Raw genomic sequence first — 461373 nt, forward strand, 5'->3', positions numbered from 1 at the left:
CAAAGTACAATGGAGGTTTTTATGAAAAAAATACTTACTTACGGCACATTTGACCTCCTGCACTATGGTCATATTAATTTGTTGAAAAAAGCGAAACAACAAGGGGACTACCTGATTGTTGGACTTTCAACAGATGCTTTTAATTTAGAAAAAAAGAAACAAAGTTATTTTTCATATGAAAAACGTAAACAATTATTAGAGGCAATTCGTTATGTTGATTTAGTTATTCCTGAAACTAGTTGGAAACAAAAAGTTTCCGATATTGCTGAATTTAAAATTGATACTTTAGTCATGGGCGATGATTGGCAAGGGGCTTTTGATTTTCTAGAAGTTGAAACAACCGCAAAGGTTCTTTATTTGCCACGAACGCCAGAAGTATCAACCACACAGATAAAAAAAGAATTATATTATAGTGAATAATAAAAAGTCTCCTTGGTATTTTTCAAGGAGACTTTTTTCAAGATTATCCTTCCTAAAAGTCAAAGATTGATCAGCATTGTTTCGCTGATTTGTTAGACTAGTAGGTACATTCAGCTTTATAAAGGAGATCTTGAAGAAATGAGTAGAAAAAAAGTCGGTGTTTTCTGTCTATTTCTGTTTTTCACATTTTTTATTATTGTTCCAAAAGTAGAAGCTACAGAAGAAATGAAGACTAAATTTACAGTAACGCCTGTTTTACCAGAAAATCAAGTGTCAGGAACATCTAGTTATTATGATTTAATTCTGGCACCAAAGCAATCTTCCACTATTGTCTTAGACATAAAAAATAAGACAGACGAAAAATTGTCCATCGTATTGACTCTAGCAAATGCATCAACAAATGATAATGGGTTGATTGTGTACAATGATTTTGATAAACCACTTGATTCATCGTTAAAGGTTCCGCTGACAGACTTGGTTACTTTAGAAAATGAGGAAGTGAGTGTGCCGCCTCATCAAACAGTATCAGCAAAGATGAAGGTGAAGGGACTTGATCAGCCTATCAAAGGAGTTGTTTTAGGCGGGGTTTACGCGCATCTCAAAGATGAAAAAGAGGAAGAGACCCAAACAACGGGCTTAACTAGTCGCTACGGGTTTAATGTTGCGATTGCCATGAGGAGTGCTGAGAATGCTCCTTTAACAGAGGTGAACCAACTGAAATTAGTGAAAGTAACACCTACAATTGCTTTAGGGGCCAAATCACTAAAGGCGGTCATTCAAAATCCGTATGCTGCTATTTTTCCAGAAGTTCGTTTAGAAGGTCAAGTGATAAAAAAAGGATCCTCTAAAAAAATTGCACAACGGACACTAAAAAATGTTCGCTTTGCCCCAAATAGTTCCATGAATTTTCATCTTGATTTGGGCAAACAACCGCTAGATGCTGGGACTTATATATTTACAGGACGTGCTATTTTACAACAAGATGAACAACAGTCTTGGCCTTTTCAACAAGAATTTACGATTAACACTCGTGAAGCAAAAAAATTGAATCAAGAAGCTACGGTCAAATGGGTCCTACCTACATGGTGGTTACCGACTTTCTACACGTTGTTAGTAATCACAATTGGGGCAATTTATAGTGTCATTTGGCGCAATAATTATCAAAAAACAAGCGAAAAGGAGAGTGAGAATAATGGCTAGTTGGTTTTGGTTGTCTGGCGGTTTAGCGGTCATTTGTTTTATGTTTTTCCTCTTTTCTTTGCTGACTAGTATGAGTTTTATTCAGCATGCAAAAGAACCCAGAAGTATTCTAAAAGAAACGCTTTTGAGTTGGTTAATGCTTTTACTTAGTGGTGGGTGGATTACAATCGGACTATTGTTATATTTTTCGCTAAAGAATCAATAAACAAAAAACGAGCATTCATTGTTAGATAACCGTGAATGCTCGTTTTTTTGTTTTAGGAAAATGCTCTTTAGCAACTTGCCAGATTTCATTGGGCAACCTGACTGAAATTGTTAAATTGTTCTGTCGAAACGACAAAAAAGTGGTAAACTAAACGTGTATGTTAGTTATTTAATCAAAAGTAATGTATCCGCTTACTTATAAAATGGAAACGAAGGAGCATATTGCAATGACAGAAAAACTTTTAGGAAGTATCGAAGCCGGTGGCACAAAATTTGTATGTGGCGTTGGGACAGATGATTTGACCATTGTGGAACGTGTCAGTTTTCCCACAACAACCCCAGAAGAAACAATGAAAAAAGTAATAGAATTTTTCCAACAATATCCTTTAAAAGCGATTGGGATTGGTTCGTTTGGTCCGATTGATATTCACGTTGATTCTCCTACGTATGGTTATATTACTTCTACACCAAAATTAGCTTGGCGTAACTTTGACTTGTTAGGAACTATGAAACAACATTTTGATGTGCCAATGGCTTGGACAACGGATGTGAATGCTGCGGCATATGGTGAGTATGTTGCTGGAAATGGGCAACATACATCTAGTTGTGTATATTATACAATTGGAACTGGTGTTGGCGCTGGAGCGATTCAAAACGGTGAGTTTATTGAAGGCTTTAGCCACCCAGAAATGGGGCATGCGTTAGTCCGTCGTCATCCTGAAGATACGTATGCAGGAAATTGTCCTTATCATGGAGATTGTTTAGAAGGGATTGCAGCAGGACCAGCAGTTGAAGGTCGTTCTGGTAAAAAAGGTCATTTATTGGAAGAGGATCATAAAACTTGGGAACTAGAAGCTTATTATTTAGCACAAGCAGCGTACAATACGACTTTATTATTAGCGCCAGAAGTGATTATTTTAGGTGGCGGCGTCATGAAACAACGTCATTTGATGCCGAAAGTTCGTGAAAAATTTGCTGAATTAGTCAATGGATACGTGGAAACACCGCCTTTAGAAAAATACTTGGTGACGCCTCTTTTAGAAGATAATCCAGGAACAATTGGTTGCTTTGCCTTGGCAAAAAAAGCTTTAATAGCTCAAAAATAACCATTTATTCGCAGTTCATGCATTATATTTGAAGGAAATGGCTAAGAATGATACTCTTATTATGTAATTAATTATTTAGGAGGGATTAGCATGGCAGATTTAAAAGGACGTTTTGACGATGCAAAAGATAAAGTAGAAGGTACTGCAAAAGAAGCGCAAGGCAAAGTTACGGATGATAAAGGCAAAGAACTTGAAGGAAAAGCTCAATCAACCTTTGCTGACGTAAAAGACAAAGCACGTGATGCCGGCGACGACCTTAAAGAAGGCGCTGAAAAATTAACTGATAAAGTTAAAGAAGGCTTTGAAGACTTAAAAGACAAATTTAGTAAAGATAAATAAAAATTAACAAAAGAGCGTGGGCTTACGTTATTTCAACGTAAGCCCACGCTCTTTTGTTTAGACATCAAATCCTTGTTTTTGCAAGAAAATTTTTACTTCTGGGCGACGATTATAAGAAAAATAGGACAAAGATTTCTGTGACCAATCCGCTGTTTGGGCGTTACTTGAGCGGCTGGCATAATAATCTTTTAATAATTCATCATATGTGTGCATATCTGTCAATTTGTCTGATTGGTAGTGATTTTCGCTTAAAATATTTTCAAAAGGCATCCGTGGTTTTACACCATTTAACGTTTCTGGTACACCGATTGTTAATCCGAAAAGTGGTACAGTTAATTCAGGCAAAGATAAGCGTTTGGCTACTGTGTCTAAGTCATTTCGAATGCCGCCAATATAACAAATCCCTAAATCCATAGATTCAGCCGCAATGGCCATGTTTTGCGCAGCAATCGTTGTATCAACGGCAGCTACTAATAATGATTCTGGTGTCTTTAAGGGTTCCAATGATTGCCCCTCTTTTGACAAAATCGTTGCATGACGATACAAATCAGCAACAAAAACATAGAACACACCAGTGTTAACGACATAGTCTTCACAATTCGCTAAACGTCCCAATTCTCTGCGTAGCTCAGGATCTTTGATTTCTATAATTGTATAAGCTTGTAAAAAATTGGAGCTTGATCCTGCTTGAGCTGCAGTAATTAACTGTTGTTTCTGCTTGTCCGTTAACGCTTGCTTTTTAAAATGACGAACGGAACGGTGACTTAGTAATTGTTCGATTGTTTGATTCATAAAAAACCTCCGTTTAAATTAAGAAAGAGAACAGAAAAACCCACAGCTTAATAGTGGGTTTCTCTGTCGTTAATTGCTAAAGATTACAGAATACGTTCAAATGGATCTAAACTAATTCCTTGGTCTAAGACGATTTTTGCGTATTCTTTCGCTGCAAATAAAGAATGATCTTTGTAGTTTCCGCACTCTTTTGCAGAGACTGCTGGAACAACTTCTGTATTGATTACTTTGTTTAAAACGTTGACTAATGCATCACGGATTTCTTGTGGTGAATGTTGATCCCACATAATCATATAAAAACCAGTGCGGCAACCCATTGGCGAAATGTCAATGATTCCTTTTAATTCATCACGCATGTTAACTGCTAATAAATGTTCCAACGTGTGTAATGCGCCTGTTGGTAGGGCATCTTTGTTTGGTTGTAAGAAACGTAAGTCATATTTTTCGACTAACGCATCACCATTTTGTTCTGTGCCAGCAAGGCGAACATATGGTGCTTTTACTGTGTTGTGATCTAATTCAAAACTTTCTACGCGTGCCATGAAATTTCGCTCCCTTTATAATTAAATTCGTTTTAACTATAACAAATTTAAGTCAAAAGTCAATGGATAGTCCTTTGATGGGTAATAGTTTTAAAATATCATGGGAAAATAAAAAAATCATTTTTTTGACTATGTAGGTTTTTTCAATACTATGGTAAAATAGGACAAGTAGCTTTTACAAGAAGGTAAGAGGGGAGTATGAAAATATGGAAAAAGAATATCATGTTGCCGTGGTAGGAGCAACAGGTGCTGTCGGGACAAGAATGATTGAATTGTTAGCAGAAACAAGTTTGCCAATTGCCAGTGTGAGGTTATTGGCGTCTAAGCGTTCTGCTGGACAAGAGATTCAGTTTAAAGGGCAACCTCTTATCGTGGAAGAATTAGTCCCGGAATCATTTGAAGGAATCGATTTAGCATTATTTAGTGCTGGTGGGAGTATTTCCGAAAAGTTTGCACCAGAAGCAGTTAAGCGCGGAGCTGTTGTTGTTGACAACACTAGCCATTTTAGAATGGCAAAAGATGTTCCTTTAGTTGTTCCAGAAGTGAACCCGGAAGCCTTGAAAAATCATCAGGGAATCATCGCAAATCCCAATTGTTCTACGATTCAAATGATGGTGGCCTTAGAACCAATTCGGCAAGCGTTTGGCTTAGAACGAATCATCGTTTCAACGTATCAAGCTGTGAGTGGCGCAGGTATCGGTGCGATTAATGAGCTAAAAGAACAAGCTGAAGATTTTTTAGAGGGAAAACCTGTCAGCGAATGGTCAGCTGAAATTTTACCAGCTGGCAGTGACGAAAAACATTATCCAATTGCTTTTAATGCGTTGCCTCAAATTGATGTTTTTTCAGAAGCAGGGTATACCTACGAAGAATGGAAAATGATGAATGAAACAAAAAAAATCATGGGAGACAACAAGCTAAAAGTCGTTGCCACCTGTGTCCGTATTCCGGTAATTTCAGGACATTCTGAGTCTGTTTATATAGAAGTGAAACAAGCAGATGCATCGGTCTCAGCCATCCAAGAATTAATGGCGCAAGCTCCAGGTGTAATTTTGCAAGATGAGCCAAGTGAACAACTATATCCACAAGCGCTAAATAGCGTCAACCAGAAAGAAACATTTGTCGGCCGTATTCGTCAAGACGTTGACGTGAAGAACGGTTTCCATTTATGGATTGTGTCAGACAACCTATTAAAAGGAGCTGCTTGGAACTCGGTCCAAATTGCTGAAACGCTACACGAAATGAATTTGCTTCGTGTACCTGAAAACGACTAGAAGGTTTGTATTGTATACTCGGGAGGGAATAGGATGGATTTAACGAATGCAACAATTATTACGGCAATGGTTACGCCGTTTCAAGAATCGGGAGAAATAGATTTTGATAAACTACCGCAATTGGTAGACTATTTATTGGCCAATCATACAGAAGGCGTTATTTTAGCAGGAACAACTGGTGAATCACCCACGTTAACTCATGAAGAAGAATTACAATTATTCCAGCGAATGATTGAACTGATTGATGGACGTATTCCGATTATTTGTGGTGTGGGTACGAATGATACACGTGACTCAGTCGCTTTTGTGAAAGAGTTAGCGACAATCGCTGGTATCGATGCTGTTTTGGCGGTTGTTCCTTATTATAATAAACCAAATCAAGAAGGTATGTATCAACATTTTAAAACCATCGCAGAAGCAAGTGAACTACCAATTATTTTGTACAATGTTCCTGGTAGAACGGCTGCATGTCTAGAAGTGGAAACTACTTTGCGCTTAGCACAATTGGAAAAAATTGTGGCAATTAAAGAATGTGCAGGGTTAGATGCAATTACTGAGTTGATTGAAAGAGCGCCAAAAGACTTTCTAGTGTATACTGGAGAAGACGGGTTGGCTTTTGCCACCAAGGCACTTGGCGGACAAGGGGTTATTTCGGTAGCCAGTCATGTCTTCGGTTCGTCAATGTATGAGATGTATCAAGCGCTGGAGCAGGGGAACTTGCCGGAAGCGGCTAAAATTCAACGACAGTTATTACCAAAAATGAACGCATTGTTTTCAGTGCCTTCACCGGCACCCGTGAAAGCGGCCTTAAATCATTTAGGTATTCCTGTTGGAAATTTACGTTTACCTCTAGTTGCTTGTACACCAGAAGAAGAGCAAAGAATTATTCGCACGTTAGAGATTTAAAGAACGTGTAATCATAGAGAGGTGAAAAGAGTGAGTACAATAAAAATCGTTCCATTAGGCGGCGTTCGTGAAAATGGAAAAAATATGTACGTTGCTGAAGTGGAAGATGAAATTTTTGTACTGGATTGTGGATTACAATATCCAGAGAACGAACTTTTAGGAATTGACGTTGTCATTCCGGATTTTACGTATTTAGAAGAAAATAGTGAACGAATTGCAGGGGTCTTTTTAACACATGGCCATGCAGATGCAATTGGGGCCTTACCGTATTTGCTTTCAAAAATTCAAGTGCCTGTTTTTGGGACAGAATTAACGATTGAACTAGCAAAACTAAGTGTCAACAGTCATGCGGAAACGAAGAAATTTAAAGATTTCCATGTGATTGACCCGCATACAGAAATTGATTTTGGTCAAGCAACGGTGAGCTTCTTTAAAACAACGCACACCATTCCAGATTCGATTGGTGTTAGCATCAAAACAAAAGAAGGCAACATTGTTTATACTGGTGATTTTAAATTTGATCAAAGTGCGATTGAGATGTATCAAACCGATTATGGCCGTTTGGCTGAAATTGGGAAAGAGGGCGTCTTGGCGTTACTTAGTGATTCATCAAATGCTGAAAACCCAGTCCAAGTTGCTTCCGAAGCCCAAATCGCTGATGAAGTGTTCGATACGATTCGCTATTGGGAAGGACGAATCATCGTGGCATGTGTGGCAAGTAATTTGCAACGGGTTCAACAAGTATTGAATGCAGCGGATCGTTCTGGTCGTAAAGTCGTTTTGACAGGCCAAGATTTTGAACGGATTATTCGGACGGCGATGAAATTGGAAAAATTACAATTGCCAAGCGAAGATCTATTAGTAAAACCAAAAGAAATGAAAAAATATGCACCTGAACAGTTATTAATTTTAGAAACAGGCCGGATGGGAGAACCTATTAAGTCACTTCAAAAAATGGCTAATAATACACATGGTGTCGTTCGAATTGAAGAAGGCGATTTAGTTTATATTACGACAACGCCGACAACGGCCATGGAAACAACGGTTGCCAAAACAGAGGATATTGTCTATCGGGCCGGTGCTACGGTGAAGCAAATTTCCGACAATTTACGTGTGTCTGGTCACGCTAATCCGAATGACTTGCAATTGATGCTGAACTTAATGAAACCAAAATATTTCATTCCTGTCCAAGGTGAATACCGTCAGTTAGCTGCGCATGCGGACTTAGCACACGAAATTGGCATGCCTTATAAAGATATCTTTATTACAGGTCGTGGGGACATTTTAGAGTATACAAAAGGTAGAATGTCGGTAGCTGGCAGCACAACGGCCGAAAATATTATGATTGACGGGATTGGTGTCGGCGATATTGGTAATATCGTTTTACGGGATCGTCGTATTCTTTCCGAAGATGGTATTTTTGTGGCTGTTGTGACAATTAATCGCCGAGAAAAACGAATTGTTTCACCAGCTAAAATTACTTCTAGAGGTTTTGTTTACGTTAAAACAAGTAAAGACCTAATGAAAGAAAGTAGCAATATTGTTACAGAAATTGTTGAAAAGCATTTAGAAAGTGACGATTTCGAATGGAGCAAACTGAAACAAGAAATCCGCGAAAACTTAAGCCGTTATTTATTTGAACAAACCAAACGTCGTCCTGTGATCTTACCAGTTATCATGGAAGCGACGCAACGCAAGCGTCCCAAAAATAACGCATAGTTCGTCCTGATAAAAGCAGGTGATTTTAGGAGAAATTCTTCTAAAGTCATCTGTTCTTTTTTGTAACTTTCTTCTATAAATATGGTACTATTAATCAGAGCGCTGAATAAAGGAGGCGATTTTAGTGGAAGAGATTGTGTTGTTCCATACCAATGATCTTCATTCTCACTTTGAAAATTGGCCCAAAATACGGCGTCTGGTTAAAGCCAAACGTTCGCTGTACCAAAAAGAGGGCAAAACAGTCGTAACCATTGATTTAGGTGACTTTTCAGATCGGTGTCATCCTTTGACCGAAGCAACAGATGGCCGAGCAAATGTAGCTATAATGAATACATTAGCGTATGATCTGGTTACAATTGGAAATAATGAAGGAATCGGCAATTCAAAGAAACAATTAGAGCATTTATATGATCAGGCAACATTTGAAGTGGTCTTAGCTAATTTAGAAGAACCAAAAACCCAAACGTTACCAGATTTTTGTCAAGCATATAAAATTATGACAACTAAAGAAGGCACAAAGTTAGGGTTTATTGGCTTAACCGCACCATTTCCTTTAACGTATAATCCCAATGGGTGGACAATCAAACAAGTGGAAGCAGTCCTTCCTCAACTGATTACAGAAGTTGCGCCTCAATGTGATGTTCTCATTTTGCTTAGTCACTTGGGGATAGATACTGATTTTATGATTGCGGCGAATTATCCTGAAATTCAAGTGATCTTAGGTTCCCATACACATCATTTATTTAAAGATGGTGAAAAAATTAATCATGTGCAACTAGCAGCTGCTGGCAAATATGGACAGTATATTGGTGAAGTGCATCTGTTTGTGGATGCCGACACGAAGCAAGTCACAAGTTATGCGAAAACGATTGAAACAGCAAGTTTAGAAGAGCAAGCAACTGATGCCAAGGAAATTGCGGGTTACTTAACGGAAGGTCATCGACTATTGCAAGCGCAGCAAATTGCACAAATCCCTGAAACCTTGTCAACGGACTTACGGCAACCGCATGCCTTTATAACTGTTGCCTTGAAGGCGTTAAAAGAAGCGGGGCAGACCGAAGCGGCTGTGTTGAACAACGGGTTATTTTTAGCAGATTTACCAGAAGGAATAATCAATGCAGACCAATTACATGAGGCCTTGCCTCATCCAATGCATTTAATCAAGGTTACCTTGAAAGGGTCAGACATGAGCCGTTTGATTCGTGAAATGGAAAAAAGTCGTCAATTTCTGCGGAAATTTCCGATTCGCGGGATGGGCTTCCGCGGGAAAATTTTTGGCGAATTATGTTATGATGGGATTCGTTTTGAGCGAAATAGCCAGACCGTTTTTTGGCAAGGGAAACCTATTCAGCCAGAGCAGAAATATACGCTGACAACAGTGGATCACTTTCAATTTGTTCCGTTTTTCCCAACGATTGAGTTAGTTGGAGAAGTCGAATTTTTATTTCCAGACGTTTTAAGAACTGTCGTGGCGAACTATCTGCATGCCCACTATCCAATCAAATAAAAACAAGGTATAATAAAAACTAGGTGGTGAAAAAATGACAGACAAAAAGACAACCGAAAAAAAAGAAACAGAAACTGCTGCAACCTTTACAGAAGAACTAACAGCAGTTCTTGAAGAAATAAAAGAAGAACCTGTAAAAGAAAAGAAAAAAGGGGAAATTGTCACCATTGTGAATGAAACAGATATTCAAATTGGTGAAAGAGAGTACCGAATTGTTAAAAATCATCGTGATGCCTTTGATCCTGAACGCTTAGGTGAACGGTTTAGTGAAGTATTAGCGCGTTATGATTATATCGTAGGAGACTGGGGCTATGAACAGTTACGCTTGCGTGGCTTTTTTGATACTTCTAATCGTCGGGCAGCGCCGGATCAACGCATTGATACACTAGAAGACTATTTGTATGAATATTGTAATTTTGGCTGTGCCTATTTTGTAATTGAACGAACAGGGGAACGTAAAGAAAAAACAACGCATCGTCGTCGTCGCCATAAAAAGAATAATCGTTCTAACGCGTTTGTCGAGGAAAAGAGTGCGCCCGCTAATAAAAATAGCAAGCCAGTGATTCGTACGCGAAAAGAAGAAAATAAAAAAACGACTACACCCAAACAGCCTAGTCCCAAAAAATCTGGCAAAGGCTTTACGATTCGTCAACGTGAGGAGTAAACAGAGTGAAAAAAGACTATCAAGGATATCTAATTGATTTAGATGGAACGATTTATTTAGGAAAAGAACCAATTCCAGCCGGAAAACGTTTTGTCGAGCAGTTACAGGAAAAAGATTTGCCTTTTTTATTTGTAACGAATAATACCACTAAATCTCCTGAAACAGTGGCACAACGTTTAGCAAATGAATTTGATATTCATGTCCCAGCATCCCTTGTTTATACAGCGACTTTAGCGACGATTGATTACATGAAAGAAACCAATCGAGGCAAGAAAGTCTTTGTCATCGGCGAGGCTGGTTTAATTGACTTAATTTTAGAAGCAGGTTTTGAATGGGATGAAACAAATCCTGATTATGTTGTCGTGGGACTTGATACAGAATTATCTTACGAAAAAGTGGTTTTAGCTACCTTAGCCATTCAAAAAGGGGCGTTGTTTATTGGGACCAATCCAGATAAGAACATTCCGACAGAAAGAGGCTTATTACCTGGCGCAGGTTCAGTTGTGACGTTTGTGGAGACAGCTACTCAAACGAAACCAGTTTATATAGGCAAACCAAAAGCGATTATCATGGAACGAGCGATTGCGCATTTAGGCGTGGAAAAAGAGCAAGTAATTATGGTTGGAGATAATTATGAAACCGATATTCAATCAGGGATTCAAAATGGTATTGATAGCTTGTTAGTTACATCAGGTTTTACCCCTAAGTCAGCTGTTCCAACTTTGCCAACGCCACCAACCTATGTTGTTGATTCCTTAGATGAATGGACTTTTTGAGTATGATGAGGTCGAAATTGCGTTTAAGGGAAACACTTGGACTCATTTGTTTGTTTTTAACGATTGTGGCTTTAAGTATCACGATCACGATTAATTTTCGTCCATTGTATCTTTTTGATATCCAACACTTAAATATTTTAAAAGACGTAGAGGTTGATCGTGTGACCTTGATTAAAAATTACGATCATTTAATGATGTACTTAAACAATCCTTTTGAAAAAACATTAGTATTTCCTGATTTTCCAATGTCTGATAGCGCGGCTTTTCATTTTTATGAAGTGAAAAAATTGTTTTTATTGTGCTATGGCGTATTACTAGTTACGTTGATGCCTAGTGTCTTTTATTTAAAATATTTGGTAAAAAATCAGCGTTTATGGACATTGATACGGCCATTTCAGTGGGGAATGTTTTTGCCTGTGCTTTTTGGCTTTTTCATGCTGATTGGCTTTGATCAATTTTTTATTGCGTTTCATGGATTATTTTTTAACAACGATGCTTGGTTATTTAATCCGCTGACTGATCCGATTATCAATGCCTTACCTGAAGCCTACTTTATGCATTGTTTTATCTTGTTTTTTGTTTTATTAGAAGGCCTGTTTTTGATAGGTATTTTAATCGGAAAACGTTCTTTAAAAAAATAAAGAGAGAAAAGTGAACAATTCCAAAATTGCTCGCTTTTCTTTTTTATTCAATCTAGTTTTAAAAACTAGATTGAATAATTGTCAAAAGTATGATATTCTTTTTTAGAAATGGTTAGGAGGGTTTTTATGGACGAGATAGAAAAATCACTACAAGATTGGGGCCAACAATTGGAAAATGTTCATTTGCCAAGATGGCATGAGTTACCAGATATTGAATTATATATGGATCAAGTGATTACTCTGATAGAAAAATACTTATCCCCATTGATTACACTGGAAAAACATACTTTGTTAACGTCCTCAATGGTTAATAATTATGTCAAACACGGGTTAATCCCGGCCCCAGTGAAAAAGCGCTACAATCAAAAGCATTTAGCGTTTTTAATTGCGATTACGTTGTTGAAACAAGTGTTAACATTGCCAGAAATTAAGCAAGGCATTTTATTCCAAGGAGCTACGGTTGGTATTCGTGAAGCGTACAATTTATTTTGTCAAGAACAGGAACGAGCGATTTATGTGATTGCTGCTCAAGCGCAAGAAAAAGAAGTTCAGGCCAAATCACAAGAACCTATGGGGATTGAATATTTGGCTGTAAAAGCAGCGACAATGTCTTTTGCTACTAAAATGTTTAGTGAAAAAGTGATTGAATTGGAACAAGAATACTTAAAAGAAATGGATGAGATGACACATGAATAAAGAAAAGATCGCACTACTAGTTGATTCTGGGACAGATGTTCCAGAGGCATTAGTCAAACAATACGGCATGTATGTCTTGCCCTTACAGATTATTTATCCTGAAAAAACCTATACAGATAAGGTAGATATTACACCAGAAGAAGTGTATCAACGTTTAGAGGAAGAAATCCCTAGTACTTCATTACCAGATGGCGCAACAATCCAAGCTATTTTTGACAAAATTAAAGAAGCGGGTTACGAAAAAGTCTTAGCGGTGACCATTTCTAGTGGTTTAAGTGGAACCTATAATGTGGTTCGCTTGCTTGGAGAACAAACCGAAGGACTAGATGTATTTGTTTTAGATACAAAGAACATTGGTATCGGGGCTGGCATTCAAGCGATTCGAGCAGCAGAATTAATTGAAACAGGATTAGGCTGGCAAGAATTAAAACAAAAATTAACAGAAGAAGTAGCCAACGCAAAAGTATTTTTTAATGTAGCCACTTTAGAATATCTACAAAAAGGTGGACGAATTGGTTTAGTCACTTCTATTTTAGGGAATGCGCTAAAATTAAACCCCATTATTTCTTGTAATGAAGAAGGCATTTACTATACGGTGGCTAAGTCTCGCGGCCGTAAAAAAAGTCTTGATAAAACGTTTGAGTTGGTGACGAACTTTATAGGTGAGGCACCCCGTTTTCGTTTGGCAGTCGCTCACGGTGCGGCAGAGGAAGAAGCAAAAGCAATGATGGAACGCTTGAAAGCGGCTTTTCCGCAAGCAGAAGAAATTTACTTTGGAACGATTAGTCCGGCATTAGTTGTTCATACAGGACCAGGACTATTAGGTGTTGGTATACAGTTATTAAATGATTGATTAAATGAAAAATCCTCTCAAATTTTTTTGAGGGGATTTTTCATTTAAGATTTCTCTTTTTCATAGAAATATCATTTTACTGAAAAAACAACGAAAATTATATTGAAAATTTCACGAATGTGTTACAATTTGTCTACAAAGGGGGAATTTTTTGTGAAAAAAGCAATAGCAGAATGTTTAGGAACATTTATTCTTGTCTTTTTTGGGACAGGAACAGCCGTTCTAGGAAATGGTATGGAAGGGATTGGAACAACGGGGATTGCCTTAGCATTTGGGTTAACAATCGTTGCTGCTGCCTATAGTATTGGCACAATTTCAGGTGCACATCTAAACCCAGCTGTTTCTATAGGAATGTGGCTTAATAAACGAATAACAACAATGGAACTAATCTACTATGTAGTGGGACAAATTGTTGGTGGCTTGATTGCCTCATTTGCATTATTAAGCATTCTAAAAGGTGCTGGTAAAAGTATTGAGAACTTAGGTCAAAATGGCGTAGGGGAATTAAGTGTTGCTGGTGCATTGACAGTCGAAATTATTTTAACATTTATTTTTGTTTTAGTTGTCATGACAGTTACAAGTGCTAAGAAAGGCAATGCTTCATTAGCAGGAATCGTAATTGGGTTAACATTAACAATGATTCACTTAGTCGGTATTCCTTTGACAGGAACTTCTGTCAACCCAGCTCGTAGCATCGCGCCAGCCGTTTTTGCGGGTGGTTCAGCGTTATCTGAGTTGTGGATTTTTATCGTTGCGCCATTAATTGGTGGATTATTAGCCGCTCTTGTAGCAAAATTCGTCTTAGATACGGAAGAATAGATTAGCGGAAGAAGAATCTTTGATAACAAGCGTCAATTGTTGTCAGAGATTCTTTTTTTGTTATACTAGGAGAACCTAAAGGCGCATTTTTAACCAAAGATGAAAACATCATCAAAATAAGGTATAATAGGAAAGTATCAAATAAGATTAGAAGGAAAAAGAGGTGTCTCTTTGTGAAGAAAATTTTAGTAGTTGATGACGAGAAGCCAATTTCAGAGATCGTTAAATATAATTTGGTTAAAGAAGGATATGAAGTATTTACTGCTTATGATGGAGAAGAAGCACTTGAAAAAGTGGAAGAAGTGGAACCAGACTTAATTATTTTAGACTTAATGCTCCCTAAAATGGATGGCTTAGAAGTCGCGCGAGAAGTGCGCAAAACACATGATATGCCAATCATTATGGTGACTGCAAAAGATTCTGAAATTGATAAGGTTTTAGGATTGGAATTAGGAGCCGATGACTATGTAACGAAACCATTTTCAAATCGTGAATTAGTTGCTCGTGTCAAAGCCAATTTACGGCGAGGTGCAACCAATGCGAAAGAAGCCGAGGTGACAACACAATCTGAATTAACGATTGGTGATTTAACCATTCATCCTGATGCATACATGGTCTCAAAACGGGGTGAAAAAATTGAATTAACCCACCGTGAATTTGAGTTACTTTATTACTTAGCAAAACATATCGGACAAGTGATGACTCGTGAACATTTATTACAAACCGTTTGGGGTTATGATTATTTTGGGGATGTGCGGACAGTGGACGTAACCGTGCGTCGTTTAAGAGAAAAAATTGAAGATAGTCCAAGTCATCCAACGTATTTAGTTACTCGTCGTGGGGTTGGTTATTATCTAAGAAATCCTGAACAGGAGTAATCAGGTATGAAGAAAAAAGTTCACTTTTTTCAATCTGTTAATTTTAAGATTGCGTTATCATTTATTCTGCTGTTACTGATTGCGATTCAAATCATTGGTGGCTATTTCATTCGTGAATTGGAAGCCACTACAATTTCCGATTTTAAAAAAAATATGGATTCCCAAGTTGTCCAATTGTCAAACACGTTAAGTACGCAGATGAGCAATAAAGATCTCGAACGTAGTGATGTTGATGCAAATTTAAAAAAAGCATTATCTGATTTTTCAAATGCAGATATTTCTGAAGCGAGAATTGTCGATGATAAAGGGATTATTCGGGCAACCAATGATTTAAATCAACAAAATATTATTGGGAAAAAGAATGATTATCGTGATTTAAATGACTTTACGAGTAAAAAATATCAAGCTTTAGATAATGATAAACGCGTGTATGTGAATGTCCAGCCGATTCAATCGCCTACTGGAGAAACAGTGATTGGTGTCCTTTATGTGAAAAGTAATTTAGAAAATAAATACCAAGAAATTACTAACACAGCAAGTATCTTTTTCACTGCTTCTATTATTGCCGCAGCAATCTCGATTATTGTGACCTTACTGATTGCACGATCAATCACGAAGCCGATTGGTGAAATGCGTGAGCAAGCCATTCGAATCGCTCGTGGTGATTACGCTGGAAAAGTAGAAGTCCATGGAAAAGATGAATTAGGCCAATTAGCAGAAACATTTAATCAATTATCAGAACGGATTGAAGAAGCACAAGAAACAATGGAAGCAGAAAGAAATCGTTTAGATAGTGTCTTAACGCATATGACAGATGGTGTCATTGCGACGGATCGCCGCGGAAAGGTGATTACGATTAATGAAATGGCCCTTTCATTATTAAATGTAAAAAATGAAAATGTGATTGGGACCTCGTTATTAGAGTTGTTAGATATTGAAGAAGATTACACATTGCGGAAGCTGTTAGAAGAGCCAGATGAACTGCTGATTGATCGCTCAACGTCTGATCGTGAAGAAGACCAAATGATTATCCGGGTAGACTTTACGATGATTCGTCGGGAATCAGGATTTATTACTGGCTTAGTTTGCGTACTGCATGACGTCACAGAACAGGAAAAAAACGAACGGGAAAGACGGGAATTTGTTTCCAATGTTTCTCATGAGTTGCGAACGCCTTTGACAAGTATGCGTAGTTATATAGAGGCTTTAAGTGAAGGAGCTTGGGAAAACCCTGAGATTGCGCCGAATTTCTTAAAAGTCACGTTAGAAGAAACCGACCGGATGATTCGTATGATTAATGATTTGTTAAATTTATCTCGGATGGACTCTGGGAATACACATCTTCAATTAGAATATGTGAATTTTAACGAATTGATTAATTTTGTCTTGGATCGCTTTGATATGATGATTGAAAATGAGCAAAAAAATTACAAAATTCGCCGTGAATTTACTAAACGCGATTTATGGGTAGAATTAGATACAGACAAAGTAATTCAGGTTTTAGACAACATTTTGAACAATGCGATTAAGTATTCGCCAGATGGCGGCGTCATTACCTGCCGACTAGTTGAAACACATAATAATGTCGTCTTTAGTATCTCGGACCAAGGTTTGGGCATCCCTAAAAAAGATCTCGGGAAAGTCTTCGAACGTTTTTATCGTGTGGATAAAGCACGTGCGCGAGCACAAGGTGGGACTGGTTTAGGTTTAGCAATTTCTAAAGAAGTAATTCGGGCCCATAACGGGAGTATTTGGGTGGAAAGTACAGAAGGTGAAGGATCGACTTTCTATATTTCACTACCATATGAACCTTATGAAGAGGATTGGTGGGAATGATGAAATTATCAGAATGGATTACAAGAATTGGCTTGATTTTGATGGTCATTTTAAGTATATATTTTTCAGTCAATATCTGGCTGAATTCTGCCAAAAAAATACCAGAAATGAAGTCGGGAAGCCAAGTCACAACAGCTGTCAATGAAAAAGCCATTGGCGATGTCTATTTACCTTTGCAATTGATTCGAATAACTGATGGAAAAGCGATGCAAAGTAATCGTGAAACATTAATTAGTAATGTTCAAAATGATATTAAAATGGCTACGTTTGGTAAATTGACACAAGTTGTGACAAAAAATGCAGAGCAACTTAAGCGCTACAACCAAATGGAACAAGGCATTGAACTTCTTTATCAAGGTCCCTTTTTAATCTCGGACTATGCTTCGATTTATAATCTATCCATTAATTTTACTAACTTTAATGAGTTGACGGACCAGTATTTTACGAAAATTCAATTGGATTTTAACGAAAATAAGATACGTTTTTTAGATTATGATCAAGCCAACGTCTATGAAGCACCTATGACTGTCAATAAGGCGCGCTTAATGGGAATTATCAATAAAGAGGGATTACAATATCAAGACGTTTCCGAAAATACGCTAACCAAACAAGGGCAATGTTATTTAACCAATGATATGAAGTTGAAAAAGTACAGTTATATCTTAGCTTCGCAACCAGTTACTCGTTTTAGGAATGCTTTTTTCAATGAAACGGAAGATATCCAAACCAATGAAGACAGTCAAGACTTAACCTATACGAGTAAAGAAGAACGATTGTTTGCAGAAGAAAAACTGGGGAAAATCGATTTTAAAGGGACCTTGCCAGAAGAGAATAAACGGGACTCAATCTATAATCAAAGCTTTTCTTATGTAAAACGTTTAGGAACCAATATGGGGAATTTACGTTACTTTGATCGAACGAAAGATAGTGTCAATTATCGGACTTTTGTGGAAGGTTTCCCAGTGTTCAGTAATGATTTAAAAGGCCAAGTGGATATTCGCATCACGAACAACGATGGTGCTGCACCAAGCGTAACCATTAACACAAGTGTGAATACAATCCAAGTGCCGATTCCTTCAGAAGAAGAAGTGACGCTGGAAAGCACGGAAAAATTGATTAAGCGTTTAGAAACGGCTGGTGCTAAAAAGGAAAAAATCCAATCGGCTGTTATCGGTTATACGTGGCAGACAATTGAAGAAGTCAAACAAGTCGTTGATTTAAGTCCGGAATGGTATGTCCTTTATAACAACAATTGGTACACTGCAACGGACTTGGTAAAACAATTACCAAGCTTGGAGGTGGGCTAATGGATTTTAAACGAATTGAGTGGATTTTCTTCTTAGCATTTTTAGGATTAAATATCTTTTTATTTGGAATTTATCGGGAAGGTCAACAAGAGGAGAGCAACGTCTCTTCTTCCAGCCAAACAGAATCGATTGAAAGTCGGTTGGAAAAAGATAACATCTCGTATAAAGGGACACTTTCTTCAGAACGATTGGAAGGCTATTATTTAAGTGGCGAACAAACCAATTTTTCTGCTGCTTTAAAAATCCAACGTGAAAAGAATAAAAACTTTTTGAGAAATGGGCTGCAAATTGCGGATAATACTTTAACGAGTGTACCTAGTAAAAACTATTTTATTGATCCTAAGAAAATTGATAAAGATTTAAGTACCTTCTTAAATGAAAAAAATGCTTTATTATTCGGAGACGAATATCAATACTTACCAGAATTTTCTCATTTAAAAGAGCCGACGGCAGAAATTGTGGCTGCACAATCATATAAAGGAATTCCCTTTAGAGACGACACGGCAAAATTAAGTATTTTAGCAGATACGTCAGGTGAATTATGGAAAATTAGTAAATATTCGCAAACGCACATTGAAAATATTGAAGAGTTACGAGACAAAACGGATTTATATTCCAATCGTGATGCGATAGACACGCTCTATATGAATAACCGGATTCCTAGTAATTCCAAAATAACATTCATTAAATTGGCCTATTCAAGAATTTATAAAATTCGTGAGAAAAATGTATACGTTCCAGTCTGGTTTGTAGGAATTTCTACTGGTGAAGATTCAGTTGAAATTGAACAGGTGAATGCCGTAAGTAATACCATCATCACAAATAATACTGTGCCAAAGGTGGAAAAACATTAAGGTCCGTTGTATAATGAAACACGTTAATGTTGTAATGTAGAAGGGAAGAGTTTTAAATGGATTCAGAGTTTGCTTTTAATATCAGTGTTCTTGCCAGTGGCAGTACAGGCAATTCCCTTTTTATTGAAACCAACCAAAAGAAAGTATTAGTAGATGCGGGTTTAAGTGGCAAAAAAATCACTTCACTGTTAGCAGAAGTCAATCGCAAACCAGAAGATTTAGATGCGATTTTAGTTACACATGAACATCGGGATCACATTCACGGCGTTGGCGTGTTAGCGCGAAAATATAAGTTAGATGTTTATGCTAATGAAAAAACGTGGCAAGCGATGGATCCCATGATTGGCAAAGTCGATGTCGCTCAAAAACATATTTTTGAAATGGGCAAAGTTTTGACCTTGGGAGATATGGACATTGAAAGTTTTGGTGTCTCACATGATGCGATTGCGCCTCAATTTTATCGTTTTCATCGCAATAATCGTTCCTTTGTTGTTCTAACGGATACAGGTTATTGTAGCGATCATATTCGTGGCACGATTGAAAACGCAGATGCTTATTTAGTCGAAAGCAATCATGAAATTGAAATTTTGCGAGCAGGACCTTATCCATGGAGTCTTAAACAACGGATTTTAGGAGATAAAGGCCATTTATCCAATGATGATGGTGCTCTTGTGATGGCGGATGTATTAGGTGATAAAACAAAACGCATTTATTTAGGTCATCTTAGCAAAGAAAATAATACGAAACTTCATGCGCGAATGGCAATGGAGTCTACTTTGAAGCAAAAGGATTTAGGCGTCGGTGAAGCATTTAAGGTATATGATACAGACCCCGATTCAGCCTCAGAGTTATTTCAAATTTAGAATAATGGTGGTTTATCAGTTTTTGAGCGTGGAGCAAAAATCCAAAGTGATTTTTGTCCCATGCTCATTTTTTGTTCTTTTATCCAGCTGGTTTGACAGAGACATCGGTGATAATACTTTTAAACTCTTAGTTAATTTTTTGACAAATACTTGTGTTTGTCTGGTGTTAGGAGTATAGTTAACTAGATTTTTACTAGTGGGAGGTCTATGATGTTTCAATTTTTACCAAACTCTGTTTTACAGATGAGCACTATTTTTCTTTCGATTATTATCGAAGCATTGCCTTTTGTCATGTTAGGTTGCTTGATTTCAGGCGCTTTACATGTTTTTTTAACACCAGAACGAGTAAAAAAAGTGTTACCTAAAAATAAATTTTTATCAATTTGTGTAGGGAGTTTCCTAGGGTTTTTCTTCCCTTCTTGTGAATGTGGGATTGTACCAATTGTGCATCAATTTGTTAAAAAAGATGTACCAACACATACCGCTTTTGCTTTTATGTTAACGGCACCAATCATTAATCCAATTGTGCTATTCTCAACATACGTAGCCTTTAGTGGCGCAACAAAATTTGTGATTTGGCGAGTTTTAGGTAGTATGATTGTCGCGTGGGTTATCGGCATTTGGTTAGCTTATTTTCGAAAAGAATCAATTTTAACAGAAAAAGAGTTGGCGCAGATTAAAGAAGAGCAGGTTGCTCATACGCATGAACACGTTGATGAAGCTCGTTCATTTTGGAAAAATGGCTGGTCAGCGTTAACCCATAGTATTGATGAATTTTTTGATACGGGTCGTTATTTAATTTTTGGTTCTTTGTTAGCAGCAATCATGCAAACCTATATTCCAACTGGTGCGCTTATGCAATTGGGCCATTCAAAGATTTTAGCGATTCTAGTCATGCTAGTCATCGCTGCCACTCTATCACTTTGTTCAGAAGCAGATGCATTTATTGGTTCTTCTCTTTTGAGTTTGTTTGGCACAGGACCAATTGTCGCCTTCTTAGTTTTTGGTCCAATGGTAGATATTAAAAATTTATTGATGATGAAACGTTATTTTAAGATGTCATTCATTGTACAATTTGTTTTGATAGTGGCGCTTGTCGTAACTATTTATGCGGCAGTAGTTTAGAAAGGAGGCCTACAATCGATGATACGATTTATTATTTTAATTGGATATATGGGGTTGATGATGTATCTTCAAATTTCAGGTGAACTGAACCAATATATCAATATTCATTATAATTACTTAGCTGTTTTATCAATGGTTTTAGCTTTTATTATGGCGATTGTCCAATTGATTTTGTGGAACCAAGCAGATCCATCAATGCAAAAAAAACATGAAGACATGCACCAACATGGGGGACATGAACATCATGGCCATCAGCATAATTTGGAAAAACCCAGCCAAAGAGGGCTTGCCTATTTACTACTTTCTTTACCGTTGATTGTTGGCTTATTATTTCCGACAGTTAGTTTAGACACAACAATTGTTGAAGCAAAAGGCTTTAACTTTCCAGTAAGTAAAGAATCAGTAGGGGATCCTGATATGCAAACGCAATATTTGAAACCTGATACAAGTATGTATTTCAATAAGACGGATTATGACAAGCAGATGGCAAAAGCCATGAAACAATATGATGGACAATCTGTGATTTCAATTACGGATGAAAACTATTTGGAAATTATGGAATTAATCTATAATTATCCAAGTCAATTTGCAGGGAAAAGGATTTCTTATAAAGGCTTTGTCTATAATTCAAAACGAGAAGAAAGTGTTGACCAATTTGTCTTCCGTTTTGGGATTATTCATTGTGTCGCTGATTCTGGCGTTTTTGGCTTGTTGGTTCATTTTCCTGAACATACGCAATTTCAAAACAATGATTGGGTAACGATTACCGGCACGGTTGAGTTATCCTATTATCCACCGTTTAAACGGCAAATACCAACTGTGCAAGTGGAGAAAGTCAAAGCAGATCAAGCACCAAAAAATCAATATGTCTATCGTTCCTTTTAAAAAAAGTTGGTTGCTTCCTTATCAAATGGAAGCAACCAACTTTTTTGCTGTCTATTTTTTAATTTTGTTGCGCTTACGACGAATAAAACCCAAAGATTCTCTTTTTTCCCGAAAGCTGCGGATATTCTGATTGAAAACCTCAGAAGCGACTAAGCCTAACGCAATTGCCCCAGCAATCATTACAGCTTGCACGGTAAAATAGGCGCCTTTTTCATAATTGCCAATTACGATATTCCGAACAGCTTGATAAGCTAAGCCACCAGGTACCAATGGAACAATACCAGGAATATTAAAAATCGTGACAGGCATTTTCAATATTTTTGAGAATAGGTAGCTTACTGCCGCAACACCGACAGCACCGATAAGGGAACCTAATGCTGCATTTCCACTAAAAACTTCAACGATTACCCAATAAAGCATCCAGCTTACACTACCAGTTAGACCACAAGCCACCAGTGATCGTCGGGGAACATTAATAATAATTGCAAACGCCGCAGAAGCTAAAAAACTAAAGATAAATTGTACCAAAACGATTCCTAGCAAGTAAGTCACTCCTTTTAATAGAAAAGTTGAAAGACAAAAGCAATGCCAAAACCAATCATTCCTGAAGTCATTAATGCTTCAGTCCCACGAGAAACACCCGATAAGTAGTGTCCAGCTAGCAAATCGCGAAGAGCATTGGTAATTTGCACACCAGGCACTAAAGGCATGACACAACCAATGATGATTAAATCTTGTGATTGTCCGAGTCCCAATTTGACTGAAAGAATAGCGGCTGCACCAATAAACAGCGAAGCTAAAAATTCAGATAAAAATTTAATCTTGAGAAACTTTAAACTAAAATAATAAAGACTATAGCCGCAACCACCAATCAGAAAAGTCAAGAATAAATCGGACCAGACGCCACCAAAAAGAATCATAATTGTAGCGCTGACAACGGCCGCACTAACAATGCGTGCGCTAATTGGAAAATGGCGGTGTTCACTATCTATCACTTTTAGTTTATTCAGTAATTCCTCTAAAGAAAAATCACCAGCCACATAAGCACGAGACAGCTGATTCACACGAGAGATTTTTTCTAAATCAATGCCACGTTTCATTACTTGAACCATACGAATCGTGGAGGTTCCATCTATGCCAACAAATAACCCGGTTTGTGTCACATAGCTAACCATTCGATAGTTGCCAGAAGCAAGCGCAATTCGGCTCATTGTATCTTCAACACGGTACATTTCTGCATCGCTTTCTATCATAATTTTACCAGCTAACAAACAGGTTTCTAAAAGTAAATCCAAATGAGCAGGAGTCATTGAGCAAGCCTCACTTTATGTATTTTCTTCTAGTGTACTACAAACGAACCAAAAAGAGGAAATAAATAACAGCTGCAATCGAAAATTTACATCGTAAACAGATTGTTAGCGAATTGTAACATTAAAAGGCTGATATTATTTAATCATAGATATTTAAAAGTTTTTAAAAGAAAAACGTCGATTTTTTCGCAAAATGAATTGGAGGGAAAGGTGATATTCTGGCGATTTAGCAGACCTTTATTCTTGTTTTATAAAGTTGTGTATTTGTTTTTATAATTTTAAAATTATCGATGGCTGTCATTTTTTTACGAAGCCTTTATTAATAAAAGACTAAGAAATAACAAAAAAGAGAGAAGGAGAAGAAATTTTGTTTGTAGTTTCGGTTCTTTTCTAGTAAAATGAAATTGTATAAAAGTAGAAGTGAGGTGTAGTAAAATGGGTTTTACAGACGAAACAGTACGCTTTGATTTTGATGATAATCGAAAAAAAGCAATCAGTGAAACGTTAGAAACCGTATATCGGGCATTAGAAGAAAAGGGATACAATCCTATTAACCAAATAGTAGGGTATTTACTTTCTGGGGACCCGGCTTACATTCCTCGTTATCAAGATGCTCGAAACTTAATTCGTCGTCATGAACGTGATGAAATCATGGAAGAATTAACCAAATATTACTTAGCGAACCACGGAATCGATATCAAATGAGGATCATGGGGCTAGATGTAGGTTCACGGACAGTCGGTGTGGCTGTTAGTGATTTATTAGGTTGGACAGCGCAAGGCATCGAAATTATTCGCATCAATGAAGAGGAAGAGAACTTCGGCTTTGAGCGATTAGGTGAATTGGTGAAAGAATACGAAGTCACGAAATTTGTCGTAGGTTTACCGAAAAACATGAATAATTCCATCGGTCCTAGAGCTGAAGCATCCATGGCATATGGTGATAAGATTCAAGAATTATTTCAATTACCTGTTGACTATCAAGATGAACGATTAACAACTGTCCAAGCAGAGCGTTTCTTGGTGGAGCAAGCAGATGCTTCAAGAGCCAAAAGAAAGAAAGTCATTGATAAACTAGCGGCAGTAATGATTCTACAAAATTATTTAGATGCACATAGCCGATAATTATCGAGCTTTGAATACATCAAGGGAGAGAAGAAGAATGACAGAACACAACCACGATCATGATCACGAAGGACATGAACACATTACTTTAGTAGACGAACAAGGAAATGAAACATTATACGAGATCCTACTAACTGTTGACGGTCAAGAAGAATTCGGTAAAAATTATGTTTTATTATATCCAGCAGGAATTCCTGAGGATGAAGATGTTGAATTGCAAGCTTACTCATATGTGGAAAACGCAGAAGGTACAGAAGGCGATTTACAGCAAATTGAAACAGACGCTGAATGGGATATGATTGAAGAAGTTTTCAATACATTCATGGCTGAAGAAGAAGAGTAAAACTGTAACGAGAGAAGCGCTACTTCTCCTATTGAGAAGTAGCTTTCTTAATAATAATTGTTATAATGTACATGTTGTTTCTATCATAAGATACTATCACTATCATTGAGTGTGGTGGATAAAGAAGGACAGCATTGTCTAGTTTTACAAGATGTTGTAAAAACGTAACATCCTTGTAATGACGTTAATTTGGCAACTATCTAGCATAATTTATAATTTGTGTTATACTAAGTGTGAGGTTTTAGAAATACTGTTAATTTTATAATATTAAATAAAAAAATGGCTCCACCTACTGGCATAGGTAGAGCCGTCAGAAATTCAGTTAAACAAACACGTAATTATTGGTGTGGTGCATTGCCACGAACTGAAATTCCAGTTAATAAAGCAAGTAAATCAAACATATATTTCACCTCCTTTATTATGATAGCTTCATTATAACATTATCTGTAAAATGATGGTATGTTTAATACAAAAAAAATAGAAAGATTGGAGTTTTGACTGTGAGAGTAGCGGGAGAAAAAATCAAAACAGCGCGTAAAAAGAAAAAATTATCGCAAGCTGAATTGGCAAAAGGAATTTGTACACAAGCAACAATTAGTAACATTGAAAACAAAAATGTGTGTGACAGTTTAGACATTTTCTCATCTGTATGTCTACGTTTAGACTTACAAGTAGAAGAATGTATCGAAGGTTCTAGTGAGAAAAAACTCGAAAGCTTATTAAATAAAGTAGAAGAATTATGCTTTTACTTTAAGCACGATGAAGCCTATGATTTGTTGAAAGACTATCCAGATGATATCGAAAGTTCAAACAGAATTTTAGAAACAAAATTTTTCTATTATAAAGGAATTACGAGTTTATTAGGTAAGAAAAATAATAGCGAAGCATTGTTCTATTTACATCGTGGTTCTGAAATTAGTCGTGATATTAATATTTATAATATTTTGAGTATGAATGCGATCGGTATTTTATATGAATTAGAAGATGATATTGAAAAAGCAAAAGTTTATTACGATAAATCTTTACAATTGCTAAGCGAATTCAAATTAGATTATCCATTAGAGCAATGCCGTATTTATTATAATACCGCAAAATTCTATTCATTAATTAAAGACTATGCAAAGAGTATTGAATTAAGTGATAAAGGAATCGAAATTAATCGGACGCACAGTTCTATTTACTCTTTAGATTGCTTATTATACGAAAAAGCGTTTAATAAACAAATGCTAGGACTAGATGCTGTTGAAGATTATCGTATTGCGTACTACTTTACACGTTTCTTTGAAAATAAAAAATTACTTGCTTATATTGAAAAAGATATGCAAGAGTTTAATATCAGTTTTAAATAATAGATTAGCGTTTCAGATTTTAAAAAGGAACAACTTAACTCAAGAGGAGTTAGGTTGTTCCTTTTTTCTCTTTTTAATTTGATTCTTTGACAGCGTTACGGACGCTTTCGGCGACGACTTTTGCGACTCCTTCTTGGAATGGATCGGGAATAATATTGGTCGGCGTGAGTTCATTATCGGGAATCAATTTTGCAATACCTTTGGCAGCGGCAATTTGCATTTCAATCGTAATCTTTTTCGCCCGAGCATCTAAGGCACCACGGAAGATACCAGGGAAGGCTAACACATTATTAATTTGATTCGGAAAGTCACTACGACCAGTTCCGACAATATAAGCGCCTGCCGCTAAAGCTTCATCAGGAAAAATTTCAGGAACTGGGTTAGCCATTGCAAAAATAACTGGCTGCTCATTCATCTGTTGAATCCACTCAGGTTTTAAAACACCTGGTGCCGAAACACCAACAAAGACATCAGCGCCTTCAAGAGCAGTAGCTAAATCACCGGTACGGTGTTCCCGATTGGTTAGCTTCGCAATTTCTGCGTGGTGTGGTGGCAGAGCTGTATCTGTTTCGCTCAGAATCCCTGTACGGTCAACAATGATAATATGTTTTACGCCAGCAGCTAAAAATTTTCTTGTGATCGAAAGACCAGCGGAGCCACCGCCGTTGATTACCACATGAATGTCCTCTATTTTCTTGTTGATTAATTTTAAGCTGTTGTACAAAGCCGCTAGAACAACAATCGCTGTCCCGTGTTGATCATCATGGAAAACGGGAATATCTAGTTCATCGATTAAACGCTGTTCAATTTCAAAACAACGAGGAGCGCTGATATCTTCCAAGTTAATTCCCCCAAAGGTTGGAGCCAAAAATTTCACCGTTTGAATAATTTCTTCGGTATCTTGTGTATCTAAAACAAGGGGAATCGAATCCACACCAGCAAAGCGTTTAAACAATGCAGCTTTTCCTTCCATGACAGGCATCGCTGCTTCAGGACCAATGTTACCTAAACCTAAAACTGCTGAACCATCACTAATAACGGCGACGGTGTTTTTCTTTGTCGTTAATTCGTAAGCGCGTTCTTTTTTTTCATGTATGGCAGAAGAAACAGCCGCAACACCTGGTGTGTAGGCAATTCCTAAATCTGCTTTTGTTTCAATCGGAACTTTAGGGCAGACTTCTAATTTCCCCCCAAATTTTTTTGCTTGCTCAATCGCTAATTCTTTTACATCTTTTGTTGACATATCATTTTCCTCCTAAATAATTCACTTATAGTTAAAAAAGCATTCTAAAAATAGCAGTCATTGTTATTACTGTAATGGCACCGCCTAAACGTGTCGCAACTTGTGCAAACGGCATTAAGTTCATTCGATTGGCTGTACTTAAAATAGCTACATCGCCAGTCCCACCCATACCACTCTGACAAGCGGAGACAATGGCAGCCTCAACGGGATTCATATTCATGAAGCGTGAAACGAAAAATCCTGTAGCAATAACAGTGAAAACGACACTAATTACCACAACAAAATATTGCCAGCTAAGCATTCCTACGACATCTTTTAAAGGAATATATAACATACCTAAGCCGACCATTAACGGGAACGTAAAATTGCCAGAGATAAATTTATAAAGCTGTTTTGATCCGCGTTGGGTTTCTTTCGGTACTACGTTTAAGTATTTTAAAAAGGCTGCGACAACAATCATCAAAACAGGACCAGGAAAGCCTGTTAAGTGTTGTAATAAACCGCCTGTAATAAATAAGGTACACGCAATTAAAACACCAGCACCCATTAATTTTACATCAATTGGTGCTTTGTCTTCTTCTAAAGCATCACTTAAATCATCTGAATTGGTAATTTTAATCAACTGACCTTGTCCAGAAAGTTCAGGGCGTTTTTCTCCTAAACGACTAAGTAAACCTGAACACATGATAGCAAAAAAATTACCAATAATGGTTGCGGGAATTAATTGCCCCACTAATTGTTCACTTGGCAACCCAGTAATGGCACTATAACCAAGGGATAAAGGAAGAATACCTTCACCGATTCCACCAGCTAAAACAGGAGTGACGATATAGAAAAGGCTATGTTTCCAACCGAGACCTAACAGTGTTCCAACAAGGGTCCCAACGCCCATTGCTAAAATCATTCCTAATGCCATCGGGACAATCATGCGCATTAAACCTTGGACTAAAATTTTGCGGTTCATTCCAAGGATACTTCCACAGACCAAACATGCAATATAGAAGTAGAGAAAGTTTGCTTGTTTCATTAAAATATCTGTTGAGTCTAAGACATTTTGGTTGAGTAAATTGAAAAAGACCATAATTGATGGTACTAATAAAGATAAAATTGCGGGACCGCCAAAATGTTTCAAAATAGGAATATTTCCACCAATTGTTCCAAGTAACCAACCCATTGTTAAAATTACGGCAAAACCACCTAACATATTGACTGGTAGTTGTTCTAATAGAGCCGTAACAAGAATAATGCTAGCTGTTACAAGATAAACAGGTAACGTAACCGAACCAATCCTCGTTTTGGTTAATTTGTTGCGCCAATCTGTTTCATTAGCAGCTGTTGCGTGCAATTTCTTTTCCATGCTATTTCCTCCTATAACTTTAATCTATATTCATCATAATGTAAACGTTTTCTGTAGAGTAGATTATTTAATTAATTTAACTAAAGAAAAGTTTTTTAACCAAATCTTCCTATGCTATACTTTATTTGAAGAGAAAAGAGGGATGGAATGAAGCGTGGCGGGAAATTATGGTGCTTCTTATCAGTGATTTTTATTGCAACATTAATTATTATGATTACTTTCTTTTACGGAGTAACGACGGTCCAAACAATTAAAGAAGTTCGTAAAAACCAAGAGCAAGCACTTTTAGCCGTCGGGGAACAGTTGGCTATTGAACCGAATGTTATTGAAGCCTTAAAGAATGATCACTATTCAGATGAATTGGAAGCGTATACGGTTCGTTTAGGTGAAATCCATCAGTTGGATTTTATCGTGATTATGAATATGCAGGGGATTCGTTTAACACATCCTGATCGCCAAAAAATAGGTAAGCATTTTGAAGGTGGCGATGAAGTGCGAGCATTAAAAGGGGAGGAACATTTATCTGTTAGTCAAGGGAGTTTAGGAGAATCATTACGAGGTTTTGTCCCAGTCTATGATCAAGGAAAACAAATTGGGGTTGTGGCAATGGGCATTAAAATGACCTCGCTTTCACAATTGATTGAACGAACAAAAAATGATTACACAGTGAGTGTCCTTTTAAGTGTTGGTTTTGGCTTTATATTAGCCATCGTGGTTTCTTATTATTTAAAAAAACAACTTCACGATTTAGAGCCAAGAGAAATTGCTCGTCTATTAGAAGAGCGAAATGCCATGCTTGAGGAAACGAAAGACGCAATCCTTGTGATTGATACCGATCAAAATATTTTATTAGCAAATATTGAAGCAACTAAAATGTATCATAATATAACAAATAGTGAAGAAAATTTACTAGGAAAGAAACTTTCAGCATTGGTTTTATCTCCTGAAAAATTAATCGTACATTCAAAAACAGAGCAATTCTATCGTCAAAATGGCCAGGATTATTTCGTCTCAATCGCCCCGATTAATGTCCGTAAAAAAACAATTGGGCATGTTATCTTTCTGAAAAATGCGACGGAAACGTTTATTGTCGCAGAACAGCTTGTCAGCACAACGACATATGCTTCGGCATTACAAAGTCAATCACACGAATTTATGAATAAGATGCATGTCATTTATGGCTTAGTCGATTTAGAAGATTACGAGGCGCTAAAACATTATCTAGCCGATTTATTGAAACCAGAAAAGGAATTTGCACAGCGCTTAGCTATTTTGGTTAGGAATCCTATTTTAGCAGGTTTTTTAAGTGGGGAAAGAATCAAGTTTGCAGAAATTAAAACACAATTAGCTATTGAAATTTATCCAGAAATTCCACCAAATAAACGAGATGAAGATACGCAAAATTTGATTGCTATCTACCGTTATATTCATCGTTTCCTGATGGAACAACCGTTACCAGAAGAGATCATTGAAACCATTGATTATCAGCCAGGAAGTTTGACGACGACTTATTCGTTTGCTTATCCAAAAGAACAACTGGAACGCTTTGAACAAGAGTTTTTCACTTCTTATTTGGCAAGATTATTAGAGAATGGGGAAGCGACATTGACTTGGGAAAACCAACAAAACAATTGGCTTGTCCTTCGCATAAATGTTCATTACGAAGGAGCAGAGGAAAATGAACCTATTGATTATTGAAGACGATCCTATGGTTGCATATATACATCAAAAATATCTTGAAAAATTAATTCACCAACCGACTATTTTTACGGCGGCAACAATTGCTGAAGGTCTACAACTAACGAAAGAAAAACAACCAGCACTTGTTTTATTAGATGTTCATTTAAAAGATGGCAATGGCTTGACCTATCTGGCAACAATTAGAGATGAAAAAATTGACACAGAAGTTATCCTGATTACGGCTGCCAACGAGTTAGAAAATGTTAAACGAAGCTTACATTTAGGCGTTTTAGACTATTTAGTTAAACCCTTCTCTTTTGAACGATTTCAACAAAGTATCGAAAACTATCAGAAAAAAGCTGCTCAATTCACGCTGGAAACGGAGGAGCTTTCGCAAACAAAAGTGGACCAATTGTTTCATTCTTCACAGACAAACGCACGTAAAAATGAACAAGATATTCAAAACCTATCCTTAGAAAAAGGACTAACACAAGCAACATTACAACTATTGTTAAAAAAAATAGACGAATTTACCGACTATTTTACGATTCAAGAATTATCAGAAGCGAGTCAGCTTTCACATGTTTCTGTTCGCAAATATGTGTTGTTTCTAGAAAAAAATAACCTTTTAGAAAGTAAAAATAGCTATTTAAAAGTGGGGCGTCCCTATCAATCGTATCGGAGAATTTAGTATTTTTTATTTTTTAGTAAATAAAAAAGTAATTGAAAAGAGGCGAAATACAGCGGATACTCCTTTTTATTCTCATTTAAAGAACTTAATTGAGAATGAAAAAGAGGATATTACTTGTTATTTTTTGAGAATATATGATATTCTTTATTATGTAAGAAATAATATTATATGGGAGGAACGAGCGATGAAAGTTATTGTTTTAGGATCATCACATGGAGGTTATGAAGCGGTAGAGGAATTACTAAATCTTCATCCTGATGCAGAAATTCAATGGTATGAGAAAGGTGATTTTATCTCATTCTTGTCTTGTGGCATGCAGTTGTACCTAGAAGGAAAAGTGAAAGATGTTAATTCTGTTCGCTATATGACTGGCGAAAAAATGGAGAGTCGTGGTGTGAATGTCTTTTCTAATACTGAAATTACAGCGATTCAACCAAAAGAACATCAAGTGACAGTGAAAGATTTAGTGTCAGGTGAAGAACGTGTTGAAAATTATGATAAATTAATCATCAGTCCCGGAGCTGTCCCATTTGAATTAGATATTCCAGGTAAAGATTTGGATAATATTTACTTGATGCGTGGTCGTCAATGGGCCATTAAATTAAAACAAAAAACAGTAGATCCAGAAGTCAATAATGTGGTTGTGATTGGTAGTGGTTATATTGGGATTGAAGCTGCCGAAGCATTTGCAAAAGCCGGTAAAAAGGTTACTGTTATTGACATTTTAGATCGTCCATTAGGGGTATATCTAGATAAAGAATTTACAGATGTTTTAACAGAAGAGATGGAAGCTAATAATATTACCATTGCAACTGGTGAAACAGTTGAACGTTACGAAGGCGACGGTCGTGTGCAAAAAGTCGTTACAGATAAAAATGCGTACGATGCTGATTTGGTCGTTGTAGCAGTTGGCGTCCGTCCAAACACTGCTTGGTTAAAAGGTACCTTAGAATTACATCCGAATGGCCTAATCAAGACGGATGAATACATGCGGACAAGTGAGCCAGATGTATTTGCAGTAGGGGATGCTACGTTAATTAAATACAATCCTGCAGACACAGAAGTAAATATTGCTTTAGCAACGAATGCTCGTAAACAAGGTCGCTTTGCTGTGAAAAACCTAGAGGAACCAGTTAAACCTTTCCCTGGTGTTCAAGGATCTTCTGGCTTGGCCGTCTTTAATTATAAATTTGCTTCAACAGGGATTAACGAAGTCATGGCTCAAAAATTAGGAAAAGAAACAAAAGCGGTGACAGTAGTAGAAGACTACTTGATGGACTTTAATCCAGACAAACAAAAAGCTTGGTTTAAATTAGTGTATGATCCTGAAACAACACAAATTTTAGGCGCTCAATTAATGTCGAAAGCAGATTTAACTGCAAACATTAATGCTATTTCATTAGCGATTCAAGCCAAAATGACGATTGAAGACTTAGCCTATGCGGACTTCTTCTTCCAACCAGCGTTTGACAAACCTTGGAACATTATTAATACAGCGGCTTTAGAAGCGGTAAAACAAGAACGTTAATAGAAGAGAAAATAAAACCCATGAGTATTTATAGTACTCGTGGGTTTTATTTTTATTTTGTATTCAATTGATTTTTCAACTCTTGTTGGACACGAGTTAATTCTTGTTCATCCACACGTTGATAGGAAACACCATCTTGCATAAAACCAGTACCTTGAAGTTGGTCTTGTTTCACTTTACCAAAGGCACTGCGATAATCTAAGGCAATTTTTTTCATGTCATCAAAACTTAAATCTGTCTTCATATTATCAGAAACAGCTGTTAAAATTTCTTGATAGTTGCTCACGCTATTAAGACTTAAGACTTTTTGGACGATGCCTTCAATCACTTTTCTTTGCCGTTCTTGGCGGCCGTAGTCACCATTAGGATCTTCGTAACGCATTCTTGAATAGGAGAGTGCTTGTTCACCATCCAATGAAATTTTACCAATCGTAAAATCATATCCGTCTTGTGAAAAAGTCAGATTATTGTTCACTTCGATTCCGCCAACCGCGTTGACTAATTCTTTTAAACCAGCCATATTAATTGAAACATAATGATTAATAGGTATATTTAAATAGTTTTCAACTGTGTCCATTGCTAAAGATGCCCCACCAAAAGCATAGGCGTGATTCAATTTATCTTGTTTTCCTTGACCTGGAATATCAACATAGGTATCGCGAGCAAGACTGACTAAGGTTGTTTGCTTGTCACGAGGGTTAACTGTTGCAACAATTGTTGTATCCGAACGACCTTGCTCGACACGCCCATCATCGCCTGTATCGATCCCTAATAATAAAACAGAAAAAGGCTCCTTATTGTTTAAATTGACCTGACTTTTTTTAGATCGTTCTACTGTTTCATAGGTTTTATCCATTGATTTAGAAACATCCCAATAAAGTTTTGCTCCCATTCCAACAACTGCAAGAAATAGAACCAAGATAATTCCAAAGATAATGGCAAAAATTTTCTTCCCTTTTGACATATTTTTCCTCCAATAATTTATCACAGGTTGTGATTTTTTTCTTATAAGTTAATCTTACTAATTTTTAGTGAAGAAGTATATAATAATTGTTGAAAGACTATAAAACTTTAAGGTATTTTGCATTATTTTTGCTTAATCTTTTGAAATATCTCAATTCTATTAAAATATGCGAATTAGTATATTACACGTTTTCAAGGTGTTTCATTGTTGATTAATTAGAATTTTAGTGGTATTTTTGTATTTGTAATTAGTACAGATTTTAATTGGAGGTATAACAGTGAGTAAAAAAGGATCAGATATCATAGTAGAAAGTTTAATCAATCACGAAGTGCCCTATATTTTTGGGATTCCCGGTGCAAAAATTGATGGGGTTTTTGATGCATTAGTTGATAAAGGCCCAGAATTAATTTTAGCTCGACATGAACAAAATGCAGCCTTTATGGCACAAGGGATTGGTCGTTTGACGGGAGAGCCTGGCTTAGTTATTGCAACTAGTGGACCTGGTGCCAGCAATTTAGCAACTGGGTTAGTAACTGCGACTGCAGAAGGGGACCCTGTTTTAGCATTGGCTGGACAGGTAAAACGGTCCGATTTGTCAAAATTAACTCACCAAAGCATGAATAATGCTGCATTATTTAGTCCAATAACAAAATTCAGTACAGAAATTCAAGATCCAGAAACATTATCTGAAAATATTGCCAATGCTTACCGTATCGCCAAAACAGCGAAAAAAGGTGCAACATTCTTATCGATCCCACAAGATGTCACAGATAGTCCGGTGACAGGCGAAGCAATTAAGCCTTTGTCGGCTCCGAAACTGGGCCATGCATCAGCAGAAACAATCGCAGCTTTAGCTGAACGAATCAAGCAAGCGAAATTACCTGTTTTACTTTTAGGAATGCGGGCCTCTGCACGAAAAGTTACCGCAGCCATTCGTGAATTGGTTGCTATAACTGGTTTGCCAGTCGTGGAAACGTTCCAAGGAGCAGGCATTATTTCAAAAGAATTAGAAGAACATTTCTTTGGGCGTGTTGGTTTATTTCGAAACCAACCTGGGGACCGTTTGTTAAAAAGAAGTGATTTAGTGATTGCGATTGGGTATGACCCAATTGAATATGAGGCACGTAATTGGAACGCAGAAAAAGATGCGCGCGTTATTGTTATTGATGAAGTTCAAATGGAAATTGATCAATATATGCAACCGGAAGAAGAGCTAATTGGTGATATGTCTAAAAATATTTTGAAATTATCAGAAGCATTTAGTGAACCAATATTAACAGAAGATGCGCAAGATTATTTAGAAACGCTTCAAGAAAAATTAACGATTAAAGAAGTAAAAACAAGTACAATTGAAAATCGATTACATCCATTAGAAATTGTTCAAACGCTTCAAGAAAAAACCACGAATGAAATGACAGTTACTGTTGACGTAGGGAGTCACTACATTTGGATGGCTCGCCACTTTAGAAGTTATGAACCGCGTCATTTATTATTTAGTAACGGTATGCAAACATTAGGTGTCGCTTTGCCTTGGGCAATCTCGGCTGCGCTGGTTCGTCCGAATACACAAATTATCTCTGTTTCTGGGGACGGCGGTTTCCTATTTTCGGCGCAAGAATTAGAAACAGCGGTTCGTTTAAAGCAAAATATCGTGCATATTATTTGGAATGATGGTAGTTATGATATGGTTAAATTCCAAGAAGAAATGAAATATAATCGATCCTCTGGCGTAGATTTTGGTCCAGTTGATTTTGTGAAATATGCTGAAGCTTTTGGAGCCAAAGGGGTTCGAGTACATTCACAAGCAGAATTTGCCGCAGCTTTAGAAGAAGGAATGCAAACAGAAGGCCCAGTGATTATTGATGTTCCTGTGGATTATTCAGATAATCAAGAATTAGGTAAAACATTGTTACCAGATCAACTTTATTAGGAGATGGAAAAATGAGCGAACAATATGTTTATCAACATGGTACGCTAGGCGGTTTAATGGAAAGTTTGATGGCAGGAACGGCAGAAATTGGTACGTTACTCACGCAAGGTGATTTTGGAATTGGGACATTAGAAGGCTCAAATGGCGAAATTATTTTATTGGACGGTATATTGTATCATGCGAATCAAACTGGCGAAATTACTATTTTAGAAGGCGAAGAATTAACGCCATATGCCGCAGTTACTCGTTTTCAAGAAGATGGCGCATTCCCTGTATCAACGGAAACCGATGAAAATATTAAAGCACAAATTTTAGAAAAAATTAGTCCTAATTTTTTTGCGGCAATTAAAATTAGCGGTCTTTTTGCGAAGATGCATGTCCGTGTGGCACCTAAACAAGAAAAACCATATCCACCATTTGTAGAAGCAGCACGCAATCAACCTGAATTTACAGCGGAGAATATTCAGGGAACAGTTGTAGGGTTCTTTACACCTAAATTATTTCATGGTGCTTCTGCTGCAGGATTTCATTTGCACTTTATCAGTGAGGATCACCAATTTGGTGGGCACATTCTTGATTTTGGCATTAAACAAGGGACTGTTTCGTGGATGGAAGCAGCAGAATTGCGGCAGCATTTTCCAGTTCATGATGCTGACTATCGGAATAAAGAAATTGATATTGCAAAAGCTTTGTCCGCAATTGAAGAAGCGGAATAACAAGGCACATTTCTCCACGCCCATTCAAGTTGACCTAGTTAGTCAACTTGAATGGGCTTATTGCTGCTCGTCGCTTTTTGTTGTTATTTTTCAAAAAAAAATAGTATCCTTTTTATAATAAGCAAATAACAATTGGAAAGGATGGCGTAATGGACACACTTTATAGAAGTTGGCAATTGTCTGGTTGGCTTTATCATGATATTTTTGTCATCATTGTAGCAATTATTTTTATAGTAATTAGTGGTATTTTGGTTATTTCCTTAATAAGAAGGCGGAGTACAAGGCGACTGGTTCCCTATGCGTTAATTTTGTTGGTTTATCTTGCAGTGGTACATTTTGCTGGTTTAATCTTTTTCGGAATGTTTCGTTCAGTAACGATTGAAGAGAAAAGTGCGACGTTTTATTCTGAAAAAACGAAAGGCTTAACTTCAATCGAGCGAATGATTATCCCAAATGGACGAACGAATGGCATTAGCACCAGTAACTCATTGTTCCAAGTGATTTCTGTTAATAGTCAGACGGGCGAACGAATGTGGAGTAAACGTTTAGGTTGGCGTGATTATTTAATTGGTCAAACAGATCAATATGTGGTTTTGAATAATGCTGATAACGAGGCCATTTACTTACTCGATACAAAAACAGGGAAAAAACAGTTTTCTGAAGCGGATTTAGTGAAGAAATTCCCTGAATTAAAAGACTATTTAAGCTCTGATTTCGTTGATTATCGTTTTATGGATAATCGCTATCTCTATATTTATGGATTAAACAATCGATATTATCAATTAGATTTGAAAAATTGGCAGTTAAAACAAGATCCAACTTTCAAAGAAGTCTTTCAAACACAAGAAGCGCCTAAATGGACGGTAGATTCAAATGAGAGTCAAATTGGTCAAAAGCTGTCATCGGAAGAGCGTACAACAGTGCAAGGAAAACTAGAAGAGCAACTAATAGCACCAGTTTTATTAGGCAAGAAAGATGAAGCAAATTATTATGTTCTGTCATACAAGAAAAGACAAAGTAATCAAGCGATAGTTGGCTTATACAATTGGCAGAAAAAAACATACGAGTGGCAAACACCGTTGCTTTTAACTAAAGAAAATGTACCTATTGAAGCTTTTCAAGTAGAGGATGCGTTATTCATTAAAGTCCCGCGTTATTTATACAAAATTAACCTGAATAATGGTAATCAAGAATATCAGTTTGATTACCGTTGGGGCCAAGTGATTCGTTAAACGAAAAGTGGTAAAGCATGCTTAGACAAATAGAAGGAGCAAATAGTCCTTATGATATAAAAAAACGCTTAGAAGAGTAGTGATTCCGCTAGTTTTCTAAGCGTTTTTTTTATTTTATGCAGGTCCAGAGATTAAATTCCAGATAATCGAACCTGTATATGCGCCAGGAAATAATTGTGAAACAGGGGTTTGGATTGCAAGAGAAATATCGGTCATGCGGCCACTCCACATGCCTTGTCCTTTTCTATCACCAGCGTTACTCATTAAAGTCGCACCGTTACCGATAATAATTGGGTTGGTCGGGAAGTCGGGTGCAGCAGGATCTTCTGAAAAATCCAGTCCATACATTGTATTTGTCATAAAGAAACGCCTTAACGTTTTGTCATAGCGGGCATAGCCGCCTGTTAATTGAAACGTAATGATGCCTAGTAAAGAATGAGCTTCGTTTCGCATGTGTGGGATTTCAGCAGTGACATGCCAACCAGTTAAGGCTCCGCGAACATCCCCCATCCCGAAGTGTCTCATTGTATGAGTATTGCCTTCAGAAGGTCGTATAGGAACTGACGTTAAATCACCAGAAATCGCTTGGGTTTCAAAAGTAAATTCTTTCGGAATAAAGAGCAAGTCAAAACTAGTGTTAGGATTTTCTAAGTCAGGATCAATGGCATCGTCAACCGATTCATCGCCAGGCAGCCCTCCAAGTTCTAGTTCAACTGAAACCGGCGTTTTTCCAGAACGGGTGGCAAAAGAAACCGATGGGTCAAAACTAAAGAGACTGAATACTAGCAACAAGGCTGCCATTGATTGATAAGTGAGTAGATTTTTTTTATTCAAGAAAGTTCCTCCTTTAGGTGCTGATAATATAAGTATACGCAAAAAGAGCTGTTTTTATTTATCAGTAATTTACAGGGAATTCGAAAATATTGAGACAAATAGTTTTTAATATTAGTTGAGAAAGGTGAGTCGACAATTTTTACTTGTTGATTCTGTCTTTTTTGAGCACCATTCGTTATATCAAGCATGCTAAAATATAAAAGAAATCATCAGGTATCACTAATGAAAAGGGAGAGGAGGAGAAAACTTTGAGTAAGTGTTTGGGGTTGTTGATGATTTTATTTGTATTATCTGGCTGTTCAGGAAGTAGGGATTCACAACAGGAAGTCGTTATAGAAAAGTCTGCTAATAATGACAAAGTAAGACAATTTGTCGATCAAAAAAATCCGCATTTAGGAACGCAATTAGAAGCAGAATCTTATACTAAACAGGAAGCGATTGAATTTTTACAAAATGGTTTAGGGATACCAACGAATGACTCGGCGTTTCATTATACGTTTAAGCAGTCAAATAAAGGAAGTTATGTTGTTCAAATTATATCTGAAAAGAATAGTGTCTCAAAAGAGAATGAATTGTTCGGATATTATCAGGTGTATCAAGATGGTATTATAGTGAAAATGATGGAAAAGGATCAAACGTTCCAAGAAAATTAAGTGATAAATAAAAAAGTTGACAAAAAACACAAACAGTCTTGTTTGTGTTTTTTTGTTTAATGTTCGTGTTTTATTTTTTAATAACCTTTTTCGAAAAAATATACGAACGTTCGGGTTTAAAAACGAACAAAAAGATGAAAATGTGTTGAAATATACGTTTTCCTTGCGTATACTGATGAAGTGAAAAAACGAACGAGGAGTGTACGAATGAACAAGAAAGTTCCTTATTTAATTGTGGCACCGGGGCTAGTACTATTATTATTTTTCTTAATGATTCCATTAATTACTAGCATTTTGCCAACCATTTTTACTGATCATGGCTTGACACTAAATCAGTATGTTACTTTTTTTAAAGATGACTATAATGTTTCAATTTTCTGGCGAACGATAAGAGTTTCGTTAATAGTGACGGGTATTTCAATTGTGTTGGGCATTCCAACGGCATACTTTATTGCTGGAGTTTCCAAAAAATGGCGTGGCTTTTTAATGGCTATGACCTTGTTTCCACTATTAACCAACTCAGTTATTCGAAGTTTTGCTTGGATTAACATTTTAGGAAAAAACGGTGTAGTGAATACGTTGTTATTAAAAACGGGCTTAATTGAGCAACCGCTGAATTTATTGTATACAGAATTTGCAATTATTATCGGTTCAGTGTATTTATTTTTACCGACAATGATTATGACCTTAGTTGGGGTTATGGAAAACATTGAAGGAGAAATGCTAGAAGCGGCTGAGACGCTAGGCGCCAATCCAATGACGGCTTTTCGGAAAATTGTTTTACCTTTATCAATTCCAGGCACCATTGTAGGAAGTATATTAGTGTTTACAGGAACTTTAACGGCTTATACAACGCCACAGCTGTTAGGTGGTAACCAAAAAATGATGATGTCGACCTTCTTATATCAAAAGGCTAATACTTTAGGTGATTGGCAATCGGCGAGTGTTCTTGCATTTATTATGATTTTAACAACATTAATTGTGATGAAAGGCCTAGACATGGTCGCTAAGAAAGTAGATCGGAGAGAAGCAAATCATGCGTAAGCAAAAAGGACTATCTGTTATTGCAATTCTAGTTTTTCTGTTTTTATTTTTACCATTATGTTTGATTGTGGTGACTTCTTTTGGAACAGCCGCAGCGATTCAATTTCCGATTAAAGGGTTTACTTTAGATTGGTACGCCAAAGCCTTACAATCGGAAACGTTTATGGACAGTTTTAAGTTAAGCTTGTTGATCGGGGTATTAGCAACTGTTTTAGCATTAATAGTAGGGATTCCGGCTTCCTATGCGCTGGCACGTTATTCCGTTCGTGGGCGCAACTTTATTAAAAGCTTTTTCTTATCCCCAACTGTGATTCCAGGAATTGTGGTCGGGTATACGTTATTTCAATATATTGTTATTAAATTAGGTTTGCCTGTCTTTCAAGGATTGTTAATGGGGCATTTTTTAATTAGTTTGCCTTATATTATTCGAGTGGTTGGGTCAAGTATGGAACAACTAGATTATTCAATGGAAGAAGTAGCTTGGACATTAGGTTGTACAAGATTGCGAGCTTTCATTCAAATTGTTTTACCCAATGTGTCTTCGGGAATTTTTGCAGCCTTTATGTTAGCATTTGTCAATTCGTTTAACAATGTTCCTGTATCGATGTTTTTATCAGGTCCCGGTGTGACGATGCTGCCTACTTCTTTATTAAGTTATATGGAATACAATTATGATCCAACTGTTTCAGCAATTTCTGTATTGTTGATGCTACTAACAATGGGCTTAATGTTTTTAATTGAAAAAACGTTGGGACTAGCTTCCATTGCCTAAAACATGGAAGAAGCACGAGATAGAAAGAGGAGAAAATTTTGACTTTTGTGGATTTAAAAGATATTCGCGTCAGCTATGACGGAAAACAAGATATTTTAAAAGATTTAAATATTTCAATGGAAAAAGGAGAGTTAGTTTCTTTATTAGGACCGAGTGGTTGTGGTAAAACGACTACGCTAAGAGTGATTGCTGGATTAATTAAGCCAAACGACGGACAGTTTTTCGTTGACCAAGAAGAACTAACAAAGGTTCCTGTCCATAAGAGAAACTTCGGGATGGTTTTTCAAAGCTATGCGTTATTTCCCCATTTAACGATTGCAGAAAATGTCGCTTTTGGGCTGAAATTACGCAAAGAAAGCAAACAAACCATGGACCAAAAAGTCACGGAAATGCTAAAAGTATGTGGTTTAGAAAGCTTGGGCGACCGTTATCCAAAACAATTATCTGGTGGTCAAAGACAGCGGGTTGCGCTAGCACGGGCTCTGATTATTGAACCTAAACTATTACTACTAGATGAACCGTTGAGTAATTTAGATGCAAAATTACGAGTGGCAATGCGGATTGAAATCAAACGGATTCAACAACAATTAGGCATTACGACAGTTTTTGTCACACATGACCAAGAAGAATGTTTTTCTATTTCAGATAAAGTGGCCATTATGAATAATGGCGTGATTGAACAATATGATTCACCAGAAACGATTTATCGTTTGCCTCGTACTAAATTTGTCGCTGAATTTATCGGTTTTGAAAACTTTTTCTCTGTCGAAAAAATGGAAGCTGGTCATTATCGGACACAAACAAATCAAATAGTGAAAACGACTAATCCTGAACCAAATGTTACAGCGACAGTGGCAACGATTCGTCCAGAGGACATTGAGATTGTTTCAGAAGCTGCTACTAATACTGTCGCAGGTACTGTCGCTGTCCGAACATTTTTAGGGAAAAGCTATCAATATGAAGTGGAAACAGCGTTAGGTACATTGCTGGTTAATGGAACAAGTGAACAGTTATATGAAACAAACGAAACCATTCACTTGGCTTTTCCAGCTGAGAAATTAGTTATTTTAGAAAAATAAAAACCATTTTGGAGGAAGATTTAAAAATGAAAAAACGCGTAATTTTAGGGACATTAGTCGCTGCAACGTTATTAATGACTGCTTGTGGAAACAGCGAAGCAACTACGAAAAGCGAGAGCAAAGGTGGAAGTAATGCTTTAGTCGTTTCAACTTTCGGATTAAGTGAAGATATTGTCAAAAAAGACATTATCGCTCCATTTGAAAAAGAGAATGAAGCGAAAGTTACCTTAGAAGTAGGCAATAGCGCAGACCGCTTTACGAAATTAAAAAATAATCCCAATGCGGGAATTGATGTCATTGAATTAGCACAAGCAAATGCAGCACAAGGTGGAAAAGAAGGGTTATTTGAAAAAATTACAGAAAAAGAAGTACCTAATTTAAGTCAGTTAACGCCGGGAGCAAAAGAGGTTTTTGAAAGTGGTGCTGGCGTACCAATCGCTGTAAACAGTATCGGGATTGTTTACAACAAAGAAAAATTAGGCAAAGAAATTAAAAACTGGGATGACTTATGGTCAGCTGATTTGAAAGGTAAAATTTCTGTTCCAGACGTTGCCACGACGGCAGGTCCTTTAATGTTATACGTTGCCAGTGAACATGCTGGTCAAGATATTACAAAAGATAACGGGAAGGCCGCTTTTGAAGCGATGAAAGAATTAAAACCAAACGTTGTTAAAACGTATTCAAAATCGTCAGACTTAGCTAATATGTTCCAATCTGGTGAAATTGAAGCAGCTGTGGTTGCTGATTTTGCGGTTGATATTATTCAAGGCGCAGCAGAAAACGTGACGTATGTCGTCCCAGAAAGCGGCACGTATGCCAACTATAATACAGTCAATATTCCTAAAAAAGCACAAAACAAAGAAACCGCCTTTAAATTTGTTAACGCACGGATTAGTGAAGAATCACAAAAGGCCAAAGCGATTTCATTAAATGAAGGACCTACAAATCAACAAGTAACGTTAAGCGAAAAAGAAGCGAAAAATAAAACATATGGTGCCATTGCCGAACGTGCCAAAACAGTCGATTTTAATTTTATTAATAGTCAACTAGCGGATTGGATTGATCAATGGAATCGGACGATGAATCAATAGTTTTAGAAAAGAGGGACAAAATGAACGTCGATGTATTACTAAAAAATGTGTGGCTGTATCAAACAGTCACTCAAACATTCGTTCAACGAAATGTTGCGATTAAAAATGATAAATTTTATTACATTTATGAAGAAGAGAACGTCAATTTGCAGCCCCAAAAAACAATTAATGCCGAGAATCAATGGATGATTCCCGGCTTAATTGATGCACACATGCATATTGAAAGTTCCATGACGACACCTACTATTTTTTCCAAAGCAGTAGTGCGTTACGGTGTGACAACGGTGATTGCCGATGCCCATGAAATGGCTAACGTATTTGGCTTAGAAGGCTTAAAAGCTTTTATGGCCGCTGAAACAGAACTAGATATCTTTCACGCAATTCCTTCTTCGGTTCCTTCGACCACTCCCGAATTAGAAACAACTGGTGGGATTATCGGCTTAGCAGAAGTAGCAGAATTACTCAAAGAGCCAAAAGTGATTTGTTTAGGGGAAGCCATGAATTTTAAAGGGATTTCCTATGAGCCAGATTCTTTAATTCGTCAAATTATCGATTTGTGTCAAAAACAACGACCAACCATGCCTTTAGAAGGCCACTGTCCTAAAATCGAAGATCAAGAGTTAGCAGATTTTCTATATAGTGGTATCACTTCAGATCATACCCATCAATTTCCTAAAACGTTAAAAGAAAAAATTGAAGCGGGCGTCTTTATTCAATTTCAAAATAAATCAATCACTCCTGAAAACATTCAGGTGATAGTAGACAATGACTTCTACAATTATGCAAGTATTATCACGGATGACGTGATGGCCGATGATTTGCTAAAAGGTCATCTAAATGAAAATGTCAAAAAAGCCGTTCATGCAGGATTGCCTATCGAAAAAGCCATTTATATGGCAACTTATACGCCGGCCAAACGAATGGGTCTCCATGATCGCGGCGAAATTGCACCTGGTAAAAAAGCTGACTTTTTGTTATTAAATGACTTAGAAAGTTTTGATATTACTACGGTTTATAAATCTGGAAAGGTCGTTTTTGAAAAAGGCGAGCCCTTCCATTATCCAGAAAAAATCGAAGAGTTTCCAGCCGCTTACCAACAAACCATCCAATGTAAAAAGTTAACAGAAGAAGATTTACTTTTAAAGGTGGCTACAACAAAAGAAACAGTTCGTTGTAATGTGATTCAAAAACAAGAGATTGGCACATTTACAGAGCGAATTACAAAAGAAATTCCTGTTGAAAATGGGTTGTTGCAATGGCAAAAAGCCAACTGTGCCTTATTAATTGTGATGGAACGTTACGGAAAAAATGGTAATATTTCTTTTTCTTTAATGGATCAACCTCTTTCCGAGAAAGGAGCCATTGCGACAACCTGGGCCCATGATCATCATAATTTAATGGTGATGGGTAATACGATTGAGGATATTCTGTTAGCGCAGAATGAATTATTAGCGATGCAAGGCGGCTATTTGGTTGCTTCGGATCAGCAAGTGATGGCAACTTGTCCTTTACCAATTGGTGGGATTTTATCGCAAGCACCGATTGAACAATTAGGCGCTTCTTTACAAAAAGTTCGACAAGCTATGCAAGCGTTAGGCTATCAAAATATGAATGAAATCATGTCCTTTTCCACACTATCATTGCCTGTCTCGCCAGCCATTAAAGTGACTGATTTTGGGATGATGGATACGAAGTCACAACGTTTCTATCCATTAGTTTTTCCAGAGGATGGAGTTCTTTTGCATGAAAACACTCATTAAAAATGTGCATATACTAACAATGGATGAGCAATTTTCAGAAATCAAAGCCGGCTATTTAGTGATTGAAGAAGACACAATTGTGGAATTAGCACCAATGACCACACTTGATGAAAAGCGAATGGCTGCAAATCAAGTAATCGATGGTCAAAATGGAATTTTAATGCCTGGGATGATTAACACCCATACCCATGTAGGCATGATTCCGTTTCGTTCGTTAGGAGACGATGTGCCAGATCGACTCCGGCGTTTTCTTTTTCCATTAGAACAATTCATGACAAAAGAATTAGTAGGATGCAGTAGTGATTATGCAATTGCTGAAATGTTACTGAGTGGTATTACGAGCTTCTGTGATATGTATTATTTTGAAGATGAAATTGCTAAAAGTTGTGAAAAAATGAGTGTTCGTGCTTTGCTCGGAGAGACGATCATTGATATGCCCACTTGTGATAGTCCGGAGCCTTCAGGCGGTCTTTTTTACGCGGAAACCTTTATTCGCAAGTGGCAAGGCCATCCGTTGATTACGCCTATACTTGCGCCACATGCACCGAATACCAACTCACCAGAAGTGTTGGCAAAAATTATTGAACTTAGTCGGCGATACCAAGTTCCTGTGACCATGCACGTTGCTGAAATGACTTATGAAATGGCTGAGTTTGAAAAAGCCTATCAAAAAACACCAATTGCTTTCTTAGAAGAACTGGGTTATTTGAGCGAGCCGTTTATTTTAGCTCATTGTATTTTGGCAACAGATGAAGATCTTGCGAGTTTAGCTGCTACTAATGGAAAAGCGCGTGTCGCTCATTGTATCGGTGCGAATACTAAATCAGCCAAAGGCGTAGCGCCGATTAAGCAAATGCTTGATCAAGGGATTATTGTCGGTTTAGGCACGGATGGACCTAGTAGTGGGAATACATTAGATTTATTCACCCAAATGCGCATGGTTGCGAATTTTCATAAGACAGCACACCAAGATCGCTCCTTGTTTCCTGCGAAAGAAATTGTTTATCTGGCAACGATGGGGGGCGCTAAAACGTTAGGCTTGGCGGAGCAAGTCGGCTCATTGGAAGTGGGCAAAAAAGCGGATATAGCATTAATTGAAACGCAATCAGTTAATATGTTTCCGATTTTTGATGCCTATTCAGCGTTGGTTTATTCAGCAAATGCTAGCAATGTTGAAGCTGTTTGGGTGAACGGTCAACAGTTAGTTGCCAATAAAGAATTACAACAAGCTAATCTCAAAGAAATCAAGGAAAAATTATATCAGGCCATGAATACGTTTGTGAAAGAAGCTAAAAAAAGAGCTGCTCTCTAAACAGAGCAAGTAGGACGTATCGGATTGATTAAATAACGCTGAATTGACGTTTAGTGATTTAGGTTCTAATAGAGCGCAGACAAACTTTTAATGAAAGAGTTGTCTGTGTTCTTTTTTGTTATAAACATTTTTCTTTTTCTATATATATTTTTAAGGTAAGTTGTATTATAGTAAGTTTGAGAAGATGAGAATGAGAGGAAAAGCAATGAATATACAACGGTTTATAGAAAAACGCAAAGCACGTGGTTTGTCGCAAAGTGAATTGGCTAAAGGGATTTGTACGCAAGTTACGGTTAGTCGCTTTGAAAAGAATGGTCAAGTCCCAACTTTAAAAATATTGATCCAACTATGTAATCGTTTAGAGCTACCTTTGGGGGAACTCTTCCCGCGCGTAGGGATTAAACAACCTGAAATTCTTGAAAAAATGGAAGAAGCAGAATTCTTCTTGATTACCAGCGAACATGACCAATTGCAAACAATTTTAAAAAATATTCCTTTTGATGAAATCAAAGATTCCCAACTGTTATTAGAATATTATTATTTACAAGGCTTTGTCATGATTTTTCAAAATGCTTCGTTGATGGATTGCTTATTTACCTTTGAAAAACTTCTGTTTGAAGAGCAAAAATACACGAGCGATATTTACCGTTTGTTAGCTTTTACTGGAATTGGCATGGCCTATGCCAAAGAAGGCGAAATTGAGAAAGCAGAATTTTATTTCAATAAGGTCTTCAAGGAAATATATCTTTATACTATTCAATCAATGGAAGATACTTGGCGAGTATTAAATGTTGTCTTTCACTGTGGTGTTTTTTATGCAGAAAAAGGCGATTTAGAAACAAGTGATGCTTTGTTAGAGTATGCGATTTCCATCTGTTCTGATAATCACGTCACGTATTACTTGGCAAGAGCAGCTTTCCAACTTGCGAAAAATGCCTTAGCTGAAGAAAAGCCGCAAGAGCAAATTTTAGAACTACTACAAGATGCCCGCGCATATGCAAAAATCAATAAAAATCGCATCTTGTTGGAAGCAATTCAAACATTGAAAGAAACAATTTTATCTAAGGAGAATTAGTTTATATAGAAAATTATATATTTATTTTAAAAATATAATAAAAAAAGCGTTTTTTAAAAGAGTTAAAGACACGTTACGACCTTAAATGAAAATTTTAAGGTCGTTATTTTATATAAAAAAATATATAAACGACTTGACTGGCATCAAATAAAGGCGTATGATTCATTTGTGAATAAATGTGAAATAAAACACAATCTTTCGTGGGGAGGAAGTCTTGAGGTGCAACAAAGTCAAACTATTTATTTGATGGGCACAGTAATAGATGTATTTGTAGACCATGAAGAACCTGAAAAAATTCTAGAAGAAGTGCATCAACGATTGATCACTTATGAACAACGTTTTAGTGCAAATGATTCAACTTCGGAACTGATGGCTGTCAATCAACAAGCTGGGCAAAAACCAGTCAGCGTTCATCCAGAGTTGTATCAATTAATTGCATTAGGGAAAAAACATAGTTGTGATCCAGCTAGTCATTTGAATGTTACCATTGGCCCGTTAGTTCAAACATGGCGAATCGGTTTTAAAGATGCCCGTGTCCCGTCAGAAGAGGAAATTAAAGCCTGTTTGAAAAAAATTAATCCAGAAAAGATTCACTTAAATCCCTTAAAACAAACGGTTTTTTTGGAAGAAGAAGGAATGAAATTAGATCTGGGGGCTTTAGCAAAAGGCTATATCGCTGATTTACTAATTGCCTATTTGAAAGAAGTCCATGTTACGTCTGCTTTGATTAATCTGGGCGGCAATATTGTGACGTTGGGGCCCTCTACGCATCAAAACAAAAAATGGCGAATTGGTATTCGCAATCCGCAAGAATCCAGAGAAACAATCAGCTTACTTGTCGAAGTGGCTAATCAATCGGTTGTGACGTCGGGCATTTATGAAAGAAGTTTAACCGAAGCTGGGCGAGTCTATCACCATCTGTTGGATCCGACAACCGGTTACCCATTGGAAACTGAAATGGCCAGCATCACAATTATCTCGGATGCTTCAGTGGATGGTGAGATTTGGACAACGCGTTTATTTGGTTATCCAATTCCAGAAGCGCTTGAAATCCTCAATCAACTAGATGGGATTGAAGGAGTCATCATTACACAAGACCAGCAAATTTTATATAGCAGTGGGTTAGCAGATACTCTTCACATTATCCATTCATAGAACCGAAAAAGAAAGGACAGCTCATTATGAAAAAAATTATCGGCTTAGTAGGAACGAACTCAGAGCAATCAACCAATCGTCAACTTTTGCAATTTATGCAACACTATTTTGCGCAGGAGGCTGACATTGAACTAGTTGAAATTGTTGACTTTCCTATGTTTAACAAGCCAGAAGACAAAGTTTTGCCAGAAATAGTTAAAACGGTTGCTGAAAAAATTGAAGCAGCAGATGGCGTCATTATCAGTACGCCTGAATATGACCATGCGGTGCCGGCTTCTTTGATGAATGCCCTAAGTTGGTTATCTTACGGGATTTTTCCGTTTGTTGATAAACCAGTTATGATTACTGGTGCATCCTATGGCACGTTAGGTTCCTCTAGAGCACAAGCGCATCTGCGTCAAATTTTAGATGCTCCTGAATTGAAAGCACGAATTATGCCAAGCTCTGAATTTCTATTAGCGCATTCCTTACAAGCTTTTGATGAAAACAATGCGTTAAAAGATTCAGAACAAATAGATAAACTAGCTGGTTTGTTTGCAGATTTTTGTGTATTTATTGAAATTACAGAACAGCTGAAACATGCGCATGCGCAAAATAAAAAAGAAGCAGAAAATTTCTCATGGGAAACGATTTAACGAAATGGAGTGAATAAAATGAAATTAATTGGGATCGTCGGATCAAACGCTGATTCTTCTTATAATCGGTTACTACTGCAATATATTGGCAAAGAGTTTTATAAAATGTTCGACTTGGAAATTTTAGAAATTAAAGATATTCCAATGTTTAATCAAAGTAAGGATCAAACGAACAGTGTTTTGATTCAGAATATGAATCGCAAAATTTTACAAGCAGACGGCGTAATTATTGCGACGCCCGAACATAACCATACCATTCCTGCCGGTTTGAAAAGTGTGTTAGAATGGTTATCTTTCAAAATTCATCCGCTGGAAAATAAACCAGTAATGATTGTTGGTTGCTCTTATTATGATCAAGGAACCTCGCGTGCGCAATTACATCTCCGTCAAATTCTTGATGCACCTGGTGTCAATGCAATCGTGATGCCTGGAAACGAGTTTTTATTAGGAAAAGCGAAAGAAGCATTTGATGAAAACGGCAACTTAATTGCGGAGGGAACACGTCAATTTTTAGAAAGCACATTACAAAAATTCGTGGAATTCATTGATGTGATTTCAAAATTAGAAGGGGCTAAGCCAAAAGACTTACCAGAAGATTTACATGCAAAAGGAACCATTGAAACAACGATCGAAGGGGTTGATATGGCAGCAGATGATTGGGTAGAACAAGCAGCAGAAGCGGTTCAGGCTGTGGAAGGCGACACATACGTAAAATTAGATCGAGGCATTTTAACCGTAGATCAGCTAAATTATTTCTTAAAATCAATGCCAATGGAATTGACTTACGCAGACAGTAATAATCAATTTTTATATTACAATAAAAAAATGGCTGCTGAAGAAATGTTTGCTAAACGGCAACCAGGACAGGTTGGTAATCCATTAGCGAATTGCCATCCGCCAAAAGCATTGAAAAATGTAGAATGGGTGATTCAACAATTACGGTCAGGAAAAACAGATGCTATTCGCGTTCATGTTCCAATGCACGGACCAGATACCTATGTAGTGCATAATTATCAAGCGATGTATGATGATAATGGAAATTACGCGGGAATTAATGAGTATATTTTAGACTTTAAACCAATTGTTGATTGGTATTTAAAACAAACAGGGCAAGAATTAGTCGGTGGAAAAAACGTCGATGCAGTCAGTGGTGCCTCCAAAAAAGAAGCACCAGAAACGGCAGATAGTGTCTCAAGTGCATCAGTCCATGAAGAAGAGTCAGCGACCGAAAAGCCAACAGTTGACAGCGTTTCTAGCGCTTCAATTAAAGAGTAAAATAACAGCAAAAAATAGCGGCAACAAGTAGTCATACTGTATTCAGATTAGCAATGCCAAATGAGGACTTTTATTGACAGAAGCTGATACTTAAAAGAGTAAGAACTTTATAGGAAGATAGTATAGAAGGCGAACCAAAAGTTTCAATCATTTTTGACGAATAGGCTAGAAAAGAAACAGAAAATTAGTCAAACAAATCAGCTTTTCTTTAAATTTAAAGTAAAAAAATAACAAAAAAAGCCTCCTTGGTGACGCAAGGGGGCTTTTTTTGGTTAAAATAATACTTTTCTATGAAGATTCCTAAATATCGAAAGAATCATTTTTAAATTTGTGGAAAAAATAAGCAAGATTGACACTCACGTCTTGTTAAAAAAATAGATACTTAAGGCGTGATAGTTTGGAGTTGAAAATGTGACTACTTTGTTAGATGAATTATTAGACCAAGAATTCCGAGATAAATTACTTATTTATCAAACTTTTATGAATAGTGAAGGTCCATTATTAAAAGAAGAATTTTATGGATATTTTGATTTATCCACTCAAAAGTTAGAATCGTTGTGCCGTCAAATAAATTATGAATGTACACAGATTTCTTCAAGGAGTCAAATTCTTTTTCCAGCTAAAGGACTGATTAGTGCGCAAAAATTATCGCAAATTGATTATCAAGCCTTAAGAAAATATTATTTTGATCAATCACTAATGGCCAAGTTGCTTCTTGATGTGGGCCTCTATCAAAAGCACACGATTCAAGAATTTTCTCAAATTCATTTTATGAGCAAAAGCAAAATTTATGCCTTCTCGTATAAACTAAATCTGATTTTAGCTAATTGGCATATTAAATTAAAGTCAACAGGCTTGGTTGGAGAAGAGAAAAATATCCGAAGTTTTTGTTTTCAATGCTTGTATTATTTTTATGGAAGTAATCAAGAAAGGCTGCCTAACATTTTGCTGGAAAATAGTCCTGGCATTAAACGATTTATAAACGATTTACAACTGATGTATCAAAGAACGTTTAGTCTTAATCAAAGCGCACAACTATTTATTCTTTTAACGATCCAACGTTTTCGTGTATTTTCTGATCATGTAGTGGACTCTTTTACGGAAGTTCATGTGCCTAGCTGTTTACAGCACGCGTTTGAAAAAATCTATACAAGCGAAACACCTCTTTTTAAAGAGGATTTTGGCAAAGAGACTTCATATATTTTTCTTTTTTTAAGTTTAAATGAATACATTGATAGTCCGATTGTTTTTCCAGATAAGTTAACCATGTTAGACGAATTTATTGATCATATGAATAGTGTTATTCCTTTCTTTGAAAAGCGAATTACGGTGGAAACAAAAGAAAAATTAAAGTTGATTTGTTATCGCTGGGACCGCCTATACTTTTCAGTGGCTGCATTTATTCCCGCCAAGCAGAGCAGTTTCTTTGAAGAGCGGTTTCCTCAAATTCATCGCGCCTTAGATGGTTTTATACAAAAGACAGAGTCGCTGTATCAAAAACGATTTTTAATGTATGAACGTGTGCATCTATATTATGATTTTATGTTTTGTTTGTTAAATGATCGGTCTTTTTGCGCAATTGAAAAAACGATTCATGTATTTGTTGATTTTTCTGGTGGGGAGGATTATAACCGCTTTATTGCAAAAATTATTGCTTCTTTCAATTATATGGATGTCATGATTGATCACAAATTAACCTTAGAAACCGATTTGTATTTGTCCGATTTTTATAGTTCGAAAGTACGGTGTCGTCAATTGACATGGCGTCATTTGCCGGAAACAAAAGATTGGCAAGTATTTGCTGAGGTGGTCAGAGAACTAAGAAAGGGAGAGACTCAGAAAAATGAGCACTATGAGAGAGACCCAATCGAGATGTGGCGAGAACAAGAATACGAAGGATAGTCAATTGAGACAAGCAGGTAACTATAAAGATTTAACTGGCCAAAAGTTTGGTGAGTTGACAGTAGTAGCACCAACGGCAAAAAGAAAAGAAGGGCTAATTGTTTGGGCCTGTCGCTGTTCTTGTGGGAGCTATACAGAAGCTTCAAGAAGACAACTAATTCGTGGGTATCGAACCAAATGTGCGCACCATCGCTATCAAACAATGTTGAAAAAAAACTATCATGAATTAGTCGTGGTACGGATCGAAAGTATTCAACAGACAATGAAAGCGTATTGTCTGTGTTCGTGCGGACAATCTTGCTGGGTTCGCTGTGAAAATTTGTTGAATGGCCATACCAAAAGTTGCGGTCATCGTAAAAAGAAGGATTACCGACAAAGAGTTGCTGGTGTAATTCCAGGGAAGTTGCAAAGTAAACGCCCCAAAAATAATAGCAGCGGACACAAAGGAGTGAGCCAGACCGCTTCTGGGAAATGGCTGGCTTATATCTCTTTGAAAGGCAAGCGCCATAACTTAGGTATCTTTACGAAAAAAAGTGAAGCAATTTTAGCAAGAAAATTAGCAGAACGTCGTCTATTTCAACCAATTTTACAACAAGAAATAGTGACTACAAATAAGGAAGTTTAGCAACAGAGAGGATGCGAAAGATGTTAGCAGGCTTATTTTCAGTAACTGGAATGATTTTATTGGGGATTTTATTTTGCTTAATTGGTTATCAAACGTTTCGAAAACATCATCATTAAGAGAAGAATGTTCTAGCTAGATAATTTCATCGACAGATGAAATTATCTAGCTTTTTTTATAAAAAAGCTAAGAAAAGGATAAGAGATTGTGGAAATTCTTTAGGTTGTTTAACAAAGCCTTAATTTCCTTTGTTTTAGATTGTGGTTAAGAAGATTTTTCTCTATACTAAGTCTTCGGAAATCAAAGAAAAGAAAGGAGCGAGTGATGTGGTTAAAAAAATTGGTTTAAGTATAATGCTCTTATTTTTTTTCTTAATTATCGCACTCCCAATCTATGCGTGGAAGATTGAGCCGAATTTAGTTCACGTTAATCAGGTGACTTTGGGAAAGAAAAATCAACGAGAACCATTGAATGTTGTGCAACTTTCGGATATACAAGTTTCAGAATTTTATGAGACGAAGCGGTTAGATAAAGTCATAAAAAAAGTCAATCGTGAAAAACCAGATATTATCGTTTTTACAGGTGATTTATTTGACAATTATGCCAAAAATCCGCAACAAAAAGAACCGATGATTGAAAAATTAAAACAGTTGCAAGCGACAATTGGAAAATATGCAGTTTGGGGAAATCATGATTATGGTGGCGGTGCTTCTGCGGTGTATGATGAAGTCATGGAGGCCAGTGGCTTTACCGTTATGAAAAACCAAGGAGAAACAGTAACCTTAGCAGATGGACGCCGTCTTTTTATTGGTGGTTTAGATGACTCGTTATTAGGAAATCCTTCCGTTTCAGAAACATTATCCTATCGAGAAACGTATGACTATGCGTTATTAATGACCCATGAACCAGATGTCGCGGATGCATTTGTTGGTACGGGTACACAGTTAGTTTTAGCAGGACATAGCCATGGCGGACAAATTTGGATTCCTTTTTATCCAATCACAAATGTTTTAGCAGAAAAGTATACCAGAGGATTGTATCAGTTGGACCAAGAAACGCAACTATATGTTAATACAGGCCTAGGAACGACCGCCATTCATGCCCGTTTTGGGGTGATCCCTGAAATTACACATTTTACTATCTATATTTAAAAAGTCTGGTCAATCCGACCAGACTTTTTTCTGTTATTTAACAGAATTATTTTTAAGAAAAAGATGTTCATATTTTGGTGAAACGTTTCTATAAAATGCTTTAAAATATCTAGAAAAGAGTATTTTTATGGAAAAAGAAGCAGGGGAAATAATTTCTTTATAAATGGTCTATAGCGCTTTTTAATGCTGTTATTTTTAAATAAAACCATAATGTAAGGGTTTACAACCGTTTGAAGTGAATGTATAATCTGTTTGTAGAAACGTTTCACTAAAAAGAAAGGAACCCTGCTTATGAAAAAACTAAAAAAGTTTTATGATCAGCGGCAATTGCATTGGATGGTACTTCCGGGTGTAGCATTCATGATTGTCTTTAACTACATTCCAATTTATGGAATTATCATTGCTTTTAAAAATTATACGATTGTTGATACGGTTTCTTCTGCACCATGGGTTGGACTTGAAAATTTTCGAATCATTATGGAAGATAGTTTTTTTTGGGAAGCAGTTCGTAATACCTTAGCGATTAGTTTAATGAAACTTTTTTTAGGATTCGCTATTCCGATTATCTTAGCGGTAATGATTTTTGAAATGAGAGATGGCCATTTAAAAAAAGTGATTCAGACAATTTCTTATATTCCGCACTTTTTTTCTTGGATCGTTTTAGGCGGGATGTTGATTTCGTGGCTTTCAACAAATGGCTTTATCAACCAAGTCATGATGTCGTTAGGCTTAATGAATCAGGGCGTCAATCATTTGTTAGATCCTGATAAGTATTGGTGGATTGCTGTTCTTTCTGATTTGTGGAAAGAAGTAGGTTGGGGCACGATTCTCTATCTTGCTGGCATGTCTCGTATTGATCCAACGTTTTATGAAGCGGCGAGAATTGATGGTGCTTCAAAATTAACACAAATCCGAACGATTACTTTGCCCTTATTAGCACCGATTATTTCGTTGAACTTAATTCTAAATGTTAGCGGTTTATTGGGATCGAACTTAGATCAAACGTTGGTTTTAATGAATGCTCAAAACCAAAACAAATCAGAAGTAATTAATTCATTTGTTTATCGTATGGGGCTAACGCAAGGGGACTTTTCTTATGCGACGGCAGTTGGTTTAGGGATTTCTGTTATTTCAATTGTTTTATTAGTCATTACAGATCGCATTACTAGAAAAATGAACAATGGTCGGTCGGTTATTTTATAAAGGAGGCAACAGCTGTGATTAAAAGAAAATCAAAAGAAAACAAATGGTTTTACTTTTTCAATACGTTAATTCTTGTGTTGTTTTCTTTATTAATTATCGTGCCAATTTGGAATATTTTAGTTTCCTCAGTTTCGTCAAGTTCGGGTTTAGCCGGTAAAGGCTTGGTTTTATGGCCGAAAGGATTTACGCTAGAAAATTATCGGAAAGTTTTTTCGGATAGTAGCATTCCGCGAGCGTTTTTGATTTCTGTTTTAAAAACAGTCATCGGTGCGTCGACGCATACGCTGTTCTGTGCAATTGTTGCTTATGGACTTAGTAAATCTAGACTAGTCGGGCGTAATATTTATACAACGATGGGTGTCATTACAATGTACTTTGGTGGGGGCATGATTCCCACGTATCTTTTGATTAAGTCATTAGGACTCTTAGATACCTTCTGGGTATATATCATTCCAGCTTTATTTAGCTATTATGATGTAGTTATCTTAATGAACTTTTTCCGAGAAATTCCACCATCTTTAGAAGAATCCGCCAAAATAGACGGCGCCAGTGAGTTTCAAATTTTTTATAAAATCTTTTTACCTTTAACAAAACCGGCATTAGCCACCATTATTTTATTTAATGGGGTTGGTCAATGGAATGACTTTATGACCACGAAATTATATATTACCAAAGAATATCTGTATCCATTGCAGATGAAAATTTATGAAATTATTGTTCAATCAAACTTGAGTACCATGACAGAGAGCGGCAGTACAGATATGGTGGTGCAGGCAACGACACGTGGTGTTCAGCTAGCAACAATTGTCATTACAACGATACCAATTTTAATCATTTATCCATTACTACAAAAACACTTTATCGGCGGTATGATGGCCGGTGCAGTAAAAGAATAAAGAAAGTAGGGAACAATATGAAAAAAGTTTTAGGCGGTTTATTGGTGGCAACGGCGGTCGTTAGTTTAGCGGCATGTAGCGGTGGGGAAAAGAAAGCTAGCTCAGATGTCTCAATTAAGGATCGGTATGAATTAGATGAAAAGACGCCTGCTTGGAAGTTAGATAAGAAGAAAGAACCGACCAAGATTAAATGGTATATTAACTCAGATTGGACGGCATTGCCTTTTGGAAAAGATGTGACCACTGCGCAGATTAAAAAAGATTTAAATGTGGATATTGAATTTATTTCCGGCGATGATTCAAAATTAAATGCCATGATTTCAAGTGGAGATATGCCTGATATCGTGACATTAACTGAAAAAACTGGACAAGCAGCATTGAAAGCAGATTCTTGGGCCTATTCTTTAAACGATTTAGCTAAAAAATATGACCCCTATTTAATGAAAGTTGTTAACCAAGATACGTTTAAATGGTATGCCTTAGAGGATGGAAAAACATATGGTTACCCTAATTACTCTAATACAAAAGCGGATTATGAAAGTGGAAATATCCCAGTAAATGATAATTTTGTTATTCGTGAAGATGTCTATAATGCATTAGGCAAGCCAGACGTTTCAACACCAGAAAATTTTGAAAAAGTCATGCAACAGATTAAAGAAAAATATCCTGAGATGACCCCAATGGGCTTCACCACAGTGGGCGATGGTGCAGGACCATTTTTAGACAAATTACAAGACTTCTTAGGTGTTCCTTTAGAGGATAAAAATGGTAAATACTATGATCGAAATTTAGATAAAGAATACTTAGAATGGTTAAAAACATTTAATGATGTTTACCGAGCAGGCAATATTAGTGATGATAGCTTCACAGATGATGGAGCGACGTTTGATGAAAAAGTGAAACAAGGAAATTATGCAACCATGCTCGTTGCTGGAACCAGTGGTCAAGGTGGGAACTTCACAGAATTTATGAAAAAATCTGGCACACGTTATATAGCCATTGATGGACCAAGTAGCACTTCTGGCCGAAAACCAACATTAAATCAAACCGGCATTTCAGGTTGGTTAAGTAATTACATTACGAAAGATGCGAAAGATCCAGCGAAAGTCACTCAACTATTCACATATTTAATTGATGAACCGGGACAAATTTTAACAAAATATGGTGTTGAAGGAGTTACTTATGCGTACAATGATCAAGGAAAAATTGATTATTTACCAGAAGTGAAAAAATTAGAACAAACAGACAATGATGCCTACAACAAAAAATATGGCATTAGTCGTTTCCTATACTTTAACAATGACCGTGTTAATAAACTAAAAGTGCCAATGGAAAGTGCTTTAACGCAAATGCAAGAATGGGGCAAAGGAAAATTAGTCCCACATTTCGTAATTGAAAATATTAATCCAGATGCAGGAACGCCGGAAGCTCGGGCGAATGAAGCGATTGAAACCAAACTAAATACAACCGTTATTTCAATGATTCGTGCGAAAGATGATAAAGCCTTTGACAAATCTTTAGAAGACTACAAAGCATTCTTAAAATCAAATAAATGGGATGCAATTGAAAAAATAAAATCTGAGAAAATGGCAGAAAACAGAGACAAACTTAAGTAAGAGAGGAGGAGAGAAAAGCGGATAAAGCAACGAGAAATCCGCTTTTCTCTTTTAATATGAATAAGCTATTTGCATATGAAGGTCGGTATTATCGGATTTTTTCTTTTATTGCCAACTTGATCATTATTAATTTTCTCTTTTTAATTACCTGTATAACAGGCATCTTTAGCGGTGTCGGCTTAATTGCGTTGTATCGAACGATTTATCGTTTGTATCGTGAAAAAGATATTCCTGTTTTACGAACGTTTTGGACAGCATTAAAAAATAATATCATGCGAGGTTTTATTTTAACAGGTGTCTTGTTCGTTGCTTTTTTACTGGGCGGTATTGTCGTAACAAGTTTATTTAAAATAGCCACTAGTTTAGGTTTCTTAGCTATTTTTCTATTAAGTTTTGTTGCATTATTTTTGACGAGTTTTCTTTTTCTCTTTTCCGTTTTTAATTGGTCCGTTAAAAAGACACTAAGTGAGACGGTTTATGTGGTCTTAAGTAATAGTGCCAATGCGATTATTTTGTTTATTTTACCTCTTTTAACGTTTGTTTTTTTCTATAAGCTTAATTTGTTTTTATATATTGCGTTAGGATTCGGGACAACGGCTTTTCTTCAAGTTGCGTTTTTTCAGAAAGTGTTAGGTGTGGAACATGAATGAGTATTTTGAGTTTTGGCAAAAGACCAAGGAAGAACTTCAAAAAATACCGCTAGATATCCATCGGCGGGTCATTGACTATCCATTGGAAAATGTTCAAGTGGAACAGGTCGACTTTTTAAGTTTCCTAGGTGAGCGCATCTTTGGCTATTTGTTACTTCCTAAAACGGCGGGGAAACAGCCAATAGTGATTGACTGTTTAGGCTATATGAATCATATTCAAGAACCTTGGCAATTTGCTCATTGGACACAAATTGGTTGTGCTTGTTTTGTCATTGATAATCGAGGTCAAGGGGGATTAACCAAAGATCGTGTGCCATATCAAACAATTTGGCATGAAGCACCAATGGGACGAGGATTTCTAGACAAAGAAGATTGGTACCAACGCCGCTTGTTTGCCGACCATTTACGTAGCGTAGAAGTGGTGCGGACCTTTACTGAAATTAATCAGGACCAAATCATTCTTCGTGGTGGTTCCCAAGGGGGTGGCGTAGTGTTAATGGTGAACAGTTTAGTCGACTTCCCGATTTTAGCTACTTTTGCAGATGTTCCAAGTCATTCTTGTTTAGAAAATAGAGTAGCAGAAGGAACGGGTTCGTATCAAATTATTCATCAGTACTTACAAGAGCATCCTCAAGCGCATGAAAAAATTGCCGCAGTTCTTCCTTATTTTGATAGTCGTCACTTTGTTTCGCAAATTAAAAATCCAGTCTTTGCTTCTGTTGGGAGTCACGATCCGATATGTCCGATGAAAGATTTTTTCCCTTCTTATCATCAGATAAAGGCAAGAAAAGCAGTCAGAGTATATTGGAAAAAAGGTCATGGTGGCGGTGAAACAACCCAGATCCGTCGTGAAATGCGTCAAATTCAACAACTATTGCAGGAGGTTAAAAATGAAAATAGCTACGTATAATGTCCGGGTAGATACAGAGTATGACCAAGATTGGCAATGGTCTTTTCGTAAAGAGGCTGTTTGTCAGTTAATCAATTTTCATGATTGGAGCCTTTGTTGTATTCAAGAAGTACGACCGAATCAAGTCAGGGATTTAAAGGCGTATACAACATTCACCTGTCTTTCTGCGGAAAGAGAAGGGGATGGTCAAGGAGAAGGACTAGCGATTCTCTATAACGAACAAAAAGTTCAGGCTATTGATACAGGGTATTTTTGGTTATCTGAAACACCTCAGCAGCCAAGTATCCATCCTGAAGCTGGCTGTCCAAGAATTGCTTTGTGGGGACTATTTAAGGAAACGACTCAAAATACGCCTTTTTTAGTCATCAATGTTCATTTGGATCATATTTCAGCTCATGCTCGTTTAGCAGGAATGACCGTTATCTTAGAGGAGTTACATGACAAAATTGCACAGTATCCAACTTTATTAATGGGCGATTTTAATGCAGAGTCGGGGGAAGCGGTGCATCAACTTGTTCAAAAAAAATTTCAAGATAGCAAAAATTTAGCTACTCATTATGGCCCAAGAGGAACATTTCAAAATTTTACTTACACAAAACCTTGGGCGGAATTAGAAGAAATTGATTATATTTATGTAAAAGGTTGGCAAGTACAGCAAACCGCAAGTTTAACAGATAGTATCGATGGACGTTTTCCCTCCGACCATTTTCCTTTAGAAGCAGAAGTATGTATTGAAGAAAGGTGAGAGTATGAAAGAAAATCAACTGATTCAATTAGTCGAAGAAATGACAATTGATGAGAAAATTAATCAATTATTACAATTAGCAGCAGCGTTTTATTCAGATAAAGCAGAAGAAAAGACCGGCCCTATGTCAGAGCTAGGACTAAGTCAAGAAACGATTGATACGGCGGGGACAACATTGGGTGTTTCCGGTGCAAATGAAGCAAAACGTGTTCAAAAAGAATATATGCAAAATCATCGATTAAATATTCCAACACTTTTAATGGCGGATATTATTCATGGTTTCAGAACCATCTTTCCGATTCCTTTGGCTTTAGGAAGCACTTGGGATGAAGCAGCGGTTGAAAAAATGGCGGAGATTTCAGCAAAAGAAGCTGCTGTTTCAGGATTACATGTAACCTTTTCGCCAATGGTTGATTTAGTGCGCGATCCACGTTGGGGACGTGTCATGGAGTCAACAGGTGAAGATCCATTACTCAACAGCCGCTTAGCTGCTGCAATGGTTAGAGGTTACCAAGGAGAAAATTTAAAAGAGGACAATTGGCGAGTAGCCGCGTGCGTGAAGCACTTTGCGGCATATGGTGGTGCCTTAGCTGGTCGGGATTATAATACGGTAGATATGTCTGAACGGCAGCTAAGAGAAATGTATTTACCTGGCTATAAAGCTGGATTAGATGCGGGTGCAAAACTTGTCATGACGTCCTTCAATACAGTGGATGGGATTCCTGCTACAGGCAACCAATGGCTGTTTAGAGACGTATTACGAAATGAATTTGGCTTTGAAGGAGTTGTGATTTCAGACTGGGGAGCGATTAAAGAATTAATTCCTCATGGCGTTGCCAAAGATGAAAAACAGGCAGCAGAATTGGCTATCAAAGCTGGTGTAGATATTGAAATGATGACCACGTGTTATCCAGATTATTTAAAAGAATTACTTGAAGAAGGCCGGATTGCTGAAACACTTATTGATGAAGCAGTTATGCGAATTTTAAAACTAAAAAATGAGCTAGGCCTATTTGAAAATCCCTATCGTGGTGCGGATGAACAAGTGGAAGCAGAAGTGATTTTAAGCAAAGAACATCGAGAAATAGCTAAAAAGATTGCTCAAAAATCAATGGTTCTTTTAAAAAATGAAAATATTTTGCCTTTTACACCGCAAGAAAAAATCGCGCTTGTCGGCCCAGGGGCCCAATCACAAGATATTTTAGGGGCTTGGTCATGGCAAGGAAAGAAAGAAGAAGCCATTTCCCTCGTGGCTGGTGCCCAAAAATTAACCACAAATCTTCTAGTTGCCCAAGAACCCTTTGATTACTTTGAACCGACCGCGGCGGCCATTGAAGAGGCTTTAACGTTAGCTAGTCAAGCAGATAAAGTAGTAGTGGCACTAGGCGAAACAGATTGGATGAGTGGGGAAGCTGCCAGTCGCAGTGATATTCGTCTACCCGAAAAACAATTAGCAGTAGTGGCACAAATTATTGAGAAAAATCCCAATGTTGTTGTCACGGTCTACAGTGGCCGGCCCTTAGATTTACAAGGGATAGATGTTGCAAAAGGAATTGTGCAAGCTTGGCAACCTGGAACAGAAGGGGGCAATGCGCTAGCAGAAATTTTGTGGGGAGAGTACAATCCAAGTGGTCGTTTAAGTATGTCGTTTCCAGAAACGGTTGGTCAAGTGCCAATTTTTTACAATGTCGACAATACTGGGCGTCCTTATGAGTCAGCACCAGAAGAAAAATATGTTTCTAAATATTTAGATGTCTCTAATTACGCTAAATATCCCTTTGGATTTGGCTTAAGTTATAGTCATTTCTCTTATCAACCAATTCAACTAAGTGCATTAACATTTACCAAAGAACAACCAGTCACGGTCTCTGTTTTAGTAAGAAATGACAGTCCAATCGCTGGAGAGGAAACCGTGCAATTTTATGTACGTGATTTGGTGGGACAAGTGGTTCGCCCAATTAAAGAGTTAAAAGATTTCCAAAAAGTTTGGCTGGAACCAAAGGAAGAAAAAGAAGTTCAGTTTCTTCTTTCAGAGGATATGGTGCGCTATGTTCATTCAGATAATCAGGTAACCAGTGATGCAGGTGAATTTATCGTAATGATTGGTGGAAATAGTCGCGATGTACAAACCGCAACAGTCACGTTAAATGAATAAGATGGGAAGGATAAGTTATGCAGATAAAGAAGCTTAAGCAAGCAGACACAGTTGCTACATTTCTAGAGACAGGTGATTTAAAAGAATTGAATAGCTGTGGCATGATGATTAATCAATTAGAAGGTAATCCTTTAGACGGCAGTATGAACCAACTCTATTTGCGGATAATTACAGGGGACACAATTAATTATCGACCAATGATTGGTTCCAACAGTCAAAGTGATTTTTATCTTTCAGATAATCAATTGACATGGCGGGGTGAATTTGAAGCGGTTCGTTACCAAGTTGACTTTCGTTTGGGGCCAAGCAATCAATGGTTCTGGCGGGTTAATGTCACTGGAACTGGCTTAGTAGATATTGTTTATGGTCAAGATATTGGCTTAGCGACAAAAGGAGCCGTTCAGTCAAATGAAGCGTATGTGTCGCAGTATCTTGATCATCACATTTGGCAAGAGGGCGAAGAGCTTGTTGTTTTATCAAGACAAAATCAACCGCAAAATGAGAAGTTTCCAGCCCTTATTCAAGGGAGTTTTCAAAAATTAGTAGGCTACTCAACGGACGGTTATCAATTTTTCGGACGTTCATTTAAACAAACAAACACACCAGAAGCATTGGGGAAAAGATATTTAGCAAATGAAGTCTATCAATATGAATTTGCTTACACCGCTTTACAAACGGAAGCCGTCCAATTAACGAATGAAAGTAAGGAATTTGTTTTTTATGGTGCGGTAACAGAAACACATCCGCAAGCATTAGCTGAACCTTTTTTATCGAAAGAAGACTTACAAGCTATTTATGAAACTGTGACATTCGATTCATTAGAAGAAACACAGGACTTTCCTCCGAAACTTTTAGGAGAACCTATCACAGGAAATCCATTAACAGAAGAAGAGTTGGCCGCACTTTATCCCATTCAGACACAAATTGAAAAAGTAGCAGGTCAGACGTATTCCTTTTTCACGGAAAATTACCATCACGTTGTACTTCAAGAAAAAGAAATTGCCATGGAAAGAGCGCATGGCCACATTTTATTAAGTGGTAAAGGCTTAACGGTTGACGAACCTTTGCTTAGTACGACAGTGTATATGTATGGCATTTTCAATTCACAAGTAGTTTTAGGAAATACGACCATGAACAAATTAATGAGTAATAGCCGAAACGCTTTAAACGTTATGAAACGCTCTGGTCAACGAATCTACATTTTAGAGAATGGCTTATGGCGCTTACTAACAATGCCTTCTGCTTTTGAAATGGGGTTGAACTCTGCTACGTGGTATTATAAGTTGCCAAAGGATACAATTCGAGTGCGCACCTTCACTTCGCCTGATTCAAGAGTGATTCAATTGGAAGTGACCAGTCAAAAGGATGCATATATGTGGGCTGTTTCTAACCATTTGTTATTAGGACCGGAAGAAGTCCCAACCTATCAATTAGAACAAACTGGCAAAACACTTCGAGTGACGGGAAATCATTCTGCTACAGAAAATTATTACCCAGAACTAACCTATGCATTGACAGTTGATAAATCATTTCAAGTAACCGATAGCACATTATTTGGTGGAGCTGAAGCAGACTTATTAGTCTTGGCAATCGAAAAGACCCAAAAATTTTCACTACTTATTACGGGCAGTATAGAGGACCAAGCATTAGTCAATACACCATTAGATTTTGAAAAAGCAGAAAGTCAATATTTAGCATTCATTAATGGCTTGTTACATCATTTTGAGTTAACACACACAGACTCAAGTGTGCAGCAAATGAATCAATTAACTCGTTGGTATACTCATAATATGCTCGTTCATTATTTGTCGCCACATGGCTTAGAACAGTATGGTGGAGCAGCTTGGGGCACACGAGATGTGTCGCAAGGACCGACAGAATTTTTCTTTGCGACGCAACAGCCTAAGATCGTGGCCTCCATTATTCAGCATCTATTTGAAAATCAATTTGAGGACGATGGCAACTGGCCGCAATGGTTTATGTTTGACCGATACGAAGAACAAAAAGCCAGTGAAAGCCATGGCGATATTATCGTCTGGCCATTGAAAGTAGTGACTGATTATTTGGAACAAACTGCAGATTATTCAATCTTAGCTACGGAAATCCCTTATACAAGTCGCAAAGATAATCACAAAACAAAAGAAACAGCATCTTTATTTGAACATTTGAAAAAAGAAATAAATTATATTGAACAACATTTTTTACCAGAAACTTTTCTATCCTGTTACGGTGACGGCGATTGGGATGACACGTTACAACCTTATGATAATCGTCTTAAAGAGCAAATGGCTAGTAGTTGGACCGTTGCCTTAACGTATCAAGTGTTGAAAAAATTTGCGGCTTTAATTACGGAAATCGATGCTACTTATAGTCAGCACTTAGCAATTTTAGTCGCAGGAATAAAGAACGATTTTCAAAAATATATGTTGGCGGATGAAACGATTCCAGGGTTTATTTATATGGAAACGCCAGAAACTTTTGAACAAATGATTCACCCAAATGACCAAAAAACAGGGATTCAATATCGATTATTGCCAATGACTCGTAGTATGTTAGCTGAATTATTAACACCGGAACAAGTAAGTCATCATTTAGAAATTATTGAAAAAGAATTAACGTTTCCTGATGGCGTGCGTTTAATGAACAAACCAGCGAACTATCGAGGCGGTGTGAGCACTAATTTTAAACGAGCAGAACAGGCGGCTAATTTTGGTCGCGAAATTGGTTTACAGTATGTTCATGCGCACATTCGCTATACAGAAGCGATGGCGAAAATTGGTCAGCGAGACAAAACCTGGCAAGCATTAATGCAAATCAATCCAGTTCAATTAAAAGAAGTGGTTCACAATGCAGAGTTACGCCAAGCCAATGCCTATTTTAGTAGTTCCGATGGCGATTTTAAAACAAGGTATGAATCACAAGAAAATTTTGGTAAACTAAAAGATGGAAGTATTGGGGTAAAAGGTGGCTGGCGAATTTATTCAAGCGGGCCGGGAATTTATTTAAATCAATTAATTACAGCTGTTTTAGGGATTCGGCAAAAGGCCCAAAGTGTGGTTTTCGATCCCGTGTTACCAGAAAAATTGTCTGGTTTAGCACTAACTTACCAATTGTTTGATAAACCTGTCACATATAAATTTTATCCAAATCAGTCAGCGAAAATAGTTATTGATGGTCAAGAGGTTCCGTTTAAGTTTGAAGAAAACCCTTATCGAGAAGGGGGAATGGAAGTTCAAAAAGACGAGGTGCTTTCATTATTAAATGAAGCAAGTGTTATTGAAATTTACCATTAGAAAGGAGAGTAGTCCATGGTAGGAATTAAAGATATTGCAAAAAAAGCAGGCGTATCAATCTCGACCGTTTCTTACGCATTGAATGGGAGTTCAAAGGTAACTGAAGAAACACGAACGCGCATCCAAGCAATTGCTGAAGAGCTAAACTATGTTCCTAACATGGCCGCTCGCACATTAAAACGTCGTCAAACCAATATTATTGGTGTCTATTTGGCCGATTATGGCGGTAGTTTTTATGGTGAATTGTTGGAGGGAATTAAGAAAGGCTTAGCACTGTTTGATTATGAGATGATTGTCTGCAGCGGTAAAAAGTCACATCTTTTCATTCCTGAAAAAATGGTGGATGGGGCAATTATTTTAGATTGGACATTTCCAACAAAAGAAATTGAAAAGTTTGCTGAACGAGGCCATTCAATCGTTGTCCTTGATCGAACCACTGAGCATAGGAATATTCGGCAAGTTCTCTTGGATAATCGTGGCGGTGCCACGCAGGCAATTGAGCAATTTGTCAATGTGGGTTCAAAAAAAGTTCTTCTGCTTTCTGGACCAGAAAAAGGTTATGATAGCCAAGAAAGATTGGCTGTTAGTACACGAGAATTAACTCGTTTTGGGATACCTTATGAAATTATCCAAGGCGATTTTACCGAACCTTCTGGCTATGCGGCTGCTAAAAAAATTTTGAGTCAACCACAGACAGAACCAGTCGATGTTTTTGCTTTTAATGATGAAATGGCGATCGGTGTCTATAAATATGTTGCAGAAACAAATTACCAAATGGGGAAAGACATTCGGATTATTGGTTTTGATAATTCTGAACTAGGTGCGTTTGTGCAACCGCGATTAGCAACAATTGCCTATTCTAAACATCGATGGGGCATGGTGGCTGCAGAGAAAATTATTCATTTAATGCGGGGAGAAGCTGCTGAGAGCGAACACATTTACACACGTTTTATAGAAGGAGAATCTTTTCCGTCTGAATAATAAATAAAAAGTTTGGTCCAATGCTAGCTAAGCTAGCGGACCAAACTTTTTTCTGTAATGGTAATTTCTTCTGATGCAATGGGTTCATCCAGACTGAGAAGGCGATCTCTAAATTTAAAATGGACCGGCTTGTTCTCATTAATAAATTCATACGGGTAAGCGCCTTGGATTGTTTCACCAGGATTGATTTCATCTGCTAAACGATCTAATTTGTCTTGGAAAGGTGAATCTGTTAAGACTGCATATTGTAAATTTTGGGCTTTTCCGTGGACAGTTTGGCTAACTTCCATAAAACTTTGAATCATTAGCTGAATATTTTGTGTTTTTTCGGTTGTATTGGTTAATTCAAACAGGACATAAAACATTGGTTTGCCTTGATAATCTTTTCCTTTATGCAAGGCAGTTAAGGCTAAACGTCCATCTGGAACCAACAATGTTCGATTTTCATACGTCCCAATACTTGTCGCCAACACTTCATCAGGTGCGGGCGCACTTTGACTTGCTGGGCTGCCACTTACAGTTGAACAAGCACTTAATAAGGTACTTAGAACGAGTAAGCTCATTAAAATGTAGGGTTTCCTCATATAAAGTCCTCACTTTGGTTGATTGACTATGTAAAAAACAAATTGCTTGTATCTATATAAAAAAGAGTGCTACAAGCAATATTTTAATCGTAGTTCTAGTAAATAGCAATACTTTTATCAAAATTCATGTTTGGAAATATAATTTGAAAAATATTTTTAACTAACAGAAAAACATTTCTAACAAAAAGTATTGGCTCAAAGTAAAGAGATCATTTTGTTAGAAATGAGAAATGGCAACATAAAAGTTTTCTATTTTTCTGCAATTAAGACAGTTTCAAAAGTGAATTCACTAGGAATATGATTCGCAATTGAGTATTCAAAAATATGTCCATTGCCTAGGTAAGCAATTTGTTCTGCACGCATCAGGAAATCATTATCGGTTAAGTTTAAATATTTTTTTTCCAACGCAGAAGGACGGATCCCAGAAATGCTGACCCGCGCACTTTGAATTTTTTGATGCAATTGTTCCGAAATATATTGATAAATGGAGACTTTCAATTCTTTCATTGTCAAGTTCGGAATTAAAGCAACGGGCATCCAAGTGTATTCAATAATTGAGGGCACATCTTCGATAATCCGTAAACGAATAATTTTGTAGACTAACTCTTCTTCTGTAATACTTAATTTTTCAGTCACCCAAGGCTCAGGTACTTCTGTTGCAAAGCCTAAAACCACGGATTCAACTTTTCCATCGTAGGTTGAGTAAGTGCCGGTTAACGGAGAAAATTTAGTAATGGTTCGATTTTGAAAGTCTTGAACAAAGCTGCCCGAGCCACGTCGTCTGACAACATAACCTTCTTGCACAAGCAAATGTAAGGCTTTTGTAATGGTTAGTTCGCTGACCTGATATTTTTCTGCAAGAAGACGACCTTGGGGTAACTTTTGATTAATGGGATAAACACCTGCTTCAATATCCTGTTTTATAGCTGCATAAATTTCTTTATAACGTGTATTTGTCCGCATCAGAGTCCTCCTTTATCACCAGTATTTCTCTCATTATACCATGAATTTAACATGTTAAAACTATATATTTATTTTTAACGTAACCACTTAATAATCAAGTACTTAAATAAAAGTAGTTGACTTATTCTTTTTAAAACTATATAGTTTTAAAAGTAAACAGAAGAACTTATTGATCTGATTGGTACTTTTTGTGAAAACCTTTTACAATAAAAGGGCAGCACAGAAAAGAGGGAGGTATGACAATGGAACATCACCAACTAAAAGCATTTCCGCAAGATTTTTTATGGGGCTCTGCTTCGGCAGCTTATCAAGTAGAAGGTGCTTGGAATGAAGACGGCAAAGGCGCCTCTGTTTGGGATGAATTTGTTCGGCTACCAGGAAAAACGTTCAAAGAGACAACTGGTGATTTAGCCGTCGATCATTATCATCGTTTCAAAGAAGATGTGGCTTTAATGAAACAACAAGGTTTAAAAGCATATCGTTTCTCGATTGCATGGACACGAATTTTACCTGAAGGACGTGGTCAAGTAAATCAAGCGGGACTGAAATTTTATTCAGATTTAATTGATGAGTTATTAGCGGCAGGAATTGAACCAATGGTAACTTTGTATCATTGGGATTTGCCAGCTGTTTTGCAAAAAGAATATGGTGGCTGGGAATCAAGAAAAATTATTGATGATTTTGTGGCCTATGCGAAGATTTTATTTGACGCTTTCCGTGGCAAAGTTCGCTATTGGATTAGTTTAAATGAACAAAATGTGTTTACTTCGTTAGGTTATCAATTAGCCGTGCATCCTCCCGGCGTAACAGATAATAAACGGATGTATGAGGCCAATCATATTGCTAATTTAGCCAATGCAGCAGTGATTAATGCGTTTCATGAATTAGAAATGCCTGGCAAAATTGGCCCTAGCTTTGCTTATACGCCTGTTTATGCCGTTGATGCGCATCCTGCCAATGTTTTGGCGGCAGAAAATGCAGAAGATTTGTTGTCGCATTTTTGGTTAGATGTCTATCTTTGGGGAGAATACCCAATTGCCGCATTAAATTACTTACAGGAGCAAGGTGTGGCCCCAACGATAAAAGAGGGCGATTTAGCGTTACTACGTTCAGCCAAACCTGATTTTCTAGGTATTAATTATTATCGGACGGATACGGTTGCTGCTAATCCATTAGATGGTGTTGGAATAGGGAAGATGAATACAACGGGTGAAAAGGGTTCTGAAACGGAATCTGGGGTACCGGGTTTATTTAAAAAAGTAAATAATCCATATGTTGAACGAACGAACTGGGATTGGGCCATTGACCCGCAAGGTTTGAGAATTGCCTTACGACGATTAGCTAGTCGCTATCAAGTGCCTATTTTAATTACTGAAAATGGGTTAGGCGAATATGATACCTTAACAGAAGATAAACAAATTCACGATACGTATCGCATTGATTATTTGCGAAGCCATATCCAAGCGATTCAAGAGGCGATTACGGATGGCGTTTCAGTTATTGGTTATTGTACATGGAGTTACACCGATTTACTGTCGTGGCTTAACGGCTATCAAAAGCGTTATGGTTTTGTCTATGTGGATCAAGATGAAACACAAAAAGGTTCCTTAGAAAGAATCCCGAAAGACAGTTATTATTGGTATCAAAAAGTCATTGAAACAAATGGACTTATCTAATTATAAGAAAAGAGTGTGGAAAATATGACAGTAAAAATGGGGTTTATTGGATTTGGTAAAAGTGCCAACCGCTACCATTTACCTTACGTAATGATTCGAGAAACACTAGAAGTGAAAACGATTTTCGATTTACATGTTAATGAAAAAGCAGCAGCGCCCTTTAAAGAAAAAGGCGTAAATTTTACCACTGACCTTAATGAATTATTGACGGATCCAGAAATTGAATTGATCACAATCTGTACGCCTGCGCATACACATTATGATTTAGCCAAACAAGCCATTTTAGCTGGTAAATCAGTGATTGTGGAAAAACCATTTTGTGATACGTTAGAACACGCAGAGGAATTATTTGCATTAGGGCAAGAAAAAGGGGTAGTAGTGATGCCTTATCAAAATCGACGTTTCGACGGCGATTACCTAGCGATGAAGCAAGTAGTAGAGCAAGGCTTTTTAGGAGAAATCAATGAAGTGGAAACGCATATTGATTATTATCGACCAGGAAGTATCACGGAACAAGGACCTAAAGAAAATGGTTCGTTTTACGGACTAGGCATTCATTTAATGGATCGCATGATTGCTCTTTTCGGGCGTCCAGATCAAGTCACTTATGATATTCGTAATAATGAAGTGAGCGAGGCAGTCGATAATTATTTTGACGTTGATTTACATTATGGTTCAAAATTAAAAGTAAAAGTTAAAACGAATCATTCTGTCGCTAGTCCGTATCCACGTTTTATTGTTCATGGCAGCAATGGCTCGTTCATCAAATATGGCGAAGATCAACAAGAAAATGATTTAAAAGCCGGAATCATGCCGGATGCACCAGGCTTTGGAGAAGATTCACCAATGTATTATGGAGAAGTGACCTACCGTAATGGCAATGGCGACTGGATTAAAAAACAAATTAAAACGCCTGTAGGTGATTACGGTCGTTATTATGATGCCGTCTATGAAACGTTGAAAAATGGTGCACCGCAACTAGTAACTAAAGAGCAAGCATTAACTAACATCGAAATTTTAGAAGCAGGTTTTCTTAACCCAAGTACAAGTGTTTATCGTTTGAAAGAAAACTAAAGCGTGTTTAAATGACTTGAAAAGCGCCTGCCCCACAGTCCAGACAACTGTGGGGCAGGCGCTTTTATTTATAAAGAGTTGTGAATTTTAATATAAGAAACGTATATTGTTAGTAAAAATAAAAAAAGGAAAGACATCTTAGTAGCACTACTTCCCCAAGAATTGCTACTAAAATGTCTTTTGTGATGCTCGCTCAATTGAAGAGCCTTAAATAGGATATCGAATATCCAGTATAAATGCAAGTAAACTACTTTATAGTTAATATTAGTATACTTCATAAAATAATTTTTCAAAGAGAAAAAGGCTTGTTATGAGAAAAAATTAATTTTTAACTTGTTTTTTCTAAGCAAGATTCGGGTGAAAAAGACAATAATTACTGAAGCTGAATGGTAATTAAAGAGGTTCTTTGCTAAAATAGGAAAGACAAGAAAGTTTGGTTAACGAAAGAACCAAATCAGAAAGGAGGACAACCAGTGGAAAGTTGGCTTTTTTTACTACTGATTGCCTTGATTGCGTTTGTTGCAAAAAATCAAAGTTTATTAATTGCGTCAGTTGTTGTGCTTGCTTTAAAAGCTTTACCAAATAGTGCGAAAATCATGTCGTGGTTGTCAGATAAAGGCATTAATTTAGGCGTCACAATTATTTCAATTACCATTTTAGTCCCGATTGCTACAGGACAAATTGGCTTAAAGGATTTAATTCAATCATTCAAAACACCGATGGGATGGCTGGGGATACTTTGTGGAATTCTGGTGGCTGTTTTATCCTCAAAAGGAGTAGGTTTAATTAATCAATCGCCTGAGATTACGGTGGCCTTAGTTTTTGGAACGATTCTTGGCGTCGTTTTTTTAAAAGGAATTGCAGCTGGTCCGATTATTGCATCGGGGATGATGTACGTAATCATTACTACCTTTCAAGCCTTTCAACACTAAAAAAGCAAACAAAACGCGTAAACGTTTTGTTTGCTTTTTTAGTGTTGATAAATGTCCACATTACTATCTAATATGCCACTTTCATTTTTTAAAGTAATGGTTCCCGCATTCGGATGAATCACTAGCTGTAAATGCCCTGTTAAAAACATTTGGTCATACGTCGAAGTATAGACGTGAAAAGAATCATTAGCAATTGTTTCGGTATAAGGCGCTTCTGCTTGATCAACAGGAACGATAATGAAACGATCGCCAATCATACAACAACCTTCTGCGGAAGAATAAGGATTAGAGCCGTCATTTGCTACCAACAAGAAGGTGTTCGTTTCAGTTAAGAAAGGGGCTAAACGTTGTTTTACTTCTTCAGAAATAGTCAGAGACATTTGCCTCACTCCTTTAAATAGTATGTAAAAGGAAGAGGGTAGCTTGTCGCTATGCCGCTCTTCAAAGGTTTTGTTATTTGCTTGTTTCTTTACTGCTTTTTTTGAAAAGAGCAATAGAAAAGGCGACAACTAAGACAACTGTTGCAGCTAAAACAAATGGATTTTTTGTTGCTGATGTGAACCCTAGGACTGTTGAACCAATCGCACCTACGTAAGATAAAATAATCGCTGCTTTCTTTGGTGTTGAAAGTTCTGTAAAGCTATCGCGGAAGGCGACACCTAAACCTAAAGCGCCAATAAAGGCAAACATCCCAAAAATAATGTGTAAAAAGACCATGAATTTCACCTCCAACAGTCAGTATAGAGAGAAATGGCTAGTTTGTAAACTAATTGAGCTTACTTGTGTTATTTATCACTTGATAAATGTCTTTGCCAATGCAAAAAAACAACGTACGATCAATCGGCAGTACGTTGTTTTTTAGTTTAATATAATTAGGAAGCAGAAGCCTTATTTTGCTGGATTTTTTTGATCGATTCTTCTGTTGGCGTCACATATAACGTTCGTTGGTTTTCATAAATCACATAACCTGGTTTTGCTCCATTGGGTTTATGCACATGTTTTACTTGGACATAGTCAACAGGCACTTGTGAAGAAAGTCGATATTTTGAAAAATAAGCTGCTAGAAGTGCGGCTTCAGTAAGGGTTTCTTCGCTAGGATGTGCGTCACGAATAATTACATGAGATCCAGGAATATCTTTGGCATGGAGCCAATAATCAGTTTTTTTAGCGGTTCGTAAAGTCAATTGATCATTTTGCAAATTGTTTTTTCCAACGAGAATAGGTGTGCCATCTGTAGCATAAAAAAGATCGGGTTGGCTTTTTTTCGGCTGTTTTTGTTTTTTATTTTTTTTACGTTTTAAATAGCCTTGTTCAATCAGTTCTTCACGAATCACTTCAATGTCCATTGGTGTTGCAATTTCAAGTTGTGCCACAACTGACTCTAAATAAGAAATTTCTTGTTGCGTTTGCTGAATTTGTGTCTTAACAACTCGGACAGCATTTTTCAATTTTTGATATTTTTGAAAATATTTTTGTGCATTTTGATTAGGTGAAAGTGCAGGATTTAGCGAGATACGCAACGGTGCATTTTCTTCATAATAATTTGGTAATTCCACCTCGGTGGCTCCTTTTGGGACTTGTGCCATGAAGGTTGTTAATAGTTCTCCGTCGCGACGGTAATTTTCAGCGTTTTCTGTATCGGCTAAGGTTTGTTGTAATTTTTTAAGTTTCTTTTGATTTCTTTTTAGTTCATTTTCAATTTTGCGAATTAGTTCGCCGCCTTGTTGTTTGACACGGTCTTTCTCTGCTTTACCAGAATAAAAGGCATCTAGTAATTCACTGAGTGTCGGATACGTTGTTTGTTCACCAACTAATGATTGATAAGGAATGGGCGTAAAATATTCTTTTTTTTCAGTGACGGTTAATGTCGGTACAACAGCTTCAGTGACTGAGGACCAAAATTCCGTCCAGATGGCCATTTTTTCATTTGGTTGTGCAAGTAAACGGGCACTTAATTCGTCTGCTGTATCTTTGCCTAGACCTTGGAAATGTTGTTGTAAATAGCGTCCGTTTAATTCAGGAGCTGTAGAAAGAAGCGCAAAGACTTCTTCTTTTGAGGCCGTGAGCGGATTAAGTCCCATTGGTTTTGGCGGTTCAATATAAGTTGCTCCAGGAAGCAACGAACGATAACTATTTTGGCTCATTCCAATGTGTTTTATCGCATCTAAGATTTTTCCAGAAGATTGGTTAACTAAAACGATTGTACTGTGACGTCCCATTAATTCAACAATCAAAACAATATTTTGTAAGTCACCTAGTTCATCTCTTTTTGAAAAGGTGAAGTGAATCACGCGATCATTTTCTATTTGTTGAATCGTTTCTAAAATGGCACCGTCCAGAAATTTTCGTAACATCATCACAAAATTAGGAGGTGTTTCCGGATTGCTATAGGTAATTGTAGATAGTTGTATGCGCGCATAACTAGGATGTGCTGATAATAATAATTTATGGTTTTTACCTTTCGCACGAATGACTAAAACGACTTCGTTTTCATAAGGCTGATGGATTTTTGAAATCCGGCCACTTACGAGTGTTTCTGTCAACTCATGAACCATGCTATGAGTAAATACGCCATCAAATGACATAATAAATCCCTCGTTTCTTTCCGACTAATAGCTTTATTATAGCGGAGTTTTTGAATTTAAGAAAGAAGCTTGTTAAAAAGGAGTTGGGTTTTCCTTAGAAAGCTGGGGAAGTTTGCTGGTTTTTTTAGTAATTAAAGCGCAAGGGTAGGCAAGAAAGAAAATGATTAGTATAATAGATAAGAACTAAAAGCGAGGAGCGATTAGAAGTTGAATAATTTTATGGAAGAACTAAAAGAGGCACTTTATGAATTAAGACAAAGAAAACTGTTAATGATTACCGCTATTGTAGCATTAGTATTAATAATTGGCTCAATCATTTTTATTCCAACGATGCAAAAAAATATTCGAGCTGCTCAAGTTGAATCGTTAGTCGCAGGACCCATCAAATCAGAGAAAGTCAGTGTCTTAGATTACAAAACAGCAGACAAGAAAATCCAAGAAACAGGAGCCATGTCAGTCATGTTTGCTAAACCGTCTGGCAAGCAATACGATCAAATGGTGAAGCTGTTTAATTCAGATAAAATGAATGAATTTCATCGTTCGCTGTATATCTATCCGTTAATTTATAATGCTGGCAAAGCACAAGAGCAATACAATGTTAGCGGCGATGAGATCACGCTTGTTTTCTTTGAAAATGGCAAAGAAAAGACACGGACGGTTGTCGAAAAATCTATGGATTTAAAAACACAATTAATACCAGAATTAAATCGATTACCAATGGCTGGCGTTTTGAAAGACCAGCAAAAAGCGGCGCAAGAAGCTGAAAAAGAAGCAGCGAAGACCGCTGAAACACAGACGACGGGCGTTGCTCAATCTACTGAAACGACGACAGAAAGCACTGATACAGTACCAGAAACTGGTGAATAATAGCTAGCTATGTTAAACTTAGATTGTAGAAAGTTTTAAGGAATTAGAAAGAGGGGATTTTCGATGGCATTAGTAATTTCAATGACGATTTTAGTAAGTTTATGGCTGATTCAATCGCAAAAACAAGCAGTTAAAGTTCCCGTGAAAATTGAAAGAAACCGAAACAATTAAGTGGTAAATATGCTGAAATAAAGAAAAACGAGCCTCTCATAAGAGTGGCTCGTTTTTTAGAAGTAAAAGAAATGCAAGAAAATAAAAACTTTTTCTTGACGAACAAAATCAATATAGTGTAGACTACCTTTAACAACATAACTAGGAGGGAAAATACATGACACAATTATCTAACGTAAAAGAAATGCACCAATCATGGCAAAACTGGCGTAGATAGTTGTATGTATGATTCTTTCATAGATACAACTTTAGAAGACTTATTCTAAAAAGTGTATCTATGCTGGTTATATTCAAGAAGAAAAAACGACCACATAGAGGACCCGTCTATGTGGTTTTTGTTTTGCATAAAAACAACGACCACTCCTAAACACTTAGGATAAGTCGTTGTTTTTTTGCTACGAATCACTACGATTGGCACGAAGTGACAGAGTAGATGATGAGTAGCACAAGGTGAACGAAGAGAACGTTGTCCCATTCGTACAATCACTACGATTGGTACGAAGTGACAGAGTAGATGCAGGCTGCGTATACTCGCCGCAGTTTGGCCTTTAAGAGTGATGAGTAGCACAAGGTGAACGAAGAGAACGTTGTCCCAATCGTAGAAAAAGTGCTCCTGCGATTCTCACCAAAGGTGCGATTCTCGTCGCAGTTAAATCCTGACAATCACTACGATTGGCACAAAGTGACAGAGTAGATGCAGGCTGCGCATACTCGCCGCAGTTTGACCTTCAAGAGTGATGAGTAGTACAAGGTGAACGAAGAGAACGTTGTCCCATTCGTAGAAAAAGTGCTCTTGCGATTCTCACCAAAGTTGCGATCCTCGTCGCAGTTAAATCCTGACATTTGTAAAAAAGTGTTCCTAGGATTTTGACTAAGTAGAGGATTACGAATCTCAGTTTCACTTTCAACGGAAGAAACGCCCTATAGATAATGGTTTTATTATTAAAAAGAAAAAGTTGCCAAACAAAAGGGCAGTTAGGAGAATGCAAAATGAAAAATAAACGTTTAACGTTTGTCGTGTCTTTATTAGCTATTTATTTAATTGGTGCTTTTTTTGTGAATCAAAAAGTGACGAATTCAAAGAAAGAAACCGTTACTGTAGGGGTTTTGCAGTTTGTCAGTCACCCCGCATTGGACGAAATTTATAAAGGTGTCGAAGAAGGGTTAAAGGAAAATGGCTATGACAAAGGCAAAAACTTAGAAATTATTTTTCAAAATGGTCAAGCCGACCAGAGTAAGTTAGCAATCATGAGTCAACAATTAGTACAAAAAAAGGCAGACGTTTTAATTGGTATCGCCACGCCAGCTGCGCAAGCGTTAGCCAACACTACCCAAGAAATCCCAATCATTTTAGGCGCCATTACGGACCCTGTTAGTGCAGGATTGGTGAAAGACAATCAAAAGCCAGGCGGTAAAATCACGGGTGTTAGTGATCAATCTCCTTTGTCAGCCCAGATGGATTTACTAAAAGAATTGATACCAGCTGCCAAAAAAATAGGTATTCTCTATGCTTCCTCAGAAGAAAACTCTCGATACCAAGTAGCTGAAGCGCAGAAAGCAGCTGAAGCCAAAGGATTGACAGTGAAAACATATGCTGTGCCATCAAGTAATGAAATAGCACAAACGGTTCAAGTGATGACTAAGGAAACAGATGTGATTTATATACCAACTGATAATACGATTGCTAATGCTATGCAAACGGTAGTCGGAGAAGCAAATCGAACCAAGACGCCGATTATTCCTTCGGTGGATACAATGGTAGAACAAGGCGGTTTAGCAACTGTTGGGATTAATCAACATGCGTTGGGGGTACAAGCCGGCAAAATGGCAGCAGAGGTTCTGTCTGGAAAAAGTCAACCAGCAACTACACCCATTTATACCTTTAATACAGGCGACACAATTATCAATGAAAAACAAGCTCAAAAGTTAGGAATTACGATTCCCGCAGAGTTAGCAAAAAAATCGAAATTGATTAACTAATTATCAAAGAAAGTAGGAGAAGCGATGATTGTTTCAGCAATTGGACAAGGAATGTTATGGGCCTTGTTAGGACTAGGTATCTTTATGACTTATCGTATTTTAAATTTTCCAGATATGACCACAGAAGGTTCATTTCCGTTAGGAGGGGCGGTTTGTGTAACTGCCATTACAACAGGGGTTTCACCATTTGTAGCGACTCTTTTAGGGGTCGGAGCAGGAATGATTGCCGGTTTAGTGACTGGTTTACTATTTACAAAAGGAAAAATTCCAATTATTTTAGCAGGAATTTTAGTGATGTCTGGTTTAAATTCCGTGATTTTATTTGTGATGAAATCGCCAAATAAGTCTTTATTAAACCAACCGAAGATTCAAGATGTTTTTCAAAAAATGGCCTTACCCGATTATTATGATACTATTTTTTTAGGGATTAGTGTTTTGGCTGTGGTAATGATTTTACTGTTATTTTTCTTTAATACTAGTTTAGGACAAGCCTATATTGCGACAGGTGACAATGAAGAAATGGCTCGCTCGATTGGCATTCAAACGGATCGCATGAAAATTTTAGGATTGGTTTTATCGAATGGCTTGATTGGCTTATCTGGCGCTTTGATTGCCCAAAATGATGGATATGCGGATGTAAGTAAAGGAACAGGTGTCATTGTGATTGGCTTGGCTTCACTCATTATTGGTGAAGTACTGTTTGGAGAATTAACGTTTGGTGAACGGCTGATGGCGATTGTTGTAGGGAGTATTATTTATCAACTATTGATTTTATTAGTGATTAAATTAGGCTTTGATACGACGTATTTGAAAATCTTCTCAGCAGTGATTTTAGCAATCTGTTTAATGATCCCACAATTGAAAAAAGCATTACGACTACACGGCTTTTCTGATAAGGGGGGAACGAAATGAAACCAGTTGTTGAATTAAAAAATGCGACAAAAATCATTGATAATGGGATGAATGAAAAAAAAGTGATTTTGGATCATGTGAACTTAGCCATTTATCCTGGGGACTTCATTACTGTTTTAGGTGGAAATGGCGCAGGCAAGAGTACGCTGTTCAATAGTTTAGCAGGAACTTTGACACTAACAGAAGGACAATTTTTAATTGAAGGAGTCAATCGCACCAATTTTTCTGAAGTCAAACGGGCCAAATCTCTAGCGCGTGTTTTTCAAGATCCTAAAATGGGGACAGCACCAAGAATGACTGTGGCAGAAAATTTATTGCTTGCCATGAAACGCGGACAAAAACGTCCCTTAACATTACGGAAGATAAATGAGCAACGCGCCTTGTTTACAAAAATCTGTCAAGAAGTTGGCAATGGCTTGGAAAATCATCTGGATACACCGACAGGTAACCTTTCTGGCGGTCAACGCCAAGCCTTAAGTTTATTAATGGCCACTATCACAAAACCAGAATTATTACTTTTAGATGAACATACTGCTGCCTTAGATCCCAAAACATCCAAGCAGTTGATGCACTTAACGGAACAACGGATTGAAGAAGGGAACTTAACTTGTTTGATGATTACCCATCGAATGGAAGATGCTTTACGATATGGCAATCGTTTAATTGTTTTACAAAAAGGTAAAATTGTTCAAGATTTAAACGCTGCTGAAAAAGCACAATTAACGCTACAAGATTTGTTGCTGTTCTTTGAAGAAGTAGAATAAAAAAACAAGCTCAGAAAATGAGCTTGTTTTTTTATTTTTTGACCAATCGGAAGAGTCGCTTGGGGAAAAAACGTTTGACAATTCGTTCCAGTAACGAGGTCACCATAAAGCCCGCTGCGATAGCTGCAGCAGTAAAGACAACTTTTAAAATCAACTGCAACCCGTCATCAATATTTCCTAACAAAATGCTCCGAACTGCTTGATAGGCAGGGCCTCCTGGTACTAAAGGAACCAAACTCGGAATGTAAAAAATAATCATCGGCATTTTTTTGTAACGGGAAAAAAAGATACTAGCGATCCCTAACCCGACCGTTCCTAAAAAGTTTGCAAAGGTTTGACTAGCATCAAAAGTTTGCGTTAAGACATAATAAATCATCCAGCCTGTCATGCCAGTAATGCCACAAGCCACCAGTGCTTTACGAGGAATGTTCGTGATAATACCAAACGTCACAGTCGCTAAAAAACTAAAGAGAAGATGAAAAATTAGTTCCATTTGAACACTCCTTACATAAATAATTTAAAAATCAAGGCAATCCCTAGGCCAACAGACCCAGCAATAAAAATAGCTTCTGTTCCTCGCGCCGTCCCGCTGATGAGGTGGCCCGCTAAAATGTCGCGAAAAGAGTTCGTAATCGCCACACCTGGAACTAACGGCATTACCGCACCAATAATAATATTATCGATGTTGACTGCTAAGCGAAAATGCACAGCCAAATAGGCCAACAAACCAATGACAAAAGCGGCTGCGAATGAATCGAGGTAAGGAACTTGGAATAACTTTTGGGTAAAAAGATAACTGGCATACCCAATCACGCCAACAAAAAAAGTTGCAATAAAATCTTGCCAAGTGCCACCAAAAATGTACATTAACGTACAACTAACAATTCCGGCTGCTAACAAGCGTAACGAAATTGAAAAAGTGGGGGTATCCGTTTCTAATAGAGTTAAGCGCTGATAAAGCTCTGGTAGAGTAATCTCTTTTTGCGCAAATTCTCTTGATAATTGATTGACAAGGCTAACTTTTTCCAAATTAATCGAGCGCTGGGGGATGTTTTCTAATTGCGTATAATTACTGGAACGAAAGCCTACGAAAATCCCTGTAGCCGTCGTATAACAAACGCTCTCTGGCTCGCCAGCATTTGCAGCAATCCGAGTAATCGTATCTTCGGTTCTATATACTTCAGATCCGCTTTCCAGCATAATTTTTCCAGCTAAAATGCATGTATCAATAATTAATTGTTTTCTTTTTTCGCTATTAACCAAAGGAATGGCTCCTTTCATTTCGAGTTCACTTTTAGTGTATCATTTTTTTTAAGAACTGTACGCAATTTAAAACAGAGATAGAAAAAAAGTGTGATTTTTTACAAAAATGAAACGAATCTTAAGAATAAATGAAAACAAATAAGGAATTAGTAAAAATTATGGGTTAGTTGTAAGAATCTAGGATCTTTCCTTGCATTTTAGTAGGAAACATCCTATCCTAAACATAGAAAAACAAAGGGGTCAATAAAAATGGACAACCAATGGTTACTCTACGGAATTAGCAGTGTCGTATTAATTATTTTAATCAGAAGAACAATCCTATCAGGAAACATCGTATTAAGTTGTTTGTTGGGAGCGATTTTGCTGATTCAAGTAGTGGGAGTAGCTCTCTGTGCTCAGCAGAAAAAGAAAAATGAACATACAAAAGAACTACCTTCTTCTAAAGTACATCAATAGAAGAAGGTAGTTTTCTCTTATAGTAAATCAAATTTTTTCAAGCCATTAACAATGCCATTCTCAGTATTTTTAGTTGAAATAAAGGTGGCTTTTTCTTTTAGTTCTTCTCGCGCATTACCCATGGCAATTCCATAATCACAGGCCTCAAACAGCGCCAAATCATTGATGCCATCACCAAAGGCATAAGTGGGAATGCCGTTTAATCCCAAGGTGTTAAAAAGATTTTTGACACCAGAGCCTTTAGAGACCCCTTTACGAACAATATCAATTGAAAAAGGACCATTGCGATAAAAGGTTAATTCAGGAAATCGCTCATAGTAATATTCATCATCATCGCCATGTTGACTTAAGACCAACATCATGTTGACGGCATCATTCTCATAACCTGTGGGATCAATTTCTGGAACAGCTGAATGAATATAGTCATAGGCTTGTTTCACTGTGCCAGTATGCCCTGTACAAAAAATACGGCGCTCATTGTAAAAAGCCAATTCATGACCACGCTGTTTGACATGTTCATGCAGTGAAACACATTCCTCTGTTGTAAATTCATCTGAATAAATCGTTTTTCCTTCATAATGAATAAATTGCCCGTTCATTACAATCGCTGAGTCAATGCCACTGGCTTTCATAATTGGCTGAATCTCACACAAGGTCCGTCCTGTCGCAATTAAAGGTAAAATTTGATTGTCTTTCAAGGCCGCCACTGCTGCGGTAATCTCAGGAGTAATTTGCGATGTTCCATCTAACAAAGTTCCATCTAAATCAAAAAAAGTAATAGCTTTCATTTTATCCATACCCTAACATCCTCTCTACGCTTGTTATTTTAACAAACTTTTCTGAAAAGACAATGGGTTCCCTTCGTTTTCTTTAAAAGAGCAGGAAAAAAAGTGATTTTTGATGGTTCTGTAAAGGATTTTTGAAGAAATATAGAATCGGTTGGTACAAATTCAATTTTAGAGTATACTACAATAGAGCAGTTTTATGAAAAGTGAATAAGGAGTGAATGAAATGAATATATTAATGATTGAAGACAATGAGTCCGTCTCAGAAATGATGCAAATGTTTTTCTTAAATGAGGGGTGGGAAGCTACCTTTAAAGATGATGGCAAAGAAGGATTGGCGACTTTTCTTGCTTCGCCAGAAAAATGGGACATGATTACGTTAGACTTAAACTTACCTAGTATGGATGGGATGGCTGTTTGTCGTGAAATTCGCAAAGTTTCAGCCAATGTTCCCATTATTATGTTGACCGCTCGTGATTCTGAAAGTGACCAAGTAATTGGCCTTGAAATGGGTGCGGATGATTATGTGACAAAACCATTTAGTCCATTAACTTTGATTGCACGGATGAAAGCTCTACATCGTCGTGCCGAGGTGGCAGAGGCTGCGCATGATACGTCTGAGAATACAGATGAAACGTTTGATGTGATTACGGATCATTTTAAAATGAATACGAAAACACGAGAAACATATTTAGATAATCAATTAATTGAAGGCCTAACACCTAAAGAATTTGATTTGCTATACACTTTAGCAAAAAAACCACGCCAAGTCTTTTCACGCGAACAACTACTAGAATTGGTTTGGGACTATCAATACTTTGGCGATGAACGGACAGTTGATGCCCATATCAAAAAATTACGACAAAAAATTGAAAAAGTGGGTCCTCAAGTCATCCAAACGGTTTGGGGCGTAGGGTATAAATTCGACGATTCAGGTGTTGCTTAATGAAGTATTTGTATCAACAATTACTTGCTTTTATAGGTGTGATTGCTCTGATTATTCTCATTGTTGGAACGTCTTTCACACAATTGACCAAGCGCACAATGCAAGCTAACAACTATGATCAATTATATGGTTATGCAGAATCAGTCATAGAAACAAGGGGATTTTTCACCAATATAGCCGGAGTATCAGAACGAAATGCATTTGCTTATTCATTACAGTTAACTGAGCAAGTGTTACAAAAGCAAGATGTACAATTTGTATTTATTAAAAAGAATCGAGAAGTTCTATACCCAACAATTGATAGCACGAAAAAGTTAGACTTTTCTTTAATTGATAAAAATTGGGATCAAATTATGAAAGGTAACTACGTTTATGCAACAGAAAACGTTGATATTTATGGGGAAAAGAATACCTCAGCCTACGTGATGCTGCCTGTATTTGATAAAAATACTAAAACTCTGCTTGGAGCAATGGTGATTACACAACCTGCCAAAAACGTTGACCGAAGTGTCCAGTCCGTGACACAAAACTTGATTAAAGGCTTTATTTTTTCTGGTGTGATTGCCTTGTTACTAAGTTATCTATTTGCGACTTTCCAAGTGAAACGAATTAATCGGATGCGTAAAGCCACCAAAGAAATTACTAGTGGAAATTTTGATATTCAATTACCGGTCCATGACAAAGATGAATTTGATGACCTAGCAGAAGATTTTAATAAAATGGCCGCGTCTTTAAAAGAATCACAAGAAGAAATCAATCGGCAAGAAGAGCGCCGTCGTCAATTTATGGCGGATGCCTCTCATGAAATGCGGACGCCTTTAACAACTATTAATGGCTTGTTAGAGGGATTGCAGTATAATGCTATTCCTGAAAATCAAAAAGAGAATGCGATTAAACTGATGCAAAATGAGACCGCTCGCTTGATTCGCTTAGTCAATGAAAATCTTGATTATGAAAAAATTCGGACCAACCAGATTCAAATTGTTGTGAAGAAGTTCAACGGAACAGAAGCTTTAGAAAATATTGTGACTCAACTAACGGCCAAAGCTGAAGCCGCCGGTAATCAATTGTATTTAGACACCACCGAACCAATTGATGTGTATGCCGATTATGATCGTTTCGTTCAAGTAGTTGTCAATATTGTTCAAAATGCCATCCAATTTACTGAAAATGGCGAAATTCATATTGCTTTAGAAAAAGGCTATTTAGAAACCATTGTCCGTATTTCTGATACAGGAATCGGCATGACGGAAGAGCAAATTCTGAATATCTGGGATCGTTATTACAAAGTAGATCCATCCCGTAAAAATACGAAATATGGAGAATCAGGATTAGGCTTACCAATCGTTCAACAATTGGTCCGCTTGCATAAAGGAAAAATCAATGTTGAAAGTGAACCTGGTAAAGGCACCACATTTATTATTTCATTTCCTGATGTTGAAATCACTGAAAACTAAAGAAAACGTCTGGTCACAATCAGTGCCAGACGTTTTTTTAGTTTAATAACGCATGTAGAGACAGGGGGTGCACATAGGGACTATCAATAATTTGTGGATCTTTTGTCAGAAATAGCAAGCGCTTGTTTCTTTTTTGAACTGCTATTTTTAATTGAGGTAAAATTTCTTGACGTTGTCCAATCGTTAATGAAGAAAAGATGTCATCAATCACTAACGTACTTGTTTTTGAAAACAAAAGTTGTATTATGCGCATTTTAATTTTTTCAAAAGTCGTAAAAGAAGTAAAGGAACGACCAAGTAAGGCAGGTTCTAATTGGAACACCTGGAAAGCTTCGGCTAGAACTACTTTTCGATCCCGTTCTTTGATCGTACTAGCGATAAATAAATTTTCTTCTAATGGCAAGTAGGGCAGAAAGGTTTCACTAGAAGAAAGCCTAGTAATGGTTAATTGGTTTGTTTGGAAAAAATCGGCCAATGCGAGTTCTTGTTCTGGAGCAGAATAAATGATTCCATAAACTTCTCGCAAAGCTAACGCGTCGAATGAGGATTTTTTTTCGGTTGTTTTTTTGAATGATGGTGTGACATTCATAGAAAATCCCTCCCTTATTTCTGATGTGTACGTAAATAAATCAACGTGAAAGGAGTCCCACAAACAAGAGGAATACCAAGCAAGATTAAGCAGTTAACAAAGCAGTTACGGATTGTATAAAGTGACTGCATACTTTTAAAATCAAAAGAAAACGCTTGGATCGTTTGAATCCCTAAATGCTGGATATTTGTAATCGTGACATCCTGGTCGGTACTTTTAGCTAAAAATGCTGGAGGTTCCAAATGAGACCACTGTAAAATGGCATCACGAGCAGCCCAAAGAACAGTATTATACGTTTCTTGAAACATTAAAGTGAAAAGTAAAAAACTGAAAATTCCTAATAGAGCCGGTAAACATAACTCTAGTAAGAGCTGTTTGGTGACATACATATTTGAAAAGTGCATGTGATACCATGTATGTATTTCTTCCTTTTTTATGCGTAATGTCACATACATCAACAGAAGAAAAGTAACACCAAAGAAAATGACACTACCTAGATAGAGGTGCCAATAGTATTGAATCAGTTGGTAATGGTAACTAGTTTGTTTTTCAATATCGACAAAGTCTGGCATCGTTCGTAAAAACTCTTTTTCAAAATCAATTAAGTTAAACAGCCCAGTCAATAAGAAAGAGAACAGGAAGAAGAAGAGTGCAGTGATTAACGTGATTTTTTTATGATAAAAACTACTAGCTGTAGCGTAACGGACACTTCTCATCAACTTTCACCTCTCTAAACTATCTTTAGTATAGTGAAATAATATGAATTAATTATGAAAAAGTAGCAAAAAAGCTTGAGCAAATTGCTCAAGCTTTTGAAGATTTATTTACCAGTTTTTTGATAGCCTTGATAACTGTCAGTGTGATATTCATCAACGGTTGATTTATTATTGTTTTTACTGTAAACACTCGTTGATTTTTCACCTTTTTCTTTTTCAATTGCTTCCAGTTGTTGCAATTGGTTCTTGTAATCATAGTCTTCTGGGTTAACTGGTTTTAAGCCGCTATTGGTATAGAAACGAAGCAAGTCGCCGTTAGTAATTTGGTCAGACGTTTCTAATTGTTTCGTCGCTTTGGCTTTTAAATCAGCGACTTCTTTCTTAACTTCTTCGGTTGGCTCTGTAATTAAAGTGCCTGTTTTAGTATCGTAAATGCTAGAACCTAAAATAGTATATTTAGGTGTTACAACATTGCCGTTGCGGAAAGCAACGATTTGATTGTGTTGTTTAGAGAATAAATCTTGGCCTAACTGAATGTAGTTTTTCGTATCGACACCAAGCAAGTGTAGAAGGGTTGGTAAGGCATCAACTTGGCCGCCATACGTATGGTTCACACCGCCATTTTCTTGACCAGGAACGTGAATCATATAAGGAACACGTTGCATATTGGCGTTGTCAAAATCGTTCCAATCTGCTTTGGTTTTACCTACTAACTCTGCTAAGTTTTGGTTTCTTGAATTAGAAACCCCATAGTGATCGCCATAAAGAACAATGACTGAGTTTTCATAGAGACCTGAAGATTTCAAGTAGTTAAAGAATTCTTCGACCGCTTTATCTAAATAATTCGCTGTTGCAAAGTAACCATTAATTGTTTCGTCAGAGGTTTTTGCAATTGGGAATCCTGCTTCATCGTTTGTAAATTGAGAATAAGGATAATGATTGGATACAGCAATAAATTTAGAATAGAACGGTTGTTGTAAATGTTCTAAATATTGAACGGATTGATTAAAGAATGGTTTATCGTGTAACCCATATTGGAATGAGTTATCTGAATTAACATCATAATAACTAGCATCAAAGAAATAGTCATAGCCTAAACGTTTATAGGTTTCATTCCGATTCCAGAAGTTACCGGCATTTCCGTGGAAAGCAGCGCTAGTGTAACCTTGCGTTTGTTTTAAAATATCGGGTGCTGCTTCAAACGTATTTTTCCCACCAACTTGTGTAAAGAGTGAACCTTGGTCTAAACCAAATAGTGAATTTTCAAGTAACGTTTCGGCATCACTTGTTTTTCCTTGACCAACTTGGTGGAAGAAGTTATCAAAGCTAAAGGTACTTTTACTATTGTAAAGACTATTGATAAATGGTGTGACTTCGTGTTCTACGCCATTTTCATCTTTTAATTTGTAATTAACTAAAAATTGTTGGAAACTTTCTAAATGGATATAAATTACATTTTTGCCTTTTGCAATACCAAACTTACTATCATCGGGTGCCGCATATTGTTGTTTCACGTAATCTTCAACTTGTTTCATATCGTTAGCACTAGCTTCGGCACGGACTTGGTTTGTTTGGTAAGTTGTAATGCCATCGTACACGGTAAAGGCATTTAAGCCTAAGAATTTCACGATATAGTCACGAGAGAATTGACGTCCTAATAATTGGGGACGTTCTGTTTCAGCCATAAATAGATTGAATAAGAAAAAGACAACAGAAAGGAGTGTGACAGAGACTGCTACACGTGCGCGGACTGGACGCGCATCTGTTTTAATTTTTTTCGTTAATAATAATACGCCAATAATAATGAAGTCTAAGAAATAAATGACGTCATAAGGTCTAAAGAGACGTAAGGCACTTTCGCCAAGACCGCTAGCTACTTTGCCAGCACCAAGCATCGTATTAACTGTGATGAAGTCAGTAAATTCTCGATAATACACGACATTTGAGAAGAGCAGTAAACTCATCAAGAAGTAAATAATCATCATTGTAATATAAGAAGCTTTTTTACGGCGAACATACAAAGCGATGGCTAATAAAAAGACCGTTGTGGCAATTGGATTAATTAAGAGTATGAAATACTCGTTAATATTTTCCAAACGTAAATGGAAATCAACGGCGTACGCAAAGAGGTTTTTTAGCCACAGTAAGATGGCGATTAGCGAGAATAACCCCAGTCGCGTGTTCAAAATATTTGTTTTAAATAATTTTTTCAAAATAAACGTCCTTTCTAAACGATGATTCTATAAAAGTAAAATTAGGTAAATTTCGTATTTTACAATATCGCTTTAATTTTACTCTTTCACAAATTTTATGTCAATTCTTACCGAAGTGAGGAATGGTGATGTTAAAGAAAACTTACTATTTCCTTAAACTTTTTAGTTCGTTAAATGACGTGAAGCTTGAATCCTTTAAAGACAGATGGGCCTTTTTTTGCTATACTAGATAGGACTTTGAAAAGTAGGTGTACAGAATGAAACTTCAAGTAACTAAAAAAGCAGAACATAAATTTAAAAAAGGATATCCTTTAATTCAGAAAGAAGATTTGCAACAAGTGCCAGCGCAGTTACCAACAGATTGGCTTACTTTGATTGATAGTAAAGGCCAGCGCTTAGCTGAAGGATATTTAGGCGAACAAAATAAAGGAATTGGTTGGTTGCTGTCATGGCATGGACCAATTAATCAATCTTTTTTTCAACAACTCTTTGAAATAAGTCGTGAGAAGCGGACGTCTTTTGAAAAGGATTCGCTGACAACCGCTTATCGATTATTTAATGGAGAAGGAGATGGCATTGGGGGTCTAATCATCGATCGCTATGCAGATTACGCCGTTTTTTCATGGTATAATGAAACCCTTTATCAGAAAAAAGCCGAACTTTTGACGGCGTTTCGCACAGTTTATCCTGACATTATTGGTGCCTACGAAAAGATTCGCTTTTCCACAAAAAATTTACCCGAATCACAGTTTTTGTATGGCGAACAAGCACCCGAGCCATTACTTGTCACTGAAAATGGCGTTCAATTTGCTACCTATTTAAACGAAGGATTAATGACAGGCATCTTTTTAGATCAAAAAGAAGTTCGTGGTCGATTAGTAGATGGTTTTGCAGTAGGTAAAACAGTCTTAAATATGTTTAGTTATACAGGTGCTTTTTCAGTAGCTGCCGCTATGGGAGGTGCCGTGGCCACCACTAGTGTGGATTTAGCTAAACGAAGCTTACCGAAAACGACTGAGCAATTTGAAGTCAATCATTTAAATCTTGCCCCGCAAAAGATTATTGTCATGGATGTTTTTGACTACTTTAAATATGCTTCACGTAAAGGCTTGAGCTATGACATGATCATTTTGGATCCGCCAAGTTTTGCTCGTAACAAAAAGAAAGTTTTTTCCGTTGCTAAAAATTATGGGGAGCTAGTGAAAGATTCTATTGATATTTTAACGGATAAGGGAACGCTTATTGCCTCAACCAATGCGGCAAATTTATCCTTAGCCAAATATCAAAAAATGGTAATGACTGCCTTGCAAGAGAAAAATGTTCGTTACAAGATTACGGACACGTATCAATTACCAGCAGACTTTCAAGTGAATCCTAATTTTCCAGAGGGGAACTACTTAAAAGTCCTGTTTATCGAAATTGAAAAATAATTTTTTACACCAAGCAAAAGTCCCAGCGCCGCTAATCGGCATTGGGACTTTTGCTTGGTGTTTATTTTATAGTAACTTTTGGGCTTTTTGGGTGTTTGCAAAATGCAGCTTCGCGTAGTTCGCTAATAAGTCTAGGCCGCCTTTTTTCAAAATACGGGCGGCTACTTGGTCTGATTTGCTGCCAGCACCAGAGGGCACAGAGAAACCCAATTCTGCAGATTCTTTGTCTAACTCTTCTAAAAAAGCAGCGCGGCTAATAATAGAGGCGGCAGCAACGGCAACATGATACTGCTCTCCTTTAGTGACGAAGAACAATTTTTCAGTGACTTGATTTTTTTCATTACGAACATATTTCCGATAGTTATTTTCAGGGGTGAATTGGTCAATCAAAATCCCTTCTGGCTTTGTGGGAGCCAACTCTTGTAGCAACAGATAAATCGCTTGGTTATGCAAAGCGACTTTCATGTGTACAGCATTGTAGTTTGGTTGGATCTCATTGTATTTTTTTGGTTCAACGATTAATAACTTGTAAGGAATCAGTTCTTTAATGACATGTGACAATTGAATAATTTGTGGGTCGGTTAATTCTTTGGAATCACGAACACCCAATGCTTTTAGTTTGCTAATCATGCTTTTGTCAACATAGGCAGCACAGACAGTTACAGGACCAAAATAGCTGCCATTACCAACTTCATCGGAACCTATCACAGACCAGTTGCCAAAATCAGCAGGCAGTGTAGTAGTCTGGGCAGAAACTTTTTTCTGTGGTGTGGTACTCGTTCCTTCCCAACGAGCGGCCTCTTTTTCAGCTTGAGGTCCCTGAAACATGACTTTACCTGATTGATAAGCAGTGATGGTAGTGGTGCCAACCTTGGCCACAAAGACAGTATAAGGGACCGTTTTATTTAAACGATTGGGTTGATAAACAGTGGTCATCTCTGCTAATGTTTTTTTACTAACTTTAATTACGTGATTCTGTGCCATCAATTGTTCCTCATTTCTTGATATTTCTTCTTTACTATAGTAAAGGAAAAACAAGTAAATGAAAAGGTTTTGCGTTAGCTTGTTCCTGAAAATGACAATGTTTAGGAAATGTATAATTTTTTTCTATAGTTGGACGCTAGTTGTTATCTAAATTTTTATTCAGTGCTATACTGTGGGAGAGAAGGAGACGATGAAAGAGTCGACTAGAACAAGGGGTGATGTGTTTGAGAAGAAAAAAAGAAATGCAAGAAAATGAACCAATAGCAGTGACTGCTAACGCGGAACGCTATTATCCAGAAGATAAACAAGGCTTGACGGCCGCAAAAGTTGAAGAAAGACAGCGAAAAGGCTTAGTCAATGCTGCCGTCGATACAGAGTTTATCACAACGAAACAGATTGTTATTAATAACGTATTTACGTATTTCAACTTAATTTTTGTGGTACTAGGTGTGTTATTAATGCTGGTACAATCTTATAAAAATATGACCTTTTTGCCAGTAGTAATCATTAATACGGTCATTGGAATTTACCAAGAAATTAAGTCGAAGAAAGTATTAGATAGCTTAAATATTCTAAACGCTACAAAAGTAACCGTTGTGAGGGATGGTCAAGAACAAGAAATTTCGCCAGATGAACTGGTTTTGGACGATGTGGTGCTCTTTAAATCGGGTGAACAGATTTCTGGGGATGCAATTGTCTTATCTGGTGAAGTCCGTGTGAATGAATCCTTGTTAACTGGGGAATCTGATGAGATTACCAAAGTAGCAGATAGCCAACTTTTGTCAGGTAGCTTTATTGTGTCAGGTTCTTGTTATGCAAGAATTGATAAAATTGGCGCTGAGGCCTATGTTCATCAATTAACGCTTGAAGCGAAATCAATTAAAAAAGGGGAACAATCAGAGATGGTCGGTTCCATTAACCGTTTGGTGAAATGGGTAGGGATTATTATTATTCCAATCGGCTGTGTTCTATTTTTCCAAAGTTATTTCATCAACCATCAAGGGCTTCATGACAGCATTGTCTCCATGGAAGCTGCCTTGATTGGGATGATTCCAGAAGGGTTGTACCTTTTAACAACCGTTGCATTAGCTGCCAGCACAATGCGCTTAGCGAAGCGCGGCGTTTTATTGCACAACATGAAAAGTATCGAATCCTTAGCACGTGTCGATGTGTTATGTGTAGATAAAACAGGAACAATTACTGAAAACACGATGGAAGTCCAAGAGTTGGTTCCTGTGGTGAGTATCGAAAATGATGGTACAGACTTAACCAATGTCGAAAAATTAATTGGCGATTTTTGTCGAACAATGTCAGCTGACAACGATACGATGAAAGCGATGAAAGAATTTTTTGTTACTAATAATCAGAGGGAAGCTGTTAGCTATACCTCGTTTTCGTCTGTCGAAAAATTTAGTAGCGTGACTTTCCCGGAAGCGACGTATATTCTTGGGGCGCCAGAGATGATTTTGAGAGACAATTATGAAATGTATCAATCTGAAGTGGAACATTATACAAGTCAAGGCTATCGCTTATTGGTGTTCGGAAAGTATTTAGGAGAATTTCAGGAAACGTTGGCAGCAGAGGTTCAACCTCTAGGCTACATTCTTCTTTGGAATCCGATTCGTAAAGAAGCCAAAGCAACTTTTGAATATTTCGCTGAACAAAATGTGGCCATTAAGGTCATTTCTGGCGATAATCCTTTAACAGTATCCAATGTAGCACAAGCGGCAGGCATTATTGGTGCTGAAAATTATGTGGACGCGCGAACATTAACTACAATGGAAGCCCAGACAGAAGCTTTAGAAAAATACACCGTTTTTGGTCGTGTCACGCCAGAACAAAAGAAACAATTTGTACTATTGTTGAAAAAATTAGATCATACAGTGGCGATGACAGGGGATGGAGTCAATGATATTTTAGCCATGAAAGAAGCAGATTGTAGTATTGCCATGGCTTCAGGAAATCAAGCTACAGCACAAGCCTCGCAAGTTGTGTTGTTGGATTCTGATTTTTCAACGATGCCGGAGGTTGTCTTTGAAGGCCGCCAAGTAGTTAATAACATTGAACGTTCTTCAAGTTTATTCCTTGTAAAAAATATTTTCTCCTTGCTGATGTCTGTCTTTGCTATGATTTTTGCCGTGACATATCCTTTACAACCGACACAAGTCACATTGATTAGTTTATTTACAATTGGTATTCCTTCGACATTTCTAGCTTTGGAACCAAATCATCGTCGCATTGAAGGGAAATTTCTTTTCAATGTGTTATCAAAAGCAATTCCTGGTGGGTTAACGGATATGTTAGTAGTCGGTGCTTTACTAATTTGTGGTGATATTCTTGCACTTCAAAAAACGGACATTTCAACGACTGCAACATTGTTGCTAGTTTCAGTCGGCTTTATGGTTCTTTATAAAATTAGTTCACCAATGAATCGTTACCGCAAGCGCGTAATGATTGGCTGTTTAATCGGAATGGTTATTACAAGTATTTCCATGAAAAACTTGTTCTCGTTAACTTCGGTATCGCCAACAGCCTTGTTACTTTTAGCCATTCTTTTCTTTGCAGCAGACTCAACTTTCCAACATTTATCAACCATTTCTGAAAAAGTTCAATTATGGTTTTATAAGAAAAGACATTAGGAGCAAAACACCGAGCCAAAATTATTTTGGTTCGGTGTTTTTTGTTTTTTATCGTTGGGAAAAATAAAAACACTTGCACCTAGTTAATCCTTGATAGTATAAACCTAACCAATTATTTTAGATAGGAAGGATTGAATAAAAATGAAAAAAAGAAGTTTTGTCTATTGGGGAATGTTTTTCATTCTTTTGTCGACGCTGATAACGCCTTTTCTGAAACTTGAAACAGGATATGCGCAAACGGAACCAACTAGTACCAGTGAAACCAATCAAATTTCTGCTACGCCAAACGTAATACCGCGTAAACAAGTGGGCAACATTGTGACAGCGATTCAACTAACGGACAAAGAGGGGAACCCACTTGGGACCATTAATCAATATACAGACATCTACCTCCGAATTGAGTTCAACTTACCGGATAATACCGTTAATAGTGGGGATACGAGTGTGATCACTTTACCCGAAGAGCTACGTCTCGAGAAAAATATGACCTTTAATGTAGTAGATGATACAGGTGCTGTGGTTGCAATCGCACAGACCGATGTAGCAAATAAAACGGTCACGTTAACGTATACAGATTACGTAGAAAACCATGCCAATATTAGTGGGTCTTTATATTTTACAAGTTTGATTGATTTCGAAAATGTCGAAAATGAATCCAAGATTCCTATTTACGTCACGGTGGAAGGGGAAAAAATATTTGCTGGCGATCTTGATTACCAAGGTGAAGGCGATGATGTTAACGAAAAATTTAGCAAGTATTCGTGGTTTATCGAAGACGATCCAACCGAAATTTACAATGTACTACGGATTAATCCAACAGGGCAAACGTATACTGATTTAGAAGTGGAAGATGTGCTAAAAACAGCAAGTTTAAGTTATATCAAAGACACTATGAAAATTGAACGAGGACAATGGACACTGGATGGAAATGCTATTTGGCAGTTCACGTCAGAGGAAGATATAACTGGTCAGTTGTCTGTCCAGTATGGTCCTGGTGACCGCAATTTTTCGGTGCATTTTGGCAATATTGGGACTAATGAATATCGTATCACCTATAAAACCAAAATCGATCATCTTCCCGAAAAAGGTGAAACCTTCACAAATTATGCAAAATTAACAGAAAATCAAACGGTGGTGGAAGAAGTCGAAGTGAGTCGTGTCTCACAAACGGGTGGTGGAGAAGCCAATGGTGAGCAATATGTTGTTGAAATTCATAAAGAAGATGAAGCGGGACAGCGTTTAGCAGGTGCAGAGTTTGAACTCATTCGTAACTCAACCAATCAAACAGTGGCCAAAATCACAACAGATCAAAACGGAACAGCGATTGTTAAAGGCTTGTTAAAAGATAACTATACTTTAGTAGAAACCAAAGCACCTATCGGTTACCAACTTTCGCAAAACAAGATTTCAATAACACCTGAAGACTTTGGTAAAAACTTAGTTGCACTGAAAACTGTTGTGAATCATAAGATTTCATATCAACCAGTCTCTGCTTCATTTTTAGCTGGAAAAGTTCTTTTAGGAAAACCACTAAAGGATGCTGAATTTCAATTTGAATTGTTAGATGAGAAAGGTACAGTACTAGAAACGGTTAGTAACGATACTTTAGGGAAAATTCAATTTTCACCATTAACCTTTGAAACTCCTGGAAACTATCAATACACCATTCGGGAAGTAAACACGCAACAGGCAGGTGTTTCCTACGATACGCACAACCTTCAAGTTCAAGTAACCGTCGAGGCGCTTTTAGGAAATCTTGTGGCGACTACTCAGTATGATGGAGGTCAAGTATTTACTAATCACTATACGCCAGAAAAACCTATAGAAAGTACCACACCACCAACGAGTGGGACAACAGATACTACCACGAATTCAACCACAGAAACTACTTCAATAACCATTGAAAAACAGGCGATTCGTAATAAGGAATTGCCAAAAACAGGAGAAACAAAAGAAAACGCGTTTCTTTTCTTAGGTAGCCTTCTTTTGATTCAAGGATTATTTATCTATTTTAAAACGAAAAAATAATCGCTTAGATAGTTTCAGTAATCGAGACAAAATGTGCAAATTTCGAGAGATTTAGCTTGTTCATTTGAGTTTGGAGTGGTTCTGTGCTATACTATCTTTAGCGTAATGATACTAGTTGGGAGTGAGCGGATTTCTGCTCACTCTTTTTGATGGAAAAGTCATCAGGACACGGTTCGTTACATCAATCTCGAAGGAGGCGAAAATTTTGAGTAGTGCTGTGGAAACTGTAACAAAGTTAGTCACACCAATCTTAGAAGAACAAAATTTTGAACTTGTGGAAGTAGAGTTTGTTAAGGAAGGAAAAAATTGGTTTTTACGAGTATTTATCGATAAAGAAGGTGGCATTGATATTGAGGAATGTGCCTTTGTCAGCGAAAAATTAAGTGAAAAACTAGATGCAATGGATCCAGATCCAATTCCGCAAGCGTACTTTCTGGAAGTTTCTTCTCCGGGAGCAGAACGTCCGTTAAAGAAAGAAAGCGATTATGAACAAGCGGTAGGCAAGTACATTCATATTTCTCTTTATCAAGCAGTTGATGGAGAAAAACAGATTGAGGGTACTTTAGTCCATCTTGATTCAGAACAATTAACATTAAGTGTAAAAATTAAAACCAGAGTGAAGGAAATGACTTTTGAACGTAAAAATATCGCAAAAGCTCGTTTAGCCATTCAATTTTAATCAACAGACTCGAATGTAAAAAAGGGTCCACTAAAAGTTTTACTTTTAGCTAGGCCTGTGACAAGTTTTAACGAGAAGTTTTTCCCTTGGAAGAAGAACCACTCGTTCAGCTTTAACGAATCCATAGGAGGAAAAGAAAAACAATGAGCAAAGAAATGTTAAATGCATTAGACGTATTAGAAGCTGAAAAAGGGATTCCTAAAGATACGGTGATTGAAGCGTTACAAGCAGCTTTAGTTTCTGCATATAAAAGACATTATGGACAAGCAAGCAACGTCGAAGTTGAATTTGAACCAAAAAAAGGCAATATTCACGTATATGCTGTCAAAGAAGTAACAGAAGAAGTATTTGATTCACAACTGGAAGTTTCATTAAAAGATGCCGTTGCATTAAATGGGGCATATGAAATCGGCGACAAAATTCGTTTTGAGGTTACGCCAAAAGACTTTGGCCGCATTGCTGCCCAAACAGCAAAGCAAGTAATTTTACAACGTGTCCGTGAAGCAGAAAGAACAATTATTTATAATGAATTTAGCGAATACGAAAATGACATCATGCAAGGAATTGTTGAACGTCAAGATCGTCGTTATATTTATGTAAACTTAGGCAAAATCGAAGCAGTCTTATCAAAACAAGATCAAATGCCAAATGAATTTTACCAACCGCATGATCGGATTAAAGTTTACGTATCACGTGTTGAAAACACATCAAAAGGCCCACAAGTTTTTGTAAGCCGTAGTCATCCAGATTTACTAAAACGTCTTTTTGAACAAGAAATTCCAGAAGTTTATGATGGAATTGTTGAAATCGTAAGCGTCGCTCGTGAAGCTGGCGATCGTTCAAAAGTAGCCGTTCGTTCAACAGATCCTAATATTGATCCAGTGGGTACCTGTGTTGGTCCAAAAGGCCAACGTGTCCAAGCGATTGTGAATGAATTAAAAGGCGAAAATATGGATATTGTGGAATGGAACGAAGATCCAGCTATTTATATTAGTAATGCCTTGAATCCAGCTCAAGTATTAGATGTTATTTTTGATCCAGAAAATAGCAAAGCATGTACAGTTGTTGTACCTGATTATCAATTGTCATTAGCAATTGGTAAACGTGGTCAAAATGCGCGCTTAGCTGCTAAATTAACGGGCCATAAAATTGATATCAAATCAGAATCTGATATGGCTGAATTTTATGAACAACAAGCCAATCAAGAAGTTGCCGAAGTGGCAGAAGAAATGGATGAAGCAATTATCCATTCAGATATGACGGCAGATGATTACGAAAACTTGGCTGCTGAAGAAGCAGTTGTTGAAGCAGAAATTACAGAAGAATTACCTGAACAAGAATAACGTTTTTGGAGGGTGAAAAAATGAAAAAGAGAAAAATTCCAATGCGTAAATCGGTTGTTTCAGGCGAAATGAAACCGAAAAAAGAATTAGTCAGAATTACTCGCTCCAAAGAAGGCGAAGTGGCCTTAGATCCAACTGGTAAATTACCTGGACGTGGCGCTTACGTTGATTTGGATCCTGCGGAAGTCCAAAAAGCTTGGGATAAAAAAATTCTTGATCGTGTCTTAGAAACAAAATTAAGTGATGAATTTTATCAAGAACTATTGGATTATGTAACACATCAAAAAGCCCGCAAAGAGTTGTTTGGCGATGGAAAATAAAACCAAAATTTTGAACCTTTTAGGTTTAGCAATGCGCGCCGGTAAATTAGTCACAGGCGAGGAATTAACCCTTAAAGATATTCGTGCAAACAAAGCGAAATTTGTGTTTGTTGCGCAAGATGCCAGTGAGAATACTAGAAAGAAAATCAAGGACAAAAGTTCTTATTATAATGTTCCTGTTAGCGAACTGTTCAGTCAATTCGAGCTCAGCCAAGCGATTGGGCGACCACGAATGGTTATCGGAGTAACTGATGCAGGATTTGCCACCAAAATCAAGGAATTACTAAAAGGTTAGGAAGGTGATTGCATGGGAAAAAAAAGAATTTATGAACTAGCAAAAGAAATGAATAAAGCAAGCAAAGACGTTGTCGATAAAGCGCATCAATTAGGTATGGATGTTAAAAACCATATGGGCGCAATTAGTTCCGAGCAAGAAACAAAGCTTCGTCAAGCATTCGGAGGAGGAAGTACCGTAAATACTCAATCAAAAGCAACAAACAACCAAAAGCAACAAACAACACAAAATAAACCAGCCAATAAGAAACCAATGAACAATAAACCTGGTGAACAAAGAAATAATCAAAATCGTCCAAACAATCAATCAACGAATGGACAACAAAGAAATAACCAAAATCGTCACGGCCAAAGCAACACACAAAACCGTAGCAATCAAACAAATACAAACAATCAAAACCGCAATACCCAAAACAATAACGGTTCTACAACGAATCAAAATCGGACCAGCCAAAATAACAATGGCGGGAACAACCAAAATCGTGGCGGCCAAAACCGTAACAACAATTTTGGTGGCGGTCAAAATCGTAATAACCGGAATAACTTTAATAACCAAAACCGCAATCGTTTCAATAAAAAAGGGAAAAAAGGCAAACATCAACAAGAATCAGCGAAGCCAGCAGTTCCAGCACGTAAATTCCGTGAATTACCAGATGTTTTAGAATATACAGAAGGTATGAACGTGGCGGATATTGCGAAAAAAATCCACCGCGAACCAGCGGAAATCATCAAAAAATTATTTATGATGGGTGTCATGGTTAACCAAAACCAAGCCCTAGATAAAGATACAATTGAATTATTAGCTGTGGACTATGGCATGGAACCGCAAGAAAAAGTTCAAGTTGATATTGCGGACATTGATAAATTCTTCGAACCAGAAGCAGTTGTTGAAGAAAACTTAACTACACGTCCCCCTGTTGTCACAATCATGGGACACGTAGACCACGGGAAAACAACATTATTAGATACATTGCGCCATTCTCGTGTGACTTCAGGTGAAGCAGGCGGTATCACGCAGCATATTGGTGCCTATCAGTTAGATATTGATGGCAAACCAATTACGTTCTTAGATACACCAGGACATGCGGCCTTTACAAGTATGCGCGCGCGTGGTGCTAGCATCACTGATATTACCATCTTAGTTGTTGCAGCGGACGATGGAGTAATGCCACAAACAATCGAGGCGATTAACCATGCGAAAGCGGCAAAAGTGCCGATTATTGTAGCAGTTAACAAAATTGATAAGCCTGGTGCGAACCCTGATCATGTGAAACAAGAATTAAGTGAACATGAATTAATTCCTGAAGAATGGGGTGGAGATACGATTTTCGTCAATATTTCAGCGAAATTCAATCAAAACATTGATGAGCTATTGGAAAATATTTTATTGATTGCTGAAGTAGAAGACTTAAAAGCTGATCCAACGCAAAAAGCAATTGGAACAGTGATTGAAGCGCGCTTAGATAAAGGTAAAGGTCCAGTTGCGACATTACTCGTTCAACAAGGAACTTTACATGTTGGTGATCCAATCGTTGTTGGTAATACTTACGGACGTGTTCGTGTGATGACCAATGACATGGGCCGCCGTGATAAAGAAGCAGGACCCGCAACTCCTGTAGAAATTACCGGATTAAATGATGTTCCTCAAGCGGGTGATCGTTTTGTGGTCTTTGAAGATGAAAAAACAGCACGTCAAGCAGGGGAAGAACGGGCTAAACGTGCGTTGCTTGAACAACGTTCAGCAAGTAGCCGTGTGACATTGGATAACTTATTTGAAAGCCTAAAAGAAGGCGAATTAAAAGAAGTTAATATCATTGTCAAAGCAGACGTACAAGGATCTGCCGAAGCCGTTTCAGCAAGTTTACAAAAAATTGATGTAGAAGGCGTTCGTGTGAAAATTGTTCACGCGGCAGTTGGGGCCATCAATGAAAGCGACGTAACTTTAGCCGCAGCAAGTAATGCGATTATTATCGGCTTTAACGTTCGCCCAACACCACAAGCGAAACAACAAGCAGAACAAGAAGAAGTTGATATTCGTTTACACCGTATTATCTATAAAGCCCTAGAAGAAATCGAAACAGCGATGAAAGGGTTATTAGATCCAGAATTTGAAGAAAAAATTACGGGTCAAATGACGGTTCGTGAATTGTACAAAGTATCTAAAGTTGGCACAATCGCTGGCTGTTATGTTACAGAAGGCTTTATTCGCCGCGATAGTGGCGTGCGTGTCATTCGTGATGGTATTGTTATTTATGAAGGTAAATTAGCAAGCTTGAAACGCTTTAAAGATGACGTGAAAGAAGTCAAACTTGGTTTTGAATGTGGCGCTATGATTGAAAACTTCAATGATTTACGTGTAGATGATGCGATTGAAGGCTTCATTATGGAAGAAATCAAACAATAATTTTAGTAATTGGAGGAAGACACTATGGCAAATTATCGTGACCGTCGTGTAGGTCAAGAAATCATGCGTGAAGTGAATGATATCTTGAACAAACGCATCAGAGATCCACGCGTCCAAGGCATCACTATTACAGATGTTCGTGTGACCGGTGATTTACAACAAGCAACGATTTATTACAGCTTGTTATCTGATTTAGCTTCCGAACAACAAAAAGCTCAACAAGGCTTAGACAAAGCCAAAGGACTGATTCGTAAAGAATTAGGACAACGGTTAACCTTGTATAAAACACCAGAGTTGATTTTTGAAAGAGACGAATCTGTCCAATACGGAAATCACATTGATGAGTTGATTCGTAAGTTGAATCAAGGTGAATAATTAAAAAGAAAAAGCACACCAGACGAATGGTGTGCTTTTTCTTTTCATGATTTCTTGATAAAATAGTCATGGAGGTGCAAAGATGAAAAGAATTGTTGTTTTCTATAAAAATGGAGATCGTTATTTAAAAGAAATGGGTTCAGGCAAGAGTTCCCTGTACTTTTTTCTTTTCTTCTTTGTACTACATAGTATGCGGAAACATATTATTCAGTTCATCGGATTTTGGCCGTCATTTATATTCGTCCTTATACTTGTCCCCAATCTTATGCTTGGCGTTGGACATATTAACCATTGGTACAAAAACCGCTCTTGAATTTTCCAGAATACTTTTAAGCATGGAACAAAATCCTTATTGATTTTGTTCCATGCTTTTTAAGTTAACCCAGTATTTAATACCATCACAGAATAATCCCTAAATTCAAAAATCCGTCCTTTATAAAGATAAGTGGCGCCATACTTTTGTCGATAGTACGTAATCACATTTTTTAATGTTTCAACATCGATTTCCAAAAATTCAGCACAAGAATAATGGTTACTTAAGCCAGCTTCAGAGCAACGAATTAAATCGTCTAATGTAACTAATTGCTCTAAGGCCACATTGCGGGCTTTCAACTCTTGCTTCCGATTTTCTGTACAATTTTGATTTAAAATAGTGCCAACGGATGTTTGATAATGCCCGTATTCCTCGGCTAAAATGTTCTTCTTTTGACGGGTACTCAATGTTTTTTCAATATAAATTTTGCCATTTCGATACAACCCATAACAACCTGTTTGATTGTATAAATCAATTTCTAAAACCGTCACATCCTTTTGAATGGAACTGACGAGTTTTTCATAATCATTCACTTTACCATTCACCTGCCATTACTTAATAAAAAGAGTAGATGGGAAGTTAATCCTCTTTTTTGTCAGAAGAAATCGATTGTTGATATTTGGCATCAATTTCATCCAAGTAATCGTGAATTTTCTCGATTTCTTCTTTTGAAAATATCTTTTCTGGATCCCCAGCGTGGGCAGCCAGTGTCATTTCGTCACGGCGAGGGAATGAGAGAATTTCTGCTTGCGTTTGTTGTTCGTGTAATTGTTGTTCGGCAAATTGATAAACGATGGCTTGTCGTTGGGGTTCTAATTTTTTATAAATGCGGTCGATAGTTGAGGCATTTTTTTCCATGGGAACCTCTTGTCCCATCAACCAGGCCTCATTAATATCTAATGCATCTGCAATGCGATAAACTTTGTCTTGTTTTGCTTCGTAACGACCAGCTAGCCAATCGCTGATCGAAGATTTACCGATGCCAGTTTTTTTCGCTAATTCACTAGGTTTGATGTTCTTGGCTGTTAAAGCCTCTTTTAAACGGATAGCAAAAATGTTCATATTTCCGAACCTCCTATTGCCTCAAAGTATACTATACCTGTTTAGAGAAGGCAAGTAACAATCGCAATTAAATTTAGCAGTTCATAAAACCGAACTTATGAGTTGACAGTGAAAATATTTGATGCTAAGATAGAGCCATTCAAATGTTCGGTTAACTGAACTAATTTTTTTGAACACTTTGTTCGGAAAACCGTATTTTGGTGGAAAGGGTGAAGAAATGAGTCGGAATTATAAAAAAACGTTGTCGGATATGTTACTTTTAGCAATTATTTTATTAATAAGCAGTGTCTCAATAAAAATTGGGGTCATCGTGATTGGGATGATTGGCCTCATGGAATTACTAACAGAGTAACAATAATTTAGTCAAAAGGAGAGAAGCGGATTGGCAGAACGACGCATGTTTGCAAAAACGATTATTGATAGTGATGCGTTTTTAGATATGCCTTTATCAAGTCAGGCCCTGTATTTTCATTTAGCGATGCGTGCCGATGATGATGGATTTATCAATAATCCCAAAAAATTGCAGCGAATGGTTGGTTGTGGGGAAGACGATCTAAAATTGCTAATGGTTAAAAAATTTATTCTAGTATTTGAAAGTGGTGTGATCGTTATCAAACATTGGAAAATTCATAATTATATTCGCAGTGATCGTTACAAACCAACCTTGTATCAAGAAGAGAAAAATCAGATTGTTGAAAAAAATAGCAAAGCTTATACGTTTAAAGCAGAATCGTCTGTCAGTGCTCAACCAGCTGACTACCAACGGTTACCACAGGAAAGCATAGTCCAGTCTAAGTTAGGTCAGAGTCAAGGTAGTAGTTCAGAAAACGATTGTTTAAAGACGATTTATCATTTTTATGAGGAAAACGGCTTTGGTACACTGGCCTCAAAAACAAGCCAAGATTTTAAGTATTGGTTGCAAGATTTTATACAAAAAGGGGCTAGCCAAGAGGAAGCATGCCAATTAATCTTGCATGCTTTAGGAATTGCCGTCGATCGAAATAAACGGAATTACGGCTATGTAAATGCTATTTTGAAAAGTTGGGAGCAACAAAATTATTTATCCGTACATGAAGTTCTAGTAAATGATAAAAAACAAGTGTCGGAGCACGCGCCGCAAATGACAGAAGAATATCAAGAGTTAGGTTTTTAAAGAAAGGAGGAAATCAGTATGCATGCGACAGATCAAACTTTTCAAATACTATTGAGTCAATTGTTAGAAAAAGTTGAAGACCGTTGTCCTGAATGTGGCAGTGAACAATATGTTTGGCAACAAAAAAATAAAGATGGCACAGAACGTTGTGCCCCAACTTGTTGGTCGTGTGGGTATAAAATGCTAAAAAAACATGAACAAGAAGCCACTCAACAACGTTCTCAAGAGAGTTTTATGGCGCGTACACAAAAATTTTTTCATCAAGGGTCCTTAATTGCTGATGATGCGCTACGGCAATGTCGCTTAACCAATTACCAAACCACTGAATTAGAAACAAGACAAGCAAAAGAACGGGCCTTAGCAGCAGTTTCAGCGATTGTTGAAGGAAAGCCAATTCACGTTATTTTTTCAGGGAAACCTGGTGTCGGTAAAAGTCATTTGGCTATCAGTATTTTAGTTGAAGTCTTAGAACGCTCTGCATATCAAAAGTATTGTTTATTTGTCAGCTACTCTGAGGTATTAGAAAAACTAAAAATGTCCATGAATGAATCGGCCAAAAGCCAAGCAAAGGCTCAAGCGTATATTACTAGAATGAAAAAAGCAGACGTTTTGGTCTTAGATGATTTAGGTGCTGAATTAGGAATTAAAAATAAAGTTAGTACGGATTTTAATAATGACATCTTAAATCGAATTTTAGAAGCTAGACAGAATAAAGCAACTATTTTTACTACTAATTTTTCTGGAAAACAACTGGTGGAGGCCTATGGAACACGCATTATTTCTCGTCTAATGAAGCACGCCAGTGGCTATGTTTTCCAATATAAAGACACAACAGACAAACGAATGAGGAGTGTGAAATAAATATGTTAACAATTATTATTGGGTTTATCTTTTGGACAATGACACTAATGTTAGGTTATCTAATTGGTGAAAGAGAAGGCCGTAAACATGAGTAATTTAACAAAACGTAAAAAAGATTTATTTGAAATGAAAAGCGTTGTATTTAAAGATATTTCAAAGCAACAAAGCGAAAAAGCACAAAAAAGAAAACGACTCTTACAACTAATGAATCAATATCCCGATTGGGCAAGTCAAAAAAATAAACTTATTATGCAGGAAATTCAAGAATTAGGACAAGCAATCGGTAATTGGTCGATGGATCAATCAAGACCCATCCAATCCATTAAGGCCGCAACGTTTACAAAAAGCGAGTATCTCTATTTAATTTGGCTCGGTTATTCAGATGAAGCGATTCGTCACGGCTTAGAAATGTCGAAAGAGTGTTATTTTATTTATCGATTAACACTTTTAAATGAATAAAAGTAAAGGAGATTAACCAATGCGTACGTCAACATTTAATTATATCAAAGATATTTTAGCAGACTTTTATAAAACAGATGAGTATATCCGGCAACGGGAAGAAGAATTACGGCACCCTTATCAAGAAGCAGATTTAAATGCTGGTATTAGAGGACAAGGACTTCACTCTGTAGTGACCGAACGAATGGCGATTACGATAGCTATGGATCGTCGTCTGTGGAACTTAGAGAGAAATCGAGACATTATCAAAAATTGTTTAGCTGAAGCGGATGAACAAACGCGCGTGATTATTGAAGAACTATATATGAAAAAACGGCCCTCTTTAACATTAATTGGACTTGCCCAGCAATTATTTATTAGTAAAAGCCAAGCCTATAAATTAAGAAATCATTTCTTTGAAGCGGTGGCGGATGAACTAGGGATGTAAACATGGAAAAAGCGTGGAATTTTTTCAGGTGTCAACATGGTAAATTAATAGTGTCGAAAGAGATAGATAAACGTGAGGCAACCAAAAAAATGAAGACACGGAATTCTATGATTTTGACTGCTTTCTTGTGTCAGCTATGAAGGAGCAGAAAATGCCGGCTACTTTCAAGATCCTTCATTTTGACTAGAAGAGAGCCAATTTGTTAACCAATCCTGAATTTTTTGAATGGAAAGGTGGCGCTAAAAATGAATGAAGCGGAACAAGAGTTATATGAAGCCCTTGTTGCAATCTGCCAGACGTCAGGATTTTTGTTGCTAGAGGAACTGCCGACAGATTTACCAGATCAGCCATTTGTTTATTTAGGTGATAGTAAAGAATTACCTAAGCCAACTAAATCAGCTATTTTGGGAGAAATTGAATTAATAATGCATGTTTATGGTGCGTTATCTGAACGACAACAAATTTCTACAATTAAAGGAACGATTTTACGGCAGGCAACCAGTAACTTAAAACGAACGGCTCATTTTAATTGGGGTATCAAACATCAAGAAGTCAAAGCACAAATGGTAAAAGATACCAAACAAATGAAAAAAACAATTTGGCATGCTGTACTACCATTACACATGCAATTTTACTAGGAGGAATTATCAATGGGAGAAGTTATGCAAGGAAAAGACCGTATTTTATTAGTTCGTCGCTTGGATGAAGCAGCGACAAAGAAAGCAATGAAACCCTTATTTCAAATTGAACATGAATGGGAATTCTCACGTGAATCGAGCGGTACGCAAACAAAAGATGGCGTTGCGAATGCTGTTTCTGGTTTAGAAGTTACGTTATCGTTAAGCGGTTTAGCCTCTCGCGATGATGAAAATTTATACATGAAAGACGCAGTTGAAGATGGCATCTTAATGGAATTTTGGGATGTTGATTTAAAAGGTGAAAAAAATGCGGAAGGTAAATATCCAGCAATTTATGCCCAAGGTTATGTAAATTCATGGAGTTTACCAGCCAATGTAGAAGAATTAGTAGAAATCGAAACAGAAGCCTCTATTAATGGCAAACCACAAGATGGCTTTGCAACAGTAGAAGCAGATATTATTGCGGAAGCACAATATGCGTTCCAAGATACCGTTCCAGATAAAGCACCACAACCTGGCGCATAATCAAAAAAGTGTTGAATTTTAGGAGGATAAAAAATGAATTTAGAGATTAACGGAAAAACAATTGAAGTGAAATTTACGATTGGCGCGATTCGCGAATTAGATAAACGTTACCAAATTGAAAATGGCGCTGCCAAATTCGGCATGGGCATCAGTTCAGCAATGATTTATTTACGCCAATACAATCCAGTAATCTTAGTTGACATCATGGAAGCTTTACAAAGTGGGCAATTAAAAATAGGTAAGTCGGAAATTGAAGCATGGTTAATGACCCAAGATGTCAAAAAACTTTCAGATGACTTGCTTAAAGAAATGGGAAAGCAACCTCTTACAAAACCAATGATCGATCAGTTCAGCAAAGAAGCGAAGAAAGCAGAAGCGCAAGCGACCAACTAATTAAAACGAGCGATGACGTGTATCACGACATCGCTCTTTCTGCTTTTCGCTACTTAGGCTGTCGCTCATTTGAAGAAGTGGATCGGATGACCATGTCTGAATTTGAATTACGAATGATTGCTTTTAATTTAGCAGAAGTAGATGAAGAGCGGAAAAGGCACGAGCTTGCCTACTTAAATGTTAAAGCGCAAGCGACAAACAAAAAAGGAAAACCCGTTTTTGAAAGCTTTAAAAGTTTTTATGATTATGAAAAACGAGTTGCTGAAGTTCTGGCAGCTAACCAGCCACAACGAACAAAATTAAATGAGCGGAAAAAAACGCAACTTGCCACTGTGGCAGAGCGTCTACGCCGCTATCGAGAAGGGAGGAGAGTAGATGGAGAATGACAAAGAAAAAACGCCGTTATCGGAGGCAAAGAAAAGCCTTGCAGGCGTCCAACAAGCATTAAAAAGTATGAGCGGTGAGTATGCCTTATTAAGTGGATATTTAGGGAAAATTAGTGCGGGTGTCAATCAGTCAGCCACGGTCATGAACACATTTAAAACCGTCATGCAACAATCTGGAGAAACAGTGAAAAAAACAGGAGACGAAACAGCAAAGGCAGCAGATCAAATGAACACAGCGTTAACAGATTCTGCTGAACAAGCCGGTGAAGCAGCTAAAAAAGCGGGGAAAGAAACCTCTGATGGCTTTACTAATGCACAAAATAATATGCTGAGCTTTGGGACGGCCATGACTAGTGCCGTTTCCTTACCTATGCTGAACGTTTTAAAAACAGCTATGGGCGTCGGTGCTGGGGTCAGTGGCGAATTTCAAGGAATGCAAGGACTGATTATGGCTAGTGCAGGAGGGATTTCTGATTCATTGCAAGGCGAGTTGCAAGGGGCATTGACTCAGATGAATCAATCATTTGAAGCGGCGGCACAAGTGATTCAAAGCGTGATGGCTCCAGGAATGGAAATTTTGGTTCAAGTGGTTATCACAGTCGTCAAAGGCATTACAGCTTTGGTGAATTTATTTATCAAATTACCAAAACCCGTCCAAGTTTTTATTGTTGCCATTATGGGCATTTTAGCCGCCATTGGGCCCATGTTGATTATGGTAACGATGGCTCAGCAAAAATTTCAACAGTTTAGTGCTGGTTTGGCTCTTGTACAAGGAAACATTGGGAAGTTAGGTGGTGGCTTATCAAAACTAAGTGCTAGTTTTAGTGCCTTAAGTGGAGGACCATTAATTTTAATTGTAGCAGCCGTTTTAGCAGCGGTAGCAGCGTTTATTTATTTCTATAAAACCAATGAAACATTTAGAAATAGTATCAATCGCTTAGCTAGTGCCATTCAAGGAGCTGTCTCAGCGGCGTTTGGCAAATTGGTAGGACTGCTACAACAGATCCAGCCGGCCTTTCAACAAGTAATGGCAGTTTTTAAACAATTTTTTGCAGTAGGCTTAGAGAAAATGGCGACTATTTTTTCAACAATTGGTCGTGTGCTAACAGGCGTTTTTGCCAGCGGTTTGCAATTAGGTAGTAACTTATTAGGGCAATTTGGTGGCACCTTTGACAAAGCTGGTTTAGCGGTTGGTCTTTTGGTAAAAGTTCTGACAAAAGTTGCACTGGCTGCATTAGGAATTTCTGGGCCGTTTGGTCTAATTATTTCCTTGATTGTTTCATTCGTGACGGCCTGGATGAAAACCGGTGATTTGAGTGCGGGTGGTATTACCCAAGTCTTTGATAATTTAGGTAACACGATTACATCTGTTACAACAATGTTGGCAGCTAATCTACCGAAAGTTATACAACTTTTTACAACCGTCTTAACCAGTATTCTCGGGAAAATAACAGAAGCTATTCCAAGCATCGTAACCGCGTTATCTAGTTTAATTACGTTAATTGTTGGTGCGATCGTTGCCAATTTGCCAGTCTTAATTGAAGCGGCAACGCAAATTATTACTACGTTGATTCAGGGGATTACAACAGTCTTACCAATGTTGATAGAAGTTGGTTTGAGCTTATTAATGACTTTAGTTAATGCGATTGTCACCGCCTTGCCAACAATTACAACTGCAGCGATTAATATCATCACTACATTAGTGACAGCTTTTGTCACAGCGTTACCAATGCTAGTTACAGCAGGTGTTTCAATTATCACAGCCTTAGTCAATGCATTTGTTACTATGTTACCGTTGATTTTGACTGCTGGTTTACAAATTTTGATGGCATTAATCACTGGGATTATGACGATTTTACCTCAGTTAATTCAATCAGCGCTGACGATTATTCTAGCGTTAGTGACTGCGTTGGTAGGTGCCTTGCCACAGATTATCAGCGCAGGTGTCAAATTGTTAATGGCGTTAATTCAAGGAATTATTTCGATTTTACCAACCTTAGTTGCGGCAGCTATTACCTTAATTTTGACATTGGTAAATGCCTTAATTGGTGCCTTGCCACAAATCATCAGCGCAGGCGTCAAATTGCTAATGGCTTTGATCCAAGGGATTATTTCAATTTTACCGCAACTGGTTACTGCAGCAATTACGCTAATTACCGCTTTAATGGGTGCGTTAATCAATGCGTTGCCACAGTTGTTAAGTGCTGGGATTCAACTGATTCAAGCCTTAATTAATGGTGTACTCAGTCTATTGGGTGCCTTGCTGTTCGCAGCAGGAACATTAATCTCACAAATGATCACGAAGATTGGTTCTTATTTTGGTCAACTGTTAGCTTCGGGCGGACAGTTAGTTGAAAATATCAAAAATGGGGTTACCAATGCAGCCGATCAGGTAAAAAATGCCATTGGTTCTGTAATTGAAGGTGCTTGGCAAGCAATCCAAGGTTGGTTTTCAAAATTCACCGATGCCGGTGCGAATATTGTCGGTATGATTGCTGATGGAATTACAGGCGCAATTGGAAAAGCCAAAGAAGCAATCGATGGGGTCGTCAGTAAAATTCGTAACTTTTTACCATTTTCACCAGCAAAAGAAGGTCCCTTATCTGATTTGCATAAATTGAATTTCGGCGGCACGATTGCCACGGGGATTTATGCAGGCGAAACAGCCGTTAGTAGAGCAATGGCTTCTATTTTAGACTTACCGCTGTTAAATGATTTTGCCTTGGACTTAGCTGGTCGAGGAAACTTCACAGCAACGATTGACCATCGTTTAGAAAATGATGCATACAATCGACCATTATTTGTGACAGTAGAGTCAACGTTAGATGGGAAAGTTGTCGCAGCAACTACGGCGCCTTATTTAGCAACAGAGTTACAACGACAACAAGTGAAACAAAATAACCGCTTAGGAAGGAGAGGATAACATGTATAAATTTGTTGATACCAATCAAGCAACTCATTCAACGCCTCTTCCTTCAGAAGCGTTGAATTTTAACGGTCAATTTTTAGAAAAAGTCATCCCTGGCTATCAAACATTATCAGTTTCAGGACGAGAATTAGTTCCAAGCGAAATTGAAAGCTATCAATTAGGGATTCGTGATGGCAAACGCCACGTTTATGCGCGGATTCCAGAACGAGAATTAACAGTCAAATATCGACTTTCAGCTGTGAATAATGAAGCGTTTCGAGATGCATTTAATCATTTAAATGTTGCTTTGTTTACGGAAAAAGACGTTTCTATTTGGTTTAACGATGAACCGGAAATGCTGTGGTTTGGTAGTAAGTCTTCAGTGAGTGATGTACCCGAAGGCGTTAACCAAGTAACAGGCACTTTTACTTTATTGCTTTCTGATCCGTATAAATACACACGGAGTGATGCGACTAGTGTGATGTGGGGTTCGCCAACCATTACATTTCAAGCGAATTACTTAATGGGGAATACAGGCTCAGGTGCAGTTGATTTTCCAATTTTAATTGAAGGTGGAGCCTATTGGGGATCAACCATGATTACCTTTCAAAATCGGGCTTACACGATGGGGGATTTAGGCAAAGAAGTTCGGCCAATTGAAATTTATCCTACGGTCGAAGGGTTAAAAGTCAAACCGACCATTATTTTAGCAGGAACCGGACGTGGTGTTTGGATTAAAACAAGGAACGATACAATTAACTTAGGTGACTTTGATCGTTCGGAAATTATCATTGATACTGAAAATTTTTATCTGACAAAAAATGGTGCACCGATGATTCGACCAATGAACGATTTTTATCTATATCCCAATGAACCGCTGTATATTCAAGCCAAAGATAGCGACTTCCGCTTGACGATTCGCTATCCTAACCGATTTGTGTAGGAGGGTGATTAAATGTTAATGGCGCTGGATTTGAAAAGAACATATACGGCAATTTTGGACAATGCCTATCAAGTCAGTTATGAAAAAATAGAGAACAAAATTGGCAGTTTAGATTTTACCATGCCACTAGATGATCCTAAAAATGAATTTATTGAAGAAATGCAATGGGTGGAACTGACCGACAATGAGAATGAATATATTGGTTTATATCGCGTGATGCCAACCACAATTAAGAAAGATGCGAACAATAATCAAATTCACTACTCTGCCACAGAAGCATTATGTACCTTAGGCGATACTGTCCTTTTTGGTTGTCACGAAATTAAAAACAAAACAACGAAAGAGGCCATTCAATTTCTATTGAATAAACAAAAAACAAAGCATTGGGTCCTAAAAAAATGTGATTTTTCAAGGAAATTAACCTATAAATGGGAGAATGAAAACGGGCTAGTCGAGCCTTTATTTAGCATCCCAGCCGATTTCGAAGAGGAATATCTTTGGCAATGGAATACAGAGGTCTATCCTTTTGAACTTTCATTAGTCAAACCACCAACAGAACCAGTTGCGCGAATTCAAGAAGGTTACAATATGCAAGGATTCGAAATAGAACGTAATCCCAAGATGCTAATCAATCGGATTTATCCATTAGGTTCAGGCGAAGGTGTTAACAAAGTCAATATTCGCTCGGTCAATCAAGGGGTTCCGTATTTAGAGAACAAGGCCGCAATTGACCGCTATGGTTTATTGGAGTCAATTTGGGTGGAACAGCGTTTTTCTGATCCCAAGGCATTAAAGGAAAATGCTTTGCGAATGTTAGAAGAATGGACCAAGCCACAAGTTTCTTGGGTAGTGACTGCAGCTGATTTAATTAAATTAACAGATCAACCTTTAGCAATCGATCGTTTGCGGTTGGGCACGGTTATCATGATTAATACGAATGAGTTTGGGAGTGTCAACCTTCGTATCAAAAAAGAAAGTAAAAAAGATGTCTTTGGTGCCCCCCAAGACATTCAGCTAGAGTTGGGAAATCTGCAAGAAACAATTCATAGTACCATGACAGCTTTCAGTCGGAAACAAGAGATTAGCGAAACTTACGCACAAGGGGCGACGACACTTTTAAATCGTTCAATACAAGGAGAACTTAGCAAGACACAGCCAGTGGAGCTGAATTTATACTTTGACGAGGACATTCTTTATGTAAACACCGCAGAATTAACGTTCAAGGCAACTGCTAAAGGACCTTCGCATTCTGTAACGAACATTGATTTGGTAGTGGATGGCAAAAAATTACCCCAACTATCATTGCAACAACAACGGCTAAACATTTTGAGTTATTTACGAAAAACAACAGATGGAAAAATCGAACGCGGCAATCACACGCTTCAATTTTTCTCTCATCAGCCACTATGGTTGGATGCTTCGGTCATCTGTCGTGTGTATATTCAATCCCAATTGGGTGGCCAGTTTTAATAAATTAATGAAAACTAGAGGAGTGTGACGAAATGTCAGTAGAACATATTGAAGAATTAGATACCCTGAATCAAGGTCGCCTTAAAATCAATGCAATCTTGGATCAGTCGAATGCATCAGCTGAGAAAGTAGATGCTTACCAAGTCCAGTTAACGAATGGAATTTCTGAAGCGAAAAACATCGCAGATGAAGCTGGCAAAGAAGCCGTACAAATTGCCACCGATGCAGGCAATCAAGCAAATGAAACAGCCAACCAAGCGATGAACAATGCCAAAACAGCAATCACGATTGCAGGAAATGCAGTTTCAACGGCAAATAATAATAAACAAGAATTTGATACTTTACGAAATGATTTTGATCAATTAGTAGCAGAAGCTGGTGATAGTAATCCAGAAATTGTCCAAGCACGCACAGATACACAAGGCATCAAACAAGCTACTCTAGCGAATCGTCTTCAAATTGATTTGAATGACCGCATGACAAAAGCAGACGGTATTTCTTTATTGGCTAAGCCAACCACTGTCAAATTGAAGTTAGACTTTAACGGTAAAACGGCCGGCAATACAGCCACCAATGCAAACAGTTATTCCACTGATTTTACGGCTAAAATTCTTAAGAAGCCAACAGACGTTTGGGAGGAAGTTTCCCAAGCGGACTACAATAAAATGGCCAGCCGTGATGATGAGGGCGTGAAAACAGGTTCCACCCAAAGCGGTGTGATTCCGCAACAATTAGCGGCCTTCAATCTCGTTGAAGCCGCTAAAAAATTAATTCCACAAATGTTTGAAACAGTCACAACTGACGAGGCGGTGGCATTTGTTCGCCAGAACGTTCAATTTTTTACGATTAATCAACGTGTGAAAGCCGCTGCGCCCAATAATCAAACGATTAAAATCGCTGCGTATTTACCAACTACGGATAATTGGGTAACTCAAATCCAAGAATCAGCAAAAGAGTTCAGCGATTTTTCAATTCAAATCAATGATCAGAATTTTATCACAGATGAAGGGTTCATTTATTTAATGAGCTATACAGATTCATCGAATGGGGTGACGCCAGCCAGCGTAGAAGTTGATTACGTGGGACTTCATATTGGTGTGTCTGTTGATGCCCAAGCGGTTTTAGCGAAGAGTGGTTTTGTTCAGGCAGAGCAACTCAATACCCATGTGGAAAATCAGGATAATCCACACCAAGTAACCGCTGAACAAGTTGGGCTGGGCAATGTAGAAAATTATGGCTTCGCATCAGACAGCGAAGCAGTCGCGGGAACTTTAACGAGTAAATATATGCACCCGAAAAACGTTGCGGAAGCGATTAAAGGTCAAGCTGTGACACAAACAGGTGACCAAGAGATTGCTGGGATGAAGAATTTTGTAACTATGCCAACCGTCAATGGTGTGCCTTTGGAATCCTCTAAAATGGCCATTTATGAAGCTAGTGGAGTCGGTGAAGTCGAGGCAAAATATCAGGCGGCCTTTAATAAGGATAATATGAAATTTGTATTAATTAGGGTAGGAAATCGTGTCGATGCATTTGTAAGATGTAATTTGAGTGATCCGACGAAATTGAATAACCACATGCCTAAAGTATTTAACATACCAACTGGGTACAAAATGTCCTCAAAAATAAGTGGTAGTATTTGGAATATTCCGCTCTCAGTTGCACCTTACGCTTTTCCGTATCCTAATTGTAATGCACTATATGAAATCGGAAATCAAGGGATAATTTTTGCCTCAAGCAGAGCCGGAAATATTTACCTCCAAGGAAGTTGGTACACGGACGATCCGTTTCCGACAAAATAACAAGCTAGTTTAGGAGACTTTTTATGGAACGTTATCTCAACACAATAACAATGCTTTTAAGCATTTTCGGTGGGATTGTCGTACGTTTATTAGGCGGATTAGATCAATTGTTGGATGTCTTCCTCTTTTTAATTATTGTCGATTTCATCACAGGTTGGATTAAGGCAATCGCCACAAAAGAATTGTCCAGTCGGATTGGTATGCTCGGAATTGCGAAAAAAGTGACGATGTTATTTGTGGTTGCCGTAGCGGTTCGTGTTGAAAAAGTTGTGGGAAACAATTTGCCAATTCGGGAAATGGTTCTGATTTTTTACATTGCGAACGAAGGACTTTCTTTTTTTGAAAACATTGCGACCTTTATTCCTATGCCGAAAAAGTTAAAAGAGTTATTTATTCAGTTAAAAAATAAAGATGATTAAGTAGAAGTGGTCGGGACAAACGTAGAACTTTCGGCTGATCGCCGAAGAAATTACTTCTGTCCCGCCATTTATCTGCAGTTTTAAGCCGTGGAAGGGAAGTCATTTTGATTTTCCTTCCATGGCTTTTTTTAGAAAGGAGTATGCTATGTTTAAAAAATTAATGATTCAACTTGCTTTAGTGATTGGCTTAAGTTTAACGATTCCGATGACGGCTTGCGCTTACATCATCGAAGCGGATCCAATCAACTTTACTTATTTTCCAGGCTCTACAAGCAATGAATTAATTGTTTTACATGAATCTGGAAATGAGCGGAACCTAGGACCACACAGTTTAGACAATGAAGTAGCCTATATGAAACGAAATTGGTCAAATGCTTATGTCTCATATTTTGTCGGATCTGGTGGACGAGTGAAACAATTAGCTCCTGCTGGTCAAATTCAATATGGCGCAGGTTCTTTAGCTAATCAAAAAGCCTATGCGCAAATCGAATTGGCTCGAACGAATAATGCGGTGACGTTTAAAAAAGATTATGCTGCCTATGTTAATTTGGCCCGTGATTTGGCTCAGAACATTGGTGCTGATTTTTCGCTGGACGATGGAACAGGTTATGGCATAGTCACTCATGATTGGATTACAAAAAATTGGTGGGGAGATCATACAGATCCTTATGGTTATTTAGCGCGTTGGGGGATTAGTAAAGCGCAGTTGGCACAAGATTTACAAACGGGCGTTTCTGAAACAGGTGAGACTGTCATTGTTCAGCCAGGTAAACCTAATGCACCAAAATATCAAGTAGGACAAGCAATTCGTTTCACTTCAATCTATACAACACCAGATGCTTTAATCAATGAACATCTATCAGCAGAGGCACTTTGGACACAGGTAGGAACAATTACAGCGAAATTACCCGACCGACAAAACCTTTACCGTATTGAAAATAGCGGACATTTGTTAGGTTATGTGAACGACGGCGACATTGCTGAACTTTGGCGCCCGCAAACGAAGAAATCATTTCTAATTGGTGTGGACGAAGGCATTGTTTTAAGAGCAGGACAACCTAGTTTGTCAGCACCTATTTATGGTATCTGGCCCAAAAATACTCGCTTTTATTACGATGCGTTTTATATTGCAGATGGGTATGTTTTTATTGGTGGAACAGATACGACAGGCGCGAGAATTTATTTGCCAATCGGACCAAACGATGGCAACGCACAGAATACATGGGGATCATTTACTAGCTAAAAAAAGCCACAAACTCTGCTTTTATCAGAGTTTGTGGCTTTTTTTGCATTTAGCAGAGATTTTGCCAAAGGGAATAAGCAATGGAGACTGCGAAGCTAGGTACTTTTATGCTATAATGACAAAGTTAGTATTATCGGAACTGGAGGAACTATAATGGACGGCATTTTACCGTTATGGAAGGAACGTGGCATGACAAGTCATGACTGCGTATTTAAATTGAGAAAAATTTTACATACCAAAAAAATTGGTCATGGTGGTACGCTAGATCCAGATGTCGAAGGGGTCTTACCCATCTGCGTTGGCAAAGGAACGAAAGTGATCGAATACATGGTAGATTCTGGCAAAACCTATGAAGGTGAAATTACACTTGGATTTGCTACGACAACCGAAGATGTTAGTGGCGAAATTGTTGAAAAAAAACCAGTTACAACACCTCTGTCAACTGAACAAATTGATCAAGCAATGGCCGAAATGACAGGTGAAATCACACAAATCCCACCGATGTTTTCTGCGGTGAAAGTCAATGGTAAACGTTTATATGAATATGCGCGGAACGGGGAAGAAGTTGAACGGCCCCAACGAAAAGCTACGATTTATTCATTTGAACGTACTAGTGAACCAATTTTTAACGAATCCGCTCAAACACAAAGTTGGCGGTTTAAAGTGGTCTGTGGCAAAGGAACCTATGTGCGGACACTATCCGTGGATACTGGCAAAAAATTAGGCTATCCTGCCCATATGTCGGATTTAACGAGAACGGCAAGTGGCGGTTTGCAAGCTGCGCAATGCTTAACGTTAGAAGAAGTAGCCAAACAAATGGCTGCTGAAACAATCGATCAATGCCTGTTGCCCATTGAGACAGCAGTAGAACAATTCCCACGAATTGATTTATCAGATGAATTGTATCAAAAAGTAAAAAATGGCATGCGTTTGCACAAAAAAGAACTAGGAATAAAGGCAATGCCAGAATCCTTAGTTGCCTTATTTTACCAAAATCAAGTGGTTAGTTTATACATGCCACACCCAACGCATGATAAATTATTGAAACCAAGTAAAGTTCTACGGAACAATTAAATAAAAAAGAAGGAAGTTTTTGCACATGCAAGTTATTCAACTACATCATCCCTATGAACCCACTCAAATTCCTAATGAAGAAGTCGTGATGGTCCTAGGCTTTTTTGACGGTGTTCACAAAGGCCACCAAAAAGTAATTGAAACAGGCAAAAAGATTGCTGAGGAAAAAGGCTTGAAGTTAGCTGTGATGACCTTCAACCAACACCCATCAATCGTTTTTCAAAAAGTTTTACCAGAAAATATGAAATATTTAACTAGCTTGGAACAAAAAGAACGCCTAATGGCCAACTTGGGCGTTGATATTTTATATATTGTCGAATTTACTTCAGCGTTTGCTCAATTAAAACCGCAAGATTTTGTCGATCAGTATATCGTTAATTTAAATAGTGCAGTGGCAGTCTCTGGGTTTGATTATACGTATGGTCCTAAAGAAATCGCTGGAGTCAAACAGTTACCAACTTATGCGCAAGGCCGTTTTGAAGTGGTGACAGTACCAAAAGAAGAAATGACTGGTGCCAAAATTAGCTCAACAAGAATTCGCGAAAAAATGGAAGCCGGCGAAATGGAGGAGGTCACGGAGTTGTTAGGATATATTTATGAAACAGAAGGAACAGTTGTCCATGGCGATGCTCGTGGCCGTTTATTGGGTTTCCCGACCGCTAATGTCAAAGTGAAAAGCACCGTGCGCTTACCAAGAATTGGCGTCTATGCTGTGCAAATCGAAGTTGGTGGCAAATGGTATGTCGGCATGGGCTCAATTGGTCATAATGACACCTTTGGAGAAGGACGCGATCTAACCGTGGAAGTCTATATTTTGGACTTCCATCAAGACATCTATGGTGAGCAAGTGGTGGTTCGTTGGAATCATTATTTACGTGACCAAGTGAAATTCAATGGGGCTGAAGCCTTGATCGACCAATTAAAACAAGATGAACGAGATACGGCTGACTATTTCCAACAATCTGAGGACAAATAATGAAGATTCGTCAAGAAAAACCTGCAGAGTATCAAGCTGTAGAGCGTTTAACGTATCAAGCGTTCAAGGAATTAAACTTGACCGAAAACTGGCGTCCCACAGAGCATTTTATCGTGCATTTATTAAGAGAAAGTGCCGACTTTATTCCGGAGTTGTCCTTAGTTTCAGAAACTGATCAAGGAAAATTAACGGGTCATATTATGTCTTCAAAAGCCAAACTACGATTACCTGATCATACAGAAAAGGCTGTTTTGACCGTTGGGCCGCTAAGTGTCCATCCAGAAGCACAGAACACGGGCGTAGGCTCAGCGTTAATTAAGCATTCTGTGCAGAAGGCCAAAGAATTAGGCGTCGGCGGATTGATTATCCTGGGCCATCCAACTTACTATACGAAGTTTGGTTTTGTTCCAGCGACTACTTTTCAGATTACGTTACCGGAAAAAGAAACATCAGAAGCATTATTGGCTTTGGAATTACTGCCAGGTTATTTTGGCACAAGTGGTGGGGAGTGGCATTTTTCAACATGCTTTGCTTATCCAGAAACACACCCTGCAGAATTAGAAGCCTTTGAAGCAGAACTCGGAATAAATGAATAAAGAATAATAAGACACGACAACCACTAGTTAAGTACTGGTAGTTGTCGTGTCTTTACTACTTTTTACTACAAAGTAGTTGACAGAACCGGTACTCAGTATTATTATGTAGTGGTACATAGTAATAAAGAGTAGTTCAGGGAGGAAAAGCAGTGAAGCAGACAGAGTTGCTAAAAGGCATTTTAGAAGGTTTAGTTTTAGCCATCATCCAAAGGAAAGAAACATATGGTTATGAAATTACAAAAATTTTAAATGACCAAGGGTTTACTGAAATTGTTGAAGGAACCGTTTATACGATTTTACTGCGTTTAGAAAAAAATCAATGGGTTATAGCTGAAAAAAAGCCTTCAGAAAAAGGGCCAATGCGGAAGTTCTATCGCTTAACCTCATCAGGAGAAGCAGAACTCGCTGATTTTTGGCAGCGGTGGACGTTGCTTTCAAAACAAGTAAACAAGATGAAAAAAATGGAGGGATAGAGCATGTCAAATTTTAAAGCGTTGATCAAAAAAGTTGTTGGGGATAAAAAAGAGTACAAAGAATATAAACGACGGATTGCAGCATTACCAGCAGAGTATCGACAAGTATTTCAAGAAATTGAAAAATATGCATGGCATTTTTCAGATCATAGCGGAGCCAATATGTTCAATGCGTTGACTGATTTACTTGATTTGTTTGAAGAAGGAGCTGCTAACGGAACACCTATCAAAAATATTACGGGAGAAAAAGTAGGTGATTTTGCTGAAACAATTGTCAATGAAGTCGCTGGCAAATGGACCGATAAACAGAAAGAAAAACTGAATCATCAATTTTCTAAACAATAGTCAAAACAAAAAAGGAGAATAAACGTGGTTGAAAATTTTTTTAAAGAAGGAAAGTTGCTGGTTATTCCCAAGAAAAATGCGAAAAAAGTCCAAGTGTTTCAACGTGTGGCCAACCAATTTGAATTTGGGAAAGAATATACGGAAAAAGAAGTCAATCAGCGACTTAGAGAAATCTATGAAGATTATGCACTTTTGAGACGGTATTTAGTAGATTATCAGTATTTAGAAAGAGATAAGTTTGGAAAAATTTATCAGAAATGTGAGCAACACACAAAAATTATATAAATGTCTTTTTTTAAAAGTAGCGAAACTAGGTGAAATGAACCAAGTCTAGCTACTTTTTGTTATGTAAGCTTAGTAATAGTTCTATAAAAAACTCTCTATTTGTTTTCTAACTCAGACTGGTAAGATTGATTTAATTAGAAAAAGATAGAGGTGAGAGAATGAATCTACGTACTTTAGGTCTAACAAAAATTCTTTTGACCTTTATTATATTAAGTATTATTGGCGCGTTAATGATTTATAGCGCCAGTAGCTATGACTTGCTGATGCAAGGCGTGAAGCCCACTGCTGTGTTTATTAAACAAGGCATTATTATGTGTCTCAGCTGGGTGCTAATGTTCGTGATTTACAAAGTTCGACTAGAAGTGTTATTTAATAAAAAAATTGCAATTGGACTGCTTTTAGTTTCGGTACTATTACTGTTAATGGTTCGACTACCTTTTTTTGGTGTAGCAGCGAATGGCGCACAACGTTGGATTTCTCTCTTTGGAATCCAATTTCAGCCATCAGAGCTTTGTAATTTTGCGATTATTTATTACTTGAGTTGTTATTTAGGTGAAAAAGAAAATGGCTTGACAACGAAGCAGTTAAGGAAACAATGGCTGTTTGTTTTGGTCGTTGCATTTTTAGTTTTGATTCAACCCAAAGTTGGCGGGGCTATTCTTATTTTAGTTATTGGCAGTGTCTTAATTTTCTCAGCAAGTATTCATGCAAAATTTAGTGTAATTGCTGCGGGGATTGTCGTTGCTAGCGCGGCGCTTCTTTCTAAAATAATTATTTTTCTAGGCGATCACCGCTACTTACCACATTTTTTTGCGCATGTGTATGACCGCTTAGTTGTTTTGAAAAATCCGTTTTTATCCTTTCATGATCGCGGATTTCAGCCTTCAATGGCCTATTTAGCAATGTATAATGGTGGATTTTGGGGCACTGGATTAGCCAATGGTATGGTAAAAAAAGGTGGCTTGCCAGAAGGTCAAACCGATTTTATTTTTGCGGTGATTGTGGAAGAACTTGGTTTGATTGGCGGCTTACTATTACTATTTCTTTTGTTATTTTTAGCGGCCTCCATTTTGCGGAGTAGTTGTGTAATAAAGAATCATTGTTACGGCTTGTTTTTGTTAGGGGTCGGGACCTTGATCTTAGCTCAAACGGCGATTAACATTGGTGGCGTTTTGGGTTTGATTCCAATGACGGGAATTCCTTTACCGTTTGTTAGTTACGGTGGGACAAGTTATTTAATCTTTTCAGTGGCATTAGGAATCGTCATTAAAATTATTGCAAACGAAAGGCGGCAGTTAAATGGTCAATACAAAAAAATTCAACTTACATCTTAATTATGATTTATTATTGCCCATTTTTTTACTCACACTTTTATCTTCTGGTGTGCAATATTGGATTGCCGTTAATGAAGGAAAAGATGGAACTGTGCCAGCATTAAAACAACTTTTCTTTATTTTTGTTGGCTATGCAGGCATGTTTTTAGCTAGTCGGCTGTCACAGAAATTTATTTGGAAAGTAGCTCCTTTTTTCTATGGGTTTTCATTAATCTTAATGAGTGCTTTGTATTTTTCCTATGACAAAGGAATGTATTTATTGACGGGCACAAAGCGCTGGTTAGATTTAGGGTTTATTAAATTTCAGCCATCAGAAATTGCGAAAATTGCGTTTATTTTAATGTTGGCAAAAATTATTGTCCAACATGAGCAACAAGACTGGTCTGATAAATGGCGTTCAGACAAGCAACTTCTAAAAAAAATCGTTGCGGTTAGTGTCCCTGTTTTTTTCTTGATGGCGGTACAAAAAGATTTTGGGACATCCCTTGTTTTCGTAACGATTATCCTATCTCTTTTAGTTATTTCAGGAATTGATCGCAAAATTTTAATCATTATTTTCAGTGCTTTAGCAACGTTAGGCGTGGTCTTGATTCTGTTAGTCTTTACAGAGTGGGGGCACAAAGTACTCTTCTTTTTACATTTTAAACAATATCAATTGGATCGAATTTTAGCATGGATTCATCCCTATGATTATGTCGATAAAATCTCCTATCAACAAGTACAAGGTTTATTGGCAATTGGTTCGGGTGGTTTATTTGGCAAGGGTGTGCATGGGATTGAAGTGTATGTCCCTGTTCGTGAGTCTGATATGGTTTTTACTTTTATCGGGGAAGCCTGGGGCTTTGTGGGCAGTGCCACCGTTGTTTTTCTCTATTTTTACTTGTTTTATCAAGTTTTAGTAGCTGGCTTGCGGAGCAATTCGCGTTTTTGTATGTACATCTGTGTCGCCCTCATTTTTTCGCTGGTTTTTCAAACGGTGGAGAATATCGGTGCGGTGATTGGACTGTTGCCGTTAAAAGGTATTCCGCTTCCGTTTTTAAGTCAAGGAGGCACTTCGTTAGTGATGGCTATCACTTCTTTAGGATTTGTCAAAGGAAGAGAAGCCGCTACCTGAAAACACAAATAAAAACCAAGACTGGAACTCGCTTGCCGACAAGCTCTAGTCTTGGTTTTTACTATTGAAATTGTTTTTGGCATTCAGCCAAAAGTTGTTGAAGTTGTCGACTCATGTAACGTTCTTTTAAATAATAAACTGCCATGTTTCGTTTAGGTAGTTCTTGGTAAGTTAGTGTATGAATCGAATTGTCTAAAAGTTGAATATTTGTGTATTCGGGGACAATAGCGAAACTATCGGAATGAGACACCAAGTGAGTAATAAGTGAAAGAGTATCCACTTGAATGACTTTCTCTGGAGAAAAATTAGAAAACGTAGTATCTAGCCAATTGGTTAATTTGTTTTGCTCGGAAAATTCGGTATTTAAACGGACGAAGGGGTACATTGTTAGTTCTTTTAAAATTTCTTCCGTCGTAGCTTTGGCCAAAGCTGGATGATCGTTTCTTAAAATGAATTGATAATTTGCTGTAAATAAATCAATTTTACCAATATGTTCAGGTAATGGTAAGTCAGCAAAGGAAATACCAAAATCTGCATCCATTGTTTCCAAGGATTGAAGAATATTTTCTGTAATAATAGTGTGGACTTGTAAGTTGGATGAACGATCCGTTAATGTTGTCATTAGTAAGTCATTCAATTTATATTCTAAATCACAGAGATAAGTGGCCACATAAATATGGTTGGAAGAATGATTAATTTCTTTTAGCTCTTCTTCAATTGAGACCAACTCATTGGTGATGCGCCAACAATATTTTTCTAAAATTAATCCAGCTGGTGTTAAGGTGGTAGTTTGACCTTGGCGATTAAAAAGTTCCGCGCCTAACGTTGCTTCAAGAATTTTTATTTGCTTACTTAGGGCAGCTTGAGAAATTGCTAAATTTTCGGCTGCTTTAGTAAATTGTTTCACTTTGCATAACTCTAAAAAATAATGTAAACGAAATAGTTCCATGGGAATTCCTCCTTTTTCTATTCCTAGAATAAATAACGTAATTGTTCGAATAAATAACGGTGTGCTTCACAATGTCCGTGATGATTATTCTGAACTAAATAGATGGCTCGTTCTGGACTATCTTCCAGAGGAATACCAACTAAGTTACGTCTGTTTAGTTCATCAGTGAGTGAATAGGGAAGGATGCTACAGGCTTTTTCTCGTTGGACCATGTCTAAGACTAAATGAAGAGAAGGGAGTTCGATGACGATTTGCCGATTTTCCCAATTGATTTTACGTTCCCAACGTTTAAACACTTTTTTTTCATATACTTGATCGGAATATGCAGCAAAAGGTAAAGAACGAATTTCGTCAATCGTTACGCTATCGGCATGGGCTAAAGGATGATTTTTATTGACACAAAGGAGATAGCTTTCTGTATAAATTAATTCTTTCTCTAATGGAATCGAGGTATCCAAAAATATCCCAATCCCAATGTCAATTAAATCTGTTTCCAAGGCTGTTTCAAGATCGTAATAATACTTAAAATCAATACTTACATACGGATAGGATTGATTAAATAACAACAAGACTTCTCCAAATGCTTTATCTATATCAATTAAGTTTGTTCCAATCCGAATGGTCGTTGTCGATCCTTGGGTCACTAATTCATTAATCTCTTCTTGCGCTTCCTTAATGAGTGCAAAAATCATCTCTGTTCGCTTGGCGACGACTTCGCCTGCTGGAGAAAGCCGACAATGTTTCTTGTCTCTTAAAATTAATGAAGCACCTAATTCACGTTCCAACTCCTTGAGCTGGGTACTTAAATAAGGTTGACTCGTATGGAGCTTTTGAGAAGCTAAAGTAAAACTCGCATACTTTGAAACTGCCATAAAATATTCTAGTTGTTGTAATTTCATTTTCCTCACCGCCGTTTCTTTAACTATACAAAAAATAGCAGAAGAAAAGCTTCTCGACAAGGCTATCTGACGGTCTTTAGATTAATTTAACCAGTTATGATTCTATGAATAAATACGAATCATACCAGAAAACCATAGTAAATAAGCGGATTATTTTTCTTTTTGTTACTGAATGGACAAAAAGTTATCTACTAAAAACTTTTTCTATATCGTTATTTTTTCAAGGAAGAATTATACTTGCTGTTGTAATTAAATAAGATTTGTTAGGTGAGGCTCCTATACAAACATAGGCTACTGCCCAAAAATGTCGAGAGACGCCAATGGGTAGAACAGGAACTGTCGAATGAAGGCTTTTCTTAAGGTAGCTAAAAGCAATCGCTTTTTACGTTGTATAGTGCTAAAGCTCAACGATAAGAACGATTATTCTTTGACACGTTGAGTTTTCAGCGTGTCTTTTTTTGTGGAAAGGGTGAGGAAAATGGAAGATGAACCGATCGTCAATTCAAGTCAACAACAGATAAATGAGGTGAAAGAAAATGGAAAAGAAAATGCGTCACTTGGGCCATGACTATAGTTACAAAAAGTTTGCCCACTCAGAAGCAGAAAAAGTTTTACAACGTTTCGGCTCAACTTGGGATGGCATTAAACACCAAGATATTGAAGAATTACAAGAACGTTATGGCCGCAACAAAATTATGAATGAAAAAAAAGCTTCACGGCTGCGACTTTTTATAAAATCGTATATCACGCCGTTTACTTTGGTGTTATTAGCACTAGCCACGATTTCATTTTTTACAGAATATGTCTATGCTGCGCCAGAGGAAAAAGATGTTACTGGCGTGTTAATTATGTTAGCGATGGTCATCTTAAGCGGCACGATGAGTTTTGTACAATCAGTCAAATCAAGCAATGCAGTTGAAAAATTACAAAATATGATTAAAGTTACAGCGACAGTCATTCGTGACAAGAAGCAAATGGAAATTCCTATTGAGGAAGTTGTGTGTGGCGACTTAGTCCAACTATCCGCTGGCGATATGATTCCAGCCGATTTACGTTTAATCCAATCTAAGGACTTATTTGTTTCCCAATCATCCTTGACTGGAGAGAGTTTTCCCATTGAAAAACACGCGACTCATCAAAAAGATAGTGATCAAATTGATACAGAATATGACAATCTTTTGTTTTTAGGAACAAATGTAATTAGTGGCACTGGTTTGGGCATTGTCATTAAAGTTGGTAATCAAACTTTATTCGGACGGATGGCTTCTGATAACGGAGAAGAGCAGCAGCAGACGAGTTTTGAAACAGGAATTAATAAAACAACGTGGGTGCTGATTCGCTTTATGTTGGTTATTACGCCAACTGTTTTTCTAATTAATGGGTTAACAAAAGGCGATTGGGTGGAAGCGTTAATGTTTGCGATTGCCACAGCTGTCGGCTTGACACCAGAAATGTTACCTATGATTGTAACAACCAATTTAGTCAAAGGTTCTCGAGAAATGGCTAAAGAAGGCACGATTATGAAAAATGTCAATGCCATTCAAAATTTTGGCGGGATGGATGTACTTTGTACGGATAAAACAGGTACCTTAACACAAGATAAAGTAATTTTAGAATACCACTATAATATTGGGTGCCAAGAAGATCAAAAAGTCTTGGATTTAGCATTTCTAAACAGTTATTTTCAAACAGGTTTGCGTAATTTAATGGATAACGCCGTTATTCAAGCGGCGACGCAAGAAAGTGATATACAATCAGATGATTTTTATAAAGTAGATGAAATTCCTTTCGATTTCAATCGACGTCGAATGAGTGTGATTATCAAAGAGTTTAAAACGCGAGAAACACGCTTAATTACCAAAGGTGCGGTTGAAGAAATGCTCTTGGTCTGCACACAGGTACTTTTAAATGGCGAAATTGTGCCCTTAACAGAGACGCTGCGTCAAAAAATTACCAAAGACGTTGAAGCTTTAAATCGAGATGGTTTGCGCGTTCTAGCAATTGCCGATAAAAAAGTCGAAGCGGCTGAATGGGAGTATACAACTAAAGATGAATCAGAGTTGATTTTACAAGGTTATCTTGCCTTCTTGGATCCGCCAAAAGAAACAGCAGCGGCAGCTATTCACACCTTGCATCAACATAATGTAGCTGTGAAAGTATTAACGGGGGATAATCAGTATGTGACGCATTCTGTTTGTAAAGAAGTTGGTCTGGCTGGCGAAAAAATTATTACAGGAAATGAACTTCAACAATTAAACCAAGAAGAATTAAGAAAAACCGTTCAAGCGTATAATATTTTCGCCAAAATTACGCCTGACCAAAAAGTTCGTATTGTAAATGCGTTAACTGAAAATGGTCAAACTGTTGGCTTTTTAGGTGATGGAATAAATGATGCTGGAGCAATGCGTGCTGCTGATGTAGGAATCTCTGTTGATACAGCTGTCGATGTAGCGAAAGAATCGGCGGATGTAATTTTATTGAGAAAAGATTTAATGGTTTTGGAAAAAGGAATTTTATCTGGACGGCGCGTGTTTACGAACACGATGAAGTACGTCAAATTAACAGCAAGTTCTAATTTTGGCAATGTGTTTTCCGTGATCCCAGCAAGTATCTTTTTACCATTTTTACCGATTGCTCCGATTCAATCGCTATTATTAAATCTAATTTACGATACTTCGTGTATGTCAGTTCCTTGGGACAAAGTAGATGAAGAATACGTAGAAAAACCAAAAAAATGGGAACCAAAATCAATTGGTAATTTTATGCGTTGGTTTGGCCCAACGAGTTCTATTTTTGATATTGTTACCTATTTATTTATGTATTTCATTGTGTGTCCGGCTATCCTAGGTGGCTCATTCTTTGAATTAAATGGAGCAGATCAATTGCTCTTTATCGGTATTTTCCATGCAGGGTGGTTCATTGAGTCCTTATGGTCCCAAATGCTCGTCTTGCATTTCCTACGAACAGAAAAAATGCCTTTCCTTCAAAGTAGTGCTTCTGGAATTATGACGTTAGTCACTACAGCAGGGATTGTTCTCGGAACTGTTTTACCCTTTACCGCTTTCGGTGCAGAACTAGGATTTGTCGGTTTATCACCAAGCTATTTCTTGTATTTAATCCCGACAATTGTTGCTTATTTAGCACTGGTTGCGTTCATTAAAGTTTTATACGTCAAACGTTACGGTCAATTACTGTAACTGATTTGTACTATTATATATAGAAAAATTTTTTTACTTTTCTTTCAAGGTTGAGGAGGTGTCGGTTTTTATGACAGCTCCTCGTTGTTGTTTTAAGTGACTGTGCGAATTTTTTTATGGATTTATTTGTCATTTACAGTTAGTATGGCTAGTAGAGACTTTCCAAAAAGAACGAGCTTTTTGGTAATAAGGAGATAAAACGAGCTAATGACCAAAACAAACCAACTTTCAACTTCAACGCCGATGTTCGATCGGTCGGCCTATATTCATATTCCATTTTGTGAGCATATTTGTTATTATTGCGATTTTAACAAGGTCTTTTTAGAAGGACAACCAGTTGATGAATATATTCAGAGTTTATTAAAAGAAATTCAACTTACGCAAGCATTGTATCCAGAACAAGAAATGAAAACCATCTATATTGGCGGAGGCACGCCAACTTCATTATCAGCGAAACAGTTAGATGTGCTACTAAAAGGGGTTCGCGAACAGCTAACGTTTGATGACCGAAATGAATTTACGGTGGAAGCAAACCCTGGTGATTTAACCCAAGAAAAATTACAAGTCATGAAAAACTATGGCGTCAATCGTCTTTCGATGGGCGTTCAGACATTTGATGATCGCTTGCTCAAAAAAATCGGCCGCAAGCACACCGCCGCAGATGTTTATGAAACAATGAAATTTTTAGAGAAAGAAAATTTTACCAATGTCAGTATTGACTTAATCTATGCTTTACCTGGACAAACATTGGAAAGTTTTCGCGATACTTTGACAAAAGCCTTAGCATTGGACTTGCCGCACTATTCGCTTTATTCATTAATTCTTGAAAATAAAACAATGTTCATGAACTGGGTTCGCCAAGGACGGTTACAGCTGCCTGAAGAAGAAATCGAAGCACAGATGTTTGACGAAACGATTGAAGCAATGGAGAAAAAAGGACGGCATCAATATGAAGTCAGTAATTTTGCTTTAACAGGAAAAGAAAGCCAGCATAATCTAGCTTATTGGAATAATGACCACTACTATGGATTTGGCGCAGGTGCCAGCGGCTATCTTGGACAAACTCGTTACAAAAATCACGGTCCAATCCAACATTATTTGAAACCCTTGCGAGAAAATCAATTGCCAATTGTGGAGACTGAAGAATTAACTCGTCTAAATCAAATAGAAGAGGAGCTATTTTTAGGCTTACGTAAAAAAGTAGGTATTTCTAAACAAAAATTCCAACAAAAATTTCATGAACCAATTGAAGCAATTTATGGAGAGGTCATTCAACGCTTAATCAAAGAAGAATTATTAATTGAAGAAGCAGATATCTTACGTTTAACGAAAAAAGGACTATTTGTGGGGAATAATGTTTTTGAAGCATTTTTGTTAAGTGAAAAAGAGTGAAAAAATAAAAAAATCATCGAAGTGTGACAAAGCATTTCGATGATTTTTTTATTACAAAAGTTGGTATTGATGGTTTTTGAAGGTGGTTTGCAGCGATTAGCACTCTTGTGTGAAGAGTGCTAAAAAGTTGCGTATTTCCCTTGACAAAAAGGTAAGGACTTGTTATATTAGTATATGTAGTTAGCACTTAGATGTTAAGAGTGCTAATGAAGGGTGGTAATAACGATGATTACAGAAAGACAACAAAATATCTTGAGACTTATCATCCAAAATTACACGAACACGGGCTTACCTGTCGGTTCTAAGAAATTGATGGAGGATGGCATTGCCTCTAGTTCTGCCACAATTCGTAATGATATGAAAGCATTAGAAGAATACGGCTTATTAGCTAAGACCCATTCTTCTTCAGGGCGAATCCCCTCAATGGCTGGTTATCGTTACTACGTGGATCATCTTTTACAACCAACACAAGTAGAAGAGGACGAACTTAGAAGGATCCGTCAATCTTTTGGAAAAGAATTTCATGAGATTAATGATATTATTCGACAATCAGCTGAAATTCTATCAGAATTGACAAGTTATACTGCTTTTTCATTAGGACCTGAAGTGAAAGAACGGAAATTAACCGGCTTTCGAATGGTTCCTTTGAATGATCGGCAAGTCCTTGCTATTATAGTGACAGATAAAGGCAATGTTGAAAACCAAGTATTTGCCATTCCTGCCGCTGTTTCTAGCCAAGATCTTGAAAAAATGACACAAATCATCAATGATAAGTTGGTTGGACAACCTTTGTTGACCGTTTATCATCGTTTGCGGACGGAGATTCCGATGATTTTACATCGCTATTTCCAAACGCCAGAAGGAATGATGAACTTATTCGATGAGATGTTAGGACATGCCTTTGAAGAAAAAGTCTTTGTCGGTGGTCGCATGAATTTGTTAGATTTTGGCATCAAACAAGATATTGAACAATTGAAATCTGTCTATTCCTTTATGCAAAATTCTGATGAGCTGACGCATTTATTAAATGGTTCTGCAACAACAGAAAATCCAATTGTTTTTCGTATCGGCTCAGAAATTGGCAACAATCTCTTAGAAGATATGAGCATGATCACTGCTACGTATGAAGTATCAGGACATGGCAAAGGAACAATTGCCCTGCTAGGACCAACCAGTATGCCGTATTCAAAAATATTCGGTTTGGTAGACACGTTTCGACATGAGCTAGCTTCACAACTAGGTGACTATTACCGTTTTTTAGGTAATTAAGCAAACCTTGTTAGGATAAGAAGTAGATGCATAAAGAGAAAGGAAGTTGCTGAAGTGAGTAAAAAAGAAGAGAAGCAAGAAGAATTACAAGAAGAAATGGAAGCTGTTGATGCTGCTGGCGTTTCTGAAGTAGAAGTTGAAGCAACAGAGATTGAAAATCTTAAAGCAGAGCTTTCCGAAATGGAAGACAAGTTCTTGCGGGCAAGAGCCGAAATTGCTAATATGAGCAATCGAAATAAAAACGAACGAGAATTATTAGTTCGTTACCGCTCACAAGATTTAGGTAAAAAGATTTTACCATCTATTGATAATTTAGAACGAGCAATGGCTATTGAAGTATCAGATGAACAAGGCGAAAGCTTGAAAAAAGGTATTTCGATGGTGCTAGAAAGTATTACTGTGGCTTTAAAAGAAGAAGGAATTGAAGAAATCCCAGCAATGGGTGAAACCTTTGATCCAAATTTACATCAAGCCGTTCAAACAGTCCCTGCTTCTGAAGAAACCCCAGCAGATACCATTGTTGAAGTTCTACAAAAAGGGTACAAATTACAAGATCGTGTGTTACGACCATCCATGGTCATTGTTGCACAATAACAAACGTTAATTAAAAATATATTATTATAGAAAACTAATACAGATTGGAGATATTCACTATGAGTAAAATTATTGGTATTGACTTAGGAACAACAAACTCAGCTGTCGCAGTACTAGAAGGCGGCGAAGCAAAAATTATTGCAAACCCAGAAGGTAACCGCACAACTCCTTCGGTCGTTTCATTCAAAAACGGCGAAATTCAAGTGGGCGAAGTAGCAAAACGTCAAGCTGTTACAAATCCTAACACGATTTCATCTATTAAACGTCACATGGGTGAAGCTGGCTACAAAGTTGATGTTGAAGGAAAATCATATACACCACAAGAAGTTTCTGCAATGATCTTACAATATTTAAAAGGTTTTGCTGAAGACTATTTAGGTGAAAAAGTTGAAAAAGCAGTTATTACAGTTCCTGCATATTTCAACGATGCGCAACGTCAAGCAACAAAAGATGCTGGTAAAATTGCTGGTTTAGAAGTAGAACGGATCGTTAACGAACCAACAGCAGCAGCTTTAGCTTATGGTTTAGATAAAACAGACAAAGATGAAAAAATTCTTGTCTTTGACCTTGGTGGTGGTACATTCGACGTGTCAATCCTTGAATTAGGCGATGGCGTTTTCGATGTATTATCAACAGCCGGTGATAACAACCTAGGTGGGGATGACTTTGATAATAAGATCATTGACTACATGGTTGCAGAATTTAAAAAAGAAAATGGCATTGACTTAGCTAACGATAAAATGGCATTACAACGTTTGAAAGATGCTGCTGAAAAAGCGAAAAAAGACTTATCAGGTGTAACAAGCACACAAATCAGCTTGCCATTTATTACTGCTGGCGAAGCAGGACCATTGCACTTAGAAATGAACTTAACTCGTGCAAAATTTGATGAATTAACAAGTGATTTAGTTGAACGTACAAAAGTACCAGTACGTCAAGCCTTGAAAGATGCTGGATTAAATCCTTCTGAAATCGACGAAGTTATCCTAGTTGGTGGTTCAACACGTATTCCAGCTGTAGTTGAAGCTGTTCGCAAAGAAACAAACAAAGAACCAAACAAATCAGTTAACCCTGACGAAGTAGTAGCAATGGGTGCTGCAATCCAAGGTGGCGTAATCACTGGTGATGTTAAAGACGTTGTCTTATTAGACGTAACACCGTTGTCATTAGGGATTGAAACTATGGGTGGCGTATTTACAAAATTAATTGATCGTAACACTACGATTCCAACAAGTAAATCACAAGTCTTCTCAACTGCTGCTGACAATCAACCAGCTGTTGATATTCACGTTTTACAAGGTGAACGTCCAATGGCCGCTGATAATAAAACATTAGGTCGTTTCCAATTAACAGATATTCCTGCGGCTCCTCGTGGTGTGCCACAAATTGAAGTAAGCTTTGACATTGATAAAAACGGGATTGTAAATGTTCGTGCGAAAGACTTAGGCACTCAAAAAGAACAAACAATCACGATTAAATCTTCTTCAGGTTTATCTGATGATGAAATCGAACGTATGGTGAAAGATGCTGAAGCAAACGCTGAAGCAGATAAACAACGTAAAGAAGAAGTTGACTTACGTAACGATGCAGATGCTTTATTATTCACTGTTGATAAAACATTGAAAGAATTAGAAGGCAAAGTAGACGCTGAAGAAGTGAAAAAAGCAGAAGATGCGCGTGATGAATTAAAAGCAGCCATCGAAGCAAACGATATCGAACAAATGAAAGCAAAACGTGATTCATTGAATGAAATCGTCCAAAACTTAACAGTAAAACTTTACGAACAAGCTGCGCAACAACAAGCACAAGAAAATCCTGAAGCTGCCCAAGGTGGCGCTGATGATGTTGTTGATGCTGATTTTGAAGAAGTAAATGGTGATGACAAATAATCAATAACAATTGATTTTAGGGACTGGATCATTAGTACAATGACTAATGTCCCAGTCCCTTGTCTTTTGTGAGAAAATCAACCACAATCAAGTTAGCAAGAAACTATTTAGGTTTTGAAAGAACTGTGGTATGATTACAACGATGTTAAACAAGCTGAAAATACCTATTCACAGCTAGTAACACTGATTCAAGGTGTGACAGATAATCCAACCAGAGAGACCGAAAGCAATCGATGAATTTGGCTGGTTCTAAACACATTGTAAAGTTTGAAGAAAGTTGGAGGGAAGTCAATGGCGACGAAACGAGATTATTATGAAGTGCTAGGATTAGCAAAAGGTGCTTCAGATGATGAAATTAAAAAAGCATACCGCAAACTTTCCAAAAAGTACCATCCAGATATTAACAAAGAAGCCGATGCGGAAGAAAAATTTAAAGAAGTTTCTGAAGCGTATGAAGTATTAAGTGATCCACAGAAAAAAGCGGCCTATGACCAATATGGCCATGCAGGAACTGATCCTAATTACGGTGGCGGCGCTGGTGGCTTTGGCGGTTTCGGTGGCGGCGGATTTAGCAGTAGTGGTTTTGGTGGATTCGAAGATATTTTCGATTCATTCTTTGGCGGCGGTGGCCGTTCTGTTGATCCAAATGCACCAAGACAAGGCGCCGATTTACAATATACAATTCAATTGAAATTTGAAGAAGCTATTTTCGGTGTCGAAAAAGAGATTAAGTACAATCGAGAAGATACTTGTGCAACCTGTGGCGGTAATGGCGCCAAACCAGGCACACACCCAGAAACTTGTCATAAATGTCATGGCTCTGGAACAATCAATGTTGAACGTCAAACGCCATTAGGTCGTATGATGAGTCGTCAAACTTGTGATGTGTGTCATGGCACAGGGAAAGAAATTAAAGAACCATGTCCAACTTGTCATGGCACAGGTCATGAGAAAAAAGCACATACTGTCAAAGTAAATGTGCCTGCTGGAGTAGAAGACGGCCAACAAATGCGCTTAGCTAACCAAGGAGAAGCGGGTACCAATGGTGGACCATATGGTGATTTATATGTAGTCTTTCGTGTTGAAGATAGTGATATTTTCGATCGAGATGGCGCAGAAATCTACTATGATTTACCAGTAAGTTTCGTCCAAGCGGCTCTAGGGGACGAAGTAACTGTCCCAACTGTTCATGGTGACGTGAAATTAAAAATTCCGGCTGGAACACAAACTGGCACAAACTTCCGCTTAAGAGGCAAAGGTGCGCCACGTTTACGTGGTGGGGGCAATGGTGATCAACACGTGAAAGTGAAATTAATAACACCAAAAAATCTTAATGAAGAACAAAAGGATGCCCTACGAGCTTTTGCAAAAGCTGGCGGACAAAATGTAACTGAACAACAAGAAGAAGGCTTCTTTGATAAAATGAAAGATGCGTTTGGCGGTAAGAAGAAAAAATAAAACAAACGAGTCAGAGACAAAAGCAGTTAGCTCCAAGTGTTCATCACTCTCGAAGGCTAAATTGCAACGAGTAATTGTAGGTGCTGCTTTTGTTCAACTGATTATTTTAAGATTTAGAGAGTGGGACATAAGTCGTTTTGACTTATGTCCTATTTTCTTTTTTTACTTCCAAACATTTTACGAGAATATTTTAAAATTTAGCGTATACTTAATATAAGCAAGTTAGGAGGGCTTATTTATGAAACCATATGTTTATGTAATCAGTGATATTCATGGACAAGCAGATTTGTTTGATGCCTTACTCACAGACTATGACCCAGTCGAGCATCAGCTAGTTTTAATTGGTGATTTAAACGACCGTGGTCCGGATTCTAAAGCCTGTTTTCTCAAAGGAAAAGAACTTGTCGAGCAACACGGCGCTGTTTATTTACGAGGCAATCATGAAGAATATTTTTTGCAGTTTCTTCAAAATCCAGAGGACTGGTTTGCAGGATATGTTCGCAATGGTGGCAAGGAAACAATTGAAAGTCTCTTGCATCCAGGAGCTACTGCAGAATACTCACCAACAGAAATGGCCTTAATGATCCGTAGTCGCTATCCAGAGTTAATTGATTTTTTAACAAAACGACCACTTTATTTTGAATGGCAGCATTACTTATTTGTGCATGCTGGGGTTGATTTAACGATGGAAGATTGGCGGCAAACAGCACCTAAGGATTTTTTGTGGATTCGCGAACCCTTTCATCAAGGGAAAAATAATACAGGCAAGACCATTGTTTTTGGTCATACCATTACCCCGATGTTACATGGTGATATGCAGACCACGGACCTTTGGCAAAGTGATGGAAAAATCGGGATAGATGGTGGTGCTATTTTTGGCGGCTCTGTGCATGGTGTGATTTTTAATGAAAAAGGCATTGTCCAAGATATCGAATATCAAAAACGCACCCCTGCGTGGCAACCAGAATTTTGATTCCTTAATCGCACGAATCAGTTACCTCACTTCTATATTTAGAAGCAAAAATATGCTAAAATAGATAAGTATGCATAAGAAAAGAGGTATCTAGTTAATGGCAGAAGCTTATAACGAAGAAGTAGTAGCGCTACTTCAAAAAGAATTGACAACGTATCGTTCAAAACAAATAACAACGGTTTTAACTTTATTAAATGAAGGAAATACAGTTCCTTTTATTGCCCGTTACCGGAAAGAAATGACTGGAAGTTTAGATGAAGTCCAAATCCGTGAAATAGAAGAACGTTATCATTATTTACAAAACTTGAAAAAGCGGAAAGAAGAAGTTCTCCGTTTAATTGAAGAGCAAGGAAAACTAACAAAAGAACTCAAAACAGATATTCAAAAAGCAGTAAAAATGCAACAAGTGGAAGATTTATATCGACCATATAAACAAAAACGTCGGACTAAAGCGACTATCGCGAAAGAAAAAGGGTTGGAACCATTAGCAGATTGGTTGCTCTCTTTACCTGGAAACGCGGATATCTTAGCCAAAGCGGCTACTTTTATTAATGAAGAAAAAGAAGTTGCAACCGCCGAGATAGCCTTGCAAGGTGCTCATGAAATTTTAGCAGAACGTATTAGCGATGAACCAAAATACCGAACATGGTTACGTGATTATATGGTTAAACATGCGCAATACGTTAGCGTAGTTAAGGACGAAGAAAAAGACGAAAAGCGGACCTATGAAATGTATTACGATTTTGCAGAACCAGTTAGCAAAATGGTGCCGCACCGTGTCTTAGCAACGAATCGTGGTGAAAAAGAAGACATTTTAAAGGTTTCCCTTGTCGCTGATGAAATAAAAATTAATGATTATTTCCAACGTCAACTAATCGGCAAGCAAGCAACAAGTTTAGCTGCTCCATACATTGAGGCTGCTTATTTAGATAGCTATAAACGATTCATTGGACCAGCGATTGAACGGGAGATTCGCAATGAATTAACAGAAAAAGCTGATGAACAAGCGATTGCAATTTTCGGTGAAAATTTACGTAATTTATTATTACAGTCACCACTTAAAGGAAAAGTTGTTCTAGGATTTGACCCGGCTTATCGGACAGGTTGTAAATTAGCAGTTGTCGATGAAACTGGTAAAGTTTTAGCAATTCAAGTGATTTATCCACATAAACCAGCGACTGCTGCGAAACGTGAAGCCGCTGGTCCAGCCTTTAAAAAGATCATTGAAGACTATCAAGTGGACATGGTAGCTATTGGAAACGGAACGGCAAGTCGTGAATCTGAATTGTTTGTGGCAGAGCAATTAAAAGCGGTGAAACGGGACGTCTTTTACGTGATTGTTAATGAAGCAGGGGCTTCCGTTTACTCTGCGAGTGAAGTGGCTCGTAAAGAGTTTCCTGATTTACAAGTCGAAGAACGAAGTGCGGTTAGCATTGCACGTCGTTTGCAAGATCCGTTGGCAGAATTAGTAAAAATTGATCCCAAAGCAGTCGGGGTCGGTCAATATCAGCATGACGTATCGCAAAAACGTCTTGCCGAGCAATTGGATTTTGTTGTGGAAACTGCAGTAAACCAAGTTGGTGTCGATGTGAATACAGCGAGTGCTCAACTTTTACAACATATTTCTGGCTTAAATAAAACAACGGCGCAAAACTTAGTCACTTATCGTGATGAAAATGGTGTCTTTACAGCACGAAACCAAGTCAAAAAAGTACCTCGTTTAGGACCAAAAGCATTTGAACAAGCAATTGGCTTTTTACGAATTCCTAATGGCAAAAATGTGTTAGATAACACTGGCATTCACCCAGAAAGTTATCCAGTAGCACAAGCAATTTTAGAAAAAGCAGAGATTGCTTCTAAAGAATTAGGGACAGCAGAAGCTATCGAAAAATTGAAACAGTTACCAGTGAATCAATTAGCTACTGAGTTAGAAGTTGGTTCAGAAACACTCACAGATATTATTGCTAGTTTAATCCAACCAGGTCGTGATATGCGCGATGAGATGTCCGCGCCACTTTTACGTAAAGACGTGTTGACAATGGAAGATTTGAAACCAGGAATGGAAATGCAAGGGACTGTTCGAAACGTAATTGACTTTGGTGCGTTTGTCGATATTGGTGTGAAGCAAGATGGCTTAGTCCACATTTCTAAGTTAAGTCCTAAATTTGTTAAGCACCCAACGGATGTTGTTGCGGTGGGTGATGTAGTCACAGTTTGGGTAGAAGATGTTGACTTGAAAAAGGGGCGTATTAGTTTAACCATGTTGCCTCGGGCTGATAGAAAAGAGTAACAATGAAAGAGTCTCAACCAGTCTTGATGACAGATCAAGCGCTTCAAACGCTAGTGGAAAAAATTTCAATCGTATTTTTTCAGAAACCTTTTCTGCATCAAGCTACATTTAATCGGCGGTTAAAAACTACGGGCGGTCGCTATCATTTAGCTTCGCATCACCTGGATTTTAATCCAACTGTCTTTTTAAAGTATGGACAAGAGGAACTGGAAAAAGTCATTAAGCATGAGTTATGTCACTATCATTTACATTTAGCTGGCAAAGGCTATCAGCATAAAGATAAGGACTTTAAAGAGTTATTGGCTAAGACTGGCGGTGCCCGTTATGCACCGCCTCTAGTAGAACGGAAAAAAGCAGTTTTCCATCAGTACCAATGTCAGTCTTGTGGAGAAGTCATCCTCAGAAAACGACGAATTGATACGACACGATATGTCTGCGGAAAATGTCATGGGCGTTTGTCCTGGCAAGCGAAAAAAGAACAAATCTAACAATTCTGGTCTTTGTTATCTTGACAAAGACCAGTAATTATTTTAGGATAAATAAGTGCTCTTAAAATGCAGATGTGTTGGAATTGGCAGACAAGCATGATTGAGGGTCATGTGGACAGATGTCCGTGTGGGTTCGAGTCCCATCATCTGCATCGACTAGTATAACAAGAGGTCGGGACAGAAGTGTTTAACTCCGAGAAATAAGAAGAAGTTGCTTCTGTTCCCGCCGTTTATCAGTTTTTGAGCGTGGAGCAAAAATCCAAAGTGATTTTTGTCCCACGCTCTTGTTTATGACTTTAGTCAGTTGAAATCTCTAAAGAGATTTCGACAAAAAAACCACGCGTACTGCGCGTGGAGGCCAGAGCTTTAGCGATAAAAACTCCTTTCGATATAATAGATAAAGGCTACCAACCGTTATCAAATCGAAAGGAGTTTTTGAATGTCGAACGACGATAAAAGTTTAGCACATACTCGTTGGAATTGTAAGTATCATCTTGTGTTTACACCAAAATATAGAAGAAAAGTAATCTATGGTCAATTAAGGCGAGATATAGGGAAAATACTAAGGAAATTGTGTGAGGTGAAAGAAGTCGAAATCATTGAAGCGCATGCAATGCCCAACCATATCCATATGTTGGTAAGAATTCCACCGAAGTTGAGTGTATCAGGTTTTATGGGTTTCTTAAAAGGAAGAAGTGCAGTAATCATTCATGAACGTCATGCGAATTTAAAATACAATTATGGAAATCGATCCTTTTGGTCAAAAGGCTATTATGTGAGCACTGTAGGACTGAACCAAAAATATATACGAGAACAAGAAGCAGAAGATCGAGTAAGGGATAGTATAAACAAAAGAGAGTATAAAGATCCATTTAGGAAGTAACAGCTAGATAAGAATAGAAAGGTAGCGGTTGGCGGTCTCTAAAAAGCTCCCTTAAAGGGAGCAGCAGGTAGCGAGCCCTTCTAGGGCTATTAAAAAGCCACCCGCTATGCGGGTGGATATTTACTTATTACGGAAAAACCATCAATTTTTTATTAAATTCTGATATTTATTATTGCTTTTTCATTATAGTTGGCGTAACTTTAGAGTATAAATTTGTGAAGCGAGGGAGTCCGTGTGAGAAATTTTAAAAAATCCGATAAATTAAATAACGTAAGTTACGATGTCCGTGGTCCTGTTTTAGAAGAAGCAGAACGCATGCAAGAAGAGGGCATACGTATTTTGAAATTAAATACAGGGAATCCAGCGCCATTTGGTTTTGATGCCCCAAATGAAATTGTGCGCGACATGATTGTGAATGTTCGCGATTCAGAAGGTTATTCCGATTCAAAAGGTATTTTTTCTGCAAGAAAAGCGATTGAACAATATTGCCAATTAAAAAAATTTCCTAATGTAACGATTAATGATATTTACACTGGTAATGGCGTGAGTGAACTAATTACCATGTGTATGCAAGGCTTGTTAAATAACGGCGATGAAGTACTTGTGCCAATGCCAGACTATCCTTTATGGACTGCTTCTGTTTCTTTGGCGGGCGGTACACCCGTTCATTATATTTGTGATGAGCAAGCAGAATGGTATCCAGACATTGATGATATAAAATCAAAAATAACTTCGAATACAAAAGCAATCGTTATTATAAATCCAAATAATCCGACTGGTGCTTTATATCCGAAAGAGTTATTACTAGAAATTGTCGAAGTGGCACGTCAAAATGATTTAATTATTTACTCTGATGAAATTTATGATCGCTTGGTCATGGACGGTTTGGTTCATGTACCGATTGCTACATTAGCACCTGATTTATTTGTCGTAACATTGAATGGTTTGTCAAAATCACATCGAGTGGCAGGCTTTCGATGCGGTTGGATGGTGTTAAGTGGAGATAAATCACGAGTAAAAGGGTATATCGAAGGGCTAAATATGCTTGCTTCCATGCGGTTATGTTCGAATGTGTTGTCACAACAAATCATTCAAACCGCATTAGGCGGCTATCAAAGTGTCGATGATTTACTTTTACCAGGTGGCAGAATTTACGAACAACGAGAATTTATTTACAATGCGATAAATGATATTCCTGGTTTATCAGCCGTGAAGCCTAAAGCAGCTTTCTATATTTTCCCGAAAATTGATACGGCCAAATTTGACATTTATGATGATGAAAAATTTGTTTTAGATTTCTTACACAAACATCATATTTTATTAGTCCATGGTGGTGGGTTCAACTGGCAACAACCCGATCACTTCCGTATTGTTTATTTACCGAAGATGGAAGACTTAAAAACTACAGCAGATAAAATGCGTGAATTTTTAAGTACCTACAAACAAAAATAAAAGAACTACCAAAAAATAGCCTCTAACGAAGCTATTTTTTGGTAGTTCTTGTTTTATCAACAATACTATTCTGCGGTTTCACATGCTTTTTTACTAATAATCATTCGGTTGGTGTATTTTTCTTCCATATCAGGACTAGGATTTGCTACTACGATGAGATAAGAATTTTCATACTCCTTCTCCACAAAGCCTGAATAATTTGTTTTTTCCCAAATGAAGTGAACCTTTTTCTCTTCGGCCATACAATAACACTCCTTTTTAATAAAAATGAACCTATTTATTTTCTAAGAAAACCTTAGATAATGTTCTTGCAGTATATTATGCAATAAAGTACAATAAAAGCATAATGCGAATTCGCATATTTTGACAAAATCCCCATTTTGCAAGGAAAATGGCCGATATAAATAGGAGCTATTGTGATGAATTCTTTAGGTGCAGTTATTAAAGAAATTAGAAAAAATAGAAAATTGACACAGAAAATGTTATCAGAAGACATCTGTTCGCAAAGTGTTTTAAGTCGCATTGAAAACAATGAAGAGTTGCCAAACGTTCTCGTAATGCAACAACTTTGTGATCGTTTAGGTGTGACTGTTGACCAGATTATGCGTTATAAATCTGGTGATGTGCACGTTGTTACGTATTCATTTGAAAAAATGGCTGAATATTTTCGCCATAAAAAATATCAATTATTATTAAATTATTTAAAGGAAAATCGTATTGAAGAACAATTGTATTTAGATACGGACTGGCAAAAATATTATTATTATTTAGGTAGTTGTGAATTGTTTGTTCTAAATGATTATGAAAAAGCTATTGCTAGCTTGCGTAAAGGGTTATCTTTCACCTATAAAGCCGATAAGTTAAATGTTTCTGATTTAGAGATTCAATTAATTAGTTGTCTAGGTGCTACTTATGGTTACATGGGCAATCGAGTAGAAGCAGAACGATTTTTAAGTTTGAGTATTCATTATTTTAATCAATTGCCAAATGAACGCAGTAATGCAGAGTTAACGAAAATATTTTTTAATTATGCTGATTTCTTATTCAAAAATTATACAGAAAAAGATGCCGAAATTTATGTGGATCAAGGAATTACTTGGGCCCGCAAAAAAAATAGTTATTATTATTTAAGTGAATTATTAAATCTAAAATATTTAGTTTTAATGAGAAAGAATAAACATGAAGAAGCAGAACGTTATCTGAACTTAGCACAACAAATGAAAAATGTGGAAAGTGGCAATCTTTAAAAAATCCTCAGAATTGCTTAAAAGGTCTACACCATTTCTTGACTTTTGTACTGATTAAGAGTACTTTTGAAGTAAGTAAAATAAAGAAAGAAGGATGAAGATGAAAACATTTATCTTTGCAGACAAGTTCTTTTTAAAAAGCGATGTTAAAGGACCTGGTTATTTAGAAATCACGGATGGTATCTTTGGTAATTATACAAAAGATGAACCGCAAGGGGACGTAAAAATTATTCGTGAGGAAGGCAAATGGATTGCCCCAGGTTTAGTGGATACTCATATTCATGGTTACATGAATCATGACGTAATGGATAACGATGCAGAAGGCATTAAAGTGATGTCTGAAGGCTTATTATCTTGTGGTGTAACTTCATTTTTACCAACAACGTTAACTTCAAGTAAAGAACGTTTAACAGACGTTGCACGTACGATTGGTCAAGTCTACCAAGAAGTACCTGGTGCAAAAATTCAAGGGATTTACTTTGAAGGACCTTTCTTTACTGAAGAACATAAAGGCGCACAAAATCCAAGTTATTTTGGAGATCCAGACCTTGATACATTCCACGAATGGCAAGAAGCTTCAGGCGGAATTATTAAGAAAATTGCGTTGGCACCAGAACGTAATGGTGTGAAAGAATTTGTTGAAACCGTTACAGATGAAGGTGTCGTTGTTGCTTTAGGCCATAGTAATGCGACCTTAGAAGAAGCTGATGTGGCAGTTGAAGCAGGCGCTAGCGTTTTTGTTCATGCATATAATGGGATGCGTGGCTTAAATCACCGTGAACCAGGGATGGTTGGTGCATTGTTAACGTTACAACACGTTTTCTCTGAATTAATTTGTGATGGACACCATGTACATCCGCAAGCGGCTGAAGTATTGATGGAAAAAGCGGGCCATGATCACGTTGCGTTAATTACAGACTGCATGATGGCTGGCGGTATGCCAGATGGCAACTACAATTTAGGTGAATTTCCTGTTGTGGTAGCAGAAGGAACGGCTCGTTTGGATACTGGGAACTTAGCAGGTAGTATTTTAAAACTAAAAGAAGCAATTAAAAATGTAGTTGATTGGGGTATTGCAACACCAGCACAAGCAATTATGATGGCTTCATTAGTTCCTGCGATCAGCTGTAAAATTGATGATCAATGCGGCATGATTGCAAATGGTCGCGATGCTGACTTTATCGTATTAGAACCAACCATGGAATTAGCAGCCACTTATTTAGATGGCGTTGAACGTTATCGAGCATAAGACACAAAAAAAAGCTTGCGGAAATTTGGAACTGACCTAAGATTGTGAGACAGGAATAAAAAAGCATTTTCCTAGACTGCTGATTTCCGATAGTCTATCGGCGATTGGTAGTCTAGTTTTTGTTGAATTCGACTTTCATTATAATAAGTAATGTATTTTTTTACAATTTCTATTACAATAGATGTAGGTTCACTTGTGAGCCCATCTAAGTAGAACGTTTCAGACTTTAGTGAGGCATGAAACGATTCGATGCAGGCATTATCTGAAGGTGTCCCTTTGCGGGACATACTCATGGTAATGCCTTTTGCTTTTATTTGATTCTGGTAGTCAAAAGAAGTATAAACAGAGCCCTGATCACTATGCAATAGACAATCCGTTGTTTGGGGCAATTGATCAAGTGTATCCAGAACAAAAGCCGTATCTTGCTTATCACCGATGGTATAGGCAATAATTTCACCATTGTATAAATCCATAATTGAAGACAAATACAATTGCTTTTGACCAAAAGGCAGATAAGTAATATCTGTTACCAATTTCTTTAAAGGAGCGTCTGAAGAAAATTGTCTATTTAGCTTGTTCTCGACAACCGTGTAAGGTTGTCCCACTTTACTGCGTTTCTTCATTTTCACGCGACAATTCCAATGATATTTCTGCATAATCTTTTGTACGGTGTTTTTGTTTACTTTGTATTCCTGATTAATCAACGCAGTAATCTTTCGATAGCCATATCGAAACTTATGCTGGAAGCAAAGTCGACGAACGGCTTCTTCAAGAGGTGTTAACTTTCCTAAGTCTTTTCGATGAGTCCAACGATAATAAGTAGCTCGCGAAACGCCGAAAAGTTGACACAATGCAGTAATGGTTATTTTTCCTTTCATTTTTTTAACTAATTCTACAAATATTTCTGGCTCCACGTCCTTTCCAATTCTTTGTACTTTTTTAGCACCTCAATATGCATTTTTAAATAGTTATTTTCATTTCTAAGCTGTTGTTCATTTGATAGAATTTCTGGACCTTTTCCATAAGCATATTGTTTTCCAACGGGTTGAACCAGACGATGATTCTCGCCATTACGGTACCAACGCCACCATGTTTCAATTTGTGTTTTGTTTTTAATGCCTAATTCTGCCATAATCGTTTTTACAGGAATATTCTCTTTTTTCATCTGTATAGCCATTTCTTTGATGTGAATCGGATAAGACACTCGATTTCCCATTGAAAAAGCACCCCCTAGTTAAATTCATTTTAACGTGAATTCAACAAGAGGTGCTTTTTTATTTTGTCTCAGTTTATTGGGTCAGTTCCATTTATCCGCAAGCTTTTTTTATAATTCTTTTGGTAAAATCGCAGAAGTGATTTCTTTGTTCTCGTAGGCAATAAAAAAATCGATTAATTGCTTGTCAAATTGCTCAATATCCTCTTTGTAAAGGGAGCTAGGAATCACAAAGGTTTGCTCTAGAGTGCCTGCTAGATAATCGCCATCTAAACTTTGGGCGACAACTAAAAATTCTTGTTCGCGCCAATGTTCCACATCTGTTTCAGAAATGGTTTCTGGAGAGGCTAAAAATTTACAATTTTCGACAAACTGTTCATCAATTTCTTCACTGAAGGTTAATTCAGCATCCTCTTCTTGAGGTTGAGAGAGGATTGCTTGCAAAAATGTTTGTGGTTTTGCATCGGGTAATGTTTCTTTTAGCTGTTCAAAATCCAATGAAAGTTCCTCCTTATTGTTTGTTTAAAATAGTTACTGAAAAATCAATGGGTGAATTTGTTTTAAGGCTTTTGGCTTCTAAGATGATTTTTTCAGCCAACAAATCGTTTCCGTTATATACAGGTGTCACGCGATAGCGAACGGTTTCGCCGCGATCAAGAGCTGCCCGAATCTGATTTTCATATTTCGTCATATAAGGAGTGTTGACAGGATTCTGATACAAGGTGGTTAAGTTACGTGGATCATCACCACTGCCTCCCATTTGACGGCCGATTAGGTGGCCACGCGAATGATTAGCTTTTCCTGAAATGAAACCAGCTGGTCGAATATCTTTATTAGCGGAAGTTCCTGTATTGACCATGGCGGGTTTTAATAGCGCATCAGCGCCTGTCGCTCGTTTTAGACGATCTAGAGAATGATAAGTAATCCAGCCGTTTGAGCTATCCTTTAATTCCTCTGCTGAAAATGTGGCTTTACCATTTTCAATGGGTCCAGGATTATCTCCTTTTGGTGCTGGTGTGCTTGAAGGGGTGGTTGTTTGTGGTTGAACATTAAATAAATCTTGTAAAGCATCAGGAACTTTAACGCCAACCGCGCCTAAAATTAAAATGATTAATGCGCCAATCAGCATGATGGTTGAATTAAATGGTGGTTTCTTCTTTCTGTTTGCCATAACGTGCTCCTCTAATTTTATACTTGCAATAGTCCAAATTTAAGTGGACCATCTTTTCTATTATACGTAAATTTGCTAAAAAATCAAAAAAGGCTTTTCTTTGAAAGACTTGTATTCTCAGATATGTTACTATTTTAATGTAGAAGGGAAGGGATAGTGGATGGCCTATATTGAAGTCAAAAATGAATACAAGCGTTACCAAATGGGAGAGACAACTATTACTGCGAATGACGGCATTTCTTTTGAAGTGGAAAAAGGAGAAGTAGCGGTTATTTTAGGCCCCAGCGGTGCTGGAAAATCAACTGTTTTAAATATTCTTGGTGGAATGGACAGCTGTGATGAAGGGGAAATTATTATTGATGGCACAGATATCGCTCAGTTTTCAGAGAAACAATTAACCACTTATCGACGCAATGATGTCGGGTTTGTTTTCCAATTTTACAATTTAGTCCCAAATTTAACGGCAAAAGAAAATGTCGAATTGGCTTCGCAAATCGTTGCGGATGCGTTGGATTCGACCAATGTTTTACAATCGGTGGGTTTAGGGGAACGTTTAGATAATTTTCCAGCGCAACTTTCTGGTGGTGAACAACAACGAGTAACCATCGCCCGTGCGATTGCTAAAAAGCCCAAGTTACTTTTATGTGATGAACCGACAGGAGCACTGGATTATGAAACAGGGAAACAAATTTTAACCATTTTGCAAAACACTGCTCGTGAAACTGGAACGACCGTCTTAATTATTACCCACAATTCAGCCATTGCAGAAATGGCCGATCGGGTAATTCGAATTAATGATGCAAAAGTTCGCGAAATGACTGTGAATGATCAGCCTAAATTGGTTGCTGAAATTGAATGGTAGGTGCCTAAAATGAAGAAAACAGCGCTAATTAAAACAAGCTTACGTGAAATTAGACAATCTACTACACGATTTTTATCGATTATGGGGATTATTTTCCTTGGTGTAATGGTCTTTGTTGGTTTGAAAGCTACTGGACCAGATATGATTAAAACCGCGAATAATTATTACCAGAAAGAGCAGCTTCCAGATGCGCGAATAATTTCTACAATGGGACTGGAAAAGAAAGATTTAACAACACTACAGTTTTTAAAAGATGTCGAAACAGTTGTGCCGCGGTATACAATAGATGCCACGATTGGGCCGCAAAATAATGCAGTAAAATTGTTTGGCTATCGAAAAAATCAAGCAGGATCGGTTAACTATCAAGTAGTTGACGGTCGGTTACCTAAACAAACAAATGAAATTGCATTAGATACATTAGCGAAAACTAGATATGACTATAAAATGGGTGATAAAATCACTTTAAACGATGCAGCGATTAAAGAAAAAGGACTGACGCAAACTCATTTTACTGTTGTTGGATTTATCAATTCACCAGAATATATTGATAATACATCCAGGGGAACCACAACGGTCGGGTCTGGAACGTTAAACTTTTTTGGCGTGGTTTCGGAAAAAGCCTTTGACAGTCAACGGTATCCAGAATTGCTAATCTCATTTCGTTCATTAAAACATCAAAATACGTATTCCTCTGATTATGAAAAGAAAAGAGAGCAGGCCTTAAATCAAGTAAAAGAGGCACTGAAAAATCGGCCAGAAGAACAGGTTGCGGCTCTGCGTGATTCGGCTCAGCCGGACATTAACCAAGGTCGGCAAGCGCTGGAAACGGGAAAACAAGCGCTTGCGCAGTTGGAGCAACAACCAGGAATTCCAGCTGAGATGCTTGAAAAGCAAAAAGACGAATTGGCTAAACAGGAACAACTGTTGGCTGAAAAAGAAACAGAGCTAGCCAATTTGAAAGCCCCAACGTATTATTATTTTACCAGGGAAGACAATCCAGGATTTTCTGAATATCAAGATAACGCTGATCGGATTTCTTCTTTAGCCACGCTATTCCCGTTGTTCTTTTTCCTAATTGCGGCATTAGTCAGCTTAACTACCATGACACGTATGGTGGAAGAAAAAAGAATGGAAATTGGTAGTTTGAAAGCTTTAGGTTATCGTAATCGTGAAATTGCTTCGATTTTTATTACCTATGCAACGGTTGCCAGCCTAACAGGTGCATTATTAGGATTGGCAGTTGGCTATTATCTATTCCCTAAAATAATTTTTGATGCCTACGGTCAAATGTACAATATTCCTGATTTAGTTACACCGTGGTACTTAAATTACAGTTTATGGGGCATCATTGTAGCCTTAGCTTGTACTGTGGGAGCGGCCTTAGTGACATTAAGAATCGATTTATTAAGTACCCCAGCTACCTTGCTAAGACCCAAAGCGCCGAAAGCAGGTCAACGGATTTTACTAGAACGAATCCGCCCTTTATGGCAACGCATGAGCTTTATTCAAAAAGTGACCGCTAGAAATCTGTTCCGCTATAAACGACGGATGCTGATGACCGTTATCGGAATAGCTGGTTGTATGGGGCTGTTAATTGTTGGTTTTGGTTTACGCGATTCAATTGTGGATGTCGCTACAATTCAATTTAATAAAATCTGGCATTACCAAGCAGTCGTGACTTTTAAAGAGCAAACAACAGCTGAAGAGACAAAAGAGTATCAAGAAACGTTGCGCAAACTGGATGGTTTGAATAAAACAATTCCGTTATATTCAGAAATCTTTAAAACGAAGGGCCAAGGTGCACCAACTCAAAATATTACTCTTTATGTGCCACAAGATCCTTCGAAAATGGCTGATTTTCAATTATTTAATGATCGAGTCACTGGAGAAAAATATTCCCTCAACGATGACGGTGTAATCATTAATGAAAAATTAGCTAAATTATTTGGCTATAAAGTCGGAGATCAATTAAATTTAGAAAATAGTGATAATCAAACCTATCACGTGAAAATTGCCGCGATTGCAGAAAACTACACGGGTCATTTTGTCTATATGACGCCGAAACTCTACCAGACGATGACGAAACAGAAGCCGGAGTATAATACAGAATTCCTACTTTTTGACAAAAAGTTATCCTCAAAACAAGAAACCTCAATCGGAGAGGCGTTGACAAAACAGCCGAAAGTGTTGAACATTACGTTTTTAACTGCGATGAAAGGTTCGTTTGATGATATGCTGAAAAGCCTTGATATTGTCATTTGGGTACTAATTGCTGTTTCTGGTTCTTTAGCGTTAATTGTGTTATATAATTTAACCAACATTAATGTTTCTGAACGGATTCGAGAACTTTCCACGATTAAGGTTTTAGGGTTTTACGATCGTGAAGTCACCACCTATGTTTACCGTGAAAACATTATTTTAACGTTCATTGGTATTATTGTTGGCTGCTTCTTTGGGAAAATTTTGCATCAGTATATTTTAGCAACCGTTGAAGTTGATTTAATTATGTTTTCGCCAATTATTCATTGGCCAAGTTATCTATATTCCGCAGTCATCACCATGTGTTTCACGTTGTTTGTGATGGTCATTATGCATCGGAAATTGAAGAAAATCAATATGATTGAAGCGTTAAAATCAAATGAATAGCACATTTTAAAAAACGAGGAGTCCGTAGAAGTTCGATAATTCTAGGACTGCTCGTTTATTGCTGCTTCTTTTATTAAGAAAAAATAGGTCTTAAGATGTATCTTTTGAGATTTATTTGGAAATTACTACTCTTTTTATTTAAAAATTGGTACACTATTACTAGGTTATAGCACAGAAAGGAGTGTGGGAAAAGTGTTAGAAGGTCTACCATTGGAAACGGTTTATTTTTATGCATTAGTGGGGAGCGCGGTCCTCGCTTTTTTACTAATTATTTTTGGGGATGTTTTTAATTTTGATGGACCGGTTGACCCAATGCTGATTATTCCATGGATTGCTTTTACCTCGCTGTTTGGGTACCTTGGGGAAGAATTAACAGCGGTGAATAGTTGGCTTATTTTAATTGTCAGTGGTATTCTTTCAACCATTATTGTTTTCTTCCTAAATTTTTATGTGTTGGTCCCTTTGAAAAATTCGGAGGCCACAATTTCTATTTCGGAAAAAGACATGGAGGGTCGTGTTGCTACTGTGATTACCCCAATTCCTGTCCAGGGAATGGGCGAGATTCAATTGAAGAGTGTCACAGGTTCGTTAAGTCGACCAGCAGCATTTTATGTGCCACAAGAAGTGGCTGCGCCAAGAGGTAGTGAGGTATTGATTATTGAATTGAAAGAACGGGTTTGTTATGTCATTCCTTACGAAGGCAGTCTAAAAATATAGAGTAGGAGAGAAGAAAATGGGGATTTTGTTACCGATTATTATTGCAGTTTTAGTATTATTAATGTTATTAATTGTGTTTGTTTCTAAATATCAGACAGCCAAACCTGATGAAGCGTTAATTATCAGCGGGAGCTATCTAGGGTCTAAAAATGTTCATGTAGACGAAGGTGGCAACAAAATTAAAATCGTTCGTGGCGGTGGTGCGTTTGTCTTACCAGTGTTCCAACGTTCAAATCGAATTAGTTTGCTTTCAAGTAAATTAGATGTTTCCACACCGGAAGTGTACACAGAACAAGGGGTTCCTGTGATGTGTGATGGGACATCAATCATTAAAATTGGTTCGTCAGTTGAAGAAATTGCGACAGCAGCGGAACAATTTTTAGGAAAAACAACGGAAGAATTAGAAAATGAAGCACGTGAAGTATTAGAAGGACATTTACGTTCGATTTTAGGTTCAATGACAGTGGAAGAAATTTACCAAAACCGTGATAAATTTAGCCAAAGTGTACAAGAAGTTGCCAGTGTTGACTTAGCTAAAATGGGCTTAGTTATTGTGTCGTTCACAATTAAAGAAGTTCGTGATAAAAATGGATACTTGGATTCATTAGGGAAACCAAGAATCGCTCAAGTTAAACGTGATGCAGATATTGCTGAAGCAGAAGCCTTGAAAGAAACCCGCATCAAAAAAGCAGAAGCAGAAAAAGAATCACAACAAGCGGAATTGCAACGTCAAACAGAAATTGCAGAAGCTTCAAAAGAAAAAGAATTGAAATTAGCGTTATACAAACAAGAACAAGATATTGCCAAAGCCAAAGCAGACCAAGCCTATAACTTGGAAAGCGCGCGTGCACAACAACACGTGGTGGAACAAGAAATGGAAGTCAAAGTCGTTGAACGTCAAAAACAAATTGAGTTAGAAGAAAAAGAAATTACGCGTCGTGAAAAACAATACGACTCAGAAGTGAAGAAAAAAGCCGATGCAGATCGTTACGCACGCGAACAAGAAGCTCTTGCTCAAAAAGCACGCGAAGTGGCAGAAGCCGAAGCAGAACGCTTCAAAGTTGAAGCATTAGCCGAAGCGGAAGCCAACAAAACGCGTTTAACAGGTCAAGCGCAAGCCGAAGCTATTTTAGCTCGTGGTGCAGCGGAAGCCGAAGCCAAACAAAAGATTGCTGATGCCTTCAAAGAATATGGTGAAGCAGCTGTGTTAAGTATGGTGATGGAAATGTTACCACAATTAATGAAAGAAGCAGCACAACCATTGGGCAACATCGACAAGATTTCAGTGGTAGATACAGGCGCAGGTGGCGAAAATTCTGGCGCCAACCGTATTACCAATTATGCAACAAACTTGTTGGCTGGTACACAAGAAACACTAAAAGAAACAACGGGCCTCGACGTGAAAGAGCTAATTGAAAACTTTTCTAAAAAAGGTACCTCAAATAGCGTGAACTATCATGCAACAGAAGGTTCAGAAAAAGAATAGAAATCAGCCTTTAAGGAGTAGCGAATCGCATTTCGTTACTCCTTAATGCTGCATTGAAACGATAAACGAACAATCTGACAGAGAAATAGCGAGTGCTTGTTTTGTTTCAAAGATTCTGATAACATAGAGTTCTTGGAGGGATAGAGATGTCAAAAAAGAATAAAGATATTGAAGTACGTGTCGAAGAAGAAAAAGCCCAATACAATGGAGCAAATGTTTTAATGAACAAATTATTTATTGGTAAAAAAGAAATCGGTCGTGTCATTCCGCAAAATGATAAAAAATTCATCATTGAAATTGATGGCAAGCAAGAAGGTACAGCAAAAAATTTGGACGAAGCCTTTGAAACAATTATTCGTCAATGGAATTTAAGTGAATAAAAAATAAATAACAATTTTTTTAAAAAAAGGGTTGCTTTTTTCTGGAAAAGATTGTATTATAACTAAGTCAGGTCGTTACAGCGACAATGACTTTTTGGAGGAATAGCGAAGTGGCTAAACGCGACGGACTGTAAATCCGTTCCTTAGGGTTCAGTGGTTCGAATCCACTTTCCTCCATTTTCTTTTTGGGGTATAGCCAAGCGGTAAGGCAACGGACTTTGACTCCGTCATGCGTTGGTTCGAATCCAGCTACCCCAGTTTTCAGAACATTTCTGGTAGAGAGATGTTCTTTTTTTGTATAATTATATAACAAAAATGAGGTAAGATTTTCCTCATGTACAGGCTAGAAAAGTTTTCATTTATATAAGAATATGCTAAAGTATTAAGAAAGAATAGTCTGGAGTTGATAAGAATGAACTTTAAAGAAAAAATTACAGAAATGGTTGAAAATGTTTACGATTTAGCACGCGATGGTAAGTATGATGTCAAAGTTGACTTAATTCCTCGTAAAAAAGGCAACATCAAAAGTGGTGTTAAAGTCACTTCTTCAAGAAATACAGCCCACAATATCAAATGGCGTTCAAAAAACTAATTCGTCTTTAACAGAAACACCGGAGCAGACAAAATTATTGTCTACTCCGGTGTTTTTATTTTTCTAATTCGATGCCTAAGACAGTTAAATGACCATTACCAACTAATTTGATAACTAATTGGGCTAAGTGGTTGGGTGTCATATCCGTTTCGCTAGTAATCCACCAATGAAGGGTACCGATGAAGATAGAGGTCATATATTCAATAACAAAATCTATCGGTACATCAATATCATTTTCGGTAATACGCAACTGCGAAAAAATCGTCGCATATTTTTCTTCGATAATTTCAGCTAAGCGTTTTCGAAAGTGTTCGTTGAAATTATTGTCCATGATAGTTAAGAAGAAAGATTTGTTCTCTTGAATATTGATATAGAGTTGCGTCAGAAGTTCTTCAATGTGCTTCACGCGGACACGGTTGCCATTAACCAGTTGTTGCGAATCAAGAATAGCGGTAAAAGCACTAAGCGTAAAGGTGAAGATTGCATCATATAAATGCTGTTTGTCTTTAAAATGAGCATAAAAAGTCGCACGATTAATCATGGCTTCATCAGCAATATCCTGAATCGTCACCGCTTCGTAGCCTTTCGTTTCTACAAGTTTAAAAAAAGCTTCAATAATCATTTTTCTGGTTCGTTGTACTCTAAGGTCTGTTTTCTTTGCCATCATAAATTCCTTTCGAGATAGTCAACATTCGCGGAAACTTTGTTGTTTATCTCACAAAATAGGGTAAATTGCTTGTTGCAAATCATTTAGAACCTTTCTAAAATAGGTATATCTATTATAACAAACAGTTTGTATAATAATCAACAAACTGTTGGGAAATGAAGGGGTATTTTAATTGATGGTTATGAGAGCAGGGATTGATGTTGGGTCAACGACAGTAAAATTAGTATTTTTAAATAAACAAAATCAGCCTATTTTTACAAAATATGAACGCCATTTTTCAGATGTCAAAGCAGCAACGGAACGCATTTTAAAAGAAGGACTATCAAGGATCGGTGCAGACCAACCTTTGACAATGAGCATAACTGGCTCTGGTGGTATGGGGCTGGCTGAGGTATTAGGGATTCCCTTTGTTCAAGAGGTTATCGCGTGTACACGAACTGTTGAAACAATAATCCCAGAAACGGATGTTGCTATTGAACTTGGCGGAGAAGATGCAAAAATCACTTTTTTTGATGGTGCTTTAGAGCAACGAATGAATGGTAGTTGTGCAGGTGGGACAGGCGCCTTCATCGATCAAATGGCTGTTTTACTTAAAACGGATGCCAATGGAGTGAATGAATTGGCGAAGAATTATCAAACTATTTATCCGATTGCTTCCCGCTGTGGGGTTTTTGCCAAAACGGATGTTCAACCTTTAATCAATGAAGGAGCAGCGAAAGAAGATATCGCGGCGAGTATTTTTCAAGCGGTAGTTAATCAAACAATCGCCGGGTTAGCTGCTGGTCGCAAAATTAAAGGTAAAGTAGCATTTTTAGGGGGACCTTTATTTTTCATGTCAGAATTGAGAAAACGGTTTGTTGAAACCTTAGCAATTCAGCCAGAAGATGTTATTTTTCCAGAACAACCGCAACTGTTTGTAGCAATGGGAGCAGCACTTTATTCAGAAGATTCAGCCGAATGTACATTGGAAGAATTAATTCAGCGCTTAGTGAACAGCCAGGCTACTGATTTACAGCCGAGCGACACGTTACCACCGTTATTTAACAGCGCAGAAGATTTAGCAGATTTTCGAGAAAGACACGCGCAAGCCCAAGCAACGGAGAAACCTTTATCTCAACATACTGGCGTGGCCTTTTTAGGGATTGATGCAGGCTCAACAACGACAAAAGTCACATTGATTGATGAAGATGGTCATTTGTTGTTTTCTTTTTATGGTAATAACCAAGGGCAACCTTTAGAAACCACCATGACAGTACTGAAATCACTTTATCAACAACTGCCTGAAGAAGTTTTTATCGGAAAAGCGGCTGTTACAGGATATGGAGAACAGCTAATAAAAAATGCGTTAAAAGTCGATATTGGTGAAGTTGAAACGATGGCCCATTACAAAGCAGCCAACCATTTTCAGCCAGGTGTGGATTTTATTTTGGATATCGGAGGACAAGATATGAAAGCGATGACCATTAAAAATGGCGTGCTTTCCTCCATTCAATTAAATGAGGCTTGTTCTTCTGGGTGCGGTTCTTTTATTGAAACCTTTGCGCAATCCTTAAACTATAACGTGAAGGATTTTGCTTTGGCGGCTTTAGAATCGCAAGCGCCGGTTGATTTAGGTTCTCGGTGTACTGTTTTTATGAACTCAAAAGTGAAACAGGTTCAAAAAGAAGGGGCCTCTGTCGGCGATATTTCTGCTGGACTATCTTATTCAGTCATCAAAAATGCCATTTATAAAGTCATTAAGGTTCGCCGACCTGAAGAGTTGGGAGAAAAGATTGTCTGCCAGGGAGGAACATTTTACAATGAAGCGGTCTTGAGAGCTTTTGAAAAAATTAGCGGTCGTGAAGTGGTTCGTCCTTCTATTGCTGGTTTGATGGGGGCCTATGGGGCAGCGCTGATTGCTTTGGACGCTTATGAAATTGGGGAAGAAACCACGCTTCTTTCTTTAGAAGAGTTAGCGGCATTTACCTCTGAAAAGGAATTTACTCATTGCGGCTTGTGTGAAAACAATTGTCAATTAACGGTCACAGTGTTTTCAGATGGGCGCCAATTTATTACGGGAAATCGCTGTGAACGTGGTGCACGAATTAAAATTAAACGAGAAGAACGCAAAGTGAATTTGGTTGATTATAAGTACCGCAAGTTATTTAAGTACCGACCTTTGCGGGAAAATAAAGCGTTTCGTGGGCGCGTGGGTATCCCTAGAGTCCTAAACATGTATGAAAATTATCCTTTGTGGCATACATTTTTTACTGACTTAGGCTTTCGGGTCGAATTATCGCCACGTTCTAATAAACAAATCTATGAACAAGGCCTTGAAACGATTCCCAGTGATACGGTTTGTTACCCAGCGAAAATGGCGCATGGACATATTCAAGCATTAATTGATGCGCAAGTGCCAATCATCTTTTATCCTGGTGTCGTTTTTGAACAGCAAGAAACAGTGGAAGCTGATAATCATTTTAATTGTCCAATTGTGCAAAGCTACCCAGATGTTATTCGAAATAATGTGGATGCCATCAGAGAGGGCCAAGTGGATTATCGAAATCCCTATCTTAATTTAGCGAATGAAGCTGCAGTTGCCAAAGTTTTAGCTGAAAATTTTGCTGATTTAGGGATTTCCCTAGAAGAAATTCAAACAGCGCTGCATCATGGTTATCAAGAATTAGCAGCTTTTAAAAAAGAAATTCAAGAAAAAGGCGAAGAAACGTTAGCCATGTTAACCGAAAAAGGCCAGAGAGGAATTGTCTTATCGGGACGACCGTATCACTTGGATCCAGAAATTAATCACGGCATTGCCGAAGTCATTACACAGGAAGGATTCCATGTCTTGACAGAAGACAGTATCTCGCATCTTGGAGACGTGCAGAATTTACGTGTGGTGAATCAATGGGTCTATCATTCTCGCTTATATGCGGCGGCTAAAGTAGTGGCTAAGACGAAAAATTTAGAACTTGTCCAACTGAATTCCTTTGGTTGCGGCTTAGATGCTGTGACAACCGATCAAGTAGAAGAAATCATGGATCGGTCTGGCAAAATTTATACAGTCCTCAAAATCGATGAAGGCGCGAATTTGGGCGCAATTCGTATTCGGTTGCGCTCCTTGAAAGCGGCTGTCAATGAGCGGGAGAAGCAACAGTTTGTTCCGCATATGCAAATGGAAGAGCCAGAGAAAATAGTGTTTACAAAACAAATGAAAAAAACACATACTTTACTGTTACCAATGCTTAGCCCGATTCATCAATCTGGATTAGTCGATGTAGCATTACAAGCTTCTGGCTATCATGTCGTCTGTTTGCCTGCGCAGGATAAAGAAGCCGTGAATGTCGGGTTAAAATATGTCAATAATGATGCGTGTTACCCAGCAATTATTTCTATCGGACAACTAGTTGAAGCTTTGGAAAGTGGTCAATATGATTTGGATAATGTCAGTGTCTTAATGACGCAAACAGGGGGCGGTTGTCGCGCAACGAATTACATTCCCTTATTACGAAAAGCCTTAAATGATGCCGGTTTTTCTCAAGTTCCTGTAGTTTCAGTTTCGATGGGCAATAAAGGAGTCGAATCCAATCCAGGATTTAAATTTACGTTGCCAATGATCAAACGCTTAGTAGTTGCCTTTTTATATGGTGACTTATTCGAACGAGTAGTTTATCGAACAAGACCTTATGAAACAGAAAAAGGAATGGTGGATCAACTACACCAAGATTGGCTAAAAAGAGTGGAATCCAATGTCCGGAATGGTTCGCTGACACAATTTAATCACTTCATGAAAAAAATTATTCGGACGTTTGATGAAATTCCTTTACAGGAGATAAAAAAACCAAAAGTCGGTGTGGTCGGGGAAATTTTAGTGAAATATTCGCCGACAGCGAATAATGATATTGTGCGTTTGCTAGAAGAAGAAGGTGCTGAAGCAGTTGTGCCAGATATTGTTGGCTTTATGAACTATTCTTTGTACAATCAAATTTGGAAATACGAAAATATGGGCATGTCAAAACAAAGCAAACGTTTAGCAGAATTTGCGATAAAAATCATTGAATTGGTAGAAAAACCAATGGATAAGGCATTGAGAAAGTCGGTCCGTTTTGATGGCATTCATTCCATTTATGATATGGCAGCAGATGCAAGTAAAATTTTATCAATTGGCAATCATACGGGTGAAGGTTGGTTTTTAACAGCTGAAATGATTGAGCTCTTAAAACACGAGGTGAATAACATCGTTTGTATGCAGCCGTTTGGGTGTTTACCAAACCATATTGTTGGAAAAGGGGTCGTGAAAGAGCTACGACGTCAATATCCGCAAGCAAACATTGCGGCGGTGGATTATGATCCAGGGGTATCTTTGGTTAATCAGTTGAACCGAATCCGTTTGATGATGGCCACAGCGAACAAGTTGTTGAAAGAAGAAAATGTAAAAAGATAATAACTAATAGAAATTCGTTTAAAAACATTTGACTTGGTCACTTTTTACTGACTAAGCCAAATGTTTTTGTTATAAAAAGAAAGCATGCAACTAGACCAACTTTGATAAAAATTCTAATTCCTCTTTTATTTATCATTTTTTGGTTGTTTACACGGTCTATACCAGTTATAATAGAAGAGGAGATGAACGAAGAGGAGGAAGCGTAAATGGTTCAAAATATACCAATTTATATTCAAATTCACGATAAAATCAAAGAAGATATTGAAAAAGGTGTCTGGAGTATCGGGGATCGTTTGCCCTCTGAGCGAGAATTAGCCTTGAAATTTGATGTTAGTCGAATGACCTTACGCCAAGCCATTCAGACTTTAGCAGACGAAGGGATTTTAGAACGAAAAATTGGTTCAGGAACGTATGTAGCACGTAAGAAAGTTCAAGAAACAATGACAGGTACCACTAGTTTTACAGAAATTACCTTGTCTCAAAATCGCGTTCCTTCTAGTCGGACGGTGTCTTATTTTGTAGCGAAACCTAGTTCTAGTGAGATGGAAAAATTACAACTAGGTCCAGAAGATTCAATTTTACGAATGGAAAGAATTCGTTTTGCGGATGACATTCCGATTTGTTTTGAGGTGGCGAGCATTCCTTATTCATTGGTCTCGCAATATGGCAAATCTGAAATCACGAACTCTTTTTATAAAACACTTGAAGCCAAATCTGGCCACAAAATTGGCCATTCTAACCAAACAATCTCTGCTGTTCAAGCATCGGAGCAGATCGCAGAATATTTAGAGATTAAACGAGGCGATGCGATTCTGCGTGTGCGCCAAGTATCCTATTTTGAAAACGGACTACCTTTTGAATATGTTCGTACGCAGTATGCAGGAAGTCGATTTGAGTTTTATTTAGAGAAGTAGAGAAATGATAAGTATGGAAAAATGCCAAGAAATAGGCTGAGGTAAGATATTTTAACCCCCAAAAGTTGTATCTGAAAAATACAATTTTTGGAGGTTATTTTTATGAACTTATAAGGTAGAATTCAAATTAAAATTAGTGAAAGCATCTCAATTCAAATAAATATTGAATAGAGTATCAAGTCTGAATACCAGAAAAGTGAGATGGTTTGTCCCGCTATAAATATTGTTAAAAAAAAAACTTATAATAGCTGCTAGTTTATTTACTTTTATTCTTTTTTTGGCTGTAGTTCATTTTTGTCCATTTTTTACATTTCTTTTTTAAACTGTAACCTAATATAAGATATACCCGTTCAACGCTTTAATCAAATAGTTGCAAAATCAGCAGTTGTTTTGCAAATTGTTACATTGAAATTGTTAGTTATTACCAATCAATAATACTTATGATTGTCAAAGTTATTATATAGATATACTGAAAGAGAAATTTATTTTCTTTTTCAATAAAAAGTTTAGCGGAAGGAGTGATGCGGAATGAAAAAAATTAACGTACGTAAAGCCGATACAGTTGATGCAACAGCATGGTGGATTATTATCTAATTTGATAACCAAATAACGGTTAGACGAGATAGAAATATCTCGTCATTTTTTAATAAGGAGTGAAAAAAATGAAGTATAAATATCCCAGAATAAAACCAATCTATCCATTATATCAATTAAATAAAGAGAGATTTAGAGTTGGGGCCCAATTAGGAATCACTATTGAATTTGATGATGATGAAGGTCAATTTTGGACATTATCTAATTTACTCGATGGAGTTAGATCGTTTGATGAAGTTGTCACAGAAATGAAGAGGAAATATCCGGAATTAACAGTAAAAGATATCGAAGAAGGGATAGATTTTTTAAATGATGAAGGTCTAATCGAGGAGACGTTTCCTGGTAGAATGATTGAAGATAGATACTTAGCTAATGTGAATTACTTTAGTAGGTACTGTAAAGCTGATGATGATAGATTTGAAATACAGGAAAAGATAAATAACTTGAAAATACTATTATTAGGTCTTGGTGGAGGAGGATCAAATATTCTAACGTTACTAGCGGGTCTTGGCCCCAAGATGATCAGAATGGTGGACTATGACCGAGTTGAAGCAAGTAATTTAGGTCGTCAATTACTATATAGAGAAGCAGATATTGGTGAGAAGAAAACTGTAGTTGCTAAAAGAGCCATTAATGAAATGAACTCAAATATTAACGTTGAAACTGTAGATAAAAAAATAATAGATGTGAATGATGTTGTTGAATTGACAGAAGGAATAGATATCATTGTTTGCGCTATTGATGAACCCCCTTTCCTTATACATAGAATTGTGAATGAAGCTATTGTAAAAGTTGGTTTGCCGTGCGTGTTTGGTGCCTCACAGGTTAGCCGAGGAAGAGTATACACTGTAATACCCCAGAAAACAGGATGCTTTGATTGCATGAATTTGAACTTCAGTAAAAATGACCCTAAATTTGTTGAACAATTTGTAGGTTTTAGAAATATTCAATTTGCTCCCCCATCCATAGCTTATGGTCCTGGTATCTTTCAATTAACAGCATCAATTGTAGATGAGTTAATAAGAGTGGTAACAAGATATGCTGAGCCAAAAAGTTTGGGAACGCAATATGAAATTAACTATGAGGACGGAAACTCGTTCACGCATAAAACTTGGCCAAGGTTTGAGAGTGAATGTCCAACTTGTGGTAAAGGAGATGTCTCCCAATGGGAAATATTTCAATATTATCAAGAGAAGAAATAGGCCGAGACTATACCGAAGCTCGTACGTTAAAACGTAAGCTAAACAATGGCGATTGGGTTTATGTATCAGAAGAAAATCAACTATTAGTGTTGAGTGATGAAGTGGCGAGACAAATTAATTCATCCGAACTAATCGAAGAAGAGGTACTTAATGAATTAGTTGAAAATAAAATTATGATAAAAAAAGCCGATCAGAGAGATGATTATAAGCCGCTATTTGTCGAGCCTAAGAATATCTTATTTAAAAGCTCCTCTTTCCTGATTGATGTTAACGGTATTGTTGCGTTTACGATTAGCATATTTTTATTCGTAATCAAGGGGTCTCCTTTTGGAAGTGCAGTAAATGTTTTGTTTACAAATCCTTTAAAATTTTTTCTAATTGCTATTCTTGTCTCAATCGTATCTACAACTTTTCATGAATTTATGCACATTATATTTTCAAGGAATTCAAGGAAAATCAATTTAAACATAGTTAAAGCCGTTGCTACGATACCTATGACTCATGTATGGACGTGGAGTAGGTTTGGTAGAATCACGGCGATCACTTCTGGAATGTCGTCGGATGCAATATTCTTGTTAGTTTTTTTGATTATGAATAATAAAAGTGTTGGAGTTAATTCTATTGCGGCATCAATACTTATAACAAGGATATTGTGGCAATTTATCATTATACAAAAAACAGATATTAACATTTTGATTTCTTTTGTGGTTGATAATCCTTTCTACTTTGAAGAGGTCGCAATTATGAAATTAATCATTATTAAAGTAATAAGCATAAGTGTGCTAGCAATGATAATTTGGTTATGGTTCCAACCTGTTATCAATCAATTTAATTAAGTCTAAATATAGGAGGTTTGCTTTGAATCAACAGTTAGAATTACATTCGCTAAGTAAAAAGTACAAGAAATCAGAGAGCTATGCAAATGATAATATAAATTTGCGCTTTAATAAAGGTGAAATAACTGCCATAGCTGGACATAACGGCGCTGGTAAAACAACAATGTTGAATCAGATTATAGGTATAACGAAATCAACAAAGGGCTCTATAACATTTAATGGTCTATCATTTGCGAGAGATAGTAAAATTGCAAGAGAATATGTCTCTATGATGCCTCAACTACATGCTCCCTTGGCAGGTATAACGATGGCTCAATCTGTCGAGTCAATAATAAGAATAAGAGGAGGCAGTCAGAAAATAGCTGAAGAAGAGTGTATTAAAATTTTAAAAGAATTAAAAATAGATGGATGGAAAGATATACCAGGACAGAAACTTTCAGGCGGACTTAGAAGGCTCACTTCATTTGCAATGGCCGTTGTATATCCTTCTCCAATAATAGTCCTTGACGAACCTACCAATGATGTGGATCCTATTAGACGGCAAAAAATATGGAGATATCTGAAAGAATTATCTAATAAGGGGCATATAATCATCGTGGTCACACACAATATTTTAGAAGTTGAAAAATATGCTGATAGATATATTTTAATGAATCATGGAAAGGTTCTTGAGGATAAGAACTTAAAAAAACAGTCTATAAAAATAAACGATCGAAATTATATGACTGTTAACTTTCTTAATCTAAGTGATTTGAAGAGTGTAATAGTACCGAGTGCAATTCAGACTAACATAAACGATGAGGAATTAATGATAGAAATGGAATTAGAGAACAGTCAAGTGTTAGAAGCAGTTGACTGGGTCATGAAATTAGTAATAGAAAGAAAAGTTCAAAATTATAAAGTTTCCCCAAAATCCTTAAATGAAACCTATGGAGAGTTAATAGATGAAAATGATAAAAAATTATAGAAGAAAATCAATGATTAAGGAATTATTTGCTTTAGTAGGGTGGAGTTTATTAAGACATAAATACTTATTGCCTGTTTTTACATTAACTCAAGTATTTCTATCATTAGCAATTGTCTACGGGTTAGCACTTCTAATACCAGATGTGAATAATCAGACAGCTATCTATCTGTCATCTGGAGCAACTACTCTTGGGATTATTGCGGTAGGGTGCGTTCTTGCTGCTCAAATAGTAAGTACAGCAAAACAGGAGGGCATTGTGGACTATCAAAGGACATTGCCAGTTTCTCGGTTGAACATATTAATTTCCGACTTTATAATTTGGGGAATGGCCTCACTACCTGGGGTGTTTATGTCATTTTTAGCGGCATATTTAAGATTCGATGTCCAAATTAGATTCTCAATGAAGGCCCTAGCTATTCTTAGTCTAATTCAATTATGTATGATCTCTATAGGTTTTGCTTTGGCATATTGGCTAACACCTAATGTAGTAGGATTAGCAACTCAGATAATTATGATAGGTGGACTTTTATTCTCGCCTATTACTTATCCAACAGATAGATTGCCTTCTGCTTTAGTGAACTTTTTTGAATTTTTACCATTTGTTCCATCGAGTAATTTGATAAGATCACTGTTTTATGAACAGAATACTGTTAATGTTTCTAATATTATTGTAGTTTGTTTTTGGTTCGTGTTAACTACATTACTTTCACTTATTTCATTGTCAAGAAGGGACTGAATTGCAAAATGCAAACAATAAATATAAATAATTTATATAAAAAAGTAAGTGATACATTCAATTTAAAGGTTGATCAATTAGATTTAGAAGTAGGGAAAATTTATGGATTAGTTGGTCCGAATGGTGCAGGTAAAACAACTTTGATGAAATGTCTATGTAGTTTGCTTAGACCTGATAGTGGAATACTTAAAATAGACAATCGGCAAGTAGAAATAGCAGACCCTAAAATATTATTGCAGGTGGGTACTAACTTTGTTAACTCAGATAGTTTAAATGGATTTATGCTTGAAGATATATACAATGACCATGCTTTTTATTACAAGTTAAAAAATTTGTTAATGATAGAGACTCTATTAATGGATGTTGGTCTAAATGTAAATAAAAAAAGAAAGTTTAATACAATGTCTTTAGGAATGAAACAAAGGTTTTTGCTAGGTCTTGCTACAGCTCACAACCCTTCATTAGTATTATTAGATGAGCCATTTAACGGTTTAGATCCTGATGGTGTAGAGTTATTTATTGAGAATGTTAAGACCTTGTCCGAAAATAGAGTGTTGATAATTAGTAGTCATATATTGAGAGATATGGAAACATTTCTTGATGACGTTATATTTATAGAGAAAGGCAATGTACAAGAACCAAAATCAATGGTTGAGATTCGAGAAGAGTATAGAGAGGGGTTGAAAGAGTATTATGATGAACAAAAGAGAAAACATGATTAGTGACTCAAAATTGAATGTTTATAGATATGAATTAGATAAAATTAAAAATGTTTGGTTTAAAGTTTTCTTAATTACACTGGTAATCCAAATGTTATTTTTTATGTTTTTCTCATTTGTGGGAATATTTGATGAAAGTGCTGATACGATCTCGTCATTTCAAGGAATTATAGCATTATCGAACACTGTTTCTATGTGCGGCATATCAATTTATGGAGCTGTATTACTAAGGAAAGAGCTTGTACGATTTTATGTTGGCAATCACCGGAATAGAACGTTTCTTTTTCCGATTGATCGAAAAGAGCTTCTCGTAAAAAAAACAAGTTCTTTTTACGTGATAATCTTATCTAGCTTTGGAAGTGCGCTTCTTATTTCATTTGTGACTGAGGTTTTGCTTAACTTAATTTTGAAGTTTCATAGTTCAAATTTATTTTTTGAAATTTACCTTGGTCTTATTACCATAGTTACAAGTTGTAGTCTACTATTCGTAATTTTGATATTGTCAGAAATAATTTCAATTTGGAAACAATCGGAAATTGCTTCAATAATAACGTCAGTGGTACTAATGCTAATATATTCGAATTTTTCTGCTATGGGCCTTATGAATTTTCCAACTATAACGTTCCTATTTTCAACGATTATGGGATTGATGCTTGTTTGGTTATTTTTGAAATTTTCTGATAAATTATGCGACATGGAAGTATACTAAAAAATGCGGTGATTTACTTGATTAGTTATCACCGCATTTGTTTCCTTTGTATACATTAAATATAACTATAGTTACAAAATATCTACGTTCTTTCGTCCAGTGACGTTGAATACCACCTAATTGTTGTAAGAGATCACCAATGTTTTTCATTCCTAAACCTTTATCTTTTCTATGTTTTCTTGTAAAAATTTCTTCAGAATTATAGTTATTCGATACTTCAATAAATAAATCATTATTGACTTGCTTGATAATTATATTGACATATCTGTCAATCGGCTTGATTCTCTTCGATGCTTGTATGGCGTTATCAATTATATTTCCAATTACAATAGTTAGAACGTCATTATTAATTTTTATATTTTTAGAGACAAATATCTGATGATCAACATTAATTTGATTCTTTCTTGCTTCAGCAAGCTTTTCATTCAATAGGTAGTTTAATACTCCATCGGCAGCATAAGTTTTTGTTGGTGGTTCTAAAATATCAAAACTACTCTTAATATAATCGATAGCTTCATTAACTTCTTCATTTTCGATAAGTCCGAGGATTGTTAAGTATTGATTCTTCAAATCATGTTTTAATTTTAAAACGTTAGTTCTGTTTCTCTTTATTTCATTTAAAATTCTATACTCCACTTCGATATTTTTTTTTCTCAAAGTAAGATCATATTGATTTTTTTGATATTCTATAGTAATTTTATAAAGAAAAATTACACAGATGTTTAAAAATATGACACTAATCGTAATAGTAATCTCAGAAATTTTGTCATTGTTGTTTCCTATTAAAAGCCCAAATAAAATGATTATTGATAGTATGGGAATAGGTAATAAAATCACAATAAATGATAAGTTTGTCGATAATTCAGACTTTGCTTCTTTAACTATTGAAAATTTAAGTATGACTATCCAGGCTACCCCAATCAAAGTTGTAATTGTTATTGAAGTTATGAAAAAAGTAGGGCTACCATAGGATGTTAATTCTGCATTTAAAATTATTTTCGTAAAGTGTAACGACAATACTTCACAGATTAAATTTATTGATATAAGTGTCATTGTCCATACGGCCGAGTCGAGATAAGGGACCGAGTGTAGCATAGCAATAGTGTAAGTTAAAATGAAACTTAGTAATAAGTTAAGATACGGTAAATAAATGTTCGGTATGTAAGCATTGGATAATATAATCGTAACCATGGCTGATATGATTATAACAATCCAGATGACATTATAAAATTCTCTATGATTTTTAATAGCTGTTGACCAATTAGAAAAAAAATAAGAGATAAGAAATAAATAAACTAACAAACTTAGGCTTCGTAATGTTATATCAAGCATTATATCTTTCCTCTCATGGACATAACTATACTTTTATGAGCGGCGGCTTTGAAGCGCCTACTTATTGGTATTTCAATACATTTTTCTTTAGAATCCATTAATAGGAAATTTTTTCCTAACTCTTTTATATAAGCGCAATTTATTATGAAAGAAGAGTGGACTTGCACAAAATTCGTATCAAGTTGTTCGTTTATCTGATTCGTTGACATATAGGGTTTGTAGATTTCTCCAACTGTATGAATCAATACTTGTCTTTTATCTTTTTCGAAATAAATGATATCTTTGGTTGGTATTTTATAAGTAACTTTGTTACTAGAAAATACAAAGTAATTTCTTTTTTTTCTAGCTGTTGTTTCAGTTTTTCCAAAACTTGGTGCAACCGATCTTCCGTAGGCGGTTTCAATAAATAATCAAAAGTTTGTACTTGGAAGACTTCTTCCATGTATTCTTTGTAACTCGTCAAAAAAACGATAGGTGATAAAATATCACGTTCTCGGATTTTTTTTGCCAAGTCTATTCCGCTCATTTCACTCATTTCTATATCTAAAATAAAAAAGTCAAAATTTTCTTGGTCAAGTTGATTGACTAACTTGAGAGGATTGTAGTAGGTATAGGTTTCAAATATATTTGGGTTATAATTAAATAGCATCGTGTTTATTTTTTCGGTTAACGTTGGATTGTCATCACAAATAGCAACTTTCAACAATAAAACCTCCTTTTTTTCATTCTATATATATTATGAATTAAATTATCTTTAAAAACAATCATTTTTTGTTAGCACAACTGATAAACCGACATAAGTAATCTGGATAAAAATATCAAAAATTCAGCTTACTGACAAACATTTAATTAGCATCTAAAAAATAATCATGTAAATTAAATGAACGGCGAAAACATCTGTTAGGGTGCTATCAATTTTTTTAAAATCTACATATGATTAAAACTTGATGCTATAATGTTACTAGTAAGGTTAATGTATACCATAGCGGTACTTGAGAAGAGTAGAAGTGTTTCTGATGAACAGATGGATTAGTGGAGATTGATACTGAACAGTCAATTGTTTAAAAAAGTGATTTTCAAACGGTAACAAAAGTATATTTAAAGGAACTCGAATTTTCAGAAAGTAGCTTCAAACTTAGTTTGAAAGAATAGCTTTCAGCTATAAAAAAGTTAAAAGGAGCCTGCCATGTTACAGAAATACATAGAAATTTTAACAAGAGACGAGGCCATCTTTCGTAAAAATCCAGATGGAACAGAAGTAAATTATTTTCTATTTCCAGAGTTTGAAATACATATAAATAGCTTGCCAGGAAAAACTGTGCAAGGTTGGCATAAGCATCACAAAATCGAGGAAGTTTTACTTGTGCAGTCGGGAAAAGTGAAAATAGAAGAGGTAGAAAATCAGCAAATTGTTTCAAGAATTTGTGCAGAAGGAGAACTTATTCGGATGCATAATAGTCTTCATCGGATTAGTAATCCTGATACGTTATCTGCATCATTTACAGTATTTCGTTTTGTTCCACAAGGGCAAAATCAACAAGAATGCATAAAAAATGATAAAGAAGAATTCTCTGATGCGGCAGTACAACGGCTTCTAAAAATCAATGATTCGTTGTGATCGTTATTTTTAAACTTTTCTTTTCCCCCTCCTAGAAAACACAAAACCGTGGTACAATAACTTACGTAGTAGACACACCTACTCCGAATGTCAAAAAAGGGCAGAAAAGTAGACAAGAAATTGTTTAAGGAGTAAAGTAAACTTACTTAAAATTTTGGGGGAAATAAAATGTATGATGTAATTATCATTGGTGCCGGTCCTGCTGGGATGACGGCAGCACTTTATGCATCACGGTCTAATCTTTCTGTATTGATGATTGAACGCGGTGCGCCTGGTGGGCAAATGAACAACACTGCTGAGGTAGAGAATTACCCAGGCTTTGATTCTATTATGGGTCCAGAATTGGCCTATAAAATGTATGAAAATGTAGAAAAATTTGGTACGGAAAATGCGTATGGCATTGTGATGGGCATCGAAGACCACGGATCCTATAAAGAAGTGATTTGTGATGACAAATCTTATGAAGCTAAAGCGGTAATTATTGCAACAGGCTGTGAACACCGAAAATTGGGTGTAAAAGGCGAAGAAGAATTTGCTGGCCGTGGTGTTTCTTATTGTGCCGTTTGTGACGGTGCCTTCTTTAAAAATAAACGCTTAGTAGTTGTTGGTGGCGGCGATTCTGCAGTTGAAGAAGCAATCTATTTAACACAATTTGCTTCTGAAGTAGTGATTGTTCACCGTCGTGATGAATTGCGTGCGCAAAAAATCATTCAAGATCGTGCCTTTGCAAATGAAAAGATTTCCTTTGTTTGGGATACAGTTGTCGAAGAAATTGTTGGCAATGAAATGGTCGTGACAGGTGTGAAAGCACGGAATGTCAAAACAGATGAAGTTTCTGAAATTGAAGCAAACGGCGTGTTCATTTACGTGGGGCTAGATCCATTAACAGAACCATTTAAGAAAGCTGGTATTACGAATGAGGCTGGTTGGATTGAAACAGACCAAGAAATGAGAACAAAAATTCCTGGTGTTTATGCCATTGGTGATGTCCGTGAAAAAACATTGCGTCAAATCACGACAGCGGTCGGTGAAGGCGGTATTGCTGGACAACAAGTATTTAACTATATTGAAGAATTAAAATAAAAAAATGCTTTTGCCTTTAAGAATAAGGGCAAAAGCATTTTTTTAATAGGTTCCTTTAATGACAAAATAAGAGCCGCGAATGGTTCCAGCTAATTTTGATTTTTGACGAGCAAATTTGAATTTTCCTTCAAATTCTGCAGGGATTGCCATACTATCTGAAAGTTTAAACCCAACGGCGCGTTTGCCTTCATCAGCTAATGTGTACATCACGTTAACTGCTAAGCCGTTTTCATAAAATACATAGGCCATTTTTATGCCATCTAAAGTGAAAGAAGAAATTTCAAGTGGCTTGTAAGGGAAATGTAACGCTCGTTCCAATAAAATTTTTTCAATCCAGGCCAATGTTTCTGGAGCTTCAGAGGCAGGGACGGTCGTAAAGCGATGTTTGTATTTATTCCAAAAATAGCGAGCTTCATTCGCTCTTAGTCCAGCAAGGGCAGGTGCCACTGGTGAACTTTCTAAACCAATAGTGGCTACTTCTTTAAAATCAACTGTATAAACCATGAATTGATACTCCCATCTTTTCTTTTAAACTAAGTATAACGGTAGCAGGGGTAACGAACAATTATTATTACTTAAAAGAATGAAATTGGGACAGAACGATCGGCTTCAGAAAATGTTAAGATTTCCGAATGCGTAGGTTCTGTCCCAAAGAGTATTTTAAGATTTGGTTATTTCGTGATAAGTTATACGCTTGTACTTATTTATTGGCATCTAAGGTAACTTTTTCATCTGCCGTAGTCGTTTTAACATCTACTGTATAAACAAGTTTATTGTTATTTTTGGTTAACTTCCAAGTCAAAATACGTGGAGAAAGTCCTCCAACTTCTTTTTTTGCTTTGGCTAAAACGTCGTTAACAGCGCCTAATTCTTTGACTTCAGCAGCTGAAAAGGCTGTCTCGTTTTCGCCAAGTTGATTTGCTTCAGTATTTTTGGTGACTTTTCCTGTTTCAGGATTCACGTAAAGTGTTTCTGTATCGTTGGTAAAGATATAGCTGTAGTCACTTTCTGGTTTTGTATCAAATTGGACATTTACTAATGGTTTGCTGTTGTCGGCTTCTTTTTCGTAGATTTCAGCAGCTTGCTGCAAACTAACTTTGTACTTTGTATCCGTGACGGCATCTTTTCCTACGCCGCAACTAGCTAAAATAAAAATAGCTCCTAAAAGTGAAAAAAATAGTAAAAATGGTTTTTTTAACATGAAATTACCTCGTTTCCTTTTATTAAGTATTCACAATCATTTAGTATACGGAGGTTTTATAAAAATTACAAACAAAAAATAATCCTTTAAGAGAAATTAAAGGATTATTTTTTGTTATTTATTCTGCACGTAAAGCAACTGCCGCATCTTTTTTCGCTGCCATTCGGGCAGGAATATGGCCACCAATCATGGTTAAGATTGTGCTAATTACAATCAAAATAATCCCGTGAATTGGATTTAAGGTGGCAACATTTTCTAAATCAGTCAGGTTATAGAGCACTGCATTGATCGGAAATGTTGCGAGAAAGGCAATCACAACACCAAGAATACCAGAGGCAACGCCTAAAATAGCAGTTTCGGCATCGAACACCCGGGTAATATCTTTTTTACGAGCTCCTAACGCTTTCAGAATACCGATTTCTTTGGTCCGCTCAATGACAGAAGTATAGGTGATAATCCCAATCATAATCATACTTGTAACAAGGGAAATCCCAGCAAATGCAATCAGCACATAGGTGATGGCATCCATTAAACCACCTGTTAAGCGGGTCATTGTTCCAGCTAAATCAGAATAGATGATTTGGTCTTTTTTATCTTTTCCTTTGTTATAAGCATCTAAATAATCAAGAATTTTATCTTTTGATTTGAAGTCGTTTGGATAAATCATAATACTTGAAGGGATTTCGTTCGCTCCTAAATAAGACAATAGGTTTTCTTTCGCGGAAGCATCTAATGTTTCGTTAGTCATAACGTTAGTGTTGCTGGCTTCTTGCGCTTTAACAATATCAGAGGTTTTGTTTTTGGCAATCATATTAGTTGAAAGTGCATCGCTATAAGCAATTCCAGGTGCTAATAGATTCATTGTTGAAGAATCTTTAATTCGCAAAATCCCTGAAATTGTTAATTCAGTATTTTCTGGGTTATCGTAAACAGCTTGCAAATCTTGGTTAGGAATGAAGTTGCCTGTCGGTAATTTGGTGTAAAATGCATTATTATTGGCTAATTTCATTTTTGTGCCAACAATGTCTGAAAAGGCAATCTTTTGATTATCTTTCACGTCAAAGCCAAGATTTTTTAAAGCATTAATATTGGTGGTATTGTTACTATCGACGATTAAAACGACATCGGTTTCTTTTTCTGGATAATTTCCTTCGAGTAACGAGTAATTGTCTTTTAAGAAATTGTTTTTTCCATTTTCTAGTTGTTTAGGAAAAGCAGAAACGCCGACGCCAGTTTGGGCAGCCATCATAGAAGCCATCACGTTTGATTGGCCGTCGGGTGCATCGTTTGAAAATTTGACAGCTTGTGCTTTCCTGTTGATTTCTCTTAATAAGTTCATATTGACTAGACGAGTATAGCCGATATTATTACTTAATTCAGGATCAATGTGATTGACATAGTCAATAAACTTTTGATCAATTAAATTCGTGTGTTGCGCACGGTCCGCATCGCTAATTTTAGCAGTCACTTCTTTTTCTTTCGGGAAGGTGCCTTTTTTGTCCTGGTTATTGAAACTTTCTGGATCTTGATCGGTCGCTATTTTAGAAATGGTAATCGGAAATTGCGCTAACGTTTCCGACTGAGTTTTATCAATTTGTTTCTGGAATCCTGTTGAAAGAGAAAGGACAATCGCGATACTGATAATTCCGATACTTGAAGCAAAGGCGGTTAAAAAAGTTCGCCCTTTTTTAGTGCGGATATTATTAAAAGATAAACGCAACGCAGTCGTGAATTTCATTTTGGTGCGTTTCAATTCGAAAGGTTCTTTTTTTTCATGTTCAATATGAGGACGCGAGTCATGACGAATTTGGCCATCTGAAAATTCAATAATTCGATCAGCGTATTCGTGAGCTAATTCAGGATTGTGGGTCACCATAATAACTAATTTTTCTTTCGAAAGTTCTTGGATAAGTGCCATAATTTGCAGGCTAGTTTCTGAATCCAATGCACCAGTTGGTTCGTCACAAAGTAAAATATCGGGATCATTAGCTAAAGCACGAGCAATGGCAACCCGTTGCATTTGACCGCCAGATAATTGAGAAGGTTTTTTATGGATATGGTCCTTCAAACCGACACGGATGAGTGCATCTTCGGCTTTTTGGCGTCTTTCTGCTTTTGAAATACCACTCAGTGTCATACCAAGCTCGACATTATCCAAAATCCCTTGATGACTAATTAAGTTGTAACTTTGAAAAATAAAACCAATTGAGTTATTCCGATAAGCATCCCAGTCGGCTTCTTTAAAATTTTTTGTTGATTTGCCGTTAATGATTAAGTCACCAGAATCGTAATTGTCCAATCCGCCAATTACATTCAACATCGTCGTTTTACCAGAGCCACTGGGACCCAGAATGGCTACAAATTCTTGTTTTCGAAAAGCGACAGAGACGCCATCTAAAGCTTTAGTGGTCGTTCCGCCGACAGTATAATATTTTTTTATCTCTTTGAGTTCTAGCATATTTTTCGCATCCTTCTTCCAATTTATCAACAACACAACCTTAAGTTAGTGTATAACGTAACATAATAGTTAACAAAAATCAATCATTACCATTTGATAATCAAGTGAATTTAGTATACACTAGGTGGGAAACGAGGGAGAACATATGGATAAAGAGAAGCATTCATCGAATTTAGATATTAGTGTCTTTACTGAAATTTTTTCATATATGAGCCAATTGCTTTTTAAAGACCTAGACTTGGAGGATCTAAAATTAACAAAGTTAGACATGTTAATTTTATTAATTGTGGCAACGAATGAAGGAATCAGTATGACAGAGTTAGCCAACCAAGTAGGAACGTCGAAAGTTCAAGTGAGTCGCTCTATTGCGGGGTTAGAAGAACGAGCGATTGTTCAACGTCGCCATAATCAAGAAAATCGCCGCGTGGTTAATGTTTATACGACAAAAGAAGGCGAGAAGCTCTTTAAGCAAAAAGAAAATCAAGTAAAACAGCAACTATCTGAAACGCTTAGTGTTCTTTCCTTAGAGGATTATCAAGAGGTCAATCAACACTTTTTGGCGGTCATGAAAATTTTGTCCAATTATCAAGCGCTACGAAGAAAAACGTGTAAGGAAAACAACGCCAAAAAATAAAAAACATCGTTTGGCTATAAACCAAACGATGTTTTTTCTAGCCTTTGACAGAGCCAGAAGTCACGCCTTCTACATAGAAACGTTGCATTAATATAAATAAAATAGTAATTGGAATGGCAATTAGCACACATCCAGCTGTAAAAGCCATGAATAGTGAATTGGCTGTTGATTTGGTCATCATCGAAAAGAGACCAATCGCAACGGTGTAATTTTCAACTTTATCACCCATAATAACTTTTGCGAAAATAAAATCCATCCAAGGGCCCATGAAGGCGGTTAAAGAAGTATAGACAATAATTGGTTTCGACAATGGCAACGTAATTTTTGTGAAAATTTGCCACTTGTTGGCACCGTCAATCATAGCCGACTCGTCTAAAGCCATCGGAATGGTATCGAAGAACCCTTTGGCGATGTAAAAACCTAGCGCCGAGCCTGCAGAGTAAACCAGAATTAAAGCGAATAAACTTTCAGTTAAATTTAAGGCTTTTAAAATATAGTAAACGGCAATCATGCTCATAAAACCAGGGAACATATTTAAAACGAGCGCCACTTTTAAAAAGGGTTTTCTTAAGCGGAAACGCAACCGGGACAGCGCATAAGCCATTGCGATTGTAATGAAAGTTGATAACAGACAGCTTGCGATGGAAACGAACAAGGTGTTCAAAAACCAACGGACAAAGGGGAAGTTGCCAGTCTGATTTGTTAATAATACTTTATAATTTTCTAAAGTGAATGTTTTGGGAATGATATAGGGAACAAATGCACCGCCTTCGCCACGAAAACTTGTTAAGATAATCCACACAATGGGGAATATCCAAAAAACTGCTAAAATGGTTAGAATGATGTAAACGCTGGTAAGTGCAGTGCGTTGTTTTTTCTGGTAACTTTTTGCTTTAGCCATAAGTTACGCCTCCTTAAATGAATTCGTCCGTGTATAGGCAATTAAACTGAAGACTGCGGAAAGAATGAAGATTAAAATACCAATCACAGAGGCTAAATTGTAATCCATTGTATCGACAGTCAATTTGTATAACCAGGTAACTAAAAGGTCAGTTGAGCCTGCACCGTAGAAGTTAGAATTGGCTGGACCGCCGCCTGTTAATAGATAAATGACATTGAAGTTATTGATGTTGCCAATAAACTGTTGAATCAGCGCCGGGGTCATCACAAATAGAATTTGTGGAAATGTAATACTTTTAAAAATTTGCCATTTATTGGCGCCATCAATTCTAGCAGCTTCGATTTGATCTTCAGGGAGATTTTGGATAATCCCTGTAGAGATTAACATCGTAGCAGGAATACCAATCCACATATTGACAACAATAATGGTTAATTTTGCCCAATTCGGATCTGTTAAGAAGGGGATAGAAGAATCGATTAAGCCCCAATTTAACAACAGAGCATTGATAGGTCCAGAACCATTTAAGAGGTTTCGCATAATTAAAAGTGAAACAAACGGAGGTACGGCCATCGTGATAACAAAAATAGTCCGCCAAAATGCTTTATATTTTAAGCCTTTTGTATTGATAAGCAAGGCTAAAATGATTCCAAAAAAGAAACAAGTTGCGGTTGCGAAAACAGCCCAAATCAAGGTCCAGCCAAGTACTGGAAAGAACGTTGAAGCCATATCGCCTGTGATTACATTGCCTAGATTTGCCAATCCAACCCAAGTAAAAAGATTTTTCGGTGGTAAATGGTTATGGTCGTAGTTGGTAAAGGCAATTGAAATCATATACAACAACGGCAAGATGGTAAAGAAAAGAACGCCTAGTAAGGGAATCGTCATTAAAGTTGCATGGAAACGTTCGTTTAACAAGCTACGTAAATCATCCATAGTTGTTGGAATTTTTTTGCCGGCTATCTTTAATTCATATAGGTGACGGGCGCTTTTTAAATTGATTACATATAAAATGATTAGCGATAAACAGACTAAAATTGCTGCAATTCCGAATAATAATAAGAGCATTGAATTATCGCCTTCTTTTAGAACTTCAATCCCTAAAGAATCATCATATACTAATCCTTGCTGTTGGGTCCCTAGTGTTCCTAGCATCATTAATGCGTGGAAACCATTACGGATTAACCAATAGATAAAGCCAATTTCAGCTGTTAAAAAGATGATTCCCTTTAACCACTGCTTGTTGGCGAAGTTTGCAGCACCCATAACTAAAAAAGATAGTTTTGTAGCGAAGTCGCCTTTTTTAAAGACCTCTCGAAATGACGTCTGGGCTTTCTTTTTCTTGAACATCTTCGTTCACTCACTTTCTACTTAAATAAAAAAGATAGAGGAAATGGGACAGCAGATTGAAGCTCGTCCCATTTCTTTACTCTTTTTATTCTTTTGCTTCTTTTGATGTGTCTTGGACTAATTTATCTAATTTTGCTTGATAGTCCGCAGGTTTGATATTGCCTTTGTACGTATCATTGATCACTGCATCCATCGCAGGCCAGAATGAAACGATTTCTGGGATTTTTGGCATTACCACAGAGTGGGTTGGTTGTGCCATTTCTAAGATAGCTTTTGCAACAGTATCTTGTGTAATTTCTTCGTTTGTTTGTAATTTTTTGTTTGAAGGGACAAAGCCGATTTCTTTAAAGTAAGTCATTTGTGCTTTTTCGCTGGTTAAATAGTTTGCTAATGTCATTGCGGCCAATGGTGCTTGTGTTTGTTGGTTGACAGCAAAACTACGAACGCCCAAGAAAGCTTTCATTTGTTTTTCTCCATTGCCAAAATCAATGGTTGGATAGGCAGCAGCCCCCATTTTGTCGCCAAGAGCTTTTTCTACATCGTTTTTAGACCAAGGGCCAGAAAGGAAGGCATCCGTTTTGCCAGAACCTAGATTAGACAATGCTTCTGTATTTGATTGGATCACACCAGGATTATTTTTTTGATCGGCAATCCATTGTAATACTTCTATACCTTGTTGGTTATTAAAGTTGGTACCTTTTGGATCTTCGCCATTTTCACCATATAAGTAATCGCCGTTACTCATAAATAGAGGACCGAAGATATAATTTGCGCCATCTTCGCCAAAATTGGTACCGATTTTGCCTTTTTCAGTTAAAGACTTCCAAGTTTTGATTTCCTCTGGAGAATACGTATCTTTGTTATAATAAAGAACTTGTGACTCTACGGCATAAGGGTAGGCATAGACTTTGTCTTTCCAAGTGACTCCTGCGACTGCCGAGTCGATATTGTTTTCTTTGACTTCTTTTTCATATTTTGTGTTAGGGTAAATCAGACCAGCTTCTGCCATTTGACCAATTTGATCATGTGGCATCATGAAAACATCTGCGGCAGCTTTAGGATCTTTTGCAATGTCTTTTTTAGCATCTGCCGAATTTCCAGCAGTTAAGTTAACTTTAATATCGGGGTTTTCTTTTTCAAAATCGGCGACAACTTTTTTAAAGACGCCCATATATTCAGTATCAACCCATAATTTTACGTCACCAGCTGCTTTATTTGCTGAACCGCTTTCATTTTCAGCTTTCGTTTTTTCTGCGCCACCACAGGCAGTAAGTAAAACCGCGGAAGCACTTAAAAGGATACCGCCCATTAAAATCTTTTTCCAATTCGCTTTCATTTTTGAACCCTCCAAAAATTATTTTTTACAAGTCTTATTATGCAACCGATTGCGGAAATAATCAAGTGTTTTTCATCGAGAAAGTTAAAAAAGTTTTTTTGTTATAAATAACATACTGTTTATTTAAAGTGGTGTATACCACTAATTAAGCATTTTAAATAAAAAAATAAAAAAGGGTATACAAATGCAATCGTTTGCGCTAAAATGTGTTCGAGTATTAGAAAATACACGAAAAGCGACAATTAAAGGAGAGAATTAAATGAACACTGCTGCAATCTACCATCGTCCAGAAAGTGAATTTGCTTATCTTTATACAGAAGAAACCATGCATATTCGTTTGCGTACGGCAAAAGGCGACATTGCCTCTGTCCAATTAGTGCAAGGAGATCCTTATCTTTTAGGGAAAGAAAAGTGGTACCAACAGTCGTTAACCATGGAGAAGTTAGTATCTACGGAGTTATATGATTACTGGTTTATTGCATTAAGTGCAAAATTTAAACGCCTTTCATATGCTTTTACTTTAGTAGGGACGGATGGCTTGACGGCGTTTTATGGCGAACACGGCATTTATCCTTTAGAAGAAAAGTATTTAGCGATGGCGAATAATTATTTTCGGATGCCGTATTTTCATGAAATCGATCGTTTTAAAGCACCTGAATGGGTCAAAGAAACGGTTTGGTATCAAATATTTCCAGAGCGTTTTGCAAATGGTGATCCCGCCAATGATCCTGAAGGGACGTTGCCGTGGGGATCTAAAAGACCGGATCGACAAGATTTTTTTGGTGGGGATTTGCAAGGGGTGCTAGATCATCTTGATTACATTGAAGATTTAGGTGTTAATGGCTTATATTTTTGCCCGATTTTTGAAGCGTTTTCTAATCACAAATATGATACGATTGATTATTTAAAAATTGACCCAGCTTTTGGTGATGGCGCTATCTTTAAGCGCTTAGTCGAAGAGTGTCATCGACGGGGCATTAAGATTATGTTGGACGCCGTTTTTAATCATATGGGGGACACTTCGCCTCAATGGCAAGATGTGTTAAAAAATGGCCAGGACTCAATTTATGCCGATTGGTTCCACGTAAATGAGTTTCCAGCTAGCTATGAAGAAAGTGCTGATTTTGAAGAAGCAAGCAACATTACCTATGATACTTTTGCATTCACTCCGCATATGCCTAAATTAAATACAGCAAATCCAGAGGTGCAAGCCTATCTTTTAGAAATTGCTCGTTATTGGATTGAGGAATATGATATTGATGCCTGGCGTTTAGATGTGGCAAACGAAGTGGATCATGCGTTCTGGAAAAAATTCCGGCAAACATGTGATGACGCAAAAGAAGATTTTTATATTTTAGGAGAAATTTGGCACTCGTCGCAAAGCTGGCTCCAAGGAGACGAATTTCATGCAGTGATGAATTATGCATACACAGATGCGATTATGGGCTACTTTGTTAAGCAAGAACTGTCCTTGGAAAAGATGCTTTCTGAAATGAACAACCAGTTAATGCTCTATCGACAACAAACGAATCAAATGCAGTTTAATGTTTTAGATTCCCACGATACACCACGCTTATTGCATGAAACGAAAGAGGATAAAGAGTTGATGCGCCAAGTATTAGCGTTTACGTATATTCAACCAGGTGTCCCTTGTCTTTACTATGGTGATGAAATTGGTATGACAGGTGATATGGATCCTGATTGTCGTCGTTGTATGGTTTGGGAGGAAAATCAGCAAGATTTGGATTTGAAGGAATTTGTAAAATCATTGATTGCCCTTCGCAAAAAGTATGCGGCTGTTTTTTCTGGTGGAACAATCGATTGGACAGGCACTTCTTTTGAAACGGGGTTGATTAGACTCGCTTGTCGTTTGGAGGAACAGACGATTTATGGGATTTTTAATACTGGCCAAGAGACACAATTTGTCGATAGAACTGATCGAGAAGTTTTGCTAAGTTCTTCTATCGAAATTGCTTCAGAACAGATAATGGTTTTACCAAAAGGTTTTCTTTTATATCAAGCATAATAATTAAGCAAAGGAATGTGAAGAAGAATGGAAAAACATTGGTGGCAAGAAGTCGTGGTTTATCAGATTTATCCTCGCAGTTTTAAAGATAGCAATGGAGATGGCATTGGAGATTTACCAGGAATTATTGAAAAATTGGATTATTTGGAAACGTTAGGCATTGGGGCTATTTGGTTATCACCAGTTTATCAATCACCCAATGATGACAATGGTTATGACATTTCTGATTATGAAGCGATTATGACAGAGTTTGGGACGATGGCGGATATGGATCGTCTAATTGAGGAAGCGAAAAAGCGAAAGATTGAAATTATTATGGACTTAGTGGTTAACCATACGTCAGATGAACATCGTTGGTTTATTGAAGCGAAAAAAAGCAAGGAGAACCCCTACCGAGACTATTATGTATGGGCTGATCCTGCTTCAGATGGCGGTGTGCCTAACCGATTGAAATCTGCCTTTTCGGGTTCGGCGTGGACGTTTGATGAAGCGAGTGGGCAATACTATTTGCATTTGTTTAGTAAAAAACAACCAGATTTAAATTGGGAAAACCAACAAATGCGTCAGTCGGTTTACGAGATGATGAATTTTTGGATTGATAAAGGAATTGGCGGTTTCCGTTTAGATGTAATTGACTTAGTGGGTAAAATTCCAGGAGAAGAGATCACCGCGAATGGACCTCATTTACATCGTTATTTACAAGAAATGAACGCCGCGACATTTGGAGGCAAAGAGCTGTTAACTGTAGGTGAAACATGGGGGGCCACACCTGAAATTGCAAAAATGTACTCTAGTCCAGAGCGTCATGAATTATCCATGATTTTTCAGTTTGAACATATGAGCTTGGATCAACAACCAGGTAAAGAAAAATGGGACCTTCAGCCAATGGAAGTTGCCAAGTTGAAACAGGTTTTTGCAAAATGGCAAACAGAATTAGGAAATGATGGCTGGAATTCTTTATTTTGGAATAACCATGATTTACCGAGAATGATTTCACGTTGGGGAAATGATCAAGAATATTGGTTGGAAAGTAGTAAGTTATTCGCTATTTTACTGCACATGATGAAAGGCACACCTTATATTTATCAAGGGGAAGAAATTGGTATGACCAATACGCCGATCACAGATATTCGTGAAGCACGGGATATCGAAACAATTAACATGTACCATGAGTATTTGGAAAAAGGATATTCTAAAGAAGAAATTTTGCTGAAAATTAATACTAAAGGTCGCGACAATGCACGCCGGCCTATGCAGTGGACCGCTGAAAAAAATGCTGGCTTTACGACGGGTACACCTTGGATTGATGTTAATTCCAATTATCAAACGATTAACGTCGCTGCTGCTTTGGCAGATAAAAATTCACTATTCTATACGTACCAAGAAATGATTCGTTTGAGAAAAGAACATCCTTTAATTGTTTGGGGCAACTTTGAATTGCTAGAAACAGTGGACGAAGTGATCAGTTTTTATCGTACCTATGGTGAGGAACGCTGGCTTGTTGTAACGAACTTTTCTGACAAAGTTCAGCCATTTTCTGCAGACGTTCATGTAGAACAAGTAATGATTGAAAATATGCCGACAGATGTCACTGCTTTAGCAGACTATTCGTTAGCGCCTTGGCAAGCATTTGTTGTGAAAGTGAGTCAATAAGATGGAACAATGGTGGAAAAATGCTGTCGGTTATCAAATTTATCCTCGGAGTTTTAAAGATAGCAACGGGGATGGCATTGGTGATTTGCAGGGAATTATTGAGAAATTACCGTATTTAAAAGAACTAGGGGTCGATTTTTTATGGTTAAATCCGATTTACACTTCGCCAAACGTTGACAATGGTTATGATATTGCGGATTATCAAGGGATTCAGCCAGAATTTGGTACGATGGAAGATTTTCAAGAACTTTTGGACCAAGCGCATCAATTAGGTTTGAAGATTATTCTTGATTTAGTGGTCAATCATACAAGTGATCAACATCCGTGGTTTGTTGAAGCGAAAAAAAGTTTAGATAATCCGTATCGTGAGTATTATTTATGGGCCGATGCGACACCAGATCGTATGCCGAATGAATGGCAAAGCTTTTTTGGTGGCTCGACTTGGACGTATGACGCGGGTACAAAGCAAGCATATTTTCATGTGTTTGCAAAAGAGCAACCTGATTTGAACTGGAAAAATCCTAAAGTTCGTGAAGAGATTTATGCGATGATTCGCTGGTGGTTAGATTTGGGAATTGATGGTTTCCGATTGGATGCGATTAGTCATATCCAAAAAGAACCTTGGGATTTTAAAATTACCACGAATCCGTGGGCTCCATTTATGAATGTAAAAGGCATTGAAGACTATATGCTGGATTTGAAAGCTATTTTTGCTGAGTATGACATCATGACAGTGGGGGAAGCTAGTGGCGTTTCAAGTAAAAAAGCGGTGGGATGGACCAATGATGCGGGCTATCTGAATATGATTTTTGAATTAGAGCACAATGTTCGAGAAGGAAAGCCAGGAGAAGAACGGTTAAATATTTTAGGCTATAAAAAAGTAATGGCTCGCTGGCAAAAGCATTTAGGGACAGAAGGCTGGAATGCATTATATGTAGAAAATCATGATAATCCCAGAATCAATTCAATTTTAGGCAATGAAACCTCTCATTCTGCTAAGGCGATTGGAACAATCGCCTTGCTCTTGCGAGGAACGCCGTTTATTTATCAAGGACAGGAAATCGGCATGGTTAATTATCCGTTTCAACAGATTGACGAGTTAGATGCTAAAGATTCCCATAACCATTATCGTTTGCTTATAGAAAATGGCTACGATGCGAAACAAGCATTAAAAGAAGTGGCGCATTGGACGCGGGACCATTCGCGTACGCCTATGCAGTGGACGAGTCAAGAGGCAAGTTCATTCACCTCGGGGCATCCGTGGTTAGCAATTCATCCCAATTTCAAAGAAATAAATGTGGCTGACCAAGAAACGGATGCACAATCCGTGTTGAATTATTATAAAAAGTTAATTGCGCTGCGGAAAGAAAATCCAGTCTTTACAGATGGACAGTTTGAACTATTAGCGCCCAATCATCCGTCTGTTTTTGCTTTTTTAAGAAAAACAACTGAGGCAACAGCGTTAGTGATTGTCAATTTAAGTGGAGAAAAGTGCCAATTTGACTTGCCGAATAAATTACTAGGCAGAAAGTGGCAACAATTATTAGGGAATCAAGATTTTACGGTGAAGAAACGGATGCAGTTAGCACCTTATCAGGCAGGCGTATTCCAATAACTGATTTGTTCTATAACGAGTGCAAGAGGCTTACTTTTAAGTGGGGCTCTTGCACTCGTTTTTAGGAACTTCAACAACCGAGAGACTTCGTAAATAATTGAATTTTTACAGAAATGCGTTATACTTACTTTGAGTAAGTTATTTAATTTTTATGAAAGTAGGGGGAAATGATGCCGAAAACACGTGTAGAAGCATTTACAGATGCAGTGATTGCGATTATTTTAACGTTATTAATTTTAGAATTAAAAATTCCTGAAAAAGCAGATTGGTCTGCTCTGACTCAATCTGGACACAAAATCATTATTTATTTAATTAGTTTTGTTACTTTATTGATTTATTGGAACAATCATCATCATTTATTTCAAAGTGTCCGTAAAATTGATGGACGTGTCCTTTGGATGAATAATTTATTAATTTTGACGTTGACGTTTTTCCCGTTTGTTACTGGTTGGGTAGGTGAACATCCATTTTCTTGGCCGCCACAAGCTTTGTATGGCTTAGTAGTATTAGGAGCTGATGTTGCTTATTATCTAGTGGTGCGGGCATTGATTCAGGCAAATGGGCCCAAATCCGAAGTACAACGTTTGTTTGGCCACTATCCAAAATTAACGCTTTCGATTGTGTTGAATATTATTGCGTTGATTGTAGGCAAACTAGTAGCGCCAATCGCTGTTCTGATTATTGATACGATTGTTTTAGTTATGTGGTTTATTCCTGAGCGAAAAGCAGAAATAAAGGAAACTTTAAAGTAGTTATTTTTTATTTATAACAAAAAAGTCATAAATCTTTTGACAAGAATGTCAAACTCCTCTATTATAAGAAGTGGATAAAAACTGAATAATTGTTAGGTGAGGCTCCTATTTGGACAAATGCTGCTGCCGCGAAAGGATCGAGAGACCCTTAGTTGGTTGAACAGGAATAATCGTGAAGGTTATTCATAATGTAGCTGATACATGTTATCTACGCCCTATAGTGCTAAAGCTCAACGATAGAGAATCTTATTTAAAGATGGTATTTTGGGACGTACTCTATTGTTGAGTAGGTCCTTTTTTGTGTGTTTGGCAAAAAAGCAATTATTCACTGGAAGTATAAATAAGAAAAAGAAAGGATGACTGTCATGGAAGACCCTGGAAGTGAACAGAGAAACAAAATACAGTCACCAACGAAAGGAGAAGATTTTAGCACTCTTTTCGGCAGGTGACCACAACCTTGGAGGAAAAGAAAATGATGAACAAAAAAACAATGGATATGAGAAAAGCAACAAAAGATCAAGAATTACGTAAATTGGCGTTGCTTTCTGAACGGGAATTAATGATGGAATTACGGACATCTGAAAAAGGACTCTCGAATGAAGATGCCGAAAAAAGATTAGAGGAATTTGGACCAAACGAAGTTTCTGCACAAAAGCCAACCCCAGCAATTATTTTATTTTTAAGTGCATTCAAAGATCCATTTGTCTATGTCTTAGCCTTATTGATGGTCGTTTCAACTTTAACGAAAGATTTCGAAGCCGCTATCGTGATGGGCGTGATGATTTTAGCCAGTGTCTTGATTGCTTTTATACAAGAATATCGTTCTCAAAAAGCGAGTTTGGATTTAAAAGAATTAATTGAAAACACCGCTGCAGTGACACGGGAAGGAATTACGAAAGAAATTCCAATGGACGAAATTGTTCCAGGAGACATTGTAACTTTAGCTACAGGAGACATGATTCCTGCAGATGCCGTGTTGATTTGGACCAAAGATTTATTCGTTAATCAATCGTCGCTAACAGGCGAATCCATGCCTGTCGAAAAATTTGTGGATGCAGGTGTGGATCGTCAACAAACAGAGGTTTCTGCATTAGATATGCAAGACCTAGTGTTTATGGGCACAGATGTCTTGAGTGGACAAGGAAAAGCGATTATTTTAAAAACTGGGCAACATACATTTTTTGGTGATATTGCTAAAAATGCTACAACACAACGAGGAAAAACTAGTTTTGACTTAGGCTTAGCAAAAGTCAGTAAGTTTTTATTACGAATGGTAATGATTTTGTTTCCAATCGTTTTCTTGATTAATGGTTTAACTAAAGGTGCTTGGGGCGAAGCGTTTTTCTTCGCGATTGCCGTTGCAGTTGGTTTGACACCAGAAATGTTGCCAATGATTGTTACGAGTAACTTAGCCAAGGGTGCATTATCCTTATCGAAACATAAAGTCATTGTTAAAGAATTAGCGGCTATCCAAAATTTGGGTGGTATGGATGTGCTCTGTACAGATAAAACTGGAACGATTACCGAAGATCGTGTAGTTTTGGTTCAACATTTGAATCCATTAGGTGATTTGAGTGACGAGGTTCTAAATTTAGCCTACTTAAATTCTTCTTATCAAACAGGTTGGAAAAATTTAATGGATATTGCCGTTATTAATTTTTATGAAGAGCATCAATGGAAAACGCCGTTTAAAAATGTCACTAAAATTGATGAAATTCCTTTTGATTTTTCCAGACGCCGCTTAACGGTTGTCGTGAATGCAGATGATCATCAATTGATGATTACGAAAGGCGCCGTGGAAGAAATGGAAGAAGTGTGCACGCATGCGCAAATTAATGGCGAAATTGTACCATTAAGCACTGCTGTACGAGAAGAACTACGCCGAGTGAATGTTCAAATGAACAAACAAGGGATGCGTGTGTTAGCGGTAGCTGTAAAAAAAGATGTCCATAAAGAAGCAGTTTATTCAGTTGAAGATGAAAAAGAGATGACATTGATTGGATTTATGGGTTTTCTTGATCCAGCAAAAGAGTCAGCCGTCAGCGCTATCCGCTCCTTACATGAACATGGTGTCAACGTGAAAGTGCTAACGGGCGATAATGACATTGTCGCCAAAAAAGTCTGTAAAGATGTAGGTATTGAAGTTTCCCATGTGTTATTAGGTTCTCAAATTGAAGCAATGACAGATGAAGAGTTGCGGGCGCAAGTGGAAGAAACTAATTTATTTGCCAAATTAAATCCGATGCAAAAATCTAAAATTATTGAATTGCTACAAGCAAAAGGTCATACGGTTGGTTTTATGGGGGATGGCATTAATGATGCACCGGCATTACGAAAAGCTGATGTGGGCATTTCAGTAGATACTGCAGCTGATATTACTAAAGATGCTAGCTCGATTATTTTACTGGAAAAAAGTTTAAATGTACTGGAATCTGGTGTGATTGAAGGACGAAAAGTATTTAGCAATATGATGAAATATATTAAAATTACCATCAGTTCTAATTTTGGGAATGTCTTTTCAATTTTAGTAGCCAGTGCCTTTTTACCATTTCTACCAATGCTTTCCTTACAACTCTTGATTCAAAATTTGATTTATGATGTGGCTCAGTTGACAATTCCTTGGGATAATGTCGATGAAGAAGAGTTATTAAGCCCTGTTCGGTGGGAAACGAACGGACTAGCGAAATTTACGGTATGTATTGGCCCGGTAAGTAGTATTTTCGATATTCTAACGTATCTTGTCATGTGGTTTGTGTTTAGCGCCAATAGTTTGGCAACTCAACATTTATTCCAAACAGGTTGGTTTATGGTGGGACTTGTTAGTCAAACGTTAGTTGTTCATATGGTCCGGACGCGGAAAATACCATTCATTCAAAGTCGTGCGTCAATGCCTGTGATGTTAAGTAGTTTAGGCGCAATTTTACTCGGTTTCTTGATTGTAGCAACGCCTATAAGAGAGGTTTTTGACTTTGTGAAACTTCCGGCTAACTACTGGCCATGGTTCTTTGGAATCATCATTGCGTACATGTTAACTGTTGAAGTAGCTAAACGTTTATATATTAAAATTACCAAGGAATGGATTTAGTAAAATCTACTGAAAGAGAAAAGAAATTGCTAAGCTGTATTACTCGTTTTGCGAAAATTTGGTGATTTTAAGCAATGAATGTTCGTGATAAAACCTAAGGTAAAGTATTTGGCAAAAAAACGAGCCAAAAAAAATAAAAATTAACGAAAAAAACTTTGTTCTCTAAAAAATAAAAAACCGCATGCTGAGTAGGTTACTCGGCTGACGGTTTTTATTTTTTGGTTTTTTTCAAGATAATTTTCATGAAAACGCAAAGTTCGGAAATCAGATTACTAGCCAGTTCGGGGATAAGGGGGCTCAAATTAATAGAACTGTTATATAATATTTTTAAAATAGAATATAACAGTTGGGAGAAAAATAGTACAGAAGAAGTGTGGAACAGAAACCGTTTTCTTGTTTGTGAAAATTATCACTAAACCGCAAAAACATGCGGTTTTGCTCTTTTGTGAAAAAATGAAGAAATTAGAGTTTTTTTCTTGCGCTTTTTCGAATTTAGTGATAATTTGTTAAGTGTAGTCGATAAAAAGTAATACAGTTTCGCACTCTGTTTTACTTTTATCGAAATTAAAGAAACGTAATAGAGAGGATTGTGTGACAAAATGGCAAAGGCTAAGAAACAAAAACCTATTGACTTTAAAGAGCTAATGGCTAAAGTCGACGCTGATTTCCCAACTTTCCAAATCTTGGATCAAGATGGAAAAATTGTGAATGAAGATTTAGTACCTGATTTATCGGATGAGGAATTAGTTGAATTAATGACACGCATGGTTTGGTCTCGTGTGCTAGACCAACGTTCTACTGCATTAAACCGTCAAGGACGATTAGGATTCTTCGCGCCAACAGCTGGACAAGAAGCAAGCCAATTGGCAAGTCAATTTGCAATGGAAAAAGAAGACTACTTATTACCAGGTTACCGTGATGTACCTCAATTAGTACAACATGGTTTACCATTAAGAGAAGCTTTCTTATGGTCTCGTGGTCACGTAGCAGGGAACTACTACGCGGAAGATTTAAATGCATTACCACCACAAATTATCATCGGTGCTCAATACATCCAAGCAGCTGGTGTTGCTTTAGGATTGAAAAAACGTGGAAAAGAAAATGTTGTCTTCACTTATACTGGTGACGGCGGTTCTTCACAAGGGGACTTCTATGAAGCAATTAACTTTGCTGGTGCTTACCAAGCAAACGGTGTCTTCATTATCCAAAACAATGGTTTTGCGATTTCTACACCTCGTGAAAAACAAACAGCGGCTAAAACTTTAGCTCAAAAAGCTGTTGCAGCAGGAATTCCTGGTATTCAAGTTGATGGTATGGATCCATTAGCAGTTTACGCAATTGCAAAAGAAGCACGCGATTGGTCAGCTGCAGGAAACGGTCCAGTTTTAATTGAAACATTAACTTATCGTTATGGTCCACATACTTTATCTGGAGACGATCCAACACGTTACCGTTCAAAAGAAATGGATGACGAATGGGTACAAAAAGATCCATTGACTCGTTTCCGTAAATATCTAACAGATAAAGGCTTATGGTCTGAAGCAAAAGAAGAAGAAATTATTGAAAAAACAAAAGAAGAAATCAAAGTAGCGATTGCAGAAGCGGATAAAGCGCCAAAACAAAAAGTTTCTGATTTCTTGAAAAATATGTTTGAAGTTCAACCTCAAACAATTAAAGAACAAATTGCATTTTATGAAGCGAAGGAGTCGAAATAAAAATGGCACAAAAAACTATGATCCAAGCAATTACAGATGCCTTAGCTCTTGAATTAGAGAAAGACGAAAATGTCTTAATCTTCGGTGAAGACGTTGGTAACAACGGTGGGGTTTTCCGTGCAACTGAAGGTTTACAAGAAAAATTTGGTGAAGACCGCGTCTTCGATACACCTTTAGCTGAATCTGGTATCGGTGGATTGGCTTTCGGTCTTGCCTTGCAAGGTTACCGTCCAGTTCCTGAAATCCAATTCTTTGGTTTCGTTTTTGAAGTATTTGACGAAATCGTTGGTCAAATGGCTCGTACGCGTTACCGTATGGGTGGAACTCGTAATATGCCAATTACTGTTCGTGCCCCATTTGGTGGTGGTGTTCATACACCAGAACTTCACTCAGATAACTTAGAAGGATTAATCGCACAATCACCAGGTGTTCGTGTTGTTATTCCATCAAACCCTTACGATGCAAAAGGGCTATTAATTTCATCTATTCGTAGCAACGATCCAGTTGTCTACTTAGAGCACATGAAATTATACCGTTCATTCCGTGAGGAAGTGCCAGACGAAGCTTATGAAGTGCCTTTAGATAAAGCGGCTGTAACTCGTGAAGGAACAGACGTATCAATCATCACTTACGGCGCTATGGTTCGTGAAGCGATTAAAGCAGCTGATAGCTTAGCGAAAGACAATATTTCAGCAGAAATCATTGACTTACGTACAGTGGCTCCTTTAGATGTGGAAACAATTATTAACTCTGTTGAAAAAACTGGCCGTGTGGTTGTCGTTCAAGAAGCACAAAAACAAGCTGGCGTTGGCGCTATGGTTGTTTCTGAAATTTCTGAACGTGCCGTATTATCATTAGAAGCACCAATCGGACGTGTATCTGCTCCAGATACAATCTTCCCATTCGGACAAGCAGAAAATATCTGGTTACCAAATGCGAAAGATATCGAAGCAAAAGCTAGAGAAATCGTCGAATTTTAATAGTTATTCGAAGTAGATAAACGAAGAATTAAACAGGTGGAATACGGCTATAGGCATGAAATGTTCAGCTACTATAGTCGTTTCCCCGCGTTTTGCTCCTAAGAAAATAGACAGATCCAACGAAGAAGGGAAGACTTAAAAAATGGCTTATCAGTTTAAATTACCGGATATCGGTGAAGGGATTGCCGAAGGCGAAATCGTTAAATGGTTTGTAAAACCTGGCGATACAATCAACGAAGACGATACGTTATTAGAAGTACAAAATGACAAATCAGTGGAAGAAATTCCATCACCAGTAACAGGTACTGTAAAAAATATCGTTGTACCAGAAGGAACAGTTGCAAACGTTGGTGACGTGTTAATCGAAATCGACGCACCTGGTCACGAAGATAACGATGCAGCACCAGCAGCTCCTGCACAAGAACAAACACCAGCACAACCTGCTGCTGTACCAACAACAGAAGCAGCTGGCGGATTTTTCCAATTCAAATTACCAGACATCGGTGAAGGAATTGCCGAAGGCGAAATCGTTAAATGGTTCGTTAAAGCGGGCGACACAATTAATGAAGATGATTCATTATTAGAAGTACAAAATGACAAATCAGTAGAAGAAATTCCATCACCAGTAACAGGTACTGTAAAAAATATCGTTGTACCAGAAGGAACAGTTGCCAATGTTGGTGACGTGTTAGTTGAAATTGACGCACCTGGTCATAATTCAGCAGCACCGGCAGCCGCAGCACCAGCTACTGACGCTCCTAAAGCGGAAGCATCAGCTCCAGCCGCTTCAACAGGCGTAGTTGCAGCCGCTGATCCAAACAAACGCGTTTTAGCAATGCCATCTGTTCGTCAGTATGCGCGTGAAAAAGACGTTGATATTACACAAGTAACTGCAACTGGTAAAGGTGGCCGTGTCATTAAAGCGGATATTGATGCCTTTGTCTCTGGTGGCTCTCAAGCAGCACCAGCTACTGAAGCTGCCGCAACAGAAGCAGCACCTAAAGCGGAAGCAGCAGCACCTAAAGCAGCGCCAAAAGCCTTTACTTCTGATTTAGGCGAAATGGAAACACGTGAAAAAATGACACCAACACGTAAAGCAATTGCTAAAGCAATGGTTAACAGCAAACACACTGCTCCTCACGTAACATTACATGATGAAGTAGAAGTTTCTAAATTATGGGATCACCGTAAGAAATTTAAAGATGTTGCTGCTGCAAATGGTACAAAATTAACATTCTTACCATACGTTGTAAAAGCATTGACTTCAACTGTTCAAAAATTCCCAATCTTGAATGCATCAATTGATGACGCAGCACAAGAAATTGTTTACAAAAATTACTTTAACATTGGTATCGCTACTGATACAGATCATGGCTTATATGTACCAAATGTTAAAAATGCTAATACGAAGAGCATGTTTGCTATCGCTGATGAAATCAACGAAAAAGCAGCATTGGCTATCGAAGGTAAATTAACTGCACAAGATATGCGTGATGGTACAATCACAATTAGTAACATTGGTTCAGTCGGTGGCGGCTGGTTTACACCAGTAATCAACTACCCTGAAGTTGCTATTTTAGGCGTTGGTACAATTGCACAAGAACCAGTTGTTAATGCAGACGGCGAAATCGTTGTGGGACGCATGATGAAATTATCATTAAGCTTTGACCACCGTATCGTTGACGGCGCAACTGCTCAAAAAGCAATGAACAACATTAAACGCTTATTAGCTGATCCAGAATTACTATTAATGGAAGGATGATTAACAAATGGTAGTAGGAGATTTCGCCATTGAACTAGATACAGTCGTAATCGGAGCTGGTCCTGGAGGATACGTTGCCGCAATTCGTGCCGCAGAAATGGGTCAAAAAGTTGCGATTATCGAACGTGAATACATCGGAGGCGTTTGTTTAAACGTTGGATGTATTCCTTCAAAAGCTTTAATTGCTGCTGGACATCATTACCAAGAAGCACAAGATTCTTCAACTTTTGGTGTAACAGCTAAAGGAGTCGAATTAGACTTTGCAAAAACACAAGACTGGAAAGATAACACAGTTGTAAAATCATTAACAGGCGGCGTTGGCATGTTATTGAAAAAACACAAAGTAGAAATTATTGAAGGCGAAGCATTCTTCGTTGACGAAAATACATTGCGTGTTATTCACCCAGACTCAGCACAAACTTACTCATTCAATAATGCTATTGTAGCAACAGGTTCTCGTCCAATTGAAATCCCAGGATTCAAATTTGGCGGACGCGTGTTAGATTCTACAGGCGGTTTAAACTTAAAAGAAGTTCCTAAAAAATTCGTTATTATCGGTGGCGGTGTCATCGGTGCTGAATTAGGTGGCGCTTATGCTAACTTAGGTTCAGAAGTAACAATTTTAGAAGGTAGCCCATCAATTTTACCAACTTATGAAAAAGATATGGTTAAAGTTGTCACAGACGACTTCAAGAAGAAAAACGTAACAATCGTGACTTCTGCAATGGCTAAAGAAGCTGTTGACAATGGCGATAGCGTCACTGTTAAATATGAAGTTAACGGAAAAGAAGAAAGTGTTGAAGCAGATTACGTAATGGTCACTGTTGGACGTCGTCCAAACACAGACGACTTAGGCTTAGAACAAGCGGGCGTTGAAATTGGCGAACGTGGTTTAATCCCAGTTGACAACCAAGGACGTACTAACGTGAAAAACATCTTCGCAATCGGCGACATCGTACCAGGTGCTGCGTTAGCGCATAAAGCAAGCTACGAAGCAAAAATTGCTGCTGAAGCAATTTCTGGTAAGAAAGTTGCAGTTGATTACAAAGCAATGCCAGCTGTTGCCTTTACTGATCCAGAATTGGCAAGCGTTGGTATGACTGTTGCAGAAGCAAAAGAAGCGGGAATCGAAGCAAAAGGCTACAAATTCCCATTTGCTGGTAACGGCCGTGCAATCTCTTTAGATAAAACTGAAGGATTCATGCGTTTAGTTACAACTGTAGAAGACAATGTCATCATCGGTGCACAAATTGCCGGTGTCGGTGCAAGTGACATGATTTCTGAATTAGCTTTAGCTATTGAATCTGGCATGAATGCAGAAGACATTGCTTTAACAATCCACCCACACCCATCATTGGGCGAAATTACTATGGATACAGCTGAATTGGCTTTAGGTTTACCAATTCATATTTAATAGTATCACTTTGTCGCACGACAGATATAATGCGCCTTTTGCACTTGTTGCATTAGCCACAGCAAGTGCAAAAGGTGTAAAAAAACAACGACTTCTCGGAGTCGTTGTTTTTTTATGCTCTGTTCTTTCTTTTACGGTATTTAAGAGGTGTTTCACCCGTTTCTTGTTTAAAGATACGGACAAAATAGCTATCTTCAACAAACCCTAAATCTTCACTGATTTGGGCGATCGTTTTATCTGTCTCCAAAAGAAGCTGTTTAGCCCATGTGATTTTTAATTGTCGATAAAATTGACTAAAGGGAATACCAAACTCCTCTTTTAATAAACGACTTAAATACGTCGGTGTCAAATGAACAAGGTCTGCCAGTTCTTGTAAATTTAAACGCAGCGATTTGTTTTCCCAAAGGGCATCTAAAACCGGTTGTAATTGCTTATTTTTAGTTTGATAGGCACTTGAAGGAGTTAATTGAGCAGTTAACAAAGTTTGTTGAATATCTTTTTGGATCATATTCAATGGCTCCAGCTCTTCTTTTCGCGAACTAATCTGTAAGGACTGTTTGTACGTATTGATTAAATAATCTTTTTTGATGGCTTCAGAAATAATATATTGGCTTAGATCAGCGATTAATGTCGCGCTCTTTTCTAAGTCTGCTAGTTCTAAAACAGGGTATTGTTGATACAGCTCTTGGTGTGTTACTAAAAATTCTTGAATGAAGGCATCATTCATGGTTAAAACCTGTTCTAACTCTTCTTGGTGATCTTCGAGCAAAACTTCACCAGCCATAATGGCTCCTACATACTGGTCATCAACAATAATGGGGATGGCCATATCAACGATGTTAAAGTGACAACGGTAGATAAAAGGCTGACCAGTGCGAACAGCTTCCAAGCCACCACGAGCATCACATTTTTCACAAAGTTTCGAGAGCTCAGGGGAGTGACGTACCAGTTGGCAAAAGGGTTGAACTTGACTATGTTTCGTCACAGGTCGCCCTTTATAATCGACTAAAATAATGGCTAAACGAGTGCTTAAGGCCAATGATTCTTGCAATTTTTCCCACTTTTCTAAATCTAAAATATTTTTTAATTCTACAGTCATAAGGCAATCCTTCAATCTAAAGTTTAAAAATCATAATATTTTATTATTTCACAAAATAATTCTATCATTTTTTGCAAGAAAACGATACCAAAAGTTCAATGCTTTTTTGATGAAAGCGTTTTATACTATGTATGTAAACAAAATATAGGAGGCTATCAACATGAGAAAAGCATTGATTTTACCAACGAAATATGTTCAAGGGGAAGATGAATTACTAAACTTAGGTTACTTCGTTTCAACTTTTGGAAAAAAAGCGTTACTAATTGCAAATCCTGCTGACGTTGATCGTGTACGTCCACAATTGGAAGAAACAGCGAAAAAGTTTGACATTACCTTCGTAGAGGGTGGCTTTAGTGGAGAAGTAACGCGTGAAGAAACAAAGCGCTTGCAAAACGTTGGACAAAAAGAACAAGCAGACTGTATCATTGGTTTAGGTGGCGGTAAAGCAATCGATGCTTCAAAAGTCGTAGCAGAAGGTGAAAACTTAATTATTGTACCAACGATTGCGGCTCAAGATGCACCAACTTCGCATTCAGCTGTACTATATCATGAAGATGGCTCATTTGATGATTATGCTTACTTTAAACAAAGTCCAAGCGTCGTGATGGTTGATACAAAAGTGGTTGCCAAAGCGCCAACTAGATTTTTAGTTGCTGGAATGGGGGATGCCTTATCCACATATTTTGAAGCACGCGCAACACACAATTCATATTCTCGGGTTAATGCTAGTTTGCCAATGGGTTCAAGAGAAGGCTTAACGCCCGCTGCTAGCGGCACATATGCAGCTTTGGCCATGGCGAAACTTTGCTGGGAAAACCTCCAGGAAGATGGGTTAAAAGCGAAATTAGCTTGTGATGCAAATGTGGTTACTGAATCATTGAATAAGATTATCGAAACAAATATCTTACTTTCAGGCTTAGGTTTTGAAAGTGGCGGTTTAGCTGCAGCGCATGCGATTCATAACGGTATGACAGTCTTACCTGGTGCGCACAGTTATTTACATGGTGAAAAAGTAGCCTTTGCAACGATTGCACAACTTGTATTAGAAGATGCAGCAAAAGACGAATTAGAAGCTGTTTTAGACTTTAGCGCTTCTGTAGGTTTACCATTAACGCTTTCAGACATTGGTGTCGATGAAATCACTTATGAAGAAGCATTGGAAGTAGCCAAAATTGCTTGCATTCCAGAAGAATCAATTCATTCAATGCCATTCCCAATTGTCGTTGAAGAAGTAGCGAATGCAATCATTGTTGCAGATAAAGTCGGACAAGAATATAAAACAAGACATAAATTAGATTAAGGAAGTGTCCACATGAAAGCAGATATTTTACTCGTTTCACATAGCAAAATGATTACAGATGGTATTAAAGAGATGATTGAACAGATGAATGCCAGTGAAGAAATTACGATTCATTCACTTGGTGGCACATCAGATGGTTCATTAGGTTCAGATCCAATGAAAATCATTGACACGATTAACGAAGCGGACTCTGACCGAGAATTTTTAATTTTTGCCGATTTAGGCAGTGCCGTTTTAAGTTCAGAATTAGCTTTTGATATGCTAGAAGAAGACCAACAGAAACATTATCATTTAGTCGATGCACCATTGGTTGAAGGTGCCTTTGCGGCAGCAATTACTGCAGGTGTCTCAGATGATTTGACGCAAATTTTAGCAGAAGCTCAAAATGCTGGTAAGAAAGGGTGGAACTAAATGAAAAAAATTATTAATGAACCTGGTAAAATTGTCGAAGAAATGCTCCAAGGAATTGTGAAAAGCTATGGAAACCTTGTTCATCAAGTCGAAGATTCTCGCGTGATTGCTCGCAACGACTCAAACAAACAAGTTGGGTTAGTATCTGGTGGTGGAAGTGGTCATGAGCCTGCACATGCTGGGTTTGTTGGTGATGGAATGTTAAATGCCGCAGTTTTAGGTGATGTCTTTACTTCACCAACACCAGATCAAATTTTAACAGGAATCCAAGCGGCAGACCAAGGGGCCGGTGTTCTGTTAATCGTAAAAAATTATACAGGCGATATTTTGAACTTTGAAATGGCCAAAGATATGGCTGATATGGAAGACATTCATGTAGAAATGGTCGTTGTCGATGACGATATTGCAGTCGAAGATAGCACCTATACCGCTGGAAAACGCGGCGTTGCCGGGACTGTTCTTGTCCATAAAATTTTAGGACATCATGCCCGCCAAGGTGCTTCTTTAGAAGAGCTCGTTTCTTTAGGAGAAAAGATTGTAGCAGCCACGAAAACAATTGGAGTGGCTTTAAAAGCAGCTACTGTGCCTGAAGTTGGCAAACCAGGTTTTACTTTACCAGAAGATGAAATTGAATTTGGCGTAGGGATTCACGGAGAACCAGGCTATCGTCGTGAAAAAATCCAACCATCGAAAGAGTTAGCGAAAGAATTAGTTGAAAAAACATTAAGTAGCTATGAACAACAACCACAAACAGTGGGGGTACTTGTCAATGGCATGGGCGGCACGCCATTAATGGAACAATTTGTATTTATGAACGACGTGCTAACATTATTAGAAGATAAAGGTGTTCAAGTGACCTTCCATAAAGTGGGTAACTATATGACGTCTATTGACATGCAAGGATTATCTTTAACGATGATTGACTTGGCGACAAAAGACTGGCAAACAGCGCTAGAAAGCAATGTAACAACAATTTCTTGGTAAGGGTGATAAAAGATGGAATTAACAGTAAAAGACATTCAAACATGGTTAGACAATTATTCAAAAGTTATTGAAGAAAAAAAAGACTATTTAAGTGAATTAGACACGCCGATTGGTGATGGGGATCATGGTAACAACATGGCTCGTGGTATGGCTGAATACAAAATTGCGTTTGACAAAAAAGTACCAACAACAATCACGGAGACATTTAAAGTCCTATCCATGGCTTTGATTTCAAAAGTTGGCGGAGCTTCTGGTCCTTTATATGGTACTGCATTTATGAATATGACTAAAGCGACAAAAGATTTGGAAACCATCAGTTCGCCAGAGCAATTAAAAGAAATTGTTCAGCAAGGTCTAGCTGGGATTCAGATGCGTGGCAAAGCTGAACCAGGAGATAAAACGATGGTTGATGTCTGGGCACCTGTTGCTGAAGTAATTGGAACGGAACAATTTAATGAAGAAAAAATTGAACAATTTGCTGAAGCAACAAAAGATTGGGTGGCGAAAAAAGGACGTGCCTCTTATTTAGGGGAACGAGCAATTGGTCATATTGATCCAGGAGCAGCATCTAGTGCATTATTATTTGAAGAACTAGTCAAAGTAATCAATCAATAACAGTGAGAAAAAAGTTTAGCAAGTGCCTCTCTTGAAGCGCTTGCTAAACTTTTTTATAAATAATGGTTTCTTTTGTTCATCTATGGGATAATTTAAGTAACAAAAAATAACAAAGATAGACAAATGGGGGATTTAAAGATGAAAAAGCATGTGATTGTGGGATGTTTATTAATCGTTAGCTCAATGTTTGTAAGTGCTTGTGGAAATTCGTCAGACGTGACCACGGAAAAAACCAGTGTCACAAAACAAGTCGAAGCTACGGGACAAAGCACATCCTCTTCTGTAGACCAAACCAAGTATGATGCCATTATTACAGAAGCTAAAAAGTTAACGGCAGAGGGGCAATATAAAGAATCAGAAGAAAAATTAGCTACGATCCCTGTTAGCGATTTAGGGAAACCACACTATTCGATCGTTAAAGAAACGGTTGAGAAACTAAATAATCAAAATAATGAAGGCTTAAAAAGACAAGAAGAAGTCGCGGTTGAAAAGCAAACGAAGTCGAGTCCGGCACAAACAGAATCACTTAAACCGATTCCAGATGAGTTTGCTAAATGGGCAACCACGTATCTTTTTTATTATCCACGAGGAGATCAAAAGCAAGCGGGGTTAATCATTGAAGCGAATGGAGCGGTCACGCAGACGAATACGAATGGCGAAATTTACACAGGAAAAGCCGAAATAAGTGGAGCTTCGGGCACTATTTTAAGTTATGATACGACTAGTTATCGCCCGACGACCCAACCAGCTACAAAATCGATTACTCCAAATGTTAAAATCACTGTTACTTGGAACAATGGCGGCGGTGTTGATGTTTATTATGGCTACGTTTCTTATTCACAACGTTTAGCTTTGACAGATGGTATCGCCGTGACAGACGGGGTCAAAGAAGTTTGGCTTTCATAAAAAGAGCTAGACATTCAAGCAAAAACTTGAATGTCTAGCTCTTTTGTTGATTGAATCGGGGGATTTAAATACTTAGTTTCGATAAGAACGAACGGTATTATTAATAGCAGAAATACTATATTTTAATTCATCTTCTAACGTTTGATCAATGTCTGTGTCTAAAGTTTCTGCAAACATGGCTTCATATTCAGCGATAGAAAGTTCTGTCCGATTATCCAGCAGTGCTAAATGAGTTTCTTTTTGTAAATGATTTTGATAGCCAGCTACTAATTCACCAGTGAAAAATTCAGCGACAGCACCAGAACCATAACTGAATAAACCAATTTGATTGCCTGCGGTTAAAGTCGTTGCATTTTCTAAAAGGGAAATGAGTCCCAGATAAAGTGAACCCGTATACAAGTTTCCTACGCGACGACTATAGATGATACTTTCTTCATAACGAGCTAAAATTCGTTCCTGTTCTGCTTCAGTTTGGTCGGAGATTTTTGCTAATAAGGCTTTTTTGCCCATTTTTGTGTAAGGAATATGGAACGCTAAAGCATCATAATCTGCAAAATCAAGACCGGTTCTTTTTTTATGTTCATCCCAGACTTGGGCAAAAGATTGGATGTAGGTTTCGTTTGACAAAGGACCATCGACCATAGGATACGGGTGGCCTGTTGGACGCCAGAAGTCATAGATATCTTGCGTCAGCATCACATTATCCTCTTTTAAAGCCAAGATGCGCGGTTCACTAGCAACTAACATTGCAACCGCCCCAGCTCCTTGTGTAGGCTCACCGCCAGAATTTAAGCCATATTTTGCAATATCTGCCGCTACGACCAAGACTTTTTTATCTGGATGTAAGGCTACGTGATTCTTAGCTAACTGTAAGCCTGCTGTTGCTCCGTAACAAGCTTCCTTGATTTCGAAAGAGCGAGCGAAAGGTTGAATCCCCATTAAACGATGTAAGACAACTGCGGCCGCTTTTGACTCATCGATACTGGACTCAGTCCCGACAATCACCATATCAATGGCCTCTTTATCTTCTTTGGTCAAGATCGCTTCTGCGGCATTGGCTGCAAATGTCACAATATCTTGGCTGATTGGGTTCACCGCCATTTGGTCTTGCCCAATACCAATATGAAATTTTCCAGGGTCTACATTTCTGGCTTCAGCCAGTGCCGTCATATCAATATAATAAGGGGGCACAAAAAAACTAATTTTATCAATCCCAATTGTCATTTCTTTAACTCCTTTACGATAAATAGATTCATTATATAAAATAGCACGAAATGAACCAAAATGGGGAATTTTTGTATTAACTTCATAGATTATTAAAAAATATCTTATAAGTCTGTTAACATTCAGTAATTGGCACTTGTGATTCTGGGATTTTATGATATATTTCAAGATGGAGGTGCATTTAGTTGAAAACAGTAGTTATTATTGATGCATTACGAACACCAATTGGAAAATATAAAGGCAGCTTAAGTCAAGTAAGTGCCGTAGACTTAGGAACACATGTTACAACACAACTTTTAAAAAGACATTCCACTATTTCTGAAGAAATTGATCAAGTAATCTTTGGAAATGTTTTACAAGCTGGAAATGGCCAAAATCCCGCACGACAAATAGCAATAAACAGCGGTTTGTCTCATGAAATTCCCGCAATGACGGTTAATGAGGTCTGCGGATCAGGAATGAAGGCCGTTATTTTGGCGAAACAATTGATTCAATTAGGAGAAGCGGAAGTTTTAATTGCTGGTGGGATTGAGAATATGTCCCAAGCACCTAAATTACAACGATTTAATTACGAAACAGAAAGCTACGATGCGCCTTTTTCTAGTATGATGTACGATGGGTTAACGGATGCCTTTAGTGGTCAAGCAATGGGCTTAACTGCTGAAAATGTGGCCGAAAAGTATCATGTAACTAGAGAAGAGCAAGATCAATTTTCTGTACATTCACAATTAAAAGCAGCTCAAGCACAAGCAGAAGGGATATTCGCTGACGAAATAGCCCCATTAGAAGTGTCAGGAACGCTTGTGGAGAAAGATGAAGGGATTCGCCCTAATTCGAGCGTTGAGAAGCTAGGAACGCTTAAAACAGTTTTTAAAGAAGACGGTACTGTAACAGCAGGGAATGCATCAACCATTAATGATGGGGCTTCTGCTTTGATTATTGCTTCACAAGAATATGCCGAAGCACACGGTCTTCCTTATTTAGCTATTATTCGAGACAGTGTGGAAGTCGGTATTGATCCAGCCTATATGGGAATTTCGCCGATTAAAGCCATTCAAAAACTGTTAGCGCGCAATCAACTTACTACGGAAGAAATTGATCTGTATGAAATCAACGAAGCATTTGCAGCAACTTCAATCGTGGTCCAAAGAGAACTGGCTTTACCAGAGGAAAAGGTCAACATTTATGGTGGCGGTATTTCATTAGGTCATGCGATTGGTGCCACAGGTGCTCGTTTATTAACGAGTTTAAGTTATCAATTAAATCAAAAAGAAAAGAAATATGGAGTGGCTTCTTTATGTATCGGCGGTGGCTTAGGACTCGCTATGCTACTAGAGAGACCTCAGCAAAAAAAAAACAGCCGATTTTATCAAATGAGTCCTGAGGAACGCCTGGCTTCTCTTCTTAATGAAGGCCAGATTTCTGCTGATACAAAAAAAGAATTTGAAAATACGGCTTTATCTTCGCAGATTGCCAATCATATGATTGAAAATCAAATCAGTGAAACAGAAGTGCCGATGGGCGTTGGCTTACATTTAACAGTGGACGAAACTGATTATTTGGTACCAATGGCGACAGAAGAGCCCTCAGTGATTGCGGCTTTGAGTAATGGTGCAAAAATAGCACAAGGATTTAAAACAGTGAATCAACAACGCTTAATGCGTGGACAAATCGTTTTTTACGATGTTGCAGATCCCGAGTCATTGATTGATAAACTACAAGTAAGAGAAGCGGAAATTTTTCAACAAGCAGAGTTAAGTTATCCATCTATCGTTAAACGCGGCGGCGGCTTAAGAGATTTGCAATATCGTGCTTTTGATGAATCGTTTGTATCCGTCGACTTTTTAGTAGATGTTAAGGATGCAATGGGGGCAAATATCGTTAACGCTATGTTGGAAGGTGTGGCCGAGTTGTTCCGTGAATGGTTTGCGGAGCAAAAGATTTTATTCAGTATTTTAAGTAATTATGCCACGGAGTCGGTTGTTACGATGAAAACGGCTATTCCAGTTTCACGTTTAAGTAAGGGGAGCAATGGCCGGGAAATTGCTGAAAAAATTGTTTTAGCTTCACGCTATGCTTCATTAGATCCTTATCGGGCAGTCACGCATAACAAAGGGATCATGAATGGCATTGAAGCTGTAGTTTTAGCTACAGGAAATGATACACGCGCTGTTAGCGCTTCTTGTCATGCTTTTGCGGTGAAGGAAGGTCGCTACCAAGGCTTGACTAGTTGGACGCTGGATGGCGAACAACTAATTGGTGAAATTTCAGTTACGCTTGCGTTAGCCACGGTTGGCGGTGCCACAAAAGTCTTACCTAAATCTCAAGCAGCCGCTGATTTGTTAGCAGTGACGGATGCAAAAGAACTAAGTCGAGTAGTAGCGGCTGTTGGTTTGGCACAAAATTTAGCGGCGTTACGGGCCTTAGTCTCTGAAGGAATTCAAAAAGGACACATGGCTCTACAAGCACGTTCTTTAGCGATGACGGTCGGAGCTACTGGTAAAGAAGTTGAGGCAGTCGCTCAACAATTAAAACGTCAAAAAACGATGAACCAAGACCGAGCCTTGGCTATTTTAAATGATTTAAGAAAACAATAAAAAATAGTTCAGCAGAAATTATTCTGCTGAACTATTTTTTTTCACATTAGGTAGCCGTTTCAGGCCACGAATCGGTTTTACTTTTAAGACATCTAAGAAGAAAGTGAATACAGGGATTCCTACAATAAGTCCCCATACACCAAAGAGACGCTCACTAACTAATAAGATGACAAACGTATAAAAGATTGGTAACTCTGTTTTACTAGACATGAATTTAGGATTTAGCACGTAAGATTCAAATAAATGAACGATTGTAATTAAAGCTAAGATATAAATCACATCGTTCAAGCCACCTTGGGAATAAGCGATGAAACTTAGCGGAATGCAAGAAATAATCACACCAGCAACTGGGACTAAGCTCAAAATGAAGATCATAATGGCTAAACTAGGTAACTGAGTAAAGCCGATTATTGCCAAGGCCAAGGTAGTAATGACTGTATTCACCACAGCAATGAAAAACTGAGCTTCCATTACGACACCAAATGTGTTAACGAACTTGTTGGCGAAATAATAGATATCCTGAAAAAACCAATCAAAATCACTTTTTAAAAATAACTTAGAAAAATCAGCCATTTGCTTCTTCTCAATCATAAAGAAGAAACTTAAAATAAAGGACATGACAAATGATAAACCGACAGCGCCAATATCTTGAATGTAGCGTAAAATCATTGAAGCGCCATTCTGGAGTTGAGAGAGTAAGTTAGATTTTTCCAAGTATTGATCAATAAATTGCAATACTTGATTTGTATCTGTATGTGGACTTTGATAAAAATCAACTACAGAATTAATCATTTGAGTCGTTTGGTTAACTAGAACGGGAACATATTTAGTAATCGCTAAATAGATTAGAAAAACAACCAATGCATAGGTTAAGAGAACGATGACAATCGTCGGGATTTTCATATAGCGTTGAACAAAATGGACCAAACGAACAGCTAAATAGGTAAAGATAAATGTTAAAAGAATTGTTGTAATCATGCTTCTGGATAAATAAAGCACAAAAATAATCAAAGCAAGGACGCAAAAACGTCGCAAACGTTCATTTTGAATAAATTTTTGATACAAACTCATAGGGGAAACTCCTTCTTTACTGAATAATCAATCCTGTTAAGAATAACATAACCATACCGATGGCAGCTAGGCCGCAAACAATAATATGGCGACGTTTGTACATCACTACAATGGCGATGAACTCTCGAATAAACGCGTTAGGTAAAAAATAAAAAGCGGTTTTTGCACCAATGCCATCAGCTTTTAAGCCAGCCATTCGAGCGAAAAGACCCGCTCGGAAAAGGTGATAATTGTTTGTAGTAAAAATGGCTTGGAAATTAGCATTTCCAAAATCCTCAATCATTGTTTCTTTGGAAAAACGCATATTTTCCAGGGTGTTTTTTGAATGAGCTTCTACTAAAATATCATCATCAGGAATACCTTGTGTCAAAGCATACATTTTCATCGCGACACTTTCAGGAAGTAATTCATCGGGACCTTGGCCACCAGACATGACGATTTTTGGTGGATTTAACGTTGCGCGATTTTGAGCCTTGTAAAATTGAATGGCTTTGTTGATGCGGGCTTGCAATAACGGCGGCACAATCTCACCATTGATTAACCCCGAACCTAACACAACAATATAATCCTGTGTATATTTTGGCTGATTAAATTGATACAACGTAGAAACAGTTAAAAAATTATAAAAAACAAACGCGAAATAAGTCAAAATAAATGGCGCAATAGTTAAGGGTAAGGAGAGCCACGTTGGTAACAACGATTGAAAAAAGAAATTATAGATTAATAGTAATGTTAAGCCAATTGCCAGCAACAACGTCAACAAGTTCCCTAGAGACCGACCTTCTTTTCTCATAACAACGACCGCATTCCAATAAAGGAAAATAATTAAGGCATAGAGTCCTAAAGCCAAAGCGATAAAAATTGCCAGCAGGGCAATAATTGCTAAGGTGATTAGAAAGTAGTTGTTTGTACGAATCGCAGTAATCCCTAAATAAGTCGCTAGAACCACAAGAAAAATATTAAATAATGTTCCATTCAGTAAACGCCTTTTTTCTTTGAAGTAGAAGAGCGCAAACAAGCCAAAAAAAGCAATGGGAATTAAAAAGAAGGCTGTGCCACGAATGATTTCTAAATATAAAACATATGAGAAGAACATAAAGACGGTCCAGCCAAACATCCACGGCAACCAATCGTGTTCTTTTTTCTTTTTCCGCCACGAGGGAATGAAAAAGAGACCCAATAAATAAACACCTAAAAAGGTTAAATCACCATAAAATTGCATAAATAAACTCCTTTAAAACATTTTTCCTCTTCAGTATAACGAAAACTCTTCAAAAAAAATAGAGGAAGCACTTAGTTTCAGAAAGTTTTCTCGTTCTTTTTTTATAAAAAAAAACCTGACGATTAACGTCAGGTTTTTGAGTCAGTATTGTTTAATTAAGCTTTAGTAACGTTAGTTGCTTGAGGGCCACGTTGACCTTCTTCGATTTCGAAAGTTACTGCTTGACCTTCTTCTAAAGTTTTGAAGCCGTCACCTTGGATAGCTGAGAAATGTACGAATACATCGTTTCCGTTTTCTGCAGTGATGAAGCCAAAGCCTTTGTCTGAGTTAAACCATTTTACTGTACCTGTTTCCATAATAAATATCCTCCTAGATGTGTGTTATAACACATTCATATTTTGCAATTACTTGAAAGGTGAAAAATGTGGAAGATGTTTATTTGAAACAGCTACCCATATTACCGAACAAAAACTACATCTATTACTATAGCATACTAACTGGTTTTTGTATAGCGATAACCTTATTTTCTTTTTTATCGGATGTTTTTTAAAAACTAGAAAGTGAAGATAAGGCTGTTATAGTGCTGTTTCAATAAGACTCAGAAAAAAAGCCCATTGTAAGGCGCTTTCTTACAATGGGCTTTTTGCCTGTTTTTAATAACGGAGGATAGCCGCTAAAGATTTTTCATCTGGTGCAGCTTTTTGGTCTAAAACAAAAACTTGACCGCCGTTTTGAATGACTTGGTAGGCAATGGTGTTTAAAAGTTTGCGACGATCATACTCTTCAGATGACATTTCATTGTTTTCAGTAACAAAGAGTGACGTTGCAATAAAAAGATGGGAAATTTTGCCGTCAGCTGCCGCTGGCGAAATATCTGTAAATTGATCTAAGAATTTACGATCTAGTAATTTGTTATAAGAAGCTGTTTCTTTTTCTGTTAACTCTGCAGCTATTTTTTCACTAGCGCTGCGGATATCTTGAATGGTTGCTTGTGCAGGTGAAGCAGCAACTGAAATTGAGCAATCATAATAAGGGTTTTTAGCAATCTTTTTAAAGAGTGTTTGGTTTTCTGGTAAAGCATAAAGATAAAGCGGTAATTTTTCAGGATTATCCAGTTGATCTTTTAAGAAAGTATCGACTGCTTGATAGTAGTTCACCCAATCAATTTCAACTTCTTTATCTTTAGTATTGATGCTATGATAAGCGACACCTTCTTTAGAACCGTTAGAACTACCTTGAGTTGAAAAGTTTAAATTACCACCCGTTAATTCATCACCTAAAGCTGTGACCACGTCTGTTGGTGCATCTTTAGGCAATTCAACAGGAGTCACAGTCGTATGATCAACCTTGTAAAGTTTCATTGAATCACGATTTAGAGCAAGTAGGTAATAATGGTAGTTAAATTGTTTGTCTTTGACTAGTCCAAGTAAATAAGGAATCGTGTCCACGTAATATTGATCGTCAACGGGCACATCTAATCGTTGAACAAAGGTGTTCTCTGGAGATAAGATGATTGAAACACTTGCTGTGCCGTTGCGCCAGAAGGAAGCATCAGCTAGAAGTGCGTCAATTTTTTCTTGGAAAACAGCCCATTTTTCCTCAGGAAATTTTTTTTCAAAGCGTGTTTTTGCCGCTTTTGCAAAATTTTTCAAAACAAGCGAATCTTTTTCTACGTTTTGATGAGCGACATGGGTGTTAAACAAGAAAGTAACAAACGGTCCATGAACTTCTTCAGAAAATAATGTTGATAAGCTATCTTTTTTTTGATTTGCCATAATAAAATCCCCCTTCTAAAAGTAAGTGTAGCACAGGAAATCGAATGTTTAAAACAATATGTTCAATAAAAGAAAACGCTTTAAAGAATCTAAATAAAGGACTGTTAATGGTGTTCTAATAAAAGTTTTATAAAAAATATAGCTGAAACTCATGATAAAAAAGGCACAAACCACTATACTTACGTTATGCCAATTATCCCGAATTGGTTTTTTCATACTTACTCCTACCAAGAGTAAATAACAACCTTCATTTCCACCACAGACGACGGTCGTGGTGGTTTTTTTATTTAGGTTCTAGTTTTTGCTATTAATTGACTAGGAGAAGTGAACGCTCTTTAAGAATTTGTCATTTCAAATTTACGGAACCGCAAGAAACGATTTGCTTCTTCCTCTAACTGAGTAATTTCTTCTTCTGTTAACTCTTCCGTAGTAATGTGAATATGTAACTCTTTTTGTGTGCTTGTCATAGGTGCCTGATGATTGATCTCTGTTTGTTGGGTGCGGCCCATTAAATAGTCCAAGGAAACAGAAAAATAGTCTGCTATTTTTAAAAGATTCTCTACTTTAGGCGAAGAGGTATCCCAACGACGAATTTGTCCATTGGAAATGCCGACGTTTCTTTCTAATTGGGCGAGGGTTAATTGCTTTGACTGAGCTAGTTGTTTAATGCGAGAAATTAAGGTCATTTCAAGTCCTCCTTGTGTTTTCCGTTTGCTAATTTTAAATTAGCGTAAAAGCGAATGGTTGTCAATTGCGAGCGTGTAATAAGAAGGTGAACATCTCATGAGTGATTTTTTAGAAAATTTCCGATGAAAAAAAGAAGAAATAGAGTTATTATTAGTAAGTAAACTGTTTTGGAGCGAGAGGGGATGAATCAATGGAGAAAATTAAAAGTTACCAAGAGGATTCTGAAGTGCAGAAAAATCGTTGGTGGATCTTAGTTTCTGTGGCTATGTTTACCTTCATGTCTACATTAGATTCCAGCATTGTAAATATTGCTTTACCGACTATTTCAAAAGAAATGTCCGTACCCATGAATCAAGCGGAATGGGTCGTATCTATTTATTTAATGGTTGTCTGTGCTTGTTTATTATTATTTGGAAAAATTGGCTACAGTTTTGGAAAAATAAAAGTTTATCGAATTGGCACGGTTATTTTTACGATTGGTTCGTTACTTTGTGGCTTTAATCAATCGCTGAGCTTTCTATTATTTGCGCGAGTCGTTCAAAGTATTGGTGCTAGCATGACCATGGCGACCAATTCAGGAATTATTACGGAAGTATTCCCTTTAAATGAAAGAGGGCGGGCGCTTGGTGCAGTAGGTGCCTTTGTCTCTTTAGGCGCGATTGCTGGTCCTGGGATTGGTGGATTGATCTTATCAAACTTTTCTTGGTCGTATATTTTTTGGATTAATGTTCCTGTGGGGCTAGTTACAATTTTAATTGGCGAAAAGTTTCTACCAAAAGATATTACAAAAACAAAAGAAAAAATCGATTTTTCAGGATTTGCTTGTATTGCCATTGCGATTATGACGTTCTTCGGTGGGATTTTCCTCGGACAAGAGAGCGGGTTTGGCTCGTTACAATCCTATTTATTGTTCATTATTGCAGTAATCGCATTAGGATTATTTATAATGGTTGAACGAAAAAGAAAAAGCCCACTTATTAAGTTCGCAATTTTTAAAAACAAAATTTTTACATTAAGTTTATTGTCCGCCGTTTTAATTTTTGCCTCAAACTTTTTTGTAAATGTTGTCATTCCATTTTATTTGCAGGATGCACGCAAACTAAGTGCTAGTTATGCTGGTCTATTAATGATGGTATTTCCGTTATTAATGGTGGTTGGGGCTCCTCTGAGTGGCTATTTGACGGATAAAATTGGCCCAGCTATTTTAACGTTTGGCGGATTGTTGCTCTTGTGCTGTACGTCGTTAATGTATATGTTTTTAGATATGAACTCGCCCATCTGGTATTATGTGATTGCAACAGCCATTATGGGCTTGGGAAATGCACTTTTCCAGTCTCCAAACAATACAATGGTTATGAGCAGTGTTGAAAAGCAAGATTTAGGTGTAGCAGGAAGTATGAATTCTTTTGCTAGAAACTTAGGGATGGTCATTGGGATTGCGTTGTCAACGACCATTTTATATCGTGGTATGAGCGAAGCCTATGGTGAACGAGTAACCACGTATCTGGCTAATCGCCCAGATATATTTATTGTGGGAATGCGTGAAACCTTTTTTGTCGCCTTTCTATTATGTGTGGCGGCCTTTATATTAACGATTTTACGTTTTCGGAAAACAACCAAATAAGTAAAAAGAAACAGACGAGAAAGATTCATGATTTTTCTCGTCTGTTTCTTTACTAGCTAAGAAAATAAGCAAATGCGATTGTATATTTCTAATTCTCTGTTACAATAAAGAAAGTAAACTGTACTAAACTGTACTACTTTTAAGAATGAATTTGACGATTAATTATCATAAGAGTGTGTAGAAAATACCGTAGGAGGAATACAAATGGAACTGATAGGACATGGACATTCATGTATTGAAATTCGTCTAAACGACGGCACGAACCTTTTATTTGATCCTTTTATTAATGGGAACCCTTTAGCGGACGTTTCACTTGAAGATTTACACCCTGATTACATCTTAATCACTCACGGACACAGCGATCATATTGGCGATATGCTAGCAATTGCTCAAGCCAACAAGGCAACAATTATTGCGATAGCTGAAGTGGCTACGTATGCACAGTCGCAAGGGGTAAAAGCGCATGGAATGAATCTAGGTGGGCGTTATGTCTTTCCTTTTGGTTCGGTTAAATTTGTGCCAGCTTTGCATAGTTCCGGTTATGAAATAGACGGCGTAATGACCTACATGGGCGAAGCAAGTGGGATTATTTTAGAAGCAGAAGATAAAAAAATTTATCACGCTGGTGATACGGCGTTGTTTTCAGATATGCGCCTTTTTGCAAAAGACAAATCCATTGATGTAGCGTTCTTACCAATTGGCGATAATTATACGATGGGACCAGAGGATGCGCTAGAAGCAGTCTCTTACTTAAATCCCAAAATAACAATTCCAATTCATTACAATACCTTTCCTGTTATCCAACAAAATCCAGCAATATTCGCAGAGCAAGTAGTTGGCGGGAAAGTATTAAACCCAGGAGAGACGATCCTAGTTTAGGAGGAAATTATGGCGACGAAACATGATCAAATTTTAAAACATATTGAAGAATTACCAATTGGCGATCGAATCTCTGTTCGAAGCATTGCCAAAAGTTTAAGTGTTAGTGAAGGAACAGCGTATCGGGCCATCAAAGATGCAGAAAATATTGGGCTTGTTTCCACCATTCAACGTGTTGGTACGATACGAATTGAGCGGAAGTTAAAAAAACATATTGAAAAATTAACATTTGGTGAAGTGGTCCGGATTATTGAAGGGGATGTGTTAGGCGGTAGCTCTGGTCTAGACAAAGTCCTTAATAAATTTGTAATTGGTGCGATGACAGAAACCGCGATGACGCGATATATTACTCCAGGCTCCTTAATGATTGTTGGTAACCGCCAAGGTGTGCAAAAGCTTGCTTTAGAAAATGGGGCAGCCGTTTTAATTACAGGTGGATTTGAAACATCTGAAGAGATTGCGCAGTTAGCAGATCGTCTGGGTATGCCTGTCTTGAGAACCACATATGATACATTTACTGTGGCTACTATGATTAACCGTGCTTTAAGTGATCAGCTGATTAAAAAAGACATTTTACTCGTCAGTGATATTTATACAGCGCTTGAAAAAACCAATTATTTGTTGACAACTCAAACGATTGCAGATTATCAGGCATTATCTGAAAGTACCCATCATTCTCGTTTCCCAGTAGTAAATAAGAAATTACGTTTAGTGGGGATTGTCACAGCCAAAGATGTCATTGGTAAAAGTGAACATTTAACCGTGGATAAAGTCATGACAAAGGACCCCAATGTTGTGAAAAAGATGATGAGTGTAGCGAGTGTCAGTCATCAAATGATTTGGGATGGTCTAGAAGTCATGCCGGTGGTGGAAGATGATTTAGCGCTTGTTGGAATTGTTTCTCGCCAAGATGTGATGAAAGCCATGCAATTGGTGCAACGACAACCACAAATTGCAGATACAATTTCAGATCAAATTTCCGGGGAAGTGATGCCTGTTGAAGAAAATGGCAAAGAAACAACCCGTTTTCGTTTTTCGGTTGCGCCCCAAATGGTTAACAGTGTTGGTACCATCTCGTTCGGTGTCCTAAGTGAAATTATTTCTAACGTGACACAACGAACAATGTTGATGAATCAAAAAAGAAACGTATTAATTGAACAAGTGAATCTACATTATTTGCGGCTAATCCAGCTGGAAAGTGAATTGGACATTCGTCCACGGATTTTAGAAATTGGCCGTCGCTCTGCAAAATTAGATATTGAAGTTTATTTAGAAAATGTCATTGTGGCAAAAGCAATTGTTGTTTGCCAAGTGATGGAGAGAACGTAGGAGGCTACAAAGAATGGACGTAGTAAAAGAAATTATGGCAGCAATTAAACAATATGAAACAATTATTATTCATAGACATCAAAGGCCCGATCCAGATGCAATTGGCTCACAGGTTGGGTTAGCAGAACTCTTAAGAGCGAGCTTTCCTGAAAAAAATATTTATCAAGTAGGCGGACCAGTGGAAGGCTTAGAGTTTTTAGCTGAAATGGACGTTATTACTGACGATGTCTATCGAGGTGCATTAGTCATTGTAACAGATACTGCAAATGCTCCACGAATTAGTGATGCGCGTTTTTCTTTAGGCGATCAATTAATTAAAATCGATCATCATCCGAATGATGAACCCTATGGAGATTTAGTTTGGGTGAATACAAATGCAAGTAGTTGTAGTGAAATTATTGTTGATTTTTGGCAACAGCATTTAGCAGAATTAACGATGACAGATAATGCAGCTCGTTTATTGTATGCTGGGATTGTGGGGGATACAGGACGTTTTCTTTATCCTTCCACTTCGGCGCATACACTCGCTGTCGCTGCGCAATTGCGTACGTTTAACTTTAATGCCGCAGACTTAAATCGTGAGTTAGACCAAATGCCTTTAAAGGTTGCTAAATTAGCGGGTTATATTTATCAAAATTTAGAAATCGACGCAAATGGCGCTGCTCGTGTCGTTTTACCACAAAGTATTTTAAACAGTTATGATATTGTCGATTCTGAAACGGCAGCCATTGTTTCAATGCCAGGAAAAATTGAAGATGTTCTCTCATGGGCAATCTTTGTTGAACAGCCGGAAGGTTATTATCGCGTTCGGTTACGTTCCAAAGGACCAATCATTAATACAATTGCTAAAAAACATCATGGCGGCGGCCATCCTTTGGCAAGTGGCGCTAATGCACGTGATGCGGCTGAAATTGAAGTGATTTACCAAGAAATCCAAGCAGCTTGCCAAGAGTGGGCTCAAAAATAAATAAGCAATTAGAAAGTAGTTATCGGACGTTGATAAATCATTAGGACTACTTTTCATTCACTAGAAAATAAGGTAAAATGAAAAAGAATTATTTTTTACAAAGGAGAACGTTAATGACAGAGCAATTACCAAACTGCCCTGAATGTGGGTCGGCATATGCCTATGAAGATCGCGGATTATTTATTTGTCCAGAATGCGGTCATGAATGGTCACCAACAGAAGAAGTTGCAGAAGAAGGCTTAGTAGTCAAGGACTCAAATGGCAATCTTTTAGCGGATGGTGACAGTGTTACTGTAATCAAAGATTTGAAAGTTAAAGGTGCCAGTGGCGCAATTAAACAAGGCACAAAAGTGAAAAACATTCGTTTAGTGGAAGGTGATCATAACATCGACTGTAAGGTAGATGGCTTTGGTCCAATGAAGTTAAAATCAGAGTTTGTTAAGAAAAATTAAATTTCATTTGAATGATGAGACAGTAAGAGTCTAGGACACAACCATCGTCCTAGACTCTTACTAATGTTTATCGGTCTTGTATTTTATCATTGTACGAAGGCCGTGCCAAGCGTTGTAAAGTGTGAGGATTAACCCGATACCTAAAGGAATCCATAACCATTGCGGAGAATAAGCGGCATCTTTTAACGTTTCAGGGTTGATGGTCCATGATTCTTGCAATACTTGGAAACTAAAAACCATGAGAAATGTTGAAATAAGTAACAAAATAAACCGTAAATAATGAATCGTTGTTTGACGGTGAATCAGTGCAAAGAGTAAGTAGAGCACAAGTAAAAATAGCGGCACTCCAAACGCAAAATATGGCTGTAACATGAGAACGTCCTCCTTTTTCTTAATGATACTGCAAAGGAGAGGATTTGCAAAATAAAATTTATTGTTGGTACATTTTTTTAGAAACAAGTATAGTGTTATTGAGGCATTCATACTTGAAATTGTTTATCTTGGAGGAATTTTTATGGCAGTATATAGCGAACCAATTAAATGGGCAATCATTATTTTCCCGTTTCTAGCATTTTTTATTTCTGGGGCATTATTAATCTATGAATACCGCAAATATGGTTCCTTTGTTTGGACACGAGCAATGATTTTGTATTCATTTGTTTTTTATTTATTATGTGCCTATTTCTTGGTGATTTTACCTTTGCCATCTCGGGCAGAAGTGGCTCAATACACAGGACCAACAATGGAACTGCGGCCTTTTCATTTTATTTCAGGGATTTTAAACGAAACTGTTTTTTCGCTCAAAGATCCAAGTACGTATTTGCCAGCATTAAAACAGCATGCCGTTTTAGAACCACTGTTTAATGTTTTATTAGTTTTACCTTTTGGTGTGTATTTACGGTATTATTTCAAATGTTCATTTTTAAAAACAGTTCTTGCGAGTTTTTTATTGTCATTATTTTTTGAATTAACACAGTTATCTGGCCTTTATTTTATTTATCCACGTTCGTATCGCTTGGCGGATGTCAATGATTTAATTAATAATACCGTCGGAGGCATAGTTGGTTATTGGTTGACGCCACTCTTTACCTTTTTATTGCCAACAAGAGAAGAAATTGATGCCACCTCTTATGAAAAAGGGCAGACAGTTAGCCTGTTAAGACGTTTCTTTGCATGGGGGATTGATTGGTTGGTGATTGGCTTTGTGCAAGGCCTGCTCGTTTTTGGACTAAATTTCATTCCAGCTTATAAAAATTGGGCAACCAATTATCCGATTTTTTCAGATCGGATGTGGTTCTTTATCATGGTTTTTGCGGTCTTTATCGTCATGATGAAACTGACAAACGGTCAAACGTTAGGGAAAAAAGTTGTTCGCATTCGGGTGGTTGAAACAGGACATGAAAAAATTCGTTTAAAAGCCTTGTTTGTTCGCTACGGTTATTTGTATTTTGTGTATGGTTTAATTAGTATTTATCTAGCCAATGCCACTGATTTATTGAATTCTTCTAATCGGATGTTGCAAATGGTGTCACTGCTTCTGTATTTGTTCTGTTTAATTTTATATTTACTGTTTTTGATCAACGTTTTGTTAACCTTGATTCGTAAAAAACGGCGTTTGTTTTATGAAAAAGCCAGCCATACTTATACAGTCAGTACATTAGAAGTTGCGAAAACAAAGGAATCAGCAGGTGAGTAAAAGTTGTTTTTGTGTTATAATGCCAAAGTGCATAAAGAATTTAACGAGAAGAGGTGAGGCAAGTGCCTTCATTTAAACAATTTCAATTTCAACCTTTTATCAACGAAGCACTCGCAGAAAAAGGGTTTGAAGAACCAACAGAAGTCCAAGAAAAATTAATCCCAATCATTAAGAAAGGGAAAAGTGTCATTGGACAATCGCAAACAGGAAGTGGAAAGACGCATACTTTTTTACTTCCATTAATGGATAAAGTTAAGCCAACTATCGACGAAGTACAAATTGTGATTACTGCGCCTAGTCGTGAATTAGCCAATCAAATTTATCAAGAAGCGCAGCAACTGGCTCGTTTCAGTCAACCAGAAATTCGCGTGTCAAATTTTGTTGGCGGAACAGATAAACAACGTCAATTAAATAAATTAAAGCATCAGCAACCTCATGTGGTGATTGGTACACCAGGGCGTATTTTAGATATGATGAATGAACAAGCCTTGAAAGTGCATACGGCTTTTGCCTTTGTTGTCGATGAAGCAGACATGACATTAGATATGGGCTTTTTAGCAGAAGTCGATCAAATTGCTGGCCGTTTGCCAGAAAAATTACAAATGCTCGTTTTTTCTGCAACCATTCCAGAAAAATTACGACCATTCTTAAAAAAATATTTAGAAAATCCAGTGATTGAACATATCAAACCAAAAGCAGTTATTTCAGAAACAATTGACAATTGGTTGATTTCCACCAAAGGAAAAAACAGCAATCAAATAATTTATCAATTATTGACTATCGGGCATCCTTATTTAGCGATTGTTTTTGCAAATACTAAACAAAGAGTTGATGAAATCACCGATTACTTAAAAGATCAGGGCCTAAAAGTTGCCAAAATTCATGGAGACATTACACCACGCGAAAGAAAACGTGTGATGCGTCAAGTTCAAAATCTTGACTACCAATATGTGGTAGCTACTGATTTAGCCGCACGTGGGATTGATATTGAAGGGGTTTCACATGTCATCAATGCAGAAGTTCCACATGAATTGGACTTCTTTATCCATCGGGTTGGCCGCACAGGACGTAATGGATTGAATGGGACTGCCATAACATTATATTCACCAGCAGATGATGAAGCGATTACTCAGATTGAGCAATTAGGTGTTTCTTTCAAACCAAAAGAAATTAAAAATGGTGAGATTGTAGAGACGTATGATCGCAACCGTCGAACAAAACGAGAAAAATCTCGAGAAGAATTAGACCCAACGTTAATTGGTTTAGTGAAAAAGAAAAAGAAAAAAATTAAACCAGGATACAAGAAAAAAATTAATTGGGCAATTGAAGACAGCAATAAGAAAAAACGTAAAATTGAACGTCGTCAAAAAGATCGTTCTGCTAGAAAAGCAAAAAAGAATTCTTCTAACTAAAAACGTTGTGGATTATAGAAAGTAAGGGACGAGAATCGTAAAGATTCTCGTCCCTTACTTTTTTATATGATAAATATTTAAGTCACTTTTAAAATAACTCTTTTTTTAAAGTGACTATTGCTAAAAGTAGAGAAATTTACCAATTAATTGTAAAGATTTTTGTCGAAAACATCAAAATGTTAGTGTTAAAGATCAACATTTTGATGTTTTCTCAAGAAAAAAATAATAAAATTACAGAATTTTTGGCGTGTTTTAGCAAAAAGTAGGAAGTTTCGGCTCTTTTTTTGTTAAAAAATCGGCTTTATTAGCTGATATTAAAGGAAATTCATTTTTTTTTACGGAGGATAAAAAAATTTTACACACAAAAAAATTCATTTTCTAATATAATATAAATAACCACCAAAATAAAGAATAAAGGAGCTAAGAGAGATGAAGATAAAAAGGTGTTTATTAATCAATCGCTGGAGGAAACACGCAATTTGGTAACGTAGTTTGGTTGGTGCGTTTAGTTATTGGTAGCAGAGAGAATTTTTAGGAGGAAAGAAGAAATGAGAAGGATTTTGGTATTAACAAAGAACATTTTAGTTGAGCAAACATTTCAGCAGCAATTACAACATTTAAATTATGAAGTCTTTTGTACGAACTGCTTTGAAGAAACTATAGAACATGAGTTAACTTTTTTTAATTATTTTGATGCAATTGTATTAAGCGAAACACTTTCTCAGAACGATTGCTTGAGATTATTAGGAAGTCTTTCATCGTTAGAGAAGCCGATTTATCGACGTTCACAATCGATGTGTAATAAACGTGAAGCGGAGATTTGGCAGGAAAGAGGTATTATCCGGTGGTTAGGCCTCAAAGATTCATTGGAAGATATTCGTGAAAAAATTGACACTGTCGATCAAAGTTTTGCCGAAGTCACAGCCGAGCTACTTGATGACCAAGTAAAAAAGATTCGCTTTACAAAAAACGAGCAACGCTTTTTAAAAATCTTGTATCAGCATGCCCACGAAGGGTTGGATCGTGATCAAATTTGTCGCTTGCTTTGGCAGAAAGAACCAGATGCTTCTACAAAATCGCAGCTGTCTTTCGTATGTAAACGAGTGAAACAAAAATTTAGTGATGCAGGTATGAACGAAGAGATTATTACAACCTCTTGGGGAAAAGGGTATCAAATAAATGAACAAATTTTGCCTTATTTAGAGCAAACGTTATTTGAAACAGCTCAGTAAGGAAAGATTCCTACGAAAACAATTGACTTTTTAGCAGATCTTTCTTATACTTTTGACTATAAGCTAAAGGATATGAGGAATCTTATTTTGATCACAGAAAGCCGTTCATTGCTGAGAGAAGGGCATCAGATAAATTTACTTGCTCCCTTTAGATGGACTTGATAGAAATATCAACGCGACTCTGCGTTATAGAGCTTAAGAGGTAATGATCCAACATCATTGCAATCAAGGTGGTACCGCGAGCAATCGTCCTTGACTGCAATGGTGTTTTTTGTGTTCACAATCTGCCACTTAAGAGGGTACAAAATATAAATAGTTAATTATTAATAGAAAGTAGGAAAATCAATGAAAGAATTAACAAGTAGTCAAGTTCGCCAAATGTATTTAGACTTCTTTAAGTCTAAAGGACATTCAGTAGAACCAAGCGCTTCTTTAGTACCAGTAAACGATCCAACATTATTATGGATTAACTCTGGTGTTGCGACCTTGAAAAAATATTTTGATGGCTCTGTTGTGCCAGAAAATCCAAGAATTACGAATGCTCAAAAATCTATTCGTACAAATGATATTGAGAATGTTGGGAAAACGGCTCGTCATCATACAATGTTTGAAATGTTAGGGAACTTCTCAATTGGAGATTATTTTAAAAATGAAGCGATTCACTGGGCCTGGGAATTTTTAACTGGTGCTGAATGGCTTGCTTTTGACCCAGAAAAATTATATGTGACTGTTTATCCGAAAGATACAGAAGCAAAACGCATTTGGCGTGATGAAGTTGGTTTATCTGAAGATCATATTATTGATGTAGAAGATAACTTCTGGGATATCGGTGCTGGTCCAAGTGGTCCGGATACGGAAATCTTTTATGATCGCGGCGAAGAATTTTTAGATATTCCAGAAGATGATCCAGAAAATTATCCTGGTGGCGAAAATGAACGCTATTTAGAAATTTGGAACTTAGTGTTCTCTGAATTTAACCATACACCAGAAGATACGTATGAACCATTACCACATAAAAACATTGATACGGGCATGGGCTTGGAACGTGTTGTATCTATCATTCAAGATGCACCAACAAATTTTGAAACTGATTTATTTATGCCAATTATTCATGCGGTAGAAGCTTTAGGAACTAACGTGAAATATGGAGATGCACCACAAACGGATGTTTCCTTTAAAGTGATTGCTGACCATATTCGTGCTTTATCCTTTGCAATTGGTGATGGTGCGCTTCCTTCAAATGAAGGTCGTGGCTATGTGTTACGTCGTTTATTACGTCGTGCGGTAATGCACGGGAAAAAATTAGGCATTAATGAAGCCTTTTTATACAAATTAGTGCCTGTTGTTGGCGAAATCATGGTAAGCTACTATCCAGAAGTATTACAACAAAAAGACTTCATCGAAAAAGTGGTTCGGACAGAGGAAGAACGTTTCCATGAAACCATCAATGAAGGTTTAAGCATGTTAAATGAGGTTATTAAAGAAGTTAAAGATGCAAAAGGCGATACATTAGATGGAAAAATTATCTTCAAACTTTATGATACTTTTGGCTTCCCCGTAGAATTAACGGAAGAAGTTGCAGAAGATGAAGGCTTGAAAGTCGACCATGCTGGGTTTGAAACAGAAATGGAAGCACAGCGTGAACGTGCTCGTTCTGCCCGCAGTAAAGAAACTTCAATGGGTGTTCAATCTGCTTTATTAACAGATATTAAAGTAGAAAGTAAATTTGTTGGCTATACAGAATTAACACATGATAGTGAATTATTTGTTATTATTCAAGGTGACGCACTAGTAAATGAAGCATCTGTAGGAACAGCCGAATTAATTTTTGCTGAAACACCATTTTATGCTGAAATGGGTGGACAAATTGCTGACCGCGGCTATGTAAAAAATACCGCAAGGGAAGTCGTTGCCAACGTGGTGGATGTGAAAAAAGCACCAAACGGTCAATTTTTACACAAAGTAGAAGTTTTGGCGCCATTAGCAGAAGGTCAAATTTATCAATTGCAAGTGGACGAACGGATGCGGACACGTATTTTGAAAAACCATACGGCAACCCATTTATTGCATCGTGCTTTAAAAGATGTGTTAGGGGAGCATGCCAACCAAGCAGGCTCATTAGTTGCACCAGGACATCTACGTTTTGACTTTACTCATTTTGGGCAAGTTACATCAGAAGAACTAGCGCGGATGGAAGCCATCGTTAACGAAAAAATCTGGGAAGCTATTCCTGTTGTCACAATTGAAACAGATATTGATACAGCGAAAAACATGGGCGCAATGGCGTTATTTGGCGAAAAATATGGCAAAGAAGTCCGTGTAGTTAATATTGGGGATTACTCTATCGAATTATGTGGTGGAACACATGTTGCTAATACAGAAGATATCGGGATTTTCAAAATTGTTTCTGAATCTGGGATTGGTGCAGGAGTACGCCGTATTGAGGCAGTGACGAGTAAAGAAGCGTATCAACTTTTACAAGAAGAAGAACGTCAATTGAAAGAGATTGCTACACTAGTTAAATCACCTCAATTAAAAGAAGTGGTTACGAAAACAGAGCAATTGCAACAACAATTACGTGATCTACAAAAAGAAAACGAACAATTGGCAGGCAAATTAGCGAACCAACAAGCTGGTGACATTTTTAAAGATGTCAAAGACATCAATGGTGTTCGTTATATTGCCGCTCAAGTCAATGTTAAAGACATGAATCAATTACGCCAATTGGCTGACCAATGGAAACAAAAAGAATTGTCTGATGTACTAGTTCTGGCAACTGCACAAGATGAAAAAGTAAGCTTGTTAGCGGCTATGACAAAAGACATGAACGGAAAAGGCTTAAAAGCCGGTGACTTAATCAAAGCAATTGCGCCAAAAGTTGGCGGTGGTGGCGGTGGTCGTCCTGATATGGCTCAAGCTGGTGGGAAAAATCCAGCAGGGATTGCGGATGCCTTAGCAGAAGTTGAAAACTGGTTGGCAAATGCCTAATTAAAAATGTTTTCCCTATTATTAATATAAGGAGAATGCTCTTTATAGCAATAATGACAGCCCTCTTCAAAGTTATGAAATTGATTTTGAAGGGGGTTCTTTTTGATAAGTGATTACGGAGAGAAAACAGTAGATTGCACGAATGTGTAAGTTTTCATCTTCAATTGACAATGGTATAATAAGCAACGGAGGAATCAAAAATATGAATGAAAATCAATTATCAAAACGTCTCGCAACGGTTGGTGATTTAATCCCTAGAGGAAGTCGCTTAGCAGACATTGGTTCAGACCATGCTTATTTACCAGTTGCTTTAATGTTAGAAAATAAACTGTCTTTTGCTGTGGCTGGGGAAGTGGTGGAAGGCCCCTATCAATCTGCCAAAACCCAAGTCAGTAAATCCAATTTGACGGATAAAATTATCGTACGTTTAGCGAACGGGCTAGATGCAATTGAACCTGAAGATCAAATAGACGTCATTAGTATTTGTGGAATGGGCGGCACATTAATCCGAGATATTTTAGAAGCTGGACGCAAAAAAAATCGTTTAACAGGGAAGGAACGCCTTGTTTTACAACCGAATATTGGTGAACCAACTTTACGCCGCTGGTTAATGGTAAACGACTACAGTATTATTGATGAAACAATCGTGGAAGAAAACCGTAAATTGTATGAAATTATCGTAGCCGAAAAAACAGAGCAATCCGTTTCTTATACGGACCAAGAATTACTATTTGGGCCAGTTTTAATTAAAAAACAAGGACCGGTTTTTACTAAAAAATGGCAACGAGAATTAAAACAGCGCAAAACTGTTCTTGCACAACTAGCAAAAGCAAGTGGAGAACATATTGAAAAACAAGCGAAACTACAGCAAGACCAACAATTAATTGAGGAGGTACTGACCAATGGCTGTGAACGGTAAGACATTGATTCGACGCTTCAATGACTATTGTCCCGAGTGGCTAGCAGAAACGGGAGATCCTGTGGGCTTGCACATTGGTACGTTAGATAAACCAATTGAAAATGTGATGGTTACCTTAGATGTTCGTCCTGAGGTCGTTGCAGAAGCAATTGAGAAGCAGGTTGATTTGATTATTGCGAAACACCCACCTATTTTCCGCCCAGTTAAGCGATTAACCACAGATAATTTTCAAGAAAAAATGTACGCTGATTTATTAAAACACGATATTGCTGTTTACGCAGCGCATACTAACATGGATATTATTGACAATGGCTTAAACGATTGGTTTTGTGAATTATTGGGAATTAAACAGACCACCTTTTTAACTAAAACACATACTGTTCCTTATAAAAAATTAGCCGTTTTTGTGCCAATTGATGAAGCTCCGCAAATGAGAGAAGCTTTAGGTCTAGCTGGCGCCGGGTCTCAAGGTGATTATTCTAAAACAAGTTACTCTTTAATTGGAACAGGACGTTTTACACCAACACAAGGAGCAAATCCAACGATTGGCGAAATTGGTCAAGAAAGTGTCGTCCAAGAAGCAAAAATCGAAGTGATTTTCCCTGAAACTAAACAAGAACAAGTTCTTGCAGCTATGTTACAGGCGCATCCTTATGAAGAACCGGCGTATGATGTTTATACCATTGAAAATCAATCAAAAGAATTTGGTTTAGGTCGGGTTGGAGTATTAGACAAGCCTGTGAGATTCTCTGATTTTGTACAGCAAGTTAAGGAAGCTTTCCAATTGGATGGCTTGCGGGTCATTGCAAAAGATGATACTAAAATGATTCAACGGGTAGCCATTTGTGGTGGAAGTGGTGAAAAATTCTATCATGATGCATTACGTAAACAAGCCGATGTCTATATTACTGGTGATGTGTATTATCATACGGCACATGACATGATTGCTGAAGATTTACCAGTTATCGATCCTGGTCATTACATTGAAGCGCTTTGTAAGCCAAAACTTGTGGAATTAATGAATCAATGGAAACAAGAAAATGAGTGGGCTGTATCCATTTTTGAATCAGAAGCGAATACCAACCCATTTCGTTTTAAATAAAAAAATGAAGATTAAAGGAGTGTTCTTTTATGTATGAAAATCTATTACCTCGTTTTTTACGCTATGTGAAAACAGAAACACGCTCAGATGCAACTAGCACAACGACACCATCAACACAAACACAAGTAGCCTTTGCACAAACCTTAAAAAAAGAATTAGAAGAATTAGGGATGAGCGATGTTATTTATAACGAAACAAATGGTTTTGTGATTGCTACGTTACCTAGTAACGTGGAGAAAGACGTTCGTTCAATCGGCTTTATTGCCCATATGGATACGGCTGATTTTAATGCAGTGAATGTTTCTCCGCAAATTGTTGAGAACTATGACGGAGAATCAACTATTCCTTTAGATAAAGAAGGCAAATTCACTTTAAATACGAAAGACTTTCCTAACTTAAAAAATTATCGTGGTGAAACACTTATCACAACCGATGGTACCACTTTATTAGGGGCTGATGATAAATCAGGTATTGCGGAAATAATGACAGCCATGGAATATTTAATTAATCACCCAGAAATTAAGCATGGCACCATTCGTGTGGCTTTCGGTCCTGACGAAGAAATTGGTGTAGGTGCCGACAAATTTGATGTCGCTCAATTTAACGTGGATTTTGCTTATACAATGGATGGTGGGCCAGTAGGTGAATTACAATTTGAAACGTTTAATGCGGCGCAAGCAGAAATTACAATTCAAGGGAAAAACGTTCATCCAGGAACGGCGAAAAATACAATGATTAATGCGTTACAACTAGGAATTGATTTCCATAATGCCTTACCTGCTGACGAAGTTCCAGAAAAAACAGCAGGTGAAGAAGGCTTTTATCATTTAGCAGCGTTTGCTGGAACGCCAGAAGAAGCTACAATGACGTATATTATTCGCGATCACAATCGCGAGATTTTTGAAGCACGTAAAGCTAAAATTAAAGAAATTCAGCAAACATTGAATGCACCATTTGATGAAGAACGAATCAAAGTTGATTTATTTGATCAATACTATAATATGCGAGAAGTGATTGAAAAAGATATGTCCATTGTCGAAATTGCTAAACAAGCAATGGAAGAATTGTCAATTCAACCAATTATTGAACCTGTTCGCGGTGGAACGGATGGCTCAAAAATTTCTTATTTAGGGATTCCAACACCAAATATCTTTGCTGGTGGCGAAAATATGCATGGCCGTTTTGAATTTGTTTCATTACAAGCCATGGAAAAAGCGACCAATGTGATTATTAAAATTGCTGAATTAAATGCAAAATAAATGAGGTACTCAATAGGAAAGTAAGAAAACGGGCAACCGAGAGCTTACTTTCCTGTTGTAGTTTCATGAGTCATTGAAAATTTTTTTGCAATTAGAATCAGAACAAGGTATCCTAGTACAGTAACTAGTTAGGAGGCCAGAAAGAATGCTTCAGTGGATAGTAATCATTTATTTCCTCGTCATTAATTTAGTATTGTTTAGTATGATGGGTTATGATAAAAAACAAGCAAAACGTGGGGACTGGCGTATTCCAGAACGCCGCTTATTGACGATAGGACTTGTCGGTGGCGGTCTAGGTGGGCTAATGGGACAAAAGAAATTTCATCATAAAACCCAAAAACCAGTTTTTGCATTGTGTTATTCAATTGGCGTAATCGCGATGATTAGTTGCATCTATCTAACGTTTAAGTAAGAACAAAAAAGGAGAAGCGATGAAAGGAAAAGTAAAAATTGGCTTAAATATGTTGTTAATGATTATCGTTTTAGGCGTAATCTTTTATGTCATGGATAATTCATTAAGTGATATTTTTGCTCAACTGATGGAAACGAGTTGGCTGGTGCTGATTGCTGTTATTTTTTTTGGAGTAGTTTATCAATTTGCAGAAGGGCGCTCAATCAAGGAAATAGCTCGTTATTTTAACAAAGACTTTACAACAGTGGATGGTTTTTTTACTTCTTGTTATGTAGCATTTTATCGGATTATTTCATTTGGCACGGGAACCTTGCTTTCAGAAATTTATTTTTATAAGAAAAAGGGAATTCCTGTTTCTAAAAGTGTGGGGATAACGGCATTACATATGATTATGTACAAAGCAGCCGTGATTTTTTTAGCAATTATTGGTTTGATTATTCAATTTTCCCTGTTTTATGAAAATGCGCCTAAGATGATTCCATTCATTTTAGCAGGTGTTATTTTAACATTAGTAATAATTGCAGCATTACTTATTTTATCTAGTAGCTTAAAGTTGCAAGTTTTATTGGTTAAGTTTGCCAATCGTTGGTTTAAACGACCAAAACTAAGAGATTGGGTGGATAATTGTAATTTACAAATCTATTCCTTGCGGGCGGCTGTCCAAACAATTACACAAGATCGCTCAGCGTTGCTTCGAATCTTTTCATGGAATGTATTTAAATTATTATTTTGGTACATTATTCCTTACATTGTTTTAGTAGAAAATCACCCGAATATTGATTTATTATTAGTGATGTCCTTTACCAGTTTTGCTGTTATTCTTTCAGGAGTTATTCCAACACCTGCTGGCATTGGTCCATTTGAATTTGTTTACTTATTGTTGTTTAAACCATTGGTCGGCAATGTTGATGCTGTAGCATCTGTTTTACTGTATCGATTTGGTAGCTTTGTGTTACCCTTTTTGATTGGCTTGGTTTATGTCGCCATTGAGAAACGAAAATCATTACGCATTGAGATTGAAGAAATAAAACGTCAAACAGATGAATAAGGTAGAACGAGAAAAAGAGTCGCTCTTTTTCTCGTTCTTTTTTTTTAAAAGGAATTGACTTGTACGAGGGATGTCTTATAATAGACTTAATACATGACTAAAAAATATTTTTTTGAACTAATAAAAATTATGGTAAAGGGGTGGCGAAAATTATTGCTGATTGTACAGCAGTGCTGTTATGCGGCGGGAAAAGTTCACGGATGGGATTTGATAAAGCATTATTGAAAATTCAAGGCCAATACGTGATCTTGCAAACAGCTGAAAAGTTAATGGAACTGTTCGAAGAGGTTATTTTAGTAACGAATGATAGTCAAAAATTTCCTAAGGCGTTTAGAAAATGCACAATCATTCAAGATATGTATCTTGGAAAGGGGCCATTAGGTGGGATTGTGACAGCAATGAACTATACTCAGAAAGCTGAAGTGTTTGTAATTGCCTGTGATATACCAACTTTTTCTCCTAAACTTGTGTATCAGTTAGCCTCTAAGCGTGGACAAAATCAAGTAACAATCTTTGACTTTGAAGGTCGTCAAGAACCATTATTTGGCTTTTATCGATGTTCTTGTTTACCAACATTTCAAAAACAGCTTGCGCAAAATAACTATCAGATTCGGCAAGAATTTGAGCATCTATCTGTAAAAACGGTGCAACTATCAAAAGAGAATCAACTTAAAAATGTCAATCGAAAAGAAGAATTGTCTCAGTGGTATCGATAAAAAGGAGGAATCGTAATGGATTTTTTCAGTAGTGAAGAAATAGTTGCAAGCTTAGGTGATAAGGCAAAAATGAAAGGGAAATTATCGTTTGTTCGACTCTGTATTTTAGGCATCATGGCTGGTTTTTGTATTGCACTGGGTTACTTGGCGTTTATTCGTATCACTGGAACCGCCCCCACAGAATGGGGAAGTTTTAACAACTTTCTGGGTGGAGCTTTATTTCCAGTTGGATTGATAGCGCTTACTTTTGTTGGTGGTGAGTTAGCAACAGGCAATATGATGGTAATGACATTAGGCGTATTACAGAAAAAGGTTCGAGTGGGCACTCTTTGTTATAACTGGCTAGTTGTTTTATTGACCAATTGTCTAGGCGGATTTCTTGTGGCGTATTTATTTGGCCATATTGTTGGGTTAACTGAAGGTGCGTTTCTGGATAAAACAGTCGCAGTTGCTCAGGCGAAAATTGCTGATCCACCGCTAGTTGCTTTTGTTTCAGGGATTGGCTGTAATATTTTTGTTTGTTTAGCGGTTTATCTCGGAGCGTTGGCAAAATCATATTTAGGTAAAATGTTTGGCTTGTGGTTTCCTGTCATGGTTTTCGTTGTTTGTGGGTTTCAACACGTGGTCGCCAATGCGTTTATTATTCCAGCGGCAATTTTTTCACAAAGCACCACAATCAGTTGGTGGGATTATTTGCAAAATACACTATGGGTATTTTTAGGCAATGCAGTAGGTGGCAGTCTTTTTATGGCCGTACCATTGATCTTTATGACAAAACCAGCAACTGTCAAACCAAGAGTTGAGAAAACGATTCAGACGGAGGAGCTCTATGGCAATTGAGATACCAAACATGATTCAAATTGGTTCTACTGGTCGGAATAGTGGCAAAACGACATTAGCCGAAGCCCTTATTAAACAGTACCAAGAAGTCTATCCAATTTATGGCTTGAAGATTATTACGATTAGTGGTCAACGAGGGGTGTGTCAACGAGGCACAAAAGGATGCGGAATTTGTACCAGTATTACAGCTGGTTATGAATTAGTAGAAGAGCAAGAGACGATTGGCAATAAAGATACCATGAAATTATTAGCTGCAGGTTGTCAAAAAGTTTTTCTATTGAAAGTTTTTCAAGAAAATTTGGCGGAAGCCATTCAGCAATTTCTGAAAGCTGTGCCGGCCCAAGCATTAATCATTTGTGAATCAAATTCATTACGTAATGTTGTACAGCCAGGACTATTTCTTATGATGAATAACCAGAATCGCCAAAAAGAATCAGCAAAAAATGTTATAGATAAAGCCGATTTTTGTTTACTATCTGCTGAAATACCAAAAGAATTGCGTATCTATTATCAAGGAGAACAACTTCAAGTTTCACTAAAAAGGGGGAATAAAAAGGAATGTGTGCATTAAGCTTAATTGAAAAAGAAGCGATTATTCTAGCAAACGATGCTGATCCACAACGAATTTTAAATATTTTAATTGAATTACAATTTGCTTCAGAGGAAGGGTATATCGATCAGGAAACAGCTCAATTAGTTGCAGAGCATCTACATTTAACGGAAGCGCGAGTCTATGAAATCGTCAGTTTTTATGCCATTTTAAAGACGGAACCGCAAGCGAAGTATGTCTTGAAGATTTGTAACAGCACACCGTGTCATTATACTGGTGGGGCGATGGTTGCAGAGGTATTAGAAACCATTTTAGAAGTGCCAGAGAATCAGCCGACCCCAGATGGCTTATTTATGTATCACAGTATTCCTTGTATCGGGGCTTGTGATTTAGGTCCAGTAATTAAAATTAAGGACACCGTTTTTAGTCAACTAACAGAAGAGAAAATTTATCAATTAATTCAACATTTACAAAATGATTGCTATGAAGGACTGTAGGAGGTGAGTCAATGCTTAAGAGAAACCAACCAATGTTATTAGAGAGAATGGGGAAAATGCAATCTGCGACCGATGTTTCTGAATATTGTAAATACGATGGATTTGATGGTTTAAAAAGAGCAATTTCACTATCGGATGAAGAAATTTTAAACGAACTGGATATTGCGCACTTAAGAGGTCGCGGTGGAGCAGCCTATCCTTTAGGAAAAAAATGGCGCCATCTTTATCATGCAAAAGGAACCACAAAGTACATTGTTTGTAATGCTGATGAAGGCGAACCAGGGACCTTTAAGGATAAAGTACTTTTATCTGAAGATCCATTGAGTGTGATTGAAGGAATGATCATTGCTGGCTATTTATTTTCAGCAAAAGCAGGTTATATTTATATGCGAGGAGAATATCGCAGAATCCAAAAAACATTTCAAGAAGCACTGGATAATGCACGACAAGCTGGCTTTTTAGGGGAAAACATTTTAGGAATTGAAGGATTTAATTATGATATTACGATTATTTCTGGTGCTGGCGCCTATATTTGTGGGGAAAATTCAGCACTTTTAAATTCAATTGAAGGAAAAACGGGGCGGCCGCGTGTCAAACCACCACACTTAGCAGATGTTGGTTTATATTTGCAACCAACATTAGTAAATAATGTTGAATCATTTGCAAGTGTTCCTGTAATTTTACGAGAAGGTGGACAAGCCTTTTTAGAGATGGGTACTGCCGATGGTGGCGGAACAAAGCTAATTTGTTTGTCTGGACATATTAAAAATCGGGGCTTATACGAGGTCAACCTTGGAACACCATTAGAAGAAATAATTTATGGCGAGCAATACGGCGGAGGCTCTGCAACTGGTCGATCATTAAAATTTATTCACTTCGGTGGACAATCCGGTCCAATTGGTGCTGTCGCAACGTTAAGGGATTGTTTGTATTCCTACGAAGATTTATGGGCCCATGACTTATCTGTCGGCTCTGGTGCAATTGTAGTAATGGATGATTCAGTCAATGTTGTGGACTATTTAGTACACGTGGCGGCCTTTTTTGCTCATGAGTCCTGTGGTAAATGCACCCCTTGCCGATTGGGAACAACTAGGATTTTGGAATTATTGAGTAAATTCAATCGGAACGAGGCAACAGCTAGTGATTTGCCACGATTGGAAAAGATGCTCACGCATGTCACGCGATTATCAGCTTGTGGTTTGGGCCAATCCGTCGCAAATCCAATGAAGAGTGCATTGGATTTGTTTCCAGAAGAATTTGAAACGACTGCTGAAACAGAAATCTATGCCACCAGCAAAGGAGGTTGGTAAAAATGAAAACAAAGTTGCATACGCAAACAGTTACATTGTCTATTGATAACCAAGAAGTAACTGTGCCTAAAGGGACTACCATTCTCGAAGCAGCGAAAGGGCTAGGTGTTGAAATCCCAACGCTCTGTCATTTAAAGGAATTAGCGCCTGATGGTTCTTGTCGGATGTGCGTGGTTGAGGTGGAAGGCGGCCGACGTGGTGGCTTAACAACTGCTTGTACGGCACATTGTCAAGAGGACATGGTTGTGTCAACACATTCTGAAAAAGTTGCTGATTCCAGACGTTTTATTCTTGATTTATTATTGAGTAATCATAAATTAGACTGTTTTTCTTGTGGAAAAAACGGGGATTGTCAATTACAACAGTATGCGCTAGATTATGGGATTGATGCCACTAGCTTTACCGAGGGAAAAAGAATGCCTTGCCATCAAGAAGATACCAGTAATCCATTTTTCTCTTATGATCCAGAAAAGTGTATCATGTGTCGTCGTTGTGCTCGTGTCTGTCAATTGCGGCAGGGAAGAGATGTACTCAGTATTGCTAATCGTGGCTTTGAAACAAAAATGATGCCGAATTATGGGCAGGCGTTTGATCAATCTATCTGTGAATCATGTGGCAATTGTGTCTCTTCCTGTCCTACAGGAGCGTTAACAGCAAAAGATACGAAAGAGTACCGCAAATGGGAAACCCAGAAAATTCCTACAACTTGTCCACATTGTGGGACAGGCTGTCAGATGAATTTACTCGTTAAAAATAATCGTTTGGTGGGTGTTGAACCTCTGGATGGACCAGCTAATAAAAATTTACTTTGTGTGAAAGGAAAATTTGCTTCATATAAATTTGTTGGGTCAGGAGATCGCTTAACGGAGCCATTAATTAAACGGAATGGGATTTTTGAACCTGCTTCTTGGGAAGAAGCCTTAACGCTTGTTTCGTCAAAATTTAACGAAATTAAAGCAGAAAACGGTCCGGATGCTCTTGCTGGTTTTTCGTGCTCTAGAGCGACAAATGAAGATAATTATGTCTTTCAAAAAATGGTGCGTGCTGCTTTTGGTACCAATAATGTTGATAACTGTGCCCGTGTTTGTCATTCGGCTTCGGTCCATGGTTTAGCCCAAACCTTAGGCTCTGGTGCGATGACTAATCCTATTGCTGATATCACTGAAGATGTCGACATGATTTTATTAGTAGGTTCCAATCCAGAAGAAGCTCATCCAGTTATTGGTGCGCAAATTCGCCAAGCCATCCAAAGAGGAACGCAAGTTGTTGTTGTTGATCCGCGGAAAATTAACTTAGTGAAGGATAGTGCGCTGCATTTACAAGTTCAGGCGGGAACGAATGTCGCATTTGCTAATGGCATGATGCATGTGATTTTGAAAGAAGGTTTAGCAGATCGCCATTTTATTGAAGAACGGACAGAAGGATTTTTAGATTTAGAAAAAATGGTGGCTGATTATACGCCGGAAAAAGTCGCAGAAATTTGTCATATTCATCCAGAAGATTTAATTCAAGCAGCACGCATGTATGCAAAAGCAGAGAAAGCACCAATCATTTATTGTTTAGGCGTAACGGAACATTCGACAGGAACTGAGGGTGTTATGAGTATGTCTAATTTGGCAATGTTGGTTGGTAAAGTTGGAAAACCAGGCTGTGGTGTCAATCCTTTGCGAGGTCAAAATAATGTTCAAGGTGCTTGCGATATGGGCTGTATGCCTTATGATTTCCCAGGCTATCAAAAAGTCAATAATCCAGAAGTAATCGACAAATTTGAAAAAGCTTGGCATGTGCCGTTAAATCGAAACACAGGTTTAACTTCTACTAAAGTCTTGCCAGCAGCAACGGCAGGAAACGTCAAAGGCCTTTATATTTTTGGAGAAGATCCAATTGTTACGGATCCAGACACAGGACATGTTCGTCAAGCTTTAGAAAGTTTAGACTTTTTAGTCGTTCAAGAATTATTTATGACCGAAACGGCTGCTTATGCAGATGTTGTTTTACCTGGCATCAGTTATGCAGAAAAAGATGGGACATTTACAAATACAGAACGGCGCGTGCAAAGAGTCCGCAAAGCTGTTGAACCAAGGGGACAAGCGCGAGAAGACTATGAAATTTTTTGTGAAGTCATGACACGGATGGGCTATCCTTGTGCGTATGAATCTGCAAAAGAAATTATGGAAGAAATTTCAGCTGTGACGCCTTCGTTTGGTGGAATTAATTATGAACGTTTAGAGAAGGAGAGCTTACAATGGCCTTGTCGTAGCTTGACAGATCCAGGCACGCCGATTATGCATGTGGGCAGTTTTGCTCGTGGGAAAGGTTTATTTAAAGCAATTCCGTATAAGCAAGCACAAGAATTACCAGATGAAGAGTACCCGTATTTAATGTCGACAGGCCGAATGCTTTACCATTACAATACCCGAGCAATGACAGGACGAACGGAAGGGATTAACCAAATAGCGAATCACTCTTATATTGAGATAAATGCCGTCGATGCACAAGCTCTGGGAATCCAAGAAGGTGACAAAGTTGAAGTTCATTCTCGACGTGGCAAAATCGAAACCTATGCGGCTGTCGGAAATCGAGTATTTCCGCAAGAAGTCTTTATGACATTCCACTTTCCAGATGGGAATGTTAACGAAATTACCAATGCTGTATTTGATGATATCGCCACAATTCCTGAATATAAAGTTTGTGCCGTTGCGATTAAACCAGTGAATAAATAAAAAAGGATGGTTAAAACATGATCGAGTTGGAAGAAGCACGAGAGAAAATGACCCAACATATGAAGAGTCAATGTGAAACAGAAGAAGTGGCGCTGCTTGATTCCTTGGGGCGGATTAGCGGAGAAACCATTTTTGCAGAGACAGCGATTCCTCATTTTCCTCGTGCCGGGATGGATGGGTATGCCGTTCGTGCAGTAGAAACACGAGGTGCGACTGCTGAAAGCCCAAGTTGTTTAAAAGTCGTTGGTTCTTTAGTGGCAGGGGATTCCATGTTTTATTGTAATCAGACGAATAACTGTGCGATTAAAATAACGACAGGTGCTTTTATTCCAACCGATTTTGATGCTGTAGTGCCACAAGAATGGACGGATTTTGGGCAGGACCATGTTAAAATTTTTCGCTCTGTCACTGCGGGCCAAAACTATGCGGAAATTGGAGAAGATATTGCTTTTCAGCAAAAAATTTTAGCAAAACATCAACAGATTAATAGTCGCATGATTGGTCTGTTGGCAATGCAAGGGATTGATAAAGTTGTTGTATTGAAGCGCATGAAGGTGGGGATTTTAGCGACGGGTAGTGAGTTAGTTTCTTTGGAAGAACCGCTGTCAGTTGGGAAAATTTATAATAGTAATCTCTACATGTTAGCAGCTTTTGTCAAAGCGAGTGGCAATGAAGTAATCCACCTAGACCATTGTTCAGATGACCCTGAAGAATTAGCGAAGAGGCTGATTGAGATTTCACCAAAACTTGATTTATTAATTACTTGTGGTGGTGTTTCGGTAGGTGAAAAGGACAATTTACCTTTAGCGATTAAACGTATCGGAGGAACAGAGTTGTTTCATTTTGTAAATATGAAACCTGGAACCCCAGTTATGGGAAGTCAATTTCAAGAAACACTCATTTTAAGCGTTTCAGGCAATCCGTTTGCGGCAATGGTTAATTTACATCTTTTTTACTGGACATTATTAGCTACTTTTTTTAATTGTGTCGAGTTAAATCTAAAGGAACGAACAGTAATTTTAGCGCATGAATTAGCCCCCAGTAGACTACGTCGATTTTACCGAGCGAAAGAAATAGATGGCAAAGTAAATTTAGTGACAAAAAGTCATCTTTCATCCAATTTATCAAATACTTTAGAAACAAATTGCCTGCTAGAACAACCAGCTGGTGTGTTACTCAAAAAAGGCGCGCTTGTAAAAGTCTATTATTGGCAAACTTGATGACAACCTGACCTAAGATTAGTATGAAAGTAAGAGCCTGGAACAAAAATCACTTTGGATTTTTGTTCCAGGCTTAAAAATTGATAAACGGCGGGAGCAGAAGCAACACTACGCGTTGCTCCGATCTCAACAACTTCTAAGGTGTTTTCTCGACATGCGTCTCGTCACAGTACAGCCTTCAAAAGAGCTACAGCTCTAAGAGTTGCGATGTTTCACTGTGAAGCATGAACAGATGAAATCATCGTACCTACTTGGTGAAGGTCCTTCGGAAATAAGCCGAAATTGTTGAGAATCACGAAGAACGTAGTGATTCGATGATGAACAATACCTACTTGGTCTCCAAAAATTAAAGAACACCGGATAGGTATCATGCAACATCAATTCGTTCCTCGTTGTGTTTTATGACAATTTTCGGAAATTCCTTCTTATTGCTGAGAAACACTATTTGCAAAGCAAATAGATGTTGAACAGTACCTACTTGGTTCTCGGAGTTAAGCACTTCTGTCCCGACCTCTTATTGCTTATCAAGTTTTAAGACTTAGACAAAAGTCTGGTCAGGCTAAGCGAAGCACGTAATTTTTGTCGCTTAACTTTTTTAACTTCGATTTCTCACTAAAAAAAATTATGGATGACAGATTGTTTTTTTGATGCAAGAGTGATACACTTGAAAAAGAAGTATTGTGTAAACGTTAACAAATGTCAAATGTGAGGTGGAGAGATGGTTCAAAGTAAGGAATTTACGCACTTGAATACACAAGGAGAAGTGCATATGGTTGATATTTCGGAAAAAAATGACACTCAAAGAACAGCCCTCGCTTATGGAGAAATTCACATGTTGGAAGCGACAGCAGAAGCGATCCAGACCCAAATGATTAAAAAAGGTGAAGTATTACAGGTAGCAAGAGTAGCTGGGATTACCGCCGCAAAACGAACGTTTGAATGGATTCCTTTGTGTCATTTGGTTGCTTTGACAAAGTGTGAAATTCAGTTTAATTGGCGCAATCAAACTTGTTTAGAAGTACGTTGCTTTACAAAAACAGTGGGTTCAACTGGCGTTGAAATGGAAGCGCTAACAGGTGTGCAGACAGCACTCTTAACAATTTATGACATGTGTAAAGCAATTGATCGCGGAATGACAATGACAAACATTGGTTTATTAGAGAAAAATGGTGGACGCAGTGGTCATTTCATTCGTTCTTCAATTAAATCAAAGGAAAGTGATGAGTGAACAGCATGAAAGATGCATTTAACCGTGAAATTGATTATGTTCGTTTGTCTTTAACAGATCGTTGTGACTTACGTTGCACGTATTGCATGCCAGCAACAGGTCTTTGCTTTTTAAAAAAAGAGCAGCTTCTAACAGATGATGAGATTATTTTTTTACTGAGGATATTAGCGAAAGAAGGCATCAAAAAAGTTAAATTAACAGGTGGTGAACCGCTTGTTAGACCAAATTTACTCTCTTTAATTAAAAGGATAAAGCAAATCTCAGGCATCGAAAAAGTAACCCTAACGACTAATGGCATGAAGTTAGCTCGTGAGGCTCAAGGGTTAAAAGAGGCGGGCTTGGACGGCATTAATATTAGCTTAGACACTTTGGATCCAGAAGAATTTCGAGAAATAACAAGAGTTGGTCAGTTAAGGAATGTTCTGGCGGGCTTAGAACAAGCGATTGATGTGGGATTACCTAATATCAAAATTAATACTGTAGCTAGGAAAGAGCTAAGTGAAGCAACAATTGTAGAACTGGCTGAAATCGCTAAGAAAGAGACTGTGCATCTTCGTTTCATTGAAATGATGCCAATTGGATTAGGGAAGGAGCATCCAGGTAAGCAACAAGAAGAAGTAGAAGACATTTTAACCAAACATTATGGAACGTTACAACCATACCAAAAACCATTGGGCAATGGCCCTGCTAGTTATTACGCCTTAAAAGATTTTAAAGGAAAAATAGGTTTTATTAGTGCATTAGGGCATTGTTTTTGCGAGACGTGCAATCGAATTCGAATTACTGCAGACGGCCATTTAAAAACGTGCCTGCATTCTGCAGACGGCTACTCGTTAAAGGAAGCTTTAGCTAAGGAACAAACAGCAGAATTGTTAGGGATTATCAAGAGTGGCATTGCCTGTAAGCCTGAAAAACATCTTTTCTTGGAACAACAAGGAGAACAACGATTTATGTCACAAATAGGAGGGTAAGCATGAAAACAGGAGAAATTATTGCAATAAATATTAGCCCACGAAGAGGCACACAGAAAAAGGAAATTCCTGAAGTCAACTTAATTAAAGGTTTCGGATTAGAAAATGATGCGCACGGCGGGAATTGGCATCGACAAGTCAGTTTGTTATCTTTTGAAGAAATAACGGCTTTCAATGAAAAAGGAGCTCGGGTTGGCAATGGTGCTTTCGGGGAAAACATAATCGTCTCAGGGATTGATTTACGTCAATTACCTGTTGGAACGAAAATGAAAATAGGCGATTCCGAATTGGTGGTTACTCAAATTGGGAAAGAGTGCCATAAACACTGTCAGATTTATGCGCGAGTGGGCGATTGCATCATGCCTAGAGAAGGAATCTTTGCAGTTGTTGTGACAGAAGGTCATATTAAAAAAGGAGACCAGTTAGACGTTGTTTAAAGTGGGCATTGTAACATTAAGTGATCGTTGCTTTCAAGGACTTGCTGTCGACCAATCGGGTTCCTTGATTCGTGAACAGTTACCTGCGCTCTACCAGGTAACCAAACAAACCATTTTACCAGATGAAGAAAATCAATTAGTAGAGCTATTGCAAGAGTGGTCTAAGACCTGTGATTTGATTTTAACGACAGGCGGCACAGGGTTGAGTGAACGGGATCGGACCCCAGAAGCTACCTTACGTGTAGCAGAGCGAATCATTCCTGGGATCAGTGAGGGCTTGCGTCAACTTAGCTTGGAAAAAACACCATTTGCTATGTTAAGTCGAGGCGTTTCTGTTCAAAGAGGACGCACGCTCATTGTTAATTTGCCTGGTAGTCCAAAAAGTGTAACAGAACATTTGCATTTTTTGTTGCCTGTTTTGCCCCACGCTTTGGATTTAATCACAAATAAAAAAATCATACATGATGAGGAATAAACCATGAAAACAATTCGAACAGAAGAGGCAGTTGGCCTTCCGTTGAGTCATGATATTACGCGAATTGACTATGGAAAGACCAAGGAAGTGTGTTTTAAAAAAGGACATATAGTTGTTCAAGAAGATATTCCAATTCTTTTATCATTAGGGAAAAAACATCTGTTTGTTTCCTTGGATCCAGCAGAAATACATGAAGAAGAGGCAGCGACATTTTTGTATAACCTGTTAACAGATGACTCATGTCAGCCGAGTGAAGTCCATGAAGGAAAAATTGTTGCTAAAGCTAGCACGAGAGGTCTTTTAAAAGTCAATCGAGAAAAATTAATTGCTTTAAATGAAATTGAAGGTCTTGCCTTGTCAACTAAAATTACCAATATAGAAGTTCAGAAAGATGAAAAAGTTGCAGCCTTTCGAGTGATTCCACTAACAATTTCTAAAAGCCAATTAGAAAAGGCATGCCAGTTCAGCACGTCTGAGCCACTAATCTCTGTGAAACCTTTCAAAAAAATACGGGTCGGGATTGTAACTACTGGCAGTGAAGTTTACACAGGATTGGTTGAGGATGCTTTTTACCCTGTGTTAAAAGCCAAGTTCTCCGCGTATCCTTTAGTTACGATTGTCAAGCAAGAAATTGTCGATGATCAGCCGCAAAAAATTACTGTTGCAATCAAAAAGATGTTAGCACAAGGGCTTGATCTGATTGTTTGTACAGGTGGTATGAGTGTAGATCCTGATGATTTGACACCGTTAGCAATTAAGCAGACAGGTGCTGAAATCGTAACCCATGGGACACCAGTCTTACCAGGCTCAATGTTTTTGCTGGCTTATAAAGGAGAGCAAACGATCATTGGCTTACCAGGTGGTGTTTTATTTTCAGAAAAAACGGTTTTTGATTTGTTGTTACCAAGATTAATGGCCAAAGAAGTGATTAAAAAATCTGAAATTATTGACTTGAGTTATGGCGGGTATTTATAAAAGAAAAGAGGCGTTCAAATGTCTAAACAAAAAAAGACTGTGTTCTTGCTTAGTTTATTCAGTTTAGTTGCCCTAATTGCTGCATGTACAAATCAGCCGCAAAAAGAAACAGTTTCAACAAAAAAAGAAGAAATAACCCTTGCGGCAGCAGCTAGCTTAGAATCAGTCATGGAGAAGAAAATTATTCCAGCCTTTGAAAAAGAGCATCCAGATATTCAGGTAACTGGAACCTATGATAGTTCTGGAAAATTACAGATGCAAATTGAAAAAGGCCTAAAAGCCGATGTATTTTTCTCGGCTTCGACAAAACAAATGAATGCATTGGTTGCAGAAAAACTAATTAATAAGAAAAGTGTCGTTCCTTTATTGGAAAACCAGCTTGTTCTTATTGTGCCTAACCAAGATCAAGCAAAGTGGCATGATTTTTCTGATTTAAAAAAAGCCCAAATGATAGCAATTGGTGATCCTGCGAGTGTTCCAGCTGGTCAATATGCCGAAGAAGGCTTAAAAGCTTTAGGTGCTTGGTCCTATGTAGAAAAACACGCAAGCTTTGGTACGAATGTAACAGAAGTCCTTGAATGGGTAGCGAATGCAAGTGCAGAAGCTGGCTTGGTTTATGCGACAGATGCAGCAACCAATTCAAAAGTAGCGATTGTTGCGGCCATGCCTGAAGCTGCTTTGAAGAAGCCAATCATCTATCCAGTTGGTAAAGTTGCCGCCTCTAAGAAACAAAAATCAGCGGATGCTTTTTTAAATTTTTTACAGAGTCAACAATGCAGAAAATATTTTGAAAATATTGGCTTTAAGTTAACAAAGTAGGTGGGAAAATGGATGTTCGACCAATTCTTTTATCTTTTCAGACAGCAATAATCGCCATTTTATTTACTTTTATTTTAGGAACAGGCGTTGCATATATTGTTTTTCGTTTGAAAAATCGTAAATTAAAAATTCTTTTGAATAGTTTATTTACGTTGCCATTAGTTTTACCGCCGACTGTTTTTGGTTTTTTTCTCTTAACTATTTTTGGTGTTCAGCAACCAGTGGGCCAGTTTTTACTTGATTTTTTTGCCATTCAAGTTGTTTTTTCGTGGCCAGCTACGGTTATTGCTGCCGTTGCTGTTTCATTTCCTTTAATGTATCGTTCAGCCTTAACGGCGTTTGAACAAATGGATAGTGAATTGTTGGCGGTAGCCCAGACACTCGGATTTTCGGAAAGTCGATATTTTAGAAAAATTGCGTTACCTTTGTCGATGAACGGTCTCTTGGCCGGTGGCGTGTTAGCCTTTGCCCGTGGGTTAGGCGAATTTGGAGCGACGACAATGTTAGCAGGGAATATTGCTGGCAAAACAAGAACGCTTCCTTTAGCTATCTACTCTGCTGTAGCAAGTGGGGATTGGCGCTTAGCCAATCAATATGTTGTGATTATGTTATTACTTTGCCTGATTATTTTATTTTTTACGGAATTTTTTAGTCAGCGCGCTTGGAGAAGATCGGAATGAGATTAATTGTTGATATTCAAAAAGAATTGAAAAGTCATACTTTGCAAATTCAGTTTGAAACAAAGACGCAAACAACAGGAATTTTAGGTGCTTCTGGTTGTGGCAAGAGTATGTTATTAAAATGTATTGCGGGTGTTGAGACTGCGGATAAAGGTCAGATTGTTTTAAATGATCAAGTCTTATTCGATGCTGAAAAAAAGATCAATTTGTCGCCGCAACAACGAAAAATTGGTCTTTTGTTTCAGCAGTATGCGTTGTTTCCTCATTTATCGGTAGTAGAAAATCTGACGTGCGTGACAAAAGATTTACAATTGGTCACTCAATTGCTTGCGTCTTTTCACTTAACTAAAGTCCAACAACAATATCCTAGTCAACTTTCTGGAGGACAAAGACAACGAGTGGCTTTTGCGCGAATGCTAGCGGCTCAGCCGGCTTACCTATTATTAGATGAGCCATTTTCCGCATTAGATGCACCCTTAAAGGAAGAGCTGCAAATTGAACTTCAACAGCGATTAAGTAATTTAAATCAACATGCCTTAATTGTGAGTCATAGTTTAGATGAACTGTATAAGTTATGTCAGAGTTTAGTGATAATCACAAAAAACCAAACACTTTTTGGTGCAACAAATCAATTATTTAACCAACCTCAAACGATTGAAGCAGCTAAACTCACTGGTTGTAAAAATATTTGGCCTGTCAAACGCATAGATGCGCACAGAGTCCAAGTGATTGGCTGGCAACAAACACTAACGGTTACACAAGAAGTTCCTATTTCTTGTCATTCTATTGGTATTCGGGCCCATGATTTCACAACAGAACCGCAGGCAACCAATCAAATCGAAGTGCATCACTTACAAACATTGTCAGCACCTTTTGAACAAAGTGCTTGGTTTCAACACCAACAAACCAAAATTTGGTGGAAAGGGAGCAATAGACTCAATCCGAAAGTTATTACTCAGTTATCCATTCCACCTACAGCAATTATGCCATTATGTCTATAAAATAGAAAAAGATTACGTGAAGCGGTTGACATATGATTGCATCTTCATTTATAATAGATTTATGAAAGGTTATTCATGTAAACGGAATAATCGCTATTATATAGGGAGTGAAGGTGTTTAAATGCAAAAGAGTTATAAACTAGAAGGACTTGATTGTGCAAGTTGTGCAGACAAAATTGAAAAATCTGTCCAAAAAATTCACGGAGTAGAAAAAGCGCGTGTGGACTTCATGGCTGAAAAGATGACACTGGAAGTTGAATCAGGACATGATTTAGAAGTCGAAAATGAAGCGCGTGCAGTGATTGGTAAGTTAGAACCAGATGTCAAAGTTATTTCTTTAAAAGATGTCAAAGAAGAAGAGGGACGTAATCCAAATAAGAATCGCTTAATTCGTATCATTATTGCATTTGTTTTATTTTTAGCACTTATTATCATTAAGCCAAGTAATAATTGGGTTGCTTTGGCGTCTTATTTAGTCGTTTATGTCTTAATTGGTGGCGACATTGTCAAACGAGCGGTAACGAATATTTTTCGTGGGGAAGTGTTTGATGAAAATTTCTTAATGTCTGTGGCAACGATTGGGGCATTTTTTATTGGGGAATATCCCGAAGCTGTGGCAGTAATGTTGTTCTACCAAGTCGGCGAATGGTTCCAAAGTGCTGCGGTTGATCAATCCAGAAAATCAATTGCCAAATTAATGGATATTCGTCCAGATTCAGCAAATCTTTTAGTAAATGGACAAATAAAAGCGGTCGCTCCAGATACAATTGAAATTGGGCAACAAATATTAGTGAAACCAGGTGAAAAAGTTCCATTAGATGGTCAAATTATTGATGGATCAAGTATGGTAGATACCTCTGCGTTGACTGGTGAATCCGTTCCAAGAACGGTCAAAGTCGGCGATGAAATCTTAGGTGGTTTTATTAATAAAAATGGGGCCTTGACTATTAATGTTACGAAAAAATTTGGGGATTCAACAGTTAGCAAAATTTTAGATTTAGTTGAAAATGCTAGCAGTAAAAAAGCCCCTGCAGAAAACTTTATTTCTAAATTTGCTCGTTACTATACACCAGTTGTCGTTGTTTTAGCTGTCTTATTGGCAGTGATTCCACCATTTATTTTCCCTGATACTTCTATTAATGAATGGGTTTATCGGGCATTAACGTTCTTGGTTATTTCTTGTCCATGTGCCTTAGTCATTTCTGTTCCTTTAAGTTTCTTCGGTGGAATTGGCGGAGCCAGCAAACTAGGTGTTTTAATTAAAGGGAGCAACTATTTAGAAATTTTAGCGAATACGGAAACGATTGTTTTTGATAAAACTGGTACGCTAACAAAAGGAAATTTTGTGGTTCAAAACATAACTAGTGTTGTTTTACCTGAAGAAGAGTTGTTGCGTTTAACAGCAACAGCAGAACAATTATCCACTCATCCTATTGCTATTTCTATTAAAGAAAGCTATGGCAAAAAAACTGTTCCAGCAACAGCAATTGAAGAGGTTGCCGGACACGGTATCAAAGCCACAATTGAAGGCAAAACAGTTTTAGTCGGTAATGCGAAGTTAATGAAACAATTTGGTATCGAAGCACCAGAAGTGAAGGAAGCGGGAACTTTAATTTTTGTCGCTATTGATAATCAATTTGCAGGCTACTTAGTGATTGCGGATCAATTGAAACCAGACGCCATTTCAGCAATAAAAGAATTAAAAGCTGAAGGGGTCAAACAAACTGTTATGCTGACTGGAGACAATCAACAAGTTGCAGAAGCTATTGCAAAAGAAGTTGGTGTTGATAAAGTTTATGCAGAACTTTTACCAGATGGCAAAGTGGATCGTTTAGAAGAGTTGTTAAAAGCATCTTCACCTAAAAACAAAGTTGCCTTTGTTGGTGACGGCATGAATGATGCACCTGTTTTAGCCCGGGCTGATGTTGGGATTGCCATGGGTGGTTTAGGAAGTGACGCGGCAATTGAAGCTGCTGATGTGGTGATTATGAATGATGAACCAAGTCGTATCGCCTCTGCGATTAAATTATCAAGAAAAACATTGAGAATTGTTAAACAAAACATTATCTTTGCAATTGCTGTTAAAATCATTGTCTTGGCACTAGGTGCATTAGGCTTGGCTTCAATGCAAGCAGCAGTGTTTGCTGATGTTGGTGTAACTATTATCGCTGTTTTAAATGCTATGCGTTGTTTACGTGTAGAAAAGATGAAAGATAATAACTAAGCCTTAAAAAGTACAGCTGAGACAAACATTTTTAGCTGATTATCAGGTTTTGAGCGTGGGACAAAAATCACTTTGACTTTTTGTTCCACGCTTTTTCACCTACACAATTTCTATTCGTTCTTAAATTGCCAGAGTTCTTGTAAAGAAATCTTTAAATTTTTCGCTTTGTGGCATATAATAAGAGAGAATTTGTACGAAAATTGCGCTTCGCTTTTTTTTCATGGTACAATAAGCAAGAATGGATTGATTTACAGGAGGGAACCTCAACATGGCATCAAATGAAAAAACACGATATAAAGCAATCATTGCAGACCATACGTATACAATTATTGGCCAAGAGTCAAAACAACATATGGATTTAGTCACAAAAATTGTCAACGAACAACTGGCGGAAATTAAACATCTTTCTCCGCAAACTGATACGGAACAAGCTTCTGTTTTATTAGCAATTAATGCAATTTCAGATCAACTAAAAAAACAAGAATATGCTTTAAAATTGGAAAAACAAGTAGCAGATTTAAAACAGAAAACCATTCGTTTGGCTGAATTAGAGAATCGTGTGCGCCGAATGGAAATTATCGAAGAAGAAGCACGGGATGTTTTGAAAAAGAATGGACAAGAAGATGTAGAAATTCATAATCATGTGGAAGCCCAACAAATTTTGAATGAAAATCGAAAACAGCAGATTCAAAATAAAGGTGTTTCGGAGTAGTTCCTGAAAGGATGACAAGATGTTAACAATACTTATTTTATTACTTTTAGCCTTTGGATTTTATACAGGAGCTAAACGAGGCTTGATTTTACAAGTGCTCTATTCGGTAGGTTACTTAATTTCATATTTTGTTGCTCGAACTTATTACAAAGAGGTCGCTTCTCATTTAGAATTGTATATTCCATATCCATCGGTTACGCCAACGTCAAAGCTTGTCTTTTTTAATCAAGAGATTTCTTTAGACTTGGACAAAGCCTTTTATTCAGCGGTTGCGTTTCTATTATTGCTGTTTGCAGGCTGGTTAGTCGTTCGTTTTTTAGCGATCTTTTTACATGGATTAACATTTATTCCAGTTTTGAAACAGGTAAATGGACTATTAGGTGGCGTATTAAGTGTTCTTGTGTTATACGTGGGTCTTTTTCTAGTGTTAGCTACGGCGTCAATGATTCCGTCAGATATTGTCCAAAATCAGTTTCGATCAAGTGGCTTGGCACGAGGCATTGTAAAAAATACCCCAATTCTAACAAAACAAGCATATGAATTATGGGTTGAACCAATTACGAAATAAAGCTGAATGGGACTGAGATAGAGATAAGAAGTAAGTGAGCAAAGCGAAACTTCTTATGTTATGTCTCAGTCTTTTCAACAAATGAAAAAGTTAGAAAAGTAGGTGGAAAAATGAATCAGCGTATTCTATCAACATTAGGGTTTGATAAAGTAAAACAACAGTTGTTGCAATTTATTGTGACAGCTCAGGGGACAAACGAAGTTTCGGAATTATTACCGATTGCTGATGAAAATAAAATTCAATCATGGCTAAATGAAACACAGGATGGTTTAAAAGTTCAACGATTACGTGGTGGAATCCCCATTCCTAAATTAGAAAATATCCAACCACACATGAAACGGATTGAAATTGGTGCGGATTTAAATGGCATAGAATTAGCACAAGTAGGCCGTGTCTTGTCGACTACTTCAGAACTGACTCGTTTTTTTGATGAGTTAAGTGAAAATGAAGTGGATTTTGAACGTTTATATATGTGGCGAGAGCAACTAGAAGTTTTGCCTGAATTAAATCGCCAACTCAAACAAGCCATTGATGATGATGGCTACGTCACAGATGAAGCTTCGCCAGCTTTAAAGGCAATTCGGCAAAATATTCGTCGTAGTGAGCAGACCATTCGAGAAGAACTAGATAGTATTATTCGTGGGAAAAACGCACGTTATCTGAGTGATGCCCTTGTTACTATGCGAAATGAACGCTACGTAATTCCAGTCAAACAAGAATATAAAAATATTTTTGGTGGCGTGGTTCACGACCAAAGTGCTTCAGGACAAACCTTATTTATTGAACCTAAACAAATTTTAGAAATGAATAATCGTTTGCGACAACAACAAATTGCCGAAAGAAATGAGATTACTCGCATCTTGGCAGAACTGTCGGCTGAGTTGGTCCCTTATCGCCGAGAAATTACGCATAATGCTTATGTCATCGGTAAACTTGATTTTATTAATGCTAAGGCGCGACTAGGAAAAGAACTAAAAGCAGTTGTTCCAGAAATTAGTCAAGCAAATCATGTAGTTTTTAAACAAGCCCGGCACCCACTATTGGATCCAGAAAAAGCTGTAGCCAATGACATTGTGATTGGAGAAGAATATCAAGCAATTGTGATTACAGGGCCTAATACCGGCGGGAAAACCATTACTCTGAAAACGTTAGGTCTTTTACAATTAATGGGTCAAGCTGGATTACCTATTCCAGTTGAAGAAGAAAGTAAAATGGGGATTTTTACAGAAGTATTTGCGGATATCGGGGATGAACAATCGATTGAACAAAGTTTAAGTACTTTCTCTTCACATATGACGAATATCGTGTCTGTCTTAAAGAAAGTCGATCATCAAAGTTTAGTACTATTTGATGAATTAGGTGCTGGGACAGATCCGCAAGAAGGGGCCGCTTTAGCGATTGCCATTTTAGATTCATTGGGCGCTAAAGGAGCCTATGTGATGGCAACAACCCATTATCCTGAATTAAAAGTGTATGGTTATAATCGAGCTGGAACAATCAATGCCAGTATGGAATTTGATGTAGATACCTTGAGTCCAACCTATCGTTTATTAATTGGCGTGCCTGGCCGAAGTAATGCTTTTGAAATTTCGAAACGTCTTGGATTAGACAATAGTATTATTGAAGCTGCAAAACAAATAATGGACGGTGAAAGTCAAGATTTAAACGAAATGATTGAAGACTTGGAAAACCGTCGTAAAATGGCCGAAACTGAATATTTAGAAGCTCGCCACTATGTTGATGAATCGGCCGCTTTGCATAAAGAACTGAAAGAAGCCTATCAAGTGTTTTTTGAAGAACGAGAAAAAGAATTACAAAAAGCGCGGAAAGAAGCAAATAAAATTATTGCAGAAGCGGAAGAAAACGCAGAAACCATTATTTCTGATATTCGCAAAATGCAATTGGAAAGTGGCCAACAAGGTGGTGTCAAAGAACATCAGTTAATTGATGCGAAAACACAGCTTTCTCAATTACACCATGAAGAAACCAAGCTTGCTAAAAACAAAGTGCTGAAGAAGGCGAAAGAGCAGAAAAAATTAAAAGTTGGCGATGAAGTAATTGTTAATACCTACGGCCAACGAGGGACCTTATTAAAAGACAACGGCAAAGGACAATGGCAAGTCCAATTAGGCATTTTAAAAATGAACGTATCTGAAGAGGATATGACGCCTGTCGCTCCACAAAAAGAAGCAAAACCAAGAGTTACAACGGTTCGTTCTGCAGAAAGCAGCCATGTTGGCACGCAACTAGACTTACGTGGCAAACGCTACGAAGAAGCATTGGCAGAAGTTGACCAATACATTGATGCTGCGATTCTAGCGGGCTATCCACAAGTAACCATTGTTCACGGCAAAGGAACAGGTGCATTAAGAACCGGAATAACGGAATTTTTAAAAAATCACCGCAGTGTGAAAAGCTATGAATTTGCGCCACAAAACCAAGGTGGTAATGGTGCGACTGTCGTAAAATTCCAATAAACAAGGACTTACAATAAGTAAGCAGAACACTCGCTATCTTAGAGATGACATGTTATACTAAGCATGTAATAAGAGTAAAGAGTAGGAGGTTTGTGAAATGACACAAGCAATTACCGATAAAGATTTTGCAACAGAAACAGATGAAGGATTAGTCTTAATCGACTTTTGGGCAACTTGGTGTGGCCCTTGTCGTATGCAAGCACCCATCTTAGAACAATTATCTGAAGAATATGATGAAGACGAAGTAAAAATCGTCAAAATGGATGTGGATGAAAATCCTGCAACACCAGCAAGTTTTGGAATCATGAGCATCCCAACATTGCTATTGAAAAAAGATGGCGAAGTTGTTGAAAAAGCAGTCGGTGTTCATACAAAAGACCAATTGCAAGCAATGATTGCCAAACACTTATAAACGTTGATTAGTCATTACGAATAGTCTGATTCAGTCTGAAGAGAAATCATTAGCGATTGTCTTTTCAGGCTGTTTCTTTCGTACATAAAGTAGCGGCTTTTTTTGTTTAATTACAAAAAGAGGTGTATAATAGATGAAGTATTTTGTTAGAAAGGAAGTATCGTATGAACGAACGAATAAAAAATAAATTAGCACTGCTTCCTGATCAACCTGGTTGTTATTTAATGAAAGATAAAAACGGCACGATTATCTATGTTGGGAAAGCCAAAATTTTGAAAAACCGTGTCCGGTCTTATTTTCGTGGTAGCCATGATACTAAGACAGAACGATTAGTCAGTGAAATCGATGATTTTGAATATATTGTGACAGAATCGAATATTGAAGCACTTTTATTAGAAATTAATTTAATCCATAAAAATAATCCCAAATATAACATCATGTTAAAAGACGATAAAACCTATCCTTTTATCAAAATCACAAACGAAAAATATCCTCGTTTAATGATTACTCGAAAGGTTTTAAAAGACAAAGCGTTATATTTCGGGCCATATCCAGATGTAAATGCAGCGAATGAAACAAAGAAACTGTTAGATCGGCTTTTTCCTTTGCGAAAATGTAATCCGTCGCAAAAAACACCTTGTTTGTATTACCATTTAGGACAATGTCTGTGTCCCTATGCTTTTGATGTGGATCCGCAAGTCTACAAAGATATGGTGGAAGAGATTAAAGGGTTTCTCTCTGGTGGACATACAGAAATTCAAGACCGCTTACAAGAAAAAATGGCTTATGCAGCTGCACATATGGAATTTGAAAAAGCTGCAGAATTTCGCGATCAAATCAAAGCGATTGAAACAGTTATGACTCGCCAAAAAATGACGAATGTGGATTTAATTGATCGTGATGTGTTTGGTTATGCTGTTGATAAAGGCTGGATGTGTGTCCAAGTATTCTTTGTCAGACAAGGAAAATTAATCGAACGTGATGTATCGATTTTTCCATTTTATGATGATGCCAGTGAAGCATTTTTAACTTTTATTGGACAATTTTATCAAGAGAATGAGCATTTTGTGCCAAAAGAAGTCTTGATTCCTGATGACATTGATAAAGAAAGCGTCGAAGCTTTATTAGTTACGAAAGTCTTGCAGCCGCAACGGGGAGAAAAGAAAAAACTGGTTAAATTAGCCAGTAAAAATGCTGCAGTTGCTTTAAATGAAAAATTTGATTTGATTGTACGGAAACAAGAACGAACAATTGGCGCAGTTGAAAAATTAGGCAATGCGATGAACATACCTGCGCCCATTCGAATTGAAGCATTTGATAATTCAAATATTATGGGAACAAACCCTGTTTCTGCGATGGTTGTGTTTATTGACGGACGGCCAGCTAAAAATGAGTATCGAAAATATAAAATAAAAACCGTCCAAGGTCCTGATGATTACGCTTCTATGAGAGAAGTCATTTATCGCAGATATTCACGAGTTTTAAAAGAAGGCTTGCCTTTTCCTGATTTAATTTTAATCGATGGTGGTAAAGGCCAAGTCGATGTTGCTAAAGATGTGTTAGCCAATCAACTAGGAGTCGATATTCCTGTAGCTGGATTAGCCAAGAACGACAAGCACAAAACGAGTGAACTTTTATTTGGTCCAAACTTAGAAGTTGTACCATTGGAAAGAAACTCACAAGAATTTTTCTTGTTGCAACGAATCCAAGATGAAGTCCATCGTTTCGCCATCACATTCCATCGTCAATTACGTAGTAAAAATAGTTTTGCTTCCAAATTAGATAACATTGAAGGCTTGGGACCGAAACGCAAAAAAAATCTTTTAAAAGAATTTAAATCGCTTAAAAATATTACGTCAGCCAGTGTTGAAGAATTAAGAAAAGCTGGGTTACCTGAAACTGTCGCAAAGAATGTGTATCGTCATTTGCGTCAAGAAACAACCTCTGAGATAGAAAAATAAATGAAAATGAACCAGACAAATTAGGTGCTTTTCCTAATTTGTCTGTTTTTTTTATTCAATTTTTTCATGAAAAGTTGAACTTTCAAGAAAATATGATAACGATTTCTTTCGTGATATACTAAAACTAACTTAAAAGAGAGGACGTCTGATCATGAAAATACTAACACCCGTTTATCAAATAAAATTTAAAAAAGTACCAAATCAATTACTGATTGATGAGCGTTTAATAAATGAATTGGGTACGTGGCTGAATCGTACAGGTCGAATTTGGGCCTGCCAATCATCAAAATCGGCAAAGGAATTTAAAAATACATTTTATGAAAGTACAGGCTTGTCCGCAAATGAAGTGCATATTTCTGCCGAGACGGATGGTCTTTTTCGTTTAGCAGAAAATAAAGCGTCTGATTAAAGTGCAGCATCTTTCCATAACAATTGTCATTGACAAGCCAACACAGTAAAGATACGATATGAGTAACTAAACAGCGGTTTAGAAAAAGTGAAGGGGGCGTTTATGTGTTAGAGGTAAAAGAGTTAGTCAAAACCTTTGGGGATTTTAAAGCAGTTGATCATGTATCCTTTACGATACCGGACGGGAAAATTTTAGGATTAATTGGCCAAAATGGTGCCGGGAAAACAACTACGTTTCGCTTGATTTTAAATTTTTTAACACAAGATAGCGGGTCGGTTTTATGGAATGGTCAACCATTAAACGAAAAAGAATACAATATTATTGGTTATTTACCAGAAGAACGGGGTTTATATCCTAAAATTACGATTGAAGACCAACTAATTTATTTCGCTTCATTGCGGGGGAAAACTAAAAAAGAAATTGAACCTAAAATTGACTTTTGGATGGAAAAATTTCAAGTTAAAGGCAAAAAAACGGATAAAGTTAAATCTTTATCAAAAGGCAATCAACAAAAAGTTCAATTGATTGCGACACTTATTCATGAACCGAAGTTAATTATTTTAGACGAACCATTCAGTGGCTTGGATCCAGTTAATGCAGAATTATTAAAAGACGGCATTATTGAATTGAAAAATCAAGGTTCTTGTGTCATTTTTTCCAGTCATAATATGGACAATGTGGAAAAAATCTGTGACCATTTAGTCATGTTAAAAAATGGACGCATGGTTTTAGATGGTCAGGTTCATGAAATTCGACAACAATTTGGTCGAACAAAATTATTTTTAGAATCACCGTTATCTGTTGAGGAAGTTGCTGCTACAGCAGGTGTGAAAGAAGCACACTTGCGACAAGATGGCGTCTTAGAAGCGACATTAGAAAACGCTGAAGTGGGCAAAGTGTTGTTTGATAAAGCGACAGCCAACGGCTACATTCCAATGTTTAATCAACAACCACCAACATTGGAAGAAATTTTCAAAATGAAAGTAGGTGGGCAAGATGAGTAAATTTTGGATTATTGCGACTGATGTCTATAAGAAAAATGTGAAGTCGCTGTCTTTCTTAATCATGATTTTAGCGCCATTTCTTCTTGTAGGAATTGTTTACTTAGCGGGCTCTCTAGCTAGCGGTTTTTCAGGAGATACTACCATTGGTCTGGTTTCGGAAAACCAAGCGCTGGTTAAAGAGTTGACAAAGAATAAAACAGAGGACTTTTCTTTCAAAGCTGTTTCTTCTGAGAAAAAGGCCCAAGAACAATTAAAAGACGAGAAAATTGATGCCTATTTACTTTTGGACACTACAGATAATCAGATTTCTGGTCAGCTTTACTCTGAACGCTCTTTAGGAAATGCAACCGAGATGCTAATTCCTCAAATGTTAAACCAATTACAAACAATGGCGAATGCCAATCGTTTAAACCTAACAGCTGAGCAAGTTGCCATGTTGAATCAACAAGCAACATTTAAAAAAGCCAAAATTAGTTTTGATGAAAATGGCAAAATAAAAACAGGAGAAGATAACACAGGGATTCAAATGGCGTTAGCAATGGGGATAACAATTTTGTTATTTGTCTTCATCAGCAGTTATTCTTCAATTATTGCCCAAGAGATTGCTTCTGAAAAAGGCACTAGAATCATGGAAGTTATTCTCTCTAGTACAAAAGCGCAAACCCATTTTTATGGCAAATTAACTGGGGTTATTCTAGTAGCTTTAACACAAATTTTTATTTACGGAGTGGCGTTTGTTCTCGGCTATTCTCAATTGAAAAATCTTGATTTTATGAAAAGTCTATTAAGTGGTATTTCACCACAAAGTATCTTTTCATCAACCTTTATTTTTACATTAGGCTTTTTCATTATTGGTATTCTCGTTTTTGCTGTTTTGGCAGCACTTTGTGGTTCTCTTGTTTCCAAACCAGAGGATACAGCAAAAGCAGTTCAGCCCATCATGTATATTGGTTTAATCGGTTATATGATTGGCATTACGTTTGGGACGAATGATCCACAAAATATCGTGGTGAAAGTGACTTCCTTTATTCCGCTGATTTCGTCATACATTATGCCAGTACGCTTGGCGACCGAAACGGCATCAACAATGGAAGCAATTGTCTCATTAGTGATTTTGGCAGTTTTTGGAATTATTTTAACAATCTTCTCTGCTCGTTTATACAAATCAAACGTTCTTGTATACAGCGAAGGCGGCATGATTCAATCCTTAAAACAGTCAATTTCTATTTTAAAAAATGAACAAAAGCATAAATAATTTTTGTTTAACTCTAAAAGGACCCGGTAAATCAGTCAAAGTGACTGATCTGCCGGGTCTTTTTTAGGCACCGTTCGTCGTTCAACTAGACGAACGGTTAATTTTTTTTCAGGAATGTTCGTCTGATTTAATTGGTTGTATAGGTAAATAAATGAGTTTTCGGCTTGATACTGAATGGCATAATCAACAGTCGTAATATGCATCAATTCACTGACATAACTATTATCAAAGCCAATGACAGCGACATCGCGAGGAACGGCATAATTTAGATTTTCAAGTTCTGAAATAAACTCAGCTGCTACGTGATCATTATAAAAGGCCAAAGCTTCTGGCTTTTCGGTTAATTGTTGCCAGTAATGGGCAATTTTGCGACCAGAATGGTTAGTATACTGATCATTAATCAGCCACTCAGCTTGCCAAGGTGCCTGAGTGTTTTCATAAAAATCTTTCATTGCACGTTTTCGTGCGTGCGTGTTTAAATTTTCGGGATTACCGAGGACATGACCGATTTTTTGGTATCCTTGTTGTTGTAAATATTCTAAGGAACGATAGTAACCAGAGTAATGATCAATGTAGGAAGAGTATATATTAGGTGAATCGATACGATGCCAGGTTGCTAAAGGGCCATACGCGCTGTAAGGCTCAATCACCGACCATTCATTTGTTCGTGTCAATAAAAACAAGCCATCTAATTGTTTGTATTTTAATTGGTTCAAGGCATCAATTTCTTTCTGTTGATCGCCATCTGTAAAAAATAAGGTTACGGAATAATTGTATTTTTTGGCAATTGAAATAAAGCGATTCAAGAAAATACCTAAGGAACCTAAATAGCTAGGGGCTAAAAAGCCAATAGTTTTTGTGGCACCTGCTCGTAAATTCCGCGCCACATAATTCGGGGTATAATTTAATTCTTTCATTGCTTTGAGAATTTTTTCTTGACTATCGGCACTCACATATCCTTTTCCAGAAATTAAGCGAGAAACAGTCGATTTCGAGACACCGGCAACTTTTGCTACATCAATGATAGACGTCATTTTTTACCTCCAAAGTGGAATGTATTCTTATAAGAAGTATAGCATACATTTTTTTGAAAATAGTGCTTGACATGGGAACATTCCCATAATTTATCCTAAAGATGTAAACGATAACAATTTAATCAAGGAGGAAGAAGACGGATGACAAGAGGAGCATTAAAAATTGCAACAATTGGTGGCGGTTCTAGTTATACACCTGAATTAATTGAAGGATACATTAAAAGAAAAGATGAACTGCCAATTAAGGAAATTTGGTTAGTCGATATTGAAGCTGGTAAAGAAAAATTGGAAATCGTAGGTGCAATGGCGAAGCGCATGATTAAAGCTGCTGGTTTAGATTGGGAAGTTCATTTAACCTTGGACCGTGAAGCAGCCTTAAAAGGGGCGGATTTTGTTTCAACACAGTTCCGTGTAGGATTATTAGATGCTCGCATTAAAGATGAACGGATTCCTTTGTCCCATGGAGTATTAGGCCAAGAAACAAATGGCGCGGGAGGAATGTTTAAAGCATTTCGAACAATTCCTGTCATTTTAGCTATTATTGACGATATGAAACGCCTTTGCCCAGATGCTTGGTTAGTGAATTTTACTAATCCAGCTGGAATGGTTACGGAAGCTGCAATTAAACATGGCGGTTGGAAAAAAACAGTTGGCTTATGTAATGTGCCGATTGGTCATAGAAAACAAGCGGCCGAAATGCTGGGAATTCCAGAAGAAGACTTATTCTTTAAATTTGCTGGAATTAATCATTTCCATTGGCACCGCGTTTGGGACAAAGAAGGACAAGAGCGAACACAAGAACTCATTGATTTAATTTACGGACCTAAGCAAGAGCAAGAAAGTCATTTGAAAAATATTTTTGATGCGCCGTTCCATTATGAACAGTTAAAAGATTTAGGAATGTTACCATGTGGTTATCATCGCTATTATTATATTGAAGATGAGATGTTGAAGCATTCCGTCGAAGAGTATGAACGGGGCGAAACAAGAGCACAAGTGGTTAAAGAAACGGAAGGTCGTTTGTTTGAATTGTATAAAGATCCCAAACTAGATTACAAACCAAAAGAATTAGAAGAACGGGGCGGCACACACTATAGCGATGCAGCTTGTGAAATGATCGCATCAATCTATAATGATAAACGAACGGATATGGTTGTTTCTACTGAAAATAATGGGACAATTACTGATTTACCGTATGATTGTGTTGTAGAAGTATCTGGACCTGTGACAGCACATGGCCATGAACCTTACAACTGGGGGGCCTTTCCGCCAGCAGCACGAGGAATTATTCAAAATATGAAAGCTATGGAAGAAACGGTTATTCGAGCAGCCATCAATGGTGATTACGGCGCAGCATTGCATGCTTTCACTATTAATCCATTAGTTCCTGGCGGCGTCATGGCGAAGACCTTGTTGGACGAATTATTAATTGCCCACAAAGCACATTTACCGAATTTTGCAGATGCGATTAATAAAATTGAAGAAACACAACCAGAAACAGTCACATATGTGGCCGAATTAATGAAAAGTAATTAAAAAATATCGCACGCTAAAGATTCGTTTAGTGTGCGATACTTTTTTTAGAATAGGAAGCAAAGGATTCCGTTTTTTTCTTGACAGTAAAATGATAGGTTTGTTGCCGGAACAGCCACTGAATACCAGAGTAAATTAAAATTTCAGCAATAATAAATGTCGAAAGTTTCTGTGCGGAAAGGAATAATAGCGTTAAAATTAAAAATAAGACGACACAGGTATAAAAAACGTGCTGTAATTTTTTAGAATTGATAATCGTGATTTCTTTGGTATCTTCAGTAACTTCAATGCGCCGATAAAATTGGAACCAGCCTTCATAGAACGTTAAAACATCACCAGGATCAGCCTCAATTTCAATAGGTACATTAGTAAAAAGTTTCCCTTGATGCACACCATTTTTATAAAATGTAAAATAGCGTAACGCGCCCCAAGCTGATGTTTTTCGTGTCAATGTAATCTTCATGGTTTTCACCTCCGTCTTTATTTTGCCATAGTTTCGGTAAAATTGTATCCTACTAAAGTCCGATTCTCTGATATTAGGGTCAGAATTGACAGATTACCCGATGTTGCGCAAGCAAAACAAGAGCGAAAAATTATTTTTCCTACTAATAATCAGTTCTCTTTATACAATCCATATCCAATTAGAATTGAAAATTTAACTTTCGCTTATGAGAATCGAACAATTCTTAACCAAGTGAACGTTCAAATTCCTTTAAACGAAAAAATAGCACTTTGTGGAAAAAATGGTGCTGGGAAGAGTACTTTCCTTCAACAAATTGAAGCCCGTCACCCGGCCATTTACTTTTCTCCCAAAGTCCGGTTAGGAACGTATCATCAATTAGATTATCGATTAAAAAATGATGAACCACTGTTGACTTATTTATTGAAGCGGACAAATTATTCTGAAAAGATTGTGCGTTCACTTTTATATCGGCTAGGTTTTCAACAAGAAAATTTACAGACAAAGATATCTTCTCTAAGTGGTGGCGAAGCCATAAAAATTACTTTGGCGCAATTATTTATAGAACCAAATAATATCATCTTATTGGATGAACCCACCAATTTTCTTGATTTAGACACAATCCAAGCACTTGAAGAATTTATAAGTGCCTATCAAGGAACAGTAATTTTCACCTCGCATGATGAAACGTTTGTGGAAAAAGTAGCCACCCGCACTATTTATTTAGAAAACGGGAAAATTATTGATAAATAAAAAAAGTAGACAAAAAGTCGCTATTTTAGCGACTTTTTGTTTAGACTTCTTCAATTGGTAAATAGGTGTATTCTGCAATTTCTGCGGCATGGGAGCCAGCAACATGTCCAGTGACAAATGCAGCTGTAACATTGTAGCCTCCAGTATAGCCATTAATATCTAAAAGTTCACCAGCAAAAAATAAACCATTGACTAATTTGCTCTCCATTGTTTTAGGGGTCACTTCTTTGAGGGAAATCCCACCGCCTGTGACAAAAGATTTTTCCAAAGGCAATGTTTTCGTAACAGTGAACTGAAAGTCTTTCAGTAGTTCCACAAAGGAAAGACGTTGCTTTTCTGTTAGTTGTTTGGCAGGCACTTCTTCAATTGCTAGTTTCTCTAGATAAAAAGTGAGCAGACGTTCTGGTATTAAAGAATGAAAGGCATTTTTTGCCACTTTATTTGGCTGTTCCTCAATCATGTAATCAACATTTTTCAGCACTTCTTCAAAAGATTTTGTCGGAAACACATCCAAGGCTACCGTGACAGGTTGATTGCCGTTGCGAGTTAATTCTTGGTTAATAAAACTAGAACAGCGGAGCGCGGCAGGTCCTGAAATGCCAAAATGTGTAAACAGCATATCCATTTGATGATTAACTAAAGGTTTTCCTTTTTGGTTCAAAACAGTTAAATTAATATCTTGTAAAGAGAGACCTTGCAACGTTTTATCAAGGATAAAAGGTTCTTCAGAAATAATAGGCGATTCGGTAGGGTAGAGTGGGCTGATAGTATGCCCCATTTTTTTGGCTAGTTTATAGCCATCACCAGTTGCTCCTGTGGAAGGATAAGTGCGGCCGCCAGTTGTTAATACAACACATGGTGCATAAATTTTTTCCAGTTCGGTTTCAACGCCAATTATTTGATCGTCTTTTCGTAGTAATTTTGTGACCTGTGTTTTTGTAAAAACAGTGACTCCTAATTCGTTAATGCGGTTAAATAGCGCATCAACAATTGACTTCGATTTATCTGTAACAGGGAACATGCGTCCGTGATCTTCTTCTTTTAAGTGAATACCATTGGATTCAAAAAAGTTCATGATATCATAGTTATCAAATTGTGAAAATGCGCTGTACAAAAATTTTCCATTCCCAGGAATAAATGAAATGATTTCTTCTGCGGGCCGATTATTGGTTACATTACAGCGACCGCCACCAGTCATTAATAATTTTTTCCCAACACGGCGATTTTTTTCAATCAATAATACTTGAGCACCAGCTTCTGCGGCCGCAATCGTGGCCATCATACCACTCGTCCCAGCACCGACAATAATTACATCAAATTTCTTCATAGTTCTCCTCCAATTCAATAGGTAGTGTACCATAATTACAGGATTTTTTCTGGATTTAAGGAAAAAAATAAATAAAACTAAGGAACCAGCTAATTGAAAATTTACTAACTGGCTCCTTAGTTTTATAAGAACTCGTTTACAATTTTTATTATTTTTTCTGAATGATTAGACACATCTAATGGTGATTCGATTGAAATTAATTCTTTTAATCCGTTGTTTAGTTCTATTTTCATACCATTATTATTCATGTAAAATCTTAAAATCCATTTTCTGATATTATTATCTAGGAGTACATTAAAGTAACTTTTATTATCTCGATAAAATATCCTATCCAACACTACTGTATCTTTTAAAATGAGTTTAGAAATTGTGTAAACTTCTAATTCTTCAGGAGTAGTAACTATATTATTCTCGATTTCATCTTCAGGCTGTTCAGACAAATCATCTTCTTTGTCCGAAACAGAAGTATTTAATGCAGCACTTAACTTTTCATTTACTTTTTCATTGATAAATTGATTTATTCCTTTTTTTATTATAGGTGTAAACTTATCTAATGTTTGTTTAGTTTTTACTCCGCCATAAATTTCTCCAACAAAATATTTTACAAAATCTTCTGAAGGGTCTAAAAGCTGATCTGATAAGAAAGCTTTAAATTTATTTAAATATTTCAATTCAGAAGCGCTACTTGTAATTTTATCAATATCAAATGTGTCTTTATGGAATTTAGCAATTTCTGGTATTTGTGTATCCTTCAAATTAGTTATATCAATAGTTAAAAATGGAGAGACGTCCATTTTGTTGGGTTCTTCCAAATCGGTAAAAAATTTATATTCTTTACCATTTGTTAATATTCCAAATTTTGATGTCGTAGTCCCAAAATATCTAAATAATTGAGAATCATGTTTTGTTAATTGCTCGTTGACAGATTTTGCTTCAATTAACATAGTAGGAATACTATCAATTACTATCGCATAATCTACTTTTTCCCCTTTCTTAATCCCTACATCAGCAGTAAATTCTGGAACGAATTCCAAAGGATTAAAAATGTCATAACCCAGTATTTGAAAGAAGGGCATAATTAAAGAAGTTTTGGTTGCTTCTTCGGTAGCAATATTTTCCTTTAATTTTGTTACTCTTTTACCTAACGATTTTAAATCATCTTTAAATTTTTCCATTTCCATAAATATTCCTCTTTTCTTTAAATACATCTTGATGTATAAGAGTGTATTTAATGCAAAATATCAACAAATTTTTATCTTTGCTTACTAATTTTATATTACATACTTTACAAAAATATGTCAACGCTTTCATTAGCGCAATAAAAATGCAAAAAAGAAATAAATAAAAAAATAAACGTTTGACTATGGTAATTTTTGAATTTTCAGTTAAAATAAACCTATAACAATGAGAGGATGATTAAATGGACGCAAAACAATATGTTAAAAATATTCAAGAAAAAATTCACCAATTAGACCAAGGTCAAACAGAATATTTACAAGCAGTCGATGAGTTTTTACCAACCGTAGAAGGTTTTTTAGAAAAAAATCCTCAATACATTGAAGCAAATGTTTTAGGTGTCTTGATTGAACCTGAACGTATTTTTCAATTTCGTGTGCCGTGGCAAGATGACCAGGGCAACTGGCATGTGAACAGAGGCTATCGTGTCCAATATAATTCAGCGATTGGACCATACAAAGGTGGTTTGCGGTTTCATCCAAGTGTGAATTTAAGTGTGATGAAGTTTTTGGCCTTTGAACAAATTTTTAAAAATAGTTTAACTGGTTTGCCAATCGGTGGCGGCAAAGGCGGTAGTGATTTTGATCCAAAAGGTAAGTCAGATGCTGAAGTGATGCGCTTTTGTCAAAGTTTCATGACCGAACTTCAAAAACATATTGGTCCAAGTACAGATGTTCCAGCAGGCGATATTGGCGTAGGCGCTCGTGAAATTGGTTATTTGTTTGGCATGTATAAACGCTTGCGTAACTATGATGCAGGAGTGTTGACTGGAAAACCTTTAGGATACTGGGGAAGCCAAGCAAGAACAGAAGCGACGGGTTATGGAACGGTTTATTTTGTTAAACATTTATTAGCAGATAAAAACGATACGTTTGAAGGCAAAAAAGTCGCTGTTTCTGGTAGCGGGAATGTCGCAATTTATGCCATGGAAAAAGCAACTGAGCTAGGCGCCACAGTAATCACATGTTCCGATTCGTCTGGTTTTGTCTATGATCCAGAAGGAATTGATGTGGCGTTAGTAAAAGAACTAAAAGAAAAAAATCGTGAACGCATTTCAAAATATGTTGAAACACGTAAAGGCGCAACTTATTATGATAAAGAATCTGTTTGGGATTTCGAAACAGCGTATGACATTGCGTTACCATGTGCAACACAAAATGAAATCAACGAAAAGCAAGCCGCTATTTTAGTGAAAAATGGAGTGAAAGTCGTGGCAGAAGGCGCAAATATGCCTTGTACACTAGAAGCAGTCGCCGTTTTTGCTAAATCAGCTGTAATTTATTGTCCAGGTAAAGCCGCTAATGCAGGTGGTGTTGCGGTTTCTGCATTAGAGATGAGCCAAAATGCTGAACGTTTAGCTTGGTCCTTTGAAAAAGTTGACGGTATGCTAGATCAAATTATGCAAAACATTTATGAGACTTGTCGTGATACAGCTAACGAATATCAGGCACGAGATAACTTTGTTTTAGGTGCGAATATTGCTGGCTTTGAAAAAGTAGCGGCAGCGATGCTGAGTCAAGGACTTGTTTAATAACAAAAAATGCTAGGATTTCCTAGCATTTTTTCTTGGTTTGTTTGATTAAGAGAATAAATATCTCTAATTAAATAGTTAAAATTAAACAATTGGTCTATCCAAAAGAATTTGCTTGAAAAAATGTCTAAAAACACGTAAAGTATACATGTAGTAAGTTTACTTTCGAGGAGGAAAAGGAATGTCACACATTCAATTAGATTATTCCAAATTAGCACCATTTGTTGCTGACCATGAATTGGAATACATGCAAACACAAGTCACTGCAGTGGACAAAGCATTACGTGAAGGTACAGGAGCTGGTAATGATTTTACTGGCTGGATTGATTTACCAGAAAACTATGACAAAGAAGAATTCGCGCGCATTAAAAAAGCAGCAGCAAAAATTCAATCTGACTCTGAGGTATTAGTAGTCATTGGTATCGGTGGTTCATATTTAGGTGCCCGTGCAGCAATTGAATTTTTGACACATTCATTTAATAATCTATTATCAAAAGAAGAACGGAAAGCGCCACAAATCTTCTTTGCTGGAAATAGCATCAGCTCAACTTATTTAGCTGATTTAATCAATGTGATTGGTGATCGTGATTTTTCTGTCAACGTTATTTCAAAATCTGGAACGACGACAGAACCAGCGATTGCTTTCCGCGTCTTTAAAGAGTTATTAATTAATAAATATGGCAAAGAAGAAGCCAATAAACGTATTTATGCGACAACTGACCGTGCTAAAGGAGCAGTAAAAGTTGAAGCCGATGCGGAAGGTTGGGAAACATTTGTGATTCCTGATGATGTGGGCGGTCGTTTCACTGTTTTAACGCCAGTAGGTCTTTTACCAATCGCTGTTAGCGGTGCGGATATTGATCGTTTAATGGAAGGTGCAAATGATGCACGTAAAGAATACGGCGCAACGAGCGACTTAAAAGAAAACCAAGCCTATCAATATGCTGCGTTACGTAACATTTTATATCGCAAAGGCAAAACAACTGAAATGTTAATTAACTATGAGCCTGGCATGCACTATTTCTCTGAATGGTGGAAACAATTATACGGTGAATCAGAGGGAAAAGATGGCAAAGGTATTTTCCCAGCAGCCGCAGACTTTTCAACTGACTTACATTCTATGGGTCAATATGTTCAAGAGGGTATGCGTAACTTATTTGAAACAGTGGTTAAAATTGAAAATCCACGCCATAGCATTTCAATTCCAGAACAAAATGAAGATCTAGATGGCTTAGGCTATTTACAAGGAAAAGAAATTGACTTCGTCAATACAAAAGCGTTCGAAGGTACGTTGCTTGCTCACACAGATGGTGGTGTGCCAAACATGATCGTTAAAGTGCCAACAATGGATGCTTATTCATTAGGTTATGTTATGTACTTCTTCGAAATTGCAGTGGGCATCTCAGGTTACTTAAATGGGGTTAATCCATTTGACCAACCAGGTGTTGAAGCTTACAAACGCAACATGTTCGCTTTATTAGGTAAACCAGGTTTTGAAGAATTAGCAAAAGATTTAAATGCACGCCTATAATTTAAACAGAAGAAAAGAGCCAGAAACGTAAGTGTTTCTGGCTCTTTTCTTCTGTTTAAATTATTTTTCCAAAGGTTCGTTCCATTTTTTAGGACTCCAAATAGTTCCTTCCAATGCAACTTGAAGACTTTCATTATCATCTTCTAATTGTTCAATATATTTGATGGTTTCCTCGATAATAAAAGAATTGGGCTCTTCGCTGATTGACTGAAGTTGTTCTGCTAACCATGTATTTCTCATTTTTCTTCACCTCAAAATGTAGTCTATCATAGGTGAGCTTTTTAGTAATGAAACTTGCTTATTGGTTTTCCTTTAAAATAGCATAAATTCGTTCAATATCCGCTTGAGTACCTCTTAATTCATAGTCAGCTAAGAAGGGGAAGTTAAATTGTTCCGCATACTGTTTAGCTGTCAGGCAGTATTGGTGGTTAAAGTTTTTATTGCCGCTGCCCACCACGCCAGAGCAATAACGATAATTATTTTCAAAAGCAAGATATTCTCGCATGACTTCTGTTAAAATTTCGGTATTGCCGTTGTTGATGCCATCGCCACCATCTAAATAGGTAGGCACAAAAGTAAAAAATGGTTCTGTTTCTACTTCTAACGGAGAATTTTCCGAAATTTCTTTGAAAGTAATCGTAGGATTTTTTTCGTTTTGCTGATGTTGCTCTTCAGCATAAGTTGTTAAACGTTGAACAAATGAGCGTGTATTACCAGAGATTGAAATATATCGTATATTCATCAGAGATCCCTCCAAATAAATTTAATTGTTTACGTAAGTATAGCACATCTATGTGAAAAAAATTCAAGATCAATAATTATAAAGCGAAAAAAATAATGCCTTTTTATTACCTATTATAAAAGTGAAAATTTGTTATTTTAATTCATTTGGGTAAGTATTGAATTTTGCGAAAAACTTTGCTAAGATGGTAGAGTATTGAATAAAGAATGGTTGGGCGAAAGCTTCAAGGATTCAGTTCTTCAAGGGGTGAGAAGAACAATTTTTGAGTTTGCGCCTTTTTGCATACCTAAAACAAAAGGGCTGAGCGTATCTCTATTTCGCTAGTCCTTTTTCTTATATGCTAAAGGTGTAAAAACTAAGGAGGTGGAGACAATGGTACAAGAAGTACTAGAGCAAATCAAGGCAGCGGAAGATGCGGTGGAAGAGCATCGGCAACAAGCTAAGATGAATTGTCGTTTATATGAAGAACAGAAGCAAGAACGTTTAGCTAAACTACGTCAAGAGAGTGAAGAAGCTGTTGAAAAAGTGCTGACGGATTCACTAGCAACGCAAGAAAAGATGTTACAACTTGAAAAAGAACAACTTTTAGATGAAACAAAGCGCACTGAACAAGCGCTTCACGAACGTTACGAAGCGAACAAAGAACAAGTCATTGATTCAATTATTGAGAGGGTGAAAGACGTTTATGGCAGTTAGTAAAATGGAAAAAATGACAATAATTGCCGCTGCCGAAAAAGAAGCAGCAATTCTACAAGCCATTCAAGGCTTGCAAATTGTCGAAGTAAAACGGATTTTTCATTCGCCTGAAGAAGAACAAGCCTTAAAGAGTCAATATTCTTTTTTACAAGCAGAACAGTCAACTGAACAGCTACGTAAATATGAAACGATGCTACAACAATTGCAAGAGCTTCTTTTATTTTTGACACGCTCTTCAGGAAAAGGCTTAAAGATAAAAAGAAAAGTCTACACCTTAGAAGAGTTGGAACAAACCTTTGATGAAGAAACATTACAAAGCTATTTGACGGAATTAAAGAATATTCAAGAATCTTTGAAACAAATTCAAACGGATCGTCAAGGATTAGAAGCTGAAGAAGAATTATTAGGCCGCTGGCAATATCTGGATATTTTACCGCATAAACAGCAGTTAAAAAGTAGTTATGTCGTTCATGGTTCGATAAATCTAGCCAATAAAGCCAGTTTCTTGAGCGCTTTGTCTCAATGGCCAACGGTTTATTTTGAAGAAATTTATCAAAGTATGCATCATAGTTACTTTACACTCGTTTACCTGAAGGAACATCAGCAGAGTGTAACCGAGTTATTAAACCAATATAGTTTTGAACCACTCCAATACCGTTATGATGTTCCACCTAAAGAGGCATATCAACAAGTCAAAGAACGATATGAAATTTTACAAAAAGAAGAAAAAACCTTAAAGCAACAACTGGCTTCTTATCATGATTTCTATGAAACGTTTTGCTTGGCTGAAGAAGTCTTATTGGCGGTTATCCAAAGAGAACAAGCACGTCAACATTTGTTAAATGCTTCATCATTTTTCATCTTGCAAACGTGGATTCCAGTCGAAGAAAAAGCCGAGATTTTGACAGCGATTGAAGAAAAAGTTCCTAAGGACGAAATAGCTCTTACTTTTGAAAATCCTACGAAGGCGGAAATTGAGACGGATATACCAGTTAAATTAGCGAATAATAAATTGGTGCAGCCGTTTGAAATGTTAACAGAGATGTATAGCTTACCAAAATATGAAGAAGTTGATCCGACACCTGCGATGATGCCGTTTTATCTAGTCTTTTTTGGTATGATGGTAGCGGATATTGGCTATGGCTTACTGATGCTACTCTTGTCTATTATTGCTCTGAAAGCATTTGTTTTACCGAGAGGCATGAAACGTTTTGCCGACTTTTTCTTGATTTTATCATTTCCAACAATTATTTGGGGCTTCATTTACGGTTCGTTTTTCGGTGCAGCATTACCGCCAATAATGTTTGGAATCAAATCACCATTTCCGATTTTATCAACGACCGAAGATGTAAATACGATTCTTATTTTATCGGTTATTTTTGGGTTTATCCAATTGGTTGTCGGTTTAATGATTAATGGGATTCAGTTATCAAAACAAAAGCGCTATTTAGATAGTATTAACGAAAGTTACGCTTGGTTAGGGATTTTGTTTGGTTTAGCATTGTTAGTCGTTGGTAAATTAGTGGTTAAAAATGAAGGCTTATTTACAGCAGGTGCGATTTTAGCTAGCCTTTCTGCCATTGCAATTATTGTGATTCCAATGATTCAATCGAAGGCCAAATTAAAAGGCTTAGCCAAAGGACTGTATGGACTATACGGTGTGACAGGTTATGTCGGTGATTTAGTTAGTTATACACGTTTGATGGCGTTAGGAATTGCTGGGGGAAGTATTGCTTCAGCGTTTAATATGCTCGTAGAGTTCATGCCGCCAGTTGCCCGTTTTAGCGTGGGCATCTTGCTGTTAATTGTTTTACATGCGTTAAACATATTCTTATCGTTATTAGGTGCTTATGTTCATGGCGCACGTTTGCAATATGTTGAGTTCTTTGGAAAATTTTACACAGGCGGTGGCCGGGCGTTTAATCCGCTAAAAACAAAAGAAAAGTATGTCAATGTTGAGAAAAAATAGAAAATTATTTATTGGAGGAAAATAGAGATGATGGATTACTTAATTAATAATAATGGTGGAATTGTTTTTGCAGTATTAGGAATGGCGATGGCGACAATTTTTGCTGGGATTGGATCAGCCAAAGGGGTTGGCTTTACTGGGGAAGCAGCAGCAGCTTTAACGACGGAGCAGCCAGAAAAATTTGGTCAAGCGTTAATTTTACAGTTATTACCAGGTACACAAGGACTATACGGTTTCGTTATTGCTTTCTTAATTTATATTAACTTAGGAAACGATATGAGTATGGTTCAAGGGTTGAACTATTTTGTAGCAGCTTTACCAATTGCTTTTGCAGGATTGTTCTCTGGGATTGCCCAAGGTCGTGTGGCCGCTGCGGGGATTCAAATTTTAGCGAAGAAACCAGAACATGCAACAAAAGGAATTATCTATGCTGCCATGGTTGAAACTTATGCCATCTTAGGGTTCGTAATTTCCTTCTTACTTGTATTGAACGTCAAATAATTGAGGAGGCAGATGGATGGATGCCATTGAAAAAATCATCAGTGAAATTAAGCAGCAAGGAAAGCAAGAAGTCGAAGCCTATGTCACCAGTGAACAAACGCGCATCGATCAAGAATTCCAAGCAGCACAACAAGAAATTTTGCTGAAGCAAGAACATGAAATAGAAAAACGACAACAACAATTATTAAAAGAATTTAAACAACGCCAACAACGGCAAACACTAGAAATTCGTCAGGATGCATTAAATAAAAAACAAGCATATCTTAACCAATTATTTGACGAAGTGGTCTTAAAGATGAGTGAATGGTCAGCGGAAGAATTTCAACAATTCATGAAAGCACAATTAGGTTCACTTGAATTAACAGGAAAAGCGACCATTCTTTTAGGAGAGTATTCTCAAACGAAAGTGACGCAAGAATGGCTGACCGCCCTTTCTGATGCTACTGTTCAATGGGAGCTTTCAGAGGAAGTTGTTCCAAAAGAAAGTGGCTTTATCGTTGCAAAAGACGGTTTGGATTATAATTTTCTCTTTTCAGCATTAGTTGAAGAGATTCAAAAAACAGAAGGCTTTAAAGTAGCAGAAAAACTTTTCAGTTAAGAAGGGAGGACGTAGCATGAGAAAACCAACGTATCATCAAATTAATCCGCTGATTCGTTTAAAAGAAACGGAGCTGCTTTCTGAGCAACAGTTTCAACAACTTTTAGAAGCGGAAACAGTTGAAGACGTTAAAAATATGTTAAAAAGTACGGTTTATCAACCTTATTTAACCGAAACTTTTGAAGAAAAATTTGACTACCATTCTTCTGAAGCGCTGGGAAATCTTTATCGCTGGTTATATGAAATGGCTCCAGAACCAGCTGTAGTAACGTTGTATACGATGCGTTTTACCTTCCATAACTTGAAAATTTTGACGAAAGCTGAGCAAACAGGTAAAGATTTTGATTATCTTTATTTAGAGGATGGTCGTTATTCTCTAAACACAGTCAAAAGTGCCATTCATACAAAAAACTCTTCCGAACTTGAGCCAGCATTATTAGAAGTGATTCGTGATGTTTTTGCCTATCTGGAAGAGGGCGGTTTACCACAAGCAATTGATATCCTTTATGATCGAGCATTTTTACAGCAACAACGAAAATTGGCGGATGAATTGGGCTATGAAGAGTTAACGAAGGAAGTCATCGCTTTTATTGATTTAACCAATCTATCAACGATGGCTAGAGGGATTGTTCAACATCAAAACAGTAACTTTTTATCAACCGTGCTTTCTAGCGCTGGCAGTCTCTCAAAGAAAGAACTGTTGACCTATGCGGAAAAGTCACTTGTAGAATTTACAGCATTTGTCAGAACAACGAATTACGGACAACTATTAGAAAAGATTATCAATAAAGAAACCAATGAATTAAATTTATTGGCTTTTGAAAAACTCAAAGATGATTACCTGACCTCAATGTATGAAAACGGTCGAACGGTCGCTTTTGGGCCGCTCCCATTACTAGCCTTTTTGAATGCGAAAGAAGTTGAATGGAAAAATTTGCGTTTAATTTTGGTCGGAAAACATAGTGGGTTTTCAAATGAAAAAATTCGAGAAAGGATGCGAAAAGTCAATGGGGTATAAAATTGGTGTCATTGGAGACAAAAATTCAATCTTACCATTTAAACTGTTTGGCTTTGAGGTCCATCATGCCATTTCAGAAATGCAAGTTAGAGAAGCCATTGAAACTATGGCAAAAAATAAGTTTGGGGTCATTTTCATAACGGAAGAAGCCTCTACTTTAGCAGAAGAAACGATTGAACGATACAAAGAACAAGTGACACCAGCGATTATTTTAATCCCAAGTCATAATGGTACAATCGGAATCGGTTTAAGTGAGATTGAAAAAAATGTTGAAAAAGCAATTGGACAAAATATTTTATAATGCAAAGGAGAATGAGCGTGCAAATTGGAAAAATTGTCAAAGTTTCAGGTCCTTTGATTTTAGCTGAAAACATGTCAGATGCTAGTATCCAAGACATTTGTCATGTAGGAGATTTAGGCGTTATCGGAGAGATTATTGAAATGCGAGGCGACGTCGCTTCGATTCAAGTATATGAAGAAACAACAGGCATTGGACCAGGAGAACCAGTTATTTCAACAGGAGAACCATTATCTGTTGAATTAGCCCCAGGTTTAATTGCCGAAATGTTTGATGGTATTCAACGACCATTGGATACATTTCAAGAAGTAACCCACAGTAACTTTTTAGGCCGTGGCGTTAAAATTGATGCGTTAGATCGTGAGAAAAAATGGACGTTTGAACCGACTGTGGCAGTTGGTGAAGAAGTGTCGGCAGGTGACATCGTCGGTGTGGTTCAAGAAACAGCGATTATTCAACATAAAATTATGGTGCCTTTCGGCGTTTCAGGAACGATTGCCGAAATTAAAGCAGGGGATTTTGCCATTGATGAAACAGTTTATTCAGTGGAAACGGCTAAAGGAACAGAAAGTTTTAGCATGATGCAAAAATGGCCCGTTCGGCGGGGACGTCCCATTTTAGAAAAACTAAGTCCCAAAGTACCGATGGTGACCGGACAACGCGTAATTGATACCTTTTTCCCAATTACGAAAGGCGGAGCGGCAGCAGTTCCAGGACCATTTGGCGCTGGAAAAACAGTCGTTCAGCACCAAATTGCCAAGTGGGCCGATGTCGACTTAGTCGTTTACGTTGGTTGTGGGGAACGCGGGAATGAAATGACAGATGTTTTAAATGAATTTCCAGAATTAATTGATCCAACAACTGGTGAGTCTTTGATGAATCGGACGATTTTAATTGCGAATACGTCAAATATGCCGGTAGCGGCACGGGAAGCCTCGATTTATACAGGGATTACCATTGCAGAATATTTCCGTGATATGGGTTACTCAGTCGCAATTATGGCGGATTCTACTTCTCGTTGGGCAGAAGCGTTACGAGAAATGAGTGGCCGGTTAGAAGAAATGCCTGGTGATGAAGGCTATCCAGCCTATTTAGGTAGCCGCTTAGCTGAATATTATGAACGAGCAGGACAAGTCATCGCGTTAGGAAAAGATCATCGTGAAGGAAGCATTACGGCGATTAGTGCGGTTTCGCCATCTGGTGGGGACATATCAGAACCTGTCACCCAAAATACGTTACGCGTTGTTAAAGTATTCTGGGGCTTAGATTCTCAATTAGCACAAAAGCGTCATTTTCCTTCTATTAACTGGTTGCAAAGTTATTCTCTTTACTCCACAGAAGTAGGGCAATATTTAGACTTGGAATTGCAAGGAAACTGGGCCGCTATGGTAGCTGAAGGGATGCGGATTTTACAAGAGGAATCTCAACTGGAAGAAATTGTTCGCTTGGTTGGGATTGATTCCTTGTCGGATAAAGACCGTTTAACGTTGGAAACAGCCAAATCATTACGGGAAGACTATTTGCAACAAAATGCTTTTGATGACGTGGATACGTTCACTTCTCGAACAAAACAAGCGAAAATGTTGCAATTGATTCTAACTTTTGGTGAAGAAGGTCAAAAAGCCTTAAGTTTAGGCACTTATTTCTCTGAGTTAATGGCGGGAACAGTTGAAATCCGCGATCGCATTGCTCGTAGCAAGTATTTACCAGAAGAAGAATTAGAAAAATTGGATCGTTTACAAGCAGAAATTAAAACAACGATAAAAGAAATCATTGCTGAAGGAGGAATGACGAATGATTAAAGAATATCGTACAATCAATGAAGTCGTTGGTCCTCTGATGATTGTTGAAAAAGTGGCAGGCGTAAAGTACGAAGAATTAATTGAAGTACGCATGCAAAATGGCGAAATTCGCCAAGGGCAAGTTTTAGAAATCAATGGAGATAAAGCGATGGTCCAAATTTTTGAAGGAACGAGTAACATCAATATTCGTGATTCAAAAGTTCGCTTTCTGGGACATCCTTTAGAATTAGGGGTTTCGCCAGATATGATGGGGCGCGTTTTTGACGGCTTAGGTCGCTTAAAAGATAATGGACCAGAATTATTACCTGAGAAAAAATTAGATATTAACGGCGAAGTTATCAATCCAGTTGCTCGTGATTATCCCGATGAGTTCATCCAAACAGGGATTTCAGCGATTGACCATTTAAATACCTTAGTTCGTGGTCAAAAATTACCTGTTTTTTCAGCATCTGGCTTACCTCATAAAGAATTAGCGGCACAAATTGCCAGACAAGCCAACGTGTTAAATAGTGAAGAAGAATTTGCCGTAGTTTTTGCGGCCATTGGGATTACCTTTGAAGAAGCGGAATATTTTATGGAAGATTTCCGTCAAACAGGCGCAATTGATCGTTCAGTCTTGTTTATGAACTTAGCGAATGATCCAGCCATTGAACGGATTGCAACACCTAGAATGGCTTTGACAGCCGCTGAATATTTAGCTTATGAAAAGGGCATGCATGTCTTAGTTATCATGACGGATATGACCAATTATTGCGAAGCGTTGCGAGAAATTTCAGCAGCACGCCGTGAAGTTCCAGGACGTCGTGGTTACCCGGGTTATCTTTACACGAACTTAGCAACGTTGTATGAACGAGCAGGCCGAATTCGTGGCTCAAAAGGTTCCGTAACACAGATTCCTATTTTAACAATGCCAGAGGAGGATAAAACACATCCAATTCCCGATTTAACTGGCTATATTACAGAAGGGCAAATTATCTTGTCCCGGGAACTATATAAGAGCGGTATCCAACCACCAATTGATGTCTTGCCATCACTTTCCCGTCTTAAAGACAAAGGAACTGGCGAAGGCAAAACGCGCGGGGATCACGCAGCGACGATGAATCAATTGTTCTCAGCCTATGCACAAGGGAAACAAGCCAAAGAATTAGCTGTCATTTTAGGAGAATCAGCTCTTTCTGATGTCGATAAAATTTACGCAGCTTTTGCCCAACGTTTTGAAGAAGAATATGTCAATCAAGGATTCGATACAAACCGTTCGATTGAAGAAACGTTAGATCTTGGGTGGGAACTATTAAGTATGCTACCGAGAACAGAACTAAAACGAATTAAAGAGGATATGCTCGATCAATATTTAACTGAAGGGAAGTAGAAAAATGGCTCGATTAAATGTTAATCCAACCCGTATGGAACTTTCCCGATTGAAAAAACAGTTAACTACGGCCACGAGAGGTCATAAGTTGCTGAAAGACAAACAAGATGAATTGATGCGACGGTTTATTGCGCTAGTCAAAGAAAACAATGAGTTACGTATTCAGGTTGAACAAGAAGTGACGGATGCGTTATCAAATTTTGTATTGGCAAACGCAACGTTGAACGAAGCCTTTATTGAAGAGTTAGTGGCAATTCCAGCCGAAAAAGTTGAATTAGAAATTATTGAACAGAACATCTTAAGTGTGCCAGTTCCTAAAATGATTTTTGATTACGATGAATCGGTTCAAGAAGCACCCTTAGATTATGGCTACGTGAATTCAAACAGCGAGCTTGATCAAGCTTTTGCTAAAATTTCAAGCATTTTACCGAAATTATTAGCACTTGCAAATGTTGAAAAGACGTGCCAATTATTATCAAAAGAAATTGAAAAAACGCGTCGTCGTGTCAACGCCTTAGAGTATATGACGATTCCGCAATTAGAAGAAACAATTTACTACATTCAAATGAAATTAGAAGAAAATGAACGTGGCGAAATTACACGTTTAATTAAAATTAAAAGCATGAACAAAGAAAATTAGTGGTTAGAAAGAACGAGTGCGAAGCCAGTTGGTAGCTTTCGTGCTCGTTTTTAATAAAAAAGGGAGTGGAAAAAATGAAAAATGAAGAACGCCGCAAAGCGATTGCACTGAATTGTCAAAAATACGAAAGTGATTATGCTCGCTTGGTGGAACCAATCAATGAGCTACTGTTAAACTTGGGAGCGGCTATTTCAGAAGAAGCCGCGAAGCAAATCATTCTGAATGTAAAACGCTATCATCACGGCGTGAAATATCTTCCTGAGTGTCATTTAGATGAAAGTAACCAGTTTATCGAAGATGGGCTTGAAGCTCTCAAAAAGGGAGATTTAGGCAACGGTGCGTTACAACTATTTGGGGCTGGCTTAAACTTTGCTAGTTTTGCAGCAAAAGCACAAGGAACCAAAAAAATTGATGCCCACCAAATGTTGGCAGAACGTTTTACGAAGTTGTTGTCTGTACAAACGGATAATGATAACAAACAATAAGAAAAATACCCTTAGTTTATTAAGACGACTTAATAAACTAAGGGTATTTTTTTAACTGTTATTGATTAGGATATTCAGACACCTGTAATTGCCATAACTTATCTGTCACTGAAGCAATAAACGCAGCACTCTTAGCATTATCAGGTCCTTTAGTAAAAATTGCTAAAGCAAAGGGGTGAGGTGTTTCTAAAATCCCCATATCATGAATAAATTCATCATAGGAACCAATTTTATGAGCAACTTTTCCTTGAGTTGTGGGAGTTTCCATTCTTTCATGGAAAACACTTTGTTTCATAGAATCATAAATCGCTTGGTAATCTGGTTTTGTTGCTTTTTCAGTATATAATTTTTGTAGAATAACTAGCGCATCTTCCGAAGAAAATTGTGGTTCTTCAATCGAAGGTGACTTGTGCAAATAACGCTGATACATTTCTCGTTTTGCTTTTGCATCACCACCCAATGTATCATAGAGCATATTTTTAGCGATATTATCAGAATAGGTGATGGCATATTCTTGTAACGTTTTTAATGGATATTCTGGTTGGATATTATAGGCAATGATCCCAGTTCCTTCTTCATAATCTTCTTCGGCGTTATAGGGAATCAGGTCTGTCCATTTTTTTTGACCAGAAGCAACCGTGTCAGCGACTAACATCGTCAGTGGCACTTTAATAGTACTAGCTGTATAAAATTCATGTTGGCCATTCACGGAACGCTGTTCGCCAGTTTCTAAATCCAAATAACTAATCCCGACCGTTCCTTCAAATTCTTTGACAGAAGCGACGAGCAGGTCATTTATTTTATCAAAAAATACTGTATTTGCTGAATTATTTTCTTCCTTGTCTTTCGTATGTTTCTCATGTTTGGCGGAATCAATTGTAACTTTTTGTTCAGATTCTTTGGCATAATCTTCGCCACGACTTGAGAAGAAGAAGCCCACAATTAGGAAAAAGCAAAGAAAGAAAATGGTGCCGTAAAGTGAGAGTTGCTGTTTGTTCAATGTAAAACCCTTTCCGTTTCTCTAATAGATATTTTTCTCAACTCCTCCATTTAATCATTTTTCGGATAAGAGTGCAAGCGTCTTTTTAACGGCACTACTGGTTTTGTTTCATTTGTTTTTGGAGTGCTTGCGATTGCTTTAATAGCTCTTTACCGATAGTGGTATCTTTCACCAATAGCCGCTGTAAGGGGCGATCGATGACTTGTTTGATGGAATGAATGTCTTGATTATTTAAAATGGCTGTTTCTTTACTAGAAAAAGATTTATGCGCGGTCAGTTGTAACCCGAACGAGTTGTACAACAATGTATAACCAGCAATTCCAGTAATTGTCTGATAAGATTTTGAAAAGCCGCCGTCAATTACGAGAAGCGTGCCATTTGCTTTGATTGGTGATTCGCCTTTTGTTCGTTTAACTGGTGTATGACCATTAATGATATGTCGATTTTCACCAGTCACTTCAAATTCATCTAGGATTCTTTCACAAACTTCAACTGTATCACGCAAAGAGTAATAAGGATTCTTTTCTTCGTAATGTGTTTCTTTTTCAGCGAGAAAATAACGCTCGAAGGTTTTCATAGCTCGTTTGCCAAATAATGAGGAACCTTCGCCACACCAAAGATACCATAAACAATCTGTCGCATAGTCATCTGTAATAGCAGGCTGAGCGTATGCTTCTTCTAACATTTTCTGAAAGAAGTCAACTAAAGCTTTTCCTGAATAGGAGTGGCCTTTAAATGTATAAGCTTGAAAAGTACCGTCCGCATTCAGAGGCAGACAGCCATGAATCAATAAATTTTGATTATACACAAGGTAAAGAGAAGCTTTTTCCATTAGAAAGCGCATGTGTTTTGTTAACCGCGGTGAAGACTGAAATTGCGTTAATAAATCATCAATTATCTGTTTTTCCTCACGTGTTAATTGGTAAGGCTGCTCTTCAGAAACGGTTTGGAAACAGCTGTTAATTAATGTATAACGACATTCGTCAAAAGTAATAGTTTCCCCTTGAATCTTATCTAAGCGTAGCCGATGTGCCAAGTTAAAATCAGGGCGTCGACCAATAATTTGGCCTTCTAGTTTTTCTTGAATAATGGCAATGGCTTGTTGCACACGCATCGCTACTTGTTTTTCATCTTCAGTTAACGCACGATAGGGATTTTTCTTGGGTGCAAAAGCAGGATTTTCTTTATACGTTTCTAAACTAAATTTTTTTAAGGCGGTTAAATCGATAGCATAACGTTCTTCTAACAAATCTAAATTTCCATAGCGAGCACAAATACGCACTACATTGGCTAAACAAGCCAGTGAACCACTATAAGCAGCCAGCCAAATCATATCGTGATTGCCTAGTTGAATATCCAAGGAGTGATAGGACATTAATCGGTCCATAATTTTATCTGGTGCTGGCCCCCGATCATAGATATCCCCAATAACATGTAGGTGATCAATAATCAGACGTTGGATTAGATAAGCTAATTCTGTCACGAAACGTTTGGCTTCACCTAGTAAAATAATTTTTTCAATAATTTGTTGATAGTAACCGTTTTTGGTTGTTGTTTCATCATATTGATAAATCAATTCTTCGAGAATATACCCATAGGTTTCAGGAAGGGCTTTGCGAACTTTAGAACGTGTGTACTTCATCGAAGAAGAACGGACGATTTCAACCAGACGGCGAATCGTTAATAGCCACCATTCATAAGAGAGGGCGCTTTCATTTTCTAAAAGTGTTAATTTTTCTTCTGGATAGTAGATAATAAAACAAAGCTCGTCCATCTGATGGGCATTTAATTCTTGTTTAAATAAAAATTGAACTTTTTCTCGGATTCGCCCAGAACCATTTCTTAAAATATGGTCAAAAGCTTCAAATTCACCATGTAAATCACTGACAAAATGTTCTGTTCCTTTCGGTAAATTCAAAATTGCTTCCAAATTAATAATTTCTTCAATTTGTTGATCGCGGTTCAGTGTAGCCAAGTCCTCTGCCTTCTTTCTTTTTCGTATATACCAATTTTGATTTAAAAGATTAAAGTCTTGATAATAAAGGTTTTTTATTTGTATGCCAATTATTGTAGGCTATTTGGCGAAAAAAAGCAACAGGAGAAAGTCAGAGAAAAATGTGGAAAATTATAGGAAGCTACTGGGTTTTATGCTATGATTTTTAATAAAACAAAATGAAGGGGCGGGAAAACATGTTATTTGGTACAGCAAAAATGAATCGGGAAAATCATTTAGAAATCGGTGGTTGTGACACCGTAAAGTTGGCGCAAAAATTCGGGACGCCGTTATTTGTCTATGATGTCGCTCATATTCGCGCACAAGCACGTGGTTTTAAACAAACGTTAAATCAATTAGGTATCAAAAATAAAGTGGTTTATGCAAGTAAAGCATTTAGTTGTTTAGCTATTTATCAAGTGTTAAAGGAAGAAGATATTGCTTGTGATGTTGTCTCTGGTGGAGAACTATTCACAGCTTTAAAAGGGGGCATGGAGCCAGCGGAAATTGAATTCCATGGAAATAACAAAACCCCTGAAGAATTACGTTACGCCTTGGATAACAAAATAGGTACAATTGTCATTGATAATTTTTACGAAATTGACTTGTTGGAAGAATTATTAGCTACACGAAACCAAACACAAAAAGTTCTTTTTCGGGTGAGTCCTGGTGTGGATGCAGAAACCCATGATTACATTTTGACAGGCCAAGAAGATTCAAAATTTGGTTTTGATGTTGCAAGTGGCCAGGCAACAGAAGCGCTCGTTCGCCTTTTATCAAATCCCTCTTTTGATGTGCAAGGGGTCCATTGCCATATTGGCTCGCAAATTTTTGCTGTGGAAGGCTTTTTAGCTGCTGTTGAAAAAATGTTCACTATTTTAGAAGACTGGCGGCAAGTCCATCAATTTACAGCACGTGTTTTAAATATGGGTGGTGGTTTTGGTGTGCAGTACACGCAGCAAGATGAGCCATTAGCACCAGCAACATTTGTTGAAAAAATTGTTTATTCCTTGAAAGGTCATTGTGAACAATTAGGGTATCCACTGCCTGAGCTTTGGATTGAACCAGGCCGCAGTTTAATTGCCGAAGCGGGCACAACGATATATACAGTTGGCGCGCAAAAAGAGGTTCCTGGTGTTCGTCATTTTGTTTCCGTAGATGGTGGCATGGGTGATAATATACGGCCTGCTTTGTATCAAGCGGTTTATGATGGATTTCTAGCGAATCGTGATGGGCATGATTCAGTCAAGAAAGTCACAGTGGTTGGTAAATATTGCGAATCAGGAGATGTCTTACTTCGAGATATTTTATTGCCAGAAGTTAAAGCAGGGGATTTATTGGCCATTAGTAGTACGGGGGCTTACGGTTATTCAATGGCAAGTAATTACAACCGAAATCCTCGACCAGCGGTGGTTTTTGTCGAAGATGGACAAGCAAAATTAGTTGCTCGCCGTGAGACATATGAAGATATGACAACGTTGGATTGTTGATAGATTAAAAGTAGCCGCCTCTTTTTGAGACGGCTGTTTTTTTTTCAAAAAATAACAAAATGTAAGGGTGATTTCTTTCAGAAATGAAAAATCCATAGTATATTAAATGAAGAAGGAAATACTTTAGAAGAGGGTGTGATTTGCAGATGAAATGGCTCCTCGGGTTACTGATCATTTTTGCAATAATTGGCGTTGTTTTTTCTTTTTACATTGCCAATTATTTTTTGAAAATTGCGTTGCTTAAAGACAACCCTTGGTATCATAAAAAAGGGCATCGGTTATTAAATCCTGATAATTTTCAAGAACGTGAAACAAGATATACAAAAATAGAAGAACAACAAAAACAAGAAGGCGAAGCTTTTTGGACAGAGCCTTTTGCTGAAGACCGTTGGTTGAAAATTAAAGATGAAACATTGTATGCACGGTGCTTTATTCCTTATCCAGATAACCATCGTTGGGCGATTTGTGTGCATGGTTATCGTTCAAACGGAAAACGCGATATGGCATATACTGCATTACGTTTTGCAGAAGAAGGCTACAATGTTTTAGTTCCCGATTTGCGTGCGCACGGGAAAAGTTCAGGGGATAAAATTGGGATGGGATGGCTGGATCGGTTAGATTTATTAAGTTGGCTTAGTGAAGTTCTTGCCATTGATATGGAAGCAGAAATTATTTTAGTGGGCGGTTCCATGGGAGCGGCTACTGTCATGATGGCAAGTGGTGAAAAGTTACCAACGAATGTCCGCGGATTAATAGTGGATTGTGGCTACACTTCTGTTTATGATGAATTTAAATACGTCCTACATGAATCTTTTCATTTACCCGCTTTTCCTATTTTAACAATTGCTAATCAATTAGCATTAAATAACTATGGCTTTCAATTGAAAACCGCTTCTTCCGTGAGACAATTACACAAAAATACGTTGCCGACATTTTTTATTCACGGTACAGGTGATCGCTTTGTTCCAATGACAATGTTTGAAGAAAATTTAGCGGCAACTCAGGGGATAAAAAAAGGTCTCATTGTTGCTAAAGCACCACATTTATCTTCAAGTGTCTACGAACCTGAAAATTATTACAGTAGTATTTTTGAATTTTTGGAAGAAAACTGTCCTGCAGTAAAAACAACATCCGACTAAAAAAGACATGGTTTTTCATGATTCCATGTCTTTTTTTTGTCTGACTCGTTTAGTTAAATTTAAAGTGCTTAAAAAGAAAAATAACGGCGCCAAACTACCAAGGCAAAGAAACCATTTCATTGAATAAGTTAACTCTTGCTGTAAAAGAGATTCTCGTATATAGCTGAAACCTTCGCCATGGACCCGCAAATAAATATAAATGTAAGCAAAAAGAATCACTAAAGGCAAAATACAGACTTCTAATATTTCCAAAAGATAAGGAAAGGTTTTATTTAATAATTTGAGGCGTGTCTTATTCAATAGATAAGCAAAAATGAAAATTGACCATAAAAAACCAAAAAAACTAATCAAATAAAAAATCAGATTCGCACTTCCTGCGTTCATAAAAGCTTTCGGGAAAAGTAGTCTGCCGATGAATGTATTTTTAATTGTAAAAGGAACATCAAAAATGGAAATATAAAGACAAAAAAGTACTAATGTTAACAAGGCATGCCAAATCTTTTTCTCCATTTCATTTAAAAAATATCTAATTACTTGGTACATTTCCATAAACTGTCGCTCCGTGTTTGAAATAATCGTAGTTTTGACTATACCATAGCTGTGCTCAATTTTCTTGAAAAAAATACACGCAACCAGCCTCGACTATACGAAACACACAGAGTGTCTAAAAAATAAGTTGCCGATCGCATTTTTTCGCATGCTAGTGTTGCACTTCTGTTTCGTTGGTGTTTTCTAATTGATGATTTGTTGATTAAAAAAGGGCAGGAGGGAGCGTTTTTCTAGTATAATAATATAAAAGAATATAGAGAAAATCGTAGGATGGGAGTTATTCAAAGTGGCGGAGATTACAGTTAAGACAATTTCAGCGAAAGATGATTTAAAGAAGTTGCTTTTGGGTCAAGAGTATGACCACCAGCAGCCGGTTAAAAATATTTTAAAAGCTAGAACATCGAATGTCCATATTGAAAAGTACGAGGTTGTGGAGGATGTTTTTTTAAAGTTAACTGGGAAGGCGACCGTGCACAAAGATATTATGAACTCATTTTGGACAACGTATAAAATTATGTTACAACTTGTTTATCCCGATTTCTTTAGACCAGCGGAAGTAATTGGGGAAAATCAAGAAAGCTATTTAGAAAAACCTTCTGAACAGAATTTGCTTGCAGTAAATAGCAAGTATCCGCCTCATGATTCCGGGGCATCGGCTGTGATTTCGGACCGATATTTAACTTATTTTGACCAAGCTTTTCCTGACTATTTACCAAATCCTGTACCCAAAAAATATACATGGAATGAATTCCTTCTCGACAATTTTACTAAATTTGATCGAGTCCATCAGGACCCACAATTAAAGCGTTTTGCCGAACTTACCCATTCAATTGGAAACATTACAGTAGTTCCACTAGGATTTAACAGTGGAAGAAGCTTATCGTTTAAAGATTATTGGGATTATTCTTTAGAACAACTTTCGATATTTTTAGCTTCGTTTCATTCATGGGAAAGCTACGTTCATACGTATGAGATGCAACCATTTTTAAATGAACAGTATCAACCAGTAGCGCTATGGAAAAATCATTTGAAAAAAGACTCGTTTATCTTACCTCAGAATCTAGAGGAGATAAATGAATATTTAGTTCAAGTAAATCAACGAATAGAAAAAAGAGGGCAGCGAATAGTGAATAGGTTGTAATGAAATAAGAATCGACTTTTCACTAAACGTTGAAAGTCTCGAATCTTGTGCTCTTTTATTGACTCAGGAACAGAGAACGATTAAACTACTAGATTAGTATCAAAAAATAATTGCGTATAGGGATAACCAGTCGCATGTTTAAATGACTTTTAGGTCTTATGTAAGTAACAAAAGTTATTAGTACGAAGCAATCATTTTAGAAAGGAGCTTTTATGCAATTCACATTATTAAATCAAGGAAATCAAGCCTATTGGGAAGCAACCTACATAGAAGCTTTTCCAGAAGAAGAGAGACTGCCGTTTGATCAATTATTGACGTCTTCTCAAGCAGGAAAATTTCATTTGTTTGTTATTCAAGAGGCGGATGAGAACGTGGGGATTTTGTTAAATAGTCAAATTGCACCTGAAGCAACCTATGTCTTTTTCTTTGCAATTGATCAGCACCACCGAAACCAACGATTAGGTTCAACCGTGTTAGCGTTATTGAAGACACGTTATCCTAAGGGGGTTCTTTTGGAGAGTGAAGAAATTGGCAAAAATGCAGCGAATGAAGCCCAAAGAGAAAAACGTTATCAGTTTTATGAAAGAAATGGCGTGCTGGATACAGGGTATCTGATTATGGATAGAGGACTCACTTTTCATATCATGTTTGCTGGAGCATCAGGCTTCAGTGGAACGCAGCTACAGTTTTTATTAGACTTCCATCCAGTAGCAAAAATTTGGAAAAAGCCAAGTATTGATGGCATCAGGTAATTTTTATCAAATAAGTAAATTAAACAAACAAAAAAACATATGAAAGAACGGACCAATCGGTTCTTTCATATGTTTTTTATCATTAGCCTCGAAATAACTAGCGAATACCCAAAGCAATTCGTGCGTAACGGCTCATTTTATCCGTTGTCCAAGCAGGGTACCAGACTAATTTTACTTCGATATTATTCACTTCAGGAATATCTTTTAAAACACCATGGATTTGTTCTGTTAAAACATCTGCTAACGGACAACCCATTGTGGTTAAGGTCATTTTGATGACAGTATCACCAGTTTCTTCTGCAAATTCAACTTCATAAATTAGTCCTAAATTAACAATATCGATGCCTAATTCAGGGTCAATCACTGTTTCTAATGCAGTTAAAATATCTTCTTTAATTGCTTCAACTTCTTCGGTTGAACGTTGTTGAGGTTGTTCACTCATTCGTCTTCTACTCCTTTGCAAGTTGCCTCTTTACTATCATACCTTTTTTAAGAATGTTTGTAAATGAGAAGTATCTCACATGTCATGTAATTTACTGATTTATTAAAAAAGCTCATAAAATTCGAAATTCATTTTATTTTAATTGAAATCTCATTATTTTATTGACATTAGAAAACAATGAGTTTAGAATGATCGATAACAATCTAAATTTAATTTTTGGATATTTTTAAAAAACTGAATTTTCAGTCAATTGGAAATATCAAAGGGAGGATTTTATGAAAATTAAGCAGGTACATGTTAGGGCATCGAAAATTAAACTGAAAGAAACTTTTACGATCGCTTTGGGGACGATAGAATCAGCGGATAGTGCAATTGTGGAAATTGAAACAGAAGAGGGATTAGTTGGATATGGAGAAGGAGGGCCAGGCATTTTTATTACCGGTGAAACGTTGGCTGGCACGCTTGAAACGATCGAATTATTTGGCCAAGCAATCATTGGCTTAAACCCCTTTAATATTGAGAAAATTCATGAAGTGATGGATAAAATATCTGCTTTCGCTCCAGCGGCAAAAGCAGCAATCGATATTGCTTGTTATGATTTGATGGGTCAGAAAGCTCAACTGCCTCTTTATCAATTGTTAGGCGGCTATGATAACCAAGTAATAACGGATATTACACTAGGTATTGATGAACCAAATGTGATGGCACAAAAAGCCGTCGAAAAAGTCAAACTAGGTTTTGATACATTAAAAATTAAAGTCGGAACAGGAATTGAAGCTGATATCGCAAGAGTAAAAGCGATTCGTGAAGCAGTTGGCTTTGATATCAAGCTCCGCTTAGATGCGAATCAGGCTTGGACGCCCAAAGATGCAGTTAAAGCGATTCAAGAATTAGCAGATTATCAAATTGAATTAGTGGAACAGCCAGTTAAAAGACGCGATTTAGAAGGTCTAAAATACGTTACTTCACAAGTTAATACGACAATTATGGCTGATGAAAGCTGTTTTGATGCTCAAGATGCGTTGGAATTAGTTAAAAAAGGCACAGTCGATGTTATCAATATAAAATTAATGAAGTGTGGCGGCATTCATGAAGCGCTGAAAATTAATCAGATTTGTGAAACAGCAGGCATCGAATGCATGATTGGTTGCATGGCGGAAGAAACAACCATTGGCATCACGGCTGCTGCCCATTTAGCTGCTGCTCAAAAGAATATCACACGAGCAGATTTAGATGCGACATTCGGTTTAGAAACTGCGCCCGTAACTGGGGGCGTATCCTTAGAAGCAAAACCATTATTGGAATTAGGAGAAGCAGCTGGATTAGGCATTTCTCATTAAAAAAGGAGTAAAGCAAATGAAGTATGATTTAAAGTATCTTAGTGTTCCTTTGCCTGAGGAAATTCAAAGGGTGAAAGAATTTGGCGATTTTGCAAGTGCGGATATTGCCATTGATTTTTGGTTGACAAAAGAACTTCCGCAGGCATTAAAAGAACGTTTGATAATTGAAAAAGATGTCATTAAAATGATGCGTATGAATGAGTATCCTCATAGCTTTGCAAAAGCTGATCAAATGATGAGAGACACTTTTCAGGATTATCAAACAGAGGAATTAATTCGTTTAAAAGAAACGGGATTAGTGGACTGGGTTTATATTGACGGTGAACCGTATTTCCAACTTCGATTTTTGGCCAATTTAATTAAAACAAATGCGGCATATGTTGCACGTTTGCGGGAAGCAGAAAGCAATCAATTAGAAATTCTCCGCAAAAAAGAACTAAAAGAGAACATCGAACAAATGCAAAAAAACGGTGGTAGAAAAGTGAAAACAACAATTAAAGCCACCATTCAGGTGAAAAAAGAATTTGAGCGTCCAGGTAAGCGTGTTCGTGTCCATTTGCCGCTGCCCAAAGCGTGTCAACAACAATCAGAAATTGAAATCCTAGCTACGTCACCTGAAGCAACCTATATTGCGGCAGAAGATGCGCCTCAACGAACACTGTGTTTTGAAACAATCTTAAAAGAAAATCAAACGTTTACAGTTGAATATTGTTATGTTAATCGGATGGTTTACCAACAGTTAGAAGAAAATAACGTAGACAAAATGCAACCAAGCTTTGATTTAGAGGAACAGTTACCGCATATTCGATTCACGCCTTATTTAAGAAATTTAGCAGATGAGATTGTGGGCGATGAAAGTAATCCCTTAAAAAAGGCACGCTTGATTTATGACTTTGTGACGACAAAGATTCATTATTCTTTCATGCGTGAATATTTTACAATTTCCAATATTTCAGAGTATGCTGCAACTAATTTAAAAGGTGACTGCGGCGTGCAAGCGATTTTGTTTATCACGCTTTGTCGGATTGCAGGGATACCAGCCAAATGGCAATCGGGATTATATGTTTCTACACATTATACAGGCTGTCATGATTGGGCACAATTTTATATAGAACCGTACGGCTGGCTCTTTGCGGATTTATCTTTTGGCGGAGGTGCTTACCGAGACGGGGATAGACAGCGGTGGAATCATTATTTCGGCAATTTAGATGTTTTTAGAATGGTCGCAAATAGTGAGATCCAGGCAGATTTTCAGCCGGCAAAAATGCAATTGCGTGCAGACCCAATTGACAACCAGCGGGGAGAATTTGAGTACGAAAATGAGGGCTTGCCCTACGCATGCTTGATAGTTTCGCAAGAACGGCTTTCCATGGAAGAGTTGCCGTTTGATTGACACATAGGGGGAATAGTATGAAAAAGTTAAAAATGATGGGGATTATGTTATTTGTTAGTACGGTCTTGGTAGGTTGTGGCACAACAGCAGAAACAAAAATAGACGAGAAAGCAACTGAGAAAACCAGTGTCTCGAAAAAAGTTTTAAATTTAATGGAGAACTCGGAAATCGGTTCAATGGATTCTATTTTTACACAAGATGAAGCCAGTATTAACGCACAGTCCAATGTCTTTGAAGGGTTATATCAATTGGATGAAAAAGATCAACTAATACCAGCTGCTGCTAAAGAGATGCCAGAAATTTCTGAGGATGGCAAACGATATACCATTAAACTAAGAGAAGATGGCAAGTGGTCCAATGGTGATGCTGTAACAGCCAATGATTTCGTTTTTGCTTGGCGTAAATTAGCGAATCCCAAAAACCAAGCCAATTACTTTTTCTTGTTAGAAGGAACGATTCTGAACGGAACAGCTATTACAAAAGAGGAAAAAGCACCAGAGGAATTGGGTGTCAAAGCACTTGATGATTATACTTTGGAGGTTACTTTGGAAAAGCCTGTACCATATTTTACGTCCTTATTGGCATTTTCTCCATTTTTCCCACAAAACGAAGCATTCGTGAAAGAAAAAGGACAAGCCTATGGCACTTCTAGTGAAATGATTGTATCTAATGGTCCGTTTTTAATGAAAAATTGGGATCAGTCAGCGATGTCGTGGGATTTTGTGCGTAATCCCGACTATTACGATAAAGAAAAAGTAAAATCAGAAACGATTCATTTTGAAGTTCTTAAAGAAACCAATACCGTTTATAATTTGTACGAATCAGGTGAATTAGATGTGGCTGTCTTAACAGGAGATTTTGCTAAACAAAATCGAGACAACCCAGACTATGAAGCAATCGAACGGTCAAAAGTATATTCCTTACGTTTAAACCAAAAAAGAAACGAAAAACCATCCATTTTTGCAAATGAGAATGTCCGCAAAGCTTTAGCTTATGCTTTGGATAAAAAAAGTTTAGTCGATAATATTTTAGCAGATGGCTCAAAAGAAATTTATGGGTACATTCCAGAAAAATTTGTATATAACCCAGAAACGAATGAAGATTTTCGTCAAGAAGCAGGCGCCCTTGTCAAAACAGACGCCAAAAAAGCCAAAGAGTATTTAGATAAAGCAAAAGCAGAGTTAAACGGAGATGTAGCCATTGAACTTCTTTCAAGAGATGGTGATAGTGACCGAAAAGTTGCTGAATTTATCCAAGGCCAGTTACAAGAAACGTTGCCTGGTCTCACTATTAATGTCAAAACAGTTCCTTTAAATAATGCGATTGAATTAATGAGAAAAGGGGATTATGAATTGTCTGTTGGCATGTGGGGACCCGATTATCAGGATCCAATGACTTTCTTAGAAAGCTCAGTTAGTGGTAACCGTATGAACTATTCTAGCCCAACGTTTGATCAACTAATTGAAGAAGCAACAACTAAATACGCAAATGATCCTGAAACTCGTTGGCAAACATTAATTAAAGCTGAAAAAGTATTGGTGGAAGAAGATGCCGCTTTAATTCCTTTATACCAAGAGGCTCGTAGTCAGCTTATACGACCAGGTGTCAAAGGTATTCAGTATCATAACTTCGGTGCAACGAGCACATATAAGTATGCCTATAAAGAATAAATTAGTGAACAAAAGTACCTTTAGCTGAAGGTACTTTTTTTCCGATAAGAGCTTCTTTTTTGTTAATAGTCAACAATTAATAAAAAAATAATTGAAAAAGGTTGACAAAAATAATGATACTCGTTAGAATAAGCACTGTTAACAAATGAATAGCGTTTTCATGTGACTAGATAATACTAGGCATGGAAGAATTTCGTAATACAATGTGGTGTACAATGGTTACGCAACATGTTTAACGGGATTGTTCTATGCTTTTTTTGTTGTTTTCACTGAAAATGTTAGAATTACTTCTGCAGAAGAGGGTCATTTATGAAAATTAAAAAGGTGCTAAATCAAAATGCTGTACTTGTTCTTGACGAAGGACAGGAGAAAGTAGCTGTCGGTAAAGGCGTCGGGTTTAATAAGACTAAAAATGATGTCTTATCTCGACAATTGGTGGAGCGGATGTTTGTGATGGAGCCAGAAGGACTGAAAAAACTTCAAGTATTGCTATCACAAATCGAAGACAAATACTTTTTAGCGAGTGAAGAAATTATCCAACATGCTGAAACGGTATTGGGTGAAAAGTTGAATGAACATATTAATATTGGGTTGAGTGATCACATTGCTTTTGCAGCTGAAAATATTCAAAATAATATTATTGTTCGGAACAAGCTTTTAAGTGAAATTGAGATTTTATATAGTGAAGAATTTGCTATTGCTCAATGGGCTGTAGAATATTTAACACAAACCTTAGAGATTCCATTTAGTTATGATGAAGCGGGGTATATTGCAATTCATATCCATAGTGCTCGCAGCGGGCGTACTGATAATAGTAAAAGTATCCGTGAAGTTACAATCGTTTCTGAAATTATTCATTTAATCGAGCAGGAATTGGCTATTGATATTCATGATGATAAAAATAGTCTCAGTTATTCACGTTTGGTGAATCATTTACGTTTGTTTATTCATCGCTTCCAACAAAATCAATACGCTGTTTTAGATGAAGAAATTTTGGAAGTCGTAAAGAAAAAGTATGCTGAAAGCTATGAAATCTCAAAAAAAGTACAAGTCTTATTAATGAGAAATTTTCATTATCAAGTACCAAATGAAGAACTTGGTTATTTATCGATTCACATTGAACGATTAAGAATGACCAAATAATAAAAATTAAATAGTTTATGTGAGGAGTTACGTATAATGAAAGCGTATATGCAAAGAATGGGACGTTCGTTAATGTTACCAGTTGCTGTATTACCGGCGGCTTCTTTATTAGTCGGTATTGCCAACTGGATCGTGGGAACAATCGGCGCTAGTCCAGCCACAACTTTTCTAATGAATGGTGGTTTGGCTATCTTAAACAACTTAGCATTATTATTTGCAGTTGGTTTAGCGTTAGGAATGTCAAAAGATAAAGATGGATCAGCAGCATTAGCTGGTTTAGTTGCTTATTTAGTGCCAAAAACTGTTTTAGCGCCTGCTTCTATCCAAGCCATTAAAGGCTTCAAGGATATTGCTGAAGTAAACCCAGCCTTCAACAGCATGGACAACAATGTCTTTGTCGGGATTGTCGCTGGTTTAGTTGCTGCGGCAATGTATAATCGTTTCTCTGGTGTGAAATTGCCAATGGCTTTATCATTCTTTAGTGGAAAACGTTTAGTTCCTATTATGTCAGCTATTTCGATGTTAGCAATCTCAGCTGTCTTATTCTTCTTCTGGCCAGTTGTTTATAACGGATTAGTTGCTTTTGGTAAAGGAATCTCTAGCTTAGGTTTCGTAGGAGCTGGCTTGTATGGTTTCTTTAACCGACTATTAATTCCAACAGGGTTACACCATGCCTTGAATTCTGTTTTCTGGTTTGATGTTGCTGGTATCAATGATATTGGGAACTTTTTAGCTGGTCAACAAGCGTTAGATACTGGTAAAGCAATTGTAGGACAAACAGGGATGTACCAAGCTGGTTTCTTCCCAGTAATGATGTTTGGTTTACCAGCAGGCGCGTTTGCAATTTATCAATGTGCACGTCCTGAGAAGAAAAAAGTTACAGCTTCATTAATGTTAGCTGCTGGTTTTGCGGCTTTCTTTACAGGCGTAACTGAACCTTTAGAATTCTCATTTATGTTCGTTGCTTGGCCTTTATATGTTTTACATGCGGTCTTTACAGGTATTTCTTTAGCATTCGCTGCGTTTATGCATTGGACAGCTGGCTTTGCCTTTAGTGCAGGTTTTGTAGACTTCTTCTTAAGTTTGAAAAACCCAGTCGCGAATCATCCAATGATGTTGGTGGTTCAAGGACTTGTCTTTGCAGCAATTTACTACTTCGGTTTCCGTTTTGCAATCACTAAGTTTAACTTAATGACACCAGGACGTGAAGAAGGCGATGGCGAAGAAACGCCAGATGTTGCAGAAGGCGACAACAAATTTGCTTCTCTAGCTCGTCGTATTTATGATGGTTTAGGCGCTGATGCTAATGTAACTTCTATTGATAACTGTACAACTCGTTTACGCTTAACAGTGAAAGATACAGGCAAAGTGGATCAAGCAAAAATTAAAGCAACTGGGGTTCCTGGTGTGAAAGTCATTGATGACACCAATATCCAAGTGATCGTTGGTACAGAAGTACAATTTGTTGCTGACGAAATGCAACGATTATATAACCACCAAGCGCCAGCAACACCAGTCAAAGAAACACCTGTTTCTAAACCAGTTGTTGAAGAAAAAGCACCAGTTTCAACAAAAGAAACTGAATTATATTCTGTAGCGAATGGGAAAGTTATTCCTATTTCTGAAGTACCAGATGATGTTTTCTCAGCAAAAATGATGGGTGACGGTTTTGCTGTCGTTCCAACAGACGGCGAAGTTTCAACACCCGTTGCTGGTAAAATTACTAGCATTTTCCCAACAAAACATGCGTTAGGTATCCAAACAGATTCAGGCATTGAAGTATTATTACACATGGGTCTAGATACTGTTGAGTTACAAGGTGGACCATTTACATTACATGTTGAAGAAGGCCAAGTTGTAAAACAAGGCGATAAAATTGCAACTATTGATTTAGCCGCATTAGAACAAGCTGGCAAAAAATCAGATTTAATTGTTGTTTTCACAAATCAAGATATCGTTGCTCAATATGATTTGCAAAAAGCGGGTCAAACGACTTCAATGAATGATGTAATCGGAAATGTTACCGTAAAATAAAAGTAAAAAAGGGCTAGCCGTAAGGCAGCCCTTTTTTTGATGAAATTCGATAAAATTACTTGTTATTCTATTCTAGGTGAAAACGTTCAATCTTGCGAAGTTACGGTTTGTTCACAAAAAAGTTACTTTTATTAAATAAAACTAAAGAAGTAACAAAAACTTCGCTTTTTTCAGTTATTTCAAGTAACATAGAACGTATCTTAAAAGAAAAAGTTTGGATGATTCGATGCGTAGAGTAAGAAAAATAATTTATAAAATCATGCTACTTTTGTTTGTTGGTTTAGTTGCTGGTCTTGGCTATCTTGGCTATAAAATACATCAAAATGTTGAAACGGTAATGACCTTTGAAAAACAAGTAGAAGCAGAAGTCAAAAAAAATAAAATACCTGAATACAAAACATTAGCTTTAGCGATTATCTATACAGAATCTAAAGGAAAATCTGGCGATATTATGCAGAGCAGTGAAAGTGTTTATGGACAACAAGAAGTGATTGAAACACCAGAAGAAAGTATCGCACATGGCGTCAAATTTCTCGCGGAAGCGTTAGCGAAAGCAAAAGAAGCTGGCTGTGATGAATGGACAGGCGTACAAGCATATAATTATGGACTGGATTATATTCAGTTTGTTAAAGAACGTGGCGGGAAACACACGACAGAGTTAGCAGAAGAATATTCAAGAGAAGTCCTTTCACCGTTGCTAGGGAATGACCAAAATACGAAATATCGTTATTATCGTTGGCAAGCGTTAGTTTACAATGGTGGTTACCTTTATCAAAATGGTGGCAATATGTTCTATGCGGAAATTGTCAAAATGAATCGTTGGTTTATTGAAAAGTTAAATTAAAACGAGAAAAGTCTAAAGAATTCTTTCAACTTACAGGAATTTTTTAGGCTTTTCTTGCAGTTTCATGAAAATGCAAGTAAACTAGAAGGGATGTAACTGATTAATTGAAAAGGTAGGGAAAGAGCTGGATGTTGAATAAAGTCGACCTGAAAAAAGGGTTAAGTACAGAAGAAGTTGCCAAGCAGAAAGAGTTAGGCCTTCAAAATAATTATGAGGAAAATGTAGCGAAATCTACAAAAGATATTATTTTTGATAACGTCATGACGTTATTCAACTTTTTAAACTTTGCAATCGCTGTTTGTTTACTATTTGTCGGAGCGTATTCCAATCTGGCTTTCTTAGCGATTATTATTGTGAACATGTCAATCGGGATTTTCCAAGAAATTCATGCCCGTAATTTAGTTCAAAAATTATCTATTGTGGCAAAAGAAAATGTTCATGTTGTTCGAAATGGCGTACAACAAGAAATTGATACAAAAGAACTAGTTATGGAAGATATTGTTATTATCTCTGCAGGGGAACAAGTTCCTTCTGATATGGAAGTTATTGACGGTAAAGTCGAAGCGAATGAAGCGTTGTTAACAGGTGAATCAGATTTAATTGAAAAGGAAATCGGCGATACCTTGCTTTCTGGAAGTTTCATTGTTAGCGGACAAGCCTATGCCCGTGTTATCCACGTTGGTGCCGAAAACTATGCTGTGAAAATCACCCAAGAAGCCAAAGTGCATAAACCAATTCAATCAGAGTTAGTCAATTCGATTCGTAAAGTCTCTAAATTTACAAGTTGGGTGATTATTCCTCTAGGGATTATTTTATTTGTTGAAGCTTTTTGGTTAAGAGATGCTGGCATTAAAACATCTGTTGTTGCTTCTGCAGCTGCTTTGTTAGGGATGTTACCAAAAGGATTAGTACTATTAATTAGTATTGCGCTGACAACAGGTGTCATTAAGTTAGCCAAAAAACGTATTCTAGTACAAGATATGTACTCAATTGAAACATTGGCCCATGTGGACACTTTGTGTTTAGATAAAACTGGAACGATTACAGAAGGTAAAATGAAAGTGCAAAAGGCGATTATCTTGCATGACAAATATGAAGAACTCTTCCCACAGATTATCGGAAGCTACCTATCTGAAAGTACGGATAATAATATTACAATGCAAGCAATTCGTGATCATTATGAAGTATCCAATCGATTTGGCGCAAAAGAAGTCTTGGCTTTTTCTTCTGAACGAAAATGGGGAGCTATTGAATTTCCAGAAATTGGGACAGTTTATTTAGGGGCTCCTGAGCGTTTGGTAGACGATAGTCGGTTGCCAGAAGCTGTTTTTACAGCACAAGAGAATGGGTATCGCGTCTTGATGTTAGCCATTGCGGAACAACAACCGTTAAACGAAACCAAAATGCCTTATTTAGAGCCATTAGCAATTCTAGAAATTGATGATCCAATTCGCCAAAATGCCAAAGAAACACTGGCTTATCTAAAAGAAGAAGGAATCGACTTAAAAGTAATTTCTGGTGATAATCCGGTGACTGTTTCAAATATTGCTCGTCGTGCTGGGCTACCCGGTTATGAGTCTTATATTGATTTGTCGACCAAAACGACAGAAGCAGAAGTGCGTGAAGCGGTTCAGCAATACACAGTGTTCGGACGTGTATCGCCTCAGCAAAAACGAACCATTGTACGTGAGTTGAAAGACACAGAGCATGTGGTGGCGATGACCGGCGATGGCGTCAACGATGTTTTAGCGTTACGAGAAGCGGATTGTAGTATCGCTATGGCAGAAGGAGATGGCGCTACTCGGCAAATTTCTAATCTAGTTTTGCTAGATTCTGATTTTACAACGTTACCAGATGTCTTGTTTGAAGGACGGCGTGTGGTAAATAATGTAACCCGAGTTTCCAGCGTTTTCTTCATTAAAACGATTTATTCGTTTATTCTCTCAATCATTTGTGCCTTAACGGCCATTGCGTTTCCGTTCATTCCGATTCAAGTGACCTTGATTGATTTAGCAATTGAAGGATATCCAGCCTTCTTCTTATCTTTCGAAGGGGACAAACGAAAAGTTGTCGGGAAGTTTTTACCAACGGCTTTGAAAAATGCGTCTGTTAATGCGCTTTTAGTTGTAGCGAATATCATTGCTGTTTATCTGATTGGACAAAATCAAGGATTTTCTTCTTTAGACACCACGACGTTAATGTATTATTTATTAGTTGGAATTAGCTGTATGGCTGTTGTTCGAGCATGTCTGCCTTTAAATCCACTACGCATTTTCTTGGTTTTCAGTACCATTATTGGTATTTATGTAGCAGCTATGTTATTTCACAACATTTTAGAAATTGGTTTCTTAACTTCGCAAACAATGGGTCTCTTCTTTATTATGATGGCCATTAATATTGTGGTGCGTGTAACAATTGGTTTCGTACAAATGAAACGTGCTGGAAAAACAATTAAAGATTTATAAAAAACAGAGGTTGAGCTAAAAGCATTCGTCTCCAGAAATGCAGTTCTTCTTTAAATCTTGAAGGAAGTCGGAGCAAGCTTGATGTTTAACTGATTATTTTAAGAGTTAGTGTCTGAGGCAGGAGTCAGGATGACTTTTGTCCTAGATACTTTCTTTTTTTTGTTGAGTTGAAACAAGATACTTGAAAAACAGAGATTATGTGATACAATAAATCATGTGTAAATGTGTCCATTGGAATTCGCACTGAAATGACAGTGCGTTTTTTAAACGGTCAATCACATGAGTTAGCACAATGCTATTCTTAGGAGGTGAGGACAATGGCACAACGCATTCCTCAGGAAGTCATTGAGGAAGTTCGTCACCGAACGAATATAGTAGATATTATTGGGCAGTATGTCCAGTTAAAAAAATCCGGTAAAAATTATATGGGTTTATGTCCGTTTCACGAAGAACGTTCCCCTTCATTTTCAGTAGCAGAAGACAAACAAATTTTTCACTGTTTTGGCTGCGGGAAAGGTGGAACTGTTTTTAATTTCTTGCAAGAAATTGAAGGCATTAGTTTTCCAGAATCCGTGAAACGTGTTGCAGATTTGGAACATTTATCTGTGGACTTTGATTGGTCAGAGCCGCGTGAAGTAGCGGATACCCCAGAACACCAACAAAGACGGAGTTTGTTACAACTGCATAGTAAAGCCGCAGAACTTTACCATCATATTTTAGTGAATACTAAAATTGGCGAACCCGCATTAAACTATTTATTAGAGCGGGGGTTAACACAAGAACTAATTGAGACCTTTCAAATTGGATTTGCGCCGCAAAAACGTGATTTCTTAAGTCAAGTTTTTAAAAATGAACAACTGGATGAAACGCTTTTTGAGCCTTCTGGGCTGTTTGTCCAAAGAGATAACGGTACGTTTTTGGATCGTTTCTATCAACGAATCATGTTTCCAATTAATGATCCCCAAGGCAATGTCATCGCCTTTTCTGGTCGCTTGTTAAAAACAGCTGATTTTCCAGGAGATGAGATGCCTAAATACTTGAATAGTCCTGAAACAACACTTTTTAATAAGCGAGAAACGCTGTTTAACTTTGATAGAGCCAGAAAAGAAATTCGTAAAGAAAATACAGTATTGCTTTTTGAAGGATTCATGGATGTTATCGCTGCTTGGCAATCAGGCGTAAAAAGTGGGGTGGCTTCAATGGGGACTAGTTTGACCAATGAACAAATTCGGCGTTTGGAGCGGGTCGCTAAGGAAGTAGTTATTTGTTACGATGGCGATAATGCCGGTGTTCAAGCCACAAACCGTGCGATTCAATTATTGCAAGAAAACAGTCATTTTGACTTGAGTATTGTCAGCATCCCTGAAAAGCTGGATCCTGATGAATATGTGCGGAAATATGGCGCAGAAGCTTTTCAAAATTTAGCCAATCATGGCCGAGAAACAGTTTTTAGTTTTAAAATGAATTATCATCGGTTAACTAGAAACATGAATAACGAAAAAGAACAATTGGATTATGTGAACGAATTGTTACGGGAGTTAACCAATGTTCAATCTCCTTTGGAACGTGATCGTTATTTAAACCAAATTGCTCAGGAATTTCAACTTTCTGTTCATAGTTTGGAAGAGCAATTCAATCAATTGAAGCAGGAGCAACGTTCAGTCCAACGGCAAGAAAGGCAACAATTTTATCAAGATGAAATGATGCCACCACCAATGGAAGAACCTGTTTTTGAAGAGAATCACGTCCAGAACAAGTTACCGTTAACCCAAGTTCAAAAAGCAGAACGTTCATTATTATTTCGTTTAATGAATGAACAAGGAGTACGGCAAACCGTTCAACAATTGCCAGATTTTTCGTTCGCTCATGATGAATACCAAGAATTATATTTCTTGCTAGAAAGTTATGCGACACTGCATCAAAGTTTCGACATTGCCGATTTTATTAATTTCTTGCAAGATAATCAAACCAAACAATTAGCAATTGAAATTGCGTATCAGAATTTATCGGAAGAAAGCTCTGAGCGAGAAGTTGCCGATTTATTACATGTAATTGCCTTATCAAGTATTGCAGAGGCAATTGAGCAGAAAAAGATTCAACAGCAAGAAGCAAAACGAGTGGGCAACCAACAGCTTGAAGCCGAATTAACAATGGAGATTATCCAATTGGCTCGACAGCTTAAAGCTCAACGAACATTTACTTAAGCAATAAATGAATAGAACTAAGCGTTTTGTTCATTTTATTTTGATAAGTCCCAGTGATTTATCAGTTATTTCAAGCGTGAACCGAAAAATGAAGGGGGCCTTCTTTCATGGAAAAAGAAACAAGTAAAAAATATGAAGCTGCAGTGGCAGCATTTATCAAAGAAAACAAGCCTAAAGGAACAGTGGTTTATGATGATTTAGCGAATCAATTAGCCACACCGTATACTTTGGATGCAGAAGCTATGGAAAAATTGATCCAAAAAGTTGAAGATGCTGGTATCAGCGTGGTCGATGAAAATGGAGACCCAAGTGAACATAGCTTGAAAAAAGATGAAAAAGAAGCGGAAAAGGCCCAAGCAGAAGACTTATCTGCGCCAACAGGTGTTAAAATTAATGATCCCGTGCGTATGTACCTAAAAGAAATTGGGCGCGTTCAATTGTTAACTGCCGCAGAAGAAGTTGAATTGGCACTTAAAATTGAAGAAGGCGATCAAGAAGCAAAACAACGTTTAGCAGAAGCCAACTTACGTTTGGTTGTTTCAATTGCCAAACGATATGTAGGTCGTGGTATGCAATTCTTGGATTTAATTCAAGAAGGTAATATGGGCTTAATGAAAGCTGTTGAAAAATTTGACTACCGTAAAGGATTCAAATTCTCTACGTATGCTACTTGGTGGATTCGTCAAGCGATTACGCGGGCAATTGCGGACCAAGCTAGAACGATTCGAATTCCTGTTCACATGGTTGAGACAATCAATAAATTGATTCGGATTCAACGCCAACTATTGCAAGATTTAGGTAGAGAACCAACGCCAGAAGAAATTGGTGCGGAAATGGATTTACCAACAGAAAAAGTTCGTGAAATCCTAAAAATCGCACAAGAGCCAGTCTCTTTAGAAACACCAATTGGTGAAGAAGATGATTCACATTTAGGTGATTTCATTGAAGACCAAGATGCTACCAGTCCTGCTGAACATGCAGCTTATGAATTGTTAAAAGAACAACTAGAAGATGTTCTGGATACTTTAACAGACCGTGAAGAAAATGTTTTACGTTTACGTTTTGGTTTAGATGATGGTCGGACACGTACGCTAGAAGAAGTCGGAAAAGTTTTCGGTGTCACTCGCGAACGTATTCGTCAAATTGAAGCAAAAGCGTTAAGAAAACTAAGACATCCTTCTCGTTCAAAACAATTAAAAGACTTTTTAGAATAAACATACCGTTTAGCGGCTCTTTTCGTGCATGCGAGAAGAGCCGCTTTTGTTTTTTAAAAAGTCTCTAAATGTCATTGCTAGTTATTGGAAGAAGGCGCAAGTTGTGGTAAATTAGAAGTAATGGAATATTAGCAGAATGTGAGGCGGAAGAATGACAAAAAAATGTCCGAAGTGCGGGAACGAATTCGATGCAGAATTAACGACCTGCCCAACATGTGGCTATTCACTAACTGACACAACAGTTGATAAAGAAGAAGTGGAAACGACTTCAACAAATATAGATTTTGAAACACAGGAAAATGAACAACACGAAGATCAATTAAATGAGAATATTGAATGGTCTGAGTTAAAAGATATGAGCTTAGGCCATGTGATGGAACTGTTTGGCGAATCACCAGAAGAAGAAAGTAATGATGACAAAAAAGAAGAGTCGACAGAAGATAACTTAATACTCTCTGATTCAGAGGATGTTTCTGGTCTAGAAGCATCGCTTCAAGAAGGGGCTAGTGAGGAGACTCATGATTCGGTGGAGGAGTCGATACCAGCGACAGAAGAGACGCCTACTCATTCAACAGAAGAAAAACTAGCAACGGACGAAGCAGTTAATTTAGAAGAAACAACAGAAGAAACAACAGAAGAAACAACAGAAGAAACAACAGAAGAAACAACAGAAGAAACAACTACTGTTGAAGCAGAAACAGCTGAGGTATCTGAGACAGTGAAGTCAGAAGAGGAAGCTTTAACAGAGATTTCAGGAACTGAAGTTATCTCTACTACTTCTGAAGAAGAAATTTTTTCACAACCACCGATAGAAGATCAAGATGTCACACCAAACGAAACTTTGCAAGCTTATATTCAAGCGCATCGAGCAGATACAGAAATGTCTGAAAATCCATTAGAAGAAACAGCAGAGACCCAAGAGTTAGAAAACAGCGGTGAGGCAGTATTAACCCAAGCCGAAACACCAACTGAATCCATTTCAGATTCTGAAGAAGGGCTAACAAGTGCAGCGTCGCTAGAGGAACCGAGCGAAGCTGATACAACCGAGGAAAAAGTTTCAGATTCAGGTGTGATACCACCGATGAATGAAACTGGGAATGCTCAACCAGCGCCTGCTCCAAAGAAACCATCAAAAAAAGTGGCTTTCGTTGCGCTTGCGGTTGTTTTATTAGCTGGAGGTAGTGCTTGGGCGTATCATGATCAAACGCAAAAAGCTGCCGCGCAAGAGGCGGCGGCACTATCCAAGAAAACAGGTACGCTGAAAGATGAACTAGCAGCCTTTTATACCACAAAGGAGCAAGTTTTTATTAAACCCGATATGGTGACTGTTAGTCCAGAAAAACTCTCAAAACAAGTCGCGGAAATTAAAGATTCAGAAGAGTATTCTCAATTAAATAAACAAATTCAAACATTGAAAGAGAAACAACAAACCATTCAACAAATCAACCAATTATTTGAGGCCCCGATTGTCAATGGCAATGAGTTGAAACCGGCGATTCTAGCTGCTGATCAACCAATTTCCGTAAAGAAATTAACAGGAAATGATCCGTTTGACCAATTGATGAACCAAGCAATCGATCAAGCGAACCAACAATACAACCAATTACAAAAAGCTAAAAAAGCGGTTGAGGTCATTTATAAAGATGGAAAAACTACCAATCAGCTGAATCGAGACACGTATCAAGCTGCTAAGGCAGAAGTAGATAAAGTAACAAGTGATAAGCTGAAAAAAGAACTGGTCAAACAAGTGACGACAGCTGACCAAGCGTTAACCAAGGTTGAAGAAGAACAGAAAAGAATTGCAGAAGAACAAGCTGCCGCAGAGCAAGCAAAACAAGCAGAAGAACAAGCGAAACAAGCTGCTGCTGCAAAAAAAGAGAACGCTAAGAAGGAAGAAACAGCAAAAACAGAAGCGAATGGCTACACGGCGCCGAACAGTGACGGGGTTTACACTAGTCCGCTTTATGCGCCAGATGCTGCCGATATCGCTGATAGTAGCAATCCAGCGTGGACATGGGCACCAGGTGTGAAAGAAAAAGTCTTAGACACAGTGATTGCTCGTGGCTATGTTGTTCCTGGTGGATATTCTTTAGAACCTGCCAAAATTGTGAATGGCGAAGGTTACTACAATCTTTATGCAACAAACAATCAATCAAAATTATTAGAAGGCACTACAGAGAAAAATGTTCACATGTATTTAGTTACAATCAATGCTAAAACAGGTTGGTTCAAAGGGAACGCTTCTCGTAATGCAGGGCAATAAAAGAAAATAGAAACAATCGAACAAAAGCGGAAATCTTTTGTTCGATTGATTTTCCTTGAGGAGTTAATGATAAATGAGAGAATTACTAGCAACAACATTTACCGGCATTGTGGTCGATGAAAATGAACAATTTTATTTTGTTCAAAAAAATGGCATCACATTCCGTTTAAAAAAAGAAGAAGGTACGCATGCTATAGGGGAGGCTGTAGAAGGGTTTGGTTATTTAAATCAAAAACAAGAACCAGCACTGACAACTACAATTCCTACTGTGCGCATTGGTAGCTATGGCTTTGGTACTGTCACAGGAACGAGACGTGATTTAGGTGTCTTTGTGGATGTTGGCTTACCAGATAAAGATGTCGTTATTTCGTTGGATGAATTACCAACCATGCGGGAACTTTGGCCTAAAAAAGAAGACCGAGTAATGGTTACTTTAAAAGTGGACAGTAAAGACCGCATTTGGGGCGAATTAGCAGATGAAAAAGTCTTTAAAGCCATGGCAAAACGCGGGAATGCTGAAATGCAAAACCAAAACTTAACTGGGCATGTGTATCGTCTGAAACTTGCAGGAACGTATATTTTAACTGATGATTTATACATTGGATTTATCCATCCTTCTGAACGTTTCCAAGAACCACGTTTAGGTGAAAAAGTAGTGGGACGTGTGATTGGCGTGCGGCCGGACGGCGTATTGAATCTTTCATTAAAACCAAGAAGTCATGAAGTAATCAGCGATGATGCGTTAATGATTCTAACTTTCTTAGAAAGAGCAAACGATCACCAAATTCCTTTCACCGATAAATCAAGCCCTGATGAAATTAAACAGACTTTTGGTATTAGTAAAGCTCAATTTAAACGCGCTTTAGGTCATTTAATGAAACAAAAATTAATTAAACAAGAAGATGGTAAAACAATTCTAATTGGCTCGTTGGAGCAATCAAAAGAAAAAAATTAAGGTAGCTAATTGAGAATATCTTGCAAATTACAGTTATTTCTTTTATAATTATTTTAATTTGATTGATAAATTAAGTTTCTTAATTTGTAATCATTCTAAACAAGGAGCTGTAATAATGGATTCGACTGCTGCTTTAAAAAAGACAAAAAAACAATTACATGAATCAGGCTTTAAATTAACACCACAACGGGAAGCAACCGTACTTGTATTATTGGAAAATGAAAAAGATCATTTATCAGCAGAAGAAATTTACTTCTTGGTAAAACAAAAAAGTCCGGAAATTGGTCTAGCAACAGTCTATCGAACGCTAGAAATTTTAACAGACTTAAAAGTCGTTGATAAAGTGAGCTTTAACGATGGTTTAGCTCGCTATGATTTAAGAAAAGAAGGCGCCAAACACTTTCACCACCATTTGTTATGCTTAGAATGTGGCACAATTGAGGAAGTGGAAGAAGACTTGCTTGGTGAAGTAGAGCAAATTGTTGAAAGTCGGTATCATTTTTTAGTCAAAGATCATCGCTTAACTTTTCATGGTATTTGTCAAAGTTGTCAAAGTAAACATTAAAAAAACTGCCTTGCATTAATTTATGCAAGGCAGTTTTTTATTCATTGGAATTATAAATTAGCGAATTTTTCCAATAAGCGAATCATTTGGCAAGTAAAACCATATTCATTGTCATACCAAGCCACAGTTTTCACTAATTGGAAATCGCCAGCTGTCGTTACTTCTGTTTGCGTTGGGTCAAAAATCGAACCTTCTGTCGTGCCGATTATGTCTCCAGAAACAATTTCACGATCATCATAACCGAAAGAAGGGTTATCAATGGTGTGTTTTTTCATTGCTTCATTTACTTGATCAGCTGTTACTTTTGTTTTTAAAATGCTAACTAATTCTGTTAAGGATCCATCCACAACGGGAACACGTTGGGCATGGCCTTGTAATTTTCCATTAAGTTCTGGAATAACTAAGCCAATTGCTTTAGCAGCACCAGTTGAATGGGGAATAGTATTGTCTGCAGCAGAGCGTGCCGCACGAAGATTTCCGCCACGAACAGGGCCATCTAATAGCATTTGTGTTGATGTGTAGGCATGGACAGTTGTCATGGTACCAACTTCAATTCCAAATTCATTATTTAAAAAGTAAGCCATCGGTGCTAGACAGTTTGTCGTACATGAGCCGGCAGAAATGATTTTATCGTTGGCATCAAGTGTATCATCATTGACGTTATAAACGATTGTTTTCATTGCGCCTGCAGGAGCAGAGATAACCACACGTTTCACACCTGCATCTAAATGAGCTTGTGCTTTTTCTTCAGAGGTATAAAAACCTGTACATTCAAGGACAATGTCTACTCCGTTTTCTTTAACCCAAGGGATTTTACTTGCATCTGGTTCTGCGTAGACACGGGTTTCTTCGCCGTCAACCACAATGCCATTTTCAGTGGCTGTCACGGTGCCAGGATAGGTGCCATGCGTAGAGTCAAATTGTAATAAGTGAGCCAACATTGTTGGGCTAGTCAAATCATTGATAGCCACAACTTCAATATCATCAGAAACTTCTTTTATTCGGCGAAAGGCTAAACGACCAATTCTTCCAAAACCGTTAATTCCTACTTTGACTGTCATAACAAAAATTCCTCCTTTAGATGTTTGTGTTTCTTTGGACCCTTGCTGAAAAAGTGATTTTCTTCAACTATCTATAGTATGAACCTCTAAAATTTTTTTGTCAAAAGACTGATAGCGAAGCGACAAAAAGAAAGCGAAAGATTCATGAGAAATTTTGCTTTTTCCAACGATAACTAACTAGAATTGCTAGACAAACGGTTGTTTTCCCGATACAATAATAAAGACTTTCGAATCACGCTTTTTGAGGTGATTAAAGATAGTAGAAGTAGAATAGGAGGACAAATTATATGTCCATGTTTTTAGATCAAGTGACGATTGATGTCAAAGCTGGTAAAGGCGGCGACGGAATGGTTGCTTTCCGTAGAGAAAAATATGTACCAGACGGGGGTCCCGCTGGTGGTGATGGCGGTCGCGGTGGCGACGTTGTTTTAGTTGTTGAAGAAGGATTACGCACATTAATGGATTTCCGGTTTAATCGTCATTTTAAGGCGACACCTGGAGAAAATGGTATGAGTAAAGGAATGCACGGTCGTGGTTCAGAAGATTTACTTGTCAAAGTTCCACCAGGTACAACAGTTCGTGATGCAGAAACTGGAGCCTTAATTGGGGATTTAATTGAGAATGGTCAGACCTTAGTAGTAGCAAAAGGCGGACGCGGTGGTCGCGGGAATATTCGCTTTGCTTCCCCAAGAAATCCTGCACCAGAAATTGCCGAAAACGGCGAACCGGGCCAAGAACGTAAAATCGAATTAGAATTAAAAGTTTTAGCAGATGTTGGCTTAGTTGGGTTTCCTTCTGTAGGGAAATCAACGTTACTCTCTGTTATCTCGTCCGCTCGTCCGAAAATTGGTGCCTATCATTTTACGACGTTAGTTCCAAACTTAGGGATGGTGACTACTAGTGATGGTCGAAGCTTTGCTGCAGCAGATTTGCCAGGCTTAATTGAAGGAGCTTCTCAAGGTGTCGGCTTAGGAACACAGTTCTTACGCCACATTGAACGGACGCGTGTTATTTTACATGTCATTGATATGAGTGGCATGGAAGGACGCGATCCTTACGAAGATTATTTGGCAATCAATAAAGAATTGGCTTCACACAATTTACGCTTGATGGAACGACCTCAAATTATTGTTGCCAATAAAATGGACATGCCTGAAGCAGAAGAGAATTTAGCGAAATTTAAAGAGCAACTTGCGAAGGAACGCACCGATGAGTATGCCGATGAGCTACCTATTTTCCCAATCTCTGGGGTTACTCGTAAAGGTATTGAACCTTTATTAAATGCAACAGCTGACTTGTTGGAAGTAACGCCTGAATTCCCATTATATGAAGATGAAGTGGTAGAGGAAGAAACCGTTCGTTATGGCTTCCAACCAGAAGGTCCAGAATTTACGATTGATCGTGAACCAGATGCTTCATGGGTTTTATCTGGTGAAAAATTAGAAAAATTATTTGAAATGACGAATTTCGATCATGATGAAACAGTAATGCGTTTTGCACGTCAATTACGTGGTATGGGTGTCGATGAGGCATTACGAGCACGTGGCGCGAAAGATGGCGACATTGTTCGGATTGGTAATTTTGAATTTGAATTTGTCGAATAAGCATAAAACCAGTTCACTCAGTGAACTGGTTTTTTATTTTAAAATTAGTATTAAATCACCGAATAGATTGAAATAATATTTTTAATAGCTTATAATTTTAAATGTAACAAAATAACAAACGAAAGGAGCGAAATTGAAATGGAAAACAATCAAGCAATGGTTCCTAAGTTTTCAGTTAAAAGTGCCGGTTTTCTTTTTAGTATGGGGCTCTTATGTGGTGTCCTGTTGCCGAGTGTTTTATTATGGACTTTCAATCTGCCGTTTAATATTGGTGCCATGATTTTTTTGCCTGTTGGGATTGCTTTTGCGTTAGCGTATAGTCATTATTTTATTGAAACGAAAACAGGTTTTTGTAAGCGTTTTATTTGGTTGTTTTTAATTTCTCTTATTTTATTAGAGCTTATCTCTTATTTATGGCTGATTAAAGGAGTTATTTTTTAAGAGAAAAACAGAGGAGAGTGTTATTTATGTTAGATAAACTGACTGTTTGGATTGAAAATCATCTAGCTGGACCAATGGCTAAAATTGCCAATCAGCGCCATTTACGTGCGGTGCGGGATGGGATTATTGCGACATTACCTTTAATTATTGTCGGTTCTTTTTTTCTAATTATTGCGTTTCCGCCGTTACCAGAATCTTGGGGCATTACTCAATTTTTAACAAGTAATGCTGCTACAATCTTATTGCCTTACCGAATGACAATGTACATTATGGCGTTATATGCGACTTTTGGCATTGGCGCTAGTTTAGCGAAATCATATAATCTTGATCAAGTCTCTGGAGGGATTTTGGCTACGATTGCTTTTTTATTAACATTAGTACCTGTAGCGATTCCTGAAGAAGCCAGTAAAGCAGCTGGCGTTTCGGGGTTTGTTTTACCAATGGCTAATTTGGGTGGTGCAGGGATGTTTGTCGGGATTGTGACGTCAATTATTGCTGTCGAAATCTATCGAGTGACAGATAAGTCTAAGTTCAAAATTACAATGCCTGATAACGTTCCACCTGCTGTTGCTCGTTCATTTGAATCATTGACTCCGACGTTAATTGTCATGTTATTGATTGGTTCAATCACTTATTATTTAGGCTTTGATTGGCACACATTTGTGGGGAACTTGGTGGGACCACTAGTTCAAGCAGCGGACTCTTTATTGAGTGTCTTGCTGTTAGTCTTTTTAACCACATTTTTCTGGTTCTTTGGGATTCACGGCGCTTCAATCGTAGGATCGTTGGCGCGTCCTCTATGGCTACAACTATTAGAGGAAAACACGACTGCTAAAGCAGCTGGCGAAGCATTACCTCGGATTGCGGCAGAACCTTTTTACCAATGGTTTATTTGGATTGGTGGTGCTGGAGCCACAATTGGTTTAGCTATATTATTAGCCTTCCGGGCAAAATCAGAATATGGTTCAAAACTAGGAAAAGCTATTTTAGCACCGTCTATTTTTAATATTAATGAGCCAGTTATTTTCGGTGTACCGATTGTCTTAAATCCTATTTTAATGATTCCTTTTATCTTTGCACCAATGGTTTTAGCAACGATTGCTTGGTTTGCCACAAAATTAGGTTTAGTAAGTGAAGTTGTCTTTACCGCTCCTTGGACCTTACCAGGACCAATTGGCGCCTTTATGGCGACAGGCGGCGATTGGCGTGCTGCTGTTTTGAATATTGTTTTAATTCTAGTGGCCATCTTGATTTACTATCCGTTCTTTGTAGCTTATGATAAAAATGAGCTTGCCAAAGAACAAGGCAAACAAATAGAAGAATAAAGAGTGTAGCCGTTTAGTGTCCAGAACAAAAGGTGATGACCTTTTGTTCTGGACCTATTTGTTTATAGGCGATGAAAATTCTCAATTTTTTTGAAATGTATAGAAAATTTTGAGAAAAGAAACGCATAAAAAAGTGTAAAATATTATATATATAATGAAAATGGTTTTCTTTTGTGTGAACATAATAAAGTTATTGTTAACTAAAAGAGAAAAGGGGTATGAAAATGGTTAGAACGAAGGTATATACAAAGGAAAAAATCTTAAACGTAGCTGAAAAAATTTTAGTAGATAAAGGTTTTTCTAATTTAACTGCTAGAAATATTGCAGACACTATGGGGATTTCTACGCAGCCAATTTATTTAGAATTTGTCAACATGGACGATTTAAAACGAACCTTAATTAAATCGTTATTTCATCGTATGCAATTATTTTATAAAGCAGATGTCGGTGCCTCAGACCCAGTGATTGCATTGGGTCTGAACTTTATATTATTTGCCCAAAAACATCAAAAAATCTATACGGCGTTATTTATGAAAGCACATGGTTATGAAGAAGAATTGCAGCAAATGCTTCAAGCTTTTTTTGAAGAGCGTTTATTATTGGATAAAAAATATGTACAAATGGACAAAGGAAAATTTGTCGAATTATTTCCTAAAATGGTGGTAATCTATTTAGGTTTAGCCACAGCGGTTACAATGAAAACAATTGACTTAACTAAGAATCAAGAAATTCAATTATTAAGTCAATTATTGATAGAAGAGTAGTGTTTTGTTATTTATTCAAAATAAAAAAATACGACATAAGTCTGAGAAAAAACTGGTCGTTGCGCCCGAGGAAGGATTGTTTAAAACTTGCTATACTTTGGAAGAAGTAACAGAGAATAATTACTCGGGAGGATTTATGTGATGAAATTTATTAAATTTTTAGTGGTGACAGCAATTGTTATTGGTGGTGGTTTATTTGGGGCGAAGTTTTACGCAGAGAAGAACTCTGGCGAATTAGCTGGTGTGTTAGATCAATTAAATCCATTGGTTAAAGAAGGAAATGTGTATGTTAAAACAAAGAAAGCCGATAGCGTTAATGGCTATGGAATTGCTAGTTATACGCAAGTAGCCGCAGATGAGGAAGGCAAAACGCGAGAAATAACTTTCACAGCGGACCATGAATTAAAAACAGATCATTATCTAAAAGTCTCAAATAAAGGGGCCCACATCAATACGTATGAAGAGGTCAATCAAGACCAAGTACCAGAAAAGGCATTACAAGCGATTCAAAAATAACAAAAAGTCAGAACGTATCTTCAGCGTACGTTCTGACTTTTTGTTATTTTTTTGCTTCTTGAAGAATATTGATTTTTTCAATTTTAACATCGGTTTTTGGTTTATCGTTGGCACCAACTTCGACTTTGGCAATTTTATCGACAATATCCATTCCTTTGGTTACTTGACCGAAAACAGTATGTTTTTTGTCAAGAGAAGGATAGCCGCCTTTTTTGTAAGCATCAATGATTGCTTTTGGATAATCATCATATAAAAGACCATCAGATTGATCATCTGTATTTTGGACAATAAAGAACTGACTGCCGTTAGTATTAGGTCCTGCATTCGCCATTGATAATGCGCCACGAATGTTATATAACTGGTTTGAAAATTCATCTTCAAATGGTTTATTCCAGATGCTGTTTCCGCCAGTTCCATCACCGCTAGGATCGCCACCTTGGATCATAAAGTTATTGATGACGCGGTGGAAAGTCAAGCCATCATAATAGCCATCTTTGGCATGTTTCATAAAGTTCTCGACAGTTTTTGGAGCCTGTTTAGGAAATAGTTTGATTTCAATATTTCCCATTGAAGTAACCATTTGGACTAAGTCTTGATCTTCGGCAACTTTGTCATTTAGTTGTGGTAAATCTAGTGAATTTAAGTCGACCGAATCCTTTGTTTTGCTTTCACTGGATTTAGCGATAGAATCACTCGTTGCGGTCGTGCCTTTATTATTGGTCGTGTTACAGCCTGCTAAAAGCAAGGTGAATGCTGCAACTGAAGCAACAGCAAGCATTTTCTTATGTTTCATCTGTTTTCCTCTTCCTTTCACACTGACAATTAGGTTCTTTTTTATCATAACAAAAGAGAAGATAACAAACCAGTGGAATTTTTATAAGATTTCCTATAGGAAAGGTGTAGACCACTTTTGTTTTTTTTGTTACAATGTAAGCAGATACATTATTATGTTTTACAATTTAGGAGGCAATCATATGGGAAAATTAGGTATTTCAATTTATCCAGAACGTTCAACATTTGAAAAGGACAAAGCATATTTGGATTTGGCTCATAAATACGGCTTTAAGCGTGTCTTTACTAGTTTATTGCAAATCAATGATGATCGGGAAAAGGTATTAGCAGAGTTTAAAAAAGTCGTAGATTACGCCAACCAATTAGGTATGGAAGTGATGGTCGATATTAATCCTGCATTGTTCGAACAATTAGGCATCTCTTATGATGATTTATCATTTTTCCATGATATGGGCGCTTACGGTATTCGTTTAGATCTTGGCTTTACTGGGCAAGAAGAGGCGAATATGACAAGAAACCCTTATGGCATTAAAATTGAAATTAATATGAGTTCAGGGACAAGTTATGTAGATAATATTATGGCCTACTCACCAAACACAGAAAATTTACTAGGCTCACATAATTTCTATCCACATCGTTATACAGGCTTAGGCTATGAGCATTTTGTTTATTGTTCAGAAAAATTTAGAAAATATAATTTAAATACGATGGCGTTTGTGAACTCACACGATGCTACATTTGGACCATGGCCGACACAAGATGGATTATGTTCTTTGGAAGACCACCGCGATTTAGAAATTGCAACGCAAGTTAAGCATTTAGTTTTAACAGGATTAATCGATGATATTTCTGTCGGAAATGCTTATGCCTCAGAAGCAGAATTAGCAGCAATGGCAGAAGCCTTTCATGCACCGTATCCTTCGATCAAAGTGGATACAGAACCAGAAATCACAGAAGATGAAAGAATTGCATTGTTCGATAACTTACACAGTTATCGTGGAGATCGTTCTGATTACGTTTTGCGTTCAACAATGACACGTGTTTACTATAAAGATCGTCCTTTCCCAGCTCATACAACGAGAGATATTGTTCGAGGCGATGTCTTGATTGACAACGTTGGCTATGGACAATACAAAGGGGAAACACAAATTGCTTTAAAAGAAATGAAAAATGATGGCCGTGTAAATGTGGTTGGTCGTATTTCTGATGACGAACGTTTCTTATTAGAATTTTTGAAACCATGGTCAAGTTTTAAACTTATTGAAAATAAATAATTTTTAGTTTCCTATAAATAGATAAGTGGAGCATAGCGTAAAAGGTAATATTTTTGTGCTATGCTTTTTTTGTCGCAACAAAATTGTCTCATTGTAGTGGTAAAGAAAGATGGTTGAATCTTTGAATGGTAGTTGTCAAAAAAAGGGTGACAACTTATAATGAATCATACAGTTTAAATAAAAGGAGTACGTAGATGAATCGATGGTTAAAAATTTTGATTGCGCTTATTGTAGTAATTGCAATTGGTTTAATTGCGGCAGGCTTATATTTTTATAATTATGCAGTAGTTCCAGGAAAGAAAGACTTTATAAATGAGAACACCCCAGGGTCAAAAGTAGTCCAGACACCTGAAGGCGCGTGGTTTAAAGATGACAAAAATCGACAAGAATGGTCAATTACTTCGAAAGATGGGCTACGTCTAAAGGCCATTTATTTACCAGCTGACAAAAAAAGTAATCGTACCGTTATTATGGCGCATGGTTATATGGGTTCGGCAGAAACGATGTCTGTCTTTGCGAAAATGTATCATGCTTGGGGCTACAATGTGTTAGCGCCAGATGCGCGTGGTCATGGGAAAAGTCAAGGAGATTATATTGGGTTCGGCTGGCCCGATCGTAAAGATTATGTCCAATGGATTGAGAAAGTTTTAACCGAAAATGGTCAGCAAGAACAAATCACTTTATACGGTGTCAGTATGGGTGCTGCTACAGTCATGATGACGAGCGGGGAAAAATTACCAGATAACGTGAAAGCCATTGTGGAAGATTGTGGCTATTCTACAGTCAATCAGGAGTTGCAATATCAATTGAAAGAGCTTTTCTATTTACCAAGTTTCCCATTAGTTAATGTTACTAGCGGGATTACGAAACTTAGAGCTGGCTATTTCTTTGGGGAAGCAAGCGCTGTTAAGCAATTGCAAAAGAATCATTTACCAATGCTCTTTATTCATGGTGAAAATGATACGTTTGTGCCGTTTAGTATGTTAGACGAAGTTTATAATGCAACCCAAGGACCTAAAGAGAAATATGTCGTGCCTGGAGCAGAGCATGCGAAAGCTTATAATAAAAACCCAGAAAAATATAAGGAAACAGTAGCTGCTTTTCTAGATAAATATATAAAATAACAAATTTATTCTTTACTAATAGTAGCAAAAACAAAAGACTTGTTCTTAAGTTAACGACTTAGTGAACAAGTCTTTTGTTGTCAGTTGATTTTTTTTAATAAGTTGGAATTTACCCATGCAATCTAGGGCATAATCTGATAGGATAGTACTAGAAATGAGGGAAGGATAATGGAAGAACAATTAGTCGATTATTTACACTATTTACAAATAGAGCGGGGCTTATCAAATAACACACGACGGAGTTACGAACGAGATTTAAAAAAATACGTAGCCTTTTTACAAGAACAAGGCCTGCATTCTTGGGACGAAGTTGACCGTTACATGATTACAGAATTTTTGCAATCCCTTCACGAAGAACAGCAAGCTTCAGCAAGTGTGATTCGGATGATTTCTAGTTTGAGAGGATTTCATCAATTTTTACGTCAAGAACGCTTAAGCGAACATAATCCGATGCAACATATTGACTCCCCCAAGAAAGTTCAAAAATTGCCAAGTACATTATCTGTTGACGAAGTGACTCGATTAATTGAAACGCCTGATACAAGTAAACCACTAGGTATGCGGAATCGTGCTATTTTAGAAGTGATGTATGCAACGGGCCTGCGAGTTAGTGAGCTAATTGAAATAAAATTAGGGGATCTGCATTTATCCATTGGTTTATTGCAAACAATCGGAAAAGGGGACAAAGAACGAATTATTCCTTTAGGCGATTATGCGATTCAATGGATTGAGCGCTATATGAACGAAGCCAGACCTCAATTGATTAAAAATCATCCGAATGAAACACACCTGTTCGTTAACCATCATGGTGAACCGTTATCTAGACAGGGCATTTGGAAAAATTTAAAACAGATTGTCCGAGAAGCCCAGATAGAGAAAAATATTACGCCGCATACATTACGGCATAGCTTTGCGACACATTTGTTGGAAAATGGCGCAGATCTTAGAATCGTGCAAGAATTATTAGGACATGCAGATATCTCCACGACACAAATTTATACACATATTACCAAACAACGAATGGCAGATGTTTACAAGGAACATTTTCCTCGGGCTTAATTTGCGAGAATGCCCACAAACGAATAAATTTATGGTAAACTAGGAAGTCGAGAAAAGAAAGTAGGTGTCGTTTTTGCAAGAAATTAATTTAAAACTAGATGTCTTTGAAGGACCACTGGATCTTCTACTACATTTAATTCAAAAATTAGAAATCGATATCTATGACATTCCCATTACAGCAGTAACTGAACAATACATGTCTTATATTCATGCGATGCAAACCTTAGAGTTAGAAGTCGCTGGAGAATATCTAGTCATGGCTGCCACCTTAATGGCTATTAAAAGTCAGATGTTGCTTCCAAAACAAGAGCTTGAAATCATTGATGATGAAGATTTTTTTGAAGAGGAAGACCCACGGGAAGCTTTAGTAGCTCAGTTATTGGAGTATCGGAAATTTAAATATGCAGCGACTGTTTTACATGAAAAAGAAGAAGAACGTAAACTCTATTATACAAAAGAACCAATGGATATGGATGATTATAAAGAGGAAGATACAACACTACCGCCTAATCAAATTAATACAATTGATTTATTTCTAGCCTTTCATGCCATGTTAGAAAAGAAAAAAAATCGCCAGCCTGTTGAAACAACTGTTGCCAGTGACGATGTTTCCATCGAAGAAAAAATCACCGTTATTTCAGAGCGTATGCGTCAAGTACAGAAAGGGAAGGCAGTGTCGTTTGATTCTTTCTTCGATTCTTATTCCAAACAAGAAATTGTGACAACGTTCATGGCTCTTTTAGAATTAATGAAAACGGGCGCGATTTATGCTGAACAAGAAAATAATTATAGTGAAATTTTGTTATTTAATACAGAAACCCAGCAGGAAGATACAACAGAGGTGGAGGAAACACAGTGACATTAGTTAGTCAAATTGAAGCAATTTTATTTGTGGTTGGCGAAGAAGGAATTGGCTTGGAAGAGCTTGCGTACTTATTAGAGAAGTCAACAGCAAAAACCTATGAAGAATTAACGAAATTGAAAGAACATTATGCTTCTGACAATAAATCGGCATTGAATATTTTAGAAGTCGGCAATCATTTTGTCTTAACAACGAAGAAAAAATATGCCTCATTACTAAAAAAATATGCGCAATCGCCTATGTCGAACGCTTTATCACAAGCGGCGCTAGAAACATTATCCATTATTGCTTATAAGCAACCAATTTCGCGTATTGAAATTGATGAAATTCGTGGCGTACAGACTTCTGGCTCTATCCAAAAGTTAGTTGCCCGTCAGTTGATAGAAGAAAAAGGCCGCGTCGATGGTCCTGGTAGAGCAATTTTGTATGGCACAACGAAGTATTTTATGGATTACTTTGGGTTGAAAAGTTTAGATGAATTACCAGATATCCAACAAATGGAAGATGAATTAGAAGAAGAACTACCAATGGATCTATTTTTTGATCGTTATCAAGAAACGAACCCAATGTCTGAAACAACAGAAGGCGAGGAAGTTTAAACAATGGAAAGATTACAAAAAGCAATTGCTCATGCTGGGGTGACTTCGCGTCGCAAAGCAGAAGAATTAATTGTCAAAGGTCGCGTAAAAGTCAATGGCCAAGTGGTCAAAGAATTAGGAACACAAGTAAGTAAACAAGATACCGTTGAAGTTGATGGTGTACCAATTTATCAAGAAGAATATGGTTATTATTTATTCTATAAACCAAGAGGGGTTATTTCTGCGGTGTCTGACGATAAAGGCCGTAAAGTAGTAACGGATTATTTTACAGATGTTACTGAGCGAATTTATCCAGTCGGCCGTCTGGATTATGATACTTCTGGGTTGTTACTTTTAACGAATGATGGAAGTTTTTCACAAAAATTAACCCATCCTAAACATGAAGTAGATAAAGTCTACGTAGCAAAAATTAAAGGTGTACCAACTAAACGGGATCTATTGCCATTAGCCAAAGGCATTCGCATTGATGGCAAACGCACAGCACCAGCCAATTTTCAAATTCTTTCAGCGGACATTAAAACAGGTAGCAGTGTCGTGGAATTAACGATTCATGAAGGACGTAATCATCAAGTGAAGAAAATGTTTCAAGCTGTTGGTTTCCCAGTTCAAAAATTAAAACGTGAACGTTACGGTGAGTTGACCTTACAAGGATTGCGACCAGGGCAATATCGTGATTTAACTAAAAAAGAAATCAGTCAATTATTAAATCAAGCCAAATAAGATAAAATGACTCGATCTCTTCGCGCTTATGGCGGAGGGATTGTTTTTTTTTGAGAAACGAAACAATCAATGAAATTTAATAAAAAGCTTAGTTAGTTGCATTCATTGTTCAAATCGGTTACACTAAGTAAGTAAAAAAATATAATACAAGGTTCGTCTTCAGGGGCAGGGTGTAATTCCCGACCGGTGGTTATAGTCCACGACTCGTTTTTAACGATTGAATTGGTGTAATTCCAATACCGACAGTATAGTCTGGATAAAGAAGATAGGGCTTATTTGAGACGCTTTTTCATCAGATAATCCTACTCTATTTTTCCCTGCAGAAAAATAGGGTTTTTTTGTATGACAAAGAAGCGAATCAAAAAGTTCGTTGAAGATGGGTCCTTAATTGGAGGATTTCAGATGAACAACAAGGTACAAAAAATGGTCAGCATTGCAATGTTGGCTGCAATCGGTACAGTATTACAATTTGTGGCATTTCCGATTATGCCAGCGTTTAGTTTTTTGAAAATCGATTTTAGTGATATTCCGATTCTACTCGGAATGTTCTTGTACGGACCGTTAGCAGGAGTAATTACTGCTTTTGTTCGTTCGTTGCTACACCTGTTCTTAACCGGACTAGCACCGCAAAATATGGTGGGAGATTTCGCTAGCTTTTTAGCAAGTAGTATCTTCACCTTGCCAATTTTTTATTTCTTTGGTAAAAAGAAAAATATCCGTACAAATCGTATAGTGGGCTTAGTAAGTGGGATTTTAGCCTTGACAATTTTCATGAGTATTGCGAATTATTTTGTCATTACACCCATTTACTTACAATTATATGGTGTGACCACACAACAATTTTTAGGAACATCTTTAGCAAGCTACGTGGCGATTGGTATTGTGCCATTCAACCTTATTAAAGGCCTCTTAGTCAGTGGTGTTTTTCTAGTACTACATGCGAAGTTATTGCCATGGCTATCAAAAAAACAACATACTATTCAGAAAAAAACACCGTTAACAAAATAAATGATAAAAAACCTGCTGTTGAACAATGTTTGACAGTGGGTTTTTAAAATTTACGCCTAAAAGAAAAGAGGTTGTCATAATCTGTCATCATTCTGTTAAAAAATACTAAACCATCTGCATTGTAATTTTAACTTTCCCTTGGTATGATAGAAATCATCAAAGAAAGAGGAGTTTTCCTGAGTGAAAAAGTGTAAAAATTGTCGTCATGTGAATCGTGATACGGAGTCCTTTTGTGAAGAATGCGGCGCTCCGCTAATGAATGAATCAATGCATCAAGAGGAAAACCAAGCACAACCATCAATGAATAAAGGGAACGAATCTACTCCTCTCAGATCAAAAAGAAGCTGGATCTGGGTGTTTCTTTTTGTGTTCATCGTTCTTGGAGCGGGTAGCTATTTTCTCGGGACGCATTATTTTTCTAAGGAACAACAAATTTCTCATTTTATTGAAGCGATTGAGAATGGTGATGCCCAAGAATTAAGTAAAAAAATGAGGACGAACGAGTCTGAATTTCAAGTGAATCCGCAAAGCATTAAGCCTTTAATCACTTATTATCAAAAAAATCCAACTGAGCTAAAAAAATTAGAAAAAGCGCTATTAAAGGATAAAAAGCTACATGGTTTAACTATTCGTGAAACAAGTCAAACAGCATTTTTCTTTCACCGTTATCAATTCATTTTAACGCCTGTTTCTGTTCAGTTAACGACGAATCAGCGCGGTGTGACGCTGGCAATGAACGGGCGGGAAGTGGGCACTTCCGACTCAACCACTTATCAAAAGGAATTGGGACCCTTAGCGCCAGGACAATATACTTTTACAGCCACAGTGAAAGATAGCACTGGCGAACCTGTTATCACAGAAGAGTATCGTTTATTAGAAGAGGAAAATTATATTTCTAGTATTCCTTTAGATTTTAAACGAATGAATTTTGTTGTGGAAAGCAATCTGCCAGACGCAGATATTTATATTAATGATCGGAAAGTTGGTACGCTAACAAATGGAAGCAAAACGATTGGCCCTTTGTTCTGGTCCAAAGGGATGACGATTCAACTTAAAAAGACGATTAATGGAGAAGAAATTCAAACATCAAAAGAAACGATTGGTGAAAATGATTTTGTCGAAGCGCTCTCCGATAATCCAACGCTACAATTGAATTTTCCGTTAGCTAGCGACTATGATGCCCGCAAAGCGCTAGAAACCTTTTATCAAGCATTTGCCAAACAAGTGAAAAGTCATACGGATAGTACAGAATTTGCTAAAAAATATCTCGTTGGTGGGGAAAATAATCCTCAATTTCCTTCTTTTATTGAAGCACTTGAACGATTACGTGAAAAGAAATCGACCGATGTTTCACCAGATTTTGAAGTGACCATTAATACGCTACAATTGGATGGTAAAGAAAATTACCATGTCAATTATTATTTAGAAGCCAAAAATTCTAAAGCAAAAGAAAATGGTCTTCGTTATGAATGGATCAATGGCCTAAATGATCAAATTCATTTAGTCAAAGAACCGCTAAAAGAAGGACAATTACAGTTTGTTTCGATAGATGAACAAACACTTGCTTGGCTCGAAAAAATACTCTAAGCAAAAATGAGTGCTAAATTATTTAGCACTCATTTTTGCTTATTTCTATTGCACGCGTGGGACATTTGCGGTACGCTTTTAACACATTCTCGCGTTCGTTTTCTGGAATAAATTGTTGTCGAGCATGCGGCTCGTCTTTAAAAAGGACAATCCCATGATCATCATAATCAAATATATTGGGCGCATAAACTTGACAAAGTCCACAAGCAATACATTTTTCAGGAACTAAACGTGATTGCATAAACAGTGACACATCCTATCTAAAAGAGGTTTACTATGGAAGCAACTTTTATTTTAGCGTTATTATCTCACGGATACAAGGTACGTGCATCAACTTTGTATCATCTTTTAAAAGGCAAACGGACTAGCTCTGTTTTGATTTATGGTTTTTTATATGATTGTTTACGATTCATTGGCTGGTGGCCAACGATTTCCGAACAAGCCTATTTTCAATTTCTTGAAAAACTTTCGAAGGCGAAACAAATTCAGTATCACAAAGAGACAAATGAGATTCAACTAACAAAAGAAGGGCAACTATTTTTAAAGGAGCACCATTTTTCGTTGCTGGATTATCCTGCAATTGATCTTTATCGTTTTGGCAGAAGTGATCGAGAAAGTTGGCAACTCATTCAATTTGCCGTGCAAGTGACTTCGTATTTATCATTTGAGGAAAAACAGTATATTCCACTTTTATCAACACCGATTCCGCAACTATATTTGAAACGATGGTTACAACAAGACAAGAAAGAGCAGCGCATTCAATCAATCAAAGAAGAACTGTTGCGAGGGTTTGAGTTACTACCTGAAGCAGAAAGCGACTATTTGGTTGCGCAACTTTCTGGTTATCAGCAAACTGGCAAAGTTCCTCAGCAATTAACAAGCCATAAGACAGCTCTTGAACAGCGTTTATGGCATACGCAAGCGGTTCATCATTTACTGCAGTTGATAATGTACGGAGGAAACTATCCTGCTTTACAAACGCTTGTATGGCCGTATATAGAAAAAAATCTAAACCAAAGTATGCAAGAAACCCAACGATTGTTAACGGAAGGCAAGACGCTTCAAGAAATTGCTGAGCAACGAAAAATAAAACCGAGTACCATTCATGACCATCTATTAGAGTTGGCTATTCAAGGGCAGCTGCAGGTGTCTGTTTATCTTGAAAAGGAGGCAATACTCCAAAACTTGGCTCAAACAGAACAAGATCCGCGGTTGTGGGTGTATCGGGATTGGCGAGCGCAAGAAGCGACGCTTTCTTATTTAGATTTCCGCTTATATCAAATCCAACAAATTTGGCAAGAAAAGGAGTGAGTATTGTTGACATTAGAACAAGAATTATTCACTCGATTTGGTTATGCAGCGTTTAAGCCTGGTCAAAAAGAAGTGATTACAAACTTACTTGACGGTATGAATACATTGGCTGTTTTGCCAACAGGCACTGGCAAATCATTGTGTTATCAATTTGTGGGCCAGAAGTTAGAGGGACTAACGGTAATTGTTTCTCCTTTACTTTCGTTAATGGAAGATCAGGTGCATCAATTACAAAGACAAGGAATTAAAGGTGCGGTTGCCTTAAACAGTACGTTACAATATTCAGAAAAGCGTTATATTTTAGCGAAAATGTTCCAATACGATTATCTGTTTTTAAGCCCAGAAATGCTTTTACAGCAAGAAGTACTTAGTGTGTTACAACGCCAAAAAATTGCATTATTTGTGGTGGATGAAGCCCATTGTGTTTATCAGTGGGGCGTCGATTTTCGCCCTGAATATAGTAAATTAGATCTGGTCCAAAAACAGCTAGACTTTCCTTTGACCTTGGCGTTAACTGCCACAGCGACACCCGTTGTACAGCACGCAATTATAAAACAATTATTTTCTCATGGTAGCTATCAAGAAGTTCTTTCTTCAGTGAATCGAAAAAATATTGGCTTGTTCGTGAAGGAAACGTCAGAAAAAGAAGAAGTGTTACTAGATTACTTATCTAAAACGGCTGGTAAAATCATTATCTATTGCGCCACGCGCAACAAAACAGAACAAATTAGTCAACTTATTCAGGCGAAAACCAGTTTTAAGGTAGCCTATTATCATGGGGGCTTGGAGGCTAGTGAACGTAGTCGCTTGCAAGAACAATTTATTGATAATCAAATCGATATTCTTTGTGCAACGAATGCTTTTGGGATGGGAATCGACAAACCTGATGTTCGTGGAGTGATTCATTTTGATTTGCCTGACAGCTTAGAAAATTACCTGCAAGAAATCGGGCGAGCTGGACGTGATAGTCAAAAAAGTTGGGCGCTATTATTGTATAAAAAAGGGGATGAATTTATTCATCGGTTTTTCTTAGAAGAGACAAGAGCGAATCGAGCGATCTTAAAATCGCTGATTGAAGGAGAAGAACAAGCAGGTTTGTTAGAAAATGCCACCGAGTTACAACAAAAATGGGTCCAAGGCTATTTAGCCAAGGATTATTCTTTTGAAGAGCTAGAGCATCGTTTAGAGGAGAAAGAAAAAGATCGTCAAGCGCAATTAAGAGGGATGCTGACGTATATTGAAACCACAACCTGTCGAAGAACGTTGATTCAAACCTATTTTCAAGAACCAATTGTAAAACAATCACTGGAAACTTGTTGTGATAATTGTGCGTTATTCTTTGACATTTACCAAGATTCAATAGTAAAATCGAACAAGACCAGCAATCAAAATGAAGAAGATTGGCGTTCTAAATTTCTAAAATTATTTAAAGAACGTGATTAATTCATTTTTTTAGTCGGCAGTTGGCAAAAGCTATGATATAATAACAAGCGAGAGAAGTTTAGGAGGAAATTAGCAGTGAGTAAAAAGGACAAAAAGAAAAACCAAGCTCGTGAGCCATGGGAACAATCAATTTATGAACCTGATCAAAATGGTGGTGGTTCTCGTTTAGCAAAACGCCAACAGCAACGAGGAAATTCATTATTTCTAACTGTTTTAGTTATTTTGCTATTATTAATTATTGCCATTCCAATTGGGACTTTCTTATGGATGATGCAAGACAAGAAACCGAACGAAAGTGCTAGCAAAAATAGCCAGCCATCTTCTTCATTAGTCCAATCATCATCAAAAGAGAAGAAAAAAGAAAGTACGTCAAAATCAGTGGAAAGCTCAGAACCAGCAAGCAGCCAACCAGCTGAAAATACAACACCTTCAAGTTCAGATGCTGCTGCACAGCAACAACAGGACCAACAAGCACAACAACAGCAACAGCAACAACAAGAGCAGCAACAACAACAAGAAGCTCAAAATCAACAACAGCAACAAGCGCAGAACCAACAACCTGTTTATGATACCGTTCAAAGTGGCGAAGGGGCACGTCAAGTTGCCGAACGTAACGGAATGACATTAGAACAAATTTTAGCGTTAAATCCTGGGATTGATACATCTGTGTTTTATCCAGGACAACCATTACGTATTAAATAATCCAGAAAAAGAGGTTTGGACAGCACTTTCAAGGGCTAAACCGCGACGAATGATTACATGAGAATGCCAATAAGCAGAAATTTCCGAAAGATGGTTTGCGTCTTTCGAGGGATTTCGGCTTATTGCTTTTTCGTTAGAGACTCGTCATCAGTTTAAATCCAAGTTCTTTTCTTCTGATTTTAATATAAAAGAAGAAGCGCATTTTAAAGGATGCATATCAGTTAAGGAGTTTTTTCATGGGGAAAATCAGTATTGCTATTGACGGACCAGCTTCGTCAGGCAAAAGTACAGTTGCAAAAATTTTAGCAAAACAATTGAATTATGTGTATTGTGACACGGGGGCCATGTACCGAGCGATTACGTATCTGGCCTTGCAAAATCAAATCGACATTCAAGCGGAAGAGCCATTAGTAGCGCTTTGTGTCAACCACACTATTTCTTTTCAGCAAGCAGAGAATGGCCAACGTGTTTTTATCGACGGTCATGAAGTGACCGAAGCGATTCGCCAGCCAGATGTAACGAATGCTGTTTCAGCTGTTTCAAAACATGCAAAAGTTAGAGAAGAAATGGTGGCGTTACAACAGAAAATTGGTCAAGCCGGCGGAGTTGTCATGGATGGTCGAGATATTGGTACTGCAGTTTTACCAAAGGCCGAAGTAAAGATATTCTTGGTGGCTAGCGTTGAAGAACGTGCAGAACGTCGTTTTAAAGAAAATCAAGAAAAAGGGATTGAGACGGATTTTGAAACCTTGAAGGCGGAGATTGAACGTCGGGATTATTTAGATTCAACGAGAGAAGTATCACCCCTTGTCCAAGCAAGTGATGCTGTGAAAATCGATACAACAGGGTTGACGATTGAAGAAGTCGTCGCCGCCATACAAAATGTGATTAAACAAAAAGGTTTTGAACTTTTTTAAAGAATTTTAAGAAAAATAGAAGAAATCGCTTTATTTTTTTACAAAAATCTCGTACTATGTAAGTATATATAGCTAAGTTTTGGAATTTTTGTTGGCATAGGAGGATAAGAGGCATGACAGATTTTGAAGACAAACAAGTAGCAAACAACGAAACAATGGAAGATGCAATGAACAGCGTTCAAGAAGTCAGTGTTGGCGATATTGTTAAAGGCGAAGTTTTAGCCATTGAAGACAAACAAGTTGTTGTCGGCATTGAAGGAGCGGGCGTTGAAGGCGTTGTTCCCGCAAAGGAATTATCGACTTTACCAGTTGAAGATGTACACGAACTTGTGAAAGTCGGTGATGTGTTAGATTTAGTTGTTATCACATCAATTGGCAAAGATAAAGAAAACGGCAGTTATTTACTGTCAAAACGCCGTTTAGATGCTAAAAAAGTTTGGGAAGAAATTGAACAAGATTTCCAAGCGGGCAAAGTAATCGAAGCACCTGTTACAAATGTTGTTAAAGGTGGTTTGGTTGTTGATGTTGGTGTTCGCGGATTTGTTCCTGCCTCAATGGTTGAAGATCATTTTGTTGCAGATTTTTCTGAATATAAAGGTCAAACACTAGCATTTAAAATTATTGAAATCGAACCTTCAGAAAACCGCTTAATTCTTTCACATAAAGCAGTTGTTGAAGCTGAAAAAGAATCGAAAAAAGAAGAATTACTTTCTTCCTTACATGACGGAGACGTTGTTGAAGGGAAAGTAGCTCGTTTGACAGATTTCGGCGCATTCATTGATTTAGGTGGCGTGGATGGTTTAGTTCATGTTTCTGAAATTGCTCATCAGCATGTGGGCAAACCAAGTGATGCGTTAACTGTTGGCGAAGACGTTCAAGTAAAAATTCTTTCAATTAATCCAGAAGAAGGACGTATTTCTTTATCTATTAAAGAAACATTGCCTGGACCATGGACAGATATCGAAACAAAAGCAGCCGCTGGGACTGTTTTAGATGGCACAGTAAAACGCCTAACAAGCTTCGGTGCGTTTGTGGAAGTTTTCCCTGGTGTGGAAGGATTAGTGCATATTTCTCAAATTTCTCACAAGCATATTGCAACGCCTCATGAAGTTCTTCATGAAGGGGATCAAGTACAAGTGAAAGTTTTAGAAGTTAATCCAGAGGAACATCGTATTGCTTTAAGTATCAAAGCGTTAGAACCAAAACCTGAGTCTCAAGAAGAACCAAAAGAAGAACAGGAATATGAATTGCCTGAAGAAAATACTGGCTTTACCATGGGCGATATTTTAGGTGACGCTTTATCTGATGCGAAAGAAGAGGAATAACACGTTACTTTCTTGAAATTTATGAGTTTGACATAGCCGTAAACAGATCGGCTATGTCAAACTCATTTTTTCTTGAATTGGTTAGAAAATCAGCAGAAACTAAAACTTTTCTTGCACTTTAAGGTTTGATTAGGTAAACTAGTAAGGATTGAAATTCTCAAGGAGGGAATCAAATGGCAAATCCAACTATTGCGATTGTCGGTAGACCGAATGTCGGTAAATCGACTATTTTTAACCGCATTGCCGGTGAGCGTATCTCGATTGTAGAAGATACTCCCGGCGTAACACGCGACCGTATTTATACAACTGGAGAATGGTTAGGGCGTGAATTTAGTATTATTGATACAGGTGGGATTGATTTAGGTGACGAACCATTTATGGATCAAATCAAACACCAAGCAGAAATTGCGATTGATGAAGCAGATGTGATTATCTTTGTTGCTAGTGGCCGTGAAGGAATTACTGATGCAGATGAGTTAGTAGCAAAAATTTTATATCGTAGTAATAAACCAGTGATCTTAGCTGTTAATAAAGTTGACAATCCTGAAATGCGTAATGATATTTATGAATTTTATGCTTTAGGACTAGGGGATCCTTTCCCAGTTTCTGGTAGTCACGGTTTAGGCATTGGCGATGTGTTAGACGAAGCAGTTAAACATTTTCCTAACACTTCAGAAGAAGAGGACGAAGATACAATTAAATTTAGTTTAATCGGGCGTCCAAATGTCGGTAAATCATCATTGATTAATGCTATTCTTGGTGAGGATCGCGTGATTGTTTCAGATATTGAAGGAACAACGCGAGATGCAATCGATACGTATTTTGAATCTGAAGAAGGTCAAAAGTTCTTAATGATTGATACGGCTGGTATGCGTAAACGTGGAAAAGTATACGAATCAACTGAAAAATATAGCGTCATGCGCGCAATGCGGGCGATTGAACGCTCAGACATTGTTTTAATGGTCTTGAATGCAGAAGAAGGTATTCGTGAGCAAGACAAGCGTGTGGCGGGCTATGCCCATGAAGCAGGTCGAGGTATTATTATCGTGGTCAACAAATGGGATACAGTTAAAAAAGATACAAATACAATGCGTGATTTTGAAGCGGAAATTCGTGATGAATTCCAATATTTAGATTATGCACCTATTATTTTTGTGTCTGCATTAACCAAACAACGTTTAAACAAACTGCCTGAACTAATTGAAACAGTAAGTATGAATCAAAACTTACGGATTCCTTCAGCGTTGTTAAATGACGTTGTAATGGATGCTGTAGCAATTAATCCAACACCAACCGATAAAGGAAAACGTTTGAAGATTTTTTATGCAACACAAGTGGCAGTCAAACCACCTACATTTGTTATTTTTGTCAACGAAGAAGAACTAATGCACTTTTCTTATGCCCGGTTTTTAGAAAATCAAATCAGAAAAGCATTTACGTTTGAGGGCACGCCGATTAAAATCATTCCGCGACGCCGAAAATAGTGCATTCTACCATACTTTTTTTAGATATTCAAATAAATTTATCAACTTTGAGAAAAAATGATTATTTTTTGAAAAAACTGGTTAAAATACACTAAAAACCTTGCTATTACAACTTTCTTATGCTATCTTGTTAACAGAATATTGAACCAGATCAATATTTGCTGTCTGTTTTTGGACCACTCAAAAATAGACGGAACTTTAGGTGTGTAAAAACATCGTATCTCTTATAGAGGAGGTGAAATGATCCATGGCAAATAAAGCAGAATTAATCGAAAACGTTGCATCTTCAACTGGTTTAACTAAAAAAGATGCTACTGCAGCAGTAGACGCTGTCTTTTCAACAATTCAAGAAACTCTTGCTAAAGGTGAAAAAGTTCAATTAATCGGTTTTGGTAACTTTGAAGTTCGCGAACGCGCAGCTCGTAAAGGACGTAACCCACAAACTGGACAAGAAATTCAAATCGCTGCAAGCAAAGTACCTGCATTCAAACCAGGTAAAGCATTGAAAGATGCAGTGAAATAAGACAGACAATTAGAACCCTTGGTTTCCAAGGGTTCTTTTTTGAATCATACATAAAAAATGTTATTTTAAGAGGTGGTCGAAACAGTACGCTAAAAGGCTAAATTGTAACGAACCTTGGGTGAGAAAAACGTGCTTCGCTCCGAGAATCAAGCGGGAACGGTTCGACACTCGCTCCTTGCTTTTTTGATAAAAAGAGAAAGATTTATGAATGAAGGACAAAAATAAGTTGTTGCCAGTAGCTGTTTTTTAGTGGTTATGCTAGACTTGGGGTGAAGGAAGAGGAAACAGTCTTAAGGTGGTGAATCAATGAAATACAACTATTCTAGAGGGGAAAACAAGGTCGCTATTATTTATGGAGAAACATTTGCTTCCGTCCTAAAAAAACGACCAGTAACGACGGAGTCAATCGTTGTTTTGGCGAATCAGCGTTACTATGATCTTTTTTCGGAGAAGATTAATTATGCCTTTGGGGAACAGTTGGGATTAAACTGGTATATTTGTCGCAATGATGTTCATTGCAATGACTTATCAGAATTAGAAAGTGTGTTACGTTTCTTAGCTGATTGGCCAGAAAATCAGGATGTTTTATTGATTGGTTTGGGTAATGAAGGGGTACTACAATTAACCGCATTTTTGCACCAAGTAAGTAAGTGTTCCTCCAAATGTTGGCTGATGCCTGTGTCTGTTCAAGCGTTACGGCAAGGGCTTTTACCAAGTGTCACAATTCAGCAAGCACAGCATGCAACCATGCATATAGAAAATCATTCAGAAGAAATTTTGTTTGATAGTACCTTGACCAATAAAAAAGGTGCCGCTCCTTTAATTGATTTGCTCGTTTTTATTCGAGCGGGTCTTGTCTGTGATTATGCTTATTTACAAATGCTATACCAAACGTATCCAGATAAAAAACGGTTGAATCAAACGTCATTTAATGGTATTTTAGACGAGTTGTTATCCTTTTATGAACAAGCAGGGGAAAAAGTGGATCAATTTGGCCGAGTTTTTGAAGCGGCCTTTGCTACAACCGAAAATGGCCATTTGTTATCAGGTCCCATGAAACGATTATTGGGATTATTGTTACAAGTTTTATGGAGCCAGCAAGTCAATCACTTTGATTTTCAATTTAAAAATTTTATCGTTTGGTTTATTCGCTTAGGTTTTCCGGTGGCGTTTCCAAAAGAAATTTTAAGTGCTGATTACGCAGAACAAGTCTTGGCTCACACAGAAACACTAGGTCCTCCTATGGTGTTGGAAAAAATCGGTCAACTAGGAGCAGCTTTAAAGCCAACGCCCGATCAACTGTTAACAACGATTGAAAGATACCAAGAAATTTTAAAAGAGATTTGAGGGGAAATTATGTCATATAGTGAAAAAATGGTTCAAGCATTACAAGCTGAAAATTTAGCAGAAGCACAGTTGATGTTTGAAGAAGCATTAAAGAAAGATGATGAAAATACCTTAGCTGATTTAGGGGAAACGTTATTATCTTTAGGTTTTCTAGAAGAAGCCAAACAAATTTTCCAACAGTTGTTGGAACAATTTCCCGATGCAGATGGCTTAAACATTCCATTAGCAGAAATCGCCATTGAAAATAATGAAATAGATGACGCATTCATCTATTTAGAAAAAATTCCAGAAACTAGTGACAGTTATGTCCAAAGCCTCTTAGTTACTGCGGATTTGTACCAAGTTTTAGGGATTCCAGAAGTCAGTGAAGCGAAATTAAAAGAAGCAGCCAATCTTATGCCAGAAGAGCCGTTAATTCAATTTGCTTTGGGAGAACTATACTTTACAAATGGTCAATTTGTCGAGGCTATCACTCGTTATCAAAGCATTGTAGAAAGTGGGACAGCGCAAATCTCTGCTATTTCCTTGAATGAACGCTTAGGGAGTAGTTACAGCATGTTAGGTGATTTTGAAGAAGCAGTTCCTTATTTGGAAGCCGCGGTCAAAGAAGAACAAACAGACGATCGTTTATTCCAGTTAGCTTTCACTTATTTACAGTTACATGAGAATCAAAAAGCCATTGCGTTGTTCCAGCAATTAAAAACACTAAACCCACATTATCAATCACTTTATCTATATTTAGCGGAAGCGCTCCAAGAAGAAGAGCAATTAGAGGAAGCAAAAGCGGTGATCGAAGAAGGAATTGCGGAAAACCCCTTCCAAGTAGAGTTATACCAATTTGCCTCTGAAAATGCCTATCGCTTACACGATATTGCTGGTGCTGAAAACTGGTTGTTAAAAGCTTTGGAATTAGGTGAGAAAACAGATGAAAGTCGTTTGACCTTAAGTAATCTCTACATCACGGAAGAGCGTTTTGAGGAAGTAATTACTATCTTAAATGATTTAGAGGAAACGGATCATCCTTATGCTGAATGGAACTTAGCAAAAGCGTACAACGAATTAGAAGACTTTGCCGTCGCTAAAGTTCATTACGAACAAGCAGCGCAAGAATTGTCTCACGAACCAGAATTTCTAAAAGAATACGCATTGTTCTTACGAGAAGAAGGCGAACTTGAAAAAGCAAAACACTTGTTGCACCATTATTTGGAACATGAACCTGGTGATGTCGACATGCAATCTGTGCTAGCAGATATGGAAGAAAGATAGGAAACGACGATGTTTGTTAGTTTATCAGAAAAGAAAAAATTTTTAACTTGGTTAGTGAATACAGTGCCTTTTGGAAGAAGAGAAGTACTGTGGATTTTAAATTACTTATTAACGCACGATGCGATTTTAAATAATGTTCATTTTGTTGAGAACGTAGAGAAAACCGATCGGGGGATCCGTGTGGTAGCGGATGGTTTAGGTAAGGAGCCGTTATTGCTTTTTATCCAAGCACAAGAATTTACAGATCCGGAACAAATTTTTCACGAGATTCGGATGAATTGGCGGAAAGCTCTTTATTTAGAATGTGTATTTCCAGAGGCTTGGCAAACGAGCCAGTATTTATCTGTTTTAGAAGATAATCCGTTTGCGCCATGGAATGAACAAGTGGATCAGGAAGTTGCCAGAGCGATTGATCAATATTTTAAGCAAGAAGAACAAACGCAGCGAATGGCATTAATTAAAGCTCAAATTGATGATGCTTTAGAAACAGGCAACAAAGAAGCGTTTTTAGAATTATCCGATGAATTAAATCGTTTGAAACAACAATAAATAAAACCCAGCATTTTCAATAAATGCTGGGTTTTATTTATTGTTTTAATTTAAAGCGCCGTTGTTTGCTGGGTTTTGCATAAGTAAAGCCTTCGCCAATTGCTTCATGTACGTTAATGATGGACACAAAGGCTTTTTCATCTATTTCATTAGCAATCCGTTTGACTTCCATTATTTCTCGAGGGCTGACTACCGTGTAGAGAACCCGTTTTTCCACTTGTGAATAAGCACCTTCACCATTTAAATATGTTACCCCACGTTCTAAAGAAGCCATTAAACTTTGACCGATTTCTTCGGAATGATTGGAAACAATTAAAATTCCTTTCGCAGCATAGGCTCCATCGAGTACAGAATCAACAACACGACTGAAAACAAAGGACACAATTAAAGTATACATCATTCGTTTGACATCAATATAGGTCAACGAGAGGAGTAAGACTGCAACATCAAAAAGTAACAACGAGCGGCCCATGCTAATCCCAAAGTATTTTTCGAAAATGCGGGCAATGACGTCGGTCCCACCAGTGGTTCCGCCTACGCGGTAAACAAGGCCACTCCCAAATCCTGCGGCCAAACCAGCTAAGAGAGCAGCAATCAATAAATCATGATCTAAATTAATTTCAACAGGAAATTTTTGCCAAAACCACAAAAATACTGATAACGACACGGTGCCAATTAGCGTATAATAGAGGGAGCGTTTGCCTAAAATTTTACCACCAATTAATAAGAGCGGAATATTGATTAATAATGTCGTATATGCTGGGTTAAAATGAAATAAGGCCCTTAAAATCAAAGTAATCCCCGTGACACCACCTTCGGCCAGGTCATTGGCAATATTGAAAGTAACCAAACCAAAGGCATAGATACAGCTTCCTAATACAATAAATAACACATCTTTAAAATAAAATCTTTGTTCTTCCATTTAATCACGTCCTTTTACAGTATAAACTGTATCATTCTCTATATAAAACAACAAGTAGAACCTTTCCAGATAGCCAAGTTTTTGATAAGATGTAGGAGGTAGAGTAAGAAAGGTTGGGGTAAAATGTCAGAATCAGAACAACGTAGTTTGCAATCGATGCAAACAGAAGTTGATGATTATATTCAACAGTTTAAAACAGGCTATTTTTCACCATTAGGACAAATGGCTCGTTTGACGGAAGAGGTCGGAGAATTAGCCCGTGAAGTCAATCATTATTATGGTGAAAAACAGAAAAAAGCAGACGAAAAACCAAAGACAGTATCAGAGGAACTTGGAGATGTCTTTTTTGTATTGATTAGCATGGCAAATTCTTTAGAGATTGATTTAACCGAAGTTTTTGAAGAAAATATGGCCAAATTTAACAAGCGGGATCGCTATCGCTTTGAAAGAAAGGATGGGAAAACACATGATTAAAATAATTGTCGCTGGGTTTAAAGGACGGATGGGCAGTACTGCTACACAAATGGTCTTAGAAACCGCAGACTTTGAATTAGTAGGTGTGTATGATCCTCATGAAGCACAAGAAACTGTTTCTTTCAATGATGAAACAGCAATTCCCGTTTTTCAGCGCTTAGAAGAAGTCCTAGCTGTCAAACCAGATGTTTGGATTGATTTTACGGTTCCTGAAGCCGCCTATCCAAATACACGTTTTGCGTTGGAACATGGTATGGCGCCAGTTGTTGGGACGACAGGCTTTACGGAGGAACAAATCAACGAATTGACAAACCTATCTCGAGAAAAAGCCATCGGCGGCTTGATTGCGCCAAATTTTGCAATTGGGGCAGTTTTAATGATGCAATTTGCCCAAAAAGCGGCGCAGTATTTTCCAGATGTGGAAATCATTGAATTACATCATGATAACAAATTGGATGCACCAAGTGGAACGGCTATAAAAACTGCAGAAATGATTCAAGAAGTTCGGCCAGCAAAAAAACAAGGGAATCCGCAAGAGGTAGAATCAATACCAGGGGCACGCGGGGCTGATTTCGAGGGTCTGCGAATCCATAGTGTCCGCTTACCTGGGTTAGTGGCACACCAACAAGTCCAATTTGGCAGTGTAGGTGAAGGGCTCACTATTCGGCATGATTCTTATGATCGGCGTTCATTCATGACAGGAGTGGCGTTAGCTTGTCGGCAAGTGGTACAGAGAACAGAACTACTTTACGGATTGGAACAGATGCTATGAAATTGACAACTATTCCAAACGAATTTAAAGAAGCCGCTCCCGTTATTCGTGAAATCAATGCACAGGGCTTTGAAGCGTATTTTGTCGGGGGCAGTGTCCGTGATGCTTTATTAAATAAACCAATCCATGATGTCGATATTGCGACAAGTGCCTATCCAGAAGAAATTAAGCAAATTTTTAAACGAACCGTTGATGTGGGTATCGAACATGGTACAGTCCTTGTATTGATGGAAGACCAACAGTATGAAGTAACAACCTTTCGTACCGAGTCAACTTATCAAGACTTTCGCCGACCAGATGAAGTCACCTTTGTTCGCTCCTTGAAAGAAGATTTAAAACGGCGAGATTTTACGATTAATGCCTTGGCGCTTGACAGCACAGGCGAAATCATTGATTTGTTTGATGGTATCGAAGATTTAACTAATCAAACCATTCGTGCAGTCGGTAATCCCCATGAGCGGTTTCATGAAGATGCTCTGCGGATGATGCGGGGCTTACGCTTTGCTAGCCAATTAGATTTTAAAATTGAAGAAAAAACCTTAGCTGCTATCGCTGAATTTCATCCTTTATTGGAAAAAATTTCAGTAGAACGCATTACAATTGAATTTGTAAAAATGCTTTTAGGGGTTAATCGACAAGGTGGCTTAGCTCCGTTTATTGAAACAGAATGCTATCAATATTGTCCCAAATTACGAGAACAAGGGGCTGGACTTTTTCGTTTAATGGACTTGCCTGCTCGTCAAATTGAAACAGAAGCAGAAGCGTGGACGTTACTTATCCAATCGTTGAATTTACCGGAAGCAGAAATTCGCTCCTTCTTAAAGGCTTGGAAACTTTCCAATCAATTAATTCAAAACGTTTCACAATTAGTACGTGGTCTGCGTTTTCGTTTGAGTAACGACTGGCAGCCAATGATGCTTTATGAATTAGGCGAAGAATCAGCAGTACTTGTTGAAAGGCTTTTATATTATTACCAACAAGAGAGTCAAGTACAAGTAACAAAAGAGTTAGTTAAGGCATTACCCATCCATCAAAGACATGAATTGGCCATTACAGGAAAAGACCTTTTAGCCATCTTAGAAGAAACACCAGGCAAATGGTTAGGGGAACTGATTGCTGAAATCGAGCAACACGTTGTTGAAGGTAGCTTAGAGAATAAACAAGAAGTTCTGCTTTCGTTTGCCAAAAAACAACGTTCAAAAGGAGAGAAAGCATAATGCCAACAGAAATGTTTACAAAAGAATTTTTGGTGAAAGAATCACAAACGGCTAAAATGCTCGGTTCTGGTGACTTAGAAGTTTTAGGAACCCCTGCTTTAGCTGCCCTGATTGAACAAACAGCCAAAGAAGCTGTGAAGGACCAATTATCAGTTGGGGAAACAACTGTCGGAACGGTGTTAGAATTGCGCCACTTATATCCATCCGCGGTAGGGGCGACAATCGTTGTTACGATGACCAGCATTGAACAGACTGCACACAAAATACGCTATAAATTTGTTGCTTATGAAGGAGAACGACAAATTGCCAAAGGTTCTCACCAACGTGCAGTAGTTGAGATTGATTCTTTTTTAAAAAGAATAACAAAAGATTAAGAATCTACAGCGAAAGTTTGTGACCGTTTATCAAAAGTATGGTAAACTAATAATGTAAGAAATTATTTTTAAGTAAGGAGATTTGTGCTATGGCTAGAGAAATGACAGGACTTAAATTTTATTTCAGAAATGGTGAAACTTGGACGATTGATCGTCGTTTTATTGGTGATTTATGGATTAAACATATTACAACAAGTTTTGGCCGTATCCATGGTAGTGAATTTGTTGAAATTCATCCATGTGAAGGGTTCAAAATTGAAATTTTCCAAGAAGGAGATCATGTTCAAACCCACGATATTAACTTAGGTGGCTTAGAATTAGGGATGTTCTCTCGTGCTTTAAAATATGAAGATATCGAACGTATGGAAATTCTTTACAAAAATGGCACACCAGATTTAGTTTATTTCCCTTACAAAGATAAAACAGATGAGGGCTTGGATAACATCTATCAATCTACAAAAGTCAGCGAAAAAACTAAAAACTTATACATTGTTATCGACCCAACACAAACAGTTGATGATGTATACGCTGAAGAATTAAAATAATTTTTGCCCCACAGGAATCAGTGAAATGACTGGTTCCTGTGGCTTTTTTAGTCTTTTGGCGAATAAAATAACATTGTTTTTAATGGAATAGTCAAAAAAATAAGCGAATAAGTGTTGACACATGTTTTTTCTAGCGGTATACTGTTAACAATTCTTAATTAAATCAGTTTTGGAGTGATTCTTATGACAACAACGAAGAAAAACCATACACAACTGAATAACTTTTACTTTAGCTATTTTAGATAGGTTTGTATTCATAACATTATGGGTACAGACAACAAACGTTTGTATCTATAATGGCTAGGGAAATTTAAGATGACTTTCAGCCATGTAGATTTAAGAAAATCTATAGTGGCTTTTATATTGCTTTTTTGTAGGGTATTCACTGTAGATTTTTCTTAAAATTTACTGTGAATATCCTTTTTGTTTGGCCAAAAATTAGGATTTCAGAAACTTACTAAAAAAATTTCGTAAAGGAGCACACAGGATGAAAGAAATAACTGGATCTACTCGTTTAGCTGGGCTATTCGCGAAACCCAGCCAACACAGTATTTCACCGTTGATTCATAATACAGCATTTCAAAATTTAGGAGTTGATGCTCGGTATCTGGCGTTTGACGTTGGACAAGAGACATTGCCACAAGCAATTGAAGCGATTCGAACGTTTCACATGTTAGGGGCCAACTTATCAATGCCCAATAAAGTGGCGGCTGTAAGTTATATGGATGAACTAAGTCCTACCGCCCAACTGGTTGGCGCGATTAATACGATTGTCAACAAAGATGGAAAACTTTACGGAGACAGCACGGATGGTACTGGTTTTATGTGGAGTTTGAAAGAGAAAAAGGTTGACGTTTTTCAGAATAAAATGACCATCTTAGGAACAGGTGGTGCAGCCTTATCAATCATTGCCCAAGCTGCTTTAGATGGCGTGAAAGAAATCGCCGTTTACAACAGGAAAAGCGCGGGGTTTAACGACAGTCAAAAAAAACTGGCAAATTTCACTGAACGAACCAACTGTGTAATTCATTTAAATGATTTAGCGGATACTGAAAAACTAGCAAAAGATGTTGCTGAAAGCGTCTTGTTAGTTAATGCAACGAGTGTGGGTATGCATCCACATGCGCATAGTAGTCCTATAGAAAATTATGCAATGATTCAGCCGAAGTTATTCGTGTATGATGCTATTTATAATCCCAGAGAAACACAGTTATTAGAAGAAGCCCGTTTACGTGGCGCAGAAACAAGCAACGGCTTGGACATGCTACTTTATCAAGGAGCTGCTGCTTTTGAACAATGGACAGGACAAAAAATGCCTGTATCAGTCGTGAAACGTAAAATTGAAAATAGATAAAAAGAGCGCCGTTTAAAGGCATGAGGAGAGAATATAATGATCGTAATTATGAAAGAAAATGCAACCGAAAAGCAAATGAAACAAGTCATTGATTTAGTAACAGGTGCAGGCTTAACTACTCAAACAAGTCAAGATAATGGAAAAACAGTGATAGGCTTGATTGGTGATACAGAAAAATTAGTTGAAGCAGAGTTAACAGCATTAGAAGGCGTGGAAAAAAGTGTCCGCATTTCGTTGTCTTACAAACTAACGAGTCGTTTATTTCATCCAGAGAATACAGTGGTTGATGTGAACGGTGTTAAAATCGGTGACGGCAGTATGACCATGATGGCGGGCCCTTGTTCAATCGAAAGCTTAGATCAGATTCGTGAATGTGCGCGAATTGCTAAAGCTGGCGGTGCAACAATTTTACGAGGTGGTGCATTCAAACCTAGAACGTCGCCATACGCTTTCCAAGGACTAGAAGAAGAAGGACTAAAATACATTCGCCAAGCGGCTGATGAATTAGATATGCAAGTCATTACAGAAGTGATGGATGAAGCGAATTTAGAACTTGTCGCAAAATACAGTGACATTTTACAAATCGGTGCGCGCAACATGCAAAATTTCAAGTTATTACAAGCGGTTGGTAAAACTGGAAAACCTATCGGCTTAAAACGCGGGATTGCTGGTACGATTGATGAATGGCTAAACGCAGCTGAATACATTGCTGCGCAAGGAAATTTCAATGTGATCTTCATTGAACGTGGGATTCGTACGTACGAAACCGCTACGCGCAATACACTTGATTTAAGTGCGGTGCCTTTAATTAAAAAATTAAGTCATTTTCCAATTATTGTTGATCCGAGTCATGGTGTTGGTATCTGGGATTTAGTACCGCCAATGGCCCGAGCAGGTGTTGCTTCAGGTGCGGACGGCTTGATTGTAGAAATTCACCCAGATCCAGCGAATGCGTGGTCAGATGGGCCACAATCCTTGAATGAAAAAACTTACCTACGTATGATGAAAGAAGTTCATATCATCGAAAAAGCAATGAAAGAAATTAATGCTTTAGAAGATTAGTAAAGACAGAGGAGTAGAGGACATGAAATTAACCGTAACGTTACCTACACATTCATATGATTTAACCATCGAAACAGGTGCCTTAGATAAAATTGGCACCTGGGTACGTAGCCTGTGGCAGCCACAACGGGTAGCGATTATTACCGATGAAACGGTGAATAAATTATATGGCGCAGCTGTTGAGAAAGAATTGCAAGCTGCTGGTTTTGAAACATCATTGATTGCTGTAGCGGCAGGTGAACAAAGTAAGAGCCTCGAAACAGCTCAACTGCTTTATGATTTTTTAGCGGAACAGCAATTGACTCGAAGTGATGGTCTAATTGCTTTAGGTGGAGGCGTTGTGGGAGATCTAGCTGGATTTGTCGCTTCAACCTATATGCGCGGTATTCACTTTTTGCAAGTACCAACAACCTTACTGGCACAAGTAGATAGTAGCATTGGAGGTAAAACAGCGGTTAACACTAAAAAAGCCAAAAATCTTGTTGGTACTTTTGCCCAACCAGATGGGGTTTTAATTGATCCTAATACACTTAAAACATTAGAACCTAGACGTGTTCGTGAAGGAATTGCAGAAATTGTAAAATCAGCAGCTATCGCTGATGTTGAATTGTGGCACCGTTTATCCTCTTTGGAAAATGAACAAGATTTAGTGGCACATGCAGAAGAAATTATCACGGCCTGTTGCAAGATTAAACGTGATGTCGTCGAAGAAGATGAATTAGATTTGGGCTTACGTTTGATTCTGAATTTTGGGCATACGATTGGCCACGCATTAGAAAATACAGCTGGTTACGGGGTGATTGCTCACGGTGAAGGCGTTTCTTTAGGAATGATTCAAATAACTCAAGTCGCAGAACAACAAGGGCTTTCTCCACTTGGGACTACCCAAGAGTTGGTCACCATGCTAGAAAAGTTCCATTTACCAGTAACGACAGATCGTTGGTCAGAAGAACGTCTCTATCAAGCCATTACACATGATAAAAAAACACGTGGGGGACAGATTAAAATCATTGTCTTAGAAAAAATTGGTCAAGCGAAAATTGTCTCTTTACCAACGGAAGAAATTCGAGCATTTTTAAATAGAGAAGGAGGAATTTAAGATGCGCTTTATTACAGCAGGCGAATCACATGGACCTGAATTAACTGCTATTATTGAAGGCTTACCAGCCGGCTTGCCTTTAAGTAGCGAAGAGATTAACCGAGAATTAGCAAGACGTCAAGGCGGTTACGGTCGTGGGGGACGGATGAAAATTGAAAAAGACCAAGTACGTATTACTTCGGGTATTCGGCATGGTAAAACACTTGGCTCACCAGTAACGTTGATTGTCGAAAACAAAGACTGGAAAAATTGGACCTCCGTGATGTCAGTAGAGCCAGTTCCTGAAAAACAAAAGAAAATCCGCCGCGTCAGCAAACCACGTCCAGGACATGCTGATTTAGTCGGTGGCATGAAATATCAACATGATGATTTACGGAATGTTTTAGAACGGTCTTCGGCACGAGAAACAACGATGCGTGTGGCGATTGGTGCGGTTGCTAAAAAACTCTTAGCTGAATTGGATATCCAAGTTGCTGGGCATGTCGCGGTATTAGGTGGGATTGAAGCTACGATCCCTGAAAATTTAACGATCCGTGAAATTCAAGAACGGTCTGAACAATCTGCCGTTCGCGTATTAGATCCTTCCGTAGAAGAAAAAATGAAAGAACTAATTGACCAAACCAAGAAAAATGGCGATACAATTGGTGGGGTAGTAGAAGTACTTGTGGGTGGCGTTCCAGCTGGCTTAGGTAGCTATGTTCAATGGGATCGTAAACTAGATGCCAAAATTGCGCAAGCTGTTGTAAGCATCAATGCTTTTAAAGGTGCTGAGTTTGGCATTGGATTTGAAATGGCGCAACGCCCTGGTAGTCAAGTGATGGACGAGATTGTTTGGGACGAAAGTACAGGTTATACCAGAACTTCCAACAATTTAGGCGGTTTTGAAGGAGGAATGACCAACGGAATGCCAATCATCGTTCGTGGTGTCATGAAACCTATTCCAACCCTTTATAAACCATTGCAAAGCGTAAATATTGATACAAAAGAGCCTTATAAGGCCAGCGTTGAGCGCTCTGATAGCACGGCAGTACCGGCCGCTAGCGTTGTTTGTGAAGCCGTTGTTGCAACGGAAGTAGCGAAGGCTATGCTCGAAAAATTTGATAGTGACTCATTTGAACAAATGAAAGAAGCAGTGAAACGTTATCGCCTATATACTCAAAACTTTTAATGGAAGAAAGTCGCAAGTATATGGAGGGAAAAAATGAAGAAACGTATTTTAATCGTAGGATTAGGGCTAATCGGGAGTTCACTGGCTTTGTGTATCAAAAAAGGGCATCCAAACAGTGAGATTATCGGTTTCGATAATCAAGCGGAGGCAACTGAATTTGCTAAGAAAACGGGTCTAATTGATGAGATAGCTGAATCTTTAACAAGTGGGGCAAGACGAGCAGAGATTATTTTTCTTTGTTCCCCAGTTAAAGCAACTTTAGTACAACTAGAAGAATTAAACCAATTATCACTAGAAACTGCTCTGATCACAGATGTGGGTAGTACCAAGGTGGAAATTAATCAGTTAGCAACAAAGCTTAACATGAAAAATTTTATTGGTGGTCATCCAATGGCTGGTTCACATAAATCCGGCGTAACAGCCGCTGATGAACGTTTGTTTGAAAATGCCTACTATATTTTTACCGATGACCATGGCGAAAAAAACAAACAGATTCAGGAGTTACAAACGTTACTAAAAGGAACGCATGCGAAGTTTATTACGATGCCTGCACAGGAACATGATGAAATTACTGGTGCTCTAAGTCACTTGCCACATATTGTTGCCGCAGCTTTAGTGAACGAAAGTCAGCAACTGAATACCACTTACCCTAGAGCGCAGCAGCTAGCGGCTGGAGGATTCAGAGATATTACTCGAATTGCTTCCTCTGATGCAACGATGTGGACGGATATTTTATTAAGCAATCGCTTAGTATTATTGGACTTACTAGAAAATTGGCAAAAAGAGATGACTACTGTTTGCCAATGGTTAACAGAAAAAAATGCCCCAGCTATTCGTAATTTTTTTGATAAGGCCAAAGAAACACGTGCTCAGTTGCCCATTCATAAAGAAGGCGCAATCCCAGCTTTCTATGATCTGTTTGTTGATGTACCAGATCAACCAGGAATCATTGCTGAAATTACGCAAATTTTAGGCGAAGCGGACCTTTCTCTTACAAATATTAAAATTTTAGAAACGAGAGAAGAAATCTATGGGATTCTTCAATTGTCTTTTAAAAATCAACCAGACTGCCAAGCTGCAAAACAAATTTTATCTAAAAAAACGAACTATACGTGTTACGAAAAATAAGAGGTGATGAGGGTGCAACTACGTACAAATGTGAAACATTTACAAGGGACTCTGATGGTTCCTAGCGACAAATCGATTTCCCATAGAAGTATTATGTTTGGAGCGATTTCTTCTGGAAAAACGACGATTACAAATTTTCTAAGAGGCGAAGATTGTTTAAGTACCTTAGCGGCGTTTCGTTCTTTAGGTGTGAACATTGAAGATGACGGGACGACAATCACCGTTGAGGGGCAAGGATTTGCAGGTTTAAAAAAGGCGAAGAATACAATTGATGTTGGGAATTCAGGGACAACAATTCGTCTGATGCTGGGCATTTTAGCTGGCTGTCCCTTTGAAACGCGCCTAGCTGGTGATGCGTCTATTGCTAAACGACCGATGAATCGTGTGATGCTTCCTTTAAACCAAATGGGAGCGGAATGTCAAGGGGTTCAGCAAACGGAGTTTCCGCCAATTTCTATTCGCGGGACTCAAAATTTGCAACCGATTGACTACACAATGCCTGTTGCAAGTGCTCAAGTTAAATCGGCTATTTTATTCGCCGCTTTGCAAGCCAAGGGCACTTCTGTAGTGGTTGAGAAAGAAAAGACACGTGATCATACAGAAGAGATGATTCGACAATTTGGTGGGACGCTTGAAGTAGACGGTAAAAAAATTATGTTAACTGGACCGCAACAATTAACAGGTCAAAATGTGGTAGTTCCTGGTGATATCTCTTCTGCAGCTTTCTTTTTAGTTGCGGGTTTAGTAGTCCCAGATAGCGAGATACTTCTGAAAAATGTTGGCTTAAATCAAACGCGGACAGGTATTTTAGATGTGATTAAAAACATGGGTGGTTCCGTCACTATTTTAAATGAAGATGAGGCCAATCACTCTGGCGATTTACTTGTAAAAACGAGTCAATTAACAGCTACAGAGATTGGTGGCGCTATTATCCCACGTTTAATTGATGAGTTACCGATTATTGCTTTGTTAGCTACTCAGGCTACTGGCACGACAATCATTCGAGATGCAGAAGAATTGAAAGTCAAAGAAACCAATCGGATTGATGCAGTAGCGAAAGAATTAACAATTTTAGGCGCCGACATCACGCCTACTGATGATGGCTTAATTATACATGGACCAACTTCTTTACATGGTGGAAGAGTTACCAGTTATGGGGATCATCGTATCGGGATGATGTTACAAATTGCTGCATTACTTGTAAAAGAAGGCACTGTTGAATTAGATAAGGCTGAAGCAGTTTCAGTTTCTTATCCAGCATTTTTTGACGACTTAGAACGTTTAAGTTGTTAACGAAGGAGGATAACGAACCATGGAAAGCATTGTTTTAATTGGTTTCATGGGTGCGGGTAAAACAACTATCGGCCAAAGTTTGGCCAATAAACTAAAGATGCCTCATCTTGATTTAGATACAGCGTTAATGGAAAAAATAGGACGCTCAATTCCTGACTATTTCGAAAAATATGGTGAAGCAGCTTTCCGAGAACAGGAAACCCAACTTTTAAAGGAGCTGTCAAAAAATACAGCCGTCCTTTCAACTGGGGGCGGGATTGTTGTCGGACCAGAAAATCGTAGCTTATTAAAATCTTTTCAGCAAGTGATTTATTTACATGCGACACCAGAAGAGCTGTTAAAAAGAATCGCAGAAGATACTGAAAACCAACGCCCCTTAGCTATAGAACGTTCTTCAAAAGAAATCATTACTTTATTTGAGTCTCGTAAAAATTTTTATGAAGAATGTGCGAAGATGACAATTGATACGACCAATCGCTCACCAGAAGAAATTATCAATGAAATTCTGCAACAATTAAAGGAGTAGAGAAACGATGAAAGTTGGTTATTTAGGTCCGATTGGTTCCTTTACGTACAGTGCAACGTTGGCTGCTTTTCCTGAAGCTACGTTGATGCCGTACGCATCGATTCCAGCTTGCTTGAAAGCAATTGAACAGCAAGAAGTGGCATGGAGCATTATCCCAATAGAAAACACGATTGAAGGAACTGTTAACGCATCGATAGATTATTTGTATCATCAAGCGCAGTTACCTGTCCAAGCAGAGTTAGTTTTACCGATTCAACAACAATTAATGGTGGCAAAAGAGAATCAAGCGATCTGGCAACAAAGTCAGAAAATTTTATCACATCCGCAAGCATTAGCTCAATCGCAGATGTTTCTAGCGAAAAACTTTCCAGAAGCGATTTTAGAAGCAACGCCTTCAACAGCTTACGCCGCCAAATACATTGCAGAACATCCAGAATTACCTTTTGCAGCTATTGCACCAAAACTTTCTGCGGAAATGTATGATTTGACCATTGTTGAAAAAAATATACAAGATTTATCGATAAATCAAACACGATTTTGGGTTCTTGGTTCTGAAAATTTAGCGATTTCTTTCCCGCTATCTGAGAAAAAAATAACGCTGGCGATTACGATGCCAAGTAATGTTCCTGGCTCTTTACACAAAGCATTAAGTGTGTTTAGTTGGCGAGGGATTAATCTTAGCAAAGTAGAATCGCGGCCGTTGAAAACAAAGCTCGGAGAGTACTTCTTTTTAATGGACTTAGTGAATGATCAACCAGAAAAACTAATTGAAGCAGCTTTAACAGAACTGGAACTGATTGGCGCAGAAATAAAAATTTTAGGGGATTACCCGATCTATGTTTTGTCCACACTTTAAAGAGTTAAAAATGAAAATGAAGCTTACTTATTAGATAAAGTGAGTTTCATTTTTTATTAAATTACATATTTGTAATAGGAATTTCCTGCGAAATGAGGTATCCTAAGAAAGGTGATAAAACACAGAGGTAAAGGAGTGACACGATGAGTCGTGTAGATCGTTATAAACATATTCATGAAAAATCGAGACCAGCAGAGCATAAAAAGACCTTTAATCCCCGAAAATCAATGGGTGAACATAGAGAAGAAGAACCAGAAGAACTAGCTGAAAGCCTTCAAGAGCCAGTTTACGAAGACAGCTATACTGAGGACAGTCGCAGAAGTGAGAGGCGACATCAAACAGATTCAGGTGGTGGCAACGGTTCTGACCAACCACCCCGCGGAAAAAAAGACAAGAAACCAAAAAAGAAACGTAAAAAATCAAAAACAAAACGCTTTTTCAAATGGCTAGTGATCCTATTGATTCTGTTATTTGCCTATAGTACAGTCATGTTTTTAAAAGGAAAATCTGCAGCAGAACATGATGACTCGTTGCCTCAAGAAAAAGTAGAAACATTTAATGGTGTCAAAAGTAGCAATGGGGCTAAGAATATTTTAATTCTTGGCAGCGATACACGTGGGGAAGATGCTGGACGAGCCGACACAATAATGGTTCTCCAACTAAATGGACCATCAAAAAAACCGAAATTAATTTCATTTATGCGTGATACATTCGTGGACATTCCTGGTGTCGGGCCGAATAAAATTAATGCCGCATACGCTTATGGCGGTGCTGAATTGGTTCGTGAAACGTTAAAACAAAACTTTAATTTAGATACGAAATATTATGCTAAGGTAGATTTCCAATCATTTGAAAAAATTGTTGACTCTATGTTTCCAAAAGGTGTCAAAATCGATGCAGAAAAATCACTGAATTTAGATGGTGTTGATATTGAAAAAGGGCAACAGGTCATGGATGGACATGTCTTACTTCAATACGCTCGCTTTAGGATGGATGAAGAAGGCGACTTTGGTCGGGTTCGTCGCCAACAACAAGTTATGTCAGCTGTAATGAGCCAAATGAAAAACCCAATGACTTTATTAAGAACCCCAGAATCACTTGGGAAATTAGTCGGCTATATGTCGACAGATGTGCCTGTTAGTTTCATGTTAACGAACGGACCATCATTGCTGATTAAAGGAAAAGCAGGGGTTGAGTCATTATCGGTTCCGGTACCAGATTCTTGGAATTTTGGTGAATCCTCTTATGCAGGCAGTATTTTAGAAGTAGATGAACAAAAAAATGCTGACGCCATCGAAAAATTCCTGAACGAATAAGGAAAGCATTTTAAAATATCCTTTTTTATGCTATATTAGAAACAACGTGGAAAATTAGTGAAACGAGGTTACAAAATGAAAATTGCTATTGTGACAGATAGTACAGCTTATTTACCCGAGCGCATTAAAGATCATCCGAATCTTTTTGTAATTCCCATCCCAGTCATTTTAGATGGAAAAATATACAACGAAGGCATTGACATTGAAGCAGATGAATATTATGCATTGCTAAATAATAGTAAAGAATTTCCGACGACTTCACAACCTGCTTTAGGAGAAGTGTTAGAGCTTTACAAATCAATCGCTGAACAAGGGTACGACACCATCATCAGCATTCATCTTTCTTCAGGAATCTCTGGTTTTGTTCATACATTGCACGGACTTACTGATGAAATCCCAGGCGTTGCTTTGTATCCATATGACTCAAAAATTACAAGTATGCCAATGGGACACATGGTAGAAGCTGCTTTAGATTTAACAGAAGAAAAAGCCAGCTTAGAAGAAATTTTTGCCAAATTAGATTTAATTCGTGATAATACGTATGCATATCTAATTGTAGAAGATCTGAACAACTTAGTTCGTGGCGGTCGCTTAACGAATGGCGCAGCCTTGATCGCTGGGCTATTGAAGATTAAACCTATCTTGACTTTTGAAGATGGAAAAATTGTATTATTTGAAAAAATCCGTTCAACAAAGAAAGCTTTTGCTCGTGCAGAAAAGATTATTGGTGAACGAAACGCAGGGATTGAAGCACCAGTTAAACTGTATGTGATTCATGCTAATAACCGCATCGTTGCTGAAAAAGAACAAGCAAAATTACAAAAGCTATACCCAAATGCAGAAATTGAAATCGGTCATTTTGGTCCAGTTATTGGGACCCATCTAGGGGAAAAAGCAATTGGTTTAGCGATTTCAGCTCAATAATAAAAGATGAGACAAAAGTAAACTACTTCTGTCTCATCTTTTATTCTATTATTTTGTCGTTCGCTGCTGTTACTCAGCCGAATACTTTTTGTTTATAAGAAAATGTAAAATTACTCCTTTTTATTAGAAAATATCTTGCAAATTAAGCAATTCCTTACAAAGTAATGTATACTAAGGAAGAGGAGGCGGTTAAATGAAAAGAAATATAGCCTTGTTGCAAAGCGAAAAAATGAAAAAAGTTCAAGCTTTAGCAAACTACTACCAAGAATCAATTGACTTACCGCCTGGAAAAAACCGTGAGGCGGTTATCAAAAAGATTAACGAATCAAAAAAAGAAATTAAAGAAATAAATGATATATTAACAGATATTCAAAAGAAAAAGAAATAAAGGAGTCGTTTGTGATTATCGATGGATTTACGTTATTGCTATTTTTATTTGTCGTCGTTATGTATGGTTACTTTTACTTCGTACGTAAAAGTATTGTAATTCCGGCTGCAAAACATCCTACAACAAAATATTTAGTTGCTTTTTTTAGTTTAATGATTCTGGCCAATGCATTTTCGGCAGGAGATAAAATTGAAATGATTCGAAGTGTGTTATATATTTTGATTATCTTCAGTTTTCTTTACGATGCAAGAGGTTTTGCGGAGGACTGTATTATTACGCATCCTTTTGACAATCGGGGCACGGCCTTTAAAGATATCGAAAAGATTGTCCTCGTTCAAAAGTCGAACGGTATTCGTTTAGGGTATTTAAAAAAAGGCAGAAGAGGGGTGGTTTTACGCTTTTCTGCGCCACTAGAAGAAATGGTTCTTTTTCTTTCAACACGGATGAATGAAGAGGCAGAAATTGATATTATTGTTAATGAAGATTAACCATGTTCAGCTCCTAGAAATCAGCTTTTCCCGCGTTAAGTTTTGTCTGAATTTCTTTTGAAAAAAAGAAAGCAATTTTGCTTGTACTTTTGGTAAAATTTGTTATAATTAGTCAGATTAAATTTTGGAAGGAAGTTGTTTCGGTGAGTGAAGAATTTGAAAAGTGTGTCGCTGACTTGAAAAAGAAATATCAAGCAATCCCTGAAGAAAAACGACAACACTTTGCAGAACGTATGCAAAAGAAAAATTTCTTACGCTACAAAAAAATTGAATTAATTAAAGGAGAACTTCTTCGTTTAGAAGCACGACGCGCTCAATTGGAACTTTGCGAACGCAGTTCTGAGTTAGAAGAAGTCGAAAAGAAAATTATTCTTAAAAAGAAAAAATTACTTAAATGTTTTGATCGGTAAGTCAATAAAAATTTAATATAGAAGGGAATGATAGGATGGAATTTACCTTTCTAATCATTGTTTTTGCACTGTCTATTACCTTCTCAAACATATTCAACCGGATTGTTCCCGTCATTCCGCTGCCAATTGTGCAAATTATTGTAGGCGTTCTAATTGGTTTAACTAAAATGGGGCAGGAAATTGAATTTGAGCCTGAAGTGTTTTTAGTAATGATTATTGCACCGCTTTTATTTAGAGAAGGGGAGCTAATCAATCTGAAAGCAATGATGAAAAATTTCGGGATGATTCTTTTCTTGGCCTTTTTTGGTGTGTTAATTACCTTAGTTGGAGTCGGCTGGACCCTGCATATGATTTTGCCTACTTTACCATTAGCTGCTTGCTTCGCTTTTGGAGCGGCTTTAGGGCCAACGGATGCGGTGGCGGTAGGTTCGTTATCAGGTCGAATTGACATTCCTGAACGTTCGATGAACATTTTATCTGGTGAAGGACTCATTAATGATGCATCAGGCGTTACAGCCTTTCAATTTGCTTTAGCGGCTTTATTAACGGGGTCATTTTCGCCGGTGGAAGCGGCAGGGACCTTGGTTATTTCCAGTATTGGTGGAGCGGTAGTCGGAATCGTGTTAGTTCTATTAAAACAGCAAATTGTTCATTTACTTGAAACTGCAGTGGCAAAAGATGTTACAGGCTACTTGTTGATTGAATTACTCTTGCCATTTATTGCTTATTTAATTTCAGAGTTGATTGGCGTTTCTGGAATTATTGCTGCTGTGATTGCTGGAATTATGCAAGCATCTAGTTTGAAAAAAGTTTCGCTTTTTGAAGCAGAGCTGTCAAATGTTGGCGAAAGTATTTGGAGTATGATTGAGTTCACCTTAAATGCCTTAGTTTTCTTATTCTTAGGAATTGAACTTTCTCAAGTGTTTTCGCCAATTTGGATTGACCAACAATATTCAAACTGGTTCCTACTAATGGTTGTTCTAATTATTAGCGCCGTTGTCTTTTTGATTCGTTTCTTAGCCATTTTCAGTGTTTACACGCTTCAACATGGACTTAAGAAAGTTAAAAACGCAATGAATGAAATGCTGATTTTAACTTTTGGCGGTGTTAAAGGAACAGTGAGTTTAGCCACCATCTTTATTTTGCCAACAGCGATTAACGGCGAGCATTTTAAAGAACGACCGTTATTACTATTTATTACGGCTTGTGTTATTTTGGTGACTCTGATTGGCGGGATTCTAGTTTTACCATTTTTAACTGATTCAGAGACGGAAGTGGAAAATGAAGAGTCAGTCGAAATTGATTTATTACGTGATGTCATTGATGTCTTAAAACAGCAAAATGAAGAGAATCCTCGTGGTGAAATGAATGCGGTCATTGAAAATTATCAAGATCGTTTAAAAGAATTGTATACCGAGCAGCTAAGTGCGGAACGAAAACAAGAAGTGCAAGAGTTGCGGACGTTAATTGTGTCCATTGAACGAGACGGCTTAGAAGAAAGTCTGAAACAAGGAGAAATTAGTGTCAGAAGTTATCGTATGTATCAACGCTTGATTACACGGATGCAACGGTCGATTGCCAAACAATTATTATCGATTGTAGGCTTTTGGTTATTATTTGCTCGACAAATCATTTCGATTCTTTTACATCCTAAGTTATTTTTCAATCGTGGTGAAGCTTCTGAAGAAGAAAAAGAATTACGAAATGAAGAACTAGAAAATATTCGCCAAGTTTTTCTAAGAAATTCTCAAGTTATTCTGAAGAGTTTAGATAATTTGCGCGGTGTCTATGATGATGATTTAATTGATTTCTTCATTGACGGACGCTTGGATTTAGCCCATAAGTTTGAAAAAGGCGAATTTATTGATTCGTATATTGTTCATACGGAGACAGACTATGTCAAAGACCTATTATTAGGCTTCCAAGAAGAACGACGGATGATTGATCATTACGAACAATCTGAACGCATTTCAATTATCGAAGCGAACGAGTTACGAAAAAATGTCAATTTATTAGAGAGTTATTCGATTAGCGGCGAAGTGAATAATGTTCCGCTGAAACGATTTGTTAAAAATTTTAATAAAGAATAAGTAATAGTGTATGAGATGAAACCAAGACGATTTTTATCTCATGCACTTTTTTTATAATCCAATTTTTGATACAATAAGCAAGACCAAAATAGAAGGAGTTGGTAGTGTCGGTGAAAGAATTAAAAGTAACAGATTTAACCAAAACATATGGGGAAAAAACACTATTTGATCATCTTTCTTTTTTGATTCATGAAAAAGATCGCATTGGTTTAATTGGGATTAACGGCACAGGGAAAACCAGTTTATTAAATATTATTGCTGGCGTAGATAGCGGTGATGGTGATCTTGCTGCAATTCAGCAGCCAAGTGATTATCAAATTGGGTACCTTTCCCAGAATCAAACATTTGACGAGAATATTACGATTGCAGAAGCCGTGTTTCAAGGAGACAGCCCAATCATAAAAGCAGTCAAAAATTATGAATTAGCGTTAGCTGCTTTAAGTGAGAATGGTTTAGACGAAGGGGTTCAAAGACGTTACACGCAAGCAGAAGAAGCCATGAATAAACAAGATGCTTGGACAGCAGATACCAATGCAAAAATTATTTTACAAAAATTAGGCATTCCCACATTGGAAAAGAAAATAGGTGAGCTTTCTGGTGGGCAGTTAAAACGAGTAAGCTTGGCGCAAGTCTTAATTGAAGCGCCTGATTTACTGTTATTGGATGAACCAACGAACCATCTGGATTATGAAACGATTGAATGGCTGGAAAACTTTTTAAATAACTATCGTGGTGCGGTTTTAATGGTGACCCATGACCGTTACTTTTTAGATCGAGTAACCAATCGGATTTTCGAACTTTCTTTTGGAAAACTGTATGAATACAAAGGAAACTATGAAACGTATGTGATGGAAAAAGCCGAACGTGAACGTGTCGCTGTAGAACAAGAAGAAAAAAGAAAACGCCTCTTCAAACAAGAACTAGCGTGGATGCGAGCAGGCGTTCAAGCACGAGGAACGAAACAGCAAGCAAGAATTGATCGGTTTCAGGATTTAAAAGAAAACTTGCATCAGGTACAAACCAATGGCACCTTAGAAGCAGACTTTGCCACGCAGCGTTTAGGGAAAAAAGTTCTGGAAATCAAGGAAGGAAATTATGCCATTGATCATAAACAGCTTTTGAAAGACTTTAATTTACTCATTCAAGCAAACGATCGAATTGGCATTACTGGTAAAAACGGTGCAGGCAAATCCACATTATTAAATATTTTAGCTGGCCGCATTCCTTTAGAGAGTGGTCTATATAGTATCGGTGAAACCGTCCGAATTGGCTATTATACCCAGCAAAACGAAGAAATGGATCCTAATCAACGGATGATTGCTTATTTGCAAGAAGCAGCAGAAGAAGTGAAACGCAGTGATGGAAGCAGCGTTGGGGTCGCTGAAATGTTAGAGCGCTTTTTATTTCCTCGTTTTATGCATGGTACACTGATTGGCAAACTGTCTGGTGGAGAAAAACGCCGGTTATATCTCTTAAAATTATTAATTAGTCAGCCTAACGTGTTATTATTGGATGAGCCAACCAACGATTTAGACATTGATACGTTGACCATTTTAGAAGATTATATTCAAACGTTCAAAGGAGCGGTAATTGCGGTTTCTCATGACCGTTATTTCTTGGATAAAACAATGGACAAATTGTTAGTTTTTCAAGGAAATGGTCAGATCCTATCATTTTATGGCACGATGAGTGAATATTTGGCGAACCAAAAAGAACAAGAAAAGGTCAAAGAAAAACCACTCAATAAACCAGTAAAAGAAGCATCGACAGAAAAGAAAGAAAAAACAAAGCTGACTTATATGGAACAAAAAGAGTGGGCAACAATTGAAGAAGATATCACACAATTAGAAACGAAATTAGAAACATTAACTGAAGAAATGAATCATCAGGGTGATGATTTTGTTCGTTTACAAGAATTGCAAGAAGCAGTAACAGCAACGGAACAATTGTTAGAAGAAAAAATGAATCGTTGGGAATACTTGAGTGAATACGCGGATTAAGAGACGGAGGGAATAAGATGGAAGAAGCATACTTAGCGCTAGGAAAAAAGATTTTAGAAGAAGGTCATTTTAAAGAAGACCGTACAGGAACTGGGACGTATAGTTTATTTGGCTATCAAATGCGTTTTGATTTGGCCAAAGGATTTCCCTTACTAACAACCAAACGAGTACCGTTTGGCTTGATTAAAAGTGAGTTATTGTGGTTTTTAAAAGGCGACACGAATATTCGCTATTTGTTAGAGCGAAATAATCATATTTGGGATGAATGGGCGTTCGAACGTTACGTAAAAAGCGCAGATTATCAAGGACCAGACATGACGGATTTTGGGCATCGTGTCTTACAAGATCCAGCGTTTGCAGAACAATACAAAGAAGAACATCAAAAATTCTGTGATGCCATTTTAAATGATGCAGAGTTTGCAGAAAAATATGGTGAATTAGGGAATATTTATGGTGCGCAATGGCGTCACTGGGAAACCAAAGATGGTAGCTTTATCGATCAATTAGCTAATGTGATTGAAATGATTAAAACCAATCCTGATTCTCGCCGTTTAATTGTTTCCGCTTGGAATCCAGAAGATGTGCCTTCAATGGCGTTGCCGCCTTGTCACACTATGTTTCAATTTTATGTAAATGAAGGAAAATTAAGCTGTCAACTTTATCAGCGCAGTGCCGATGTTTTTTTAGGTGTTCCTTTTAACATTGCAAGCTATGCTTTATTGACACATCTGATTGCACATGAAACAGGTTTAGAAGTGGGGGAGTTTGTACACACGCTAGGAGATGCCCACTTATATCAAAATCATGTGGAGCAAATGCAAGAACAATTATCACGAGAAGTTCGTTCTTTTCCAACGCTCGTTTTGAATCCAGACAAGGCTTCTGTTTTTGATTTTGATATGGAAGATATTAAAGTAGAAGGCTATGACCCACATCCAACGATTAAAGCGCCGATTGCCGTATAAAAAGGAGAGAGAAGCTATGTTAGCAGCCATTTGGGCCCAAGATGAACAAGGAGTGATTGGTAAAGAAGGCAAATTGCCTTGGCATTTACCCAACGACTTGAAATTTTTCAAGGAAAAAACAATTCATAATACATTGGTCTTAGGACGTGCGACTTTCGAAGGCATGGGATGTCGTCCGTTACCAAATCGAACAACGATTGTTCTTACCAGTAATCCGGATTACCAAGCTGAAGGCGTTTTGGTTATGCATTCCGTAGAGGAAATTCTTGCGTATGCTGACAAGTATGAAGGCGTGACCGTTATTGGTGGAGGTTCTGTCGTTTTTAAAGAACTGATTCCCGCATGCGATGTCTTATATCGGACGATGATTCATGAAACATTTGAAGGCGATACCTTCTTTCCAGAAATTGACTGGTCTGTTTGGGAAAAAGTTGCCACTGTTCCCGGCGTCGTGGACGAGAAAAATCTCTATGCTCATGACTATGAAACGTATCATCGAAACGATAAATAATAAAATGAAGGGAGGCATGAGCAATGCCGACATTGAAAGAAAAAATTATTCAAGAGAGTCAACGTTTAGGCATCGATAAAATCGGCTTTACTCATGCTGAACCATTTATTGAATTAGAAGATTCTCTGCATGAACAACGAGAGCGAGGATATAACTCGGGGTTTGAACATCAAAATGTGGAAGAACGAATTTACCCAGAAAAAACGTTTGAGCATCCTAAAAGTATTATCTCCATTGCTTTAGCTTATCCCACCAAAGCTCAGGAAAAAATGCCTAGAGATGAAAAGCGTGGACAATTTGCGCGAGCCTCTTGGGGAATTGACTATCATCACATTTTGCAGGATCGGTTGCAAAAATTAATTGCTTTTATTGAAGAGCAAGCTGCCACTGAAGCAGAAAAAGAACACTGGCGCTTTCGGCCACAAGTAGATACTGGCGAATATGTTGACACCGCTGTTGCTCAGCGGGCGGGTTTAGGATTCATTGGTAAAAATGGTCTACTGATTACCGAAGAATTTGGTTCCTTTGTATATTTAGGTGAGGTGACCACCAACATTCAATTTGAACCAGATGAACCTGTTCCAAATGGTTGCGGTGATTGTACTCGTTGTATCACAGGGTGTCCTACAGGGGCTTTGTTAGGGGACGGTCGAATGAATGCTCAAAAATGTTTGTCTTATCAAACGCAAACAAAAGGCATGATGCCTGAAGAGTATCGAAAAAAAATGCGTAACGTCATTTATGGTTGCGACATTTGTCAGCTGGTTTGCCCTTATAATAAAGGAAAAGATTTTCATTTTCATGAAGAGATGGAACCAAAGATTGAAGAAGTTTATCCCAAATTAGCACCGTTATTAACTATTTCCAATAAAGAGTTTAAACAGCAATTCGGACACTTAGCAGGCTCTTGGCGTGGTAAAAAACCATTGCAACGGAATGCTTTAATTGCGTTAGCGAATTTGGGCGGCCGTGAAGCTATCCCACAAATTATTCTCTGTTTAAATGATCAGCGTCCTGTCATTCGCGGAACAGCTGCTTGGTCGTTAGGTCAGCTCGCAAAAAGAGAACCCGAGCAAAGTTTAGAAGCTTTAAATTATCTACTTTCTGTAGAAACTGAAGAAGAGGTTATCGAGGAAGCCCAAAAGGCTATTCACTTGTTAACAAGCAAAAAAGGAAGCCGCTCAACGGAGTGACTTCCTTTTTTTATTAAATATGATTGCGATATAAACCAACAACTTTACCTAAAATTGTAACGTTATCTAAAAGAATAGGCGCTAATGCATCATTTTCAGGCTGCAAGCGGATATGATCTACTTCTCGGAAGAATCGTTTACAGGTTGCTTCATCTTCATCGGTCATTGCGATTACGATGTCGCCATTATTGGCATTCGATTGCTTACGAACAATCACTTGGTCGCCATCTAGAATACCTGCGTTAATCATACTTTCTCCTCGAATCGTCAACATAAATAAAGCATTTTCTTCTGTACGTAAATCAGGAGGTAACGGGAAGAAATCTGATGCTTCTTCCACCGCTAAAATTGGTTCACCAGCAGTTACGACACCTAACATCGGAATAGTTGTCGGTTGAATCCCAATCTTTTCCAAGCCTTCTGGTGTTAATTCGATTGCTCGCGGTTTTGTTGGGTCACGTAAGATTAGACCCTTTTTTTCAAGACGAGCTAAATGTCCGTGAACGGTAGAAGTTGAGGATAAATCAACAGCCTTCCCAATTTCGCGAACGGTTGGCGGATAGCCCTTTAATTCGACTTGTTCGTATATATATTTAAGTACTTCTAATTGTCTTGTTTCTGTACGTTTCGCCAAAACCCGCACCTTCTTTCAATTGATAAAATTAGTGTACCATAAAATGCGAACGAAATCAAACAAGCGTTCGTGTTTTATAAATATCAGAATATAGTTGTTTTTTTAAGGCAGTTCTTATAATATAGACAGTGAGAGTAAGGAGGGATTTTGATGTTATCGAAAGAAAAAATTGCCCGTATAAATGAATTAGCGAATAAAGCAAAAGTGGAAGAACTTAGTGCGAAAGAAAAAGTCGAACAACAAGAATTACGTAAAGAGTATTTAGAAGCATTTCGTGGAGGGATGCGTCACCATATCGAAGGAATGAAGGTCGTGGATCAAGAAGGGACCGATGTGACTCCTGAAAAACTAAAACAAATTCAACGTGAAAAAGGACTTCACAACAGAAAGTAATTGCTTTCATTGTCGAAATAAGCTACACTATGAATAAAGGTAAAAAAAACCTAAATTAGGAGATGATTTTTTTGTTTGACAAGACAGATCAATTGGGCGTTAATACAATCCGGACATTAAGTATTGAAGCCGTACAAAAAGCGAACTCAGGACATCCTGGTTTACCAATGGGTGCTGCCCCAATGGCGTATGCACTTTGGACAAAACATTTAAAGGTGAACCCAACAACTTCTAGAAACTGGGTTGATCGTGATCGTTTTGTACTTTCAGCAGGCCACGGCTCTGCAATGTTGTACAGCTTATTACATCTATCAGGATACAACGTAACAATTGACGATTTGAAAAATTTCCGTCAATGGGATAGTAAAACACCAGGGCATCCAGAAGTGCACCACACAGATGGTGTTGAAGCAACAACAGGACCTCTAGGACAAGGGATTGCTATGGCTGTTGGTATGGCAATGGCTGAAGCGCATTTAGCTGCAACTTATAATCGTGATAGTTTCCCTATTATGGATCATTATACGTACGCAATTTGTGGTGACGGCGATTTAATGGAAGGTGTTTCTCAAGAAGCAAGTTCAATGGCTGGTCATATGAAATTAGGTAAATTAATTGTCTTGTACGATTCAAATGACATCTCATTAGATGGACCAACTTCTAAAGCCTTTACTGAAAATGTTGGGGCTCGTTATGAAGCATACGGATGGCAACATATTTTAGTTAAAGATGGCAATGATTTAGATGAAATAGAGGCTGCGATTGAAGCGGCTAAAGCTGAAACAGATAAACCAACATTGATTGAAGTTAAAACAGTCATTGGTTACGGAGCACCAAAAGAAGGAACTTCTTCCGTTCACGGCGCGCCAATTGGTGAAGAGGGCATTACAGCGGCTAAAGCTGTTTATGGTTGGGAATATCCTGACTTTACTGTGCCAGAGGAAGTCGCTGCTCGTTTTAAAGAAACGATGATTGACGAAGGCCAAAAAGCAGAAGCGGCTTGGAATGAGATGTTTAAGAACTATGAACATGCGCATCCAGAATTAGCCAAACAATTTAAAGAAGCTTTTGCCAACCGATTACCTGAAGGTTGGGAACAAGAATTACCTAAATATGAACTAGGAACAAGTGCCGCAAGTCGTGTAACAAGTAAAGAAACGATTCAAGCTATTTCAAAAGTTGTTCCAAGTTTCTGGGGCGGTTCAGCCGATTTATCTGCCTCAAATAATACAATGGTTGCTGCAGAAAAAGATTTCGAACCTGGTCAATACGAAGGCCGTAATATTTGGTTTGGTGTTCGCGAATTTGCAATGGCTGCAGCAATGAACGGGATTCAATTACACGGTGGTAGCCATGTTTATGGCGGAACATTCTTCGTCTTTACTGACTACTTACGTCCAGCAATCCGTTTAGCCGCTTTACAAAAAGTTCCTGTAACTTACGTCTTAACGCATGACTCTGTTGCGGTGGGTGAAGATGGGCCAACACACGAACCAATTGAGCAATTAGCAAGTGTTCGTTGCATTCCAAATGTTCATGTGATTCGTCCAGCAGACGGCAATGAAACTGTTGCTGCTTGGAAAATTGCTATGAATTCTACGGAAACACCAACTATTTTAGTTCTAAGTCGTCAAAACTTACCTGTTTTAGAAGGAACGTTAGAACACGCTTCTGATTCTGTTCAAAAAGGTGCTTATGTATTGTCACCACAAAAAGGTGAACAACCAGCAGGGATTTTAATTGCGACTGGTTCTGAAGTAAATCTAGCAGTGGAAGCACAAGCGAAATTAGCGGAAGAAGGCATCGATGTATCTGTCGTGTCAATGCCAAGTTTTGATTTATTTGAAAAACAATCTGCTGAATATAAAGAAAGTGTGTTACCTAAAGCTGTGACAAAACGTGTGGCGATTGAAGCTGCAGCAAGCTTTGGTTGGGAACGCTATGTAGGAACAGAAGGCAAAACAATCACAATTGATCACTTCGGCGCTTCTGCACCTGGCGGTCTAGTTCTTGAAAAATTCGGCTTTACTCCTGAAAATGTGGTTAATACCTATAAATCACTATAAATAAACATTAAAAAACCTGAATGCTTGTGATAGCATTCAGGTTTTTTGCTTCATTTCTTTTTGGGAGCAAAGAGCATAAAGTGAAAAAATAATGCGAACAATTGGAACCCAATACCAGTTAAAGTAACACCAGACCAACCATAGTTTTGCCACATTAATGTACCAATCAATGAACCCAGTGAACCGCCGATGAAATAGAAAAACATAAAGACGGTATTGTTACGATTGCTGGCTTCTTCTCCCAAATTTTGGACGCGTGTTTGATTGGCTACTTGCCCAAATTGAGTACCGATATCTAAAACAATAATTGCTAAGATTAGTAAGACCACATGTGTTCCACCTAGAAAAAGTAAGATAAAACTACCGAACTGCATCAGCAGGCCAATCAAAACAATCTTCCGCTCTGGATAATAATCGGATAGACGACCAATGATGGGTGCTACGAAAGCCCCTGATAACCCAAAAATTGCTAAAATACCGACTTCTTTCGGTCCCCAATAATAAGCTGGACTACTAACAAAGAAAATTAATGTAGACCAAAAGATTGAAAAGGTTGCAAACATAAAAAAGCCATTGACAGTTGCTTCTCTTAACAAAGGTTGCGATTTGATTAGCTTAGGAAGACTTTTCAAAGAACCTAAATAAGTTAATCGATTTGAAGTTTGAGTATGTATCACTGTTTTGGGCAATTTTAATTGAAGTAGAACGACCAATGCTAACACGAATATTACGGCGATTAGGTACACTGTTCGCCAAGAAGCTGCACTAGCAATGAAACCCGAGATCGTTCGAGACAATAAAATTCCTGTCAATAGTCCGCCCAGCATTCGACCTGTTACTTTACCACGGTTCGCTGGTCCCGCCATGACCGCAGCATAAGGAATAATAATTTGGGCGACAATAGAGAGCAGCCCAATAAAAAAAGAAGAGAGTGCAAACAGGAGAAAACTTGGTGCAAAAAACGCAGCACTTAGAGACAGCGAGGAGAGCGCAGCTACTCGAATGATTAATTTGCGACGATCAACGACATCGCCTAATGGAACAAGAAAAAGTAAGCCTAGCGCATAGCCTAATTGGGTCAGCATAGTAACAAAACCAATAGAACCAATACTGACTTGAAAGGCCTGAGCAATTTGGGTGCCAATTGGTTGAATATAATACATATTGGCGACCACGACCCCGCAAGTTAACGCTAATAAAAACGTCACTTGATTTGTTAAACCCGATTGTTGTTTCTTCATCTAACCACCTACATTTCTATGTAATTCATTTTGTAATACAACAACTACTCGGCAATAGTTGTTTTGATTACAAAAACAGACTTCTCTTATAAAGTTTGTTCAAAAAGTGACAAGTCCATTAAAAATTTTATCACAATAAATAAAGAAAAGTAAGAGGATAAATAACAAAAATCTCATCAAATTGAAAAGAAGAAGTGGTTGTTTTCACAAGTGTGAAGAGGGTTAATTAAATACAAACAAGATTTCAATTACATTACAGAAATTTTAAAACTCAAAATTTAATACGTTTATTTCTTGTTTCAATAGGAAATTAACGGTAAAATAGAAAAGTGAGACAGTGAGGAGGAAAAATGAATGAGCGAACAGTTAACAAGAAGTAGTAAACATATTCAAAAAGCTCTTAAAAAGCAAAAAGCTTATAAACGTGCTACCGCCGTTGCGGGGACTTCAATGATTTTAGCACCTGTGGTTGGTGCTGCGGTACCTGCCCAAGCAGAATCAAGCCAGCAAGCATTTATTAATGAAATCGGAAATTCAGCAGCAGCCGTTGCCAATAGCAATGATATGTATGCTTCCGTCATGATTGCTCAAGCGTTGCTAGAAAGTAGTTATGGTAGTTCTGGGTTAGCATCTGCACCGAACTATAACTTGTTTGGTGTAAAAGGAAGTTATAATGGACAATCTGTTTATATGCCAACAAAAGAATATTTAGACGGACAATGGGTGACCGTCACAGCAGCATTTAGAAGTTATAATTCTTATGCGGAATCGTTCCAAGATCATGCCAATGTTATTCGTTCCACTGCTTTTGGGGATACATACCATTATTCAGGCGTTTGGAAGAGTAATACTAGCAGTTATCGCGATGCAACAGCCGCTTTAGCTGGAAGTTATGCAACTGATCCAGGCTATGCCGAAAAATTGAATTGGTTAATTGAAGCATATAATTTAACTCAATATGATTGGGGAGCACCAGTCGCTCAAACCACTAGTTATTCAGATACAACGGGAACCGTTGATACAACAATCGATACAGCGGCTTCTGCAACAGCAACAGCAGAAACTGTAGCTAGTCAAAGTTACACTGTCGCAAACGGCGACACATTGTGGGACATTGCTGCACGTTTTGGAACGACAGTTGATAATTTAATGTCACTAAATGGATTAACATTGGATTCTGTTTTATCGGTGGGTCAAACCATCCAAATCGGTTAATTTTGCAATTATTTAGTTGAAGAAAGACCTTACAAAAGCAGTAGTTTTTGTAAGGTCTTTTATCGTGAAAATAGGTAGGGCCAGCAGCAATTATTTGATGAGCATAATCCGTTTTTTTATTTAATTTTTCACAAACTAAAATTCGTTTTTCTGGTAGAAATCGTTTTTTTGAGCTATGCTTAGAGAAAGAATTATTATATTGTTTGTAAAATTGGAGGATGTAGGATTATGACTAAAGGTTATGTAAAATCAGTAACAGAGTTAATTGGTCAAAGCCCAGTTGTGAAATTAAAACGGATGGTACCAGAAGGAGCTGCAGATGTTTTTGTTAAACTAGAATTCTTTAATCCTGGTGGCAGTGTGAAAGATCGAATTGCTTTAAGCATGATCCAACAAGCCGAAGCAGATGGTCGCCTAAAACCTGGACAAACGATTATTGAGCCGACTAGTGGTAATACAGGCATTGGGTTAGCAATGGTAGGTGCTGCGTTGGGATATCCAGTTAAGATTGTGATGCCAGATACTATGAGTATTGAACGCCGCAAATTAATGCAAGCATATGGGGCTGATCTATTATTAACCCCTGGTGCCGAAGGAATGAAAGGGGCAATTGCAAAAGCCACAGCATTAGCAGAAGAACACGGATACTTCATGCCTTTGCAATTTAATAATCCAGCTAATCCAATGGTACATGAACAAAAAACAGGAAAAGAAATTGTTGATGTCTTTGGTAAACGTGGCTTAGATGCGTTTGTTTCTGGTGTTGGCACTGGAGGAACCGTTACAGGAGTTGGCCATGAATTGAAACGGATTTTTCCAGATATTGAAATTGTTGCAGTAGAACCAACAGAGTCGCCTGTTTTAGAAGGTGGCGAACCAGGTCCACATAAAATCCAAGGAATAGGCGCTGGTTTTGTCCCAGAAGTTTTAGACACCACCGTTTATCAAAAAGTTGCCGCTGTTTCTAGTGAAGACGCATTAGAAACTGCTCGTTTAATGGGGCCAAAAGAAGGCATCCTTGTGGGGATTTCAGCAGGGGCAGCAATTAAAGCTGCCATTGATTTGGCAGTTGAATTAGGCGCAGGCAAACGTGTCTTAGCGCTGGTTCCAGATAACGGTGAACGTTATCTTTCGACAGCTCTTTACGAATTTCCAGAATAAAAAACACGCCAAAAAACGAGCATTTCTCTTAGTTTAGTAAAATGCTCGTTTTTTCCACGAGAATCCTACAATAATTCTTGTCAATCGTAATAAGAAATAGTATTATTTAAGAAAGATAGACAGGGGAGGGATACAAAGATGGACAACGTATTGGTTAAAAATGCACTTGCTGAATTAAAAGAAGCCAATATCCGAATTACTCCGCAACGTTATGCTATCTTGGAATATTTAATCGAAAATCATACACACCCAACAGCTGATGAAATTTATCGCGCACTAGAAGATCATTTTCCAAATATGAGTGTAGCAACGGTTTACAACAATCTACGTTTATTTACTGAAATCGGTTTCGTTCAAGAAATGAGTTATGGCGATGCATCTAGTCGTTTTGATTTTAGTTCGAAGAAACATTATCACGTGATTTGTCAAAAATGTGGTAAAATCGTTGATTTTCATTATCCAGGGTTAGAGGACGTTGAAATGGCCGCTAGTAAATTAACAGGCTTCGAAATTAATGAACATCGTTTAGAATTATATGGATTATGTCCAGATTGCCAACAAGCACAACAGGAGAATGTGTAAAAAATTACATACTGTTAAAAATTTATCAAAAGATAAGTCACTTGTCTAGGCAAATTTCACAAGCGTAAGAGTTTTCACTCTTACGCTTGTTTTTTTGTGTGGTTATTGACTTTTAAATTCTTAAAAACAAAAAATTAACTAGCTATTATTAAGAATTAGCAACAGTTTGTGAATTTTTTTATATGCGATTCACAAGCATAGAACTCGAATAAGCTTGATTCCTCTGATATATTTTAAACAGACAGAGGGAGACGTCACCTCTGCAAAACAAAGATTGTGAAAGAAGGGATTTACAACATGAAAGTCGTAGTCGTAGGATGTACCCATGCTGGAACTTCAGCAGTTAAAAGTATTTTAGCAAATCACCCGGAGGCGGAAGTCACTGTATATGAAAGAAATGACAATATTTCCTTCCTATCTTGCGGAATTGCCTTGTACGTTGGAGGCGTAGTTAAAAATGCTGCTGATTTATTTTATTCAAATCCAGAAGAACTGGCTTCTTTAGGAGCAACAGTGAAGATGGAACACAATGTTGAAGAAATCAACGTGGACGACAAAACTGTTATAGCGAAAAACTTACAAACGGGTGCAACTGAGACCGTTTCTTATGATAAATTAGTGATGACAACTGGTTCTTGGCCAATTATTCCACCAATTCCAGGAATTGATGCTGAAAATATTTTATTATGTAAAAACTATTCACAAGCCAACGTGATCATCGAAAAAGCGAAAGATGCCAAACGTGTCGTTGTCGTTGGTGGCGGTTATATTGGTATTGAATTAGTAGAAGCTTTTGTAGAATCAGGTAAACAAGTTACTTTAGTTGACGGGTTAGACCGCATTTTAAATAAATATTTAGATAAGCCATTCACAGATGTTCTAGAAAAAGAATTAGTTGATCGTGGCGTTAATTTAGCTTTAGGTGAAAATGTCCAACAATTCGTAGCAGATGAGCAAGGAAAAGTAGCAAAAGTTATTACACCAAGTCAAGAATTCGAAGCAGATATGGTGATTATGTGTGTTGGTTTCCGTCCAAATACAGAATTATTAAAAGATAAAGTTGACATGTTACCAAATGGTGCAATTGAAGTCAATGAGTATATGCAAACAAGCAATCCTGATATTTTTGCTGCGGGTGATAGTGCAGTTGTTCACTACAACCCAAGTCAAACAAAAAATTATATCCCATTAGCAACGAATGCTGTTCGTCAAGGTATGCTAGTAGGTCGTAATTTGACTGAACAAAAATTGGCTTATCGTGGCACACAGGGAACTTCTGGCTTATATTTATTCGGTTGGAAAATTGGTTCAACAGGTGTGACAAAAGAAAGTGCCAAATTAAACGGACTAGATGTCGAAGCAACTGTTTTCGAAGATAACTATCGTCCAGAGTTTATGCCAACAACTGAAAAAGTTCTGATGGAATTAGTCTATGAAAAAGGAACACAACGCATTGTTGGTGGTCAATTGATGTCTAAATATGATATCACACAATCTGCCAATACTTTATCATTAGCGGTCCAAAATAAAATGACTGTCGAAGATTTAGCGATTTCTGATTTCTTCTTCCAACCACATTTTGATCGCCCTTGGAACTACTTAAACTTATTAGCCCAAGCCGCTTTAGAAAATATGTAATTAATAATAGAAAAAGGATGAAGAACAGAAGTTCTTCATCCTTTTTGTTAGTCACTAAGCGCTCCAGTTGTTTGGTTCATTAATGCCATTAATTGCTCTTTCGTTGTTCGTTTGATAGAAAGAGGGGGGAGATTATCTAAAGAAAAATAAGCACAATTCGAGGTTTCAATGTTTTTTTCAAAGGGATGATTTTCTAAAATCTCACAAGAAAAAATCATTTTATAGTACTGAAATAGTTGAGGAATGTCTTTTCGTTTATCTGTATCATAAACAGCAAGCAATTCTTTTGCTGTAACAACTAAGCCAGTTTCTTCCAATACTTCTTTTTCAATATTTTCTTTAGGGGAGCAGCCAATTTCGGCATAGCCACCAGGTAATGACCATTCTTTGGTCCGTAAATCTTCAACTAATAAAAAACGATTCTCTTTTTTTATCAAACCGCGAACATCTACTTTCGGTGTTGGATAACCTTCCTCTTTAGTTAAGATTTTTTCTAAGTCGGGCAAGACAGTCGCTTCGTGTCCGGTTGCGCTAATAAGTTGTAACGTAAGTTCCCGTAGTTCTTGGTAACGTTCTTGATCAAAAGCATCTTTCCCGTAAAAAAGACCTGCATCTGCCAATGCTAGCAACCGCTTGTAGATGTTTAGATAATCCATATACGCACGCTCCTCATAGACTTAATACGTTTAGTTTAACAGAAAAAAACAAAGGAAGGGCAGATTTAGCGAGAAAAGGAGTCGGTTTAAGGAAATAATAAAGAATAAATGACTAACTTACATTTTTAAACTACCTATGCTATTATTTAATAAAAAAGATTGGGTATACAATAATTTTGTTATGTAAACAAAAAGGAGGTTGTAAATTGAAAGAATTTACAATTATAAAGGAAAAAAATGCAGATAAAAAGACTCAGGTAGCACAAGAAGTATTGTTTAATCTTCCAGAATGGTTTGGCCTTGAAAAAGAGACCCGCAAGTATATCGATATAGCTAGCACTTTACCTATGTGGGTGGCAAAGGATGTAGAGAATAAAATACTCGGTTTTATAACACTTTCAGAAACAAGTAAAGATACAGTAGAAATCCATTGTATGGCAGTTAAAAAGCGGTATCATCGCAAAGGTATCGGCAAGTTATTGATAGAAAGCGTGGAAACGTATTCTAAAAATAACTATTTTTTTATTCAAGTCAAAACAGTTGACGAAGGAAATTATTCCGTGTACGATCATACTATTCGTTTTTACGAATCATTGGGTTTTAAGCGCCTTGAGGTTTTTCCGACATTATGGGACGCTTGGAATCCTTGTTTAATTTTAATTAAACACTTGATTTAATCTACAAAGGAGTTTTAGTATGTCAGTATTTATTAGAGAGTGTACCGTCGCAGACGTACCAGAATTAGAGGCCATTTGCCAAGAGACTTTTGCAGATACTTATGGAGATGGCGAAAACGAAGAGGATTTACAGGCACATTATGAGAGGAAATTTAGTCCAGCAGTTTTAGAAAGCGAAATCTTACATAAAGATTCGCAATATTTCTTTGCTTTTTATAATAATGAACTTGCAGGTTATGTGAAATTAAATCACGGTGATGCTCAGATTACCTATCAACATCCACAAGCGTTACAAGTTGAGCGCATTTATATTCGTAAATCTTTTAAGCGTTTAGGCTTAGGCAAACATTTGATTACGAAAGCAATTGAATTAGCGGAAGAAGCAGAAAAAGAGACGGTTTGGTTAGGTGTTTGGGAACATAATCATCCAGCGCAAAAATTTTATCAATCATTGGGCTTCGTAAAAACAGGTGAACATGATTTTTATATGGGAAATGAACGCCATACCGATTATACAATGACGAAACAGTTAAAAGAGTCAACGTAAAGCAAAAACAAGGAAACGGACGCAATGAAGCCGACGATTCCTTGTTTTTTTTATCTTAAAATTGTGAAGGGGATTTTCCATAATATTTTTTGAATAATTTACTAAAATGATAGGCATCTTCGTAACCAACCGTTTTTGCTACTTCTTTGACACTTAAGGAATCATTTTTCAGCAATTCTTTCGCATGGTTTAAGCGGATTTGAATTAAATAATTGATTGGCCCAACGCCTGTGGCCGCTTTAAAGGTTTTCGACAAATAAGTCGGGGTCACATATAGCATTTCAGCTAACTGTTCCAAAGTAATTTCTTCGTCATGGTGCGTTTCCAGATAATAAATCGTATGATTGACTAAATTTCGTTTTCTTTTTTCCGTTTTCGATAGCCGAGTTTCAATTTTATTTTCTTGATCAACTGCTAAGCTTCTTAAAATATAAACCAATAGCTCAATAACTAAAGCTTTAATTTGTAACGCTGATTCAACTTCTTGATGGTTTAATTCATGAACAATTTGCCAAGCTTTTTCTAAAAAAGCACCATGTAAATGACTTAAATCTAATAAAGCTGATTTATTTGGAAATACGTTTCGCGCTAAGCCTTCTAAATAGAGATTTGAAATGCCAATGTGTAGTTGATGTGAGTAAGTTCCTGCTTTTTGTTGCTCACCATGTTCCGTTCGCGGATTAAAAAGAAACACCGTACCAGCAGTGGCATGGTACTGTTGCCCTTGAACAATATATTCAGATTCACCTTCTAAAAGAATAGATATTTCCAGAAATTCATGATGATGACAATTATAAGGGTGGGTCTCTTCGTTCCAAGGATCGAAGGCATATAAAATTTCAGGATTAAACGTTCGACTATTTGTGTAGTTCATAAAAAATCACTCCTACTTGTATCCGCTTTCTATACTATATTGTACATCAAAATATACAAGAATGCCCATTTCTTTTCCTATAAAAAAACAGTAATCTTATACACGTCCATAAAAACAAGAGAGAGTAGGGGAGAAAATGAATAGTTTTGAATGGATTTGGCAATATGCTAAAAAAAATAAGAATAAGTTACTGCTAGCTGTTATTTTTGTCGTTATTAACGCTATTTTAATTGTTATTATTCCATTGTTATCTGGCAGAATTGTAGACCAAGTAATCAATCAGGGGAAGATTGAAGAGCTTGTCCCAATTCTTGGGATTATGATTGGGGTGACCGTTATTCGGACAGTTGTTCGTTATAGTTATCAAGTCTTGTTTGAATCGGTCGGACAATCTGCGTTATTTGACTTAAGAAAAGATATGTATATCAAACTTCAAGAATTAGATTTTGATTTCTTTAATCATACACGTGTTGGCGACATTATGGCGCGAATGACAGGGGATACAGACGCTATCCGCCATTTCGTTTCTTGGGTCACTTATAACCTTTTAGAATGTATTTTATGGTTCATCGCAGCCGTGATTGTGATGGGGACGATCAATTGGCAATTGATGCTGGCATTAATTTTAATTACGCCTTTGATTTTTCTGTTAACACAAAAAATGTCGAAGGAATCGCATCCGGTATTTTTTGAGATTCGGGAAAGTTTTTCTCGGTTAAATTCAATGGTCGAAGAAAATATTGGTGGAAATCGGGTGGTTAAAGCTTTTTCTCAAGAACCTTATGAAATTGAAAAGTTTAACAAGCACAATGAAGACTATAAAAAATGGAATATGGCTTCCGCAGATGTCTCTAAAAAATATTTACCGTGGTTAGACGGTTTTGCAGGTAGTTTAAATGTTATTGCCTTAGTTCTTGGTGGCCTCTTTGTAATTCAAGGTCGGATGACAATTGGTGATTTAGTGGCCTTTAACGGTTTTCTCTGGATGTTGAACATGCCGATGCGAATGAGTGGCTGGTTGATCAATGATGTGCAACGCTTTACGGCATCGTCCATTAAAATTCGTCAGTTATTAGCAACGAAACCGAAGATTCCCATTGCTCGGGAAAAAGAAGCAGAACCAATCCAAGGCTATGTGACGTTTGATCACGTGTCCTTTCATTTTTCAGATGATCCAGAAACCCCCATTTTATCGGATGTTTCATTTTCAGCAAAACCTGGTGAAACAATTGGTATTTTAGGGGAAACTGGTTCAGGCAAAACCACTTTAGTTAACTTAATCGCTCGGTTCTATGATCCAACCAAAGGCACTGTTTATATTGATGGAAAAGATGCTAAAAGCTATTCTGTTCGTAAATTGCGAGAAAATATCTCCATGGTTATGCAAGATGTCTTTCTTTTTTCCAATACGATAGAAGATAACATTGCTTTTGGTAATACATTGGCTAACTTGGAACAAGTGCAAATGATGGCTGAAATTGCTGATGCCCATAGCTTTATTTCCAGAATGCCTGAAGGTTATGCAACAATTGTTGGTGAACGCGGCGTTGGCCTATCTGGTGGCCAAAAACAGCGGATTTCACTGGCCCGTGCCTTAACCAAAGATCCAGCTATTTTAATTTTAGATGACACAACTTCCGCTGTTGATATGGAAACAGAATCAAAAATTCAAAAAGAACTAGGTCGTTTGACGGAAAAGAAAACGACATTTATTATTGCCCACCGAATTTCTTCTGTGAGAGAGGCCAATTTAATTTTGATGATGGAAAAAGGCCGTGTGGTGGAAAGCGGTACGCATAGCGAATTAGTCGAACAAAAAGGCAAATATTTTGACGTATATCAAAAACAATTAGGTCTGACAAAGGAAGGTGAGTCGCGTGGCTAGAAATACGTTTGATGTGGATGAGACTTTAGAAAAAGAATTTAATTGGTCTCATTATAAACGATTAGGCGCCTATATTAAGCCTTACAAAAAAGCTGTTTTTAAAACATTATTTGTCATCATATTAGCTAATCTGGCAAGTATGTTAGGCCCTTACTTTACTAAAATTGCGATTGACCAAGTAATTCCACAAAAGAATCTCTCGTTACTCTTGATACTAGGGGCTATTTTCCTATTTTCCTTGGTGATTATTGGTTGGTGTATGCGTTATCGAATATATGCCATCACAGAAATTGGACAAGATATTTTAAAAGATATGCGTTTTTCAATTTTTGAGCATCTACAAAAATTACCATTTTCTTACTTTGACAGTCGGCCGCATGGAAAAATCTTAATTCGGGTGGTCAATTACATCAATACGTTAAGTGATTTATTAAGTAACGGATTGATCAATTTAATTTCTGATTTATTTAATGTGATTATCACCTTAATTTTCATGTTATTTATTGATGTGAAATTAACCTTATACAGTTTACTGCTATTGCCTGTGTTGTTCGTGATGGTTCTGTTTATTCAAGGGAAACAACGGAAAGCTTACCAAGAGCTTAGCAATAAACAATCAAACTTAAATGCCTATATTCATGAAAGTATTTCAGGAATTAAAATTACACAATCTTTTGCACGAGAAGATGAAAATTTCCAAATTTTTAACGAGGTAAGCGAAGAATATCGTCAATCCTTTATGAAAGCTGTGCGTGTCCAGTATTTATTATGGCCAGCAGTGCAAAATATATCCGTCATTACGACTTGTTTTATCTATTTCGTAGGAATCCGTCAATTAGGTGTGTCCGTTACTACTGGGACGCTAATTGCTTTTATCGGTTATATCAATAACTTTTGGAATCCGGTCATCAATATTGGTAACTTCTACAATTCTCTGATTACTGCAACTGCTTATTTGGAAAGGATTTTTGAAACGATGGATGTTGTTCCAGAAATTCAAGATGCGCCGCATGCTATTGCGTTGCCGCCAATTAAAGGAACCGTCGACTTTCAGCATGTTTATTTCCGTTATGAAGAAGGAAAAAATATTTTGACCGATGTTAGTTTTCATATTGAGCCAGGACAAACAATCGCCTTGGTTGGGCCAACAGGTGCGGGTAAAACAACAATCATCAATTTGTTAAGTCGTTTTTATGATGTGAATGAAGGGGCCGTTAAAATTGATGGTTATGATGTTCGCGATGTGACACTCCGTTCGTTAAGGAAACAAATGGGGGTAATGCTTCAAGATACGTTTATTTTTTCAGGAACAATTATTGAAAACATTCGGTACGGAAATTTAGCAGCCACAGAGGAAGAAGTTATCCAAGCCGCAAAAATTGTTCGTGCGCACGACTTTATCAAGGATTTAAAAGATGGCTATGAAACAGTTGTGGAAGAGCGGGGTAGTACACTCTCGGCAGGACAACGCCAATTAATTTCATTTGCTCGTGCTTTACTGGCAGATCCCAAAATTTTAATTTTAGACGAAGCAACCTCCAGTATTGATACAAAAACAGAAGAATTGTTACAAGAAGGACTACAACAACTTCTGAAAGGACGGACATCGTTTATTATTGCTCATCGACTTTCTACCATCAAAAATAGCGATAAAATTTTCTATATTGATGGTGGTCGTATTGTGGAAGAAGGATCTCATGATCAACTAATGGCAAAACATGCGTTATATCATCATTTATATCAATCGCAATACGACTTATTAAAGAGCTAGATGATAAAACAGAGAAAATTCTTAGTTGAATCTTTCTCTGTTTTTCTGTATCGTAACCTTAACAAAGGAAAAAATGATGAGGTGCCAAATGAATCGGAATTTTGAAGTAGAATTAACAACATTATGTATGATTAGAAATCAGAAAAATGAAATCCTTGTGCAAGAACGACAAAAAAAGGATTGGCCTGGTTGGACGTTCCCTGGCGGACATGTTGAAAAAAACGAGGGCATGGAAACAGCCATGGTTCGCGAACTCCTTGAAGAAACAGGATTAGTGCTGAAACCACAATTAGTAGGTGTTGCAGAATGGCTGAATGATTGTTCGGGTGCGCGGGAATTAGCCACATTATTCATTGCAGAAACAGCGGCTAAACTACCAGAAGAAACGGAACAACCCTTGTTTTGGGTCACTGAAAAAGAATTGCGAGAAGGTCCTTTAGCTGGCAGTTTAGCAGAACTTTTCCCAGTATTTTTTGGCGAAAAGCAATTTTATTTTAAAAATAATACAGCTTAATGATTCAAACCTAAAAGATTAAATCAATCCCACTTATTAAAAGAGAGGAAATCTAAAATTAAACATTGCTATTTATAAGCAATGTTTGCTATTCTTAATAAAAGGGAATTAATTTTTTATATAATGAGGGGGAAAAAGTGTGTTAAAAAGAAAAGTGGGGATTATTACAGGCGTTTTCTGTTCAGCTTTGTTACTGACAGGCTGTGGCAAAAGTGCGAAAGATGAGTTCATTCAAGGGATCAGCAATCAAAACGCACAAGAATCTGGGGTTTGGGATTTCTCTATGTCAATTAGTGACATGAAATTTTCACAAGAAGATGGTGCACAAACGAATCCTATGATCGGGATGCTCATCACGCAAATCAAAGACGCATCGCTTTCTGGGAAGATTCAAGTAGATGCCAAAAAAGAAAAAGCATTCAACTTAGAGATGAAATTAAAAGCGATGGGCATGGATGTACCGATTTCATTGGTTGGATCATTAGATAACGAGGGCAAAGAGCCAAAACTCTATTTAGCAACAGATATGATGGAATATATTGTCGCTGTCGCAGACTCAATGACTGACGGTGCTATTGATAGTTCTCAGTTAGATACAGAAAAACTAAAAGGAAAATACATTGATCTTTTAGCCATGAACGAGGAAAGTACGAAAGAATGGCAAGATACAATCAAAGAGTATCAAGAATCGGAAAAAGAACGAAAACAGTCTGCTAAGGAATACAAAGAGTTTTTAGAAGGATTAGACAAGGATACGTTCGAGAAAAAAGTGGATACCATTACCCATACGTTTACAAAAAAAGAATTACAAAAGTTAATCAAAATTACGACAGAAACATCTGAAAAAGGTAAAGAACAAGATCCTTTCGAAAAAATCAAAGATGTTTCTGCCAAAGTTTCTGTTAATACAAAAGAAAATAAAACAAATATGTTGATTAATGTGAAACCGCAGCAAGACAAGAACGTTGACATGGGACTTGAATCATTATCTAGTAAAATTAGCATTACACAAAAAGCCAAAAAAGCGACGATTTCAATGCCTAAGAAAGAAAATATTTTATCAGAACAAGAAGTTGAAAAAATTTTTTCCGATAGCACCTCTATGACAGGTCTATCGACTGAAGACACGACTGTTGCGATCAATCAATAACGCTGAATGACCAATAAAAACGGCCGCTCAAAAAAAGTAACGAAAGACCTAGCATGATTGGGATGCTAGGTCTTTTTTTGAATAAAAAAACAGCATTTTAGTTTTCTTTGAATTATTGGTTGTTATTTTAGATGGTGTAAACAGTTTAAAATTAATACATTTGTTTTTGATTTAAATTCTACTGCTATTTTTAATCATTCTATTAAATAACAAATGTTTTCGAGTGTTTTTAAGCATTATTTTTGTTATGCAGAGTGGTTTTTTTATACAATGAGTATAATTTTAGATGAAGGAGTGTTTTAGGTGAAAAATCAACATTTAACTACGTCACAAGGAAGTCCAGTTGGCGATAATCAAAATTCGCTAACTGCAGGAGAATTTGGACCTGTCCTAATCCAAGACGTTCATTTATTAGAAAAATTAGCTCATTTTAATCGTGAGCGCGTACCAGAACGGGTTGTTCATGCCAAAGGTGCTGGTGCTCATGGGATTTTCAAGGTGAGCCAATCAATGGCACAATATACTAAAGCCGATTTTTTATCTGAAGTTGGCAAAGAAACACCTTTATTCGCTCGTTTTTCAACTGTAGCTGGAGAGTTAGGTTCATCAGATACATTGCGTGATCCTCGCGGTTTTGCGCTTAAATTCTATACAGACGAAGGAAATTACGACTTAGTTGGCAATAATACGCCCATTTTTTTCATTCGTGATGCAATTAAGTTTCCAGATTTTATTCATAGCCAAAAAAGAAATCCACGGACGCATTTGAAAAGTCCAGAAGCTGTTTGGGATTTTTGGTCTCATTCACCTGAAAGCCTTCATCAAGTAACAATTTTAATGAGTGATCGTGGCATTCCGCTATCGTTCCGTCATATGCATGGTTTTGGTAGCCATACATTCAAATGGGTCAATGCTGCTGGAGAAGTATTTTTTGTTAAATATCACTTCAAGACGAATCAAGGAATCAAAAATCTAGAGAGTCAATTAGCAGAAGAAATTGCTGGGAAAAACCCAGATTTCCATATTGAAGATTTGCATAATGCGATTGAAAATCAAGAATTTCCTTCTTGGACATTATCTGTGCAAATTATCCCGTATGCAGACGCGTTAACAATGAAAGAAACTCTTTTTGATGTAACAAAAACGGTTTCTCAAAAAGAGTATCCGCTGATTGAAGTTGGCACGATGACTTTAAATAGAAATCCAGAGAATTATTTTGCAGAGATTGAACAAGTAACCTTTTCACCAGGGAATTTCGTTCCTGGTATTGAAGCTTCTCCAGATAAATTATTGCAAGGACGTTTGTTCGCTTATGGGGACGCGCATCGTCATCGCGTGGGCGCTAATAGTCACCAATTGCCAATCAACCAAGCAAAAGCACCTGTAAATAACTACCAAAAAGACGGCAATATGCGTTTTGACAATGGCAATAGCGAAATTAATTACGAACCAAATAGTTATACTGAAACACCAAAAGAAGATCCTAACGCGAAAATTAGTTCCTTTGAAGTTGAGGGAAATGTTGGTAATTATAGCTATAATCAAGATCACTTTACACAAGCAAACGCTTTGTATAATTTGCTGCCAAGCGAAGAAAAAGAAAACTTAATTAACAATATAGCGGCATCTTTAGGTCAAGTGAAAAATCAAGAAATCATCGCGCGTCAAATTGATTTGTTCACTAGAGTAAATCCGGAATATGGAGCACGTGTCGCACAAGCAATTAATCAACAAGCATAATTTATATAACGTACGTGACAAAACCAGTCTAGATAAACTAAGGACTGGTTTTGTTTGCTTTTCAATGCTTTTTACTCTACTTTGTATAATGTATATTATGTAAACTAGAATAAAATAAAAAACTTTAGCCGATAAATTGCACCTCTCTTTCGACTAATTAATTTACCCAACTAACCTTACAAGTTGTTTGCTAAGCTAGTTGGGTTTACTGTTTATTTAAACCTTGGATTGTTCATTTCTTGATGAATTTCTTTGCTCGCTTCATATAGAAACAATGTTTGTTTTTTACTTGATGCATAATCGACAATGGGTTTTGGATAATTTTCTCCTAAATGTACATGATATTGCGTTTGTAAAGCTTCGTTCATTAGATTTGGTTGATGAATATACTTTTGTGGCACTTGCTTAAGTTCTGGAACATATTTTTTGATGAACTGGCCGTCATTATCAAATTTTTTTGACTGGATAATTGGATTAAAAATCCGAAAATACGGGACAGCGTCCGTTCCTGTCGAAGCAGCCCATTGCCAGCCACCGATATTATTGGCGGCATCATAATCAATCAACATTTTTTGAAAGTATTTTTCACCCCAACGCCAATCGATGTGTAAATTTTTAACTAAAAAAGAGGCAGTAATCATTCTTAAGCGGTTGTGCATCCAACCAGTTTGATTCAGTTGTCGCATTGCGGCATCAATTATAGGGTACCCCGTCTCCCCTTTTTGCCACTTGACAAACATTTCTGGGTCATTTGTCCATTGAATATAACGAAATTTTTCTTGAATAGCTTCCTCTTTTTGTTGTGGAAACGTACTATAGATCATATTGTAAAAGTCGCGCCAAGCTAATTCTTTTTTGAAGGTTTCTTTACTTAAGCTAGAAGGCGCAGATGCAAGCTCTTGCCAAATGGTGCGAATCGAAAGTTCTCCCGTTCTTAAAAAAGTAGACAGATGACTCGTTTGATCCTGATAAGGGAAATCACGCTTATTTTCATAGGATCGAAGTTTTTGATCAATAAAAGTATTTAAGCACCTTCTGGCTGTTTTTTCGCCGACACTATAGTGTGTTAAAGGAATCCTCGCAATCTGTTCACGATAAGCTGCTTCCTCTTCTGGAAAAAGACACGCACTAAAAATTTTTTCAGCTGTATAGGAAACAGGAATCGGTGTTTCTTTAGGCGCCTCTTTCCATTTATTGTAATAGGGCGTAAACACTTGGTACTTGCTGCCATCGTTCTTCTTAATTTCTTCAGAGCCATGCAAATAGGCATCTTGAAAAGAGAAAGACTGAATATTATTTTCTTCAAAAAAGCGCATAGCTTGCTGGTCCCGCTTTGCCCCAAAGCCACAAGTATCTTCATTAAAATAAATGGCCTGCCAATCGGGTAATTTGCGTTTCAAACGTGAAAATAAATCTAACGGTTCGCCGACCATGATTTGTAAATGTGCCTCTTGATCGATTCGTTCTTTAAACGAGGCTAAACTTGCAAAAAAAGCGTTATGATTAGCACTTTCTTGAATAAATTGTTGAGGATTCATTTGGAATAATAAAATCAATTCATCAGCTGCAGAATTTTGTAACGCGTGTGCTAATGCTTTATTATCCTGTAATCGTAAATCACGTCTAAACCACATTACTGTTTTCATTTTTAAATCCTCCTAAATACTTCGTCTTGCTTATCGTAACCGTGACTGCTGATTTTTAAAAGCAACTTGCCTAGACTTTTCAAAAAGCCGATAAAAACTGGGTTTTCAGCTTTTATCGGCTTTTTGATTAAATTAATAGGAAATATTAAAAGCTTTCATATCTTTCTCAATATATTGTAGGACTTCTGTATTGCCAAAAAATTGTGTAAAATAATAGGCTTGACGATAGTCATCGGCTGTGTCTTCCCCGAGCATTTGTTTGTTAAAGGCTTTTTCATATAAAAGATAATCTAGCAAATAAATGGAGTGTTTGTCACGACAAATCTGAATCCCTTTTTCGCTTAAAATGACACTTTTTTGGTAATCTTTTATTTCCGAGTAGAATTTAGCAGAATTATAATAAATTCTACAACGCTCCAAGGAACATTCTAATTTAAATTGTTCCAATTCTTGTAATGATTTTTCGTAATACACTTGCGCTTTTCTCATATCTTTTTCCAGTTCATATAGCGTACCTAGCGCATTCAGGCTTAAAATGTTGTAAATATTGACTTTACGGTCAATTTCCGCGCCCCGATATAGGTAAAACAAGGCCTCTGCTTTATCTTTTTTTCCTAATAAACAAGTAATTCCCTTATAATATAACAATTTAGTCGTTAGTTCATTATTAGATAAGATAAGACCTTCAGGCACTTCTTGTAATAAATTGTAGGCCTCTAAGTGAAATAACCGTAAAGATAAATCCTCGACTTTGTTTAGTAGATTTTCAATTTTCTTTTCTTCAGAAATCATCATACATTCTTCTACTTCTAAATCTAATCGGAGGCAAATAGATGAGAAAATATCTAAACTGTCACATAGATTACGGTTTTCAATATTACTAATTGTTGCTTGCGTACAGATGCCGTTAGCCAGCTCTGATTGTGTGATTTTTTTAAGTTTTCTCGCTTGTTTTATTTTGTCTCCTGCTACCTTCACGAACAGACCTCCACTTGTATTATTATGTAAATTCATTAAAAAATGTTATACTTTGATTATCAATTAAAGGAGGTACATGCTATGTTTGATTTACTTGCATTATTGACTGGAACATCAACTTATGGCAACGTTCCCCATGTTTAATTAGTCAATGCGTGTCAAGTATGGTCTTCCATACTTGGCATGTTTCCTTTAAAACTGACTCAATCATACTACAAACGGACAGACAAATACAACAGAAAATCATTGGTTTTTTATTAAGAAAAAGAACAGCAAGAAGTGATAACTACTTCTTGCTGTTCTTTTGTTTAGTTAGGTGTATTTAGATTTAAAATGATTTGTTCCGGCGTAATTTCATTATGATCTGACATCATTGGCTCTACGCTTAAATAACTTGAAGTATTTGTAATGATAACCATGACAGTTGAGTCAAGCCCAGCTTCTTTAATGGCTTTTCGATCGAACGTTCCTAAAAGATCTCCTTTTTTAACACGGTGACCTTGGGTTACTTGTGTCTGAAAGACCTCCTGCCCCAATGTGACAGTATCAATTCCTATATGAATTAATACTTCAGCTCCTGCGTCCGTTTGGATACCATAAGCGTGCCCAGTTTCTGCAACCAAGTTTAATAAACCATCTGCAGGCGCGTAAACCTTGTTCGCTGTTGGCATGATTGCTAAACCTTTGCCCATCATCTCGCTTGAAAATACTGGGTCATTAACAGCAGTAAGATTCATGGCGTAACCAGTTACCGGAGAAAAAAGTTGTTCATCTAAGGTATTGTGTTGCATTTCAAAGACTTCGCGTTCTTCCTCTTCGATTACTTTATCTGAAATCAAAACTTCTTGCGGAATTGCAAATAAACTGGTTAATGCATAACATACACCGACAGATAAAAGTGCGACTAATAAATAGATCACTAATTGATGTGCACTATAGATATACATTAAGAAAGAAGGAATAACGGCTAATCCATAAGAATTTGATTGAATATGAAAAATAGCTAAAATTGCTCCGCCTAAACCTGATGTAAACAAGACACATAGCAGCGGTTTTAAGTTCCAACGAATAAGTAATCCAAATAACACAGGCTCACTAACTCCAAATAATTGAGACAACATAGAACCAATGGCTGTCGACTTCACTTTGCTATCTTGCGCTTTTTTCGCAAAGGCTAAACAACTGCCAACGTTAGCAAACCCATACATGGCACATATTGTAATCAATGCATTAAATCCTGTATTTGCTAATAATGATGTTTCTACCATAGTTAGTGTATGATGAATACCAATCAAAACCATTAAAGGATATGAGGCACCAATCACGAAACCACCTAATCCTAAGGGCAACCCAATCAACCATTGGACAACATCTACCATGCCTAACTCAACGGTATGCAAAATTGGGCCAATTCCGAGAATCATGATTAAAAAAGTAATTAACATAGTCATAAAAGGTGTAAAAATTTGATCGAGAATATTCGGCATCTTTTTTCGGAAAAAAAGTTCAATCTTTGCGCCAATTATACCAGCAGCAATTGCACTTAAAACGGACCCTTGTGCACCGACAACTGGGATAAAACCAAAAGCCATAATAGCTTTCACGCCAGAATCTGGTGTTGCAACTGCATAAGCGTTTGGTAAAATGGGTGATACCATCATTAAACCAATAACAATCCCGATTACAGGCGTCGCATTAAATGCTTTAAAGGTAGACCAAACAATCAAAGCTGGCAAAAAGGCAAAGACGGTATCTGTAATGACAGAGACAATTTGTTGAAAGCTTTCAGGAATATTGGCTACACTTGCTCCGAATAATTGTAAAAAAGTATCGTTAAAAATAACACCTTTTAACCCTAGGAACAATCCTGTTGCTGCAATTACTGGAACAATTGGAATGAATATTTCACTTAAAATGCGCATTGTTTTGCGCATGCCCGTTTCATTATTTTTTAAAATTGCTGTTTGCTCTGCTTTTGACACAACATTAATTCCAAGTTTTTCTATTTCATCATACACTTTAGTCACAATACCAGTTCCTAAAATCACTTGGTATTGACCACCATTATAAAAAACACCCTTGACTAAATCGATTTTTTCTAGTTGTTTACCATCTACTTGTTCGTGGTCCTTCAAAATAAAACGTAACCGCGTTTGACAATGGGTGACCGATATAATGTTATCCATACCGATTAATTGAATAATGTCTTTGGCTGCCTGCTGATAATTTTCTGCCATGTTATACTCCTCCTAGCTACTCATTTATAGTAATCAATAGTCCTTGATAGCTTTTTAATAATGTTCCCTGCTGAACTAATTGCTCTCGTTCTTCAGACTGTGTATCAAAAATAACTGTGCCATTAACTAAATAATGAGGGATTGGAACCGCCTCACCAAAATTAAAAAAGGCGTAAATCGTTTTTTCATTTAATTTGCGTTTATAAGCAATAACATTATCTGGAAGATTTGATAGTCCCTCAAATGTTCCATAAAGTAAGATGTCTGTATAGGGACTCTTTTGACGAAATGCAATCATCCGCTTATAGAAATGAAAAATACTTTGACTATTTTTTATTTCTGCTTCGGCATTGATTTCTTTATAATTATCCACCATTCCTAACCAAGGCTTGACGCTTGAAAAACCGCCATACATAGAATCATTCCATGGAAAAGGCGTGCGGGCATTGTCTCGACTACGCAAATTGACAAGTGACAAGGCTTCTTTGGGCGTAAATCCTTCTTTTATTGCTCGATAGTATTGATCAATGCTAGAAATATCATCGAATTCATCAATCGAACCCCTTTCAAAATTGGTCATTCCTAATTCTTGTCCTTGGTAAATAAAAGGCGTGCCCCTTAAAAAGAAATACATGGCGCCGAATGTTTTAACCGCATTTGGCTGTTGAGCCTGTTCTTTTAAATATTTCGTTGTCGCTCGAGGTTGATCATGATTTTCAATAAAATTTGCACTCCAACCAGCCTCTTGCATGGCTTCTTGCTGTTTGAAAATTAATGTGCGTAAATCATTCCAAGACCAATCGATTCTATAAAACCATTCGCTTCCTGATTTCACATCCAAATCAGCCCATTTGAAGTCAAAAATCATGTCGAAATACCCTGTTTCTCCAATAAATTCTGATAAATTTGGATAATTGACGCCGGCCGCTTCGGCAACTGTGACAATATCAAAGCCAGCAAAAGCTTTTTCTTTTAATTCGTTCAGAAAGTCACTCATTCCTGGCATGTTTCTACTCGCTTTTGTTACTTTGGCTAATTGATCTGCCCCATCAGCAGGTAAGTTTGTCCAAGTCAAATCTTTCTTAATAAAATTAATCGCATCTACACGAAAACCAGCAATTCCTTTGTTTAACCAAAAACGAATCATTTGATAGATTTCTTTGCGTAGTTCAGGATTTTCCCAATTTAAATCCGGCTGTTTTTTATGAAAGGCATGAAAGTAGTAGGCATCTTCCCCAGGTAATTTTTCCCAAACACTACCACCGAAGTTAGACCGCCAATTTGTAGGTGCTTCTCGTCCTTCTTTTATAATATAAAAGTCTCGAAAACGACTTTGAGGATTTTTTAAAACATCTTGAAACCAAGCATGTTCATCAGATGTATGGTTTACCACTAAATCTAAAATAACTTTTATGTTTCGTTTTTTTGCTTCTTCAATGAGTTCATCGAAGTCTGCCATTGTACCAAAATCGCTAGAAATACCATAATAGTCTGAAATATCATATCCATTGTCAGCCATTGGCGATGGGTACATTGGACTCAGCCAAATCAGCGTAATTCCTAAATTTTCTAAGTAATCCAGTTTTTGAATAATGCCTTGTAAATCACCAATTCCGTCATTATTACTATCCGAAAAGCTACGTGGATAAATTTGATAGGCCACTTCTTTTTGCCACCAATTTCTGTTCATTCTGGTTCTCCTCACTCTTAAACTAGTCCTGTTAATTTTTTCTGTAACCGTTTTTACATTTTGTATGATACTCGTTTTTGCGTAATATGTCAAACGTTTATCATAAATAAATGTAAATTATAATATTCTTTTGATTTAAATAGATTTATACATGTTATACGTTTGACTTTTTTCTGATTTGTTTATACTATTAGACTAACTACTATTTTCTAATAAAGGAGACATTACTTATGTCAAGCATCATGAACCAATGGACTGATGAATTACGTTATGCGCCTTATTCTTCTTGGACATCTGCTCACCTCGAAAATCTAACTTCTATTATCGCGCAATCTAGTTGGCGTTTTAAGTATCATATTCAACCACAGACAGGACTACTAAATGATCCCAACGGTTTTTCGTATTTCAATAACCAGTGGCATTTATTTTATCAAGCGTTTCCTTTCGGGAGTGTTCACGGACTAAAAAGTTGGGCCCACTTAACTTCCTCCGACTTAATTCACTGGGATTATGAAGGAATTGCCCTTTATCCCGACTCTGAATATGATTCTCATGGCGTCTATTCAGGCTCAGCTTTACCAATAGATAACCAACTATGTTTATTTTATACAGGGAATGTTCGTGATCAAACTTGGCAACGATTTGCATATCAAAATATTGCATGGCTGAATTCTTTAGGTGCGATCACAAAGGAAGCAACACCATTCCTACCAATTGACCCCAATTATTCTTCCCATTTTCGTGATCCGATGGTATTTCCTTATCAAGAAGGACTTGTTTTATTAATTGGTGCTAGTGATTTAAATGGACAAGGAAAAATTGTGGTCTATTTTTCTAAAGATCGAAACGTACACAATTTTCATCAACTTGGCGAATTGACGTTCACCGACCAAGAATTAGGCTACATGGTTGAATGCCCCAATTTGGTATTTATTGATGGCCAGCCTGTCTTATTATTTTGCCCACAAGGTCTATCTCCATCTGTAAAAAGTTATCAGAATATCTATCCGAATATGTACACATTGGCCGAAACGTTTGATTTGGAGAATCTTTCTTTAGTTCAGGCTGGACCTTTTGAAAATTTAGATGAAGGGTTTGATGTCTACGCCACTCAAGCCTTTAATGCGCCAGATGGTCGTGCACTTGCGGTCAGTTGGATTGGGTTGCCAGAAATCACTTACCCAAGTGATGTGGAGGGTTGGGCAAATGGCTTAAGTCTGGTTAAAGAACTCACAATTCACAACGGGAAACTATTTCAATATCCAGTTTCTGAAACAGAAATGCTTCGTCAATCCGCCACTACTTTATCAAATGGCTGCCATTTTTTATCTACTGCTTCTTTTGAATTAGAAGTGGATATTCCCAAAAATGAGATTGCTTTTATTCGGCTTTTAGCGAACGAAACGGGTTCAAAAGGACTTTTAATTACAATTGATACGATTCATGGTAAAATAACCCTTGATCGAACATTTGCTGGCCAACCTTTTGCTGAAAAGTATGGCACAATTCGTGAAACTAAAATTAGGAAAAATAAGTCAGTTCAGTTAACTATTTTTGTTGATTGCTCTGTTGCAGAAATCTATGTAAATAAAGGTGAAAAAACGATGACTGGTCGCTTCTTTCCAGATAAAGCGCAACAGTATCTTCATCTATCCAAGACGGCAAAAGCTTGTTTTTATGAGCTGGAAAATACGAATAATTAGGAATGATGGTGAATTTTGATGGTGGTTAAATTAACGGATGTAGCAAAGCTTGCTGGGGTGAGCCCGACAACGGTAAGCCGCGTGATTAATAATTATGGTTATCTTAGTCAAAAAACAATTGATAAAGTTCATCAAGCGATGGAAGAATTAAATTATCAACCTAATGGATTAGCCAGAAGCCTCCAAGGAAAAAGTACGCAGCTGATTGGTTTAGTCTTCCCTTCTGTTAGTCATCCATTTTTTGGTGAATTAATTGAAACACTGGAAAGAAAGCTCTTTGTTCAAGGATATAAAGTGATTTTATGTGATAGTGAAAAAGATCCAGAAAAAGAGCGCGCCTATTTACGAATGCTCGCTGCAAATAAAGTGGACGGTGTAATCACTGGTAGCCATAACTTAGCTATTAACGAATATGAAAATGTTTCACTACCTATTGTTTCCTTTGACCGTTTCTTGGCACCTGGCATTCCAATTGTCTCTTCGCAAAACTTTCAAGGCGGCCAAAAAGCCACTGAAGCCTTATTTGCAAGTGGTGCACAAAAGATTGCAATTATTACTGGTGCTAATAACACAGGCGCACCTAGCGATTATCGATTGGCTGGTTATAAACAAACGATGGAAAAATATGGCGCAGAAAAAACGATTCTACAAATTGATAATGGAACCTCAACAACATTAAAAAATCTAGAAATCGAACGTTTGCTTCAAAATAAAACTGTAGACGGCATCTTTTGTACCGATGATTTGACAGCAATTACAGTTATGAATATTGCTCAAAAATTGAAGATAGCCATTCCTGAAGAATTAAAAGTAATTGGTTATGATGGGACAAAATTAATCAAAAGAATTGCCCCACAACTATCAACCATTGTGCAGCCAATCGACGAGATGTGTGACGTTATGATTGACTTACTGATTCGTAGAATGAAGGATCCTGATGTTGCGCTCGAGGAAAATTATCCTATTCCGATTCAGCTATCATTGTCTGAATCCTGTTAAAAAAGACACCTGAAAAGGTGTCTTTTTTTATTCTTAATTCCTCATTTGCCCATTTCCCTTAATTCCAAAGCACAGAGATTAAATAATACAACAACATGATCCCTACAAATACACCGAGCATTAGTAAAACATACCACCAATTTTTGGCGCTATAGGTTTCATTTTTATCTTTTTCGGTTCGTTTCCCGGCAGCCCATTTCCATAAATCGTAATTATTCATCTCTCTCACCACCTTTAATGGGTTTGTTAACTTAAGTCTAACACGGAATGAGAGAACTTGAAAACAAAAGGATCACCCACTTATGCAATGGATGATCCTTTTGGGGCACTATTCTTCTGGTAACCCATTATTTTTAATCACTGATTGGTACCAATAAAAACTATCTTTTTTAATACGTCGTAAATCTTTTAACTCATGGTCTTCACGATTAACGTAAATAAAACCGTAGCGTTTTTTGAATCCTTGATGGGAACTTAAAATATCCATGACCGACCAAGGGCAATAACCAAACAACTCAACACCGTCAGAAATAGCCGCATGACAAGCAGCAATATGATCATGCAAATACGCAATTCGATAATCATCATGAATTTTTCCGTCCTCTGTTAGGTGATCTGGTGTGCCTAAGCCGTTTTCTGTAATGATTAACGGTAAACGGTATTGACGATAATAATCATTTAAAACTAAACGTAGACCAGTTGGATCAATTTGGGCACCATACTTAGAGGTTTTTAAATGTTGATTTTTTTCGATTTTGAAATAACCGTATAGATCAAAATCAATGTCCTTTTCTTTCGTACCCAATGGGTGTTGCTCATCTGTCGGTAAATAGCTAGCAACTAACGTCCGATAATAATTAAGGGCGATAAAATCTGGTTTAGCGGCTTTCAGAATTGCTTGATCTTCTGGCTGTGTTTCGGGATAAATGCCGCATTTGGTTAAATACTCTTGATAGTAACCTGGGTATTCGCCAAAACAATACATTTCTAGAGCATAATTCGTTTTAAAGTTATCATTCATACGAGCCGCCCAAACATCTTCAGGCTTATTGGAACTAGGATAAGTCATCGTTGAGGAAACAGAGGGACCGACTTTTCCCCCAGCAACCAATTGGTGACAATCATTCGTCGCTAACGCATGGGCGACAAACATATGGTAATCCATTTGTGCACGAATTTTTTCAACATTTTCTGGTGCAACATCGTACATATTCATTCGTTCATCAACACGAATCATTAAGTTTTGTTCGTTCGTAACTTGCCAATTTTTGACTCGATCACCAAACGCTTGATAACAAACTTGCGCATAGCATTGAAATGCGGAAACGCAGCGACGATCCGCCCAACCATTGTATTTTTCCACCAACGCAAAAGGTAAATCAAAATGATACAGTGTGACAAACGGCAAAATATCGTTTTCTAAAAGTGTATCAATGACGGTATTATAAAAATCGATGCCGGCTTGATTGATTTCGCCATCACCTGTTGGAATGATTCGTGCCCATGAAAGAGAAAAACGATAGGTTTTTAAGCCTAATTCTTTCATTAACGCAATGTCCTCTTTGAAATGATGGTAAAAATCGCTGGCGACTTTCGTATCTGCTTGTACAGCTGACTTTTTAAAAGAATTGTAATCAGCAACTGTTAGGCCTTTGCCGTCCTCATTCCAAGCTCCCTCAATTTGAAAAGCGGAGGAAGAAGCTCCCCATAAAAAATCGTTCTTAAATTGTTTAACCATTAGTTTTGCTCCTTTACTTGCATGAAAAATAAATTTGTTTGTGGTGTAATCTCTGTTTGTTTGGTTGTCTCAATTATAGCCATTTCCACAGTATTTGTTACGATGACTAAGACGGTTGGATCATAACCAGCAGCTTGGATAACTTGTTTATCAAAAGAGAGCAGTTTTTGTCCTAGTCTGACCCTTTCTCCTACTTTTACGAACGTTTCAAATCCCCGCCCTTTTAATTCGACTGTATTGATTCCAATGTGAAGGAGGATTTCAGCACCATTGTCTAACTTTAAGCCAATTGCATGATGAGTTGGATATAAAGCCGTCACTTGCCCATTTCCTGGTGAAACAATTTGTTCCTCTGTCGGATAAATAGCTAGCGTTTTTCCCATTTGTTGAGAAGCAAAGACTTCATCGTTGATTTGGTCTAAAGATACGAGTTGTCCTTGAACAGGTGCTTGAATCCGTTGCTTTTCTTTGACTGTCGTTGCCTCTGTCTTTATGCCGGGTTCTTGACGTGAATCGTCAAGCGGTAAATCATTAAAGCCTAGAAAAATCGTTAATAGAAATGCACCAAAAAAAGCAATGCCACAACCTAATAAATAACAAATAAAGGCTTTGGTTCCTGCTTCTGCATAAACTGGGATGGTCAAGAGTCCTTGGTTAGCGAAGGCTGTCCCATAGGAGCCGCCCCAGCCCATTAAGGCCCCACCTGCTGCTCCGCTAGCCACCGCATAAATCATCGGTTTTTTTAGCCGCAAGTTTGCACCATAAATGGCTGGTTCTGTGATACCAAATAATGCAGTCACTGTTGCAGAGGCAGCAACGGCTTTCAAGCCTTTATTTTTTGTGCGGACAAACACGCCAAATGCGGCGCCCGCTTGAGAAAAGTTCGCTGCACCAGCAAACGCTAGCAAATTTTGCCGTCCTGTTCGAGCGACATCATTAATCCCAATTGGCACAAGCCCACGGTGAGCCCCAAAAATGACTAAGACACACCAAATTCCGCCGATAAAACCGCCTAACAAGATGGGACTAAAATTCATTATATAATAATACAACCAATTCACGCCGTCACCTAAATAAATCCCTATCGGTCCAAATAATAATAAAGTGGCTGGAATCATTAAAAGTAATGATAGCGTAGGAACCATAATAATTTTTAGAACTTCTGGAATCACTTTTTCCAAAAAGCGTTGCACATAAGCTAACATAAAAATTGCAAGAATAATAGGAATTACCGTGGAAACATAATTGGCTTTGGTCACATGTAATCCAAACAAGGTAACCGCTGATTCTTCAGTCATTAATGAAACGATGGTCGGATAACATAAGGTGGCACCAATTACCATAGCGATATATTCGTTTGTTTTGAAAACCTTAGCAGCTGAATAACCTAAAATAACTGGCATAAAATAAAAAAGTGCATCGGAAGCGGCGCTTAAAATAATATACGTATTCAAAGGTTTTAAATCGACCTGGTAAAAATTGTTTGCGACCATCACAGCAATAGCTAAAATTCCTTTTAACATGCCTGAAGCGGCAATTGCTGGTACGACAGGTGTGAAAATCGCGGCAACAGTATTTAAAATTCGATTACCTAATGAATTTTTTTCTTTTGTGGATGTTTTGGTCGTAAGTTGCTGAGCCAACAAAGGTTCTAGAGCATTATAAACATGCGCGACTTTATTGCCTAAAACCACTTGATACTGCCCGCCACTTTCAACAACAGAAATGACACCTTCTGTTTGTAGTAAGGCTTCTTTGTTCGCTTGTTTCGTATCTTTCAATATGAAACGCAATCGTGTATAACAATGTGTGACATCCACGATATTGTCTTTGCCACCTACGTCTTTCAAAATTTCTTTTGCTATTGCTTGGTAGTCCATGATGACCACTCCTTATCTATAAAATAACAGCTCAATAAAAAAGATCAAATCACACATGCACGTTTCAGCAAACACACTCAATATTTGCTCGTCGTGAATGTCCCTTTGATCTGATCTACGTAATAACTATGTTTCTCACGATAGAATAGCTGATTGAATTTATTTTTAATTTACCATTATTTAGAGGGATTATCAATGAATTAGGTAGACCAACTCAGTGTTTTGTTACTAAAATCAGCAGTGAAAATAGTAGTTTACTACATTCACTGCTGATTCATTTGATTACAAGACTGGTGACAACAAGCGTGAAAAGTTTTGCTTGAAGCGTAGCCAGTACCCTTGTTTTTTAATTATCTCGTCGGTTAGTAAGACACTTTTTTCTATATCTTCTTCAAAGATTTGCGCTAATATCCACGCAATGTCGGGATTGTAAATAAACGTACTCACCTCAAAATTCAATGAATAACTGCGAATATCTTGGTTTGTTGTGCCAACCATAGCTAATTCATCATCAATCACCATTGTTTTTGCATGAATAAACCCACTATCATAAATATAAATTTTAATGCCGCGTTTGTGTAAGTAATTCGCGTAATATTGTGTTGCGCGGTAAATAAAGGGATGGTCAGGCATACAAGGAATCATAATTCGCACGTCGACACCTGAACGAACCGCCACTAACAACGCATTAATCATACTATCGTCAGGGATTAAATACGGTGTTTGAATCCAGACACTCTTTTCTGCAGAAAAAATCATCCGAACAAACCCGCTTTTCAAAATTTCTTCTTCTGAATCAGGACCATCTGAAACAACTTGTAAGGACAAATGCTCCACTTCATGATCTTCTGGTAATTTAAAATATTTTTCATGATACGTCATACGTTCTTCAGGATATTTGACTGAAGCATTCCAATCCATGATAAATATCTCTTGCAATGAAAATACGGCCGTCCCGACCAAACGAATATGGGTATCTCGCCAGTAACCAAATTTTTCGGTGACATTCAAATATTGATCCCCAACATTGAACCCGCCGGTCCAGCCAATTTTCCCATCGATGACAACAATTTTCCGATGCAAGTGATAATTTAGACGTGTTTTACGGATCATATCGCGAGAAGTAATAAAGGGAGCTACTTTTCCTCCAGCGTCAACGTAACGAGCAAAAAACTTTTTATTTGCGCCGGGTGAACCCCAAGGATCGTAAATTAAGTAAACTTCCACGCCTTCATGCAACTTTTCGATTAATACATCTAAAAATTGATTGCCAATCGTGTCATTAAAAAACGCATAATATTCCACATGAACGGTTTCTTTCGCTGCACGAATATCTTCAAATAATGCTTGGAATTTTTCTTGGCCATCTGTGAATAATTGTAAACTATTTCTTTTGGCCAACGGTGATGCGTCCATATTCCGGAAATAACGATTTAAAACTTTCGCATCATAAAGTAAATCATAACGTTTATCGCGCCCTGCTTTTTTGTTATCGATGTCCACTTTTTCTTTAATTCGTTGAACCATTTGTTTTTCATCATCAGACAATTTAAAAACTTCTTGTCCATCGATACCCCGCCCACAGAATAAGTAAATAATAAATCCGATACCAGGCAAGAAAATCAACGTCATCATCCATGCTAAAACGCTGGAAATACTACGAGGTTTTCTAAAAACAGTAATTAAGGCAGCAATAACGTTAATTACTAATAAAAATAACAAAATCCAAACAAAAATTTTCATCGCTTACCTCCTTCTTACTTCATACTAAGATTATATCAAATAACAGTTAAATTAGGCGAATAATATGAGCGAGTATTCAAAAAAGAATTCATTTCTATAAGTGTTTCGCCTTTGATTCTCAGTTTTTCTGTACTATAATGAGGGCTAGATGTAAAGATTTTGAAAAGAGGTACTTATTTTATGGTCGTTGATTTGAAAATGTTAGCTATGATTTTTATCATTAATTTTGCGTATATTACCTTAAATACTATTCGTTTTATGTTAACGATGAAAGGTTATCGGGTTATTGCACCGCTGGTTAGTATGGCTGAAATAACAATTTATGTCTTAGGGCTAAGTATGGTTCTGAATCGGTTAGACAATCCTTTAAATTTACTTGTTTATGCGCTTGGTTACGCTGTTGGCATTAGTGTAGGAATTAAAATCGAAGACTATTTGGCCTTGGGTTATATTATGGTATCGGTTATCCTCCCTTCTACTACTGAACAATTTCATTTACCAGAAACACTTCGTGAACACGGCTATGGTGTTACGCAAAGTGTCGCCTACGGACGCGAAGGAGAACGAATGGTTTTAGAAATCCTTTCCCCAAGAAAAAACGAACGTACATTGTACAAATTAATCAATCAATTAGAGCCGAGAGCATTTATCATTTCCTATGAGCCTAAGTTCATTTCTGGTGGTTTTTGGACGAAAAAAGTTCGCAAAAGAAATGACGCCATTTCTCACTAAGAAGCGGCGTCATTTCTTGTTATTGATTTTTAGTTTACATAATAATATTATCGTAACTTTAATTTATTCTAAGATAACTTAGAGAGTTCGTACCTAGTTGCTCAATCAATTGTTGCATAAAAACTAAGCGTTCGATGGCCGATCGGTTAGCAATTTTTTCATAATAAAATGCTAGAATATCCGACTGTGCTTCTAAAGGCTCGGCTTGTTCCGTTGCTACTGGTAAAAGGAGTTTTAAGTGGTCCTGGTCAATCGCAATCACTTGGGTCAGGTGCAAACTTTCTTGAAAAATATTAGGCACAGTACTGACTTTTCGGCCTCGCAGAGCTTGTTTAATGACTCTTCTCGCTTGCGAAAGATAGTATTCAGGATTTACGTCCCCTAGCAAGTCATATAAAGCGCTGAAGGCTTCTGGCAAGGATTGCTCTTTGCCCAAGTAATCAAAATAACGAGGCATTGTTGGAACCTCTGTCTTTTCTTTTTCAAGCGTAATTATAGATAGTTGTGCCGAGGCCAATCTTTGTTTTTGATAAAATGAGGGGCCACCGCTCACGCCAAAAAAATAGTCTTCCTCTTCTGGAAACACTTGTGGCCAAAAAGATTCAGCTAGCCAAAATAATTGCTCTGTTACAGTTCCTTTAAACTTAGGAAGTTCGTCTTCAGCCAAGGTCAAACTCGCAACTTCAGCTGCCGTATAAATAGGAAAATTCAAACGATATTGACGATTTTCCCGAATGATTAACTGACAATCAATCATTTCTGATAAAAATTGTTCTAACTTGGCTTCTGTTGCAAAGGCCGCTTTTAATTGTCTTAAAATGATTCTTTCTTCCCGATGTTCATACATAAAAGTAACAAGAGGGAAAAAAAGTGATTGGTTGAGCAAATGATTGTATTGTTTCGTTTGTTGCGGAGAATGATAGTAAATTGCTAAATCATTCATGTTAACGCCCCTTTACTAGTGAAGCGCCTAAGCAACAAGGAATTTATCGCGTTGCTTAGGCGCTTACGGTTTTAGTTAAAGACTTCTGTTAATTGTGGTACTACTTGTTTTTTACGAGAAACAACGCCGGGTAAGAACGCACGATTGTTAACTAATGTTACATTGAACGCTGCTTCAATTTTGGCTTGTTCCGCACCAATCGCTAATAATTCAGAATCACTGTCTAGGATATTCGTAATAATTAAGACAAACAAGTCATAATTATTGGCTGCATTTTCTGCGGCCATAGCTGCTTCTAATTCAGCTTGACGATCTAAAACTTCTGCTAAGTCGACGGTATTTACTTGGGCAACGCGAACTGTTTTGCCGTTCATTGGGAAGCTCTTAGCATCTAAATCTAAAAGAACTTCAGCTGATTTATCGCTTAAGTTTGTTCCTGCTTTTAATAAGTCAAGACCATAGCCTTCTAAATTGATTTCAGCAATATCAGCTAGGGCGTGCGCTGCATCGATGTCTTCTTGTGTGCAAGTTGGTGATTTAAATAATAATGTATCAGAAATAATCGCTGAGACCATCATACCAGCAATTTGAGCTGGAATTGTCACGTTATTTTCTTTAAACATTTTATAGATGATTGTACTGGTACACCCTACTGGTTCTGCACGATAATACAATGGATCTGCTGTTTCGAAGTTGGCAATCCGGTGATGATCCACTACTGCTAAAATGTTTACTTCAGCGATATCTGAAATGCTTTGTTGGAATTCGTTATGATCCACTAACATGACTTGGTTTGTTTCGCTAGCTGCTTCAGTGACAACACGTGGTGCTTCAATATTGAAGTAATCTAAGGCATATTGAGTTTCTTCACTTGGTGTTCCTAAAGCGACAGCTTCTGTCTCTTTTCCTAATTCTTTTTGTAAGTAAGCAAAACTAATTGCTGCTCCGATAGCATCTGTATCAGGATTTTGGTGTCCAAAAACTAAAATTTTTGACATAATACACACTCCTTGGTTTTGATTCACTCTTAATGATAACAAAAAATAGAAAAGAAACAACAAAAAAATTGTCTTCTTTTCTATTTTTTCGTTTGTTAACGTGCTAGATAACCTTGATAGTCCTCGACATGTAGTAGTTTTTTCGCATTTTCAACACGGTCATTTTTAGGAGGCTCAATTCCTTCTAATGGATAAGGAATACCTAGTTCTTCCCATTTGTACTTGCCCATCGTATGGTAAGGAAGCACTTCAACTTTATCTACATTGTTTAATGTTTTTATGAAGGCATCCAGACGGATTAAATATTCGTCGTAATCACTACGTTGAGGCACCAATACGTGGCGAATCCAAACAGGTTTGTCAATTTCAGATAAATAGGTAGCCATCTCTAAAATATTATCATTTGATTGCGTTGTTAACAGTTTATGCTGCTCGTTATCAATATGTTTGATGTCGAATAAGAGTAAATCTGTGTACTTCATCAATTCATCAAATTGACTAATGAAGGGTTCTTCCCGAGTAAAAGGTTTGCCACACGTATCTAAGGTTGTATGAATGCCTTGTGCTTTGGCTTTTTTAAATAAATCGATTAAAAAGTCCATTTGCAATAGCGGCTCGCCACCACTGACAGTGATACCACCCTTTTCGCCCCAATAAGAGCGAAAACGTAATGCTTCCTCTAATACTTCGTCAGTCGTCACCACACGACCACCGGAACCAATTTTCCAAGTATCTGGATTATGACAGAATTGACATCTCATGCGACACCCTTGTGTAAATACGATAAAACGGACACCTGGGCCATCAACGGTACCAAAATTTTCTGTTGAATGAATTCTACCTGTAACTGGTGTTGTCATAATGATCCCTCTTCTTTCAAACGAAAAGGATGACACGTTAAATGTCACCCTTTCAGTTAAATAATGTAAATGTTTTTTATAGTCTGTCGTGTGAAGTTCTTGAAATAACGTCTGCTTGTTGTTCAGGAGTTAAGTCACGGAATTTCACGGCATATCCAGATACACGGATAGTTAAGTTTGGATATTTTTCTGGATGTGCTTGTGCATCTAATAATAATTCGTTTGTAAATACGTTTACGTTTAAGTGGTAACCACCTTTATCGAAGTAGCCATCTAATACGTTACGTAAGTTGTTAATTCTTGTGTCGTCGTCTTTACCTAAACCATTAGGGTTGATGGTTTGTGTATTAGAAATACCATCTAAAGCGATTGTATATTCTAAACGAGCTGTTGAGTTTAATGAAGCTAACAAGCCATTTTTCTCACCTAAGAATTTACCGTCTTGATAACTTGGGTTCGCACCTGGTGCAAGAGGTTTGCCGGCACGACGTCCGTCAGGCGTGTTCCCTGTTGCTTTACCATAAACAACGTTTGAAGTGATTGTTAATAATGAAGTCGTTGGTTTAGAGTTACGGTATGTGTGTTGACGTTTAATTTGTGTCATAAAGTAATCTAAAATCCAGTTAGCCATTGCATCGGCTTCTTCGTTATCATTTCCGTATGTTGGGAATTCTTTTGTTGGTACATAATCAATTGCCATACCATCTTCGTCACGGATTACTTCTACTTCACCGTGTTTAATTGCCATGATACTATCAGTCGCATGAGAGATTCCGGCAATACCAGTTGCGAATGTCCGTTGTAAATCAGTATCCATTAAAGCTAATTGTGGTGCTTCATATGCATATTTATCATGCATGTAATGAATAATGTTTAATGTGTTAACATACAATTCAGCTAACCAGTCTAAGATGTCTTTATAGCGTTCCATGAATTCATGGTAATCTAATTTGTCACCAGTCATTGGACGATATTTTGGTGCTACTTGCATTTTAGTTTTTTCGTCGACCCCGCCGTTAATTGCATAAAGAACAGCTTTCGCTAAGTTCGCACGAGCGCCGAAGAATTGCATATCTTTACCCATAACTGTTGCAGAAACACAACATGCGATTGCACAGTCGTCAGAACCCCAGTTTTCACGTAATAAGTCATCGTTTTCAAATTGGATAGATGAGCTTTCTTTCGCGATTTTAGCTGCATATGTTCTGAAGCCTTCTGGTAAGTGAGAAGAATACAATACAGTTAAGTTCGGTTCTGGAGATGGTCCCATGTTTGTTAATGTGTGTAAGATACGGAAGTCATTTTTGGTAACTAATGAACGACCGTCAATACCCATACCAGCAATAGATAATGTTGCCCAAATTGGATAACCAGAGAATAATTGGTTGTATTCTGGTGTACGTGCAAATTTAACCATACGTAATTTCATGATTAAATGGTCAATCATTTCTTGTGCTTCAAATTCAGTGATTAAACCAGCTTCTAAGTCACGTTGGATATAGATATCTAAGAATGCTGAGATACGACCAATTGACATTGCCGCACCATTTTGAGATTTAATGGCACCTAGGTAACCAAAGTATAACCATTGGATTGCTTCTTGCGCATTTGCAGCAGGACGAGAAATATCGAAACCATAAGAAGCAGCCATTTGTTTTAAGTCATTTAACGCACGGTATTGTTCAGAAATTTCTTCACGTAAGCGAATAACATCGTCTGTCATTTCTTTGTTACCAGTGTTATCATGATCTTTTTTCTTTTGTTCCATTAAGTAGTCGATACCGTATAATGCGATACGACGATAGTCACCGATAATACGGCCACGGCCATAAGCATCTGGAAGACCAGTAATGATTTTGTTTTTACGTGCTAAACGCATTTCAGCTGTGTAGGCATCAAAAACACCTTGGTTATGTGTTTTTCTGTATTCTGTGAAGATTTTTGTCATTTCTTCGTCAGTTTCATAACCATTTGAAACTAAGGCATTGTTCGCCATTTTAATACCACCGAATGGCATAAATGCTTGTTTTAATGGTACATCTGTTTGTAAACCGACAATTTTTTCTTCTTCTTTGATTAAGTAACCAGGTTCATGTGACGTAATAGTTGCTGGGATATCGCTATCCATGTCATAAACGCCATTTTTTTCATGTTGGATTTCAAATAACTCTTGTAGTTTTGTCCATAATTTGTCAGTGCTCGGAGCGATTGGTTCTAAGAAACTGTCGTCGCCTTTGTACTCTGTGTAGTTGTTTTGAATAAAATCACGAGTGTCAACGCTTGTTCTCCATTTGTCGCCTTTAAAGCCTTCCCATTGTTTCATGAAGTGTTTGCCTCCTTAGTTAACTGCTACTTGATTGTATGTAACAGCTTTATGTGATTAGTATAACACATAACCTTTTAGATGCAAGCGTTTTTTTATTATTTATTGCACTTTCTTAATAAATAAATGGGGAGCAAAGATTATAAACGCTGATATATAAACATTTATACTTGTGAAAATAAGAACGATTTATAGTTGTTATCACTTGTGAAAAATGTACTTCTGTATTAAAAACAGCAGGCATCTGTATTAATACAGATGCCTGCTGTGGAGATATTTATAACACAGTTTAGTTTGTTTGTTCTTCTTCAATCACTGCAGAATGCATCTCGTGGACTTCCATTACTTGGCCATCTTTTAGTTCATCGATGACAAAGGAACCGTTGGATGTTCGTTCACTGATTGGATAGTTTTTCGACTGAATAACTTCTTGTGTGCCTTTTTGCGTAGTAACTAATAAATCTAAATCGGTACTTTCAGACATAAAGACAACACGATGTGGATTTTTCTTCAATTCCCGTAAGACCATTAATCCACGTTTTGCTCGTCCTAATTGTGTTAATTCTTGGGCTAACATACGTTTAACACCGCCACGTTGGGTAACGATGACAATCGGTGTATCCCCTTCAGAATGAACCAGTAAACCATTAACGACATAATCGTCTTCTTTGAGGTTCATTGATTTAACTCCAGCCGCTTTACTACCCACGACTGGTACTTCATATAATGGATAACGTAAGCCAAAACCGCGATTGCTAACGAGGAAAACATCCAATAAGTCTTGATCATTTGTTAAATAAACATTGGTAATTTCATCTTGGTCTGATTTTAATTTCATACAAGATGTCGGGCGGCTCTTATACGTGCGCCAAGGCTCAAAATCAGCCATTTTGGTTTGTTTAATCATGCCAGCTTTTGTAATGAAAACAAAGGTTTTTGTCGGACTTAACTCTTTATAAGGATATACAGCAATAATCGATTCATCGATAGCAAGATTTAAAATGGTTTGAGAAATATGTTCGCCAATTTCTTTCCAGCGTAAATCTGGCAACTCATGGACGGGGCGATAGATCATATTCCCTTTATTTGTTACTAGTAAAAGATGATCTAATGTATTGACTTCGCCAGCATATAGTAAAAAGTCGCCTTCTTTCATGCCGATTTCTTCTGGTTTTGATGCTGTATAAGAACGAATACTACTCCGCTTGATATAGCCTTCGTGCGTCACGGTTACGACCACGTCTTCCTGCGCAACTAACACGGCTGTTTCAATCTTGATTTCTTGGATTTCCTCTTCAATTTGAGTTAAGCGTGGATTACCATATTGCTTTTTAACTTCGCGAAGTTCTTTTTTCATGACTGAGAATAGTTCTTTTTCATTGTTTAAAATATTCAATAACTCAGCAATTTGTTGTTCTAAAGTTTTCGCTTCTTCTTGTAAATCAGTAATATCCGTATTGGTTAAACGGTATAGCTGTAAAGTAACGATTGCTTCAGCTTGTTCTTCAGTAAACGCATAGTCGGATACTAAGTTCTTCTTCGCATCTTTTTTATCTTTACTGCCACGGATTGTTGCAATCACTTTATCTAAGATAGACAATGCTTTAATTAAACCAGCAACAATGTGCTCACGTTTGCGAGCTTTGTCCAACTCAAATTGACAACGGTTAATGATAACTGATTTGCGGTGCGTAATGTAACTTTCTAAAATCCGTTTTAGTCCCACTTGTTGCGGGGTCATGTTGTCAATGGCTACCATGTTAAAGTTGTAATTGATTTGCAATTCAGTGTTTTTAAATAGATAATTTAAAATACCTTCTGCATTGACATCTTTTTTTAGTTCAACAACAATTTGCAAGCCAGTTCTGTCACTTTCGTCACGAACTTCGGCAATGCCGTCTACTTTTTTATTTAAACGGATTTCATCCATCTTCTTCACTAGCGTTGCTTTGTTGACTTCATAAGGAATTTCAGAAATGACAATTTGTTGTTTGCCGCCTTTTAAGGGCTCAATCTTTGTCTTCGCACGTAAAATTACTTTACCACGGCCGGTTTCGTAGGCTTTTTTAATTTCTGCTTTTCCTTGTAGGATCCCACCTGTTGGGAAATCTGGTCCTGGAATGTATTCCATTAATTTCTCTAAACTTGCATTAGGATGATCAATTAAATACACAGTTCCATCAATAATTTCCGCTAAATTATGCGTAGGAATTTCTGTTGCATAGCCTGCTGAAATCCCCGTTGAGCCGTTTACCAATAAATTAGGATATTTGGCTGGTAAAACAGTGGGTTCTTTTTCTGTATCGTCAAAATTCCAGACGAAATCGACGGTATTTTTGTCGATATCTTTTAACAACTCACCACTTAACTGTGATAAACGAGCTTCTGTATAACGCATCGCCGCTGGTGGGTCGCCATCCATACTTCCGTTGTTTCCGTGCATTTCAATTAGTACTTCCCGTAATTTCCAGTCTTGACTTAGACGGACCATCGCTTCATAAATACTACTGTCGCCATGGGGATGATAATTCCCCATAATGTTTCCGACAGATTTTGCTGATTTACGAAAGCCTTTATCAAAGGTATTGCCGTCTTTATTCATTGAAAAGAGAATGCGGCGTTGTACTGGTTTTAGCCCATCTCGAATATCTGGTAGGGCCCGTTCTTGAATGATGTATTTGGAATATCTTCCAAAACGATCGCCCATTACTTCTTCAAGGGTTAATTCTTGAACTTCTTGGCGTTTTTCCAAAATTGTCACTCCCTACTCTATGTCAAACAAACTGATTTCAGTGTCATCGGTTTGTTCTGCTTCTTTTGTTTTTTCCGCATCTAAAAGACTTTCTCCTGTTGGTGCAGAAGTGTCTTCTTCTGAACGATCTAAAATACTGCCATCTTCTTCCAACGTAAATTGAACATGTTGCTCAATCCATTTTCGACGAGGTTCGACTTTGTCGCCCATTAATGTGGTCACACGGCGTTCTGCTTGAGCTGCATCATCAATCCGAACACGAATTAAGGTTCTAGTTTCAGGATCCATCGTTGTTTCCCAAAGTTGTTCTGCATTCATTTCCCCCAGACCTTTATAGCGTTGGAGCATATAGCCTTTACCAACTTTATCAATCACTTCTGCCAATTCACCATCGGTCCAAGCATACTCAATGACTGATTTTTTTCCAGTTCCTTTAGAAACTTTATAAAGAGGTGGTAAGGCAATATAGACTTTGCCGGCTTCAATTAATGGTTTCATATAACGATAGAAGAACGTTAATAGCAACACTTGAATATGGGCACCATCGGTATCCGCATCGGTCATGATGATGATTTTATCATAATTACAATCTTCAATTGAAAATTCAGGACCAACGCCTGCGCCAATCGTATAGATCATAGTATTGATTTCTTCGTTTTTCAAGATGTCTTGCATTTTCGCTTTTTCCGTATTAATGACTTTTCCTCGTAGCGGTAAAATGGCTTGAAATTTCCGGTCGCGTCCTTGTTTTGCTGAGCCACCAGCCGAGTCTCCTTCGACAAGATATAGTTCATTTTTCTTAGGATTTCTAGATTGAGCCGGTGTTAATTTTCCAGAAAGTAACGATTCACCTTTTTTCCGTTTTTTACCGTTCCGGCTTTCTTCACGAGCTTTGCGAGCCGCTTCGCGGGCTTCACGGGCTTTAATCGCTTTCCGAATTAATGATTGACTCATTTCACTGTTTTCTTGTAAATAGAAGCCCATTTGTTCGCCTACGACGTTATCGACAACGGTTCTTGCTAAAGGTGTGCCTAATTTCCCTTTGGTTTGACCCTCGAACTGTAGTAAGTTTTCTGGTACTCGAATTGAAAGGACAGCTGCTAAGCCTTCACGGAAGTCGCTACCTTCTAAATTTTTATCTTTTTCTTTTAATAGTCCTACTTTACGTGCATATTCATTGTACGCCTTCGTCATTGACGTTTTCATACCGACTTCGTGGGTACCGCCATCTTTTGTGCGGACATTGTTAACGAAAGATAAAACATTTTCAGAATAGCCATCGTTGTATTGGTAAGCTAATTCAACTTCAATACCTTCTTTGGCTCCTGAAAAATAAACAACGGGTGTTAATGTATCTTTTTCTTCATTTAGATAGGCAACAAATTCTTTAATGCCTTCTTCGTAGTGGAAGACTTCTTCTTTGGGTTCTTCCCCACGTTCATCCGTTAAAGTAATTTTGACGCCTTTTAATAAGAAAGCTGATTCTCTCAAACGTTCTGCTAAAATTTCGTAAGAAAAATTTGTCGTAGAGAAAATGGTGTCGTCAGGTAAAAAAGTAACAGAGGTACCGTTGCGTTTTTTTGTTTTGCCGATTTTTTTTAAGGTACCAACTGGTTTACCGCCGTCCTCAAATCGTTCCATGTATTCAACGCCATCACGAACAATATGAACTTCTAACCACTTAGATAAGGCATTAACAACACTGGCACCCACCCCATGGAGTCCGCCTGAAGTTTTATAGCCACCTTGGCCAAACTTACCACCCGCATGTAAGACAGTAAAAATGACTTCTACTGTTGGGATACCAGAAGCATGCATCCCTGTTGGCATTCCGCGGCCAGAGTCTGCAACACAAATACTATTATCTTTTTGGATAGTTACGTTGATTTCATTCCCGTAGCCAGATAACGCTTCATCGACTGCATTATCGACAATTTCATAGACTAAGTGATGGAGTCCACGGCTATCGGTTGAACCGATATACATACCAGGTCTTTTCCTCACTGCTTCCAATCCTTCTAGGACTTGGATAGAGGCATCATTGTACTCATTGTTAATTTTTTTAGCCAAAGAAAAAACTCCTTATACTTAGATTCTCGTTTAGTTAATAAGCGTACATTAACTATTTCTTAAAGAATTAGAAGAAGAGTGAGCCGGTTTCTTGCGTTTTCCGTTCGCTCCTTCTAAAACCATCATTACAATAATACTCTATCTGGGTCAAAAAAAAAAGAGCTTTCCGTTCAGGACGCTCTTTCTTTATAAAATTACACGTGTTTATTCAGCATCTGCCATTTTTGCCAATTCAATTTTAATACAACGGTCCATAATAACTTGACGACCTTCATTTAATAACAAGTTCGCTGCCTCTTCGTTTTCCAAACCTAGTTGGGCCCAAAAGACAGGCGCTTCTGTTTTCAATGTTTCTGCGGCCACTTCTGGCAAAAATTCACTCCGCCGAAAGACGTCAACAATATCAATCTTTTCAGGAATCTCTGTTAATGTCCCATAAACCGTTTCGCCAAGCACCGTTTCACCTTTTAAAACTGGATTGACAGGTAACACACGATAGCCATGTTGCTGTAAAATTTCCGCAATTTTGTAACTCGTGCGGTCGGGCTTGTTACTCAAACCAACCACCGCAATATTTTTTGCTTGTTTTAAAATATCAAAAATTTGATTTTGACTTGGATTCTCAAATGTCATTCACTCAACCCCTTTTTTCGTTCTTATTTATTATAACGCTGAGTAAAGGGTTTTGGCAAAATTATTCTCTGACTGCCGGTAAAATAATTATTGGCTTTGCCAATCTGCTGGATAAGTCACGTAGACAAAGCGGGCATCACCCGTCACTGAAAATTGAATTTTGCTACTTTTCGGGATTAAAATAATTTCACCGGCTGTTGCAGAAATTTTACGTCCGTCAATCAGTATATCCAGTTGTCCTGAAATAATATAATCAATTTCATCGTATTCTAGTGTCCAATCGAAGGTGGTATCTTTCATCACCATTAAACCGCAACCAAGGCGCGGGCTTTCTTCTAAAGAAAACAGATCTTTTGTGTAAACAATGTCTGCTGGGTTGCCTGTATCTAAGCGATCGTCTTCTGTTACGTCAATTTCGGGTAATTTGATGGACATAATTCCACTTGGATCCACTTGTTTAGTCGGCATTAATTTTTCTGTGACAATTTGTCGAACAAGCGTTTCAATCATTTCACGATTTAATTCTGTCATATTTACACCTCATTATTTCACTTCTGTTTCGGGTTTCCCTAGCATTCGATTTGCCATAAAGATAGCCACAAAAATGGCGGTAATCCCTCCAACTAATTTTCCAACAATCATTGGAAAAATCATTTCTTTTGCTACGCCTGCAGTAAAACCAAGGTGGTCACCTAAAACGAAAGAAGCCGAAACAGCAAAAGCGATATTAATAATTTTTCCTCGATTATCCATGTCTTTTAACATTTGGAACATGGGAATATTGTTAGCTAATGTAGCAACCATTCCTGCAGCCGCTACTTCATTCATTCCTAAAACTTTTCCTAGTTTCATCAATGGTTTATTAAAGACTTTCGTAATCACAGCGACTAAACAGAAAGCGCCAGCTAAAGTTAAAGCAATCCCGCCAACGACTTCAATTCCTTCAGTAACTGGTGCAATACCAGGAATCACTGTAATTCCTAATAATAGTTGAATCGCCCCCACAACTAAACCAAAGATAGCGACAATCACTACGCCTTGACCAAAAATTTGGAAGCCTTTAATCATGCCTTTTGGCGCTAACCATAAACCTAAAATAATTAAAGCGGCAACAATAATAATTGGAATTAAGTTAGGAATAATCAATGACAATGGCATGCCAGCTGTTAAACCGCCTGCTAATAAACCAAAAGGAATTGTAATAATCCCGCTCAAAACACCTGTTGCTAAGAATTGTTGGTCATCTTTTTGGATAATGCCAAGCGCTACTGGAATTGTAAAGACTAACGTTGGCCCCATCATTGCACCTAAGATTGCCCCCGCAAATAAACCAGCTTGTGGATCATTGGCTAATTGTTGCGCTAACGCAAAGCCGCCCATATCATTAGCCAATAAGGTTGTGGCAAACATTGCTGGATCAGCCCCTAGTAATTCATAGACAGGAACGACAATCGGGCTTAAAAGATTGGCTAAGACAGGCGCTAAAGTGATAATCCCTACCATAGAAAGCGCTAGAGAACCCATAGCCATAATCCCTTCCTCAAATTGCTCCCCTAAACCTAGTTTGTTGCCAATACATTTATCGATTCCTCCAATAATCATGAAAAGAACCATAATATACATAATAATTTCATTAATGCTCATGTCTCGTCCTCCCTATTCTTCCTCTGTAGAATCAATGACACCAACAATCATTGCATCAATTGGGACATTCGGATCTTCTGCCGAAATACGGGCAGCATTGCCTTGACTAATTAACACTTTGTCCCCGACACCAGCTCCAGCGTTGTCAGCAGCAATTAAAAATCCTTGCTTTTCGTCCTCTTGATTCAAAATATCAACCATCATAAATTTCCAGCCATTTAATTTTTCATCTTTTCTTGTTGACCAAAGGCTACCAGTCACTTTTCCTAAAAGCATCGTTTTTCCTCCTTACGTCAGCAATTGATGTTTCCTAGCATAATCTTTCGCTAACGGGGTTAAATAGGCGTTTTTACTTAAAGAAACACCTGATTCTGTCATTCTTATCAATTGTTTTTCAGTAATGTAGGTTCGTTTGGTCTCAGCCAAAGAACGAAGTTGTTTTTGACAGGCCGCCTGAAACACAGCGTAATTTTCTGAATCATGATAAAAAATCAGCCCAAACTGTTGGCACATGTCCACGTTTTCCTGAATCGTTTGTTTCAAACGATACTTCAATCGTGAATTTTTAGTCACTGAAGGTATTGGGGTTAAAACCAATACCGGCTTACCTTCAAATAAGAATGCTAAGATGTTTTTGACTAATTCATCCGTTTCCTGTAAATGCGCAATCGCGTTTACTTGGGAAATCGTTAGCCTCTTTACAACCAAACCTCGTGCTAGCTTCTGCTCCTTGGTTACCCAATTTACATCAGGAAAACGAACAAACATTTCTTCAGGAAATGCTTCTTTTGCTTCTGCTAAAGCCACTGAATAAGACGACGACAGCAATTGTTGGCAAATTCGATCAGTAATCTGTTGAATCAAATTTTCCATTTCAGAAACGTTCATTGTCCTTCCTCCTTTTACTTAAGAATATAGCCACGAGCTCCTTTGGTTAAGCCGCAAGCGTTGGCTTCATCGTAGTCAATATGCATGTACGTTGCAAATCGCGGACTGATTCGCACAACTACATCATCAAAGATTAACGGACGTGTGCCTTCCACTTTGACTTGCACAATTTGGCTATTGCTTACTTTATTTTTCAAGGCGTCTTCGGGTGTCATGTGAATATGACGTTTGGCAACAATTAAGCCGTGACTTAATGTCACAACTGCTGATCCGTTCATCAGCGTGACACCTGGTGTCCCTTCTGTCTTGCCACTCTCTCTAACTGGGGCGTTAATTCCTAAAATACGTGTATCCGTCATAGAAACTTCAACTTGTGATTCGCTACGTTCAGGGCCTAAAATAACCACATTTTGAAAAAGTCCTTTAGGTCCAGCAACCGTAATTCGTTCTTTACAAACGAACTGTCCAGGTTGTGATAAATCTTTCACTTTTGTTAGTTGATATCCTGGTCCAAATAATGCATCAATCTCTTGACGAGACAAATGAACATGTCGGCCAGAAGCTTCAACTTCAAAAGTATTTTGTTGTTGTTGCTGAATTCGTTTAACAACTTCTTCAACAATTTCATTCATTGAATCCAATTTGTTCATCTCCTAGTTTCGTGATATTTCAGCCATGGTGCTAATTAATTCTGTAGCCCAAGATTGAAAAAGGCCGAACAGTTGTGATTCTCCTTTTAACTGGAGAATAATTTTATCTAGTTGTAATTGAATTTCTTTTGAGGAATAGCGCCATTGTCTCTGTTGGTTAGTTAGAATAGTTACCTTTGATTCCAAAATGACTGGTTCCATTACAAGCGACTGTTCTAAAATAAATTTCTCTAACCACAGTTGTTGTTGTTCGAAATATAACCAACCTTCTGTTGATAACGCTTCATTCGTTAAGAAAGGCAAATACAATAGATGGCTTAAGTGCCGAATCTCATAAATTGTTTCTTTTGATAAATGTTCTTGTTTTTGTGAGGAGGCCTTCACTGAATGAACCTCAGAAAGCAATGGGTTTGTTGAAGAGAAGCTGCTATTAATCCGATGCTCGCGTAGATAGCTTTTGGCGGCTGGCGTCAGAAAACTGCCTACAGGAAACACAAAATCCGTGCCATCTTCTAGTTCTTTTTTAAGCCTTTTGTTGCGAAGCATATCTTCTGTAATAACTGTCATAACACCCCTCCTCAATGAAAGTTTAGGACAGAAGTAATGAACCTACCTCTGCCCCAAAAAATCAAAATTATAATTCAGTTGTTGCGTGTGGTAAAATAGCGTCTACTTCTGTATGTGGACGTGGAATTACATGGACAGATAATAATTCACCAACACGTTCTGCTGCAGCAGCACCAGCATCTGTTGCTGCTTTTACAGCACCAACGTCACCGCGAACCATTACTGTAACTAAACCGCCACCGACTTGTTCTTTTCCAATTAAAGTAACGTTTGCCGCTTTCACCATTGCATCGGCTGCTTCAACAGCACCTACTAAACCACGAGTTTCGATCATTCCTAAAGCATTTGTACTTGACATTATAATTTCCTCCTAAGATGTATGTTTTATTTTTAAAAATTTGGGACAATTATCAATTTGACTTAGGTCCCAAACCCTAAATCCAATAATTTATTTGTTTTACTCTTACTCGCTCGTTTCTTGTTAGTTTAAGCGAGCTAAAACTTGAGCTACCACGGCATTTACTAGTTCTTCTTGATTGGTTGTTTCGCAAGAAGTAGCCACAGATGTGGTTGATGTTTGACCAAATTCTTGACGAATCTCTTCTAAATCACGCACGCCATATGCAACACGACGTAAATTGAACAGATTTTCAACCCCAATATTATCAGAAGTTGAGCTGCCACCAACTGCGCCACAACCAAGTGTTAATGCTGGCACTAAGTTAGTTGAAGCACCAATTCCGCCAAGTGTACCAGAGGTGTTAACAAGCAAACGAGAGACGGGTTTTCTTAAGCCAAATTCACGAATGACTTCTTTGTTTTCTGTGTGAATACCCATCGTATGACCCGCACCTTCACCTTTCAAAATTTCAATTGATAACGCGCAAGCTGCTTCCCAGTTTTCAACTGTATAGAAAGCAATAATCGGTGCCAATTTTTCTCTTGAAAATGGATATTTCAAGCCTACATGTGTTTCCTCGGCAACAATTAAGCGGCGATCTTTTGGAATAGATAAACCAACTAATGAAGCAATATGTTGAACGGAACGACCCACGATTTGCGGGTTCATTGTACCGTTTGGTCGTAAAATAAATTTAGCTAATTTGTCGGCTTCGGCTGGACTTAAGAAATACGCGCCCTGCTTAATTAACTCTTCTTTGACCGCTTCACGGTTGACAGTTTCAACAATAATTGATTGTTCCGATGCACAAATTGTACCGTTATCGAAAGTTTTTGAATCCATTATTTGTTTCACTGCATGAGGAACATTTGCGCTTCGTTCGATGTAGGCTGGTCCATTACCAGGCCCAACACCGATTGCTGGTGTTCCAGAAGAGTACGCTGCTTTAACCATTGCGTTTCCACCAGTAGCTAAAATTAAATTTGTTTCTTTATTTTTCATTAATTCGCTGGTCGCTTGCATGGTTGGCGTTTTGATGACCGAGACACAACCTTCTGGTGCCCCTGCAGCAATAGCCGCTTTTTGGATAATTTCTACTGTTTCAATAATCGATTTCAACGCATTGGGATGTGGTGAAAAAACAATGCTGTTGGCAGCTTTTAATGAAATTAATGCTTTGTAAATGACTGTTGATGTCGGGTTGGTAGAAGGAATTAATCCTGCAATTACACCAACTGGGACAGCAATTTCAGTGACTTTTTTGGCAGCATCATCATGGATCACACCAACTGTAGCTTTGTCCTTCATTTCGTCATATACTACTTTTGAAGCGAAAGCATTTTTGATGATTTTATCTTCATAGATACCAAATCCTGTTTCTTCATTGGCCATTTTCGCTAACTTTTCTCGTTGGTTAAACGTAGCCTCTGAAACTGCTTGGACAATCGCATCGATTTGTTTTTGCGAAAATGTTGCTAATACTTGCTGTGCCTCTTTGGCTTTTCTGATTAAATTTCTTGTTTCTTGGATGGAACGTAAGTCTTTATCTACTAATTCCACTCGTCTTCACTTCTTTCTATTTCCGCCATGATTGCTTGAATTAAAGCTTCTTTATTGGCAAATTTAATCTCACTTTTCTTTAAACTACTTAGGTTCATTTTGTAGGCTTGTTTGCGTAAATCAACCACGCGTTGTGTTTCTAATTTTTGGCGTATGCCAGTGTGTTCTTCCGAATCTGGTGTTTCAATCTCTTCTTCAATTACTTCTACTTGTTCCATCGGTTCAGGTGCTGATTTGGGTTCTGGATCTGATAAAATCACTTCCGTTTGAGCATCAACCCGTGAGATCACATGATGAGCAATTAAACAATTTAATTCTTTAGCTACTTCCGTTCCTACTTCAACGGCAGCTTGAACCGCGGCAACGTCACCAATCAGTTCCACAGTTGTTAAACCGCCATTAATAATTTCAGCTTTTAACAAAGTAACGTCGGCGGCTTTCAATGCCGCATCGGCCACACTAATGGCACCTAAAAATCCTTTGACTTCGACCATTCCTAATGCTTTCATTCAGGTCACATCCTTAATAACTCAACGGATTGTCAGCGATATTTTGAATGACTTGTTCAAACGCACTGCAAGCAGCTTTACATGCAGATTGACTACCTGTCAATAAGGCACCGCCAAAGTTCGTTTCAGAAGGTGGGCCATAAAAGACACCCATTTGAACATCGGCAGCTTTCATTGCTGCATCTAAGCCAACCATTGCTTCTAGCGGTGGTGCAATCAGATAAGCAATCGCTTCACCTTCAGGAATATTCGCTTGTTCAGATAAAAAGCTACCCGTTCTTGATACTACATGTGCAAAATAAACAATACTGTCATCTTCGTTAGCACTATAGAAGCTGGCTTCTTCTTCAATGACTTGCGTAATGACACTCAAGCCACTATTGACTTCAGCAGGACTCGGACCAGCAATAATGCCAATCACTTCACCGGCTAATTTGGTTGAAGCATTTGCTGCGCCAGCATACATACTTTTACCGTAAACTACAGTAACATCGGCGGCTTTGGTTGCTTCATCTAATGCAACATAAGTGACATCATCACAATCGGAAGTAACAATTCCTAATGAGCGATGTTCTGGTTTCAATGATAATTCTTTTGCTAATGCCGGATCGACATTGGGAATGACTTTCATACTTAGGACATTTGCGCCTAGACGATCATTTTTCATGAGAAATCCTCCTTTATTCAGCTTCTTTTAAATCAATACCAGATTTTTTCTTGTCTAACATTTTTTTGATAATTTCGGCAATGTAGGCCCCTGCTTCAACAGCCGGTGTCCCACCTTTGTGAATATTTGAAATAACTGTCCGCCGTGCTTCTGGCATACCGACAGTTGGTTTGTAAGCAATGTAGGCACTCATAGATTCAGCTGTTACTAAACCAGGACGTTCGCCAACTAGCAAGCAAACAACATCAGCGTCAGTGATTTCACCAATTTTATCCATTGCTGGCACGCGACAATATTTAACAAAAACTACATTGTCGAAATCTAAGTTGTACATGTTTAATCCTTGTTTAATTGCTGGTAGGACTTCTTTAATATTCGCTTCGATAGCAGCTGAACTAAGGCCATCCCCTACGACCATTTGGATTTTGGCTTTTGGTGTCGTATTTTTCCGAATGATTTCACTATTTTCTTCATCAAATTGACGACCATAATCTGGACGTGTTAAATATTCATCTTTACTGTTACAGATTGTTTTTGTAGAAATAAAATTCATTTCTTTTACCAAGTCTTCGCTTACGTCTGAAAAGACCGCATCTTGTGCTGCCGCATGGTCCGCTCGGAAACGTAATGTTGAACTAGTCATATAACGCGTCCCTGCACGACCAACGCCTAAACGAGCTGGCGAGAAAGCTTTCATTTTTAATAGTGCTTCAGGATCTACGGCATTTTTCAATAGTAATTGTTTACGTAAATCTACTTCAGTAATGTCAGGAATTAGGCCTTCTTCAATTTCTGTCGTTTCAGTGACATGTGTTGTGACTGGTTTTTCTTCAGCAGTCACAGTGGCAGTCGAAACCGCTTGATTGTCAGCGACCATTTCTGTTAAAATTCCGGCAATCATTTCTTTTAATTCTTTTTCGTTCATTTGTATTCTCACCTCGTTTATTTAATAAATACAGATGCATCGCCAGCGCGACTTGTTAATTTTCCGTTTTCCATTAAGCCCATTTTTTCCATCCATTCTTCAAATTCTTTAATTGGACGTAAGCCTAATGTTTCACGAATCGTCGCAGTTTCATGGAACCCAGTTGTTTGATAATTTAACATGACATCATCGCCATGAGGAATCCCCATGATATACGTACAACCAGCTGTTGCTAATAACATTGCTAAGTTTTCCATATCATTTTGATCAGCTTTCATATGGTTGGTGTAGCAGACATCACAACCCATTGAAATTCCAGTTAATTTGCCCATGAAATGATCTTCTAAACCAGCGCGGATGACTTGTTTTGAATCGTAAAGATATTCTGGTCCAATAAAGCCGACAACGGTATTTACAATATACGGATCAAATTTTTTGGCTAAGCCATAACAACGCGCTTCCATTGTCACTTGGTCTGCGCCAAAGTTCGCTTCAGAAGAAAGTTCTGAGCCTTGACCTGTTTCAAAATACATCACATTAGGACCAGCTGCTTGACCACTGTGAAGCGCTAAATCTTGTGCTTCAGCTAAAATTTCTGCATTTAAACCAAATGCTGTGTTCCCTTTTTCTGAACCAGCGATGGATTGAAAGACTAAGCCAGTTGGCGCGCCTTGACGCATGGCTTCCATTTGTGTCGTTACGTGAGCAAGCACGCAAGTTTGTGTTGGAATTTCCCATTCGCTACGGAACTCTTCAAATTTGTTTAAGATCCGTTTAACACTTTCTGTAGAATCATCAACAGGATTCAAACCAATTAAGGCATCACCGGCGCCATAAGAAAGACCTTCCATAACTGATGCCATAATGCCATCGACATTATCGGTTGGATGGTTCGGCTGTAAACGATTTGAAAAAGTTCCGGGACGGCCAATTGTTGTGTTGGCGGTTTTTTCAATATTGATTTTTTTTGCGCCAACAATTAGATCCATGTTGGACATTAATTTACAGACAGCAGCAATCATTTCAGAAGTGAGTCCACGGGAAATTCGTTTGATATCAAAATCGGTTGTTTCCGAAGATAAGATAAATTCGCGTAATTCTGCAACTGTCCAATGTTTAATACTTTCAAAAATTCGCATATTGACTTGGTCAATAATAATGCGTGTCACTTCGTCTTCGTCATAATCAACAACGGGATTGTTAAACAAGTCATTTAAAGACAATTCCGATAAAACGACTTTCGCTGCCACGCGTTCTTCGGCTGAATTAGCAGCTACGCCAGCTAACTTGTCGCCAGACTTTTCTTCATTGGCTTTGGCTAAGACTTCTTTAACGGATGTAAATTGATAGACTTTGCCAAATAGTTTGGTTTTTAAAATCATCTTTGTGTCGCTCCTTTTTAATTAAATACTAAGGTCTTAACAATGACTGGAAGGACGGCCCCTTCTGCCACTGGTAAGCCGATATCTACATAATCACCGTTTTCTACTTTGACCGAGTCAAGACAGATAAACGGATAGTCTTTTGGCAGATGGGCACTTAAGGCATGCCCTAAAGCTTTCGCCATGTCTTCATCCACCATAACAATAATGGGAATTTGTTCAGCAACTAAACTAGCTAATCCTTCCACAATCCCTTGACCATAGCGTTGAATATCAGCAAATGTTGGATTGCTCATGCCTCTAATTGCTAGGGCAATCTGGGGTGTTTCTTCAATACGATGCCAATTGAGTTTTTCTTGGATTCGCTGGCCTAATTCTGTCACAGTAAGGGTTTCATCCTCTTGCGCTAATTTTAGAATTGGGATATTTTTTACCGGCAAAATTTGCTCACGATAAGCGATCGTGCTTCCGCTAATTTCAGCAGTATGTGAACCTGCTCCGACGACCGTCGCTCGAATTGTTTCTGCGCTTTCTAAGACTTCTTTTTCCGAAAAAATCAGTGACTTTCTCAAGTATTTCCCTAAAAGTAAGCCGATGTCCCCATATTTAAAGAGATTCGTACTTGTCGTATTTAAGCAATCAGCCACACCACCAGAAAATGTTACAATTGGTAATTCCTCACCTTTTCGTAGTGGATGGTTGGTTACTAATAACTGGTAGAACGGACTTTGTGTCCCCAAGCCAATGCTATTTTCTAACACGGCAACTAATTCCGAAATAATTGGCAGTAAGTTTTGTTCGGTGGCTTGGTCACCAAGGTGCAAGGTTAGCCCTTTTTTATTTATAATTTCTTGAATTTTCGGAGCTATATAGGTGATTTTTTGTTGTTGATCTAATTTAATTAAGCGTCCGCCAATGTCAAAACAAGCCGTGTCAATCACTTCACCATCTTTAAAGACAGCTAAATTTGTCGTTCCACCACCAATATCTAAATTAACCACCGGTCGGCGTTTCGTCTCAGAATAGGTTTGAGCGCCAGCGCCTTTTCCGGCAATGATACTTTCTAAATCGGGACCAGCCGTAGCAACGACAAAATCACCTGCGTAGCCACTAAGTGCTCGTAGCACATTGTTGGCATTGCTTTTTCGAGCAGTTTCACCTGTGATAATTACCGCACCCATTTGAATATCTTGTTTATGAATGCCTGCTTGGCGATATTGCTCCGCTACAAACGCTTTGATAGGTTCTGCATCAATTTCTGATTGGTTAAGTAAGGGTGTAAAGATAATGTCACTTCGGTAAATGACTTTTTTATCAGAAATGCTGATACGTGGTACTGTAAACGCAGAGGCAAAATTTTCAACAGTTAATTCTGACAAGACTAATTGGGTTGTAGACGTCCCTAAATCAATCCCTACGGTTAAAAGTGTTTCCTTCGACATCGCCTGACTCGCCTCCTTTTGCATACAAAAAGGCACTTAAAGAATCGTTAGAAAATTTCTTTCTACTTTTCTTTAAGCGCCTTTGCTTAATCAATGAACAACATCACTGGTGTTCTGTTCGAAATAGAAACAGGTTTTAGTTCCCTGTTTATTGGATTCAATTGTAATTTTTCCTTTTAATTTATCTTTTACGTAGCTTTTGACAATCATCAAACCTAAACTGGTCTCGTTACTTTGATGAACGTCATATCCTTTACCATTATCTGTAACAGTAATGGTAATCATTTTATTATCTAATGTTCCACTAAGTTTAACAACGCCACTTGTTTGTGGCTCAAATGCATGATCAAAAATGTTTTGTAATAGTTCGTTGACAACAAGGGAAATGGTGACCATTTGTTCGCTAGAAACCATAATGGCTGGATCAACATCCATCATCATCTCAATGGGTTGTGCGCCTTGAAAAAGATGTCTAAAATTATACATCACTGCTTCCAATGTTTGCCGTAAAGCAACGTCATCTTTGACTTGTTTTGACAGCAATTCATGGGTGGCTGCAATCGCCATAATTCGATTGACACTTTCATGAAGGACTTTCTTTGCTTCGGGGCTTTGCGTTCGCCGTTCTTGAATACGCAATAAGGAAACCACCGATTGCAAGTTATTTTTAACACGATGATGAATTTCACGAATCGCAACAGATTTGGAAATAATTTCCGCTTCTTTTTCTTTAAATTCTGTATTGTCTTGAATAATCATAATCAGTTGTTCTTCTGATGCCAACCACACTTTCCGAACCTTAAAATAATAATTAAGGTAGGTCGTTTTGCTTTCAATTGGTTGATTACTCATTTTATATTTCATTTGATACAACACATATTCAAAAGTTGTATAATCAATGGACAAATTATCATAACTCATTCCAATGATATTGTCCCGATAACCAAGTTTGCGATAAAGCTCTTGTGCATTGTGATTGGTAATTAATAAGTGACCCGCCGCATCAAAAATCAAAACGGCTTCTGCCAATTGATCAATAAATAATGCGTCGACTTGACTAGTTGATTTCGCTACTTTTGCTAACTGGCAGTTATTTAGCTCCTCTTTTTGTAAGTCCGCTTGAATCTCTTCATCTGCCGCAATCTCGACAATAATGACACCAATCGTTCGATGTTCATTGCGAATGGGATAGATATTTTGCTTAATCAAACGATTTTCCTGAGTCACTGCTAACAAACCAATGCTATTTAAGCTAGTCTGCATGGTACGCAGAACACCAGGTTCATTTTTTAATAAAGCTTCCATCCCGACGACATCTCCGCTATATAAAGAAGTTGTCTTCGCAGGCGGCTTATGATAAACGACTAGTGCTTGCTGTGACATTTCCTTATACACATCAATAAAAACATCTGCACTTTGATAGAGTGTCGTCGAAGAAAGATAACGTGCTGTACGTTGTAATTCTTTAATGTCTGATTCTGAAAGATTGGTATATTGGTGACATAATTGCTCTAATCGTTTCATTTATTCATCATCCATTACAATCAATTCTGCAATTTCACTCATACGTGCGCGTTTGTTCATACTTAACGTACGCAACATTTGGTAGGCTTCTTCTTCCGATATATGATTTTCTTTTACAAGAATACCTTTGGCTTTTTCGATAATTTTACGTTCTTCTAATTTTAAACTTAATTTATCGATTTGATTTAGTAACAGCTGCGTTTGTTTGCCTCGTTCAATGCTCATTTCAATTGTAGGTATTAATGATTTTTCGTCTAGAGGTTTAACTAAATAACCCAGTGCACCTAATTTTTTAGCCTTGTCCGTATTTTGTACGTCACTGTATGCAGATAAAAAGACAATACTACTGGCTAGTTGGTCTTGAACAATTTTTTTACCTGCTTTTAGACCATCTAAAATTGGCATTTGAATGTCCATTAATACTAGGTCAGGTTGTGTTTTTTTACATACTTCAATTGCTTCAAAACCATCGGCCGCTTCACCGACTACTTCGTACCCTGCTTCTATCACAATATCACGAATATCGAGTCTCGTAATAGGTTCATCATCGACTATTACAATTCGTCCATCCATTTTCTTCACGCCCTTGTCCTTTCAACGCTATGTTCTGGTAATTTTACAAGTTACAGAAAAGTTTAAAATCTGTTGTAAACCTTCAATCACCGCTTGTAAGGCTGCTTCCACTGAGCTTACGTCACCAGAAATGACTACCGATCCAGAAAAACGATCAATAAAACCGATTTGGATATCTCCGCTTTTAGTCGCAATATCAACAGCGATAATTGCCGCTTCGCTCGGAGTGATTGTCAAAATACCTAGTGCATTGCTGGTGCCTTCTGGCAACCCTAATTTTGTATAAATTTCTTTATTAGGACTAGCAATGATGTGCGCTAACGTTACTTGTTTCCCAGGAACATATTCTTGAATCATTCGTTGTTTTTCTTCCAACCAGACTCGCTCCTTTAATTTAGCAAATAAAAAATCCTCAATAAAAAACGTAAAGGTTCCACTTTCGCTTTCTACTAAGGAGCTTCTTTGCTCTTAAATTTTGAAGCACGCCGTTGTGCTACCCACATTATATGTTATCGATTTCATCCTGTCAATCGCTTATAAGATAGAATTTAAAATTTTTGTCACTTCTGCTGCTGTTGGTTGGACAGGATTTGTTTTGGTGCAGCCATCCATCAATGCGCCTTCAGCTATTTTTGGGATCGCAGCTTGGACTTCTTCTTTTGGTAAACCATAGTCACTAAAAGTGGCAGGCATGTTTAATTTTTGACGGAGTTGCTTGATTTGTCGAATAAATTGTTGAACACCAATCCGTGCATTGGTTGTCTGTGTATCATTTAGACAATTTGCTAACTGCGCATAACGTTTAGCTGTTGGTTCGTTGGTGACTTTGCCATTCGCTAAGCCACTGTTATATGCAATGACTTCAGGTAAGAGCATTGCATTCATTCGTCCATGTGGCACATGTAAACGCGCACCGGCCGCATGAGCAATACCGTGATTCAAGCCTAACGAAGTAACATTAAACGCCATCCCTGCCATACATGAAGCTAAATGTATATTTTCACGGGCTTGTTGGTTGCTACCCTCATTAAAGGCTATTTCTAAATTGTCGAATACTAAGCGAACGACTTTTTCGCACAACGCATCTGAAATCGGATTTGCTTCTGTTGAAACATAAGCTTCAATAACATGCGTTAAGACGTCCATTCCTGTATCCGCTGTGATTTTTGGTGGCACACTCATCACTAAATTTGTATCTAAAATCGCAATTTCTGGTTGAATTTCATCTGTTACAAGCGGGATTTTGGTGCCAGTTTCAGCAACCGTAATCACTGAAAAATTCGTAACTTCTGAACCAGTTCCACTAGTTGTAGGAACCGCAATAAACTCAGCAATCTGAGTTTGCAAAGTACGTTTGCCAAAAAATTTCATTGCTTTGGCCGCATCAATAGCAGATCCCCCACCTAAAGCTAATATCGTATCTCCTTGAAATGTCGCTAACTGCTTAATTCCCGCAGCGATCTTATCAATTGGTGGATCGGGGATGATGTCACTAAAAATTTGCCATTCACTTTTTGTTAAATGCTTTGTCACTTCATTCACAAATCCAGAGTCAACCATGAATGGATCTGTGACAATGAAAACACGTCTATCATGAAGTGTTTCCAAATTGGCTAATGCGCCTTCTCCTACCCATAGTTCGGTAGGGAAATGAATTGTTTTCATCTCAATTCCTCCTTAATAAAATACAAAAAGACACTTCAAACAAACGAAAAATCATCTGTCTGAAGCGTCTTTGCTTCCTTATGTATACGCCATTGTACACGAAACCTTATCCATAGAGTACAACGCCTTTAATTAATTGTCAATAAAAAAAGGGAATATAGCAGTACGTCATTGTACCTGAAATCTCCTTCAACATTGAAAGACCAGCCCAAAATTCCCAAAAGCACTTCCTCGTGCCATTAATTGGATTAATACAAATATCTTGGGCTGGATTTTCAACACAAGCGTTGTTAAGAAACATCCTGTTTTGCCTCGAAACAGCATGCCCAATAATGAAAAAATGAAAAGACCTGACTTAAAAGCAACCTTGCTTCTTCACAGTGGCGGGACCGTGCCAGATTCTCACTGGCTTCCATTCATATTTTTCATAAAATATTCGTTTAATCTATCTGAAATTTACCATAAGTTTTTTAGAAAAGCAACTGTTTACAATCCATCTTCTTTAATTTTATGGAAAACCTTTTCGCTTCGTTCATAAAAAACATCAGGTCGTTGTGCTTGAACATTTAAATAGCGAGCCAACGCATAAAAATAATCTGATAAACGATTGGTAAAAATTAATACCTCTTCGTTAATTTTGGCTGTCCAATTTAAACGAACAATGATGCGTTCTGCGCGCCGTGCAATCGTCCGAGCCACATGAACCATACTGGCTGCTGGGGTTCCGCCAGGTAAAATAAAACGATCAATATCTGGTGATTGTGCAGTGTAGAAATCAATCCGCTGTTCTAGCCAATGCACACTTTCCTTTTGTAATTTAAATGGTCGTTGTGCTTCAATCGGTGTTGACAAATCTGTTCCCGCATCAAAAAGTAAATGTTGTAAAGCTTCTAGTTCTTCTTTAATTTCTTGATTTTCTTGTGGAAGTTGGCTGATAATATAGCCGACCCAAGAATTCAATTCATCAATCGTTCCATAACTTTCAACTCGATCAGAATCCTTAGCGACGGTTGAGCTGCCGACTAATTTCGTCATTCCCTTATCGCCAGTTTTTGTATAAATTTTCATTCTGCTTCATCCTCCTCTAAATAATCTACTAATTCTTGCAAGCCAATTTTTTCAACAGAAGAAATTTCAAAAATTCTTGTTGCACCCGCACTTTTTAATTGTTGCCGAACAATCTCTAACTGCTGAGAATCTTGTGCTAAATCAATCTTGGTTAAAATACCAATGATTTCTTTCGGGAAAATACTACCAAATCCTGGTGAAAAAACTTGTTGTGTTTCTACAGCACTTTGAACCAAACCAATCACATCTGCTTCTGCCGCTGTGACGTTTAACGCATTATAATATTGTCGATGCAAAATAAACTCGCCCGGTGTATCAATCATTTCTGTATGAAATTCCACCGCCTGTGTTTTATCATAAATTAATTCTTTGCCTTGCAGAGCTTGACATAACGTGGTTTTGCCACAACCGATAGCTCCCATTAAAATGATTCGTTTCATCGCTACCTCCATAAAAAAGGAGCCCAAAGCAAGTACCATCACGTACTTAGTCTTGGGCTCCTTTGCCGATTTGTTAAAACACGCCATTGTGTTTCTGATTCTTTGCCTTTATCTTACCTGTTTCCAAAAAACTTGTCAAAATTATTGAATAGTTTCCCAAACTTTATGTTGTTTCTGAAAATAGGAGACAATATCTGTTTCAAAAATTGTTTGTAAAAATTCTTTGGAAGCCAACGTTTGAAAATCACCTTGCGCGGCCACTTTCCCTTGCTTCATAAACACAATTTTTTCACTTAGCGTTAACGCTAAACGGATATCATGAAACACCCCGATTAACGTTTTCCCTTCTTGCGCACTCCACTCATTTAACTGCTGAATCAATTCTTGTTGATACCGAATATCCAAATGATTATTGGGTTCATCCAATAAAATAATTTCTGGATCTTGTACAAATAATTTAGCCAAAAATACTCGTTGTTGTTGTCCTCCTGAAAGCTGATTGACAACTTTATCTTTTAAAGGCAATAAACCCGTGCGTTCTAAATAATAAAGGACTCGTTCTTTTTCTTGTTTAGAAACAATAGGTAAAAAACGTTGTGCTTGTTGTCGATACGCCCCCATCAAAACTGTTTCGTAAACCGTATAATCAAAAGCAACTGTCGTGAATTGACTCATCATCGCTACTTTCGTTGCCAATTCCTTCCGCTTTTGTCCATGAACTTCTTGACCATCAATTAAAACAGAACCACTATAAGGGACAAGTCCAGCAATCGTTTTTAAAAGTGTCGTTTTACCGCAACCATTTGGACCTAAAATACAAGTTTTACTACCTGTCGGAAAAACGAGGGAAATATCTTTTAAAATGGGGGTTTGTTGGAGCGTTACAGCTGTTTCTTTTAATTCAATCATGCAGCAACGCCCCTTTTTTTAAAGTAAATATACAAGAAGAATGGCGCTCCGATCAAGGCTGTTACGGCCCCGATGGGAATTTCTCTTGGTGATAAAATCGTGCGGGCAATTGTGTCCCCTAGTACCATGATGGTCCCACCTAAGATTGCTGAACCGGGAATCAGCCAGCGATGAGTCGCCCCTAGATAGCGACGGACAATATGTGGCGCTATTAAATCAACAAAACCAATCACACCGACAAATGAAACCGCACTTCCTGCTAGTAAACTAGCCAAAAGAATAATGCGTAGTTTTGCTGTTTTGACTTCTACTCCCGCTAACATCGCATGTTCTTCTCCTAAACCGAGAACATCCAATGCGTTGGCATCAAACCAAAGAAACAGACTACTGACAAGCAAGATTGGACAATAAATAGCAATTTTTTGCCAATTACTGCCAGAAAAACTACCCATTTGCCAAAAGACTAATTGTTTCAAATAATCTTGGAAAAGTGCTGTAATCAACGTCAAAATAGCACCGACAAACAAGGTCATAATCATCCCCACTAAAACAACTGTTTGATTAGACATTTGACTATCCATTGTTTGCGTAAATAACAAAACTAAAAAGACCGTTGCTAAGCCAAAGATAAAACCAGTTAAAGGCAATAAAAATGCCCCTAAAATCGAAGCAGTTACTCCAGTTACCATGATTAACGCAGCGCCTAAGGATGCTCCCGCTGATACGCCCAAAGTATATGAAGAAGCTAAAGGATTACCTAAGAGTGATTGCATCACCGTGCCACTTACTGCTAAGCCTGCGCCCACGAGATAGGCCATCACGACACGCGGTAACCGTACATTCCAGATGATTCCCTCTAAAATCCCGTCTTCTGAAACCGTCTTTTTCACTAAAATTTGAAGCAAATCCGTTAACGAAATCTGAACACTTCCAATTTTAATACCCAAAAAGAGCATGCTCATACTGATCAAGAGCATCAGTATGAGACACGTTTTTTTACTCATCTTTTAAATCCTTGTATTCCTCTGGATAAACAGCTTTTGCCATTTGTTTTAATGCTTTGGTAATGTGGTTATTTGGTAAAGAGCTAGACATGTTATCGATTTCGAAAACTTCTTTGTTTTGAACTGCAGGAACGTTTTCCCAGTTTTTACGAGCTAAAATTTCTTTGGCGGGATCTTTCATATAGTTAACATTGGTTAAAATGACTTCTGGTTTTGCAGCAATGGCCGCTTCTTCTGTCACTGGTAACCAGCCTTTTTCATTTGCCAAAACATTTTTTGCCCCAATTGTTTCAATCATTTCATTTAAAAACGTCCCATTACCAAAGCTGTAAATGTCTGGTAAGGCAGCTACTTCAAACAAAACAGTTTTTGGTTTTTTAATGGTTTTACCAATTTTGGCCACTTCGTCGATTTCTTGATCCATTGTTTTGATTAACTTTTGTCCTTTTTCATGTTCAGATAAGCTATCCGCGATGAATTGGACGTCTTCTTTGATTGCTTTGATACTTGTACTAGTGGGGATATTAACGACTGTAATTCCAGCATCTTCCACTTGCTTCCAAACACTTTCTGAGCTAGCTAAATTGATGTCATTCACATAAACAATTTGTGGTTTCAAGGCAATCAATTTTTCTGCATCGACAGCCATCATATCCATTTGTGGTAATTTTTTTAAATCAGTCATCATTGTACTACTTTGAGTATCAACTGCGATTAATTGGTCGGTTTTACCTAAGTCTTCAATCACTTCTGTTGTTGATGGTACTAGGGAAATAATTTTGGTTGCTTCTTTGGGTAAAGTAATTTCTTTGCCGCTACGGTCTTTGGTTGGTAACGTTACTTCTGTTTTTTCAGAAGAGGTAGTTGCTTTCTTTTCCTGTTTGCCACACCCTGCTAAGCCAAGTGTTGCTACTAAACCTAAAGTCATCATTGTTAAAGTAAATTTTTTCATTTTTTCATCCTCGCATTCGTCTATTTTATTTTGGGGAAAATTTTCTGAAATGAACCTCCTTTGTCTCAACGTCAAAACAATACAAAAAAACCACTTTTTTCTCCAATAGAAAAAAAGCAGTCACTTAACTATGCTAATGATATACTCAGCCAGTTATCTTCAAAGCCCCTTCTTTTTCCTACAAAAGAATGATTAGACTTATCAAGCCGGTATCCTGACTTAGCTTCTTCTTACTCCCAATCCTTCCAGAATAATCTGTGGTCTTATTGGTTTCATCCACCATACAGTAGGTAGGTCTGTAGAGGATTCGCACCTCTTTCCCTGACACTTCATAAGTACATATATATTGTATCTTCGTTGATAACTAATTTTCAAACCAGTGATTAGACGTCTTTGTCTAATGACACACATTTATTATAACGGTTATCAACCATTTGTCAACGCTTCCTCAAGCAAAAGAAAAACTTTTCTTGTTTTAGTTATTAGACGTTGTTCCGTTTTTCTATTCATGATAAAATAAATCCTAGTTTGAATAAGAAAGAGGTTAACTTGATGAAAATCGTCATTTTGTTACTTGTTGCCTATTTATTAGGTTCAATTCCCTCAGGTGTTTGGATTGGCAAACTTTTCTTTAAAAAAGATATACGCCAATTTGGGAGTGGGAATACAGGAACAACCAATACATTTCGTGTCTTAGGGAAACCTGCCGGAATTACGGTATTATTAATGGATATCTTGAAAGGAACGTTAGCCACTTCATTACCCTATTTGTTTGGTTTACAAGGCGTGAATCCGCTCTTCTTTGGGGTAGCAGCTGTTTTAGGGCATACCTTCCCTATTTTTGCCAATTTCAAAGGTGGTAAAGCCGTAGCCACTAGCGCTGGCATGTTATTAGCATACAGCCCCACATTTTTTATTTATTCTGCTCTTATTTTTGTGATTTGTCTGTATCTAACCAGTATGGTGAGTTTAACAAGTATGATTAGCGCTGTACTAATTACACTTTCTACTATTATTTTGCCTTTCACTGTCCCAGCTATTTTACCAACATTTAACTGGTTATTAACCGTGATTGCGATTGCTTTGACTACTTTTATCTTTGTCCGTCATCGTGAAAACATTCAGCGAATTAAAAATGGAACAGAAAGTCGCCTTTCTTTTGGCTTACGTGCAAAAAAATAAAGAAAAAGGCTGTGAACATTATTTGTTCACAGCCTTTTTCTTTATTTTACACTAATCATATACTGTGTTTTAAATAGTTCGTTAGCTGGTAACTTATTGATGCCAAATTTTTCAGCAAGTTGGCCAGTTGTGTCGACAGCATCAGCAATCCCGCACCAAGGTTCGATACAGACAAAAGGCGCTTCTTTCGGTGTCGGTGACCAAATCCCCACATAAGGCATTTCTGGATAACTCAAAGTGACTTGATGGTCACTTTCGTCTGTGGCAATTGTAATCGCTGTTTGACCTTTTGTTTCAAAAATCATTGCATCATTTTCAAATAATTGATGCGTTAAGTCAAAGCTGGTATTCGTTTGGGCTAGCGTTTTATTCGCTAAATCAATAAACGGGCCTGCTAAGGGAATTTGTGTCCGTGATTTTTTAGGTGAAAAACTTAGATAATAATCTTCAAACGTTAGTGAAGATTCTAAAGGTACATTAAAGGCTGGATGACCACCAATCCCAAAATACATCTCTTCTTTCCCTGTATTTTCTACTTGGTAGTTTACAGTCAATTCTTGGTGTTCTAATGTATAAGTAATCACTAGTTCAAAATCAAAAGGATACTTCTTCTTGGTTTCTTTTGTTGATTTTAGTGAAAAAGAAACTTCTTCTCCACCTTTTTCAATCACATCAAATACTTGATCACGAGCAAAACCATGTTGAGTTAAATGATACGCTTGATTTTGGTACATATACGTATCTTCTTTTAGACGACCGACAATCGGAAAAAGTACGGGCGCATGGCGGGCCCAAAATTCAGGATTTCCTTGCCAAATATATTCAATGCCGGTTTCTTTTGATTGTAAACTTACTAATTCTGCTCCTTCTTCAGCAAATGTTGCGATTAGAAATTCATTTTCAATTTGTACAGTCATTGCGTTGTCCTCCTAGTTGATACGAGCAATTGCTTATTTTTCCAACTCTTTAATAAATTGTTGATTTAACACTTTTAAATAAGTCCCTTTCATACCAAGAGAACGTGATTCAATAATTCCAGCTGATTCTAATTTTCTTAAGGCATTCACAATTACGGAACGAGTAATGCCTATTTCATCTGCAATACTTGAAGCAGTTAAACGACCTTCTTCGCCATCTAAGGCTTCAAAAATGGCATGGACGGCTTTTAATTCACTATAGGAAAGAGTGTTGATGGCCATTTGCACGGCAGTCGCACTGCGAACTTCTGCTTCAATTGTTCTGGATTGATGATACAAAATTTGCATGCCGACAACGGTCGCACTATATTCAGCTAACACTAAATCATCCTCGTTAAAGGATTTTTCAACACGCGCTAAAATAATCGTACCCAAGCGTTTGCCAGCACCGTACAAAGGCACAATAGTGGTTAACCCAAACGGATACAGCTCTCGTGATTCAAAAGGAAATGCAGTTAAATCACTGTCTATTGGAATATTGGCTTCGGTTACTTTGAGCATATCCACGGCCTCGGTGTATCCTTGAGGAAATTTTTTCTCTTTAAACATATTTTTGATACGGGCATTATTAACATCTAATTTTTCAGTATACCCCAACAAATCCCCTGAACTGCTAATAATATACGCATTACTTTCTAAAATATCCCCTAAAATCATTGCCATTTTGTTGTACGGAAGTTCTGCTTGTACGTCAAACAGATTGTTTTTTTGCAAAAGCTCGTTCACTTGACGTGTTTTTTCTAATAATGTAGCCATCTTTTCTCCTCCAGCCTTTTTTATAAGATGTAACGACTTAAATCTTCATTTTGAACAATGTCATTCAATTTTTCATTGACATATGCTTCGGTAATCGTAATTTCACCCATTTGCATATCTGGTGCTTCATATAATAAATCTTCTAATAAACGTTCTAAAATTGTGTGTAAACGACGCGCCCCAATATTATCTGTATCACGGTTTACATCATAAGCGATGTGTGCTAACCGTTCAATTGCTTCTTTTGTAAAGATGACTGAAACATTTTCTGTGCCAATTAATGCTACATATTGTTTAATTAAAGCATTATTTGGCTCAGTTAAGATACTTACGAAGTCATCCGCCGTTAAATCATCTAATTCAACTCGAATTGGGAAGCGGCCTTGTAATTCTGGAATCAAGTCACTTGGTTTTGACAAGTGGAAAGCACCTGAAGCGATAAATAAAATGTGATCCGTTTGTAAAGGACCATACTTCGTGTTAACTTGGGAGCCTTCAACAATTGGCAAAATGTCTCTTTGTACTCCTTCACGAGAGACTTCGCCCGAATTTTGTTGGCTTTTAGAGGTGATTTTATCAATCTCATCGATAAAAATAATTCCGCTTGATTCAGCTAAACGAATCGCTTCACTATGAATATCAGCGTCATTGACAATTTTTGCTGATTCTTCTTTCACTAATAAGTCTTGTGCTTCTTTCACCGTTACAGTACGTTCGATTTTTTTCTTTGGTGACAGAGCGCCTAACGTTTCATTTAAGTCGATACCCATTTGTTCTAGGCCATTGTTCATAGCTGGCATCGTTTTCTTCGGTTCTTCAATTTCAATTGTTACTTCACGATTATCTAATAGACCTTTTTCCAGCTGTTCCAAAATTGTTCGGCGATTCGTTCGAATATCTTCCGTTACTTCTTCTTGTGCTTCTTGCTGTTGCTGAGCCATGTTAAACATGTTCATCATTTGTTCAAATTGATTACCGCCAGCCTGTTTTTGTTCTTTTTTAATTCCAGGCACTAATACTTTGACTAAACGTTGATTGGCCTTTTTTAACGCTTGCGCATACACGCGACTGTATTGTTGTTTTTCAACAATTTGGATCGCATTTTCTACTAAATCCCGAACCATTGATTCGACATCCCGACCGACATAGCCTACTTCTGTAAATTTGGTTGCTTCAACTTTTACAAAAGGCGCATTGACAATTTTTGCGAGACGACGAGCAATCTCAGTTTTACCAACACCTGTTGGTCCAATCATTAGTAAGTTTTTAGGCGTAATATCTTGTTGCATATTTTCTTCTAATTGCAAGCGACGATAGCGGTTACGTAAAGCTACCGCCACTGATTTTTTGGCAGCTTGCTGTCCAACAATATATTGATCTAGTTCTTTGACTATTTCTTTTGGTGTTTTGTTTAATTCATTCATGGATTTTCCCTCGCTTATAATTCTTCTACAATGATATTATGATTCGTAAATACACAGATATCTGCAGCAATATTTAAGGCATTTTTAGCAATCTCTTTCGCTGGCATTTCTTTATCGCCAAAGTTTTTCATGGCTCTTGCAGCGGACAAAGCAAAATTACCGCCAGAACCAATTGCTAAAATACCATCGTCTGGTGTGATGACTTCCCCAGTTCCTGAAACTAAGAGCATTTCTTCCTTATTCATCACAATCAGCATAGCTTCTAATTTTTGCATAGACTGTTGTGTCCGCCACTCTTGGGCTAACTCAACCGCAGCTCTCGTTAAGTTTCCGTTGTATTCATTTAATTTTCCTTCAAACTTTTCTTCTAATGTAAAGGCATCTGCCACACTTCCTGCAAAACCGACAACGACTTCATCATTGTAAATACGGCGCACTTTTTTGGCCGTACCTTTCATAACGACAGATTCCCCCATTGTTACTTGGCCGTCACCAGCCATTGCAAATTTTCCATCTTTTTCGACTGCACAAATTGTTGTAGAGTGAAATTGTGATTCAACCATTATTGTTCCTCCTAGACGTTTACCTCCATTATGCACGAGGATGAAACGTTCGATAATTTTTTTGTAAACTTTCTTTTGTCACATGCGCATATATCTGAGTTGTTGATAAATTAGCATGTCCTAATAATTCTTGAACTGTCCGCATATCGGCGCCATTATTTAATAAGTGTGTCGCAAATGTATGGCGTAACATGTGGGGATGAATTTCCGCATTTAATGAACTTTTTTTAATTAGTTGGTTTAAGACATATTCAATCCCTGTTGGCGTGATTTGTTCACCATGATGATTAACAAAGACATACGGATGCTTTTTTTGATATTTTGTCATTAATAGCGCGCGGCCATTCTCTAAGTAATCCTTTAAGGCGTCTTGTGCAAATGAACCAAAAGGCACATAGCGATCTTTATTTCCTTTTCCGTGAACCAATAAAACAGAAGCTTGAAAGTCAACTGCGTCCACCGTTAAGTTCGCGCATTCACTGACCCGAATACCAGTCCCATACAGAACTTCTAGCAACGCTTGATTTCTCAAATCAAGCGGTTGCTCCCCTTGTGCGCTCTCAAATAATGCATCCATTTCTTTTTCATAAAAAAAACGGGGCAACCGTAACTGTTTCTTTTTCATATGAACATAGGAAAAAGGATTTTCTTGGATTGCTTCATTTTTTAATAAGAATTGATAAAAAGAACGCAAACTGGCAATTTTTCGACTAATCGAATTGCGGCTATATTCCTGATCATATAATTCGCTCAAATAAGCCCGAACATCCAAATGTTCTACAGTCAAATAATTGTCATTACCTGAAGTCTTTAAAAACGAAAAAAAATGTTGTATATCTTCTTGATATGCTTTTTTTGTTTTTTCTGAATAGCCTCTTTCGACAATAAGATAACGAGCAAATAACTCAGGCCAATTCTTTTCTTCCATGTGATAGCCCTCCTCATTCGATTACAAAGTAACTTTAGCATAACCTTTTTCAAAAGACAATTAAGTTGTCAGAATTTAATCAATATTTCTAAATATGTTCACAATTTTAACTATTCTTTAGCTTTTGTTATTTTTTTCTAAAAATTAAAAGACTGAGTATCATCGCATTTCTTAGCAATGATGCTCAGTCTTTTCTCATATTTTTTCTAATTTAGTCTAAAGATTGGATAACTTGAGCTTGAACATCTAAGGCCCGATTAGCAATCGCTTCATAGCGTTCTTTTTTGTCACGAATTCGTTCAGGTAACTCTGGGAAAAGCCCAAAGTTTGCATTCATTGGTTGGAAATGTTTGCCTTCTGCATGTGTAATATAATAAGCCATACTTCCTAAAGTCGTTTCGCGAGGGAATTCAATCGGCTCTTCCCCTTTGGCAAGACGAGCTGCGTTAATACCTGCAAGTAAACCACTTGCCGCGCTTTCAACATATCCTTCAACACCAGTCATTTGTCCAGCAAAAAACAGATCGTCACGTTTTTTTGATTGGTAGGTTGGTTTTAGCAACTCTGGAGAATTCATAAAACTATTACGATGCATGACGCCATAGCGAACAAATTCAGCATTTTCTAATCCCGGAATCATACGGAATACTCGTTTTTGTTCACCCCATTTTAAATGCGTTTGGAAACCAACAATATTGTATAAAGAAGCTGCAGCATTGTCTTGACGTAATTGAATTACAGCATAAGGGCGTTTACCTGTTTTAGGGTCTTCTAGTCCGACAGGTTTCATTGGGCCAAACAACATGGTTTTAATACCACGTTGCGCCATTACTTCGATGGGCATACAGCCTTCGAAAAACTTCTCTTTTTCAAACGTGCGTAAAGGAACCACTTCTGCATTGACTAGCGCTTCATGAAAAGCATTGAACTCTTCTTCAGTCATCGGACAATTTAAGTAAGCCGCTTCCCCTTTGTTATAACGAGATTTTAAATAAACTTTATCCATGTCAATTGTTGATTTATCAATAATTGGTGCTGCTGCATCGTAAAAATAAAAGCCTTCAGAACCATTAAATTCTTGAATTTTTTGAGATAAGCTTTCAGAGGTTAAGGGCCCCGTTGCAATAATTACAATCCCTTCTGGAATATCAGTGATCTCTTCATTTTTGATTGTAATTAATGGATGACTTTTAATTTTTTCAGTGATTGTTTCAGAAAAAGAATCACGGTCAACTGCTAAGGCGCCGCCAGCTGGTACAGCGGTTTGATCTGCACTACCAATAATGATTGAATTTAAACGGCGCATTTCTTCTTTCAAAACACCTACCGCATTGGTTAAACTATTTCCACGTAATGAATTAGAACAAACTAACTCTGCAAAATTTTCTGTTTGATGCGCTGGTGTCTTTTTGACAGGCCGCATTTCATATAAATCAACTGGTACGCCAGCATTGGCCACTTGCCATGCCGCTTCACTTCCGGCTAAACCGGCACCAATAATTGTGACTTTTTTTGTCATGTATAAAAATTCCTTTCTATGTCAAGAAGTTAAGAGCTGTCTCTTACAAACTCAATTCATTTTACTAAAAGAGAAGACCGAAGTAAATTCTTCGGTCTCAATTTTTCTTATTTTTGGACGTTTTCTTCATAATCGCCATTGATACAAACGACTTGTTTGCCGCCTTTAACTTTTTTCTCTACTAAATATTGCCCACATTTTGGACATGGCCGGCCTACTGGTTTGTCCCAAGAAGTGAAGTCACACTCTGGGTACCGACTACAGCCATAGAAAATTCGATTTTTCTTTGATTTGCGTTCGATAACTTGTCCTTCGTGACACACAGGACACGTCACGCCAATTTCTTTGACAATCGCTTTTGTATTCCGACAATCTGGGAAATTACTACATGCATAAAATTTCCCGTAGCGACCCAGTTTAATCACCATTGGATGTCCACATAGTTCGCAGTCAAAGCCTGCTGGTTCATCTTTAATTTGGATTTTTTCAATTTTTTCTTCGGCATTTGTTAATTCTTTTTCGAAGGGCTTGTAGAAGCGATCGACAACTTCAACCCATTTTTCTTGGCCTTCACCGACTTTATCTAGGTCCGTTTCCATTGTCGCTGTAAAATGTGTATCGACAATTTGTGGGAAAAACTCTGAAACTAGGGAATTCACAATTTCACCTAATTCCGTTGGTTCAAACCGTTTATTGGTTAGCTTCACGTAATAACGCCGTTGAATGGTTTCTAATGTTGGCGCATATGTTGATGGTCGGCCCACACCATTTTCTTCTAAAGTCCGGATTAACGTGGCTTCACTAAAACGAGCCGGTGGTTGAGTAAAGTGTTGTTTCGGTTCGATATCGACCGATTTAACAACGTCACCTTCCACTAATTCAGGTAAAATATTTTCCTTGTCTTCTTTACCATCATCGCGTCCTTCAACATATACTTGCATAAACCCTTTAAATTTCACTTTAGAGCCATTGGCAATAAACGTTACGCCGTTTTGTTGAAGCGTGACCTTCATGGTATCTAAAATCGCTGGTGTCATTTGACTAGCAACAAAGCGCGACCAAATAAGAGTATATAATTTTAATTGATCTTTATCTAAATACTTCTTCATTTCATCAGGTGTTCTTAAAACGCTTGACGGACGAACCGCTTCATGGGCATCTTGTGCACCTTGCGTATTTTTTGCTTTGCGGCCGCCATGTGCTGAGAACTCATCTCCGTAGGTCTTTTCAATGAATTCAGCAGCTTCTGCTTTGGCGGAATCGGCAATTCTGGTTGAGTCTGTACGCATGTAGGTAATCAGCCCCACAGTGCCTTGTTTCCCTAAAGCAATTCCCTCATACAATTGTTGCGCAACCATCATGGTTTTACGGGTACGGAAATTTAATTTACGTGCCGCTTCTTGTTGTAAACTACTGGTTGTAAAAGGTAATGCAGGATTACGTTTCCGTTCTTTTTTCTCAACTTTTGTAACATCGTAATCTTTACCGTCAATTCGAGAAGTGATTTCTTTCACCGCTTCTGCATTTGGTAATTTTTTCTTTTTACCATCTACGCCCCAGAAATTTGCTTTGAATTTCTTGCGACCTTTTTGGAAATTCCCATCAATGCTCCAATATTCTTCAGGTTTAAATTCTCGAATTTCATTTTCTCGATCAATAATCATTTTTAAAGCAACAGATTGCACACGACCAGCACTCAAACCTTTTTTGACTTTACGCCATAAAATAGGACTAATCGAGTATCCAACTAAACGGTCTAAAATGCGCCGTGCTTGTTGTGCATCAACTAAATCAACGTTGATGGTTCTAGGTTCTTTAAATGCCGCTTTTACTGCTTCTTTAGTGATCTCATTGAATACCACACGGTTTTTATCTTTTAAATCAAGGCCAAGAAGATAAGCTAAATGCCAAGCAATTGCTTCACCTTCTCGGTCCGGATCGGCTGCGAGATAGACTTTTTCAGCTTTTTTTGCAGCCGCTTTTAAACTTTTGATGACATCGCCTTTTCCGCGAATCGAAATATAATGAGGTTCATAATTATTTTCAATATCAATCCCCATTTTACTTTTTGGTAAATCGCGAATGTGACCAACACTGGCAACCACCTTGTAGTTTCTTCCTAGATATTTTTCAATTGTTTTGGCTTTGGCAGGTGATTCTACAATCACGAGATACTTATAGGCCATTCAATTAGCTCCTTTCGTGTTCGCTTTCCTACTATATAATATATGTAAAAAACGCACAAATCGTAATACATCATATGCTATATAGAATAGGTTTGTCAAGACTAGGCTTTCTAACATTTCTGTCATTTCTGTTTGACTGTCCGAATTTATAAATAAAAAATGCCTATGATTTATAGATTTTATCCTAAAGCATTAAAATACCCAAAACATTCCAAATAAAATGAGTCAAGACAGCAGCTTCAAAGCGACCCGTGCGTAGATAGACCCAACTTAACGCTAAACCCATGCCCCAATAAATAATAAAACTACCTATATCTGTGGGCGTGTGCACAAGTGCAAATAAAATAGAAGAAACGAGTATGCCTATTTTTGAAGCTGGCTTGAAAAACGCTTGAATCCCGACACGAAAAATTCCCTCTTCGAAAATTGGCCCAATCACACCTGCAAAAATAAGTATAAGCCCTTTAGGAATGGCTTGGACAATTTCTTCAACACTTTGTTGGTTAGAGGTCGTCTCTAGTCCTTCCAGACGTAATAAGAAATCACCAAGTATTCCCACACAAACGATTATCACCAAACCTAACAAGACCACTGGCAAGGTTTCTTTGATTCCTAAAAAAGTCCAAGTTATGAGCTTTTTCTTTTTCAAAAAAGCAACAAATAGATAGACGAAATAGGCACCAAGTCCAACAGCCACTAATCCACTAACAAAGCGAAACCAAAAATTTTCTGTAGAAAATTGAACAACTGAGACCATCATCAAAGGAATTTGATCCAAAATCAAAAAGCCCAGTAGCTGCATACCAAACAACCATCTTTTTCTAACAACCGTTTCCATTTAGACACTCCTAACTACCAACCAAAAGATTAAAATCTGATTAAATAGTACCGAAGTGAACGTAGGTTGTCAATTCACAATTAGTAAAAGTCACAATTCTTCACAAATATCATCAATTGTCTGAACACATTTAGCGCCGTCCTGAATTAATTCATGGCAGCCTGTTGAAAAAGACTGGAAAATACTTCCCGGTACGGCAAATACCTCGCGCCCGTAATCCATCGCCGCTTGTGCAGTAATTAAAGAGCCACTATTCTTACGAGCTTCCATCACGCAGACCCCTAAAGATAATCCAGCAATAATGCGATTACGTGCAGGAAAATGATATTTTTTCGGTCCACTCCCATTCACATATTCTGTTAAAACAAGCTGATTCTGCTTCATAGTTTGCTGTAATTCTTTCTTTTCATACGGATAATATACATCTAATCCAGTGCCTAAAATTCCAATTGTCTGACCCCCGTTCTGGATGGCCATCTCATGGCTACGACTATCGATACCTTTGGCAAGACCACTGACGATTGTGAATCCTTCTTTGACTATTTTAGGAACCAGAGCTTCAGTCACTCTTAACCCATACGAAGTGGCATAGCGAGCGCCGACGATGCCAATTTTCCTTCTGCTTAACAATTGTAAATTTCCTCTATAAAAAAGAATTGCTGGTGGATTATAAATTTCTCGTAATAATTTAGGATAGACGGCATCTAAAATTGTCATAAATTGGTGTTGGCATTGTCGTATATATAACGCTTCACTATGAATCGTATGGTGTAACCAAGATTGTTCAAATAATTCACGATATTTCTTGATTTCAGCAATTCTAATAATTTCTGTACTGGAAAAATCAACACGCTTTTGTGCGATAGCTGCTTGTAACACTTTTAAGATACCTAAATTGCCAATTCCTTGGCATACCGCTAATTTAAATAATAATTGTCGTTGTAAAATTTCCAACAAAAAACACCTCTTTCACATCTTCTTAAAATAAGAATACGTAAAAAAAGTGTTTTATTTTTAAATCATATCTTTTATTGGCGCAAACGTACGTCGATGAATGGGTGTTACACCGTATTTTTCTAACCCGAGAAGATGTTCTTTTGTTCCATAGCCTGCATTGTTTTTAAATCCATATCCAGGATATAATTCATCATATTCTTCCATTAATCGATCTCTTGTTACTTTTGCAATAATACTAGCTGCTGCAATCGAAATGGAGCGTGCATCCCCTTTAATCAAACTTTCTTGTGGTTGGGGAACGTCTAACTGCATTGCATCAATTAATAAATAATCTGGTGTAAAAGCTAAATCGTCAATTGCCATTTTCATCGCTTGTTTAGTTGCTTGATAAATATTAATTTGATCAATGACTCCTTGATCAGCGATACCTAACCCGATAGCGACAGCCTGTTCTTGAATCTGGTTATATAACGTTTCCCGTTTTTTAGCAGATAGTTTTTTTGAATCATTTAAGCCTAATAATTGACAATCTTTCGGCAAAATAACTGCAGCTGTCACAACAGGACCAGCTAATGGTCCGCGGCCTACTTCATCAATTCCTGCAATTAAACGATGGCCTTTTTTATAGGCCGCTTCCTCAAATTGACTCATTTCTTTAAAAAGTTGCCACTCTTTTTCTTTGGCTAACTGGCGACGTTCCCATTGTTTGATCGCTTGTTGCACTCCTGAACGTTCATCTTCTCGCCAGCTTGCTAATCGTTCATCGGTTGCGTCAGTGACAGTTAACAACGCTTCTTTGATTGCCTGAATCGACTCTTTTGCCATGTTATTCGTCTCCTAGTTCTTCCCAGCGGTCCAAAGTATACGTACCTAATTTTCCACTGCGAATTTCTAAAATAATCATTTCGCTGGCTCGATTATAATCATCTCTAAAACCACGTTTTTGGCTAATTAACATCAATTGTTCTGGGGCAGGTAAAAATAGCTCTTCCTCTTGTAAACCAAATCGTTCCGTCAAACGTTGCGGATAAAAACGTGCAAAAAATTCTAATCCATAAATCGCCAAATCATCTAAATGCAATAATTGATCTTTTATAGCGCCAGTTAAAGCTAATTTTTTCCCAATTTCCTCATCTTCAAATTTTGGCCAGAGAATCCCTGGTGTATCCAGTAATTCCAATTGGGAACCAGAGCGTAACCATTGTTGTCCTTTTGTCACGCCTGGCTTGTTCCCAGTTTGCGCAATTTTTTTTCCGACTAAACGATTCATTAAGGTTGACTTACCAACATTGGGGATCCCAATACACATGGCGCGAATCGCACGCGGTTTCAAGCCTTTCGCCTGTTCACGAGCCAATTTTTCTTTTAACGCTTCCTTGGCTGCTGGCACAATTTTATTGATTCCTTTATTTTGTTGGGCATTGATAACTAGGGTTTGGTACCCTTTCTTTTGAAAGTAATGTTGCCATTTTTTATTTTGGTCGTTATCTGCTAAGTCCCCTTTATTTAAAAGGACTAATCGTGGTTTTTGTTGGACAATTTGGTCCATCATTGGGTTACGGGAAGAAAGCGGTAACCGCGCATCAACTAGTTCAAATACAATATCGACATATTTGATTTTTTCAGAAACTTCTCTTCTTGCTTTGGCCATATGGCCGGGAAACCATTGAATGGTCATAATCTGTTCAAATCCCTTCTTTAACACATTGTTTCTTTGATTCAATTCTTCAACGAGTCCTGTGTTCCGCGTAGATTCTTGCGAAAAAACACCTTCTCTAGTTTAACATATTTTTCACGGATTTGATTTATTTTCTGTAGTGTTCTTTAAAAAACAAAAAAGCTGAGCCAAACTCACTTTGGATTTTGTCTCAGCCTTGTACACTGGCAAAGTATAGAAAGAAGTAGGTCAAGCTCTTCTCAAGACCGACTCAAGAGTATTTCTGTTTTTACTTGTTATTTAGCATGAAGTAAATTTTCTTTACAATGAATTAACTCTGTTAAAAACTGACAGTACGGTGTAGCAATCCCATAGACTTTCCCTTTGCGAACAATTGCTCCATTGATATAATCAATTTCGGTTAAACGATGATTGGTTATTAAGTCCTGATACATCGATGGATGGTGCAAACCAATTGTTTCTCGATTATAACACGAGCGGATTTGTTGAAGAACTGCTTGTTTATCTAACGTAACTTGTTCCGCTTCAGCGACTGCTAAAAATTCATTAACTATTTGTTGAACAATTTGATCTGCTTGCTCTGTTTCGCCAAAGTCTGCCATATTACAATCCAACAAAGTACATAAACCATTCATTGTTCCATTTACGCAAGCCTTCTTATAAATGGATGATAAAATATTCTCTGAATAACGTGCATTTAAGCCAGCGTTATTTAATACCTTAATGACTGCTTCTGCCGCTTGTTCACTTTGCGCTCCTAAATTTTGTAAATCAATCGAACCATTGCCAAATAATTTTACTTTGCCAGGTCCTTCTAACCCAGCGGTCCACATTGTGTTTCCTAATAAAATATTTTCGTAAGGCACGTATTTTTTGATAATATCTTCGTGCCCAATTCCATTTAACAAGCATAAAACTTTCGTATTTTTATTAAGGAAATGTTCTAATGCTTCAAGCATTCCTGCCAGTTGCATTGCTTTTGTAAATAGGATAACTAAGTCTGCTGTAAAATCGATGCTTGCTACTTCTGTCTGAGGATAAATAGGAATTTTAGCGGTCACCACTTCGCCATTAAAATCAGCAACTAACCCGTTTTTTCTTATTGCTTCAATATGTTCTGGCCAACCATCGACAAAAATAACATCATTTCCTGCTTGATGTAACATTAGTCCAAAGCGACTGCCCATAGCGCCAGCACCTGCGATAATAATCTTCATTTCTTTTCCTCCGTTCAATTTTTTATTTTTAGGTAAAAATCTGCTAAGAAAATCTCTATCTCTTACTTTTATAGCAATAAAAAGGCAAAACATATGTTATATTATAAGTGATCTATTTGTTATTTTTTATCCAAGCGCATTTATGTAAGCGCTTTTAAAAAGAAGGGGAGTTTCTGATGAATATTCAGCTTTTAAAGTACTTCATTGAAATTGTTAATACCCGCAGTTTATCGGCGGCCGCTCGCAATTTATTTGTCACCCAACCAACACTTTCTTTAGCATTGAAAAAAATGGAATCTGAGTTAGGCACAGCGTTGTTTGATCATTCTGATCAACCGTTTCAATTAACCGATACAGGTGTTTATTTATATGAACATGGCCAAGAAGTTGTTTTTCAATTCGATCAATTGGTAACAGATATTCGTGAAATGAACCAGAAACCAGTTAAAAAGCAATTGCGTTTAGGCTTAACTACTTTATTTGCTGTACAATTTATGAAAGAAATTTCACGATTTTTAACAACCCATCCACATGTGAATTTAATATTACAGCAAGATGGCTCGCCAAAATTACAAACGATGTTAGCAAATAAAGAAATTGATATGGGACTAATTTCTTTCCCAAATACCTTACCTGAAATTATTCATATTGAACCTTTAGAAACGACTACCAAAGGCTACCATGTTTATGTCGTGGTACCAGAATCAAATCCTCTCTCCCAATATGAAAAATTAACTTTTAAAGATTTGAAAGATCAACGATTTTCATCGTTAAGTGATAATTTTATGATTGGTCGCCTACTATTAGATCGGACTCGGAGCTTCGGTTATGAGCCGAATATCATTTTGCATAACGATGATTTACAAGTACTTCTTTATAGTTTACAAAAAAATAATTCGATTTGTTTGCTGCCGATTGAATATTATGAAGTGGGAAAAAGTCAGGGACTGAAATGGATTCCTTTAAAAGATAAGTTTGACTATTTCCCCATCGGCATTGCTTTGCGCCGCGATTTTAGTCTGACAGAAGATGTTAGAGATTTTATCCAAATCATTAAAGAAAATTAATGGATAATCTAGCCTTGATAAGCAAAGACGACTTTACTATCATAAAGTTTCAACACTTTTTCAAATAAGAATTTTGAGAATAAACCCGCGACAATTGGAACAACAAACCAAGAAAAGAGTAAGGGTAAAATCCCTAAGCCCGCATCCAATGAAGCAAGTGGTCCCACGAGTCCAACCAAGCCAAATCCAGCCGATTGTGGGGTTCCTGAAATGTTGAATAGAACCACAGGAATTGCTGAAATAGTCGCTGTAAATAAACAAGGAATTAAAATAATTGGGTATTTAAATAAGTTAGGCATCATCATTTTCATACCGCCCAAAGAGACAGCCAGTGTCACTCCCGATTGGTTGACATTCCAAGAATTAATCACAAGAACAACAGTTGTGGCTGCAATTCCCATTGCGGCAGCACCTGCAGACAAGCCATTCAACTGAATCGCCAAACCGATTGCCACAGTAGTGATTGGTGAAATAATCAGTGCAGCAAATGAACAAGCAATTAAAATACTCATGATAATTGGCTGGAAATCAGTAAAATTGTTAATCACTTTACCAATGGCGACCGTGATCTGTGTCACATATGGGTAAATCAACATGCCAAACAAGCCTGCACCTACTCCAACAACGATCGGTAAAGCAATGATTTCCACTGAACCGAATTTTTTATCGATGACTAATAAAAGTAAGACTGCAACAGAAGCGGTAATCATAATATTAATGATGTCACCAGTGCCTGCACCAATAAAGCCTTTCACTTCTGAATTAAATTTAATCACGCCAGAGCCAGCAAATGCTGCACCGCCAGCAATCATCATTTTCTGTGGCGTTAAGCCAAATTGAAAAGCAATCAGTCCACCAATAATTAAAGGGGTGGCTAGTTGGAAAATTTGCGCCGCATGAATAATCATTTCGATAATCTTGTATTCTGCAAAATATTTTAAAATGGCTCCTAATACAGCATTGGGAATTAAGGCGATAATGGTGCCGGAAGCTGTTCCAGCTAACACTTTGTTAAAAAATATTCTTGGGGTTAATTGAGCATCCAGTTTATCAGTGGGCATTTTCAACACTCCTATTGATTATTTTTGTTTTTTTTAAACAAGTTTGAGAATGATTGAACTTTCTATTAGATAAAGAGCAGCCTCAAAGAAGAGCGCTTATTTCTTTGAGGCGCTTTTTATTTAACTAAAGCAAGGAACGATTTTTAATATACATCCGTATCCGCATTATATTTCGCTAAATTATCTTTAACATCTCGCAAGAACTTACCTGCTTGTTGTCCATCTAAAATTCGATGATCAATAGAAAGACATAAATTAACCATATCTGCCACTTTAAAGCCTCCATCTGCGGTTGGCACAAGGCGTTTATTAATTGACTCTACTTGTAATATCGCAGCTTGTGGATGGTTAATAATTCCCATCGATTGGACGGAACCTAGTGTTCCAGTATTATTAAGAGTAAAGGTCCCTCCTTGCATTTCTTTGCTTGCTAGCGTTCCTTGTCGGACTTCTTGTGCCAAGCGATTGATTTCTTTAGCTAGCCCTGCAATCGAATAGTTATCCGCTTGTTGAATCACTGGCACGTAAAGATGCTCGTCTGTCGTTACAGCTATGGATAAATTAACATCTTTATGATAAATAATTGAGCCATCATCCCAAGATGTATTGATTTTTGGATTTTTCTTTAACGCTTGAATGACTGCTTTGGCAAAAAATGGGAAGAAGCTTAGAGACAGGCCTTCTTGTTGTTTAAATTCATCTTTTAATGAATTTCTAAGTTGGACTAAGTTGGTCACATCCGCTTCCACCATTAACCAAGCGTGAGGGATTTCGTTGACACTTTGGACCATTTTTTTAGCAATTGCTTTACGTACAGGATCTGCAGAGACAATTTTATCTGTGGTTGTTTCAGTTGGACTAGCTGTTGCGGCGCTTTCATTTTGCGAAGCAACTGGCTCCTCTGAAATTGAAGGGCTAGTTCCTGGACTCACTGTTTTCTCAGGTGTTCTTGCCTGTGTTGGTGTAAAGTTTGTGACATCTTTTCTAGTAATCCGACCATCACGACCTGTCCCTGTAACTTGTGTTAAATCAATCTTTTTTTCTTGGGCAATTTTAAGGACTGCTGGGGAATAACGACCATTATTTTTTTGATGGGACGTCGCAGTGCTTGTTGTTTCAACCGTTTCATGTTCTTGTGCTTGTTCCGCACTTGCTTCTTTCACTGGTGCTAAAGTAGCTTCTTCTGTTTTTTCGGTTGTTTCTTCTGTCTCTAACGTCATCACCGCTGTTCCGATGGGCACATCTGTATCTAGAGAAATCAGAAATTCTTTTACTACACCATCAAAATCTGATGGGACTTCCGTGGTGACTTTATCAGAAACGACTTCCATTAAGGGATCATAGCGTTTCACTGAATCTCCTGGTTTAACTAACCATTGGACAATGGCTGCCTCTGTGACACTTTCGCCTAGATGAGGCATTTTGATTTCTTTTGTGGCCATTTATTTTTTCCTCCTTGCTTCAATTAAAATTCTGCTAATTCTTTCATTGCTGCTAATACTTGCTCTTCATTGATTAAAAATTCTCTTTCTAAAGGTAATGCATAAGGCATGCTTGGACAATCAGGTCCTGCAAGTCGTTGAATCGGTGCATCTAAATCAAAGAGAGCATCTTCTGAAATCATTGCCGCAATTTCACTCATCACGCTGCCTTCTTTATTGTCTTCTGTTACGAGTAAGACCTTCCCTGTTTTCTTAGCTGCAGCTACTAATGTTTCGCGATCTAAAGGATATAATGAGCGAACATCGACGATTTCGGCATCAATTCCTTCAGCGGCTAGTTTTTCCGCCGCAGCTAAAGCTAATTGCAAGGTCATGCCGTAACTAATCACGGTTAAATCACTACCCGTTCTAACGACATTGGCTTTGTCAATTGGTACGATATAATCATCTGCAGGCACTTCATCTTTTAGTAAACGATATAAACGCTTATGTTCGTAAAAAATGACTGGATCATCGGAACGAATCGCTGCTTTAATCATCCCTTTTGCATCATAAGGATTAGAGGGGGTCACAACTCTTAATCCTGGTTGTCCACAAAAAACTTTTTCTGTAGACTGAGAATGATACAGCCCACCACGAACACCGCCGCCATAAGGTGTCCGATAAACGATTGGCGCAGTCCAATCGCCTTTTGTTCTATAGCGCATTGTCCGAGCCTCTGATAACAATTGATTGGTTGCAGGCAAAATGTAATCCGCAAATTGAAATTCACCAATTGCGCGATAGCCCATTAAACCTAAGCCGACAGCTAAACCACCAATTAAGCCTTCTGTTAACGGTGTATTAAAACAACGCTCGTCACCGTATTTAGCAGCCAAGCCCTTTGTTACACCGAACACGCCGCCTTTGTCGCCGCCGACATCTTCTCCAAAAATAACTACTTTTTCATCACGAGCCATTTCTTCAGAAATTCCTAAGTTAATTGCTTCTAAATAAGTCATCTCAGCCATTATATTTCTTCTCCTCTTCTCTTATTTTGCATACACTTCTTCTAAAATTGATGTCGGTACAGGATCTGGCATTGCTTCTGCTTCATCCGTTGCTTGATTGATTTCTGCACGAATTTCTTCATCAATTTTGGCAATGTCTTCGTCTGTTAAATAGCCCTCTTCTAATAATTGTTTTTCAAAAAGCTTCACTGCATCGTTCTTTTTCATTTCTTCAATTTCTTCTTTTGAACGATAAACAGATTGATCATCGTCAGCGGAATGAGAAGTCAAGCGAGAAACCATTAATTCAATCAATTTTGGTCCTTTTTTCCCGCGAGCCGCTTTTACTGCTTCTTTAAATGCTAGATAGACTTCAGTAAAATCACTACCATCAACGGTTACACCTTCAAAGCCATAAGCTTTCGCGCGATCGGCCATTCGTTTATTGGCATACTGTTCTTCAATTGGGACAGAAATCGCATATTCATTATTTTCAACAACAAAAATGACTGGTAATTTTTTTACGCCTGCAAAGTTCATAGCTTCTTGGACTTCTCCTTGATTGGCAGAGCCTTCCCCAGTGGTGGTCAATGCAACAAAATCAGCTTTTTGAAGTTGCGCTGCATAACCAACACCTGTCGCTAATGGCATTTGTGTACTTACTGTTGAAGAGAAGGAAACAATATTATGCTCTTTTGAACCATAATGATTCGGCATTTGACGACCATGGGAAGAAGGATCCGCTTCTTTTCCAAAAGAACCCATTAAAATATCTTTGGAGGTCATGCCCCAAACCAAGCACGCGGTCATATCACGATAATACGGTAAAAAATAATCTTTTTGAGGATCAAAAGCCATCGCCATCGCTACTTGTGCAACTTCTGCCCCTTGACCAGAAATATTGAAAGAGGTCTTACCAATCCTTGTTAATTGCCACAACCGTTCGTCTAAACGACGTCCTCGTAGTACTTGACGATATGCCTGAATCAATTCTTCTTTTGATAAACCCGATTTTTTAAGCGTTTTCATTTTCATCAACCTTTCTCTATTTGTGAATCGCTAAGCCATAAGTATCTAAGGCTGCTTCTTGCAATACTTCTGTCATTGTTGGATGCGCATGGATTGCTTCACCAATTTCAATGGGCGCGGCATCTAAATACATGGCAGTACTTGCTTCGGCAATTAAATCCGTGACATGTGGCCCAATCATAGAAACCCCTAATAAATCATCGGTCTTCTTGTCACGAATTACTTCTATAAAGCCATCTGTTTCTCCATAAACAAGTGATTTACCATTACCATTAAAATTAAAGGTACCAATCACTACTTCTTTATCTGCTGGTAAAGTTTCTCTAGTATAGCCGACACTTGCTATTTCAGGATTTGTATAAACACCTCGAGGCACGTTTGTATAATTTAAAGGTTCAACTGTCTCGCCTAAAAGATGCTGAACAGCTAACTCTCCTTCTTTCATAGCCACATGTGCTAGTTGGAGTGTATCGATACAATCACCGATCGCATAAATATGTCCTTCTGTGGTTTGATAAAATTCATTTACTTCAATGCCTTTGTCAGTATATTTCACTGAGGTATTCTGTAACCCTAACTTATTGATATTGGGTTGACGCCCAATTGCTACCATGACTTTGTCAACAGCGAGGCTTTCTTGTCCTGCAACTTCTACTTGAACCTTCTGCCCGGTAACTTTCGCTTCTTGGACTTTGCTACCTAATAAAATGTTGATTCCTCGTTGCTCTAAACGTTTCTTTAATTCTTTAGAAATTGTTGCACTCTCATTTATAAGTAAACGATCCAAAAATTCAATGATAGTTACGTTGACACCTAAACTATTTAATAAAGAAGCCCACTCGACACCAATAACGCCACCACCAATAATTGCAATTGATTCTGGTAATTCTTCTAATTCAAGCATCCCATCAGAAGATAAGATAAATTCTTCATCTAATGGCAAATTAGGTAACGTTTTAGGACTAGAGCCTGTCGCAATAATGACATTTTTAGGAACGATAATTTCTTCTTCCCGTGCTGGATCATTAAACGTAACCGCCACTGCGCCAGAGACTGGTGAAAAAATAGAGGGACCTAAAATCGCACCTTCGCCTGCTAAAATTTTGATTTTATTTTTCTTGCATAAGCCTTCAACACCTTTGTGCAACTGCTCAACAATTCCTTCTTTTCGTTGTTGTATTTTAGAAAAATCAATGGACGCTGCCTCTGTTTCAATCCCAAAAGAAGCCGCTTGTTTTAAGGTATCAAAAACCTCTGCGCTTCTTAATAAAGCTTTTGTAGGGATACAGCCTTTGTGCAAACAAGTGCCACCTAATTTGTATTTTTCAACAATTGTGACGTTTAGCCCTTTTTGTGCGGCTCGAATTGCTGCTACATAGCCTCCTGTTCCGCCACCTAAAATCAGTAAATCTGTTTGTTCCGCCATTTTGATCACTCCTGCTCAATTTTTGCTTCACTATAATTTAAAGCTTGTTCTTCCCCTGTTAATACTCGATTGACGCCTTCATATAAAGCAGCCATCTCCATTTCACCTGGGTAAACCTTAATTGGTGCAATCCAAGTGACTTTTTGACTAATTTCTTGAACAACGGTTTGCGAATAGGCTGCGCCCCCTGTTAAAATAATTGCATCAATTGTGCCTTCAAGAACCACGGCCATCTCGCCAATACTTTTTGCGATTTGGTAACACATTCCTTTTAAATAGTAATTTGCTGTTTGATCACCTGCAGCTATTTGTGCTTGGATATGCCGTAAATCTGTTTCACCTAGGTATGATTTAAGGCCGCTATTACCCGCAATTAGCTTTTTCACTTGGCTAATCGTTAACTCCTGTTCAAGTATCCATTGCGCAAATTCAACGAGCGGTAAGGCACCACTGCGTTCTGGCGTATAAGGACCTTCACCATCAAGCCCATTTACCACATCCACCATGCGGCCTTTTTGATGCGCCCCCAAGCTAATGCCCCCACCTAAATGAACAACGATAAAATTGCTTTGCTCATATGTTTTCCCTAAATCCTCAGCGATTTTTCGAGCGACCGCTTTTTGATTTAAGGCGTGACCAACGCTACGCCGGTGAATGCCTTTTAATCCGGAAATCCTGGCTAATGGCTGTAGCTCATCTACAACAACAGGATCGACAATAAAGGCTGGCACGTGATATTTTTCTGCAAACTCATTAGCTAAAATCGCCCCTAAATTTGAAGCATGGGTATTAAAGCGTTCTGTCCGCAAGTCTTCTAGCATTTGTTGATCGACAAGATACGTACCGCCAGGAATAGGCTTAAGCAAACCACCACGCCCCACGACAGCGGCTAATTGTGTGATGTTATGTGTTTCTAAAAATTCCGCGATCATTTGTTTTCGAAATGGTGTTTGACTGACAACATTTTCAAAAGGTGCCAATTCTTGGACGCTATGTCTAAGCGTTTCTTCTGCCAAGCAATCATGATTAGCAAAAAGCGCTAACTTCGTGGAGGTCGAGCCAGGATTAATAACCAATACTGTTTCCATTGTTTTCTGCTCCTTTTTTTAAACTTGTCTCATGGCAAATCTTAATGAATGGAATTTGCTTTCTGTTGAATCGCTTCTAGATGTTAAAACGACTGGGACTTTTGTGCCAACAATCGTTCCTCCCACTTTGGCGTGCCCAAACAAGGTTAATGATTTGTATAAACAATTTCCAACATCAATAGTTGGGACCACTAAAATATCTGCATCCCCCATGATAGGACCGTTGTAACGTTTATGCGCAACCGCTTCTTCAGAGGTCGCTAAATCAAGCGAAAGTGGCCCAAAAACCGTAGCCTCTTGTTGACCATTAAAATGTGCCGTGACTTCTTTTGCTAAAACAGACGAAGGCATTTTAGGATTGAAATTTTCCGCTGCGCTTAACAAAGCAATTTTCGGGTGATGCAATCCCAATTTTTGGGCGACTTCTTTAGCATTTTCAACAATTTCAATGAGGGTTGCTTGAGTGGGAGCGATATTCATCGCACAATCGGTTAACAAGAAGGTTTTTCCTGCAGGCAGCTCCACCATTGCTACATGGGAAAGAATCGGTTTATTTTTTAATTGATGCTCACTTTTCAACATTTCTTTTAGTAATGTGTGGGTCTGAATAATTCCTTTCAATAAAATTTGTGCTTGACCAGTTGCGACTAAACTGACAGCTTCCTGTGCTACCGCGGCCTCATCTGAGCAATGAACATATTTCCAGAGATTTTCAGTATCAAGATTTTCATTTGTATCAAATACAATAAACTGCAATGGTTGCTCGGCTTCTTTTAGTGCTTTTTTAACTAGCTGTAAAATCTCTGGTTGTGAACCTCCTGCAATTGAAACAGTGATCATTTTCTCACCTCATTTTTTCTTCTTTACACTTTAAATCTACCTCAGTATGTAAGCGCATACAAATTGTTAATTTTTATGTCCTTATTAATATTTTTTATAGAGAAGGAAAAGCTTAGTAAATCAAGCTTTTCTTTCTCTAAACAATTGTTATCTAATTTACTTTTCATGAAAAAACTTCTTTTCTAAGAATGAAAGGAAAACTTATGCTTCGGCACAGCTGTTTATTTATGTCAGATCCTAAAGCATGTTATACTTTAGATACTTATTTTTAGGAGGAATTAAATGGCACTACTACTATTCTTTTTGTTTATCGCCCTACTAGGATTTGGTATATTAAAAATTAATAACCGCAGTATCCTCGGCGGTATCACTCTGGCTTCTGGCACCTTATTGTCATTAGTCACCTTACTATTTATCGGACTAGACAAAATTTATTTACATTTTAAGAATGGCGACCTAATTACTTTGGCCATTGCTTATCTATTAATTCCCGCTGTGTTTATCGGCATTTGCCTTTACTTTATTTTTAACTCACGTACGATGCAAACGAAAGAAGGCAAAAGTGTCACGGCTAAATTGTCTGCTGGCCTAGGGCTGAACTTATTAATTGCTTTACCCGCCTTTCTATATTTATTATCAGTTGGCACAGCGCAAATACCTTATGTGCTTTTTCTGTTCTTACTTTTTCTATTGTTAATGGATCTTTTGCTGACCTTTCTATTTGCTGCTTACGTCTTGTATTCATGGATGTACCAAATGATTCCTTTAAAAAAAGCGGTTGATTATATCATTGTTTTAGGTTCGGGAATTCGTAGCGAGGAAGTACCTCCACTTTTGAAGAGTCGGTTAGATAAAGGGATTGAATATTATGAAAAAAATCCCACCGCTAAATTTGTAGTCAGCGGTGGTCAAGGTCCTGACGAACCTGTGGCCGAAGCTTTCGCAATGAAAAAATATTTGCTTTCACAAAATATTCCTGCAGAAGCAATTTTGATGGAGGACCAATCCACAACCACTTATGAAAATATGTTGTTTTCTAAAGCAATAATTCAGGCAGATTGGCAAAAGATGCCGTCTGATTCTAAACAACCCTCTGTTATTTTTTCAACAAATAACTATCATGTCTTACGAGGAGCTATGTATGCCCATCGTGTCGGCTTAAAAGCTGAAGGTGTCGGGGCGCCAACTGCCTTATATTTTTTACCAACTGCTCTAATCCGAGAATACATTGCCTTACTGGTTCATGATAAGCGAATTGTGCTTTTTGTTTTTCTACTTGTCACTCTTCTTTTAGGAATCAGTATCTTACCCATCTAAAAAAACAGCGACTCACATTTTTGTGAGTCGCTGTTTTTATTCTTTTAATATAAAAAGGTTTAATGAACGTAATTGGCTATCAATGCAATCAGCCATAAATGAAGCGGATAGAATCCGTAAAATAAATATTTGAAAAATGGTGCTTTGCTTCCTCTCTCACCATTGTAAAGCGATATAAATGGTAACACAGTGATAAACATAAAATCAGAATTATAAGCTAACATTTCAATTGTCGTTGGCCAATCTCCCAACCATTGAAAACTTGTAACTAAGAAAAAGAGCGCTAATGCACCATATAAACAGTTCCGTAAGACAAGTCTCTTTCTGGCTAAATACGTAATCAACATAAAAGGTAACATCACAATGCCACCTTCAGCAAACATTGCTCCTATTCCTAAAATTGCTAATATACTAATCAATAAAACAATTTTTAAACTGATTTTTGGCATCTCTAGCATCGCTTTTGTCACAATTAACATACTGACACCAAGGGCTAAGGTGAAGAAAATATTGTTGTGAACAGCAACAGCTGGATTATTCACTAAATGATTTAGAAGCGTATTTCCAACAAACATGATTGCTGCCCAAATATACAAACGACCATTGTAACGATAAACATTCCGTGTATAGTTGAACCCTTCTACAGCCATGTAACCAAAAAATACACCGACACAACGAGTAATTACATGAAAAATCAGTGCCCATTCTGGCGGAACAAAATAACTAATATGGTCAAGAACCATTAACCCCATCATCAATAACTTTAAGCGATTTGCGTTCATGAATCGTCTCCTTTATTTTTTCTACAGAAACTATCATATCTTTTTATATAACAGAAAACAACGAACATTCTTGTTAGATTCAACCATTCTTTTTGTCACTTCCGTTAAACTTGGTACCGCAAAGATAAATCTTCAAATAAATAATGTTGGTATTTAAATTGTTCAAAATGAATTTTTCGAATTTCTTGCTTAATGGCTGTTAAGCATTCATCGACCGTCATCAATGATTCTTCTTTCAGAAGCGCCTCTTCTATTAATAATTTGCATTGGCAATCAATCAATAAAAGTTGACTATAGAATGTGTAAAATGTTTCTTTATTTAATTTTTCAATCAAATTTTTAGCTTGATTCTGCAGCTTTTGATAACATTTGGTCAATTTTTGATAATCCATTAAATCAACTAACTGACCTTGTTTTAACATGTTACTAAAGTCTAAATCCCAAAGCATTTCTTTAGTCGGCTGTTGCAATAAATAATACATAGAATGACTACTAATAATTTCAGTGGTCGGTTCTTCAATTGTTTCATAAAAAGTCACAAAATATTCTCGCTCAATCACAGTAATAATTTCTTCTTCTGAAAGCTCAAAATCTTCTAAATTTTGATAGAATATCAATAATTTAATCCGCTCATCTATTTTATTCAGCGAAGCGACTAATTCAGGAAAAAGAACCGACTGACAATTCTCTACTAATTCTCTTGCCTTATTTTGTTCATTTTTATAAAAGCTGTATAACTTTTTCCGCTGTTTTAACGAGTTTAGTAAGTTATCGGGTATATTCCAGTAATATTGTTTCTTCATAGCATTCCCACTCTTCTTTTTTATGTACAATTTTACAAAATTGGTCTTAGCCAATTTCGTCTCTAGTTATTCTATCAAAAAAGTGACGCTTTTTTACTGACAATAATTACTCGTTTTACGCCCAAAAAGTGAAAATTCAGCTGTTAAGTAGTTATTGGGGCTTGTTTCCCGCGGGCCGAAAAAACTTTTTCCTTTTAAAAGTCCAGAAAAAGACCTACACTAGATATAGACATATAGACAAACGTTGGAGGGATTTAAATGGATTTACACTTAACGAATAAATTAGCATTAATTACTGGTTCAACCAAAGGAATTGGCAAAGCAATTGCGATTGAAATGGCTCGTGAAGGGACCGATGTCATTATCAATGGGCGCAATGAAGCCGAAGTAATCAAAGTTGTTGAAGAAATACAAACAATGTTTCCAGATACTCATCCTCAAGCAGGAACTGCCGATATTTCCATTGAAAGTCAACGAACTACTTTACTTGAAAAATTCCCTAAAGTCGACATTTTAGTGAATAATATGGGGATTTTTGAACCAATGGAATACTGGGACATCGATGACGCCACTTGGGAAAAATTTTTTACTGTGAACGTGTTGTCAGGCAATGCATTAGCAAAAGCTTATCTACCTAAAATGCTTGCACAAGATTTTGGTCGCATTATTTTCATCGCTAGCGAAGAAGCGGTGATGCCTTCTGGCGAAAAGCCCCAATATAGCATGACAAAAACGATGAATCTTTCCTTAGCTAAAAGTTTATCCAACTTAACTGTTGGCACACATGTCACCGTTAACACGGTTATGCCTGGCTCGACCCTTACCGAAGGTGTAGAAAAAATGTTGGAAGATATGTACGCTGATTCAGACATTCCCAAAGAGGATTGGGAAAAAGATTTCATGAAAAATCATCGTTCTCGTTCACAAATCCAACGGCTCATTCGACCAGAAGAAATTGGTCGTTTTGTTACCTTTGTGGCCAGCCCGGATTCTTCTTCCTTCTCAGGCGAAGCCTTAAGAATCGATGGCGGCTTAGTTCCAACGATCTTCTAAATTAAACAAAAAAGACAGCCAGCAAAAATTCACATTTTTTGCTGGCTGTCTTTTTAAGCATATTAATTGATTACTTACCAAAAGTAAGTTATATTTATCTCGAATTCGAAATAAAAAAGAGGTGAAACAATGAGCCAACAGCAAGAAGCTTTAAAAGCCTATATTGGTTTATTAAGAACCAGCCATCAACTAGAGCAACTTGCCAAGCAAGATGTCACTTGTTATGACTTAAACATTACAGAATTTTCAGTATTAGAGCTGTTACTCCATAAAGGTCCTCAGACCATCCAAAAAATCAAGGAGAAAATTTTAATTGCTAGCAGTAGCACCACTTATGTTATTGACCAATTACATAAAAAAGGCTATGTAACGCGCACCCCCAGTGAAAAAGACCGACGCATTACTTACGTTGAATTAACAGAAGCTGGAAAAACATTAATTGAAGAAATTTTCCCGACGCATGCAAAGCGAATTGCAGAAGCATTTGAACAACTCTCTTCCGAAGAATTAACACTTCTTCAAAAAACTTTACGAAAAATAACAAATGAAACGAAATGAGGAAATAATGATGAAAAAAGAAGATCAATTATTAGGAATCCACCACGTTACAGCTATGACAAGTGATGCAGAAAAAAACTATCACTTCTTTACGGACGTTTTAGGGATGCGTTTAGTCAAAAAAACAGTGAATCAAGATGATATCTATACTTACCATACCTATTTTGCCGATGATTTGGGTACACCAGGTACAACCATGACCTTTTTCGATTTTCCCAATAACCCTAAAGGATTAAAAGGAACCAATACAATTTCAAGAACAGGGTTCCGGGTTCCTTCAGATGCAGCTTTGACTTATTATGAAAATCGCTTCAATGAATTTGCTGTCAAACACACAGGTATTTCTGAAGAATTCGGCAAAAAGGTCCTTCGCTTCTGGGATTTTGATGATCAAGCGTATCAATTAATCTCTGATGAATTAAATCAGGGCGTTGCAGCGGGCACCCCTTGGAAAAAAGGACCTGTCCCTACAGAATTTGCGATTTATGGCTTAGGACCTGTCGAAATAGCTATTTCCTATTTTCATGAATTCAAAGAAGTCTTTGAAGAAATTCTAGGCTTTCACGTAGTGGCACAAGAAGGCAATCGCTATTTACTTGAAGTTGGCCAAGGTGGCAATGGTGCCCAAGTCGTTTTGGTAGACGATGATACTAGCTCACAAGCACAACAAGGATATGGTGAAGTACATCACGTTGCATTCCGCTTAGCGGATCGCAAATCACTTGGGACTTGGCAAGCGCTCTTTGATCATTTAGGCTTACAAAACTCTGGCTATGTCGATCGTTATTACTTTGAATCATTGTATGTTCGCATTGGACATATTTTAGTCGAATTAGCCACCGATGAACCAGGATTTATGGGGGACGAACCTTACGAAACATTAGGAGAAAAGTTATCTCTTGCGCCATTTTTAGAAAACCGTCGTGAGTATATTGAGAGTGTGATCAAGCCTTTCAATACAAAACGAGCCTAAGGAGGAAAAAACATGCATTCAATTTTTAAAAAAGGACATCCTGAAGCACCTGTCTTTGTGCTACTTCACGGTACAGGTGGTGATGAAACAGCTCTCCTACCAATTGCTCAAGAACTAAATAAACAAGCTACTGTGCTAAGTATTCGTGGTGATGTTTCAGAAAATGGAATGAATCGTTATTTTAAGCGCCTAGCGGAAGGTCATTATGACTTAGAAGATCTAGAAAAACGCGGCGAGGCGCTTCATAAGTTTATTCAACAAGCCGCTAACGAGCATCAATTTTCATTGGATAAAATTATTTTTATTGGCTATTCAAATGGGGCCAATATCGCTATTCAATTATTGCTTACTCATCCCGATAGTTACCATCAAGCTGTCCTCTATCATCCCATGTTTCCTGTTGAATTGACCAATCAACCAGACTTGACCGACACTTCTGTTTTATTATCTCTAGGAGAGCATGACCCGATTGTCCCACTTCCTGAAAGTATGCGTGTGATTCAATTATTTCAGAATCATGGAGCAACCGTACAAGAGGTTTGGACACAAAGTCATCAATTAACTTATCAAGAAATTAAGGAAACACAAACTTGGTTGGCACATCTGCCCTCTTAACAAAAAAGTGAGGTCGGGACAGAACCGTTTAGCTCCGAGAAATAAGAAGAAATTTCCGAAAATTGCTCTTTAATTTTTGGAGAATTTCGGCTTATTTCCGAAGGAGTTAGTTCTGTTCCCGCCGTTTATCAGGTTTTGAGCCTGGGACAAAAATCTCTTTGGATTTTTGTCCCAGGCTCACTTTTTCTATTTTAAGATAATTCACTGTCTGAGCTTCTTTTTATTCTGCCATTTGAACAACTATTTTACCAACTGCATGGTGCGTTTCACTGAGTGCATGTGCATCATAAATCCCTTGTCTAGAAAAAGGGAAAACTTCACCAATAATTGATTTCACTTTTCCAGCTGCCATCAAATCAGCAATTTTTTGTAATTGTTCTCCATTTGGTTGAAGCCAAATACTTTCAGCAGAAATATTTTTTTCGGCTGCCAATTGTTTATCTTCAATGCCCACAATTGAAACAAGACGACCTGTGTTTGGTTTTAAGACGTCAAAACTATTTTTTTGAACCTCACCACCCATTGTATCAAAGACCAAATCAACATCAGTTAATACCTCTACAAAATTCGTTGTATGATAATCAATCACTTCATCTGCACCAATTTTTTTCAGTAAGGCATGATTTTTTGCGCTAGCGGTCGTGATGACATGTGCGCCCGCTTCTTTTGCTAGTTGAATCGCATAAGTACCGACCCCACCTGCACCAGCATGAATTAAAACAGTTTCTCCTTCTTTAAGGTGACCATGATCAAACAATGCTTGCCAAGCGGTTAAACCAGCCAACGGAACGGCAGCCGCTTCTTCAAAGCTAATTGTTTCAGGGATTTTTGCTAATAAATGATCATCCACAATCGTTACTTCTGCATAGGTACCAAAACGAGTGGTTTCAGGACGAGCAAAAACTTTATCGCCAACTTGCCAATCCGTTACTTGACTCCCCACCTCTGTAATCACACCAGCGACATCCCAACCAAGAATAATCGGAAAGGACCAATCAAACATCTGTTTTAAATATCCTTCACGCAATTTCCAATCAATCGGATTAATTGATGTCGCGTATTCTTTTACCAACACTTGATGTTCCGATAATTCTGGCAGTGTTACTTCTGCTTCTTCAAGTACCTCTTTACTTCCGTACTGATTAATCACAACAGCTTTCATAAACCAACTTCCTCTCATTTGTTTCATTTTTCACACTTTTAGTATACGCCTATTGCCTTCTTTTTATATAAGAATATGCTTTAGTTAAATTGAGAGAAAGTAGCTGTTTTTAGTCTATTATTCATAACGTAAAGATTCAATTGGATCTAATTTGGCTGCTCTTCGAGCTGGTAAAGTTCCTGCTAAAAAAGCAATAAACATAATAACTAAGATAATCATTAGTGAAGATGGCAATGAAAATTGAATTAATTTAAATCCTGTTAAAGCCTTTAAAAAAGAATCCGTTGCCAAACGATTAACTAAATTTCCAACCCCAACAGCTCCTAAAATGCCTAACATTGAGCCAAAAAAGCCAATTAAAGCCGCCTCAACACTAAAAATTGTAAAGACTTTCCCATTGCTAAGACCCATGGCTTTCATTAAACCAATTTCTCGCGTTCTTTCTTGGACAGACATATACAGCGTGTTAATAATGCCAAAGCTTGCAGCTAACAAGGCAATTGCACCAAACATGGTTAAAACACCAGTGATTGCATTGATTATATTACGAATCATACCAATTTCATCTTCGACAGTAGTCGCTAAATAGCCAGCTTTATCTAAGTCTTTTTTGATGTCCTTAATCTGCTCTGGCGTGCTGTCTTTTTTAACTTCAGCAATAATCATCGCGTATTGATTTTTTAAATGTTCTGGAAGATCTGCTTGATTGATTGAGACAACTTTATCAATCAATGCTTTATTCATCAGCGAGAGCCCATTTTGAATGACACTGGTATTTCTAACGCCAACAATTTTTGCTTCAATAACTTGCTCTTGTCCTTTCAAGGAACTTGAGATACCTAATTGAACTGTTTCTCCCACGGCAGCTTTACTAGATGTATAGCCGAGTGCCTTTACATATTCTGGTGACAAATTAATTTCGAAGTCCTGGCTCGTTTGCGAAACTTTACGGCCAGCCGCTAAATCAATGGTCATCTCATCTAGCGCAGAAGTTGCTGAAAATACATATTTATGCTTATCTGCTCCTTTTATATAATCGATAGCAACGGATTTCATTGGTTCCACTGATGTAATATCCGAGATTTTTTTAATCTTCTCAATATCTTTTTCAGCAAGCATACTTTGTTGTTGAATCGTACTGGTTTTTTTCTCTGGATTATATTTACTTGGTTCTGTTCCGTTACCAACATTCATCTCCATTTTTGGCTGAATAAATAGCTGATTTGCACCACCGACACTGCCGACTTGTTTGTCAATATAATCATTTACACCAATATTGACTCCTGTAGTTAAAGCTATGGTAAATGCTCCAATAAAGATTGCAATAATGGTCAATACGGTTCGGCCTTTATTACGCATTAAATTGGTACTAGCTGATTTTAAAATATCTCTAAATTTCATTTACTCATCTCCTCCTACAATCAAGCCGTCTCGAACATGAACTTGCCGATCACAACGTGCTGCTAAATCTGGATCATGTGTCACAATAATTAAGGTAATTCCTTTATTTTTATTTAAATCAAATAATAATTCTTCAATTTTCTTCCCAGTGGCAGAATCTAAATTCCCTGTAGGTTCGTCCGCAAAAATAATTTGCGGATTATTAACTAAAGCACGCGCTATGCATACCCGTTGTTTTTGACCACCAGATAAATTATTCGCTTTGTTTTGAACTTTATCTTCCAAACCGACTGCTTTTAACGCATCTAAAGCCATCTTTTTCCTCTTGCTACCGGAAATTCCACCAATTTTTAATGGTAAAAGAACATTATTTAAAACTGTATCCTTGGCATTCATAAAGAATTGTTGAAAAACAAAACCAAATTCTTCATTTCTCGTTTTATTCAGCACTTTCTTTCTAATACTAGTAACATTTTTACCATTTAAATAAATATCTCCTGAAGTTGGTTGATCTAACAATGCCAAAATGTGCATAAATGTTGATTTCCCAGAGCCACTTTTACCAATTATGGCCACAGATTCACCTTTTTCAACTTTTAAATCAACACCTTTTAACGCATCAAATTTTGTTTCGTTCTTTCCATAACTTTTTTTAATATTTTTTGCTTCAATTACCGCCATGTTACCCCTCCATTTTTCATTCTTTGTCGTTTACTTATTTACAAAGTTTTTTACTCTTTTCATACTCCTTTCTTCTCTTTCTATTTTGACGGAAGCCCTTTCCTTTGTCATGGTACTTCCGATGTATCTCTCAATTAAAACAATAAGAACATGTTCCAAATTCACCTCATTGAACATGTTCTTATTAATTAGTTATGCATTTACGCGTTTAATTTCACGATGTTTATTCAATAAATAGGCCAAACCAAGATTAATGCCAACAAAGCAACTGATTGTCAGAAGAAGTGGTAGGACAGTAAAACCAGTGGATTGATAACCAACCATTGCTTGCAAGACATGGAGCATTCTCAGGCGCATTGGTGCCCCCCCTAATTGTGCAATCGTGCCCAGTAAAATAGGAATCATTAATAACAGCAATAAAACAATGAGTTTTTTTACGCCATCTATCCGATCATTAAAGACACCTGCTAACAAGCCAAGTGAGCCGCTAAGCATTAGTAAGATAAAAAAGAGCAACCACGACATGAAAAAGTTTCCTTGCGCATAGACATCAATTAATTTCATTGATAATTGAAAATGAGAAATGAAATTGCCGCTAAATACTTTAATCAGTACAAGTACAGCCAAGGATCCAACCAAAGATAAAATAGCATTACTTACAAAATTCACCAAAAAAATCGTCCAGCGGGAAAGCCCGTTTTGAATAAACAGTTTAAAATCTGTGTTTACCCCTAAAAATGATAGTATCCCCATAAAAACCAGACAAGGAATTACTGCATCAGAGCTGACAGTGTTCACGTCGTTAGAAAAGAGCAACCCAATAAGAGGAAAAAGAATGCCGAACAAAGCATAAAAGCCAAAATAAATTGCTAAGGAACGGACTTGATAAATAACACGATACCGCAAAGCTGTTTTAAATTTCATTTTACTTTTCCTTCTTTCTATTGGTTAATTGTACAAAATATGTTTGTAAATTTAGCGGCGCAATTTGAACCTCTGCTTTTTCAGTCGGCAAGTCGCCGTACACGTAAGCCGTAACTGCTCCACCTAAAGTGTCCATGCCTAAGATTTCCAATGACTGAGTATAGCGCTCTACTTGTTCTTTCGGCCCAGAAACAATGCGACCGTTTTTCAAAATTGTTTCAATAGATTCTGCGCGAATCAATTTTCCTTGATCAATGATGATAATATCTTCTAATAAATTCGCAATTTCTTCAATCAAATGGGTGGAAATCACAAACGTACGGGGACGTTCTTGGTATGTCTCAATTAAATAAGTATAAAATAATTCCCGATGATTGGCGTCTAAACCTAAGACTGGCTCATCTAAAAAAATATACTCACAGGGGACGGATAGCGCCACTATTAGTTTAGCAATACTCCGATAACCAGTTGATAATTTTTTGAATGTCTTTTTACTATCTAAACCAAAATCGCTTAACATTTGTTCGGCCAAAGACCAGTCAAAGGATCCATAAAAACCTTCAGTCGTTTTAAAAATATCTTTAATTTTTAACTGAGGAGGAAACAAATTATCTTCACTCATTAAGTAAATATGAGTCAAAGCAGCCTCATTATCGGTCACTGTTTCTCCCGCCAATTGAACGGAACCTGAAGTGGCAAAACTTCGATTATTTATGATATTTAATAACGTACTTTTACCAGCCCCGTTTCTGCCTAAGAGCCCATAAATCGTTTCTTTTTCAAAAGTAATTGAAATATTATCTAGTGCTTTTTTTTGATGATATTTTTTACTTACTGATTCCACCCGCAAACTCATGCTTCATACCCTCTTTCAATTAGTTGTTTTAATTGTTCAGCTGTAATCCCTAATTTTTTAGCTTCTGCGACAACTTCTAAGACTTCTTTATTTAAAAATTCTTCTTTCCGTGCACTTCTTACTCTCTCTTGAGCGCCTGGTAAAACAAACATGCCAATCCCCCGTTTCTTTTCAATCAGCTGTCGTTCTACTAATAAATTCATTCCTTTTAAAACGGTGGCTGGATTGATTTGGTAACTTTTTGATATTTCTGTGGTTGAGGGAATTTGTTCGCCTTCTAAGTAAGCGCCATTAAAAATTCCTTCGGCAATCTGATCGGCTACTTGCTGAAATAAAGGCTTTTCCCCCGAAAAATTAAATTCCATTTTTACACCTCGCTTAAACGGTTAACTACTTATGTAACTAACTATATATCTTAGAAATTCTTTTGTCAACAAAAAAACCATTGTTTCCAAAGAAATTTTTCTTTGAAAACAATGGCGATACTTTTGAGTTTATTGAATGGTTTCGTTCTTATAGGGTTCCATTGTATAACAATTCATCGGTTGTTTCGTTGACAATTTTTAAGCGATTTTGTTTTTTTATCAAAATACTTTTATAGGTCGTTCCTGTAGCCTTTTCTTCCATCACAAGAATGCGTTTATACTCATTATCAGTGACTTTCTTAATCGTTGTTTGATTCAAGGACGGAATTTTTTCTTTTAGCGTTTTTTCTTCCGCCAGACCTTTTAAGATTTCTGATTCTGTAGTGGAACTTGTGGATTTACTAGAATCGCTTGATACACCTTCGTTATTAGACGCACTTTCAGATGACTTGCGACTTGATTCGGTTACTTTAGGCTGTGATGATTCACTGGTATTGGTTGAATTCATTTGGGTTTGGGTTTGATTCCCACATGCACCAATTAGCAACCCAACGCCTAAGATAGAGCTTGCTAAAATAGTTTTTCTAATCATTTGCATGACCTCCTACATCTATCATTACTTTAACCTTAACATTTTTCAGCTAAGAGAACAATTTTTCAGATTAGAAAAGACCACTAGTCGTTATTTAAATAAACGAACTAGTGGTCTTACTTATTTAGGAATGATCTTCATATGAGTGAGTGGGTAATAAACAAATTGTGCTTTCCCTAAGATTTGATCTGCATGTATTGCACCAAAAGAACGGCTGTCTTTGGACATACGGCGATTATCACCAAGTACAAAATAGCTATCTTTAGGTAATTTTTCTTGCATTAACAATTCTTTTGAATCAAAATTCGTAGTGTAAGGCATCGTTTCATGATCTTTTTTTCTGTTTTTAGTTAAATAGGGTTCAGCGATTGGCTGATTATTGACATATAATTGATCGTTTTCGTAACGCACAGCTTCTCCTGGTAAACCAATCACACGTTTAATCAGAATCGATCCTGTGTCTGTTTTAAAGACCACCACATCAAACCGTTTAATGGCGGAGAATTTTTCCATCACAATCATATCTCCTTGATTCAAGGTTTTTTGCATGGAATGGCCATCCACCCGAACAGGAATCAGGAAAAATCCTCTTAAAATAAAAACGGCTACGATTGCTGGTACTAAGATTTTCAGAAAGTACATTAAATACCCAACATAATCACGTTTCTTCTTCAACTTCGTGCCACCTTTTTTCTAGTTTTTTTGAATTTCCTTGACTGCTGTATCGTAAGCAGCGTCATTTTCAAGAATTAATTTACCTAAAGTGGCTTCAATTTTTGTGGCTGTTTCATTGTCGATTTCTCCAGTTATAGGCAAGCCATTTTTCTGTTGAAGATCGCTAACCGCTGCTTTTGTTTCTGCGGTGTAGTTTGCATTGTTTTCATCAACAGGATACGCTAATACAGCTAAAATAGCATTTAAGTTCTGAATATCTTCAGATTGATCTCCTTCTTTTAGCGTTTTATCGCGAGGAATCAATTTTAAATAGGCATACTCGGGGTAATCAGCTTTGATGGTTGGTTCAATTCCTTTTTCGTTGATCCATTCGCCTTTTGGTGTTAACCATTTTAAAACAGTCAATTTTATTTCGGTTTGGTCATTTAAATCCTTCACCGTTTGGACCGTTCCTTTGCCAAATGTTTTCGTTCCAATTAATGGGACATTCGCAGATTCATGCAGTGCTGCAGCAAAAATTTCGGATGCACTGGCACTATTGCCATCAATGATAACTGCAACAGGTTCTTTTACTTTAAAGCCGTCGTCTAATTCTTTGGAAGCAACTTCTTTCATCGTACGTCCTTTTTTGTCTTCAAATTGAACAATTATTTCGCCATTTTTTAAAAACATACTGGCCATTCGCTCTGCTTGATCTAGCAGTCCACCAGGATTTTGGCGTACATCAATTACAAAGGATTTAGCTCCTTTGTCTCGTAAATTCGTGATTGTTTCTTTCAATTCCTGATATGTTTTTTTACCAAAGGACGTAATTTTAATCGAGCCAATTTGTGCATCTTTTTTGTCTAACTCACCTGTCACTGTTTTAACGGGAATTTTCCCACGTTTGATTGAGATATTTTTAGTTTCTCCCTCTCTTTGGATAGTCAATTCAACGGAAGTTCCTTTTTTACCTCGGACTTTTGAGACGACTTCTGCTAGTTTCATCCCTTTTGTAGCTGTACCATCAACTTTTTCAATAATATCGCCTTCTTTGATTCCCGCTTTTTCAGCTGGGGAATCTGCTACAGGGGCCTCTGCTACAACTGGTTCGCCATCTTTCATTGTCATAGTGGCACCAATTCCTTCAAAATCGCCAGATAAGCTTTCGTTTAAATCATTGGCAGCAGATTCATTTAGATAAGTTGAGTATGGATCTCCAATGGCTTCAGACATGCCTTTTAAGGCGCCTTCAACTAATTCATTTTTATCTACTTCACCTACATAATTGGTACTAATTTCATTATATAAATCCTGCACTTTGCTTAAATCAGCATTGGTAATTGCCCCTTCTTGACTCATCTTTTTAACACGATGATCAAAATAAATATAACTACTTCCTCCAGCTAAAAATGCGACACAGAGGAGCGAAATAATATATTGATAAAAAGGAACAGTTCGTTTGTTCTTCATAGATTTCATCTCATTTCTAACAAATTCGTCACTACTTTTGTTTACTATAACATGAATGAAAAAAGAGGAAAAGCTTTGTTTGCTTTTCCTCTGGATTTATTTATTGTTTTCAAGGTACTTTTCCCATAACTCATCAAAGATGTCCATGTTGCTTAAATAGTCAGCATTCATTTCTAAATAAGAAGAAAGTTCATGATAATCCTCGGTTTGTTTTGGAAACTGAATATCTTTGGCCGCTTCATTGGCAAAATCAGTTTCAGAATCTTTAGCCGGACCTTTTAATGTCATTAAGTAATGGTAAAAGCTTCGTCTCATGTAAATTAATCACTCCATTTTTCTTCGATAAATTCACTTCTACGTTGATGGGACAATCCATAACGCAAAGCGTCTTTTTTATAAAAGTCTTGATGGTATTCTTCAGCAGGATAAAATGGTGCTGCTGGTTCGATGGTGGTAACAATTGGTTCTGTAAAACGGCCGCTATTAGCTAGACGTTCTTTACTTTTCTCAGCAATTTCTTTTTGTTCTTGAGAACGATAAAAAATAACTGGCCGATAATTATCGCCGCGGTCTTGAAACTGACCGAAAGCATCAGTAGGATCCGTTTGTTGCCAATAAATGTCCACTAATTGTTCGTAAGAAATAATCGCTGGATCAAAAGTGATTTCTACTGCTTCCGTATGGCCTGTTGTGTGTGTTAGAACCTGTTCATATGTTGGATTAGGCACGTGCCCACCTGTATAACCCGAAACAACTGAGATAATTCCTGGTTGTGTATCAAAAGGCTGCACCATACACCAGAAACAGCCGCCTGCAAAAATTGCTTTTTCTTCCATCTCTAACACTCCTTTTTTATTTCTCTTTTGGCAAGTATATATTCATCCGAATGTCATCGTCAACTAAATTAATCTTTTCTGCTCGAACAAATAGACCATTTTGCATTCTAAACTGATCTAAACGTAATAAAACAGTTTGATCATCTGGATTGATTTCAACCCATTTAGGTAGTTTGTAAGAACGTTTAGCAAATTTCAATACTTCTTTAATTGGCAAGCCTAACGTTCCTATAGATAAACTTTTTGCTTTTAATTGTACATTACCATTCGCCATCACGTAAGGATCAAAATATAAGTAAAAAGGAATGTCATGCCCTAACACCTGAAATGTTCCATTTAATAAAGCATCATTTTCTAAATAAAATTTATATTTGATCTCCGAACCTTTTTGAAAGTCGGCTAAATAAAAGTCAATCAGTTTGTTCACTTGTTGTTTTTTTGACTGAATGGTGACGACTGGCTCGCCTTCTTTTTCAACAATTGCTGGTATTTTCTTTAAATCTGGTTCGCGAACTTGTGTTGCTCGAAATGTCACGAAAGCTACACTACCAATGACTAAACCCACTAGAACAAGAAAAGCGATTTTCCAGGGATTTCGTTTAAGATTGGTTGGTTGTGTCTTTTTAATTGATTTACTTGTTTTTGGCTTTTCTTCATTCATTTTATTCACTACCTTCTGATTTGGTTATCCATTCTTTCTCTGTCTTGACCATTTCATCCCGGACAGCTCCGGCCATAATTTGGTAGCCAAGATTATTCGGATGGAAGCGATCTTCTTCATATAACAAATTGTTTAAATCCTCTTTGCTAGCACTACTTCCTGTAGTTTCTGAGTCGCCACCGGTTACGCCAACTTCATCGCCACGACCTTTATAGAGTAAATCATTGATAGGAATGAAATAGGCTCGTTTTTGCTCTTGAACCATTTCTTCGGTTGCTTGATTCCAGTTATCAACGATTTCTTGCATTTCTGTAATTTCGGAAAAGTTTAAGTAGAAGGGATTGTAAATTCCTAAGACATAAATAGGGGCCTTCTCGTTGTACTCTCGGATTTCTTCAAGTAGTCGTCTTACTCGGCGTTGATAGGCTTTTTGTGGACGATTGAACGAGCTGACTTTCAAGTCGAAAATATTACTACTAATTACTTTCATTAAGTCATTTCCACCAACCGTTAGCGTAATCACGTCCGCAGAGGCAAGGCCCTTTTGAATTTCAGGTTTCTCTTTGATTCGTTTTAAAATTTGATCACTACGATCCCCATTTTTCCCAAAATTGTCTGTTTGAACACCGTTCAAGTTGTAGTGTTCTTTTAAATCATCTGCCACAATAGGAACAAAACCTCCACTATTCGTCAAATCGCCAATTCCTTCAGTTAAAGAATCACCGATAGCTGTATAATGAATGACTTCTTTTTGATTTTTTTGAGCAGTTGTGGCCACTTTCTCTTGCTTTAATAGTGGCTTTGCTTTGGGGATGGCCACACTTAACAATGTAAAAACACCTAGCGCAATGAGGATAGGTGTTAAGACGGTCAGCAAAATATGCTGTGTTTGTTTTTTCATCTTCGTCACTTCCTTTTAAATAAACCAACAAGAAATTTTCCTTTTCTTGTTAGAAAGAGGTTGCGTCTACTCATTTAAGAGCGAGACCCAACCTCGTTATTTCTTAGTCTGTATAGTACATAATAGCAAAGGCATTTTTTCCTGTATGTGTTGCAATGACTGGATTCGTATGTAATACGGGAATATCCATGTCTTTAAAGATTGCTTGTAATCCTTCTTTGAATCCATTTGCTAGTTCTAGCCCATCCGCATGAGAAATGCCAATTTGTCGAACATTTGGAATCTTACTTAATTCTGATTTCAATTCGTCAAACCATTTATTAAACGTTTTAACGCCTCGGCCTTTCGCTACAGGAATCAATTCCGTATTTTCAAAGTCCATGACAACTTTCATATTAAAAATGTTTGATAATAATCCTGTTGTACGGCTGATTCGTCCACCTTTAACCAAATTATCCAATGTTGAAATGCCAATGTATAATTTGGTATTTTGTTTGACGCGTTCAATTTCAGCTAAAATTTCTGGAACACCCGCTCCCGCTTGTGCCAATTTTGCTGCTTGAATGACTTGGAAAGACAAACCTTGGTCTGTAAAATCGCTATCAATCACCGTTACTTTACTTGATGATAAGTTGCTAGCTTGACGGGCCGCTTCAACCGTTCCACTTAAGCCTTTTGTCATGTGAATCGAAATTACTTCACTGCCATCTTCACCTAAGCGATCATATAATTCTACAAATTCACCAATTGGTGGTTGACTGGTTTTGGGTAAGGCCTTCGCATTAGCCATCATGTCCATAAATTTTTCGCCTGGCAAATGATCATCATCTGGATAAACAACGCCATCAACCATAATTGATAAAGGCATCATATGGATATTTAATTCATCTCTAAGACTTTTTTCCATCGTACATGAAGAATCCGTTACGATTTTAACGTTTGTCATAAATTTATCACTCTTTCTTTAAAAGGAACCTGTTTTCATGGTAGAATACCATTAAACGGTTAATTATCTAGTTATAGTATAACAGACACTGCCGAATTTTTCATCAAATTAAAATAAAGGAAGTGAATTTATTGGAAAAAACGCATTTCTCAAAAAAATACCTAATCGTGAACGAAGTCTTAAATGCAGTTACACATGGCATAGGCGCAGGTTTAAGTATTGCTGGTTTAGTCATTTTACTTGTTAAAGGGGCTCGTTTAGGCTCACCAATTCACGTGGTATCTTATGCTATTTATGGCTCCATGCTGATTCTACTTTTTTTATCTTCAACGTTATTTCATAGTTTAATTTTTACTAGAGCCAAAAAGGTCTTTCAGGTCTTCGATCATAGTTCTATTTTCTTATTGATTGCTGGCAGCTATACGCCGTTTTGCTTAATTAGTATTGGCGGTTGGTTAGGTTGGACCTTGTTCAGTTTAGTCTGGTTAATCGCCATTGTCGGTATTGTCTATAAATCCCTCACGTTGCATAAACAAGAAACAGTGAAAAACATTTCAACGATTATTTATATTGTTTTAGGTTGGCTCTGTATCATCGCTGCTCGTCCGTTATATGAATCTCTTGGATTTACAGGAACAGCGTTATTGGTCGCAGGGGGTGTGTCTTACACATTAGGTGCCGCCTTCTATTCATTGAAAAATGTGCGGTTTATGCATGTGGTTTGGCACTTGTTCGTCATGCTTGCAGCGATTCTCATGTATTTTTCTGTTCTCTTTTATACGTAATCACAGCACAATAAGAACACGATGCTCAAAGCATCGTGTTCTTTTATTGCCCTAAATCTCTTTATTATAAAGGATTATTCTTCTTTTCGAATTATTTTAACATAAATTAGTAGAAAAGACTTTACAAAACGAACATACATTCGTATAATAACAATACGAACACTCGTTCGAATCAAATGAAGAGGTGATACACATGGAAGCAATTCGTCGTGTTGGATTTTTATTTTTTGTATTGGTTATAGGTATTTTTTTGGGAACATTAGGATTACGTCTTGCTTTTATGATCGTGACGCCGTTATTTATTCTTTGGTTTATGTCATGGGATGAGAAGCGTTATACACGTACACGTAAACAACAGCAAGCAAGATACGTTTATCGTAAGTTCCCTTAATAAATAATAAAACGGTGTGTTCCCCCCAAGCTATGCTCCGTTTTTATAAATATGTCAAAGAAAGAGCGAAGGATTAAATTCCTTCGCTCTTTCTAATTAAATTAGATTAGTATTCCATTAAGGTAACAATATCGTAGCCATCAATTTTATCGCGGCCATGTAAATCCATTAATTCAATTAGGAACGCACAACCAACCACAATACCACCTAATTGTTCGACTAATTCGATGGTTGCTTTAATTGTACCACCAGTTGCTAGCAAGTCATCACAAATCAAAACACGTTGACCTGGTGTGATGGCATCTTTGTGCAACGTTAATGTATCTGAACCATATTCTAAGTCATAAGTCACTTCGATGGTTTCACGAGGAAGTTTTCCTTTTTTGCGAACCGGAGCAAAGCCAACCCCTAATTCATAAGCCACTGGACAGCCGACAATAAAGCCACGAGCTTCCGGTCCTACAACCATATCAATTCTTTTTTCTTTCGCGTAATCCACGATTTGTTTCGTTGCTTCACGATAGGCATCCCCATTAGCCATTAATGGAGAAATGTCACGGAACACGATCCCTTTCTCAGGATAATCTGGAATGCTTGCAATGTAATCTCTTAAATCCATTTTTATTTGTCCTCCTCATTCCACAGCCATTGTTGTATTGTTTGACAATCACTGTAAAGTAGAAATTCTTCTGTTTTTATTTTTTTCAATCGTTGTTGGTACACTTGACTTTCAGTCAATGGTCGATTGTCGGGTTTCTCAATACTGTTTAAAACACCGCTTTCTATTGTAACAAATCCTAAGTCAAAAAACACCTGTATCATGAAAATTAATAATTTTTCTTGGATATTTAAGTAATTTGCCACCTTCGATAGCTGAGAACGTAGATTTACTTCTTTTTGCTGCAAAATAAATTTATACAATGTTGCAAATTGTTCACGTGAAGCCATACCGTTTAAATAAGCTTCTTCTGGTGAAATAAACATCATGTATATACGTTGTATCTCAGTTGCTTCAACAATTTCTTTAACCGTGATTGATTCCACAGGACAGTCGACAAAAACCAGTTGTTCGATTTGATTTTGAGAAACAGCTTCCACCAATTCTTCTTGGTTTGACCAAACAATAATATTAGCGGTTGGATCTGAAATGAATTTTTGATTTTTTTCATCAAACAAAAGATAAGCTGTTGCTTCTGAAGGAATTGGTTTCGTTTGATTATTTTTGCCACGAAAATCAAATAATTGTCTTCCAGATACAGCAAAATCAGTCACCATTAATTGTGGTTTCTTACGACCATTCCATTCATTGATGGAAAGTTGGCCTGCCACATCGGCGGTTCCTTGTGCTAGTTCATCCGCTTGAGGCCCCATTTGAAAAGCAATTGCATCCAATTGTGCCCCTTCTTGATTCATTTGAAATTTCAGATGTGTATTATCTGCACCAATTTGCCGAATTTGCGTAGGCGTGATTTCCTTAAATACAAAAGTTGGCACAGTATTATCAGTCCCAAAAGGCGCCAAAATACGCAATTGATCAATAAAAGTAGTCGTTGCCTGCGAAACCGCTATGCTCTCACTAATGAGCAACTCTTGTCCATTAGCCATATCAATTTGATTTTTTTCAATAAAGTGTGCCAAATGTTCTTGAACAAAAGGAATATTTTCAACAGGTAAAGTCATTCCCGCTGCCATATGATGCCCACCAAAATGAGTGAATTGCTCACGCACTTCGTTCAACGCCTCATAGAGATTCAATGCGCTAATGCTACGTCCAGAGCCTTTAGCGGTCGTACCAGATTCATCTATTGCTAAAATAATGGTTGGTTTCCCCGTTTCTTGCATAATGCGGCCCGCGACAATCCCTAAGACGCCTTCATGCCAGCCTTGTTTCGCTAAAATATGGACCGGCGCATTCGGGTCGATTAAATCCAGCGCTTCTTTGGCAATCGTCGTTACAATGTCTTTTCGTTCATTGTTTTGTTGATCGATATATTTAGCGATTTCCAGCGCTTGTTCTTCATCAAATGTAGTCATCAATTCAACACCTGGTGCGGCTTCCCCTAATCGACCTAATGCGTTTAAACGAGGTCCAATGGTAAAGCCAATTGATTCTTCTGAAACAGCTTCCTTTTTCACACCCGCTTCTTGTAATAAAACGTCTAAACCAATTCGATCACCAGTTTGAATCATTTGAAGGCCCATTTTGACAAACGTTCTATTTTCATCGGTTAATGAAACCAAGTCAGCAATTGTCCCAATTGCTACCAAATCTAATAACTCAATTGGCAATTCACCAAGTAACGCAGTAGCGACTTTGAAAGCCACACCAACACCAGCTAAATCTCCAAAAGGATAGTCACCTTGCGGATGTCTAGGGTGGACAATCGCAAAGGCTTCTGGTAATTGTTCAGGCAATTCATGATGGTCAGTAACGATTACATCTACTCCTTGTGCCATAGCGTAGTTAATTGCTTCATGTCCGGCTACACCATTATCAACGGTTACAATTAATTGGACTCCTTGTTCAATTTGTTCAGCAAATACGTCTTTATTAGGTCCATATCCATGAACAAAACGATTCGGTAGAAAGTACTGAACCATGCCACCGACTAATTCGATTGCTTCTTTCATAACCGTGGTACTAGTGATGCCATCTGCATCATAATCCCCATAGACAAGTATTTGTTCACCCGCTTCGACGGCTTGCTGGATGCGGGCTACCGCTTTCTCCATATCATGCATTAAGAACGGATCATAAATATCTTCGATAGTCGGATGTAGAAACTTACGTAATGCTTCTTCTGTCCGGATATTGCGGTGCCATAAAAGTTGGCCAATTAATGGATTAATTTGTTCTTTTTTTAATTGTTCTATAAATTCTACAGGTAATTCTGTCTTTGTCTGTAACTGCCATTGATAGTTTGATTTTTTCACGACGTCACTCCTAACCAAGTAATTATAGCAAAATTTTTCCAAAAACTAAAGAAAGCATTTTTTTAAATCTGAGAAAAAAAACTGTGATATCTGTTAGATAAATAGCAGATATCACAGTTTTATTTTAAAAGAAACTTAGCAATAAAGTCTCTTCCTTATTTTTGATCCTCTTCATTCACACGAGGTTTCACATAACGATCAATACGACTACCTGACACAGGCGTTGCGTCTACTTCTGTGTTTGATGTTTGTTCGTTGACCACTGGTTCTGAGACTTGTGGTGCTGCCGCTTGTTTGGCTTGCAAATCAGCCAATTGATTATCAAAAGAACGTTGAACTTTTTCCGTTTCTTCTTTGACTAATTTATCCATATCATTTTTATAAATATCCAACTCTTTTTGTACAGCTTTTAATTCTTTACGTTGGTTCCAAATAGTGGTTGTGGAGGTTAGTAACCCAACTAGTGCGCCAATAATTGCAGAACCTAAAATAATTAAGATTAACGGTCCACTAATTTTAGTAAAACCAAAGTTTACTGGAACAGCTTGATTATTTAAAACAGCAAAAATAACAACAATTAAGACCAACACAAGGCCCAAAATAACACGCCATTGATTTTTCATGACTTGATCGACTCCTTTATTTTTTATTTAAAATATTTCCCGCTATGAAATCTCCTAAATGTGGAAACAATGTATAAAAGCGGGCAGCTGCTTCCATGACAAACGGACGATTAATCTCACGTCGAGAAGTCCCCATACTCCCAACCACTTCTTTCGCTAATTTCGTAGGGTCCAAAACAATTTTATCCACCGCAGCTAGATAAGTGCCTGTCGGGTCCGCTTTATCAAAGAATTCTGTTTGGATTGGTCCTGGATTGACAGTCGTTACTGCTACACCCAACGGTTTCAATTCTAAACGTAAAGCATTTGAAAAACCTAACACAGCAAATTTCGTTGCAGAATAAACGGTTGATTTAGCTGTAGCCATCTTCCCAGCCATTGAAGCAACGTTGATAATATGTCCTTGCCCAGCTTCAATCATTTTAATAGCTACTTTTTGAGTAAACGTCATCATTCCTAGAACGTTGACATCAAACATTTGGCGTGCAACAGCCAAGTCAATTTCAACAAAATTTTCAAACAAGCCAAAACCAGCATTGTTGACTAAAACATCTATAGGACCAACTTCTGCTGAAATAGCTTCAACCACACGTTCAACACTTTCTGGATCGGCAATATCTAATTGATAAGAAAATGCTTCTCGTCCGCTTAAAGTGGCACACTGCTCGCGAACTTTACCAATCAAATTAATTCTGCGGGCGCAGACAACGACGACCGCTCCTTGTTTAGCTGCTTCATAACAAATTTGTTCACCTAAACCAGCTGAACCTCCAGTTACGACAACGACTTTATTTGTTAAATCCATCTAAGCTCCTCCTTCATTGGCAAATGGAATCTCAATGATATCCATATCTTTCACGATTTTTGTATTGGGGAAAATTTCTTGGGCTTCTTCTTGAAGCTGATAGGCCTCTTTGGTTAAATAACGGGCACTAATATGCGTTAAGATAAGTTGTTTTACTTGCGCTTCTTTTGCAACTTCAGCTGCTTGTTGACTGGTTGAGTGGAAGTAGGCTTTTGCCATTTTTGCTTCGTGTTTATTAAACGTACTTTCATGGACTAAAACATCCGCTCGTCGTGCTAAGGTTACACTATTTTTAGTTTTGCGAGTGTCTCCTAAAATCGTCACGATTCGTCCAGGTTTACGCTCTCCCACAAACGCTTGTCCATTAATTTCCTGTCCATCAAAAACAATCGTTTCACCACGTTTGAGTTTGCCATACAACGGCCCAGAAGGAATCCCTAAAGCTTGAAGTTTCTCTACTTGTAATTCTCCTTCATGCGCTGCTTCCTCAATTCGATAGCCAAAGCTCGTGATGCCATGGTCCAAGATATTACAGCGAACAGTGAATTGTTTATCTTTAAAAATAACGTCATTCTTTTTCGTTAATTCAATAAATTTCAGTGGATAGGACAACCGCGATTGCGAGACCCGTAAAGAAGTCTTGACAAAGTCAGCAATCCCAACTGGTCCATAGATTTCTAAAGGTTCTGTCCCGCCCTGAAAAGAACGACTACTTAACAAACCAGGTAAACCAAAAATATGATCGCCATGTAAATGTGTAATAAAAATCTTTTCAATTTTTCTTGGGCGAATACTACTTTTTAAAATTTGCAATTGAGTCCCTTCCCCACAATCGAAGAGCCAAACTGCATTTCGTTCATCTAATAATTTCAACGCAATTCCTGTGACATTGCGATGTTTTGCTGGCACACCAGCGCCTGTTCCTAAAAATTGTATTTCCATCTGCTACCATACTTTCTTTTAAACTTCCTTTTTATTTTAGAAGAAGTTTGCTCCTTTAGCAAATAATAATTTATCTATTTTCTCAAAGTTTTCTTCTTATTTTACCGTATTTTACGATAAAATAACAAAAAATTAGCAAACTACCATAAAAAACCGTGATTTCTTAGTATTTTAAAAGACTGTTTCCCTTTATTCAGAAAACAGTCTTTGATCCTTATTCTTCTTTCGATGTCGCTTCTTTATGTTGTTCTTTTTTTGCTTGCCACGATTGTTTCGCTTCATTTGCAACTTCGTTCGCATCGTTAATTTCTTGTTGGACTTCCTCTAAATCAAGCCGCGTGATTTCGCCACCTAAGTCAAACATAACCAACTGGTTGAGTGGACGGTTGTCTTCTTCTTCTGCAATTAATAACAATCCCGTTTGTCCTTCATCAATCTTTTGAATCACATGTTCAAAAACCGTTTGTGCTTCTTGAATTTCTTTGGCGTCTTTGCTTGCACCATACATACTTCCAGCAAACCAGCCAAAAAGAATGCCCAGAGGACCACCTAATATGCCTACTAGCATTCCAATCATGCTATCTTTTGATGTATGATTGTTGCCTGTAAAATCGATAAAATCATTGATTTTAAATTGATGCTGGCCATCATTAACATGCGTAACAACCGCCATTTGCTCACCTTTAAGCTGTCTTTCTGCCTGCATCTTTTTTATTTCGGAAAATGCTTGGTACGATTTACTTTCAATATCAAAGTTCATAATGATAATTCGTTTTGCCATACAAATCGCTCCTTTATTCTGGATACATCTATTTTAGCAAGAAAGGCCTGTCTCTAGCAATGAAAACTTTTTGGTTATGTATAAAAAAAGAAGATAGCTAGGCTACCTCCTTGTTAATGCTTATTTACCATCAAGAATATTTAAACGGACCTTTTTCGGACCATCGATACGTACACTATAAACAATTGTCCGAATTGCTTTTGCAACACGCCCTTGTTTACCAATGATACGTCCAATATCTTCTTTGGCCACAGTCAAATTATACTCGAGGAAATCAGTTGATTCCTCAATTTCTAATGAGACTGCTTCAGGTTGACTGACTAACGGACGGACAATAGTTAAAATTAACTCTTTCACATCTGCCATATTCAATCACCTTATTTCTTAACGTTTTTAGCTTCATGATGTTTTTTCATAACGCCTTCTTTTGAAAGGATGTTACGAACTGTATCAGAAGGTTGCGCACCTTTAGATAACCAATCTAAAACTAAATCTTCTTTTAAAACTACTTCTGCAGGGTCTTTCAAAGGGTTGTAAGTACCTACAGTTTCGATGAAACGTCCATCACGAGGAGAACGAGAATCAGCTACTACAATACGGTAAAAAGGACTCTTTTTAGAACCCATACGTTTTAAACGAATTTTAACTGCCATTATTAAATACACCTCCATTAACTTAATCACAAGAGTTAGTTTAACAGATTAACAACAACCTGTAAAGAGTTTTTTCTTGACACCTTTACTTTTTTTCAATTTTTTTAGCCAATTTGCAGGAAAACAAACGAAATAATGAAGAATTTTTACAAAATTTGATAATAGTTGTACTGGTTTCTCACTTGAAAGCCTTCTGTTTGATAGAGATGAAGCGCTGCTTGATTTTCTGTTTCAACTTCTAAAAAAATAGTCGCTGAGGCTGACTTTTCTAAAATCATTCGGAGCGCAGACTGTAAAACTTGACGGCCAAGACCGCGACCTCGTTGCGTTTTTGTCACAACAAAGCCATAAATCCCCCATTCGTTTTCAAAATGATCCAAACGTAGCGTGGCTAAAAGTTGATTGTTTTCTTTATAAATAAGTGTTCGTTGAAGGTCCTCCGGCAAAGGCGTACCTTCTAGTAACCTAGCCAAGGAATCCAAATCAGCCACTTGCGGTCGGAGAAGTGTCAGCTTCGCCAACGCCTGTGAGTAAGTTTTTCCTTGAAAAACCAGATACTGTTCTGAAAAAGCTGGCACAATTCCTTGTCTATTAAAATAATTCAGGCCAACAGATTGCTTGTCGTCCATCACGAGAAAGACTTCTTTCATTCCCCACAAAGCTGCTTGCTTTTCGAGTTCTTGAACAAGTTCTTCAAAAAATGGCCCTACATTTGGCGCAACAATCGTCGCTTCCAAGGTTTCCCCATCAAAACAATACCCTACGATATATGCTTGAATGGTTTGTTCCTTCCTGTATAAACCATAATAAGTATAAGCTGATTCCTCAGGAAATGTTTGTTCCAATTTATAAAAAGTTCCTTGTTTAATCATTTCCTTGTTTCTTAATTCAGTCAATGTTTGTTTCTCCAACGGTGTTAACTGTCGGCGCCAATTTATTTTTTTATTCAAGCAGTTGCTCCTTTAATCATCCTTTTACTAGCTATTATACGTGAAGTTACGAAGTTCAACAATGTACAAGGATAAAACGTTTGCGCTTTTTTCGAAAAAGTACTATCATAAAGTAAGTAAAAGAAAAATGGAGGGATTTACATGACAAAAAAAATTGGTATTTTTGTAGGGAGTTTAAGAAAAGATTCATTTAACAAATTGGTAGCAAAAACAATGGCGGACTTATTTCCAGCTGATTTCGAACCTGTTTTTATTAACATTGGTGATTTAGAATTATACAATCAAGATTTGGATGATGAAGGAACCCCCACCGAAGCTTGGACAACATTCCGTGAAGAAGTCAAACAAGTAGATGGTGTGATGTTTGTAACACCAGAATATAACCGTTCAGTACCAGCTGTTTTAAAAAATGCATTGGATGTCGGTTCACGTCCGTATGGCGAAAGCGTTTGGGATAAAAAACCAGGACTTGTGGTGAGTGTTTCACCAGGTGCAATTAGCGGATTTGGTGCGAACCATCATTTAAGACAATCATTAGTCTTCTTAAATGTTCCAACTTTACAACAACCTGAAGCCTATATTGGCGGTATTACGAACTTAATTGGTGAAGATGGTAAAATTATTGATGGCACTGTTGGCTTCTTACAATCAATTGTAGATGCTTACGTGGATTTCTTTAATCGCTTAACTGCCTAATTGAATCAATCAAGAAAAAGTGAGGCAACTTTTTACAGGTTGTCTCACTTTTTTTATTTTTTTGCTTGACCTTCTCGTTACGTAAAGGTTTATGATAGATTTTGTCAGGAGGAATGAATGATGGAATATACAATTAAAAAAATGGCTTCACTATCTGGCGTCAGTGCACGGACGTTACGATATTATGATGAAATTGGTCTTCTTCAACCAGCCAAAATTAATTCTTCTGGTTATCGAATTTACGGGCAAGCCGAGGTGAATCGTTTGCAACAAATTCTTTTTTACCGTGAATTGGATCTGAAACTAGATGAAATTAAAGAAATTTTGGAGCAACCTGACTTTAATGTTGAACAGGCTTTATACGAGCATCAACAAAAACTATTGGAAAAGCGCAATGAAATTGATCGTCTTTTAGCCTCTGTTCAACAAACCTTACACCATTACAAAGTAGAGATAAACATGTCAGATCAGCAAAAATTCGAAGCATTCAAACAACAAAAAGTTCAAGAAAACGAAGAAAAATATGGTAAAGAGATTCGGGAAAAATATGGCAACGAAACGATTGAACAAGCCAACAAAAAATATTTAAACTTGACGGAAAAAGACATGCAAGTAATGCAGAACGTGGAAAAAGATTTATTTTCTAAGTTAGCCATGTATCAAAAATCACCCAAGTTGACTAGCCAACTTGCGCAAGAAATTTTCCAATTACACAAAGATTGGTTAATGTACTCTTGGTCAAGCTATTCGCCAGAAGCACACAAAGGGTTAGGCCTTATGTATGTTGGCGATGAACGATTTACGTCATATTATGAACAACACGGTGCTGGTTTTGCCGAAGCATTAAACGCAATTATCCAAAACTACGCTTAAACAGAAAGTGCGCCATTAGTCTCTTCGACTGATGGCGCACTTTCTGTTTCTTCCAATAATTAACTAAAGCCTGTTTATCTTTTTTTCTTTTTCTTCTTTTTGTTTTTCTTCATCATACGATTCATGGCCATTTTACCTAGCTTGCCTTTAACGCCGCCACCTAACATTTGATCCATACCAGGAATGTTCATATCCCCTTTGGACATTTGTTGCATCATTTTTTTGGATTCTTTAAATTGTTTAATCATACGATTGACTTCAACCACACTATTTCCTGAACCAGCTGCAATTCTGCGGCGGCGACTAGGATTTAATAGATCAGGATTTTCACGTTCTGCAGGGGTCATTGATAAGACCATCGCCCGTTTCCGTGCCACATCTTTTGGATCGACTTTGACATTTTCAATACCAGGCATGTTACTCATTCCAGGGATCATTTTTAATAAGTCTTCAATCGGTCCCATGCCCATAACTTGATCCAATTGCTCAATGAAATCGTTAAAGTCAAAACTGTTTTCTTTCATTTTTTGAGCAAGTTCTTCTGCTTTTTTCTCATCGTAATCTTGTTGCGCTTTTTCAATTAGCGTCAACATGTCCCCCATACCTAGGATACGACTCGACATACGATCGGGATGGAAAATTTCTAAATCGGTTAATTTTTCACCAGAACCGACAAATTTAATCGGAGCGCCCGTTACTGCCCGAATTGACAGTGCGGCCCCCCCACGAGTATCGCCGTCCATTTTGGTAATAACAACCCCAGTAATTCCAAGCTGTTCATTAAAACTATCTGCAACGTTGACAGCATCTTGCCCCGTCATCGCATCAACAACTAACAGAATTTCATTGGGATTAGCCAACTCTTTAATTTGTTTCAATTCGTCCATTAAAGCTTCATCAATGTGTAAACGACCGGCCGTATCAATTAAGACATAATCATTTTTCTTTTCTTTTGCTAACGCTAACCCTTGACGAACAATTTCCACTGGATTAGCATCTGTTCCCATATCAAAAACGGGAACTTCTAATTGTTGACCTAAAACCTTCAACTGATCAATCGCTGCTGGACGATAAACGTCACCAGCGATTAAAAGCGGACGAGCGTTTTCAGTTTTCATTAAGTGTTTTGCTAATTTACCAGTAAAAGTTGTTTTACCAGCCCCTTGTAACCCTGTCATCATAATCACTGTCGGGATTTTTGGAGATTTATTCAGTTCAACCGTTTCTGAACCTAACGTTTTCGTTAATTCTTCATCAACAATTTTTACAATTTGTTGGGCGGGTGATAAGCTTTCTAATACTTCGACTCCTACTGCCCGTTCTCTGACGCGTTTTGTGAAATCTTTGACCACTTGTAAATTAACGTCGGCTTCTAATAAAGCCAAACGGATTTCTCGCATCATTTCTTTTACGTCGGCTTCGGAAACTTTTCCCTTACGACGGATTTTACTCATTGCCTGTTGTAGGCGGTTTGTTAAACTCTCAAAAGCCATAGTTTCATTCCTCTATTTCTTGAATTTGTTCAATATATTTTTTGATTTCACTATCTTTGGGATAAGTTTCTTGAACATACTGCTGTAGTTGTTCAAGATATTCTTTCCGTACAACATAGTTTGAATAAAGATGTAACTTTTTTTCATATTCTTCTAAAATTTTTTCGGTTCGTTTAATGTTATCATAAACCGCTTGGCGACTAACCTCATATTCTTCCGCAATTTCTCCTAAAGAAAAGTCATCAGCATAGTAAAGCTCCATATAATTCATCTGCTTTTCCGTTAATAATGTCGAATAAAATTCAAATAACGCATTCATGCGGTTTGTTTTTTCCATTTCCATGAGCCGTGCTCCCATCTTCAATCCCTTATAGGTTACCGATTTCATAGGGAATAGTCAATCTTTTTTTACTAAGTTTTTACCTTTTAAAAAGAAATGTCCGCAAGTTGCCATGTTTCTTCAGAATAAACGGTCATTCCTTGTTGAATAAAATAAGCAGTTGCGACTCCAACTCCAGCTTTTTTAATGCCAGAAAATTGTCCATCATAAATCAGCTGGCTGCCACAGCTGGGACTTTTTTCTTTCAAGATCAAGGTTGTAATTTGTTGAGTTTTTAATTTTTGATACGCGCGCTGTGCCCCTGCTTTAAACGCCTCAGTGACATCTTCCCCATTATCCGTATATACATAAGCAGTATTCGCCCAAACATCAAAGCCGTCCCCGCCAATGATTTCTGCTGGCGGACGTGGAATGGGCAACTCTCCTAAAACTTCGGGACAAATCATTATTGCTTTTCCATTAGTTACAAGTTGTTTTAACGCTTCTTGTTCTTGAGATTTTCCATCGTAACGGCAACAAATCCCACCTAAGCAACTACTAATACCAATCATTCGCTTCTCCTCATTTCATTTCTCTATTATACCATGAGTTGACTTTTCTCAAAAGTAGCATTCTCGCTTACTTTAAAGTACGTTCTTCCTCTAAAAATATGTTAAACTAACAATAGTGAAATATACACTTATTTTCAGAAATTTCTTGAAGGAGTTATGTAAATGAAAAAAGTTCTTGTCGTCGATGATGAACCATCGATTTTAACTTTGTTAACCTTTAATTTGGAAAAAGAAGGCTATCAGGTGACTACTTCCGAAGATGGTAAAAACGGCTTCGAATTAGCTTTGTCTAATCAATATGATTTTATAATTTTAGATGTAATGCTTCCTGGTATGGATGGCTTAGAAATTACCAAAGCACTTCGTCGAGAAAAAATTGACACGCCTATTTTGATTTTAACTGCCAAAGATGAACAAGTAGATAAAATCATTGGCTTGGAAATTGGGGCAGATGATTATTTAACAAAACCTTTTAGTCCCAGAGAAGTCCTAGCACGCATGAAAGCTATTTTTCGTCGTTTAAAACCTACCACGACCGAACCGCTTCAAGAGGACACACCTAAAGCTCCGCTTGTGATTGGCGAGATTCGTGTGAATGAACAAAATTATGAAGTTTTTGTGCGCAATCAGCCCATTGAACTAACACCGAAAGAATTTGAATTACTCGTTTACTTTATGAAACGCAAAGATCGGGTCATTAATCGGGAAACCTTGTTGGAACGAATTTGGCAATATGACTTCGCTGGACAAAGTCGCATCGTCGATGTCCACATTAGTCATTTACGTGATAAAATCGAGCCCGATCCTAAACGGCCCGTTTACTTAGTAACTGTCCGTGGCTTTGGCTACCGTTTTCAGGAGCCAAAACGATGAAAAAGAGACTGCGGATTGAATATTTTTTAGTTGCGGCAGTCATGCTTTTATTATTTGTCGGGAGTATTGCAGCGACCAATTTTTTCTTTCAAAAAGAAATGGTTGCTCAGCAAGAAACCTATTTAAGAAGAAAAAATACCCTTTTAACAGACCAGTTGCCCCCTTCCGTTTTCGAAAAAGGGCAACTGACAAACCAACAACAACTCCTTGTCACCCATGCGTTAGATGATGCAGAAGAACGGGTAACTTTGTTGCAAAAAAATGGTACCGTCTTTTTTGACAGCAGCCAAAATGAACCGCTAGAGTCGCACAAAAAACGACCTGAAATCGCTGCGGTTCTATCAGGAGCTGCCTATGGTTCAGCTTTACGAAAGAGTAAAACGTTAAATAAAGAACTTCTGTACGTTGCCACGCCTGTTTTAAAATCAGGAGAAATCGTTGGTATTATTCGGATTTCGGAACAAACTGCGCTATTTTCTAAAAATATCCAATCTTTTCGTCGCTATATTATCTTTACATTTGGCATCTTGTTCCTACTAATTACCTTGTTTATCTTTTTATTGTTACGGCAAAAAAATCAACCGCTAGTGACCGTCTTACCGATTCTGAAACGAATGCTTAAACATCCAGATGAAAATCGATCCATTATCCAGCAATCTTCTGAATGGAATGAACTTTACGAAACTATTAACTTACTGAGTCAACAAGTAAGTCAAACGTATAAAGCGTATACGTCTGCGGATGAGCAATTTCACGAACTTTTAGATGAGTTGATGATTGGTGTCTTTATCATTGATACGCAAGGACGGCTTCGTCTGTTGAACCCTAAAATGCAGGAAATGTTAGGACTCTCTGCTAAAAATATGCAAAGCAATTATCTTGAAGTGATTCAAGACGCCGATTTGATTCATTTAATCCATCAAGTCGTTGCTGAAAAAAACAGTTTACATCAAGAAATCACTGTGACACAAGGACCCACACCTTTACGCTTAGATCTTTCTCTTCGTTACTTGGATGATCAAAGCGCCAATGATTATCAAGTGTTAGGAATTGCCTATGATTTAACGCGCGTTCGCCAACTAGAAAAAATGCAAAAAGATTTTGTATCAAACGTGTCTCATGAATTAAAAACGCCTGTCACTTCTCTTTTGGGCTTTACCGAGACACTCATAGACGGTGCCAAAGAAGATCCGGAAGTCCTTGATCAATTTTTGCACATCATGCAAAAAGATGCCCAGCGTCTGCAACAATTAATTCAAGAAATTTTAGAACTTTCTCGGGGCAGCGCAACAATTCCTTATGCAGAACAAGAAATTACTTTAGAAAAATTTATTACAGAAATTCTCGGCTCTTATCAGCAACAATTGGTAGCAAAACAGCTGAAAACAGTCGTTCATGGTCTGCCAGAGAGCCAGTTTTTCACCAAATACGAATTGTTTTATCCAATCGTGAAGAATCTAATTGAAAATGCCATTCAGTATTCCCAAGAAAATGGTCAGATTACTATTTCTTATGCTATAGAAAATCAGCAATTACGTTTATCTGTTCAAGATACTGGCATTGGCATTAGTCAAAAAGACCAAGAACGGATCTTTGAACGGTTCTATCGTGTCGATAAAGCACGTAGCCGTCATTCTGGTGGCACCGGTCTAGGTCTAGCTATTGTCCAAAATTACACAGAATTATTAGGCGGTAAAATCGCCATTGATAGTCACTTAGGCTTAGGGACCACTTTTACAATCACCTTGCCTTTAACAAAAAAAGAAGCCTAAAAAAACTCAGCCAATCCTGTTTATTGGCTGAGTTTTTTTGTTTATTTTTCAGTTACTTTTCCATTTACATCACGTTCTACTTGCATGTCTGTGATGGCTAAATAACCTAAGTCTTTGACAATTGTTTTTTGAACATCATCGGTGACCATATAGTCTAAGAAGGCTTTTACTTCTTTATTAGGCTCCCCTTTTGTATACATATGTTCATAAGACCAGATTTTCCATGAATTGTCTTTCACGTGTTCTTCTTTTGGTTCAACACCATCAATGCTTAAGGCAACAGTGGAATCATCCATATAAGAAAAAGCTAAATAGCTGATTGCTCCTGGTGTTTGTTCAACAATTTTACGAACTGTTCCCGAAGAATCTTGTTCTTGTGATTGAACTGGTTTAGCTCCATCTAAGCCCCATTTTTCAAATGTTGCTCGGGTGCCACTTCCGTTTGCGCGGTTTATTACGACGATTTCTTGATCTTTGCCGCCCACTTCTTTCCAGTTTTTGACTTTGCCAGTAAAGACATCAATCAATTGTTGCTTCGTTAAATTCTTCACGCCGACTTCTTTGTTGACCACTGGTCCCATACCAACCACGGCCACCCGATGATCGACTAATTTAGAGGCATCCACGCCATCTTTCTCTTCGGCAAACACATCGGAATTTCCAATGGTCACTGCGCCATCTGCAACTTGTGAAAGTCCTGTTCCGCTGCCGCCACCTTGGACAGAAACTGTATAATTAGGATGTTCTTGTGTAAATTGATCTTTCGCAGCATCTACTAACGGTTGTAAAGCGGTGGAACCAACAGCGACAATTTTAACTGGTTTGTTACTATCCGCTTCGCTGGATTTTTCAGTTGTGCCTCCTTGAGCTCCGCACCCAGTTAATAATAACCCTAGACTCAGCATAGTTGCTGCAATTACACGTTTTTTCATCTTTGCACTTCCTTTTCAATTAGTTACAAGTTTAGTCTACCAAGACTCTGTTAATTCTGTTTCAATTAAATGTAAATAAAAGGTAAAGGTGTGTAAAGAATCTATAAAGGCTAGTGCGTTACGCGTTGTGTCGCCATGTAATGTGCAATTCGTTCCATGGCCGTTGTTAATTTATCCATATCGGACGCATAACTAATTCGGACGTATCCTTCTGCTTCTGGACCAAAAGAAATACCTGGAATCAACGCTACTGCTTCTTTTTGCG

General features: G+C 37.5%; 434 protein-coding genes, 3 tRNA genes, 3 pseudogenes, 5 riboswitches and 1 other annotated feature (1 of these 446 cut by a window edge). Of the genes and pseudogenes, 289 read left to right on the top strand and 151 right to left on the bottom strand.

Annotation, left to right across the window (positions count from 1 at the left end):
• The first annotated feature begins 9 nt into the window (after positions 1-9).
• The 5 genes from tagD to IGM09_RS04810 all read left to right on the top strand — a co-directional run bounded on the left by tagD (position 10) and on the right by IGM09_RS04810 (position 3269).
• Positions 10-420: a glycerol-3-phosphate cytidylyltransferase gene (tagD, locus tag IGM09_RS04790; RefSeq protein WP_002384695.1), complete on the top strand. Its 411-nt coding sequence runs from the start codon at positions 10-12 to the stop codon at positions 418-420.
• Positions 421-558: 138 nt separating this feature from the next.
• Entirely contained in the window at positions 559-1620 is a 1062-nt protein-coding gene (locus IGM09_RS04795; protein WP_010775746.1) for a DUF916 and DUF3324 domain-containing protein, read from the top strand.
• Positions 1613-1825 (top strand): hypothetical protein, encoded by a 213-nt coding sequence (locus IGM09_RS04800; protein WP_002357965.1) that lies wholly within the window; start codon positions 1613-1615, stop codon positions 1823-1825. The genes IGM09_RS04795 and IGM09_RS04800 overlap by 8 nt, the downstream gene beginning before the upstream one ends.
• A gap of 226 nt (positions 1826-2051) precedes the next feature.
• The gene (gene scrK, locus IGM09_RS04805) at positions 2052-2930 is read left to right on the top strand and encodes a fructokinase ScrK (RefSeq protein WP_002357964.1); all 879 of its coding nucleotides are present in this window, start codon (positions 2052-2054) and stop codon (positions 2928-2930) included.
• A 90-nt stretch (positions 2931-3020) separates the two neighbouring features.
• Positions 3021-3269 (top strand): YtxH domain-containing protein, encoded by a 249-nt coding sequence (locus IGM09_RS04810; protein WP_002357962.1) that lies wholly within the window; start codon positions 3021-3023, stop codon positions 3267-3269.
• A 57-nt stretch (positions 3270-3326) separates the two neighbouring features.
• Here the strand turns inward: IGM09_RS04810 and nfsA are convergent, their stop codons facing one another.
• Together nfsA and IGM09_RS04820 are read right to left on the bottom strand one after the other, a co-directional pair.
• Positions 3327-4061, bottom strand: coding sequence for an oxygen-insensitive NADPH nitroreductase (gene nfsA, locus IGM09_RS04815; protein WP_002360554.1), 735 nt, complete (start codon positions 4059-4061; stop codon positions 3327-3329).
• A gap of 83 nt (positions 4062-4144) precedes the next feature.
• Positions 4145-4603: an S-ribosylhomocysteine lyase gene (locus tag IGM09_RS04820; protein ID WP_002357960.1), complete on the bottom strand. Its 459-nt coding sequence runs from the start codon at positions 4601-4603 to the stop codon at positions 4145-4147.
• 206 nt (positions 4604-4809) lie between these two features.
• Between IGM09_RS04820 and IGM09_RS04825 the strand changes: the two genes are divergently transcribed.
• From IGM09_RS04825 to IGM09_RS04905, 17 genes are all read left to right on the top strand, one after another.
• Entirely contained in the window at positions 4810-5877 is a 1068-nt protein-coding gene (locus tag IGM09_RS04825; RefSeq protein WP_010775747.1) for an aspartate-semialdehyde dehydrogenase, read from the top strand.
• 33 nt (positions 5878-5910) lie between these two features.
• On the top strand, positions 5911-6783 hold the full coding sequence (dapA, locus tag IGM09_RS04830; RefSeq protein ID WP_002357957.1) for a 4-hydroxy-tetrahydrodipicolinate synthase: 873 nt from the start codon (positions 5911-5913) through the stop codon (positions 6781-6783).
• A gap of 30 nt (positions 6784-6813) precedes the next feature.
• Positions 6814-8502 carry a ribonuclease J gene (locus IGM09_RS04835; protein ID WP_002375145.1) on the top strand — a complete coding sequence of 563 codons (1689 nt, stop codon included), beginning with the start codon at positions 6814-6816 and terminating at the stop codon, positions 8500-8502.
• Positions 8503-8626: 124 nt separating this feature from the next.
• The gene (locus IGM09_RS04840; protein WP_002365512.1) at positions 8627-10009 is read left to right on the top strand and encodes a bifunctional metallophosphatase/5'-nucleotidase; all 1383 of its coding nucleotides are present in this window, start codon (positions 8627-8629) and stop codon (positions 10007-10009) included.
• 34 nt (positions 10010-10043) lie between these two features.
• On the top strand, positions 10044-10673 hold the full coding sequence (locus IGM09_RS04845) for a YutD family protein (protein WP_002357954.1): 630 nt from the start codon (positions 10044-10046) through the stop codon (positions 10671-10673).
• A 5-nt stretch (positions 10674-10678) separates the two neighbouring features.
• Complete coding sequence (locus tag IGM09_RS04850) at positions 10679-11449, top strand: TIGR01457 family HAD-type hydrolase (RefSeq protein ID WP_002357953.1); 771 nt, start codon at positions 10679-10681, stop codon at positions 11447-11449.
• Complete coding sequence (locus IGM09_RS04855; protein WP_025192672.1) at positions 11437-12090, top strand: TIGR01906 family membrane protein; 654 nt, start codon at positions 11437-11439, stop codon at positions 12088-12090. Before IGM09_RS04850 ends, IGM09_RS04855 begins: the two co-directional genes overlap by 13 nt.
• A 126-nt stretch (positions 12091-12216) precedes the next feature.
• Complete coding sequence (locus IGM09_RS04860) at positions 12217-12786, top strand: DUF1836 domain-containing protein (protein ID WP_002361647.1); 570 nt, start codon at positions 12217-12219, stop codon at positions 12784-12786.
• Positions 12779-13639, top strand: a complete 861-nt coding sequence (locus tag IGM09_RS04865; RefSeq protein WP_010775751.1) for a DegV family protein — start codon at positions 12779-12781, stop codon at positions 13637-13639. The genes IGM09_RS04860 and IGM09_RS04865 overlap by 8 nt, the downstream gene beginning before the upstream one ends.
• 117 nt (positions 13640-13756) lie before the next feature.
• Positions 13757-14458 (top strand): MIP/aquaporin family protein, encoded by a 702-nt coding sequence (locus IGM09_RS04870; RefSeq protein WP_002390101.1) that lies wholly within the window; start codon positions 13757-13759, stop codon positions 14456-14458.
• A 173-nt stretch (positions 14459-14631) separates the two neighbouring features.
• On the top strand, positions 14632-15336 hold the full coding sequence (yycF, locus tag IGM09_RS04875; protein WP_002357947.1) for a response regulator YycF: 705 nt from the start codon (positions 14632-14634) through the stop codon (positions 15334-15336).
• A 6-nt stretch (positions 15337-15342) separates the two neighbouring features.
• Positions 15343-17172, top strand: coding sequence for a cell wall metabolism sensor histidine kinase WalK (gene walK, locus IGM09_RS04880; protein WP_002357946.1), 1830 nt, complete (start codon positions 15343-15345; stop codon positions 17170-17172).
• On the top strand, positions 17169-18479 hold the full coding sequence (locus IGM09_RS04885; RefSeq protein WP_002385989.1) for a YycH family regulatory protein: 1311 nt from the start codon (positions 17169-17171) through the stop codon (positions 18477-18479). Before walK ends, IGM09_RS04885 begins: the two co-directional genes overlap by 4 nt.
• Positions 18479-19333 (top strand): two-component system regulatory protein YycI, encoded by an 855-nt coding sequence (locus IGM09_RS04890; protein WP_002365516.1) that lies wholly within the window; start codon positions 18479-18481, stop codon positions 19331-19333. Before IGM09_RS04885 ends, IGM09_RS04890 begins: the two co-directional genes overlap by 1 nt.
• Before the next feature lie 56 nt (positions 19334-19389).
• Positions 19390-20196 (top strand): MBL fold metallo-hydrolase, encoded by an 807-nt coding sequence (locus IGM09_RS04895; RefSeq protein WP_002357943.1) that lies wholly within the window; start codon positions 19390-19392, stop codon positions 20194-20196.
• Positions 20197-20406: 210 nt separating this feature from the next.
• The gene (locus IGM09_RS04900) at positions 20407-21321 is read left to right on the top strand and encodes a permease (RefSeq protein WP_002357942.1); all 915 of its coding nucleotides are present in this window, start codon (positions 20407-20409) and stop codon (positions 21319-21321) included.
• Between the two features lie 18 nt (positions 21322-21339).
• Entirely contained in the window at positions 21340-22206 is an 867-nt protein-coding gene (locus IGM09_RS04905) for a TIGR03943 family putative permease subunit (protein ID WP_002357940.1), read from the top strand.
• A 51-nt stretch (positions 22207-22257) separates the two neighbouring features.
• Here the strand turns inward: IGM09_RS04905 and IGM09_RS04910 are convergent, their stop codons facing one another.
• Together IGM09_RS04910 and IGM09_RS04915 are read right to left on the bottom strand one after the other, a co-directional pair.
• Positions 22258-22758 (bottom strand): threonine/serine exporter family protein, encoded by a 501-nt coding sequence (locus IGM09_RS04910; protein WP_002382172.1) that lies wholly within the window; start codon positions 22756-22758, stop codon positions 22258-22260.
• Between the two features lie 5 nt (positions 22759-22763).
• Positions 22764-23516, bottom strand: coding sequence for a threonine/serine exporter family protein (locus IGM09_RS04915; RefSeq protein WP_002357938.1), 753 nt, complete (start codon positions 23514-23516; stop codon positions 22764-22766).
• A 435-nt stretch (positions 23517-23951) separates the two neighbouring features.
• On the opposite strand from IGM09_RS04915, the gene ireB reads away from it, so the two are divergent.
• From ireB to IGM09_RS04935, 4 genes are all read left to right on the top strand, one after another.
• A complete protein-coding gene (ireB, locus tag IGM09_RS04920; protein WP_002357937.1) occupies positions 23952-24221 on the top strand; it encodes a regulatory phosphoprotein IreB in 270 nt (89 codons plus the stop codon).
• The gene (gene ruvX, locus IGM09_RS04925) at positions 24218-24640 is read left to right on the top strand and encodes a Holliday junction resolvase RuvX (RefSeq protein ID WP_002357936.1); all 423 of its coding nucleotides are present in this window, start codon (positions 24218-24220) and stop codon (positions 24638-24640) included. The genes ireB and ruvX overlap by 4 nt, the downstream gene beginning before the upstream one ends.
• A gap of 37 nt (positions 24641-24677) precedes the next feature.
• Entirely contained in the window at positions 24678-24983 is a 306-nt protein-coding gene (locus IGM09_RS04930) for a DUF1292 domain-containing protein (protein ID WP_002357933.1), read from the top strand.
• Positions 24984-25483: 500 nt separating this feature from the next.
• Positions 25484-26332 (top strand): helix-turn-helix domain-containing protein, encoded by an 849-nt coding sequence (locus tag IGM09_RS04935; RefSeq protein ID WP_002382173.1) that lies wholly within the window; start codon positions 25484-25486, stop codon positions 26330-26332.
• A gap of 73 nt (positions 26333-26405) precedes the next feature.
• Here the strand turns inward: IGM09_RS04935 and IGM09_RS04940 are convergent, their stop codons facing one another.
• Positions 26406-27575, bottom strand: coding sequence for an NAD(P)-dependent malic enzyme (locus tag IGM09_RS04940; RefSeq protein ID WP_010775754.1), 1170 nt, complete (start codon positions 27573-27575; stop codon positions 26406-26408).
• Positions 27576-27606: 31 nt separating this feature from the next.
• A complete protein-coding gene (locus IGM09_RS04945) occupies positions 27607-28932 on the bottom strand; it encodes a 2-hydroxycarboxylate transporter family protein (RefSeq protein WP_002357930.1) in 1326 nt (441 codons plus the stop codon).
• 147 nt (positions 28933-29079) lie between these two features.
• Here IGM09_RS04945 and IGM09_RS04950 point away from each other — a divergent pair, with 147 nt between their 5' ends.
• The 3 genes from IGM09_RS04950 to IGM09_RS04960 all read left to right on the top strand — a co-directional run bounded on the left by IGM09_RS04950 (position 29080) and on the right by IGM09_RS04960 (position 32831).
• Positions 29080-30630, top strand: coding sequence for a Spo0B domain-containing protein (locus IGM09_RS04950; protein ID WP_010775755.1), 1551 nt, complete (start codon positions 29080-29082; stop codon positions 30628-30630).
• A complete protein-coding gene (locus IGM09_RS04955) occupies positions 30611-31303 on the top strand; it encodes a response regulator (RefSeq protein ID WP_010775756.1) in 693 nt (230 codons plus the stop codon). Before IGM09_RS04950 ends, IGM09_RS04955 begins: the two co-directional genes overlap by 20 nt.
• 184 nt (positions 31304-31487) lie before the next feature.
• Positions 31488-32831: an NADH peroxidase gene (locus IGM09_RS04960; protein ID WP_010775757.1), complete on the top strand. Its 1344-nt coding sequence runs from the start codon at positions 31488-31490 to the stop codon at positions 32829-32831.
• A 52-nt stretch (positions 32832-32883) separates the two neighbouring features.
• Here IGM09_RS04960 and IGM09_RS04965 read toward each other — a convergent pair whose 3' ends face one another.
• A complete protein-coding gene (locus IGM09_RS04965; RefSeq protein ID WP_002385983.1) occupies positions 32884-33795 on the bottom strand; it encodes an LCP family protein in 912 nt (303 codons plus the stop codon).
• Positions 33796-34072: 277 nt separating this feature from the next.
• Between IGM09_RS04965 and alsS the strand changes: the two genes are divergently transcribed.
• The 3 genes from alsS to IGM09_RS04980 all read left to right on the top strand — a co-directional run bounded on the left by alsS (position 34073) and on the right by IGM09_RS04980 (position 37673).
• A complete protein-coding gene (gene alsS / locus IGM09_RS04970) occupies positions 34073-35725 on the top strand; it encodes an acetolactate synthase AlsS (RefSeq protein ID WP_002357923.1) in 1653 nt (550 codons plus the stop codon).
• Positions 35726-35736: 11 nt separating this feature from the next.
• Positions 35737-36441, top strand: a complete 705-nt coding sequence (gene budA, locus IGM09_RS04975; RefSeq protein WP_002366507.1) for an acetolactate decarboxylase — start codon at positions 35737-35739, stop codon at positions 36439-36441.
• Between the two features lie 149 nt (positions 36442-36590).
• Positions 36591-37673: a PA2928 family protein gene (locus tag IGM09_RS04980; RefSeq protein WP_002366508.1), complete on the top strand. Its 1083-nt coding sequence runs from the start codon at positions 36591-36593 to the stop codon at positions 37671-37673.
• 114 nt (positions 37674-37787) lie between these two features.
• On the opposite strand, the gene IGM09_RS04985 is transcribed toward IGM09_RS04980, so the two are convergent.
• Positions 37788-38549, bottom strand: coding sequence for a WxL domain-containing protein (locus tag IGM09_RS04985; RefSeq protein WP_025192058.1), 762 nt, complete (start codon positions 38547-38549; stop codon positions 37788-37790).
• 230 nt (positions 38550-38779) lie between these two features.
• Here IGM09_RS04985 and IGM09_RS04990 point away from each other — a divergent pair, with 230 nt between their 5' ends.
• From IGM09_RS04990 to IGM09_RS05100, 23 genes are all read left to right on the top strand, one after another.
• Positions 38780-39160, top strand: a complete 381-nt coding sequence (locus IGM09_RS04990) for a hypothetical protein (protein WP_002393185.1) — start codon at positions 38780-38782, stop codon at positions 39158-39160.
• 207 nt (positions 39161-39367) lie between these two features.
• Complete coding sequence (locus IGM09_RS04995) at positions 39368-40204, top strand: ABC transporter permease (RefSeq protein ID WP_002382189.1); 837 nt, start codon at positions 39368-39370, stop codon at positions 40202-40204.
• Positions 40197-40976: an ABC transporter permease gene (locus tag IGM09_RS05000; protein WP_002357916.1), complete on the top strand. Its 780-nt coding sequence runs from the start codon at positions 40197-40199 to the stop codon at positions 40974-40976. Before IGM09_RS04995 ends, IGM09_RS05000 begins: the two co-directional genes overlap by 8 nt.
• 38 nt (positions 40977-41014) lie before the next feature.
• Complete coding sequence (locus IGM09_RS05005) at positions 41015-42055, top strand: ABC transporter ATP-binding protein (RefSeq protein WP_010713493.1); 1041 nt, start codon at positions 41015-41017, stop codon at positions 42053-42055.
• Between the two features lie 26 nt (positions 42056-42081).
• Positions 42082-43146: an ABC transporter substrate-binding protein gene (locus IGM09_RS05010; RefSeq protein ID WP_002357914.1), complete on the top strand. Its 1065-nt coding sequence runs from the start codon at positions 42082-42084 to the stop codon at positions 43144-43146.
• The gene (locus IGM09_RS05015) at positions 43122-44906 is read left to right on the top strand and encodes an adenine deaminase (RefSeq protein ID WP_024041725.1); all 1785 of its coding nucleotides are present in this window, start codon (positions 43122-43124) and stop codon (positions 44904-44906) included. Before IGM09_RS05010 ends, IGM09_RS05015 begins: the two co-directional genes overlap by 25 nt.
• Positions 44890-46218, top strand: a complete 1329-nt coding sequence (locus IGM09_RS05020) for an amidohydrolase (RefSeq protein WP_033624918.1) — start codon at positions 44890-44892, stop codon at positions 46216-46218. Before IGM09_RS05015 ends, IGM09_RS05020 begins: the two co-directional genes overlap by 17 nt.
• A gap of 184 nt (positions 46219-46402) precedes the next feature.
• Positions 46403-47293, top strand: a complete 891-nt coding sequence (locus IGM09_RS05025; protein ID WP_002385979.1) for a helix-turn-helix domain-containing protein — start codon at positions 46403-46405, stop codon at positions 47291-47293.
• Between the two features lie 219 nt (positions 47294-47512).
• Positions 47513-48448 carry an FAD:protein FMN transferase gene (locus IGM09_RS05030; RefSeq protein ID WP_002371810.1) on the top strand — a complete coding sequence of 312 codons (936 nt, stop codon included), beginning with the start codon at positions 47513-47515 and terminating at the stop codon, positions 48446-48448.
• A gap of 26 nt (positions 48449-48474) precedes the next feature.
• Positions 48475-49083 carry an NADPH-dependent FMN reductase gene (locus tag IGM09_RS05035; protein WP_002357907.1) on the top strand — a complete coding sequence of 203 codons (609 nt, stop codon included), beginning with the start codon at positions 48475-48477 and terminating at the stop codon, positions 49081-49083.
• Positions 49084-49101: 18 nt separating this feature from the next.
• The gene (locus IGM09_RS05040; protein WP_002360528.1) at positions 49102-50358 is read left to right on the top strand and encodes an NADPH-dependent oxidoreductase; all 1257 of its coding nucleotides are present in this window, start codon (positions 49102-49104) and stop codon (positions 50356-50358) included.
• Between the two features lie 411 nt (positions 50359-50769).
• Positions 50770-52260, top strand: a complete 1491-nt coding sequence (locus tag IGM09_RS05045) for a helix-turn-helix domain-containing protein (RefSeq protein ID WP_002379356.1) — start codon at positions 50770-50772, stop codon at positions 52258-52260.
• A complete protein-coding gene (locus tag IGM09_RS05050; RefSeq protein WP_016630267.1) occupies positions 52211-52885 on the top strand; it encodes an AP endonuclease in 675 nt (224 codons plus the stop codon). The genes IGM09_RS05045 and IGM09_RS05050 overlap by 50 nt, the downstream gene beginning before the upstream one ends.
• Before the next feature lie 257 nt (positions 52886-53142).
• Positions 53143-54033 (top strand): metallophosphoesterase, encoded by an 891-nt coding sequence (locus IGM09_RS05055; protein WP_002384670.1) that lies wholly within the window; start codon positions 53143-53145, stop codon positions 54031-54033.
• Positions 54034-54324: 291 nt separating this feature from the next.
• Positions 54325-55236, top strand: coding sequence for an ABC transporter permease (locus IGM09_RS05060; RefSeq protein WP_002382199.1), 912 nt, complete (start codon positions 54325-54327; stop codon positions 55234-55236).
• Positions 55237-55250: 14 nt separating this feature from the next.
• Positions 55251-56132, top strand: coding sequence for a carbohydrate ABC transporter permease (locus IGM09_RS05065; RefSeq protein WP_002357901.1), 882 nt, complete (start codon positions 55251-55253; stop codon positions 56130-56132).
• A 17-nt stretch (positions 56133-56149) separates the two neighbouring features.
• Positions 56150-57748 (top strand): ABC transporter substrate-binding protein, encoded by a 1599-nt coding sequence (locus IGM09_RS05070; protein WP_002357899.1) that lies wholly within the window; start codon positions 56150-56152, stop codon positions 57746-57748.
• 56 nt (positions 57749-57804) lie between these two features.
• Positions 57805-58398 (top strand): DUF624 domain-containing protein, encoded by a 594-nt coding sequence (locus IGM09_RS05075; RefSeq protein WP_010707662.1) that lies wholly within the window; start codon positions 57805-57807, stop codon positions 58396-58398.
• Positions 58391-59308, top strand: a complete 918-nt coding sequence (locus tag IGM09_RS05080; RefSeq protein WP_002382200.1) for an acetylxylan esterase — start codon at positions 58391-58393, stop codon at positions 59306-59308. Before IGM09_RS05075 ends, IGM09_RS05080 begins: the two co-directional genes overlap by 8 nt.
• A complete protein-coding gene (locus IGM09_RS05085; RefSeq protein WP_002377753.1) occupies positions 59289-60053 on the top strand; it encodes an endonuclease/exonuclease/phosphatase family protein in 765 nt (254 codons plus the stop codon). The genes IGM09_RS05080 and IGM09_RS05085 overlap by 20 nt, the downstream gene beginning before the upstream one ends.
• A gap of 4 nt (positions 60054-60057) precedes the next feature.
• The gene (locus tag IGM09_RS05090) at positions 60058-62208 is read left to right on the top strand and encodes a glycoside hydrolase family 3 N-terminal domain-containing protein (RefSeq protein WP_033624919.1); all 2151 of its coding nucleotides are present in this window, start codon (positions 60058-60060) and stop codon (positions 62206-62208) included.
• A 17-nt stretch (positions 62209-62225) separates the two neighbouring features.
• Positions 62226-65501, top strand: coding sequence for a GH36-type glycosyl hydrolase domain-containing protein (locus tag IGM09_RS05095; protein WP_033624920.1), 3276 nt, complete (start codon positions 62226-62228; stop codon positions 65499-65501).
• A 15-nt stretch (positions 65502-65516) separates the two neighbouring features.
• Positions 65517-66482, top strand: coding sequence for a LacI family DNA-binding transcriptional regulator (locus tag IGM09_RS05100; protein ID WP_002363772.1), 966 nt, complete (start codon positions 65517-65519; stop codon positions 66480-66482).
• Between the two features lie 32 nt (positions 66483-66514).
• Here the strand turns inward: IGM09_RS05100 and IGM09_RS05105 are convergent, their stop codons facing one another.
• Together IGM09_RS05105 and IGM09_RS05110 are read right to left on the bottom strand one after the other, a co-directional pair.
• The gene (locus tag IGM09_RS05105; RefSeq protein WP_002384665.1) at positions 66515-67045 is read right to left on the bottom strand and encodes a DUF5067 domain-containing protein; all 531 of its coding nucleotides are present in this window, start codon (positions 67043-67045) and stop codon (positions 66515-66517) included.
• Positions 67046-67315: 270 nt separating this feature from the next.
• On the bottom strand, positions 67316-68029 hold the full coding sequence (locus tag IGM09_RS05110) for a GntR family transcriptional regulator (RefSeq protein WP_002366529.1): 714 nt from the start codon (positions 68027-68029) through the stop codon (positions 67316-67318).
• A gap of 242 nt (positions 68030-68271) precedes the next feature.
• On the opposite strand from IGM09_RS05110, the gene IGM09_RS05115 reads away from it, so the two are divergent.
• The 3 genes from IGM09_RS05115 (at position 68272) to IGM09_RS05125 (ending at position 71711) form a co-directional block, all read left to right on the top strand.
• Positions 68272-69705 carry a glycoside hydrolase family 1 protein gene (locus IGM09_RS05115; protein WP_002366531.1) on the top strand — a complete coding sequence of 478 codons (1434 nt, stop codon included), beginning with the start codon at positions 68272-68274 and terminating at the stop codon, positions 69703-69705.
• Positions 69706-69729: 24 nt separating this feature from the next.
• Positions 69730-70779, top strand: coding sequence for an oxidoreductase (locus IGM09_RS05120; protein ID WP_033624922.1), 1050 nt, complete (start codon positions 69730-69732; stop codon positions 70777-70779).
• Between the two features lie 473 nt (positions 70780-71252).
• Positions 71253-71711 carry a DUF441 domain-containing protein gene (locus IGM09_RS05125; RefSeq protein ID WP_002357887.1) on the top strand — a complete coding sequence of 153 codons (459 nt, stop codon included), beginning with the start codon at positions 71253-71255 and terminating at the stop codon, positions 71709-71711.
• 38 nt (positions 71712-71749) lie between these two features.
• On the opposite strand, the gene IGM09_RS05130 is transcribed toward IGM09_RS05125, so the two are convergent.
• From IGM09_RS05130 to efbA, 3 genes are all read right to left on the bottom strand, one after another.
• Positions 71750-72091, bottom strand: a complete 342-nt coding sequence (locus IGM09_RS05130) for an iron-sulfur cluster biosynthesis family protein (RefSeq protein WP_002391631.1) — start codon at positions 72089-72091, stop codon at positions 71750-71752.
• A gap of 73 nt (positions 72092-72164) precedes the next feature.
• The gene (locus IGM09_RS05135; protein WP_002381957.1) at positions 72165-72428 is read right to left on the bottom strand and encodes a hypothetical protein; all 264 of its coding nucleotides are present in this window, start codon (positions 72426-72428) and stop codon (positions 72165-72167) included.
• A 155-nt stretch (positions 72429-72583) separates the two neighbouring features.
• Positions 72584-74296, bottom strand: coding sequence for a fibronectin-binding protein EfbA (gene efbA / locus IGM09_RS05140; RefSeq protein WP_002407011.1), 1713 nt, complete (start codon positions 74294-74296; stop codon positions 72584-72586).
• A gap of 219 nt (positions 74297-74515) precedes the next feature.
• Between efbA and IGM09_RS05145 the strand changes: the two genes are divergently transcribed.
• From IGM09_RS05145 to IGM09_RS05160, 4 genes are all read left to right on the top strand, one after another.
• Positions 74516-75163, top strand: a complete 648-nt coding sequence (locus tag IGM09_RS05145; RefSeq protein ID WP_033625281.1) for a hypothetical protein — start codon at positions 74516-74518, stop codon at positions 75161-75163.
• A 1161-nt stretch (positions 75164-76324) separates the two neighbouring features.
• On the top strand, positions 76325-77314 hold the full coding sequence (trpX, locus tag IGM09_RS05150) for a tryptophan ABC transporter substrate-binding protein (protein ID WP_080270531.1): 990 nt from the start codon (positions 76325-76327) through the stop codon (positions 77312-77314).
• Positions 77315-77338: 24 nt separating this feature from the next.
• Entirely contained in the window at positions 77339-78226 is an 888-nt protein-coding gene (locus IGM09_RS05155) for an ABC transporter permease (RefSeq protein WP_010713483.1), read from the top strand.
• The gene (locus IGM09_RS05160) at positions 78223-78990 is read left to right on the top strand and encodes an ABC transporter ATP-binding protein (RefSeq protein WP_113826044.1); all 768 of its coding nucleotides are present in this window, start codon (positions 78223-78225) and stop codon (positions 78988-78990) included. Before IGM09_RS05155 ends, IGM09_RS05160 begins: the two co-directional genes overlap by 4 nt.
• 31 nt (positions 78991-79021) lie before the next feature.
• Here IGM09_RS05160 and IGM09_RS05165 read toward each other — a convergent pair whose 3' ends face one another.
• Entirely contained in the window at positions 79022-79483 is a 462-nt protein-coding gene (locus IGM09_RS05165) for a threonine/serine exporter family protein (protein ID WP_002357877.1), read from the bottom strand.
• Positions 79484-79494: 11 nt separating this feature from the next.
• Positions 79495-80271, bottom strand: a complete 777-nt coding sequence (locus IGM09_RS05170; protein ID WP_002404495.1) for a threonine/serine exporter family protein — start codon at positions 80269-80271, stop codon at positions 79495-79497.
• 231 nt (positions 80272-80502) lie between these two features.
• On the opposite strand from IGM09_RS05170, the gene IGM09_RS05175 reads away from it, so the two are divergent.
• Positions 80503-80709 (top strand): hypothetical protein, encoded by a 207-nt coding sequence (locus IGM09_RS05175; protein ID WP_002357875.1) that lies wholly within the window; start codon positions 80503-80505, stop codon positions 80707-80709.
• A 17-nt stretch (positions 80710-80726) separates the two neighbouring features.
• On the opposite strand, the gene IGM09_RS05180 is transcribed toward IGM09_RS05175, so the two are convergent.
• Complete coding sequence (locus tag IGM09_RS05180) at positions 80727-81506, bottom strand: Cof-type HAD-IIB family hydrolase (protein ID WP_002363786.1); 780 nt, start codon at positions 81504-81506, stop codon at positions 80727-80729.
• Between the two features lie 214 nt (positions 81507-81720).
• Here IGM09_RS05180 and IGM09_RS05185 point away from each other — a divergent pair, with 214 nt between their 5' ends.
• Positions 81721-82440 (top strand): response regulator transcription factor, encoded by a 720-nt coding sequence (locus tag IGM09_RS05185; RefSeq protein ID WP_002381953.1) that lies wholly within the window; start codon positions 81721-81723, stop codon positions 82438-82440.
• Entirely contained in the window at positions 82440-83897 is a 1458-nt protein-coding gene (locus IGM09_RS05190; RefSeq protein ID WP_010713482.1) for a sensor histidine kinase, read from the top strand. The genes IGM09_RS05185 and IGM09_RS05190 overlap by 1 nt, the downstream gene beginning before the upstream one ends.
• Before the next feature lie 37 nt (positions 83898-83934).
• Here IGM09_RS05190 and IGM09_RS05195 read toward each other — a convergent pair whose 3' ends face one another.
• The 3 genes from IGM09_RS05195 to IGM09_RS05205 all read right to left on the bottom strand — a co-directional run bounded on the left by IGM09_RS05195 (position 83935) and on the right by IGM09_RS05205 (position 87415).
• A complete protein-coding gene (locus IGM09_RS05195; RefSeq protein WP_010713481.1) occupies positions 83935-84486 on the bottom strand; it encodes a hypothetical protein in 552 nt (183 codons plus the stop codon).
• A 14-nt stretch (positions 84487-84500) separates the two neighbouring features.
• Complete coding sequence (locus tag IGM09_RS05200; RefSeq protein WP_033624925.1) at positions 84501-85202, bottom strand: hypothetical protein; 702 nt, start codon at positions 85200-85202, stop codon at positions 84501-84503.
• A gap of 104 nt (positions 85203-85306) precedes the next feature.
• Complete coding sequence (locus IGM09_RS05205) at positions 85307-87415, bottom strand: LTA synthase family protein (protein ID WP_002357869.1); 2109 nt, start codon at positions 87413-87415, stop codon at positions 85307-85309.
• Between the two features lie 257 nt (positions 87416-87672).
• Between IGM09_RS05205 and IGM09_RS05210 the strand changes: the two genes are divergently transcribed.
• A complete protein-coding gene (locus IGM09_RS05210; RefSeq protein ID WP_033624926.1) occupies positions 87673-88845 on the top strand; it encodes a class I SAM-dependent rRNA methyltransferase in 1173 nt (390 codons plus the stop codon).
• 66 nt (positions 88846-88911) lie between these two features.
• Here the strand turns inward: IGM09_RS05210 and rnhC are convergent, their stop codons facing one another.
• Positions 88912-89829 (bottom strand): ribonuclease HIII, encoded by a 918-nt coding sequence (gene rnhC, locus IGM09_RS05215; RefSeq protein ID WP_002382224.1) that lies wholly within the window; start codon positions 89827-89829, stop codon positions 88912-88914.
• A 218-nt stretch (positions 89830-90047) separates the two neighbouring features.
• On the opposite strand from rnhC, the gene IGM09_RS05220 reads away from it, so the two are divergent.
• From IGM09_RS05220 to rbfA, 8 genes are all read left to right on the top strand, one after another.
• A complete protein-coding gene (locus IGM09_RS05220; protein WP_033624927.1) occupies positions 90048-92468 on the top strand; it encodes a cation-translocating P-type ATPase in 2421 nt (806 codons plus the stop codon).
• Positions 92469-92609: 141 nt separating this feature from the next.
• Positions 92610-94496: an Ig-like domain-containing protein gene (locus tag IGM09_RS05225; protein WP_033624929.1), complete on the top strand. Its 1887-nt coding sequence runs from the start codon at positions 92610-92612 to the stop codon at positions 94494-94496.
• A gap of 205 nt (positions 94497-94701) precedes the next feature.
• A complete protein-coding gene (rimP, locus tag IGM09_RS05230; RefSeq protein WP_002357863.1) occupies positions 94702-95175 on the top strand; it encodes a ribosome maturation factor RimP in 474 nt (157 codons plus the stop codon).
• Positions 95176-95318: 143 nt separating this feature from the next.
• Positions 95319-96518: a transcription termination factor NusA gene (gene nusA, locus IGM09_RS05235; RefSeq protein WP_002357862.1), complete on the top strand. Its 1200-nt coding sequence runs from the start codon at positions 95319-95321 to the stop codon at positions 96516-96518.
• Between the two features lie 20 nt (positions 96519-96538).
• The gene (rnpM, locus tag IGM09_RS05240) at positions 96539-96838 is read left to right on the top strand and encodes an RNase P modulator RnpM (RefSeq protein WP_002363794.1); all 300 of its coding nucleotides are present in this window, start codon (positions 96539-96541) and stop codon (positions 96836-96838) included.
• A complete protein-coding gene (locus IGM09_RS05245) occupies positions 96828-97133 on the top strand; it encodes a YlxQ-related RNA-binding protein (RefSeq protein ID WP_002357860.1) in 306 nt (101 codons plus the stop codon). Before rnpM ends, IGM09_RS05245 begins: the two co-directional genes overlap by 11 nt.
• A 12-nt stretch (positions 97134-97145) precedes the next feature.
• Complete coding sequence (gene infB, locus IGM09_RS05250; RefSeq protein WP_016617232.1) at positions 97146-99536, top strand: translation initiation factor IF-2; 2391 nt, start codon at positions 97146-97148, stop codon at positions 99534-99536.
• Positions 99537-99560: 24 nt separating this feature from the next.
• Positions 99561-99911, top strand: coding sequence for a 30S ribosome-binding factor RbfA (gene rbfA / locus IGM09_RS05255; protein ID WP_002360497.1), 351 nt, complete (start codon positions 99561-99563; stop codon positions 99909-99911).
• Positions 99912-100283: 372 nt separating this feature from the next.
• Here the strand turns inward: rbfA and IGM09_RS05260 are convergent, their stop codons facing one another.
• Positions 100284-100769, bottom strand: a complete 486-nt coding sequence (locus IGM09_RS05260) for a toxin (RefSeq protein ID WP_002382232.1) — start codon at positions 100767-100769, stop codon at positions 100284-100286.
• Positions 100770-100803: 34 nt separating this feature from the next.
• Positions 100804-101286 carry a helix-turn-helix domain-containing protein gene (locus IGM09_RS05265; protein ID WP_002357856.1) on the bottom strand — a complete coding sequence of 161 codons (483 nt, stop codon included), beginning with the start codon at positions 101284-101286 and terminating at the stop codon, positions 100804-100806.
• A 169-nt stretch (positions 101287-101455) separates the two neighbouring features.
• On the opposite strand from IGM09_RS05265, the gene IGM09_RS05270 reads away from it, so the two are divergent.
• The 23 genes from IGM09_RS05270 to IGM09_RS05380 all read left to right on the top strand — a co-directional run bounded on the left by IGM09_RS05270 (position 101456) and on the right by IGM09_RS05380 (position 121110).
• On the top strand, positions 101456-101638 hold the full coding sequence (locus IGM09_RS05270) for a hypothetical protein (protein WP_050443818.1): 183 nt from the start codon (positions 101456-101458) through the stop codon (positions 101636-101638).
• Positions 101639-101683: 45 nt separating this feature from the next.
• A complete protein-coding gene (locus IGM09_RS05275) occupies positions 101684-102439 on the top strand; it encodes a DnaD domain protein (protein WP_162782968.1) in 756 nt (251 codons plus the stop codon).
• Positions 102440-102457: 18 nt separating this feature from the next.
• Positions 102458-103300, top strand: coding sequence for an ATP-binding protein (locus tag IGM09_RS05280; RefSeq protein ID WP_033624930.1), 843 nt, complete (start codon positions 102458-102460; stop codon positions 103298-103300).
• A gap of 66 nt (positions 103301-103366) precedes the next feature.
• A complete protein-coding gene (locus tag IGM09_RS05285; RefSeq protein ID WP_016617237.1) occupies positions 103367-103759 on the top strand; it encodes a hypothetical protein in 393 nt (130 codons plus the stop codon).
• Positions 103760-103778: 19 nt separating this feature from the next.
• A complete protein-coding gene (locus IGM09_RS05290) occupies positions 103779-104186 on the top strand; it encodes a RinA family phage transcriptional activator (protein WP_002360491.1) in 408 nt (135 codons plus the stop codon).
• Between the two features lie 221 nt (positions 104187-104407).
• Positions 104408-104824 (top strand): hypothetical protein, encoded by a 417-nt coding sequence (locus tag IGM09_RS05295; RefSeq protein WP_002382237.1) that lies wholly within the window; start codon positions 104408-104410, stop codon positions 104822-104824.
• Positions 104825-104836: 12 nt separating this feature from the next.
• Positions 104837-105349, top strand: coding sequence for a phage major tail protein, TP901-1 family (locus tag IGM09_RS05300; protein ID WP_002381948.1), 513 nt, complete (start codon positions 104837-104839; stop codon positions 105347-105349).
• 33 nt (positions 105350-105382) lie between these two features.
• Positions 105383-105742 (top strand): tail assembly chaperone, encoded by a 360-nt coding sequence (locus tag IGM09_RS05305; protein ID WP_002357848.1) that lies wholly within the window; start codon positions 105383-105385, stop codon positions 105740-105742.
• A gap of 17 nt (positions 105743-105759) precedes the next feature.
• Positions 105760-106128, top strand: a complete 369-nt coding sequence (locus IGM09_RS05310) for a hypothetical protein (protein ID WP_002361692.1) — start codon at positions 105760-105762, stop codon at positions 106126-106128.
• A complete protein-coding gene (locus IGM09_RS05315) occupies positions 106118-109051 on the top strand; it encodes a phage tail protein (RefSeq protein ID WP_033624931.1) in 2934 nt (977 codons plus the stop codon). The genes IGM09_RS05310 and IGM09_RS05315 overlap by 11 nt, the downstream gene beginning before the upstream one ends.
• Before the next feature lies 1 nt (position 109052).
• Entirely contained in the window at positions 109053-109979 is a 927-nt protein-coding gene (locus IGM09_RS05320) for a distal tail protein Dit (protein ID WP_010775782.1), read from the top strand.
• 12 nt (positions 109980-109991) lie between these two features.
• A complete protein-coding gene (locus IGM09_RS05325; protein ID WP_033624933.1) occupies positions 109992-111449 on the top strand; it encodes a phage tail protein in 1458 nt (485 codons plus the stop codon).
• Between the two features lie 32 nt (positions 111450-111481).
• A complete protein-coding gene (locus IGM09_RS05330; protein WP_033624934.1) occupies positions 111482-113251 on the top strand; it encodes a hypothetical protein in 1770 nt (589 codons plus the stop codon).
• 23 nt (positions 113252-113274) lie between these two features.
• Positions 113275-113670 carry a phage holin family protein gene (locus IGM09_RS05335; protein ID WP_002357842.1) on the top strand — a complete coding sequence of 132 codons (396 nt, stop codon included), beginning with the start codon at positions 113275-113277 and terminating at the stop codon, positions 113668-113670.
• Between the two features lie 118 nt (positions 113671-113788).
• Positions 113789-114913: an SH3 domain-containing protein gene (locus IGM09_RS05340; protein WP_033624935.1), complete on the top strand. Its 1125-nt coding sequence runs from the start codon at positions 113789-113791 to the stop codon at positions 114911-114913.
• A 153-nt stretch (positions 114914-115066) separates the two neighbouring features.
• The gene (truB, locus tag IGM09_RS05345; RefSeq protein WP_002360476.1) at positions 115067-115987 is read left to right on the top strand and encodes a tRNA pseudouridine(55) synthase TruB; all 921 of its coding nucleotides are present in this window, start codon (positions 115067-115069) and stop codon (positions 115985-115987) included.
• A gap of 25 nt (positions 115988-116012) precedes the next feature.
• Positions 116013-116963 carry a riboflavin biosynthesis protein RibF gene (gene ribF, locus IGM09_RS05350; protein WP_010775786.1) on the top strand — a complete coding sequence of 317 codons (951 nt, stop codon included), beginning with the start codon at positions 116013-116015 and terminating at the stop codon, positions 116961-116963.
• On the top strand, positions 116963-117559 hold the full coding sequence (locus IGM09_RS05355; RefSeq protein WP_002357838.1) for a GNAT family N-acetyltransferase: 597 nt from the start codon (positions 116963-116965) through the stop codon (positions 117557-117559). Before ribF ends, IGM09_RS05355 begins: the two co-directional genes overlap by 1 nt.
• A gap of 149 nt (positions 117560-117708) precedes the next feature.
• Positions 117709-118032, top strand: a complete 324-nt coding sequence (locus IGM09_RS05360; protein ID WP_002357837.1) for a PadR family transcriptional regulator — start codon at positions 117709-117711, stop codon at positions 118030-118032.
• A gap of 3 nt (positions 118033-118035) precedes the next feature.
• Entirely contained in the window at positions 118036-118377 is a 342-nt protein-coding gene (locus tag IGM09_RS05365) for a DUF1048 domain-containing protein (protein ID WP_002357836.1), read from the top strand.
• Between the two features lie 24 nt (positions 118378-118401).
• Positions 118402-118662, top strand: coding sequence for a DUF2087 domain-containing protein (locus IGM09_RS05370; RefSeq protein WP_002360471.1), 261 nt, complete (start codon positions 118402-118404; stop codon positions 118660-118662).
• Positions 118663-118820: 158 nt separating this feature from the next.
• The gene (locus IGM09_RS05375) at positions 118821-119996 is read left to right on the top strand and encodes an FtsW/RodA/SpoVE family cell cycle protein (protein ID WP_002357834.1); all 1176 of its coding nucleotides are present in this window, start codon (positions 118821-118823) and stop codon (positions 119994-119996) included.
• Positions 119962-121110 (top strand): FtsW/RodA/SpoVE family cell cycle protein, encoded by a 1149-nt coding sequence (locus IGM09_RS05380; protein WP_002357833.1) that lies wholly within the window; start codon positions 119962-119964, stop codon positions 121108-121110. Before IGM09_RS05375 ends, IGM09_RS05380 begins: the two co-directional genes overlap by 35 nt.
• Positions 121111-121171: 61 nt before the next feature.
• On the opposite strand, the gene IGM09_RS05385 is transcribed toward IGM09_RS05380, so the two are convergent.
• Both IGM09_RS05385 and IGM09_RS05390 read right to left on the bottom strand, forming a co-directional pair.
• Positions 121172-122059, bottom strand: coding sequence for a LysR family transcriptional regulator (locus tag IGM09_RS05385; RefSeq protein ID WP_002357832.1), 888 nt, complete (start codon positions 122057-122059; stop codon positions 121172-121174).
• A 23-nt stretch (positions 122060-122082) separates the two neighbouring features.
• Positions 122083-122958 carry a LysR family transcriptional regulator gene (locus tag IGM09_RS05390; RefSeq protein WP_002382245.1) on the bottom strand — a complete coding sequence of 292 codons (876 nt, stop codon included), beginning with the start codon at positions 122956-122958 and terminating at the stop codon, positions 122083-122085.
• A gap of 252 nt (positions 122959-123210) precedes the next feature.
• Positions 123211-123381: riboswitch (M-box (ykoK) riboswitch) on the top strand.
• A 113-nt stretch (positions 123382-123494) separates the two neighbouring features.
• On the opposite strand from IGM09_RS05390, the gene mgtA (IGM09_RS05395) reads away from it, so the two are divergent.
• The 13 genes from mgtA (IGM09_RS05395) to IGM09_RS05455 all read left to right on the top strand — a co-directional run bounded on the left by mgtA (IGM09_RS05395) (position 123495) and on the right by IGM09_RS05455 (position 138843).
• Positions 123495-126155 (top strand): magnesium-translocating P-type ATPase, encoded by a 2661-nt coding sequence (gene mgtA, locus IGM09_RS05395; protein ID WP_033624936.1) that lies wholly within the window; start codon positions 123495-123497, stop codon positions 126153-126155.
• A 243-nt stretch (positions 126156-126398) separates the two neighbouring features.
• Positions 126399-127547, top strand: coding sequence for a radical SAM family heme chaperone HemW (gene hemW / locus IGM09_RS05400; RefSeq protein ID WP_033625284.1), 1149 nt, complete (start codon positions 126399-126401; stop codon positions 127545-127547).
• A gap of 225 nt (positions 127548-127772) precedes the next feature.
• Positions 127773-128816, top strand: a complete 1044-nt coding sequence (gene hrcA, locus IGM09_RS05405; protein WP_033624937.1) for a heat-inducible transcriptional repressor HrcA — start codon at positions 127773-127775, stop codon at positions 128814-128816.
• Positions 128817-128870: 54 nt separating this feature from the next.
• Positions 128871-129410: a nucleotide exchange factor GrpE gene (gene grpE, locus IGM09_RS05410; RefSeq protein ID WP_002357827.1), complete on the top strand. Its 540-nt coding sequence runs from the start codon at positions 128871-128873 to the stop codon at positions 129408-129410.
• 59 nt (positions 129411-129469) lie between these two features.
• On the top strand, positions 129470-131299 hold the full coding sequence (gene dnaK, locus IGM09_RS05415) for a molecular chaperone DnaK (RefSeq protein WP_002357825.1): 1830 nt from the start codon (positions 129470-129472) through the stop codon (positions 131297-131299).
• A gap of 114 nt (positions 131300-131413) precedes the next feature.
• Positions 131414-131536, top strand: coding sequence for a hypothetical protein (locus IGM09_RS05420; protein ID WP_002357824.1), 123 nt, complete (start codon positions 131414-131416; stop codon positions 131534-131536).
• A 54-nt stretch (positions 131537-131590) separates the two neighbouring features.
• Positions 131591-132757: a molecular chaperone DnaJ gene (dnaJ, locus tag IGM09_RS05425; protein ID WP_002361704.1), complete on the top strand. Its 1167-nt coding sequence runs from the start codon at positions 131591-131593 to the stop codon at positions 132755-132757.
• A gap of 238 nt (positions 132758-132995) precedes the next feature.
• The gene (locus IGM09_RS05430; RefSeq protein ID WP_002392539.1) at positions 132996-133730 is read left to right on the top strand and encodes a metallophosphoesterase family protein; all 735 of its coding nucleotides are present in this window, start codon (positions 132996-132998) and stop codon (positions 133728-133730) included.
• 97 nt (positions 133731-133827) lie between these two features.
• Positions 133828-136020, top strand: a complete 2193-nt coding sequence (locus tag IGM09_RS05435; RefSeq protein ID WP_033624938.1) for a Tex family protein — start codon at positions 133828-133830, stop codon at positions 136018-136020.
• Positions 136021-136046: 26 nt separating this feature from the next.
• Positions 136047-136508 (top strand): SprT family protein, encoded by a 462-nt coding sequence (locus IGM09_RS05440; RefSeq protein ID WP_002365561.1) that lies wholly within the window; start codon positions 136047-136049, stop codon positions 136506-136508.
• A gap of 68 nt (positions 136509-136576) precedes the next feature.
• Positions 136577-136660, top strand: a tRNA-Leu gene (locus IGM09_RS05445).
• Positions 136661-136947: 287 nt separating this feature from the next.
• Entirely contained in the window at positions 136948-137391 is a 444-nt protein-coding gene (gene tnpA, locus IGM09_RS05450) for an IS200/IS605 family transposase (RefSeq protein ID WP_010713340.1), read from the top strand.
• 234 nt (positions 137392-137625) lie between these two features.
• On the top strand, positions 137626-138843 hold the full coding sequence (locus IGM09_RS05455; RefSeq protein WP_002357817.1) for a pyridoxal phosphate-dependent aminotransferase: 1218 nt from the start codon (positions 137626-137628) through the stop codon (positions 138841-138843).
• 65 nt (positions 138844-138908) lie between these two features.
• On the opposite strand, the gene IGM09_RS05460 is transcribed toward IGM09_RS05455, so the two are convergent.
• Positions 138909-139085: a hypothetical protein gene (locus IGM09_RS05460; protein WP_002357816.1), complete on the bottom strand. Its 177-nt coding sequence runs from the start codon at positions 139083-139085 to the stop codon at positions 138909-138911.
• Positions 139086-139262: 177 nt separating this feature from the next.
• On the opposite strand from IGM09_RS05460, the gene IGM09_RS05465 reads away from it, so the two are divergent.
• Positions 139263-140090, top strand: a complete 828-nt coding sequence (locus tag IGM09_RS05465; RefSeq protein ID WP_002381942.1) for a helix-turn-helix domain-containing protein — start codon at positions 139263-139265, stop codon at positions 140088-140090.
• Between the two features lie 100 nt (positions 140091-140190).
• Positions 140191-141339: an N-acetylglucosamine-6-phosphate deacetylase gene (nagA, locus tag IGM09_RS05470; protein WP_002357814.1), complete on the top strand. Its 1149-nt coding sequence runs from the start codon at positions 140191-140193 to the stop codon at positions 141337-141339.
• A 71-nt stretch (positions 141340-141410) separates the two neighbouring features.
• Here nagA and IGM09_RS05475 read toward each other — a convergent pair.
• The 3 genes from IGM09_RS05475 to IGM09_RS05485 all read right to left on the bottom strand — a co-directional run bounded on the left by IGM09_RS05475 (position 141411) and on the right by IGM09_RS05485 (position 143723).
• A protein-coding gene (locus tag IGM09_RS05475) for an IS3 family transposase (protein ID WP_113826046.1) occupies positions 141411-142555 on the bottom strand; the annotation gives its coding sequence in 2 pieces (ribosomal slippage) (positions 141411-142282 and positions 142282-142555; 1146 coding nt in all).
• Between the two features lie 108 nt (positions 142556-142663).
• Positions 142664-143050: a hypothetical protein gene (locus IGM09_RS05480; RefSeq protein ID WP_002357813.1), complete on the bottom strand. Its 387-nt coding sequence runs from the start codon at positions 143048-143050 to the stop codon at positions 142664-142666.
• A 13-nt stretch (positions 143051-143063) separates the two neighbouring features.
• Positions 143064-143723, bottom strand: a complete 660-nt coding sequence (locus IGM09_RS05485; RefSeq protein WP_002363828.1) for a DNA/RNA non-specific endonuclease — start codon at positions 143721-143723, stop codon at positions 143064-143066.
• A gap of 160 nt (positions 143724-143883) precedes the next feature.
• Here IGM09_RS05485 and IGM09_RS05490 point away from each other — a divergent pair, with 160 nt between their 5' ends.
• The 8 genes from IGM09_RS05490 (at position 143884) to IGM09_RS05525 (ending at position 150406) form a co-directional block, all read left to right on the top strand.
• Complete coding sequence (locus IGM09_RS05490) at positions 143884-144585, top strand: ABC transporter ATP-binding protein (RefSeq protein ID WP_002363831.1); 702 nt, start codon at positions 143884-143886, stop codon at positions 144583-144585.
• Between the two features lie 9 nt (positions 144586-144594).
• Entirely contained in the window at positions 144595-147231 is a 2637-nt protein-coding gene (locus IGM09_RS05495; RefSeq protein ID WP_113826047.1) for an FtsX-like permease family protein, read from the top strand.
• Positions 147232-147414: 183 nt separating this feature from the next.
• Positions 147415-147948, top strand: coding sequence for a hypothetical protein (locus tag IGM09_RS05500; protein WP_002369505.1), 534 nt, complete (start codon positions 147415-147417; stop codon positions 147946-147948).
• A 16-nt stretch (positions 147949-147964) separates the two neighbouring features.
• Complete coding sequence (locus tag IGM09_RS05505) at positions 147965-149434, top strand: flotillin family protein (protein ID WP_002357808.1); 1470 nt, start codon at positions 147965-147967, stop codon at positions 149432-149434.
• Between the two features lie 146 nt (positions 149435-149580).
• Positions 149581-149814, top strand: coding sequence for a DUF2969 domain-containing protein (locus tag IGM09_RS05510; protein ID WP_002357806.1), 234 nt, complete (start codon positions 149581-149583; stop codon positions 149812-149814).
• 96 nt (positions 149815-149910) lie between these two features.
• Positions 149911-149991 (top strand) — tRNA-Tyr (locus tag IGM09_RS05515).
• 9 nt (positions 149992-150000) lie between these two features.
• Positions 150001-150072 (top strand) — tRNA-Gln (locus IGM09_RS05520).
• A gap of 154 nt (positions 150073-150226) precedes the next feature.
• A complete protein-coding gene (locus IGM09_RS05525; protein WP_002357804.1) occupies positions 150227-150406 on the top strand; it encodes a hypothetical protein in 180 nt (59 codons plus the stop codon).
• A 55-nt stretch (positions 150407-150461) separates the two neighbouring features.
• Here IGM09_RS05525 and IGM09_RS05530 read toward each other — a convergent pair whose 3' ends face one another.
• Complete coding sequence (locus IGM09_RS05530; protein ID WP_002357803.1) at positions 150462-151073, bottom strand: TetR/AcrR family transcriptional regulator; 612 nt, start codon at positions 151071-151073, stop codon at positions 150462-150464.
• A 175-nt stretch (positions 151074-151248) separates the two neighbouring features.
• Between IGM09_RS05530 and IGM09_RS05535 the strand changes: the two genes are divergently transcribed.
• From IGM09_RS05535 to IGM09_RS05570, 8 genes are all read left to right on the top strand, one after another.
• Positions 151249-155496 (top strand): 2-hydroxyacyl-CoA dehydratase, encoded by a 4248-nt coding sequence (locus tag IGM09_RS05535; protein WP_033624940.1) that lies wholly within the window; start codon positions 151249-151251, stop codon positions 155494-155496.
• Between the two features lie 206 nt (positions 155497-155702).
• The gene (locus tag IGM09_RS05540; RefSeq protein ID WP_002357800.1) at positions 155703-156410 is read left to right on the top strand and encodes a GntR family transcriptional regulator; all 708 of its coding nucleotides are present in this window, start codon (positions 155703-155705) and stop codon (positions 156408-156410) included.
• 662 nt (positions 156411-157072) lie between these two features.
• Positions 157073-158206: a ThiF family adenylyltransferase gene (locus IGM09_RS05545; RefSeq protein WP_002379387.1), complete on the top strand. Its 1134-nt coding sequence runs from the start codon at positions 157073-157075 to the stop codon at positions 158204-158206.
• Positions 158170-159042, top strand: coding sequence for a hypothetical protein (locus tag IGM09_RS05550; protein ID WP_010713459.1), 873 nt, complete (start codon positions 158170-158172; stop codon positions 159040-159042). Before IGM09_RS05545 ends, IGM09_RS05550 begins: the two co-directional genes overlap by 37 nt.
• A gap of 22 nt (positions 159043-159064) precedes the next feature.
• Positions 159065-160009, top strand: coding sequence for an ABC transporter ATP-binding protein (locus IGM09_RS05555; RefSeq protein WP_002419797.1), 945 nt, complete (start codon positions 159065-159067; stop codon positions 160007-160009).
• Positions 159987-160745, top strand: coding sequence for an ABC transporter permease (locus IGM09_RS05560; protein ID WP_002382254.1), 759 nt, complete (start codon positions 159987-159989; stop codon positions 160743-160745). The genes IGM09_RS05555 and IGM09_RS05560 overlap by 23 nt, the downstream gene beginning before the upstream one ends.
• 8 nt (positions 160746-160753) lie before the next feature.
• Positions 160754-161467 carry an ATP-binding cassette domain-containing protein gene (locus tag IGM09_RS05565; RefSeq protein ID WP_002378341.1) on the top strand — a complete coding sequence of 238 codons (714 nt, stop codon included), beginning with the start codon at positions 160754-160756 and terminating at the stop codon, positions 161465-161467.
• Positions 161439-162173 carry a hypothetical protein gene (locus IGM09_RS05570; protein WP_002382255.1) on the top strand — a complete coding sequence of 245 codons (735 nt, stop codon included), beginning with the start codon at positions 161439-161441 and terminating at the stop codon, positions 162171-162173. The genes IGM09_RS05565 and IGM09_RS05570 overlap by 29 nt, the downstream gene beginning before the upstream one ends.
• Positions 162174-162194: 21 nt before the next feature.
• On the opposite strand, the gene IGM09_RS05575 is transcribed toward IGM09_RS05570, so the two are convergent.
• From IGM09_RS05575 to IGM09_RS05585, 3 genes are all read right to left on the bottom strand, one after another.
• The gene (locus IGM09_RS05575) at positions 162195-163226 is read right to left on the bottom strand and encodes a sensor histidine kinase (RefSeq protein ID WP_224785632.1); all 1032 of its coding nucleotides are present in this window, start codon (positions 163224-163226) and stop codon (positions 162195-162197) included.
• 278 nt (positions 163227-163504) lie between these two features.
• Positions 163505-163750 (bottom strand): LytTR family DNA-binding domain-containing protein, encoded by a 246-nt coding sequence (locus IGM09_RS05580; protein WP_002397235.1) that lies wholly within the window; start codon positions 163748-163750, stop codon positions 163505-163507.
• Positions 163747-164208, bottom strand: a complete 462-nt coding sequence (locus IGM09_RS05585; protein WP_010775798.1) for a LytR/AlgR family response regulator transcription factor — start codon at positions 164206-164208, stop codon at positions 163747-163749. The genes IGM09_RS05580 and IGM09_RS05585 overlap by 4 nt, the downstream gene beginning before the upstream one ends.
• Before the next feature lie 483 nt (positions 164209-164691).
• Between IGM09_RS05585 and IGM09_RS05590 the strand changes: the two genes are divergently transcribed.
• Positions 164692-165123 (top strand): cupin domain-containing protein, encoded by a 432-nt coding sequence (locus IGM09_RS05590; RefSeq protein ID WP_033624941.1) that lies wholly within the window; start codon positions 164692-164694, stop codon positions 165121-165123.
• Between the two features lie 168 nt (positions 165124-165291).
• Positions 165292-166206 carry a thioredoxin-disulfide reductase gene (gene trxB / locus IGM09_RS05595; RefSeq protein ID WP_002357780.1) on the top strand — a complete coding sequence of 305 codons (915 nt, stop codon included), beginning with the start codon at positions 165292-165294 and terminating at the stop codon, positions 166204-166206.
• A gap of 42 nt (positions 166207-166248) precedes the next feature.
• On the opposite strand, the gene IGM09_RS05600 is transcribed toward trxB, so the two are convergent.
• The 3 genes from IGM09_RS05600 to IGM09_RS05610 all read right to left on the bottom strand — a co-directional run bounded on the left by IGM09_RS05600 (position 166249) and on the right by IGM09_RS05610 (position 169865).
• Positions 166249-166710, bottom strand: coding sequence for a hypothetical protein (locus IGM09_RS05600; protein WP_010775800.1), 462 nt, complete (start codon positions 166708-166710; stop codon positions 166249-166251).
• Between the two features lie 196 nt (positions 166711-166906).
• Positions 166907-167407 carry a plasmid sex pheromone cAM373 precursor gene (gene camE, locus IGM09_RS05605; protein ID WP_033624942.1) on the bottom strand — a complete coding sequence of 167 codons (501 nt, stop codon included), beginning with the start codon at positions 167405-167407 and terminating at the stop codon, positions 166907-166909.
• Positions 167408-167525: 118 nt separating this feature from the next.
• Positions 167526-169865 carry an ATP-binding cassette domain-containing protein gene (locus IGM09_RS05610; RefSeq protein ID WP_033624943.1) on the bottom strand — a complete coding sequence of 780 codons (2340 nt, stop codon included), beginning with the start codon at positions 169863-169865 and terminating at the stop codon, positions 167526-167528.
• A 124-nt stretch (positions 169866-169989) separates the two neighbouring features.
• Between IGM09_RS05610 and IGM09_RS05615 the strand changes: the two genes are divergently transcribed.
• Positions 169990-170499, top strand: coding sequence for a MarR family winged helix-turn-helix transcriptional regulator (locus IGM09_RS05615; protein ID WP_002365578.1), 510 nt, complete (start codon positions 169990-169992; stop codon positions 170497-170499).
• A gap of 37 nt (positions 170500-170536) precedes the next feature.
• On the opposite strand, the gene IGM09_RS05620 is transcribed toward IGM09_RS05615, so the two are convergent.
• The 3 genes from IGM09_RS05620 to IGM09_RS05630 all read right to left on the bottom strand — a co-directional run bounded on the left by IGM09_RS05620 (position 170537) and on the right by IGM09_RS05630 (position 174083).
• A complete protein-coding gene (locus IGM09_RS05620; protein ID WP_033624944.1) occupies positions 170537-171400 on the bottom strand; it encodes a sugar ABC transporter permease in 864 nt (287 codons plus the stop codon).
• A 3-nt stretch (positions 171401-171403) separates the two neighbouring features.
• Positions 171404-172747 carry a carbohydrate ABC transporter permease gene (locus tag IGM09_RS05625; RefSeq protein WP_033624945.1) on the bottom strand — a complete coding sequence of 448 codons (1344 nt, stop codon included), beginning with the start codon at positions 172745-172747 and terminating at the stop codon, positions 171404-171406.
• Positions 172748-172832: 85 nt separating this feature from the next.
• A complete protein-coding gene (locus IGM09_RS05630; RefSeq protein ID WP_002382263.1) occupies positions 172833-174083 on the bottom strand; it encodes an extracellular solute-binding protein in 1251 nt (416 codons plus the stop codon).
• A 259-nt stretch (positions 174084-174342) separates the two neighbouring features.
• Between IGM09_RS05630 and IGM09_RS05635 the strand changes: the two genes are divergently transcribed.
• The 9 genes from IGM09_RS05635 (at position 174343) to lpdA (IGM09_RS05675) (ending at position 189085) form a co-directional block, all read left to right on the top strand.
• A complete protein-coding gene (locus IGM09_RS05635) occupies positions 174343-176109 on the top strand; it encodes a glycoside hydrolase family 13 protein (RefSeq protein WP_033624946.1) in 1767 nt (588 codons plus the stop codon).
• 27 nt (positions 176110-176136) lie between these two features.
• Complete coding sequence (locus IGM09_RS05640; RefSeq protein WP_002361732.1) at positions 176137-177762, top strand: glycoside hydrolase family 13 protein; 1626 nt, start codon at positions 176137-176139, stop codon at positions 177760-177762.
• Position 177763: 1 nt separating this feature from the next.
• Positions 177764-179377, top strand: coding sequence for a glycoside hydrolase family 13 protein (locus IGM09_RS05645; RefSeq protein WP_010709384.1), 1614 nt, complete (start codon positions 177764-177766; stop codon positions 179375-179377).
• 170 nt (positions 179378-179547) lie between these two features.
• Positions 179548-180129: a TMEM175 family protein gene (locus tag IGM09_RS05650; protein WP_010817244.1), complete on the top strand. Its 582-nt coding sequence runs from the start codon at positions 179548-179550 to the stop codon at positions 180127-180129.
• An 81-nt stretch (positions 180130-180210) separates the two neighbouring features.
• Positions 180211-180378, top strand: a riboswitch (M-box (ykoK) riboswitch).
• A 223-nt stretch (positions 180379-180601) separates the two neighbouring features.
• The gene (mgtA, locus tag IGM09_RS05655) at positions 180602-183214 is read left to right on the top strand and encodes a magnesium-translocating P-type ATPase (RefSeq protein WP_002388982.1); all 2613 of its coding nucleotides are present in this window, start codon (positions 180602-180604) and stop codon (positions 183212-183214) included.
• 599 nt (positions 183215-183813) lie between these two features.
• Positions 183814-184929 (top strand): pyruvate dehydrogenase (acetyl-transferring) E1 component subunit alpha, encoded by a 1116-nt coding sequence (gene pdhA, locus IGM09_RS05660; RefSeq protein ID WP_002357768.1) that lies wholly within the window; start codon positions 183814-183816, stop codon positions 184927-184929.
• A 2-nt stretch (positions 184930-184931) separates the two neighbouring features.
• Positions 184932-185909 (top strand): alpha-ketoacid dehydrogenase subunit beta, encoded by a 978-nt coding sequence (locus IGM09_RS05665; protein WP_002357767.1) that lies wholly within the window; start codon positions 184932-184934, stop codon positions 185907-185909.
• Between the two features lie 142 nt (positions 185910-186051).
• A complete protein-coding gene (locus IGM09_RS05670; protein ID WP_002357766.1) occupies positions 186052-187671 on the top strand; it encodes a dihydrolipoyllysine-residue acetyltransferase in 1620 nt (539 codons plus the stop codon).
• A gap of 7 nt (positions 187672-187678) precedes the next feature.
• Positions 187679-189085 carry a dihydrolipoyl dehydrogenase gene (lpdA, locus tag IGM09_RS05675; RefSeq protein ID WP_002357765.1) on the top strand — a complete coding sequence of 469 codons (1407 nt, stop codon included), beginning with the start codon at positions 187679-187681 and terminating at the stop codon, positions 189083-189085.
• Positions 189086-189197: 112 nt separating this feature from the next.
• On the opposite strand, the gene IGM09_RS05680 is transcribed toward lpdA (IGM09_RS05675), so the two are convergent.
• Positions 189198-190184 (bottom strand): PocR ligand-binding domain-containing protein, encoded by a 987-nt coding sequence (locus IGM09_RS05680; RefSeq protein ID WP_002382271.1) that lies wholly within the window; start codon positions 190182-190184, stop codon positions 189198-189200.
• A gap of 160 nt (positions 190185-190344) precedes the next feature.
• Here IGM09_RS05680 and IGM09_RS05685 point away from each other — a divergent pair, with 160 nt between their 5' ends.
• The 5 genes from IGM09_RS05685 (at position 190345) to IGM09_RS05705 (ending at position 194400) form a co-directional block, all read left to right on the top strand.
• The gene (locus IGM09_RS05685) at positions 190345-191484 is read left to right on the top strand and encodes a glycerol dehydrogenase (protein ID WP_002363858.1); all 1140 of its coding nucleotides are present in this window, start codon (positions 190345-190347) and stop codon (positions 191482-191484) included.
• A gap of 12 nt (positions 191485-191496) precedes the next feature.
• The gene (dhaM, locus tag IGM09_RS05690) at positions 191497-191895 is read left to right on the top strand and encodes a dihydroxyacetone kinase phosphoryl donor subunit DhaM (protein ID WP_002357762.1); all 399 of its coding nucleotides are present in this window, start codon (positions 191497-191499) and stop codon (positions 191893-191895) included.
• Positions 191896-192879, top strand: coding sequence for a dihydroxyacetone kinase subunit DhaK (gene dhaK / locus IGM09_RS05695; RefSeq protein ID WP_002357760.1), 984 nt, complete (start codon positions 191896-191898; stop codon positions 192877-192879).
• A gap of 12 nt (positions 192880-192891) precedes the next feature.
• A complete protein-coding gene (gene dhaL, locus IGM09_RS05700) occupies positions 192892-193494 on the top strand; it encodes a dihydroxyacetone kinase subunit DhaL (protein ID WP_002360441.1) in 603 nt (200 codons plus the stop codon).
• A 123-nt stretch (positions 193495-193617) separates the two neighbouring features.
• Positions 193618-194400, top strand: coding sequence for a hypothetical protein (locus IGM09_RS05705; protein ID WP_002385941.1), 783 nt, complete (start codon positions 193618-193620; stop codon positions 194398-194400).
• 72 nt (positions 194401-194472) lie between these two features.
• Here IGM09_RS05705 and IGM09_RS05710 read toward each other — a convergent pair whose 3' ends face one another.
• A complete protein-coding gene (locus tag IGM09_RS05710; protein ID WP_002357756.1) occupies positions 194473-195624 on the bottom strand; it encodes a hydroxymethylglutaryl-CoA synthase in 1152 nt (383 codons plus the stop codon).
• 185 nt (positions 195625-195809) lie between these two features.
• Between IGM09_RS05710 and IGM09_RS05715 the strand changes: the two genes are divergently transcribed.
• Entirely contained in the window at positions 195810-198221 is a 2412-nt protein-coding gene (locus IGM09_RS05715; protein WP_113826048.1) for a hydroxymethylglutaryl-CoA reductase, degradative, read from the top strand.
• Between the two features lie 18 nt (positions 198222-198239).
• Here IGM09_RS05715 and IGM09_RS05720 read toward each other — a convergent pair whose 3' ends face one another.
• The 5 genes from IGM09_RS05720 to IGM09_RS05740 all read right to left on the bottom strand — a co-directional run bounded on the left by IGM09_RS05720 (position 198240) and on the right by IGM09_RS05740 (position 202975).
• A complete protein-coding gene (locus tag IGM09_RS05720) occupies positions 198240-199292 on the bottom strand; it encodes an AI-2E family transporter (protein ID WP_002357754.1) in 1053 nt (350 codons plus the stop codon).
• Positions 199293-199308: 16 nt separating this feature from the next.
• Positions 199309-200514 carry a YdcF family protein gene (locus IGM09_RS05725; RefSeq protein WP_002382277.1) on the bottom strand — a complete coding sequence of 402 codons (1206 nt, stop codon included), beginning with the start codon at positions 200512-200514 and terminating at the stop codon, positions 199309-199311.
• 155 nt (positions 200515-200669) lie between these two features.
• Positions 200670-200870 (bottom strand): cold-shock protein, encoded by a 201-nt coding sequence (locus IGM09_RS05730; RefSeq protein ID WP_002357750.1) that lies wholly within the window; start codon positions 200868-200870, stop codon positions 200670-200672.
• Between the two features lie 297 nt (positions 200871-201167).
• Positions 201168-202289, bottom strand: coding sequence for a hypothetical protein (locus IGM09_RS05735; RefSeq protein ID WP_002357749.1), 1122 nt, complete (start codon positions 202287-202289; stop codon positions 201168-201170).
• Positions 202290-202624: 335 nt separating this feature from the next.
• Positions 202625-202975: a helix-turn-helix domain-containing protein gene (locus tag IGM09_RS05740; protein ID WP_002357747.1), complete on the bottom strand. Its 351-nt coding sequence runs from the start codon at positions 202973-202975 to the stop codon at positions 202625-202627.
• A gap of 191 nt (positions 202976-203166) precedes the next feature.
• On the opposite strand from IGM09_RS05740, the gene IGM09_RS05745 reads away from it, so the two are divergent.
• From IGM09_RS05745 to IGM09_RS05765, 5 genes are all read left to right on the top strand, one after another.
• Positions 203167-204600 carry an MFS transporter gene (locus IGM09_RS05745; RefSeq protein ID WP_113826049.1) on the top strand — a complete coding sequence of 478 codons (1434 nt, stop codon included), beginning with the start codon at positions 203167-203169 and terminating at the stop codon, positions 204598-204600.
• 204 nt (positions 204601-204804) lie between these two features.
• Entirely contained in the window at positions 204805-205479 is a 675-nt protein-coding gene (locus IGM09_RS05750; RefSeq protein WP_002366611.1) for a metal-dependent hydrolase, read from the top strand.
• Between the two features lie 9 nt (positions 205480-205488).
• Positions 205489-206808: a DRTGG domain-containing protein gene (locus IGM09_RS05755; RefSeq protein ID WP_002357743.1), complete on the top strand. Its 1320-nt coding sequence runs from the start codon at positions 205489-205491 to the stop codon at positions 206806-206808.
• 13 nt (positions 206809-206821) lie between these two features.
• Positions 206822-207775 carry a DHH family phosphoesterase gene (locus tag IGM09_RS05760; RefSeq protein ID WP_002357742.1) on the top strand — a complete coding sequence of 318 codons (954 nt, stop codon included), beginning with the start codon at positions 206822-206824 and terminating at the stop codon, positions 207773-207775.
• Positions 207776-207888: 113 nt separating this feature from the next.
• Positions 207889-208227 carry a zinc ribbon domain-containing protein YjdM gene (locus tag IGM09_RS05765; RefSeq protein ID WP_002357741.1) on the top strand — a complete coding sequence of 113 codons (339 nt, stop codon included), beginning with the start codon at positions 207889-207891 and terminating at the stop codon, positions 208225-208227.
• A 60-nt stretch (positions 208228-208287) separates the two neighbouring features.
• Here IGM09_RS05765 and IGM09_RS05770 read toward each other — a convergent pair whose 3' ends face one another.
• Positions 208288-208686, bottom strand: a complete 399-nt coding sequence (locus IGM09_RS05770; RefSeq protein ID WP_002382283.1) for a hypothetical protein — start codon at positions 208684-208686, stop codon at positions 208288-208290.
• Positions 208687-208741: 55 nt separating this feature from the next.
• Here IGM09_RS05770 and IGM09_RS05775 point away from each other — a divergent pair, with 55 nt between their 5' ends.
• From IGM09_RS05775 to IGM09_RS05935, 33 genes are all read left to right on the top strand, one after another.
• A complete protein-coding gene (locus IGM09_RS05775; RefSeq protein WP_002357739.1) occupies positions 208742-209923 on the top strand; it encodes a VanZ family protein in 1182 nt (393 codons plus the stop codon).
• Positions 209924-209976: 53 nt separating this feature from the next.
• Positions 209977-211335 carry a DEAD/DEAH box helicase gene (locus tag IGM09_RS05780; RefSeq protein ID WP_002385937.1) on the top strand — a complete coding sequence of 453 codons (1359 nt, stop codon included), beginning with the start codon at positions 209977-209979 and terminating at the stop codon, positions 211333-211335.
• A gap of 548 nt (positions 211336-211883) precedes the next feature.
• On the top strand, positions 211884-212567 hold the full coding sequence (locus tag IGM09_RS05785; RefSeq protein ID WP_002374960.1) for a helix-turn-helix domain-containing protein: 684 nt from the start codon (positions 211884-211886) through the stop codon (positions 212565-212567).
• Positions 212568-212912: 345 nt separating this feature from the next.
• Complete coding sequence (gene alaS / locus IGM09_RS05790) at positions 212913-215555, top strand: alanine--tRNA ligase (RefSeq protein WP_033624948.1); 2643 nt, start codon at positions 212913-212915, stop codon at positions 215553-215555.
• A gap of 202 nt (positions 215556-215757) precedes the next feature.
• Positions 215758-216474: a tRNA (adenine(22)-N(1))-methyltransferase gene (locus IGM09_RS05795; RefSeq protein WP_010775808.1), complete on the top strand. Its 717-nt coding sequence runs from the start codon at positions 215758-215760 to the stop codon at positions 216472-216474.
• A complete protein-coding gene (locus tag IGM09_RS05800; RefSeq protein ID WP_002369477.1) occupies positions 216458-217576 on the top strand; it encodes a Nif3-like dinuclear metal center hexameric protein in 1119 nt (372 codons plus the stop codon). Before IGM09_RS05795 ends, IGM09_RS05800 begins: the two co-directional genes overlap by 17 nt.
• Positions 217577-217605: 29 nt before the next feature.
• Positions 217606-218835: a peptidase T gene (gene pepT, locus IGM09_RS05805; RefSeq protein ID WP_002360428.1), complete on the top strand. Its 1230-nt coding sequence runs from the start codon at positions 217606-217608 to the stop codon at positions 218833-218835.
• 145 nt (positions 218836-218980) lie between these two features.
• On the top strand, positions 218981-219247 hold the full coding sequence (locus tag IGM09_RS05810) for a DUF1294 domain-containing protein (RefSeq protein ID WP_002357729.1): 267 nt from the start codon (positions 218981-218983) through the stop codon (positions 219245-219247).
• A gap of 19 nt (positions 219248-219266) precedes the next feature.
• Positions 219267-220295 (top strand): lysylphosphatidylglycerol synthase transmembrane domain-containing protein, encoded by a 1029-nt coding sequence (locus IGM09_RS05815; protein WP_002360426.1) that lies wholly within the window; start codon positions 219267-219269, stop codon positions 220293-220295.
• A 140-nt stretch (positions 220296-220435) separates the two neighbouring features.
• Complete coding sequence (mobA, locus tag IGM09_RS05820; RefSeq protein WP_002361748.1) at positions 220436-221011, top strand: molybdenum cofactor guanylyltransferase; 576 nt, start codon at positions 220436-220438, stop codon at positions 221009-221011.
• 15 nt (positions 221012-221026) lie between these two features.
• Positions 221027-221851: a formate/nitrite transporter family protein gene (locus tag IGM09_RS05825; RefSeq protein ID WP_010775809.1), complete on the top strand. Its 825-nt coding sequence runs from the start codon at positions 221027-221029 to the stop codon at positions 221849-221851.
• Positions 221841-222422 carry a hypothetical protein gene (locus tag IGM09_RS05830; RefSeq protein ID WP_010775810.1) on the top strand — a complete coding sequence of 194 codons (582 nt, stop codon included), beginning with the start codon at positions 221841-221843 and terminating at the stop codon, positions 222420-222422. Before IGM09_RS05825 ends, IGM09_RS05830 begins: the two co-directional genes overlap by 11 nt.
• Positions 222410-222898 (top strand): NAD(P)H-dependent oxidoreductase subunit E, encoded by a 489-nt coding sequence (locus IGM09_RS05835; RefSeq protein WP_016617932.1) that lies wholly within the window; start codon positions 222410-222412, stop codon positions 222896-222898. The genes IGM09_RS05830 and IGM09_RS05835 overlap by 13 nt, the downstream gene beginning before the upstream one ends.
• 11 nt (positions 222899-222909) lie before the next feature.
• Positions 222910-224208: a complex I 51 kDa subunit family protein gene (locus IGM09_RS05840; protein ID WP_033624949.1), complete on the top strand. Its 1299-nt coding sequence runs from the start codon at positions 222910-222912 to the stop codon at positions 224206-224208.
• A 2-nt stretch (positions 224209-224210) separates the two neighbouring features.
• Positions 224211-226931 carry a formate dehydrogenase subunit alpha gene (gene fdhF, locus IGM09_RS05845; protein ID WP_033624950.1) on the top strand — a complete coding sequence of 907 codons (2721 nt, stop codon included), beginning with the start codon at positions 224211-224213 and terminating at the stop codon, positions 226929-226931.
• 17 nt (positions 226932-226948) lie between these two features.
• Positions 226949-228151 (top strand): molybdopterin molybdotransferase MoeA, encoded by a 1203-nt coding sequence (locus IGM09_RS05850; protein ID WP_010713440.1) that lies wholly within the window; start codon positions 226949-226951, stop codon positions 228149-228151.
• Positions 228152-228869: 718 nt separating this feature from the next.
• Positions 228870-229379: a cyclic pyranopterin monophosphate synthase MoaC gene (moaC, locus tag IGM09_RS05855; RefSeq protein ID WP_010713439.1), complete on the top strand. Its 510-nt coding sequence runs from the start codon at positions 228870-228872 to the stop codon at positions 229377-229379.
• On the top strand, positions 229376-230350 hold the full coding sequence (moaA, locus tag IGM09_RS05860; RefSeq protein ID WP_074653131.1) for a GTP 3',8-cyclase MoaA: 975 nt from the start codon (positions 229376-229378) through the stop codon (positions 230348-230350). The genes moaC and moaA overlap by 4 nt, the downstream gene beginning before the upstream one ends.
• A gap of 2 nt (positions 230351-230352) precedes the next feature.
• Positions 230353-230787, top strand: coding sequence for an MOSC domain-containing protein (locus IGM09_RS05865; protein ID WP_002357714.1), 435 nt, complete (start codon positions 230353-230355; stop codon positions 230785-230787).
• Positions 230780-231262 carry a MogA/MoaB family molybdenum cofactor biosynthesis protein gene (locus IGM09_RS05870; protein WP_016617934.1) on the top strand — a complete coding sequence of 161 codons (483 nt, stop codon included), beginning with the start codon at positions 230780-230782 and terminating at the stop codon, positions 231260-231262. The genes IGM09_RS05865 and IGM09_RS05870 overlap by 8 nt, the downstream gene beginning before the upstream one ends.
• Positions 231263-231265: 3 nt before the next feature.
• Positions 231266-232237: a molybdopterin-binding protein gene (locus tag IGM09_RS05875; protein WP_010713437.1), complete on the top strand. Its 972-nt coding sequence runs from the start codon at positions 231266-231268 to the stop codon at positions 232235-232237.
• Between the two features lie 18 nt (positions 232238-232255).
• Positions 232256-233056, top strand: coding sequence for a molybdate ABC transporter substrate-binding protein (gene modA, locus IGM09_RS05880; protein WP_002357711.1), 801 nt, complete (start codon positions 232256-232258; stop codon positions 233054-233056).
• An 8-nt stretch (positions 233057-233064) separates the two neighbouring features.
• The gene (gene modB, locus IGM09_RS05885) at positions 233065-233736 is read left to right on the top strand and encodes a molybdate ABC transporter permease subunit (RefSeq protein WP_002360415.1); all 672 of its coding nucleotides are present in this window, start codon (positions 233065-233067) and stop codon (positions 233734-233736) included.
• A complete protein-coding gene (locus IGM09_RS05890) occupies positions 233733-234737 on the top strand; it encodes an ATP-binding cassette domain-containing protein (RefSeq protein WP_010828773.1) in 1005 nt (334 codons plus the stop codon). Before modB ends, IGM09_RS05890 begins: the two co-directional genes overlap by 4 nt.
• A 121-nt stretch (positions 234738-234858) precedes the next feature.
• A complete protein-coding gene (locus tag IGM09_RS05895; protein WP_033624952.1) occupies positions 234859-236961 on the top strand; it encodes a heavy metal translocating P-type ATPase in 2103 nt (700 codons plus the stop codon).
• A 268-nt stretch (positions 236962-237229) separates the two neighbouring features.
• Positions 237230-237673: a cell division protein ZapA gene (gene zapA, locus IGM09_RS05900; protein ID WP_002357706.1), complete on the top strand. Its 444-nt coding sequence runs from the start codon at positions 237230-237232 to the stop codon at positions 237671-237673.
• Positions 237674-237692: 19 nt separating this feature from the next.
• Positions 237693-238241 carry a CvpA family protein gene (locus IGM09_RS05905; protein WP_002357705.1) on the top strand — a complete coding sequence of 183 codons (549 nt, stop codon included), beginning with the start codon at positions 237693-237695 and terminating at the stop codon, positions 238239-238241.
• A 110-nt stretch (positions 238242-238351) separates the two neighbouring features.
• Entirely contained in the window at positions 238352-240718 is a 2367-nt protein-coding gene (locus tag IGM09_RS05910) for an endonuclease MutS2 (protein ID WP_033624953.1), read from the top strand.
• 97 nt (positions 240719-240815) lie between these two features.
• The gene (gene trxA / locus IGM09_RS05915) at positions 240816-241130 is read left to right on the top strand and encodes a thioredoxin (RefSeq protein ID WP_002357703.1); all 315 of its coding nucleotides are present in this window, start codon (positions 240816-240818) and stop codon (positions 241128-241130) included.
• Between the two features lie 164 nt (positions 241131-241294).
• Positions 241295-243091, top strand: a complete 1797-nt coding sequence (gene uvrC / locus IGM09_RS05920; RefSeq protein ID WP_010775818.1) for an excinuclease ABC subunit UvrC — start codon at positions 241295-241297, stop codon at positions 243089-243091.
• Between the two features lie 151 nt (positions 243092-243242).
• On the top strand, positions 243243-243500 hold the full coding sequence (locus tag IGM09_RS05925; RefSeq protein ID WP_010713433.1) for a DUF3884 family protein: 258 nt from the start codon (positions 243243-243245) through the stop codon (positions 243498-243500).
• A 104-nt stretch (positions 243501-243604) separates the two neighbouring features.
• Positions 243605-244504 (top strand): ABC transporter ATP-binding protein, encoded by a 900-nt coding sequence (locus IGM09_RS05930; RefSeq protein ID WP_002357699.1) that lies wholly within the window; start codon positions 243605-243607, stop codon positions 244502-244504.
• Positions 244497-245759, top strand: a complete 1263-nt coding sequence (locus IGM09_RS05935) for an ABC transporter permease (protein WP_002357698.1) — start codon at positions 244497-244499, stop codon at positions 245757-245759. The genes IGM09_RS05930 and IGM09_RS05935 overlap by 8 nt, the downstream gene beginning before the upstream one ends.
• A 35-nt stretch (positions 245760-245794) precedes the next feature.
• Here the strand turns inward: IGM09_RS05935 and IGM09_RS05940 are convergent, their stop codons facing one another.
• Complete coding sequence (locus tag IGM09_RS05940; RefSeq protein ID WP_002360405.1) at positions 245795-246793, bottom strand: LacI family DNA-binding transcriptional regulator; 999 nt, start codon at positions 246791-246793, stop codon at positions 245795-245797.
• A 141-nt stretch (positions 246794-246934) separates the two neighbouring features.
• On the opposite strand from IGM09_RS05940, the gene IGM09_RS05945 reads away from it, so the two are divergent.
• The gene (locus tag IGM09_RS05945; protein WP_033624954.1) at positions 246935-248329 is read left to right on the top strand and encodes a 6-phospho-beta-glucosidase; all 1395 of its coding nucleotides are present in this window, start codon (positions 246935-246937) and stop codon (positions 248327-248329) included.
• Between the two features lie 25 nt (positions 248330-248354).
• Here the strand turns inward: IGM09_RS05945 and IGM09_RS05950 are convergent, their stop codons facing one another.
• Positions 248355-248861, bottom strand: a complete 507-nt coding sequence (locus IGM09_RS05950; protein ID WP_002357693.1) for a hypothetical protein — start codon at positions 248859-248861, stop codon at positions 248355-248357.
• Between IGM09_RS05950 and IGM09_RS05955 the strand changes: the two are divergent.
• Positions 248862-249539 (top strand): annotated as a pseudogene (locus tag IGM09_RS05955) (ATP-binding cassette domain-containing protein); the annotation flags it as partial.
• Between the two features lie 40 nt (positions 249540-249579).
• On the opposite strand, the gene IGM09_RS05960 reads toward IGM09_RS05955, so the two are convergent.
• A complete protein-coding gene (locus IGM09_RS05960) occupies positions 249580-250866 on the bottom strand; it encodes an NAD(P)/FAD-dependent oxidoreductase (protein WP_002361770.1) in 1287 nt (428 codons plus the stop codon).
• Between the two features lie 122 nt (positions 250867-250988).
• The gene (locus IGM09_RS05965; protein WP_002357690.1) at positions 250989-252047 is read right to left on the bottom strand and encodes a type I restriction endonuclease; all 1059 of its coding nucleotides are present in this window, start codon (positions 252045-252047) and stop codon (positions 250989-250991) included.
• A 239-nt stretch (positions 252048-252286) separates the two neighbouring features.
• Here IGM09_RS05965 and gdhA point away from each other — a divergent pair, with 239 nt between their 5' ends.
• Positions 252287-253633 carry an NADP-specific glutamate dehydrogenase gene (gene gdhA / locus IGM09_RS05970; protein WP_002360402.1) on the top strand — a complete coding sequence of 449 codons (1347 nt, stop codon included), beginning with the start codon at positions 252287-252289 and terminating at the stop codon, positions 253631-253633.
• A 181-nt stretch (positions 253634-253814) separates the two neighbouring features.
• On the top strand, positions 253815-255164 hold the full coding sequence (locus IGM09_RS05975; RefSeq protein ID WP_002357685.1) for a glucose-6-phosphate isomerase: 1350 nt from the start codon (positions 253815-253817) through the stop codon (positions 255162-255164).
• 60 nt (positions 255165-255224) lie between these two features.
• Here IGM09_RS05975 and IGM09_RS05980 read toward each other — a convergent pair whose 3' ends face one another.
• Together IGM09_RS05980 and nrdI are read right to left on the bottom strand one after the other, a co-directional pair.
• Positions 255225-255404 (bottom strand): hypothetical protein, encoded by a 180-nt coding sequence (locus IGM09_RS05980; RefSeq protein WP_002357684.1) that lies wholly within the window; start codon positions 255402-255404, stop codon positions 255225-255227.
• 58 nt (positions 255405-255462) lie between these two features.
• On the bottom strand, positions 255463-255906 hold the full coding sequence (gene nrdI / locus IGM09_RS05985; protein WP_002389303.1) for a class Ib ribonucleoside-diphosphate reductase assembly flavoprotein NrdI: 444 nt from the start codon (positions 255904-255906) through the stop codon (positions 255463-255465).
• A gap of 208 nt (positions 255907-256114) precedes the next feature.
• Positions 256115-256162 (top strand) — a sequence feature (sodium ion sensor (DUF1646 type); this cis-regulatory element may regulate processes involved in with the transportation of sodium ions).
• A 116-nt stretch (positions 256163-256278) separates the two neighbouring features.
• Here nrdI and IGM09_RS05990 point away from each other — a divergent pair.
• The 10 genes from IGM09_RS05990 to IGM09_RS06035 all read left to right on the top strand — a co-directional run bounded on the left by IGM09_RS05990 (position 256279) and on the right by IGM09_RS06035 (position 265282).
• Positions 256279-256602: a hypothetical protein gene (locus tag IGM09_RS05990; protein WP_002391201.1), complete on the top strand. Its 324-nt coding sequence runs from the start codon at positions 256279-256281 to the stop codon at positions 256600-256602.
• On the top strand, positions 256592-258571 hold the full coding sequence (locus tag IGM09_RS05995) for a V-type ATP synthase subunit I (RefSeq protein WP_033624955.1): 1980 nt from the start codon (positions 256592-256594) through the stop codon (positions 258569-258571). Before IGM09_RS05990 ends, IGM09_RS05995 begins: the two co-directional genes overlap by 11 nt.
• 27 nt (positions 258572-258598) lie before the next feature.
• Positions 258599-259072: a V-type ATP synthase subunit K gene (locus IGM09_RS06000; RefSeq protein ID WP_002363905.1), complete on the top strand. Its 474-nt coding sequence runs from the start codon at positions 258599-258601 to the stop codon at positions 259070-259072.
• Positions 259073-259088: 16 nt separating this feature from the next.
• Positions 259089-259670 carry a V-type ATP synthase subunit E gene (locus IGM09_RS06005; protein WP_002365627.1) on the top strand — a complete coding sequence of 194 codons (582 nt, stop codon included), beginning with the start codon at positions 259089-259091 and terminating at the stop codon, positions 259668-259670.
• Between the two features lie 16 nt (positions 259671-259686).
• The gene (locus tag IGM09_RS06010; RefSeq protein WP_002398269.1) at positions 259687-260688 is read left to right on the top strand and encodes a V-type ATPase subunit; all 1002 of its coding nucleotides are present in this window, start codon (positions 259687-259689) and stop codon (positions 260686-260688) included.
• Positions 260678-260989: a V-type ATP synthase subunit F gene (locus tag IGM09_RS06015; RefSeq protein WP_002357676.1), complete on the top strand. Its 312-nt coding sequence runs from the start codon at positions 260678-260680 to the stop codon at positions 260987-260989. The genes IGM09_RS06010 and IGM09_RS06015 overlap by 11 nt, the downstream gene beginning before the upstream one ends.
• A gap of 17 nt (positions 260990-261006) precedes the next feature.
• Positions 261007-262788, top strand: coding sequence for a V-type ATP synthase subunit A (locus tag IGM09_RS06020; protein ID WP_010713426.1), 1782 nt, complete (start codon positions 261007-261009; stop codon positions 262786-262788).
• Complete coding sequence (locus tag IGM09_RS06025) at positions 262781-264157, top strand: V-type ATP synthase subunit B (RefSeq protein ID WP_002357674.1); 1377 nt, start codon at positions 262781-262783, stop codon at positions 264155-264157. The genes IGM09_RS06020 and IGM09_RS06025 overlap by 8 nt, the downstream gene beginning before the upstream one ends.
• A 4-nt stretch (positions 264158-264161) precedes the next feature.
• The gene (locus tag IGM09_RS06030) at positions 264162-264797 is read left to right on the top strand and encodes a V-type ATP synthase subunit D (protein WP_002357673.1); all 636 of its coding nucleotides are present in this window, start codon (positions 264162-264164) and stop codon (positions 264795-264797) included.
• A gap of 74 nt (positions 264798-264871) precedes the next feature.
• Positions 264872-265282 carry a hypothetical protein gene (locus IGM09_RS06035; protein ID WP_002371185.1) on the top strand — a complete coding sequence of 137 codons (411 nt, stop codon included), beginning with the start codon at positions 264872-264874 and terminating at the stop codon, positions 265280-265282.
• A 58-nt stretch (positions 265283-265340) separates the two neighbouring features.
• Here IGM09_RS06035 and IGM09_RS06040 read toward each other — a convergent pair whose 3' ends face one another.
• Both IGM09_RS06040 and IGM09_RS06045 read right to left on the bottom strand, forming a co-directional pair.
• Positions 265341-266222: a serine hydrolase gene (locus tag IGM09_RS06040; RefSeq protein WP_033625285.1), complete on the bottom strand. Its 882-nt coding sequence runs from the start codon at positions 266220-266222 to the stop codon at positions 265341-265343.
• Between the two features lie 154 nt (positions 266223-266376).
• Positions 266377-268257 (bottom strand): fructose-bisphosphatase class III, encoded by a 1881-nt coding sequence (locus IGM09_RS06045; RefSeq protein ID WP_033624956.1) that lies wholly within the window; start codon positions 268255-268257, stop codon positions 266377-266379.
• 197 nt (positions 268258-268454) lie between these two features.
• Between IGM09_RS06045 and lysA the strand changes: the two genes are divergently transcribed.
• Both lysA and IGM09_RS06055 read left to right on the top strand, forming a co-directional pair.
• Entirely contained in the window at positions 268455-269765 is a 1311-nt protein-coding gene (gene lysA, locus IGM09_RS06050; RefSeq protein WP_002369441.1) for a diaminopimelate decarboxylase, read from the top strand.
• Between the two features lie 146 nt (positions 269766-269911).
• Complete coding sequence (locus tag IGM09_RS06055) at positions 269912-270904, top strand: alpha/beta hydrolase (protein ID WP_025192043.1); 993 nt, start codon at positions 269912-269914, stop codon at positions 270902-270904.
• A gap of 15 nt (positions 270905-270919) precedes the next feature.
• Here the strand turns inward: IGM09_RS06055 and IGM09_RS06060 are convergent, their stop codons facing one another.
• Positions 270920-271453 carry a hypothetical protein gene (locus tag IGM09_RS06060; protein ID WP_002360384.1) on the bottom strand — a complete coding sequence of 178 codons (534 nt, stop codon included), beginning with the start codon at positions 271451-271453 and terminating at the stop codon, positions 270920-270922.
• A gap of 286 nt (positions 271454-271739) precedes the next feature.
• On the opposite strand from IGM09_RS06060, the gene IGM09_RS06065 reads away from it, so the two are divergent.
• The gene (locus tag IGM09_RS06065) at positions 271740-272594 is read left to right on the top strand and encodes a hypothetical protein (RefSeq protein WP_010713420.1); all 855 of its coding nucleotides are present in this window, start codon (positions 271740-271742) and stop codon (positions 272592-272594) included.
• Positions 272595-272806: 212 nt separating this feature from the next.
• On the top strand, positions 272807-273346 hold the full coding sequence (locus tag IGM09_RS06070) for a GNAT family N-acetyltransferase (protein WP_010713419.1): 540 nt from the start codon (positions 272807-272809) through the stop codon (positions 273344-273346).
• 97 nt (positions 273347-273443) lie between these two features.
• On the opposite strand, the gene IGM09_RS06075 is transcribed toward IGM09_RS06070, so the two are convergent.
• Positions 273444-273788 (bottom strand): metal-sulfur cluster assembly factor, encoded by a 345-nt coding sequence (locus IGM09_RS06075; protein WP_002357660.1) that lies wholly within the window; start codon positions 273786-273788, stop codon positions 273444-273446.
• Between the two features lie 275 nt (positions 273789-274063).
• Here IGM09_RS06075 and IGM09_RS06080 point away from each other — a divergent pair, with 275 nt between their 5' ends.
• The 12 genes from IGM09_RS06080 (at position 274064) to IGM09_RS06135 (ending at position 291878) form a co-directional block, all read left to right on the top strand.
• Positions 274064-275128, top strand: coding sequence for a dipeptide epimerase (locus IGM09_RS06080; RefSeq protein ID WP_002377472.1), 1065 nt, complete (start codon positions 274064-274066; stop codon positions 275126-275128).
• A gap of 16 nt (positions 275129-275144) precedes the next feature.
• Positions 275145-276521, top strand: coding sequence for a transglutaminase-like domain-containing protein (locus IGM09_RS06085; RefSeq protein WP_033624959.1), 1377 nt, complete (start codon positions 275145-275147; stop codon positions 276519-276521).
• Between the two features lie 17 nt (positions 276522-276538).
• A complete protein-coding gene (locus tag IGM09_RS06090; protein WP_010710403.1) occupies positions 276539-278191 on the top strand; it encodes a peptide ABC transporter substrate-binding protein in 1653 nt (550 codons plus the stop codon).
• Between the two features lie 309 nt (positions 278192-278500).
• Entirely contained in the window at positions 278501-279334 is an 834-nt protein-coding gene (locus IGM09_RS06095) for a PRD domain-containing protein (RefSeq protein ID WP_002357655.1), read from the top strand.
• 36 nt (positions 279335-279370) lie between these two features.
• Positions 279371-281368, top strand: coding sequence for an N-acetylglucosamine-specific PTS transporter subunit IIBC (gene nagE, locus IGM09_RS06100; protein ID WP_002408521.1), 1998 nt, complete (start codon positions 279371-279373; stop codon positions 281366-281368).
• A gap of 226 nt (positions 281369-281594) precedes the next feature.
• On the top strand, positions 281595-282212 hold the full coding sequence (locus IGM09_RS06105; protein WP_002357646.1) for a lysozyme family protein: 618 nt from the start codon (positions 281595-281597) through the stop codon (positions 282210-282212).
• Between the two features lie 128 nt (positions 282213-282340).
• The gene (locus tag IGM09_RS06110) at positions 282341-284677 is read left to right on the top strand and encodes a cation-translocating P-type ATPase (RefSeq protein WP_002357645.1); all 2337 of its coding nucleotides are present in this window, start codon (positions 282341-282343) and stop codon (positions 284675-284677) included.
• A 317-nt stretch (positions 284678-284994) separates the two neighbouring features.
• A complete protein-coding gene (dnaG, locus tag IGM09_RS06115; RefSeq protein WP_033624960.1) occupies positions 284995-286881 on the top strand; it encodes a DNA primase in 1887 nt (628 codons plus the stop codon).
• Positions 286882-286988: 107 nt separating this feature from the next.
• A complete protein-coding gene (gene rpoD / locus IGM09_RS06120; protein WP_002360364.1) occupies positions 286989-288095 on the top strand; it encodes an RNA polymerase sigma factor RpoD in 1107 nt (368 codons plus the stop codon).
• Positions 288096-288246: 151 nt separating this feature from the next.
• Complete coding sequence (locus IGM09_RS06125) at positions 288247-290358, top strand: cell division site-positioning protein MapZ family protein (protein ID WP_113826050.1); 2112 nt, start codon at positions 288247-288249, stop codon at positions 290356-290358.
• Between the two features lie 73 nt (positions 290359-290431).
• Positions 290432-291313: a CvfB family protein gene (locus IGM09_RS06130; protein ID WP_002361792.1), complete on the top strand. Its 882-nt coding sequence runs from the start codon at positions 290432-290434 to the stop codon at positions 291311-291313.
• A 115-nt stretch (positions 291314-291428) separates the two neighbouring features.
• Positions 291429-291878 (top strand): Fur family transcriptional regulator, encoded by a 450-nt coding sequence (locus IGM09_RS06135; RefSeq protein ID WP_002357640.1) that lies wholly within the window; start codon positions 291429-291431, stop codon positions 291876-291878.
• A 50-nt stretch (positions 291879-291928) separates the two neighbouring features.
• On the opposite strand, the gene gap is transcribed toward IGM09_RS06135, so the two are convergent.
• Positions 291929-292939 (bottom strand): type I glyceraldehyde-3-phosphate dehydrogenase, encoded by a 1011-nt coding sequence (gene gap, locus IGM09_RS06140; RefSeq protein ID WP_002357638.1) that lies wholly within the window; start codon positions 292937-292939, stop codon positions 291929-291931.
• Between the two features lie 287 nt (positions 292940-293226).
• Here gap and obgE point away from each other — a divergent pair, with 287 nt between their 5' ends.
• The 5 genes from obgE to IGM09_RS06165 all read left to right on the top strand — a co-directional run bounded on the left by obgE (position 293227) and on the right by IGM09_RS06165 (position 297589).
• A complete protein-coding gene (gene obgE / locus IGM09_RS06145) occupies positions 293227-294543 on the top strand; it encodes a GTPase ObgE (protein WP_002384537.1) in 1317 nt (438 codons plus the stop codon).
• Positions 294544-294681: 138 nt separating this feature from the next.
• A complete protein-coding gene (locus IGM09_RS06150; protein ID WP_002357636.1) occupies positions 294682-294984 on the top strand; it encodes a hypothetical protein in 303 nt (100 codons plus the stop codon).
• Positions 294985-295010: 26 nt separating this feature from the next.
• Positions 295011-296309 carry a PTS sugar transporter subunit IIC gene (locus IGM09_RS06155; RefSeq protein ID WP_002363934.1) on the top strand — a complete coding sequence of 433 codons (1299 nt, stop codon included), beginning with the start codon at positions 295011-295013 and terminating at the stop codon, positions 296307-296309.
• A 218-nt stretch (positions 296310-296527) separates the two neighbouring features.
• A complete protein-coding gene (locus IGM09_RS06160; RefSeq protein ID WP_002380280.1) occupies positions 296528-297073 on the top strand; it encodes a TetR/AcrR family transcriptional regulator in 546 nt (181 codons plus the stop codon).
• Between the two features lie 141 nt (positions 297074-297214).
• Positions 297215-297589, top strand: a complete 375-nt coding sequence (locus IGM09_RS06165) for a YxeA family protein (protein WP_002357632.1) — start codon at positions 297215-297217, stop codon at positions 297587-297589.
• Positions 297590-297632: 43 nt separating this feature from the next.
• Here the strand turns inward: IGM09_RS06165 and IGM09_RS06170 are convergent, their stop codons facing one another.
• Positions 297633-298382 carry a peptidylprolyl isomerase gene (locus IGM09_RS06170; RefSeq protein WP_033624962.1) on the bottom strand — a complete coding sequence of 250 codons (750 nt, stop codon included), beginning with the start codon at positions 298380-298382 and terminating at the stop codon, positions 297633-297635.
• 181 nt (positions 298383-298563) lie between these two features.
• Between IGM09_RS06170 and IGM09_RS06175 the strand changes: the two genes are divergently transcribed.
• The 8 genes from IGM09_RS06175 to IGM09_RS06210 all read left to right on the top strand — a co-directional run bounded on the left by IGM09_RS06175 (position 298564) and on the right by IGM09_RS06210 (position 306614).
• Positions 298564-299655 (top strand): DUF871 domain-containing protein, encoded by a 1092-nt coding sequence (locus tag IGM09_RS06175; protein WP_002360357.1) that lies wholly within the window; start codon positions 298564-298566, stop codon positions 299653-299655.
• A gap of 194 nt (positions 299656-299849) precedes the next feature.
• On the top strand, positions 299850-300779 hold the full coding sequence (locus tag IGM09_RS06180) for an alpha/beta hydrolase (RefSeq protein WP_033624963.1): 930 nt from the start codon (positions 299850-299852) through the stop codon (positions 300777-300779).
• 168 nt (positions 300780-300947) lie between these two features.
• Positions 300948-301838 (top strand): site-specific tyrosine recombinase XerD, encoded by an 891-nt coding sequence (gene xerD, locus IGM09_RS06185; protein WP_002360354.1) that lies wholly within the window; start codon positions 300948-300950, stop codon positions 301836-301838.
• A gap of 64 nt (positions 301839-301902) precedes the next feature.
• Positions 301903-302697, top strand: coding sequence for a segregation/condensation protein A (locus IGM09_RS06190; protein ID WP_024041750.1), 795 nt, complete (start codon positions 301903-301905; stop codon positions 302695-302697).
• Positions 302694-303299, top strand: coding sequence for an SMC-Scp complex subunit ScpB (scpB, locus tag IGM09_RS06195; protein WP_113826051.1), 606 nt, complete (start codon positions 302694-302696; stop codon positions 303297-303299). The genes IGM09_RS06190 and scpB overlap by 4 nt, the downstream gene beginning before the upstream one ends.
• A 3-nt stretch (positions 303300-303302) precedes the next feature.
• Positions 303303-304019 carry a pseudouridine synthase gene (locus IGM09_RS06200; RefSeq protein WP_002357624.1) on the top strand — a complete coding sequence of 239 codons (717 nt, stop codon included), beginning with the start codon at positions 303303-303305 and terminating at the stop codon, positions 304017-304019.
• A gap of 151 nt (positions 304020-304170) precedes the next feature.
• Positions 304171-304290, top strand: a riboswitch (FMN riboswitch).
• A 71-nt stretch (positions 304291-304361) separates the two neighbouring features.
• Positions 304362-305027, top strand: a complete 666-nt coding sequence (locus IGM09_RS06205) for an ECF transporter S component (RefSeq protein ID WP_002382314.1) — start codon at positions 304362-304364, stop codon at positions 305025-305027.
• Between the two features lie 255 nt (positions 305028-305282).
• A complete protein-coding gene (locus tag IGM09_RS06210; protein ID WP_002398998.1) occupies positions 305283-306614 on the top strand; it encodes a zinc ribbon domain-containing protein in 1332 nt (443 codons plus the stop codon).
• A 22-nt stretch (positions 306615-306636) separates the two neighbouring features.
• Here the strand turns inward: IGM09_RS06210 and IGM09_RS06215 are convergent, their stop codons facing one another.
• Positions 306637-306855, bottom strand: coding sequence for a ferredoxin (locus tag IGM09_RS06215; protein WP_002357617.1), 219 nt, complete (start codon positions 306853-306855; stop codon positions 306637-306639).
• A gap of 35 nt (positions 306856-306890) precedes the next feature.
• On the opposite strand from IGM09_RS06215, the gene IGM09_RS06220 reads away from it, so the two are divergent.
• The 10 genes from IGM09_RS06220 (at position 306891) to IGM09_RS06265 (ending at position 317481) form a co-directional block, all read left to right on the top strand.
• On the top strand, positions 306891-307925 hold the full coding sequence (locus tag IGM09_RS06220; RefSeq protein ID WP_033624964.1) for a helix-turn-helix domain-containing protein: 1035 nt from the start codon (positions 306891-306893) through the stop codon (positions 307923-307925).
• A 6-nt stretch (positions 307926-307931) separates the two neighbouring features.
• The gene (locus tag IGM09_RS06225; protein WP_033624965.1) at positions 307932-309368 is read left to right on the top strand and encodes a RecQ family ATP-dependent DNA helicase; all 1437 of its coding nucleotides are present in this window, start codon (positions 307932-307934) and stop codon (positions 309366-309368) included.
• Between the two features lie 75 nt (positions 309369-309443).
• A complete protein-coding gene (locus IGM09_RS06230; RefSeq protein WP_002360346.1) occupies positions 309444-310070 on the top strand; it encodes a LysM peptidoglycan-binding domain-containing protein in 627 nt (208 codons plus the stop codon).
• A gap of 236 nt (positions 310071-310306) precedes the next feature.
• A complete protein-coding gene (gene cmk, locus IGM09_RS06235; protein WP_002357612.1) occupies positions 310307-310987 on the top strand; it encodes a (d)CMP kinase in 681 nt (226 codons plus the stop codon).
• Positions 310988-311100: 113 nt separating this feature from the next.
• The gene (gene rpsA, locus IGM09_RS06240; protein WP_002360341.1) at positions 311101-312312 is read left to right on the top strand and encodes a 30S ribosomal protein S1; all 1212 of its coding nucleotides are present in this window, start codon (positions 311101-311103) and stop codon (positions 312310-312312) included.
• A 173-nt stretch (positions 312313-312485) separates the two neighbouring features.
• On the top strand, positions 312486-313796 hold the full coding sequence (gene der / locus IGM09_RS06245; RefSeq protein ID WP_002357608.1) for a ribosome biogenesis GTPase Der: 1311 nt from the start codon (positions 312486-312488) through the stop codon (positions 313794-313796).
• Positions 313797-314043: 247 nt separating this feature from the next.
• On the top strand, positions 314044-314319 hold the full coding sequence (locus tag IGM09_RS06250; RefSeq protein WP_002357604.1) for an HU family DNA-binding protein: 276 nt from the start codon (positions 314044-314046) through the stop codon (positions 314317-314319).
• 306 nt (positions 314320-314625) lie between these two features.
• On the top strand, positions 314626-315666 hold the full coding sequence (locus IGM09_RS06255) for a hypothetical protein (protein ID WP_002389276.1): 1041 nt from the start codon (positions 314626-314628) through the stop codon (positions 315664-315666).
• Positions 315667-315675: 9 nt separating this feature from the next.
• A complete protein-coding gene (locus IGM09_RS06260; protein WP_002377424.1) occupies positions 315676-316932 on the top strand; it encodes a tetratricopeptide repeat protein in 1257 nt (418 codons plus the stop codon).
• A gap of 9 nt (positions 316933-316941) precedes the next feature.
• Positions 316942-317481 carry a ReoY family proteolytic degradation factor gene (locus IGM09_RS06265; RefSeq protein ID WP_002361802.1) on the top strand — a complete coding sequence of 180 codons (540 nt, stop codon included), beginning with the start codon at positions 316942-316944 and terminating at the stop codon, positions 317479-317481.
• 37 nt (positions 317482-317518) lie between these two features.
• On the opposite strand, the gene IGM09_RS06270 is transcribed toward IGM09_RS06265, so the two are convergent.
• Positions 317519-318403: a YitT family protein gene (locus IGM09_RS06270; RefSeq protein ID WP_002357595.1), complete on the bottom strand. Its 885-nt coding sequence runs from the start codon at positions 318401-318403 to the stop codon at positions 317519-317521.
• 123 nt (positions 318404-318526) lie between these two features.
• On the opposite strand from IGM09_RS06270, the gene IGM09_RS06275 reads away from it, so the two are divergent.
• The 23 genes from IGM09_RS06275 (at position 318527) to queG (ending at position 340556) form a co-directional block, all read left to right on the top strand.
• On the top strand, positions 318527-318877 hold the full coding sequence (locus IGM09_RS06275; RefSeq protein WP_002363944.1) for a nucleotide pyrophosphohydrolase: 351 nt from the start codon (positions 318527-318529) through the stop codon (positions 318875-318877).
• Positions 318870-319649, top strand: a complete 780-nt coding sequence (gene dapB / locus IGM09_RS06280; protein ID WP_002357591.1) for a 4-hydroxy-tetrahydrodipicolinate reductase — start codon at positions 318870-318872, stop codon at positions 319647-319649. Before IGM09_RS06275 ends, dapB begins: the two co-directional genes overlap by 8 nt.
• A complete protein-coding gene (locus IGM09_RS06285; RefSeq protein ID WP_002366680.1) occupies positions 319646-320866 on the top strand; it encodes a CCA tRNA nucleotidyltransferase in 1221 nt (406 codons plus the stop codon). The genes dapB and IGM09_RS06285 overlap by 4 nt, the downstream gene beginning before the upstream one ends.
• The gene (locus IGM09_RS06290; protein ID WP_033624966.1) at positions 320866-321240 is read left to right on the top strand and encodes a thioesterase family protein; all 375 of its coding nucleotides are present in this window, start codon (positions 320866-320868) and stop codon (positions 321238-321240) included. Before IGM09_RS06285 ends, IGM09_RS06290 begins: the two co-directional genes overlap by 1 nt.
• Before the next feature lie 89 nt (positions 321241-321329).
• Complete coding sequence (locus tag IGM09_RS06295; protein WP_002357586.1) at positions 321330-321785, top strand: hypothetical protein; 456 nt, start codon at positions 321330-321332, stop codon at positions 321783-321785.
• Positions 321786-322272: 487 nt separating this feature from the next.
• Positions 322273-323139, top strand: a complete 867-nt coding sequence (aroE, locus tag IGM09_RS06300) for a shikimate dehydrogenase (protein ID WP_033624967.1) — start codon at positions 322273-322275, stop codon at positions 323137-323139.
• Between the two features lie 36 nt (positions 323140-323175).
• Positions 323176-324201 carry a 3-deoxy-7-phosphoheptulonate synthase gene (gene aroF / locus IGM09_RS06305; RefSeq protein ID WP_002363948.1) on the top strand — a complete coding sequence of 342 codons (1026 nt, stop codon included), beginning with the start codon at positions 323176-323178 and terminating at the stop codon, positions 324199-324201.
• A gap of 22 nt (positions 324202-324223) precedes the next feature.
• A complete protein-coding gene (gene aroB / locus IGM09_RS06310) occupies positions 324224-325300 on the top strand; it encodes a 3-dehydroquinate synthase (RefSeq protein WP_002357583.1) in 1077 nt (358 codons plus the stop codon).
• Position 325301: 1 nt separating this feature from the next.
• Positions 325302-326468 carry a chorismate synthase gene (aroC, locus tag IGM09_RS06315; RefSeq protein ID WP_002357582.1) on the top strand — a complete coding sequence of 389 codons (1167 nt, stop codon included), beginning with the start codon at positions 325302-325304 and terminating at the stop codon, positions 326466-326468.
• Positions 326469-326501: 33 nt separating this feature from the next.
• Positions 326502-327596, top strand: coding sequence for a prephenate dehydrogenase (locus IGM09_RS06320; protein WP_002382322.1), 1095 nt, complete (start codon positions 326502-326504; stop codon positions 327594-327596).
• 6 nt (positions 327597-327602) lie between these two features.
• Positions 327603-328889 (top strand): 3-phosphoshikimate 1-carboxyvinyltransferase, encoded by a 1287-nt coding sequence (gene aroA / locus IGM09_RS06325; RefSeq protein WP_002374853.1) that lies wholly within the window; start codon positions 327603-327605, stop codon positions 328887-328889.
• Positions 328890-328908: 19 nt separating this feature from the next.
• Complete coding sequence (locus IGM09_RS06330; RefSeq protein ID WP_010713403.1) at positions 328909-329415, top strand: shikimate kinase; 507 nt, start codon at positions 328909-328911, stop codon at positions 329413-329415.
• A gap of 7 nt (positions 329416-329422) precedes the next feature.
• Complete coding sequence (gene pheA / locus IGM09_RS06335) at positions 329423-330271, top strand: prephenate dehydratase (RefSeq protein ID WP_033624968.1); 849 nt, start codon at positions 329423-329425, stop codon at positions 330269-330271.
• A 143-nt stretch (positions 330272-330414) separates the two neighbouring features.
• A complete protein-coding gene (locus IGM09_RS06340; protein ID WP_002365661.1) occupies positions 330415-331587 on the top strand; it encodes an LCP family protein in 1173 nt (390 codons plus the stop codon).
• Between the two features lie 75 nt (positions 331588-331662).
• On the top strand, positions 331663-332511 hold the full coding sequence (locus IGM09_RS06345; protein WP_002382324.1) for a DegV family protein: 849 nt from the start codon (positions 331663-331665) through the stop codon (positions 332509-332511).
• Between the two features lie 193 nt (positions 332512-332704).
• Positions 332705-332899: a hypothetical protein gene (locus tag IGM09_RS06350; protein ID WP_002357574.1), complete on the top strand. Its 195-nt coding sequence runs from the start codon at positions 332705-332707 to the stop codon at positions 332897-332899.
• A gap of 11 nt (positions 332900-332910) precedes the next feature.
• On the top strand, positions 332911-333387 hold the full coding sequence (locus tag IGM09_RS06355) for a hypothetical protein (RefSeq protein WP_002357573.1): 477 nt from the start codon (positions 332911-332913) through the stop codon (positions 333385-333387).
• 77 nt (positions 333388-333464) lie between these two features.
• Positions 333465-333797 (top strand): ACP phosphodiesterase, encoded by a 333-nt coding sequence (locus IGM09_RS06360; RefSeq protein ID WP_002357572.1) that lies wholly within the window; start codon positions 333465-333467, stop codon positions 333795-333797.
• A 35-nt stretch (positions 333798-333832) separates the two neighbouring features.
• A complete protein-coding gene (locus IGM09_RS06365) occupies positions 333833-335887 on the top strand; it encodes a cation:proton antiporter (protein WP_002360309.1) in 2055 nt (684 codons plus the stop codon).
• A gap of 110 nt (positions 335888-335997) precedes the next feature.
• A complete protein-coding gene (locus tag IGM09_RS06370; protein WP_002365663.1) occupies positions 335998-337887 on the top strand; it encodes an ABC-F family ATP-binding cassette domain-containing protein in 1890 nt (629 codons plus the stop codon).
• A 17-nt stretch (positions 337888-337904) separates the two neighbouring features.
• On the top strand, positions 337905-338852 hold the full coding sequence (locus tag IGM09_RS06375; RefSeq protein ID WP_002357569.1) for a thymidylate synthase: 948 nt from the start codon (positions 337905-337907) through the stop codon (positions 338850-338852).
• A 16-nt stretch (positions 338853-338868) separates the two neighbouring features.
• A complete protein-coding gene (gene dfr, locus IGM09_RS06380) occupies positions 338869-339363 on the top strand; it encodes a trimethoprim-sensitive dihydrofolate reductase (protein WP_002360302.1) in 495 nt (164 codons plus the stop codon).
• 23 nt (positions 339364-339386) lie between these two features.
• Positions 339387-340556: a tRNA epoxyqueuosine(34) reductase QueG gene (queG, locus tag IGM09_RS06385; protein WP_002366694.1), complete on the top strand. Its 1170-nt coding sequence runs from the start codon at positions 339387-339389 to the stop codon at positions 340554-340556.
• A 13-nt stretch (positions 340557-340569) separates the two neighbouring features.
• Here the strand turns inward: queG and lexA are convergent, their stop codons facing one another.
• Entirely contained in the window at positions 340570-341190 is a 621-nt protein-coding gene (gene lexA / locus IGM09_RS06390; RefSeq protein WP_002357566.1) for a transcriptional repressor LexA, read from the bottom strand.
• A 150-nt stretch (positions 341191-341340) separates the two neighbouring features.
• Here lexA and IGM09_RS06395 point away from each other — a divergent pair, with 150 nt between their 5' ends.
• Together IGM09_RS06395 and tkt are read left to right on the top strand one after the other, a co-directional pair.
• Positions 341341-341583: a DUF896 family protein gene (locus tag IGM09_RS06395; protein WP_002384502.1), complete on the top strand. Its 243-nt coding sequence runs from the start codon at positions 341341-341343 to the stop codon at positions 341581-341583.
• 71 nt (positions 341584-341654) lie between these two features.
• On the top strand, positions 341655-343649 hold the full coding sequence (gene tkt, locus IGM09_RS06400) for a transketolase (protein WP_025193365.1): 1995 nt from the start codon (positions 341655-341657) through the stop codon (positions 343647-343649).
• Between the two features lie 50 nt (positions 343650-343699).
• Here tkt and IGM09_RS06405 read toward each other — a convergent pair whose 3' ends face one another.
• Entirely contained in the window at positions 343700-344890 is a 1191-nt protein-coding gene (locus tag IGM09_RS06405) for an MFS transporter (RefSeq protein ID WP_002357563.1), read from the bottom strand.
• Positions 344891-345244: 354 nt separating this feature from the next.
• Here IGM09_RS06405 and IGM09_RS06410 point away from each other — a divergent pair, with 354 nt between their 5' ends.
• From IGM09_RS06410 to IGM09_RS06425, 4 genes are all read left to right on the top strand, one after another.
• Complete coding sequence (locus tag IGM09_RS06410) at positions 345245-346105, top strand: glucosaminidase domain-containing protein (protein WP_002357562.1); 861 nt, start codon at positions 345245-345247, stop codon at positions 346103-346105.
• Positions 346106-346333: 228 nt separating this feature from the next.
• Positions 346334-347266, top strand: a complete 933-nt coding sequence (gene cysK / locus IGM09_RS06415) for a cysteine synthase A (RefSeq protein WP_002357561.1) — start codon at positions 346334-346336, stop codon at positions 347264-347266.
• Positions 347267-347404: 138 nt separating this feature from the next.
• Entirely contained in the window at positions 347405-347848 is a 444-nt protein-coding gene (locus IGM09_RS06420; RefSeq protein WP_002357560.1) for a Fur family transcriptional regulator, read from the top strand.
• A 297-nt stretch (positions 347849-348145) separates the two neighbouring features.
• Positions 348146-349486 carry an NADH oxidase gene (locus IGM09_RS06425; protein ID WP_002357559.1) on the top strand — a complete coding sequence of 447 codons (1341 nt, stop codon included), beginning with the start codon at positions 348146-348148 and terminating at the stop codon, positions 349484-349486.
• A 47-nt stretch (positions 349487-349533) separates the two neighbouring features.
• On the opposite strand, the gene IGM09_RS06430 is transcribed toward IGM09_RS06425, so the two are convergent.
• On the bottom strand, positions 349534-350142 hold the full coding sequence (locus IGM09_RS06430; RefSeq protein ID WP_010713399.1) for an NUDIX hydrolase N-terminal domain-containing protein: 609 nt from the start codon (positions 350140-350142) through the stop codon (positions 349534-349536).
• Between the two features lie 176 nt (positions 350143-350318).
• Here IGM09_RS06430 and IGM09_RS06435 point away from each other — a divergent pair, with 176 nt between their 5' ends.
• Positions 350319-350819: a GNAT family N-acetyltransferase gene (locus IGM09_RS06435; protein ID WP_050588844.1), complete on the top strand. Its 501-nt coding sequence runs from the start codon at positions 350319-350321 to the stop codon at positions 350817-350819.
• A gap of 19 nt (positions 350820-350838) precedes the next feature.
• Positions 350839-351366: a GNAT family N-acetyltransferase gene (locus IGM09_RS06440; protein WP_033624970.1), complete on the top strand. Its 528-nt coding sequence runs from the start codon at positions 350839-350841 to the stop codon at positions 351364-351366.
• A 55-nt stretch (positions 351367-351421) separates the two neighbouring features.
• Here IGM09_RS06440 and IGM09_RS06445 read toward each other — a convergent pair whose 3' ends face one another.
• Positions 351422-352240 (bottom strand): helix-turn-helix transcriptional regulator, encoded by an 819-nt coding sequence (locus IGM09_RS06445; protein ID WP_002357554.1) that lies wholly within the window; start codon positions 352238-352240, stop codon positions 351422-351424.
• A 136-nt stretch (positions 352241-352376) separates the two neighbouring features.
• On the opposite strand from IGM09_RS06445, the gene IGM09_RS06450 reads away from it, so the two are divergent.
• The 5 genes from IGM09_RS06450 to IGM09_RS06470 all read left to right on the top strand — a co-directional run bounded on the left by IGM09_RS06450 (position 352377) and on the right by IGM09_RS06470 (position 359300).
• Positions 352377-354125, top strand: coding sequence for an ABC transporter ATP-binding protein (locus IGM09_RS06450; protein ID WP_002371139.1), 1749 nt, complete (start codon positions 352377-352379; stop codon positions 354123-354125).
• Positions 354118-355896: an ABC transporter ATP-binding protein gene (locus IGM09_RS06455; RefSeq protein ID WP_002378276.1), complete on the top strand. Its 1779-nt coding sequence runs from the start codon at positions 354118-354120 to the stop codon at positions 355894-355896. Before IGM09_RS06450 ends, IGM09_RS06455 begins: the two co-directional genes overlap by 8 nt.
• 88 nt (positions 355897-355984) lie before the next feature.
• On the top strand, positions 355985-356410 hold the full coding sequence (locus IGM09_RS06460; RefSeq protein WP_010707579.1) for an NUDIX domain-containing protein: 426 nt from the start codon (positions 355985-355987) through the stop codon (positions 356408-356410).
• Positions 356411-356549: 139 nt separating this feature from the next.
• A complete protein-coding gene (locus tag IGM09_RS06465; protein ID WP_033624971.1) occupies positions 356550-357560 on the top strand; it encodes a lipoprotein in 1011 nt (336 codons plus the stop codon).
• Between the two features lie 303 nt (positions 357561-357863).
• On the top strand, positions 357864-359300 hold the full coding sequence (locus IGM09_RS06470) for a catalase (RefSeq protein ID WP_033624972.1): 1437 nt from the start codon (positions 357864-357866) through the stop codon (positions 359298-359300).
• A 212-nt stretch (positions 359301-359512) separates the two neighbouring features.
• Here IGM09_RS06470 and IGM09_RS06475 read toward each other — a convergent pair whose 3' ends face one another.
• The 4 genes from IGM09_RS06475 to IGM09_RS06490 form a co-directional block, all read right to left on the bottom strand.
• Positions 359513-360946, bottom strand: a complete 1434-nt coding sequence (locus IGM09_RS06475) for a cryptochrome/photolyase family protein (protein WP_033624973.1) — start codon at positions 360944-360946, stop codon at positions 359513-359515.
• Positions 360947-361078: 132 nt separating this feature from the next.
• The gene (locus tag IGM09_RS06480) at positions 361079-361960 is read right to left on the bottom strand and encodes a helix-turn-helix domain-containing protein (protein WP_002394463.1); all 882 of its coding nucleotides are present in this window, start codon (positions 361958-361960) and stop codon (positions 361079-361081) included.
• A gap of 272 nt (positions 361961-362232) precedes the next feature.
• Positions 362233-364161, bottom strand: coding sequence for a sucrose-specific PTS transporter subunit IIBC (locus tag IGM09_RS06485; RefSeq protein WP_002360285.1), 1929 nt, complete (start codon positions 364159-364161; stop codon positions 362233-362235).
• A gap of 16 nt (positions 364162-364177) precedes the next feature.
• Positions 364178-365851, bottom strand: a complete 1674-nt coding sequence (locus tag IGM09_RS06490) for a glycoside hydrolase family 13 protein (protein WP_002404311.1) — start codon at positions 365849-365851, stop codon at positions 364178-364180.
• Positions 365852-366093: 242 nt separating this feature from the next.
• On the opposite strand from IGM09_RS06490, the gene IGM09_RS06495 reads away from it, so the two are divergent.
• Both IGM09_RS06495 and IGM09_RS06500 read left to right on the top strand, forming a co-directional pair.
• On the top strand, positions 366094-367554 hold the full coding sequence (locus IGM09_RS06495) for a sucrose-6-phosphate hydrolase (protein WP_025192037.1): 1461 nt from the start codon (positions 366094-366096) through the stop codon (positions 367552-367554).
• An 18-nt stretch (positions 367555-367572) separates the two neighbouring features.
• On the top strand, positions 367573-368553 hold the full coding sequence (locus tag IGM09_RS06500; RefSeq protein WP_033624974.1) for a LacI family DNA-binding transcriptional regulator: 981 nt from the start codon (positions 367573-367575) through the stop codon (positions 368551-368553).
• 58 nt (positions 368554-368611) lie between these two features.
• Here the strand turns inward: IGM09_RS06500 and IGM09_RS06505 are convergent, their stop codons facing one another.
• From IGM09_RS06505 to cls, 4 genes are all read right to left on the bottom strand, one after another.
• On the bottom strand, positions 368612-368773 hold the full coding sequence (locus IGM09_RS06505) for a hypothetical protein (protein WP_002361843.1): 162 nt from the start codon (positions 368771-368773) through the stop codon (positions 368612-368614).
• A gap of 108 nt (positions 368774-368881) precedes the next feature.
• Positions 368882-370291: a glycoside hydrolase family 1 protein gene (locus tag IGM09_RS06510; RefSeq protein ID WP_033624975.1), complete on the bottom strand. Its 1410-nt coding sequence runs from the start codon at positions 370289-370291 to the stop codon at positions 368882-368884.
• Positions 370291-372171 (bottom strand): beta-glucoside-specific PTS transporter subunit IIABC, encoded by a 1881-nt coding sequence (locus IGM09_RS06515; protein ID WP_033624977.1) that lies wholly within the window; start codon positions 372169-372171, stop codon positions 370291-370293. Before IGM09_RS06515 ends, IGM09_RS06510 begins: the two co-directional genes overlap by 1 nt.
• A gap of 282 nt (positions 372172-372453) precedes the next feature.
• The gene (cls, locus tag IGM09_RS06520; RefSeq protein ID WP_010707571.1) at positions 372454-373914 is read right to left on the bottom strand and encodes a cardiolipin synthase; all 1461 of its coding nucleotides are present in this window, start codon (positions 373912-373914) and stop codon (positions 372454-372456) included.
• 180 nt (positions 373915-374094) lie between these two features.
• Here cls and IGM09_RS06525 point away from each other — a divergent pair, with 180 nt between their 5' ends.
• The gene (locus IGM09_RS06525) at positions 374095-374646 is read left to right on the top strand and encodes a DUF2179 domain-containing protein (protein ID WP_002361848.1); all 552 of its coding nucleotides are present in this window, start codon (positions 374095-374097) and stop codon (positions 374644-374646) included.
• A gap of 58 nt (positions 374647-374704) precedes the next feature.
• Here the strand turns inward: IGM09_RS06525 and IGM09_RS06530 are convergent, their stop codons facing one another.
• The 29 genes from IGM09_RS06530 to IGM09_RS06670 form a co-directional block, all read right to left on the bottom strand.
• On the bottom strand, positions 374705-375589 hold the full coding sequence (locus IGM09_RS06530) for a DUF1803 domain-containing protein (protein ID WP_033624978.1): 885 nt from the start codon (positions 375587-375589) through the stop codon (positions 374705-374707).
• A gap of 71 nt (positions 375590-375660) precedes the next feature.
• On the bottom strand, positions 375661-376587 hold the full coding sequence (locus IGM09_RS06535) for a manganese-dependent inorganic pyrophosphatase (RefSeq protein ID WP_002360265.1): 927 nt from the start codon (positions 376585-376587) through the stop codon (positions 375661-375663).
• Positions 376588-376682: 95 nt separating this feature from the next.
• Entirely contained in the window at positions 376683-377447 is a 765-nt protein-coding gene (gene pflA, locus IGM09_RS06540) for a pyruvate formate-lyase-activating protein (RefSeq protein ID WP_002357530.1), read from the bottom strand.
• A 76-nt stretch (positions 377448-377523) separates the two neighbouring features.
• The gene (gene pflB, locus IGM09_RS06545; RefSeq protein ID WP_002357529.1) at positions 377524-379770 is read right to left on the bottom strand and encodes a formate C-acetyltransferase; all 2247 of its coding nucleotides are present in this window, start codon (positions 379768-379770) and stop codon (positions 377524-377526) included.
• A gap of 289 nt (positions 379771-380059) precedes the next feature.
• A complete protein-coding gene (gene parC, locus IGM09_RS06550) occupies positions 380060-382522 on the bottom strand; it encodes a DNA topoisomerase IV subunit A (RefSeq protein WP_010713383.1) in 2463 nt (820 codons plus the stop codon).
• A 12-nt stretch (positions 382523-382534) separates the two neighbouring features.
• The gene (gene parE / locus IGM09_RS06555) at positions 382535-384592 is read right to left on the bottom strand and encodes a DNA topoisomerase IV subunit B (RefSeq protein ID WP_002381887.1); all 2058 of its coding nucleotides are present in this window, start codon (positions 384590-384592) and stop codon (positions 382535-382537) included.
• A gap of 204 nt (positions 384593-384796) precedes the next feature.
• Positions 384797-385225 (bottom strand): CoA-binding protein, encoded by a 429-nt coding sequence (locus tag IGM09_RS06560; protein WP_002365680.1) that lies wholly within the window; start codon positions 385223-385225, stop codon positions 384797-384799.
• 87 nt (positions 385226-385312) lie between these two features.
• Complete coding sequence (locus IGM09_RS06565) at positions 385313-385756, bottom strand: ethanolamine utilization protein EutQ (RefSeq protein ID WP_002357522.1); 444 nt, start codon at positions 385754-385756, stop codon at positions 385313-385315.
• Between the two features lie 12 nt (positions 385757-385768).
• On the bottom strand, positions 385769-386869 hold the full coding sequence (eutH, locus tag IGM09_RS06570) for an ethanolamine utilization protein EutH (protein WP_002357520.1): 1101 nt from the start codon (positions 386867-386869) through the stop codon (positions 385769-385771).
• Positions 386870-386881: 12 nt separating this feature from the next.
• On the bottom strand, positions 386882-387145 hold the full coding sequence (locus IGM09_RS06575) for a EutN/CcmL family microcompartment protein (protein WP_002357519.1): 264 nt from the start codon (positions 387143-387145) through the stop codon (positions 386882-386884).
• 12 nt (positions 387146-387157) lie between these two features.
• A complete protein-coding gene (locus IGM09_RS06580; protein ID WP_002357517.1) occupies positions 387158-387757 on the bottom strand; it encodes a TIGR02536 family ethanolamine utilization protein in 600 nt (199 codons plus the stop codon).
• Between the two features lie 14 nt (positions 387758-387771).
• Positions 387772-388407 carry an ethanolamine utilization phosphate acetyltransferase EutD gene (gene eutD, locus IGM09_RS06585; protein WP_002357516.1) on the bottom strand — a complete coding sequence of 212 codons (636 nt, stop codon included), beginning with the start codon at positions 388405-388407 and terminating at the stop codon, positions 387772-387774.
• A 3-nt stretch (positions 388408-388410) separates the two neighbouring features.
• Positions 388411-388974, bottom strand: coding sequence for a hypothetical protein (locus tag IGM09_RS06590; RefSeq protein WP_010775854.1), 564 nt, complete (start codon positions 388972-388974; stop codon positions 388411-388413).
• A gap of 67 nt (positions 388975-389041) precedes the next feature.
• Positions 389042-389332, bottom strand: coding sequence for a BMC domain-containing protein (locus IGM09_RS06595; protein WP_002357513.1), 291 nt, complete (start codon positions 389330-389332; stop codon positions 389042-389044).
• A gap of 123 nt (positions 389333-389455) precedes the next feature.
• Positions 389456-390934, bottom strand: a complete 1479-nt coding sequence (locus tag IGM09_RS06600; protein WP_002357511.1) for an acetaldehyde dehydrogenase (acetylating) — start codon at positions 390932-390934, stop codon at positions 389456-389458.
• Positions 390925-391443 carry a BMC domain-containing protein gene (locus IGM09_RS06605; RefSeq protein ID WP_002366723.1) on the bottom strand — a complete coding sequence of 173 codons (519 nt, stop codon included), beginning with the start codon at positions 391441-391443 and terminating at the stop codon, positions 390925-390927. Before IGM09_RS06605 ends, IGM09_RS06600 begins: the two co-directional genes overlap by 10 nt.
• A gap of 13 nt (positions 391444-391456) precedes the next feature.
• Positions 391457-392110: an ethanolamine utilization microcompartment protein EutL gene (eutL, locus tag IGM09_RS06610; RefSeq protein WP_002357509.1), complete on the bottom strand. Its 654-nt coding sequence runs from the start codon at positions 392108-392110 to the stop codon at positions 391457-391459.
• A 13-nt stretch (positions 392111-392123) separates the two neighbouring features.
• A complete protein-coding gene (eutC, locus tag IGM09_RS06615; RefSeq protein ID WP_002363986.1) occupies positions 392124-393035 on the bottom strand; it encodes an ethanolamine ammonia-lyase subunit EutC in 912 nt (303 codons plus the stop codon).
• Positions 393036-393052: 17 nt separating this feature from the next.
• Positions 393053-394417 (bottom strand): ethanolamine ammonia-lyase subunit EutB, encoded by a 1365-nt coding sequence (locus IGM09_RS06620; RefSeq protein WP_002357506.1) that lies wholly within the window; start codon positions 394415-394417, stop codon positions 393053-393055.
• A 17-nt stretch (positions 394418-394434) separates the two neighbouring features.
• Positions 394435-395883 (bottom strand): ethanolamine ammonia-lyase reactivating factor EutA, encoded by a 1449-nt coding sequence (gene eutA, locus IGM09_RS06625; protein ID WP_002420175.1) that lies wholly within the window; start codon positions 395881-395883, stop codon positions 394435-394437.
• A gap of 66 nt (positions 395884-395949) precedes the next feature.
• Positions 395950-397383 (bottom strand): sensor histidine kinase, encoded by a 1434-nt coding sequence (locus IGM09_RS06630; protein WP_002357504.1) that lies wholly within the window; start codon positions 397381-397383, stop codon positions 395950-395952.
• Entirely contained in the window at positions 397384-397956 is a 573-nt protein-coding gene (locus tag IGM09_RS06635) for an ANTAR domain-containing response regulator (protein ID WP_002357503.1), read from the bottom strand.
• A gap of 27 nt (positions 397957-397983) precedes the next feature.
• Positions 397984-398331: an ethanolamine utilization microcompartment protein EutS gene (gene eutS, locus IGM09_RS06640; protein WP_002345864.1), complete on the bottom strand. Its 348-nt coding sequence runs from the start codon at positions 398329-398331 to the stop codon at positions 397984-397986.
• 159 nt (positions 398332-398490) lie between these two features.
• Positions 398491-399621: a 1-propanol dehydrogenase PduQ gene (locus IGM09_RS06645; protein ID WP_033624980.1), complete on the bottom strand. Its 1131-nt coding sequence runs from the start codon at positions 399619-399621 to the stop codon at positions 398491-398493.
• 292 nt (positions 399622-399913) lie between these two features.
• Positions 399914-400063, bottom strand: a riboswitch (adenosylcobalamin (AdoCbl) riboswitch).
• A gap of 44 nt (positions 400064-400107) precedes the next feature.
• Positions 400108-400689, bottom strand: a complete 582-nt coding sequence (locus IGM09_RS06650) for a cob(I)yrinic acid a,c-diamide adenosyltransferase (protein WP_002360247.1) — start codon at positions 400687-400689, stop codon at positions 400108-400110.
• Positions 400686-401129 carry a EutP/PduV family microcompartment system protein gene (locus tag IGM09_RS06655; RefSeq protein WP_002363995.1) on the bottom strand — a complete coding sequence of 148 codons (444 nt, stop codon included), beginning with the start codon at positions 401127-401129 and terminating at the stop codon, positions 400686-400688. Before IGM09_RS06655 ends, IGM09_RS06650 begins: the two co-directional genes overlap by 4 nt.
• A 141-nt stretch (positions 401130-401270) precedes the next feature.
• Positions 401271-402038 (bottom strand): ABC transporter ATP-binding protein, encoded by a 768-nt coding sequence (locus IGM09_RS06660; RefSeq protein ID WP_002365688.1) that lies wholly within the window; start codon positions 402036-402038, stop codon positions 401271-401273.
• Positions 402035-403042 carry a FecCD family ABC transporter permease gene (locus IGM09_RS06665; RefSeq protein ID WP_002360246.1) on the bottom strand — a complete coding sequence of 336 codons (1008 nt, stop codon included), beginning with the start codon at positions 403040-403042 and terminating at the stop codon, positions 402035-402037. The genes IGM09_RS06660 and IGM09_RS06665 overlap by 4 nt, the downstream gene beginning before the upstream one ends.
• The gene (locus IGM09_RS06670) at positions 403035-404063 is read right to left on the bottom strand and encodes an ABC transporter substrate-binding protein (protein WP_002384486.1); all 1029 of its coding nucleotides are present in this window, start codon (positions 404061-404063) and stop codon (positions 403035-403037) included. Before IGM09_RS06670 ends, IGM09_RS06665 begins: the two co-directional genes overlap by 8 nt.
• Before the next feature lie 118 nt (positions 404064-404181).
• Positions 404182-404341: riboswitch (cobalamin riboswitch) on the bottom strand.
• 205 nt (positions 404342-404546) lie between these two features.
• Between IGM09_RS06670 and plsY the strand changes: the two genes are divergently transcribed.
• Positions 404547-405176, top strand: a complete 630-nt coding sequence (gene plsY / locus IGM09_RS06675; RefSeq protein ID WP_002360243.1) for a glycerol-3-phosphate 1-O-acyltransferase PlsY — start codon at positions 404547-404549, stop codon at positions 405174-405176.
• Between the two features lie 41 nt (positions 405177-405217).
• Here the strand turns inward: plsY and IGM09_RS06680 are convergent, their stop codons facing one another.
• From IGM09_RS06680 to IGM09_RS06735, 12 genes are all read right to left on the bottom strand, one after another.
• Complete coding sequence (locus IGM09_RS06680) at positions 405218-406093, bottom strand: aldose 1-epimerase family protein (protein ID WP_033624981.1); 876 nt, start codon at positions 406091-406093, stop codon at positions 405218-405220.
• 33 nt (positions 406094-406126) lie between these two features.
• The gene (gene codY, locus IGM09_RS06685) at positions 406127-406909 is read right to left on the bottom strand and encodes a GTP-sensing pleiotropic transcriptional regulator CodY (RefSeq protein ID WP_002357492.1); all 783 of its coding nucleotides are present in this window, start codon (positions 406907-406909) and stop codon (positions 406127-406129) included.
• 20 nt (positions 406910-406929) lie between these two features.
• Positions 406930-408333, bottom strand: a complete 1404-nt coding sequence (hslU, locus tag IGM09_RS06690) for an ATP-dependent protease ATPase subunit HslU (RefSeq protein ID WP_033624982.1) — start codon at positions 408331-408333, stop codon at positions 406930-406932.
• 14 nt (positions 408334-408347) lie between these two features.
• Complete coding sequence (gene hslV / locus IGM09_RS06695) at positions 408348-408896, bottom strand: HslVU peptidase proteolytic subunit (RefSeq protein WP_002357489.1); 549 nt, start codon at positions 408894-408896, stop codon at positions 408348-408350.
• 28 nt (positions 408897-408924) lie between these two features.
• Positions 408925-409824, bottom strand: coding sequence for a tyrosine recombinase XerC (gene xerC, locus IGM09_RS06700; protein ID WP_002357488.1), 900 nt, complete (start codon positions 409822-409824; stop codon positions 408925-408927).
• Between the two features lie 211 nt (positions 409825-410035).
• Positions 410036-411343 carry an FADH(2)-oxidizing methylenetetrahydrofolate--tRNA-(uracil(54)-C(5))-methyltransferase TrmFO gene (trmFO, locus tag IGM09_RS06705; RefSeq protein WP_002357486.1) on the bottom strand — a complete coding sequence of 436 codons (1308 nt, stop codon included), beginning with the start codon at positions 411341-411343 and terminating at the stop codon, positions 410036-410038.
• Positions 411344-411450: 107 nt separating this feature from the next.
• On the bottom strand, positions 411451-413529 hold the full coding sequence (topA, locus tag IGM09_RS06710) for a type I DNA topoisomerase (RefSeq protein WP_002357484.1): 2079 nt from the start codon (positions 413527-413529) through the stop codon (positions 411451-411453).
• A gap of 184 nt (positions 413530-413713) precedes the next feature.
• The gene (locus tag IGM09_RS06715; RefSeq protein ID WP_010828812.1) at positions 413714-414367 is read right to left on the bottom strand and encodes a CPBP family intramembrane glutamic endopeptidase; all 654 of its coding nucleotides are present in this window, start codon (positions 414365-414367) and stop codon (positions 413714-413716) included.
• A gap of 90 nt (positions 414368-414457) precedes the next feature.
• The gene (dprA, locus tag IGM09_RS06720) at positions 414458-415321 is read right to left on the bottom strand and encodes a DNA-processing protein DprA (protein WP_033625286.1); all 864 of its coding nucleotides are present in this window, start codon (positions 415319-415321) and stop codon (positions 414458-414460) included.
• A 60-nt stretch (positions 415322-415381) separates the two neighbouring features.
• Positions 415382-416149, bottom strand: coding sequence for a ribonuclease HII (locus tag IGM09_RS06725; RefSeq protein ID WP_002369352.1), 768 nt, complete (start codon positions 416147-416149; stop codon positions 415382-415384).
• Between the two features lies 1 nt (position 416150).
• On the bottom strand, positions 416151-417002 hold the full coding sequence (gene ylqF, locus IGM09_RS06730) for a ribosome biogenesis GTPase YlqF (protein ID WP_033624983.1): 852 nt from the start codon (positions 417000-417002) through the stop codon (positions 416151-416153).
• 275 nt (positions 417003-417277) lie between these two features.
• Positions 417278-418219 (bottom strand): 2-dehydropantoate 2-reductase, encoded by a 942-nt coding sequence (locus IGM09_RS06735; protein ID WP_002369351.1) that lies wholly within the window; start codon positions 418217-418219, stop codon positions 417278-417280.
• 176 nt (positions 418220-418395) lie between these two features.
• On the opposite strand from IGM09_RS06735, the gene IGM09_RS06740 reads away from it, so the two are divergent.
• Positions 418396-419286, top strand: a complete 891-nt coding sequence (locus IGM09_RS06740; RefSeq protein ID WP_002369350.1) for a LysR family transcriptional regulator — start codon at positions 418396-418398, stop codon at positions 419284-419286.
• 8 nt (positions 419287-419294) lie between these two features.
• Here IGM09_RS06740 and IGM09_RS06745 read toward each other — a convergent pair whose 3' ends face one another.
• The 8 genes and pseudogenes from IGM09_RS06745 to ptb form a co-directional block, all read right to left on the bottom strand.
• The gene (locus IGM09_RS06745) at positions 419295-420347 is read right to left on the bottom strand and encodes a PTS sugar transporter subunit IIC (RefSeq protein WP_002384478.1); all 1053 of its coding nucleotides are present in this window, start codon (positions 420345-420347) and stop codon (positions 419295-419297) included.
• A 143-nt stretch (positions 420348-420490) separates the two neighbouring features.
• A pseudogene (locus IGM09_RS06750) lies at positions 420491-421426 on the bottom strand (dihydrolipoamide acetyltransferase family protein); the annotation flags it as partial.
• Positions 421427-421618: 192 nt separating this feature from the next.
• Positions 421619-421789, bottom strand: a pseudogene (locus IGM09_RS06755) (biotin/lipoyl-containing protein); the annotation flags it as partial.
• A 23-nt stretch (positions 421790-421812) separates the two neighbouring features.
• Positions 421813-422799, bottom strand: a complete 987-nt coding sequence (locus tag IGM09_RS06760) for an alpha-ketoacid dehydrogenase subunit beta (protein WP_002357475.1) — start codon at positions 422797-422799, stop codon at positions 421813-421815.
• Between the two features lie 21 nt (positions 422800-422820).
• Positions 422821-423813 carry a thiamine pyrophosphate-dependent dehydrogenase E1 component subunit alpha gene (locus IGM09_RS06765; RefSeq protein WP_002360226.1) on the bottom strand — a complete coding sequence of 331 codons (993 nt, stop codon included), beginning with the start codon at positions 423811-423813 and terminating at the stop codon, positions 422821-422823.
• Positions 423814-423823: 10 nt separating this feature from the next.
• The gene (lpdA, locus tag IGM09_RS06770; protein ID WP_033624984.1) at positions 423824-425233 is read right to left on the bottom strand and encodes a dihydrolipoyl dehydrogenase; all 1410 of its coding nucleotides are present in this window, start codon (positions 425231-425233) and stop codon (positions 423824-423826) included.
• 5 nt (positions 425234-425238) lie between these two features.
• Positions 425239-426321 (bottom strand): butyrate kinase, encoded by a 1083-nt coding sequence (gene buk, locus IGM09_RS06775; RefSeq protein WP_002360224.1) that lies wholly within the window; start codon positions 426319-426321, stop codon positions 425239-425241.
• 18 nt (positions 426322-426339) lie between these two features.
• Positions 426340-427161 carry a branched-chain phosphotransacylase gene (gene ptb, locus IGM09_RS06780; protein WP_033624985.1) on the bottom strand — a complete coding sequence of 274 codons (822 nt, stop codon included), beginning with the start codon at positions 427159-427161 and terminating at the stop codon, positions 426340-426342.
• A gap of 282 nt (positions 427162-427443) precedes the next feature.
• Between ptb and IGM09_RS06785 the strand changes: the two genes are divergently transcribed.
• Positions 427444-428478 carry a YdcF family protein gene (locus tag IGM09_RS06785; RefSeq protein ID WP_002382358.1) on the top strand — a complete coding sequence of 345 codons (1035 nt, stop codon included), beginning with the start codon at positions 427444-427446 and terminating at the stop codon, positions 428476-428478.
• Positions 428479-428537: 59 nt separating this feature from the next.
• On the opposite strand, the gene IGM09_RS06790 is transcribed toward IGM09_RS06785, so the two are convergent.
• Positions 428538-429260, bottom strand: a complete 723-nt coding sequence (locus tag IGM09_RS06790) for a TraX family protein (protein WP_002357468.1) — start codon at positions 429258-429260, stop codon at positions 428538-428540.
• 104 nt (positions 429261-429364) lie between these two features.
• Positions 429365-430117 carry a DUF7006 family protein gene (locus IGM09_RS06795; RefSeq protein WP_162782955.1) on the bottom strand — a complete coding sequence of 251 codons (753 nt, stop codon included), beginning with the start codon at positions 430115-430117 and terminating at the stop codon, positions 429365-429367.
• Between the two features lie 204 nt (positions 430118-430321).
• Between IGM09_RS06795 and IGM09_RS06800 the strand changes: the two genes are divergently transcribed.
• From IGM09_RS06800 to IGM09_RS06815, 4 genes are all read left to right on the top strand, one after another.
• Complete coding sequence (locus tag IGM09_RS06800; RefSeq protein WP_033624987.1) at positions 430322-431116, top strand: SDR family NAD(P)-dependent oxidoreductase; 795 nt, start codon at positions 430322-430324, stop codon at positions 431114-431116.
• Positions 431117-431245: 129 nt separating this feature from the next.
• Positions 431246-431674 carry a MarR family winged helix-turn-helix transcriptional regulator gene (locus IGM09_RS06805; protein WP_033594768.1) on the top strand — a complete coding sequence of 143 codons (429 nt, stop codon included), beginning with the start codon at positions 431246-431248 and terminating at the stop codon, positions 431672-431674.
• Between the two features lie 10 nt (positions 431675-431684).
• Entirely contained in the window at positions 431685-432647 is a 963-nt protein-coding gene (locus IGM09_RS06810; protein WP_002381868.1) for a ring-cleaving dioxygenase, read from the top strand.
• Positions 432648-432659: 12 nt separating this feature from the next.
• A complete protein-coding gene (locus IGM09_RS06815) occupies positions 432660-433262 on the top strand; it encodes an alpha/beta hydrolase (protein ID WP_033624988.1) in 603 nt (200 codons plus the stop codon).
• A gap of 220 nt (positions 433263-433482) precedes the next feature.
• On the opposite strand, the gene IGM09_RS06820 is transcribed toward IGM09_RS06815, so the two are convergent.
• The 14 genes from IGM09_RS06820 to IGM09_RS06885 form a co-directional block, all read right to left on the bottom strand.
• The gene (locus tag IGM09_RS06820; protein ID WP_025192033.1) at positions 433483-434451 is read right to left on the bottom strand and encodes an NADP-dependent oxidoreductase; all 969 of its coding nucleotides are present in this window, start codon (positions 434449-434451) and stop codon (positions 433483-433485) included.
• A gap of 90 nt (positions 434452-434541) precedes the next feature.
• Positions 434542-435825, bottom strand: coding sequence for an ABC transporter permease (locus tag IGM09_RS06825; protein WP_010775867.1), 1284 nt, complete (start codon positions 435823-435825; stop codon positions 434542-434544).
• Positions 435826-436506 (bottom strand): ABC transporter ATP-binding protein, encoded by a 681-nt coding sequence (locus tag IGM09_RS06830; protein ID WP_002357457.1) that lies wholly within the window; start codon positions 436504-436506, stop codon positions 435826-435828.
• A gap of 192 nt (positions 436507-436698) precedes the next feature.
• The gene (locus IGM09_RS06835; protein ID WP_002371093.1) at positions 436699-437430 is read right to left on the bottom strand and encodes a hypothetical protein; all 732 of its coding nucleotides are present in this window, start codon (positions 437428-437430) and stop codon (positions 436699-436701) included.
• 1 nt (position 437431) lies between these two features.
• Positions 437432-438286 (bottom strand): ATP-binding cassette domain-containing protein, encoded by an 855-nt coding sequence (locus IGM09_RS06840; protein WP_010707542.1) that lies wholly within the window; start codon positions 438284-438286, stop codon positions 437432-437434.
• Positions 438283-438651: a GntR family transcriptional regulator gene (locus tag IGM09_RS06845; protein ID WP_002365712.1), complete on the bottom strand. Its 369-nt coding sequence runs from the start codon at positions 438649-438651 to the stop codon at positions 438283-438285. Before IGM09_RS06845 ends, IGM09_RS06840 begins: the two co-directional genes overlap by 4 nt.
• A gap of 148 nt (positions 438652-438799) precedes the next feature.
• Entirely contained in the window at positions 438800-439249 is a 450-nt protein-coding gene (locus IGM09_RS06850) for a hypothetical protein (RefSeq protein WP_002357452.1), read from the bottom strand.
• Between the two features lie 114 nt (positions 439250-439363).
• Positions 439364-439918: a signal peptidase I gene (lepB, locus tag IGM09_RS06855; protein ID WP_002382369.1), complete on the bottom strand. Its 555-nt coding sequence runs from the start codon at positions 439916-439918 to the stop codon at positions 439364-439366.
• Positions 439919-439936: 18 nt separating this feature from the next.
• Positions 439937-441379 carry a S41 family peptidase gene (locus tag IGM09_RS06860; RefSeq protein WP_016618352.1) on the bottom strand — a complete coding sequence of 481 codons (1443 nt, stop codon included), beginning with the start codon at positions 441377-441379 and terminating at the stop codon, positions 439937-439939.
• Positions 441380-441466: 87 nt separating this feature from the next.
• Positions 441467-441685, bottom strand: coding sequence for a YozE family protein (locus IGM09_RS06865; protein ID WP_002364020.1), 219 nt, complete (start codon positions 441683-441685; stop codon positions 441467-441469).
• A 5-nt stretch (positions 441686-441690) separates the two neighbouring features.
• Positions 441691-442206: a peptide-methionine (S)-S-oxide reductase MsrA gene (gene msrA, locus IGM09_RS06870; RefSeq protein WP_002357448.1), complete on the bottom strand. Its 516-nt coding sequence runs from the start codon at positions 442204-442206 to the stop codon at positions 441691-441693.
• Positions 442207-442222: 16 nt separating this feature from the next.
• Positions 442223-442876, bottom strand: coding sequence for a YpmS family protein (locus IGM09_RS06875; RefSeq protein ID WP_002357446.1), 654 nt, complete (start codon positions 442874-442876; stop codon positions 442223-442225).
• Positions 442869-443768 (bottom strand): SGNH/GDSL hydrolase family protein, encoded by a 900-nt coding sequence (locus IGM09_RS06880; protein WP_002365717.1) that lies wholly within the window; start codon positions 443766-443768, stop codon positions 442869-442871. The genes IGM09_RS06875 and IGM09_RS06880 overlap by 8 nt, the downstream gene beginning before the upstream one ends.
• 103 nt (positions 443769-443871) lie before the next feature.
• Positions 443872-444714, bottom strand: a complete 843-nt coding sequence (locus IGM09_RS06885) for a DegV family protein (RefSeq protein WP_002357444.1) — start codon at positions 444712-444714, stop codon at positions 443872-443874.
• Between the two features lie 131 nt (positions 444715-444845).
• Here IGM09_RS06885 and trhA point away from each other — a divergent pair, with 131 nt between their 5' ends.
• The gene (gene trhA, locus IGM09_RS06890) at positions 444846-445499 is read left to right on the top strand and encodes a PAQR family membrane homeostasis protein TrhA (protein ID WP_002357443.1); all 654 of its coding nucleotides are present in this window, start codon (positions 444846-444848) and stop codon (positions 445497-445499) included.
• 193 nt (positions 445500-445692) lie between these two features.
• Positions 445693-445890 carry a hypothetical protein gene (locus tag IGM09_RS06895; protein ID WP_002360203.1) on the top strand — a complete coding sequence of 66 codons (198 nt, stop codon included), beginning with the start codon at positions 445693-445695 and terminating at the stop codon, positions 445888-445890.
• 106 nt (positions 445891-445996) lie between these two features.
• Here the strand turns inward: IGM09_RS06895 and IGM09_RS06900 are convergent, their stop codons facing one another.
• The 9 genes from IGM09_RS06900 to IGM09_RS06940 all read right to left on the bottom strand — a co-directional run bounded on the left by IGM09_RS06900 (position 445997) and on the right by IGM09_RS06940 (position 453578).
• On the bottom strand, positions 445997-446509 hold the full coding sequence (locus IGM09_RS06900) for an adenine phosphoribosyltransferase (protein WP_002357441.1): 513 nt from the start codon (positions 446507-446509) through the stop codon (positions 445997-445999).
• 2 nt (positions 446510-446511) lie between these two features.
• The gene (gene recJ / locus IGM09_RS06905) at positions 446512-448824 is read right to left on the bottom strand and encodes a single-stranded-DNA-specific exonuclease RecJ (protein WP_033624989.1); all 2313 of its coding nucleotides are present in this window, start codon (positions 448822-448824) and stop codon (positions 446512-446514) included.
• Positions 448825-448979: 155 nt separating this feature from the next.
• Positions 448980-449447: a LapA family protein gene (locus IGM09_RS06910; RefSeq protein WP_010823711.1), complete on the bottom strand. Its 468-nt coding sequence runs from the start codon at positions 449445-449447 to the stop codon at positions 448980-448982.
• Between the two features lie 16 nt (positions 449448-449463).
• Positions 449464-450252, bottom strand: coding sequence for an SDR family NAD(P)-dependent oxidoreductase (locus IGM09_RS06915; RefSeq protein ID WP_010823712.1), 789 nt, complete (start codon positions 450250-450252; stop codon positions 449464-449466).
• A complete protein-coding gene (gene rnz / locus IGM09_RS06920) occupies positions 450253-451194 on the bottom strand; it encodes a ribonuclease Z (RefSeq protein WP_033624990.1) in 942 nt (313 codons plus the stop codon).
• A gap of 214 nt (positions 451195-451408) precedes the next feature.
• A complete protein-coding gene (locus IGM09_RS06925) occupies positions 451409-451975 on the bottom strand; it encodes a hypothetical protein (protein WP_002357436.1) in 567 nt (188 codons plus the stop codon).
• Between the two features lie 120 nt (positions 451976-452095).
• Positions 452096-452341, bottom strand: a complete 246-nt coding sequence (locus IGM09_RS06930) for a KH domain-containing protein (protein ID WP_002357435.1) — start codon at positions 452339-452341, stop codon at positions 452096-452098.
• Between the two features lie 11 nt (positions 452342-452352).
• Positions 452353-452628, bottom strand: coding sequence for a 30S ribosomal protein S16 (gene rpsP / locus IGM09_RS06935; protein ID WP_002357434.1), 276 nt, complete (start codon positions 452626-452628; stop codon positions 452353-452355).
• A 146-nt stretch (positions 452629-452774) separates the two neighbouring features.
• Positions 452775-453578, bottom strand: a complete 804-nt coding sequence (locus IGM09_RS06940; RefSeq protein WP_010823714.1) for a GNAT family N-acetyltransferase — start codon at positions 453576-453578, stop codon at positions 452775-452777.
• A gap of 141 nt (positions 453579-453719) precedes the next feature.
• On the opposite strand from IGM09_RS06940, the gene IGM09_RS06945 reads away from it, so the two are divergent.
• Positions 453720-454274, top strand: coding sequence for an NADPH-dependent FMN reductase (locus IGM09_RS06945; protein WP_002357432.1), 555 nt, complete (start codon positions 453720-453722; stop codon positions 454272-454274).
• A gap of 117 nt (positions 454275-454391) precedes the next feature.
• Entirely contained in the window at positions 454392-455147 is a 756-nt protein-coding gene (locus tag IGM09_RS06950) for a MerR family transcriptional regulator (RefSeq protein ID WP_162782956.1), read from the top strand.
• Between the two features lie 74 nt (positions 455148-455221).
• Here IGM09_RS06950 and ffh read toward each other — a convergent pair whose 3' ends face one another.
• The 3 genes from ffh to IGM09_RS06965 all read right to left on the bottom strand — a co-directional run bounded on the left by ffh (position 455222) and on the right by IGM09_RS06965 (position 457531).
• On the bottom strand, positions 455222-456640 hold the full coding sequence (gene ffh / locus IGM09_RS06955; protein WP_002360194.1) for a signal recognition particle protein: 1419 nt from the start codon (positions 456638-456640) through the stop codon (positions 455222-455224).
• A 4-nt stretch (positions 456641-456644) separates the two neighbouring features.
• A complete protein-coding gene (locus IGM09_RS06960; protein WP_002357429.1) occupies positions 456645-456983 on the bottom strand; it encodes a putative DNA-binding protein in 339 nt (112 codons plus the stop codon).
• 83 nt (positions 456984-457066) lie between these two features.
• Positions 457067-457531, bottom strand: coding sequence for a DUF523 domain-containing protein (locus IGM09_RS06965; RefSeq protein WP_002357428.1), 465 nt, complete (start codon positions 457529-457531; stop codon positions 457067-457069).
• 162 nt (positions 457532-457693) lie between these two features.
• Between IGM09_RS06965 and IGM09_RS06970 the strand changes: the two genes are divergently transcribed.
• Together IGM09_RS06970 and pnpS are read left to right on the top strand one after the other, a co-directional pair.
• On the top strand, positions 457694-458404 hold the full coding sequence (locus IGM09_RS06970; RefSeq protein ID WP_113826054.1) for a response regulator transcription factor: 711 nt from the start codon (positions 457694-457696) through the stop codon (positions 458402-458404).
• Positions 458401-460176 carry a two-component system histidine kinase PnpS gene (gene pnpS, locus IGM09_RS06975; protein ID WP_010713362.1) on the top strand — a complete coding sequence of 592 codons (1776 nt, stop codon included), beginning with the start codon at positions 458401-458403 and terminating at the stop codon, positions 460174-460176. Before IGM09_RS06970 ends, pnpS begins: the two co-directional genes overlap by 4 nt.
• A gap of 41 nt (positions 460177-460217) precedes the next feature.
• Here pnpS and IGM09_RS06980 read toward each other — a convergent pair whose 3' ends face one another.
• Complete coding sequence (locus IGM09_RS06980) at positions 460218-461108, bottom strand: phosphate ABC transporter substrate-binding protein PstS family protein (protein WP_002357425.1); 891 nt, start codon at positions 461106-461108, stop codon at positions 460218-460220.
• Between the two features lie 110 nt (positions 461109-461218).
• A protein-coding gene (locus tag IGM09_RS06985; RefSeq protein WP_010708710.1) for a pyridoxal phosphate-dependent aminotransferase crosses the window boundary here: on the bottom strand, positions 461219-461373 show its 3' end. Its footprint extends 1024 nt past the window's final position; the window shows 155 of its 1179 coding nt (coding positions 1025-1179); its start codon lies off the right edge, out of view; it ends in the stop codon at positions 461219-461221.

Source organism: Enterococcus sp. DIV0167 (assembly GCF_050541555.1).
Classification (GTDB): domain Bacteria; phylum Bacillota; class Bacilli; order Lactobacillales; family Enterococcaceae; genus Enterococcus; species Enterococcus faecalis.

Excerpts from the sequence above, each read along its gene's own strand:
- IGM09_RS05575 (WP_224785632.1), bottom strand. The coding sequence starts at position 163,226 with ATGACACTTATATCAATAAATTTAATCTGTGAAGTATTGTCGTTACAC.
- IGM09_RS06135 (WP_002357640.1), top strand. The coding sequence starts at position 291,429 with ATGGATTCGACTGCTGCTTTAAAAAAGACAAAAAAACAATTACATGAA.
- IGM09_RS06010 (WP_002398269.1), top strand. The coding sequence starts at position 259,687 with ATGAGAAAACCAACGTATCATCAAATTAATCCGCTGATTCGTTTAAAA.
- IGM09_RS05530 (WP_002357803.1), bottom strand. The coding sequence starts at position 151,073 with ATGATGGCAAAGAAAACAGACCTTAGAGTACAACGAACCAGAAAAATG.
- fdhF (WP_033624950.1), top strand. The coding sequence starts at position 224,211 with ATGAAAACAAAGTTGCATACGCAAACAGTTACATTGTCTATTGATAAC.
- IGM09_RS06445 (WP_002357554.1), bottom strand. The coding sequence starts at position 352,240 with ATGAACTACACAAATAGTCGAACGTTTAATCCTGAAATTTTATATGCC.
- IGM09_RS06790 (WP_002357468.1), bottom strand. The coding sequence starts at position 429,260 with ATGAACGCAAATCGCTTAAAGTTATTGATGATGGGGTTAATGGTTCTT.
- IGM09_RS05465 (WP_002381942.1), top strand. The coding sequence starts at position 139,263 with ATGAATTCTTTAGGTGCAGTTATTAAAGAAATTAGAAAAAATAGAAAA.
- IGM09_RS06630 (WP_002357504.1), bottom strand. The coding sequence starts at position 397,383 with ATGAAACGATTAGAGCAATTATGTCACCAATATACCAATCTTTCAGAA.
- IGM09_RS06505 (WP_002361843.1), bottom strand. The coding sequence starts at position 368,773 with ATGAATAATTACGATTTATGGAAATGGGCTGCCGGGAAACGAACCGAA.
- IGM09_RS06635 (WP_002357503.1), bottom strand. The coding sequence starts at position 397,956 with ATGGATGGACGAATTGTAATAGTCGATGATGAACCTATTACGAGACTC.
- codY (WP_002357492.1), bottom strand. The coding sequence starts at position 406,909 with ATGGCTACATTATTAGAAAAAACACGTCAAGTGAACGAGCTTTTGCAA.
- IGM09_RS05315 (WP_033624931.1), top strand. The coding sequence starts at position 106,118 with ATGGAGAATGACAAAGAAAAAACGCCGTTATCGGAGGCAAAGAAAAGC.
- IGM09_RS05210 (WP_033624926.1), top strand. The coding sequence starts at position 87,673 with ATGAAACTTCAAGTAACTAAAAAAGCAGAACATAAATTTAAAAAAGGA.
- hemW (WP_033625284.1), top strand. The coding sequence starts at position 126,399 with ATGTTCGATCGGTCGGCCTATATTCATATTCCATTTTGTGAGCATATT.
- aroC (WP_002357582.1), top strand. The coding sequence starts at position 325,302 with ATGCGCTTTATTACAGCAGGCGAATCACATGGACCTGAATTAACTGCT.
- IGM09_RS06215 (WP_002357617.1), bottom strand. The coding sequence starts at position 306,855 with ATGCAATCACGTTTAGTTCCTGAAAAATGTATTGCTTGTGGACTTTGT.
- IGM09_RS05975 (WP_002357685.1), top strand. The coding sequence starts at position 253,815 with ATGTCACACATTCAATTAGATTATTCCAAATTAGCACCATTTGTTGCT.
- pepT (WP_002360428.1), top strand. The coding sequence starts at position 217,606 with ATGTATGAAAATCTATTACCTCGTTTTTTACGCTATGTGAAAACAGAA.
- truB (WP_002360476.1), top strand. The coding sequence starts at position 115,067 with ATGGACGGCATTTTACCGTTATGGAAGGAACGTGGCATGACAAGTCAT.
- alaS (WP_033624948.1), top strand. The coding sequence starts at position 212,913 with ATGAAAGAATTAACAAGTAGTCAAGTTCGCCAAATGTATTTAGACTTC.
- IGM09_RS05185 (WP_002381953.1), top strand. The coding sequence starts at position 81,721 with ATGAATATATTAATGATTGAAGACAATGAGTCCGTCTCAGAAATGATG.
- IGM09_RS06830 (WP_002357457.1), bottom strand. The coding sequence starts at position 436,506 with ATGGCGGTAATTGAAGCAAAAAATATTAAAAAAAGTTATGGAAAGAAC.
- aroB (WP_002357583.1), top strand. The coding sequence starts at position 324,224 with ATGAAATTAACCGTAACGTTACCTACACATTCATATGATTTAACCATC.
- IGM09_RS06205 (WP_002382314.1), top strand. The coding sequence starts at position 304,362 with ATGACAAAGAAGCGAATCAAAAAGTTCGTTGAAGATGGGTCCTTAATT.
- IGM09_RS05190 (WP_010713482.1), top strand. The coding sequence starts at position 82,440 with ATGAAGTATTTGTATCAACAATTACTTGCTTTTATAGGTGTGATTGCT.
- IGM09_RS06895 (WP_002360203.1), top strand. The coding sequence starts at position 445,693 with ATGGAAGCAATTCGTCGTGTTGGATTTTTATTTTTTGTATTGGTTATA.
- IGM09_RS06025 (WP_002357674.1), top strand. The coding sequence starts at position 262,781 with ATGATTAAAGAATATCGTACAATCAATGAAGTCGTTGGTCCTCTGATG.
- IGM09_RS05245 (WP_002357860.1), top strand. The coding sequence starts at position 96,828 with ATGGAAAATAAAACCAAAATTTTGAACCTTTTAGGTTTAGCAATGCGC.
- IGM09_RS06260 (WP_002377424.1), top strand. The coding sequence starts at position 315,676 with ATGTCATATAGTGAAAAAATGGTTCAAGCATTACAAGCTGAAAATTTA.
- xerC (WP_002357488.1), bottom strand. The coding sequence starts at position 409,824 with ATGGAAGAAAAGAATTGGCCTGAGTTATTTGCTCGTTATCTTATTGTC.
- IGM09_RS06565 (WP_002357522.1), bottom strand. The coding sequence starts at position 385,756 with ATGACAGAATTAAATCGTGAAATGATTGAAACGCTTGTTCGACAAATT.
- IGM09_RS04870 (WP_002390101.1), top strand. The coding sequence starts at position 13,757 with ATGTGTTACAATTTGTCTACAAAGGGGGAATTTTTTGTGAAAAAAGCA.
- IGM09_RS06130 (WP_002361792.1), top strand. The coding sequence starts at position 290,432 with ATGAGAGAATTACTAGCAACAACATTTACCGGCATTGTGGTCGATGAA.
- IGM09_RS06345 (WP_002382324.1), top strand. The coding sequence starts at position 331,663 with ATGAAAATTGCTATTGTGACAGATAGTACAGCTTATTTACCCGAGCGC.
- trmFO (WP_002357486.1), bottom strand. The coding sequence starts at position 411,343 with ATGACAAAAAAAGTCACAATTATTGGTGCCGGTTTAGCCGGAAGTGAA.
- nusA (WP_002357862.1), top strand. The coding sequence starts at position 95,319 with ATGAGCAAAGAAATGTTAAATGCATTAGACGTATTAGAAGCTGAAAAA.
- IGM09_RS05300 (WP_002381948.1), top strand. The coding sequence starts at position 104,837 with ATGGGAGAAGTTATGCAAGGAAAAGACCGTATTTTATTAGTTCGTCGC.
- IGM09_RS05330 (WP_033624934.1), top strand. The coding sequence starts at position 111,482 with ATGTCAGTAGAACATATTGAAGAATTAGATACCCTGAATCAAGGTCGC.
- moaC (WP_010713439.1), top strand. The coding sequence starts at position 228,870 with ATGGTTCAAAGTAAGGAATTTACGCACTTGAATACACAAGGAGAAGTG.
- IGM09_RS05145 (WP_033625281.1), top strand. The coding sequence starts at position 74,516 with ATGGAAGAACTAAAAGAGGCACTTTATGAATTAAGACAAAGAAAACTG.
- IGM09_RS05495 (WP_113826047.1), top strand. The coding sequence starts at position 144,595 with ATGAAGAAAACAGCGCTAATTAAAACAAGCTTACGTGAAATTAGACAA.
- IGM09_RS05995 (WP_033624955.1), top strand. The coding sequence starts at position 256,592 with ATGGCAGTTAGTAAAATGGAAAAAATGACAATAATTGCCGCTGCCGAA.
- IGM09_RS06285 (WP_002366680.1), top strand. The coding sequence starts at position 319,646 with ATGAAATTGACAACTATTCCAAACGAATTTAAAGAAGCCGCTCCCGTT.
- IGM09_RS04800 (WP_002357965.1), top strand. The coding sequence starts at position 1,613 with ATGGCTAGTTGGTTTTGGTTGTCTGGCGGTTTAGCGGTCATTTGTTTT.
- IGM09_RS06295 (WP_002357586.1), top strand. The coding sequence starts at position 321,330 with ATGGCTAGAGAAATGACAGGACTTAAATTTTATTTCAGAAATGGTGAA.
- IGM09_RS06595 (WP_002357513.1), bottom strand. The coding sequence starts at position 389,332 with ATGTCAAGTACAAATGCTTTAGGAATGATCGAAACTCGTGGTTTAGTA.
- IGM09_RS05070 (WP_002357899.1), top strand. The coding sequence starts at position 56,150 with ATGAAAAAAGTTTTAGGCGGTTTATTGGTGGCAACGGCGGTCGTTAGT.
- IGM09_RS05720 (WP_002357754.1), bottom strand. The coding sequence starts at position 199,292 with ATGAGTTTGTATCAAAAATTTATTCAAAATGAACGTTTGCGACGTTTT.
- IGM09_RS04940 (WP_010775754.1), bottom strand. The coding sequence starts at position 27,575 with ATGTCAACAAAAGATGTAAAAGAATTAGCGATTGAGCAAGCAAAAAAA.
- IGM09_RS05175 (WP_002357875.1), top strand. The coding sequence starts at position 80,503 with ATGGACAACCAATGGTTACTCTACGGAATTAGCAGTGTCGTATTAATT.
- camE (WP_033624942.1), bottom strand. The coding sequence starts at position 167,407 with ATGTTAAAAAAACCATTTTTACTATTTTTTTCACTTTTAGGAGCTATT.
- IGM09_RS05590 (WP_033624941.1), top strand. The coding sequence starts at position 164,692 with ATGTTACAGAAATACATAGAAATTTTAACAAGAGACGAGGCCATCTTT.
- IGM09_RS06535 (WP_002360265.1), bottom strand. The coding sequence starts at position 376,587 with ATGTCAAAAATTTTAGTTTTTGGACACCAAAATCCTGATACAGATGCT.
- IGM09_RS06785 (WP_002382358.1), top strand. The coding sequence starts at position 427,444 with ATGGCACTACTACTATTCTTTTTGTTTATCGCCCTACTAGGATTTGGT.
- IGM09_RS06375 (WP_002357569.1), top strand. The coding sequence starts at position 337,905 with ATGGAAGAAGCATACTTAGCGCTAGGAAAAAAGATTTTAGAAGAAGGT.
- aroE (WP_033624967.1), top strand. The coding sequence starts at position 322,273 with ATGAAAGAAATAACTGGATCTACTCGTTTAGCTGGGCTATTCGCGAAA.
- IGM09_RS05380 (WP_002357833.1), top strand. The coding sequence starts at position 119,962 with ATGGTCAATACAAAAAAATTCAACTTACATCTTAATTATGATTTATTA.
- IGM09_RS05335 (WP_002357842.1), top strand. The coding sequence starts at position 113,275 with ATGGAACGTTATCTCAACACAATAACAATGCTTTTAAGCATTTTCGGT.
- IGM09_RS05320 (WP_010775782.1), top strand. The coding sequence starts at position 109,053 with ATGTATAAATTTGTTGATACCAATCAAGCAACTCATTCAACGCCTCTT.
- IGM09_RS05155 (WP_010713483.1), top strand. The coding sequence starts at position 77,339 with ATGATTGTTTCAGCAATTGGACAAGGAATGTTATGGGCCTTGTTAGGA.
- IGM09_RS05025 (WP_002385979.1), top strand. The coding sequence starts at position 46,403 with ATGAGAATGAGAGGAAAAGCAATGAATATACAACGGTTTATAGAAAAA.
- mgtA (WP_002388982.1), top strand. The coding sequence starts at position 180,602 with ATGATGAACAAAAAAACAATGGATATGAGAAAAGCAACAAAAGATCAA.
- IGM09_RS04965 (WP_002385983.1), bottom strand. The coding sequence starts at position 33,795 with ATGTCAAAAGGGAAGAAAATTTTTGCCATTATCTTTGGAATTATCTTG.
- tnpA (WP_010713340.1), top strand. The coding sequence starts at position 136,948 with ATGTCGAACGACGATAAAAGTTTAGCACATACTCGTTGGAATTGTAAG.
- gap (WP_002357638.1), bottom strand. The coding sequence starts at position 292,939 with ATGACAGTCAAAGTAGGAATTAACGGTTTTGGAAGAATTGGTCGTTTA.
- IGM09_RS04855 (WP_025192672.1), top strand. The coding sequence starts at position 11,437 with ATGGACTTTTTGAGTATGATGAGGTCGAAATTGCGTTTAAGGGAAACA.
- IGM09_RS05640 (WP_002361732.1), top strand. The coding sequence starts at position 176,137 with ATGGAAAAACATTGGTGGCAAGAAGTCGTGGTTTATCAGATTTATCCT.
- IGM09_RS04915 (WP_002357938.1), bottom strand. The coding sequence starts at position 23,516 with ATGACTCCTGCTCATTTGGATTTACTTTTAGAAACCTGTTTGTTAGCT.
- rnz (WP_033624990.1), bottom strand. The coding sequence starts at position 451,194 with ATGGAAATACAATTTTTAGGAACAGGCGCTGGTGTGCCAGCAAAACAT.
- eutD (WP_002357516.1), bottom strand. The coding sequence starts at position 388,407 with ATGAACAAATTGGATTCAATGAATGAAATTGTTGAAGAAGTTGTTAAA.
- IGM09_RS05510 (WP_002357806.1), top strand. The coding sequence starts at position 149,581 with ATGTCAAAAAAGAATAAAGATATTGAAGTACGTGTCGAAGAAGAAAAA.
- IGM09_RS06420 (WP_002357560.1), top strand. The coding sequence starts at position 347,405 with ATGGACAACGTATTGGTTAAAAATGCACTTGCTGAATTAAAAGAAGCC.
- mgtA (WP_033624936.1), top strand. The coding sequence starts at position 123,495 with ATGGAAAAGAAAATGCGTCACTTGGGCCATGACTATAGTTACAAAAAG.
- IGM09_RS06825 (WP_010775867.1), bottom strand. The coding sequence starts at position 435,825 with ATGAAATTTAGAGATATTTTAAAATCAGCTAGTACCAATTTAATGCGT.
- IGM09_RS06155 (WP_002363934.1), top strand. The coding sequence starts at position 295,011 with ATGTTAGATAAACTGACTGTTTGGATTGAAAATCATCTAGCTGGACCA.
- IGM09_RS04845 (WP_002357954.1), top strand. The coding sequence starts at position 10,044 with ATGACAGACAAAAAGACAACCGAAAAAAAAGAAACAGAAACTGCTGCA.
- IGM09_RS04890 (WP_002365516.1), top strand. The coding sequence starts at position 18,479 with ATGGATTTTAAACGAATTGAGTGGATTTTCTTCTTAGCATTTTTAGGA.
- obgE (WP_002384537.1), top strand. The coding sequence starts at position 293,227 with ATGTCCATGTTTTTAGATCAAGTGACGATTGATGTCAAAGCTGGTAAA.
- topA (WP_002357484.1), bottom strand. The coding sequence starts at position 413,529 with ATGGCCTATAAGTATCTCGTGATTGTAGAATCACCTGCCAAAGCCAAA.
- ffh (WP_002360194.1), bottom strand. The coding sequence starts at position 456,640 with ATGGCTTTTGAGAGTTTAACAAACCGCCTACAACAGGCAATGAGTAAA.
- IGM09_RS06725 (WP_002369352.1), bottom strand. The coding sequence starts at position 416,149 with ATGGCAAAAGAGTCGATTCAGGCAATCAAAGAAGCGTTGTTAACTGTC.
- IGM09_RS05740 (WP_002357747.1), bottom strand. The coding sequence starts at position 202,975 with ATGACCTTAATTTCTCGCATTAAACAACTAGCTCAGTCAAAGCAATTA.
- IGM09_RS06440 (WP_033624970.1), top strand. The coding sequence starts at position 350,839 with ATGTCAGTATTTATTAGAGAGTGTACCGTCGCAGACGTACCAGAATTA.
- IGM09_RS05830 (WP_010775810.1), top strand. The coding sequence starts at position 221,841 with ATGGCAATTGAGATACCAAACATGATTCAAATTGGTTCTACTGGTCGG.
- rpsA (WP_002360341.1), top strand. The coding sequence starts at position 311,101 with ATGACAGATTTTGAAGACAAACAAGTAGCAAACAACGAAACAATGGAA.
- IGM09_RS06735 (WP_002369351.1), bottom strand. The coding sequence starts at position 418,219 with ATGAAGATTATTATCGCAGGTGCTGGCGCTATGGGCAGTCGCTTTGGA.
- uvrC (WP_010775818.1), top strand. The coding sequence starts at position 241,295 with ATGAACGAACGAATAAAAAATAAATTAGCACTGCTTCCTGATCAACCT.
- IGM09_RS04945 (WP_002357930.1), bottom strand. The coding sequence starts at position 28,932 with ATGGAAAAGAAATTGCACGCAACAGCTGCTAATGAAACAGATTGGCGC.
- ireB (WP_002357937.1), top strand. The coding sequence starts at position 23,952 with ATGGGTTTTACAGACGAAACAGTACGCTTTGATTTTGATGATAATCGA.
- der (WP_002357608.1), top strand. The coding sequence starts at position 312,486 with ATGGCAAATCCAACTATTGCGATTGTCGGTAGACCGAATGTCGGTAAA.
- nrdI (WP_002389303.1), bottom strand. The coding sequence starts at position 255,906 with ATGAATATACGATATATTTCAATCTCTGGTAATACACGCTCATTTGTT.
- zapA (WP_002357706.1), top strand. The coding sequence starts at position 237,230 with ATGGCATCAAATGAAAAAACACGATATAAAGCAATCATTGCAGACCAT.
- ylqF (WP_033624983.1), bottom strand. The coding sequence starts at position 417,002 with ATGACCATTCAATGGTTTCCCGGCCATATGGCCAAAGCAAGAAGAGAA.
- IGM09_RS06485 (WP_002360285.1), bottom strand. The coding sequence starts at position 364,161 with ATGGCAGAAAATTATCAGCAGGCAGCCAAAGACATTATTCAATTAATC.
- IGM09_RS06845 (WP_002365712.1), bottom strand. The coding sequence starts at position 438,651 with ATGGAATTTAATTTTTCGGGGGAAAAGCCTTTATTTCAGCAAGTAGCC.
- IGM09_RS06515 (WP_033624977.1), bottom strand. The coding sequence starts at position 372,171 with ATGGACTACCAAGCAATAGCAAAAGAAATTTTGAAAGACGTAGGTGGC.
- IGM09_RS06480 (WP_002394463.1), bottom strand. The coding sequence starts at position 361,960 with ATGAATTTACATAATAATACAAGTGGAGGTCTGTTCGTGAAGGTAGCA.
- ruvX (WP_002357936.1), top strand. The coding sequence starts at position 24,218 with ATGAGGATCATGGGGCTAGATGTAGGTTCACGGACAGTCGGTGTGGCT.
- budA (WP_002366507.1), top strand. The coding sequence starts at position 35,737 with ATGAGCGAACAATATGTTTATCAACATGGTACGCTAGGCGGTTTAATG.
- IGM09_RS06885 (WP_002357444.1), bottom strand. The coding sequence starts at position 444,714 with ATGACAAACGTTAAAATCGTAACGGATTCTTCATGTACGATGGAAAAA.
- IGM09_RS06970 (WP_113826054.1), top strand. The coding sequence starts at position 457,694 with ATGAAAAAAGTTCTTGTCGTCGATGATGAACCATCGATTTTAACTTTG.
- IGM09_RS04885 (WP_002385989.1), top strand. The coding sequence starts at position 17,169 with ATGATGAAATTATCAGAATGGATTACAAGAATTGGCTTGATTTTGATG.
- IGM09_RS05940 (WP_002360405.1), bottom strand. The coding sequence starts at position 246,793 with ATGACGTCTATCATTGATGTAGCAAAAGTTGCCGGTGTCTCGAAATCG.
- IGM09_RS05095 (WP_033624920.1), top strand. The coding sequence starts at position 62,226 with ATGCAGATAAAGAAGCTTAAGCAAGCAGACACAGTTGCTACATTTCTA.
- IGM09_RS05430 (WP_002392539.1), top strand. The coding sequence starts at position 132,996 with ATGAAACCATATGTTTATGTAATCAGTGATATTCATGGACAAGCAGAT.
- IGM09_RS04820 (WP_002357960.1), bottom strand. The coding sequence starts at position 4,603 with ATGGCACGCGTAGAAAGTTTTGAATTAGATCACAACACAGTAAAAGCA.
- IGM09_RS06490 (WP_002404311.1), bottom strand. The coding sequence starts at position 365,851 with ATGAACAGAAATTGGTGGCAAAAAGAAGTGGCCTATCAAATTTATCCA.
- IGM09_RS05910 (WP_033624953.1), top strand. The coding sequence starts at position 238,352 with ATGAATCAGCGTATTCTATCAACATTAGGGTTTGATAAAGTAAAACAA.
- IGM09_RS05600 (WP_010775800.1), bottom strand. The coding sequence starts at position 166,710 with ATGGTTTATACAGTTGATTTTAAAGAAGTAGCCACTATTGGTTTAGAA.
- IGM09_RS05935 (WP_002357698.1), top strand. The coding sequence starts at position 244,497 with ATGAGTAAATTTTGGATTATTGCGACTGATGTCTATAAGAAAAATGTG.
- IGM09_RS06270 (WP_002357595.1), bottom strand. The coding sequence starts at position 318,403 with ATGGAAGAACAAAGATTTTATTTTAAAGATGTGTTATTTATTGTATTA.
- IGM09_RS05200 (WP_033624925.1), bottom strand. The coding sequence starts at position 85,202 with ATGAGAAGTGTCCGTTACGCTACAGCTAGTAGTTTTTATCATAAAAAA.
- ptb (WP_033624985.1), bottom strand. The coding sequence starts at position 427,161 with ATGATCACTGTTTCAATTGCAGGAGGTTCACAACCAGAGATTTTACAG.
- IGM09_RS05635 (WP_033624946.1), top strand. The coding sequence starts at position 174,343 with ATGAACACTGCTGCAATCTACCATCGTCCAGAAAGTGAATTTGCTTAT.
- IGM09_RS05620 (WP_033624944.1), bottom strand. The coding sequence starts at position 171,400 with ATGGCTAAAGCAAAAAGTTACCAGAAAAAACAACGCACTGCACTTACC.
- IGM09_RS06265 (WP_002361802.1), top strand. The coding sequence starts at position 316,942 with ATGTTTGTTAGTTTATCAGAAAAGAAAAAATTTTTAACTTGGTTAGTG.
- pnpS (WP_010713362.1), top strand. The coding sequence starts at position 458,401 with ATGAAAAAGAGACTGCGGATTGAATATTTTTTAGTTGCGGCAGTCATG.
- IGM09_RS05750 (WP_002366611.1), top strand. The coding sequence starts at position 204,805 with ATGGAACTGATAGGACATGGACATTCATGTATTGAAATTCGTCTAAAC.
- IGM09_RS05180 (WP_002363786.1), bottom strand. The coding sequence starts at position 81,506 with ATGGATAAAATGAAAGCTATTACTTTTTTTGATTTAGATGGAACTTTG.
- IGM09_RS06250 (WP_002357604.1), top strand. The coding sequence starts at position 314,044 with ATGGCAAATAAAGCAGAATTAATCGAAAACGTTGCATCTTCAACTGGT.
- IGM09_RS05825 (WP_010775809.1), top strand. The coding sequence starts at position 221,027 with ATGGATTTTTTCAGTAGTGAAGAAATAGTTGCAAGCTTAGGTGATAAG.
- IGM09_RS06110 (WP_002357645.1), top strand. The coding sequence starts at position 282,341 with ATGTTGAATAAAGTCGACCTGAAAAAAGGGTTAAGTACAGAAGAAGTT.
- IGM09_RS04810 (WP_002357962.1), top strand. The coding sequence starts at position 3,021 with ATGGCAGATTTAAAAGGACGTTTTGACGATGCAAAAGATAAAGTAGAA.
- IGM09_RS05325 (WP_033624933.1), top strand. The coding sequence starts at position 109,992 with ATGTTAATGGCGCTGGATTTGAAAAGAACATATACGGCAATTTTGGAC.
- IGM09_RS05960 (WP_002361770.1), bottom strand. The coding sequence starts at position 250,866 with ATGAAGAAATTTGATGTAATTATTGTCGGTGCTGGGACGAGTGGTATG.
- IGM09_RS05100 (WP_002363772.1), top strand. The coding sequence starts at position 65,517 with ATGGTAGGAATTAAAGATATTGCAAAAAAAGCAGGCGTATCAATCTCG.
- nfsA (WP_002360554.1), bottom strand. The coding sequence starts at position 4,061 with ATGAATCAAACAATCGAACAATTACTAAGTCACCGTTCCGTTCGTCAT.
- IGM09_RS06475 (WP_033624973.1), bottom strand. The coding sequence starts at position 360,946 with ATGAAAACAGTAATGTGGTTTAGACGTGATTTACGATTACAGGATAAT.
- IGM09_RS05810 (WP_002357729.1), top strand. The coding sequence starts at position 218,981 with ATGCTTCAGTGGATAGTAATCATTTATTTCCTCGTCATTAATTTAGTA.
- IGM09_RS05160 (WP_113826044.1), top strand. The coding sequence starts at position 78,223 with ATGAAACCAGTTGTTGAATTAAAAAATGCGACAAAAATCATTGATAAT.
- IGM09_RS05280 (WP_033624930.1), top strand. The coding sequence starts at position 102,458 with ATGCATGCGACAGATCAAACTTTTCAAATACTATTGAGTCAATTGTTA.
- IGM09_RS06500 (WP_033624974.1), top strand. The coding sequence starts at position 367,573 with ATGGTGGTTAAATTAACGGATGTAGCAAAGCTTGCTGGGGTGAGCCCG.
- IGM09_RS05490 (WP_002363831.1), top strand. The coding sequence starts at position 143,884 with ATGGCCTATATTGAAGTCAAAAATGAATACAAGCGTTACCAAATGGGA.
- queG (WP_002366694.1), top strand. The coding sequence starts at position 339,387 with ATGCCGACATTGAAAGAAAAAATTATTCAAGAGAGTCAACGTTTAGGC.
- IGM09_RS05905 (WP_002357705.1), top strand. The coding sequence starts at position 237,693 with ATGTTAACAATACTTATTTTATTACTTTTAGCCTTTGGATTTTATACA.
- IGM09_RS05980 (WP_002357684.1), bottom strand. The coding sequence starts at position 255,404 with ATGAGAAATACATGGTTAGCAGAACAACTTCAGTCAATCAGCGAAGAG.
- plsY (WP_002360243.1), top strand. The coding sequence starts at position 404,547 with ATGAAAATCGTCATTTTGTTACTTGTTGCCTATTTATTAGGTTCAATT.
- IGM09_RS06660 (WP_002365688.1), bottom strand. The coding sequence starts at position 402,038 with ATGATTGAATTAAAAGAAACAGCTGTAACGCTCCAACAAACCCCCATT.
- IGM09_RS05990 (WP_002391201.1), top strand. The coding sequence starts at position 256,279 with ATGGTACAAGAAGTACTAGAGCAAATCAAGGCAGCGGAAGATGCGGTG.
- IGM09_RS05080 (WP_002382200.1), top strand. The coding sequence starts at position 58,391 with ATGAATGAGTATTTTGAGTTTTGGCAAAAGACCAAGGAAGAACTTCAA.
- IGM09_RS05540 (WP_002357800.1), top strand. The coding sequence starts at position 155,703 with ATGGTTCAAAATATACCAATTTATATTCAAATTCACGATAAAATCAAA.
- IGM09_RS05705 (WP_002385941.1), top strand. The coding sequence starts at position 193,618 with ATGGGGGATTTAAAGATGAAAAAGCATGTGATTGTGGGATGTTTATTA.
- dhaL (WP_002360441.1), top strand. The coding sequence starts at position 192,892 with ATGGAATTAACAGTAAAAGACATTCAAACATGGTTAGACAATTATTCA.
- IGM09_RS06105 (WP_002357646.1), top strand. The coding sequence starts at position 281,595 with ATGCGTAGAGTAAGAAAAATAATTTATAAAATCATGCTACTTTTGTTT.
- modB (WP_002360415.1), top strand. The coding sequence starts at position 233,065 with ATGGATGTTCGACCAATTCTTTTATCTTTTCAGACAGCAATAATCGCC.
- IGM09_RS06430 (WP_010713399.1), bottom strand. The coding sequence starts at position 350,142 with ATGGATTATCTAAACATCTACAAGCGGTTGCTAGCATTGGCAGATGCA.
- IGM09_RS06330 (WP_010713403.1), top strand. The coding sequence starts at position 328,909 with ATGGAAAGCATTGTTTTAATTGGTTTCATGGGTGCGGGTAAAACAACT.
- IGM09_RS06150 (WP_002357636.1), top strand. The coding sequence starts at position 294,682 with ATGGAAAACAATCAAGCAATGGTTCCTAAGTTTTCAGTTAAAAGTGCC.
- rbfA (WP_002360497.1), top strand. The coding sequence starts at position 99,561 with ATGGCAAATTATCGTGACCGTCGTGTAGGTCAAGAAATCATGCGTGAA.
- IGM09_RS06450 (WP_002371139.1), top strand. The coding sequence starts at position 352,377 with ATGAATAGTTTTGAATGGATTTGGCAATATGCTAAAAAAAATAAGAAT.
- IGM09_RS06655 (WP_002363995.1), bottom strand. The coding sequence starts at position 401,129 with ATGAAACGAATCATTTTAATGGGAGCTATCGGTTGTGGCAAAACCACG.
- IGM09_RS06165 (WP_002357632.1), top strand. The coding sequence starts at position 297,215 with ATGAAATTTATTAAATTTTTAGTGGTGACAGCAATTGTTATTGGTGGT.
- IGM09_RS06840 (WP_010707542.1), bottom strand. The coding sequence starts at position 438,286 with ATGAGTTTGCGGGTGGAATCAGTAAGTAAAAAATATCATCAAAAAAAA.
- IGM09_RS04895 (WP_002357943.1), top strand. The coding sequence starts at position 19,390 with ATGGATTCAGAGTTTGCTTTTAATATCAGTGTTCTTGCCAGTGGCAGT.
- IGM09_RS04865 (WP_010775751.1), top strand. The coding sequence starts at position 12,779 with ATGAATAAAGAAAAGATCGCACTACTAGTTGATTCTGGGACAGATGTT.
- IGM09_RS05755 (WP_002357743.1), top strand. The coding sequence starts at position 205,489 with ATGGCGACGAAACATGATCAAATTTTAAAACATATTGAAGAATTACCA.
- cysK (WP_002357561.1), top strand. The coding sequence starts at position 346,334 with ATGACTAAAGGTTATGTAAAATCAGTAACAGAGTTAATTGGTCAAAGC.
- cmk (WP_002357612.1), top strand. The coding sequence starts at position 310,307 with ATGGGGAAAATCAGTATTGCTATTGACGGACCAGCTTCGTCAGGCAAA.
- IGM09_RS04860 (WP_002361647.1), top strand. The coding sequence starts at position 12,217 with ATGGACGAGATAGAAAAATCACTACAAGATTGGGGCCAACAATTGGAA.
- IGM09_RS05890 (WP_010828773.1), top strand. The coding sequence starts at position 233,733 with ATGAGATTAATTGTTGATATTCAAAAAGAATTGAAAAGTCATACTTTG.
- IGM09_RS05785 (WP_002374960.1), top strand. The coding sequence starts at position 211,884 with ATGAGAAGGATTTTGGTATTAACAAAGAACATTTTAGTTGAGCAAACA.
- cls (WP_010707571.1), bottom strand. The coding sequence starts at position 373,914 with ATGAAAATTTTTGTTTGGATTTTGTTATTTTTATTAGTAATTAACGTT.
- IGM09_RS05965 (WP_002357690.1), bottom strand. The coding sequence starts at position 252,047 with ATGGAAATGGAAAAATTTAAAGATGATTTAAAATCGTTAGGTAAAAGA.
- IGM09_RS05010 (WP_002357914.1), top strand. The coding sequence starts at position 42,082 with ATGAAAAAACGCGTAATTTTAGGGACATTAGTCGCTGCAACGTTATTA.
- IGM09_RS06645 (WP_033624980.1), bottom strand. The coding sequence starts at position 399,621 with ATGAAAACAATTCATTTCCCTACCGAACTATGGGTAGGAGAAGGCGCA.
- IGM09_RS05745 (WP_113826049.1), top strand. The coding sequence starts at position 203,167 with ATGGAGAAAATTAAAAGTTACCAAGAGGATTCTGAAGTGCAGAAAAAT.
- IGM09_RS06650 (WP_002360247.1), bottom strand. The coding sequence starts at position 400,689 with ATGAAAATTTATACAAAAACTGGCGATAAGGGAATGACGAAATTAGTC.
- IGM09_RS05760 (WP_002357742.1), top strand. The coding sequence starts at position 206,822 with ATGGACGTAGTAAAAGAAATTATGGCAGCAATTAAACAATATGAAACA.
- dfr (WP_002360302.1), top strand. The coding sequence starts at position 338,869 with ATGTTAGCAGCCATTTGGGCCCAAGATGAACAAGGAGTGATTGGTAAA.
- IGM09_RS06915 (WP_010823712.1), bottom strand. The coding sequence starts at position 450,252 with ATGGATTTAACAAATAAAGTCGTTGTCGTAACTGGAGGTTCAGCTGGT.
- IGM09_RS05000 (WP_002357916.1), top strand. The coding sequence starts at position 40,197 with ATGCGTAAGCAAAAAGGACTATCTGTTATTGCAATTCTAGTTTTTCTG.
- IGM09_RS06900 (WP_002357441.1), bottom strand. The coding sequence starts at position 446,509 with ATGGATTTAAGAGATTACATTGCAAGCATTCCAGATTATCCTGAGAAA.
- IGM09_RS05670 (WP_002357766.1), top strand. The coding sequence starts at position 186,052 with ATGGCTTATCAGTTTAAATTACCGGATATCGGTGAAGGGATTGCCGAA.
- eutH (WP_002357520.1), bottom strand. The coding sequence starts at position 386,869 with ATGAGCATTAATGAAATTATTATGTATATTATGGTTCTTTTCATGATT.
- IGM09_RS06590 (WP_010775854.1), bottom strand. The coding sequence starts at position 388,974 with ATGACAGTTATTACAGAAGATATGCTTCGCAACAAAAGGCTTAAAAAA.
- IGM09_RS05435 (WP_033624938.1), top strand. The coding sequence starts at position 133,828 with ATGGCAGAAGCTTATAACGAAGAAGTAGTAGCGCTACTTCAAAAAGAA.
- IGM09_RS05730 (WP_002357750.1), bottom strand. The coding sequence starts at position 200,870 with ATGGAAACAGGTACAGTAAAATGGTTTAACTCAGACAAAGGCTTTGGC.
- IGM09_RS06055 (WP_025192043.1), top strand. The coding sequence starts at position 269,912 with ATGAAATGGCTCCTCGGGTTACTGATCATTTTTGCAATAATTGGCGTT.
- IGM09_RS06575 (WP_002357519.1), bottom strand. The coding sequence starts at position 387,145 with ATGCTTTTAGGAAAAGTGACTGGTAGCCTTTGGTCAACAAGAAAAGAT.
- IGM09_RS06965 (WP_002357428.1), bottom strand. The coding sequence starts at position 457,531 with ATGATTGGTATTAGTAGTTGCTTAGGTGGGATTTGTTGCCGTTACGAT.
- IGM09_RS05460 (WP_002357816.1), bottom strand. The coding sequence starts at position 139,085 with ATGGCCGAAGAGAAAAAGGTTCACTTCATTTGGGAAAAAACAAATTAT.
- IGM09_RS05385 (WP_002357832.1), bottom strand. The coding sequence starts at position 122,059 with ATGGAACTATTTCGTTTACATTATTTTTTAGAGTTATGCAAAGTGAAA.
- IGM09_RS05835 (WP_016617932.1), top strand. The coding sequence starts at position 222,410 with ATGTGTGCATTAAGCTTAATTGAAAAAGAAGCGATTATTCTAGCAAAC.
- IGM09_RS05550 (WP_010713459.1), top strand. The coding sequence starts at position 158,170 with ATGGGAAATATTTCAATATTATCAAGAGAAGAAATAGGCCGAGACTAT.
- IGM09_RS06530 (WP_033624978.1), bottom strand. The coding sequence starts at position 375,589 with ATGAATGATTTAGCAATTTACTATCATTCTCCGCAACAAACGAAACAA.
- IGM09_RS06125 (WP_113826050.1), top strand. The coding sequence starts at position 288,247 with ATGACAAAAAAATGTCCGAAGTGCGGGAACGAATTCGATGCAGAATTA.
- eutL (WP_002357509.1), bottom strand. The coding sequence starts at position 392,110 with ATGAAAAATGATCGTCTAGGCGCAAATGTCCTAAGTATGAAAGTCATT.
- ribF (WP_010775786.1), top strand. The coding sequence starts at position 116,013 with ATGCAAGTTATTCAACTACATCATCCCTATGAACCCACTCAAATTCCT.
- eutC (WP_002363986.1), bottom strand. The coding sequence starts at position 393,035 with ATGAACGAAAAAGAATTAAAAGAAATGATTGCCGGAATTTTAACAGAA.
- IGM09_RS05925 (WP_010713433.1), top strand. The coding sequence starts at position 243,243 with ATGAAAATACTAACACCCGTTTATCAAATAAAATTTAAAAAAGTACCA.
- dnaJ (WP_002361704.1), top strand. The coding sequence starts at position 131,591 with ATGGCGACGAAACGAGATTATTATGAAGTGCTAGGATTAGCAAAAGGT.
- IGM09_RS06510 (WP_033624975.1), bottom strand. The coding sequence starts at position 370,291 with ATGGTTAAACAATTTAAGAACGATTTTTTATGGGGAGCTTCTTCCTCC.
- IGM09_RS05680 (WP_002382271.1), bottom strand. The coding sequence starts at position 190,184 with ATGACTGTAGAATTAAAAAATATTTTAGATTTAGAAAAGTGGGAAAAA.
- IGM09_RS06880 (WP_002365717.1), bottom strand. The coding sequence starts at position 443,768 with ATGAAAAAACAAACACAGCATATTTTGCTGACCGTCTTAACACCTATC.
- IGM09_RS05015 (WP_024041725.1), top strand. The coding sequence starts at position 43,122 with ATGGAATCGGACGATGAATCAATAGTTTTAGAAAAGAGGGACAAAATG.
- IGM09_RS05840 (WP_033624949.1), top strand. The coding sequence starts at position 222,910 with ATGCTTAAGAGAAACCAACCAATGTTATTAGAGAGAATGGGGAAAATG.
- IGM09_RS05110 (WP_002366529.1), bottom strand. The coding sequence starts at position 68,029 with ATGCGGACAAATACACGTTATAAAGAAATTTATGCAGCTATAAAACAG.
- IGM09_RS05775 (WP_002357739.1), top strand. The coding sequence starts at position 208,742 with ATGGCAGTATATAGCGAACCAATTAAATGGGCAATCATTATTTTCCCG.
- IGM09_RS06000 (WP_002363905.1), top strand. The coding sequence starts at position 258,599 with ATGATGGATTACTTAATTAATAATAATGGTGGAATTGTTTTTGCAGTA.
- IGM09_RS06820 (WP_025192033.1), bottom strand. The coding sequence starts at position 434,451 with ATGAAACAAATGAGAGGAAGTTGGTTTATGAAAGCTGTTGTGATTAAT.
- IGM09_RS06090 (WP_010710403.1), top strand. The coding sequence starts at position 276,539 with ATGAAAAAGTTAAAAATGATGGGGATTATGTTATTTGTTAGTACGGTC.
- IGM09_RS04950 (WP_010775755.1), top strand. The coding sequence starts at position 29,080 with ATGAAGCGTGGCGGGAAATTATGGTGCTTCTTATCAGTGATTTTTATT.
- pheA (WP_033624968.1), top strand. The coding sequence starts at position 329,423 with ATGAAAGTTGGTTATTTAGGTCCGATTGGTTCCTTTACGTACAGTGCA.
- IGM09_RS06930 (WP_002357435.1), bottom strand. The coding sequence starts at position 452,341 with ATGGCAGATGTGAAAGAGTTAATTTTAACTATTGTCCGTCCGTTAGTC.
- dhaK (WP_002357760.1), top strand. The coding sequence starts at position 191,896 with ATGAAAAAAATTATTAATGAACCTGGTAAAATTGTCGAAGAAATGCTC.
- IGM09_RS05135 (WP_002381957.1), bottom strand. The coding sequence starts at position 72,428 with ATGGTCTTTTTACACATTATTTTTGGGATGTTTGCCTTTATTGGCGCT.
- buk (WP_002360224.1), bottom strand. The coding sequence starts at position 426,321 with ATGGAAACAGTATTGGTTATTAATCCTGGCTCGACCTCCACGAAGTTA.
- IGM09_RS04980 (WP_002366508.1), top strand. The coding sequence starts at position 36,591 with ATGGACACACTTTATAGAAGTTGGCAATTGTCTGGTTGGCTTTATCAT.
- IGM09_RS06175 (WP_002360357.1), top strand. The coding sequence starts at position 298,564 with ATGGGAAAATTAGGTATTTCAATTTATCCAGAACGTTCAACATTTGAA.
- rpsP (WP_002357434.1), bottom strand. The coding sequence starts at position 452,628 with ATGGCAGTTAAAATTCGTTTAAAACGTATGGGTTCTAAAAAGAGTCCT.
- IGM09_RS06745 (WP_002384478.1), bottom strand. The coding sequence starts at position 420,347 with ATGCCCACTGATAAACTGGATGCTCAATTAACCCCAAGAATATTTTTT.
- IGM09_RS06365 (WP_002360309.1), top strand. The coding sequence starts at position 333,833 with ATGGAATTTACCTTTCTAATCATTGTTTTTGCACTGTCTATTACCTTC.
- IGM09_RS05800 (WP_002369477.1), top strand. The coding sequence starts at position 216,458 with ATGGCTGTGAACGGTAAGACATTGATTCGACGCTTCAATGACTATTGT.
- IGM09_RS06160 (WP_002380280.1), top strand. The coding sequence starts at position 296,528 with ATGAAAATGGTTAGAACGAAGGTATATACAAAGGAAAAAATCTTAAAC.
- IGM09_RS06075 (WP_002357660.1), bottom strand. The coding sequence starts at position 273,788 with ATGAGTGAACAACCTCAACAACGTTCAACCGAAGAAGTTGAAGCAATT.
- IGM09_RS06290 (WP_033624966.1), top strand. The coding sequence starts at position 320,866 with ATGCCAACAGAAATGTTTACAAAAGAATTTTTGGTGAAAGAATCACAA.
- IGM09_RS06980 (WP_002357425.1), bottom strand. The coding sequence starts at position 461,108 with ATGAAAAAACGTGTAATTGCAGCAACTATGCTGAGTCTAGGGTTATTA.
- IGM09_RS04930 (WP_002357933.1), top strand. The coding sequence starts at position 24,678 with ATGACAGAACACAACCACGATCATGATCACGAAGGACATGAACACATT.
- IGM09_RS05850 (WP_010713440.1), top strand. The coding sequence starts at position 226,949 with ATGATCGAGTTGGAAGAAGCACGAGAGAAAATGACCCAACATATGAAG.
- scrK (WP_002357964.1), top strand. The coding sequence starts at position 2,052 with ATGACAGAAAAACTTTTAGGAAGTATCGAAGCCGGTGGCACAAAATTT.
- dapA (WP_002357957.1), top strand. The coding sequence starts at position 5,911 with ATGGATTTAACGAATGCAACAATTATTACGGCAATGGTTACGCCGTTT.
- IGM09_RS06495 (WP_025192037.1), top strand. The coding sequence starts at position 366,094 with ATGAACCAATGGACTGATGAATTACGTTATGCGCCTTATTCTTCTTGG.
- IGM09_RS05085 (WP_002377753.1), top strand. The coding sequence starts at position 59,289 with ATGAAAATAGCTACGTATAATGTCCGGGTAGATACAGAGTATGACCAA.
- IGM09_RS06810 (WP_002381868.1), top strand. The coding sequence starts at position 431,685 with ATGAAAAAAGAAGATCAATTATTAGGAATCCACCACGTTACAGCTATG.
- rnhC (WP_002382224.1), bottom strand. The coding sequence starts at position 89,829 with ATGGCACAGAATCACGTAATTAAAGTTAGTAAAAAAACATTAGCAGAG.
- IGM09_RS05765 (WP_002357741.1), top strand. The coding sequence starts at position 207,889 with ATGACAGAGCAATTACCAAACTGCCCTGAATGTGGGTCGGCATATGCC.
- IGM09_RS05610 (WP_033624943.1), bottom strand. The coding sequence starts at position 169,865 with ATGCTAGAACTCAAAGAGATAAAAAAATATTATACTGTCGGCGGAACG.
- trxA (WP_002357703.1), top strand. The coding sequence starts at position 240,816 with ATGACACAAGCAATTACCGATAAAGATTTTGCAACAGAAACAGATGAA.
- IGM09_RS05355 (WP_002357838.1), top strand. The coding sequence starts at position 116,963 with ATGAAGATTCGTCAAGAAAAACCTGCAGAGTATCAAGCTGTAGAGCGT.
- IGM09_RS05040 (WP_002360528.1), top strand. The coding sequence starts at position 49,102 with ATGAAATTAATTGGGATCGTCGGATCAAACGCTGATTCTTCTTATAAT.
- dnaK (WP_002357825.1), top strand. The coding sequence starts at position 129,470 with ATGAGTAAAATTATTGGTATTGACTTAGGAACAACAAACTCAGCTGTC.
- IGM09_RS06085 (WP_033624959.1), top strand. The coding sequence starts at position 275,145 with ATGAAGTATGATTTAAAGTATCTTAGTGTTCCTTTGCCTGAGGAAATT.
- dnaG (WP_033624960.1), top strand. The coding sequence starts at position 284,995 with ATGGCACAACGCATTCCTCAGGAAGTCATTGAGGAAGTTCGTCACCGA.
- IGM09_RS06835 (WP_002371093.1), bottom strand. The coding sequence starts at position 437,430 with ATGAAATTTAAAACAGCTTTGCGGTATCGTGTTATTTATCAAGTCCGT.
- IGM09_RS06200 (WP_002357624.1), top strand. The coding sequence starts at position 303,303 with ATGGAAAGATTACAAAAAGCAATTGCTCATGCTGGGGTGACTTCGCGT.
- IGM09_RS05305 (WP_002357848.1), top strand. The coding sequence starts at position 105,383 with ATGAATTTAGAGATTAACGGAAAAACAATTGAAGTGAAATTTACGATT.
- IGM09_RS06525 (WP_002361848.1), top strand. The coding sequence starts at position 374,095 with ATGGTCGTTGATTTGAAAATGTTAGCTATGATTTTTATCATTAATTTT.
- IGM09_RS05340 (WP_033624935.1), top strand. The coding sequence starts at position 113,789 with ATGGCTTTTTTTAGAAAGGAGTATGCTATGTTTAAAAAATTAATGATT.
- aroF (WP_002363948.1), top strand. The coding sequence starts at position 323,176 with ATGATCGTAATTATGAAAGAAAATGCAACCGAAAAGCAAATGAAACAA.
- hslU (WP_033624982.1), bottom strand. The coding sequence starts at position 408,333 with ATGAATGAATTAAACAAAACACCAAAAGAAATAGTCAAAGAACTAGAT.
- IGM09_RS06220 (WP_033624964.1), top strand. The coding sequence starts at position 306,891 with ATGGAAGCAACTTTTATTTTAGCGTTATTATCTCACGGATACAAGGTA.
- IGM09_RS06410 (WP_002357562.1), top strand. The coding sequence starts at position 345,245 with ATGAGCGAACAGTTAACAAGAAGTAGTAAACATATTCAAAAAGCTCTT.
- IGM09_RS05505 (WP_002357808.1), top strand. The coding sequence starts at position 147,965 with ATGGGGATTTTGTTACCGATTATTATTGCAGTTTTAGTATTATTAATG.
- IGM09_RS05685 (WP_002363858.1), top strand. The coding sequence starts at position 190,345 with ATGAGAAAAGCATTGATTTTACCAACGAAATATGTTCAAGGGGAAGAT.
- IGM09_RS06210 (WP_002398998.1), top strand. The coding sequence starts at position 305,283 with ATGAATGAATCAATGCATCAAGAGGAAAACCAAGCACAACCATCAATG.
- IGM09_RS06170 (WP_033624962.1), bottom strand. The coding sequence starts at position 298,382 with ATGAAACATAAGAAAATGCTTGCTGTTGCTTCAGTTGCAGCATTCACC.
- IGM09_RS06580 (WP_002357517.1), bottom strand. The coding sequence starts at position 387,757 with ATGAACGTTTCTGAAATGGAAAATTTGATTCAACAGATTACTGATCGA.
- IGM09_RS05735 (WP_002357749.1), bottom strand. The coding sequence starts at position 202,289 with ATGGCAAATCAAAAAAAAGATAGCTTATCAACATTATTTTCTGAAGAA.
- rnpM (WP_002363794.1), top strand. The coding sequence starts at position 96,539 with ATGAAAAAGAGAAAAATTCCAATGCGTAAATCGGTTGTTTCAGGCGAA.
- IGM09_RS05525 (WP_002357804.1), top strand. The coding sequence starts at position 150,227 with ATGAACTTTAAAGAAAAAATTACAGAAATGGTTGAAAATGTTTACGAT.
- IGM09_RS06910 (WP_010823711.1), bottom strand. The coding sequence starts at position 449,447 with ATGAAAAATCAATGGCGTGTTATTTTGGGCCTTGTGTTGGTCTTAATT.
- IGM09_RS05020 (WP_033624918.1), top strand. The coding sequence starts at position 44,890 with ATGAAAACACTCATTAAAAATGTGCATATACTAACAATGGATGAGCAA.
- pdhA (WP_002357768.1), top strand. The coding sequence starts at position 183,814 with ATGGCAAAGGCTAAGAAACAAAAACCTATTGACTTTAAAGAGCTAATG.
- IGM09_RS05105 (WP_002384665.1), bottom strand. The coding sequence starts at position 67,045 with ATGAGCTTACTCGTTCTAAGTACCTTATTAAGTGCTTGTTCAACTGTA.
- IGM09_RS05090 (WP_033624919.1), top strand. The coding sequence starts at position 60,058 with ATGAAAGAAAATCAACTGATTCAATTAGTCGAAGAAATGACAATTGAT.
- IGM09_RS06865 (WP_002364020.1), bottom strand. The coding sequence starts at position 441,685 with ATGAGACGAAGCTTTTACCATTACTTAATGACATTAAAAGGTCCGGCT.
- IGM09_RS05220 (WP_033624927.1), top strand. The coding sequence starts at position 90,048 with ATGTGTTTGAGAAGAAAAAAAGAAATGCAAGAAAATGAACCAATAGCA.
- IGM09_RS05665 (WP_002357767.1), top strand. The coding sequence starts at position 184,932 with ATGGCACAAAAAACTATGATCCAAGCAATTACAGATGCCTTAGCTCTT.
- IGM09_RS06800 (WP_033624987.1), top strand. The coding sequence starts at position 430,322 with ATGGATTTACACTTAACGAATAAATTAGCATTAATTACTGGTTCAACC.
- IGM09_RS06395 (WP_002384502.1), top strand. The coding sequence starts at position 341,341 with ATGTTATCGAAAGAAAAAATTGCCCGTATAAATGAATTAGCGAATAAA.
- IGM09_RS06850 (WP_002357452.1), bottom strand. The coding sequence starts at position 439,249 with ATGCAAATGATTAGAAAAACTATTTTAGCAAGCTCTATCTTAGGCGTT.
- lpdA (WP_002357765.1), top strand. The coding sequence starts at position 187,679 with ATGGTAGTAGGAGATTTCGCCATTGAACTAGATACAGTCGTAATCGGA.
- dhaM (WP_002357762.1), top strand. The coding sequence starts at position 191,497 with ATGAAAGCAGATATTTTACTCGTTTCACATAGCAAAATGATTACAGAT.
- IGM09_RS04955 (WP_010775756.1), top strand. The coding sequence starts at position 30,611 with ATGAACCTATTGATTATTGAAGACGATCCTATGGTTGCATATATACAT.
- IGM09_RS06560 (WP_002365680.1), bottom strand. The coding sequence starts at position 385,225 with ATGACATTTGAGAATCCAAGTCAAAATCAAATTTTTGATATTTTAAAA.
- IGM09_RS06760 (WP_002357475.1), bottom strand. The coding sequence starts at position 422,799 with ATGGCTGAGATGACTTATTTAGAAGCAATTAACTTAGGAATTTCTGAA.
- msrA (WP_002357448.1), bottom strand. The coding sequence starts at position 442,206 with ATGGAAGAAAAAGCAATTTTTGCAGGCGGCTGTTTCTGGTGTATGGTG.
- IGM09_RS05485 (WP_002363828.1), bottom strand. The coding sequence starts at position 143,723 with ATGGCAAACAGAAAGAAGAAACCACCATTTAATTCAACCATCATGCTG.
- IGM09_RS06035 (WP_002371185.1), top strand. The coding sequence starts at position 264,872 with ATGAAAAATGAAGAACGCCGCAAAGCGATTGCACTGAATTGTCAAAAA.
- IGM09_RS05120 (WP_033624922.1), top strand. The coding sequence starts at position 69,730 with ATGACAGTAAAAATGGGGTTTATTGGATTTGGTAAAAGTGCCAACCGC.
- IGM09_RS05075 (WP_010707662.1), top strand. The coding sequence starts at position 57,805 with ATGAATAAGCTATTTGCATATGAAGGTCGGTATTATCGGATTTTTTCT.
- tagD (WP_002384695.1), top strand. The coding sequence starts at position 10 with ATGGAGGTTTTTATGAAAAAAATACTTACTTACGGCACATTTGACCTC.
- IGM09_RS06925 (WP_002357436.1), bottom strand. The coding sequence starts at position 451,975 with ATGGCAAAACGAATTATCATTATGAACTTTGATATTGAAAGTAAATCG.
- IGM09_RS06715 (WP_010828812.1), bottom strand. The coding sequence starts at position 414,367 with ATGGAAACGGTTGTTAGAAAAAGATGGTTGTTTGGTATGCAGCTACTG.
- IGM09_RS05115 (WP_002366531.1), top strand. The coding sequence starts at position 68,272 with ATGGAACATCACCAACTAAAAGCATTTCCGCAAGATTTTTTATGGGGC.
- IGM09_RS04995 (WP_002382189.1), top strand. The coding sequence starts at position 39,368 with ATGAACAAGAAAGTTCCTTATTTAATTGTGGCACCGGGGCTAGTACTA.
- xerD (WP_002360354.1), top strand. The coding sequence starts at position 300,948 with ATGGAAGAACAATTAGTCGATTATTTACACTATTTACAAATAGAGCGG.
- IGM09_RS06255 (WP_002389276.1), top strand. The coding sequence starts at position 314,626 with ATGAAATACAACTATTCTAGAGGGGAAAACAAGGTCGCTATTATTTAT.
- IGM09_RS06605 (WP_002366723.1), bottom strand. The coding sequence starts at position 391,443 with ATGAAAGCATTAGGAATGGTCGAAGTCAAAGGATTTTTAGGTGCCATT.
- IGM09_RS05895 (WP_033624952.1), top strand. The coding sequence starts at position 234,859 with ATGCAAAAGAGTTATAAACTAGAAGGACTTGATTGTGCAAGTTGTGCA.
- IGM09_RS06740 (WP_002369350.1), top strand. The coding sequence starts at position 418,396 with ATGAATATTCAGCTTTTAAAGTACTTCATTGAAATTGTTAATACCCGC.
- IGM09_RS06665 (WP_002360246.1), bottom strand. The coding sequence starts at position 403,042 with ATGAGTAAAAAAACGTGTCTCATACTGATGCTCTTGATCAGTATGAGC.
- IGM09_RS05710 (WP_002357756.1), bottom strand. The coding sequence starts at position 195,624 with ATGACAATTGGGATTGATAAAATTAGTTTTTTTGTGCCCCCTTATTAT.
- IGM09_RS05625 (WP_033624945.1), bottom strand. The coding sequence starts at position 172,747 with ATGTTCAAGAAAAAGAAAGCCCAGACGTCATTTCGAGAGGTCTTTAAA.
- modA (WP_002357711.1), top strand. The coding sequence starts at position 232,256 with ATGTCTAAACAAAAAAAGACTGTGTTCTTGCTTAGTTTATTCAGTTTA.
- IGM09_RS05815 (WP_002360426.1), top strand. The coding sequence starts at position 219,267 with ATGAAAGGAAAAGTAAAAATTGGCTTAAATATGTTGTTAATGATTATC.
- IGM09_RS06460 (WP_010707579.1), top strand. The coding sequence starts at position 355,985 with ATGAATCGGAATTTTGAAGTAGAATTAACAACATTATGTATGATTAGA.
- IGM09_RS04905 (WP_002357940.1), top strand. The coding sequence starts at position 21,340 with ATGATACGATTTATTATTTTAATTGGATATATGGGGTTGATGATGTAT.
- walK (WP_002357946.1), top strand. The coding sequence starts at position 15,343 with ATGAAGAAAAAAGTTCACTTTTTTCAATCTGTTAATTTTAAGATTGCG.
- IGM09_RS06070 (WP_010713419.1), top strand. The coding sequence starts at position 272,807 with ATGCAATTCACATTATTAAATCAAGGAAATCAAGCCTATTGGGAAGCA.
- IGM09_RS05440 (WP_002365561.1), top strand. The coding sequence starts at position 136,047 with ATGACAGATCAAGCGCTTCAAACGCTAGTGGAAAAAATTTCAATCGTA.
- IGM09_RS05170 (WP_002404495.1), bottom strand. The coding sequence starts at position 80,271 with ATGAAAGGAGCCATTCCTTTGGTTAATAGCGAAAAAAGAAAACAATTA.
- pflA (WP_002357530.1), bottom strand. The coding sequence starts at position 377,447 with ATGACAACACCAGTTACAGGTAGAATTCATTCAACAGAAAATTTTGGT.
- rpoD (WP_002360364.1), top strand. The coding sequence starts at position 286,989 with ATGGAAAAAGAAACAAGTAAAAAATATGAAGCTGCAGTGGCAGCATTT.
- lpdA (WP_033624984.1), bottom strand. The coding sequence starts at position 425,233 with ATGGCGGAACAAACAGATTTACTGATTTTAGGTGGCGGAACAGGAGGC.
- nagA (WP_002357814.1), top strand. The coding sequence starts at position 140,191 with ATGAAAACATTTATCTTTGCAGACAAGTTCTTTTTAAAAAGCGATGTT.
- eutA (WP_002420175.1), bottom strand. The coding sequence starts at position 395,883 with ATGCAAAAGGAGGCGAGTCAGGCGATGTCGAAGGAAACACTTTTAACC.
- IGM09_RS05570 (WP_002382255.1), top strand. The coding sequence starts at position 161,439 with ATGATGAACAAAAGAGAAAACATGATTAGTGACTCAAAATTGAATGTT.
- IGM09_RS05795 (WP_010775808.1), top strand. The coding sequence starts at position 215,758 with ATGAATGAAAATCAATTATCAAAACGTCTCGCAACGGTTGGTGATTTA.
- IGM09_RS06860 (WP_016618352.1), bottom strand. The coding sequence starts at position 441,379 with ATGAAATCTATGAAGAACAAACGAACTGTTCCTTTTTATCAATATATT.
- IGM09_RS05535 (WP_033624940.1), top strand. The coding sequence starts at position 151,249 with ATGGTTATGAGAGCAGGGATTGATGTTGGGTCAACGACAGTAAAATTA.
- IGM09_RS05060 (WP_002382199.1), top strand. The coding sequence starts at position 54,325 with ATGAAAAAACTAAAAAAGTTTTATGATCAGCGGCAATTGCATTGGATG.
- IGM09_RS05265 (WP_002357856.1), bottom strand. The coding sequence starts at position 101,286 with ATGAACATTTTTGCTATCCGTTTAAAAGAGGCTTTAACAGCCAAGAAC.
- nagE (WP_002408521.1), top strand. The coding sequence starts at position 279,371 with ATGAAAGCGTATATGCAAAGAATGGGACGTTCGTTAATGTTACCAGTT.
- IGM09_RS06030 (WP_002357673.1), top strand. The coding sequence starts at position 264,162 with ATGGCTCGATTAAATGTTAATCCAACCCGTATGGAACTTTCCCGATTG.
- IGM09_RS05945 (WP_033624954.1), top strand. The coding sequence starts at position 246,935 with ATGACAAGAGGAGCATTAAAAATTGCAACAATTGGTGGCGGTTCTAGT.
- IGM09_RS05630 (WP_002382263.1), bottom strand. The coding sequence starts at position 174,083 with ATGAAAGCGAATTGGAAAAAGATTTTAATGGGCGGTATCCTTTTAAGT.
- IGM09_RS06765 (WP_002360226.1), bottom strand. The coding sequence starts at position 423,813 with ATGAAAATGAAAACGCTTAAAAAATCGGGTTTATCAAAAGAAGAATTG.
- IGM09_RS05875 (WP_010713437.1), top strand. The coding sequence starts at position 231,266 with ATGAAAACAATTCGAACAGAAGAGGCAGTTGGCCTTCCGTTGAGTCAT.
- hslV (WP_002357489.1), bottom strand. The coding sequence starts at position 408,896 with ATGGTTGAATCACAATTTCACTCTACAACAATTTGTGCAGTCGAAAAA.
- IGM09_RS05390 (WP_002382245.1), bottom strand. The coding sequence starts at position 122,958 with ATGAAATTACAACAACTAGAATATTTTATGGCAGTTTCAAAGTATGCG.
- hrcA (WP_033624937.1), top strand. The coding sequence starts at position 127,773 with ATGATTACAGAAAGACAACAAAATATCTTGAGACTTATCATCCAAAAT.
- IGM09_RS06080 (WP_002377472.1), top strand. The coding sequence starts at position 274,064 with ATGAAAATTAAGCAGGTACATGTTAGGGCATCGAAAATTAAACTGAAA.
- IGM09_RS05165 (WP_002357877.1), bottom strand. The coding sequence starts at position 79,483 with ATGGAACTAATTTTTCATCTTCTCTTTAGTTTTTTAGCGACTGTGACG.
- IGM09_RS06960 (WP_002357429.1), bottom strand. The coding sequence starts at position 456,983 with ATGGAAATGGAAAAAACAAACCGCATGAATGCGTTATTTGAATTTTAT.
- IGM09_RS06805 (WP_033594768.1), top strand. The coding sequence starts at position 431,246 with ATGAGCCAACAGCAAGAAGCTTTAAAAGCCTATATTGGTTTATTAAGA.
- IGM09_RS06425 (WP_002357559.1), top strand. The coding sequence starts at position 348,146 with ATGAAAGTCGTAGTCGTAGGATGTACCCATGCTGGAACTTCAGCAGTT.
- IGM09_RS05195 (WP_010713481.1), bottom strand. The coding sequence starts at position 84,486 with ATGAATGTCACACCATCATTCAAAAAAACAACCGAAAAAAAATCCTCA.
- IGM09_RS06950 (WP_162782956.1), top strand. The coding sequence starts at position 454,392 with ATGATGGAATATACAATTAAAAAAATGGCTTCACTATCTGGCGTCAGT.
- IGM09_RS05365 (WP_002357836.1), top strand. The coding sequence starts at position 118,036 with ATGTCAAATTTTAAAGCGTTGATCAAAAAAGTTGTTGGGGATAAAAAA.
- IGM09_RS06945 (WP_002357432.1), top strand. The coding sequence starts at position 453,720 with ATGACAAAAAAAATTGGTATTTTTGTAGGGAGTTTAAGAAAAGATTCA.
- aroA (WP_002374853.1), top strand. The coding sequence starts at position 327,603 with ATGAGGGTGCAACTACGTACAAATGTGAAACATTTACAAGGGACTCTG.
- IGM09_RS06060 (WP_002360384.1), bottom strand. The coding sequence starts at position 271,453 with ATGGAAATGTACCAAGTAATTAGATATTTTTTAAATGAAATGGAGAAA.
- IGM09_RS05130 (WP_002391631.1), bottom strand. The coding sequence starts at position 72,091 with ATGTCTCTGACTATTTCTGAAGAAGTAAAACAACGTTTAGCCCCTTTC.
- IGM09_RS04900 (WP_002357942.1), top strand. The coding sequence starts at position 20,407 with ATGTTTCAATTTTTACCAAACTCTGTTTTACAGATGAGCACTATTTTT.
- IGM09_RS04795 (WP_010775746.1), top strand. The coding sequence starts at position 559 with ATGAGTAGAAAAAAAGTCGGTGTTTTCTGTCTATTTCTGTTTTTCACA.
- IGM09_RS06680 (WP_033624981.1), bottom strand. The coding sequence starts at position 406,093 with ATGACTGTACAAATTGAAAATGAATTTCTAATCGCAACATTTGCTGAA.
- IGM09_RS05290 (WP_002360491.1), top strand. The coding sequence starts at position 103,779 with ATGCGTACGTCAACATTTAATTATATCAAAGATATTTTAGCAGACTTT.
- IGM09_RS06320 (WP_002382322.1), top strand. The coding sequence starts at position 326,502 with ATGAAGAAACGTATTTTAATCGTAGGATTAGGGCTAATCGGGAGTTCA.
- IGM09_RS05865 (WP_002357714.1), top strand. The coding sequence starts at position 230,353 with ATGAAAACAGGAGAAATTATTGCAATAAATATTAGCCCACGAAGAGGC.
- IGM09_RS06275 (WP_002363944.1), top strand. The coding sequence starts at position 318,527 with ATGTCAGAATCAGAACAACGTAGTTTGCAATCGATGCAAACAGAAGTT.
- dapB (WP_002357591.1), top strand. The coding sequence starts at position 318,870 with ATGATTAAAATAATTGTCGCTGGGTTTAAAGGACGGATGGGCAGTACT.
- pflB (WP_002357529.1), bottom strand. The coding sequence starts at position 379,770 with ATGAAACAATGGGAAGGCTTTAAAGGCGACAAATGGAGAACAAGCGTT.
- IGM09_RS05560 (WP_002382254.1), top strand. The coding sequence starts at position 159,987 with ATGAAAATGATAAAAAATTATAGAAGAAAATCAATGATTAAGGAATTA.
- IGM09_RS06340 (WP_002365661.1), top strand. The coding sequence starts at position 330,415 with ATGAGTCGTGTAGATCGTTATAAACATATTCATGAAAAATCGAGACCA.
- IGM09_RS04825 (WP_010775747.1), top strand. The coding sequence starts at position 4,810 with ATGGAAAAAGAATATCATGTTGCCGTGGTAGGAGCAACAGGTGCTGTC.
- infB (WP_016617232.1), top strand. The coding sequence starts at position 97,146 with ATGGGAAAAAAAAGAATTTATGAACTAGCAAAAGAAATGAATAAAGCA.
- IGM09_RS05565 (WP_002378341.1), top strand. The coding sequence starts at position 160,754 with ATGCAAACAATAAATATAAATAATTTATATAAAAAAGTAAGTGATACA.
- gdhA (WP_002360402.1), top strand. The coding sequence starts at position 252,287 with ATGGACGCAAAACAATATGTTAAAAATATTCAAGAAAAAATTCACCAA.
- IGM09_RS05035 (WP_002357907.1), top strand. The coding sequence starts at position 48,475 with ATGAAAAAAATTATCGGCTTAGTAGGAACGAACTCAGAGCAATCAACC.
- IGM09_RS05275 (WP_162782968.1), top strand. The coding sequence starts at position 101,684 with ATGTTTGCAAAAACGATTATTGATAGTGATGCGTTTTTAGATATGCCT.
- IGM09_RS05645 (WP_010709384.1), top strand. The coding sequence starts at position 177,764 with ATGGAACAATGGTGGAAAAATGCTGTCGGTTATCAAATTTATCCTCGG.
- IGM09_RS04990 (WP_002393185.1), top strand. The coding sequence starts at position 38,780 with ATGATTTTATTTGTATTATCTGGCTGTTCAGGAAGTAGGGATTCACAA.
- IGM09_RS06005 (WP_002365627.1), top strand. The coding sequence starts at position 259,089 with ATGGATGCCATTGAAAAAATCATCAGTGAAATTAAGCAGCAAGGAAAG.
- IGM09_RS06350 (WP_002357574.1), top strand. The coding sequence starts at position 332,705 with ATGAAAAGAAATATAGCCTTGTTGCAAAGCGAAAAAATGAAAAAAGTT.
- IGM09_RS06180 (WP_033624963.1), top strand. The coding sequence starts at position 299,850 with ATGAATCGATGGTTAAAAATTTTGATTGCGCTTATTGTAGTAATTGCA.
- IGM09_RS06620 (WP_002357506.1), bottom strand. The coding sequence starts at position 394,417 with ATGATTTTAAAAACCAAACTATTTGGCAAAGTCTATCAATTTACATCC.
- IGM09_RS06815 (WP_033624988.1), top strand. The coding sequence starts at position 432,660 with ATGCATTCAATTTTTAAAAAAGGACATCCTGAAGCACCTGTCTTTGTG.
- IGM09_RS06405 (WP_002357563.1), bottom strand. The coding sequence starts at position 344,890 with ATGAAGAAACAACAATCGGGTTTAACAAATCAAGTGACGTTTTTATTA.
- trxB (WP_002357780.1), top strand. The coding sequence starts at position 165,292 with ATGTATGATGTAATTATCATTGGTGCCGGTCCTGCTGGGATGACGGCA.
- IGM09_RS05225 (WP_033624929.1), top strand. The coding sequence starts at position 92,610 with ATGAAAAAAAGAAGTTTTGTCTATTGGGGAATGTTTTTCATTCTTTTG.
- IGM09_RS04960 (WP_010775757.1), top strand. The coding sequence starts at position 31,488 with ATGAAAGTTATTGTTTTAGGATCATCACATGGAGGTTATGAAGCGGTA.
- IGM09_RS05725 (WP_002382277.1), bottom strand. The coding sequence starts at position 200,514 with ATGCAATTTTATGGTGATTTAACCTTTTTAGGTGTTTATTTATTGGGT.
- IGM09_RS05375 (WP_002357834.1), top strand. The coding sequence starts at position 118,821 with ATGAATCTACGTACTTTAGGTCTAACAAAAATTCTTTTGACCTTTATT.
- IGM09_RS05545 (WP_002379387.1), top strand. The coding sequence starts at position 157,073 with ATGAAGTATAAATATCCCAGAATAAAACCAATCTATCCATTATATCAA.
- IGM09_RS06095 (WP_002357655.1), top strand. The coding sequence starts at position 278,501 with ATGAAAATTAAAAAGGTGCTAAATCAAAATGCTGTACTTGTTCTTGAC.
- efbA (WP_002407011.1), bottom strand. The coding sequence starts at position 74,296 with ATGTCATTTGATGGCGTATTTACTCATAGCATGGTTCATGAGTTGACA.
- IGM09_RS05050 (WP_016630267.1), top strand. The coding sequence starts at position 52,211 with ATGAGAGAGACCCAATCGAGATGTGGCGAGAACAAGAATACGAAGGAT.
- lysA (WP_002369441.1), top strand. The coding sequence starts at position 268,455 with ATGAAGGGGCGGGAAAACATGTTATTTGGTACAGCAAAAATGAATCGG.
- IGM09_RS05650 (WP_010817244.1), top strand. The coding sequence starts at position 179,548 with ATGCCGAAAACACGTGTAGAAGCATTTACAGATGCAGTGATTGCGATT.
- IGM09_RS06015 (WP_002357676.1), top strand. The coding sequence starts at position 260,678 with ATGGGGTATAAAATTGGTGTCATTGGAGACAAAAATTCAATCTTACCA.
- trpX (WP_080270531.1), top strand. The coding sequence starts at position 76,325 with ATGAAAAATAAACGTTTAACGTTTGTCGTGTCTTTATTAGCTATTTAT.